This window comes from Kordia antarctica (assembly GCF_009901525.1).
Lineage (GTDB): Bacteria > Bacteroidota > Bacteroidia > Flavobacteriales > Flavobacteriaceae > Kordia > Kordia antarctica.
Window position 1 is genome coordinate 4,595,734 of sequence record NZ_CP019288.1, and the last position, 461,373, is coordinate 5,057,106.

The window sequence follows — 461,373 nt, forward strand, 5'->3', positions numbered from 1 at the left end:
GATGATTTCAAGTTACGGAAATTAATAAACGTTTTAAAGAATGATGCGTTTATTTATCCTATTCATACCAATTTCCAATCCTGCAAGAATTTCATTTTTTTGTACAAATTGAATCATTTCATCTTCTATTTTTTGTTTTGAAGCTTCATTAATGTAACTGCTCATATTTTCTCCTATAACCAATTTTAATTGTTTTCTTTAGGATTTAAAATGATAGAAAGATGATTATCTCTGTTAATCCTTAAAGAAGCACCATGCGCTTTGTCAAGATTAATAGTGTTTAAATTTTTAGAGTAATTGGAAATTCCCATTGAGAATTTAGAGAGTTTATATTTTTTCAACAACTTAAACGCAACAAGGCTTACAGGTTCCTCAAACCCTATTGTTTTAAACCCAAAAAATGTTTTGATTCTATATTTGAAATATTCAAACTCCATAATGAGATTGACTTTGAATATATTATATCTAATTTTCCACGGAAGCATTTTATAAAGTATATAAATTGATGTAATGTTACAACAAAGTTAGAAATTTATAACGACTAAGCAGAGATTTTCTAGAAGTCTATCAGTCGTTCGCTGTCGCTATAAAACGAATTCATAGCATTGAAGGCAACCGAATTTTAATTGGCGAACACTTGACTCCTATTGGGAAATTGTATAGAGTGAATGTGAATTTGTTGTTGCGATGATTTGATTGTTGATTGAAAAATTAGAGTTATTTTTAAATGGTTTTTTTAGGAAAATATTATTTCCAATGTAGCTTTTCGTACTCACTTTGTTCCTCTCTGTTTTTCGGAATTGATGAGTTCCCATTTCGGACGTAAAAACTATCTTTTCCCTCAAAATTCGCAAACACAGGTTTTCCACTTTTTAGGATTTTCACTTTACAAATTGTTTTTTCATCAATTATTGGAAACGATACTTTTAAATGCTTTTCAAAGTTTGAACCTAAATGTTTCTTAATAATGTTCCTTAAATGCAATTCAAAACCGTCTACATCTTTTTTAGAAAAGGTTTCAATGTCTTTTTCAAGTCCTAATGCATTTCCATCATCATCAACTCCGATGATTAAAATCCCGCCTTCGCTGTTTAAAAACGCAGAAATAGTTTTAGCAATGACATATTCTAAATTTTTATTTATAATATTTTGTCTCAAATCATAGCGTAAAGTTGATTTCATTTCCAACTTTTCATTTTCTCCGATTAAGATTAATTCTTTTAATTCTGTGTCCTCTACTTTTTCCGTATTTGTTAATTCTATTCTTCTTTTTAAAGCATTAAAAATGGAAGTAGCTCTCTTTTCTAAAAACACAGAATAATCATCACTATGAATACCAAAATCGTCAATATTTTCAATTAAGTGAGATTTGATAGATTTATTCAATTCATCATTTTCATCTAAAAAATCTTGAATATAAATTGAAGGTGCTTTTGCTTTAATTTTATACTTATTTAAACCTGCTCCAACCAAAGTAATATTTACAATACTATTTTCGTTTCCAATCCCTTTTTTTCTTAAATATGATTTAGGGAAAAAGTGGTGATAGTTTTTACTATTTGCCATTTTTAAATAAGAATTATCAAGAATAACTTTTCCGTTATCTTGAAAATCTTTTGGTTCGGAATAGGCTAATAAACAAAGAACTGCTTTGCAATAGCTGTTTCCTGCACTAAAATTTGTATCAATTAAATCTCTTGGTGAACTTAAAAAGACTTTTAATTCATCGTAGTTTGGTCGTTTCCCATCTAAAATTTGATCGATTCTTTTAATATCTTGAGCAAGTTTAGATTCTGTTGAACTTGAATATCTAAACGATAATGAAATTCTCCAAAAAAATTCTTGCAAGTATTTTATTTGTTCCCCTTTTGGCTTTTCTTTTTGATAGTAAAAGAAATAACTGAAAGGAACTAAAAGTGCATCATAAGGTAAGAGTGTTGATACAGGAATTCTATAAACTGAACGGAAATAGTCAATACTTTCTTTAAGTGCTGAAATAACATCGTCCCAAATGTCAATAATACGCTGTTTATCTAATTGTAAAACGACTTTTCTTTTACACTCTTTATTTTTACTTAATATTAGACCTAAAACATTTAGAATTACTGTGCTTGAAATTGTGTCATATTTGCTGACTTCAAGTTCTTTAAGTAATTTTTGAAATCGGTCTTGCATATCAAATTTCTGTTCCTCATCATAAGTTTTTGCAGACATTATTTCAAATAAAGTCAATGTTTGTCCGCCTGTATTTATTCGAGTAAAGACTTCGATTGCAGAATCAATATCTTCTTTACGAAGTACAACTGTTGAGAAATCGTAAGAAGTAAAAGTTTCTTTATATTCTTGAATTTTATCTATATCGTCATTAGAATAACTCTCTCTTAAATCACTGTATTTAGAATTTAGTAAGTTTTTCAGCGAAATACTCTTAGACTCAGGTTTCTCTGATACTATGATTTGTTCATCGTTATTGTTAATATCTCCTTCTAAATCAACGAATATTGAACCGTAATCCGTAATCTTTTTTTCGCCTTCTTTTTGTATTGAAGCACCTAAAAATGCTGCGTATAAAGATGTGATTCGTTGTTGTCCATCTAAAACATATTGAACTTTTATGTCGTCTGGAATAGGTGGTAATTTAAGATTTCCAATATTTTTAATATCGTTTAATCTTTCGTTTGTTTCCCACAAAATGAAAGTTCCAATTGGATAACCTTTTAAAATACTATCTAAAAGTTTTGCTGTTTTATCAATGCTCCAAACAAAATCTCGTTGGAATTTTGGAATTTTAATTTGTCCTTTTTGTATTTCGGATATTAAGTCCGTATATTTTTTTGAGTCTGGTTTTGGCTGTTTATTCATTCAGTTTAATTCTTGTTCTTTTATTTCTCTTTTATTGTTGTCTATGTTATGTATAAAAGAAATTTTAACTCAAAACTCCTATTTATTTCCGATAAAAGTAAAACAAAACTCACACACACACAATGAGGTTTCCCGTAATCCAACAAAAATCATTCGTGAATTCGTGGCAAAACCTATACAATGCGTAACAAGCAAACTCTTTTAAAAGTTTAAAACAATCATCTAAACACATTAAGAAAGAAAATCTATTGGTCTTTCATCAATCGTCTCACAGTTGCCCATTGTTTCAGCATCAATCTGGCATCTTGTGCAGGATATCCTAACACCGTTTTTCCTGCTTCTACATCATTCATTACTCCAGAACCTGCCGCAACCGTTGCGCCCGAATGTATCGTAGTATGATCTTTAATAGAAGCGCTTCCGCCAATAATAACGCCATCGCCTAACGTCACAGAACCTGCAAGTCCGCTATGTCCAGCCATAATACATGAACGTCCCATAACACTATTATGCGCTATTTGTACAAGGTTATCAATCTTACAACCATCACCAATAATAGTGGAACTAAACTTTGCTCTATCTACACATGAATTTGCGCCGATTTCAACAAAATGTCCAATAATGACATTTCCTATCTGTGGAATTTTCACAAGTCCTCTGCCATCTTCACTTGGTCTATATCCAAATCCGTCAGCTCCAATACTTACATTCGTATGAAAAATACAATGGCTTCCAATAATACAGCGTTCGCGAATTACAGTTCCAGACCAAACAATCGTATGATTTCCAATTATAGTTTCATCAAAAACACATACATTTGGGTATAAAACGACTTCGTTTCCTAACTCAACATCTTTCCCTACATAACAATTTGGACCAATCTTACAGCCATTTCCAATCTTTGCAGTTTCATGAATCACGGCAGTTGGATGAATATCTGTGTCAAAAACAGGTGCTGGCGGATTGAAAAATTCCAATATCTTTGCCATTGCTAAATCGACATTCTCTACTTTAATCAAAGCACGATTGTCGCCAGGTTCAACATCCAAATTAGAACTTACAAGTGCCGCACAAGCTTTTGAATCTGCCCAAAGCTTCACATACTTTCGGCTTCCAATAAATGTAATTTGATTGTTGCTTGCTTTTTGTAATTCCTCTGGACTTTCAATTTTGTGGCTTGTATCACCTATTAATTCGCCTTTGACAATAGTATTGATTTCACTTATAGAATATGATGTCATGTATACGTGTAGTTATTAATTCGTTAGTTGCTTGTAAATTTAAAAGAAAAAAGTGAATTTATATTATTGAGTTATACACTTAAGTAATTGTATAAAGTTATAATTATCAGGCACTTAATTTTGCTTAATGCCATTTAAAGGATAATCTTTATAAGAGTTTAGCTTTTTAAGCATGGAATATGCAGTTAACCAATTGATTATCAATAAAGAACTAAGTGTATAACTCAATTATATTATTTTTGAAATCATTCAATAATTTCATAGTCAATATCTAATTTTCGCAACGCTCTCAAAGCAGAACCAGAATTTTTGTCGTCCACCTCAATATCTACGGCATCTCCTTCCAAGAGAATTTCTGTAAGTTCGTTGGCTAAAGATTCACCAATACTAAGTGAAACCTCTGAAATACATTTGGCTATCGCTCTTTTATCTGGTCGTTGCGCATCACACGATAATAGGTTTAGTTTCATGAGTTTATTTATTTTGTTTTTCAACGGTCACATGTTGTTCGCTATTAACCATTCCTTTAGATGATAACGTTTCTAATATGCTCGTTTCATGAGTTTATTATTTTATGAATGAAAAATACTAATGGTTAAAATTCATTTAGATTAAACACACACATTAATATTTCTCGTAATATAATCAAAAACATTCGTGAATTCGTGGCAAGAAAGAATAAGATGGTTTTGGTTCGAGGAAACACCTAAATATTCTCGCGAACTAATCAGAATTAGGATTCAAATAAAAATCGCATACAACACGATGATTGCAATGACAATTCCAATAATTATTTTTCTTCTTTCTATACGATTTCTCTTGATGAAAAAATTTCCGTTCAAATTCAAAGACATATTTTCTGTAGCATATTTATCAAACAATAATGCCGAAATTATAACGGTAATTATAAAATATACCAAAGAAATATAAATTCCTTCAGAAGCTTGCATCTTCATCATGTTACCAGTAATTAAACCATTAGAAAACGTATCATATGTCAAATAAAGTCCAATCAGAATTCCTGAAATAGCAAGCCAACGATTCTTTCTTTTATTAATGAGATACCAAACTAACAATCCGATTGGAGCCAATAAAAAAGCAATTGTCAAAATTGTCAATGCAATAGCAATGGCAAAAGCAATAAGTCCCAATTTTATTGATATGCCTAAAATACTTGTATCGTTAAAAAATGATTTCTTATTTGAGGAAGAAGATCTACTAGATGAAAATAAACCTTGCGGACAATCTCCAGAAGCATGATTTTTGCTTCCACAATTGCTGCATTTACTTGAAAATATTCCGTGCGGACAATTTCCAGAAGCATGATTTTTGCTTCCGCAATGACTGCATTTGCTTGAAAATATTCCGTGTGGACAATCTCCAGAAGCATGATCTTTACTTCCGCAATGACTGCATTTGCTTGAAAATAATCCGTGTGGACAATCTCCAGAAGCATGATCTTTACTTCCACAATGACTGCATTTACTTGAAAATAATCCGTGCGGACAGGTACTAGAAGCATGTTCCTTACTTCCGCAATTACTACATTCAGATGAAAATAATCCCATGTTTGTTTTTTATTTTTTTGATGAAAGATTTTTTAAATTGAGATTCACTTCCAAACTTATTCCATAAAAATAGCACAAAGATTACATATATAAAAAAGAATTGAGTATTGAGTTTTCTATAGTACAAAACCCAACACCAACAAATAACAAATAACAAATTTGAAGTTTATATGTTTAAAAGTTTATCAGTTTATAGATTACATCAAAAAAAAGAATAAATTAACACACAACACACAACACACAACACACAACACACAACACACAACACACAACACACAACACACAACACACAACACACAATCCAACCAAAAAAATGTATCTTTGAAACGCACACAACCAACCAACATGATTTACATCGCCATCTTACGCGGAATAAACGTTTCAGGAAGTAAAAAATTACCAATGGCAGAACTCCGTACACTATTGTCAACACTCGGTTTTGCAGATGTGCAAACCTATATTCAAAGTGGAAATGTAGTCTTCAAAGCAGCGAAACAAAATCAAGAAAAATTAGGAAGTCAAATCGCGGAAGCTATCAAAAAAAAATATGATTATGAAGTTCCTGTGTTAGTGAAAACAATCGATCAATGGAAAACGGCAATTGCAAACAATCCATTTGCGGAAGCTGATATTTCAAAACAAGGAATCACATTCTTGGCAAGAATTCCCGAAGAGACTACGATTGAAATAGACAGTAAAGGTGATCGTTTCAAAATTATCAATTCAGAAATATATTTAGACTGCCCAACTGGTTTTGGACGCACCAAACTCACAAACAATTTCTTTGAACGCAAACTCAAAACACGAGCAACCACCAGAAACTGGAAAACGATTTATAAATTGTTAGATCTCGCGGAAGCCTTATAAAATTATAAATGTTGAATTATAAATTTTAAATTAAAAAGTATTTTCAACAAACAACAAACAACAAACAACAAATCAACACTTCGACTCCGCTCAGTGTAAACAAATTGACGAAAAACCAAATAAACAAACAACACATAATAAAAAATGCAAGAAAAAAAAGTAACACCAAGAGGCGCATATCCACACACAAAACGTGCGGGCGACTTCATATTTGTATCAGGCACAAGTTCGCGAAGACCAGATAATACCATTGCTGGCGTTGATATCATTGACGAAATGGGCACAAAACATTTGAATATTGCTACGCAAACGCGTGAAGTCTTAAAAAATATTGAAAAAAATTTACAAAATGTAGGCGCAAGTTTGGCAGATGTCGTAGATGTAACTTCGTTTCTTGTCAACATGAACGATTTTGCAGGTTACAACAAAGCGTACGGAGAATTCTTTGACAAAGAAACTGGACCAACGCGAACTACAGTTGCTGTACATCAATTGCCACACCCAGATTTGGTGGTGGAAATCAAAGTAATGGCGTATAAAAAGCAATAAAATACTAGAATGAAGCGAAAATTCATAAATTTTAAAAATATCTTTCCAAAAGTATATGATTAAAATTTTTAATGAGAGAACGAAGTGGTTACACACGTTCTCAATTTTATAATTAACTTTCAAAAAATTATTAAAATTTAAACGTGTGAAAAAGATTCTCAACTACATAAACGGCACTTACGTTGAACCAAAAAGTAACGAATGGATTGACAATTACAATCCATCCAATGGAGAAATCTATGGGAAAATTCCAAACTCTTCTGCGGAAGATGTTGAAGCGGCATATCAAGCAGCAAAAACGGCATTTCCAAGTTGGTCTTCTACCACAATAGATGAACGAAGCAGAATCCTTCACAAAATAGCAGATTTAATAGAAGAAAACTTACCAGATTTAGCATACGCAGAATCGTTAGACAATGGAAAACCGTTAAGTCTCGCCACACAAATTGATATTCCACGAGCAACAAGTAATTTTAAATTCTTTTCGCAAGCAATCACACAATTTTCAAGCGAAGCGCACGAAAGTATTGGACTCAATGCGATGAACTTCACCTTGCGACAATCTATTGGAGTTGTAGGCTGTATTTCACCTTGGAACTTACCTTTATATCTTTTCACATGGAAAATTGCGCCAGCGTTAGCGACAGGAAATACAGTAGTTGCAAAGCCGAGTGAAGTCACGCCAATGACCGCATATTTACTCGGCGAAATCTGCACAAAAGCGGGTTTGCCAAAAGGAGTCTTGAATATTGTACACGGTTTAGGACATACAACTGGACAAGCAATTACGGAACACCCAAACATCAAAGCAATCTCGTTTACTGGCGGAACGGCAACTGGCGCGCATATTGCCAGAACTGCTGCGCCAATGTTTAAAAAGCTTTCGCTAGAATTAGGAGGAAAAAACCCAAACATCATTTTTGCTGATTGCGATTATGATGAAATGTTAAAAGTTACGGTGCGTTCTTCGTTTGCAAATCAAGGACAAATCTGTTTATGTGGTTCGAGAATATTTGTTGAAAGAAGCATTTATGACAAATTCAAAACGGATTTTGTAGAAAAAGTAAACGCATTAAAAGTTGGAAATCCATTTGATGAAACTACGAATATTGGCGCGCTGGTTTCTGAGTCACATCTTGAAAAAGTAAAATCATACATTGACATTGCAAAAGAAGAAGGCGGAACCGTTTTATGTGGCGGAAATAAAGTTGCGGTTGAAGGTTTTGAAAACGGATACTATTTAGAACCGACAGTTATTGAAGTTCAAACAGATCAATGTCGTGTAAATCAAGAAGAAATATTTGGTCCAATCGTAACCATGATGCCTTTTGATACGGAAGAAGAAGTTTTGGCAATGGCAAATGGTGTTCGCTATGGATTATCGGCAACATTATGGACAAACAATTTGAATCGCACGATGAATATGTCTAAGAAAATTGAAGCAGGAATTGTTTGGGTAAATACGTGGCTTTTGCGTGATTTGCGTACGCCTTTCGGCGGAATGAAAAACTCAGGCGTTGGACGTGAAGGTGGCATGGAAGCATTGCGTTTTTTTACGGAACCTAAGAATATTTGTATAAAATATAAGTGAGTTGAAAGTGAAAAGTGAAAAGTTAAAAGTGCGCCGCATTGAGCATTATTAAAATCAAAATATATTTTGATTGAAAATACCTAGCGTAGCTATCGAAATGAAAAGTGAAAAGGAAATGCTAAATGTAAAATTTTAAATGTAAAAGTGTTTTTTCGAATAAACGAATAAACGAATAAACGAATAACGAATTACCAAGACCAAAGACCCAAATCAACAAAAAACGAATAAACGAACAACACCAACAAAAAATGAACCTAAACTTACAACATAAAAACGCACTCGTTTGCGGAAGTACGCAAGGAATCGGGAAAGCAGCAGCGAAGCAATTAGCCGAATTAGGCGCAAACGTAACCTTAACTGCTAGAAATGAAGAAAAACTGAAACAAGTGGTAAGCGAATTGGATACTACAAAAGGACAAAAACACAGTTACATTATAGCAGATTTTCAAAATCCAGAGGAATTGCGTGAAAAAGTGGAATCTTTTATAAAAGAAAATCATGCGTTTCATATCTTAATCAACAATACTGGCGGACCAGCAGGCGGACCAGTTTTCAATGCAAAATTAGACGAATTTGAACGTGCATTTACACAACACTTAAAATGCAATCATGTATTAGTGCAAACTGTTGTTGGCGGAATGAAAGAAGCTGGTTACGGACGTATTATCAATGTGATTTCTACCTCTGTAAAACAACCTTTAGATGGTTTAGGTGTTTCCAATACCATTCGTGGTGCAGTTGCCAATTGGTCAAAAACATTGGCAAACGAACTTGGACAATTTGGAATCACGGTAAACAATGTATTGCCAGGCGCAACAGCTACGGAACGTTTGTCAGAAATCATCAAAAACAAAGCTGCCAAAACAGGTAAAACAATAGATGAGGTAAGTACAGCAATGAAAAATAGTGTGCCAGCCAAACGTTTTGCGAAACCAGAAGAAATTGCAAATGCTATTGCTTTCTTGGCTACTGACGCCGCATCATACATAAATGGAATCAATGTTCCTGTTGATGGTGGACGAACGAAGTCGTTGTAGTTTTTTATATAGTTAAAAGTTAAAAGTTAAAAGTGAAAAGTTGAAAGTGAAAAGTGAAAGTGAAAGTGAAAGTGAAAAGCTGAAAGTGAAAAGATTTAGTCGAATTGAAAAACGAACAAATCAACGAACCAACAAAAAACAAAATAGCAAAGAGTGAAAAGTTGAAAGTGCTTTAGATTTAGTCGAATTGAACAATGAACAAGTCAACGAATCAACAAAACAAAAACAACCCAGCGAAGCTGTAAAAACAAAAACTACACTTTTAACTCATAAACATATTTATAAAATTCTTACAAGGTTAAAAGTATAACTACCTGACTTTATAATTTTTTAACAATTAATTCATAAAAGTGTTAAAAAATTCTTAAATTGAGAGTCTGAAAACCATATTTTACGATGTTTAATATATTGTAAACTAATAAACTAACCATAATGAACAGAAGAAACTTTATTGTATCCAGTGTAATGAGCGCAGGTGCGCTCTCCATGTTCCCTAGTTCTGCCTTAGCTAGTAATAACGGTATTTCTCTCTCCAGTATCGGAAAAGGATTTAATCGTTTACTAAGTACTGTTGAACACATTTCTATCTCAAACCTGTCAAGCGGAGTTGCAAAAACGCACCAACGATTGATTGCAACTTTAAGCGAAGAAGGATATGTGTACAATGCCACTGAAGTAGTGAAACTAAACAGCTCATGTTTTGCAATTCCACTTCAAAAGAAACCAATGTTTGGATTTAAAAGTAAAGAATTGGCATTAATCGTTAAGGAAAATGGCACGAGTAAGTTTTATATCTTAAACGAAAAATTAGCAAGTGAATTTGCAGGATTAGTTGAAAACGTTAGTCAAAATGCAGAATCACATGAACTTGATATAGACGCGGCTTCTTTTGCATTTCCAGTAAAAGTGATAGCACAAAAGCAAGGAAGAAAAACCACATTTTCCTATCAAAATAAATTTGATAATACAATTACTTTAAGAGCCGCTCGAAAAGAATCAGCAGTTGTTGTAAGTTAAACAAATAGTAACCAACCATATTTTTAGTAAACTAGCCTTTATACTTTTTTGACGATTCAAAAAGGAGTGAAGGCTAGTTTTTTTAGATTACAAGCATTTTAAAACGTTAAACACAACACAATCTCTATAAGAAATAGTATTTTTATAGGATTAATTATGCGTGAGGGATTGTCCTTCGACTTCGCTCAGGAATCTACTATTCGGTAGTAATAAAAAAATAACCGAAAAGTACACTGAGGTACTCGAAGTGAACATTTAGAGTCACGCCCAAAAACTAATACTACCTTGAAACGAAAACTGCGTATAAACGGACATTCACATTTATTGCCATATCCAGAGCAAATTCCTCAATTTATGAAGGATAAAAAGATTTTTTGGGTAGATGATGAACGTAAATATATGTTGCAAGACGATTGGAAACGACCTGTGACAGATTCTAGTTTTTTCTTGAATGAAAAGCTAGCTTGGATGGAAAAAAACAAGATTGACCATGCCGTAATACTGAATCTTTCACAATTATATGGAAACGGTTTGCGCCTAGAAGCAATGAAACATGCGTTGCGTTTTCAGAATGATTTTAATGCAAAAGTGCAACAAGATCATCCATCGAAATTTACCTGTGGATTTGTAGTGCATCCGGGATTTATACATGGCGCTTTATGGGAAATTGAACGTTGTGTAGAACAATTAGGCTTGCACGTTTTGTGTTTGCCAACGCACTTTATGGACTCTATAGGACAATGGAGATCTGTGTTTGATGAAGAAAATGATCCAATTTTTGAATTGGCAAATAAGTATAAATTAGCGATTGAAATTCATCCGTATGATGGCGATAAAATGATCAAATTAGAAAACGTAAATTGGCGTTTTCACTTAATTTGGATGTTGGCACAATGTGGTGATGCGTATCATTTTTATACGCTAAACGGAATGCAAGAACGTTTTCCAAACATTCGAACGTGTTTTGCACATGGCGGACAATTGGCGCAAATGAATTTAGGACGACGAATTCAAGGATTTGATGGACGACCAGATTTGTTTGAAGGAAAAGTACATCCACGAAAAGCCGTTGGACATCCAAATATTTACTTTGATACGTTGGTACACGATACGGATTCGTTTAAGTTAATGGTTGACAGACAAGGAAGTAAGCAGATTATTATGGGATTAGACGATCCGTATCCGTTGGGAGAAATGGTAAGCGATGCACAATCATCATATCCTGGGAAACTCCTCGATTTATCAATGCAACGCAATATTATAGATCAAAAACAACACGATGATATTTGGGAAGACAATGTATTGCGTTGGTTATTTGGTGAAAATGAAGCTGCAAAAAAAGACTTGGTTCGTAAGATATTAGGTGGTGAATAATGTAACAATTAATCAATGTATTAATTTTTTAATCATTCAATCTTGTAATTCATTAATTATATTTTTTAAATGACAAGTGTAGCACAATTCCATAACCTCGCACATATTTTTATTTCCTTTGTCGGAGCTATTTTGCTATTGGCAATTTATTCGAATATTCGGAAGCGTTTTCGCCAGATTTTAGAAGAAGACGAATCGCAAAAACGTGTCGATAGCGGATTGTTATACCTAAGTTTAGCCATGTTTGTTTGGGTTGGTTCAGGAATTTGGGCGTACACATCAAAACGGTTTGGGTTTTCTGACACGATGGCGTATCAAATTGGTGTGAACTTATTGTCTATTGTGAACAATCTCTTTTTGTTGATGGCACTTTTTTACTTTTACTACGCGCCAAAATTCATCTACAATAACACAAAAAACATCAAGATTATCATCGGAATCATTATTGCAGTTGCTTCTGTAACGCTTATAATGACTGGTGTTTTTGGTAAAAATAATATCTATAATAACGTGCGATTAAATGCAGTTCCAGATTTAATATTATCAGGTTTCTTGTGTTTTTTAATGCTAATTTCTTTCTACAAAACTTTTTTACATCGTGGATTAAAACTCGTTGCGATGATTTCGGTAGTGATTATGGTATTAATTTTTGTGTCACAGTTGCCAGAAGTTTTTCTAAGTTTTAATGATGAATTTGCTACGTTACTTATCAAGATTATTGCAAAAACATCACTGATTTCATTATTTTTAGTATTGGCGACAAGTTGGGTAATTCAACTCGCAAATACACCACGACCAAATGAAATGCGTCTTAAATTCCTAGATTGGTCATTGATTCAACTCAGTATTCCATCAAAAAATATAAACAATGCGCAAGTAGATTTTGGATCGAAAACTACTCAATATAAAAACTTGTTGAAATTTGCCATTCGTCGCGAATATGGAAATGGCGATTTGCAAAGCATTTTGGTAAGTTCCGCTGGTGAAATAAAAAACCAAACCTATCTCACACGAATTATTGAAAATATCAATGAAATTTTACAACTAGAAGCGCATCAACAATTAGAACGTAGAGACTTATTTACGTTTTTAGGCGAAGGAAAATACCGATTGCGTATGATTCCCGAAAACATTACTATTGATGAAGGTTTGCTCCATGAGTTTGTGCAAGTTGCTGAAAATGAAGAATATAAATCTATTTGTAATTAATTGTGCTTCACAACACAAATCTGCACAACTTATTATTTTTTACTATACTTAACGACACTACTTTTCTTTAGATTTGAAGAATGACACATTTGTATGCTATTAATTTAAAATACAATGTACATGTCATCTTCAACTGTTTCCGATACACGATTCGGGCATCCAAAAGGATTATTTTATTTGTTTTTTGCCGAACTCTGGGAACGTTTTTCTTTCTACGGAATGAAAGCGTTGCTTATTTTATACATGACCAAACAGTTATTGTTTAGTGATGATATGTCCATCGGAATTTTTGCTGCGTATATGTCATTAGTATACGTAACGCCAGTTTTGGGCGGAATTATCGCCGATCATTATATTGGATATCGAAAGGCAATTTTCCTTGGCGGAATTTTGATGGCGTTAGGACACTTTTTCTTAACAATAGAAACACCAATATTTTTCTACGGTTCGTTGGCATTGATAATTGTCGGAAACGGTTTTTTTAAGCCAAATATTTCCACATTTGTTGGCGCATTGTATAATGAAGAAGACAAACGGCGCGATGCTGGATTTACCATTTTTTACATGGGAATCAACATTGGTGGCGCAGTTGCTCCATTATTATGTGCTTGGTTTGCGGAAGTGTACGGCTGGCATTATGGTTTTATGTTGGCAGGATTTGGAATGTTGTTGGGATTATTCTTTTTCTATCGAGGAACGAACAAAAATGTGTTTCAAGAGAAAGGAAAAGTGCCAAATCAGAAATTATATGATCAAAAATGGCTTGGCTTAAATAAAGGACAATTAGTTACGATTGGTGCATTTTTGGCAGTTCCTGTATTTGCTATTATTGTAAAATTCAATCAATATGAACATTATATCGTTTGGATCGCTACGATCGCGATTACTGCGATGATAGTTTATATTTATCGTTCTGTTGGAATCATCGCGCGAAAGCGTTTATTAGTAACCGCATATTTCACGATTTTAATGGCGTTATTTTGGGCAATTTTTGAACAAGCAGGAAGTTCATTGACACTTTTTGCAGATAGAAACATCAATCTCGTCGGACTGAATGCAGCGCAAACAAACAGTATAAATTCAGGATTTATCATTCTATTAGCAATTCCGTTTTCATGGTTATGGACGGTTTTAATAAGAAAAAATAAAAATCCAAATTCTGCGCTCAAAGCTGGATTAGGCTTGTTTTTATTAGGACTTGGATTTATTGTCTTCGCAATGTCTGCAAATTCGGTGGATATTTTCGCAAAGACTCCAATGTGGTATTTATTTGTCGGGTATTTAATTTTAACCGTTGGCGAATTGTGTATTTCTCCGATTGGATTATCAAAAATGACGGAACTTTCACCAAAAAAATACTTGGCATTTATTATGGGAGTTTTCTTTTCTGCATCTTTCTACGGACACTTTTTTGCTGGGAAAATTGCCAAATTAACCACAGTTTCAGCAACAGAAGAAAACATGTTTGCAAGTGGAATTTTTGGTCAAATAACAGAAACAATTACAGGATTGACACCAGATTTTTCAGGAACCAACGGAGCAGCATTCGAACAATTATACCAATATGTATCAGTTTATGCTGTTTTTGGCGTGCTTACCGCAGTTATTGGAATATTGGTCATGATGATATCGCCTTTTATTAAAAGGTTGATGAGCGGCGTTCATTAATCAAAAACGAGGAAACTGTTTTTTATTGCCAAAAAAGCCTCGCAAATTGCGAGGCTTTTTCAAGATTTAGAACTATTACTATTGCTCCGAAGTACTTCTTCGCAATTAGTTTTGTAAATGAATTTCCAGAAATATTTTGTAAGTCTGAAATGTCAATAATATTTTATTATTTTTAAGGTAAATGCTTTTACTAATTCTTCAATTTAAGTATGATTTCATTTTTTTTCCTTAGAATTGTCATTGAGAATTAATTCGAACAACAATTATACGATAAAAGGCATAAAAAACCGACAAAATGAACAATAATTATTTTAATACCAATAAAGAAACCTGGAATAAAAAGGTAGCCGTTCATGCAAAAAGTGAAATGTATGCGATGGAAGATTTTAAAAATGGTGCATCATCTTTAATGAAATATGAACTGAATAGTTTGCCAAATGTAGCAGGGAAATCAATATTACACTTGCAATGTCACTTTGGGCAAGATACGTTGAGCTTTGCTCGAATGGGCGCAAAAGCAACAGGAATTGATTTGTCTGATGAAGCAATTAAACTAGCAAAATCCTTAAATACCGAATTAAATTTAGATGCGCAATTTCATTGTTGTAATGTGTTTGATGTAAACGATCATGTCACAGATACATTTGATATTGTATTTACAAGTTACGGCGTCATAGGTTGGTTGCACGATTTACAAAAATGGGCGGAAATTATAGCATCTCGCTTAAAAGATGGCGGAACATTTTACATGGTAGAATTTCATCCAATTGTATGGATGTTTGATTATTTACAAACGCCGGCAATATTAAAATACGCGTATAGTCAAGAAGAAGTGATTTACGAAGAATACGAAGGAACGTACGCCGAAGATGGAGAAACGAAAATGGTTAGCAAAGAATACGCTTGGAATCACGGTTTGAGTGATGTCATCAACGCACTAATTGAAGCAGGTTTGACAATTGAACTCTTCAAAGAACACGATGCGTCTCCATATGATGTATTACCAAATTTGGTAAAGAATGCCGAAGGTTTGTATGAAACCAGCGATAAATTGTATCCGTTAATTTACGAACTTAAAGCCACAAAAAAACCTCGCTAAGTAGCGAGGTTTTTTTTAATATATATTGTGTTGGATTTAAAACTTAGCGAAAAGTTTGTCCATTTTTATTTTTTCTTCGTCAGCTAATGCTGGATCAACTAAAATGCGTCCACTATGCTCATCAGTGATGATTTTCTTTCTAGAAGCAATCTCTACTTGAACTTGTGGTGGAATTGTAAAATAAGAACCACCAGAAGCACCTCTTTCAATTTTTACAACTGCCAAACCGTTACGTACATTGTTACGAATACGTTTGTAAGCTGCTAACAATCTGGCTTCGATTAGCTTTTCAAATTCTGCAGATTTTCCTAAAAGGTATTCTTCTTCTCTTTTAGTTTCTTCAAGAATATCGTTTAATTCCGCTTTTTTGTGCTTTAAATGTGATTGTCTTTCGTCAACACGTTCTTTCGTTTGTGAAATGACAGCTTTCTTTTGATCAATAGAAACTTTAAATTCTTTGATGTGCTTTTCAGCCAATTGCATTTCTAACTCTTGAAATTCAACTTCTTTAGATAAAGCGTTGAATTCTCTATTGTTACGAACATTTTTTTGTTGCTCTGTATATTTTTTGATTAAGGTTTTAGCCTCGTCAATAATATTCTTTTTGCTCTTGATGTTATCATCAATCTGACCAAGATCGGCTTGAAGCTTCTCATGTCTCGTAGTTAATCCAGTTACTTCATCTTCTAAGTCTTCTACCTCTAAAGGAAGTTCTCCTCTTACATTCTTAATCTCGTCTACACGAGAATCAATTAATTGTAAATCAAAAAGCGCGCGTAATTTTTCTTCAACCGTAACTTCTTTCTTCTTTGCCATATCTATGAATACTTGATTGGATTTGTATTTTCTGCTGATAAAATGAATGCAAAATTAGGAATTTTTTTCGTAAGATACTCAAATAAAAGATTTTTTGTATACTGTTCACTTTCATAATGTCCAATATCTGCCAAAACTAACTTTCCTTCCGCCTTGTAAAAGTCGTGGTATTTCAAGTCTGCCGTAACATATGCGTCTGCGCCAGCACGTTTAGCATAATCAATAGCAAAGCTTCCGCTTCCACCCAAAACAGCGACTTTTTGAATCATTTTTCCTGATAATGCCGAATGTCTCACCACAGGAACCTTCATTTTTGTCTTTAATAAGGTCATAAATTGCGATTCTTCCATTGGTTTTTCAAACATTCCAATCATTCCCATTCCAATATGCTGATTTGTATTTTCCAAGGTTGTAATTTCATAGGCAACTTCTTCATACGGATGATTTTCATGAAGCGTTCGGATAATTTTACTTTCTAAATGTTTCGTAAACGTAATTCCTACCTGAATTTCTTCTTCAAAATGTGTGTCTCCTTTTTTGCCAATCGTAGGATTTGAAGCTTCATTTCCTTGAAAACTTCCCAAGCCTTCTACGCTAAAACTACAATTTTCATAATTACCAATATTTCCTGCGCCAACAGCAAACAAAGCATTTCGAAGTTTTTCAGCAGCTTTTTTAGGCACAAATGTTATGAGTTTTTTAATCGTTCCTTTTTGTGGAATTAAAATTGATTTTTCGGTCAAGCCTAATTCGTCACAGATCCGATCGCTGACACCATTCCACGAATTGTCCAACGCAGTATGCATTGCGTAAATGGCAATATCATGTTTTATAGCTTTCAAAACCACACGTTCCACATAGGTTTTTCCAGTAATTTTTTTTAAGCCAGAAAATATAATTGGATGAAAACTCACAATCATATTGCAGTTATTTTCAATTGCTTCATCTACGACATTTTCAAGTGTATCTAACGAAATCAATACGCCTGAAACTTCTTGTGTATTCGAACCAATAAGCAAACCTACATTGTCAAAATCTTCGGCATAGGCGAGTGGACATAATTCTTCAATGTGTGAAATAATATCTTGAACGATCATTTTTTGTGCTTTTGTTCAAATATAGAAATTAGCATCAGAAAAACAGATGAAAAACGCTAAAATCAAGTCTATTTGTTACGCTTATGAAGTTATTTCTACGCTTACATAAAATGTTTTGTAAAGTGAACTTGATGTTTTAATTTGAATGGATTAAACAATTTATTCTATCAAAACTATGAAAATAAACATGATTACGATGCTGCTCTTATTGACTAATTTTTTTGCTTTTTCGCAATCGCGAGACGGATTAACTGCTATTAAAGATGATCGATTGTTTGAAGTCGTTTTAGAAATTAACGAAACCAATGTAGTATCCAGAAGCAACAATTATTTTAGAATGCAAGCCATAAAAGTTAGCAGCGACGAACGCGCAAGTGACGACGACGAAATTCAAGCATTTAAAAGCTTTTATTATATTGTGATTGCTGATTTTGAAGAATCGCCACAAGGAAAATTATACAAAACAGAAAACTTAATTTCGCCTACGATTTCCGTATTTCCAGACAGTTATAAGTTTTTTAAAATCTTAATAAAACATGGCGAACAACAAGAAAAACAATTAATGTTATTTGCCTCCAATGAGAAGATATATGTTAAAAAGGAATGATTTTTACTATTTCAATTCCTTAAAAAATGATACTTTCGCTTTTATGCGACGACTTCGACTTTTATTATTTCCGTTCTCCATAGTATATGGCGGCATAGTGTTTTTGCGTAATTGGTTGTTTACAAAAGGTTGGTTGAAATCTAAATCGTATGATTTTCCCGTGATTTGCGTTGGAAACTTAAGTGTTGGCGGTACCGGAAAATCGCCTATGATTGAGTATTTAATTCGATTGACAAAAGATGAATACAAAGTTGCCACACTAAGTAGAGGTTACAAACGGAAAACGACAGGGTTTTTAGTCGCGAATGCGGAAACTACAGCTTCTGATATTGGCGATGAACCATTGCAGTTTTATAGCAAATTCAAAGATGAAATTATAGTTTCGGTTGAAGCTGAACGAACCGCAGGAATTGAAGCGTTGCGAAATTTGCCAATTGCTCCAGATATCATTTTACTAGATGATGCGTTTCAACACCGAAAAGTAACCGCAGGATTCAATATTCTGTTAACGCCATATCACGATTTGTATGTGAACGATTTTATGTTGCCTGCAGGAAATTTACGCGAGCCAATTTCAGGTGCAAAACGCGCAGATCTGATTGTAGTGACCAAATGTCCGACAAACGTTTCAGAAAATGAGATGCTTCAAATCACGCAGAAATTACGTCCGAAAACGGATCAAAAAGTATTCTTTACGACAATAGCTTACGCAGAAATGATTCAAAACGAAACAGAAAAAATTTCGTTAGCATCTTTGAAACAACAAGAATTTGTATTGATTACAGGAATTGCAAATCCTAAACCATTGTTGAAGCATTTAAACGATGAACAATTACAGTATGTGCATTTAAAATTTCCAGATCATTATAATTTCAGCGAAAGCGATATTAAAACGATCAAACAAAAAGCAGGAAACAAGCGTATTTTGACAACGGAGAAAGATTTTATGCGTTTGCAAGGAATGTTGGATAGTTTGTATTACTTGCCAATAGAAGTTAGTTTTTTAGCGGAAGAAATGGATTTTAAAGAGAAGATTAAGGTTTTTATAAAATCAACTCTTCAGTTGTTACATTAAAAATAACGGGAAATCCTAATAAAGGAAATCCCGTTTTAATTTGTTTTCTATTTGGTATGCTAATTAGAAATCTCTAATGATATGCGCAGTTCCTTGAACAAAATTTGTATTCCCTAATAAATCTATATAATTGCCTGTAAAATCAATATCAATATAGGTTCCTATAGGACCAAAACTGGTTATTGTAAATTGTATAGCACCAGTAATACCCACAGTTGCGTTTGAATCAATCCCATTAGCGTCTCCAAAGACTTCGAAAGCCAATGCAGTCGTGGTAGATTGATTAGGATTATAAGGATATGTTCCTAATGCCGCTACATTGCCATAAATGTAAGTTCCGCTATTAGATGATGAAGCTGCTGCGTAAATATTGTTTGCTCCTTGTGAGCCGCCGCTAGGATATAGTAAATCATATTGTAAAGGCGTTCCATTTACACTGTATCGTATGTATTCCGCAACCAATCCGCCACAAGCAGTTAAATTTGCAATAGCACTTGGATTTGCTGTTACAGTCATAGGTACAACCGTTTGACCAGTACTTAAGTCTGCACCTACAAGATCTATGTTTACTGGAATACTACATGATACAGCAGTATAGTTATGTGTTCCTCCATTTACTAAATAGGTTGCCAAAAATTGTCCTCCATTAGAATAGGTCACATAACCATTAGTGACAGGCGCTGAAGCACAATTTAGTACAGATCCTGAAATATTTACTGCTGAATTTGGTGTTAAATTTACAGGAATAGTAATCGAAGTTGCACTATTAAAAGGACCAAATGAAGTATTAGTGTAAAGTACTGTTCCGCAAAGATCTGTAATTGTTATACTCATTACTTGACCACTTGGAATTTTTCCACTAACATTACCGCTGCTGCTGCTATTAGTAACTGCAAAACGAGAAAAACCATTATATGAAATCGTTACCTTAAGACCTACTACTGCATTTCCCGTACTAGCATCAGTTACTGTAGCACTGAAATTGACTACTGGAAAAGGAGCATCACAATTCCAAAAAGAGAAATGGTTTACTTCCGCTATGTAATGACTACCATTCTTATTGGCTACTGTTTCTTCAAACCAAACTCCAGTATCTTCATTAAAAGACCACATTGGTACTTGATTTGTAGCTATTGCTAGTTGATCAGGATGTATAGGTAAATGAATTTTTGCAGGATTTGTAATTTGTAATTTTTCGCCCGAACTTCCTGTAAGTTCTACATTTACCATTCCATACGAACCTAGAGCAACTTCTTCATAATTTGCGGTTAATCCGTAAAGTTCTCCTGGCATTGTATTAGCCATATCCTCATTTAAAGGATTTAGATAGTTAAGATTTACCGAAACATTTCCTGTGTATGAATTTCCATTTTCATCTATAAAACCATCATCAAAAATGACTATTACTTCTCCTCCAAAATCAGTTTCAACGATTACTTCTCCTCCCGAAGAATCAATGATTTGTGAGCTTTCTAAATTAAAAAGTTTTATGGTAAATGAATTTTGACTATTGTTTCCATGGTTAGGCACCATAACTCTAGAGCCATTTGTATATCCTTGAGCGGACACACGGGCATAAGCAAAATTTTCGTTGACAGTTGCATTCATAAACGTAACGATTCCATTTTCGTCTGTCGTTCTTTGTGTTCCACCTAATATAACTATTGCGCTTATTATAGGTTGGTCATTTTCATCTATAATTCGACCTACGAAATTTGCGCTTACAGATCTTCCTTTATACTCTCCAAGAGCTTCTTCTAAATGCTCAGTATCTATACCATTATTTTGACGCTTAGCTTCAATTGAATTAGCTGTTTCAGATAATGGTTCATTGTCCTTTTGGCAGGCTAGTATGCTTACTGTAATAACAGCAAATAGCACAAGGTACTTTGTTAAACTTTTTTTCATGATAGTGTTGATTAAATTGTTCTTACTCTATTAAAGCTTTTCAGATAACGCTTTATGTAATACAATCATCAGTACAGTTAGGGGAAAACTATAATTTTTTAAGTCTTTAATAGATAAGAATCTATTTGGTATACTAAACAAAAATTCAATAAGTAGAAAGCTTTGATTCGTAAGTACACAACAATTTTTGTTAAAAATAACTTACAATAAATATAGGGTTAATTATTGTAATTTAAAAGAAAAAACTTTAAATATTTTGTATTGACAAAAGTAAGGCGCATAACCAACTCATTAAATTTTATAACGAAACAGTCTGAATATATGTATGAAACAAGGTTTAGTTGCTTTTTGTTTCTTTCAAAAGAACATTTGCCAGATATGTAGAATACTGAGTAGAATCGAAATGTAAATGTGATGTGTTTTAAATTATTAAGAAAGAATATGCGAAATCTTTTTGTAGAAAACCTCAGGATCAAAAGGTTTCGAAATTACTTCGTTAAAACCATCTTTTAAGAAATCATTTTTATTATCGTCTAGCGAAATTGCTGTCAACGCAATAATTGGCGTAGAAGCATCAAATTTTCGAATCTCTTTAGTGGCTTCAATTCCGCTAATTCCTGGCATATGAATGTCCATTAAAATAAAGTCATAATGATTACTTCGAGCATAATCAATAGCTTGATAACCGTCGTCTGCAATATCGCAGGTCATATTTTGTTTTGCGATAATTTTCTTCGTAATGACTTGGTTTATTTTGTTGTCTTCAACGAGCAATACTTTAAATTGTCTGTTTTTAAGATCGGTTTTTTCTTCGCCTATAATTTCTGTATGACTTAGTGCTTCTTCTTCAACTTTATCTAAAGTAAGCGGAAAACGGAACGTAGAACCTACGCCTAGTTTACTTTCGAGTTGAATGTTGCTATTCAGCAATTCCAACAAGCTTTTTACAATTGTTAATCCTAAACCAGTTCCACCATATTTACGGTTGATTTGCACAGAACCTTGCGAAAAACTATCAAAAATATTTTCTTGCATTGCTTTCGAAATCCCGATTCCATTATCTTTTATTTCAAACAAAATGGCTTGTTGCGTATCGCTTTCTTCCGTAATTGTTGCAGAAATTTCTACAATTCCATCTTTTGTAAATTTTAAACCATTGCTAATCAAGTTGATAAATACTTGCGACATTTTTAGGTAATCGCCAATCAATTTATCAGGAATACCTTTATCAATACTTAAAATGATTTTATTATTGTTTTCTTTAGATGTTTGCGAGAGCGAATTCACGACATCATTTAATACCTTTTTTAGATTTATTGGTGCTCTTTCAACCGCAAGTTTTCTAGCTTCAATTTTATTCACTTGAAGAATATCGTTGATAAACGTCAATAAATAATCGCCCGAAAACTTCAAGGATTTTAAGTGTTCTTTTTGGCTCTCGCTAGGGTTTTCTTCTAACAATAAATGCGTCAAACCTGTTACGGCGTATAGTGGCGTCCGCAGTTCGTGCGTTACCGTAGACAAGAATTGCGCTTTGGCTTTCATCGCTTTTTCCGCGTTGTCTTTTGCCAATTGCAATTCAGAGTTTTTCTTCAGTAATAAGTTGTTTGTTTTAACTTTAATTTGATTGTTTCGATAGAGAGAAATCGTCAATAATGAAATAATGATTAACAACGCCGAACTTAATATAGACGTTAATTTGTTACGTTTTCCAACTTGAGTAGAATCGTCGTATTGACGTACTAATTCAGTAATGTGACGCTTTTGAAATTCATTGTCAAAATTAGCTCTAGCTAGCGCAACACTTTGCAAACGCTCTATATTGTAGATAGAGTCTTTGATTTTAATGTATTCATTTTGAAATGTATATGCATTTTTCAAATCATTCAAACCTGCATACATATCGCCAATAATTTGTGTGCTTTCAAGTTTTATAATCGGGAAATCATAGGAATTTGCAATTTGTAAAGCTATTTTGGCATTTAGTTTTGCTTGTTCATATTGCTTGATATTTTTATACGCTTTCGCGAGATTCAAATGTACTTTGGCGCGTAAATACTTTGGCTGATACGGATCGTTTATCGGTAATGAATTTTCAAAACTTTCAATAGCACGATTATTAATTCCTTGACTTAGATAGAATAAACCGCGATAATATTTTAATTTTTTGATATCATCCGTAGATTGATATTTTTCAAAAATAGCTTCTGCATCACTAAAATGCTTGTCAGCATTGCTGTATGAAGTGTTTCGAGTCGCGGTTAAGGCGCGTAAAACATAATTATAACCGAGTCCAAGTGAATCTGGAATTTCTAATTGAATTTGTGCAGCTCTTTTTAAATAACTTTCTATTTCCGTTGGATTGAAACTTTTGTAGTTTTCTTCAATTCCTAATTCCGCACGAAGCATATAGACTTTTGCGGTGCTTTTTTTATCGTTAATACTATCCGATAAGTCCAAAATAGTCACTAGCTTTTCTAATGCGTGACTCATTTTAGCTTTATTTTTAAACTCATAGAAGTCCACAAAAGTGCGCTCTATACTGTCCTTGATGATATCGTTAGATTGAGCTTGGGACAATACGGAGAATAAAGCAAACCAAAAATATAAAATGTGTTTTACTTTACACACCATGAAGTGTTGAATTTATTCAAAAATACTTATTTATTTGAAATATATAGGATTAAATCAATTAATCTATGAGAATAGCCGATTTCATTGTCGTACCAACCGATGATTTTCACCATTTTCCCGATTACAGACGTCATTAACGAATCAAATGTACAGGAATATGGGTTGCCAATTACGTCTACAGAAACAATTGGATCTTCCGTGTATGAAAGAATTCCCTTCAAATTTGTTTCCGATGCTTTTTTGAAAGCGGCATTAATTTCGGCAATTGATGTTTCTTTTTTCACGTTAAACGTGATATCTGTCAAAGAACCATCTGGAACAGGAACACGAATTCCACAACCGCCAATTACATCAGAAAACTCAGGGAATATTTTTGTCAATGCTTTTGCAGCTCCAGTTGTTGTTGGAACAATACTTTGACTCGCGCCACGCGCACGACGTAAATCACGATGCGGTTGATCGTGTAAACTTTGATCTGTTGTATACGAATGAATTGTAGTAATATATGCTTGTTCAATGCCGCACAACTCATTTATCACTTTAATCATTGGTGCTGCATTATTTGTCGTACACGAAGCATTTGAAATGATCGTTTCCGAACCATCCAAAATATGTTCGTTCACACCTAAAACTACCATTTTTATCTCTTCATCTTGCGGCGGAACAGCAAGAATTACTTTTTTTGCTCCATTTATAATATGATGATTTAAAAGCGTTTGCGTTTTAAATTTCCCGGTCGCTTCTACTACAAAATCTACATTGTATGGTTTCCAATTTAGTTGTGTAATGTCTGAAATATTCGTGACAGGAAACGGTTTTCCATCAACTAAAATATCAGTTTTGGTATGTTTCACTTCTTGTTGTAAAACACCGTGAATACTATCATATTTTAATAAATGACTTAATGTTCGAGTGTCGGCTAAATCATTAATCACAACAACTTCAATCGTTGGATGATCTATTAATAAGCGAAAGAAGTTTCGACCAATTCTTCCAAAACCATTAATGGCAACTCTAATCATGCGGGTTTTTATTTGAGTAGCACAAAATTACGATTTTTTTGTTTGAAATAGACACGTTAAATTGTTGGACTTATCTAGCTATTTAATATTCAAAGAAGTAACTTATTCTATATTTGGATTTGATTAAAATTTAAGTATGTAATTTTCACCATATTTAGCAAACAGGTAAAATTACTTGTCGTGAAATATGTTACTTTCTCTACATTTACAGTATTCAAGAAGAGAGAAGATTCTTTTTAAATGTACTTTAAATAATTCACTAACTTACCCAGTTGCTCATCAACAATTGAGTGACTCTAAAACTTAAATTATGGCATCAACGGACTCAATTACTGATTCAATCACAACATGGAACAACATGAGATTGAAAAATCTTGAAGAAATTAAAAATTTATTTACAAACACTGGTAATCACTTTTCATTATCCTTAGGAAATACAAGTATCTGTTCTCATAAATTACATGTATATTTTGCTTATAGCGATGGAGCACTTCAATTCTATGCGATTCCAAGCGATTCTGATGAAAGAAATAAAGAAAGACCTGTTGAAGATTTAGCATTATTTTCAATTCCATTATCAACACAAATGACTAAAATTTTATCTGAAAACCCTGCGGATGAAAAATATATCGATTGGATTAATAATTGGTGCAATGATTCCATAAGAAATAATTGGTTAGATAACGTTTCTAAAAATGGAAATGTTATACAAGCTTTTGTAATTAACACTGCGGATTTTATGATGAATACTACTCATAAATGTTACTTAGCATTACGACCTACTAGTGAAAACGAAAATATATATATGATTGATTTAGTAGTCGAAAATACAAAAACTAATGACATTTTAAATGCTGGATCAGGTGAAACAGAAGGTGGTATAGAACCACAATTTAGAGACATGGCAAGACCAGTTCCACCATTTGGACAAGAAGGACATCTTTCTACCGAAGCTACTAATTTTGGTCTATTAGGATCACTAGGAATTAACTAATGAGTTTAAACACACTTTTTGAAATCCTTACCTATCTTTCTCCACTCGTACTTTTTATAGGTGCGAGTGTAGGAATATATTATTATAAAAATTTAGACACGATTACGAAGTTGTTATTGTTTTTCTTAATTGGAAGTTTGGCAATAGATGTATCTTCTCGTATATTAAGTGAACTTTTCAAAAATAATTTGATCTTATATTTTATACTAAGCTTATTAGAACTTATTGTTTTTTTAAAATTATATCATTTTCTGTCTAAAAATAAAAAACTGGTTTGGACGTTGGGAATTATTGGCGTGTTATATACACTTACAGAATCAATATATCTCAATGCAAACAATGTAGCGCTTTTTCAACCGTATGCAAAAGCGTTAACTCCTTTATTAATAGTAATTATGGCGTTGGTTTATTTTTTCGAATTAATTCGAGATGAAGAAAAACTATACAAAGGAGAAGCACATTATTTATCATTAAACAGTATAATTTTATGCTTTTTTGCATTAGAATTTTTATTTCTATTGCCCATAAATTTTTTAATCAATGAAGGATCTTATTTGGCTGTTTATGTGTTGATGGCACATGTTTTAGTACTCGTTTTATTTTATTCCTACCTAACTTATTTCATATGGAAACATGGCAGAAACCAGAAACAATAATTCTTTGGATTATTATTGTCGGATTATTTTTAGTGGTTCTTTTAACAACAATCATTTTCTTGGTGCGTGCGATATTTAAGAAGATAATTAAAGCGAAAGAAAATGAAGCGCGTACACAATTGGCGTATCAACAAAACTTATTAGAAACAACTATTAAAACACAAGAAATTGAACGTCATCGCATTGCTGCCGATATTCATGATGGATTAATTGGAAAATTGACAGCTATAAAAATGCAGCAAGAAATTAATCAGCAAGATCAGAAAACCATTGATGCGCTTCATGAAAGTATCAACATTGCTCGCAGAATTTCACACGATTTAAGTCCGCCATTAATTGAATATACAAAGCTTCCAGAATTAATTAAAGAGATATTATATCCTTGGGAACAACATCTTTTAATAACGGCTATCTATGATATTCGACAAGAAACCAACGATACAGATGATTTCAAAGTGCAAATCACACGGATCATTCAAGAAATAATTACCAACATTATAAAACATGCAAATGCTACGCAAGCAGTAGTACATTTGAAGCAGACAAAAAACTATATGGCGTTACTAATCAGTGACAATGGAAACGGCTACGATGTGGAAAAAAATAGCAAAGGTTTAGGAACCAAAAACATAGAAACGCGCGTACAATACTTAAAAGGAATTTACAAAGTAACATCGGAACTCAAAAAAGGAACGACGAACCTATTTCTATTCAAAAACTAATAAAATGAAAGATATCATAACAATTACTTTGGTAGATGATGACGCGTTAATTGTGTCGCTTTTGCAAGATTTTTTAGGAAATCAAGAAAATATAGAAATTTGTTACACAGCAGATAGCGGAGAAATGTTGATGGAAAAACTAGCAACAGAAAGTGCGTTACCCGATATTATGATTCTCGATTTAAACATGAAAGGAATCAACGGCGTAGAAGTAACTGAGTTTCTAAAACAAAACTATCCAAGTATAAAAGTCATACTAATGACATCGCATTACAAACGTTCTTTTATGGGATTCATGCTAAAAACAGGCGTTTCGGCGTTCATTCCAAAAGGAATATCTCCAGTACAATTATTAGAAATTATCAGAGAAATCTACGACAAAGGATTTTACTTTATGGACGATCAATTAGGAGTTTTGCGCGAACAAATATCTCACAAAAGTCCGAAACCAACATTAATTGAAAAAAACAAACTCACCGAAAGAGAAATAGAAGTTTTAAAATTGATTTGTTTCCAAAAAACCGCCAAAGAAATAGGCGAGAAGCTCTTCATCACACCACGAACTGTGGAAGGACATAAAAGCAATCTCTTCATAAAAACGGAAGCTAGAAACATTGCAGGATTGGTTATTTACGCAATTCAAAATGATTATATAGAACCGAATGAAATTCCGCTTATCTAGACTTTTTTGAAATTATAAATGTTGAATGCTAAATTTTAAATGTAAAAGTTTGTTGTAGAGCGTCTTTGCGAACAGAGTGAAGTAATCTGTTTCTTTAAAAGTTAGAATACTATATAAATCACAAACCGTCAGTTCGAGTGACAAATCTGTGATTTGGTGTATCGAGAACAGTTTTGAAAACGAGTATTTCTCGATACAATTTTTCTTCATTTCATTGCGAAAAACCACTCGAAAAGACGTTTTGAGTACTAAAAAATAATTTGTGAATTCGTGGCAAATCTTTCAATAATTAAACCTCGTACATTGAGCTTGTCGAAATGTAATCAACTAATTTCTTTCATAATTTTCTCCATCACCTTTGTCAATTGCTCGTCCAAAATTCCTAATCTACTTGCTTCTTTTAGGCTGATAAGTCGTTCTTCTTTATTTCCAGTAAGTTTATTCTCTTCTTTAAAATAAGATGCATATTGAAAAGAAGCGAGTTTTATAATCGCTTTTTGTCTTGAATTCATTTTTTCTTCATCAAAATTCTCTAAACCAGCAAACTTACTCACGATAACACAAAGTACTTTTTTCTCGGAACCTGCTGCAATATTATTCATCGTATTAATGACTTCTTGATCTAGAATATAATCAGAGCCAAAAAAATTAATCGACAACATAAAAATCACCAAATCACTTTCTTCCAATTCCTTTTGAATCTGATCGTGCCATTTGCCAATTGTAATATCTTCACAACTCCAATTATCGGCAACATCAAAGATTTTTAGCATGTTTAAATGCTTTCGCAATTCGTCTTTATATTCCACATCTTTTCGGGAATACGAAATAAATATCTTTTTCATTTTTTTAATGTTTGGATTGTCAGTAAAATTGCGGTATTTATAACTGCGTTGTGTTCTTCCTGCGGTTTTATCTAAATAGAATTTTGTTAATTTTTCACTCTTTTCATCTTCTTTAGAATGCAGTTTTTCTTCTTCTTTCAATGGAAATGAATTAATACTTTCGTGCGTTTTCTTAGAATTGTCTAACGTTTTGTAATGAACAAAATGAGTTCCATCTACCGAAAGGTATAAATCTTTAGGTTTAGTTAATTTTTTAAACTCTTCTTTATAATGATTGTTTAAAAGTTTATTGGCTTCAAGTTTCTCAGAATGAATGTTTTGTTTTAAATCATTTTCTACTTCCTCTTCACTAAATCTATTTATTGTCTTGTTCCAATACAAATACAAAATCTCTCTAAATATCTTCTGAATACAATCGTTCAATTCAGGATCTTTTATTTTTCTTGGTTTAATAGAAACAGAAATCGTCAGTTTAGAAAAGTCTAACTGAATCCAAACTTTAAACTGATCATTTATGGTAAAAATCAACTGGTCGCGCCAATAGTGTTTCTTATCAGGATTTTGCCCATAATGACATATCAATTGATTGATCAATCCAAACGGAATAAAACGTTCAAACTTTAATACAAATGTAGGTTTATTAAAGTCAAACTTTAACAAATCATAAATCTCTGTATCATCAGAAGTCAAGGGTAAATAGTTGGGGATAATGTATTCTTCATTAATTGTATCGTGAAACAACACTTTCTCATTCAATAACAAACGGCGTATTTTTGAATCAACTTTTAAAACATCAAATTCAGTATTTGTTAGTTTTCCTTTTTTATTTTGGATGCTTTTTTTAGATAAAATAGTCTTGTGAATATGTTTCACAATTGCAGCAGGATTTAGCCAAGCGACATCATTTAATTCATCATCATTCTTATAATACAATAACAAACCTTTACGTGCCAATTGTTCCAAATCTTCTTTTAAAAATGTAATTTTTTTAATTTCAGAAAGTTTTTTACGTTCAAATTGTTTACTAATTTCTGTTAAAGTTACATGCTTTTCTTTTTGTTTATTCTTTAAAATATAATGTAAAAACTCAGGAAACCATTCAGGAACTTTTCTTTCTTTTTCCTCTTTTTTAGAAGATTGTTTTTCAACAACATCCCAAAACGTAGCTGTCAAATGGTTTAAAGCAGCAGTGTTTCGAGTGGTTTTATGATTTATATTTAATGAAACATGAAATTCATCAATTACATTATTTAGATCAAAGGTTTCATTCCAATTATTTTTCAAAGGATGTTTATCTGCGTGGGTTTGTACCAACAATAGCGGATCAATATAAGTTTTAAGCGAATCATATCTTTTCAAAAAAGAATATTGCAATTGTGCCAACCAATACATTCTATTGTAATTTCGTGTGCTCAATTCGTTGCTATCTTTTTCTAATAATTTATTAGCATCACTTTTTGGATTCCATACCAGCATATTAACTGCTTCTTGCGTAAAAAATGCTTGATAAATACCATGATAATAATCTTGTCCACCAAAATCATAAAAAATAGCTTTCGGAAGTTTAAAGTTGATTTTTTTTCGCGATTGAATTACAGACAACACATGCGTACTTCGATTACTTTTTCGAAAACTTTTGGTACGGATATATTGAAGCAATGTAGATTTCCCAGAAGCATGATTTCCTAACAGCATTACTTTTACTGGAAGTTGTATAAGCTCTGTGTTTTCTTCTAATTTATAGAGTTCATTTTTGATAGTGTCTAAATGATTTTCACCTTCTTTTAAAACTAAATTTTGTTCTTCAATAAAAGGATTATTATGGATTCTTAAATAGCGTAACGCTTGAAGATTTAAAATTTGTTTTAAAAGATAAATGTTGGAAATTTGATTATCTGAAAGATATAATTTAGTAAGATTGGTTAGTTTCTCTATGTTTTCAATGTTGGAAATTTTATTAGATGAAATATCTAATTGCCTAAGATTAGTTAGTTTCTCAATGTTTTCAATGTTGGAAATTTGATTATTGTAAATACTTAATTGAGTAAGTTTCGTTAGTTTTTCAAGGTTCTCAATTTTGGAAATTTGATTATTGTAAATATCTAATTGAGTAAGATTCGATAGTTTTTCAATGTTTTCAATTTTAGTAATTTGATTAAATGAAATATCTAATTGAGAAATGTTAGTTAGTTTTTCAAGGTTTTCAATTTTAGTAATTTGATTTCCCCAAATACTAAGTTTAGAAAGATTAGTTAATTTCTCAATGTTTTCAATTTTCGAGATTTGATTCATTGAAATATATAATTCATTAAGATTGGTTAGTTTATCAATGTTTTCAATTTTGGAAATTTGATTCCCTGTAATATATAATTCAGTAAGATTGGTTAGTTTCTCAATGTTTTCAATTTTGGTAATTTTATTACTTGCAATATCTAATTGAGTAAGATTCGATAGTTTTTCAATGTTTTCAATTTTTGAAATTTTATTTTTTGAAATATTTAATTTAGAAATGTTGGTTAGATTCTCAATGTTTTCAATTTTTGCAATTTGATTAGATGAAATATCTAATTTCGTAAGATTGGTTAGTTTTTCAATGTTTTCAATTTTTGCAATTTGATTAGATGAAATATCTAATTTCGTGAGATTGGTTAGTTTTTCAAGATTTTCAATTTTTGTAATTTGATTATTGTAAATATCTAATTGTGTAAGATTCGTTAGTTTTTCAATGTTTTCAATTTTTGAAATTTGATTATATGAAATATATAATTGCGTAAGATTGGTTAGTTTGTCAAGATTTTCAATTTTTGAGATTTGATTTCCTGAAATATATAACCATTGTAAGTTGGTTAGTTTCTCAATGTTCTCAATTTTTGAGATTTGATTATTGTAAATACTTAATTCCGTAAGATTGGTTAGTTTGTCAAGATTTTCAATTTTTGAAATTTTATTTTTAGATAAGTTTAAAACTTCAAGTTGAGTGAGTTTGTCAAGATTTTGAATTTTAGTAATTTCATTATCGTTCAAATTCAAACCAATCACTTGCGCATTCGCATCTAAAAGGTATAAGTTTGACTTTTCATACTGTGTAATATCACCTTCATTTTTCGTCTCCGTCAACGTAATCCCATAAACTTCTTCTAATTCTAAAATCTCTTGTGGTTTATTCATGCTGCGCCTTTCGTATAGTTGTGTTGTGTGTGCAATTTGCTGTACGAATACAAGATACGAAATTGTGGGAAAAAATGATGAACGATTGAAGATTGTTGATTTTAGATTTTTGAATAAGAGATTCTTGATACGCAATGAAGCACAGCGCGTCACTTCGAGTTGAGTCGAGAAGGAAGTACTTGTGCTGAGCGGAGTCGAAGTATCCAGAACTGCTTTGAATTACAAAAGTCTATTAGTTTTTAATGTATTTCTCGATAGTTCTGCTGAGTTTGTCGAAGTACAATTTCTTATTCTGCTACGCAATGAAAAATCCACTCGAAAAGACGTTTTGAGTATTTCAATCAATTTCGTCATTGCGAGCGCAGTGAAGCAATCTGTTTCAAAGAAAACTTAGTATATAAATAGTAACAGACTGCCACGTCGCAAACTCCTCGCAGTGACGTTTCCAAAATAATTCGTGCATTCGTGGCACACTTCGACAAGCTCAGTGTTCGTCAGCATCACGTAAGCGTTTTTCAATCATTAAATCCTTTAATCTTTCAATTAAATTTTAAAGAATATGCTTATGCGCTTTATAAGACGAACGTACCAACGCGCCACTTTCAACATGACGAAAACCTAAATCGAGTCCGATTTCACGGTATTTGTCAAACTGAGCTGGCGTAATAAATTCGTGTACAGGTAAATGTTTTTTGCTTGGTTGTAAATATTGTCCAAGTGTTACAATATCTACATTCACTTCTCGTAAATCGTGTAATGTTTGAATCACTTCTTCTTCTCTTTCGCCCAAACCTAACATAATACCCGATTTCGTACGATTAATTCCTTGGTCTTTCAAATACTTTAAAACCCCTAAACTACGATCATATTTCGCCTGAATTCGCACTTCACGCGTCAAGCGACGAACTGTTTCCATATTGTGTGAAACTACTTCTGGAGAAACTTCTACAATACGATCCAAATGACGTTCAATTCCTTGAAAATCGGGAATCAATGTTTCCAAAGTTGTTGTTGGGTTCATCCGGCGGACAGCTTTTACAGTTTCTGCCCAAATAATAGTTCCCATATCTTTCAAATCATCACGATCAACCGAAGTCAAAACCGCGTGTTTTATTTGCATAATCTTAATAGAACGCGCTACTTTCTCAGGTTCGTCCCAAGCAACCGTTTCTGGTCGTCCGGTTTTCACACCACAAAATCCGCAGGAGCGTGTACACACATTTCCAAGAATCATGAAAGTTGCAGTTCCTTCGCCCCAACATTCGCCCATATTTGGACAACTTCCTGAGGCACAAATTGTGTTCAATTTGTATTTATCAACCAATCCACGAAGTTCGGTGTATTTCTTTCCTGTTGGAAGTTTTACACGAAGCCATTTCGGTTTTCCTTTTGGTGGCAATACACTTGCAGTTGCATCTGTACTCATAATCGTTTTCTATTCAATATGAAATGAAGTGCGAAGATACAAAGAATCTGTTTTATATTTGGTAGTTGTTGGTTTGTCTTTTATTGCTTAAAAATTTGTTCTTTGTGTATTTGTGTGTTCGTTTATTTGTTTACACTGAGCCTTTCGACTCTCGCTCAAGATAAACTAAAGTCGAAGTGTTAATTAGTTTTTTTGTTCTTCGGTTATTGTTGATTTGTTCTTCGTTTTTTCTCATAACTCATAACTCATAACTCATAACTCATAACTACATCGTAACTAAATACCAAACCGAAAACCCAGTCAAAAACAAAATTCCCATCCAACTTAGCACGCGCAATCCAAGTTTCGGTTGCCATTCTTCAGGTGTGTGTTTACTTGTAATCAGAATATAATTTGAAATTGCATAAAAAGGTGCTGTGACAAAGGAAAGAATCGTCGCAAGTTTGATTAAGGTTGACATTTCGGTTAAGAATTGTGTCAGAATTAAAATTGTTCCGAAGACTAAAATGAGCATCCAAAAAATATAACTGTGTTTTATAAATCTTCCGAATAATAATTGACTTGCTTTTGCCATTGCTCTCGGCGAAGCGTCCAAAGTTGTCAATGTTGTGCTAAACATCGTAGTAAATGCTGCAATTGCGATAATTAAATACGTTCCGCTTCCTAAATTTTGTGTGTATAAATCAATCAGTTGAGAAGCAAAAACGCCACCTTTTGGCGAAAATTCCGTTCCAGAGCCAAACATTACAAACGCGCCCAAAGCCATAAAACAGATTCCGAGAATTATTGTGATAATGTATCCAAAGTTAAAATCGAATAATGCAGTTTTTGGCGTAAAACTTTCTGTTTCTTGCTTCTTTTCAATTGCCCAAAGCGAATGCCAAATTGAAATATCTAGCGGAGCTGGCATCCAACCCATAAAAACAATTAAAAGTGTAATTCCGCCTGCTTCGATTGGGAAAATTTGCCCCGTAGTTAATGCTTCATTTCCATTAGAAAGCGCAAAAAATACAGCAATAATTGTACTTATCGTCAATGTAACGATAATTATTTTCATTAGTTTATCTAAAATATTGTATCGCCCAATTGCTAAAATTCCTAAACAAATTGCAGTGATAATTGTGCTCCAAATTGCCAAATTAAGCTCTATTCCGAAAAGTTGAGAAGCCAATCCTGCAGTGACAATGGTAACTGCAGTTTGAATCGTAAACATCGTTGCAAATGATAAGATAAAGTATGCAACCAATAAACCTTTGCTGAGTTTTTTATAACCATCTAACAAACTTTCGCCAGTTGCGGCTGCATATCTTGGTCCGAATTGAAAGAAAGGATATTTAAACAGATTCACTAATAACAATGCCCAAAGCAATCCAAAGCCGAATTCGGCACCAACTTTCGTTGAATTTACCAAATGCGAAACACCAATTGCCGCGCCTGCAAATAATAATCCTGGGCCGAGTTTTTTGAGAAAGGAAGCTTTCATTTCTTCTGAATAATTTCTGCCAATAACTTTTTAGCACGCAATAATTTCACCTTTACATTATTCATCGGTTCTTGCAATTGTTCCGAGATTTCCTTGTAACTCAATTCCTGAAAATAGCGCAAATTTATTACTTCTTGGTAATGTGGTTTTAGCTTTTTTATATCGCGTAAAAGCTTCGCTAAATTTTGCTCTGTAATAATTTTATCTTCTGGCGTTGGTCCGTCATCAACAATTTGATAGACTTCTTCTTCCTGTTCTTTTGTAGTTTCAATCGATTTCTTTTTCTTTCGAAGAAAATCAATATGCACATTTTTAGAAATCGTAATTAACCACGTTTTAAACTTATAGTTTTCATCGTAGGTTTCAATTTTATCAAATGCTTTTGAGAAGGTTTGAATCGTAATATCTTCCGCATCATTTTCATTACGAATACGTTTCAGTTGAAAACCATACACATCATTCCAAAAAGAATTAAGCAAAAAATTAAAAGCCACTTGATCGCCCAATTTAGCTTTTTGAATGTTTGCTTTCAGAATCGTATCTGTTATTTCCAATGCGTGGGTTTTGAAGTCAAATTAGCTATAAAGATACCAAAATGAATGATAACTAAAAAGATTTCGAGAATCGGAAGCAAATAAAGTGTGTCTTGTTCTTTGAGTTTGCTGGATGCGAAACCTAGTATGAAATATTGAATGCTAATTCTAAAGGCGAAAATCAACAATGCCATTTGCCAAAATGAAGTGCAAAATAAAAAGATAGCAATTGTCCAAAATAGAAACTGCGTTAAGTAGAAAGTTCCGAGTAAAAATTTATGAATGAATTTATAGTGAGAAGATGTACTGACGTGTCTTCTTTTTTGTTGAAACCACTTGCTAAAACTTGTTTTTGGTTCTGAAATGGTAAAACTGTTTTTAGAAAAACAAATTGCTGTATTTTTACTTGTTGCGGCATCTTTGATGAATAAATCGTCGTCGCCAGAACGTATTTTCATATGATTCACAAAACCGTTAACTCTGTAAAATTCGTCTCTATGATACGCTAAATTTCGTCCAACTGCCGTATATGGAATGCCCATTTTTGCATAACTAAATGCTTGTACGGCCGCCATAAATGTTTCAAACCGTATTAAAAGGTTGAGGAACGAATTTTTTTTCTTCGCGTAAGCGCCATAACCAATTACAATCTTCTTTTTGCTTGAAAAATGCTGTGTCATTTCTGTCAACCAATGTTTGGAAGTTGGTACACAATCTGCATCTGTAAAGACTAAAAAGTCGTTGGTAGCGGCTTTTATTCCAAGTGTCAAGGCATATTTTTTATTTCCCCAAAAAGCTTCATTATTTTCTACATCAACAATTTTGATGTTGTTAGTTGACTTTTGAAAACGCTTCATGATTTCCAAGGTTTCATCAGAAGAAGCATCATTTATCAAAACAAGTTCGAAATTTTTATACGATTGTTGTAATAATTCTGGAAGCAATGTTTCTAAATTTTTAGCTTCATTTTTAGCACAAATTAGCACAGAAACTGGAATGTCGTATTGTTTACTTTTTTTTGTTTTCGCGAAAGCGAATGCGCCAAAAATTAAAAAGTAAATGACTTGAATAGCCGTAATTGCTATAAAAATGTAGAATAGAAGTGTAAGCATGAATGGAATTAAGACTTACTTATGTTCTGGTTCGGCACAAGATTCAAATTTATCAGGCGTTTTTCCACAGAATCCGCAAGCTTCTCCATTTTTGTTTAACATTGGATTTTGACTTGCACATGTTCCTGCAAATTCTCCATCTTTTTTTGCCCAAAGTTTGATTGCAATTCCTGCAACACCGAGCATTAATAAACCAATTGTTAGTGCTAAAAGTTTCATCTGATCCGAATTTTATATCCTCAATAAATCTGGTGCAAAGATACGGTTTTTTATGGAATAATTATTGCTATCTTGTCCTAGTGATTTTAATGAAAAAGAATAGTTATGAAGTATGTGAAAATGGTATTAATTGCAATCGTATTTGTGTCGTGTACAGCACCAAGAGTTGTATATGATTATGATAAGAATGTAAATTTTGCAACGTATAAAACGTATAATTTCTTTCCAGATATACAAACAGGTTTAAGCGAGTTAGACAATAAACGTTTGTTTCGTCAGACAGATTCTATTCTGCAATCGCGCGGTTTTGTAAGAACAGCAACGCCTGATTTTTATATTAATATTGAAACGAGCGCATTTGAACCAAATCGAAATAGTGGCGGCGTTGGCGTTGGAATTGGTAGCGGTGGCGGCGGAATTTCTGTTGGATTACCAATTGGAAGCAACAAACTAAATCAGCAATTAGTATTTGATTTTATAGATGTCCGAAAAGATGAATTATTTTGGCAAGCTGTAGCTGAAGGTTATTACAAAGAAAACGCAACACCACAAGAACGTGAAGCGTATTTTAGAATGGTTTTGTTGAAAGTTTTGGAAGATTATCCGCCGAAGAAGTGACTTCGACTTAGTTTATCTTGAGCTTAGTCGAAAGGCTCAGCCTACTTTTTTTAAGTTAAAAGTTAAAAGTTAAAAGTGAAAAGTGAAAAGTGAAAAGTGTACGTCCCTGATATAAGTTGACCACTTTTAACAAAGAGTGATTAACAATGAAAGCAAATTTAAGAAGTGTCCGTAAACATCGTAAGTACAGTATTGAATTTAAGAAACAACTAGTTTTAGAATTTGAGTCAGGTAAACATAGCGTTCCTGAATTAGAAAAACTTCATGGGATTTCCAATTCAGCTATTTACAGATGGGTTTATAAATTTTCTAACTTTAACCAAAAAGGATATCGCGTAGTGGAACACAAATCAAGTAGTACTAGAAAAGTAAAGTCTTTAGAATCAAAGATCAAAGAGTTAGAAGCCGCTTTAGGTCGTAAACAGATTATGGTAGATTATTTAGAGACGATGATGGAAGTCGCTAAAGAAGAACTTAATATTGATATCAAAAAAAACTTCAACACCTCACCATCCAAAAGTTCACCAAAAAACAAGTAGCCATGTTTTATAGTTTAAATGAGTTATATAAAACCATCGGCATCAGTAAACAAGCGGTATTTCAGTATCAAAAGCGTCAAGAAATTTTTGATACTAAGTTAGTACAGCTAGTTATGGAAGCAGATGAGCTACGAGAGGAACATCCGGGTTGTGGGGTTGAGAAAATGTATTATAGTTTAGCACCAGATTTTATTGGTAGAGATCGTTTTGTAGAAACAATGATGCAGTTAGGGTATCGTTTAAAGCGAAAGAAGAATTACAAACGAACCACTATTGCAGGTAAAATCTACTATCCAAATCTTATCAAAGGCATGCAGGTTAATGCGCCCAATATTATTTGGCAGAGTGATATTACCTATATTAAAGTAGATGGAAAACATTACTACGCTGTTTTTATTATAGATGTTTATACCAAAGAAATCGTTGGTTATAGTGTTACAGATCATATGAGAGCTACCGCTAATGTAAAGGCATTACAAATGGCTTTAAGAGTACATCCGCCACCGAAGTTTCATCATTCTGATAGAGGTAGTCAGTATACATACAAGGGATACATTAAGATATTAAATCAAAACAATACAATGATAAGCATGGCGACAAGCGCACAAGATAATGCATATGCAGAGCGTATAAATAGAACCATCAAAGAAGAGTATCTTAATTACTGGAAGCCTAAAAGCTTTACTCAACTAAAAAGAATGATTAAAAAAGCAGTCAATAATTACAATGAAAAAAGATTGCACAATAATATTGAGAGAAGAATACCTACTCAATTTAGAACAAACTTTTCTTTGTTGGCTAGCCAACAAAGAAAAGTTATTACTATTTTTAACAATGAAATATTAACCTAAAAAACGGTCAACACTATTTAGGGAAGTACAAAGTGGCGAAATTTATTTGAATAAAAGTTGAAAATTGATAGTACAGATTTCACTAATTTTTTAGTTTTGATAACTGATAACTGATAACTGATAACTGATAACTGATAACTGATAACTGATAACTGATAACTGATAACTGATAACTAGATCACATTCACTTCCGCTTCAATCTCAATATTAAATGTCGAGAAAACAGTTTCTTGTATTTTTTTCGCTAATGCGAGGATTTCCGCGCCAGTTGCATTATCATAATTGACCAAAACCAACGCTTGATTTTTATGAACGCCAGCGTCTCCAAATCGTTTTCCTTTGAAACCACATTGTTCTATGAGCCAACCAGCAGGAACTTTAATTTCAGTATCTGAAACTACATAATGCGGAATAGTTGAATGTTTTTTTTGTAAAATTTCAAAATCTGACTTCGAAATGACAGGATTTTTAAAGAAACTTCCGCTATTTCCAATTTCTTTCGGATTCGGTAATTTTCGTTCGCGAATTGCAATTACTGCATCACTCACATTTTTAATCGTAGGATTTGTAATTTTGTTGCTTTCTAATTCTTGCTGAATTGCGCCATACGAAGTATTTAAGTGATGATTTTTATATGTCAATCTGAAAATTACAGACGTAATAATGTATTTACCTTTCGCTTCATTCTTGAAAATTGAATTTCGATATCCAAAATTACAATCTCGAAGTGTAAATATTTTTTCTTCTTGCGTTTCTATATCAATTCCAGTGCAACTGACAAACGTATCTTTCAATTCAACGCCATATGCGCCAATATTCTGAATAGGCGAAGTTCCAACGTTTCCTGGAATTAAGGACAAATTTTCAACGCCACCAAAATCATTTTCAATACACCAAAGTACAAATTCATGCCAATTTTCTCCAGCTTCAATTTCCACTAAAACGTCATTTTCTAAAGTTTCAATGACTTTTTTTCTTTTGCTATTAATATGTAACACAGGAATTTCTAAATCGCGCGTAAGCAACATATTACTTCCGCCACCAAGTACAAAATAGGTTGGAAATTGTGGTAGTTGTAATGCTTCAATCAATTCCGCTTTGTTAGCAATTGAAATAAAGTATTTCGCTTTCGCTGAAATGCCAAACGTGTTAAATTCCTTTAAAGAAATGTCATGTTGGATAGAAATCAAATCGTATCTTTTTAAGATTTAGCGTTGTATACTTTTAGTGCTTCTTTCAATATTTCGACAGCTTTTACTAAACTTTCTTCATTTAATACGTAAGCAATTCGTATTTGATTTAATCCTGTATTTGGCGAAGAGTAAAATCCAGCCGCAGGCGCAACCATGATTGTTCCACCTTTATAATCAAAGCTTTCTAACAACCATTTTGCAAAATCTTCCGCATTTTCAACAGGCAATTCGGCAATGCAATAAAAAGCACCTTTCGGATTTGCCACACGAACGCCTTCAATCTCTTTTAATCCAGCAATGAGTGTATTTCTTCTTTTTACATAATCATCTATTACATCATCAAAATAACTTTGCGGAGTTTCCAAAGCGGCTTCACTCGCAATTTGGGCAAATGTAGGCGGAGATAAACGTGCTTGTGCAAACTTCATTGCAGTAGCCATCAACTCCTTATTTTTAGAAACAATACAACCAATTCGCGCGCCACACATGCTGTAACGCTTTGAAACTGAATCAATCATAATGGCATGTTGTTCTAAATCAGGTTCTTGCATAATGGAATAATGCACCAATCCGTCATATGCAAACTCACGATATACTTCGTCTGCAATTAAAAACAAATCATGCTTTTTAACAATTTTCGCTAATTTTTGTATTTCTTCTTTTGTATATAAATATCCTGTTGGATTCCCAGGATTGCAAATTAAGATTGCTTTTGTTTTTGGAGTAATTAATTTTTCAAATTCTTCAATAGGAGGCAACGCAAAATTATCTTCTATTTTAGAAATTACGGGAACTACTTTTACGCCAGCCGCTACAGAAAATCCGTTGTAGTTTGCATAAAAAGGTTCGGGAATAATGACTTCATCACCAACATCCATCGTACTTCCAAAGGCAAATGCCAAGGCTTCACTTCCGCCAGTTGTTACAATAATGTCTGAAGCATTAACGTGTATATTGTGAAGTGAGTAGTAGTGTGCAATTTTTGTTCTATATTCTTCAGAACCATCAGATTTAGTGTATGCCAACACTTCTAAGTTGTGAACTTTTACAGCATCAAGTGCAATTTGTGGTGTTTTAATATCAGGCTGACCAATATTTAAGTGATATATAGTTTTCCCTTGTTTTTTGGCTTTTTCAGCATAAGGAACCAATTTACGAATTGGTGATTGTGGCATTGTAATTCCTTTGTTGGAAATAGTTGGCATAACCTTGAGTTTTAGTAATCACAAATTTGCAAAATATATTTTACATATAGATCAATAAAGGGTACATTTTAAACAACGTTAAAAATTGCGAAATTTTCGGATAGGAAAAGTAAATTTCGTATATTGGTTTGTTACCAAAACTCCTCTCAATAGTTGTATATACTAAAAAAACATATCGTTCTTATACTGATTTGTATTTGCGGGATTACGCAAGCACAAAACGATTTTAAAATTTTAAATGGAAAAGATAAAGCTTCTGTTTCGTTTAAATTGATAAATAACCTCATTGTGATTCCAGTAGAAATCAATGGAATAAAAATGTCATTCTTATTAGATTCTGGCGTAAATAAACCAATTTTATTCAGTTTGAAGCCTGGTGATTCACTTACTATTGAACAAAAAGAACGCATACAACTTCGCGGATTAGGATCAGGAAATACAATCACAGCCGTAAAAGCACGATCGAACTCTTTCAAAATAAAAAATATTCAAAAACTCAATTTAGAATTATATATCATTCTCGATAAAAATATTAATATGTCCACACGTTTAGGCGTTCCTGTACACGGAATTATTGGTTATGATGTATTTAAAGATTTTATTGTTGAGATTAATTACAACACGGAAAAGATAAAATTTTATAAACCAGAATCCTACGAATATCGTTCGTGTAAGAAATGTACAGATTTACCACTTACGTTCAGAAATAACAAACCTTATATAGACGTAAATGTTACTATTGAAGACAATGAAGTGCCAAATATTCCTGTAAAATTATTGATAGATTCTGGCGGAAGTGACGCATTGTGGCTGTTTAAAGACACTGAAAAAAGGATTAATGTACCTGAGAAAAGTTTTCCAGATTTCTTAGGAAGAGGATTAAGCGGAAGTATTTACGGAACAAGAGCACGTGTAAAAAATTTTAGTATAGGCAATTTTTCATTTGAAAATGCCAAAGTAGCGTTTCCAGATTCTACAGCAATAACGTATGTGAAAAACTTTAAAGAACGAAATGGAAGTCTTGGAGGCGAAATTTTGAAACGTTTTAGAGTTATTTTCGATTATGGAAATAAAAGAATTCGACTCAAAAAAAGTAAATATTTCTCAGAACCTTTTCGCTACAATATGAGCGGAATAGAATTGCAACATAATGGAATGCGCGTTATAAAAGAGGAAAAAAAGCGAAGTGGTGACATACAAACAAATTACGGAAGAAATAGCAGTACTATTGGAGAAGTGAGTGTTGTATATGAACATTACAACAAATTTAGTTTGGTAAAAGCATTTGAAATTGCTGAAATTCGAAAAAATTCACCAGCAGCAAATGCAGGTCTTAAGGAAGGCGATATTATTGTTTCCATTAATGGGCGTGATGTTCATACATACTCGCTTAGCAAAGTATCTGGTTTGCTACAAGGAAAGAAGAATAAAAAAATGCGCATTAAAGTCATACGTGGAAAATCAGTATTGAAATTTGAATTTCGATTGGAAGAAGTACTTTGATTTAGTATCGCTTCGCTCAATTCAAGAATTTAAAAATTCAATGATTCAAGGTTGTTTGTCGACACTGTTTTTTGATTTTAAGAAATAATGTGCAAGTCAGTATGCTCTTTTGTAAATTAGTCGATAGCTTTTAAATCATTTATTAAAAAGTTCGACTTTAGTATTGCTATCGCTCTTAGTATTTTAGAATGTGAATTATTTACACATTAGATAAACCTATAAACCAATAAACTTTTAAACTAGAAACGCTTCGCTTTAGTATGTTAGTATCGGCTTCGCCTGTTGGTATTATTCAATTGTTAAATCTTTCAATCTTTTAATTCATTCAAACAAAAACGCCTTATCGTTATGACAAGGCGTTATACTTTATAATGTAGTTTTACTTACGATTCGATTTCTGATTTATCTTTTAGCATGATACTTTTTTCTTTGCTTGGATCAGTAATATTTCCTTTAATCTTGATCGCTTTTGTTGGCTCGTCAGCATTAGAATATACAGTGATTGTCTTTCTAATTGGTCCAACACGTTTTGTATCGTACTTTACTTCAATTACGCCAGTTTTTCCTGGTAAAATTGGTCCTTCTGGTTTTTTAGGAATTGTACATCCACAACTTGAGTATACTCTTGTAATAATTAAAGGAGCATCTCCTGTGTTTGTAAATTCAAAAACTCGTACACCATCGGCACCTTTTTCAATAGTTCCGTAATCTACTACTTCACTTTTAAATTCGATTTTTGCAGTCTTTTCCTGTGCTTGTAAAGCGAAAGTAAATAAACCTACAAATAATATTGCGACTATTCTTTTCATCATTTTTATATTTAGTATTAATGTAAAATTAGGTACTTATTTGTAATCTCACAAATTTGTTTCATAAAATACTGATTTACCTGTATCATTTACGCATATTTAACAATTAAATGCAAAAGTGATAAAACACTTTTTAAATAGTACAGATATAAGTACTTTTGCCAACTATATTACAAAAACAATACCAAAGATGAGTATTTCAAAAAAGTATGATCCAAGTAAGATCGAAGACAAATGGTATCAATATTGGATGGAGCACAATTATTTCCATTCAGAACCAGACGAACGTGAAGCGTATACAATCGTAATTCCGCCACCAAACGTCACAGGAGTCTTGCACATGGGACACATGCTAAATAATACGATTCAAGATGTATTGATCAGACGCGCACGATTGAAAGGCTACAACGCTTGTTGGGTTCCTGGAACCGATCACGCGTCGATTGCAACGGAAGCTAAAGTTGTGCATAAATTAAAAGAAGAAGGCGTAAATAAGTCAGACTTAACGCGTGATGAATTTTTAAAACACGCTTGGGAATGGACAGATAAACATGGCGGAATCATATTAGAACAACTTAAAAAATTAGGTGCTTCTTGCGATTGGGAACGAACAAAGTTTACCATGGATGACGATATGTCAGAATCTGTAATTAAAACGTTTGTTGATTTATATAAAAAAGGACTAATTTATCGTGGATATCGCATGGTAAATTGGGATCCTGAAGCAAAAACAACATTGTCTGACGAAGAAGTAATTTACGAAGAAAAACAAGGAAATCTTTACTATTTGTCATATGCCATTGAAGGAAGTGACGAAAAAGTAACGATTGCCACCACGCGTCCAGAAACGATTTTGGGTGATACTGCAATTTGTATCAACCCGAATGATGAACGTTATACACATCTCAAAGGGAAAAAGGCAATTGTTCCGTTGGTAAACCGTGTGATACCTATAATTGAAGACGAATATGTTGACATCGAATTTGGTACAGGTTGTTTAAAAGTGACGCCTGCGCACGACATGAATGATAAAGCTTTAGGCGAAAAGCACAACTTGGAAGTAATTGATATTTTCAATGATGATGCTTCGCTGAATAGTTTTGGATTGCATTATGAAGGAAAAGACCGTTTTGTAGTTCGAAAAGAAATTTCAAAAGAGCTTGAGGAAAAAGGGTTCTTAATTAAAACGGAACAACATATTAATAAAGTTGGAACATCGGAAAGAACCAAAGCTGTGATTGAACCAAGATTATCAGATCAATGGTTTTTAAAAATGGAAGAGTTGGTAAAACCTGCAATCAAAGCAGTTTTAGAAGATGGAGAAGTAAAATTATTCCCGAAAAAGTTTGAAAATACCTATCGTCATTGGATGGAAAACATTCGCGATTGGAACATTTCACGTCAACTTTGGTGGGGACAACAAATTCCCGCATACTTTTTTGGCGACGGAAAAGAAGATTTCGTAGTTGCTGAAACGGCTGAAAAAGCGTTACATCTAGCGAAAGCGAAAACAGGAAATAACAACTTAACAATTGCCGATTTAAAACAAGATTCTGACGCATTAGATACGTGGTTTTCTTCGTGGCTGTGGCCGATAAGTGTTTTTGATGGAATTCGAAATCCTGAAAATGAAGAAATTCAGTATTACTATCCAACAAACGATTTGGTAACCGGACCAGATATTTTATTTTTCTGGGTTGCCCGAATGATTATTGCCGGATACGAATACCGCGATATGAAACCATTTACCAATGTATATTTAACTGGTTTGGTGCGCGATAAGCAAGGTCGTAAAATGTCGAAATCGTTAGGAAATTCACCAGATGCCTTAAAGTTAATTGAAGAATTTGGAGCCGATGGAGTTCGTGTAGGATTGTTGTTAAGTTCTGCCGCAGGAAACGATTTGTTATTCGATTTTGATCAAGTTGATGAAAATGGAGAAGTTTTAAAGCCGAAACAAATTGATACATGGAAAGCGGAAGGAAAAGAACCAATTTATACTTCAAGCTTATGTCAGCAAGGAAAAGGATTCGCCAATAAAGTTTTCAATGCATACAACTTAACCCAAATTTGGGAAGTAAGCGAAACCGCCGAACAGCCAGAAGTTGCGAAAATTGCTATAGAATGGTTTACATCAAAATTCCAAAAAGCAATTATAGAATTAGAAGATCAATACAGTAAATACAGAATTTCGGATGCGTTAATGATTTCGTACAAATTAGTTTGGGACGATTTCTGCTCGTGGTTTTTGGAAATGGTAAAACCAACGTACGGTTCGCCAATTGATAAAAAAACTTATGATACAGTAATTTCACTGTTTGAAGATAATTTAAAGATTTTACATCCGTTTATGCCGTTCCTTACGGAAGATATTTGGCAACGTATGGCAACGAGAAGTAAAGAAGAAGCGTTGGTTGTTTCAAGTTGGCCAAAAACGGCAGAAGTTAATTCAGAGATTTTAGTGAATTTCGAAATGATTCAAGAAGTAGTTTCTGGAATTAGAACAATTCGTAAAGAGAAAAATATTCCACAAAAAGATGCATTATCAGTAACGGTGATGAATAATGAACACTCAACAGCAGCTTTAGATGCAGTAATTGCAAAGCTTGGAAATGTTGAAAACATCAGTTATAGTAATGAAAAGTTGGAAGGTGCTTTGTCGTTTAGAGTAAAATCGAATGAATATTTTATTCCGATGGAAGGCGCAATTGATATTGACGTTGAGATTGAAAAGCTAACGAAAGAACTGGAATATACAGAAGGCTCCTTAAAACGTGCGCAAGGAATGCTGAACAACGAGAAATTTGTAAGTAATGCGAAAGAAGTAGTTGTAAATAAACAAAAGAAAATTGTAGCAGATTCAGAAGCTAAGATTGTGACTTTGAAAGCTAGTTTGGAATCGCTTCGCTAATTAATGTGGCAATTTAAAAATGTGTTGATTTGAAAATGTTGGTTTGCGGGTTTGTTCGCCTTGGTTTATCTTGAGCGAAAGTCGAAAGGCTCACTTTTTTGTTGATTCGTTAGTTAGTTAATTTGTTTTTTGTTGGAGATTTGATACTTCAACAATCAACAATCAACAATCGTTTTTCGTAATGTGTTACATTGAGCAGAGTCTTAATGAAATGAAGAAAAATTGCACTTCGATAAACTCAATAGAACTATTGAGAAGTACATTGAAACTATAAGTTAACTTGTCAATTAGACACTTCAAAAAACTCACTGTTTTTGTGAAGTTTTATAGATATTTGAAAAGTCATGTAAGGAAGAAATTCTTTAGATGGCTTTTTTGGTTTTGGAGATTAGAACTATTGTTTCAAAATACTTACTAAGAGTTTTAGGATACTAAAAGAACAAAGTAAAAGCGAACCGAAGTCAGTTATGATCAAAGTTCGCTTTTAAAATTAGAATATTAATGTTGATAACAACATCTACTATTGTAATAACCTGAATTTCCACCACCTTTTACTGAATCTTGTTTTTTAAGATCTAATGAAGAAATTAACTTCTTTTCAAGCTTTAATGTTTTTAAATTTCTTTTTTTCATAATTAAATGTTTTAAAGATTAATAATGAGTCTAAATTAACGGATTAGTACTGAAACAAAAAGAGAAGTATTGTTCAGTTTATAAAACAAAAAGAGAAATATTGTTCAATTTATAAAACAGAAACATTCAAAATTGTAGCGATTTTGCTTTAAAATAATAGTTTCTTCGCTAACATGCTTAGGAATTAGTTTAAAAATTTATGAGTTTATTCGTTGATTTGGATTGTTCGCAAAGCTCACTTTTTTGTTCATTGGTTCATTCGTTAGTTCGTTTTTTGTTGGATATATGATACTTCAACAATCAACAATCAACAATCAACAATCAGCAATCGTTAATTCAAACGTTCATTACGAGGAGTTTGCGACGAAGTACTTGTACTAAGCGAAGTCGAAGTAATCTGTTTATCGAGAAGCAGATTGCGAATGTTTTATAGAATACTATTCAAATCTTGTCTTCCAACGATTGTCATTATTTCAATAACATCTTCATTAATTCTGAAATAGATACTTTCTGAACCAAACACGCAACGTCTGTATCCTTTTTTAAGATAATCAACAGATTCAAAAGAAAATGGTGTTTGTGCTATAGTTTCAAAATATTCAAAAAATGTTTCAAAATATTTATCAGCTTGAATCATCCCGAATTTTTTAATTCCATATTGATGAATTCTAATCAAATCGCTTTCAGCTTTATCACTTAACTTATAACTATTCATTAAGATATAATTCTTTAGATTTTTTTAGAATTTGTTCTTTACTATTAGTTGTAAAACCGCCTTTTTCAGCTTCATCAATTTTGGCTCTAATCCAATCAATTTGGACTTGTTGTTTTCTAGCTTGTCTAATAAGGTCATTAACGAGTTCACTTTTACTAGAATATTCGTTGCTATCTAATTGACTCTTAAGCCATTCGTCATTTGGTTGTGTAAATGAAATACTTTGTCTAGCCATAATGCAATTTTGGTGTAAATTTACACCAAAATTGAATCACTTACAAATTTATTCGTCAATGAAGTAATCTGTTTATCGAGAAACAGATTGCCACACGTTTTTTCAAAACGCTCGCGATGACGTTTCGTCTAAAAATTCTAACAGTCTAAAAGTGAAACGCGTCTAAAAATCTAAGCAATCTACATTTCGACTCCACTCAATGTGCGTTTTGATTTCTTTTTATAATATCTCCAAATCCCAAAAATTGTAATACTCATGAATAATGTTGCAAGAAGCGAACCTTCAAATCCAAACTTTCCGCCGTTTAGTAAATTATCTTCCATTCGGGTTTGTTGAATGATAGAATACAATTTTTGTCCGCTGACTTCAAAACCGAAAATTGGACCTTGAAAGAAATTCCAGCTAAAGTGAAGCGCAATCGGAAACCATAAGTTTTTTGTGTAGATATATGTGATTCCTAGCAAGATTCCCGCAAGAAATAAGTTCAACACAGGAATTGTTGCCATGTTTGGATTAAATGAATGTAACGCCGTAAAAATGACAGAAGTTAATATAAGCGCCACGTATTTATTGGACGTTTGTAATAACTGATTCAAAAGATAGCCTCTGCATAAAGCTTCTTCCAAAACGGAAACCGAAATAAAGAATAGTATGGAAAATAAAATTGACTTTGTATCTACAAAATAGGAATCGAACGTAATCTCATTCAAATTAATTAATAGAAAAAAAGCAATCGCCATAATGGCAAAACCTAAAAATATGCCAGAAATAATATCTGTAAACCTTCCTTTTAGATGAAAACCTATAGAAATAAACGGAACTCTGTCTACGTATTTAGTAAATAACCAAATACTACTTAATGTTGCTACTAATTGAAATAAATGACTAATTGTTCGAATAGGTAATCTGTATACTATTGAAATTTTTTCAGAGAATTGAGGAAGTAAACTTTGACTGATAATTTCAAAAACAAGCATAAACACAAACCATGTAATTAGAAATAAACATAGTTTCAGCCAAATAGGCAATGATAAAGTTTTATTGGGCTTCAAAATAGGAGTTTACTAAATCAATGTATTCTTTTTTTGCTCCGTCTGGAGAAATATTTCGTGTTTGAAGTAAAGCATTCATTTTAAACGCATTGATAATTGGTCGGCGGCTACTTGGTTTATCGTAGTTATTCGTAGCTTTTTTATAGTATGCGTACAATCGCAACAGAAAATCTGCAGGAAAAGCATTTGTGCTGTTGTTTACGCGTCCAACTGCTTCAAAAAATTCTATGTCTAACTCTGAATTACTCATCTATTTCGTTGCAATAATGTCTACGCCGCCTTTTACTGTTTGGTTGAGTTTAACGTTTATGTTAGTGTCTAATGGTAAATATAAATCTACGCGCGAACCAAATTTTATAAATCCAGCATCTTCACCTTGAATGACTTGCATGCCTTCTTCGGCATAATTCACAATTCTTTTTGCCATTGCTCCAGCAACTTGTCGGTATAAAACCATTCCGTAAGTTGGATTGTCCACAACAACCGAAGTGCGTTCGTTTTCTTCGGATGATTTTGGATGCCAAGCTACTAAAAACTTCCCTGGATGATATTTGCTATATTTTATCAATCCGCCAATAGCATACCGCGTTACGTGTACATTAATTGGCGACATAAAGATAGATATTTGCAAGCGTTTATCTTTAAAATACTCTTTCTCAAAAACTTCTTCAATGACAACTACTTTTCCATCAACAGGCGCAATAATTTGCGTATCGTTTAAAAGCGTAGTACGTTTTGGATTTCTAAAAAATTGCAAAATTAAAACCAAAATTACAACCGCAATTCCTTGCAATAGGTATTTTATCCAAGCAGTATCAATTTGATCAGCTGTTAACACAACTGCGGCAACAATGATAAATGCTACAACAATAATTTTAAATCCTTCTTTATGAAACATAATGTAATATCTTTAAAAACAAATAAATAAATGGTGCAGAAAATATCATGCTGTCCAATCGGTCAAAAATGCCGCCATGTCCAGGCATTATGGAACCACTATCTTTTACATTGGCTTGTCTTTTGAATTTGGACTGAATTAAATCGCCAATAGTTCCAATAGAACTTATGATAATTGCTAAAATAAGCCAACTGCCGAAACTCAAATAAGTTTCTGTAAATTTAGCTATAAAATAACTAGCAATACAAGAAAAAAGTAAGCCGCCTAAAAATCCTTCTACCGTTTTTTTAGGTGAAATACGTTCAAATAATTTTTGTCTTCCAAATTTTTTTCCTGTGATATATGCAAACGAATCATTCACCCAAACTAGGATAAAACTGCCTAAAATAATGTATGGTTCGTAACTGTTGGTTGCGTGCGGAATTAATAATAGAAATGCAAAACTGCTACTAATGTAAAAAGTAGTGAGCAAGTATTTTTTAAATTTGAAGAGTGGAATTATTTTTTTTGTGAATAAGTCTCTGATTAAGAAAAGTGAGACAAATATGGAAAGTACCAATAAAATCATGGTAGCTTCTTCAATTTTGACTTCAGTTTGAAGCAGCTTCCAGAGCACAAATATGCCAATCATGAGTAAGAATACGATGTACTGAATAAACCCTTTTAAGTTAATTAGTTTGCTAAATTCAAACATACATAACAACCCAAATATCGTGAATACAGCTAAAATAGCTGTTTCAGAATAAAATACTGAAAATATTAAAAGTGTTATAAAAAGCAATCCTGTTAAAGATCGCGTTAAAAGTTCTTTCATTTTAGAGGTCTTCCAAGAGCAGCAAATATAAGTTTTTTGAGCTACTTCCGTAAGATAAAAAGTCCTTTTCTTCTTGTACTTGAAAATGCTTGATCGTCGTAATATTATTAGGGAAATTCGACTTGTATTTATTCTTAATGCTGCGTAAACCCTCGCCAATAGCGCTTACAAGTTGACTTGTGGTTGCAAGAATGACAAAATTATCGGGTAAGTCGTTGAGTTTTTTTTCTCTTATTTGATTAGAACAAACTAAGATAGAACCATTATCGGCAATTAAATATTCGCAAGAAGCTAAGTAGAAACTTGCATTCATGTTGATTTTTGAAAACTTCAAATCAAAATTATCAAAACGCTCATGAAGTTGGGCATCAAAGCATAATACTTCTTTTCCTTCCCAACCATTTTCGATCAGTATATTTTCTAAATTGTTATATACATCCGTGAAAGAATCGCAGTATAGAAATTTACCGCCATTTTTTTGGAAATTAATAGTAAAACGTTCGTCAATTGGAAGTTCTACTTGTGGCATATATCTGCCACGCTCATCTAAAGAATTAGATTCTTGTTGAGGTTTAGATTTGGAGCCGAAAATTTTCTTAAAAAGACTCATGGAGCCAATTGTAGTTTATGAATTTGTATAAGTTGATGTAAAGATAGAAAATCTCGACTTATGCTAGCGATAAATCGAGATTTTTTAAAGGTAAATATTTTATAATGTGATGAACTATTCTTCTGAATCGCTTATTTCGTCAGAATTAGTAAACAATCTTGCTCCGAAAATTCTTTCTAAGTCATCTTTAAAGATTACTTCTTTTTCTAAAAGTAATTCAGCAAGCGTTGTCAACTTATCTTTATTATTAGTCAAAATTTGTATAGCTCTTGCATATTGTTCGTCGATCATTTTGCGAATTTCTGCATCAATTTTTTCTGCTGTTTTTTCAGAATATGGTTTTAAGAATGTCTGATCAGATTGTCCTGAACTGTCATAATATGATAAATGTCCAATTTCGTCGCTCAATCCGTAAATTGTAACCATCGCAGAAGCTTGTTTGGTTGTACGCTCTAAATCATTTTGCGCTCCCGTTGAGTAATTCCCCATTTCTACTTCTTCTGCTGCACGACCACCAAGTAAAGAACACATTTTATCAAGCAATTGTTCTTTTGTAGTTATTTGTCTTTCTTCTGGTAAATACCAAGCAGCTCCAAGTGCTTGTCCTCTAGGAACAATCGTTACTTTTACTAATGGATCTGCATGTTCCGTCATCCAACTTATAGTTGCGTGTCCAGCTTCATGATACGCAATTCTTCGTTTTTCTTCTGGTTTAATGATTTTATTCTTCTTCTCTAATCCACCAACAATTCTGTCAACAGCATCTAAGAAATCTTGCTTTTCAACAGCTTTCTTACCTTTTCTTGCGGCAATTAGGGCAGCTTCATTACAAACATTTGCAATATCAGCTCCAGAGAAACCTGGTGTTTGTTTTGATAAAAAGTCAGTATCTAAATTATCTGCTTTTTTAAGTGGTTTTAAATGTACTTCAAAGATTTCTTTTCGTTCATTCAAATCAGGAAGATCAACATAAATTTGTCTATCAAAACGTCCTGCACGCATTAAAGCTTTATCTAAAATATCAGCTCGGTTTGTTGCTGCCATTACAATTACATTTGTATTGGTTCCGAAACCGTCCATTTCTGTTAATAATTGATTTAATGTATTTTCACGTTCATCGTTAGAACCTGTAAAATTGTTTTTTCCACGGGCGCGTCCAATCGCATCAATTTCATCAATAAATATAATTGCAGGCGATTTTTCTTTTGCTTGTTTAAATAAATCACGAACTCTAGAAGCTCCAACACCAACAAACATTTCTACGAAATCAGAACCTGAAAGCGAGAAGAAAGGCACTTGTGCTTCTCCTGCAACCGCTTTTGCAAGCAATGTTTTACCAGTTCCTGGAGGTCCAACTAATAAAGCTCCTTTCGGAATTTTTCCACCAAGAGATGTATATTTTTCAGGATTTTTTAAGAAGTCTACAATTTCTTGTACTTCTTCTTTTGCACCTTCTAATCCAGCAACATCTTTAAATGATGATTTAATATCTGTTTTTTCGTCAAATAATTTTGCTTTCGATTTTCCTATATTGAAAATCTGTCCGCCGCCGCCGCCAGCGCCGCCGCCAGACATTCTGCGCATGATGAAAATCCAAACACCAATGATAAGTACAAATGGTAAAATACTGAATATGAAGTTTGAAATTGAATTATTTTGTTGTGTCGATTCTATTTCAAAATCAAGTTTTTTCTCTTCTTTAATTTCGTTCAGATAATCTTCAAAATTTTTCAGGTTTAGATATTTGATAGTAAAATCTGCAGATTCTCCTCCCATAAGGAGAAAACTACTTTTTTTATTTACCAATCCTTTATAGGCATCTTTCTCGGCTGCACCTTCTTTTAAGAAAATTTCTGCAACTGTATTGTTTGTGGTAACCTTGATAGTTTCTACATCATTATACTCAATCAATTCTTTAAATTTCGAGTAAGATACTTTGTCGCTCGAATCTGAATCATTTGTAAATATTAAGAAAATGAGAAAAACTCCTATCAAACCATAAATCCAATATGCATTGAACTTAGGTTTTTTTGTTGTGTTTTTGTTATCGTTTGCCATTAAATTATAATGTAGTTTTTAATAATTTGCTTGAATAGAAGTTACTTTAGCGTCTCCCCAAAGTCCTTCAATATCATAAAATTCGCGGATATGTTTTTGAAACACATGAACAACTACATTCACATAATCCATTAAAACCCATTCAGCATTTTCCGAACCTTCTATGTGCCACGGTTTGTCTTTCAACTCCTTACTCACCATTTTTTGTACTGAACCTACAATGGCATTTACTTGCGTATTTGAAGTTCCATTGCATATGATAAAGTAGTCACAAACTGTATTGTCTATTTCGCGTAAGTCTAAGATGGTGATATCATTTCCTTTTACTTCTTCTATTCCTTTTATGATGCCCGTGATCAATTGATCCGTGCTAACCTCAATTTTTGTCATTCAATTATTTATATTTTGTACAAAAGTATTACTTTTAAATCTTATTTGTAACTCCATTAACATAAGAATACGTAAAGAATTTTTAAATATACAATGAAAATAATCAAACTTGATGCCATTGATTCCACGAATACCTACTTACGACAGCTAAGTATGGAAGAAAAGCTCCCCGATTTTACCATAGTAACAGCAGCTTTACAAACCGCAGGAAAAGGTCAGATGGGAACAAAATGGAATGCCGAAAAAGGAAAAAACCTTACGTTTAGTGTCTTTAAAAAGATTTTTTGTTTGGAAAATGAAGAAGCATTCTATATGAGTATGGCAACTTCATTGGCTATTTATAATGCGCTAAAACATTTTCAAGTACCGAAATTAGCAATAAAATGGCCAAACGACATTTTGTCAGAGAATCAAAAAATATGTGGAATTTTGATTGAAAATGTCATACAAAACAGCAAAATGACAGCAGCAATTATCGGAATTGGCTTAAATGTAAATCAAACAGTTTTTAAAGTTGGCTTAAATGCTTCTTCGTTAAAAAAAAGCACAGGCGTTCATTTTGATTTAGATGAAGTGATGTTTGAAATTGCAAAGCAACTGAAAAAGTATTCACATTTGATTACCGAAAGATCGTTTGAACTATTAAAAAATGAATATGAATCGTTATTGTTCCGAAAAGATAAACCGTCTACGTTTAAAATGCCAAATGGAAAACTTTTTATGGGATTTATTCAAGGAGTTTCCGAAGATGGAAAATTAAACATCTTACTAGAAGATGATATTATGACTGCTTTTGATTTGAAGGAAATAAAGTTGATGTACTGATTTGGACTCGCTTCGCTTTTAGATCGCTTTGCTTTTGGAATCGCTTCGCTTTTAGTATTTTGGTATGTGAATTATTTGCTCATTAGATAAACTTATAAACCTTTCAACTTTTAAACTGAAACTTTGCTTATGTTGTGCTTCGCTTTTTTGTTTATTCGTTTATTTGTTCTGTGTTTATCTGGATTTTACTTGACGGTCATTCGTTAAATTATTTTACAAATCAACAATCAACAATCAACAATCAACAAACAACCTAACTACAACTTACTCATATTCTCCGCAAGTGTGTTCACAAATTTACCAATTGGACCTTTAATCATCATTGCCATCATTGGATTAAATTTTCCTTCAAAAAGTAATTGTGCTTCGCTTTTTCCAGCTTCTAACTCCTGAATGTTTCCAGTAAGTGTAAATGGTAATTTGTCAGAAGCAGCACCTAATACAACTTGGTTTGGCGGCGTACTTTCTTTTAATTTCAGAACAATTTCTGGCATTCCTTTTAAAGCAAAAACAAACTTTCCTTCCGCCAACACTTCAAACTTACTAATACTTTCGGGCATTAATTTTTCAAAGTTTTCAACATTCGTCAAAAAATCGTAAAGTTCTTGCGGTGTTTTATTTACGGTAACTTTTGGGCTTTCTAAATTCATGTATTATTATTTTTTCAGATATTCTAATCAATTAACGTTCCAACTTGCAGGATCTTTTCGCCAAGCTTCTAAAGTTTCAAGTTCAGCAGACGTAATATAATTTGTGTCTAACGCTTGCTCCAAAAGGTTTTCGTAATTACTCAATGTGTGTAAATTAACATCAGCAGTCTCAAAATTTTCTTTTGCAATGTCAAAATTATACGAAAAAATGGCCACCATTCCTTTTACATTTACTTCAGCTTCTTTCAAAGCTTTCACTGCATTTAAGCTACTTTTTCCGGTACTAATCAAATCTTCTACAACGACAACATTTTGCCCTTTTTGAATAAATCCTTCAATCTGATTTTGTCTTCCGTGCTTTTTTGCTTCAGGTCTCACATATACAAAAGGAAGCCCTAAATATTCTGCTACCAAAATTCCAATTCCAATAGCACCAGTTGCTACACCAGCAATGACATCGGGCTTTCCGTACTCAATTTCGATATGCTTTGCGAACTGTTCTCTCAGATAATTACGTATCGGAGGAAATGATAATGTGATCCTATTATCACAATATATTGGAGATTTCCAACCAGAAGCCCATGTAAAAGGTTCTTGTGGTTGTAATTTAATTGCGTTAATTTGCAACAATAATTCGGCAGTCTTTTTGGCTGTATTTTTATCAAAAATCATAATGCAAATGTATAAAGTTTTTATCAATGAAAGGTTCATTATTTTATCAAATGAAGTTAAAAAAACTGAAATTTCTGACACTTTCCTCTTAAAAGATGTTGATTTTGAATGGCTTATAGGGAAAATATCATCTGGAAAATTAGACAAAGCGATACTTTATCACGACAATAGTGACGAATTATTACCACTTTTATATAAAAAATTGCCTTTGGTTGAAGCCGCTGGCGGTTTGGTAAAAAATACAAAAGGAGACGTTTTATTTATTTTTAGAAATGGAAAGTGGGATTTGCCCAAAGGAAAAACTGAAAAAGGTGAAGATATTGAAGAAACCGCTATTCGTGAAGTCGTTGAAGAAACTGGCGTAAAAGGTTTAATGATTAATCACTTTTTAAAGAATACCTATCACATATTTAAACGAAATGGCGAATATAGATTAAAGTTAACACATTGGTATGCAATGCAAACGACGTATGCTGGCGAACTAATTCCGGAAGAAGAAGAAGGTATTATGCAAGTTACTTGGAAGAACGAAGCAGAAACCAAAGAAGCACTTCAAAATTCATATGAAAATATAAAGTTGTTGTTTTAAAATTAATTGAAAAATTGAAAAATTAAATGATTGAAGCATTTTCAAATCTTCAAATCGACACATTATCAAATTATTTTTGAATTCTAAAAATAGGATATCGCAAATGCGCCTTTTCATAATGATCTGACTTTTTGTAAATCCAACGTAACTGTTTTGAAGCACTATTTGCAAACGCTGTATCTTGTGTTTTTAAATCTAAAAATTCTTTTTTCCATTCAGGATTCTTAGCTAACAACTCTTTTGCTTCATCTTCAAAAACATACGCGGAAAAACCTTCTTTTTGCTGTAAAATCGTATCAAAAAAGTTCCAATTAAAAAATGAATCTACAGCTTCTGGTTCTAATATTTCTAGTAAATAACGAAACGCAAGCTGATTTGTATATACTATAATATCGCCTTTTTTAAAACGAATCTCTTGTGACGTTTTTGTGACTTCCGTATCGTAATGTGTGTAATGACCTTCATACGGATTTTTTGATGTTTTAAAATCTTTAATATGATAGGTTTCTACATTGATAATAGTATCATTTTCAATAGGATTCATCGTCACATTATTCAGCGAAAGCAATTCTAAAATTGTATGCCAACCTTTAGGAATTATATATGCTTTTGGAACTGTAATTTCTTTTTTTGGTTTGAAGTAATTCGAATATTTTACTTCTTTCGTAAATGGTTTTGTTGCATCGTATTTGAGTCGTTTCTGACCTGTCAAATCACTTTCAATAAAAGTTCCTTCGTAGCCTTTAAAGTTCAAAATAGTTTCTTTGCTTTTGTCCAATTCCCACTGAACAACATATTTTGAATCATTCAAAAATGATTGATGCGTCTTTTCTCGAATCAATTTTATGTCTTTATAATGTTTCGTTTCTATATTTTCAATCAACGCGTCCATCAAAGCATATGTTCCTTCAACACGCTGTTTGTACGGTTTTAGCATGTGCGTTTCCACCATTAAACCAAGTGTGTTAAACAATGTTGTATATCCTGTAGAATAGCGTGGCGAATCGAAAAATTGTGAAAAACCTTCGTTTGGCGTGCTGCCAAAAACATTTACATACGGCGTAATGTCCCAATTATTTTTTTGTAAAGTTGCTTCTAAATCGGGCATCATGGTTTTGTGTAAAAATGTGCCAGCTTCGTGTCCTAATTTATTATGTTGTGTAAATAAATGTGTCAATGTATATTGATAATCTGCGCCATTACTTACATGATTATCTACAAAAACATCAGGTTGTACTTTATGAAAAATTTCAGCAAAAGCTTTTGCATTTCGAGTGTCCGATTTTATAAAATCTCTGTTTAAATCATAATTTTGAGCGTTTCCGCGAAAACCATATGCTTCTGGACCATTTTGATTGGCTCTTGTACCAGAATTTCGATTCAAACTTCCGCCAACATTATATACAGGAATTGCTGAAATCACTACGTTTTTAGGCGATTTCTTTGTGCCATTTGCCAAATCTCGCATCAGCATCATTGTAGCGTCAATTCCGTCACTTTCGCCAGGATGAATTCCATTATTTACTAAAACAATTGTTTTTTCTTTTCGAATCGCATCAAAATTAAAATCTCCATCAGGATTAAAAGTGACTAAATGCAACGGAAATCCTGCGTCGGTAGTTCCGACGGTTTCCAAATGAATCTGAGAATAACTTTCTGCCAAAGCTTCATAATACTCAATAACTTCTGAATACGTTGGCGTTTGCGTTCCGCCAGATTTTTCGAAAATTGTAGTAAAATCAGGTGTAACTTTTGAAGTTGTTTTATCAGAATTACATGCAAAAAATAATGAAAGACTTAGAAGGAAGCATACTTTTTTCATAAAAATGAGTTTTGGCTTGTCAAACTTAATCAAAAAATAAGAAATCTAAGCAGACAAAGCATTCTCAAAAACTTGTTAGTAGAAATAATAACTGTATTTTTGCCGCTTCTTAAATTTAAGAAAACAAGAGCAAAGAATTATGACTGAGTTTATTAGAAAGAGAGCGGCGAATGCCAAAAATGATATTTTAAGCGGATTAACAGTTGCCTTGGCATTAGTGCCAGAAGCTGTTGCGTTTGCTTTTGTAGCTGATGTTCCGCCAATGGTTGGACTTTATGGAGCTTTTATGATGGGAATTATTACCGCAATTTTCGGTGGACGACCAGGTATGATTTCTGGAGCAACAGGAGCAATGGCAGTTGTAATGATCGCTTTAGTAAAAAAAGGAAACGAATTTGGCGCAGGTACCGATTTAGGCGAACAAGGACTTCAATTTTTATTCATCACATTATTAATGGTTGGAGTAATTCAAGCAATGGCAGGAGTTTTTAAACTTGGAAAATTTGTCCGATTGATTCCGCATCCAGTAATGATGGGATTTGTAAACGGTTTGGCTATTGTAATTTTTATGTCTCAATTAGAAATGTTCAAAACAGGAACTGGTGATAGTAAAACGTGGCTCGAAGGCGCAACTTTATGGTTTACACTTGGTTTGGTAGGTTTGACGATGTTGATAATGTGGGGATTGCCAAAATTAACTAAGAAATTACCAGAAGCATTAATTGCGATTGCGGTAGTTTCTGCGATTGTAATTTTCGGAAATGTTGATGTTGCAACCGTAAAATCGTTTATTATTGAAGGAAGTGGAGGAGAAGTAACTGGATTGAAAGGTGATTTGCCACAATTCCAAACGAGCATATTTGCGGCTGAATTATGGAGCATGAAAAGCTTATTAATAATGGCACCTTACGCGTTTATTTTAGCAGCTATCGGATTGATAGAATCGTTAATGACATTAAACTTAGTGGACGAATTGACGGAAACTCGTGGAAATGGTAATCGGGAGTGTTTGGCACAAGGTGGCGCAAACATTCTAAACGGACTTTTCGGTGGAATGGGCGGTTGCGCAATGATTGGACAATCAATCATTAATATAAAAGGTGGCGGACGCGGAAGACTTTCAGGAATTGTTGCTGCATTAGCTTTGTTATGTTTCATATTATTTGCGTCAGGCTTGATAGAACAAGTGCCAATTGCGGCGTTAGTTGGTGTCATGTTCATGGTTGTTATTGGAACATTTGCTTGGAGTAGTTTTAGAATTTTAAACAAAATACCAGTAAGTGATGCTATTATTTTAATTGCCGTTTCTTTAATTACGGTTTGGAAAGATTTAGCAGTTGCTGTAATTGCTGGAGTTATTATTTCAGCGTTGGTATTTTCATGGGAAAATGCAAAACGAATTCGTGCTAGAAAACGTATTCAAGATGATGGAACGAAAGTATACGAGATTTTTGGGCCTTTATTCTTTGGAAGCATTCAAGCATTTAATAATAAATTTGATATCAAAAATGATCCAGAAAAAGTGGTTATTGACTTTATGGAATCAAGAGTTTCAGATCATTCTGCATTGGAAGCAATTTTCAATCTAATACAAAAATACGAAGCAGCAGGAAAGCAATTGCGTGTGAAACATTTAAGTGAAGATTGTAAAGCTTTGATGGTGAAAGCATCACCTAAATTAGCAAATGTGATTGAAGATGCTGTCGACGATCCAAGATACTACGTGATGACGAGTCCTGAGAAATAATTATTTACCAAGTATAGGTTAAATTACGTAGGAAACAGCACTAATTTTTGTACCTTTTTCGACATATTTTAGCCTGTCTATAAACCATGAATACCATACGTGTATTTTTACTATTTTTTGTCTTTGCATCTGTATCACATGGACAAATAGGTCGTACCGTTGATAAAGATAGTATTATCCGATTGCACGAATCGGCTAAAGAACTTTCGCTACACCAAAAATTTAATCAAGCACTTAGCAACAGTCAAGAAGCATTAAAATATGCTAGCCTTATTGATAATGACAGTTTGGTCGCTGAAAGCTATAAAACATTAGGAATTGTATATATTCGGATGGATTATGGAGCGTTAGCCATTGAAAACCAAACGAATGTAGCTTCATATTATACAGATTCAAATAATGAAATTGGCTTGATGAAAGTGTATCATGACATTGGTTCTTATTTTTACGAAAACAATGAATATGAAGTGGCAGAAACGCAACTAAAACGTAGTTTGGCACTTTCCGAAAAGGTTCCTAATGATTTTAATTCTATCTATCCAAAATATACTATTGGGCAATTATACTTAAGCAAGAAAGAATACGCAAAAGCGGAAGATTGCTTCGAAAAAGTGCTGGAATATTGTATTGATAATCCTAAGTATCTTCCAACATCTAAAATAATAGAAACAGCATATTATTTCAAAGGACAATCATTATTTGGACAAGAGAAACTAGCAGAAGCTGAAAAACAATTCCAAAAAACAATTTCTTTGTGTGACTTAGAAAACGTAGCACATATTGAATTGTTAGCATTGACATACGAAGGTTTAGCAAAGATATACGACAAAAAAGGTGATAAAGAAGCAGCACTAGAAGCTTTGGAAAAGCATATTCAGTATTATGAAATATTCTATGTTCAGAAAAAAGAAAAAACACTCTCAGAGATTGTTGTAAAATATGGAATTGACGCCTATGAAGATCATTTAGAAAACATAGAAAATGAACAAGCGGCGAAAGAAATGTATATTAAATATTACAAGAAATCAATCTTTATTTTAATTATCATTTTAATTGTTTTAGCCTTGTTATTATGTGTTTTCTACTTGAATCAGCGCGCAAGAGTTAAAACAAATGCATTGTTAAGCGGACAAAACCGAGAATTGTTTGAAGCAAAAAAGCAGATTGAAAATGTATCTAAAATTCGATCAAATTTCTTTTCGTTAATAAGTCACGAATTGCGAACACCTTTATATGCAATTATTGGAATGACGAATTTATTACTGCTTGAAAAACCCGAAAAATACCAAGAACAGTATTTAAAATCATTAAAATTTTCAGGCGAACATTTACTGGCAATCATCAATAATATTCTACAAATGAATAAAATTGAAGCTAGTAAAATGAAGACGATAGAAGAAAGTGTTGATTTGCGAAAAAGTATCAAAAACGTATTAACTTCTGTAAACTTTTTGGTCAAAGAGAATCGGAATACGATTGATGTAAAAATTGACGAAAATATTCCACGTGAATTGCTAGGTGATAGTCTGAAAATTTCTCAAGTTCTTTTCAATCTATTGGATAATGCGGTTCGGTATAATATGGAAGCAACGATTCGATTAAAAATCAGTCAGATTGCAGAAACAGCAGAAATTGTGGTGTTGAAATTCTCTATAAAGGACAATGGTTTGGGGATTCCGCAACAAAAGAAACATATCATTTTTGAAAACCTTGAAAAAGGAATCATTTTAACTGAAGATAATGGCTATCTCGATTTAGGTTTAGGATTGACAACGGTAAACAATCTATTAAAAGTATTAAAATCCAAATTACACTTACGAAGCGTATTAAACAGAGGTTCAGAATTTTATTTTGAATTGATATTGCGCAAAGCCGAAGTTTCTGAAATTACGGAGCAAGAATTTGAAAACAAAGAATATAATTTCAGCAATCTGAAAATTTTAATTGTAGATGATAATGCTGTAAATGGGTTGTTGACACAGAAAATTTTAGAACGTAAACAAATAGAAACAAAAGTAGTGCACAGTGGTTTTTCTGCATTAGATATTTTGGATAAACAAGATTTTGACCTCATACTAATGGACATGTTTATGCCAAAATTGAACGGACTTCAAACCATTCAAAAAATTAGAGAAAACGATAACAACATTCCGATCATTCTTTTAACAGCAATGGAAATATCGGATGCGTATGCAAAAGTGGTTGACACAAAAATTAGTGGCGTTATCAGTAAACCTTTTGAGCCAGAATTATTGTATGATAAAATTGAGTATGTAATATACGAATCAAGTGAAGAATAATAAATTACTACATATCGTCCTTTGCTTGTTTGCTTGTTCGCAATTAGTTGCGCAAGAAGTGTCTGCTGATAGTATTAAAAAGTTAAATACGAAAGCTTTCTACTTGGCTAGATCCTATAGTTTTGGAAAAGCACTTTCGTACAGTTACCTCGCTATACAACATGCTACAAGGAATGAAGATGATGCTTCATTGGCGCAATCATACAATGTATTAGGAGATACATATAGTAAAATGCAGTATCGCAATAAGGCACGGAAATATTACGAAAAAGCACTCAAAATCCAGCAAGAACTTGATAATAAACATGAAATTGTACTCTCATATCATAATTTATCTAACATCTCGAAAAACGAAAAAGAGTATAAAAAAGCATATCAATATTTACAAAAAGGGTATAAAATAGCTGAAGCTTCTGGCAATATGGAAGATGTTTTAGTTATGGATTGGGTTAAAATTGTATTACTTCAAGAGGAAAATAACTATGAAGAATTGTTGCTCTTTTTAGACGAAATGATGGTGCGTGTAAAAAATATAAAATCTGAAAAGATGATGTATACGGTGCGCATTAATTATTTAGAATACACCAAAGGCGATGCATATTATCATTTGAGAGATTTTGAAAAAGCACAAAATTTCTTAGAAAAACATACTACGAATGAGTATGTCCATGTGTCGGATCTTGCAAAATCATACAAGCAATTAGCGGAAATCTACAAAACGAAAGGAGAAGTAGATAAGCAACGAATGGCACAACTGAATTATCAAGAAAATCTAAAGAAGAAATTAGATGAAGATCAAGATCTTGTGCAAAAAGAACTATTAGCAAATTATAATTTACGAAAAGATCAACTTCAATTAGATGAATTAGGGGAAGAAAGAAATTTTCAAAAAAGTGTTAGTATGAATCAATTTAAAGCGATTCTAGTAATTATTATATTGCTCTTAATTGGTTGTATCATTTTAGGAACATTAATTATTAAAACGATTTATAAAAAGATAAAAAGTAACAAGTTGCTTCGCTTGAAACACAACAAATTGGAAGAAGCAAAACTAAAGGCGGAAATGACGTCTAAAACAAAGTCAAACTTCTTTTCCATGATGAGTCACGAATTGAGAACACCTTTATATGCCGTGACAGGAATTACACATTTACTATTAGAAGAAAATCCAAAACCATCACAACAACAATACTTAAAATCATTAAAATTTTCGGGCGATCATTTATTATCATTAGTGAATAATATTCTGCAAGCCAACAAACTAGAAGACAATACGATTACAATTGGCGCATCAACATTCAACCTAAAAGCAAATATTGATAATATTGTAAAATCGTTTGATTTGCTGATAAAAGATCGTGAAAACGAATTGAATATTGCCTATGATAAAGAAATTCCAGAATTGTTAGTTGGCGATAGTTTAAAAATTTCGCAAATACTCATCAACCTTATCAGTAACGCCATTAAATTTACCAAAGGTGGAACGATTCGTTTAAGTGTAGAAAAGGTAGAAGAAACCCTAGGAGACGTACAACTGCATTTCTGTGTGCAAGATACTGGAATCGGAATTGCGAAAGAAAGACAGGAAACAGTATTTGAAATGTTTTCGCAAAACCATGAAGCGATCAATGAAGAATATCAAGGTTCTGGTTTAGGATTATCGATTGTGAAAAAATTATTAGAAGTCTACAATAGTGACATTTATTTAGAAAGTAGAGAAAACGTTGGTACTACATTTACATTCGACATTCGCTTCCCGAAAGCTATGGAAGGTGTTGAGATGAATATAGAAGTTCATTTGGATGATGTAGATTTCAGTCAATTAAAAATGTTAGTGGTTGATGATAATAAAATCAATCAGATGTTGACAAAGAAAATTCTATCTACCAAAAAAATTACCACAGATATTGTGGCAAGTGGCGCGGAAGCTATTGAAATTGTAAAACACAATCAGTACGATGTCATTTTGATGGATATTCACATGCCAGAAATGGACGGTTATGAGGCTACAATAGCTATTCGGAAATTTAATAAAGAAGTACCAATCATAGCTTTTACAGCAGTTTCATTGGATGATAGTTTACCTAAAATTGTCAATTCAGGAATGAACGATATGATTTTAAAACCGTTTGTAGCGGAACAATTATTTGCATTGATTCAGAAGTATATGAAGTAGTTGTTTTGGACTCGCTTCGCTTTTGGAATGTTGGTATCGCTTTTGGAAACGGCTTCGCCTTTAGTATCGCTACGCTCTTTGTATTTTGGTATGTGAATTATTTACATATTAGATAAACTCATAAACCTTTCAACTTTTAAATTAAAATTTTACTGGCGGACTTACCTCGCAGGCTCGATAATTATAACGTCTCTTCGAGTGGTTTTTCGGAATGAAATGAAGAAAAATTGTATCGAGAAGTACTTTGTTATTTTGAAGTTGAAGTTGAAGTTGAAAAATATCGAATATCGAACAAGGAATGTTGAATGTTGAATGTTGAAGTTTTGTGAAGAAATTCCAAATAAAAATAGCTGAATTCTAAATGAAAAAAATATTTTTCCTAATTCCTAATTCCTAATTCCTAATTCCTAATTCCTAACCAACCCGAACACTCACAGGAACCAACAACGTATAATCTCCGTTATTGCGAATTACATCACGAACAATAGAAGATGAAATATACGATGTACTTGCGGCTGTTAGTAAAAAGACAGTTTCTACAGGCGCTAAATCACGATTGGTATGTGCAATGGCTTTTTCAAACTCAAAATCGGCAGGATTACGAAGTCCACGAAGGATAAAATCAATGTTATTCTTTTCACAAAAATGAACTGTTAAACCTTCATACGTAACCACAGTTACTTTTGGTTCATCCTTAAAAGAATCTTCAATAAATTTTTTACGTTGTTCCAAACTGAACATATATTTTTTGTCAGCATTCACGCCAATTGCTACAATAATTTCATCAAACAGCTTCACGCCACGTTTAATAATATCGTAATGTCCTAACGTAAACGGATCAAAAGATCCTGGGAAAATAGCTCGTTTCATTGCTTTAAAATTTCAATCAAAAATACAAGGTACTACTTTTTAGCCAAAGCCAATTCAACAGCATTCCCAAATAATTCGGGCAATGAAATTCTTGCTGCTTTTGCTTGTTGTGGCAAAATACTTTCTTCGGTCATTCCAGGAACTGTATTTACTTCTAAAAGATGAGGTTCATCGTCTTTAAAAATAAATTCACTTCGCGAAAAACCTTCCATTTTTAAAATTTTATAGATGTTTTTGGCAATTTTGGATACTTTTTCAGCCATTTCAGTCGAAATTCGTGCAGGCGTAATTTCTTGCGATTTGCCTAAATACTTTGCTTCATAATCAAAAAAGTCATTATCAGACACAATTTCGGTAATTGGCAATACGGTAATTTTTCCTTTAAAATTAATTACTCCAACAGAAACTTCTACACCATCCAAAAACGATTCAATAATCACTTCATCATCTTCTTTCAGTGCAACAGCAACCGCATTTTGTAATTCTTCTAGTTTATAAACTTTCGAAATTCCAAAACTACTTCCTGCTTTATTCGCTTTCACAAAACATGGCAAACCAACTTTGGCAACAATTGCTTTTTCATCAATTTTATCACCAACATTCAAATAATACGAAGTCGCACATTTAATTCCATAGGGTTTTAAGGCAGACAATAAATCACGTTTATTAAACGTCAGTGCTGCTTGGTACATTCCACAACTTGTCTGTGGAATTCCTAAAAGCGCTAAATATCCTTGAATATAACCATCTTCTCCAGGCGTTCCATGAATTGCATTAAACACACAATCAAACGTAATTTTAATATCGTCAATAGTTACGGAAAAATCATTTTTATCAATTGGAAATTCCTTTCCAACAGTAGTGACACAAACCCATTTATCTTTAAAAATATGAACCTTGTACGGACTATATTTTTCGCTGTCTAAATGTTTATAAACTACACTTCCAGTTTTAAGTGAAATGGCGTATTCATTAGAATAACCGCCCATAATAATGGCTATATTTTTCTTCATTTGAATAAGAAATAACTGAAATAAACGTTCTATAAACGAAAGTAAATGTATTTGATGACAAATCAAAGTACAATAATAGGAATAATAGTATGTATATTTGTCGCATTAAAACGTATTGTAAATGGATTTTATTAAGTTTATATTCTCTAAAGGATTCTTAAAACATGTTGGAATTGCTGTTGGTGTAATTATTGTGTTGGTTTTTTTAATCATGCAATGGCTAAATTACTCTACTAATAACGGAGAATTTAAAACCGTTCCAGATTTGAGCAAACTCTCTTTTGAAGAAGCAAAAGAAAAATTAGCGCTAAACGATTTGGATTATAAATTACAAGATACCATCAATTACAATCCAGATTATCCTGCATTCTCCGTAATTGAGCAAAGTCCAGCAGCAGGCGAAAAAGTAAAAGAAAATCGAAAAATATACCTAAAAATAAATCCTTCTAAATACAGAGAAATTACAATTCCTTACGTGATTCAAATTACAAGAAGAACTGCGGAATCTACCTTAAATGCTGTTGGATTTGAAGTAGAAAAAGTAAGCTACAAAGACAATATCGGAAAAGATATGGTTTTAGGTATGCAATACAAAGGAAAACCTATTTCGCCAGGAGATAGACTTCCAAAAACATCAAAAATAGAATTGATTCTAGGAAACGGAAATCGTCCAGGAGGATCAAGTGCTAATGACGAAAATGATAACAATGCAGGAGAATAACTTTCCAGAAACACAAGAAGAATCAGACGAATTGTACGAACACTATTCGTTTACAGCCGAAAAAGGACAACAACCATTACGTGTTGACAAATATTTAATGAATTTCATTGAAAATGCTACGCGAAATAAAATTCAGCAAGCAGCCAAAGATGGAAACATTCTTGTAAATGACGTTGCCGTAAAATCAAATTACAAAGTAAAAGGAAATGACGTCATCAGAGTTTTATTTGCGCATCCGCCACATGAAAACTTATTAGTTGGCGAAGACATTCCGGTTGATGTTGTTTATGAAGATGAAGACTTATTAGTTGTCAACAAACCTGCGGGAATGGTTGTGCATCCAGGACACGGAAACTACTCAGGAACGTTGATTAACGCATTGATTTATCACTTTGATAATCTTCCAAAAAACTCCAGCGATCGCCCAGGATTAGTACATCGAATAGATAAAGATACCAGTGGTTTATTGGTTGTAGCCAAAACGGAAGAAGCTATGACGCATTTGGCAAAGCAGTTTTTTAACAAAACTTCGGAGCGTATTTACTATGCGTTAGTTTGGGGAAATGTAGCAGAAGACGAAGGAACTATTGAAGGTAATATTGGTCGTCATCCTAAAAATAGATTGCAGAATACTGTTTTCTTTGGAGATGAAGCTGAAAAAGGAAAAGCAGCCGTTACACATTACAAAGTTTTAGAACGTTTAGGATATGTAACGTTAGTTTCATGTCAGTTAGAAACGGGTCGTACGCATCAAATTCGTGTACACATGAAACACATTGGTCATACATTATTCAATGATTCGCGTTATGGTGGCGAACGTATTTTAAAAGGAACAACCTTTACCAAATACAAACAATTTGTAGATAATTGTTTCAAGATTTTACCGAGACAAGCATTGCATGCAAAAACGCTCGGATTCATTCATCCGCGAACAGGCGAGAAGATGAGTTTCAACTCAGAAGTTCCTACAGATATTGCAGAATGTGTTGAAAAATGGCGCCATTATGCGAAGCATACAGGTTTTTAGTTGTGAGATATTAGTATTGAGTATTATTAATTTTAACTCATAACTCATAACTATTTCTTCGCATCAAACAACAACGATTTCTTCTTAAAATCGAGTCGCACTTGATTGAATTTTTTCTTTTGAATAAAGTTTAAATCTTTCTTAGTAATTTCAAAGCTAATTGCGGTCATCCAACGCGTAGAAACATTTGAAAAATCTGAATTAATTTCATAAGAATCAGAAGTTAACGTTAATTCATTATCGCCTAAAAATGTCAATGTAACTCCTTTCAACGTTTTAATTTTCGTAGTACCTAAAACGGTAACTTCCATAAAAACATATCCATTCAATTCTTGAAGTGCTGCCCAAATTCCTCCATGTTCAGAAGTAGCTAGTTGTTCGCCAGCAACTTCTTGCATTTTATTTTCCGTATGTGTATCAATATGAGTACGTTCCATAGAACTAATATTTCCCATACTTGCCAATAACTTATCGAGTGATTTTAATAATTTCATGCGTCTATTTTAAAAGTCTGCAAGATAAAATTATTCTACTAAAGTAGAGCCAATTGGATGAAAAGTTAAAAGTTATAAGTGAAAAACTAAAAACTAAAAACTAAAAACTAAAAACTAAAAGTGAAAAGTTATAAGTGAAAAATGAAAAATGAAAAGTTGATAACGAATTATGAATCAACAAATCAACAACCAATTCTAAAATTATAAATGAAAAACTAAACATATAAAATGTAAAAGTGTTTTTTCCAACAACCAACAACCAACAACCAACAACCAGCAACCAGCAGCTGGTCAAATTTATTACACTTTATTATCAGTATCTTACAGAGTGTGGAGTCCGAAAAACGGTCGATATCTATACTTTTCGGTACTCTAAAACGGTACTTTTTTATAGTTCCAAACTTACCTTTTTTTTCATTGTAATTCTTTACACTTAATTCAATATTTTATTGATGGATTTAACTAGCCATTAAAGACAATTATATACCCAATAATCTTTAACAAAAAAGCCATTAATAAATAGCCACGCTAAACTTGTCATAGCAACATGTAATTTGCCAAACATTCGTAGTCAATAACTAAGTCCAGATCAATTTTGATTAATACTGAGTCTTCGCAATTTTAAGCTGTTGAATAATTGTATCAAGACTAATTTGTTGATTTTTTTTGATACGTTCCCATAATTTATAGAAACAATTGATTATATCTGCTAGATGTGGTTGTTCTTTTTAAGACACATGTTTCATTAGCATGCGTTACTTTTGGATTTGTACCTACTAATAATGCGCCACTTCCTGCGGTGGAATCAAAAATTGATGTTGTTTTATTCATTTGGGTATATTTTGCAATCATCATGTTAATAGGGTAGGGTAAAATATGACTGTGCAAAAATTGTTCTTCATCATTTTTATATACTTGTTCAACTTGTAATATTCTCCAAAAATATCTCATTCCATCTGGCCATATTTTATTTTCAGAAGCGTGAAGATATCTACCTCTAAAAAAATCAATAGAACTTAATTCTACCGCTTTCCAAAGTGCTTCAACGCTAGGTGTTCCTGTTTTTTTTAACTTTCAATTTGCGTTTGTGTTGGCTTTTTATAGCTAAAATATTCACATTGTATGGTAGCTACTAAATGTGTTAAATAATTTTTTAAAACTTTATTTTTTTGCGATTCGATGTCGTTGACTTCTAATTCTTCATCTATAAAATCTCTGTTTAAGGTATTTTCAATATACTGTTCAATGGTCTTTTTAGAAGTATATAAAGCATCGATGACTGCTTTTGTTTCTTTACGCTTTTTGATGAGTGTTTCGTATGGAAGATTAATAAAATCATTACCTTTTTTAAGCTTTAATAGCTTTTTATTCATTTTGTCAACTTGCCTGTTTGCAATATCAATTCCTTTAGCTAGATCGGCAATAGGTCTGAAATTCTTAATGAGATTAATCCAATTGTTAACTTGCTTAACATCGTTTAAAATTTCTTCTAAGCTATGTGTGAAAAATATCCTTTGTGAATATTAACATACGGGTATTGTAAATCTGTTGGGTAATCTAATTCTTTGAGAAAATCTAAACCAACCAATTGCCAATGTATATTCAAATCTGTGGCGGAAAGATCAATACCCAAAGACTTGTGATTTCCTAGTTGTGAGAGCTCAAACAGTTCAAATGCTGAAAGATTCGCTAAATTTTCAGTATTGACTTTAAACAGATATGGAAACTTGATTTTTAAAGATGAAATTTGTTGTGATGGAATCATGCCTTTATGAAATGGTTCATGTACATAAAGTGGAATAAGGACATTAGATAGCTGACGATTTTTAAAAACCAGCTTAGTCTCACAAGATTTTACAGTAATATCTTCTTGTAAAGAGTCTAAAAGTGGTCGCATAATGATGGCAATATTCGCTTTAAAATTGAGATCAAATTCATGAATCCATTCTTTATACAATCGAACTATTTGAACAAGCTGTTTGGTGCGAAAAAAATCAATATTTATTGTAGAAGCTTCTTCAAGTTCTGCGATTAAGGTGTAGATCGTCTTTTTAGTTGCACTTTTAGTAGTTTGTTCAATCGAAGCTAATTTATCAATAATTTCCAAAAGCATTTGTCTGCAAAAGTCAATTTCGTTATCCAATACTTCGGGTTCTGTATCTAAATTTGTATCGTCGTCAGTTATGATATTATGAACAGTATCAATAACAACATCACTTTCTATATCCTCATTTATATTAGTGTCTTTCTCACTTTATAGACGATCATCTTCAACTGGGATTATATAGTTTACATCGCTAGCTCTAATTACAAAATTAGCCTTAAAAAGTGCTCTTGCTCTACGCTTATAATTTCGAGAAAAAATAGTAAGTGAATCAAAGTTATTACTGAAACTCTTAATAGCAAAACGTTCAGCAATAATAGTAGCTACCTTCTTGTATGATTCAAAAACAATAAAATCTGTTTGCAAGAAATGATCATTGTTTTTAAGCTGAATCTCTACAATAGAAAACTTGAGATAATCAATATTCAATTCTGAATCTATAAAAGAAGGAACAATAGGAATCAACTTCCAATCATCATTGGTCTCAAGTACTTTTTTTAGATCATTAGCATACGATACATACGCAGGATGGTAATCAGCATACCACTTTAATTTATTACCAAAGGATTCTTTGAAACCAAGTTTTTCTAAAGAGCTGATTAATTCAATTTCAATAGTATTGGTAAATAAAAGTTCAATTCCGTTTTTGTCTTTGTTGTGCGTTATGTGTACTTGCATTTTATGAAATTTAGTCTTTAAAAGACTAAGGTAAACACAGGTGTTGGAAAATCATTTGTTCACTTTTGGTACTTGGTACGTAAAATGTGTTTTTAACTTTTCTTAATTATTGTATATTTACACTATGAATGTAAGACTAACAGCCGGACAAAAGAAAACGATTCTTAACGGGTATGACGTGTATAGCGTTATGAAACAAATTCTTTTACGTCAAAATAAAATACGCAGAGCGCAGGAATATTTTTGGGTTGTAGGATTGAAAGCAAATAATACGATATTATTTATTGAACTCGTTGCAATTGGTGCGCAAAATACCGTTAATGTATCACCGCCTGATATTTTCCGCATGGGGATTTATAAGCTTGCCGTGCGCATGATTTTAGTACACAATCATCCGAGTGGTAACTTAAATATTTCGCAACCTGACAAAGATATTACGGATAGACTTATAAAAGTTGGTAAGCTTGTAAAGATTGAAGTTTTAGATCATTTGATTATTACGGAAACTGGTTTTACAAGCTTTAAAGATAAAGGTATCATGGACGAACTCCGCAAAAGTGGTTTCTATGAATTGGTAGAAAAGGAATCGGAACAAATGAAAGCTTTTAAATTACAGATTGAAAAAGATAAAGTACGTAATGAAGAACGATATACTATTGCTAAACGCATGAAAGACGAAGGTTATGATATTGACACTATAAAGAAACTCACTGGTTTAAATAAACGTGAGATTGGCAAGGCGTAGCGGCAGTTGTAAAAGAGTAGTGAAATCAATTTATAGAAAGCCCTTTTAAGGGCTTTTTTAGGTTTTTGACAATTGTATTTTGAATATTTCGTATTGCTTAAAATGATTGTTATGATGTTTTGAGTTGCTGTTTTTCTGATGAATTTAAAATATTGCTTCGAACTTATTGAAGACTAAAATAGCTAAGTGATGAGTTAATTTTTGCTTTGATTTTTCAGTTAACTACTAAGCGATGAATTAATTTTTACTAAGCTATTTTCATCTTACTGCTAAGTGATGAGTTATTTTTTGCTTTGAATCTTCAGCTTACCACTAAGTAATGCATAAGTTGAAATGTCTAATGTTAAAAGAACGCCCTTTTATGGCGGCAGATCCAAGATCCAAGATCGGACGACAAGTTATTATACATCTACTTAAGCCTGTTCGAAATATCTTAGATATAAACAATAATATGTTTCAATCAAGGGAAAATTGTAACAGCGGGCATCCCAAAATATGAGCTTGTAACCACACACGATTGTAGGCGTTGATTTATCACAAACTTATTAAGCAATGGTGTAAATGGGGAGCGTATAAAAATACTTCACCTCAGCCAAAGAAAGTAGATTCTAAAGATATGATCGCTACTTACAATAAAACTAGTTTAATTGACAAAGCTGAAGCTTTTTTGAGTGAGCTGAAATTAAGTAGTTTAGAGATTTATATCTATTAATTATAGATGCCTTTAATTTAAGTAGTTTTTATGTGTCAGCTACATAATATTTTCGATAGCTTATTCTTTATAGCCACCACTTGACTAAAATTCAAATTTAATTCTTATATTTTTAAATCGATTAGCCATTTTTCTAATTATTTTCACCAACTTTACTTTTATTTTCTTTGCATTCTGTAATGAAACTTTTATCTGTATCTAGAGCATAAACAGGTATTCTCCTTTGATTTTATAATAGTAAAGTGCTTGATTGAAAATGATTCTAAATGTTAATTAGAAATTTTAATGTAGGTATACATCGAAATGTTAACAGGTCTTGTTTCCGAACCCAGAAGGCTATTATGTGTTTTGACGTTACTTAGGTTTTTCTCTGAGGGGTGATTTCCACCTCCATTAGTATTAAAGTTTTTATACCATTTATTTCCTGTTCCACCCCAGTAATTATGTTCGTGTATTTTAATAAGATCATCCTGGATACTCCCAACTTTTCTATCTTTATCAGGATCTTTTCCTTCTCCATTAACATTACTTGCTCTTATAAACGCTCCTGAAGCATTTGGTAAAAAGTATTTATTATCTTTTTTAGTTAGAATATTCAAATCAAAATTTTCTTCTAAGAGTTTATAAAGTTTTGATTCTTTATTGATTTCTTGACCGTTGAGCAAAACCCAAGTCCCTTTTTGTGTTTTATTGAATTGATTAGGTTTAAGAAGTGATTGCTTTATAATTCCTATATCTTGAAGGGGTTTTTGAAAAATTGAAGAACTCTTAATAGTAAAAGATAATAAGGTAAAGCAGGCAATTGTTAATAAAATAGGTTTAATCTTTTTCATTTTGGTTAGTTTAAATTAACATAATTTTGATATTCTGGTCTATCTTTTACTTTTTCAATAATATCGTATTTGGCTATCTTATTGATAAGTACATTTTGATTTTCTAATAAACCTTGTAAATACTCTGGGTAAAGAATCTTTTGCTCTATTATGTACTCAAAAGTTGGTATAGGTAAATTAACTGCATTTTTTGTAATATCTAAACCTTCAATATTCATAGGTTTTATTTTAATTACAGGTCTAAAATTGAGCTTGTCTCCATCTATAGCTAACTTAAAGAAAGAATTTTCAAAGTTAAAATCATCATTAACTTCAGCAATTAAATTAACAGCTTTATCAAAATCAACTTCGTTTTGAATTGCATAAAATTTTTCAATTTGAGTTGGTAAGGTTAATTCTGTATTTATTAAATAGTTAGAAAGGTTTAATTTTAGATATTCGTTTTGAGAAGTAATTAAATCATAGATTGTCTTTTTGTGAACCAAATTAAAATCTTTCTCTAAAATATGTTTTTTGAAATAAGGTAACAGAATAGCTCCAGAAATAACATTGGTTTGAGCTATAGCTTTGCGATTCTCAATAAGTATGTTTTCAAATTTATTTTTCAAATTTTTATTTTTATTTGAGGTATTAATACTGATTTCAAGAGGTATTGTATAGTTGTCACTGTCTGGGTTTTTATAGAAATAAAAATATGGTTCAGATAAAACAGTAAACTCAGTTAGGGTTAATATGGATTGAGGATAAATTAAAATATCGAGTTGTTCAGGTAAGTTTCGTTTGAAAATATTATCTCTATTATATTGAATATTCAGCTTAGGAATCGCTGTGATATCAGATAAGTTAACAATAGAGTACTCTAAGTTATTGTTGTTAATACTTGGATATACTTGTCTTATCAGATTGTCCATTGGTTCATATATCTTGTTTTCCCAAGTATTACTTTTGTCGAAGCTATTAAAATGCAAGAATGTTTTATTTATAATAGAATTATTCTCTGTGTTATCGAATACAATTCTCACCATATCTTTAACTTTTTGATTCTGTTCATAGAGATTTCTTAATTCATCAAGGGTATTCGCATTTCTAATCCCTTCCCAAAGATGATTGTTTTCAGCTATGTTTTCGATTTTCAGATTTACAATATCTGAATACATTAATTGAGTTATACGGTTTAGTTTACTTTCAATGGTTATTAGTTTTTCATCAATTTTGGTGAATCTCTTTTGATTCTCTATATATAGATCCACATTCAATTTTCTTAAATCTAATATGTTTTCATTTATCACGTCAAGCTTCTTATTCATTTCTTCAAGTTTTTCGTTAATTGTTGCGAACTCTGCCATAATAGCGTCAAACTGCGGGTCTGGCTCTGTACCACCACCAAATAATGCGAAAACACCATTAATAGCTTGTATACCTGCCATAGGATTACCATAAAAAGCCATAGTGCCATTTATAAGAACATTGCCCAAAGCAATTGCTTTATTTGCATTTAAAGCATCCTTAGGTGACAGACCTAAATTACTTGCCAATTCTACAAAATCCCCAGCCTTACTAAGGTAACTTTGAATATTCTGTATAGTTTGAATGTTTTCAAGTGTGTTTTTAGTTTTTAAATATTCGGTATTATTTAAATCATTTTTAAATTTCAAGTCGAGAATCTTAATTTTTCCGCTAGTATTAACATTATCATAAAGCACATCAGTAATTACTCCAATCTTGAATGAATTATCACTAATTAAATGATCATTTTTAGCTTGCAATTTGGACACTAAGGCTATGTCCTCCTTGTGTTTCTCGATTTTTTTTTTGTTAGATGCGATTTGGGTTTCGTTTTTTTTAATGTCAGAGCGCATTTCCTTAACATCTTTCTCTAATTTTTGAAACTTGCTTTCTACTTGCTGATTGAACTTATCTAATCCAGCTACATTTTCTTTAATACCTTCGAGTAATTTTTCATCGAAATCATCAACACTTTTCTTAAAATCGATCATTTTTTTATCAAACTCTTTTGATAATTCATTTTTAGTTTTAGTTATGATATTATCAATATCGTCTTTTTGCTTCTTAAATCTTTGTTCAAAAAAGATTCTATTTTCTTTTATAAATTTTAAACTTTGTTGATCTACAATAGGTGCTAAAATTCTATAATCCTCTGGCTTTAAATTTGCAGAAAAACTTTCGAGTTGTTTGGAAAAATTATTAACTGCTTCGTCATAAGTTAATTCAGGATTATTTTTTAATTCTTTTGAGACACTTGAATTAAAAGCTGATTTGATATTATTGTAAAACTTATTTTTTTCATTTCGTACTCTATCTTCAACAGATTCTTCAGCCTTTTGATAAAGATATTCTTTACCCATAGCAATAAATGGCGACGCAAATTTGTAGTTACTTAAAACATCAGCGAAGCCTTCAGTTATGATTTTTAAGCGTTTATTATAAACTCTAATGTTTTCTGCGCCATCTAAAGGTTTATAAAGCTCGTTGATAATATCAGCATTGTTTTTTATTGCATCAGTTTTAGTATAATCTAAAGAGGGTGACAAGAATTGTTGTTTCCATTCGGGATCATTTTTTAAGAATATTTTTACAGCAAAAGGAATATTATCATTTTGAGAATAGCTTACTAGAAATGCAACGAAGAATAGAATTAGTAAATGTTTTTTCATTAGGTGGTTAGTTTATTTAGCTTGTGTACAAAAAATGTTAGCTAAAATTTATATTATGAAAACTCCTTATGTGCCATACTATAAATAGTAATAAAAGGAAGATTTATTTAAAATTGGTGTTAATCTAATATGCATCTAAAAGATGAAATGTTCCATAAAAAGCGTATTTAATTGGGATTTAAAATACACTATTGTGTTACGGCTATGTTGTCTTATCGGCACTAATAATCTTATCAATTAATTCAGTAAATCTTGGGTAGAATGCTTTAGAAATATAATATAGTTCCCTCATTCGTTCTCTTTTTTCTGACTTATTTTCTTCATGATTATCTAAAACATCGTGCAATACAGATTTTAAATCTTGAATGGAAAAATTACTTTCCATTTCTTTCAATGTTCTGTTATTCTTTCTTATCAAAAACTCTTTTTTTCGTTTTATATAATAATTAGAACAAACTATCAATTCTTTGACTTCTTTCTCTAGAGATAAATTACTATAATGATCACTTTCATTTTCATTAATAAAATGGATTATACTACCTACAATTTTAGTTAACCATTCGCCCCATTTTATATCTTCATTAACTATATGGTCAACGCCAGGAACAATTACCCGATGTAGGCCTGTGCTTGGTAGTATTCTATCAAAACTGTCAACCTCTACTATAGAGTCAGTAGCACTTTGAATTGATAAAAAATTTGAAGAATACCTCCCAAGACGTTCTCGTAAATTTAGAAACTTCGAATCATCTCTATCTTCAGGTTTTTGAGAAAAATAGAGCCATTTGCAAAGTCTTGCATATTCTTTTTGAGAGGGTTCATTTTTTTCAATAATAGAATTCAAATTATTTAATACAGATCGCATCAATTTTCGCCACGTTTCATCTGTATATTTAATCTTTTTGCCATTAATCTTTTTAATGTTTACGGATTCTAAACCTGGTCCACTATTCCAAGTCACACAAGATTGGATTAATTCTCCATAGTCTGGTTTTAATTTTAAGAATGCTCCAATAGCTCTTAGACCTCCTAAAGAGAAGCCTAAGAGAGTAATTTTTAAATCGTGGGGGTTGAATAAGGATTTAAAAAAGCCTTCATCCTTTGAATTTTGACCAGTAATCCTATTAATTAAAGATTCGAGTTCCATAATACTACGTTTAAAATTATAGTAGTACATCATCTCTTTTTCGTCAATAGCATAATCTGTGGGTATGTGACATCTATATACTTTAGAATCAACCGTAGATTTTGAGTCTGCGACTCTTCTATTTAAATGATAAGGTGTTGGTAGAAGTATAGATGCAATTCCATGATTTGCAAATTGACTACCTAAAATGTCATATAAATCAAAGTTTCTAACTTCATTAAGACCATTGAACATTATAACTAACCTTGTAATTCTTTTAGATTTAATTCTATTAGATATCTTCTTTTTAGGAAGATAACATCTTAAATAAAACTCATTCTGGGAATCGTTATGCCAAGCATCTGAAATTTTTTCATCTACTTGACCGATGTTGTCAAGATTGAATTTCTTCATTATTCTAATGTGACTACTACTATCATAATCAGTAAATATATTTTCCTGTTTAAGGTTGTCAATTAAATTTTGATTTGGTTCACCTGTTGCTACATCAATATTGCTTAAGGAATACCTTTGGTCAACTTTTCCAGATGTATAAAAACTTGGAATTCCATTAATTGCTTCATTACTCATTGTTTATTGTTTATGTTTATGCGTGTTAAGTTAAAGCACTTGATTATTAAATGCTTACGGTTTCCCTCATTCTGAATAAATTTTTAGAAATGATGTCACTAGTGTCCACTTAAAATAAGCTGAAAACCAGTTGGTTAGTATTATTTTCATTGACATTATTGCAATCTGATTTCATAAGTAATTCATTTACAGGCACTTTATCTAGTAGTGATGCAGATAAAATTTGTAGAATTTCGTAGTTTGAACGATTAATTTTTAAATCTTTTGCGATTATAGAAACTAAACAGTAAGTTATGATTGCTACATTAATTTGGATACGAACAGCGTTTTCCGATGTTCCCCAAAAAGTTTTAACTTTTAGGTGTTGTTTTATCCATTTAAAAAACAATTCTACTTTCCATCTTTGTTTGTAAAGTAATGCAATATCTTGAGATGGTAGTTCAAAATTATTTGTCAAAAAGATTAGCATTTTTTTATTTTCACTATCTAAAAACTTGACTTTTCGTATCTTCTTAGGATAATCTTTCGAGGTGTAAAAACCGTCTATTTTACCTATTTGGTCGTATTTAATTCCTGTTGTTTTATCTACTTTTTGAGAATACATTCTTTTGAATTTTACATTAGATTTTGCCCTAACTACAAAGTAGGCTTTAGCTTTTTCGATACGAAAAAGGCGTTCATAATCAACATAGGCACGATCAAAAATGTAATAAGCAAACGCTTCATAATCTATAACATCCATGGTATTAATGTCGTGAACATTTGCTTCTGTAATATGAATAAATACGGGGATTTGTGAGTTAACATTAAATAATGTGTGCAATTTTATTCCAGCTTTGGTTTTACGAAAATGAGCCCAACAAAAAACACTTAAGCATAAGTCTATCGTTGATGAATCAAAGGCATAAATATTACCTTTTATATCAAAAGGAGTATTGTTGTTTTTACCTTGATCAATCAATATTAAATGATTGGCAAACTCCTCAAATATTTTGAAATTTCGATTTTCATTAGCCTTGGATAAATTGCTACGAGTTACGTTTTTACCTAAACCTAAATGGTAGGATTTTGATTGATGTGCTTCGATAACAATTATCAAATCCCTCATGCTTTCTCTAGCAGAAAATTGTCCAAAAACCATACATAATAATTGGTTCCAACAAGTAAAATGTTTGATAGATTTATTGCCAAAATATTTACTAGTTAACCTATCAAAAACGCGCTGGGGAAGAAATTCGACCAGTTGAGAAAAGACATATTTACCCTGATTCATATTCGTAATATTTGAACTACGAACATAATAATCATTTCAAATCGTCACGCTCAAAAATGACACTTAAAGTACAGATTTACAGTAATTTCAAAGAACTTATTTTATTTTTTAGTGGACACTAGTGAAATGATGTATTAAAAAAATCAAAACTGACCGAATAAAAGTCTGTTTTGATTTGACGCTAAGATTAGCTTTGGCAGATAATTGTAGAATGTATTTGAGTATCAGGTGAAACTTATTGTAACTGTACTTAGAAAAAAACAACAAAACTTTGCTTTAGACTTTGATGACTTACTTCGTTTTACTCTCTATATGTCAATAATCCTATGTGCTTGAAAAATGGCAGAGACGACTACACTATATCAAGTAGATGAAATACAAGATAGCTCGCAAAAATATTTTATATTAATAGAGATGCTTTGTCAATTTTATAAAAACCTATTCATTTTTAGCGATTCAGTCTAAACTATTTACGAATGGAGAGTTGCTAAACCTGAAGTTTTGGTTTTTTTGATAAACAATCATAATAAATCAAAATTATCGTTCAACACTAAATATTTTAAGTATTGGCAATCACATAATAAAAAGCAATGAAATCAGAGTAGATAAAGATATGTTTACTCAAAACCCAGAAGATGTAAATTTACACGCTCAAAAAAATGATTATGAAGAATGGTTTAACGTAGTTTTAAAAACACAACAGGATCAATTCTTTTTTGTCCACTACTTATATAATAGACTTTGGTAAGTTCATATAAGTAAGTTAAATCTAGCTCAGATAATAAACAGCGATAAAAATTTTCCTTTGGAATCCAATCACTTAGTTGAAACATTGTAAATAATTGCTCTAGCTATATATTTTTGCCTTACATACATTAAGGTATTCATTATTTCTTTATCTTAGACTTGTGTAATAGACACAATGGCTATAAATAATTACTTGTCATCGCATATGTATAAAGGTTTTCGGGACTTTTAAAGTTGATTAGCACTAGCAAAATTAAGTACTGACCAACGTAACTATTCATAGCTCAACCGTTACTGTTAATACTAAAAATGCTTTATTGAATTCAAGGGTTTAATGATAGCGATAAGTAAAACAAACAATATTAGTAAGTTTATACTTTATATAATATAAATCTATTTATTATGAGAATTGTACATCTTTCAGACATTCATTATTCAAGAGACAGGTTAGATGAATTTAAAGACTACTACTTTAAAGCATTGTTAGAGGATTTAATGTCTATACATAAAGAGCGATCAATCGATTTAATTTTAATTACAGGGGATTTAATTGATAAAGGTGGGGTATCATTCGAAGAAGAAAACTATTATAAGGTTTTTCAAGATGAGTTTCTAAATCCAATAAGCAAGGCTTTAAGTTTATCTAATGAGCAAATTATATTAATTCCTGGAAACCATGATGTCAATGAAGAATTAATTGAAAAATACCATGAAATGGGATTGATTGTAGGTTTAACATCTTCTGATAACGTAAATGAATATATTTCAATTCATAAAGATTCAAAAGAAATTCAGATCAAGAGAATTGTAAATTATATGAATTTTACTAGGGAGTTTTACAGCAATAAAAATGCTGGATATATATCACAATTTGAAACATGCTTAATTTACGAGAAAGAGAATGTGAAAGTTGGCTTTGCATGTTTAAATAGTGCATGGCGATGTTCTTCAGTTATTGAGGAAAAACAAATTTGGTTAGGAACAAATCAAATACTGAGTGCAAATACTTTTTTAGATAAAGAAAATTGCAATTTCAAAATTGCACTGCTGCACCACCCGATATCAATTTTTAAAAATAGAGAAGAAAAGGAAATATTATCATTTTTAAAAAGGTTCGAATTCCAAGCTGTTCTAGGTGGTCATTTACATGAATCAGACTCATATGTAAATACATCTCGAGACGGTGAGTTGCTAATCAGTAACGCTAAAAGTGGATTTAATAATCCAAGAGAAAAAATAGAATCTTATCAATCGGGATACTCAATAATAGATTATAATTTTCAAACATTAATAAATACTGTGGTTCATAGAAAATATTTTCATAATAGAATAGCATTTGACAAGGATTTAAGTTTCGCAAAAGAGGGGAAATTTGAGAGAAAGTTCAGTTTTAAATCGAAAACAAACGACACTAATACAAAGGAAATAGTAACACAAAATGATGCAAATAAAACATCCGCCAAAACAAATCCATTTCATATTAGCCTTGATGTTTTAAATAATAAAAAAGATTTTTATTTATCTAATTTATTCATAAGGCAGGATACTGTTTATAATGATTTTGAGAAAAAACTATCTTCAAGGGGAATTGTTATAATAGAGGGCCCTCAGTTAAGTGGGAAAACTGAGTTTATTAGAAATTATTTTTCTAAAAATGACAATTATCAATTCATAGACACAATCCCTGAAAAAATATTTATAACTAAAAAAAGAAAGCACCCTTATACTGATGTACTTGATTTATACACTGAATGGGGTCGAGCTATTTTAGATAAGGCAACTAAACAATTTAATATTGATACTACTGCAAATCCGGGGATTTGGGAATTAATATCTGAAAAAGAAGAATTTAAAAAGAAAATTATAGCTAATAGAGATTTTTCTAAATATGAAAATGATTTGGAGTGTTTATTCCGGGTATTAAATAATGCTTTGGAAGAAACGGTGAATTTTCAAAATAGAACTGAAAAGTTGATTATGTCGGCACATCTTGATAATTTTGAAAGCTATGCTGATCCAAGAACATTTGATTCTCTTATCGAAGATTTAGGGAAACTTAATCTCCGCGAAGTAAAAGATGGAATATTAAAAAAAATGGGGTTAGTAATATCCACAAGATATTTTCCTTCAAATCAGCTTAAAAATATTGTTTTAAAAATGAATAATTTCTCGCTTGAAGATATTAAAAATTTTTATTATAGTGTTTTTGAAGATAATGAAAAAAACTCAAAAGAAATTATTGATTTGATATATCATTATACTAATGGTCATGTTTGGTTTGTCAAGAGGTTTTTCATTTTGTTTTTGACACTAGTAAAAGAAAATCCAAAGAAAAGCATATTAGAACTCACTAATAGTATTTTTAATAATCCGAAATATTGGATAATGGATTCATTTAATGGTTACACTAAACACTCAGAATTTATAAGAGTAATTGAGGATATATATAATAACCATACTAACCATCAAGATGATTTTTATAATTGCATAAATGAAAAGAATCCAAATAATGAAAGGTTATCTACTTATAAGAATAATTCAATTGTTATCGAAACAGGTATTTTGAATCGAAAGAAAAAGGGCTTTAGAGAAGTAATTATTAATGGTTACTGTAATCGAATATTTTCTGATTTTTATTTAGATTATTTAATCGATAATCTTTATTAAAAATGAAAAAGAAAATAATAGGAATAATAAAAAAAGTATTGAATACACTAAATACCTCAGTGGAAGGACAAAAATTATTTTTTCCTGTTGAAATTGATTCTTTTGCAAGTATTTACTATTTCAAATATAAGCTTCCTTATCCCAAAGAAAAACATTATTATTTGGTGCTGCCAAATGAAAAACATTTTGAAAATGACGTTGAGTTATTATTCAAAAACATTAAAGATGATGCTAATGTAGAAAATATTTCAATTGATAATATAATTTATATTGATGTTTTTGACATTGCATCAAACATGATAGGCTTTAGAACAGATTACCTAGTTTTTTATTCTCCAAATGACTTTTTTAATCATTTATTCGATTTTACTGCATATTATAGTCACTTAAAGGAAAATAGGGAATTTTGCAGTGTAGAATCTCGATACGTCGATAGAACTATTAGGCATATAATAGACTTTGATGGATTTGATGAAATGGACATATCAAATTTTAGCGAATTAGCTGAAGCTTGGAGTATTAAAAGAGGAGTTAAGCCTATTCTTTTACTTGGTGATAGGGGAATGGGTAAATCTTGGGCGTCTAGAGCATTTTGTTTACGCATTATCAAAGACCATGTTAAATCTCCATGGCTTTACCCTTTACCTATATTTATTGATTTAGGTTATTTTTCAAAAGCGGAACAAGATGGTACTGCTTATGAAACTGTAATGTACTTTTTAAAAGAAAAATATAGTATTAGTTTTCTTTTTGGAGATGATTCTCTTGACGCATTAATTAAATCAGGGTTGGTTATTTTGGTTTTAGACGGGTATGATGACATGATTAAAAGAGTTGATAAAGAATCCGTAAATAAGCAACTTTGGGAAATATTTAGTATAATTAAACATGGTTCTAAAGTTATTGTTTCATCTAGAGTGAATCATTTTAATTCATTTTCTAAGATATATGAACATTTTGCATTTTCTTATTTTGAAAAAAATAATTTAAAACAACGCATTACTCATCCTGGTTATACAGATATTAGACAAGATTTTAATATCTGGAGATTAGATAATATGAATGTAAAAGAGTTAGACTCTTTTACTAAAAAAAGTATTGGCGAAAAGGATAATCTTGGCGAAAAAATTATCACGGAAATTCAATATAAAAAAGATAAAAACCCCGTTGAACAAATTATTACTAATTTAATTACTATACCAGCCTTTAGAAAAAATATTTCAATACTTTTAGATGAGGGTATGGATATAATTAATGTGTTAGAACAAAGTATTATAATGACCGTAATTGCTTTCAATATTGAAAGCAACAAGGCAATTGAACAATACGAAGAAAAATCTTCCAATAATTTTGATTCTGCATCTTTTGATGAAAAAAGGAAACTTGAAATTCTCGAAGAGCTAGCTTGGAAAATGATTGAAAATGAAACTACATACATTTCAATAAGTGATATTACTGAATTTCTAAAGTCTAATTATAATGTAGATTTTGAAATTATTATCAATGATATTAAAACCCAAACTGTATTAAAACTCAAAGAAGATGGTGATTCTGAAGACCAATTGTTTGAGTTTTTCGATGAGGGTATTCTTTCACTATTTGTTGCATTGAATATTTTAAAAAAAATCAGTTTTGAACGATCAGACAAAGGGTTTGATATGTTAGGTAAATATGATTATTCTAAAAATAATCAAGGTAGGACATTTTTATTTATTTTAAATAAGTTAATAGATAAAGAAATGAGTAAGACTACTAAATTAGTTAACTTAAGAAATAGATTGTTGTCAGTTTTTGAAAATTCATATGCCTACAACCCAAGCACTAGATTTCTAAAGAAAAATTTGGAATTATTGGATAATAAGTACGTTGGTACAATTGATGTGCCAGATAGTTGGACAAACGATATTGTTGATGTCGAAAAAAATTTCGTTTTAATCCCCACGTTTAAAAATAAATTAATCCCGTTTAAGGTTTCAATAACTCCTGTAACAAATGGTGAGTTTAAAGATTTTGTAAATTCTGAGTTTGGCAGTGGATGGGGAAAGCATAATAAACAGAAAAATGAATTTAGAGATATTTTAAACGTATATCACCTTCATACATGGAAAGATGAAGAATCAATTAAAAAAACACTAGACCATCCTGTCGTATATATTGGTTGGTATGCTTCAGCTTTTTATTGTAATTACCTTTCTAAAATTAAAGGATTAGACTTATTTTATAGATTTAGTATCATGAATGAGAAAATATTTGTGGAAAAGAACTTAGGTTCTGATGGTTATCGTTTGCTTACAAAGGAAGAATGGGGGTTTTTAGAAAGAGATGAAAACCCAAAAGCACTACATCCATGGGATTCTTACGAAGATGAGGAAGGTTTACTTTCAAAAGAAGGAATGGAGTATAAGAATTATTTATTAAATCTTAACCAAGATTCTTATCCTGTTAAATCAGGAATAAGAAATAAATATGGCATGTTTTGGATGATTGGAAATGTAAAGAGTTGGGTAGATTCAAAAGAATCTAATATTAGCTTTGATGGCAATAGTATTGATATTAAGGGTATGACTGCTGCATTAGGAGAAGAAGGGTATAAATTTACAAATAAGATGAAAATTCCAGGTCAAAACACAAATATCGACGTCGGTATGAGAGTTGCAAGGTCATTATCAATAAAGGAAATAGAATTAATGAAAAAATATTTTTAATTTTGAATATTCTCACTCAACAACAAGGCTTTCTATTCTTATTTTTATTTGCCATAGTAATGATTGGTTTAACTTGGATAGTCTCAAGAAATAAATTCTGGACAGGTTCTCAAATAGGTTTTCTAAAAGCTGGTTCTAATGTATCATGGAGTTTCGGTGCTTTTAGTATAGCAGCATCATGGATTTGGGCACCTGCTTTATTTGTAAGTGTTCAGAAATCCTATGAATTTGGTCTAGCGGGTATGTTTTGGTTTACATTACCAAATATTCTTGCATTAGTATTATTTGCATTTCTTGCTCCCAAAATAAGGGAAAGATTACCAGGCGGCTATACTTTACCAGATTGGATAAGATATAGATTTAAGGATGAAAGGATTCATAAAATATACCTTTCAATCTTTTTTTGGTATCAAATTATGGCAATTACAGTACAAATATATGTAGGAGGTCTTTTAATTTCTTTTTTGACAGACATACAATTAGATATTGTTATGATTTTGCTTTCAAGTATTAGCCTGTCATACGCCTTAATATCAGGATTAAGAGCCTCAATTATAACTGATTTTTTACAGATGATAATGATTTTAGGGGTGGGGATTATTATTATTCCTTGGGCTATATTTGAGGCTGGTGGACTCGAATCAGTTTCAAAGGGTTTTGGGGGGCTTCAACATATAGATAGTATTTTTAATCCTGAAGTAGCATACTCCTTTGGTATAGTAACTTCAATTGGATTAATCGCTGGAGCAATTTCAGATCAGCAATATTGGCAAAGAAGTTTTGCAATTAAAAAAGGTGATCTTGTAAAATCATTTATTTGGGGTGGCGTATTATTTGGTATTGTTCCAATTGCGCTATCTGTATTAGGTTTTATGGGAGCAAATCCTGATTTGAATATATCAATGCCGCAGGGAGTTGAATTACCTATGATTGGAGTAGCTGTAGTAGCCAAATTATTACCAACTTGGGCAACTTTATTATTTGTTATTATGCTAATGAGTGGTTTGAGTTCTACCCTTGACTCTGGTTTTGCTGCGGGTGCTTCTCTATGGGCAATCGATTCTGTGAAATTCTCAAAATTTGAAAAAGAAGTTTTGAGAAAAGAGAGGCTTGGACAAAGCTTAACAAAAGAAGAAAATACAATAAAAAAGGATCTTGATAGAAAAACTCCAATACGGGCTAGGCAAGCTATGATTGGGTTAGCAATTATAGGATTAATTGTGGCATTAATAGTTGAATATGTTCCAAGCTTTACCCTAGATGTCTTGTGGTGGATTTTTAATGCAATTGCATCTATGGTCGTTGTCCCGACAGTTTTGGGGTTGTTTTGGAACAAACTTTCTGCTAGAGGAATATTGTTTGGTTTTATAGGTTCTTTTATTGGTATTATAGTTTTTATTTGGGGTAGTGTAGTAAGCAATACAAATATGATAGTCTTTTCTGCTGTATTTATTATACTTATAAGTCTTATAATGAACCTATCATTCCCTAGTAAAGAGAAGTTTCATGGTTAGGTGTTTGATTCCTAAAATAACTTATCTAATATAAAAATGGATGAATTTAAATTATAAATAAAGCACATAGCGGTAACAAAGGTAACTGTTGCGAGAGTCTGTCAATAAAAAGTAACAAGTTCATCGTACACTAAACTCTTTTAAGAGCTTTTTTAGGTTTTTAGTAGGTGTCTTGTGCTGAAAAAGATAGTCTATTATTTCTAAATCTCTATCCGTACCGCAACACAAAACTGAATAAATGATTTTCGGATTGTATCTGAAATTTTTGGGTATTAGGAAAATTTACACAGCTTTTTTTATTAACAACTACCTAACTTCACTAGTGTCCGCTAAAAGTTAAATAAATTTATGAAAAACACACAACTCTTATTGCAACGGTATTATTTTAAGTTAGTTGATTGTCAATAATATAAATTAATTGAGTTACACACTTAGTGTCTGTTTAATATTTTTATGATAAACAGGATTAGCTATAACCATTCTTTCGATAGTTTTATGAAAGATAGTCTCTTTAAATTGAGAACGATTAATTCTAAAACAAAACTCATCAAAGTATGCCTGAACGTGCCATTTACCAACATGAGTTGGAATGGCTCTTAACCAAGATTTCAATTGCATGATTACAATATGTAATTCTTACCATTGTTACTAAATTTTTGTTCAATATTATACTCTTTTTTTAAAGGTGAATATCCTCTCCATTTATCGGTCACTATTTTCGCAGTTGTACTAATATGCTCTTCAAATATAGGTGTTAATGACTTAGCAGAATAATCATCAATAGCTCTTACATATACTCTTTTAATTTGGTGTTTTGCACTCAGTTCTACTGCTATCACTGCTTTTTTCTTTTTAGAATCATAGCTTCTACCTTGTTTACCTTCTTCTTTTCCACCTACGGTGAATTCATCTACATGCACTAATTCTGATAAAGGATACTGCTGGCTACTCTTCATTGCTTTCCTGACTTTTTGCATAAAAAACCAAGCTGTACCTTGACGAATATTGAAGCGTTTTCCCATTTGAATACTTGAAACACTTTTGCTACTTGTTGACATTTCAAATACTACACAAAAGGCTTTTTGCAATCCAAATTTCACCTTGTGAAACAAAGTGTTAGCTGTAGCGCTTTCCACATGATTACAACCATAACAATGATATCTATAACCAGATTTTTCACAACCTTTTGTATGACCACATTTCATACATTTAAAACCATCTTGCCATTTAATTTTTGCCAAATAAGCCTTGCAGGCTTCATCATCTGGTAATTCTTTTATAAAGCTCAGTATATTTTGTCCTTTAAATGCTTCCATAAACTCCGTTTTTATTGATTACAAGATACGGAGCTTAAATGACTAACTCAATAAATTAATTTTAACTCTTGAAATTTTCCTCAAATATGAAGAAGAACCAACTTCACAGGAATATACATAGTAACCAAGCTTAAAAGAAACATTAAAAGTAACTGTGTAACTCTTTTAATGAAACTATATCATTTAAAAAAAGACCTATTATAGCAAACTATCTTTGATCAATTACAGGATATTTTCTAGTAGAACATTCAATACACAGAAGTCTTGTTAATTATTTTATAAATATTTATAAATTTAAGATTTATGTAGGTTAAATTTTTGTTCTTTGAAAGAAAATTTTATACTTTACAATCTGAAATTTTCAATATTTTTAATGTGTATACGACAATTTGAAATTAAACAAGTAAAAGCTCCTTTTCTTAGTAAACCTCATTATTCTATTTCAGGTCTAGATCAATTGGGTCTGAATCTAACTAGTGAGAGGATATTCGATTTAATACTACCTGGTTTAAATAATGTTACACAGCGTATAAGATACTACTCATTTTATTGTTGGTTCTTCGATTGGTATGCTAGCGACATTGGAAATACTTCAGCAAAGGTTCAAAATACTTATTTAAGGAGAGCTGAGTTTTTAGCAGCATTGGTTGCCGCTCATAGAAATAATGGAGGAGTTCCTGGTATTACAAAAGCAAAAGCTATTTATGAAAAGTCTAGTGATGTCATCGAGTTGGTTTTAGGAACTCAAGAGGGTTCAACTAGCGAAGGTTCATACTGGAAAAACAGTCGTGGAATACTCGGTCAATACTATATAAACTCAATAAAACAATTAGGCATTCTAAGAGATCAAGGAGATAATGCAGGTTTATATGTAAGAACTCATTTTGAGCACGATTACAAGGTTTCAGGTAAGCAATTAGCAGAAGCTTTCCGCAATAACATATCTTCCAGAGAATCATTGTTTATAGATTGTGTCAAGAATAATTCAATATGTAAAGATTCTCTTGAAGAATTATCAAATTTTTTTGATTTAACACAAGTGCCAAAAAATAGTGATGAAGAAAAATTATTATGGCAACTACTTACAGGTGTAGACAAACCAAAGGAAAATGAAGAGAGTTTCTTGAGAAAGAGCACGGTAGATTTACTTTTGAGGGATATAGATTCTTTAGAAACCGAAGAAAAGTATAATCAATTAAGTGTTCCGCTAAAGATATATAATGAAAAGCTTAATGAAGATAGCGATTCAACTTCTAAGCTATGGTATTTTTTTATGCTAGAACAATTTTGGAGTGTAGCTTGTACAGGCTGCCTCAATGCAATCTTGTCAATTATTGAAGATAAAGCGGGTAATTCTTGGTTTGATGAGACTACTTTAATTAAACACACAGTAGAAGAAATAACTCAAATATTTAATAGTAAAAATGTAAATACAGATAACCAATTGTTCTTTGATGGAACTATAATAGATTACAGAATTGACAAGTTAGTTGATCTTTCAAAAAAGGAGAAAAACCCTTATCTTAAAATATTATGGGCGATTTGTGCTATTCAAAAACTATACATTGATAATAGATCAAATAGAGATGTACTTTTAAAGGTTTCTCAACAATATAAAATACATACACCGAGTAGTTTTCTAAACACTCTCACAGATTTTGATAAGAAGCAATCACTTGTAATTGAAGATTTTCTTTATTATTTTATAACAAGATACGTGTTGAATCGTCATCATTTTGTAGCTCTTAGAAAGTTGAATTCAACTCAAAACACAGCTAAGTTTTATCGCGAAGAAGGTATGATTCGATATATAAGTAGTTTCTTGTATGACTACTCATCACCTCGGATTCATACATTATATGATTTCCTTTCTGACCTAAATGTGATTGATAAAAAAAACAAGTCTATAACATCTTCTGGTAGACAAAAATTAAAGGACTTGGTCTAGTGAACATTGAAAGAACAAACATATTAGAGTTAATAGGCTCAGGTAAGAATAAATATCATAGCTGTGTAATTACTAGCTATAGTATTGATTTATGGTTTTTTGAACAAACAGTTCTGCCAAAATTACGAGCTGCAGGAGTAACCAATATCAATCTGTTTATTGACGCTAGAATGCTAGAAAAGTATTTGTCTACTCATTTGTGTTGCAGCCTACAAAAATTTAAAGCGAACTATAGTATTACTCCAGTGAATCTCAATGGTGCATTTCATCCAAAAATGATGATGTTAATAGGAAAGGATAAAGGGTATCTATCTATAGGTTCTGGAAATATTACCTCTTCAGGAATGCTATACAATGATGAGATCTGGTCTTCTTTTTATTATTCAACAACAAAGCAACATACAGCATCAATTTTTAAAGATACATGGTCATTTGTCTTGCAGTTAGAAGAGAGAACTTCTGGAATAAATTCAAAAAAAATAGGATGGATTTCTCAACATGCAAGTTGGTTGAACAGTCTAAATAGTGGCTCTAGTATTATTGATGATATCTCATATCAGTGGTTTCATTCCTTTTCAGATAAATCATTGTATGATTTAGTCTTTAACTCTTTTCCTAGAAAGCCAAAGAGCATAAAAGTTATAGGCCCATATTTTAATAAAAACGGAGCTTTCATTTCACAACTGATTAGAGATTTAGAACCTAAATACATACACTGCATAATAGATAAAGAGAATGGAATACTTCCTTTAGGTTTTGAATCTGATATTGATTGTCAATTCTCAGACTGGTCGGATGTGATTTCATCAACCAATGGAACATCGATTCAAAGGTTACACGCTAAAGCAATTCAAGTAGAATATGAAAGTGAGACTATTTTTATTTTAGGAAGTGCCAATCCAACAATGGAAGCTTTTGGAGCAAAGAATAAGAATTCCAAAAATTCAGAAGCCATTATTGTTATCAAAAAAGAAAATTCAGATGATACTTTCAAAAGCTTAGGAATAGAAATACCTGAAAAAGGAACTTTAGAGTTACATCTTCTAGAACAACCTACTGGGATAGATTCTGAGGTTTTTTCAGTAAAGAAAGAAGTTACTCTTAAGCATGCAGAATTAAATGGAACAGAGTTGTTTGTGGAGGCATTTTTTAACATTGAACCTTATGGTTCTCTTTGTATTTATGATAATGATAATAATGATATAAAACGGTTTGATTTATCAGACTTGGAATCGCAAGATTTTATTTTTTCATTAGATAACGATAATGCTTTTAAGTGTGCTTTTTATGACGAGGATAAGAGGATTTCAAATTTTGCTTTAATACAGAATAGAGAGGTTTTAGAAAAATCGAATCCTGATGAGAGATTGGCTAGACTTCTAAGTTTTGAGCATTTAGATATTTTTAATTCTTTGAATTACGAACTGGTTCTTGATTTTATGGAGAGTGAAAGAGTCTTTAGTGATTCAACTGGCAGAGCAATAGTATCTGAACCTTCGGAACCTGATGAAGACAAAGGAGAAGTATTAAGTGAGCTTGAATACAATAGAAATGCCTCATTGTCCATCGAACAAGATGTGCCTATTAATAATGTTACATCGATGATTGAAGAGTTCTTAGATGTGCTTAAAATTAGAGATAGTTATGAAGAGGATTTTTCTGATAATTCAGAAACACTAGCATTAGAAGCTGGAGATGATGGTTTAGCAGAAGAATATGAAGTTGAGCACCAGAAAACAAATATTACAACTTCTGAAGGAGAGAGGATTCAAAGAAAAATTATTAAAACCATTCAATCTATAAACAAGCTTATTGACGCAAGGTTTGAAAATAGTATTCCTCAAGATCAACGAACTTTAAATGCGCTATTCATTGGCTTTCATATCTTAATGCATTTTTGGAAAGAAAAGTATAGTGAGGAAATATGTGAGATTAAATTAAAATATACAGACTTGAAGTCTCTTAAAAAGCTAGAAAAACGATTTAATTTAAAGAGGTGGGAATCTCAAATAGATTGCAAGAATAATGAGGTTGGCTATTATATTGGTATTAGTCAATTAGATAATATTCTTAGAGATTTGGATGTTGTTGAAGGTTTTAAGCTTAGCGGAAACATTTCAGAAACCAAAGAGATCTTGCACAGTTTCATAAAAGTAAAGTATTGTCGTTCTTCTGAAGATGATAATTTATGTTTGATCTTTATTGATGATAGTTATCTGAATATACTATGTGCCATTCAGAAATCAGAACTATCTTTAAATAAGCCTCAAAAGATCAAGTTTTTTATATTAATAATGAAGCTGTTGGATGATTTAAGGTGGAAAGATAATTTTGAATACTGGCGTGACCTTATAATTTTAAATACTTGCGAGATACTCGAAATAGAAACTTTTCTTGTTGATACTGTTCTTAAAGATGAATTGAGACAATTGAAAGGTGGTGCTACTTTTATTTTGATTTCAAAATACATAGAATATAAACAGTCTTTTAAAAGTATTGTTTTTAAAAAAATGTCAGTCTATTTAGCAGGTTCTTTTATTTATAGTTCTACGTATGGTTTTTGTAGATTAAAGACGGTGAGGAATAATAATTTTATTGATTTAGAATCTCCTATTGGAATGTATATAGGGCATAAAAATTATACAGGATATGATGAAGTTTTTATAGGTGAGAAAGCGAAATTTTTTATTTGATAGTTTGAAAACGATAGAGAATATTTAAGATGAGAGGAAAAATAATCCTGAAGTATGATACACTAGGGTACATCGAATATAACGTTGATTCGAGGGTCTCTTATGTAATTGAGGAAAACTTAAATTTCAATATAGGAGAAGAAGTAAATTTTGAAATGATTGAAAAACGTGTTACTGGTACTGACGATACTTTTGATCGTGCTATTCATTTAACACAAATAGAAAAAAAACTTGAAACAGAAATATCCAGAGAAGAAAGAGGATCAATAATTGCCACTACAATTCTTGAAATCATCAAACCTTCCACCATTGTTTTAGAATTTTATAAAGGTCGAAAAGCTATTCTTCCACTACAAAATATTGCTTGGAATTTACCAAGTTCTGAAAAGTTATTTGATACATATAAAGTTGGTGATAGCACTGAAATAGTAGTTTTAGAGAACGAACCAAATAAGTCAGTTTTAGTAAGTAGAAAACACTTAGTACCAAGACCTAGCGAGGAAAAAAATTGGCAAGATTTAAAGATTGGTGATATTTTAAAAGGAACTATTGTACAAGTTCTAGAAACTCAATTAGTTTTTAGCTTTCCAAATAAATTATTTGGAACGGCAATTAAACCTAAAGATTTTTCGAAAACTATTGGTGAAGTAATGGAAGTACAAGTCCTTTCAAAATCTGTAGATCGATTTTTACTTAGTACTACTGTTTCTTTTGAGGCTACAAAATCAAATAAAAAAACTACTCAGAAATATAATGATGATTCTCTTGTAAAATCAAAACTCACATATAAACATGGAGACGAATCATTAAAAGATGCTAATTCCTTTTTCAATTCATTGTATTATGATTACTGTGAAGAAAGCGAAACTAATAATGAAAAAAAGTTTTTCCAAGAGGCATTTGCAGATAATCACAATTTATTTGACTTAGCAATTTCACTAAAATTACCACTACACATACAATTTACTTCTACTAGTTGGGATGGAGATTTCAAATCAAAACTTTTACCATATTTGGCTAGTTTTTCACCAGAGTTGAATTCTGAACAGAAGGCTATTGATTATCTATGCAAACAGAAGTATTGGATGAATATAGATTCTAGAAAGGAGAACAGGTGCTATTGGACATTATTCAACGATGAATTATACATTTCAGGTTTTGTTACTGAAGAACCAGATGAACGTTTCTTTTTTGTAAGTAAATTAGAGATAGGTAGAAAAAACAAGGATTCTTCATATTACAAAGAGAAATCACAAAAAAACGGATGTTTCTTATATGATTCTAAAATCTTCTTTTTAAAGCTTCATTCGAACATACCTGTTCTAGATAAACCATTAGCAAAAGTATTTGACGTACTCAAGACAAAATCTGATGCCTTTTTATTGTACGGAGAACTTAAAAAGAAAACGGGTGCTCTTTTAATGGAGGAGGGGGAATCCTTAAAGATTTTTGATAAGTTTTTGGAATATCAAATATACAGGGAAAAAGAAAACAATAAGCAGAAGGCGATCTCTGTTTCTGGACATATCTCAAGGATTCCGGCAATTGATTGCGAAGTATCAATAGAAACAATTGCAACGGAATCTTTACAAAACATCTATGAGTCAAGTGAATTAGAAAGAATTCTGGTATCAATAAAGACTTCAGAGGATTCAAGTAAAGAAAAGAGTAATGAAAAAGAGTTGGTCTGGTTCTGCGACGCAGAATTTGAAATTGTTGATAATACAGCGCGTTTTCATTTTTCCGTGATGGATAAAAGCATCGAAGATTTAGAAAGTGAGTTTTATGTTGAGCCAAAGCTTTCTCTCAAACAATGGCAGGTACAAAGGAAAGTAATTCAAGATTTTTTTGATAAGCGTATCAATATTTCGCACATTGAAACCATGTTTCTAAAACCAGATAAAATCAAGGCGCCAAAATTTGAACCTTTTAACTTTATCAATCCCTTATTAAATAAAACACGTATAGATATTCCTGATAACAATCAAGTTAAATCAGTTATCAAAGCTGTAGGAAACGAAAATATATTTCTAATTCAAGGGCCTCCAGGAACAGGTAAGACTACTGTGATTGCTGAGATTGTTCAACAACTAACAAATAAAGGTGAAAGGGTACTAGTTACTAGTCAAACTCATGTAGCAGTTGACAATGTATTAGACAAGCTTTCACAATTAGATCATTTAACCTTAGTTAGATTCGGAAATAAAAAAAGAATAATGTCTGGCTTAGAGGGTTTTCATATTGATAATCAAGTTGATGCTTTAGCAATGCATTATGGAAGTGTAGTCGAAAATAACATCAAACTAGTTTTAAAGAAAATAGAATGTGCCAACTTATCAGATGAAGAAATAACTATAACTTTATTAGAGTATTTAAGTAGTATTACAATTAACTATCCTCCAAATTTTGATGAACGACTTACAAAGTTAAACAAGGATTTTATTTCCACACTTAGTGATTTAGCTATTGACCAATTAAACAATTTAATTAGTGTTTTGAAGACTTGGCAAAAAGAAATAGCTTCAAGTCTTCTAGATATTGCACGACCAATAATTTATGATTCTATGAATGTTGGTTTTGCTACATGTATTGGTGTTCGTGTTGACAAAGGTTTGTCAGGTAGAAACATAATATTTGATACTGTTATTATAGATGAAGCAGGTAAAGCAAATTTATCGGAATCTATTGCGGCAGTTTCTATGGCAAAGAAAGTCATTCTAGTTGGAGATCATAAACAACTTCCACCATATATTGATAGTACTTTAATTGATCTTAAAGATAAAGATAGCTTTCCAAATAGTGACCGATTTAATAGGAGTAAATTTAACAATGAAGATATAAAACATGCATTGACGACTTCACTTTTTGAATTTTTAGTGAATAAGAATAAAGCTAATTTATTTCCGCCTACTAATATTGAATTACTGAATTTTCAGCATCGAATGCATCCAGATATTGGAGAGTTTGTATCAAATGTTTTCTATGATAGTGATATCCAAATGGGTGCTTCAACTTCAAATAATACATTGCCTTTGGCTTTTCCCTTCGACAAGCAAGTAATATTTATTGATACAGCTAACAGTAAAACGCCATATGAATCTAATGGAGGAACATCTTATAAGAATAATACTGAAGCCTTCTGTATTTCAGAAATAATAATCCCAAGACTGCTTGATGAGAAGGTAGGTAAAGACAAATTTGCTGTGATAGCACCATATAAAGCTCAAGTAGCCAATATAATAAGTAAGTTAGAGCAATGTGACATAAGTGGTGTTGAAGTCTCAACATTGGATTCATTCCAAGGAATGGAATTTGACATTATCATTTTTAGCTTTACACGCTCAAAGAGATGGGAAAAGGTAGGTTTTTTGGATGATGCACGTAGATTAAATGTAGCACTTTCAAGAGCAAAAAAGAAATTAATTCTTGTAGGGAATAGTAAGACTCTAATGGCTAGAAGAAGTCATTATGATGAGGTGTTTAACTATACAAAAATGTATAGAAATCTTGTAAAGCTCAGTAAAAATGAGGAAAAAGGAAATTTTATAGACATCAATAACTTAAGTGCTGAAAGTAAATTTGATAAGGCAGAAAAGAAATTAAAGAAAGATGTAGCGTATAATTGCTTATATCTGAATAGTGTGAATCTAGGAGACGACCAATTACATATATTTAATATAGAGAATTTGATTGACGGAGCTCTTTTTGATAAAGGAAAAACAAAATCGTTTCAAGATAGTGAGAAAATTAAGTTGGTTGTTGAAAAAATAAATATAGCGAAGAAAAAGTTTTACTTAAAAGAAACTGTTACTAATTCTGCAAGAAAAAAGGCGATCCATTCGAATAAAAAAACACCAAATCATCAACTTGAAACAAAAATGTTTCAATTAAAATTCTTTAATGAACATAAAGTAGGAGATGTTGTAAAGTGTAGATATAAATGGCATATAAAAGGATTAGGGCATTTTTTTGAAATCTTTAAAGGGCTTGATGGATTAATGTATGACTCAGATTTTAAAATGACTACATATGTTTCTAAGCGGGAATATAATATGTTTATATCTAAAATTGATAAATACAAAAAGCAAATAACTTTAATAGGTAAGAAATAAGAATGGCAAATTATAGATTAAATATAGCACGTTTTGTTGATTTAGAAGCTAAAGCTAATAATAGCCTAAAAGCTATTGTAAGTATTCAATATCCTATTTATTATATCCATGCTGAAATAGTTGACACCAAGCCACATGTTCTTTATGAATTAGACAAGGTTGTTGTTAATAGTTCAAAAGTTTTAAAATCGTTTGATAATGATAATATTGCCAAACTACTTTCATTACCATCATCAGTCATAAAGAGTAGGAAAGCGTATTTGCAGCATAATGAATATATAGATAAAAATGATGTTTTAAATGGTTTGGGAGAAAATTATATAAGTACTGAAGAGGAAAAAATGGAACATCATATTTCTCAAGACTTCGTTATTGATGGCATAAGTCTCAAACCACTCCCGCAAGAACTTTATAATTATAATTATAAGGATGAATATATTTTTGAAAGTGATTATGATCACTACACAAATAAAAATGGAGAAACAGTTTCTAGAAGACCGTTTTCTCCAGATTTGACACATCAACCTATTCAAAAAGACATTATTGAAAAAAATCTTTTGACTGTAGCAGTGAGTGAACGAGGCAACTATAATATTCCTATAGGTCTAAAAACATTATCGTCACTTTCATACAGTGTGTGTACTTTACCTATTTTTATTGGTTTATTTGAAAATAATGGAGTGTTAAAACGTAAGTTAATTAATGGTTTTGATTCCTTAGGGAGAAACGATGATCTAAAAGTATTTCTTCCAAATCTAGAAAAACGAATTACAAATTTAGAACTTAGATTAAATGAGTGGGGATTCAAAGATGGAAATTCAAGATTAAACTTTGAATCAAATTGGAGAGAGATAGATTTAAAGCGTGAAGAAGATAAATTATTCTTTTTTTCAAAAGAAGACTTAAAAAACTTTTTCAATCAAAATTATCAAATTGTAAAAAACGAAAAATCTTGGAAAGAAGATATAGAATTAGAGGATGTTTTTTATGAAGCTAATTCTTTAGGTATAATAGTAACGTGTAGCGTATTTGAAAAAGCTAGGTTTAAAAAAGAACTACTTGCAAATGTAAAAAGGAGAAGTGATTATTATTTACAAAAAAACACTACATCTGGCGTTTGGACTATATTTTTTGACATGATTCAAGGAGATGATTTTATAAGGGATACTATTGAGTTTTCTAGCCTTATTGATGATTTGAGAAACGAACGCTTTCCTAAAGAAAAAATACTAGCTAAGATAATCACTTATAAAAATTACAGAAAAATTTTAGTGGCTTTAGAAGAATACAGATTATTGGAAGAAATAGATATAATGAATCATATGATAAACTTATTAAATGAATAATAGTTTGATACATAAAGAGGTTTTTGAAGGAGGTTATTTCATCTTGAATGATAACAAAACTGATGTTAACTTAGGAGAATACCCTAACTTATTATTTACCTTAGATGGATATCCTCAAATAAAAAATCATATAATTAAACTTATAAGAAATGCTGTTAAAGTAATCAAGCTATGTTCTTTTATAATAAGTGATGAAGAAATTGCATTTGAATTAATAGAGAAGTGTAAAAATACAGATATAGCTGTTTTTTTATTGACGCAATTAGATGATAAAAAGTTTAATTTTGACTTTTTGCCTGAAGAAGTATCTACTAGACATGGTAAAGGGCATATGTCTATTATTACAAAACTGTATGGCCTTGGAGCACACGTGCGAGGAGCAACTTCAGCACATGCAAAGTTTATTATTTGCGATAATAATGACGCGCTAATTATGAGTGCCAATATTACTTCTCCATCTTTGAATACAAATCCAGAAACAGGTGTTATTCTTAAAGAAGAGAATGGTTATAAAGAGTTAGACAAGCTATTCGATATCCTTTTTCAAAAAGGAACAGGGTATACAGGTTTTACAATATCAGGCAGAAAACAACTTATTTCATCGCGTTCCACGAAAATCACAAAAGAAATGCTCGACTTAGTTGATGAATCAAAAATAAAATTTACTTGGGGAAAATTAAACAATTCTTTATACGAAAGCATTGTTAATTTGATTAAAAATGCTAATTCTGATATTTTTATTTCGACTTATTCAGTTGTAGGTTTAGATAAAATTTCTGAATTGATTGAAGAACTTAGAAAGGCCATTGATAGAGGTCTTGCAATAAAACTATTCTGTAGAGCAATGAATCATCGTAAGGATCATTTAGATAGTTGTTTGAAATTAAAGCAAATCGGAATCGAAATTTATGGGGATTACTTTAATCACTCAAAAGGTATTTATTCAAATGATAAAGGCATTTTGTTTACGGCAAATATTGACGGTAACCACGGACTAATAAATGGTTTTGAAGTTGGAGCAATACTGGAAGGTAATCAACTTAATGACTTTAAGAATTTTGTAGAATGGCAAATTGAAACGGCGCCTTTCCATTTTACTATTAATCCTACTAAGCAAGCATATTATAATATGTACGATGTTTATACAGGTTTTAAAAAGATTAGTAATCCTATTTTTCCAACGAGTTGTAAATTCTATACCAATATTGAAATCCAAAATGAGCTTTTTCAAAATCCTATATATTTGTTAACAGATGAGAATCAGAAGGTTTTGAAAATGAATATTGGAGACCGAGAATATGATGTGAAAATGGAAGAAAACGATATCACTGTTATAAATAAATCACTAAATAAAAGCTATAATATGCAATCGTACTTACTAAAGTATAAAGACATAGAAGTAGTAAACAATTAAATGGAAAATACACTCAAATACCTAGAAGAATGGCGTGACCTAGCAAGTCATGGTAATTTTAAATTGGCTGAAAATTTATACTATGAGAAGTTGTTTCCCGAAGTAATTTCTATTTTCTGCGATAAGTACCAATCTGAGTTTTCAGAAAAAGGAGTCTTAATATCATTACTTGGGTTTTCACCAGAACCACTTATATTAACTGCTAGAGCAGTTAAGCCAATGCACCATTTTATTTTGACTACGGAAATTCGTGAAGACATTATTGATCGAATTCACAACTATCTAGATACTGACTTTGAACTTGTTATTATTGATTCCCCAGATTTTCAATCAATTTACAAATCACTAAAAGAGATCTTGTATAAAGTAAATACAACAAACGTTACTCTTGATATTACTGGAGGTAAAAAGTCTATGGTGGCTTCTGCTGCTATTTTTGGTAAAGACTATAGATTTAGAATTACTTATGTGGATTTTGAAGAGTACATAAAAGAACTCAGAAAACCATTACCAGGATCTGAAATATTAAAAACTGTTTATAATCCTGACTTAGATCAACCAGAAATATTTTTAAAGTAATGACGCATCAAATCGTATTATTAGGAGGTCAGTTACTGCCTGTGTATATAGGTGTTTTAGAAAGGAAACCACAAGTTGTTCATATTCTATATACTAAAGAAACAGTTAGGCTTAGAACTCGATTGGTTAAGCAATTTAATGGAATTCAAATATTTGATTATCAAATCAATCCTTATGATTATGACTCGATACAAGAAACTGTCACTAATATAATATGTAATAATGAGGGTGCTACTTTTGAATTGAATTTAACTAGTGGTACTAAGTTGATGGCATTAGCGAGTCAACAAGTTATTAATACTTTGGATTGCTTTAGTTTTTATATCGATCAAAAACAAAATATGATTGATTTATCTAACGGAACCAAAACCAAAATAAATTCTTTAATTTCGACCAGAACATTTCTCTCTTTATCTAATCATAATACGTTTACATCAACTACTTTGAAATCATTCAATAAGGAGGAGTTAGCATTGGCAAATTCAATTTTTGTGTTGAGAAAAAATAAATCTGGTATAGCAAAACTATTTAAGTTGTTTAGAACATTAAAAGCTGATTCTGAATCAAAGAGTTTTTCTTACTCTAATTCTAAATACAAAATTTCTTGGAGGAATAATATTCTTTCGGTAAAAGCACCAAGATTTAGTCTTAACGCTAAAGGAAAAAATGCTTTTAAAATATTGACAACAGGATTATGGTGGGAATTAATTATTAGTATCGTTGTAAATGATTGGAAGTCCGCAAAAGAAATTCTTATGAGTGTGGCAATCAAATCCAATAAGGGTGGTAATATTGATAAAAATGAAATAGATATTCTCATCAATACTGGGCAAAATGTTTTTTTTATTGAGTGTAAATCAGGAATTATATTACAATCAGATATAAACAAAATCAAAACAGTTGGTAGATTCTATGGCGGAATAAGTTCTAAATCTATACTTGTATCGTTCTATAAACCTCAGAATTATATTATTGAAAAGTGTCTTGATTTAGGTATTGAACTGTTTTATTTAGTAGAAAATTCTTCAAAGCGTTATGAATTAAAGACACTTATTAATAAGTTAGATAGGTTATTAAACCGGATTGAATTATAAATCTGCTAATTAGTTTTTAAAGCACGGAAGCGTATTGTTTATTGTCTTGAAAAGGGTATATAATTCAACAGTAGTCTTTAAAATTAATATTTAGCAGATTTATACTTGGCAATGAGAATTTTTTTATTCAATGCTGAAACCTTATTCAATAAAGGTTTCATATTTGTTAAAAACAGAAGCAGAAAATACTGGTACTCCGAAAAGGCACTCTTTTAATGTCTGTGAATTTGTGTTTTTTCTTTGATTTTTGAGCTCTTTAAAAAAACATATCTTTCCAAAACTATGCTTTTTATTACCATAGAATCCCATTAAAATGATAAGGAATAAACAAACACTTTGGTAACCTATGTATATCAATTCGATTCTGTTCCAAAATTATTAGTCAGAGAGATATTAAAATTTTATGTCATAGTGTAGTTATAAGAAGAGCAATATTTATTATTTCAAAAAGAATTTACAGCAAATTCACATATCATTTCTTTAATTTTTAAGACATCACAACTGCAATTTGTTCAATTGTATATCTACTCACTCATTTCGCTATTGTCGTTCATGCTATATTTTATGTATTTCATGTTTTTAGCGGCTTATTTGTTTGATAATTAGGTAGATGTGTCAGTAGTTTTAACCTAAACAAAAACTACATACTTATGAAAATTAAAGGTATTGATTTTAACCAAGCAATGCAAATCCCAGAACTTAAACAAAAGTATGATGAAAATCCTAAAAAGTTTATGAAGGAGTACTCATCTAATCCTATGAAAAATATAGGTGTTTTTAAAATAGTAATTAGGTTTATAGGAATCACCTTGATCATATGTGTTATTTCTGGTGTAATAATAAATCTATGGCCTCCTGATGAGATAACTAACAACGAATACCATTTTAGAGAGATTCCTGATCTGCTAAAAATGGTTGCATCTGCTGCAATTGGTGCTATAACTGGTTTATTAGTTTCTACTCCTCCTCAAAATCAAAATAATAAAAGTGATTAATATCAAAAAATTTATTAAATAACTTAAAATTAGTAACAATGAAACACATTAAAAATATCTCAAAAAATCAATACCAAGTATTCTTAATAATATGTATTCTATTACTTCAAAGCTGTGCTGTAAGATTGATAAGTGATTATGATAATATTACTGATAAAACAGTAACTGAATTGCAAGAAAAGGTTTCAAATTATTTTGTAAAGATTGAACGAGCTATTGAATCTGAAGAAGCTAAATATGAAAATTTTATTAAACAGTTTGATGAAATAAAAGTAGACTTAAATACTCTAGAAGTTAGAGCAGCAGCTATTGACAAAAATAGAATTATACAGCAACAAGTTAAAGAGTTGCAGAAGATGTTTAAGAATCTCGAATCTTTACACAAATTGGGTTTTAATGACTATGAACAAATAAGACCTTTAAAAGCCAGCTTTAACTCAGCATTCACAGCAATAATAAAATTACAGCTTGCCTTAAAAAGAGGAGAAAATCAAAATAATTAATTTAAACTTTAAGAAAATGGCAGAAATAAATATACAAGAGATCCTGGAACAAATGCTAGATGCTGCAAGAGCAGTACTAGAAAACCATTGGGAAGAAGCAAAACCATTTGCGAAACAAGAATTTAAATCTTTAGCTGAAAATCTTCAATTGATCAATCAATTAACAACAGAGGGGAAGATTTCAGAAGAACAAGCCAAATATTATTTAGAAATTCATAAAAGCAGTGTTCGAATTGTGCTTTTAACAATTGAAGGTTTAGGGGTTTTGGCAGTAGAGGCAGCTATAAATGCAGCTTTGGATATAATTAAATCAACTGTAAATACAGCGATAGGTTGGTCGATACTTTAAAAAATAAATAAAAAATTTAAAAAATATACTTATGAATTTAAATAATGCACACGCACTTTTAATAGGAGTTGGCGGAGATGATATTAGTATCACTGTAGATGATGCTACAGCTATTACAAATGTTTTAACCGATCCTAACAAAGCAGCTTATAAAGAAAAAAATGTATGCTTACTTACTGAGGAAAAAGCTACTAGACCTAATATTCTAAATGCACTACACGACTTGGTAGAAATAACAAAAAATGAACCTGAATCAACAGTTTTGATTTATTATTCGGGACATGGAGGTCAAGATCGAAATACTAATAAATATTACCTCTTGCCACACGGTTACAATATGAATAATAAGATTGATACCATGATTGATGGGCAGGAGTTTTCTAAATTAATTAACCAAATTAAAGCGGAACGGTTATTATTGATTTTAGATTGTTGCCATGCAGCTGGTATTTTGGTTAATGGAAAATCTGTAGTATCTAAGAATCAGAATACCGAAATTACTAGTTCTAATATAAATCTAATAAATCATCTGAATTCGGGAGAAGGTAGAGTCTTTATTACTTCATGTGATGATAACGAGCAATCATATATAGTTTCAGATGCAAAGAATAGCTTGTTTACAGAAGTGTTTTTAGAAGCTTTAGAAGGGAAAGTAAGCACAGATGAATATGTAAAACTAACAGATGTTATTTATCATACGTCCAATGAAGTTCCTAAAAGAATTAAAAAAGCAAATTCAAACTACGTTCAGCGTCCTATTTATAAATATATAGAAAATTTATCTCCTGACTATTTTATATGTAAAGCAACAGTTTCAGAAGAAGAAAATATTAAAAACTATTTATACTCTGAAAAAAAGTTACAAACGCTGTTGGAAGAACAGGGTGTTTTGGGTAGTAACTATACTTCTCATTTTTTACATCAGTTTCCAAAGGGGCCACTTGTAGATCAGCATTTAATTGATGATTCTATCATAGAAGCCTATGCTAGAGCCATACCTGCTACTAGAGCGCATTTATATATTAAAAAAGCGAATAAGTTACGATTGAAAGTCAATCCTGAAGATCATAATTATATTATAAATACAGCTTTCATCATTCCGTCACAACATGCTGCACCTATTGATGCTTGGTTAAATATCATTGACATAGCTAGATTGAATGGACCTAGAATGTTAGCAGCTTTATTACTAACAATTCCAAATTACAATTTGAAAGAGGAAGTTAGGGAAGAAATAAGAGAGTTAATTGAAAAATTGAAAACGTTTAAATAAAATAAACTATGAATGCAAAAACAATACTTAAAAAAAAACTCTTGCTTTTTACACTCTTTATAGGATTATTACTTGTAAATACGGGGAATGTACTAAGTCAAAATATCTTATGTGAGCCTTGTACTGAATTGTCTAAGTACATATCACCGAATAGGGCTGATTATTTTATACTGAAATCAGAGTATCAACCTCCAAAACACTTAACAAAGGAATGGAAAAAATTCCCTACCGTTAGAAAAATTGAAATGGCGTATGCGGCATTCGAAAGAAAAGGTAATGGAGAAAAGTTTTTAGCTAAATTAAGTACTGATATAAGAAAGGAAATTGGAGCTATAGGTCATGAAGAGATCCTTCAACCTTTATTTGAGGTAGAAATAAAAAAGAAATTAAAGTTTAGATACCCAAAAAAGTACTCGCAAATTGAATTAGATAAGCCAATACAGAAACAAATTTTAACTATAAGTAAATATACAGAGACAGGTGCATTAGGTGGCATAAGAGGAGTTCTAAGAAGAATGGATCTCTCAGAAGATTTAGTCTATAAAATTCTTAGAAAGAGTAATTCGTTTATAGATGCTTTTGAACAAGGTTTGGCTAGGGCTAAAATACCACCTTCACAACAAGAACGTATTAGAAGATTAGTTCAAGATTTAATGAAAAAACATCCAGCTGCTAAACATGACAAAAAACTAGTCCAATTTATAGAAAGACATAAAAAAATGCGTGACCAAATAACTAAAATTGTAATTGATGAACTATTGTCTCAGAATGATATCGTTGCAATTTTTGATATTGAGGACAAAAAGAAATCTATAATTGGGAGTAAAAAATATCAAGATTTTCTAAAAGTAGCTCCAGATGATGAAGTCAAGAAATTGACTCTGAGTTCTTTGAAAAAAACAGCTGCCTCTAAAACAGTTTGTAAAGAAGCCTTATTCGAAGTTTTAAAAGGCAATAGTTCTATTTCGGATCTTTCCACTCATAACACTATAGATAAATTTATTACGAGTAAAACAGAAGAAATTCTTGTAAGTTCTTTTAATGTAACAGAGGAAAAAATAAGTCAAGATTTAAAAACCAGTAAAAAAGAATTTAGACAGTTATTCAGTCATCAAACTCAAAACAATGAAAAGCTAAAATTATTAATGACTGAATTGGCTAATACCAGAATGGATAATATTTCGAATAATACATTTGCTGAAATTGACTTATATTATAACAAAGTAGATGAGCATCTTAATTCCATTAGTTCAGATAGTCGTTGGGAGAAAATTAGAAAAGATTTTCGTGAAAGAATTAAATATGATGATATGAGGTTTAATAAAAATCAAATAGGAGTTTTTGAATCTGTATTAGAGCATTGGGATCGCCATAAAAGTAAAAATAAGTTCAAATGGTACAACAATAAAATTTTCAATCTTGAAAAACAGTTTTATAATTTTTCCAAACCTAGTGGTAAAATAAAAGCTTGTTGGGGATTTATTTTACAACAGCAAGATTGGGATGGTGCAGCTTATCATTATTTATATATAGCAAGAGACTCTAAAGCTACGGGACAGCCATATTATCTACTTAAATATTATTATAATAGCATTTGGGAAGGAGATAATCTTAATAGTCTATATAATAAAAATACAGATATATGGGTTGGGAAACTCTGTCCACCTCACTAGGTTAAATAGCTACTGTAAATATTATAAATTAACTATTGAATTTTATGAAAAAAAAATGGCTGGGTGTCGCTATCGATACATATGATGAAACAGACAATGGCAGAGATTTAGTTGCTAGTAAAAAAGCGATAAACTACTGGAAAAATCTATTAGAAAATGAGTTCAATTTTGAGCATATGACTATCAACAATAGCTTTCCTTTAACCGACAACAACGCAACTAAAGATAATGTGATATTTGCATTGAATAAAATGGTTTTGGATGCAACTGATAATGATATTCATCTTTTTGTATTTGTTGGTCATGGAGATTTCCAAGAAGATAAATATTCTATTGTAAGAGATGAGATATTATTTAATAGTAATGATTATCATGATGAGAAAATTTTATTATTTGGACATGACGAAGTAACCGATGATGAATTTAGAGTAGTATTAAGTAAAAATAATAACAAAGGTCTATTCATTTTCATTTTTGATTGTTGTTATTCAGGTAATATTAGACCTATTAATGTATCTCAAGAAGAATATGATAAAATAGAACAAGTTAAAGCCGCTGAGATTATAAATAAATGCATTCAAACACAATCAACTAAAAGAGAGAAAGACAATCTGCAACAAGATTTAGTTTTAGCAGAAAATACTAGCCCAAATATCATAAGTAAAAAGAATCCTTTCGCAGATAAACTAGAGAGTACTGGTGAGGAGTTTCAAAACATAAGCAATGCAAAGCAAAATATAAAAAAATCAATAAATGCATTAATTAAAACACATCCATCATTTTGCTCTAATAAAAACTCAAATATAATAGTTTCAAAAGACTTTTATGCTTCAGCAGATATTAGTGCTATACAAAAAAATATTATAGACTTACATTCCAATTTATTTATGAGGAATAATCCTTTAGAAATAAGTTTGAATCAAAATGAAATATTATTATGTGCATCTTCTGCTTATAAAAAAACATATCAACCAAAAATAGACGGAGACTATCAAAGCGCATTTAGTTATTTTTTAATAAAAACTATTAAAGAATATTTAGAAAAAGGTATTTTATTAAGCTACAATACACTTATAGAATCGACAACTGAGAAGCTAAAAAAAGAAAATATTTATAACAACCCGCAGTTGATCTTTTCAAAAATAGAATTTTTAACAAAACAAATATTCACATAACCAAAAAAGTAAAATTATGAGTACAACTATCCCTTATCCAAGAAACCCAAAAGAATTAAATAAAAATATTTTATTAAATTTAGTTTTAAATGATTCCGAAAACTTTCAAATAATCCATAATGAAATTTCAAAAGAACATGGATATTGTGTATTAGTGAGAATAAAAGAGGTTTCTAAAATTGAAATTAATAATGAATCATGCTACGAAATTGCATCAATGGAATTTCATGTAGTGCCAATATTTAACGTAGTACCAGGAGCAAACCCATTTAGAATAAATGCGGAGAGGAGTAATGGATTTGTTAGTTCTTCTTCAGCTGAAGATATTGAAGAACATCACAAATATCATACAAACTTTGGGAATATGTTATGTTTAGATGTTCATCTAACAGATAATGCTAACACAACAGTATTAGAGCCACAATTATATGAGCCTGTAGAAAAACTCATTTTACAAAAAAATCAAGTGCTTCATTTTTCTATATTTGTTAATGATATTCCAGTAGATATATCTAATCCAATGGCTGCTGGAGGAAAACAATGTAGTACTCGTAATATATGGATTGATGAAAATTATTAGTTTAATACTCTATAAGCATGAAATACATATTTCTTTTTATTTCTTTTTTTTATTTAAAGAGCTATTCTCAAAACTATGAAGAGGCACTAATGTCTCTTAGGAATTTTGAGCCTAAAAAGACTTTGAATATATTAAAGAATTTGGATAGTTCTTTTGGTAAAAAGTTGATAGAAATTGAAGTTATTTATTTAATAGAAGGATACCAAGATTCTCTTCTTTTTTTTAACAAGCCAAAAACAATAAATAATGTCAAAGAGAAGATTTTATATAATTTGTACTTTGGTGACTATTTGAGGAGAAATTCTAAGACAACTGGTTCACTAGATCAGGATCAAACATTTAAATTTAAACTAAAGGCTCATAATTTATACTTTGAAGCACTGAATTTAGCGCAAGGACTAGATGAGATTTATGAAAAAGAAGCTCTATGGAGAATATTAGATTACTACACAAAAAACTCTACAAAAAATGAACCTAACTTAAAAAATTTTAAAAAATATTTAGATAGATTTTCAACTAGAAATAATTCAGTTTATGACTTTTGGTATCATTATTTTAAACTTACTTATAAAATAATTTCGATAGATGAAGGCAAAGAAAGATCTACTATAGATAAATCAGAATTTATCAAACTGAAAAGCTTAGCAGATCAAAATAATTATCTTAAGGGGCGAGCTTTGCAGTTGGAAGCTTTGTGTTACGATCTTTACTTTAAAGATATTGAGACCTCATATAAAACTAACCTTTTGGCTTTGGAGCAATATTTAAAAACTCCTTATTATTTTAGTCTATATAGGAGTGAAACTGTTCAGCTAAATATTGCAGTAGACTTAAAAAACCTAAAGAATTTTAAAGATTCTAAAAAGAAACTTTTATCAATTCTATCAGATTCTATTTTTGAAAAAACTGAAAAGCTTCATAAGTCAGATATTTATAATTGGCTTAGTGAAATATATGTAGAGGAAGGAAAGAGTGATAGTGCACTTTACTTCAAAAACTTATATATCGAAAATGAAGAAGATATTAAAAGACACGCAAATGCTATTGCAATGCATGTAATAAGTGAAGAGTTCCAATTTGAAAAATTAAAACAAAATATTATTAAATACCGTTGGTATTATATCTCAGCTTTAATAATAGTTTTTATGATTGCTCTTTATTCTTTTTTAAGATGGAAAAAAGCAGATAGAAAAGAAAAACAAGTAAGATTAAAACTCAATGATCTAATAGAAACCGAAAAACAAGCAAGAAATAGGGTAATTGTGATTGAAACTCAAAAGCGAAAAAAAGATGAAGAACTAGAATTACTAAAGGAAGAAATCGAGAAACAAGCAAGAGATAAAATAATCGTGATTGAAACTCAAAAACGAAAAAAAGATAAAGAACTTGAATTGCTGAAAGAAGAAATTGAACAAACGTTACAAGAAATTGAGCGGTTGAAGAAAATAACAGTATTGGAACATATTGTTCTAATTAATGGAGTTAGATTACCATTGTCAGAACTTATGTATATCAAGGCAGATGGTCATTTTTTACATTTCTTTACTGAAAAAAGTAGAGAATTTGTTTCTGGCACTCTTAAAAGTATTTTAAATGATTTACCTCCCAATTTTATTCAAACTCACAAATCTTATGTAGTGAATTTTAATTTCATTCATTATTCCGATAGTATGCGTTTAAGATTAAAGGATAATACAGAAATTCGAATAGGGAGGATTTATAAAGAAAAAGTGAAAAAAATGATAGAATTATCAAATGCTTTAAAATAAATACTTTGTATCAAATGACTTTATTAGTTTTTTTGTCCAAGAGCAATTTTAAGCTGTTCAATAAACACATCTATACTTGGCAGTTGATTTCTCTTGAAACGTTCCCAGAGGTCATAAAATGAACCAATCACATCGGCTAGGTGTGGTTGGTTTTCTTTTGTTGGCGTATTGTATGACGGTTTTATTTTTCGACCATCAATTAAAATCAACATTTTCTTCTGTTTCTTGTTTTCATCTTTTGTGATGATGGAAGTATCTAGGTTAATGATGTCACGAATAGTGTAATGCATGTAAAGCCAATTTAAAAATTCTCTTTTATGTTTTATTCTCCCTTTTTCATCAAATACAATATGTGTATTTACAACAAGAACAGCTTTTCCATCATCTTTCATCGTTAATAGTGCAAGTGCAGAAATTAACCTTTGTACTTGGAAAGTATCTGCCATAAAATATGCATTGTCCAAATGCTGTTCAATAATATCTAATTTTTCATTTTTGGTCTTCGTTGATTTTATAAATGGTGGATTGCAAACCACTACATCAAAAGATTTGTGCATTTCTTTAGGATATGGCGAAGTAGGATCGTAATTAGTTATTTCATTGAAATTTGAAAATTTGAGAGACTTTCTTTTTAACTTACACAATTCGTTTGCATGAGTAACACGCTGATTTGCTCCGACCAATAAATTACCACTACCTGCGGTTGGATCGAAAATAGAAGTAGCTTCATTCATTTGTAAATATCTAGCAATCATCATGGCAATAGGTAAAGGCAGAATTTGACAATGCTCGAAACGTTCTTTATCATTGGTAAAGCTTCTGTCGAATTGTAAATTTTCCCAAAAATGTCGCATGCCATCTATCCAAACGTAATTTTCATTCGCATGACGATAAACACTTCTAAAATGATCGATGGCGCTTAATTCGATTGCTTCTCCTAGTGCTTCCTTATTTGGAACTTTCTTTAGTGTACTTAAACTTTCAATTTGTGAAAGCGTAGGCTTTTTATGTTTATAGTATAGGAGACTCATTCCAGCAGCAAAGCTATCGAAGTAAAATTTAGGAATTTTCGGTTCGTTAGTTGCAACGTCAGTATCAATAAATTCACTTTGTTCAAGTTGTTTAGAAAGCATATTTTCAATGTAAATTTCAATACATTTTTTTGATTCAAACAAAGCATTTATTTTTTCTTGGGTATTTTTACGTTTTTTGACAAGTTCGGTATATGAAATATCCAGTAAGCTTTTCCCTTTTTTGAAATCAGCTAATTTTTCAGCTAGTTTCTTTATTTTTCTATCAATGATATCAATTCCTTTGGCAAGATCAGCAATTGGTCTAAAGTTCTGAATCAGATATAGCCAACGATACGATTGTTTGTTATCATCTAAAATTTGTTCAAGTGTTTTCACAGAAACATATCCTTTAATTAAACTTACATAAGGGTACTGTAAATCAGTTGAATACCCTAATTTTTCAAGATTATCAAAACCATTAATCTGCCAATATCTGTTGAGGTCACGACAATTGATATTGATACCCAAATCACTATAATTTTTAAGCTGTGATAGTTCAAAAAGTTCAAATTCAGACAACTTATGAAGCGTTTCAATAGTTACCTTAAATAGATACGGAAATTCAATTTTTAGTTTTGGTATGTGTTGCAATGGAATTGAACCCTTTTGAAAACATTCATGCACATATAGTGGAACAAGTACATTATCCACTTGATACTTGCTAAAGACAAGATTGGTAGCAAAAGACTTTATTTCAAAACTTTCATTTGTAAACACTATCAATGGACGAATTGCAATTGCTACACTTGCTTTAAAACAATTTGGGAAATCTTCAAACCATTCTTTATACAAACGAATAATATGTTTGAGTTTATCAAGGCGAAGTTCATTCAACATAATGGTTGAAGCTTCTTCAATTTCAGTGATTAACGTTTGAATAAGTCGTGTGTCTGTAACTTTGGTTGTCTGTTCAATAGATACTAATTCGTCGATGACTTCTAAAATCAGTAATTTGTCAAAATCAGGTTGATTTTCCAAAATACCTGTGTTATTAAATTTATGTGTTTTGTCAACAGTAATAACTTCAGTTGAATCTTCATTGATGCTCTCATCTTCATGATCCGTAGTATATTCCCATAAAGAATGCGGGAGTTCGACAGGCAAAAACTGACCTTTGGCATCTAAACCTATAATTGCACCCAGATCAAATAAATCTTTTGCTTTTGTTTTATAGTTACGAGGGTATATAGTAATGGAGTCAAAACGAGTCCCAAAATGCTTTAAAGCAAAACGTTCTGCAATGATTGTAGCAATTCGTTTATAGTTTTCAAAAACTAGATACCCATCTTTTATAAAATACTCTTTCTTTTTGAAGCGAATTTCTACAATACAAAACTTTAATTTTTCAATAAAAAGTTCGGATGCTTCAAAAGATGGGACAATTGGAATAGCGCTCCAATCAGTATCACTTTCTATTGCTTTTTTAAGATCATTAGCAAAACGTACATAGGCAAGATGATAATCGGCATACCACTTTGTTTCATCTTTAAAGAAGTTTTTAAATCCTAGTTTTTGCAAGAACGCAATCAATTGTTTTTCAATAGGATTAGAGAATACTATTTCGATTCCGTTTTTAGCTGTGTTGTGTATTACGTGTACATTCATATTTTAACCCATTAGTGTTTGAAACACTAAGCTAAAAAGCACGATTGAAAAATCATTTGTTCACCTTTGTAACTTGGTACAATAAGTTTAGTTCTATTTTTTAATTTGGCATTAAAAAAATAGCCAAAATGACAGGTAAACATTGAATTCTTTACATTTTTATTGATAAAAATGAAATTGTTTTTAACGACAAAAAACACATTCCAAATTCCATTTTTTCTGTAATTTATATCAATACAAAATCTATGCTTTTTTCTCCTTAGTGTTTAAAACACTAAGCTACGAAGCGAAATTGGAATATCATTTGTAAGCTTTTGGTACGATACCACGGATTGTAAGAGGAAATTGTAGGAAATTTAAAAAACACGGGGGGTTTTTATAAAATGAAAGTAAAATCTAGGTTTTGATAGATGCAAATGACGAATATTTTAAGAATTATTTATCTTTTAACATATATTTTCTGATTTGTATTTTTGACTTGCTCATTACTGAGTGATTATCTGTGAAATCTAACTCATTGCTAACTGATAAGCTGAAAAAGAAAAAATTATTGATCTCTTTGTAAAAAGTACGCGAACTTCTTTCCAAAAATGTACTTATTACTTAGTGATTAACTGAAAAATACAACTCATCACTTAACGATAAGTTGAAAATGAAAACGAAAAAAATTGATTGATCTGTTTATAAAAAGTATGCAAACCACTTTCTTAAAATACACTCATCACTAAATGATTAAGCGAAAAATACAACTCACTGCTAAACGATAAGCTGAAAAAGAAAATAAAAATTTAATCAACCTATTACAATTCTTTGTAACAATAAAAAACTCCAGTCATTACAATTGAAGCTTTCAGAATTTAGCTAGTACGGTATATTAAAAAATTGGATTATTCTGTAATTGTAAATGTTTTTATTATTTTATATCATACTGAACCAATAAGCGTTTTTCTGTAAAGTATTCTTAGTAATACACGACTCACTCAAATATCTTTACAAATGAGTTTATTACAACTATATAAACTCATTTATATGTTACGGGAAACCGTAAGTTTAAAACATTTTTTCTTTGTATATAATAAACTTCACTATTGCAAAACTGTACTTATTTTACGGTTATTCCGTAATGACTTAACTTTCATAATTTTATCTTTGTGAGACAATTTTCCTTAATTTTAGAAAATAAGGAAAAACATAATTCATATATAAAATATAGTAGCTACTTGCTGTTATACTTTCTGTTTTATTAGTAATTTACTTTTTTAAAAAGTCACTAATTTAAACTTAAAGTATTATGAAAAAAGTATTTCTAACAGCAGTATTTACATTTTTATTTTCAGTAATGTACACAAGTTGTACGCCCGAAACTTTAACTAACGAGGATGAAACAGAAATTACAACCGTTGATCCCATTGATGATGGATCAGTAGATGAAGAAGACAATAGAGACTATGACGACTAATTTAGTTCAAATATTTAAAGGCATGATATTATTCTCAATAATTATCATGTCTTTAACCCATGTGTATTTTAGTAGTAAACCAGATGGTACTAGAGAAAATTATTTAGAATATAAATCTATTACAAAAGAACGTGATAGTGTACAAAACTTACTATTACTTCAATTAAGTAATGGCATCATAAACAAAGAAGAATTTATAAAGATCTTTCATAACAAGTCTGATATATATATTGATAAGATAAAAAAGTGTAACAAAGAAAAAAGAATAATCATTAATAATTTTAAATTCAACGGAAGAAAAAGCTTTCATTATTGGTTATTTATCTTCGGTTTATCTTTTTCGTTCTTCTTTTTAGCAATGCGATATTCATATCGTATTGTTATCGATCATAAGAATAAATATCTAAAAAAATCGCTTGCATTAGAAGCGTCTGCTTGGATGGCGGTTTCGCTATTTTGGGTTGCACATTCCGTATTTGTAAAAAATGCTGACTTACCAACACCAATGTATGCTAGTGTAATGTTTGGTATTTGTTTACTTCTTGGTTTGTCAATTTTTTATTTCATCAAATTTTTAACTAACAGAAAAGAGCATACTTTAAAAAGTTATAAGACTTCAATTGTTAACCTTATTCAGCTTATAGGAGAAATTAGGGTAGACCATTACTTTAAAATGTCGGCAAAAGCTATGACAAAAGAAAACAAGGAAATAATTTCTAAAGACTCAGAAGTTATGGATAAAAAGATTTTTTCAACCCTAGAAAAAGTAGCTGATGGAAAATAATAATAAAGAGATATTAGAACGCCTAAAAAGATTAGGTTTTATAGTTGATGATTCTGTTACTCATAACCTTACAATTACATTAACTGATGTTGTAAATTTTCTTTTAGATGATGAAATTAAATTGTTAGATGAATTTGAAAGTTTACACAAGAAAAAAATTAGTGGAGGAAATTTGTCTTATTTAGAAGAATCATTTTACAATCAAGTTGCTAAAAGCTATGTGAAAAAATAGTTTATTTCTTATTAATAATATGACTTATACGTTCTGAGGTTTTTAGTTTATCCACAAACGAATTAAACGAAGATAATTTTAAAAAATCTTCTTCTCTTAGCAGTAGGTACGCCACTATTTTGTCTTTATCTACACTTTCCAAAGCTTTAAGTAAATCATTGTCAAAAAACGATTTTAATGTCTCTACTTTGTCAATCAAAACAGGTTTAATACCATCTTTCAACCATTTTCTTGAGATGCCACAGTTTTGTTGTATCAATATCAAATATCCATCGTTAATACTTTCCCTGCTGACAGCTTTTCGAAGTGTATTTGCCTTTAATCCAATAGATTCGGCAACGATTTTCGTAGTCAAGTTTCCTTCTTTTAAGGCTATATCAAATCTTTCATTCATAAATTAACAGGAAATTTGTCGTTATATTTTGTTTTTAAGGAAATTTGTCTTTTATTTGTTTAAGTCTTAAAACAAATGTAATAAAAACGTTTTGTTTAGTCTTTGCTACCATGAATGGTTTTTTCATAATAGTAAGTTTTATTGGTTAAGTACCGTATAGAGAACCCCTATTTCTCTAAAGCTGGATTGCATACTTATAACTAATTTAAAACAAATAGCACGTTGACAATGGATTCATTTTTTAAGTTAACTTTTTTTTTCATTAGCACTTTTTCGAATATGAGTGCTACATTCAAAACGTGTTATTTACGCAAGGTTATATTCTAATCTTGTTGTTTAAGGCAAGGCGATTGATGGTAAAAGCATCACTATCATCGTCTTGCTTACCAAACAAATATAAACTACAAATAGGTATGATACACAAAGAACAGCGTAAAGAACTCAAAAAAATCTTAGGATATCACTATACAGCAGGTGTACTAAAGATTTTAAAAGAGAAAAAAATAACTAACAGGAAAGGAAAAGCCTATGGCTCATCAATGATTCGGAATGTATTTACTGGTCTTAACCAAAATGAAGCAATTGAAGAAGCAATTATGGAGTTGTGTATCCTAACCCAAGAAAAAACTAAAAAAAAGGTTGAAACAAGAAATCAAATATTAGGCATATCATAGATCACTTTTTAGGATGCCTTTTTGATAAAGTTAAGTTTAATAATTCAAAACAAACTATCATGATAAAATAGATTAATCTAATTAATTACCTAAATTTAGGGGAATATTCCCCTTACTTTGTGTGCAATTTTTTAGTTTATTTGTAGTTAAGTACTGTGTAAAGATTTCCCTTTGTCTCTAAAATTGTGTTGCAACTAAATTTTTTAAACAAGGAAGTAGCTGAAAATCCTATATAATAGAGTAAGCATTCATTTAATTTTTACAGATTATGAAAACAAACAATTTTAAACAAATCGGAAAGGTTGAACTTTCTAATGTTTACGGAGGAACTAAAGTCTATAAGACGCATGTGGGCGACCCCGAGAAACCCTTGTATACAGATACTCATTTAGATAATGACGAAGACGGTATTTGGAGTAGTGGCGATGAATTTGTAGTAACCATGAGTTAACTATCTACAAAGAGATGATATATATAAACTGAATATTTAAAACTTTAACTTAAAACACTATGAAATTAAAAAATATAAAAAAACTAGTAACTCTAAAAATTGATACTGCCAATGTTTATGGTGGATGGGATGGAATTCTTGCTACGGGTTCGGGTAGTATAAGCGGTATGGACTATGAAAGTGATATACACGTAGATTCGAATGGAGATGGCAAATGGAGTTCGGGAGAGTCAGTACATTTTTATCATACAACACCCTCCATTGACAGAATATAAAGTCACATCATCTGCTTGTGAACGTTTTTTATTCATGAGCAGATTTAAAATTTCTCTATGAAAAAAATTATTTATATACTGTTTTTTTTATCTCTTAATGTTCACTGTCAAGAAGCAAAAAAGCAAAAAATACTTGACCCTGTTTTAGTTGAAGAAATACACCTTATTTGTGAAAGAGATCAGTTACTTCGAGGTTATATATTAACAGATAAAGAATATTTGCTAACCAAAGAAGAAAAAAAAGTATTGTGGAAACTTCAAAATGATATTGACGACTATAATACTAGACGATTTATTCAAATTGTTAAGGAGCATGGTTATGTAGACTCTAGTAATTCTAATATAGAATCATTTGCAACTTACGCAATATTTATGCATTCATCAGAAAAATATTGGGAAGAAATAAGACTGCTAATTGATGAAGAAAAGAAAAAAGGAAACCTAGATAAATCATCACATGGTATTATTACTTGGCATATAACAGGACGACCAGAACCAACTATCAATTATATTCCTAATAAAGAAAATGATTCTCTTAATAAGCAGTAAATATGATGTTTCAACGAATATCGTAATTCAATGGTTGAATTATTATGATGTAGATTTTTTGAGATTACATACAGAAGAATTTTGTATGCTGAATCACTTTTCTGTAAGTAATCAATCAATAAGTTTAACCATAAATGACGTAAACTTAGAAGCTATTACAGGAGTTTGGCATAGACGAGGAAGATTAAGAAATTTACCCAATTCATTAAACGATTTAGGTAAAGTAACTTCATATCTCAAAAAAGAAGAAGATAGTCTTGTTAAGTCGATAGAAACGAATCTAAAGGCGACTAAAAAATATATTGGTTCATATATAAGCGAAATAGAAAATTATAAGTTAGATCACTTAATAGCCGCTAAAGAATGTAATTTAAACATTCCCGATTCAATAGTAACAACAAGCAAGAAAGACTTATTTGATTTTCATACTAAGTACGATCAAATTATATCTAAAGATTTACGCTATGCTATCAATATCAAAACGGATGATATAAGTATTAATTCAACAGGAACTTTCAAAGTAACGCATGAATTAATTGCTGAATTAGAAGACCATTTTGCGCCTATTTATGCGCAAAGATATATTGAAAAAGAATTTGAGATACGAATATTTTTTATTGAAGATACGTTTTTTTCAATGGGGATTTTTTCTCAACAAGATGAACAAACAAAAGTTGATTATAGAAATTACAATGATGAAGTTCCTAACAGGTGTGTTCCAATAAATTTACCCAACGATCTAAAAAAACAATTATTAGATTTTACCCGAAAAGTAAAACTAAATACAGGTTCAATAGATATGATATACTCAATTGATGGGCGTTATGTTTTTTTAGAAGTGAATCCAATGGGTCAATTTGATTGGCTATCAAAGAATTGTAATTATTATATAGAAGAAGCAATTGCAAAAGAATTTATGGAAATATGAAACTCTTAAAAAAAGAACAATTGCCTTTAACCTTACATAAGGCTACGATCACAGAAAAATCACAAATAAAACAATCAAAAAAAGAACAGTTTATCACGATCAAGAAAATAGTATCTGATAAAATTCAAACCGAAAAATTTTATAAACCAATATCAAAAATATTCTCATTTGATGAAACTTGATACACCTTTTAAATTATTTGCAAACTGCGTTATTGTTAAAGGTCACAATAGAAGCACTATTTGCGATTTGCAACGAAATGATGTTCGGACAATACCAAATGATTTGTATGATATATTAACAGATCAAGAAGGTAAAACGATCAATGAAATCAAAAAAGAGTATAACAATGAGTTTGATGAAATCATTGACGAGTATTTTCAATTTCTGTTTGATAATGAGTTTATATTCTTTACAAAACAGATAGCTATTTTTCCACCATTATCTTTAAAGTGGTCTGATCCTGCGATCATCAATAATAGCATTATCGATATTGATAAAAATTCTAGTTATGATGTACTAAAAGTTTTAAAACAACTTGATGATTTGCATTGCAGACATTTAGAAATAAGAAATTTTAATGTAGCTAGAATTGATATATTAGAAAACATACTTGCTTTCCTTAAAGAAAACGAATCATCAATACAATCAGTAGAATTACTGTTACCTTTTTTCAAAGGCGTTGAAAAGTGGATCACTTCCATAACACATAATTTTTTACGTTTAGATTTTATAAGAGTATTTAATTGTCCATCTCATCAAAACATAGCACCAAGCACTAACAGTAAAGCGCATATAATGTACACAAAACAGCATTATGAAAGTGAACTATGCTGTGGGAAAATTAGTCAAACATTTTTTGCTGCAAACATGAAAGCTTTTACGGAAAGTATAAATCACAATTCCTGTTTAAATAAGAAATTATCAATTGATAAAAATGGAAATATCAAAAATTGCCCATCTATGCAGAATGGATTTGGTTCAGTCCATGATACTAAATTAAAAGATGTTGTAAATGATAAAAAGTTCACGAATGTTTGGAGCATTACAAAAGATCAAATTTCAGTATGTAAAGACTGTGAATTTCGCCATATCTGTACAGATTGTAGAGCATACAAAGAAAATCCAACAGATGAATTTTCTAAACCGTTAAAGTGCGGTTATAGTCCATATACGAATGATTGGGAAGATTGGAGTACAAATCCATTAAAAAAAGAAGCTATCACATATTATAAATTACAGGCGGATACTGAAAAGCCTTAAAAGAGTAAGTCAAACTAATATTTATTACCATGCAAAAATTAAATTCAAAAAAACTAACGTTAAAAGAAGCACACAACGTACTTGGAAGTGGATGCACAACCACTTGGACATCATCAAGTGGTACAGGAAAGGACACTTATTTTGATGATAATGATAACGGAAAACTTGATAATGGAGATACCATATATTTCGACAACGGAAAAGTTGGAACAATGGGACAACCGATGCTTGTTGCGTAAACTTAAAAAAGGGAATTTTTTATTAAATTCCCTTTAAAATTAAAACTATGAAAAAAATTATACTATTAATATTAGTTTTAGCTTCTTGTAAAACAGGGGAAAAACTCAATAATTCTGAATTATGTGGTGTTTTATCAAACTTACACTTACAAGATCAATTTTATAGAGGTATGCAAGAATTGGAAGATCCATTTTTTATGGTGCTTGATTCTTTGATGGATGTAAATAATTTGAGCCGTTCTGAATATGCAAAACTGTCTGAAAAAGAACAATTAGCGTTTGGGAAAATTGCAAGAAAAATTGCTGACACTAAACCGAAAATATCTAAAGTTGAAGAAGATTCTTTGATGGTTCTACAAAAAGAACTTGATTACAAAACAACTGAAAAACTATTGGAAATTGTAAAAAAATATGGTTTTCCAGACACGGAAAAATTAAAATGTGAAAACTATGCTGCTCCTTTTTTAATTTTTGGTCATGCTCCTAAAAAATATTGGAAAGAAATTGATAAGGTTATAGAAAAAGAAAAATTAGCAAATCGCATAGGCGAGGGAGATTACAAATATATTAAGTGGCACATTGGCGGAAGAAAAGACAATGAAATAGATCAAATACAGATACAAGTAAATTAATTCTAGTTCTGCTATTTCGTGAAAGAGACAATTTATAACGATAATCTTTTTTCTATATCAAAAAGAAACAATAAATAAGATCACTTTTTTTTTATGACTACTTTAAAAAAAAGCTATTTCATACGGTACACAGCCTGTTATACGCATGGCTTTTTTAAACCTAATTTATTGTTGTCATAATAATAAATAATCAAATTTCACTTAATGATGCACGTATAAATTACAAGTGTATTATCATAAGTAAAGACAAGTATTTGTAATTTTTAACAAAGAAAATGACATATTTTTCACTAACATATAATTAAAAACAATTGATTTACATTTATTATGTTAACACGACTTTGAATATATTCATTTGATACAATTCTTTGAAGTGCGCTTAGTTGCTGAGAGTCAATTTCTTGTTTCTAATCCTACAATTTTTGTTTTGTTGCAAACTGTTATAGATTGCCCTATTAAGTTGGCGTTTTAGTTAGTAGTAAATCTTCCAGTCAATTAGCTTTATTAAATATGGATGATTTTAAACCAAAATACGTTCGAGCCTATCTTTTGTAGTTTTCCAGTCTGGATATTCTTTATTGAGTAAGTTATAGAAAGAGCTGCTATGATTTAAGTATTTTAAATGACATATCTCGTGTATGATAACGTATTCAATACATTTTTTTGGAGCTTTAATTAATTCCAAATTAAGAATGATTTTTCCATCCTTGTTGCAAGAACCCCATCTTTTTTTCATCCATCTATAGGTTAATTGAGGTTCTTTCTTGTGTAAGCTTTTTGCAAAAGCAAGATTTTCTTGAAACAATTGTTGGAAATGATGATTTGCTTTCTCTTTGTACCAATTGTTTAATAATTTTTCAATTCTTGATTTATCTTCAATGTTATCAATACAAACGTTAATAAATCCACCAGCCAGCTTGACTGAAGAATTAGAATCTGCATGTAATTTTAGCCTGTATTGTTTTCCAAGGTAGAGATGAGTTTCTCCACTAATAAATTTTCTAGCAGGAGTTAATGGATGAAAAGACAAGAAAAAATCTTGTTGTCTTACTATCCAAGATGCTTTTTTTCTAACCTTTTCTCTAATTTTTTCAATATTACTTCCTTTAGGAGCAATGACATTTACGCTCTTGTCAGGATGTACTTTTATAGCTAGAGATTTACGCTTTACAAATTCAAGTTGGTAATTAATAAGCGTATTTCCATATTTAATTTGGTCTTTCATATTGATTACTTGTATTTAAGAATAGCTACTTTCATACACTCTTCTATGAGGTTATCAATTTTATCCCAATTAGTATCAATATTGAATTTTTTTAAAAGCTCATAAAGAGCATCACCTAATTCAATGTTGATTTTACCAGTGATATCTTCATTCCTATGCCACTCAATAATTTTATTCCCATTTAAATAAATGTTATCCATTACAGTCTTGTCTATTGCTAAACTGGTTTCGATGTGAAACGTAGTTTTTAATAATTCTGAATTATCATATACGGATTTACTGAAATTGTAAAAAGCGAGCGCAGCATCATTATTTGCTAATTCAGGTGGAGCATCATTTGATCTACCATTAAGGAAACTATCTTCGTGAGCTTTGGCTCTTTTAAGAAATTCAGCTTCTGTAATACGCTTCAGATAATATAATTCAATCGTTTCTTTGATTAGATCAGCAAGCTTTTTGTAGTATACTGGGTCTTCTTGCATTTTAACGTTTATAGCCTTAATGGTTCTACTAGCTATATGGTCAGCTTGTGCTGCTTTACCTGTTATTTTTTCTATTTCAGCTTCACGCTCTTCCTTATCAAAAATGTTTACTAATTCTGTAACTTTCATTATCTCTCCTTCGGTTGAGATATGCTTATTGATTAGTTTTTGGATTTGCGGTTCAAACTCTTGATAAGACAAGTCATCATTATACCTTCTTTTAACATCTACACGGAGTTTTAAAAAGAATTTAGCGTCTCTTTTATACATGTTTACTTTTTTCTCCTCAGTTTTGGTAATAAACTCAAGAGATGATAGTGCCATCTTTAATAGACGAGCAAAATGACTCAGTTTTTCGTAAAATTTATTCCTAACATCTTCTGGAGATAATAACTCTTCATAAGCCGTAGGCTCTAGATTTTTATCTTTAAGTGTTTTGAAAATATCCCAAAGTTCAGAGTGAGCTTGAGGAAGTTTTTTAACTTCATCATTTATTTTTATAAGTGATGATTCTATATCTTCTTCATTAAAATCTGCAAGACCTGAATATGTGCTTAATGCATCATCTAGATTTTCAAGGTTACCATAGTAGTCAATGATATATCCATAATCCTTACTAGGATAAACTCTGTTTACTCTAGCGACTGCTTGCAGTAATGTGTGTTCTTTTAGAGACCTACACAAATATAATACGGTGTTATTTGGAGCATCAAAACCTGTTAATAGTTTAGCGACAACAATAAGTATTTCTGGATGTTCCCGCTTTTTAAATTGAGTAATAATGCTTTTTTCAAAACGTTTTAAATCCCCATACTTATCAATCATCGCTTGAAAATAAACGTCCTCTCTTTCTTTTTCTTCATTTACATTATAAAACCCATCTTCGGTTCCTTCTCTTGGGTCAGATTGGGTTACAACTACCTCAGAAGTAACTATTCCCACTTCATCAAGAAACTGTTTATAGAGAAGTGCAGTCTTAATTGTCGGTGCAACTAATTGCGCTTTTGGCTTGTATTTGTCTTGATATGTTTGAAAAAAATCTCTGTAGTGTTCTGAAATGTCCCAAGCTCTTTCATACACCACTTTTTCAGCTTTATTTAACTCATTAATCGTATTAAATTTCCTTTTTAAATTTGCTCTCCCATAATCGGATAATGGCTCTGAAACTTTATCAAAGAAACGATTTATAGGTTTTTCGTCAACTGTAATTAAATTATGTCTTCCTTCATAAAGTAAAGGAACTACAGCCCCATCATCAACTGCGTTTTTTACTGTGTATGGGATGCCTATATAGCCTCCAAACTTATTTGCGGTACTCTTTTCTTTTTTCATTAATGGAGTCCCTGTAAACGCAAGAAAACATGCATTAGGAAACACTCGTCTCATACTAACATTAAAAGTACCATATTGTGTTCTATGTCCTTCATCAATCATCACAAATATATCAGGAGACAAAAAAGGAGTTTTACACTGTTTTACAGCTGCTTCAAATTTGTTGATTATCGTAGTAATAATAGCATCACTTTTATCGACTAAAAGGTCAGAAAGATGAGCTCCAGTCTTTGCTTGCACAACTTCTTTCTGGCATTTTTTAAAAGTATCTGATATCTGGTCATCCAAATCAATCCTATCTGTAACTAATAAGATTTTTGGGTTTTTTATGCTATCACTTGATGCTAACATTTGCGCAAGCATCACCATTGTTAAAGATTTTCCACTTCCTTGTGTATGCCATATAACGCCACCTTGTCTTTTACCAGTATTATCAAAATGTGAGACACGGTTTAACGTATCATTCACAGCAAAAAACTGTTGGTATCTCGCTACTTTTTTTATTCCTTCATCATAAAGTGTAAAATTTCTAATTATATCAAGTATACGTTCTGGTCTACATAGACTATATAATAATTCGTCCTGCTTGGTAAGTACTCTATCTTCTTTTTCTATACCATCAAAATAACGTCTTGCATAGTTGAAACCGTAGTTTCTCTCTGCAAACAATTTGTCCTTTTGCGCTTCAGAAAGCGGTGTGTTTTTTAAAGTAGCTAGCGTGCTATAATATTCATCCTCATCTTTTTTAGTAGGGAATTGCTCTTTCCATTTAGCCCAAAACTCTTTGCTTGTACCTGTAGTTGCATAGCTTCCATCATTTGTAGCGATGCTCATTAATAATTGCGAATAAACATATAATGAGCGTATACCTGTTTTGCTGAAGTTTCTAATGTTTTGTTCTATTGCAAGTTCAGTTGGGGATTTTATACCACCTAAGGATGGACTTTTACACTCTATGATGACCGTTGGTATACCATTTATAAAAAGTACAACGTCAGGTCTATAGGTATCTGCACGTCCTGTGCGTAGCACACTAAACTCTTCACTAACGTGAAAAACATTGTTTTCTGGTGTTTCCCAGTCAATATATTGAAGCGTATGGCTCTTTTTATCGCCATCAATACTTTGTTCCATAGCTTTCCCTAAAGTAATAAGGTCATATAAAGCTGCGTTTGCATTTAAAAAGCCTTCATTTGTAGGTAAATCCTTTAATGTAATAATTGCTGCATTAATGTTAGAGTCTGAAAACTCATATTCCTTACCTTTTCTACTAATAGTGTTAATAGATTTAAGTTGCTTTCTTACTATCGATTCTAATAATACATGAGACTTTTTGTCTCCTCTTAATGCTAAAGCTTCCTCTGGAGATATGTAATTATATCCTAACCTTATGAGCAATTGAATTGCGGGAATTTGCGATATATGGTCTTCTAAAAATGATGGTGTGCTCATAATGTCTATTTAAAATAATTATATAACCAGAAAATGCCAGCTAAAGGAACGGTTACATAAGCAGTTACAGTTATCCATACAGCAATTGTAAACAAACTGTATTTATTGCTTGTCACTTTTGAAAGAGAATGTATTTGGCTAGCTATATCCTCATCAATTTTTGAAAATTCTTCTTTCACACCTTTTTCTTTTAATGATTTTAGAATCTGCTTTGGAGTGCTTTTCCGTAGATGTTCAAAGAAAAAAATATTACTTTCTTGATTAATATTCGTAATACTTATATGTATAAAATTAAGACGAGGAACAAATGAAATTAAACAGGTAACTGTAGATATAATTAATAGAATTATAACAAATGAAAAATAACCATCAAAAAAACTGAATTCTGTTCTATTCAAAAAGGGAAGCTTGGCAACTCCATAAATAGAAGCAGCATTAAAAGCTATTAGCATAGCGTTCTTAGCTTCTGCAAACTTTAACCATTCTTTTGTGTTATTTAGTATTTCTATTAGTTCCTTATTCATATCTTTTAATCTATTTTCCACGTTAAACCAGATCCATATACCTCGTCAGTTACGTCCTCAACGTTATATTTTTTATTTTCCCACCATTTATTTATAATGTCGTTTCCTGTTGAATTCTCATTTTTATATCCATTATAAATTGCTTTTGAAATTAGTATAGCAGGATAATCTGTTTTCCTGGTCTTCTTTTGAAAACTAATAAATTTACCTCCCGATACGTAAACACTGCCTGTTGGTGAAGTTTTTATAGAGTCAGCAAATTTCTCTGGTGTCATTTCTACTGTTTCAATTGTGGTTAGGTACTCAGGCTCATCACCTCTTTTTATAGGTGTTCCCCCAAATGGACTTAAACCAATTAATCCCATTCCTCCAAATAATCTAGCGAAATTGGAAGGATTTCTCTTTACTTCGTAATAGTCTTCTTTTACTACTTTATTTGCAGTATCTGTAAGTCTAGATGCAAGATTTGCTGGATATCCTGTCCAAACAAGACCTCTATTTTCATTGGCTTCTACACCCAGTTTTGGAGTTCCTACTTTAATGACTTTTAGCTCTCCATAATCTATGCCGATACCGCACTTAAAATCTATTCCAGTAAATTGGTTATCTATAACTTTACTGCATATATGATTAATTGTGATTGCGCATTTTACAGCATTTACATAACAATTATGTGATGGAAAAACAACCATAACACGGTCACCTATAATATTCCTTACATAGCCGCTATGATGATGCGCTGCTTTTATTACACCTTTCGCAAACGCCGAATACAACCTCCCCATTGTTTTTGTGTGATGTTTTTTAGTCAAAGAAACTGAACCTCTAATATCCACAAACAGGACACAGGTGTTTATGACTTTGGCTTTCTTTTCTTTGGCATTACCAAACGTTAGTGCACTATCATCTAGATTAGGAACAGCCTGAGTACTAGTATATGAAAAGTCTGTGCTCAAAATATCTTTGATATCTCTTTCTATTTCTTCTATGATTTTCTTCACTGCCATTATAATTTTACTCTAATCTGTCCAGTTAACAACTGCTGCATTAATCCTTTTTTCTGAGTTTGTAGTTGTTCTAAATAATTCTGATGATTTACTATACCCTTATCTATCGAATCTAAGACAGAGCTAATTGCTTTCTGTTCTTTGAAGGATGGTATTTTTACAACTAGTTTAGGAAAATCCTTTTTACTCATAACACGGTTACGTCCTGCTCCTCCTGGAGATATTACATTTAACAAATATTTGAATCGCGGTTGTAATACATAGTATCTAAAAAATAATGAGTCTGAAATACCATCAATAAAAGTATAGGTGGGAAACCTGTGTGAGACTAATCCTCCTTCATCAATTTTATTAGCTATTGCAATTGCGTGTTCCCATGCAAAAGTGATATTAACTACTAAATCATTTTCTTTAACCTCATAAAGCGTTTCCATAGCTATAGAATTAGGGTCAAAATTTTCTTTGTGGAATATACCTTTTCCGTGGCTTCTTAATCCTAATGCTAAATACAAATCATTTGGTTTGTTCTTAGGACGTAATGTTTGTTTTATAAAATTACCTAATTCTTTTTCCTCCCATTTATCTAAAAACCCATCAAGCCTCAACTTTCCTGTCAACAATTGTTGCATCAAACCCTTTTTACGAGCTTGTAATTTCTCAATAAGGGTTTGAGTAGTTTCAATAGCTGTGTCCCAAGATGAGAGGATAGAAGCTATTTTTTGTTGTTCATTGAATGGAGGTGTAGGGACTTTTATACTTTTGACATCAGATGAATTTATTGCAGGATAATTAGACCCAACGACTAAAGCATAAATTTGACTTTCATAGTTAGCACTAAATAAGAATTGATATAAATAACCACTTTCCGTATTTTCTTTAGTATTAATTACAGCAAAACCTGTTGAAGCTATAGTGTCTTTGACCTCCTCGTTAATAAAACAAAATGACTTTAGATTTGGTCTAACAGTTGCCATTAAAATACTATGCTTTTTTACAATTCTTCTAGCTCTAGAAGGAGCGTTTTTATATTTATAAACATCTAGTTTGACACTAAGGATACCCTTATTCACATCAGACAAGGAAATATATTCAAACTTGTAGTCAGCATCAGTTGACGATTTTAAAGAATCCTTGTCAACTTCTGCTAATTGAGAAATTGTCTTAATTTTCCAATCTTCGGGTATCCACCCAAGTTTAGTTTTCTTATACCCTACTTTATTTTCTTTCTCTAAAATCATAAACATCCACAATCAGGTTCACTATCAACAACTAGTTTAAAAGGTAAGTCACAAGAGTCCGTAAAATCTTTGAGCTTACAGGTTTCTAAATAATCGCCTTTATCATCGTATAGGTCTAATTCAATATAACCCGAGCCGTTGTTGCAATAGTTTGCATTAATTCTATATTTCTTTCCGTTTTCATCTTTGGCATAGACTACACAGCCTTTACACTCTTCACAAATGTTTTCTTTTACCTCCTCAATGATTGATTTGTTTTCCATATTAAAAGCCTAATTCAGCTAAATGTTGCGCTAGCTCATTTTCTACCTCATCAATTTGTTGCTTCAAGGTTTTAATATCTTCTTGGGTTGCTTTGATATCTATAGGCTCTTCTTCTTCAAAAGTATCTACGTAACGTGGTATGTTGAGGTTATAGTCATTCTCTTCTATATCACTGAGTTTTGCAACGTAGCTATACTTATCTATGGTTTTCCAACCTATATAGGTTTCTAGTATTTTTTTTATATGAGTCTCTTCATCTAACTTATTCTGATTTTTCGCACTATCAAACTCATTACTCGCATCAATGAAAAGGACTTCTTTTTCTTTTTCTGTTTTTGGGTTTTGTCTGCTTTTGTCAAAAATTAAAATGGTTGCAGGAATACCTGTTCCAAAAAATAAGTTAGGTGGTAATCCTATGACTGCTTTTAAAAGGTTTTCTTTAATAAGTTGGGTTCTAATTTTCCCCTCACTACTACCCCTAAACAATACACCGTGAGGTAAAACCACACCAGCTTTTCCCGTTTCGTTTAAAGTTTCTAACATATGCGTTATAAATGCATAATCACCTTTACTCTTAGGAGGTACACCTCTGTGAAAACGATTGTATCTGTCTGCGCCAGCATTGTCTGCTCCCCATTTATCTAAAGAGAACGGAGGATTTGCAACGACAATATCAAACTTCATTAAAGCATCATTTTCCTTTAATAATGGATTGTTTAATGTGTCGCCCCATTCTATAGTAGCATTGTCCATCTCGTGTAGAAACATGTTCATACGTGCTAAAGCCCACGTACTACCATTTACTTCTTGACCATTAAGCGATACATTTTTACTACCTATTTCATTTGCAACCTTTAATAGCAATGAGCCAGAACCACAAGTTGGGTCGCATACACGGTCACCAGCTTTTGCTTCTACTAACTTAGCAAGTAGTACAGATACATTTTTAGGAGTATAAAATTCTCCTGCCTTTTTACCAGCGTCTGAAGCAAATCTATCTATTAAGAATTCATAAGCATCACCAATTATATCATTACCTTCTAAATTAGACGGTCGCATATCAAGATCTACAAAATCTCCTAAAAGATTCTTTAATCTGCGATTACGGTCTTTGGTTTGTCCTAAATTAGGTTCTGAGTTATAATCAATGTTTCTAAATACCTTTTCTAGCTTAGAACGGTTGGCATCTTCAATGTTTTCTAAAGCAATATTTATAAGCTCTCCTAAATTGTCGGCATTTCGCTTTTCATATAGAAATTCAAAAGCACTTTCTTTAGGGATTTTAAAACGTTCATGCTTCATAGCGCGATCTACACGCTCTTGGTCTCCATCATACTTAGCTAAATAACCTTCTCGCTTCTCTTTATTTACATCGCTTATGTATTTAATAAAGAGCATTGTAAGAATGTAGTCTTTGTATTGTGTGGCATCTATTGTCCCTCTAAAAGTGTCGCAAGCTGCCCAGACTTTATTGTTAATTTCTTCTTGTGTTAGTTTACTCATTAGTATTTTTTTTTAAAAAGGAAGAGTAAGACGTTAGTATCACTCTTCCTTTTTTAATTAATAGTTAACCAATTGGAGGATAAGGGTCATTTCCATGTGAATCCTTTCTTTGAATTTTACCATCTTTACCGTGGATGAATAATTCTGAACCTTCATTTCTTGATAAATTCCTGCTGTACTTTTCAGCCTCAGCTTTGGTGTCAAAATGTTTTGAAGCTCTACTAGCTCCTCCTTTTTTTGAGTCCCAACCACCTTCTGAGTTTGGAACTACGTGTCTTGTATCTGCCATTGCGTATACTTTTTTTTAAAAAAATGTTCAATCTTTTTACGGAGTAGAACAGGCTTGCCGAGTCTAAACAAATCGGTGTTTTGATTTGTCAATTGTAAAGTATACTTTTGTTTTATCACAAACATTGTTAACATCAGTTCGGTGACAAGCCACTGAGATAAACGATACTTACATTGAGTCTTAAAAAGGGACTAACTTTTTAAGGCTTTTTTTTATGTCTTAAATTTTCATTTGATTATTAATTAATTTGTTGACCACACCTTGCTTTAAGGCTGTTCGTTTCTTTAAAAGTTCTTGTGTTAATCTCACTTCCTTATCCATAAGTTCTATGAGGTTCACTATGCGTTGTTGTTCTTCTATTGAAGGAATAGCAATTGTTATTTGTTCTAACTCTTTTTTTGGAATAGAGGTTATAGTAGCGCCAGCACCTATGAGCTTTAAATTATATTGTACTTTTTCTGAATTGAGATAATGCGCTAAATATGAGCTTAAAACCTCTTTGGAGTTTGCTTTGATAATAAAGAATAGGGAAGAAGGAACAGCCTTGCCAAAAGCAGAATCATAAGCCCAAGCAAATGTACGATGACCTTTACCAGCTAAGATAACATCACTTTCCTCTAATAAGAATTTTTCATTCTTATCATCAAGTTCAATAAAACTATCCTCAAACTTAGTTGGCTTTAGGAGCTTGTCAAAATGACCAGCATGCAGATATTTTACAGCACCTTCTCTTGTTGGCTTATCGTATGAGCCAAACTGAATGTCTGCAATATTTCCGAGTTTTTTATTCATAAATGTGTATCAAGTTGTTATTTCTTGAGCACAAATATACAATAAAATTTTATTGTAGAGTATTTCTAATTAATATTTTTAATTGTAGAGCATTTCGTATTTTTTACTTTATCACGTGATTTGTTGATAAATATATACGCAGTTCCATCCAGAGCAGAGCCGTTGAGTTCTTTTTGGATAATACCTGCTAGGCTATCAAAACTCTTACGCATATCCGTAGGATGACAATATAAATGATAACGGTTTGAAATTCCTAGTCCAAACATAATATAAGTTGAGTTAATGAGCAAAGAGTCTTTTGATTTAATAAACAGGTATCTAAATGTAGACGAACACCGTTTGGATATTCAATTCTAATTGATGAACCAGAAGTAGTCATAGGCATATCAACTTCAATAGGAATGAATTTACTCCAAGATGGTTCTTCTCTAGGATGAATTTCCGCTTGATCTAATTTCTTTTCAAGATGAAAGTGTTTCAGCCAATATTTTAAAGTAGCCAGCTTGATATCTTCACGCTCACAAAAATATTTCTGATCGATATCTTCTAAGTACATCATCTCTATCAAGGCAAACATACACTCTTGTTTCTTGGAGTTTTTCATCTAACTAAAATAATCCACTCAAAGATTCTCTGCAATATTCAGTTTACCGAAGGCTTACCTTTTTTAGATTGGTTAAAAAGTTACCAAAGCTTCTGTGCCTAGAATGCTCTATCAGGCATACATTTTTAAGTTCATCATTAACAGTTTCTATATTCTTAAATCAAAAACTTATAATACTGTCATTTCAGGTATAAAAACAAAAACCTGTAATCTTTTAAATTACAGGCTTTTACAATTTATGTGACCACGAACCTTCAAAGTTCGAACTTTTTGATGGAGGATTTGAAGGCTATTAACTTGTTTTTAAAAGAGTATACTTCACTTTTAATAGCTTCATAATGATTATTAGCCTTAATAACACCAAACTACAGAAGGCAAATAAAGTTTGGGTATAATAGAAGTAGTAGGAATTCATTTTACGGAAAACCGTAATCAACTCTAAATCATTATACTTAACTTTAGAAAATGAGAACAATTCAAATTTTTATTTATTGTTTCATTTCATTTATGTTTTTGGGATATTCACAAACAAATGATATAAACGATATACAATATGGAGTTGCTATAAAAGCAACGATAGATTTTAATGGATTTGCTAATAGCTTTAAATATACCAATTACAATATTGCTGTAGTTGGGGGCGCAGGAGCACATCCGTTCGATTATACTGATGCTTATCCATCAATACATGCTGGTTTACTTCTCTATAATAGAGGCGATTTAATTAGCTCGTATGAGAAAGGTTTTCTTAATAGTACTACAATAGATTTTATTTTAGATTTTAGTGTAACTGTTGGTTATTACACAGGAAACGTAAATTTTGACAAACGTTTTGTCCCTTTATATCATTTTTCTGATTTCACACCTAATCCACTTCAAAATCCTTTTCAACATTCCTTAACAGTAGGAACTAATTTTATTTGGTTTATAGATAAATACAAACGAGATACTAAAGAACTTCCGCAACGAGTTGGCTTTACTGGAATAATGATAGATAGAAGATTTCAGTTAAACACATATAATGACGGTTCAATATGGGCTAAAATTGGGTTGACTGATCGGTTAGACCGTTACTATACAGGTGGTGGAGTCATTGCCTATCATATTAACAATCAACACAGTTTTAATAATATTGAATTAAGCTTTCATAAATTTACAGGGCATGAAAAATATGCTTTCGATACTGCAAACTTGCTTCAACTTGACTTTATACCCTTTAAAAATCCTAAAACATATTATTATAGTAAAAGTCGTTTTAGGGTATCACTAACGAGTTTTCGAAATAACTTTGGGCTTCATGTAACGCTTCATAATACAGATTCAGATCCGCAAGATTATATCCACTTTACTGGACAATCTGCATATCATCCAGATATTTTTCCAAATAAAGGAAAGTTTTGGAACGATTTAAAACGTCTTGGATTAGGTGGGTTTTGGCTGAATACAAATTCTAATTTCACAAATTGATTATGAGAAAAATATACTATTTAGCACTAATTGCAGTATTGTTTTTGGGATGTAAATCGATACCAATCAATCAAATTATTGAACAAAGTGAAAAGATCAATTTAAATCATTATGACATCTATACATTTAAATTAAGGTTACAAAATGAAATATCTGATCGTAACCCAAACGCACTAATTTTTGCAAACGGAGTCGATGCCGATAGAGGTTTAATTCATGAAATGCTCTATATATTAAGGAATCAGAATAATGATAGTATTATCTATTTTACAACAAGATCACATAAATATATTTATGACGGCGGCGTTTTTAATGATTCAATATATAAAAAATATATGGTCATGAACGATTTAGATTATATCTATATTGGAAAAGAAGAAGGTAATAAATTTAGTTTTTATGATCCGCATGGGCGTACTTATGCTCACAATCCGACATTCTATTTTACAGAAAAAGATGATGTGATAACGATAGATAGTTTAACGAATAACTATGCGAAAGAAAAAAGTCGACAACAAAAGAGAAATTTGACGATTTTAGATGATGTTTTTAGTGTTTCGTTAAAATTCAAAAAAGAAAATAAATCGTATGTTTTTGCTTATCCAGTTGGAAGTTTTCCCAGAAATGGGCAAGTCGTCCGATGTTCTACTATATATATACGTGACAATGATGTTTATTTAGAAGTTGAAGGATTTGAAAAGACTTGGTATGATCCTCACATAGATAAAGTCAAAATGTTCAGAAATTAAATATCTATATCATTCCATTATGAATCAACATTTACTTTAAGCCTAATTGTCTCAATAATTAGGGGTTTAACTTTGCCATACTCGTATGTTATCAAAACAGCTACTACATAAAATATACTTACGATGAAAATGGTCAAGAAATATATGACAATTCAGGAGCTAGAGGAATCTTTGATAGAACACTTTATGAAGAGAATGAAACAATAAAAGATGTAAACTTACTAGACCAATGATTAAAAATTAAAAAATCATAAGTATGCTGTCCGCTCGGGTATAAAAATAAAAATATGTAATCTATTAAATTACAGGTTTTTACATTTTTTGTGACCGCGAACCTTCAAAGTTCAAGCTTTTTTATTGAGGATTTAAAAAAGTTAATGCATCTTTTGAGAAGCATTCTTATTCTTTAGATACTTTTTAGATTCACATCATTTTTAAAATAAAGCTTCCAGTTATTCCTGCAGATAGGCAAAAAATGAAGAATTTTCATGATAAAACGTAAATTTTAGCTATTAAACTTCAATACTTTAAATAAAAATACTTAAATTAAATAAAGATTAGTATTACATGTGTAAAATAATAAGAATTCCGTATACGCATATATTACCAAACGTAAGAGAAATAAAAACAACATTAAATTAACTTTAGAATTAATAATACTTATTTAATTTCTATAAATAAATGTCAAATAACTCTAATAAAGAAGAAAAATCCAAAGGTATACAGCAGCCTTCATTAGTTCCAAAGCTAGAACTTCCTAAATCTGGTGGAGCAATTCAAGGTATCGGTGAAAAATATACCGCTAACCCAGCAACGGGTACAGGTAACTTCTCAGTTCCTATTGGTGTTACTGCTGGACGTGGTGCGCCACAACCTTCACTATCTTATAGTTCTGGCTCAGGGAATAGTCCTTTCGGGTTGGGTTGGAGTATGGCAGTTCCATCTATCAGTAGAAAAACAGAAAGAAACTTGCCATTATATAATGACATCCAAGATTCAGACACATTTATTCTATCGAGTGTCGAAGATTTAGTTAAGAAGTTCAATTATAATAAGGATACTGAAGAATGGGAACAAGAAAAGTATACTAGTAATAATAACAAGTATGAAATTGTTAGATATCGTCCAAGAACAGAAGGCTTATTTGCAAGAATAGAAAAATGGACACATAAAACTACAGGTGATGTTTACTGGAAATCAATTAGTGGGGAAAATATAACTAGTATATATGGAGAAACTCCCGAAAGCAGAATAACAAATCCGAAAAATCCTAAACGAATTTTCTCATGGCTATTATGTAAAACATTCGACAACAAAGGAAATATCACTTTGTACGAATACAAACAAGAAGATAATGACAATGTAACCAATACTTTGTCCGAAGTTCAACGAAAAAACAATACGCAGCCACAGAAATATCTAAAACGCATTCTTTATGGAAATAAAGAAATGTACCCCAAAATACAACCTGACTTATCAAAATTAGAATTCTTATTCAAAGTAGTATTTGATTATGGAGAACACAATTGGGATAATCCTAAAATAGCTGAACAAAATACCTGGCCTCATCGCTTAGATGCATTCTCAAAATACCGTGCAGGATTTGAAATTCGGACACGAAGACTTTGTCGAAGAGTATTAATGTTTCACACATTTCAAGGTGAAAATGTAACCGTAGATAAATATGGCATTGGAAAAGAACGACTTATTCAAAGTACCGATATTAATTATGATGAAAATCAAAATATTACACAAGTAAATTCAATTTCTAAGGTCGCTTATGAATATGACAAAGTAGTAAAGGTTTATATCAAGAATGAGATGCCACCTTTGGAATTCACCTATTCTAAAGCTAATGTAAACGATACACCAAAAGAAATAGATGCTGCTAACGCTAGAAATACGCCACAAGGTTTAAGTGGTAATTATCAGTTCACCGACTTAAATGCTGAAGGCTTAAATGGTGTGCTAATAGAAACGGCTGGAGCTTGGCATTATAGAAGGAATTTAGGTGAAGGTAAATTTGATAGACTAAAAACAGTAAGCGAAAAACCCAACTGGAGCAATCTTTCTGGCGGAACGCAACTGAGCAATATAGAATCTAACGGGCAATTACACCTAAGTCGTCAAGGAAGCAATGGCGGTTATAGCAAAAGAGACGATGACGGTTCTTGGTCACCATTTAGAAATTATGACCAACGCGTGAATATAGATTTATCCGATCCCGATATTCGTTATGTAGATTTAAATGGTGACGGTCGTCCTGAAATACTCATTCTTCGTGACGAGCTTTTAAAATGGTATCCCAATAATGGCGAAAAAGGTTTCGATCAAGAACAACGAAACTATACAGGAACAGATGAAAATTTAGGGCCTGCAAGATTGTTTCAAAATGATTTAGAAGGCATTTTCTTAAATGATATGACGGGCGATGGCTTAAGTGATATTGTACGTATTCGTTGTACTGAAATTTGCTATTGGCCCAACCTTGGTTATGGAAACTTTGGTGAAAAAGTAATCATGGATAACGCTCCATATTTTGAAGCTCCTGATGTTTTTCATCCACAAAACTTACGCTTAGCAGATATTGATGGCTCAGGAACAACAGATATTTTGTACCTAGCGGGACACAATACCTACTATTGGCTCAACCATTCTGGTAATGGTTTTTCAGATGCTATTGAAATCAAAAACTTTCCATCAACTCATAAGCAAACTACGGTTAGTCTAATCGATTTATTAGGAAATGGCACCGCCTGTTTGGTATGGTCTAGTCCACTAGCTTCAGATGCGCTTTCACCTTGGAAGTACATAGATATAATGAACAGCACGAAGCCATATTTGCTTACCGAGATTCGGAATAATATGGGAAGTGTAACGCGTTCAGAATATAAACCTTCCACCTATTTCTATCTAAAAGATGAACGAGAAGGCAACCCTTGGATTACCAAACTCCCTTTTCCTGTTCATGTAGTGCATAAAACAGAAGTTGAAGATTTAATTACAAAACACAGATTTGTAACAGAATATGCCTATCACCACGGATACTATGACAGAGCTGAAAGAGAATTTAGAGGTTTTGGTTTTGTAGAACAATGGGATGATGAGTCTTTCAAAAATCCTGACAAAATGAATCCAGATGTTATTTATGATAAGCCACGCATTTGCACCAAATCTTGGTTTCATACAGGAGCTTGGGAAAAAGAAATTGATTTAGAAGAACAATACAAAAGTGAATATTGGAAACAAGAAAACAAAGAAACTTTTTTAGCTGATTCTGAATTGCTGAATGATGATAATTGGACAGCTCAAGAAATACAAGAAGCCAAAAGAGCATTGCGCGGGCAATTATTAAGATCAGAAGTTTTTACAGAAGATGATTCAGATTTAAAAGACAATCCTTATGTAGTAACAGAAGCACGTTTTCAGGTAAAACAATTGCAACCGATAAAACTCAATGACATATCAAACAGATACGCTGTTTATATCAGTTTACCTTTAGAAAAAGTAACGGCTACGTATGACCGAAACCCAAAAGATCCTCGATTAGCTCATGAATTGACTTTAGAGATTGATGATTTTGGCAATGTTATAAAATCGGCTTCCATTGCTTATCCAAGACTTTATGGTGTCGAAACTGATCCTGACCATTGTTCAGAACAATATCAACTCAAAATAATTTACACCGAAAATGAAGTATTCAATCAAAAAGATACGTATTCCAATTGGTATGTAAAAGGCGTTCCGCTTTCTGCAAAAGCCTATGAAATAGAATCTCTAACGCAAAGCCAAGCCTATCCTCCATTTTTTGATAGAGATGATTTAAGAAGAGATATTCCAACAGCCACTAAAAAACTGCTTTCGGCTCAAGTAAATTATTATCGTGACGATGATGATACACAAGTCCAAAGTCTATCGCCAGATAAATTAACTTTTGGAGAAGTTCAACCTCTTATATTGCCTTACGGAACTTATCAACTCATATTTACAGAGAAAATTCTTGACCAAGCTTATGATGGTCTTTTTCCAAATCCAACCGATTTTAATAATGAAGTCACAGGTACTCTTGGATTCTTGCAGAGAGAAAACTATTTAGAAGAAACTCACCCAACTAAAGTAGATAATGATCCACTGAAAACAGAATCAATTTCTGGCTGGTGGGTTACAGGAGGCTTTGCACAATACGACCCAACTAATTTTTATACCACAACCAAAGTAAAAGACACTTGGGGAAATATAAGTGAAGTCACTTTTGATGACATAGGTTTATTACCCATTAAAGTAAAAGACCCTTTAGATAATGAAATAACAGCCGAATACGATTATAGAATTCTTCAACCCTTACTTATTACCGATCCTAATGGCAATAGACAAAAAGTTGCGTATGATGGTTTTGGTAGAGTGATCCGAACTGCCGTAATGGGAAAAGTGAATGATAATGTAGGAGATGTTCTTGACAGAGAAAATGCACGGAATATTCATTCGCCAAGCGATACGGAAACAAGTATCATTGAATATCACCATGACAGATTTTATAAAGAAGGCAAACCAAATTTTATACATTCTTATTCTAGAGAAACACATCACAACGATTTAACATCTGGAGATGAAAGCCGATGGATGGAAGCAAGAGTATACAGCGATGGCTTCGGACAAGAGTTACAAACAAAAGCAAAAGTGGCTCCAGGTGAAGCCAAGTATGTTGATACAAATGGTAATTTACAAACCATAGTGCTTTCAGATCCACGTTGGCTTGGAAGCGGTAGAACCATTTACGATAATAAAGGACAAGCCGTAAAACAATACGAACCCTATTTTAGTACTAACCGTGAATATGAAAATGAAGACGAACTAGTCCTTTGGGGAGTTTCTCCATTTATTCATTACGATGCCATAGGCAGAGTGTATCAAACAGATATGCCAGATGGTACTTTTACTAAAGTAGAATTTACGCCTTGGCAGTCAAAAACCTATGATGCAAATGATACGATATTCATAACAAATAAATGGTACATAAACATGGTAAATGGAACGGTAGCTGAGGAAAGAGCTGCCCAACTTTCTTTGCTTCATGCAGAAACTCCAAGCATTCAGATTATAGATGTACTAGGCAGACCCGTACTAACAAAAACCAATAATTTGGGTAGTATTGACACAACCAAAGTAATATTAGATACGGTAGGCAATCAACTTCAAGTAATCGATGCCAATGGAAATACTGCTTCCGAAGTGGTTTATGATTTAGTAGGTAGACCACTCAAAAGTATAAGTAATGATGCAGGTACTAGCTATGCCATCATGACCATAGATAATCAACCAGCTATTACTTGGATTCCTAATGAGCATAGAACCCGAATGGAATACGACCAATTTCGAAGACCTAAATACTTGTGGTTACTAGAAGCCAATACGCCCGATGAAATCATAAAAGAAGCCACCGTTTACGGAGAAAATTTTTCTGCAACTCCTGAAACTCACAATATGCGTGGGCAAGTTTGGAAAAGCTACGACCAAGCTGGCATTACAGAAGTCAACGAATATGATTTTAAAGGTGCGCCTCTAAAAAGCACACGCTATATTTTTGAGGATTATTTGGAAGAGGGAAATTGGACAGGTTTGGATGATAGACCTTCTGTACTACGACCATTAAAAGCTTTACCTGTTTTATCTCTAAATCCAGAAGATATTTTCACTACGTCTATACAATATGATGCGCTGGGCAGACCTACCAAAAGTACAGCCCCAGACGAAAGCATTACAGAAAACATCTATGATGAAGGCGGCGCTTTATACTCAGTAAAAAGCAAAATAGTAGATCAAAATGAAACCACTCAAGTTGAAAAAATAGCCTACAACGAAAAAGGACAACGCCTTGGTATAAAGTATGGAAATAAGATTCGTACAAAATATACTTACGACATATTGAGCTATCGCTTAACTAATATCCATTCTCAGAAAGATGCGCACTTGAATGGCGAAGTAATTCAAAATATAGATTACACCTACGATGCCATTGGTAATATTGTAGAAATAAATGATACTGCCCAACAAACTATTTTTTTTACAAATCAAGTGGTTGAACCCAAACAACAATTTGTATACGATGGTTTAAATCGACTAATTGAAGCTACAGGACGAGAACATATAGGGCAAAATACAGGAGAACAACTAAGAATTCCTGAAGCTAAAAACGGTGCAATTCCATACAACAATGCAGCACCTAACGATACTAATGCGTTACAAACATACAAACAATCATACACCTATGATTCGGTAGGGAATATTCTAAAATGGGAGCATAAAGGAGAAACTCCATATACAAGAGATTACATTTATCAAACTGGAAATAATCGTCTAGTTACTACAAAAATTGGGAGTACCACAACTACTTACACTTACGATATAGCAGGAAACATTGAACAACTCTCAAATCACATTTTCCCCATAGAATGGAACTTTGAAAACCAACCTACCAAAATGGTTTTTGCTGATAGTAAAATAGCCCATTATCGTTACGATGCAGGAGGTGAACGCTTAAGAAAAGTTGTAATAACTGGAATAAACACGACAAAAGAACGCATTTACCTTGGTAACTATGAAGTATATAGAGAATATAAAAACAACCAAATAGATAAAGAACGAACCACATTACATATAGCAGATGACACAGGAAGAATATGCATCGTAGAAACCTTGACGAAAGGCACTTCACTAAATTCTACACTAAATAAACCAGTATATAGATACCAATTAAGTAACCACCTTGGCTCTGTGGGTATAGAATTAGATAGCGATGGCAATATCATAAGCTACGAAGAATATCACCCGTATGGCACTACAGCCTACTATTGGAAAAGCACTACCATAAGCCAAAAACGCTACCGTTATACAGGCAAAGAACGAGATGAAGAAAGCGGACTCTCGTACCACTCTGCTCGCTACTATATGCCTTGGCTAGGAAGGTGGCTCTCCGTTGACCCAGCAGGTATGGTGGATGGTCCTTGTTTGTACCAATATAGTTTGAGTAATCCGGTGATGTTGAGGGATGAGAATGGGATGCAAAGTTCAAGTGAGATTGAAGGATTAGAAAAGTTAGATAGGCAATCTCCAGGATTAATGGGTGATAGAATACCCGTTGAGAATGAAGAAATTGATGCAGAAGATGTGAGGCCCGCAGGAAAAAGTTTTCTTAATAAAATAACTGGAATTTTGGGTAAGATTTGGTCTAGCCCAAATACAATTATTGGTTTAACATATGGTTTAATAGGTCACGTAATTAGTAAAATTGCAGGTGGTGATTCAGAAATCAAGATAAGCAAGGAAAGAAATGCTATTGAATTTACCAATAATCCATTGATGTCAAAATATGGAGCATTAACTTTTGGCAATACAATTGTATATGGGAAATATTTAGGTCCAGGAGCAGAATATGATGAATCCGAACATGAAGAACAGCATACATATCAAGGTGAAGTATTAGGACCGTTTTATTTTCCACTTCATATTCTTTTTGGAATAGCTTCGATTTTTCAAGGTATTATTGGCAAAGGAGATGGCCCTGATTTTTGGCATAATTCAGCTAATCTTTTGGAAAAAGGGCCAGAAATGAATCCACCACAACCATGGCCATTTATAAGGTCAAATGGGTACCCTATTACTTTACCAAAGTCAAACCTCGAAACGAGATATGAAGGAAATACCTCTAAGAATATAGATTTACATTTAGATAATTTAAATAAAAAAAATCCTTATGCAGGTATTCTAAAACCACTTTCCGTCTTTAATATGGATTTAAGCAGTAATGAATCATATAAAAAAACAAAACAGTATTTAAAACTTCAAGCTGAAAAGAAAAAAAACCCTTTAGTATTCTCATTAAGTCAATCTCCAGTAACTAATATTTTTACTGCTAGGGCTCAAAAAAATTTATCAATAGGTATAGGATTTATAAATACAAATCCATTAAAACAAAATAATTTACCTGAAACAAACTTAATTCCATTTAAGCCTTATGGAGCACCCGTAATTATTATAAATTTTAAATTTTAAATCGATGCTAACTGTATCATACATAAATCTTGCACATTTATCTTTATTATCAACAAGCTATACAAACAAAAATTTAAAACCATGAAAACAATAATCCAAGGAATAATAAACCATCCAAGCAATACAGATTTAACAAAGTACCTTAAATTCTTATGCTTAGAATTATATGCATGTACGTTAAGTGCAGCCCAAAAAATTAAAGATATTCCTTTTGATACAAAAGGCAATTTTAAAATAGAGCTAGAAGAAGGAGATATCGCAGTGCAATATCTTGTAAAACTGGTGTATAAAGCAGGCAATAAAAAAGAACTCATAAACGCCAGTGCTAAACTCTTTGCTGGGAAAACCCATGATTTAAGTTTTTATTTTGATCCTAAAAAATACGAAATATTGCTTCCTTATTTGCAAGCCCAAGTACAACCACATTTAGGTGATTTATATATAATAAATTTAAATGAGGAGCAACTGCAACAACTATCTTCCTTATCTAAGCAAGATATAACAGATTTACGTGCATTACAATTAGCAATGGTTTGGCATGAAGAATGGAAGGTTGTCGTAAAAAAATATTTAATAATCTATGAAGGAAAAAAAGATGCAGACAAAGATTATTTTCAAAAAGCTTTTCACAAACTCGAAAATCTTTTAGATGAATTTAAAACATGTCAATCCATATTATTTGCTCTAGCAAAAGAGGGCGTCTCTCATTGGAAACAAGGCATTAGTCTTTCTATAAATCAACTTGCTGAAAAGATAGAGAATGTACTTGCTAAAAAGTGGGTTGCAATTCCTATAAGTAGCCAACGTGTGCTGTTAGATGGATTGGGCTATTTACGAGACGCTATTTTACTACAAGCAGCGTATGATGATTTATATTACGATGCCAAACTGATATATTTAAGCTCATACGATGCGCAGACAAAAAGCAATCTGCTCAATTTGAGCCTAGAACAGAATGGTTTAAGTAATTTATTAAATAGTGAGTCAAATTCAAATGAAACCATTATTAAGGAGTTAAAAAAAAATGCTCAAGATTTCAAAAAAAAATACTCTGTCAAATTTGATATCACTGACTTAAAACATGTAGTTGATTGGGATAATCGAATACGAAATTTTACGCCATTATTAGCTTTAATTATTCCTAATCTTAGAGAAAATGAGTGGGACAAAACTACCTTATTAAAATACACACAAGACCATTGGGCAGCGCTTATTCAAGCTGTACCTAGTTCCATAAAACACCCAACTGAATACGACGATAACAAAGAACCAATTCGTAGTTACGCCTATGATCTTTTTAGTACATTAACCAATCTGTTTCCAACAGAAAAATTAGTTACTCAGCTCAACCAAAGTAACCTACCTAATAAGGATGATTTTTATCGTATTTTAAGAAGAAACCCTAATTTCGATATTCAAAATCAGGCAGTTAGTCGGCATTTCTCTATCAAAGCTAATGATCGTTCTCCAGAAAAAGTATCAGAGAAAGATTATAAAAATCTTCAAGAATTGCAACGAACCATCAAACTAGCCGATGGTGTAGAAAATTTACATATTGTTGAAGCCTTATTTAAAGAAAATTTGTCTTCTGGAATGAAAATCAGCCGATTCGGTAAATTTGAATTTACCAAAGTTATGCAAGAATATCACTTTCATGAATGGGAAATTAGAGGAGTTTGGTGTAGAGCTCAAGCGTTTTATGATACTGCCAAAGAATTTGTGCGTCAATATTTACAATACGACAGAGTAGGTTCTTTTATGCCTGCTATACTACAAAACAATATAAACACTCAAGAAGCGTTAAGTGGTTTGCCAGATATGGAAACCCTTTTTGGCAGCTTAGATAAATGCAGCTGCAAACATTGCCAATCGGTTTACAGTCCTGCAGCCTATCTTACCGATATGTTGCAATGGCTTAAAAGTGACATAAGTTGCCAACAATCATCCATTAGTGGTTTTACGGAATTAGACAGAAGAAGACCCGATATAAAATATATTCAACTCAACTGTAAAAACTCGAATACCGTTTTGCCCTATATAGATTTAGTGAATGAGGTATTGCTTTCTCATTTGGATAGTATACCAGACGCTACGCTATTAAAAGATTTGCAAACTACTTGGGAAACTGACAGGTTGTTAATGGAGCCAGAGCATATTAACCACATTAGTTTTAATAACGCTAAGGCTAAACTCAAAAACACACTCTGCCCAATTAACTTGCCTTATGATATTAATTGGACAGAGAGTCGGTCGTACTTAAACGAGTTGGGTACATCTCAAGCTGAGCTTATAAAAATTTTTAGCACAAATCAGTATGCTAATCATCATACAGTAGCGTGGAGCAAAGCATTTTTAGGGATTGATACTACCACGTATGAATTTTTAAAACAAGTGAGCCCTACAACCAACTTTTGGGAGATCCATTTTAATAAAAACAATTCAGAAAAAAACTTAGATTACTTCCTTCGATTCTTCGAAATAGAGAAAGAAGATTTTCAACAAATATATGAAACCAAATTTGTATCCAATAAAACAACGCTTTTACCATTAGATGTAGATTTTGAAGGCTGCGACTGGGATGAATTTGAAATAAGTTCTACTTGGGAAGATGATGATGCCTTAGTGCATCGCTTTGTTCGTTTTCTGCGATTACGAAATTTAAGTGGTCTTACTACCGAGCAACTAGATAGAGCGATCTATACGTACAATAGCACGGATATTAATGAAGCTTCTCTTATTAATCTAACAAGCATAATTGACCTTTCACAAAAATATGTACTTAACCTAGATGAAATATTAGTCTGGTTTAGCCTTGATCCTTTCGCTCCTACTTCGTCTTTCGATTGGAGCACTTATTACAATAATGTCTATAGAAAGCCAAGTTTCTCAGCCAATCGAATAGCATTTTTTGATCCAGTTTTCTTAAATAGTTCCGCAAATACGACAACAGTTAAAGCTTTGAGCAATGAGCAAAAAGAATGGATCAATCAAAGTTTAGGACTTCAAGATGGTGATATCTATTTATTAAATACCTATTGGTATGGCGCAGGAGATCCCAAACTTAAAACAACAGAATTACAATTCTATCACATACATGCATCACTAGCTAAAACTCTTAAATTAAGTATTCAGGAATTGTTAGCTAGTTTTAAATTATTTGGGAGTCCATTTGATGGTTTTCCAAATGCTCCAGCAGAAGTATTTTATTATGTATCACAACTTAATGATACTAGAAACATTGGTTTATCTATAGAAAAATTGGCAGATTCTTATACTGGAACTGCTTTCTTTGAATTGCAAAATGATAAAGCAACGAATGTAATTTTTGAAGAAATATGTAAAACAGTTTGGGAGAACCTAGCATCAAAAATAAGTGCTATTTATACGGAACATTCAAAAGCGTATGATACCCTAGCAAATGACTTTGCCACTTTACCTACCTATGTCGGTAATGTTCCAAACCTAAAAGATGAATTATACCAACTACTCGCACACGAGTTGGAAATTGAATATAAACTCTTTGAAGATATATTGGATTATGAAGATAATAAATGGTATGTGTCTTGTCTTGCCAATAGTATCGCTAAAACAGATTGGATTAGTGGAAGCGATATAGTGTTTACTCCTATATTCAGGTATTTATATCGAATTGGCTTATACACTAAAGGTTTTGAATTAGGTGATAACGGACTTCACGCGCTATTTGATAGCTACGCCAATAACAGCTATTCATTACCTGTAACTGATGCTTTATTTTGGTTAGGAAATGACTTTTCTACTCACAATTTCTTCCATATACTATGGCTTAAAAAGCTAACAGCTATCAAAAATACTTTTAGTATTGATTATCAAAGCCTGTTTACTCAAATAGAAGCGCTAAACATACTTACAGGAATACCAAGTGCGGCAAATTTGAATATTATTCTTGATACTTGTTATACCGACTTATCATTACTTGACAATTTAGAAGTCACAAATCAACAATTCAAAGATGCTTATTTGCGAGCGCAATGTTTGGCAATAAACCCAAAAGATTTAATTGAAACTTTGACTTCAACATTCAAGCTTTTAAAATTTGAAAATGAAATAGCAATCTCTATACCAACAATATGGTCTTGGGTTTGGGATGATTTTAAAGTGAGTGGCAATAACCCAATAACTATTGGAGATGAAAAAGCAGAAATATATACCTTATTAAAGTCTAAATATACCGATGAGCAATGGCCTAAAATAATAACGCCTATCCATAATAAATTCCGCACCAAGTTGCGTGATGCATTAGTTGCATATTACATTCATAATAAGTCTTATGATAATGAAAATGATATTTATGGACACTTTCTATTAGATCCAGAGATGGAAGCTTGTATGAAGACTTCACGAATCAAATTAGCTATTTCAGGAGTACAATTACTAATACACAAAGCATTGATGGGGCTAGAACCTGAAGTTTGCCCAAATGAGGACAATAAACAAGAATGGAAATGGCGTAAAAATTATCGCGTATGGGAAGCCAATAGAAAAGTATTTCTCTATCCTGAAAATTGGATAGAACCCGAATTACGTTTAGATAAAAGTGAATTCTTCGAAGAGTTGGAAGATCTTTTGTTACAAAATGAAATTAATGACGAGAATGCCGAAAAAGCAATGCAACGCTATTTAACTAACCTTAATAAAGTAGCTCGTTTAGACATTAGAGGCACGTATTTAGAAGTAGATTATAATGGCGATCCAGATCCAGGTGCGTTGCACGTAGTTGGCAGAACATTTAGTACTCCCCATGAATATTATTACAGAAAAAGAGATTCCGATAAATATTGGACAGCTTGGGAAAAATTAGAGATAGATATAGATGGAGACCATATTATACTTGTATTTCATAATAGAAAGCTGCACCTGTACTGGCCTATGTTCATTGAAAAAGAGCATAGAAAAATTAAAATAGGCGAAGATAACGCCCCTTATTTCGAAATAAGAATGTGTTACTCTAAACTAGAATTTGGTAAATGGAGTTCGAAGAGAATTTTAGAAGGTCATGTTTTGGCAGGTCATCTTGCGGGTAAAGGATGTTTCAATAACCTTAGATATAAACTAGGTCAAGATGTAGGTTCAAACGAAATCCATAACGGCTCTCTTGTATGGGGTAATGATACTTTTTTTGATTATGCGCCAGTAAGTATGAATAAGAATAAATTCTTCTTCTGGGCAGAAAACAGAAAGGATTCTGGTGAATTAATAATTCATATCAGAAGAGATTTTGATGATCGTTTTGATGATTATCACGATGGATATACAGAACTCGCCTATGAAGATTCGTTTAAAATTAGTGCCTGTGATGATCGCTTAGAAATAATTCCGCCTGTAATAGAGGAAGTCATATTTGATGATTTAACAAATGGCAAACGATTTTTGGCGCGCCCTTATAACACATTGCCAGATGGTCAATTAATGATTGAAGGTAAGGATAACGAAGAAGATATGTACCCAGTAGGAGGACTTTATGTGAAAAAGGAAATTACGCACAGTCATGGAAGCATTAAAATATTACATAAAACAAATAGCATCTACCATTTAACGTACCCGCATCAATTTAAACACGCAACTTTCGAAATGCCTTTTTTTCTAAAAGATAATATACACACCTTATTTTTTGAGAAAAGAATTGAACAGAAGTGTGTTAAAATTCCTGTTTTTAGTAACGGAGCAACTACATGGTATACGACTGAACAAAGAAATGTGCTTTCAAAATATTATGTACAACCACATGAGCATCCTTATGCTTGTTTAATGTTGGGTGAGTTTAATCAATATGGAATAAAAGGCTTACTGTCCTCACGCAATCCAAATAACCAACTAAGAAGACAGGCTCAGCATAACAACTATTTTATACATCAATACCTGCCAATTCTACAACAGATAAATTACCCTTTCCCTATTGATGAATTTGACTTTAGTTATTTTGGAGCTTACCAAAAATACAATTGGGAAATATTTTTTCATGCCCCATCACTTATTGCAAAGCAACTTAAAAATAATGGACAATTTGCCGATGCTATTAAATGGTTACAATTTATTTTTGATCCAACCAATAGAGATACTGCCTTAAACGACAAGCGTTTTTGGATGATAAAACCATTTCTCAAAGATGTAAGTGAGAACTCTATTCAGAATTTAATGCATTTGCTTGGTGCAACTGGATTAAATCCTGAACAAGAGAAAAAACGAGAAGCGCTGAAGGCACAGATAAAACGATGGAAGGACAATCCTTTTGAGCCTCATAAAATTGCAGAAATGAGGCACAGAGCCTATATGCTTTGGACAGTTTGTGAATACATAGATGTGTTAATAGAATGGGGCGATTCATTATTTAGACAGGACAGTATTGAAGCTATTAATGAAGCCACTAATTTATATATTTTGGCGGGCGAACTATTGGGCAATAGACCAAAGACTTTGAATAAACCTGCCAATGTTATTGTGGACTCTTTTGACACCATTAAAGATGGGCTAGATGATTTCTCAAATGCAGTACTGAATATTGAGAATGAAATACCTGCATATAGCCCAATAATTTGCTGTAAAGAAACGAATAACGAACGCTACCAATTACCAGATTTACTTTTTTGCATTCCAGATAATCCAAAACTTCAAGAACTTTGGAATAGAGCAGAAGATAGATTGTTCAAAATTCGTCATTGCATGAATATTGAAGGTCAGATAAGAGAGTTGCCTTTATTCCAACCGCCAATAGATCCTGCTTTATTAGTTAGAGCAACTGCAATGGGTATTGATATTGGAGAAGTTCTTCAAGAATTGAATGCTCCAACTCCACATTACAGATATACCTATCTATTACAAAAGGCGAATGAATTTACGGGTGAAGTAAAAGCGCTTGGTGGTGCGTTGTTATCTGCCTTAGAGAAAAAAGATACTGAAGAACTAAACTTATTAAGACAGCTACACGAACAGAATATTTTAAAAGCAACCCGAAATCTTAAGAAAATGGCTATTGAAGAAGCTAAACTTGGCTTGGCTTCTACACAGCATAGTAAAAAATTGATTGAGATCCGATTGGCTGAATATGAAGGAAAAGATACACTCAGTGATCTAGAAAGTAGATCAATGTCAAATACCAAAAAAGCGGAACTGTTTATGTACGCTGAACAAGCACAAGTATTGATTGCCGCTGCATTAACACCAATTCCAAATCAATATATAACTGCAGGATTACCTCCTTCGGTCACAATAGAACCCCCAACGAGTGGTGCTAAGTTAGAGAAAATTAGCAGTCTAGTTGGCTTGAGTTTTGGAATAGTAGGTTCGATATACAGAAATATTTCATCAATGCAGTTAACAAAAGCAGGCTATAAGCGCAGACAAGAAGACTGGGATTTTCAAATCACTACTGCTAAAGAAGAATTGAAACAAGTAGAAAAATCTATTCTATCAGCAGAAATACGTATAGCTATTGCCGAAAAAGATTTTGAAAATCATGAATTACAAATAGAGCAAAGTAAAGAGGTTTTTGATTTTGTAAAAAACAAATTCACCAACTTAAATCTGTATTCTTGGATGAGTGGTGAATTGATGAAACTACATTATAGAGCATATAAGCTTGCTTATGAAATGGCTAAACAAGCACAACGAGCAATGAATAAAGAACTTAGTATTGATTTATCTATCATTGATTTTGGTCATTGGAACAGTTCAAGAAAAGGATTATTAGCTGGCGAAAAATTAAGTATGCAACTTAAAGAATTGGATAATGCCTATATCAAAAATGATAAACGTAGGTTTGAGTTGTCTAAGGATATTTCATTGAAGTTGTTAGATCCAGGAGCTTTGGTTCATCTTATTCAGCACAAATACTGCAAGGTTAAATTAGAAGAAGAGCTATTAAATTTAGTTTTTAAATCAAGGAATTTAACAGGCATGCAAATTAAAAGTATTGGAATTTCGATTCCTTGTGTTACTGGATCTCAGATTTCAACCAATGTAAAACTAAGAGTTCAAAACGGTGAAGAACTAATTACATCTTCTGGTGTTAATGACTTGGGAGTTTTTGAACCGAACTTCAATCAGGCAAGATATATGCCTTTTGAATATTTGGAATTGAAAGAGGATCAAGCTGATCCTCCTAAAAAGTTCATTAATTTAGAAGTAATGTTAGAAGGTGATGATGACAAAAATCCACCTGAATACGATATTACTACTATTTCGGATGTAGTTTTACATGTAAGATATTATGCTGAAAATAATTCAAAATCAACAGATACAATAGGTGAAGTAAATGTACCTAGTAATCAACAACATTTAGTAATGTCATGGAAGTATGATTTTCCTTTGGAGTGGCAGAAAATCAATAGTAATATACCAATAATTGACATTAAGAGTTTTGCGGAAAATCCTTTAAACAAAAGCAAAGTTCCTTATAAGTTAAGGCCTTTATCTTTCAATTTAACTGATAGTTTTAGTTATTTAATTAAAGATACCAATGATAAAATGAATTTAAAATCTGGAACATTTGACACCGATGGTAGCTTATTGGATAAAGACAATAATGCTTTATCTATAGAAAATATTGAAGATATTTGGTTATTTTATGGTATTTAATTACCTGCAAATAAATGCATTGTTTAAAACAGAAGGCAAATTTTATTGCCTTCTGTTTTATAATATTATTTACTTAGCATCAATAATTGGCTAACCATAACTTCTGCAACATAACGTTTGCTGGCTTCTGTATTATCATAACTGCAATTGGTTAGCTTTCCTTCTATCTCAATTTCTTCTCCTTTAAATAGATATTTTTCTACAAGTTAAGTCGTTTTGTTCCAATTTAAACCTAACGACTCATTTGACTCTTTACCTATATTACACATATTGAAGTTGCGACTAATATAGAATACTATTATCTAAAAAGCGCAACAAAATTTTGTTGCACTTTTTGCTTAAGAAAAAAAATTCTCTTGTGACCGCGAACCTTCAAAGTCCGAGCTTTTTGATGGAGGATTTGAAGGAAATAAGTTTGTTTGTGAAAGAATATACTGCATTATTAATCGCTTTCTAAACTATTGATAATACAACAAGATTCAAATAACTACAATCGGTCTTTTGTTGGTGTTATCAAAGTCATGTGTGAGGGTTCGCAATATTAAAATCTACTTCATAAAATTCTTAAAGAATCCATTTTATATATAACGATGTACGACAACAAATGAGTCTTGGTGGAAATACGCTTATAGAAATCTTTCATGGAACTACTATTGATTTTTCCAAGTATTATCAAGGTTTTAATGAACATAAAGCATATGGAGGATAACAAAATAAGAAAAATACTTGTAAAATGTGGCTGTAAAACAAAATCCTATTTTAAAAGTAATACTGAAAAAACAACATTACTTTTTACTTCAATTTTCAATTCTTATAAAATCTTATAACTATTTTATTTTCAGCATGTGTTCCTTAAATGGGATACCTTATTTTAAAATAGTTGTAGAGATAACAGTGCAATATGCAGTAATACGTGGTTACAATTAAATCTAATCAATCTAATTTATTCAATAATCTTTGTGCTCGGTTATAATCTTCGGCTTCTTTAGGAATAGTTTTTAGAATTTTTGCACATTCTTCAAAGTCATTTTGTTTTAGTTTACTTAATGCCCAATACCATTTTGCTTTGTTTTTAAATGCAGAATTGCTTTCAGAAATTTCCAATAAAATAGCATTTGCTTTACCATAATGTTCTGTTTCAATTAATGCAATAGCGCTATACATCTGTATTTCTAAATTCTCGGAATTATCTTTTAATATTTGACTGAATAATAACTGAGCTTCTTCGAATTTTTTTGAGTTAAAAGCATTTTCTGCTCGAGTTTTTAAGTCATTTTCTGCATCTCTAACTGTGACACTAATCGTCTCAAAATCGTTATAATCTGAATAGACTGGTGTGCTAAAATGATTGTAGGTAAAAATTCCTAAAAATATAGTTATACTAGCAACCATTGCTAATTGACTTAATCTGAATATTTTAGATTTTTTCTTTGATGTTTTGATTGAGTTAAAATGCTTGTCGGAAATTGCCTCTAAGTTTGTTTTAAAGTCAGTTATCTGTTGTTTATTTTCAATGGTATGTTCTAAGTGACTAGATATATCTTTATATAGGTTAAAAGCGTCATTGAATGCTTTGTCTGTTTTAATACGTTCTTTAAAAAGCTGTATTTCTTTATCGCTTAAATTCCCAGATAGGTACTCTTCAAAATGTATGTAATTTTCTTCTTTCATCACGTTAGTAGTTAATGTTATTAAACTTTGGTGACTCTTGTATTAACATTGTTAATTTGCCAATGCATAATGATTTTTTTTTACGTGCATATGCATAGCTAACACCTAGGTGTTCCGAGACTTTTTCCATAGATTTTATTTTAAAAGTAGCTTTGAGCAAATCCTTACAAGCGTTGCCTAACTTTTGAAACATCTCATTAAATAACAATTGTCTTTTTTCAAAAACTGAAGTTTCAAATGACAGTTTTTGTACATCCTCATCTTTAGATAAAGCGTCTTCATTAATTGTTACCTCTTTAAGATTACTTTTTTTTAATTCGTTTAACCATTTGCGCTTACATAGCAAAAAAAAGTAAGCATCAAAAGGGCAAGTTAGTTTCATTTTTTTTTGGCTGGCTTGGTTGTATATAGTTACAAGTGTTTCTTGTATAATGTCTTGAGCTCTTTCTGCATCACCACTATTCTGCTTTATATAGTTTACTACTTTGGGTACAAACTTATCGTATATAGCTTGTATAATAAACGAATTATTAGAGGCCAATCCGTCAATATATTTTTGGTCTTCGTGTATTTTTTTTTCACTCATAACCCTTTGTTTTGAACGAATTTAAAAAAAAACTTACAAAACATAGGTAACAAATCATAAAAGGTTTTGATGTAATGTTAAATGGACAGAACTGCCATTATTTATTTAATCATTAAATCTATTTATCATGAAAAACTTTATTTTAAAATTTAGTCTGCTTTTTTTTATAGCCTTTTCTGGATCATCAAAAGCACAAGGGCAATTAACATCTGGCGTACAGACCAGTTCTGTAACTGCTTCTATTAGCCGTTGGGTAAGTTCTACCTCAGACAAAAACAAGCAATATTACGCATCTGCCTATTGGGTAAGTGGTGTAGCTTGTGGCAACTATTTAAAAGTCTATGACGGAACTACATTTGCCGCAACGTCTTCACAAGTACTTATTTCTAGTTATCATGGCTTTACAAGAGTTAGGTTAGATAACAATAATAATGTATATGTACTATATGTAGACAGAACGTTTCCTGGAAGCACAGTGTACAGAACGTATTTAAAAAAGTATAATACAGCTGGTGTGCAATTGGGTTCGAGAATTGAAGTTACCAATAATACCAATGTTACTGATATAGAGGTTGCTCCAAATGGGGATGTTCTTATTGGTTGTGTAGAAAGTAATAGAGTTAAAGTAAAAGTGTTTAGAAATTTACTTTATAAAGGATATTTACCAGTTGGTACAATTTCTAGCATTACTAACACAAGCCCTTTTGCAATACAAATGGACATGAAAGACTCCAAGTTTGTAGTTGGGTATTCTCACGGAAGCATTACAGGTTCTCAATTATACATTAAGCGTTATAATTATTCGCCTATTTTTATGCCTGTTGGAACGCCTATTAATTTATCGAGTTTATACTCTAATTATTCTGAAACTGGAAGCCGTTTTGAACGCAACAATAACCAAATTGCATTAAGAACCAATTGGGATGTATTTTTTAACGTTAATACATCTACATCGTACCCATTCACAGACTTAAGAGTTAAATATTTAAACGCTGGTGGAAGTAGTATTTTTCAGTACTCAAGAGGGTTTGTAGATGTAGATATCAATAATCGTTTATTGATAAGTAAAAATTATGGTTCTGCAGTTTCTGAGAATTCTAAAGTAAAACTATTTGATGCTGGTAACAGTTTAATCCACGAGTTTGCTGTTAGCAATAAAATTAAAAATCACTTAGAAAGTATTGCAATATATGACTGTGAATTCATAATTACAGGGATAGACAGAAAGTATGGTGCAAACCCTCTATTACATACTTACCAAAGTTATCATCAGGTATTTAACTGTAAAGATTGTAGACCAAATATGGGTGCGACTGCAGTTGCAAAATTCAGGTTTCCTTACCAAGTTAATAAATATTCTTCAAAATACGGGCCGCAAAACGTCACTGAATTATGTTTAGAAGACAGACTACTTGTTGATGGCTCTTTAAGTAGTTGCGAAAATGGTTATTTTGTTGGACTTAGTGAGTTTAACTTAACATCTTGGACAGATACTTCAATATTACATTCTGATTGGGTATTGCCTCTAACTCAAGCGCCAAATGATATCAATATTGTAGATTTTTTACCACCAGGCTATCATTTAAAACCAGAAAAAATATACCGATTTAAACTTGCTGTAGGTAACCCTTGGCATTCTGTAGAAATTTTCTTTGAAGTCAGCTGTTGTAAACGATCTATTATTGATATTCCAAACGATGACGATGTGCATTATCAATACACACTTACCTTTGGAGAAGATAACGTTGAAAATAATGGAGAAGATGCAGCTAACTTTGTGGCATATCCTAACCCAGTAAAAGACAGACTTAATTTAGATTTTAGCAATTTTAATACTAAAACACCAAAACGTATTAGTATAAAAAATATACAAGGCAAAACGCTTTATTCGGGAGAGGTTACTTCTAAAAATAAAACAATAGATGTTAAAAGCTGGTCAGTTGGTATATATATAGCGACTGCAATTATTGATGGTGAGACCTATCAAAATAAAATAATTAAAAATTAAAAAATCCTAAAGCCCCAATAAACTAAGCTGCTTTTTAATTGAAGCAGCTTTTTTATTTTATTTTTTTAAGAAAACAGGGTAACAATTTTATACTGATTTTGATATAAGGTTGTAACAGCAAAACAGCTGAAGATTTTAAAAACAAATATTAAATAATTAAAACATTTAGAAATTATGAAAAATTTTAAAACAATTTTTAGAACGATGTTAATGGTAACTTTAGTATTAACAACAAGTTGTGAAATATCAGACGACGTAGATATTATTCATACACCTGCAAGTGCACAAGCATTTAAATCTGTTAGAGATGCAGCTTTAGAAAACCATACCCAGACCTTTAATTTTAATGCGGAAGATGGTAATGTAACATTAATTTCAGATAATGGAGTTCAAATTAACATTAATGGTAACTGTTTAACTTTAAATGGTACTGCAGTAACTGGTAATGTAGATATAAAATATGTAGAACTTTTTGATAAAGGGAGTATGTTAACGACTAATAAACCTACAATGGGCGAAATGCCAAATGGAGACAAAGCCTTATTAATATCTGGCGGAGAATTTTTTATTGAAGCGACTCAAAATGGAGATTATTTAGATACTAACTGTGGATTGCAATTAATAATTCCATCTGACTTAACTGGAGGAGCAGATACTACAATGACGCTTTGGGAAGGACGTATAAATGAGGATGAAGATTTAACTTGGGATGAGGTTGATCTTGTAACAGGTCAAGGAGGTGTGTTTGTAGAAGGAGAACAATATTATAGTTCATTAGAAAGTTTTGGATGGTCTAATGTAGATCGTTTTTATAGTGATCCAAGACCAAAAACACAAATTCAGGTGCAAGCACCAATAGGTTATAATGATTTAAATAGTGATGTATACTTATCTTATGATGGCGAAGATGTTGGTTTGGCACAATTAGATACTTATGACGGAACATTAAATTTATTTAGTGAGCATTATGGACAAATTCCTATAGGGTTAGAATGCCATGTAATTTTTGCAACAGAAGACAATGGGATTTGGAGATATGCCATAAAGGCTGTAACCATTGTAGCAGATGATATTATTACCTTTACTTTAGATCAAACTACTATAGGTACTGAGGCATCATTAGTAACTTTAATCAATGGATTACCTTAATTAATCCGTTTAATTTAAAAAGTCAGAAATTCATTTTTCTGACTTTTTATTACGGTAATTTCAACAAATAACCGGTATTACACCAATACTTATAAATATAATTCTTAAATTTAAGGATATTAAACCAACCCTATGAAAATTCAAATTACACTGCTCGTTTTTTTAGGTTTTATACGATTTGGCTTTTCTCAGCAAGAAATAAAACAAGACACAACCCAACGTATAGCTCAAATAGAACATAAAGCTATAGGCGACCAAATAGAATTTACACCAAATGCACCTAAGCTCAATCAAATTGCTGGTGCTCCAAAAGCCTTCTACACCAATTTTTGGGAGTTTGGAGACGGTACATTTAGTAAAGAAGATAATCCGAAAAAAGTCTACAAAAAAAATGGAGAATATACCGTAAGGCTATGGACAACTAATAATTATGGCACTGGGAAACCACCTAGAGCTCGTCCTAAAAAAATTACAATAACAAATGCCAATTCTAATTACAATGAAGAAGCTTCTATGGATGAAAGCATACGTCTAATTCGTAATAGCGAACCTATGCCCGAGGAAGAAATTGTAGTTGTGTTTAGTTATAAAAACAAAAAGGATTACGTCACCAATGGCAAGCTGTTTTTGTTTTACAATGAAGATAAATACAAAGCTGACAATTTTGAATTATCAGAAACCAGAACCTATCATAATGAAAAAGAAATAAATACTAATACTGTTGTTTTTTCCTCAGATGTAGACACAGATATTTACTATGCTTCTTCAGAAAATAAGTTGCTTAAATTTAAAGAAAAACAACAGGATACAACGGAAAGAGAAAATCTGCCTCTAACTTTAGAAGAAAGCAAATATGTATACAGAAACTCAAGCAGTTTAAGCTTTGATAATATGAAACCTAACGAAGAACGCCATGTGTTTCACACGCTTAAAACGACAAAGGAAATGCTAAAAGATACAAGCGCAATTATATCTGTAAGAGGTGTTTATGTGCCAGATAACGATTATGATAATCATAATATAAAGGATATGGAAATGGAAATTGTAACCTCTCACGATCCTAATAAAATGTCTTCTAATGCATCATTCTTAAATTATAGATTGGTGCGTTTTAAACGTCCGAAATTTAAAATTAAATTTCAGAATAATGGAGAAGGACCAGCAAGAACAATACGTTTAGAAACAGATATACCAGACATGTTTGATAAATCTTCTATTGAAGTTTTAGATATGTATCCAAAAGTTAAAATATGCCCTAAATATGAAGTAGAATATAGTTGCTTAGATACCACATATACAGCAAAGCAAGCCATATTTACATTTAAGAATATTTATTTACCAGGTAGCGAACAAAAAAATGTAAAAGAATACGATTCAACAAAAGGTTTTGTTAAATACAGACTAAAATTTTCCAAAGATTTTCATAAGAAAAAAACCAAATCGCGCACCGCAATTATTTTTGATAAAAACGAACCTATAATTACCAACTATTCTACAACACGTTTTCTACCAGGAATATCTATAGGTGCAAAATCTGGTTATAATTATTTTCCAGATTTAGAAGGCTCAAAAAGTTACTTTATTGGAGCAACTGTTTCACCTTACAAATCATATAGATGGTATTGGCAAGTAGAGTTACTAAATAGTTTTCATGCCTATGATGGAAATACTACAATAACAGAAGGTATAGAAGATATACCAGGAGCTGGTTCTGTTTTTCAGCGTACAACAGCAAATAGCAGTTATGAAAATATAGATTGGGATATTCCGATTTTAGCACGTTATAACATTAATAATTATATTGGTTTGGGAGCTGGTTTACAAGGCACTATATCTCTTAGTGAAAAGCGTGCCGAAGCAATAAAAATTGAACGTTTTGAAGGGCAAAATACACCACCAGGACCATTATTAGAAACTATAGAATCTTCAAAAGAAATGTCTAGTTCTTTTTCTAATTTAAGAACTGGGTTTTTAATTGAAGCTACAGCTGGTTTTGCACGTATTGGCCCAAGTATTGGAGCACGTTATGTGTTCAGTTTTAAAGAAAACCACAATCATATACAGTTTTATGCTATATGGAAATTCTAAATGAAAAAACACTATTTATAATTTGCTTTTTTGTTTTTACGATCTGCTTTTCTCAGAACTTAGAGGAGACAATTTATCTAACAACCGAAGCATTTAACAAAAATCAAAATTCTGAAACCCTAAGGGAATTAGATAGTAAAATACGTCTTTTTGAAACTGAGCTTTCTACCAAAGATGAATACTACGCCTTTATCAACCTTTTAGCAAACAAAGCCTATTATTTAGCAAAAATTAATAATAAAAAGGAAGCTATTAATAGTTACGAAAAAGCGCATGGATTATATATAAAACATACGATTAATCAATATGATATAATTGAGTATTGCCTCATAGAATTGGGGACACTTTACCATAAAACAAATGCTTATATAAAGGCAGAAAATATCATTAAATATTATATTGAGTTAGCTGAAAAACAAAATAACAAACAACAACAAATTACGGGGATTACAAATTTAGCAAAGCTATATCAATCCTTAAATAGGCATAAAAGTGTAATTCAAATAACCAATAGAGGTTTAAAAATTAGTGGCATAAAAAAACAGCAAGAACGTAATCTTAACTACATAAAAAAGAAAAGCGAGCTTTTACTAAAAAATAATCAAGAAAAACTGTATTTAGAAAATGATCTAATAGTTGGTGATTTTAAAACAGAAAATGCAGAAAACTTAGAGTTAAGTTATCTGGAAGCGTTAAAAAACGAAGACTATAAACTAGCTCTACATAGTTTTAATAAGCTAAAACAGCTTAAGATTACAAAACTTACTTCAACTAGGGAAGTCGCAAAATTTAGTTTTCAACAGGCACAACTTTATTTTTTACTTCAGCAAAAAGAGAAAGCTTTAAAGCAAATAAAAAGCACACTGTTCTTATTACTTCCAAATTATAATAACAAAACTTTTCCCACAAACAGCGATTTGTATGCCGAAAATATATTCTTAGATATTTTTGATTTATGGGCAGAATTACAAACAAATCCTATACAGGCCTTAAAATGTTATGACTTAAGTTTCTATGTATCAAACCTCTTAGCACAGCAAAACACCAACCAAGAAAGTGTAGCTATTAATGCTAACTTAAATAGAAGTAGAAGTGAAAAATGCATATCAATTTTATATCAATTGTATAGCAAGCAAGGAAATAGTGAATACTTTAAATCTGCATTTAGGCATGCAGAATCATTTAAAGGATCCGCATTAAAATGGTATTCTAATAAAAGAGAATTATTACATAAGTATCCCAAAGATAGTTTGCTTATAGAAGAAAAAAGGGTGTTAAAACAACAACAGCAATTAACTAATAGATTACTAAATAGGTCTTTAGAAACACAATCTCAAACACAAGACAGCTTAAGATTTAAGCTTATTGCAATAGATAAAGTTTTAAACGATCTTCAAATAAGCATTAATACTAAATACCCAGAAGCTGAAATCGCCGAAATAAACATTGAAAAGTTAAAACTTAAATTAAATACTGATAATGCATGTTTAGTAGAATTCTTTTATGGTAAAAATGTGATTTATCAATTTATTATTACAAAAAATAATTTTGAATTCAATAGCATAGAACTTTCTGAAACAGGAAGAAAAGCAATAGCCAATTTTATAGATTATTTTAATGATGCTTCAGCAATAAATAACGATATTTCAAAATACACGTCAGATGCGTTTTATTTGTATAAGTTTTTACATTTAGATCAAACTAGTACATATAAAAATGTAATTATTGTACCTGATGGATTTTTAAATTTCATTCCATTTGAAAGTTTGCTTACAGAATCTACATCTACACTAAGTTATTCAAAAATGCCCTTTGTAATTAAAAAGCAAAATTTAGCCTATAATATCAGTGCCCAATTTTATATTGAAAACAAGCCATATAAATTCAGTAATTCTGCGCTAGGAGTTTTTCCAGTGTTTGATAATACCAATCAAAAACTTACATATTCATTAGATGAAATGGAGAGTTTAAAAATAGTAGATGCTACATTTTTAGAGCAAAGCAAAGCCACCAAAAAAAATGTTTTAAATCAATTAAAAAACCATAGCATATTGCATTTTTCTACACATGCAAATAGTGGGAACTTTAATGAGCCTGCTTATATTGAGTTTATAGATGCCAAGCTATATGTAAATGATTTATACAACCTCGATCTCTCAAACGATCTTGTAATCCTAAGTGCTTGCGAAACAGGCGTTGGCTTATTACAAAAGGGAGAAGGAAGTATTAATTTAACGCGAGGATTTAAATATGCTGGGATAGATAATATTGTATTTTCATTATGGAAAATAAATGATTTATCTACATCTATTGTCATGGGAGACTTTTATAAAAACCTAGTTAAAACGGAGTCTGCTTTTATAGCTAATCAAAGTTCAAAATTATCTTATTTAGAAAATGCTGAGATTTCTAATATTAAGAAATCACCTTATTATTGGAGTTCATTTATGTATTATGGGGATCTAACCAAACAAAAAGAACCCAATTATTTACTATTTATTAGTATTGGGTTATGTGTTGTCGTAATATTGTTATTCGTAATTTGGAACATCAAAAATAGAAGCACTAAAAGATTTTCTTCCCGATAAAGGATAAACATAGAAAGACAGAACCGCTTTTGCCTATTTAAGCGATATATAACCAACCATCGCTTTTGAAGATCCCTAAGACCTATTTAACATCCCTAGCACTATTTGATTACTCTGCACAAACAGTACAAATAAAGGAATTACTATGAATTAATTCAAGGTATGTTACTTGTATAGCATTCACTATTGTAAAACGGTTTGCCTTTAGTTTCAGTAAGAAGTTTACTAATGACATTAAGACTTGTCAGTTGTCATCTTGGTTGTCATTTTTATCTATTTACAGCATAATTTTACACTTTTGTACTTATTTAAAAACAAGAAAGTCTTACTATTTCTAGTAAGACTTTTATCCTGTGACCCCGAACATTCAAAGTTCGAACTTTTTAATAGAGGATTTGAAGGTAATTAGTGTATTTATGAGAGAGCATTTTGAATTATTAAATGCTACGTGATTTTGATTTTAACTGTAATTCTTGTAGCTTTAATAAAACTAATCTTATATCTAGGTAAATTTAGGTTTAATTATGATAGAAATAAAAGGAGATCCAGTTATACATAAGTTAACTAAGATTGAATAATAAATGACTACTAAGAGAAATCTGTACAATATAACTCCAAAACAAATTTATTCTACTAAAGGTGGATTCTTTGATTTTCAAGACCCTGAGTTCATTTACATAAACAGAGGACTGGATTTAAAGATTCAAGAAGAAATTTATTTTCATGAAAGTTTCCATAGAACGTTGAGTAATCAAACTATTTATGGACAAACTATTATTTGCTTGAGTAAAATAATTAATCATTTAATGGAAAATCAAAATGATTATAATAAAAAACTGCTTTCAAATTATATATATATAAGGAATTCATTTTTCAAAAACATGTATTTTGTACAAGAGGGAGGTGCTATCACAAGAGCTTTTTGCATGCTACCACTAATTTATTCTGTAAATAGCTATGAAGACTATTATAAAACAAACGAAAATTACTTTAATAATTTAGCTCCAGTATATCTTAAAATAGCTCTTTACTACACCTCATTTATTGAAAAATTTTTTGAATTCTCATATGTTCCACAAACATTAATGTACTATTTAAATGAGACACTGACTAGGTTTTGTATGAATCTATCTGAATTTAAGAATTTAAATTCAATAATGTTCTTTATGAATGATAATAAGATAATAAACGATAAATTGTCACCTGATGAAACATTTTTTGAAGTAGTTGAATCGCTAAGAAAAAACAAAAGTAGCTTTATAGAGAACATTATTTATGCAATGGAAAAAACTTTTAAAATAGATATAACAAACCCCCTTTTTGAAGAAGCACACCGAGATTTTATAGACAAAAAAGACGTTGATGGAGAGACTTTAATTCTTGAAGTTTTTCTAGAGTGTTTTGAAAACTCTTTTCCTACTAAATCTATTCCCTCATCAAATTACAAAAATTTAGAAGTAATGTTAAATTGGGTTAAAATTATTGAGGATGAATTTATCTCATTAGTTCCAAGCTATACTGCAACCAAATTTACTTTCACAAATAACATGGATGAAAAACTAAAAAAATTGAAAAAAAGAAAATATTTTAAATTATTGTTGTCCGATAAAAATTAAAACCACTTGATTTTAATTTTTATTCATTTGATTTTCAGTGTTTTAATTTTCAGTTTTCATGTTTTTCTAAAAACAGGCTACCAATTAAATGTTAGCTGTTCACTTTCAGCCTTATCAATTATCCAGTCTTTTTCAGGGTTTTCTAAAAATTTCATCAGATTAATATAATTGAAAAGGTGAATTTTACAGAAACTAACTAAATTAGAAAAAGCCCAACTTCTTTTTAGCCTCTTTTTTATGACTGCAAATAACAAATTGACTATTAAAACGCAATATATCTGTATTTTAATAGCATTTTCATTATCTCCTAAAAAATATTTCAAAGGAAAATTTTGTTTTAATTGTTTAAATAATAACTCAATTTGCCATCTAATTTTATACAAAGCAGCAATTAAATCGGCTCTTAAATCAAATAAATTAGTTAAAAACTCAAATTCTCTTTTATTTACTCGATCATAAAAAGTTACTTTTCTTAATTTCAATGGGGTTTTTTCTTTGCCTTTTTTTACTTCTACTTCAATTATTTGATCTTCTAAAACTCCATTATGAATATAATCTGCAACATCTAAATCTTCAATTTTTCTATAAGAAGCATTGTCTTTTATTCGAGTTACAAATCCTGTTTCATATGCTGTAAAATGCTCAAAAGCCCTGTAATCATTATAGCCTTTGTCAAAAACATAAATTGTGTTTTTATCACAATTTAATTTTTCTAAAAATTTATGGTCGTGTGTTTTTGCTTCGCTAAACCAAACCAAACTCGGTACAATTTCATCTGCATTCACTACTGTATGAACTTTGATTCCACCTTTTCTTTTACCACTTTTTGAATGTCTGCCAACACACTCCATTATATTTTTAAACAGACTTATTGTTGAACTATCAAAGATTTTAACTTGCTTTTTTATAACATCTTTAATTCGGCTGTCCGATAAAAAACCACCATATTGTTTTAATAATTGATGGTAAATATTTTCAAAAACTAAAACGTCTCTTTTTTTATTTGCATCTGATAATGTACTTCTTTTAGGTATATGATTTAATTGAAAACTACTCGTTTTCCCAGATAAACCAAGCATTGCTCCAGATATCTCACGTAAAGATGTGCATTTGGAAAAGGAACAAAAAAGCATACTTATCAGATGATCCTTTGTAGTAAACCGCTTCGTATAACGGTCTGAATTACACTTTTTAACTTCCTTTTTTATCATTGAATCATCAATTAAAGAAATCAGCTGTCCGAAAACAGACTTGCTAGAAAAATAAGTACTTTTGCCCATCGTATTTTGTGTTTCGCAATACAAATTTACGATTCATTTAAAGAAGCCAACTTGTTGGCTTCTTTTTTATCGGACAACAATGATTTTAAATCATAAAAAAATATAATTTACAATGGAGATTGGAAAATATAAAACAGCATTAGTGAACAAATCTAAAATTGATAATATTTTTGGTATTTTGCTATATTCTAATTCAAATCCTTTCCTTGTCAAGGTAATTAAAGATGAAGATTTTTGGAATTCATTGCACACAAATTCAGGCACAAAATTTCCAATATTTGCTTTAAAACCAAAATTAGGATATTATTCTTTACCAAATCAAAATAATCATACTCTTTACCACTTAATTCCAATATGGAAAGAACCATCTGAAAATCAAGAATTACTCAAAGAACTTGGCATTCCAGATACAAAAAAATTACCTCTTTTAGTAATATGCACAGAAGTAAATAAAACTTACCTTTCTTGTGCTTATGAAATTAAAGGAGATAGTATTAATTCTGTATTTAATTCCTTGAATAAATTTTGCAAAATAATAAATGATACTGTTGAGAAATTTGATGAAAAAAATTTAAAAAACAACGAATCTTTATTTAGAGAGATATCTAAAAATTTTGAATATTATGTAGCATGGAATGAATTAAATAAAGGCTATGGAATGTTCAAAAAGATCAGAAGTTTTTTTAAACTATTTTAGCAACTATAGCCAACAATGTATAATCTCAATTAAGGCGGGTTCGACTACGTCCTAATCCTAATTACTTCACAAAAACTTAAACTTGTACCTGATGACCATACCAAACGTTATAGATAAAAAATCTAACCTTCAAATATTTAAATATCAAAAACTTAGATGTAAACTGCCCGCTCGGGTATAAAAACAAAAAACCTGTAATCTATTAAATTACAGGTTTTTACAATTTTAGTGACCGCGAAGGGATTATATCATGATCCCTACAACGCTCCGCGTTGAGAATCAAAAATCCACAAAATCAAAAAAGCAAGCTTTATGATTTTGCTTGCTTTTTGATTCATTCGTGACCACGAACATTCAAAGTTCGAACTTTTTGGTGGTGGATTTGAAAGCTATTTGTGTGTTTACGGAGTGGCACTCGTATCTATTGAACACTTCTTAAATTTGTCGGAAAAATTTGTAATTTTAAATAAATATGATGTAGCTTTATCATGTATAAACTATTAGTCATTCCCCTTTTAAGATTTATTAATAATATTCGGAATTATGAGAAAAATTATTCTTTTTTTTATTATTACTGCTACCTTAAGCCTACATGGACAAGAAATCACTAAAATAGATAGTCTTTTGACAAAGCTTGACTCTACAGCTAATCAAAATCAAAAGTTTGAAATTTTAGAAAAAATTATTTACATTTCTTTTAACAAATCACAGAAAGTTGACAGTCTAAGTAAATTCTACATCGAGTATATTAGAATTGCAAAGAAGAAAAATGAATATCAAAAGTTGATTAAATGCTACCTTTATTTATCTGAAAATTTCTTAAAAGAAAGACAAAAGGAAGATGCTTTTTTTTATATAGATAGTGCTACACAGGTGAATAATATTTTGAGAAGTGATAAGCAGAAAATTTTAATAATAAATCAAAAAGGAAGAATTTTTGAAGCGTTTGAAGAATATCAAAAAGCGATAAATGTTTTCAAAGATATTTATTCTATTGAAGATATTTATTCTAAATGTGGAGCAACTCCATGCAATGTAATAAGTAACATTGGAGTGGCTGAAAAAAAACTTGGAAATGCTCTCAAATCTATTGAGTATCATCTTGAGGCTCTGGAATGCTTGGAACTAAATCCCAATCCTCAAATCTATAACTTTGTCATAAATAATATTGGCTGGGCATACATGGATATAGAACAATATGATAAGGCTGAAGAATACTTCCTAAAAGCACTAACTAGCATGGAGGCTAATGAAAATGAGCGTTCTGCGGCTAACATTTACCGATCTATTGCTATTAATTATTCTCGCTGGGGAAAATATGAGGAAGCCTTGAATTACAACAAAAAGGCTCTTGACATTTATTTAAAACAGGGTAGAAAATTATTAATCTATGATGTTACAGAAAATATTGCTATTACTTATGCGAGAATGGAAAATTTCTCAAAAGCAGAAAGTTATTCTAGTAATGCCCTTAAAATCGCTAAGGAAATCAATTTTGAACTAGGAATTAAAGGGAGTAAATTAACATTAGCTCAAACATTGATAAGTGCAAAGAAATTTTTAGAAGCTGAAAAATATCTTCTTGATATTAGTAAAGATACTTCTAATACAAGATTTAGACAAGTGCTTATGGAGGCTTACTTACAAAGTTCGTCAATATTATATGAGAAAACAGGAAACTATAGAGAGTCCTTAAAATTCCAACAGCGATTCAAATCATTTAGTGATTCTATAGTTTCTGAAGGGAAAGAAAAAGAAATAACTGAAATTGAAAGGAAATATAATATAGAAAAAAAAGAAAAAGAGTTAGCCATTGAAAGAGAAGAAAAACAAGAGCTATTATACAGGAATTCTGAACTCAACTGGTATTTAGCAGTTACTATAGCAGGCATTGTATTATCAATTTTGATAATTCTATTATTCTATCGTTCTTATAAACTTAAACGTGAAGCTGAAATTCAGAAAAAATCAAAGAAAATTCTATCCCTTGAAAATAAAATATTTACATTAATTTCAGTTCAAAAGGAGACTAAACTCCAAACAAAAATATCTTTTGATGAGCATCTTAAAGAAACATATAACATCACGAATAAAATGCTAGCATTTTGGAAGCTTCAGGCTCAAGGATATGTAGAGAGAGAAATTGCTGAAATATTAGGTTTAAAAGAAAGCGGAATAGAAACTAGAAGAAATAGTTTATACACAAAGTTCTTTCAAAAAGAAAAAAAGAAATTCAATCGCAATACCTCGATAGGTTTATACTTGAATGAGATTACTCAATTCTATGAAGAAAAAATTCATCAAATCAATACTAGCATTAAAGATAATACCTAATTTTTAAATTAATTTCGCTAAAATATACCATTCCTACAAGGGTAATTTTACACAATTCACTGATAAACAGTAATTTAACTTAAATTGATATGTAATATTTTTTGTAACATTGAAGTAATATTAATTTAAAACTACTATCAATGATGACAAAAAAGTTATACCAAAAATATTTAAAAATACTAGCAATCATCTTTTTATTTTTTATAAATAGTTGCTCAGAGGAAAATGATGAAATTCAGATTATTAATACTGATATTTCAGTATCTGCATCTCAAACTACAATTCTATGGATAGATGAATTCGACTTGAATGATCAAATCAATTCATCATTCTATTTCAATTATGGAAATGTAAATTCAAATGAAGTCCAAACAAGCATAACCATTAATCAGGATTCAACTATCGTAACCGCTTTTATAGATTTCAAAGAAGAGTTTAGAAATAAATATGACGATATAAATTTGTCGAATAATACAGCATCAATCAGTTTAGAACAAGATGACCCTAATGAGTCAATTGATGAAGATGAAGAAGACGAAATTTCATCTTCAGATATAATTGATTTAAATCAGTCTTTAGAAAGTAGTTTATCAAATTTTAATCTAAATCAGATTGGCATACTTCAATTACCAATTCAAATTCATATAATAAATGATGACAGTGGCAACGGAGGTCTTGATGTTTCTGATGTGCAGACATCTTTAAATAGAATTAATTCAGCCTTTCAATTTGCAAAAATTGAATTTGTTCAATGTAACCAACCAAATATAATTAATAATAGTGATTTTTATAATCATATAAAAAATGAAGAACAGTTTGCCGTACAAAATGATGTGCCTGACGTGTTGAATATTTATATTCCCAAAACAATAACTAAAGTAAACAATGACAATACTACTACTAGTTTAGGCGGTTATGCTTTTTTCCCATTTGAAGATGTAGACAGAATCTATGTTAAAAAAAGCAGGTTTGATGAAACAACATTAGAGCATGAAATAGGTCACTATTTATCTCTTTACCATACTCATTCCACTGCTGGTGACAATGGTGTTTTTGGTATAGGATGTCTTTTTGAAGGAGATGGTATTTGCGATACACCAACTGATCCAAATTTAAGTGGAAATGTCAATTCAAATTGTGAATACATTGGAGATACGCCTAATAGTGCTCTAACAAATAATATAATGTCATATTCAAGAAGTAATTGTAGAACTCAGTTTACTAATGAACAACTAATAAGAATGGCTTTTTCAGCTAGAATACATAGAACTAATTTAATGTGTATGAGCTCTCCTTCAAATTCCGACTTAATAGTAGAAGAGATATGGTTAGACGATGATGGAAATGGTCAATATGATATAAATACTAGAATTAAAAATATTGGTAATGAGGCGACACCAACTAATGAAGATATTTCGATAAAATATTACATAAATAATCAGTTAGTTGGTAATGATACTGAAAATCCTCTTGATCCAAATCAAGATGGAACAGAAACATTGAATAATTATCAGTTTACAAGCTCAGGTACGTACGATTTTAGAATTGAAATAGAACCAGTTTCTAATGAAAGTAATACAAATAATAACTCGTTAACACAATCATTCCAGATCGATGTAGGAGGAAGTAATTCGTCAGACCTAATAGTAGAAGAGATATGGTTAGACGATGATGGAAATGGTCAATATGATGTAAATACTAGAATTAAAAATATTGGTAATGAGGCGACACCAACTAATGAAGATATTTCGATAAAATATTACATAAATAATCAGTTAGTTGGTAATGATACTGAAAATCCTCTTGATCCAAATCAAGATGGAACAGAAGCATTGAATAATTATCAGTTTACAAGCTCAGGTACGTACGATTTCAGAATTGAAATAGAACCAGTTTCTAATGAAAGTAATACAAATAATAACTCGTTAACACAATCATTCCAGATCGATGTAGGAGGAAGTAATTCGTCAGACCTAATAGTAGAAGAGATATGGTTAGACGATGATGGAAATGGTCAATATGATGTAAATACTAGAATTAAAAATATTGGTAATGAAGCAACGCCAGCAAATGAAGATATTTCGATAAAATATTACATAAATAATCAGTTAGTTGGTAATGATACTGAAAATCCTCTTGATCCAAATCAAGATGGAACAGAAGCATTGAATAATTATCAGTTTACAAGCTCAGGTACGTACGATTTCAGAATTGAAATAGAACCAGTTTCTAATGAGAGTATTACAAATAATAACTCACTATCACAGTCATTCCAAATTTATATAGGAGGAAGTAATCCAATTTCTATTACTCCAGCGGATAATTGTTCCTCTAGTCCAATTATGCAGGTAGACACAGAGTATGAAGTAAATATTGATCTTAGTTCAAATAATTATACATATGGTAGTCCAATAGAAGGAGAAAGCTCGGGTGGTTCAAATGTTAAAGGTGTTTGGTTAGAAATAGATATACCGAGCAATTGGTCAGGAATGCATAACATAATTATTTCAGATGTAAGTAATAATTTTGATCCTGTTATTGGTTTAAAAAGTTTTTGTAGTTCATCATTTTATCTATACCAGCCTAATACATCATTAAGGTTTGCTAATTCAAATGGAAATGGTAACGGAGAATCGTTTCAATTCAATGCAAACGCTAGTAGTAATTTTTACATAAGGATTTATCACTATTACGGAAATGAGACACCAAACATAAGTTTTAAAATTAAAGTTGAGTGAAATACTAGCCACATTAAATAATTTTGATTTTATATATAAAATTTAAAATTTTTATCCGCTCGGGTATAAAAACAAAAAACCTGTAATCTTTTAAATTACAGGTTTTTACAATTTTAGTGACCTCGATAGGATTCGAACTTGTGAGAAAGCTGAATCCGAAACTCTGAACTCCCTTTGATTTTGTTAAGCTATTTTGCTTTGATGAATTCGAATGCTTATAAAAAGTACAATTAAGTATATGATGTTTAACAAGCTTCTAATAATTCAGAATTGTTTTATAAGTATTCCCCAAAAGATATAATGTCTTTGATCAAAAACTTAGATTTTGGAATGTTGTGGGTTAGTATGGGTTTACAGCTTATCGTTAAGCGATTAGTTGGATTTTTGAGTAATCACTAAGTGATGAGAATATTTTCAGCGGGGGATTCACAAACTTTTTACTAAGAGATCAACCCGTTTTTTTCAACTTATCGTTAAGCGATGAGTTGGATTTTTGAGTTAATCGCTAAGTGATGAGAATATTTTTAACGGGAAATTCACAAACTTTTTACAAAGAGATCAATCCGTTTTTTTCAGCTAATCACTAAGTGATGAGTATATCTTCAATAGAATATTCACAAACCTTTTATAAGGAGATGAATCATTTTTTTTAGCTTATCGCTAAGCGATTAGTTGGATTTTTCAATTAATCACTAAGTGATGAGTACATTTTCAACAGAATATTTGCAAATTTTTATAGAGATCAATTAGTTATTTGTTTCCTTTTTGGCTTACCACTAAGCGATGAATGGATTTAAAAAAAGAAAATCAGAAAATATGTGTTAAAAGGTGAATAATTCCTAAAATATTTATCATTTTCATCCATCAAAACCTAAATTTCACTTTCATTTAATCAAAATAGTGCCTTTTTTCAAACTTCCTACAATTTCTTCTTACAATCCGTGGTATCGTACCAAAATCATACCAAGGATATTCAAAAACAAATTCAAATCTTTACACCTATGATACTTTAGAGAGTGTCACAAATTATTGAATTGTAGTATTATGCCTAATGAAAAAAATCTATCTGAAAAGAAAACCACTTAGAATGCACATTGGATTGGTAAACTCATAAAGGTTAAGTAATTGGTTTTTAAATTAATATCACATTTCATTTGTACAAGCACCAAAAGTGAACAAATGATATTTGGCTACTATTTCAAATCTTTGTTTATGTGATGCTTTAGAGAGTATCGCATAGTAGTGATTAGCAAAGTAATATCATATCTATATTATATGAATTGCTTACTATTCCCAATCTGAATTTAATAACGTATTTAAAAAAAGAGAAAACTGTATGGCAAAACGAAAACACATGCCTAACAACAAATACAAAGGGCTCTTTATTTACTGTCATGTATGTAAGAAGCATTTTTCATGGACACGAAAAACAACTTTACGAAATACTAAAAAAGTAAAAGAAGAACCTACGTGTGGCGAAACAGGCAAAAATTATTCTACTTGCAAAAGCTTTGAAAAACATCGATATAAATCAAGGTTACACGTTCCTGGAAGTGATGGACGAAAAGCGAGTAAATCACATGATGCTACAAATTATGCAGACGCGGTAATTCAGGCGATTGATTTTGAAAAAGAATTCAAATCGGAATTACAAGGCTTAGGACAACCGATAGAAATAAGAAATCGACACTACTTATTTGATGTACAATTAAGATATATTGACTTTTTAGATAACATAGATGTTCCCGAACATCAAAAAAACACATTATCGGATCAGCGAAAAAATGAAATTATCAACTGTTTAAAAATTTTTAATAAAGCACTTGCAAAGCATAACATCAATAAGAAACTATTTATCGTTAATCGTATTAATGACATGCATGTTGGTTTATTTCATGATTATCTATTAGTAGATAAGAATTACAAAGGAAATACCTACAATGGAAAAATGAGTGCATTAAAAACGTTCTTAAGCTGGGCGATTGACAGATTTAATATTGACATGAAAAATCCCTTTGAAAAAGTACGGATGATTCCTGTCATGGTAAAACGTGATACGATCACAAAAGAAGAATTTAAAAATCTATTAAAAATCATAAAACCCGAAAACGGAATTGAAATTCAAGGAAAATACAAACGAAACAGATACAAGTTATATTTAAAAGATGCTTTAGAATTAGGATTGCATACAGGTGGTAGACGAGAAGAAGTTGTCGGACTTAAATGGAATATGATTCGCGAAAAAGATGGCGAGCCTGTTTATATCGAAGTTCCAAACCTAAAAGTAAAAAGAAAGAAAGGTGAACGATTCAATACAGATGTGCCACCAAAGATTATCCCTGTAACGAAAAGTCTAAAAAACATACTATATCGTTTACGTTATGATATCAACAAAGGAAAAGATAGATATATCTTAAACCCCGATAAAAGAACGGCATCATCCATCAAATCAATGAATGATGCTTTATCATTAGGATTTTCACATTTTTACAAACAATTAAATACGGGTAGAGAATTACAGTTTAAGTGTCTTAGAAAAACATATCTAACGTATCTATCTTCAACTTTGAAAGGAGACACAAAACGTCTATCTTCGCATGCGACAGATACAGTATTAAAAAAGCACTATATTGACGAGCGAATTGTAGATAAAGCAATTAAAGAATTAGATATATTTGAAGATTAAAAAAATAGTAAAACGGTACTCTTTGGCGGTACTCCTATGAAATTCAAGAAAATATGATTTAACGAAAAAGAGTGTAATCCCTTATAAATAGCGTGATTAAAATCAAAGTTATCGAAAACTAAAGAACTAACGAGCAGTTAACAACCAACAACCAGCAACCAACAACCAGCAACCAGCAACCAACAACCAGCAACCAGCAACCAGCAACTGTCACATTGAGCGCAGTCGAAATGCAAAACCAGCAACCAAGTCATAAGAATTCCCTATTCTCAAATAAAAGATAACTTTCCCTAAGCTGTTTCAATCATTTTAAAAAACAGTATTTTTATCTTATGAAAATTAACGAATTAACCCTTTTTACTACGAATTTAATACAGCAGAGACACTTCTACACGAAAGTGTTAGAATTACCATTAATAGTTTCTGATGAAGAAAAGTTTACCGTAAAAATTGGCGTTTCTTCCTTGACATTTATCGCTTCCGAAAATACAAATCCAGCGCATTTTGCCATTAATATTTCCTCTTATAAAATTAAAGAAGCGTTGCAATGGATTTTAAAGAGAACCAATATTTTATGGTGTGAAGGCGAACAAATTGCAGATTTTTCCAATTGGAATGCAGCAGCACTTTATTTTTATGATTCAGCTAAAAATATTGTAGAATTCATCGCACGAAAAGATTTAGATATTGTAAATACGCATCCTTTTTCTGCATCAGATTTGCTAAATATTAGTGAAATAGGAATCGTTTCAAACGACAACGAAGCGATTTATGAACAATTGAATGCAATGCGTTCGATTCCAATTTACGATGGAAATTTAGATCGTTTTTGTGCGCTTGGAAATGAAGAAGGCTTGTTTATTTTGGTTAATAATACAAAGAAAAAGTGGTTTCCTACACAAGAAGAAGCCTTGGTAGCTGATTTTTACATCAAAGGCGATTATAATTTTGCATTCCTGAATGGGGAAATAATCACAGAAAAAGAGTAAATTTAACAACAAAAAACGAAAGAGAACGAAATGAAGATTGTCATATCACCAGCAAAGTCATTAGACATAGACAGTAAAATTCCAACTAAGAAACATACAGAATCCTGTTTTTTAAAAGAAGCAGCACAACTAAATAAAGTATTAAAAAAGAAGTCGCGAAAAAGTTTATCAAAATTGATGAATATTTCTGACGCTTTGGCAGATTTGAATTGGCAACGAAACCAAGAATGGGAATTGCCATTTACCTCAGAAAATTCGCGACCAAGCATTTACACATTCAGCGGCGCCGTTTTTCAAGGATTAGATGCGTTTTCATTATCAGAAGAAAAAATTGACGTTTTGCAAAATTCGTTGCGGATCTTATCAGGACAATACGGATTGCTAAAACCGTTGGATTTAATGCAACCATATCGTTTGGAAATGGGCACAAAACTTCCCGTTGGAAAAAATAAAAACTTATATGATTTCTGGAAAAAGAAAATCACAACGCAACTAAATAATGAACTTGAAGATGGCGAATTGTTTGTGAATTTAGCTAGTAACGAATATTACAAAGCAGTTGATGAAAAAGCATTGAAAGTTCCTGTAATTACGCCAGTTTTTAAAGATTTTAAAAATGGCGAATACAAAACCATTATGACCTACGCGAAACTTGCAAGAGGTTATATGACGCGCTACATTATAGATAAAGACGCAAAAACTATTGATGATTTAAAAGGATTCAACTATGAAGGTTACGGTTTCAGCGAAGAAATGTCTAACAAAAAAGAATTAGTTTTCACACGATAATATATGTTCTACTATTACGCTCTTATTGCGGTTCAAATTTACTGTTTGTATCATGCTTACAAAAATCAAAAGCCATATTATTGGTATTTTATCATTTTCATTATACCAGGATTTGGTTCTATGATCTATATTCTTACGCAAATTGTAGACACTACAAACATTAAAGAAATAGAGAGCGAAATCACAACGATTATCAATCCTTCAAAGAAAGTAAAAGATGCTGAAAAGCAACTCGAATTTTCAGATACGTTTCAAAACCGAGTCAACTTAGCAGATGCATATTACGAAATTGGCGCGTATGAAAATGCTTCCATGCATTACGAATCGGCTTTAAAAGGTAATTTTCAGAAAGATTTTTATGTAATGACACAAATGATTGGCGCCATGAATCAATCAAAAAATTATGAAGAAGTCATTCGCTTGGCGGAAGAAATAAAAAATAAGCACGAATTTAAAAACTCCAAAGCACAATATATTTACGGTTTGGCACTTGATAAATTGGGTAGAATTGAAGAAGCCGAACAAAATTTACAACCAATAGACCAACGCTATTCTAACTACGGAGAACGTTTGGTATTGGCGGAATTTTATGATAAAAACGGCAAGCGCACAAAAGCAATTGAAATTTTAGATGAAATCATTTCAGAATCAGAACACATGACGCCACAAAACCGTAAACTTCACCGACAAACGATTACGAATGTGCGAAAGTTTCGAGAGGAATTGGAGAGTTGAAATTGAAGCCGAATTTGAACTTGATTTAACGTTGTTAAAATAAAATGCAGAATGGTACTTTTGTTTCACTCTTTTCTGAAGTATAGAAAAGGTTTTGCGTTAAGAATTTTAAAATGTGCCAATGTGATACTGTAGTAATTTAATATTCATTCAATTTTTAAATCCTTTAATCTTTCAATCTCTATTAAATGTTCCTACACAAACATCCATATCAACCTTTCATTCAGTCTAATACCGAAAAACTCATTGTCGGAACATTACCGCCACCACGATTTTCCACTGGCGATTTGCTCGAAAAAGATGTTGATTTCTGTTACGGAAGTTACTACAATTCACTTTGGTTGTTCATTGATAAAATTCATGATCTTAACTTACGTTATGACAATTCGCAAGAAGCGATTGACGAGCGAAAATCATTTCTAATCCAACATAAAATTGGCGTTTGTGACATTGTCGGAAGTTGTGAACGTGAAAAAATAGATGCTTCTGATTTGGGAATGCAAAACATTCAATTGCGTGATGTTGTTGACTATTTAAAAAAATATCCAAGTATTCATACGATTCTATTCACAGGCGGAAACTCCAAAAATGGTCCAGAATATTTCTTTAGAAGACATCTAAAAGAGTACAATCTAAAACTAGAAGTTGTTTCAGATGTTGTACCTAGAATTCATCAATTTGACATAAATGCTGTCACTGAGCCAAGTCGAAGTGCAGTATCACATAAAAAACAATTGTCACATCAATCTACATCAAGAACAATCAAAACCGTCTCGCTAACTTCGGCTTCCGGAGCAGCAAACCGCGCTGTTGGAAGCATTCCGTTATACAGAAAACTAAAAAGCGAAAACCCAACGTTTACTACGTTTGATTTCCGCGTTTTGCAGTATAAAGAGTTCTTTTAAAAGATCCTCTAAATTATTTTTTAATGATTTGATTTTGTTCCAATATTGCTTAAATCGTCTGGATACGCTGCTTTTGGATCTGGTCCATATTCGTTAGGTCCAACTTGTCCTTCAGTGCACAGTAAAACAAGTAACCAAATTGTACCAATTAAAGGAATCAATGAAATAAAATACATCCAACCGCTATTTCCAGTATCATGCAATCTTCGGACAACAACAGCTAAATTCGGAATAAAAACTCCAATTACATATATAAATAAGATAACCAATCCTAAGATTGCAAGCGATTCTGAGGTGAAAGCTAAAATCGCCACTACGACATACAATCCCAATGTAATTAAGAAGTTAAACAATACAAACATCCAAAACTCTTGCCGTCTTGCTCTTCCTGTAAAGTTCGCATAATTATCGCGTACTACTTTTAAATACCATTCCATAATTTAGTGTTGATTAGTGTTAGTTAGACTTAAATATAAATAAAATTTTATAAGTCCTTTTTTAAAAGAAGAAGAACTTATAATTTTGATTCAATATAAGATGCTAATTTTCCTTTCTTTTGAAGCTTTTTATACTTTTCTACAGCTTTAATTTTTCCTAATAAGCCTTTATTTCGGTTGTAAAAAGAGATCACACTTTCAATGCCGCTTACATTTCCTTTTAAGTTGTCTTTATAATCATCATTTTCTACACAATATGCGCCCCAACCTGCCATATAAACGATTAAGCAATCCGAAGATTCAATAAATGTAGCAATGTCTTGAGATATTGTGATGGAAACTTTTGGACTGCCTTGCAACCATTTCATGATAAATGCATACGTGTCTTTACGCTTTGTTGTTTCCTCACTCAATGGAGTATTTGTAATCCATTTGGTAGCTTTTACAAAATCTTGTGCATACGTGTCATAATCTTCAGCTTTCACTAATTTGTAATTTTTTGGAAGCTCAAATTCTTGTGCATACGACGTAGAAATTACACATAATACGACGAATAGTGATACTAATTTTTTCATAATAAAGGTTTTAATGAATTCAAATATACTAAAATAATGTAAAAAATATTTACAGAAAACTCCAAGCTACATGGATTAATTTTTGTTGTCTTCATTTATTATTTTGTTTCTTAGCCTTAGAAAAACTATGGCTTTCCAAATAAGTACTATGATCCATATTGATAGTAGTATTGACAAGATCATTCTTTTGTTATCATCATTGTTAAATATTTCCATTTTTAAACAAGTAAGTATTGGAACTGTGACTGCTATAAAGCAAATGAAAAATGCGGTAAAAGTCAGAAACTGTTTTGCGGAAATTTCAAATAAGATTAATCTCCTTTCTTGTAGTGATTGTTGAACGTCATTTTTTAACGAAAAATTATTCATCTCATAATTAGACAGGCCTAGTTTCTCAAAACTGGAACGATCCTTAATTAATTCAGGATCAAACTTTGTCATCTCTAAAAAAAACTTCTTAGCTGCATCTAAATCTGAACTAAAGAAAAACTTAGCTCTAAAATCTACATTATGAATAACTTCATAAGCTAGAAAATATTCTAAAATAGATTTATGTGAAAACTTATACTCTCCGATAGCATTTCTATTTAATAAAGATCTAGTTCCTTGGTCGTATTTGTCTATTTTAATATGATTTCCCTCTATATCTTTTAATTGTAAACCATTTGGATTATCTATAATCTCATTAACTTTTAATGTAGGTTTAGAATTTCGTTTATGTTTATTCAAATATAAATATCTTGCTAGGGCTTTCGAAAAATTTAGTAATAATTTCTTGTATTCTTTTCCGTATTTTTTTTGGATACCTGCTTTAGTAGATTCTCTTTCTAACCATTGATCAATTAGAGTTTCATAAATTTGAAACCCATATTTCATTTCTACGTCAGTATCAATTAAATCAGTAATACGACTCAATAGCATTGGGCGCATCATTAAATTTGGACTTTTTAGCACTATACTATAGGCTTTCAAATACTTTGATTTTTTGAAGCTAAAAAAGTATCTAAACCGTTTTTTTAAATATCTTTTTATATCTTTTTCATCAAAAACAGAAAGGTATATTTTTTGAAAATTATATTGCCCGCCATTTGGGCCAAATTTGAATTTCCCTGTTTCAGTCGGCTCATCTTTACTCGAAGGAAAAAATTGTGTTCTACAAGTGATCACAACTTGTCTATACTCACCAATTAATTCAAGAACTTCTTTAAGTCTTTTCTTATAATTATACACAGCTTCATTATCCTCATCAAAAGCATCTAAAAGTAGAATACAATTTTCTTTTTCTTCCGAAGACATTTCTTTAATTCTTTCAATAGTTTTTGGGTGTCCAAAGGGAAGTAATTTAATATTGTGTTTAGGTTTCTCCCAAAACCATTTGGTTTTGAACTTATATGATAAATAAAGATTGATCATAAAAGTTGTCTTCCCCATACCTGAATCTGCCAATACTAAATAATATTTATTATCATCTTTTTCTTCTATAAATGCTTTATTTACAAATAACGGAATTAAGGGATTTCTAGCTGCAGCTATATAGCTACGTCCAGGCTCTTCATCTTCGGAAGGCGGAACATTCTGAAAATTTGTCGGAATATAATATTTGGTGGCAATTTGAACTTCTACAGAACTATAAAAAGGATGTAAATCTTTTGCAATTAATTTGCTTCTATATTTCTTGATAAAGTACTTAACAAATAATCCAATGTATTTACTCATAATAAGAAGTGTAAATAGTATGGTAGTTACACTGATTAAGTCTCGTATAATTGAATTGCTTACTCCAAGATCTTTTAAGAGTTGTTTAAAAAAAATTAATAAATCGAATAGATTTCCCGCCATGAATTAAGTTTTATTTCCAACTAAAATAAATAAAAACCTATAAAAATGTAGGTTTTTGCGTATAAAAGTTAAAAATATGCGATTAGATCATATTAAATAAATACTTGAAAAATATTTTATAGAAAGTTTTTTATGATTTTATAAGTTGAACGACCAAGCTACAATTCTACTAATTTTATTTCCTTGTCCCATCGGAATGGTTTTTACCGTTGTTGCATTCACAAGTTTTAAAGCGTCATAAATTGCAGGCAAATTTGCTTCTTTAGAAACCAACGTTGTAAACCATAAACACGATTTTCCAAACAGTTTACTTTCGGTAATCATATTTTTAATAAACTTCTTTTCGCCGCCTTTACACCACAATTCGTTGCTTTGTCCACCAAAATTTAGTTCAGGTTTTGCGTTTTTAGTGCCTTTCAAATTCTGCAACTTTCGAGTTGTTCCAGCAAGTGCTTCTTTGGCAGATTTGTGAAATGGCGGATTGCAAATCGTAATCGAAATACATTCAGAATGTTCTAAAATTCCCTTAAAAATTTGATTCGGATTTGTCTGTTGCCGAATCTCTATATTGTCTTTTAAATTTTTATTTTGAGAAATAATTTGTTGCGCATTTTCAATAGAAACAACATCAATATCAGAAGCGATAAACGACCAATCGTATTCTTGCGAACCAATAATTGGATAGACTAAATTTGCGCCTGTGCCAATATCTAAGCATTTTATAGCTGTCCCTTTCGGGATTTTCCCCTGATACGTTTCCCCCAAAAGCGACGCAACATAATGAATATAATCTGCTCTACCAGGAATTGGCGGACACAAATAATTGGCTGGAATATCCCAATAATCAATGTTGTAATACTGTTTTAACAATGCTTTATTGAGCATTTTCACAGCGTTTGGATCAAAAAAATCAATAGATTCATCGCCAAACTTATTCGGTTTTACAAAGCTAGAAAGTTCAGGAATTGCTTTTATCAACAATTCAAAATCATAGCGTTCCCGATGTTTATTCAGCGGATGCAATTTTGACTTTATTATTGGTTGTTGCTTTTTTCTTGAATCCATACATTAATTTTATCTTCCAACAATTGCAACGGAATACAACCTGTACTCAATACTTGATTGTGAAATTCTCTAATATCAAATTTATCTCCCAAAGTATCTTCCGCTTTAGCGCGCAACTCTCTAATTTTTAACTGCCCAATTTTGTACGACAACGCTTGCCCAGGATTTGCCATATAGCGTTCAATCTCAGAAATAATACTTGCTTCGCTTTCCGCTTCGTTATCAAGTGAATATTGAATAGCTTTCTCACGAGTCCAACCTTTTGCGTGCAATCCTGTGTCTACAACCAAACGAATTGCACGATGCATTTCCATGCCCAACATTCCAAAATATTGATACGGATCTGTGTACAAACCGAGTTCTTTTCCTAACGATTCGGTGTACAAAGCCCAACCTTCGCCATAGGCGCTGTACCATAATGTTTTCCGAAACGCTGGCAAATCATCGTTTTCTTGCGTTAACGAAATTTGATAATGATGTCCAGGAATTGCTTCATGCAAAAACAAGGCTTCATCCGAAAATACATTATAGGTTTTTGCATCAGGAATTGGTGTATAAAAAATCCCAGGACGCGTTCCATCTAGCGAACCTTGATTATATTCGGCACTTGCAGAAGCTTCTCTAAATGCTTCCGTACGACGAACTTCGAACGGAGTTTTTGGTTTCAAATCGAATAATTTCGCAATTTGTGGCTTCATTTTGTCGTGAATTGCATTGAAATTATCAATAATTTGTTGCGCATCCGTATACGGCATTAACTCTTTATTTGATCTCACAAAATTGAAAAATGATTTAATATCGCCTTTAAAACCAACTTGCGTTTTTACTTTCTCCATTTCTCCCAAAATTCGAGCGACTTCTTTCAATCCTAATTCGTGGATTTCACCGGCTGTCATATTGGTTGTTGTGTAGTTTTTTATAGAATGATTATAATACGCTTCTCCATAAGGAGTTTCAGAAATTCCAGAACTTTCTCTTCCAGCAGTCAAATAATCGGTCTTTAAAAACTGATACATTTCATTAAAAGAAGGAATCAATTTTTCGTTTAAAAATGTGGAATATGCTGTTGTTAGTTCTTTTTTACTTTCGTCAGAAAAGTCTTTTGGAAAGTTTTTAATTGGTGAATAAAACAAATGATTTTCTACATCGGCAGAAGCCAACACTTCAAACTGCGGAATTACTTTTTGAATCAATGATTTTGGCAGAACATACTTTTCGTTAATACCTTCTTGCATGCGTTCTTTTGCAGTTTTTAACCAAGTATTATAACCTTCCAAACGCTTCAGCCAATTATTATAATCTTCAACCGTTTTAAAAGGTTGTGCGCCAGCGCCGCTTGCCAATTGACCAACGGATAAATTTAATGTCCACATTTGATTGACTGGAAATAACACATCATTTTTAAAACTTAATTGTCTTAATTTCATGTCGCAATCCCAATTCAAAATAGCTTTGCTCAGTTGTTCACTTTCAGTAAGATTAGTATCTGCATAATTTTTTAGAGCATCTTTAAAAGTTCTATAATGTTTCTTTACCTTTTCTTGATGTTCATCAGATAGAAAATCTGGAAATTGATCGTTATAGCGATTATCGCCAGCAGATGTTGCTTGCAAAGGATCTAATTCCAGTCCTTTTTGATAATAGCTCTCTAAAAATTCAGCAAAATTTTGAGTTTCTGTGACTGTTTCATTTGTGTCACTTTTCTGTTGGTCGTCACAAGCAACGAGAGAAAAGATAAAGATTGATAAAATATAAATGTGTTTTTTCATGTGATGAATTTCTTTTTTGAGGGATTAAAAGTACTATTTTTTTAAGTTAACGTCAGTTTGATACAAAAGTTAAGAGCATTTTTTGTCTTTTCCGCAGTATAGAATGAATTTTTCGTTAAAAATTTTCGAATCCTTGGAGAAAATTTAGAAAAATTTATACGGTTTTAGTTTTTCCCAAAAAGAAAAACTAAAAATACCTCTGGAAAAGCGCACTTTCTTTTGTTGAAGCCTGTGCTGAACTTGATTCAGTATTCTTTGTGCGAGCAAAGACAAAGAAAATTAAAAACTAATAGCGTGTTATCATACAACTAATATTATTAAATTTTAAAGTTAGTAATTAGGTTTTTAAGCACTTACGTTATCTAATTTTTGATACAAAATCTCCAATAGTTTTTGTTCCGTTCTGTGTCAAATGCTTTATAAATGCACTTCCAATAATTGCGCCTTTTGCTTTATTGGTTGCTTGTGTAAATGTTTCTCGATTGGAAATTCCAAAACCAACTACTTGCGGATTTTTCAAATTCATATTACCAATTCTATCAAAATAATCAGCTTGCGCATTTCCAAAACTACTTTTTGCGCCTGTTGTTCCTGCCGAACTTACCATATAAATAAATCCGTTGGAAATACTATCGATAAATCGGATGCGTTCTTCAGAAGTTTGTGGTGTAATTAAAAACACATTAATCAAGCCGTGTTTTTCAAAAATGGCTTGATATTCATTGTGATACACATCAACAGGCATATCTGGAATAATCAATCCGTCAATTCCGACTTCTTTACACTTTGCACAAAAAGCTTCAATTCCGTATTGCAACATCGGATTTAAATACCCCATAATAATTAGCGGAATAGAAACTGTTTTTCGAATATTGGCTAATTGCCCAAACAGAATCTTGCTTGTCATTCCATTTTTCAAAGCTTGCGTAGAACTTGCTTGAATCGTTGGCCCATCTGCCAAAGGATCACTAAAAGGCAACCCAATTTCGACCATATCAACGCCGTTTTTTTCCAACTCTTGAATCACGCCAACGGTATCATTCAAACTTGGATATCCTGCAGTAAAATATATAGATAATAACTTTTTATCTTCTTGTAATTTTTGGTTTATTCTGTTCATCAATTATATTATTTTTTCATTCCTGCGAAGGCAGGAATCTCATGCTTTTCCTCAATCGAATAATTGAAGAATTTATATATATTCAGAAAGGTCTTTCCAATCGGGATTCAATCCATTAATCAAATTAATCTTCCATTCACGCTTCCATTTTTTAATTTGGCGTTCTCTTTTAATCGAATTGTTTACATATTTCGTAGTTTCAAAATATACGAGTTTATGAACATTATATTTTCCAGTAAAAGTGCTCGTACTATTATTTTTATGTTGAATTAATCTTTGTTTCAATTGCTTTGAACGTCCAACATATAAAACTGTATGACTTTTATTTGTTAAAATGTAAACATAATGTGTATCCATCGTTTTTGTTATGATTCCTGCCTTCGCAGGAATGAAAAATAATTATAACTTGAAATATTCTATATAAGTATTCAAATCCTTGTCGCCACGACCAGATAAATTCAGCACTACAATTTCATCTTTTTTGAATTTTCTAGTTTCAAAAATTGCCAAAGCATGCGAAGTTTCAATCGCAGGAATAATACCTTCTAATTGTGACAATTCAAGTCCAGCAGTCATTGCTTCATCATCTGTAATAGAAATAAATTCGGCACGTTTGCTGGCGTATAAATGTGCGTGCATTGGTCCAACACCAGGATAATCTAATCCTGCCGAAATAGAATACGGTTCTGTAATTTGTCCGTCTTTGGTTTGCATCAATAAAGTTCTACTTCCGTGAATAATTCCGTCTTCTCCTAAAACCGAAGTTGCTGCACTTTCACCAGAGTGAATTCCTTTTCCAGCTGCTTCCACAGCGATTAAATTGACACGTTCATCATCTAAATATTGATAAAAAGCGCCAGCCGCATTACTTCCGCCACCAACACATGCAATTACATGATCTGGATACGAGCGACCTTCTTTTTCTTGCAATTGCCATTCAATTTCTTCAGAAATTACAGCTTGAAAACGCGCTACCATATCTGGATACGGATGCGGACCAACCACCGAACCAATAATATAATGTGTGTCAACTGGATTGCTAATCCAATCGCGAATGGCTTCGTTTGTAGCATCTTTTAATGTACGACTTCCAGATAATGCGGCACGAACTTCTGCGCCTAACATTTTCATTCGAGCAACATTTGGCGCTTGTCGTGCAATGTCAATTTCGCCCATATACACAATACATTCTATGCCCATTAATGCGCAAACTGTTGCCGTTGCAACTCCATGTTGTCCTGCGCCAGTTTCGGCAATAATTCGGGTTTTACCGAGACGTTTTGCCATCAAAATTTGTCCGATTGTATTGTTTACTTTATGTGCGCCAGTATGGTTTAAATCTTCACGTTTTAAGTAAATTTTCGTGTTGTATTTTTTAGACAAACGTTCTGCATAAAATAATGGCGACGGACGTCCGACGTAATCTTTTAATAATTGTTTGAATTCTTTTTGAAAAGAATCTTCATACATAATCTCCAAATACTTTTGACGTAATTCTTCCACATTCGGATATAACATTTCAGGAATGTACGCGCCACCAAATGTGCCGTAATATCCTTTTTCGTTTACGTGATAACTCATGATCTTATATATTTTTTAAACGTGTTGCTATAATTGTCTTGATATGTAATTTTAGTAATTTGCTTGAAGTTTGATTTATTTGGTTCTTCTAGAAAACCTTGCGCATTAAAGTATTCAATTGTAACATTTTTACTTGAAATTTTTTGAATACTTCCAATAGAAAAATAGTTGTGCTTTTTGCGTTCACATTCTACAATAACGCATTCTTTTTTCGCTAGTAAATTTTTAAAGATTGTCTCAAATGATGTAATATCTATTATATTATCTTTTTTAGTGATTTTCTTGAATTTTTTCGGGAATTCTTTTTCGAAAACCATTCCATAATATTCATCATTTTTATTACATCTAATATTTGTGATTACTTTAATAGGAATGCAATTAAAACCTATAAAACGGAATTCATCATTTTCTGCAATGAGTATGAAATCATTAGAACATGTTAGAATATAACCAGTAGTAGCACTGAAAACATCATTTTTGAATCCTCTACTGATTTTTACGTAATTCTTGTTTTTTATATGTGTTGCGATTATTTTTTTTATTCTTTTCTTACTCATGATATCGCTTTTTTAAATGTTGTTAACTCCTCAACATTCTTCAATCCTGGAGCAATTTCAAACTTACTATTAATATCTAACGCATAACAATATTTTGAGGCTTTACTATTTAGAAATGCTTCTAATTTTGGAATCGTTTCTAAACCAATTCCACCACTTAAAAAGAATGGTTTTTCGGATGGATAATTTTCTAAAACTTTCCAATCGAATGTAACGCCATTTCCGCCAGGTAATCTTCCTTTCGTATCAAACAAAAAGTAGTCAACAAAAGCTTCAAATTGTTTTAAAGTTGTAAAATCAAATTCGTCTTTTATAGAGAATACTTTGATGATTTCAACACGGACATTGAGCGGAGTCGAAATGTAATCTTTCAATTCAGAGCAAAATTCAGGACTTTCACTTCCATGTAATTGTACTGCTAGTAAATCATGTTGTATTACTTTTTCAATTATTTCTTCTTGCGAAGAATTTACAAAAACACCAGTTTTTTTGATGCTTTTTGGAATTTCAGGAATATGAGCGTCAAAAAACCGTAATGATTTTTTATAGAATATAAAACCCAAATAATCTGGTTGCAACTCGCTGATTGCAATCATATTATCTTCATATTTCATTCCGCATATTTTGAGTTTCGTGTGTTTCATTAAATGATTAAAATATTAAATAATTAAAAGCAATTTATCTAAAGTAATAGTGCTTTTCATAACTCATAACTCATAACTGAAAAACTAAGAACGCAACTCCTCAATAAATGCCAAAGCACTTTCGCCAGGATTCTCCGTTTTCATAAAATTTTCTCCAATCAAGAAACCTTGATAACCGAATGGTTTTAAATCTTTAATTGCTTTCACAGAACTGATTCCACTTTCGGAAACTTTTACGAAATCATTTGGAATATGAGTTGATAATTCTTTGCTAATAGCTGTGCTAACTTCAAATGTTTTTAAATTGCGATTGTTTACGCCTAACATATCTAATGACGGCATGATTGATTTTTGCAATTCTTCCAAATTATGAACTTCTAATAAAACATCTAAATTCAAACTTTTTGCTGTTTCCGATAGTGTTTTGATTTCGTCTCTTGTCAAAACTGCCGCAATTAATAAAATAACATCAGCACCATGCGCTTTTGCCTCGATGATTTGATATTCGTCTACAATAAATTCTTTTCGCAAGATTGGAAATTGCACGCTCGCTCTTGCCAATAAAATATCATCAAGCGAACCTCCAAAGTATTTTCCATCTGTCAATACAGACATTCCGCAAACGCCAGCATTTTCATATCCTTTTGCCACATCTTGTACACTTGCACTTTGATTGATGACTGATTTTGAAGGCGAACGTCTTTTAAATTCTGCAATAATTCCTGTGTCACTTTCGCGCAACGCTTTTGCCAACGAAGAAGTTTCACGATTAAATAATACAGAACTTTCTAATTGCGATATTGGAATGATGCTTTTTTTGAGAGCAACTTCCTTGTATTTATCTGCGATGATTTTATCTAAAATGGTCATAAAAATTGAAAATTTTTATTCCCGTGCAAACGGGAAACTATATTTTATTCCTGATGAATCGGGAAACGTATTTTTTTAATTCCGATAAATCGGGAAACGTATTTTTTTTAATTTTTATTCCCGATAAATCGGGAATCTACGCTGTGTTATTTGCTCAATTCCTGCAACTTCTTCAAAACTCGCAACGCTTTTCCAGAATGCAACGATTCTTTCGCGATTTCGAAACCTTCTTTAACTTCGAAACCATTTACTGTTGCAATCGCCATTCCTGCATTTGCACAAACTACATTGTTTTGCGGATTAGTTCCGTTTCCTTCTAATATGTTTGTGAAAATTTCTGCCGCCGAAGCAACCGAATCGCCACCATAAATATCAGCTTGTAAATGTTGTGGAACTCCGAAATCTTCTGGAGTTAATATTTCTTCTGAGTTGTTTCTGATTGCTTTGGTTGAACCAGTTAGTGAGATTTCATCATAACCATCTAACGCATGTAAAATGGTGTAATTCTTATCTGTATTTTGGTATAAATAACCATACATTCTCGCCAATTCTAAGTCGAAAACACCAACCATTTGATTTTTCGGAAACGACGGATTTACCATTGGACCCAACATATTGAAAAAAGTTTTTACACCTAATGCTTTACGAATTGGCGCCACATTTTTCATTGCTGGATGAAATAAAGGCGCATGCAATACACAAATTCCTGCTTTGTCAATACATTCTTCAAGGAAATCGGTGTCGTCAGTAAATTTGACTCCTAAATGTTCCATCACATTTGATGAACCACTAACCGAAGAAACGCCGTAGTTTCCGTGTTTGGCAACTTTTACGCCAGCACCAGCTGTAATGAAAGAAGCCAAGGTTGAGATGTTGAAAGTATCTTTTCCGTCGCCGCCAGTTCCGCATAAATCAATTGCGTTGTACGCAGATAAATCCACAGGAATACATAATTCTAGTAATGCATCGCGGAAACCTTTGAGTTCTTCAAGTGTAACACTTCGCATCATAAAAACCGTTAGGAAAGAAGCAATCTGACTCGGATTGTACATGTCTTTCGAAATGTTTACCAATACTTGTTTGGCTTCAGTTTCTGTGATGTTTTCGTGATTTATGAGTCTGTTTAGTAGGTTTTTCATGTTGTTTGATTGAAAGATTGAAAGATTCAATAATTGAATAATTCAAAATCTTAATTCTGTAATTTATTTATACTTTTTGTTTTTTCAAATTACTTCTCGATACAAATTTGTTTCACAAATTCACTCGAAGTGACGTTTCGTTTTTTTTATTTAAAATTGAGCATTTAACATTTATAATATTTAAGAAACAGATTGCTTCGGCGAAAAGCCTCGCAATGACATTTCTGAGAATCTCAATATTAATATCTAAAATCTCATTACTATTTAGTAATCCAATTTTCTAGTATTTTTTTCCCATTCGGTGTTAATATCGATTCTGGATGATATTGAACGCCACGAACATCATATATTCTGTGACGAAGCGACATGATTTGTCCGTTTTCATCAAAAGAAGTAGCTTCTAAACTTGGCGGTAACGGACTTGCAACAATCCATGAATGATAACGTCCAACTTCAAACGATTTTGGCAAACCATCAAAAAGTGATTCGTCATCAACAGAAACTTCTATTTTTGTGGCAACTCCATGATAGACTTCTGATAAGTTTGAAAGTGTTCCGCCAAAGACTTCGCCGATTGCTTGTTGTCCTAAACAAACACCTAAAATACTTTTTGTAGCTGCATATTTTGCAATAATTGGTTTTAATAAACCTGCTTCATCGGGAATTCCTGGGCCTGGCGAAAGAATAATTTTTTCGTAATTATCTACTTCTTCCAACGAAAGTTGATCGTTTCTTTTTACCGTAACATCGCAGCCTAAATCTTCTAAATAATGCACAAGATTGTACGTGAAACTGTCGTAATTATCTATGACTAATACTTTTTTCATTTTTTTGTTTAATTAAAAGATTGAATAATTCAATGATTAAAAAATCTCAATTCTGGTCTCTTTTATCTCTTTTCTTCAAAGCACTTCTCGATACAAATTTGTTTTACAAATTCACTCGAAGTGACGTTTTGTTTTAATTTAAAATTGAGCATTCAACATTTACAATTTCTAGGAAACAGATTGCTTCGACGAAAAGCCTCGCAATGACGTTTTGTTTATCTCAATTCTTACTACTAATATCTTACATCTATTTTATCTTATTGTTTTTAAAGTACTTCTCGATAGATACTGAATCAAGTTCAGCACACTCGAAGTGACGTTTTGTTTTAATTTAAAATTGAGCATTCAACATTTACAATTTCTAAGAAACAGATTGCTTCGGCGAAAAGCCTCGCAATGACGTTTTGTTTATCTCAATTCTTACTACTAATATCTTACATCTATTTTATCTTATTGTTTTTAAAGTACTTCTCGATAGATACTGAATCAAGTTCAGCACACTCGAAGTGACGTTTTGTTTTAATTTAAAATTGAGCATTCAACATTTACAATTTCTAGGAAACAGATTGCTTCGGCGAAAAGCCTCGCAATGACGTTTTGTTTATCTCAATTCTTACTACTAATATCTTACATCTATTTTATCTTTTTGTTTTTAAAGTACTTCTCGATAGATACTGAATCAAGTTCAGCACACTCGAAGTGACGTTTTGTTTTAATTTAAAATTGAGCATTCAACATTTACAATTTCTAAGAAACAGATTGCTTCGGCGAAAAGCCTCGCAATGACGTTTTGTTTTTAATAGAAAGTTTAACGTTTAAAAGTTTAAATTGTAACTGCAAATGGAGATTTTCTCACAACTCACAACTCACAACTCACAACTCACAACTCACAACTCACAACTCACAACTCACAACTCACAACTCACAACTCACAACTCACAACTATTTTATATTGTTTCCGCAATTTCCAACGCCGTATTCAACGCTCTTAGTTTGTTATAAACTTCTTGATTTTCGTTTTCTTCTTCGGATTTTGCTACAATTCCTGCGCCAGCTTGGTAATGCAATTCATGATTTTTGCTTAGAAACGTTCTGATCATAATTGCGTGATTAAAGTTTCCATCAAAATCCATAAAACCAATTGCACCGCCATAAAAATCACGGTTGGAGGTTTCATATTTTTCAATTAATTGCATCGCTTTGTGTTTTGGTGCGCCACTTAAAGTTCCTGCCGGAAATGTATCAGCCACAACTTGCATCGTTGAAACATTTGTGTGTTTTTGAGCCGTTACTTTAGAAACTAAATGGATTACATGCGAGAAGAATTGTAATTCTTTATACGTTTCTATTTTGACTTGATTACCGTTTCGACTTAAGTCGTTTCGAGCTAAATCGACGAGCATAACGTGTTCTGCATTTTCTTTTGGGTCGTCAAATAATTCTTTGGCAGATTTTGCATCTTCTTCATCATTCCCAGAACGTTTGAAAGTTCCTGCGATTGGATGAATTTCTGTGTGATTGTCTTGCACAACTAATTGCGCTTCTGGCGAAGAACCAAAGATTTTGAAATCGCCATAATCAAAATAGAACAAATATGGAGACGGATTTATACTTCGCAACGCGCGATATACATTGAATTCGTCTCCTTTAAATTTTTGAATGAATCTTCTCGATAATACTAATTGAAATACATCGCCGCGAAAACAATGTTTTTTGGCTAAGGCAACATTTTCTTTAAATTGTGCATCATCTAAATTTGACGTTCGTTCGCCATCAATCGTAAATTTATACGTTGTAAAGTTTCTGGATCTTAATAAATGTTCAATCGTATCAATATTATCTTCTTTTTCATAAGAATGTGAAAAAATGTATGCTTCATTTTTAAAGTGATTAAACGCTATAATGTTTTGATAAACAGCATAATATATATCTGGAATGTCAAGTGATTTTTCTTTTTTAGAGATTTCTACATCTTCAAAATACCGAACTGCATCGTACGCTATGTAACCAAATAAACCATTATTGATGAATTTAAAATCGTTTTTATCCGTTTTAAATTGTTGCGAAAATTCATGAATTAATGCAGGAACATCGGTTGTCGCAGTAATAGGAGTGACGAGTTTTTCTCCGTTTGGAAATTCCCGCGTAAGCGTTTCATTCATCACTTTAATACTCGCGATCGGATTGCAACATACATACGAAAAACTGTTTCCGCTTGCGTGATAGTCGCTACTTTCTAAGAGTAAACTGTTCGGATATTTATCTCTGATTTTGAGATAGACACTTACAGGCGTAATTGTGTCTGCCAGAATTTTTTTATATGTTGTTTTTAAAGAATACATAGTTGAGTTTGTTTCAAAAAAAAAAGACTTGTCGTGATTGACAAGCCTTTTTATATATCTATTAATAGTAAATAGGGACTTCGTTCACGATTTTTTTGTTCGTAAGTTCCACCACCAAGTATTTACTAAATTTAATTTCATCTGTTATTTTGTTGTGACAAATATAGGAATGAATTTTATAATAAAAAATATTTTAGAATTTTAATTCTACGTTTAAATCAAATTCATCGTTGATTGCTTTGTCTTTTAATCCGTCAAAGAAAGAAGCTGAACCGTATTTGATTCCATATTTTGTACGATCTACTTTTAATTTCGCTTCCGCTGAATTGTTCTCAACTTCAATGTCAAATGTAATTGGCGATTTGTTTCCCTTGATTGTTAAATCGGCAGCAACTCTGTATACATTGTCATCAGTTTCTACAACTTTTCTGAAGTTTAAGATTGCATCAGGATATTTTTCAACTCCAAAAAAGTCGTCAGATTTTAAATGTCCTTCTAATTTTGCTTTTCCGCCACCTTTTAAATCTGTAACATTTATCGTTGCCATGTTAATGGTAAACGTTCCGCCAATAAGTTTTCCGTCTTTAAATTCTAATGCGCCGCCTTTAAAATCAATTGTTCCTTCGTGCTGACCTGTTACTTTATAACCTGTCCATGTGATTGTACTTGCGTCTGCATCAATTCTTTTTTCCTGTGCAAAAGCAGTTGTAATTCCAGCAAATATAAATAATGCTACTAATGTAAAGATACGTGTTTTCATTTTTTTGTTTTTAGTGTGTGTAATTTTTTAGGGCAATTTTATAAGGATTGCGAACCTCTCAATTTTTCTAATAATATATTTAATGTTTCAGCTTCTGCTATTGTGAGCTGTTGCATATTTTTTTCTTCTAATTCGTTTAATTTCGGATCGATTGTGTCTAATAATTCCAAACCACTTTTTGTGATCAAAATTTCCACTTTTCGGCGATTTTCTGGACAAATAGTTCTGTCTACAAATCCTTTTAAAATCAATTTATCAATTAAGCGTGTTGTGTTGCTATTTTTATGAATCATGCGTTCTTGAATCGTAGCCAAGTTTGCAGGTTTCCCTTTTTGACCTTTTAAGATGCGTAACACATTAAATTGTTGTCCAGAAATGTCATATTGTTTAAAAAAGTCCAAATACTTTTCTGATAACACTTTATTCGTAATCATAAAATTCAGCGCAGTTTGCTTCGCTAAAGGCAAGGTTGCATTACTTTTTAATATGTCTTGTAATTTATTCATTGTATGTACAACAATTGTATAGACAAATGTAATTTAATTTTTTAGTTGTGAAGTGTTTGGAATGTTAAAGTTTGATTAAAGTTGATGAAAAGGAAACGTCATTTAGAGTATTATTGAGATCAAAATATATTTTAACAATGCTCGATATGACAGGAAATCACTTCTTTAGATTTGTTATTTCATTCCGTCATTGCGAACGATAGTGAAGCAATCTGTTCCTCAAGAAGCAGATTGCCACGAATTTTTACAAATTCTCGCAAAGACGTATTAAAATAATTTAAAATAATTCGTGTATTCGTGGCAAGAAAAGCTTGAAATTTTCTACAATTTATACCAAATTAAACTTTTTCAACGTTTTAAAGTCTTAAGATAAAAGCTGTTCCGTATGACGTTGCAAGAAATAGTTCACATATATTATAGAGTAGGATTTGGGATTTCGTATGCGGAAGCAACTATTTTGCAGAAAGAATCTAAAGAAACTATCGTTAATGAACTGTTTAACGCTTCTCGCGAAGTAAAACCGCTTGCAATTGATATTTCTGAATTAACAGCGAAAGTTAAAAATCTAAATATGAAAGATCGTAAAAAGCTGCGTTCTTTGATAAAAGATAGTACTAAAAAAGTACACGAATTAAATATTGCTTGGATTTATAAACTTGGAAATACAGAACAATTGTTACGTGAAAAGATGACGCTTTTTTGGGCGAATCATTTTGTGTGTCAAGACAATAATATTCTTCACATTCAGCACTACAATAATACGCTTCGAAAACATGCTTTGGGAAATTTTAAAGATTTTGTCATTGCCATTTCCAAAGAAGCTTCCATGATTAAATATTTAAACACAAAACAAAATAAAAAGGCAAAACCGAACGAAAATTTTGCACGTGAATTGATGGAATTGTTTACGCTTGGACGCGATAATTATTCTGAAAAAGATATTAAAGAATCGGCACGTGCTTTTACAGGTTGGAATCATGATTTTATGGGAAATTTTCGTTTGCGTAGATTTCAACATGATACTGAAGAAAAGACTTTTTTTGGTGAAACTGGAAATTTTGACGGCGAAGATATTATCGATATTATTTTGAAACAGAAACAATGTGCGAAATATATTTGTGAAAAAATCTACCGTTATTTTGTGAATGATACGATTGACGATTCTCGCGTAAGCGAAATGACCACTATTTTTTTTAAAGATTATGATATTGAAAACTTAATGCGTTTTGTATTGCTTTCTGATTGGTTTTACGATGAAAAAAATATTGGAACGAAGATAAAATCGCCCATAGAGTTTTTAGTTGGCGTTCATAGAATCGTGCCAATGCAGTTTGAAAAACCACGTGAATTGATCTATTTGCAAAAATTATTAGGACAACATTTATTGTTTCCGCCAAATGTTGCAGGTTGGAAAGGCGGCAGAAATTGGATCAATCCAAATACGATGATGTTGCGACTCAATTTACCTTCTGTTTTATTAGCAAATGGCCCAATTTCGTTGGATGAAAAAGGCGAATTCGAAGACGATTTTCAGCGTTTCAATAATAAGCGAAACAAACAACGAAAACTAAAAGTATTACCAGATTGGGAAACGTTTCATTCGCAACAAAAAGATGTAACGTTAAAGCAATTACAACAAACAATCATTGTAAGTCCGTTGAATAGTGGAACAGCAGCATATTTAGAGAAATTAGAAACGCAAGATTTGAAAAAATATAGCATTCAATTGATGTCGTTGCCAGAATATCAATTGTGTTAAACGTGGATTTTTATTGAAATCAATATAATTGTAGATTCTCATTTCAATGAGAATACAAATGAATGGATTTCCATTTTCATTGGAATACAAATAAATAGGTTCCCGCTTTCGCGGGAATTCAAAAATAAATTTTTGAATGAACAGAAGAAATTTTATAAAAAGCGCATCGTTGGCAAGTACAGCATTGTTTTTGCCTAAATTCGTTTCAGGATTTAGCCTTTTGGACGAAGCCATTGCGACAGGAAAAAAGCTAGTGATTATTCAACTTTCAGGTGGAAATGATGGTTTGAATACAATTGTTCCGTTCAGAAATGATATTTATTACAAAAAACGTCCTTCGTTGGCGCAACAAAAAAGTAACCTCATCGGAATTACAGACGAAATTGGTTTCCACGAAAGTCTCATCGCGCATAGCAATTTATATAACAACGGAGAATTGTGCGTTGTGAATAATGTTGGATATCCAAATCCGAATCGTTCGCATTTTCGTTCTACGGATATTTGGCATACGGCGAGCGATTCTAACGAATATTTGCAATCGGGTTGGATTGGTCGTTATTTGGATGCTTCCAAAAGTAAATCGTTAGATGCCATCGAAGTTGACGATACATTATCACTTATGTTAAAAGGCGAACAAACTGACGGAATTGCGAATAAGAATCCAGCTCTTTTCTATAAAACAACACAAGCTCCATATTTTAAAAAAGTGGTTGAACATCATAACGAAGCACATTTAAGCGAACATAATTTGGGCTATTTATACAAAACAATGGTGACAGCTTCTTCTTCGGCAAAATATATGTATGAAACTTCAAAAACATTCACCACAAAAACTACCTATCCGAATACTGGATTTTCAAAACAATTGAAACAAGTTGCGGATTTTATCAATTCAGGATTGCAAACAAAAGTGTATTATGCGTCGCTTGGCGGATTTGACACACATGCAAATCAAGTGAACAAGCAAAAACGATTGTTGAAAGTTTATGACGAAGCGATGGAAGCTTTTGTGAAAGATTTGAAAGAACAAGATTCTTTTAAAGACACCTTAATTTTGACCTTTTCAGAATTTGGTCGTCGTGTGCAACAAAACGCAGCAAATGGAACTGATCACGGAACGGCGAATCAAGTATTTTTGATTGGAAACCAATTGAAAAAGCAAGGTTTTTACAATCCGATGGCTGATTTATCTAACTTAGACACAAATGGAGATTTGAAATATGATATTGATTTTCGAGAAATTTATGCGTCTGTCTTGAACAATTGGTTAGACATTGATGCAAAAAAGGTACTAGGGAAACCGTTTTCTGGTTTGAATATTGTTTAAAGCAAATCTTCTCGATCAATAATAGAATCTAGGTCATTTCCAAAAAGATCCGACATGCATACACATTCACATTTTTTTGCCATATAAATTGCCAAAATGGATTCGCAGTCGGGAAGAGCGCCTCTACATAACCTTTCACAAAGTCTTTGAAGTTTTTTATGAGTCTTACTATTATAATAAGAAGTGATGCCATATATAGTTTCGCCTTTGTAAGTTACCAATACAAAATCATTTGGTGATTTTCTTAAGATAGTTAGTACATCTTCTATTTTTGTTTTCGAAGTGACTTTGTGCATTTTTGCATCTTTAGATTTAATAAATTCTTTCATTGTAGTTGCATCAATAACATATATTGATTGTAGAGAATTGGAAGTCTTTTTTTGAGCTAATCCAGAAAAACTGATGCATACGAATAGTAGTAAGATTTTTAGTTTCATAATTGTATTTTTTTTGGTTAAATTATTTGTAATCAAATGTATAGAACATGTAAATTAGAAAAGAAGTACTTTCACTAATTCTCATGGGTTAATACACTATTTTTGCATAGGTATAATCATCCGTAATTTTGAACATAGAAAATGAATACTCTTAAAATCTGTTAAATTGAATCATTGTGTTATAGACTTTTAGTACTTTTAAATGATAATTTAGAATTATGATGAAGAAAGCCCTTTTTATATTGTTTATAATGATTTTTATTTCGTGTAAAAACGAATCAAAATCAACTGAAATTGCACAAACAACCACTAAAGAAACAACTACTGAATTGAAATCAGAAATAGTTGAAACTACTTCCGATATTCCTGTTTTAAATTTTGAACAGTTTGAAAAGTATCTTCAAATCGAAGATGATAATATTCATGTTGTCAATTTTTGGGCAACTTGGTGTGCACCTTGCGTGAAAGAATTGCCGCATTTTGAAGCTGTAAATCAAGAATATAAAGACAAAAACGTAAAAGTATTGTTAGTCAGTTTAGATTTTAATCTCAAGAAATTGAATTCATTCTTAGTGAAAAACGAATTGAAATCTGAAAAAGTTCTATTGGACGATCCAGATCAAAACGCTTGGATTTCGAAAGTGTCAAAAGATTGGTCAGGCTCAATTCCGGCAACGGTAATTTATAAGAAAGGTAAACGAAAATTTTACGAACATTCGTTTACTAAAGCTGAATTAGAAAGTGAATTAAGAAATTTTATAAACTAATAAAACCCACAAAATGAAATTAATAAAATTAGTACTATTGTCTGTACTTTTCATGACTTTCTCTTGTACAGATAAGAAGAAAGCAGATGCAAAATCGGAAACAAAAACCGTTGTAGAAAATGTAGAAAAGCCAACGAAAGAAATGACAAATGGCTACCAAGTTGGTGATATTGTTAAAGATTTTTCATTGAAAAATGTAGATGGAAAAATGGTGTCAATGTCAAATTTCAGTGACGCAAAAGGATTTATTATTACGTTTACCTGTAATACGTGTCCATATTCTGTAGCATACGAAGATAGAATTAATGAATTAGACAAAAAATATGCAAGCAAAGGATATCCTGTAATTGCGATTAATCCGAATAATCCTGATGCAAAACCAGGCGATAGTTTTGAAGCAATGCAAACAAGAGCTAAAGAAAAAGGATTTACGTTTCCATATATTTTAGATGATGGACAAAAAGTGTATCCAGTATTTGGAGCTTCTAAAACGCCACATATGTACGTGCTAGCTAAAACGCCAAAAGGTCACCAAGTAAAGTATATTGGCGCAATTGACGATAATTATAAAGATGCTGGAGCAGTTTCAAAACGTTATGTAGAAGATGCAGTTGACGCTTTGTTAGCAGGAAAAGAAGTTGAGGTAACGACTACGAAAGCGATTGGTTGTTCGATTAAGGTGTAGATTTTCTTAGACTTCTTAGACTTCTTAGACTTCTTAGACTTCTTAGATTTTTAGACTGACTTAGACTTTGTTAGATTTATTTTGATTCTTTAAATTGTTGATTTGTCTGTTTGTCAATTTGTCTGTTTGTCAATTTGATGATTCGTTAATTTGTTAATTGAATGAATCTAAAAATATAAGGCATAAAATTTGCCTGTAAAAAGCTGAAGTGAAGAACTTCGGCTTTTTTTAGTGAAACTTAATTTTGAGAAGTCTCTATGACGAACTCAAAATTATAAGTTGAACTAATCCTGCTGAAAAGCGGGATCTCTTGTTTAATGCTTTTTTAGTAAAGAAAATCTTCTGAAAAAGTTTAACTTTGAACCACTAATAATAAAAAGAAGTGAGCTGTTAGAATTGCGTATTGAGAATTTGAAAACAGCGTACAGCACTGAATAAAAATATTCGTGAATTCGTGGCAGAAAAGGGGAAAGAATTAGATTTTAATAGTAGGATTTTAAATTAAAAAGTAATTTATTACAAACAACAAACAACAAACAACAAACAACAAACAACAAACAACAAACAACAAACACAACATATAATTACAGTTATGGCAGATTTATCACAAAAAGAATGGCAAGAACAATTTGCAAACGATACCAACGCAGTACTTTTGGATGTACGTACACAAGACGAAGTTGATGAAGGACATATTCCGGATGCAAAACATATTGATATTTTTTTAGGACAAGGTTTCATCGATGAAGTTAAAAAATTAGATGCTTCTAAAAACTACTATATATACTGTCGCTCAGGCGGAAGAAGCGGACAAGCTTGTGCTGTCATGAACAGTATAGGTTTTGAAAATACGTACAACTTGATGGGTGGATTTTCAGAATGGCAAGGCGATAAAACTAATTAAATTCAACACACATGAAGTTTCGAAAACTAGCTTTCGTATTTATTTTACTCTCTTTTATATCATTTTTCGGGTGTTCTACAACGCCTAAAGAAAATGATATTACGGTTGCAGAATTGCATGCTTTTTTAGAAGATGCAAATGTAGTTGTATTAGATGTACGAACACCTGAAGAAATTGCATTAGGAAAAATTACAGCGGAAGCATTAGAAGTAGATTTTTATGATGCAGCTTTTATGGAAGACACTAGAAGTAAAATTACGAAAGATCAAACGGTTTATGTGTATTGCAGAAGTGGAAGACGAAGTGCAGAAACGGTTTCGAAACTTCGAGAATTAGGATATTTAAAAACATACAATGTAGAAGGTGGCATTATTGCTTGGGAAGCAGAAGGTTTTGCGATAGAGAAGTAATGCAATTACACATTCTCATCAATGATTTTCAGTAAAATAGACGGTTCAGGACGAGAGCGATACTGATCGGTTTCATTGGTGTAAATGATTTTTTCATTAGAATCTGTAATGACAACTGTTGGTAGAATCATGTCAGATTTAAAACCAAAAATTTGAAAGCCAAATGGCAAACCGTATTCGGTAAAAATATTCAATTGCTTGGCAACATTACAATTGATATCGACTAAAAACTGAAAATCTAGCGGATATTTTTTGGCTAATTTTTTACTAAAACCATGTGGTTGCGAACTTATAAAAATAGTATTGATGTTTCGTTTGGTAAGTTCTTCATGCTGATTTATTATTTCTTTAATTTGCGCCATACAAAACGGACACCAATTTCCACGATAGAACATAAATATACTTGGTGTTCCGGCAAATCGTTCGGTAGTCACAATTTCTTTCTTACTGTTTTCAAAAGTCAACAACGGAAGTGTTTTCCCAACTTTTAAAATATCGTTATGATCAGGATTTCGCTTCTGAAAATAGGAATACCATACTAAATAGATAATCCAACCTAACGTCAATATAATATTAAAAATAGTACAACTTAGGCGAAAAACGACTCCTTCTTCTAAACTCAAAGCTAACGAAGCCAATAAACATCCTAAAAAGATACTAAATGTATATGGTTTTAAAACCGAATCTGTTCGCGGTATTGGTTTAATGTAAATTCGAGAGAAGAAAAAAACAATGGAAGCAGCTGTTAGTAAGTGCGTTATGTGTAATAATGTAATTCCAGTATTCAGTACATACCAAAAGCTATCTATCATTGCAAACACAGCAAAAGCAGGAAATAGGACAATGAAAATGGATTTTAGTAGGGAGTTCATTAAATATAAAGGTTCAGGTCGTATATAGTATTCAGAAAATTTGTACATTACAATGTATAAAAATAAAATGTAAAATCGTATATTTTTACACTATTTATCCTACAAAAAATAATAAACCTCTTTCCTCATTGAAATTATTAAAATTTAATAATTATCTATATGACTGTGAAAGAAGATTTTCTGTATTATTTATGGAAATTTGGGAAACTACATCTGCAAAAGCTAGAAACTTCTCAAAAAGAAACTATTCAAATTATTAACTTAGGAACGCATAATCATCATGCTGGACCAGATTTTTTTAATGCGCAATTACGTGTTGGAAATCAATTATGGGCAGGAAATGTGGAAATGCATGTCAATGCTTCAGATTGGTTTGTGCATCATCATGAGAAAGATAAAAATTATGATAATGTCATTTTGCATGTCGTTTGGAATCATGATATGGATGTGCATCGAAAAGACAATTCTGTCATTCCCACAATAGTGTTAAAAGACTTTACTGACTTTACACAAATCCAGCGGTATGTTACCTTGATGAATTCACCCAAAAAGTGGATTAATTGTGAAAATGAGTTTCCCGTACTGGATGATTTTCAGCTTGAAAACTGGCTCGAACGTTTGTATTTGGAGCGTTTGGAAACAAAATCGATTGAGATAGAAACATTAGTAAAAGCAACGAAGTATGATTGGGAAGCTGTTTTATTCAGATTGCTTGCCAAAGGTTTTGGGCTTAAACTAAATAGTGAAGCCTTTTTTGAAGCGGCTTGTTCGGTAGATTTTTCTACAATACGAAAACTCAGCGCGAAACAATTTTCTTTGGAAGCATTTCTCTTTGGGATTTTTGGATTGCTTTCGCAAGAGGTAACTCAGGAAAAATACTATGAACAATTGTTGCGGGAATACAACTATCTCACGCACAAGTTTGAGTACGCTAAAAAGGCAGCAATTCCAGTGCAATTTTTCAGAACGCGTCCGCCAAACTTTCCGACTATTCGCGCATCACAATTGGCAACTTTGTATCATCAACAAGATAATTTATTTTCAAAAATAATTACTTCAACTTCCATTGACGAATTGTATACAATCTTACGAGTGGCAACAGCTTCTTTTTGGGAAACACATTATACTTTTGAGAAAATTTCGCCCAAGCGAAAAAAAATCCTTTCCAAAAATTTTATAGATGTGTTGTTAATCAATAGTATTATTCCGCTTAAATATTGTTACGAGCGTTATTTGGGAACATCGAATATAGAAGACATTTTTGCATTGCTCCGAACCATTACACCAGAGAAAAATAGCATCATTCAAAAATTTTCAACTAAAAATATTGCTATTGAAAACGCAATGCATACGCAGGCTTTGTTAGAGTTAAAGAAAAAGTATTGCAATGCACATCAATGTTTGCAATGTGCTGTTGGAAATGCGCTATTGAAATAAAAATGTTAGCTGTAAAGTAAAGATTATCAGTGATTTAATTTGATTGAAATGTGATATAAGAAATATTTCAAATGAGGTATTTCATCGAAAACAAATTATTTACCTAGTTGGAGTCGTCATAAATTGATACTTTAGAAAGGAATTAACCTAATAAAAAACCAAAAACCTTAAGTATGAAAACCAAGAAATTTTTATCAATTTTAGCTGTATTTGCGCTTGTATTCGCAACGTTTACATCTTGTCAATCAGATCAATCTGATGAACTTTTACAGGATGAAGCAAAAATTAATCCAGATGTTTTAGCAAAATTAGATGCTGCATTATTCGACACAACAAACGCTCGCGCTATGAATTTCATGGGAGAAGAAGGAATTGCCGTGGAAGACATGTTTTTCTCGTATGTACAAATAGACGAGTTAGCACCAACAGATCCTTTAGCGAAGCATTACCGAACTTCAAACTTAGTAAAAAAATTACCAAGAGTAATCACCATTAGCGTGGATCCAGATTTAGGAACATTAGGTTCTGATGCTTTAGACGTAACTATTACAATGTATAATAACTTAGGATTACGTCTTTCTTTTGCTAGAGTTGCTTTTGGACAACGCGGAAAAAACAAAGCAAATATTGAAGTAACTGAGTTTTACGAGCTAGAATCAGGTGGATATATTACTTTAGGAAGAGCAGCTGGTTTTCCAACACGTAAAGGAGATCCTGCAAAAGGATTTGGAATCAACAGTCGTTGGTTTGAACTTTCAATAAGTCCAACAGTAAACGAATTGGCAGGCACAATGGCGCACGAAATTGGACATTGTATTGGCTTCCGTCACACCGATTACCAAACACGCCAAAGTTGTGGTCAGAATGTAAATGAAGGAAGTGCAGGAGTTGGAGCCATTCATATCAATGGAACACCAACCGGTTCAGATTCATCTTCAATAATGCAATCATGTGGACCCGCAATTAATTTCAATAATAATGATGTTACTGCTTTAGAAGCACTATACTAAGAATAGCAATTATTAGAATTTTAAAAGTCACTAAGTATTAGTGGCTTTTTTTATGTAAAAAAAATTATCTTGCACCTAATGTGTAAAAGCAATTTTAAGCTAATAAATGATTAGATGAAATTTATATACAAACTGCGTTATTTTTTTGAAAAACACGGATTCGGAGCGTTGTCACGTTTGGCAGAACGTTTGGGAATGCGTGCCAAAAATGTGCGTTTATTTTTCATTTACGTAACGTTTGCAACGCTTGGCGTAAGTTTCGCGATATACCTAACATTGGCTTTTATTTTAAGATTAAAAGACTTAATTTACACCAAACGAACCTCCGTATTTGACTTATAACTTATGTATCGATTCTTCAAGTCAAAATTCTATCTCGCTTTATCCTTACTTGTAATTGTATTTACAATAGGAGTTATGGGTTTTCATATCATTTCAGATATGAGTTGGATAGATGCAATATATATGACTACCATTACAATAACTACAGTTGGTTTTGGAGAAGTCGTTCCTTTGGATCAAAATGCACGTTTATTTACCGTATGCTTAATCATTGTGAGTGTATTTGTGCTTGCATATGCAATTTCTGTGATTACAGAATACATTATTAGTAGAAGTACCTTAAGAAATATTATACATCGCAAGACTTTAAAAAAAATCAGAAGCATGGAAAATCATATCATTATTTGTGGATTTGGAAGAAATGGAAGGCAGGCTTCTGAAAAACTTAGAGCGCACGATCAAGAATTTATCATCATTGAAAAAGACAGAGATGTGATTGAAAGATACGAAGATGTAGAAACGTATTTTATAGAAGGAAATGCAAGTGATGATGAAATTTTACTAAAAGCGGGAATTGAAAAAGCAAGCTCATTAATTACAGCGTTGCCAAGTGATGCAGACAATTTGTTTGTGGTTTTATCTGCGCGTCAAATAAACAAAGAATTGCTCATTATCAGTCGTGCTTCTCAAGAAACATCATATAAAAAATTAAAACTTGCAGGCGCAGATAATGTAATTATGCCCGATAGAATTGGTGGCGAACATATGGCTTCTTTGGTTGTTGTGCCCGATTTAATAGAATTTATTGATAAACTTTCTATCAGTGGTAAAAACACGACAAACATTGAAGAAATCAATATTGAAAGCTTAACCTCTTTTGATAGAGAAATATCTTTAAAAGAACTCGATTTACGAAAAGAAACAGGTTGCACTGTCATTGGTTACAAAACGCCTGAAGGTGATTACATTATCAATCCGGAAGCGGAATTAAAACTGTCGCCAGCATCTAAAATAATTGTGCTTGGACGACCAGAACAAGTAGAATCGTTAAAGCGAAAATACAATCTCTAAAAAGAGTTGAAAAATCTTATTTAAGGCGTTAAAACTTGATTAAACAATTTTTTTTTAGCATCTTGCTAGCTTTATAAATCAACTACATATAAATATTAACTAACTGACATTACATTATGAAGAAATATCTTCTCTCATTAATTACAATCTTATTACCCATATTAACCTTTGGACAAGAAGTTGCTGCGGAAGGAATAGATCAGCAAATCGATGCAGCTTTTAAGCCTATTTCAGATTTCTTTGGGAATGTTATCTTTTTTCAAATAGGAGGAATTCCATTTGTATTAATACTCTTGGTTGGTAGTGCATTATTTTTTACAATTTACTTTGGCTTTGTAAACATAAGACGATTTCCTACGGCAATCAACGTTGTTAGAGGTAAGTATGATGAAGTTGACGATCACGGTATTGAAAAAACAGATTTACCAATAGATGGAGATATTCCAGATACGATTAGAGATGAAAGTAAAGATGGAGAAGTAACACACTTTCAAGCATTGGCAACTGCGGTTTCTGGTACAGTAGGAAATGGAAATATAGCTGGTGTAGCATTAGCAATTGCCTTAGGCGGACCTGGAGCTACATTTTGGATGATAGTATGTGGATTACTTGGAATGTCTACAAAATTTGTAGAATGTACTTTAGGAGTTCAATACAGAGACGTTGGAGAAGATGGAACTGTATATGGAGGTCCAATGTATTATTTAAGTAGAGGTCTTAAAGAAAAAGGTTTTGCAACGCTAGGTAAAATAACAGCAGTTTTATTTGCTATATTTTGTATTGGTGGATCTTTTGGAGGTGGAAACGCAGCTCAATCCAATCAAGCTACGATCGTATTAAAAGAATTAATGGGATTAGAAAGTACAAGCGCAGGAGCAATTATTGGAGTTGTATTAGCAATATTAGTTGGTATCATCATTATTGGAGGTATCAAAAGAATTGCATCTGTAACAGAAAAAATAGTTCCATTTATGGCAGTATTGTATTTAGTTGCTTGTTTGTATATTATATTGAGTAATTTCTCCTTAATTGATGATGCTTTTGGACTTATTTTTAGTGAAGCATTCAACCCAACAGCAATTGGAGTAGGTGGTTTTATAGGAGTACTACTTGTCGGGTTTAAAAGAGCCGCTTTCTCTAACGAAGCAGGAGCAGGTTCAGCATCCATAGCACACTCAGCAGTAAAAACAAAATATTCAGCTTCTGAAGGTTTAGTTGCTTTACTAGAACCGTTTATTGATACAGTAGTAATTTGTACGATGACAGCTTTAGTTATTATCATCTTTAACTTTGGTGGAGCATTTGAATACGGTGGAGATGGCGCAGTAATGATTGATGGTGTAATGGTTGAAGGTGCAGGAATTACTTCAAAAGCTTTTGCAGCATATATTCCGTATTCTAATCTATTCTTAACTGTAGCAGTCGTATTATTCGCAGTCTCAACAATGATTTCGTGGTCATACTACGGTTTACAATCATGGAAGTATTTATTTGGACGCGGTAAAACAGCAGATTTAGTATACAAAGTATTGTTTTTAATCTTTGTTGTAATAGGAGCTGCGGCAAGTATGAAATCTATATGGGACTTCTCAGACGCGATGATTTTCGCAATGGTATTCCCTAACATGGTAGGTTTATTCTTCCTATTCCCAGTAGTGAAAAAACAGTTGAAAAGATATTTGGATGCAATAAAAGGTATCTAAAACGTAAATAGTCATCATAGAATAATAAACCCAAAAATATTCATGTAACGGTTCACTTAAAAAATCGAAAACATGAAAAATATCAAATCCTACTTCAAGTTTGTGAAAGCAGAACGAAGTGGGATTTTGTGTATTATATTCCTAATCTTCATCGTGCAAGGAATCTACTTTTACACAAATCCCAAAAAAACGCCAATGTTGTTTGCAGACGCAGAAGTAGCGATCTATCAGCAACAAATAGATTCACTCAAAATTCTTTCAATAGAACAACGAAAACCGAAAATATTTCCATTCAATCCTAACTTCATTTCCGATTACAAAGGATTTACTTTAGGAATGTCAACAGAAGAAATTGATCGTTTACACGAGTTTAGAGAAACCAACAAATATGTGAATTCCGCCAAGGAGTTTCAAACCATCACAAAGGTTTCTGATTCGTTGCTCAGCGTATTACAACCGTATTTCAAATTCCCCGAATGGGTTACCAATAAAAAGAAGAAAAAGTGGAATTACAAATCGTATGGATCTAATGAAAAAGATGAGGTTATTCTGGAAAAGATCGACCTTAACAAAGCAACGATTGAAGAACTCCGAAAAGTATACGGAATCGGTGAAAAGCTCTCTGCCCGAATTGTAAAATACAGAGCAAGTCTTGGCGGATTTGTCACGGAATCTCAATTAGAAAATGTCTATGGCTTAAAGCCAGAAGTGATTCAGAAAGTATGGAAACGTTTCTATCTAAATAAGACAAATACATTTAAGAATACAGAAGTTGTTTTGGAAAAGGTCAATCTCAACAAAGCAACGATTGAAGAACTTCGAAAAATATATGGAATCGGCGAAAAACTCTCTGCTCGAATTGTAGAATACAGAGAAAAATTAGGCGGATTTGTCATGGAATCTCAATTAAAAGATGTCTACGGCTTAAAGCCAGAAGTAATTCAGAAAGTCTGGAAACGTTTCTACCTAGAAATACCCAACATCACGAAAGTGAATGTCAACACATGTTCAGTAGACGAATTACAAATAATTCCGTACATCAATTACGAATTGGCAGACGAAATCATCAACGAACGAATTCTCCGAGAAGGATTTAAAACTTTTGAGGAATTGACAAAAATTCGCAACTTTCCAACAAACAAAATCAAGATAATTGAATTATATTTGTCAATTGAATAGAAAAATATAAAAATTGCCTTATATGGAAAGTATGTACTTTAATGAAGAACATCAACTTTTTAGAGAAAGTCTCCGAGATTTTTTAAAGAAAGAAGTCGTTCCTCACATTGATAAATGGGAGAAAACAGGAACCATAGAACGCTTCATTTGGGAGAAATTTGGTGAAATGGGATACTTCGGATTGGCATATCCAGAAGAATACGGCGGACTTGATTTAGATCTTTTCTACACAGTCATTTTATTAGAAGAATTACAACGGATCAATTCTGGCGGATTTGCAGCAGCAATTTGGGCGCATGCATATTTAGCAATGACGCACGTAAACAAAGAAGGAAATCACGATATAAAAGAACGCTATTTAACACCAGGTATTACAGGTGAAAAAATTGGTTGTTTATGTATTACAGAACCTTTTGGCGGATCGGATGTTGCAGGAATGCGATCAACGGCTGTTAAAAAAGGCGACAAATATATAATCAACGGTTCTAAAACGTTTATCACAAATGGCTTATACAGCGATTACTTAGTAGTTGCAGCGAAAACGAATCCAGAATTAGGAAACAAAGGAATCAGTATTTTTATCATGGATAGAGATACGCCAGGAATCTCAGCAACAAAACTAGATAAGTTAGGTTGGAGAGCTTCTGATACTGGAGAAATTGCGTTTGATAATGTTGAAATTCCACTAGAAAACCTAATGGGAGAAGAAAACAAAGGGTTTCCATATATCATGCAACACTTTGCGTTAGAGCGTTTAATTATGGGAATCAATGCGCATGCAAGAGCAGAATATGCAATTGAATACGCAATACAATATATGTCGGAACGAGAAGCTTTTGGAAGAACAATTGATAAATTTCAAGCGTTGCGTCATACAATGGCAGACTTGGCTACGGAAGTTGAGATTTGTAAAACATTCAATTACACAGTAGCATATAGACTTAACAAAAAGGAATACGTTGTAAAAGAAGCAACAATGTCCAAACTGCAATCAACCAAAATGGCAGACACTGTAATCTATCAATGTTTACAAATGTTAGGCGGTTACGGATATATGGAAGATTATCCAATGGCACGTTTATTACGCGATAGTCGTTTAGGTCCAATTGGCGGTGGAACTTCTGAAATCTTGAGAGAGATTATTGCCAAAATGATTATTGACAAAAAAGATTATAAGCCTGCAACGTAAGTTTGCTTAAATTATTTTGGCAAAAATTCCACTCAGGAATTGCCAAAATGATTATTGATAAAAAAGATTATAAGCCTGCGACTTAAAAATAGTTGTTAGTTAACAAATACAAAAGATCACTTTAACGAGTGGTCTTTTTTTGTTTAGATATAATTCAGAAGTCCTTTTTAGCTACGGTAAAACCGTATAAAACAGAAACTTATTAACACGAAAACGTTTTCGTTAACCTTGTGATTATTGTGCTACAAAATAAATTTCTACATTGATAGGAACTTTAACCACATAAACCATGAAAACAACTAAAATATTCTATTTCTTATTGATCAGTTTATTCTTTATAAGCTGTTCTGAAGATGAAATTACGCAAGAAAACGAGCAAAGTACAGAAGCTGTCAAAGAAACAGTTGTAACTGCCAAAAACAACTTAAAACCAATTGGATCTGGAGTCATGATGCAAGCATTTTATTGGGACGTTCCTGCAGGTGGAACTTGGTGGAATGTTGTCAAAGGAAAGGTAGACGATTGGAGCAATGCAGGAATTGATGCCATTTGGCTTCCGCCAGCTTCCAAAGCGCAAAACGGACCATTTTCTATGGGTTATGATCCTTTTGATTACTTCGATTTTGGAGAATACAACCAAATGGGAAGTGTAGAAACGCGTTTTGGCTCTACTGCCGAATTGCAAAGTTTAGTAAATACAGCTCATAACAATGGATTGAGCGTAATTGCAGACATTGTATTAAATCACAATAGTGGAGGCGCTAGTGAGTACAATCCGTTCAAAGGAACAAGCACATACACAGATTATCAACCAATGTCAGGAATGTTCAACAGAACGTACTATGACTTTCATCCAAATGATTATCATGCAAATGATGAAGGTGCATTTGGTGGCTTTGCCGATTTATGTCATCACAAAACATATGTACAAGATTGGCTTTGGAACAATTCAAACTCAGTTGCCAAATACTATAAAAATGTAATTGGTTTTGACGGATGGCGTTTTGACTATGTAAAAGGATTTGCTCCTTGGGTTATAAAAGATTGGAAAAATGCTGTTGGAGGTTTCTCTGTTGGAGAATATTGGGACGCAAATGTAAATACCTTAGATTGGTGGACAGGACAAGCGGAAGTAAGCGCGTTCGATTTTGCTTGTTATTACAAAATGAAAGATGCTTTCAGTGGAAACGACTTGACAAAATTAAACGATGATATGTTATGGAAGCGAAACGCATCAAAAGCAGTTACATTTGTGGCAAATCATGATACGGATGAAATTGTAAACGGAAAAATTCTCGCGTATGCGTACATATTAACACATGAAGGATATCCAACAATATTCTATAGCGATTACGAACAATGGTTAGATAAAAATAAATTAAACAATCTGATTTGGATTCATAACAACTTAGCAAGCGGAAGTACATCAATTATGTATGCGGATAATGACGAATATATTGCAAGAAGAAATGGAAACAATAGTGCTGGAATAGTTGTGTATATCAACAACTCAAATAGCTGGCAAGAACGCTGGGTAGAAACCAATTGGTCAAACACACGAATTAAAGACTTCACAGGTCATTCTGGTTGGGAACCTGTAACGCAAGGTGGAAAATGGGTAAAAATTCAGGCACCACCAAAAAGCTATTCTGTTTGGTCTGTAAAATAACATGATACTCAAAATATCATTATTCAATTGTTACATTGAAAAATTGTTACATTAATAATTAGGGCATTCCGCAATGAAAAATTGCGGACGCGCTTTCGGCAGTCGCTCTCACAAAACAGAAATAAACGAGTTCACTCAGTGGAATCGAAGTGAGGAGCTTCAACAAAGCCTCAATCGCTAATGCAGAAAAAAACAATTCTAACAATCATTCGAAACTAGTATAAAAAATCAATATGTTGTCACTTCGGGCGCAGTCGAGAAGCCAATAAACATCTTAGTTTCATTGAATCTCAACTGCACTCGATTTGACATATTATGATAAACCTGTTTAGTTTCATATAGAAAAACACTTAATTATCAGTCAATTATCGTCAAGTCTTGATGCTAGATTCCAAAAGCAGCTTGTGCTGAGCCTGTCGAAGTAAGCGGTCTAATATCTTTTATCGGGCAATACATTCAAATTATTTCAATATTCTTTGGTGTAAATATTTGTAATCAAAAAATAGTCTCTATATTTGCAATCGTAAAATCTAAAAGAGAGGAGGTTAAGGACTATGTTAATTATACCAGTTAAAGAAGGAGAAAATATAGACAGAGCACTGAAACGTTTCAAGCGAAAATTTGATCGTACAGGTGGAATGCGTCAACTAAGAGCTAGAAAACACTTTTCAAAGCCATCAGTAGTGCGTAGAGCGCAGATTCAGAAAGCTCAGTACATACAAAATCTTAGAGATCAAGAAGAAGTTTAAGATTTTTAGAACAAAATTAAAAAGGTTTCCATAACGGAAACCTTTTTTTGTGTGTATAATTCAAATATTAAATACAACTTTAGTAACTTTAAACAAATAAAATGGAGTTTATCAGTTTAAGAGTTTATCAGTTTAATTTCGCATTAATAAAAGTTAAAAGTTAAAAGTTAAAAGTGAACAGTTGAAAGTGAAAAAGTGATCAGTTAAGAGTAAATTAACGAACAAACAAACAAACAAAGCGACTAAAACCCAAAACCCAAAAATGACCTTCACTTCCTTCACAGAATATCTAAAACTCGAAAAGAACTATTCGGTGCATACGGTAACAGCTTATGAAAAAGATTTGCGTTCGTTTTCGGAATTTTGTGAAACTGCATATGAGGATGATAATATAAAAGGAGTTCATTATGTGCAAATTCGGAATTGGATCGTTTCTTTAGTAGAAACGGGTTTGATGAATGCAACGATAAACAGAAAAGTATCTTCACTCAAAACCTATTACAAATACTTACTCAAAACAAAACAAATAGAAGTAAGTCCATTAATAAAACACAAAGCATTAAAAACGTCAAAAAAAATACAAGTACCATTCTCTAAAAAAGAAATGGATCAAGTATTAGAAAACATAGTCTTTAAAAATGATTTTGCAGGTATACGCAACAAAACGATCATTGAAATGTTGTATGCAACAGGAATGCGGCGGAGTGAATTAATCAATCTAAAAGAATCAGACATAGATTATACTTTAAAAACAATTAAAATATTAGGTAAAAGAAACAAAGAGCGAATTGTTCCATTGCTGCAAAAGCTTGAAGTACAGTTAAAAGAATACAATACCCAAAGGAAATCAATAGCTATTCATAAAACGGATGAATTATTTTTAACGGCTAAGGGAAATAAAATCTATCCGAATCTTGTATATCGTCTAATAAATGATTATTTTAGTGTAGCATCAACAAAAACAAAAAAGAGTCCGCATATTCTCAGACATACATTTGCGACTCATTTATTAAATCAAGGTGCAGACTTAAATGCTGTAAAAGAATTACTTGGTCATGCTAGCTTAGCTTCCACACAAGTATATACTCACAACAGTTTAGCTGAACTTAAAAATGTATATGCCAAAGCGCATCCTAGAAATAAAAAGTAATTACAAAGAAAGCAGCCAAAACCTAAATTATAACCTAAAAAAATACCGCGTATGAAAGTAAACATGCAGTCCGTAAACTTTACGGCAGATCGTAAGTTAGTAGATTTCATTCAAAGAAAAATGGACAAGTTAGAAACATACTATGATAAAATTGTAGATGCAGACGTCTATTTAAAGGTAGAAAACACAAGTGCAAAAGAAAATAAGATTGCAGAAGTGAGAGTAAATATTCCTGGAGATGATCTTATGGTAAAAAAACAATGTAGAACCTTTGAGGAAGCTATGGATGAAGCAACAAGCACATTACAAAGAGCGCTATTAAAAAGAAAAGAAAAAGTACGAACACATTGATATAAAAAAGTTCTCAAAAATTGTTTTGATTAAAAAAATAATTTATACATTTGCAGTCCGTTAGAAATAGCGGGCTTTTTTTATGAGCAAAAGCCGATGTAGCTCAGCTGGCTAGAGCAGCTGATTTGTAATCAGCAGGTCGTGGGTTCGAGTCCCTCCATCGGCTCAAAAAAAGTAAAGCGCAGTAGGGGTTGAGAAATACGAAAAGTATTTTGAGACATAATAATGAAACGTTAATCCTTAGCGCAGTCGAAGGAAGTTATCCATCGGCTCATAAGTTTTGAAATATTGATTTTTATTGGGGAGATACTCAAGCGGCCAACGAGGGCAGACTGTAAATCTGCTGACTACGTCTTCGCAGGTTCGAATCCTGCTCTCCCCACTAAACAAAAGCGAAAGTAGCTCAGTTGGTAGAGCGTCAGCCTTCCAAGCTGAATGTCGCCGGTTCGAACCCGGTCTTTCGCTCTATATATTTCTTGCCGATGTAGCTCAGGGGTAGAGTGTTTCCTTGGTAAGGAAGAGGTCACGGGTTCAAATCCCGTCATTGGCTCATAAAATGTATAAATTTAACACTAATATATAACTAAGATTAAAATAAATTAAACATGGCAAAGGCAACTTTTGATCGTTCAAAACCACACCTTAACATAGGTACAATTGGACACGTAGATCACGGTAAAACAACTTTAACTGCTGCTATTACTAAAGTATTAGCTGATGCAGGTTTTTCAGAAGCAAAATCATTTGATCAAATTGATAATGCTCCAGAAGAGAAAGAAAGAGGAATAACAATTAATACATCACACGTAGAATACGCAACAGCTAATCGTCACTACGCACACGTTGACTGTCCAGGTCACGCGGATTACGTAAAGAACATGGTTACTGGTGCTGCACAAATGGATGGCGCTATATTAGTAGTTGCTGCAACTGACGGTCCTATGCCACAAACTCGTGAGCACATCTTATTAGGTCGTCAAGTAGGAATTCCAAGAATGGTTGTATTCATGAATAAAGTGGATATGGTTGATGATGAGGAATTAATTGAATTGGTAGATATGGAAGTTAGAGATTTATTATCTTTCTATGAATATGATGGAGATAATGGGCCTGTAATTGCTGGTTCTGCATTAGGTGCACTTAACGGTGAGAAAAAATGGGTTGATACAGTTTTAGAATTAATGGAAGCTGTTGATGTTTGGATTGAAGAGCCTTTAAGAGAAATAGATAAGCCTTTCTTAATGCCAATTGAAGATGTATTCTCAATTACTGGTCGTGGTACTGTTGCAACTGGTCGTATTGAAACGGGTATTGCTAACACTGGAGATCCTGTAGAGATTATTGGTATGGGAGCTGGAAAATTAACTTCTACTATTACTGGTATCGAAATGTTTCGTCAAATATTAGATAGAGGTGAAGCTGGAGATAATGCAGGTATTTTATTAAGAGGTATTGAGAAAACTCAAATCTCTAGAGGTATGGTAATCTGTAAGCCAGGTTCTGTAACTCCACATGCTAAATTTAAAGCTGAGGTTTATATCCTTAAAAAAGAAGAAGGTGGACGTCACACTCCATTTCATACAAATTATCGTCCTCAATTTTATGTTCGTACAACGGATGTAACAGGAACTATCAGCTTGCCAGAAGGTGTTGAGATGGTTATGCCAGGAGATAACTTAACAATTACTGTTGAGTTGTTAAACACAATTGCGATGAATGTAGGTTTACGTTTTGCAATTCGTGAAGGTGGTAGAACTGTTGGTGCAGGTCAGGTAACTGAAATTTTAGACTAAACAGATAAATATTAATAAATAATAGAGGTGTCCCGTTTTTGGGACGCCTTTTTATGGAATACGGGTTTAGCTCAGTTGGTAGAGCACTGGTCTCCAAAACCAGGTGTCGTGAGTTCGAGTCTCTCAACCCGTGCTAATAAAATTACAATATGGCTGGTATAGTAAATTATGTAAAAGAATCTTTCGAGGAGTTGAGAACCAATGTTACTTGGACAGCGTGGCCAGAGGCACAGCGTTTAACAATTGTTGTTGCGATTTTCTCAATTATTTTCTCATTAGTAATTTGGGGAGTTGATTCAGCCTTTGCAAAAGCATTAGGATTTGTGTACGAACTAGTACTTGGTAAATAATCACTCTCAAAAATTATACTTATTATGGCGGATTCTAATGTGAAGAAATGGTATGTTGTGAGAGCTGTCAGTGGGCAGGAAAATAAAATAAAAGCTTATATAGAAAGCGAAATAGTTAGACTTGGTCTTGAGGATTATGTAGAAGAAGTTTTAGTTCCAACGGAAAAAGTAATTCAAATCCGTAACGGAAAAAAAGTAAATAAGGAAAAAGTTTATTTCCCAGGTTATATTATGATTAAAGCTAATATAGCAGGAGAAGTAACACATGTTATAAAGTCAGTTACAAACGTGATTGGTTTCTTAGGAGAAGTAAAAGGAGGAGATCCTGTTCCGTTAAGGCAATCAGAAGTTAATAGAATGCTTGGTAAAGTGGATGAATTAGCAGTGAAAACTGATAATGTCGCAATCCCTTTTACAACAGGACAAACAGTAAAAGTAATCGATGGTCCTTTCAATGGTTTCAATGGAACAGTTGAAAAGATTAACGAAGAGAAACGTAAATTAGAAGTAATGGTGAAAATTTTCGGAAGAAAAACACCTTTAGAACTAAGTTACATGCAAGTAGAGAAAATATAATTGTTACACATTATATATACACGTAAACATTTTTAGCTTCCAAATAAAAAGTGTTTTACAACTAAAAACAAGAAAATGGCAAAAGAATTAAGTAAAGTAGTTAAGCTACAAGTTAGGGGAGGTGCAGCGAATCCGTCGCCACCGGTTGGACCCGCTTTAGGTGCTGCCGGTGTTAATATCATGGAGTTCTGTAAGCAGTTTAATGCAAGAACACAAGATAAACAAGGTAAAATAGTACCAGTTGTTATTTCTGTATACAAAGACAAATCTTTTGAATTTGTAGTGAAAACAGCTCCAGCGGCAGTTCAGCTAATGGAAGCGGCAAAGATTAAAAAAGGATCAGGAGAACCAAACCGTAAAAAGGTAGCAAGCGTAACTTGGGAACAAGTAAGAGCAATTGCTCAAGACAAAATGGTAGACTTAAATGCGTTTAAAGTTGAGTCAGCAATGAGTATGGTTGCAGGAACTGCAAGATCTATGGGATTAACAGTATCTGGTGATAAACCTTTTTAAATCTAAAAGAAAATGGCACGAGTAACAAAAAAGCAAAAAGAAGCTTTAGCTAAAGTAGACAGAAACAAATTGTATTCTGTTGCGGAAGCATCAAGCTTAGTGAAAGAAATAACAAATGTAAAATTTGACGCGTCTGTTGATATTGCTGTAAGATTAGGTGTTGATCCACGTAAAGCTAATCAAATGGTAAGAGGTGTGGTAACATTACCGCACGGAACAGGTAAAGACGTTAAAGTTTTAGCATTAGTAACTCCAGATAAAGAAGCAGAAGCTACAGAAGCAGGTGCTGACTATGTTGGATTAGACGAGTACCTTGCGAAAATTAAAGGAGGATGGACAGATGTTGATGTAATCATCACAATGCCAAGTGTAATGGGTAAATTAGGACCTTTAGGTAGAATTTTAGGACCAAGAGGTTTAATGCCAAACCCAAAAACTGGTACTGTAACAATGGATGTAGCGAAAGCTGTAACTGAAGTGAAAGCTGGTAAAATTGACTTTAAAGTTGATAAAACAGGAATCGTTCATGCGTCTATTGGTAAATCTTCATTCTCTGCAGAAAAAATTGAAGGGAATGCGGCTGAGCTATTACAGACATTAATGAAATTAAAGCCAACTGCGGCAAAAGGTATATACATGAAAAGTGTTTTTATGTCAAGTACCATGAGCCCAAGTATAGCTGTTGATCCGAAAACAATATAATTGGTAGTTAAAAAAGATTTTTATCATGACTAAAGAAGAAAAATTAGTAGTAATAGAAGAATTAACTGCACAGTTAGCTGAAAATACGAATATTTATTTAACAGATATCTCTGGATTAAATGCTGAAGCTACTTCAGATTTAAGAAGAGCTTGTTACAAGGAAAATATTCAACTTGCAGTAATCAAGAATACATTGCTTGCAAAAGCAATGGAAGCTTCTGAAAAAGAATTTGGTGAACTTCCTGAAGTATTAAAAGGAAACACTTCACTAATGTTTTCAGAAACAGGAAACGCTCCAGCGAAATTAATCAAAGAATTCAGAAAAAAGAAGAAAGCAAAAAAACCTATTTTAAAAGGAGCTTTCATCGAATCTGCGGTTTATGTAGGAGACGATCAATTAGATGTATTAGTTGATATCAAATCTAGAGAAGAGCTTATTGGAGAAATCATTGGATTATTACAATCTCCTGCTAAGAACGTTGTTTCTGCTCTTAAATCTAGTGGCGGTAAATTGGCTGGAATCATCAAAACATTATCTGAAAGATAATTTAGAAAGTACGCACTTAACAAAACAAATATTTAACAAAAACATTATTTTAAAACGATAGAAAATGGCAGATTTAAAAGAATTCGCAGAACAATTAGTTAACCTTACAGTAAAAGAAGTTAACGAATTAGCAGGTATATTAAAAGATGAGTACGGTATTGAGCCTGCTGCAGCTGCAGTAGTTCAATCAGGTGGTGGCGGAGCAGCAGCAGAAGAAGCTGACGAGCAAACTGAATTTGACGTTATCTTAAAAGCCGCAGGTGGTTCTAAGTTAGCAGTAGTTAAATTAGTAAAAGAATTAACTGGTTTAGGTCTTAAAGAAGCTAAAGCAATTGTTGATTCTGCACCAGCAGCAGTAAAAGAAGGAGTAACTAAAGATGAGGCTGAAGGTCTTAAAGCATCTTTAGAAGAAGCAGGAGCAGAGGTTGAGCTTAAGTAAGCTTACCAAGCTATAAAAACTTGGTTTAGGTCTTTGGGATAGTTCCCTGAGACCTAAACCCTTTTGTGCATATAAGCGTGAATACGTTTTATTTTATTTTATTTTAATCATAATATTGTCCATTGATGTTCACAAATCAGACTGAAAGATTAAATTTCGCCTCGGCAAAACACACACCTGACTATCCAGATTTCCTAGATATTCAGATCAAATCATTCCAAGATTTCTTTCAATTAGAAACGAAATCTGAAGAGCGTGGCGAAGAAGGATTATACAACACCTTCCAAGAAAACTTTCCAATTACAGACACTCGTAATCAATTCGTATTAGAATTTCTTGATTACTTCGTCGACCCACCTAGATACAATATTCAAGAATGTATTGAAAGAGGATTAACGTATAGTGTGCCTTTAAAAGCACGTCTAAAACTATATTGTACAGATCCAGAGCATGAAGACTTTGAAACAATTGTACAGGATGTATATTTAGGAACTATTCCTTATATGACTCCAAGTGGAACGTTCTGTATCAATGGAGCTGAGCGTGTCGTAGTTTCTCAATTACACCGTTCGCCAGGAGTATTTTTTGGACAATCTTTCCATGCAAATGGAACAAAGCTATATTCTGCCAGAGTAATTCCTTTTAAAGGATCATGGATAGAATTTGCAACTGATATCAATAGTGTAATGTATGCATATATTGATAGAAAGAAAAAATTACCTGTAACTACACTATTTAGAGCTATCGGATTTGAAAGTGATAAAGATATCCTTGAGATATTTGATCTTGCTGAAGAAGTAAAAGTATCTAAAAGTGGACTTAAAAAAGTATTGGGTCGCAAGTTAGCTGCACGTGTATTAAATACGTGGCATGAAGACTTCGTAGATGAAGATACAGGAGAAGTAGTATCTATCGAACGTAACGAAATCGTTTTGGATAGAGATACTGTTTTAGAAAAAGAACACATAGAAGAAATCGTGGAAGCTGGTGTAAAAACTGTTCTTTTACACAAAGAAGAAAACCAAGCTGGTGATTACGCGATTATCCATAATACATTACAAAAAGATCCTACGAACTCTGAAAAAGAAGCCGTAGAACACATTTATCGTCAACTTCGTAATGCTGAGCCGCCAGATGAGGAAACAGCACGTGGTATTATCGATAAACTATTTTTCTCTGACCAACGTTACAACCTTGGAAACGTAGGTCGTTACCGTATGAATAAGAAGTTAGGATTGAATATCGCAATGGATAAGCAAGTCTTAACGAAGGAAGATATTATCACCATCATCAAATACTTAATTGAGTTAATTAACTCTAAAGCGGAAATTGATGATATTGATCACTTATCTAACAGACGTGTTCGTACAGTAGGAGAACAATTAGCACAACAATTCGGTGTTGGACTTGCGCGTATGGCAAGAACAATCCGTGAGCGTATGAACGTTAGAGATAACGAGGTATTTACACCAATCGATTTGATTAATGCAAAAACCTTGTCATCTGTAATTAATTCATTCTTCGGAACGAATCAGTTGTCGCAATTCATGGATCAAACAAATCCATTAGCAGAAATAACACACAAGCGTCGTCTATCGGCTTTAGGACCTGGAGGACTTTCTAGAGAAAGAGCAGGTTTCGAAGTACGTGATGTTCACTATACACACTACGGACGTTTATGTCCTATTGAAACACCAGAAGGACCAAACATTGGATTAATATCTTCTCTTGGAGTATTTGCAAAAGTAAACGCTATGGGATTCTTGGAAACTCCATACCGTAAGGTAGAGAATGGAAAAGTTGATATTAACAATTTTGCATACTTAAGTGCTGAGGAAGAAGAAGGAATGAAAATTTCTCAAGCAAACATTCCAACAACTGAAGACGGTACAATCAGTGTTGACAAAATAATTGCACGTGAAGAAGGAGATTTCCCAGTAGTATCTCCATCTGAAGTTGATTATACGGATGTTGCACCAAATCAAATAGCATCAATCTCAGCATCGTTAATTCCATTCTTGGAACATGATGATGCCAACCGTGCATTGATGGGATCTAACATGATGCGTCAAGCAGTACCATTATTACGTCCACAATCACCAATCGTAGGAACAGGATTAGAGCGTCAAGTAGCTTCTGATTCTAGAGTATTGATAAATGCTGAAGGCGATGGATTGGCTGAATATGTAGATGCAAATAAAATTACAATCAAGTACGATCGTACGGAAGAAGAAAAATTAGTAAGTTTTGACGGAGACTCAAAAACATACAACTTAATCAAATTCCGTAAAACGAATCAAAGTACATCTATTAACCTAAAACCAATTATTAAAAAAGGTGATAGAGTTAAAAAAGGACAAGTACTTTGTGAAGGATATGCAACTCAAAAAGGAGAACTAGCACTTGGACGAAACATGAAGGTTGCCTTCATGCCTTGGAAAGGATATAACTTTGAGGATGCAATTGTAATCTCTGAAAAAGTAGTTCGTGAAGACATCTTTACGTCTATTCACATTGACGAATACTCAATGGATGTAAGAGATACAAAATTAGGAGCTGAAGAATTAACCAATGACATTCCAAACGTTTCAGAAGAAGCTACAAAAGATTTAGATGAAAATGGAATGATTAGAGTTGGAGCTGAAGTAAAACCTGGCGACATTCTAATTGGTAAAATTACTCCAAAAGGAGAATCAGATCCTACACCAGAAGAAAAATTATTACGTGCAATCTTTGGAGACAAAGCAGGTGATGTAAAAGATGCTTCATTAAAAGCGTCTCCATCATTACACGGAGTTGTAATTAATAAAAAATTATTCGCAAGAGCAATCAAAGACAAGCGTAAAAGAGCGAAAGACAAAGAGGAAATCGCAACTTTAGAACTTGAATACACCACTAAATTCGGAGAATTAAGAGAAGTATTAATTGATAAATTATTTACGCTCGTTAATGGTAAAACTTCTCAAGGAGTTCAAAATGATCTTGGAGAAGAAGTATTGCCAAAAGGGAAAAAGTTTACACTAAAAATGTTAAACGCAGTAGAAGATTACGCGCATTTAACAGGAGGAACTTGGACTACTGACGATGTTACAAATACTGCAATTGCAGATTTAGTACACAACTATAAAATCAAACTTAATGACCTTCAAGGAGCATTAAGAAGAGATAAATTTACAATATCAGTTGGAGATGAATTACCAGCAGGAATTTTAAAACTAGCTAAAGTTTACATCGCTAAAAAACGTAAACTAAAAGTAGGTGATAAAATGGCAGGTCGTCACGGAAACAAAGGTATTGTAGCTCGTATTGTTCGTCAAGAAGATATGCCTTTCTTGGAAGATGGTACGCCAGTAGATATCGTATTAAATCCATTAGGAGTACCTTCTCGTATGAATATCGGTCAAATTTATGAAACGGTATTAGGATGGGCAGGAGAAAAACTAGATAAAAAATATGCTACGCCAATCTTTGATGGTGCTTCATTAGATCAAATTAATGAAATCACTGACGAAGCTGGTGTTCCAAGATTTGGACATACATACTTATATGATGGTGGAACAGGAGAACGTTTCGATCAGCCGGCAACGGTAGGTATTATTTACATGCTGAAACTAGGACACATGGTAGATGACAAAATGCACGCACGTTCCATAGGACCATATTCATTAATTACGCAACAACCATTAGGTGGTAAAGCACAATTTGGTGGACAACGTTTTGGAGAAATGGAAGTTTGGGCATTAGAAGCATATGGAGCATCTAGCACACTAAGAGAAATACTGACTGTAAAATCTGATGATGTAATTGGTAGAGCCAAAACTTACGAAGCTATCGTAAAAGGGGAACCAATGCCAGAACCAGGATTACCTGAATCATTCAATGTATTAATGCATGAATTGAAAGGTCTTGGATTAGACATTAGATTAGAGGAATAATTATAAACGCCGTGTAACTTTTTGTTGCACGGCTATAAGTACACATAATTCATTATCAACCATTAGTATGGCAAGAAATAGAGATAAGAATACTGTAAAGAGATTTAATAAAATCTCGATAGGTTTAGCCTCTCCGGAGTCTATATTAGGAGCTTCAAAAGGTGAAGTCCTAAAACCTGAAACAATCAACTATCGTACACACAAACCTGAGCGTGACGGATTATTCTGTGAGCGTATCTTCGGTCCTGTAAAGGATTACGAATGTGCTTGTGGTAAATACAAAAGAATTCGCTACAAAGGAATCGTATGTGACCGATGTGGTGTTGAAGTAACAGAAAAAAAAGTACGTAGAGATAGAGTTGGACATATCAACCTTGTAGTGCCAGTTGCACACATTTGGTATTTCCGTTCGTTACCAAACAAAATTGGATACCTTTTAGGATTACCATCTAAGAAATTAGACATGATTATTTACTACGAACGTTATGTAGTAATTCAGCCAGGTGAAGCTAAAAATGAAGAAGGTGAGCCAGTTCAAAAAATGGATTTCCTTACGGAAGAAGAATACTTAAATATTCTTGAATCGCTTCCACAAGAAAATCTATATCTAGACGATAAAGATCCTAAGAAATTTATCGCTAAAATGGGTGCTGAATGTTTAATTGAATTATTATCTAGAATTGATTTAGATCAATTATCATTCGATTTAAGACACAAAGCAAACAACGAAACATCTAAGCAACGTAAAACGGAAGCGTTAAAGCGTTTGCAAGTTGTTGAAGCGTTACGTGATGCGAACAAAAATCGTGAAAACCGTCCGGAATGGATGATCATGAAAGTTGTTCCTGTAATTCCACCAGAATTACGCCCGTTAGTACCACTTGATGGTGGTCGTTTTGCAACGTCTGATTTAAATGATTTATACCGTAGAGTAATTATCAGAAACAATCGTTTAAAAAGATTAATGGAGATCAAAGCTCCAGAAGTAATCTTGCGTAACGAGAAGCGTATGCTTCAAGAATCTGTAGATTCATTATTCGATAACACGCGTAAATCATCAGCAGTAAAAACAGATTCTAACAGACCGTTAAAATCATTATCTGATTCCTTAAAAGGTAAGCAAGGACGTTTCCGTCAAAACTTACTTGGAAAACGTGTGGATTATTCTGCGCGTTCAGTAATTGTTGTAGGTCCAGAATTAAAATTATCTGAATGTGGATTGCCTAAAAATATGGCAGCAGAACTTTACAAGCCTTTCGTAATTAGAAAACTAATTGAAAGAGGAATTGTAAAAACTGTAAAATCTGCAAAGAAAATTATAGACAAGAAAGAACCAGTAGTTTGGGACATTCTTGACAACGTTATTAAAGGTCATCCAGTATTACTAAACCGTGCGCCTACGTTGCACAGACTTGGTATACAGGCGTTTCAGCCAAAGCTAATTGAAGGAAAAGCAATTCAGTTGCATCCATTAGTATGTACAGCATTCAACGCCGATTTTGATGGAGATCAAATGGCAGTTCATTTACCATTAGGACCAGAAGCAATCTTAGAAGCACAACTATTAATGTTAGCTTCTCACAACATTCTGAATCCAGCAAATGGTTCGCCAATTACAGTACCTTCACAAGATATGGTACTTGGTTTATACTATATGACGAAGTTGCGTAAATCTACTCCAGAAAGAAAAATTGTTGGTGAAGGTTTAACATTCTACTCTGCAGAAGAAGTAGTAATGGCGTACAATGAGAAAAAAATAGAGTTAAATGCTTCGATGAAAATTAGAGCAATGGACTTTAATGAAGAAGGAAAATTAGTTCCGCAAATTATCGAAACAACTGTTGGACGTGTACTTTTTAACGAAAAAGTTCCAGCAGCAGCAGGTTATATCAATAAAGTATTAACGAAAAAATCGTTACGTAATATTATTGGTGATATTTTAAGAGTTACTGATATTCCTACGACAGCAGATTTCTTAGATGAAATTAAAGGTCTTGGATACGGATTTGCCTTTAGAGGTGGATTATCATTCAGTTTAGGAGATATTATCATTCCAAAAGAAAAGCAATCGTTAATTGACAATGCTAACAAAGAGGTTGATAAAATTACCGCAAGTTATAACATGGGATTAATTACCAATAACGAGCGTTACAACCAAGTAATTGACAGATGGACAACAACGAATGCAAACCTTACGGAGTTGTCTATGAAGCACATTAGTGAAGATCAACAAGGATTTAACTCTGTGTATATGATGCTTGATTCTGGAGCCCGTGGTTCTAAAGAGCAGATTCGTCAGTTAACTGGTATGCGTGGATTAATGGCGAAGCCGAAAAAATCGACTGCCGGTGGTGGAGAAATTATTGAAAACCCAATTCTTTCTAACTTTAAAGAAGGATTATCGATCTTAGAATACTTTATCTCTACGCACGGTGCGCGTAAAGGTCTTGCCGATACCGCATTAAAAACTGCCGATGCAGGATACTTAACACGTCGTTTAGTAGATGTATCTCAAGATGTAATTGTGAACATTCATGATTGTGAAACATTACGAGGTGTAGATGTAATGGCATTAAAGAAAAATGAAGATGTTGTAGAGCCATTAAAAGAACGTATTCTTGGTAGAGTTGCATTGCAAAATGTATACAATCCATTAACAGAAGATGTTTTAGTAGAAGCTGGACAAGAAATTTCAGAAGAAATAGCTCAAATTATAGAAGACTCACCAGTAGAATCAGTAGAAGTAAGATCACCATTAACATGTGAAGCGAAAAAAGGTATTTGCGCAAAATGTTACGGAAGAAACCTTTCTACTAACAAAATGGTTCAAATTGGAGAAGCTGTTGGAGTTGTAGCTGCACAATCTATTGGAGAACCAGGTACACAGTTAACGCTACGTACGTTCCACCTTGGAGGAGTTGCAGGTAACATTTCTGATGAAAACCAATTACTTGCTAAATTTGGCGGTGTTGCTGAAATAGAAGAACTAAAAACAGTGAAAGCTGAAGCTAGTGATGGGAAAATTACGAATGTTGTAATTTCTCGTACTTCTGAAATTAAAGTAATCGACAAGAAAACAGGAATCACTTTAAGTACAAATAATATTTCTTATGGTTCAACAATCTTTGTGAAAAACGGAGATGTTGTGAAAGCAGGAGATGTTATTACACAATGGGATCCATATAACGGATCTATTATCTCTGAATTTGGAGGTAAAATTCAATTTGAAAACATTGAACAAGGTATTACGTTCCAAGTAGAAATTGATGAGCAAACAGGATTCCAAGAAAAAGTAATCTCTGAATCTAGAAATAAAAAATTAATACCAACGCTACAAATCCTTGATAAAAAAGGAGAAATTCAACGTTCATACAACTTACCAGTAGGTTCTCACTTAATGGTAGAAGACAATGAAAAAATTGAAGTAGGTAAAGTATTAGTAAAAATACCACGTAAGTCATCCAAAACTGGAGATATTACAGGAGGTTTGCCACGTGTAACAGAATTATTTGAAGCGCGTAATCCTTCTAATCCAGCGGTAGTTTCTGAAATTGATGGAGTCATTTCTTTTGGTAAAATTAAAAGAGGTAACCGTGAAATCATTGTAGAATCTAAATTTGAAGACGTTCGGAAGTATTTAGTAAAATTATCTAATCAAATCTTAGTACAAGAAAATGATTACGTAAGAGCAGGAATGCCACTTTCGGATGGTTCTATTACACCAAATGATATTTTAAATATCAAAGGACCTTCTGCGGTACAGCAGTACTTAGTAAATGAAGTACAAGAAGTATATCGTTTACAAGGTGTGAAAATTAATGACAAGCACTTTGAGGTAATTATTCGTCAAATGATGCGTAAAGTAAGAATTGGAGATCCAGGAGATACTATTTTCTTAGAAAACCAATTAATTCATAAGTCTGACTTTATCAGAGAAAATGATAATCTTTACGGTCAAAAAGTAGTGGAAGATGCAGGCGATTCAGAAAACTTTAAACCAGGACAAATCCTTTCTCCAAGAGAATTGAGAGATGAAAATTCTGTGTTAAGAAGAGCTGATAAGCAATTAGTATCTGCAAGAGAAGTAGTTCCGGCAACGGCAACACCAATCTTACAAGGTATTACAAGAGCTTCATTACAGACGAAATCATTCATCTCTGCAGCATCGTTCCAGGAAACAACAAAAGTACTGAACGAAGCAGCTGTAAGTGGTAAAATTGATACACTTGAAGGATTAAAAGAAAATGTAATTGTTGGACATAGAATACCAGCAGGAACGGGAATGCGTAAGTACGATGATATCATTGTAGGTTCGAAAGAAGAATACAACGAAATTATGGCTGCAAAGCATGAAATAAACTTTTAATACATGAACAACGACAAAGCAAACGAAAAGCAAATCAATATAGAGTTGGATGATGCAACTGCGGAAGGAATTTATTCCAACCTAGCAATCATTAACCATTCAGCTTCTGAATTTGTGGTAGATTTTGTAAACATTATGCCAGGGCGACCAAAGGCAAAAGTAAAATCTAGAATTGTGTTAACACCACAACATGCAAAACGATTAATGAAGGCATTAGGTGAAAACATTCAGCGCTTTGAAAAAGCTCATGGAAAAATCAAAGAATTTGAACATCCTACAATTCCAATGAATTTTGGACCGACAGGAGAAGCATAAACTAAAAAAACCTCAATTTTCGAATTGAGGTTTTTTTTATTTTATAAGTATTTTAAAAATCTATGACTATTAATATAAAATAGATTTTTGTTATAGAGTCCAAAAAACAGGCTTCTATATTTAAAACCTAATGCACAAAAAAAAGACATTCACATATATGAATGTCTTTTTTATTTAAAACTGTTACATGGCTTTAGAATGATTATTTAATCATTCAATCTTCAATTCTTCAATTATTTTTTTCATCAATATTCACTCGTAAAGTGGAATTTAATTTTAGGATATTTCTGCTGTGTCATCTGTAATGAAAAAGAAGAATCGGCAAGGAAAACCATTTTATCTTCTTTGTCACGTGCTAAAAATTTCTGTTTTACACGCTTGAAATCTAAAAACTGAGGATCTTTTTCATTATCAACTTCAATCCAACATGCTTTAAAAACATTCAAATTTTCATACGAACATTTTGCGCCATATTCATGTTCCAATCGATATTGAATCACTTCGTATTGAAGCGCTCCAACGGTTCCAATAATCTTTCTATTGTTTAAATCTAGCGTAAATAATTGTGCAACTCCTTCATCCATTAACTGACTAATTCCTTTATTCAATTGCTTAGATTTCATCGGATCCGCATTGTTAATATACCTAAAATGTTCTGGCGAAAAGCTAGGAACACCTTTGTAATTCATCTGTTCTCCAGCGGTTAACGTATCCCCAATTTTGAAATTTCCGGTATCATGCAAACCAACAATATCACCTGGGAATGATTCATCTACAATCTGTTTTTTCTCTGCAAAAAAAGCATTCGGACTTGAAAATTTTAGGTTCTTATCAAGTCGAACATGTAAATAAGGAGTATTTCTTTTAAAAACTCCAGAAACAATTTTTATAAAGGCAAGTCTATCTCTATGTTTAGGATCCATGTTGGCATGAATTTTAAAAACAAAGCCTGAAAAATCTTTCTCATTCGGGTGTACCAAACGCGTGTCAGATTCTTTCGGTCGTGGTGTTGGCGCAATTTCAACAAAACAATCAAGCAATTCTCTCACTCCAAAATTATTCAAGGCAGAACCGAAAAATACAGGCTGTAATTCTCCATTAAGATATTCTGTTCTATCAAAATTTGGATACACTTCCATTGCTAATTCCAACTCTTCACGTAAAGTTTCTGCGGCAGTTTCGCCGATATACGTTTCTAGTTTAGGATTGTTTACATCTTCAAAATGAATTGCTTTTGAAATGGTTTGTTTATTATCTCCTGTAAATAAATTAATATTCCTTTCCCAAATATTATAAATTCCCTTAAAATCGTAGCCCATACCAATAGGGAAACTTAAAGGTGTAACGCGCAAGCCTAATTTCTGCTCAACTTCATCTAACAAGTCAAAAGCATCTTTTCCTTCTCTATCCAACTTATTAATAAAAACAATAATTGGAATCTTTCGCATGCGGCAAACTTCGACTAATTTTTCTGTTTGTTCTTCCACACCTTTTGCAACATCAATCACAACAATTACACTATCAACAGCGCTTAATGTGCGAAAAGTATCTTCTGCAAAATCCTTGTGTCCTGGTGTGTCTAAAATGTTGATTTTCTTGTTCTTATAGATAAAAGCTAATACCGAAGTTGCCACAGAAATTCCTCTTTGGCGTTCAATTTCCATAAAGTCACTCGTAGCTCCTTTTTTGATCTTATTATTCTTCACAGCTCCAGCTTCTTGAATGGCTCCACCAAAGAGTAATAACTTCTCTGTTAATGTTGTCTTTCCTGCATCGGGATGTGAAATAATGCCAAAGGTTCTTCGCTTATTAATTTCTTTTTCTAGACTCATCTGAAATATTTAAATAGGCATCAAAAATATCACTTTTAAATCAAATAAGACATAAAGTTACTAACAACTTAAGGTAGCAAACTGTATTTTTTTTAACAAAAACAGTATAAATACTATAAAAAACATAATAAGCACTTTAACGATAAAATTAGCATTTCATCGAAAAAACAAATCCTTTCATGGGTATTGATGCGTATATCTATGTATGAGTTATTACATTTGTTAATAGTTCGTTAAAAGAATAACCTAGTAAATCCTTTTTATTAACAACCTTAAAAAGAAGTATACGAATGCAAAACATTACTATTGATGCACTGTTGAGAGGTAAACTTTCATGCAGTATATCTTTTGTTTTATTAATTGTTAAGAAGTTTTCTCCCATATTTATTTTGTGGCTTTCTATGCTACAAATAACTCATGCGCAGGAGAAAACTGTGTATGATGTTCAAAACCTGATGCTAGATGAAACTACGGCTGACGGAATTATTTCCTTTCAAACTATAGTGCCACATCTAACAGGTGTTGCTAATTTAAGACATCATGTTTACGAAAATCAAGAGCTGTATCCTATGGAGCAAAAAGCGATTGAAACAAGTAGAGATAAAAAGCACGAAGCGCACAAACGATGGGAACGATACATGCGAAAACTGCCTGTATATGTTTACATAGCGAAAGATATCCAAAATTATATTTCGGTAACCACAGAAATCAGTGATCATTTTACGGTTTGTCAAAAATTTACTGACAAGCTTGTTGTGAACATTGAAAATAAAAATGAATATCCGATTAGTGCAGAAATAGAACTTGAAACTGGGAGTATTATAAACTTTCCGAAATCAAAAGATGACGTAAAAATTTCATACAATAAAAATAAAAATATAACTTTCAATTACATTGGTAATGGAAGAGCAACATTTAGTTTACCTCCTAAATCAAAAGTATCTGCAATAATACCAGTAGTGTACAGTTGTGACGGAAATAATGGTAAAACAAACAAAACTGATAACAGCCAAATCTCGATAAATCACAAGATTAATCTTGTTGGGTACGTTTACAACAGTGAAAAAAAGGAGTTATACAGAATAACTTCTTTCCCTGTGACTACCTCAATGATTAAACTTGGATATCTATAAAATAAAGTTTCATGACTATGAAAAAAATTACATCAAAAATAGGAGTAGCACTAACAGTGGCATTACTATTTTTATTCAGCGCTAATGCACAAAATATTTCTGGAGTAGTAAACTCATACACTACAGTTTCTGCTGTAAGCGGAACAAGTGTAACCGTAGGAAGTAGTGCTGGTCTAGCAATCAATGATCCTGTAATGATTATCCAAATGACAGGTATTAGTGGTGGCGGAAACGCAGCAGGAGTTGACAATGGCGCGGGTAATTACCACTTAGCAAAAATTACGAACATTGCTGGGACTACATTAACGATTGATACGTCAGTTACCAAAACATTTACACCTGGAACGGAAAGAGTACAGCTCGTAAGAATTGCTAAATATACAAGTGATGTAACCGTAGTAGGTGCAGTATCAGCACAACCATGGAATGGAACTACAGGAGGAGTTGTTTATATAGATGCATGTGATAATAATATTACAATGAATGCTAACATAAATGCTTCTGGAGATGGTTTCTTTGGAAGAAATACAACAGCAAGTTTCACTCCAAGTAACTGTGGTGAATCTGCCGCAGCTTTAACTTCACCAGATGATACTTGGGGAACAGATCCTTTGTATTTTGGTGGAGACTTTTCAGACCCAGCACCTTTATCAGGAGGAACAGGACGTGGTGGACACGGAGGCTGTGAAGCAGGACAAGGAGCCCCAGATGGAGGAGCAGGAGTAGGTGGTAATGGAGCAAACTCAACAGACGCAACACTTGGTTCAGGTGGTGGTGGTGGTGGTTATGGTGGTGGTGGTACTAGTGGAGGAGCTGGTACAACTATTTCAGGAACCGCAGCACCAGCTTCAGGAAGTGTGTTTGATACAGCAAGTAACTTACGATTATTCATGGGAGCTGCTGGAGGATCTGAAGCAGAATGGGCACCAGCAACTGGAAACGGTGGGGGAATTGTAATTGTACTTGCTAATAATATAACAACAAACGGATCAAATAGAGATATAGTAAGTGACGGTGACGCAGGACCAAATGCAGGTACATATACTTTTGGAGGTCAATCTTCAAAAGTAACAGGTGGAGCAGGTGGAGCAGGATATATTGTAGTGCAAGCTGCCACTATTAATGCGCAAGTAAGAGCATTTGCACGTGGTGGAGATGCAACAACACAAGCAGGGCCAGCACCAATTTTTACAGAATATGGAGGTCCTGGAGGTGGTGGATTTATTATAAGTACTACTGCAATTACAACTACAGCTGTAAATAGTGGTAATATTTTAACAGGTAACGGAGCCTTAGCTGGTGCAGCAGGTAAAGTAGTTACAGATGCAGGAATTACTACTGCTTTTACAATAGAATGTTCAAATTGTAACATAGCAGATGCAGGAAAAACAAATGAAACGTGTAATAATAATTCAACACGCGTTCGATCAGACGATTACGCAAGTTTTGACTTAAACCCAACAGGAACAGATTTAGTTTCTACGTATACAGTTACGGCTAACAACGGAGGAGTAGTAACACCAGCTACAGGAACATATGGTTCGGCAACAACCTTTAGATTACAGGATGGTTCAGCTAATAACACACTATATACAATTACAATAACTGACAACACAACAGGTACTTGTACAATAACAACATTTGTACAACAAACTAACTGTAATATAGATTATTGTGATCTATCAATTGCAGGAAATGTAGATACTGATTTAGATGGTGTAGCTGATTTTTGTGATGAAGATGATGATAATGATGGAATATTAGATACACAAGAATTTTGTGCAACGGATCCTATCCCATTAAACGTTGATGATGTTATTGAAATTCAAATAGACTTAGATCAGTTTTCAACGGAAACAGGATGGACGCTTTCAAGAAGTGGAACAGCTCTCGCTTCAGTAGCACAAGGAACATACACAACCGGAAATGTAACAGTAACACAATCAATAACCATAACAGAAAACGGGAATCATACGTTTATAATTAATGATAGTTTTGGGGATGGTATACAAGGAAACTCGTACAGAATTATACTAGATGGAGTTACGATAGTGAACCGAACTTTTGGGTCGCCAAGCGATACAACTACGTTCTCGCAATCAGATAATTTCTTAATAAATTCAATTGTAACAGATTCTTTTAGTTGTTTAGCTGATGATCCTGTAGGAGATTCAGATGGAGACGGAATTATAAATTACCAAGATCCAGATTTTTGTACTTTAAATGCAAATGGTGTTTGTACTAATTTAGATACAGATGGTGATGGAACAATAAATACATTTGATCTTGATAGTGATGGAGATGCGTGTTTTGATACACTAGAAGCAGGACATACAGATGGAGATGCTGACGGAATACTTGGAAACTCGCCAGTTACAGTAAATGCTACAAATGGTAGAGTAACCGGACAAGGTGGTTACACAGGAACCAATTTGGCAGTTACAAACTCAGGAAATACTACAGCATGTGCCACGTGTAATTTAACTAATGCCTCTGTATCATCAGTATTTTGTGATGACAATGGAACTCCACTTGATGACACAGATGATACATTTACATTTTACATTAGTCCTAACGGAACTATTTTAGCACCAACATACAGTGTTACGGGAGGTATTACGCGAGCAAACATTTCTTATGATGCACCCGAACAATTTGGACCATTTGCTATTTCCGCAGGAAACATAGTATTTACAATAACAGATGATGCAGACGGATCATGTCAATTAGTAGATGTAACGGTAGCGCCGCCAGCAACCTGTTCAACATCAACAGCTGTTGATACTGACAATGATGGTGTAGTAGATAGTGCTGATATTGATAATGACAACGACGGAATCATTGATGACAACGAAAATGTTTGTGCGTCAAGACCAATAACTTCAAGTCCTTGGACAGGAAGTAACCCATATGCAAACACAGCTGGACCCGTTGGAATTACTTTTGGAAGCACAATTCCAGCAGGCGGAAATGTAGCATACACGCCAAACGGTACAATGACAACAGATCCTTTCTATTCTGATGCCGCTGTTCAAGGTTCAAACTCATTAGAATTTTTATTTGCATGGGATACAACGCCAGAACCATCAAATGCTGCTGCAGATGATGCCGTAACAGGAACAATAACAATTACGTATGCGCAACCTGTTTACAATCCAATTATACACATTGACAGATTAGGAGGAAACAGACAAGTTTCTTCAGGAAACTACATATCAAACTCTTCATTGTGGACACTGCAAAATGCAGATCTTTCAATGGCAAAAATATCAGGGAACAACCAACTAATAGTAAGTTCAAAACAATTCTACCGTGATCCTAACCAAAACTTAGGTAGTGGAACTCCAATAGTGGTTTCAGGAAATGCTGATACAGCAGGATTTGGTACTGCGGCAGGTAGTATTCAAGTATATGGTACAGTAACAACACTAACATTCCAAGTAACAGGAGTAGGTCTTGACGGAAATGGATCAGATGTATTAGAAATGTCTTTCGATGCATGTCCATCAATAGATACGGACGGAGATAACACACCAGATTTCTTAGACACCGATAGTGATAATGATGGTTGTGTTGACGCTATTGAAGGAGCAGCAAATTTCACTGCCGCAGATTTAACTTCTAGTAACAACTTAGCAGATGATGATGAAGGTGCAGTTGGTGCTAATGGAGTTCCTACAAACACAGGAAGTCCACAAGCAACAAATGCAAATGTAACTACAGCTACGCAAGCAGCAATCACAACAGAACCAACTAGTCAATCTACAATTGAAGGTGGAAACGCTACTTTTACAGCGGCTGCAAGTTCACAATCAACAACTACATATGCTTCTGGAACACCAAACTATACAGTTCCTCCAGCAACAGACTCTTCAGCTAACATAGCATACCAATGGCAAGAAAGTACTAACAATGGTACAACTTGGACTAACATCACTGCCGCAGGAACAAATCCAACATATTCAGGATTCACGACGAATTCATTAACGCTAACCAATGTACCAGTTACACATAATGGATATGATTACCAATTAATTGTTACTCATAGCGAAAACGAATGTATACTCATAGACTCACAAGATGCAAACCTTACTGTTATTGTTACTAATGATGTTGATAATGATGGTGTAGATGATAATACCGACTTAGATGATGACAATGATGGTATTTTAGATACTGTTGAGTGTAGTGGTACAACGAGTAACGAGAATTTAGGAGGCTTATTAGCAACAACAGGAACTGGTTTTACTCCAAGATCAGGAGTGGTAAATAATCTAGCCTTTCCTTCTTCTCCAGTTGCACAAGATGGTACATACATATATGCAGATGTTAGAGAGACAGCTGTAGATGCTAATTCGATAGGCGTTACATTTTTTAGGTCGGATCAAGCTGGTGGTATCTTAGGTACTGTAGATGTAGATGCAGATATGGTGTCTCAAACAACCTTGAATAATTCTTTTGTTTCAGCAAATTCATTAGATATCGTAGATTTCGATGCTCAAGTATTTACATTTACAATAGAAACTTGGTCTACTACCGGCTTGTACACTTCACCATCTGATATTGTGCTAGTTCAAATTGGAGGAACAGGAACTTTATCTCCAGTCACAGATTTAGGTGGTGGAGTGTTTCAATATACTATTTCAGGAGCAGAAAATCATAATTCTAGAGTTAATTTGTCTTCAGCTTCTGGCGAACTTATAAAGAGATATAGATTTATAAAACAAGACATTCAAGTTTATTCAGGAGAAAGACTTGCGTTTACTTTTACTAATCAAATTACAACTTGTGTAGATACAGATGGTGATAATACTCCAGATTATTTAGATACAGACAGCGATAATGATGGTTGTGTAGATGCTATTGAAGGAGCGGCAAATTTCACTGCTGCAGATTTAACTTCTAGTAACAATTTAGCAGATGCTGATGAAGGTGCTGTTGATGCTAATGGAGTTCCTACAAATACAGGAAGCCCACAAGCAACAAATGCAAATGTAACTACAGCTACGCAAGCAGCAATCACAACAGAACCAACTAGTCAAACGACAGGTGTAGGTGGAAACGCTACTTTTACAGCGGCTGCAAGTTCACAATCAACAACTACATATGCTTCTGGAACACCAAACTATACAGTTCCTCCAGCAACAGACTCTTCAGCTAACATAGCATACCAATGGCAAGAAAGTACTAACAATGGTACAACTTGGACTAACATCACTGCCGCAGGAACAAATCCAACATATTCAGGATTCAACACAAACACACTAACTTTAACAAATATACCTAGTACTTACAACGGATATGATTATCAACTAATCGTTACTCATAGTGAAAACTCATGTATATTAATAGACTCACAAGATGCAAATTTAACTGTTAATCCAGCCTTTACAGTCGGAGATGTAACGCTTGCAGAAAACGCTGGACCAGCAAGTGTACCAGTAAGTATCGCAAATCCAAGTAGTGTAGATACAGTTGTATCGATTACTACTGTAGATAACACAGCGGTTAATCCAGCGGATTATACAACCACGACAGTAACTGCAACAATTCCAGCAGGACAAACCACTGTAAGCGTATCAATTCCAATTACGGATGATTTAGTTGGAGAACCAACTGAAAACTTTACAGTTAACGGAACAGTTGTAAGTGGAAATACATCAAACGCAACAGATAGCGGAACAGTAACCATTACAGATAATGACACGCCAGCCTTTACAGTTGGAGATGTTACCCTAGCTGAAACAGCAGGACCAGCAAGTATTCCAGTGAGTATCGCAAATCCAAGTTCAGTAGATACTGTTGTAAGTATCACTACTGTAGATAATACCGCCGTTAATCCAGCGGATTACTCGTCAACAACAGTTACTGCAACAATCCCAGCAGGACAAACCACTGTGAACGTAAGTATTCCAATCACAGATGATTTAGTAGGAGAACCAACGGAAAACTTTACAGTTAACGGAAACGTTGTAAGTGGAAACACGAGCAATGCAACAGATAGCGGAACAGTAACAATTACTGATAATGACACACCAGCATTCACAGTTGGAGATGTAACGCTTGCAGAAAACGCAGGACCAGCAAGTGTCCCAGTAAGTATCGCAAACCCAAGTAGTGTAGATACCGTAGTAAGTATCACTACAGTAGATAACACAGCGGTTAATCCAGCGGATTACTCGACCACGACAGTTACTGCAACAATCCCAGCAGGACAAACAACAGTTAATGTATCAATTCCAATCACAGATGATTTAGTAGGAGAACCAACGGAAGACTTCAGTGTAAACGGAAGCGTAGTTAGTGGAAATACATCAAACGCAACAGATAGCGGAACAGTAACCATTACAGATAATGACACGCCAGCCTTTACAGTTGGAGATGTTACCCTAGCTGAAACAGCAGGACCAGCAAGTATTCCAGTGAGTATCGCAAATCCAAGTTCAGTAGATACTGTTGTAAGTATCACTACTGTAGATAATACCGCCGTTAATCCAGCGGATTACTCGTCAACAACAGTTACTGCAACAATCCCAGCAGGACAAACCACTGTGAACGTAAGTATTCCAATCACAGATGATTTAGTAGGAGAACCAACGGAAAACTTTACAGTTAACGGAAACGTTGTAAGTGGAAACACGAGCAATGCAACAGATAGCGGAACAGTAACAATTACTGATAATGACACACCAGCATTCACAGTTGGAGATGTAACGCTTGCAGAAAACGCAGGACCAGCAAGTGTCCCAGTAAGTATCGCAAACCCAAGTAGTGTAGATACCGTAGTAAGTATCACTACAGTAGATAACACAGCGGTTAATCCAGCGGATTATACGACCACGACAGTTACTGCAACAATCCCAGCAGGACAAACAACAGTTAATGTATCAATTCCAATCACAGATGATTTAGTAGGAGAACCAACGGAAGACTTCAGTGTAAACGGAAGCGTAGTTAGTGGAAACACATCAAACGCAACAGATAGCGGAACAGTAACCATTACAGACAATGACACACCAGCGTTCGTTGTAGGTGATGTAACGATCGCAGAAAACGCAGGGCCAGCAAGTGTACCAGTAAGTATCGCAAACCCAAGTAGTGTAGATACGGTTGTATCAATCACTACAGTAGATAACACAGCGGTTAATCCAGCGGATTACTCGACCACAACAGTTACTGCAACAATCCCAGCAGGACAAACAACAGTTAATGTTAGTATTCCAATTACGGACGATTTAGTAGGAGAACCAACGGAAAACTTTACAGTTAACGGAAACGTTGTAAGTGGAAACACGAGCAATACAACAGATAGTGGAACAGTAACCATTACTGATAATGACACACCAGCCTTTACAGTTGGAGATGTTACCCTAGCTGAGACAGCTGGACCAGCAAGTATTCCAGTGAGTATCGCAAATCCAAGTTCAGTAGATACTGTTGTAAGTATCACTACTGTAGATAATACAGCGGTTAATCCAGCGGATTATACAACAACAACGGTCACTGCAACAATCCCAGCAGGACAAACCACCGTTAATGTATCTATTCCAATTACAGATGATTTAGTTGGAGAACCAACAGAAAACTTTACAGTTAACGGAACAGTTGTAAGTGGAAATACATCAAACGCAACAGATAGTGGAACAGTAACAATCACTGATAATGACACACCAGTCTTTACAGTTGGAGATGTTACCCTAGCTGAGACAGCTGGACCAGCAAGTGTACCAGTAAGTATCGCAAATCCAAGTAGTGTAGATACAGTTGTATCAATCACTACTGTAGATAATACAGCGGTTAATCCAGCGGATTATACAACCACGACAGTCACTGCTACGATTCCAGCAGGACAAACGACAGTAAACGTATCAATTCCAATTACGGATGATTTAGTTGGAGAACCAACAGAAAACTTTAGTGTAAACGGAAGCGTAGTTAGTGGAAACACCTCAAATGCAACCGATAGCGGAACAGTAACCATTACAGATAACGACACGCCAGCCTTTACAGTTGGAGATGTTACCCTAGCTGAAACTGCAGGACCAGCAAGTGTTCCAGTAAGTATCGCAAACCCAAGTAGTGTAGATACAGTTGTATCAATCACTACTGTAGATAATACTGCGGTTAATCCAGCGGATTACTCGACCACGACAGTCACTGCTACGATTCCAGCAGGACAAACGACAGTAAACGTATCCATTCCAATAACAGATGATTTAGTTGGAGAACCAACGGAAGACTTCAGTGTAAACGGAAGCGTAGTAAGTGGAAACACGAGTAACGCAACCGATAGCGGAACAGTAACAATCACTGATAACGACACGCCAGCCTTTACAGTTGGAGATATAACGCTAGCTGAAACTGCAGGACCAGCAAGTGTTCCAGTAAGTATCGCAAATCCAAGTAGTGTAGATACTGTTGTATCGATCACTACAGTAGATAACTCAGCGACAGATCCAAATGATTACTCGACCACGACAGTCACTGCAACAATCCCAGCGGGACAGACAACAGTTAATGTTAGTATTCCAATCACAGATGATTTAGTTGGAGAACCAACGGAAGACTTCAGTGTAAACGGAAGCGTAGTTAGTGGAAACACGAGCAATACAACAGATAGCGGAACAGTAACCATTACTGATAACGACACACCAGCCTTTACAGTTGGAGATGTTACCCTAGCTGAAACAGCAGGACCAGCAAGTGTTCCAGTAAGTATCGCAAACCCAAGTAGTGTAGATACGGTAGTTTCAATCACTACTGTAGATAATACAGCGACTGATCCTAATGATTATACGACCACAACAGTTACTGCAACAATTCCAGCAGGACAAACGACAGTAAATGTAAGTATTCCAATTACCGATGATTTAGTTGGAGAACCAACCGAAAACTTCAGTGTAAACGGAAGTGTAGTAAGTGGAAACACGAGCAATGCAACAGATAACGGAACAGTAACAATCACCGATAACGACACACCAGCATTCACAGTTGGAGATGTGACGCTTGCAGAAAACGCAGGACCAGCAAGTGTTCCAGTTAGCATTGCTAATCCAAGTTCAGTAGATACTGTTGTAAGTATCACTACTGTAGATAATACTGCGGTTAATCCAGCGGATTACTCGACCACGACAGTTACTGCAACAATCCCAGCAGGACAAACCACCGTAAACGTATCAATTCCAATCACGGATGATTTAGTTGGAGAGCCAACGGAAAATCTTACAGTTAATGGAACAGTAGTAAGTGGAAACACAAGTAACACAACAGACAGCGGAACAGTAACAATCACAGATAACGACACACCAGCTTTCACAGTTGGAGATGTGACGCTTGCAGAAAACGCAGGACCAGCAAGTGTTCCAGTTAGCATTGCTAATCCAAGTTCAGTAGATACTGTTGTAAGTATCACTACTGTAGATAACACAGCGGTTAATCCAGCGGATTACTCGACCACGACAGTAACTGCTACGATTCCAGCAGGACAAACAACAGTTAATGTATCAATTCCAATCACAGATGATTTAGTAGGAGAACCAACAGAAAACTTTACAGTTAACGGAAACGTTGTAAGTGGAAACACGAGCAACACAACAGATAGCGGAACAGTAACCATCACAGATAACGACACGCCAGCCTTTACAGTAGGTGATGTAACCATCGCAGAAAATGGCGGTAGCGCATCAGTTCCAGTAAGTATTGACAATCCAAGTTCAGTAGATACGGTTGTAAGTATTACCACGGTTGATAACAGTGCAACAGATCCAAATGATTACTCGACCACGACAGTTACTGCAACAATCCCAGCAGGACAAACAACAGTGAATGTATCAATTCCAATTACGGATGATTTAGTTGGAGAACCAACGGAAAACTTTACAGTCAATGGAAGCGTAGTTAGTGGAAACACGAGCAATGCAACAGATAGCGGAACAGTAACCATTACAGACAACGACACGCCGGCCTTTACAGTAGGTGATGTAACAATCGCAGAAAACGGCGGAAGCGCATCAGTTCCAGTAAGTATTGACAATCCAAGTTCAGTAGATACAGTAGTGAGTATTACCACGGTTGATAACTCTGCAACTGATCCAAATGATTACTCGACCACAACAGTCACTGCAACAATCCCAGCAGGACAAACGACCGTGAACGTTAGTATTCCAATCACAGATGATTTAGTTGGAGAACCAACAGAAGACTTTAGTGTAAACGGAAGCGTAGTTAGTGGAAACACTTCAAACACAACAGATAGCGGAACAGTAACCATCACAGACAACGACACACCAGCCTTTACAGTTGGAGATGTAACGATCGCAGAAAACGGCGGAAGTGCATCAGTACCAGTAAGTATTGACAATCCAAGTTCAGTAGATACGGTTGTAAGTATCACTACAGTAGATAACACAGCGGTTAATCCAGCGGATTACTCGACCACGACAGTTACTGCTACGATTCCAGCAGGACAAACAACAGTTAATGTAAGTATTCCAATCATCGATGATTTAGTTGGAGAACCAACGGAAAACTTTAGTGTAAACGGAAGTGTAGTAAGTGGAAACACAAGCAACGCAACAGACAGCGGAACAGTAACCATTACAGATAACGACACACCAGCATTTACAGTTGGAGATGTAACGATCGCAGAAAATGGCGGAAGCGCATCAGTTCCAGTAAGTATTGACAATCCAAGTTCAGTAGATACGGTTGTATCAATCACTACTGTAGATAATACTGCGGTTAATCCAGCGGATTACTCGACAACGACCGTTACTGCTACGATTCCAGCAGGACAAACAACAGTTAATGTTAGTATTCCAATTACGGATGATTTAGTAGGAGAACCAACAGAAGACTTTAGTGTAAACGGAAGCGTAGTTAGTGGAAATACATCAAATGCAACCGACAGCGGAACAGTAACCATTACAGATAATGATACACCAGCATTCACAGTAGGTGATGTAACGCTCGCAGAAAACGCTGGACCAGCAAGTGTACCAGTTAGTATCGCAAATCCAAGTAGTGTAGATACGGTTGTATCAATCACTACAGTAGATAACACTGCGGTTAATCCAGCGGATTACTCGACCACAACAGTTACTGCAACAATCCCAGCAGGACAAACCACCGTGAATGTTAGTATTCCAATTACGGATGATTTAGTAGGAGAACCAACTGAAAACTTTACAGTTAACGGAACAGTTGTAAGTGGAAATACATCAAATGCAACAGACAGCGGAACAGTAACCATTACAGATAATGACACGCCAGCATTCACAGTTGGAGATGTAACGCTTTTAGAAAACGCAGGACCAGCAAGTGTTCCAGTAAGTATCGCAAACCCAAGTAGTGTAGATACCGTAGTAAGTATCACTACAGTAGATAACACAGCGGTTAATCCAGCGGATTACTCGACAACGACAGTTACTGCAACGATTCCAGCAGGACAAACGACCGTGAACGTTAGTATTCCAATCACGGATGATTTAGTAGGAGAACCAACAGAAAACTTTACAGTTAACGGAAACGTTGTAAGTGGAAACACGAGCAATGCAACAGATAGCGGAACAGTAACTATTACAGATAACGATACACCAGCATTCACAGTTGGAGATGTAACGCTTGCAGAAAACGCAGGACCAGCAAGTGTACCAGTAAGTATCGCAAACCCAAGTAGTGTAGATACGGTTGTATCGATTACTACAGTAGATAACACTGCGGTTAATCCAGCGGATTACACAACAACGACAGTAACTGCTACGATTCCAGCAGGACAAACAACAGTGAATGTATCAATTCCAATCACAGATGATTTAGTAGGAGAACCAACAGAAAACTTTACAGTTAACGGAAACGTTGTAAGTGGAAACACGAGCAATACAACAGATAGCGGAACGGTAACAATTACAGATAATGACACGCCAGCCTTTACAGTCGGAGATGTAACGCTTGCAGAAAACGCAGGACCAGCAAGTGTCCCAGTAAGTATCGCAAACCCAAGTAGTGTAGATACGGTTGTATCGATTACTACAGTAGATAACACTGCGGTTAATCCAGCGGATTACTCGACCACGACAGTTACTGCAACCATTCCAGCGGGACAAACCACAGTTAATGTATCAATTCCAATCACAGATGATTTAGTAGGAGAACCAACGGAAAACTTTACAGTTAACGGAAACGTAGTAAGTGGAAACACATCAAACGCAACAGATAGCGGAACAGTAACAATTACAGATAATGACACGCCAGCCTTTACAGTAGGTGATGTAACCATCGCAGAAAACGCTGGACCAGCAAGTGTACCAGTTAGTATCGCAAACCCAAGTAGTGTAGATACAGTAGTATCCATCACTACTGTAGATAACACAGCGGTTAATCCAGCGGATTACTCGACAACGACAGTTACTGCAACGATTCCAGCAGGACAAACGAGCGTGAATGTTAGTATTCCAATCACAGATGACATCGTTGGAGAACCAACGGAAGACTTCAGTGTAAACGGAAGCGTAGTTAGTGGAAACACATCAAACGCAACAGATAGCGGAACGGTAACAATTACAGATAATGATACGCCAGCGTTTACTGTTGGAGATGTAACCATCGCAGAAAACGCAGGACCAGCAAGTGTCCCAGTAAGTATCGCAAATCCAAGTAGTGTAGATACTGTTGTATCGATCACTACAGTAGATAACTCAGCGACAGATCCAAATGATTACTCGACCACAACAGTAACTGCAACAATCCCAGCAGGACAAACAACAGTGAATGTATCAATTCCAATCACAGATGATTTAGTAGGAGAACCAACGGAAGACTTCAGTGTAAACGGAAGCGTAGTTAGTGGAAACACATCAAACACCACAGATAGCGGAACAGTAACCATTACAGACAATGACACACCAGCGTTCGTTGTAGGTGATGTAACGATCGCAGAAAACGCTGGACAAGCATCAGTACCAGTTAGCATAGCAAACCCAAGTAGTGTAGATACAGTAGTATCCATCACTACTGTAGATAACACAGCGGTTAATCCAGCGGATTACTCGACCACAACGGTTACTGCAACAATCCCAGCAGGACAAACAACAGTTAATGTTAGTATTCCAATTACGGATGATTTAGTAGGAGAACCAACTGAAAACTTTACAGTTAACGGAACAGTTGTAAGTGGAAATACATCAAATGCAACCGACAGCGGAACAGTAACCATTACAGATAACGACACGCCAGCCTTTACAGTAGGTGATGTAACGCTTGCAGAAAACGCTGGACCAGCAAGTGTACCAGTAAGTATCGCAAATCCAAGTAGTGTAGATACTGTTGTATCGATCACTACTGTAGATAACTCAGCGACAGATCCAAATGATTACTCGACCACGACAGTAACTGCAACAATCCCAGCAGGACAAACAACAGTAAACGTAAGTATTCCAATCACAGATGATTTAGTAGGAGAACCAACGGAAAACTTTACAGTCAATGGAAGCGTAGTAAGTGGAAACACATCAAACGCAACAGATAGCGGAACAGTAACAATTACAGATAACGACACGCCAGCCTTTACAGTAGGTGATGTAACCATCGCAGAAAACGCTGGACCAGCAAGTGTACCAGTTAGTATCGCAAACCCAAGTAGTGTAGATACCGTAGTAAGTATCACTACAGTAGATAACACAGCGGTTAATCCAGCGGATTACTCGACAACGACCGTTACTGCAACAATCCCAGCAGGACAAACAACAGTAAACGTAAGTATTCCAATTACCGATGATTTAGTAGGAGAACCAACGGAAAACTTTACAGTTAACGGAAACGTTGTAAGTGGAAACACATCAAACACAACAGATAGCGGAACAGTAACCATTACAGATAACGACACACCAGCCTTTACAGTAGGTGATGTAACGCTTGCAGAAAACGCTGGACCAGCAAGTGTACCAGTAAGTATCGCAAATCCAAGTAGTGTAGATACTGTTGTATCGATTACTACAGTAGATAATACTGCGGTTAATCCAGCGGATTACTCGACCACGACAGTTACTGCAACAATCCCAGCAGGACAAACCACCGTAAACGTATCAATTCCAATCACGGATGATTTAGTTGGAGAGCCAACGGAAAATCTTACAGTTAATGGAACAGTAGTAAGTGGAAACACAAGTAATACAACAGACAGCGGAACAGTAACAATCACAGATAATGACACACCAGCTTTCACAGTTGGAGATGTGACGCTTGCAGAAAACGCAGGACCAGCAAGTGTTCCAGTTAGCATTGCTAATCCAAGTTCAGTAGATACTGTTGTAAGTATCACTACTGTAGATAACACAGCGGTTAATCCAGCGGATTACTCGACCACGACAGTAACTGCTACGATTCCAGCAGGACAAACAACAGTTAATGTATCAATTCCAATCACAGATGATTTAGTAGGAGAACCAACAGAAAACTTTACAGTTAACGGAAACGTTGTAAGTGGAAACACATCAAACACAACAGATAGCGGAACAGTAACCATCACAGATAACGACACGCCAGCCTTTACAGTAGGTGATGTAACCATCGCAGAAAATGGCGGTAGCGCATCAGTTCCAGTAAGTATTGACAATCCAAGTTCAGTAGATACGGTAGTGAGTATCACTACAGTAGATAACTCAGCGACAGATCCAGCGGATTACTCGTCAACAACAGTTACTGCAACAATCCCAGCAGGACAAACCACCGTGAATGTATCAATTCCAATCACAGATGATTTAGTTGGAGAACCAACAGAAGACTTCAGTGTAAACGGAAGTGTAGTAAGTGGAAACACGAGCAATGCAACAGATAGCGGAACAGTAACCATTACAGACAACGACACGCCGGCCTTTACAGTAGGTGATGTAACAATCGCAGAAAACGGCGGAAGCGCATCAGTTCCAGTAAGTATTGACAATCCAAGTTCAGTAGATACAGTAGTGAGTATTACCACGGTTGATAACTCTGCAACTGATCCAAATGATTACTCGACCACAACAGTCACTGCAACAATCCCAGCAGGACAAACGACCGTGAACGTTAGTATTCCAATCACAGATGATTTAGTTGGAGAACCAACAGAAGACTTTAGTGTAAACGGAAGCGTAGTTAGTGGAAACACTTCAAACACAACAGATAGCGGAACAGTAACCATCACAGACAACGACACACCAGCCTTTACAGTTGGAGATGTAACGATCGCAGAAAACGGCGGAAGTGCATCAGTACCAGTAAGTATTGACAATCCAAGTTCAGTAGATACGGTTGTAAGTATCACTACAGTAGATAACACAGCGGTTAATCCAGCGGATTACTCGACCACGACAGTTACTGCAACAATTCCAGCAGGACAAACAACAGTGAATGTATCAATTCCAATCACAGATGATTTAGTTGGAGAACCAACAGAAAACTTTACAGTTAACGGAAGCGTAGTTAGTGGAAACACTTCAAACGCAACAGATAGCGGAACAGTAACCATCACAGATAATGACACACCAGCCTTTACAGTAGGTGATGTAACGATCGCAGAAAATGGCGGATCGGCATCAGTTCCTGTGAGTATTGACAATCCAAGTAGTGTAGATACAGTTGTATCGATCACTACTGTAGATAACACTGCGGTTAATCCAGCGGATTACTCGTCAACAACAGTTACTGCAACAATCCCAGCAGGACAAACAACTGTGAACGTATCAATTCCAATTACAGATGATTTAGTTGGGGAACCAACGGAAGACTTCAGTGTAAACGGAAGCGTAGTAAGTGGAAACACGAGCAATACAACAGATAGCGGAACAGTAACAATTACAGATAATGATACGCCAGCCTTTACTGTTGGAGATGTAACAATCGCAGAAAATGGCGGTAGTGCATCAGTTCCAGTAAGTATTGACAATCCAAGTTCAGTAGATACGGTAGTAAGTATCACTACAGTAGATAACTCAGCGACTGATCCAAATGATTACTCGACCACTACAGTAACTGCAACAATCCCAGCAGGACAAACAACAGTGAATGTATCAATTCCAATCACAGATGATTTAGTAGGAGAACCAACAGAAAACTTTACAGTTAACGGAAACGTTGTAAGTGGAAACACGAGCAATACAACAGATAGCGGAACGGTAACAATTACAGATAATGACACGCCAGCCTTTACAGTCGGAGATGTAACGCTTGCAGAAAACGCAGGACCAGCAAGTGTCCCAGTAAGTATCGCAAACCCAAGTAGTGTAGATACGGTTGTATCGATTACTACAGTAGATAACACTGCGGTTAATCCAGCGGATTACTCGACCACGACAGTTACTGCAACCATTCCAGCGGGACAAACCACAGTTAATGTATCAATTCCAATCACAGATGATTTAGTAGGAGAACCAACGGAAAACTTTACAGTTAACGGAAACGTAGTAAGTGGAAACACATCAAACGCAACAGATAGCGGAACAGTAACAATTACAGATAATGACACGCCAGCCTTTACAGTAGGTGATGTAACCATCGCAGAAAACGCTGGACCAGCAAGTGTACCAGTTAGTATCGCAAACCCAAGTAGTGTAGATACAGTAGTATCCATCACTACTGTAGATAACACAGCGGTTAATCCAGCGGATTACTCGACAACGACAGTTACTGCAACGATTCCAGCAGGACAAACGAGCGTGAATGTTAGTATTCCAATCACAGATGACATCGTTGGAGAACCAACGGAAGACTTCAGTGTAAACGGAAGCGTAGTTAGTGGAAACACATCAAACGCAACAGATAGCGGAACGGTAACAATTACAGATAATGATACGCCAGCGTTTACTGTTGGAGATGTAACCATCGCAGAAAACGCAGGACCAGCAAGTGTCCCAGTAAGTATCGCAAATCCAAGTAGTGTAGATACTGTTGTATCGATCACTACAGTAGATAACTCAGCGACAGATCCAAATGATTACTCGACCACAACAGTAACTGCAACAATCCCAGCAGGACAAACAACAGTGAATGTATCAATTCCAATCACAGATGATTTAGTTGGGGAACCAACGGAAGACTTCAGTGTAAACGGAAACGTTGTAAGTGGAAACACGAGCAATACAACAGATAGCGGAACAGTAACCATCACAGATAATGACACACCAGCCTTTACAGTAGGTGATGTAACGATCGCAGAAAATGGCGGAAGCGCATCAGTTCCTGTGAGTATTGACAATCCAAGTAGTGTAGATACGGTTGTAAGTATCACCACGGTTGATAACAGTGCAACAGATCCAAATGATTACTCGACCACAACAGTAACTGCAACAATCCCAGCAGGACAAACGACCGTGAACGTTAGTATTCCAATTACAGATGATTTAGTTGGAGAACCAACAGAAGACTTTAGTGTAAACGGAAGCGTAGTTAGTGGAAACACCTCAAACGCAACAGATAGCGGAACGGTAACAATTACAGATAATGACACGCCAGCCTTTACAGTCGGAGATGTTACCCTGGCAGAAAACGCAGGGCCAGCAAGTGTTCCAGTAAGTATCGCAAACCCAAGTAGTGTAGATACCGTTGTAAGTATCACTACAGTAGATAACACAGCGACAGATCCAAATGATTACTCGACCACGACAGTCACTGCTACGATTCCAGCAGGACAAACAACAGTTAATGTAAGTATTCCAATCATCGATGATTTAGTTGGAGAACCAACAGAAAACTTTAGTGTAAACGGAAGCGTAGTAAGTGGAAACACATCAAACACCACAGATAGCGGAACAGTAACAATTACAGATAATGACACACCAGCATTTACAGTTGGAGATGTAACCATCGCAGAAAATGGCGGAAGCGCATCAGTTCCAGTAAGTATTGACAATCCAAGTTCAGTAGATACGGTTGTAAGTATCACTACAGTAGATAACTCAGCGACAGATCCAGCGGATTACTCGACCACAACGGTTACTGCAACAATCCCAGCAGGACAAACGACTGTGAACGTTAGTATTCCAATCACGGATGATTTAGTTGGAGAACCAACAGAAAACTTTAGTGTAAACGGAAGCGTAGTAAGTGGAAACACGAGCAATGCAACAGATAGCGGAACAGTAACCATTACAGATAACGACACACCAGTAATAGTAATAGGTAATTTAACAGTAACTGAATCAGTAGGTACGGCAAATGTTCCTGTCAGCATCAGCAATCCAAGCTCAGTAGATACGGTAGTTAGTATCACTACAGTAGATAACACAGCGGTTAATCCAAATGATTATACTAGCACTACTGTAACTGTAACAATTCCAGCGGGTCAAACAAGCGTTAATGTTAGTATTCCAATTGTCGCTGATCTTACAGGAGAACCAACTGAAGATTTCACAGTTAATGGAACTGTAACAAGTGGTAACACAAATAATACAGATCCAAGTGGAACAGTAACAATCACAGATGCTAATACACCAGCGTTCGTTGTAGGTGATGTAACGATCGCAGAAAACGCTGGACAAGCATCAGTACCAGTTAGCATAGCAAATCCAAGTAGTGTAGATACAGTAGTATCCATCACTACAGTAGATAACACAGCGGTTAATCCAGCGGATTACTCGACCACAACAGTCACTGCAACAATCCCAGCAGGACAAACGACAGTTAATGTATCCATTCCGATCACAGATGATTTAATTGGAGAACCAACAGAGAACTTTACAGTTAACGGAAACGTTGTAAGTGGAAACACTTCAAACGCAACAGATAGCGGAACAGTAACCATCACTGATAATGACACACCAGCTTTTACAGTTGGAGATGTAACGATCGCAGAAAATGGCGGAAGCGCATCAGTTCCTGTGAGTATTGACAATCCAAGTTCAGTAGATACAGTAGTGAGTATCACTACAGTAGATAACTCAGCGGTTAATCCAGCGGATTACTCGTCAACAACAGTAACTGCAACAATTCCAGCAGGACAAACAACAGTGAATGTAAGTATTCCAATCACAGATGATTTAGTAGGAGAACCAACGGAAAACTTTACAGTTAACGGAAACGTAGTAAGTGGAAACACAAGCAACACCACAGATAGCGGAACAGTAACCATCACAGATAACGACACACCAGCGTTCGTTGTAGGTGATGTAACCATCGCAGAAAATGGCGGATCGGCATCAGTTCCAGTAAGTATTGACAATCCAAGTTCAGTAGATACAGTTGTATCGATTACTACAGTAGATAACTCAGCGACTGATCCAGCGGATTATACGACCACAACAGTCACTGCAACAATTCCAGCAGGACAAACGACCGTGAATGTATCAATTCCAATTACCGATGATTTAGTTGGAGAACCAACGGAAGACTTCAGTGTAAACGGAAGCGTAGTTAGTGGAAACACGAGCAACACAACAGATAGCGGAACAGTAACCATTACAGATAACGACACACCAGCGTTCGTTATAGGAGATGTAACAATCGCAGAAAATGGCGGTAGCGCATCAGTTCCAGTAAGTATCGCAAACCCAAGTAGTTTAGATACCGTTGTAAGTATCACTACAGTAGATAACTCAGCGACTGATCCAGCAGATTACTCGACCACGACAGTTACTGCAACAATCCCAGCAGGACAAACGACCGTGAATGTATCAATTCCAATCACGGATGATTTAGTTGGAGAACCAACAGAAGACTTCAGTGTAAACGGAAGTGTAGTAAGTGGAAACACAAGCAATACAACAGATAGCGGAACAGTAACCATCACTGATAATGACACACCAGCATTCACAGTTGGAGATGTAACGCTTGCAGAAAACGCAGGACCAGCAAGTGTACCAGTAAGTATCGCAAATCCAAGTAGTGTAGATACGGTTGTATCGATTACTACTGTAGATAATACTGCGGTTAATCCAGCGGATTACTCGACCACGACAGTTACTGCAACAATTCCAGCAGGACAAACAACTGTGAACGTAAGTATTCCAATCACAGATGATTTAGTAGGAGAACCAACGGAAAACTTTACAGTTAACGGAAACGTAGTAAGTGGAAACACCTCAAACACCACAGATAGCGGAACAGTTACCATTACAGATAACGACACACCAGCCTTTACAGTAGGTGATGTAACCATCGCAGAAAATGGCGGAAGCGCATCAGTTCCAGTAAGTATTGACAATCCAAGTTCAGTAGATACAGTAGTAAGTATCACTACAGTAGATAACTCAGCGACTGATCCAGCGGATTACTCGACCACGACAGTAACTGCTACGATTCCAGCAGGACAGACAACAGTTAATGTTAGTATTCCAATTACCGATGATTTAGTAGGAGAACCAACGGAAAACTTTACAGTCAATGGAAGCGTAGTAAGTGGAAACACATCAAACACAACAGATAGCGGAACAGTAACCATTACAGATAACGACACACCAGCCTTTACAGTAGGTGATGTAACGCTTGCAGAAAACGCTGGACCAGCAAGTGTACCAGTAAGTATCGCAAATCCAAGTAGTGTAGATACTGTTGTATCGATCACTACTGTAGATAACTCTGCAACTGATCCAAATGATTACTCGACCACAACAGTCACTGCAACAATCCCAGCAGGACAAACGACCGTGAACGTTAGTATTCCAATCACAGATGATTTAGTTGGAGAACCAACAGAAGACTTTAGTGTAAACGGAAGCGTAGTTAGTGGAAACACTTCAAACACAACAGATAGCGGAACAGTAACCATCACAGACAACGACACACCAGCCTTTACAGTTGGAGATGTAACGATCGCAGAAAACGGCGGAAGTGCATCAGTACCAGTAAGTATTGACAATCCAAGTTCAGTAGATACGGTTGTAAGTATCACTACAGTAGATAACACAGCGGTTAATCCAGCGGATTACTCGACCACGACAGTTACTGCTACGATTCCAGCAGGACAAACAACAGTGAATGTATCAATTCCAATTACGGATGATTTAGTAGGAGAGCCAACGGAAAATCTTACAGTTAATGGAACAGTAGTAAGTGGAAACACAAGTAACACAACAGACAGCGGAACAGTAACAATCACAGATAACGACACACCAGCATTTACAGTTGGAGATGTAACAATCGCAGAAAATGGCGGAAGCGCATCAGTTCCAGTAAGTATTGACAATCCAAGTTCAGTAGATACGGTTGTAAGTATTACCACGGTTGATAACAGTGCAACAGATCCAAATGATTACTCGACCACTACAGTCACTGCAACAATTCCAGCAGGACAAACAACAGTGAATGTATCAATTCCAATTACGGATGATTTAGTAGGAGAACCAACGGAAAACTTCAGTGTAAACGGAAGTGTAGTAAGTGGAAACACATCAAACACCACAGATAGCGGAACAGTAACAATTACAGATAATGATACGCCAGCATTTACTGTTGGAGATGTAACAATCGCAGAAAATGACGGTAGCGCATCAGTTCCAGTAAGCATTGACAATCCAAGTAGTGTAGATACCGTTGTAAGTATCACTACTGTAGATAATACTGCGGTTAATCCAGCGGATTACTCGACCACTACAGTCACTGCAACAATTCCAGCAGGACAAACAACAGTGAATGTATCAATTCCAATTACGGATGATTTAGTAGGAGAACCAACGGAAGACTTTAGTGTAAACGGAAGCGTAGTAAGTGGAAACACATCAAACACCACAGATAGCGGAACAGTAACAATTACAGATAACGACACACCAGCGTTTACTGTTGGAGATGTAACAATCGCAGAAAATGGCGGTAGCGCATCAGTTCCAGTAAGCATTGACAATCCAAGTAGTGTAGATACCGTTGTAAGTATCACTACTGTAGATAATACTGCGGTTAATCCAGCGGATTACTCGACCACTACAGTAACTGCAACAATTCCAGCAGGACAAACAACAGTGAATGTATCAATTCCAATCACAGATGATTTAGTTGGGGAACCAACGGAAGACTTCAGTGTAAACGGAAGCGTAGTTAGTGGAAACACGAGCAATGCAACAGATAGCGGAACAGTAACAATTACAGATAACGACACGCCAGCCTTTACAGTAGGTGATGTAACCATCGCAGAAAACGCTGGACCAGCAAGTGTACCAGTTAGTATCGCAAACCCAAGTAGTGTAGATACGGTTGTATCAATCACTACAGTAGATAACTCAGCGGTTAATCCAGCGGATTACTCGACCACAACGGTTACTGCAACAATTCCAGCAGGACAAACGACCGTGAACGTATCAATTCCAATCACAGATGATTTAGTAGGAGAACCAACGGAAAACTTTACAGTTAACGGAAACGTTGTAAGTGGAAACACATCAAACACAACAGATAGCGGAACAGTAACCATCACAGATAACGACACACCAGCATTCACAGTTGGAGATGTAACCATCGTAGAAAACGCAGGACCAGCAAGTGTTCCAGTAAGTATCGCAAACCCAAGTAGTGTAGATACGGTAGTATCAATCACAACGGTTGATAACAGTGCTACAGATCCAAATGATTACTCGACAACGACCGTTACTGCTACGATTCCAGCAGGACAAACAACAGTTAATGTATCAATTCCAATCACAGATGATTTAGTTGGAGAACCAACAGAAGACTTCAGTGTAAACGGAAGCGTAGTTAGTGGAAACACTTCAAACACAACAGATAGCGGAACAGTAACCATCACAGATAACGACACACCAGCATTTACAGTAGGTGATGTAACCATCGTAGAAAACGCAGGACCAGCAAGTGTTCCAGTAAGTATTGACAATCCAAGCTCAGTAGATACAGTAGTGAGTATCACTACAGTAGATAACTCAGCGACAGATCCAAATGATTACTCGTCAACAACAGTTACTGCAACAATCCCAGCAGGACAAACAACAGTAAACGTTAGTATTCCAATCACAGATGATTTAGTTGGAGAACCAACAGAAAACTTCAGTGTAAACGGAAGCGTAGTTAGTGGAAACACGAGCAATGCAACAGATAGCGGAACAGTAACCATTACAGATAACGACACACCAGCGTTTACTGTTGGAGATGTAACAATCGCAGAAAATGGCGGATCGGCATCAGTTCCAGTAAGTATTGACAATCCAAGCTCAGTAGATACCGTTGTAAGTATCACTACAGTAGATAACACAGCGACAGATCCAAATGATTACTCGACCACAACGGTTACTGCAACAATCCCAGCAGGACAGACAACAGTTAATGTTAGTATTCCAATTACCGATGATTTAGTAGGAGAACCAACGGAAAACTTCAGTGTAAACGGAAACGTTGTAAGTGGAAACACGAGCAATGCAACAGATAGCGGAACAGTAACCATTACAGATAACGACACACCAGCCTTTACAGTTGGAGATGTAACGATCGCAGAAAATGGCGGAAGCGCATCAGTTCCAGTAAGTATAAACAATCCAAGTTCAGTAGATACAGTAGTGAGTATTACCACGGTTGATAACTCTGCAACTGATCCAAATGATTACTCGACCACAACAGTCACTGCAACAATTCCAGCAGGACAAACAACTGTGAACGTATCAATTCCAATTACAGATGATTTAGTTGGAGAACCAACAGAAGACTTCAGTGTAAACGGAAGTGTAGTAAGTGGAAACACAAGCAATACAACAGATAGCGGAACAGTAACCATCACAGATAATGATACACCAGCATTCACAGTAGGTGATGTAACGATCGCAGAAAATGGCGGATCGGCATCAGTTCCTGTGAGTATTGACAATCCAAGTTCAGTAGATACGGTAGTAAGTATTACCACGGTTGATAACAGTGCAACAGATCCAAATGATTACTCGACCACGACAGTCACTGCAACAATTCCAGCAGGACAGACAACAGTTAATGTTAGTATTCCAATTACAGATGATTTAGTAGGAGAACCAACAGAAGACTTTACGGTAAATGGAAGCGTAGTAAGTGGAAACACATCAAACACAACAGATAGCGGAACCGTAACCATCACAGATAATGATACACCAGCATTTACTGTTGGAGATGTAACGATCGCAGAAAACGGCGGTAGCGCATCAGTTCCAGTTAGCATTGCTAATCCAAGTTCAGTAGATACAGTTGTATCGATCACTACTGTAGATAATACAGCGGTTAATCCAGCGGATTACACCACAACGACCGTTACTGCAACAATTCCAGCAGGACAGACAACAGTAAATGTTAGTATTCCAATCACGGATGATTTAGTTGGAGAACCAACAGAAAACTTTAGTGTAAACGGAAGCGTAGTAAGTGGAAACACGAGCAATGCAACAGATAGCGGAACAGTAACCATTACAGATAACGACACACCAGTAATAGTAATAGGTAATTTAACAGTAACTGAATCAGTAGGTACGGCAAATGTTCCTGTCAGCATCAGCAATCCAAGCTCAGTAGATACGGTAGTTAGTATCACTACAGTAGATAACACAGCGGTTAATCCAAATGATTATACTAGCACTACTGTAACTGTAACAATTCCAGCGGGTCAAACAAGCGTTAATGTTAGTATTCCAATTGTCGCTGATCTTACAGGAGAACCAACTGAAGATTTCACAGTTAATGGAACTGTAACAAGTGGTAACACAAATAATACAGATCCAAGTGGAACAGTAACAATCACAGATGCTAATACACCAGCGTTCGTTGTAGGTGATGTAACGATCGCAGAAAACGCTGGACAAGCATCAGTACCAGTTAGCATAGCAAATCCAAGTAGTGTAGATACAGTAGTATCCATCACTACAGTAGATAACACTGCGGTTAATCCAGCGGATTATACAACCACGACAGTCACTGCAACAATTCCAGCGGGACAAACGACTGTGAACGTTAGTATTCCAATCACAGATGATTTAGTAGGAGAACCAACGGAAAACTTCAGTGTAAACGGAAACGTTGTAAGTGGAAACACGAGCAATGCAACCGATAGCGGAACAGTAACTATTACAGATAACGATACACCAGCATTCACAGTTGGAGATGTAACGCTTGCAGAAAACGCAGGACCAGCAAGTGTTCCAGTAAGTATCGCAAATCCAAGTAGTGTAGATACAGTTGTATCGATCACTACAGTAGATAACTCAGCGACAGATCCAAATGATTACTCGACCACAACAGTAACTGCAACGATTCCAGCAGGACAAACGAGCGTGAATGTTAGTATTCCAATCACAGATGATTTAGTTGGAGAACCAACAGAAGACTTCAGTGTAAACGGAAGTGTAGTAAGTGGAAACACGAGCAATGCAACAGATAACGGAACAGTAACCATTACAGATAACGACACACCAGCATTTACAGTTGGAGATGTAACGATCGCAGAAAATGGCGGAAGCGCATCAGTTCCAGTAAGTATTGACAATCCAAGTAGTGTAGATACCGTTGTAAGTATCACTACAGTAGATAACTCAGCGACAGATCCAAATGATTACTCGACCACAACAGTCACTGCAACAATCCCAGCAGGACAAACAACAGTAAACGTTAGTATTCCAATCACAGATGATTTAGTTGGAGAACCAACAGAAAACTTTACAGTTAACGGAAGCGTAGTTAGTGGAAACACGAGCAATGCAACAGATAGCGGAACAGTAACCATTACAGACAACGACACACCAGCATTTACAGTTGGAGATGTAACAATCGCAGAAAATGGCGGAAGCGCATCAGTTCCAGTAAGTATTGACAATCCAAGTTCAGTAGATACGGTTGTAAGTATTACCACGGTTGATAACAGTGCAACAGATCCAAATGATTACTCGACCACTACAGTCACTGCAACAATCCCAGCAGGACAAACAACAGTGAATGTATCAATTCCAATCACAGATGATTTAGTTGGAGAACCAACAGAAGACTTCAGTGTAAACGGAAGCGTAGTTAGTGGAAACACTTCAAACACAACAGATAGCGGAACAGTAACCATCACAGATAATGATACACCAGCTTTTACAGTAGGTGATGTAACCATCGCAGAAAATGGCGGTAGCGCATCAGTTCCAGTAAGTATTGACAATCCAAGTTCAGTAGATACGGTTGTAAGTATTACCACGGTTGATAACAGTGCAACAGATCCAAATGATTACTCGACCACAACAGTTACTGCAACAATCCCAGCAGGACAAACAACAGTAAACGTTAGTATTCCAATTACAGATGACTTAGTTGGAGAACCAACGGAAGACTTCAGTGTAAACGGAAGCGTAGTTAGTGGAAACACAAGCAACGCAACAGATAGCGGAACGGTAACAATTACAGACAACGACACACCAGCATTTACTGTTGGAGATGTAACCATCGCAGAAAATGGCGGAAGCGCATCAGTTCCAGTAAGTATTGACAATCCAAGTTCAGTAGATACGGTTGTAAGTATCACTACAGTAGATAACTCAGCGACAGATCCAGCGGATTACTCGACCACAACGGTTACTGCAACAATCCCAGCAGGACAAACGACTGTGAACGTTAGTATTCCAATCACAGATGATTTAGTAGGAGAACCAACGGAAGACTTCAGTGTAAACGGAAGCGTAGTTAGTGGAAACACAAGCAACGCAACAGATAGCGGAACAGTAACCATTACAGATAATGACACACCAGCATTTACAGTTGGAGATGTAACAATCGCAGAAAATGGCGGAAGCGCATCAGTTCCAGTAAGTATTGACAATCCAAGTTCAGTAGATACGGTTGTAAGTATTACCACGGTTGATAACAGTGCAACAGATCCAAATGATTACTCGACCACGACAGTAACTGCAACAATCCCAGCAGGACAAACAACAGTGAATGTATCAATTCCAATCACAGATGATTTAGTAGGAGAACCAACGGAAGACTTCAGTGTAAACGGAAGCGTAGTTAGTGGAAACACAAGCAACGCAACAGATAGCGGAACAGTAACCATTACAGATAATGACACACCAGCATTTACAGTTGGAGATGTAACAATCGCAGAAAACGGCGGATCGGCATCAGTTCCAGTAAGTATCGCAAACCCAAGTAGTGTAGATACGGTTGTATCAATCACTACAGTAGATAACACAGCGACAGATCCAGCGGATTACTCGTCAACAACAGTAACTGCAACAATCCCAGCAGGACAAACAACAGTGAATGTATCAATTCCAATTACGGATGATTTAGTTGGAGAACCAACAGAAGACTTCAGTGTAAACGGAAGCGTAGTTAGTGGAAACACATCAAACGCAACAGATAGCGGAACAGTAACCATTACAGATAACGATACACCAGCCTTTACAGTTGGAGATGTAACGATCGCAGAAAACGGCGGATCGGCATCAGTTCCTGTGAGTATTGACAATCCAAGTTCAGTAGATACGGTAGTAAGTATTACCACGGTTGATAACAGTGCAACAGATCCAAATGATTACTCGACCACTACAGTCACTGCAACAATTCCAGCAGGACAAACAACAGTGAATGTATCAATTCCAATTACGGATGATTTAGTAGGAGAGCCAACGGAAAATCTTACAGTTAATGGAACAGTAGTAAGTGGAAACACAAGTAACACAACAGACAGCGGAACAGTAACAATCACAGATAACGACACACCAGCATTTACAGTTGGAGATGTAACAATCGCAGAAAATGGCGGAAGCGCATCAGTTCCAGTAAGTATTGACAATCCAAGTTCAGTAGATACGGTTGTAAGTATTACCACGGTTGATAACAGTGCAACAGATCCAAATGATTACTCGACCACGACAGTAACTGCAACAATCCCAGCAGGACAAACAACAGTGAATGTATCAATTCCAATTACGGATGATTTAGTTGGAGAACCAACGGAAGACTTTAGTGTAAATGGAAGCGTAGTAAGTGGAAACACAAGTAACACAACAGACAGCGGAACAGTAACAATCACAGATAACGACACACCAGCCTTTACAGTAGGTGATGTAACAATTGCAGAAAACGCAGGGCCAGCAAGTGTTCCAGTAAGTATCGCAAATCCAAGTAGTGTAGATACGGTTGTATCAATCACTACAGTAGATAACACAGCGACTGATCCAGCGGATTACTCGTCAACAACAGTAACTGCAACAATTCCAGCAGGACAAACAACAGTTAATGTATCAATTCCAATCACAGATGATTTAGTTGGAGAACCAACAGAAAACTTTAGTGTAAACGGAAGTGTAGTAAGTGGAAACACAAGCAACGCAACAGACAGCGGAACAGTAACCATTACAGATAACGACACACCAGCATTTACAGTTGGAGATGTAACGATCGCAGAAAATGGCGGAAGCGCATCAGTTCCAGTAAGTATTGACAATCCAAGTAGTGTAGATACCGTTGTAAGTATCACTACAGTAGATAACTCAGCGACAGATCCAAATGATTACTCGACCACAACAGTCACTGCAACAATCCCAGCAGGACAAACAACAGTAAACGTTAGTATTCCAATCACAGATGATTTAGTTGGAGAACCAACAGAAAACTTTACAGTTAACGGAAGCGTAGTTAGTGGAAACACGAGCAATGCAACAGATAGCGGAACAGTAACCATTACAGACAACGACACACCAGCGTTTACTGTTGGAGATGTAACAATCGCAGAAAACGGCGGATCGGCATCAGTTCCAGTAAGTATCGCAAACCCAAGTAGTGTAGATACGGTTGTATCAATCACTACAGTAGATAACACAGCGGTTAATCCAGCGGATTACTCGACCACGACAGTTACTGCAACAATCCCAGCAGGACAAACCACCGTAAACGTATCAATTCCAATCACAGATGATTTAGTTGGAGAACCAACGGAAGACTTCAGTGTAAACGGAAGCGTAGTTAGTGGAAACACTTCAAACACAACAGATAGCGGAACAGTAACCATCACAGATAACGACACACCAGCATTCACAGTTGGAGATGTAACCATCGTAGAAAACGCAGGACCAGCAAGTGTTCCAGTAAGTATCGCAAACCCAAGTAGTGTAGATACGGTAGTATCAATCACAACGGTTGATAACAGTGCTACAGATCCAAATGATTACTCGACCACAACAGTTACTGCAACAATTCCAGCGGGACAAACAACAGTTAATGTTAGTATTCCAATCACAGATGATTTAGTTGGAGAACCAACAGAAGACTTCAGTGTAAACGGAAGCGTTGTAAGTGGAAACACATCAAACACAACAGATAGCGGAACCGTAACCATCACAGATAATGATACACCAGCATTTACAGTAGGTGATGTAACGATCGCAGAAAACGCAGGACCAGCAAGTGTTCCAGTAAGTATTGACAATCCAAGCTCAGTAGATACAGTAGTGAGTATCACTACAGTAGATAACTCAGCGACAGATCCAAATGATTACTCGTCAACAACAGTTACTGCAACAATCCCAGCAGGACAAACAACAGTAAACGTTAGTATTCCAATCACAGATGATTTAGTTGGAGAACCAACAGAAAACTTCAGTGTAAACGGAAGCGTAGTTAGTGGAAACACGAGCAATGCAACAGATAGCGGAACAGTAACCATTACAGATAACGACACACCAGCGTTTACTGTTGGAGATGTAACAATCGCAGAAAATGGCGGATCGGCATCAGTTCCAGTAAGTATTGACAATCCAAGCTCAGTAGATACCGTTGTAAGTATCACTACAGTAGATAACACAGCGACAGATCCAAATGATTACTCGACCACAACGGTTACTGCAACAATCCCAGCAGGACAGACAACAGTTAATGTTAGTATTCCAATTACCGATGATTTAGTAGGAGAACCAACGGAAAACTTCAGTGTAAACGGAAACGTTGTAAGTGGAAACACGAGCAATGCAACAGATAGCGGAACAGTAACCATTACAGATAACGACACACCAGCCTTTACAGTTGGAGATGTAACGATCGCAGAAAATGGCGGAAGCGCATCAGTTCCAGTAAGTATAAACAATCCAAGTTCAGTAGATACAGTAGTGAGTATTACCACGGTTGATAACTCTGCAACTGATCCAAATGATTACTCGACCACAACAGTCACTGCAACAATTCCAGCAGGACAAACAACTGTGAACGTATCAATTCCAATTACAGATGATTTAGTTGGAGAACCAACAGAAGACTTCAGTGTAAACGGAAGTGTAGTAAGTGGAAACACAAGCAATACAACAGATAGCGGAACAGTAACCATCACAGATAATGATACACCAGCATTCACAGTAGGTGATGTAACGATCGCAGAAAATGGCGGATCGGCATCAGTTCCTGTGAGTATTGACAATCCAAGTTCAGTAGATACGGTAGTAAGTATTACCACGGTTGATAACAGTGCAACAGATCCAAATGATTACTCGACCACGACAGTCACTGCAACAATTCCAGCAGGACAGACAACAGTTAATGTTAGTATTCCAATTACAGATGATTTAGTAGGAGAACCAACAGAAGACTTTACGGTAAATGGAAGCGTAGTAAGTGGAAACACATCAAACACAACAGATAGCGGAACCGTAACCATCACAGATAATGATACACCAGCATTTACTGTTGGAGATGTAACGATCGCAGAAAACGGCGGTAGCGCATCAGTTCCAGTTAGCATTGCTAATCCAAGTTCAGTAGATACAGTTGTATCGATCACTACTGTAGATAATACAGCGGTTAATCCAGCGGATTACACCACAACGACCGTTACTGCAACAATTCCAGCAGGACAGACAACAGTAAATGTTAGTATTCCAATCACGGATGATTTAGTTGGAGAACCAACAGAAAACTTTAGTGTAAACGGAAGCGTAGTAAGTGGAAACACGAGCAATGCAACAGATAGCGGAACAGTAACCATTACAGATAACGACACACCAGTAATAGTAATAGGTAATTTAACAGTAACTGAATCAGTAGGTACGGCAAATGTTCCTGTCAGCATCAGCAATCCAAGCTCAGTAGATACGGTAGTTAGTATCACTACAGTAGATAACACAGCGGTTAATCCAAATGATTATACTAGCACTACTGTAACTGTAACAATTCCAGCGGGTCAAACAAGCGTTAATGTTAGTATTCCAATTGTCGCTGATCTTACAGGAGAACCAACTGAAGATTTCACAGTTAATGGAACTGTAACAAGTGGTAACACAAATAATACAGATCCAAGTGGAACAGTAACAATCACAGATGCTAATACACCAGCGTTCGTTGTTGGAGATGTAACCATCGCAGAAAACGCAGGGCCAGCAAGTGTCCCAGTAAGTATCGCAAATCCAAGTAGTGTAGATACTGTTGTATCGATCACTACAGTAGATAACTCAGCGACAGATCCAAATGATTACTCGACCACAACAGTTACTGCAACAATCCCAGCAGGACAAACAACAGTTAATGTTAGTATTCCAATCACAGATGATTTAGTTGGAGAACCAACAGAAGACTTCAGTGTAAACGGAAGCGTAGTTAGTGGAAACACTTCAAACGCAACAGATAGCGGAACAGTAACCATCACTGATAATGACACACCAGCTTTTACAGTTGGAGATGTAACGATCGCAGAAAATGGCGGAAGCGCATCAGTTCCTGTGAGTATTGACAATCCAAGTTCAGTAGATACAGTAGTGAGTATCACTACAGTAGATAACTCAGCGGTTAATCCAGCGGATTACTCGTCAACAACAGTTACTGCAACAATCCCAGCAGGACAAACAACAGTGAATGTAAGTATTCCAATCACAGATGATTTAGTTGGAGAACCAACAGAAGACTTCAGTGTAAACGGAAGTGTAGTAAGTGGAAACACAAGCAATACAACAGATAGCGGAACAGTAACCATCACAGATAATGATACACCAGCATTCACAGTTGGAGATGTAACGATCGCAGAAAATGGCGGATCGGCATCAGTTCCTGTGAGTATTGACAATCCAAGTTCAGTAGATACGGTAGTAAGTATTACCACGGTTGATAACAGTGCAACAGATCCAAATGATTACTCGACCACGACAGTAACTGCTACAATTCCAGCAGGACAAACAACAGTGAATGTATCAATTCCAATCACAGATGATTTAGTTGGAGAACCAACGGAAGACTTCAGTGTAAACGGAAGCGTAGTTAGTGGAAACACGAGCAACACAACAGATAGCGGAACAGTAACCATTACAGATAACGACACACCAGCATTCACAGTTGGAGATGTGACGCTTGCAGAAAACGCAGGACCAGCAAGTGTTCCAGTTAGCATTGCTAATCCAAGTTCAGTAGATACTGTTGTAAGTATCACTACTGTAGATAATACTGCGGTTAATCCAGCGGATTACTCGACCACGACAGTCACTGCAACAATCCCAGCAGGACAAACCACCGTAAACGTATCAATTCCAATCACGGATGATTTAGTTGGAGAGCCAACGGAAAATCTTACAGTTAATGGAACAGTAGTAAGTGGAAACACAAGTAACACAACAGACAGCGGAACAGTAACAATCACAGATAACGACACACCAGCCTTTACAGTAGGTGATGTAACAATTGCAGAAAACGCAGGGCCAGCAAGTGTTCCAGTAAGTATCGCAAATCCAAGTAGTGTAGATACGGTTGTATCAATCACTACAGTAGATAACACAGCGACTGATCCAGCGGATTACTCGTCAACAACAGTAACTGCAACAATTCCAGCAGGACAAACAACAGTGAATGTAAGTATTCCAATCACAGATGATTTAGTTGGAGAACCAACAGAAAACTTTAGTGTAAACGGAAACGTAGTAAGTGGAAACACCTCAAACACCACAGATAGCGGAACAGTTACCATTACAGATAACGACACACCAGCCTTTACAGTAGGTGATGTAACCATCGCAGAAAATGGCGGAAGCGCATCAGTTCCAGTAAGTATTGACAATCCAAGTTCAGTAGATACAGTAGTAAGTATCACTACAGTAGATAACTCAGCGACTGATCCAGCGGATTACTCGACCACGACAGTAACTGCTACGATTCCAGCAGGACAGACAACAGTTAATGTTAGTATTCCAATTACCGATGATTTAGTAGGAGAACCAACGGAAAACTTTACAGTCAATGGAAGCGTAGTAAGTGGAAACACATCAAACACAACAGATAGCGGAACAGTAACCATTACAGATAACGACACACCAGCCTTTACAGTAGGTGATGTAACGCTTGCAGAAAACGCTGGACCAGCAAGTGTACCAGTAAGTATCGCAAATCCAAGTAGTGTAGATACTGTTGTATCGATCACTACTGTAGATAACTCAGCGACAGATCCAAATGATTACTCGACCACGACAGTAACTGCTACGATTCCAGCAGGACAAACAACAGTGAATGTATCAATTCCAATCACAGATGATTTAGTAGGAGAACCAACGGAAAACTTTACAGTTAACGGAAACGTAGTAAGTGGAAACACCTCAAACACAACAGATAGCGGAACAGTTACCATTACAGATAACGACACACCAGCCTTTACAGTTGGAGATGTAACGCTTGCAGAAAACGCAGGACCAGCAAGTGTCCCAGTAAGTATCGCAAACCCAAGTAGTGTAGATACCGTAGTAAGTATCACTACTGTAGATAATACTGCGGTTAATCCAGCGGATTACTCGACCACAACAGTTACTGCAACAATTCCAGCAGGACAAACCACAGTAAACGTTAGTATCCCAATCACAGATGATTTAGTTGGAGAACCAACGGAAGACTTCAGTGTAAACGGAAGCGTAGTAAGTGGAAACACGAGCAACACAACAGATAGCGGAACAGTAACCATCACAGATAATGATACACCAGCATTCACAGTAGGTGATGTAACGATCGCAGAAAATGGCGGATCGGCATCAGTTCCAGTAAGTATTGACAATCCAAGTTCAGTAGATACGGTAGTGAGTATCACTACAGTAGATAACTCAGCGACAGATCCAGCGGATTACTCGTCAACAACAGTTACTGCAACAATCCCAGCAGGACAAACCACCGTGAATGTATCAATTCCAATCACAGATGATTTAGTTGGAGAACCAACAGAAGACTTCAGTGTAAACGGAAGTGTAGTAAGTGGAAACACAAGCAATACAACAGATAGCGGAACAGTAACCATCACAGATAATGATACACCAGCATTTACTGTTGGAGATGTAACGATCGCAGAAAATGGCGGATCGGCATCAGTTCCTGTGAGTATTGACAATCCAAGTTCAGTAGATACGGTAGTAAGTATTACCACGGTTGATAACAGTGCAACAGATCCAAATGATTACTCGACCACGACAGTCACTGCAACAATTCCAGCAGGACAGACAACAGTTAATGTTAGTATTCCAATCACGGATGATTTAGTTGGAGAACCAACGGAAGACTTTAGTGTAAACGGAAGCGTAGTAAGTGGAAACACATCAAACACCACAGATAGCGGAACAGTAACCATCACAGATAACGACACACCAGCGTTTACTGTTGGAGATGTAACCATCGTAGAAAACGCAGGACCAGCAAGTGTTCCAGTAAGTATCGCAAACCCAAGTAGTGTAGATACTGTTGTATCGATTACTACAGTAGATAATACTGCGGTTAATCCAGCGGATTACTCGACCACGACAGTTACTGCAACAATTCCAGCAGGACAAACAACAGTGAATGTATCAATTCCAATCACAGATGATTTAGTTGGAGAACCAACAGAAAACTTTACAGTTAACGGAAGCGTAGTTAGTGGAAACACTTCAAACGCAACAGATAGCGGAACAGTAACCATCACAGATAATGACACACCAGCCTTTACAGTAGGTGATGTAACGATCGCAGAAAATGGCGGATCGGCATCAGTTCCTGTGAGTATTGACAATCCAAGTAGTGTAGATACAGTTGTATCGATCACTACTGTAGATAACACTGCGGTTAATCCAGCGGATTACTCGTCAACAACAGTTACTGCAACAATCCCAGCAGGACAAACAACTGTGAACGTATCAATTCCAATTACAGATGATTTAGTTGGGGAACCAACGGAAGACTTCAGTGTAAACGGAAGCGTAGTAAGTGGAAACACGAGCAATACAACAGATAGCGGAACAGTAACAATTACAGATAATGATACGCCAGCCTTTACTGTTGGAGATGTAACAATCGCAGAAAATGGCGGTAGTGCATCAGTTCCAGTAAGTATTGACAATCCAAGTTCAGTAGATACGGTAGTAAGTATCACTACAGTAGATAACTCAGCGACTGATCCAAATGATTACTCGACCACTACAGTAACTGCAACAATCCCAGCAGGACAAACAACAGTGAATGTATCAATTCCAATCACAGATGATTTAGTAGGAGAACCAACAGAAAACTTTACAGTTAACGGAAACGTTGTAAGTGGAAACACGAGCAATACAACAGATAGCGGAACGGTAACAATTACAGATAATGACACGCCAGCCTTTACAGTCGGAGATGTAACGCTTGCAGAAAACGCAGGACCAGCAAGTGTCCCAGTAAGTATCGCAAACCCAAGTAGTGTAGATACGGTTGTATCGATTACTACAGTAGATAACACTGCGGTTAATCCAGCGGATTACTCGACCACGACAGTTACTGCAACCATTCCAGCGGGACAAACCACAGTTAATGTATCAATTCCAATCACAGATGATTTAGTAGGAGAACCAACGGAAAACTTTACAGTTAACGGAAACGTAGTAAGTGGAAACACATCAAACGCAACAGATAGCGGAACAGTAACAATTACAGATAATGACACGCCAGCCTTTACAGTAGGTGATGTAACCATCGCAGAAAACGCTGGACCAGCAAGTGTACCAGTTAGTATCGCAAACCCAAGTAGTGTAGATACAGTAGTATCCATCACTACTGTAGATAACACAGCGGTTAATCCAGCGGATTACTCGACAACGACAGTTACTGCAACGATTCCAGCAGGACAAACGAGCGTGAATGTTAGTATTCCAATCACAGATGACATCGTTGGAGAACCAACGGAAGACTTCAGTGTAAACGGAAGCGTAGTTAGTGGAAACACATCAAACGCAACAGATAGCGGAACGGTAACAATTACAGATAATGATACGCCAGCGTTTACTGTTGGAGATGTAACCATCGCAGAAAACGCAGGACCAGCAAGTGTCCCAGTAAGTATCGCAAATCCAAGTAGTGTAGATACTGTTGTATCGATCACTACAGTAGATAACTCAGCGACAGATCCAAATGATTACTCGACCACAACAGTAACTGCAACAATCCCAGCAGGACAAACAACAGTGAATGTATCAATTCCAATCACAGATGATTTAGTTGGGGAACCAACGGAAGACTTCAGTGTAAACGGAAACGTTGTAAGTGGAAACACGAGCAATACAACAGATAGCGGAACAGTAACCATCACAGATAATGACACACCAGCCTTTACAGTAGGTGATGTAACGATCGCAGAAAATGGCGGATCGGCATCAGTTCCAGTAAGTATTGACAATCCAAGTTCAGTAGATACGGTTGTAAGTATTACCACGGTTGATAACAGTGCAACAGATCCAAATGATTACTCGACCACTACAGTAACTGCAACAATCCCAGCAGGACAAACAACAGTGAATGTATCAATTCCAATTACGGATGATTTAGTAGGAGAACCAACGGAAAACTTCAGTGTAAACGGAAGTGTAGTAAGTGGAAACACATCAAACACCACAGATAGCGGAACAGTAACCATTACAGATAATGACACACCAGCATTTACAGTTGGAGATGTAACCATCGCAGAAAATGGCGGAAGCGCATCAGTTCCAGTAAGTATTGACAATCCAAGTTCAGTAGATACGGTTGTAAGTATCACTACAGTAGATAACTCAGCGACAGATCCAGCGGATTACTCGACCACAACGGTTACTGCAACAATCCCAGCAGGACAAACGACTGTGAACGTTAGTATTCCAATCACAGATGATTTAGTTGGAGAACCAACGGAAGACTTCAGTGTAAACGGAAGCGTAGTTAGTGGAAACACGAGCAACGCAACAGATAGCGGAACAGTAACCATTACAGATAATGACACACCAGCATTTACAGTTGGAGATGTAACAATCGCAGAAAATGGCGGAAGCGCATCAGTTCCAGTAAGTATTGACAATCCAAGTTCAGTAGATACGGTTGTAAGTATTACCACGGTTGATAACAGTGCAACAGATCCAAATGATTACTCGACCACTACAGTAACTGCAACAATCCCAGCAGGACAAACAACAGTGAATGTATCAATTCCAATTACGGATGATTTAGTAGGAGAACCAACGGAAGACTTCAGTGTAAACGGAAGTGTAGTAAGTGGAAACACAAGCAATACAACAGATAGCGGAACAGTAACCATCACAGATAATGATACACCAGCATTCACAGTTGGAGATGTAACGATCGCAGAAAATGGCGGATCGGCATCAGTTCCTGTGAGTATTGACAATCCAAGTTCAGTAGATACGGTAGTAAGTATTACCACGGTTGATAACAGTGCAACAGATCCAAATGATTACTCGACCACGACAGTAACTGCTACAATTCCAGCAGGACAAACAACAGTGAATGTATCAATTCCAATCACAGATGATTTAGTTGGAGAACCAACGGAAGACTTCAGTGTAAACGGAAGCGTAGTTAGTGGAAACACGAGCAACACAACAGATAGCGGAACAGTAACCATTACAGATAACGACACACCAGCATTCACAGTTGGAGATGTGACGCTTGCAGAAAACGCAGGACCAGCAAGTGTTCCAGTTAGCATTGCTAATCCAAGTTCAGTAGATACTGTTGTAAGTATCACTACTGTAGATAATACTGCGGTTAATCCAGCGGATTACTCGACCACGACAGTCACTGCAACAATCCCAGCAGGACAAACCACCGTAAACGTATCAATTCCAATCACGGATGATTTAGTTGGAGAGCCAACGGAAAATCTTACAGTTAATGGAACAGTAGTAAGTGGAAACACAAGTAACACAACAGACAGCGGAACAGTAACAATCACAGATAACGACACACCAGCCTTTACAGTAGGTGATGTAACAATTGCAGAAAACGCAGGGCCAGCAAGTGTTCCAGTAAGTATCGCAAATCCAAGTAGTGTAGATACGGTTGTATCAATCACTACAGTAGATAACACAGCGACTGATCCAGCGGATTACTCGTCAACAACAGTAACTGCAACAATTCCAGCAGGACAAACAACAGTGAATGTAAGTATTCCAATCACAGATGATTTAGTTGGAGAACCAACAGAAAACTTTAGTGTAAACGGAAACGTAGTAAGTGGAAACACCTCAAACACCACAGATAGCGGAACAGTTACCATTACAGATAACGACACACCAGCCTTTACAGTAGGTGATGTAACCATCGCAGAAAATGGCGGAAGCGCATCAGTTCCAGTAAGTATTGACAATCCAAGTTCAGTAGATACAGTAGTAAGTATCACTACAGTAGATAACTCAGCGACTGATCCAGCGGATTACTCGACCACGACAGTAACTGCTACGATTCCAGCAGGACAGACAACAGTTAATGTTAGTATTCCAATTACCGATGATTTAGTAGGAGAACCAACGGAAAACTTTACAGTCAATGGAAGCGTAGTAAGTGGAAACACATCAAACACAACAGATAGCGGAACAGTAACCATTACAGATAACGACACACCAGCCTTTACAGTAGGTGATGTAACGCTTGCAGAAAACGCTGGACCAGCAAGTGTACCAGTAAGTATCGCAAATCCAAGTAGTGTAGATACTGTTGTATCGATCACTACTGTAGATAACTCAGCGACAGATCCAAATGATTACTCGACCACGACAGTAACTGCTACGATTCCAGCAGGACAAACAACAGTGAATGTATCAATTCCAATCACAGATGATTTAGTAGGAGAACCAACGGAAAACTTTACAGTTAACGGAAACGTAGTAAGTGGAAACACCTCAAACACAACAGATAGCGGAACAGTTACCATTACAGATAACGACACACCAGCCTTTACAGTTGGAGATGTAACGCTTGCAGAAAACGCAGGACCAGCAAGTGTCCCAGTAAGTATCGCAAACCCAAGTAGTGTAGATACCGTAGTAAGTATCACTACTGTAGATAATACTGCGGTTAATCCAGCGGATTACTCGACCACAACAGTTACTGCAACAATTCCAGCAGGACAAACCACAGTAAACGTTAGTATCCCAATCACAGATGATTTAGTTGGAGAACCAACGGAAGACTTCAGTGTAAACGGAAGCGTAGTAAGTGGAAACACGAGCAACACAACAGATAGCGGAACAGTAACCATCACAGATAATGATACACCAGCATTCACAGTAGGTGATGTAACGATCGCAGAAAATGGCGGATCGGCATCAGTTCCAGTAAGTATTGACAATCCAAGTTCAGTAGATACGGTAGTGAGTATCACTACAGTAGATAACTCAGCGACAGATCCAGCGGATTACTCGTCAACAACAGTTACTGCAACAATCCCAGCAGGACAAACCACCGTGAATGTATCAATTCCAATCACAGATGATTTAGTTGGAGAACCAACAGAAGACTTCAGTGTAAACGGAAGTGTAGTAAGTGGAAACACAAGCAATACAACAGATAGCGGAACAGTAACCATCACAGATAATGATACACCAGCATTTACTGTTGGAGATGTAACGATCGCAGAAAATGGCGGATCGGCATCAGTTCCTGTGAGTATTGACAATCCAAGTTCAGTAGATACGGTAGTAAGTATTACCACGGTTGATAACAGTGCAACAGATCCAAATGATTACTCGACCACGACAGTCACTGCAACAATTCCAGCAGGACAGACAACAGTTAATGTTAGTATTCCAATCACGGATGATTTAGTTGGAGAACCAACGGAAGACTTTAGTGTAAACGGAAGCGTAGTAAGTGGAAACACATCAAACACCACAGATAGCGGAACAGTAACCATCACAGATAACGACACACCAGCGTTTACTGTTGGAGATGTAACCATCGTAGAAAACGCAGGACCAGCAAGTGTTCCAGTAAGTATCGCAAACCCAAGTAGTGTAGATACTGTTGTATCGATTACTACAGTAGATAATACTGCGGTTAATCCAGCGGATTACTCGACCACGACAGTTACTGCAACAATCCCAGCAGGACAAACCACCGTAAACGTATCAATTCCAATCACGGATGATTTAGTTGGAGAACCAACAGAAGACTTTACGGTAAACGGAAGCGTAGTAAGTGGAAACACGAGCAACGCAACAGATAGCGGAACAGTAACCATCACAGATAACGACACGCCGGCCTTTACAGTAGGTGATGTAACGATCGCAGAAAATGGCGGAAGCGCATCAGTTCCAGTAAGTATTGACAATCCAAGTTCAGTAGATACGGTAGTGAGTATCACTACAGTAGATAACTCAGCGACAGATCCAGCGGATTACTCGACCACAACGGTTACTGCAACAATCCCAGCAGGACAAACAACAGTGAATGTATCAATTCCAATTACAGATGATTTAGTTGGAGAACCAACGGAAGACTTTAGTGTAAACGGAAGCGTAGTAAGTGGAAACACATCAAACACCACAGATAGCGGAACCGTAACCATCACAGATAATGATACACCAGCATTTACTGTTGGAGATGTAACCATCGCAGAAAACGGCGGTAGCGCATCAGTTCCAGTTAGCATAGCAAACCCAAGTAGTGTAGATACCGTTGTAAGTATCACTACAGTAGATAACAGTGCTACAGATCCAAATGATTACTCGACCACGACAGTAACTGCTACGATTCCAGCAGGACAAACGAGCGTGAACGTTAGTATTCCAATCACAGATGACTTAGTTGGAGAACCAACAGAAGACTTCAGTGTAAACGGAAGCGTAGTTAGTGGAAACACATCAAACACTACAGATAGCGGAACAGTAACCATCACAGACAACGACACACCAGCCTTTACAGTAGGTGATGTAACGCTTGCAGAAAACGCAGGACCAGCAAGTGTCCCAGTAAGTATCGCAAATCCAAGTAGTGTAGATACGGTTGTATCAATCACTACAGTAGATAACACTGCGGTTAATCCAGCGGATTACTCGACCACGACAGTTACTGCAACAATCCCAGCAGGACAAACCACCGTAAACGTATCAATTCCAATCACAGATGATTTAGTAGGAGAACCAACAGAAAACTTTACAGTTAACGGAAACGTTGTAAGTGGAAACACATCAAACACAACAGATAGCGGAACCGTAACCATCACTGACAACGACACACCAGCATTTACAGTAGGTGATGTAACAATCGCAGAAAATGGCGGAAGCGCATCAGTTCCTGTGAGCATTGCAAATCCAAGTTCAGTAGATACGGTTGTATCAATTACTACTGTAGATAATACTGCGGTTAATCCAGCAGATTACTCGACCACAACAGTAACTGCAACAATCCCAGCAGGACAAACAACAGTGAATGTATCAATTCCAATTACGGATGATTTAGTTGGAGAACCAACAGAAGACTTCAGTGTAAACGGAAGTGTAGTAAGTGGAAACACAAGCAATACAACAGATAGCGGAACAGTAACCATTACAGATAACGACACACCAGCATTCACAGTTGGTGATGTAACGATCGCAGAAAATGGCGGAAGCGCATCAGTTCCAGTTAGCATAGCAAACCCAAGTAGTGTAGATACCGTTGTAAGTATCACTACAGTAGATAACTCAGCGACAGATCCAAATGATTACTCGACCACAACGGTTACTGCAACAATCCCAGCAGGACAAACCACAGTAAATGTTAGTATTCCAATTACCGATGATTTAGTTGGAGAACCAACAGAAGACTTCAGTGTAAACGGAAGCGTAGTTAGTGGAAACACTTCAAACGCAACCGACAGCGGAACAGTAACCATTACTGACAACGACACACCAGCATTCACAGTTGGAGATGTAACAATCGCAGAAAATGGCGGAAGCGCATCAGTTCCAGTAAGTATTGACAATCCAAGTTCAGTAGATACGGTTGTAAGTATTACCACGGTTGATAACAGTGCAACAGATCCAAATGATTACTCGACCACTACAGTAACTGCAACAATCCCAGCAGGACAAACAACAGTGAATGTATCAATTCCAATTACGGATGATTTAGTAGGAGAACCAACGGAAAACTTCAGTGTAAACGGAAGTGTAGTAAGTGGAAACACATCAAACACCACAGATAGCGGAACAGTAACCATTACAGATAATGACACACCAGCATTTACAGTTGGAGATGTAACCATCGCAGAAAATGGCGGAAGCGCATCAGTTCCAGTAAGTATTGACAATCCAAGTTCAGTAGATACGGTTGTAAGTATCACTACAGTAGATAACTCAGCGACAGATCCAGCGGATTACTCGACCACAACGGTTACTGCAACAATCCCAGCAGGACAAACGACTGTGAACGTTAGTATTCCAATCACAGATGATTTAGTTGGAGAACCAACGGAAGACTTCAGTGTAAACGGAAGCGTAGTTAGTGGAAACACGAGCAACGCAACAGATAGCGGAACAGTAACCATTACAGATAATGACACACCAGCATTTACAGTTGGAGATGTAACAATCGCAGAAAATGGCGGAAGCGCATCAGTTCCAGTAAGTATTGACAATCCAAGTTCAGTAGATACGGTTGTAAGTATTACCACGGTTGATAACAGTGCAACAGATCCAAATGATTACTCGACCACTACAGTAACTGCAACAATCCCAGCAGGACAAACAACAGTGAATGTATCAATTCCAATTACGGATGATTTAGTAGGAGAACCAACGGAAGACTTCAGTGTAAACGGAAGCGTAGTTAGTGGAAACACATCAAACACAACAGATAGCGGAACAGTAACCATTACAGATAATGACACACCAGCATTTACAGTTGGAGATGTAACAATCGCAGAAAATGGCGGAAGCGCATCAGTTCCAGTAAGTATTGACAATCCAAGTTCAGTAGATACGGTTGTAAGTATTACCACGGTTGATAACAGTGCAACAGATCCAAATGATTACTCGACCACTACAGTAACTGCAACAATCCCAGCAGGACAAACAACAGTGAATGTATCAATTCCAATTACGGATGATTTAGTTGGAGAACCAACTGAAAACTTTACAGTCAATGGAAACGTTGTAAGTGGAAACACATCAAACACAACAGATAGCGGAACAGTAACTATCACAGATAACGATACGCCAGCGTTTACTGTTGGAGATGTAACCATCGCAGAAAACGCAGGGCCAGCAAGTGTCCCAGTAAGTATCGCAAATCCAAGTAGTGTAGATACTGTTGTATCGATCACTACAGTAGATAACTCAGCGACAGATCCAAATGATTACTCGACCACAACAGTTACTGCAACAATCCCAGCAGGACAAACAACAGTTAATGTTAGTATTCCAATCACAGATGATTTAGTTGGAGAACCAACAGAAGACTTCAGTGTAAACGGAAGCGTAGTTAGTGGAAACACGAGCAATACAACAGATAGCGGAACGGTAACGATCACAGACAACGACACACCATCCATAGTAATTGGAGATGTAACAGTAGATGAAGGAGCAGGCACAGTAAGTGTACCAGTAACTATCAGCAATCCAAGTAGTGTAGATACCGTAGTAAGTATTACCACTACCACAGGAACGGCAGGAACAGCTGATTACACAACAACAACGGTGACTGCAACGATACCAGCAGGACAAACAACGGTTTCTATTATCATTCCAATCACGGATGATTTAATAGATGAGCCAAATGAAGATTTCACAGTAAATGGAACTGTCACAAGTGGCAACACAAGTAACACAGATCCAAGTGGAACGATAACAATTACAGACAACGATGGCTTACCAATGGTAACAATTGGCGATGTAATAGTTGATGAGACAGATGGCACGGCAGTAGTTCCAGTAAGTATCGATACACCAAGTAGTGTAGACACGGTAGTTACCATCACAACAACTAACGTTGATGCAACAAGTCCAAATGATTACACGACCACAACAGTAACTGCAACTATCCCAGCGGGACAAACCACAGTTAATGTAAGTATACCAATTATAGATGATGTTGTTGGAGAACCTACAGAAACATTCACAGTAGATGGAAACGTTGTAAGTGGAAACACAATCAACACGAATCCAAGCGGAACAGTAACGATCAATGACAACGATACACCATCCATAGTAATTGGAGATGTAACAGTAGATGAAGGCGCAGGCACAGTAAGTGTACCAGTAACTATCAGCAATCCAAGTAGTGTAGATACCGTAGTAAGTATTACCACTACCACAGGAACGGCAGGAACAGCTGATTACACAACAACAACGGTGACTGCAACGATACCAGCAGGACAAACAACGGTTTCTATTATCATTCCAATTACGGATGATTTAATAGATGAGCCAAATGAAGATTTCACAGTAAATGGAACTGTCACAAGTGGCAACACAAGTAACACAGATCCAAGTGGAACGATAACAATTACAGACAACGATGGCTTACCAATGGTAACAATTGGCGATGTAATAGTTGATGAGACAGATGGCACGGCAGTAGTTCCAGTAAGTATCGATACACCAAGTAGTGTAGACACGGTAGTTACCATCACAACAACTAACGTTGATGCAACAAGTCCAAGTGATTACACGACCACAACAGTTACTGCAACCATCCCAGCGGGACAAACCACAGTTAATGTAAGTGTACCAATTATAGATGATGTTGTTGGAGAACCTACAGAAACATTCACAGTAGATGGAAACGTTGTAAGTGGAAACACAATCAACACGAATCCAAGCGGAACAGTAACGATCAATGACAACGATACACCATCCATAGTAATTGGAGATGTAACAGTAGATGAAGGCGCAGGCACAGTAAGTGTACCAGTAACTATCAGCAATCCAAGTAGTGTAGATACCGTAGTAAGTATTACCACTACCACAGGAACGGCAGGAACAGCTGATTACACAACAACAACGGTGACTGCAACGATACCAGCAGGACAAACAACGGTTTCTATTATCATTCCAATTACGGATGATTTAATAGATGAGCCAAATGAAGATTTCACAGTAAATGGAACTGTCACAAGTGGCAACACAAGTAACACAGATCCAAGTGGAACAATTACAATTACAGACAACGATGGCTTACCAATGGTAACAATTGGCGATGTAATAGTTGATGAGACAGATGGCACGGCAGTAGTTCCAGTAAGTATCGATACACCAAGTAGTGTAGACACGGTAGTTACCATCACAACAACTAACGTTGATGCAACAAGTCCAAGTGATTACACGACCACAACAGTAACTGCAACCATCCCAGCGGGACAAACCACAGTTAATGTAAGTGTACCAATTATAGATGATGTTGTTGGAGAACCTACAGAAACATTCACAGTAGATGGAAACGTTGTAAGTGGAAACACAATCAACACGAATCCAAGCGGAACAGTAACGATCACTGATAACGACACACCATCCATAGTAATTGGAGATGTAACAGTAGATGAAGGCGCAGGCACAGTAAGTGTACCAGTAACTATCAGCAATCCAAGTAGTGTAGATACCGTAGTAAGTATTACCACTACCACAGGAACGGCAGGAACAGCTGATTACACAACAACAACGGTGACTGCAACGATACCAGCAGGACAAACCACAGTTTCTATCGTCATTCCAATCACGGATGATTTAATAGATGAGCCAAATGAAGATTTCACAGTAAATGGAACTGTCACAAGTGGCAACACAAGTAACACAAATCCAAGTGGAACGATAACAATTACAGACAATGATGGTTTACCAATGGTAACAATTGGCGATGTAATAGTTGATGAGACAGATGGCACGGCAGTAGTTCCAGTAAGTATCGATACGCCAAGTAGTGTAGACACGGTAGTTACCATCACAACAACTAACGTTGATGCAACAAGTCCAAGTGATTACACGACCACAACAGTAACTGCAACCATCCCAGCGGGACAAACCACAGTTAATGTAAGTGTACCAATTATAGATGATGTTGTTGGAGAACCTACAGAAACATTCACAGTAGATGGAAACGTTGTAAGTGGAAACACAATCAACACGAATCCAAGCGGAACGGTAACGATCAATGACAACGACACACCATCCATAGTAATTGGAGATGTAACAGTAGATGAAGGCGCAGGCACAGTAAGTGTACCAGTAACTATCAGCAATCCAAGTAGTGTAGATACCGTAGTAAGTATCACCACTACCACAGGAACTGCAGGAACAGCTGATTACACAACAACAACGGTGACTGCAACGATACCAGCAGGACAAACAACGGTTTCTATTATCATTCCAATCACGGATGATTTAATAGATGAGCCAAATGAAGATTTCACAGTAAATGGAACTGTCACAAGTGGCAACACAAGTAACACAAATCCAAGTGGAACGATAACAATTACAGACAATGATGGTTTACCAATGGTAACAATTGGCGATGTAATAGTTGATGAGACAGATGGCACGGCAGTAGTTCCAGTAAGTATCGATACACCAAGTAGTGTAGACACGGTAGTTACCATCACAACAACTAACGTTGATGCAACAAGTCCAAGTGATTACACGACCACAACAGTAACTGCAACTATCCCAGCGGGACAAACCACAGTTAATGTAAGTATACCAATTATAGATGATGTTGTTGGAGAACCTACAGAAACATTCACAGTAGATGGAAACGTTGTAAGTGGAAACACAATCAACACGAATCCAAGCGGAACAGTAACGATCAATGACAACGATACACCATCCATAGTAATTGGAGATGTAACAGTAGATGAAGGCGCAGGCACAGTAAGTGTACCAGTAACTATCAGCAATCCAAGTAGTGTAGATACCGTAGTAAGTATTACCACTACCACAGGAACGGCAGGAACAGCTGATTACACAACAACAACTGTGACTGCAACGATACCAGCAGGACAAACAACGGTTTCTATTATCATTCCAATTACGGATGATTTAATAGATGAGCCAAATGAAGATTTCACAGTAAATGGAACTGTCACAAGTGGCAACACAAGTAACACAGATCCAAGTGGAACGATAACAATTACAGACAATGATGGCTTACCAATGGTAACAATTGGCGATGTAATAGTTGATGAGACAGATGGCACGGCAGTAGTTCCAGTAAGTATCGATACACCAAGTAGTGTAGACACGGTAGTTACCATCACAACAACTAACGTTGATGCAACAAGTCCAAGTGATTACACGACCACAACAGTAACTGCAACTATCCCAGCGGGACAAACCACAGTTAATGTAAGTATACCAATTATAGATGATGTTGTTGGAGAACCTACAGAAACATTCACAGTAGATGGAAACGTTGTAAGTGGAAACACAATCAACACGAATCCAAGCGGAACGGTAACGATCACAGACAACGACACACCATCCATAGTAATTGGAGATGTAACAGTAGATGAAGGAGCAGGCACAGTAAGTGTACCAGTAACTATCAGCAATCCAAGTAGTGTAGATACCGTAGTAAGTATCACCACTACCACAGGAACGGCAGGAACAGCTGATTACACAACAACAACGGTGACTGCAACGATACCAGCAGGACAAACCACAGTTTCTATCGTCATTCCAATCACGGATGATTTAATAGATGAGCCAAATGAAGATTTCACAGTAAATGGAACTGTCACAAGTGGCAACACAAGTAACACAGATCCAAGTGGAACGATAACAATTACAGACAACGATGGTTTACCAATGGTAACAATTGGCGATGTAATAGTTGATGAGGCAGTTGGTAATGCAATAGTTCCAGTAAGTATTGATACACCAAGTAGTGTAGACACGGTAGTTACTATCACCACAACTGATGGAACAGCAGATGCAGGAGATTATACAACAACAACGGTCACTGCAACAATACCAGCGGGACAAACGACAGTAAATATTAGTATTCCAATTACAGACGATGTTTTAGACGAAATGGATGAAGTATTTAATGTAAGTGGAACAGTTGTAAGTGGAAATACTAGTAACACAAATCCAAGTGGAACAGTAACAATTACAGATAATGATATTTGTACATCTGATCCTAATACCGATTGTGATGGAGACGGAGTTACCAATGGAGACGAATTAACGCCACCAAATGGAGGAACGCCAACAGATCCAAACGATCCATGTGATTTCAATGCAGCAGATATTAGTATAGCTCAAACAGGAGATTACTTAACAGCAGATTGTGACGGAGACGGAGTTACCAATGGAGACGAATTAACGCCACCAAACGGAGGAACACCAACAGATCCAAACGATCCATGTGATTTCAACGCAGCAGATATAAGTGTAGCCGTTAGTGGCGATTACTTAACAGCAGATTGTGACGGAGACGGAGTTACCAATGGAGACGAATTAACGCCACCAAACGGAGGAACACCAACAGATCCAAACGATCCTTGTGATTTCAACGCAGCAGATGTTAGTATAGCAGTAAGCGGAGACTACTTAACAGCAGATTGTGACGGAGACGGAGTTACCAATGGAGACGAATTAACGCCACCAAACGGAGGAACACCAACAGATCCAAACGATCCATGTGATTTCAACGCAGCAGATATAAGTGTAGCCGTTAGTGGCGATTACTTAACAGCAGATTGTGACGGAGACGGAGTTACCAATGGAGACGAATTAACGCCACCAAACGGAGGAACACCAACAGATCCAAACGATCCTTGTGATTTCAACGCAGCAGATGTTAGTATAGCAGTAAGCGGAGACTACTTAACAGCAGATTGTGATGGAGATGGAGTAACCAATGGAGACGAATTAACGCCACCAAACGGAGGAACACCAACAGATCCAAACGATCCTTGTGATTTCAACGCAGCAGATGTTAGTATAGCAGTAAGCGGAGACTACTTAACAGCAGATTGTGATGGAGATGGAGTAACCAATGGAGACGAATTAACGCCACCAAACGGAGGAACACCAACAGATCCGAATGATCCATGTGATTCTAATGCAGGCGATATTAGCGTAGCGCAGACAGGAGATTACTTAACAGCAGATTGTGACGGAGACGGAGTTACCAATGGAGACGAATTAACGCCACCAAACGGAGGAACACCAACAGATCCAAACGATCCATGTGATTTCAACGCAGCAGATATAAGTGTAGCCGTTAGTGGCGATTACTTAACAGCAGATTGTGACGGAGACGGAGTTACCAATGGAGACGAATTAACGCCACCAAACGGAGGAACACCAACAGATCCAAACGATCCTTGTGATTTCAACGCAGCAGATGTTAGTATAGCAGTAAGCGGAGACTACTTAACAGCAGATTGTGATGGAGATGGAGTAACAAATGGAGATGAATTGAATCCACCAAACGGAGGAACACCAACAGATCCAACTGATCCATGTGATTCAAATATGAGTGACATTACTGTAACACCATCAGGCGATTACTTAACAACTGATTGTGATGGCGACGGAGTAACTAACGGAGACGAGTTGAACCCACCAAACGGAGGAACACCAACAGATCCGACTGATCCATGTGATTCAAATATGAGTGACATTACTGTAACACCATCAGGCGATTACTTAACAACTGATTGTGATGGCGACGGAGTAACTAACGGAGACGAGTTGAACCCACCAAACGGAGGAACACCAACAGATCCGAATGATCCATGTGATTCTAATGCAGGCGATATTAGCGTAGCGCAGACAGGCGATTACTTAACAGCAGATTGTGATGGAGATGGAGTAACCAATGGAGACGAATTAACGCCACCAAACGGAGGAACACCAACCGATCCAACTGACCCATGTGATTTCAATGTAGCAGATATTAGTGTAGCTCAATCAGGAGATTATTTAGCAGCAGACTGTGATGGAGATGGAGTAACAAATGGAGATGAATTGAATCCACCAAACGGAGGAACACCAACAGATCCGACTGATCCATGTGATTCAAATATGAGTGACATTACTGTAACACCATCAGGCGATTACTTAACAACTGATTGTGATGGCGACGGAGTAACTAACGGAGATGAGTTGAACCCACCAAACGGAGGAACACCAACAGATCCAAACGATCCATGTGATTTCAATGTAGACGATGTTACAGTTGCACAAAGTGATGATTACTTAGCAGCAGATTGTGATGGCGATGGAGTAACCAACGGAGACGAGTTAAATCCACCAAACGGAGGAACACCAACTGATCCAAATGATCCATGTGACTTAAATGTTGCTGACATCACATTAGATCCAAGTCAAGATTGGATAGATGGAGATTGTGACGGTGACGGGATTCCAAATGGACCAGATGGTACAGATGATGAAGATGGAGACGGACTTCCAAACTTCTTAGATGTTAACAATTCGAATACTGTAGAAGATGATTTAGAAATCTTCAACGCAGTAACGCCAAACGGAGACGGAGACAACGATGTGTTCACTATTAGAAACATTGAAATGTTCCCAGACAACCAAGTGCGAATCTATAACAGATGGGGAATATTAGTTTATGAGACAAGTGGATACGGACAAAACGGAAAGTACTTCCGTGGTATCTCTGAAGGTCGAGTAACAATACAAAGAAACAAACTGTTACCAGTAGGAACATATTACTACGTTGTTGATTACGTAGCCAATGGTGTAAGCAAAAGCAAAGCCGGTTACTTATACATACAACGATAAATATACAGGCGTACATACTATTTCGGTAGTATGTGCGCTATAACTAATAAACAAAAACATAGCATACTATAATGAGAAATAAAATCATCATCATCATAGTCTTATTGAGCACCGTATTTTCACTAGAAAGTTTTGGTCAACAGGACGCTCAGTATACGCAATACATGTACAATACCATAAGTGTCAATCCTGCCTATGCAGGGTCGAGAGGCGTATTAAGTATGGCGGGATTACATCGTTCACAATGGGTAGGTTTAGAAGGAGCACCTCGTACGCAAACACTTAGCTTACATTCTCCAATAGGAAAAAAGGGAAAAGTAGGTTTAGGATTTTCATTAATAAATGATCAATTAGGTCCAACGGATGAGACATACTTTAACATTGATTTCTCATATACGGTGAACACCTCAGAAAAAGGAAAACTATCTTTTGGTTTAAAAGCTGGTGGTCACTTATTAGATGTGTGTTATAGCTGTTTAAATGAATACAGTCCAGGAGATGTATTACTGCAAACCAACATTGATAACAAATTTTCGCCAAACATTGGAGTGGGAATATACTACCGGAACTCTGAAAGCTGGTATGTTGGTTTATCAGCACCAAATCTATTAGAAACAAAACATTTTGATGAATCTTCATTATCAGTTGCCAAAGAACGAATCAATCTGTACTTAATGGGTGGTGTAGTATTTGACATGAGTGATAGTGTGAAATTTAAGCCAGCCATACTATTTAAAGCAGTTTCTGGAGCGCCATTACAGGCAGACTTATCAGCAAACTTCTTAATAAATGACAAGTTAACGTTAGGAGCTGCCTATCGTTGGAGTGCCGCTTTTAGCGGATTGGTAGGACTTCAATTATCAGATAGCTTCATGATAGGATTTGCATACGATCGTGAAACAACGGAACTTGGAAATACACAATTCAATGACGGTTCATATGAAGTGTTTTTACGTTTCGAACTATTCAGTAACCGTGATAAAATAATCTCTCCAAGATTCTTCTAAAAACAACAACGATGACACGAAAAAAATATATTATATATACCTTAGTAAGTTTGTTCGTTCTAACAAGTTATGCACAAGAGCGTAAACTTGCCAAAGCAGACAAAAAGTACGAGAGTTATGCGTTTATCAATGCGATAGAAATCTATGAAGAAGTTGCAGAAGGCGGATACAAATCCAAAGAATTATTTGAAAAATTAGGAAACTCTTACTACTATAACGCAGACTTAATCAAAGCGTCTAAATGGTATGGTGAGCTTTTCAAACTTGGAGAAGAAGTAGCACCAGAATACTATTTTCGCTATGCGCAAACATTAAAAGCAGAAAAGCGTTATGAAGAATCTGATCAAAAAATGAAAGAATTCAATAAACTTACTGGAAGCGATATTCGTGGAAACAAGTTTATCAATACACGTAACTATCTAGATCAAATAGCAGAAAAATCTGATCGCTTTCGCATCGAAAACTTAGGTGTCAACTCTCCATACTCAGACTTTGCACCATCATTCTATCTAGAAAATAATTTAGTATTCTCTTCCGCACGTGACACTGGTGTTGCAACTCGTTTCAAACACAAATGGAATGCACGCCCATTCTTAGACTTATACGGAGCAGAAGTAGCTGATAACGGAAACTTATCAAACGTAGATAAATTCTCAGGGAAATTAAACACAAAATATCACGAATCTACAACGGTTTTCTCAAAAGATGGAAACACAATGTACTTTACACGTAACAACTATTACAAGGGTAAATACAAAAAAGATGAAAAAGGAATCAACAAACTAAAAATATTTAGAGCAACACGTGAAGACGATCGTTGGACAAACATTGAAGAATTACCATTCAATAGTAATCTATACTCCGTAGCGCATCCAGCGTTAAGCGTAGACGAGAAAAAATTATACTTTGCTTCAGATATGCCAGGAACTCTTGGACGATCCGACTTATATGTTGTTGATATTAATGATGATGGAACTTTTGGCGAACCAAAAAATCTAGGAAAAGGAATCAACACGGAGGCAAGAGAAAACTTTCCGTTTATCAGTCAGGACAATGAATTATATTTCTCATCTGACGGACATGTTGGTCTAGGTGGATTAGATATATTTGTGATGAATCTAGAAGATGAAACACTAGGAATCTACAACGTCGGCGAACCTGTAAATAGTTCTATGGACGATTTTTCATTCATCATCAATACAAAAACAAAAAAAGGATACTTTGCATCTAATCGTGATGGCGGACAAGGTGACGACGACATCTATTCATTCCTCGAAACAAAATCTATCAAATGGACATGTGAGCAAGAAATTGCAGGAGTTGTAAAAGATGAAAAAACGAACGCAATCATTGCAGGAGCAAACGTAAAACTATTTGACAAAGACAACAAAGAATTAAGTAACACATACAGTGACGAACAAGGAAACTTCCGATTCCCACAAATAGTAAACTGTAATGAAGTATACTTTGTAAGAGCTTCCAAAAAAGAGTACAATTCGGCAGAACTTTTGTTACCAAAACAAGAAGAAGAAGGGTTACGTGAAGTAACTTTATTACTAGAAAAAGAGGAAGTACCATTTGAAGTTGGAGACGATTTAGCAGTGACGTTAAACATTCCAATCATATACTTTGACTTTGACAAATCGAATATTCGTCCTGATGCTGCCACAGAATTAGAAAAAGTGGTAGTGGTGATGAAAAAGTATCCAACGCTCAAAATCGATGTTCGTTCGCATACAGACAGTCGTGGAGGAGATGCATACAACAAACGATTATCACAACGTAGAAACCAATCTACACGTGACTACATTGTTTCTAGAGGCATTGATGCTAGCAGACTTATTGGTGCAGGTTATGGAGAAACACGCCACGTAAATAAATGTAGCAATGGTGTAAAATGCACCGAAGAAGAACACCAACTCAACAGACGAAGTGAATTCATCGTGACGGAAAGATAAATCATATCAAAAAAAATATATTAAAAAGCATTCTAGCAATAGGATGCTTTTTTAGTTTCATAAATAAAGAATAAAGAATAAAGAACACCGAATACCGAATAACAAATCAACAAAACAAACAAACATCGAATGTTGAAATTAAAAATGCAAAACTCAAAATGTAAAATAAAAAAGTATTTCTTCCAGCAACCAGCAACCAGCAACCAGCAACCAGCAACCAGCAACCAGCAACCAGCAACTGTCACATTGAGCGCAGTCGAAATGCAAAACCAGTAACCAAATCCTTATTCATAACCAATCTCAATCAGCATAAAAATTAATTCAAGTATTCTCATATTGAAAAAAGTATGTTATTTTTAACTAAAAAATAGGAAATAACACTCATAACCACAAAATCCTATTTCGTAAATTTGCATTCCAACAAAAAATATGACACAAGAAAACGTAATCTTAGTAAACGAAAAAGATGAGCAAATCGGTTTAATGGAAAAAATCGAAGCGCATGAAAAAGCATTGCTTCACCGAGCATTTTCCGTATTCATTCTAAATGACAAAGGCGAACTCATGCTACAACAACGTGCTTTACACAAATACCATTCGCCAGGTTTATGGACAAATACCTGTTGCAGTCATCAACGCGATGGAGAAAGCAACATAAATGCTGGAAAACGAAGATTACAAGAAGAAATGGGATTCGTAACGGAACTTACGGAAGCTGTATCATTCATATACAAAGCGCCTTTTGACAATGGACTCACGGAGCACGAGTACGATCATGTCATGACAGGAACGTACAATGACGCACCTACAATCAATCCGGATGAAGTAGCTTCATGGAAATGGATGGCTGTGAAAGCAGTAAAAAATGATATCACCGAAAATCCAGATCAATACACAGCTTGGTTCAAAATAATATTTGATAAATTTTACCAACACATAAAAGTCGATACATGAAACGAGTATGTTAAAAAGTTTATCACTAAAGGGAATGGTTAATAGCGAACAGCATGTGACCAATTAAAGACAAATAATATAAACACATGAAAGTAACCGTAAGTAGAAAAGCACACTTTAACGCTGCACACCGATTATATCGACCAGATTGGGACGATGCTAAAAACGAAGAAATCTTTGGAAAATGTAGCAATCCCAACTATCATGGACATAATTACGAACTCATTGTAAGTGTCAAAGGCGAAATAGACAAAGAAACAGGATTTGTCATGGATGTAAAAATACTAAAAGATTTAATTATCTCAGAAGTAGAAGACGCGTTCGATCATAAAAATCTAAACATTGAAGTTCCTGAATTCAAAAACTTAAATCCTACTGCGGAAAACATTGTTGTCGTCATTTGGAACAAACTCAGAAAGCATATTTCAACAACACTAGACTTAGAAATAGTATTATATGAAACACCACGAAACTTTGTAAAATACGCAGGAGAATAACTATGAATCTATATCCTTTAAAATTCAAATCTATCTACAAAGAACGTATTTGGGGCGGCAACAAACTGCAAACAATGCTCAACAAAAACGTTACAGGAGATGCTATTGGCGAAAGTTGGGAAATCTCGGATGTAAATGATGTACCATCAGTAGTTGCGAATGGAGAATTGCAAGGGAAAACATTGCAGGAACTAAGTGAGACGTTTCAAGAAAAACTATTAGGGACAAAAGTATACAGCGCGTTCGGAACAAAATTTCCACTGCTCATAAAATACATTGACGCAAACAGAGATTTATCAATCCAAGTACATCCAAATGATGAATTAGCCAAAAAGCGTCACAATTCCTTTGGTAAAACGGAAATGTGGTACGTAATGCAAGCGGATGAAGGCGCAGAATTAATAGTCGGATTCAATCAAGAAGTAACCAAAGAGGTATTTCAAACACATGTAAAAAACAATACGCTCACAGAAATTCTCAACTTTCAAAAAGTAAAAAAAGGAGATGTATATTTCTTGCCTGCAGGAAGAATTCATTCCATTGGTGGCGGAATTCTCTTGGCGGAAATTCAACAAACTTCAGACATAACCTATCGTATCTTTGATTGGAATAGAGTAGATGCAGAAGGAAATTCACGCGAATTGCACACGGATTTAGCACTTGACGCGATAGATTACACTTTGCATGAAAACTACAAAACGGCATTCAAATCAAAAGAAAATACAGCAACAACTATTGTTGATTCTCCATATTTCACTACAAATTTAATTCCTTTTCAGGGCGAATTAGATGTAAATCATGATGAAAAAGACTCATTTGTTATATACATGTGTGTAAAAGGAAATGTTACGTTTGAAACTGCAAACTACAAGGAAAAGCTCTCTTTCGGAGAAACATTACTGCTACCTGCCGCAATCAAAAACATAAAAATAAGCACAACAGAAGCTTCTGAACTCTTGGAAGTTTATATTAATTAGGAGTTTTTTCATTCCTGCGGAGGAAGCAATCGCTACATAACCCAAAGTTGAAAATATCGAATATCGAATACCGAATACCGAATATCGAATATTGAAGTTTATTACCCAAAAACCTAAAATTTTAAACTAAAAAATTTTCGTGCATTCATAGCAAATAAACAAATTAACAAACTGACATCGAGCATAGCCGAGATAAACCGAAAATTAAAGTTGAAAATATCGAATATCAAATAAGGAATATCGAATATTGAAGTTGAAAATACCGAATACCGAATATCAAATAAGGAATACTGAATGTTGAAGTTTTTCAATGATTTAATTTTTGAATGTTTAAATTTTTGAATCCTTCAGTAATATTTATATTATTTATAACAGCTAATAAACCATTTTAGTCTAAATTTGCAAAAAATTATAAATCATGTCAAATAAAAGAGATCTAAAAAAGGACTTAAACTACGTTTTTGGAGATATTATTGATGCAGCCCTAGTATGGCAAATCGCTAATCCAAAGGAAGATGCTACAAAGAGCGAAGCAATCATTGATGAATCTATAAATAGTTTCGATGCGTTGATTGCAGAAACTAACAAAAGAAAAGTTGAAAATCCAAAGGCACATTTCAGTGGAATCAGACATTCATTCGAGACAAAAGCAACTGAATTAGTAGCAAAAATAAACAGTCTGTAAAAAAATAAAAAAAAGGTTTGCATAATATAAAAAGGTTTTTATATTTGCAACCGCTTTGCCGATGTAGCTCAGCTGGCTAGAGCAGCTGATTTGTAATCAGCAGGTCGTGGGTTCGAGTCCCTCCATCGGCTCAAAGTTTGTAAAAACAGTAATCATGAAAATGGTTGCTGTTTTTTTTTGTGACAATATCTACTTCAAAAAGGTATTAAATCCTAAGATTTTATACGAGAAGTTTATCCTGAGCGGAGTCGAAGGAAGTCCCTCCATCGGCTCAAAGTTTGTAAAACAGTAATCATGAAAATGGTTGCTGTTTTTTTTTGTGACAATATCTACTTCAAAAAGGTATTAAATCCTAAGATTTTATACGAGAAGTTTATCCTGAGCGGAGTCGAAGGAAGTAACTCCATCGGCTCAAAGTTTGTAAAAACAGTAATCATGAAAATGGTTGCTGTTTTTTTTGTGACAAAATCAAGATAATAAATCCTAACTTCCTTAAGCAAACATTAAAAAATCATCTTGAAGATTTTGTTTTTAGATGAGATTCTTTTAGATTTAACAATATAAGTCAATAAGTTCGGATGAAACAAAATTTCCGTATTTGCTTACATTATAACCAAAGAAAAATCAGCATAAATGAAAAAAATATTATTGGTACTCATACTCTTCATTTCATATACGCAACTTTTAACTTCACAAAATAATCTAACAGAAAAGCAACAATATTTTTTGCAAGAACTAAATGATGCGTATGGCGGACAGATTCTTTTTGCAAAAAATTATCACAAAACATCAAATGTATATTACAAACTCGTTGAATACTCAGGAATGAACTTCCCTGTAGTGTTCAATCAAACCTTTCATTGGGGAGAAGCACATTATGGCGGATTGATTATTTTAGATTATTCAACAATTCATAAAAAGAAAGACATTTTAGCTTTCGTATTTGCGCATGAATGGGCGCATCAAGCACTTGGACATCAACCAAACTTATACAAACCGAATGGAAGCAAATGGCGCGTAAAAACGTCAAGTACGCAATACGAAGATGAAGCAGATTATTACGCAGGACAATTTTTGGCAAAATATGAGTATGATATAAAAAAAGTTACAAACTACCTCAGTTCATTACCTGAGTTTAATGATACTCAGCATTCTTCAGGAAAAAAAAGAGCTGCAACAGTTTTGAGAGGTTTTAATAGTGTTCCTAAAATTAATAGACAAATTACACAAACTACTATTTCTGAAAGTACGCCAGAATTTCAATCAATCTTAATAGAAGAATTCAATAACAATACTAAAAATTGGAAAACAGGAAGAGATTTTAAAAAAATGACAGGTGCTTTTGATGGGAAAGTAAAAACGTTGAACGTACACTATGAAATTTCCAACGGAAAATATAAAATTAGAAATTTAGGCGATTATGGACAAGGTGGCATCGCAAAAGACAAATTAAAATTCAATTCGAGTTCAAACTTTGAAATTTCTACCGTATTCAATTTATATAGTGGCGGATTTGAAGTTTCATGGGATTCATGTAGCAGCGAACCAGATGCTGAAGGTTACACAGAAGGTTTTTCAAACTATATCTATCTCACAGCAGATGGAAACTACAGAATTGGACATCATAATAGAAAAGTTGAATTTGGAAATACGGAAAGATCAGGAACATTTACATTCGGAAATTCAAATAGAGTATACTTGCGAATTGTGTATAAAAACGGTACGTGTAAATATTACATCAACAACAAAATGATCGCAAGCAAATCTGCTAATATTTGTGGAAATGGTGCAAGTTTCAAAGTTGACACAAAAACAGATGTTGAAATAGATAATATATTAATACTGAGAAAAAATTAGTAGCGACTTATTTTTCAATTCTTGAATTACAGTTTTTACAAAACATAGGAATATAAAACGAACCTTAACGTATCTTTGCCAAAATCGTTTCAAAAACAAATGGCATGCAATTCAAAGAACTAAAACTCAATAAACCAATCATCAGAGCTTTATTTGAGAAAAATTACGAAGAACCAACCTTAGTTCAAGAGCGTGCAATTCCTGCAATTTTGGCTAAAAAAGACATTATTGTATCTGCGCAAACAGGAACTGGAAAAACGGCTGCGTTTGCATTGCCCATTTTACAATTACTATACGACAAGCAAGATGCGCCTAAAAAAGGGAAGAAAATAAAAGCGTTGGTCATTTGTCCTACGCGTGAATTAGCAATTCAGATTGAAGAAAACTTTGTAGCATATAGCAAATATACCAACTTGCGCACAGGCTTAGTATTTGGCGGCGCTTCCATTGAACCGCAAAAAGAAATGCTCAAAAAAGGCGTAGATATTTTAGTCGCAACGCCAGGAAGATTACTAGACTTACACAAGCAAGATTTTATCAACTTAGATTACATAGAAACTTTTGTCATAGATGAAGCTGATTTAATGTTAGATATGGGATTCATTGACGACGTTAAAAAAATAGAACGTTTATGTCCTGAAGGAAAACAAATTCTACTCTTTTCGGCTACAATGCCATTCAAAGTGGAACAATTGGCAAATTCGATTCTCAGAAATCCAGAATTTGTAGAAGTTTCGCCAACATCATCTGCGGCAAAAAGTGTGAATCAACAATTATATTACGTTCCAAAACCTAAAAAAATTGAATTGTGTTTGCATGTACTCAGAAACAATATCAAAGGAAGTGCTATTATTTTCAGACGCACAAAATATGGTGTTGATAAGCTCGAAGAAACGCTTCTAAAAAATAATTACAAAGCAGTAAGTATTCATGGTGGAATTGCACAAAGCTTGCGACAAACAGCGCTAAACCAATTCAAAAGTGGAGAAGCTGAAATTCTCATCGCGACGGATGTTGCTGCAAGAGGAATTGACATCAAAAACGTAGATACAGTGATTAACTTCGACATTCCAAACATTTCTGAAACTTATGTACACAGAATTGGAAGAACGGGAAGAGCTGGCGCATCAGGAAAAGCAATATCATTCTGTTCGGCAGACGAAAAAGGATACATTAAAGACATTCAACAATTAATAAATACGGTGATTCCTGTAGTAGAAGAACATCCGTATCCACTTGATCCAAAAGCAACGCCAGAAGTTCACAAAAAACCAGGAAGTAAATATAAAAAAGGACGTAAATCTGAAGCTTCTAAAAAGAAGAAAAAACGTTGGTATTAAATGATTGACGATTGCAGATTAACGATTTTTGATTGCTGATTGCTGATTGCTGATTGCAGAATTTTGATTTTTGATTGTTCACCAAAACGTCGCTTCGAGTGTCCTGAACTTGTTTCAGGATGTATCGAGAAGTACTTGTCATTGCGAGTGATAGCGAAGCAATCTGTGTATTAAAAAGCAGGATTATTATTTTATTTCAGAAACGTCACTTCGAGTGAAATTCTGCAAGAATTTTGTATCGAGAAGTGCTTTTGAATCGCTAATTTTTCAATAAGTTCATAAAAACCGCAAATGAATCTTAAAAATTTATTTTTCAGCTTTCGCTTAATTGTACTCATATCATTACTTTGTTTCTGCTCAAAACAAACTTCCGAAGTTCAACATGATACAGCTCGAATTCTAGCATATGAAGTAAATCCAAAAACGGAACAACTTCATTTCTATTGGAAGAACGAGCAAGGAGAAATTTACGAAAACTTTCAAAACCTAAAAACTCAGCTTGAAGCAACACAGCAAGAACTCATCTTTGCAATGAATGGCGGAATGTACAAAAGAGATCAATCGCCGCAAGGTTTATACGTTGAAAACGGACAGCTAAAATCGCCATTAGATACGTTACAAAAAGGATTCGGAAACTTCTATTTACAGCCAAATGGCGTGTTTTACATCACGAAAGAAAACAATCCAGTAATTTGTACTTCACAAGTTTTCAAGCTTATTGAAAACATCAAATACGCAACACAATCAGGCCCAATGTTAGTGATTGATGGAAAACTACACGAAAAACTCACAAAAGATTCTATAAACCTTCACATTCGCAATGGTGTTGGAATTTTGCCAAACGGAAATCTACTATTCGCAATGAGCAAAGAAAAAATCAACTTCTATGACTTTGCCACATTCTTCAAAGAAAAAGGCTGTGAAAATGCTTTATACCTTGACGGATTTGTCTCTAAGACATTTCTGCCTTCTAAAAACTATCAACAAATGGACGGAAATTTTGGTGTGATTATCGGAGTTACAAAACCTGTACAATAAATTCTTTTTCCGCAGTGTAGCATATATTTTTCGTTAAGAATTTTTGAAGCCTTGGAAAAAATTTAGAAAAATAAATGTGGTTTTAGCTTTTTCGGCTAAAAACACCTCTGGAAAAACGCACTTTCTTTTGTTTCTTTTCTTTGTGCGAACAAAGAGAAAGAAAATAGGAAGACAATAATGAAGTATTTAATCTAAAATATTCTCAAAACTCTATTGTAGAACTTATTTAGAGCTAACGTTTAAAAAATAGCTGTATCTTTCAAACAGAAAAAAAAATAATATCTAAATCATTCCTCAAATGAAAAAATACATTTTAGTATTCGCACTACTTTTTGCATTGCAATCATATGCACAGAAAAACATAACTATCTTTGAATTAGAACCTTCGCAAAGTATGATTATTACAGGCAAAGGCGCAGGACAAGATGCTGCAGTAAATCCTTATAAAGATGGAAACAGTATTGCAATTGTGAAAAATCTTGGAAAAAATATTTTTACAATTCGTATAGAATATCAAGGGAAAATAACGCGAACTCGTGTGTTAGAAGCTGATAAAGCTACCATGATTCCTTTGCGTCAAGGAAGTGAATTGTACTTGGATAGCGACTTAAAAGCCAAGGCAAAAATTGATTTCAAAAAAGGTAATAACTAACATATTTTTCTTTTAAACATATTAAAGAGATTGTTTTAAAGGTCTTAAAAAACATCATTCTGAACATGGTTTAGTTTGACGAAATTTCACTTTTGAAACAATCTCTTTGTATTGAATGTATGTTACAATTTATCTTCAATATATTCTTTATAAAAGCTATCAAGTTTGCTTTCCTCTTTCTTGTCTATATCTTGAATTGTTGTTTTCATGACACCTTTCATGTCTGTTTCAAACGCATCCGCTGGTTTAAAAAGTGTACCATCAAAATAACGAGCTTCAGTTCCAGATCCGGTTGGACTTCCGTGATCAGCATCAATTGATTTTCTCCAACGTTCGGCATGTGTTGCCCATTCTTCTCTATTTACCAATTCGGGTTGCGTAAACCAAACATTCCAAGTTAATAAATTTCCGTTTTGTAGCATATTTCCAGAAGCAGTATTAAAAGCAAACATCACCAATTCATTAAAATCATTGACCATTTTTGATGCTGTCGGTTTTATAGGTCCAATTTGAACTTCAATATTTCCAACATGCCATGCTTCTGCTTCATGTCGTGCAAATTCAGGACTTTTAAACAGTGTTGTTTCTCCATCACGAACAGGAAATATTGGCTGACTTGGATCTTGATATTTATGCGTAGTTACTACGATTGCATTCTCTTTAGTAGATGGAAATTTTAATCCTAGCGCGTTAAAAACTCTCCAAATATTTTTTACTTTTTGTGATTGATGTACGCTTGGACTAAACCAAATTTTTCCTTCCACGGTCATATCTGCAGCAAATTTTTTCGTAGTTTCATCTGCCCAACCGCGTTGCCCTGTAACGGTAACTTCCACATTCATGCAACCAAAATTTGGTGAACATGCGCCTTGTTGCGGACAAATAATAGAATAAATTCGACCTTTGTTTGTATAGCCAAGTCGTGAAATATAAGGCGCAAACATTTGAAAACACCTTGATTTTTCATTTCCTTGAATCGTTTGCCAACTAAACTCTGGCCATTTTACACCTTGTTGTCTGTCTAGCAACTTAATATTGTCCATATTATCTAACAATGGCAACGATGTTAAATCCGGGTTTGGATAAGCAAATGTTGGATCTGATTGCGCAAATCCGCCGATCCATCCTGCGGGAATTGGTTTGTCTTGGCTACTACTCATGGTATTTTAGTTTTTTAGATTTATTGAATCTTAAAAATAGGTTCTTTTAGTGAAATATGGAAGCGTAGAAGTACGTGGTTTGGCTATGATTGCTCTCAAAAAGAAATCTTATATTTATAAATTATTGAAATTTTCAAAACAATACCAAATGAAACTTCACATACAATTACTACTTTTACTTAGTTTAGTTGGTTGTTCATCTACAAAAAATGTAACTGAAGTAGATCTAAATTTTACAAACAACCTTAAAATTGATAAAAATGATTTACAAATCATCACGCCTCATATAGAAATTAAGGAAAAGAGAAATGGTAAATTTTTGGCAACTCCAGTAGAGCGAAAAAAACTGAGAAACGTAATTTTACAAACTACAAAATCTATGTTTCCGAATGCGCCGTACGTTGAGGTGATGTTTATGTATAGAGACGCGTACACAATCAACTTAGTCTTGGAAAGAGAAGTAAGTTATAAAAAGCGAAAAGCGCCAAAAGAAGTTCTAACAACAGGAAAACGGTATAGTATTTTAATTTCCACAAATAATTATTTTGGTGAGTTAGAAAGAGGTGTAATCAATTTGTTTTTGATCGATAACGAAAAAGAAACACTACAACTTTTAAAACATTACCAATACAAACACAGTCCATTGCAAACAGAAAAATTCAAACGAAAAATTTTAAAGGTTTTGCAGAAGCTGTAAATGGATTATTTAGAGATTTTGAATAATATGTTGAAGAAGTGATATTTTGCATATACAAAACATGTAATACTACTTTTCTAAAAATTCACACCAAAAAACACCTATATTTAAAGAATAAACTTAGATACTATGAGAAAAATAAATAGCTATTTCGCAGTCTTCATTTTGTTTTTATTCATTGTTGGATGCGCGCAAGAAACAGAAATTGAAAAGCACGGAAAACACTTCCAGAAACACAACGATTACAAAAGCCTTAGTAAAGTAGTAGAATTAATTAAGTTGGATGATGATACTACATACGTAAAAAAAATACTTGGCGAACCAATAGACATGGGATTTGATTACAGATATTTAATAGATTCCGTAGGCGTAAAAGGTTGCCCAATTGGCGCAGTATTTCACATTAACGAAAGTGGAAAAATTGATCAAAAATGGATTGATGAGATTTGTGAATAAATTATGGCAAATCATTAAAAACTAAACAGACTGTATGTAAAGTATAATATTCGTCAAGTTCAGTTTGACGTAAATAATAATTTGAAAACCAAAAAAGCCATGCTTTCATCAAGTTTGGCTTTTGTATTTTATATAAAATGTAGCATTTTGATTTTATTGAATCTAAACTAAAATGAACTATTTAAATAATAATTTTCTTGGTAACTTCTCCTTTTTCCGCAGTATAGAAAAGGTTTTGCGTTAAGTTTTTCAAACCTTGAAGAAATGTAATAATGACCTTTTTTGCAGAAAATAGAGCTTAGTGAACTAAAATTCAGCAAAACTTTTTAGGTTTTAGTTTTCGATAGAAAAACTAAAAATACCTCTGGAAAAAGTGCACTTTCTTTTGTTTCTGTTTTCTTTGTGCGAGCAAAGAAAATGAAAATTAAAAGCTGATAGTGAGTCGATTAGTTATTAACATAAAACATTACTCAACACCTTCCAATTTCCGCTCCTCAATCAATACTTTCAATTGCTTTCCATATTTAGATTCCATAATTCTTGGCGTCAATTGTTGGTAAATCGTATCTAAAAAACGAATATTCGCATCAAACGTTTCTGTAGTTACAACATAAGGCGTAATTTCTTTATCGTTATTCGTAAACGCATAATTTAGAATATAACGCATTCTGCTTTTTCCGTAGCTATTTATTTTGTCGTTGATTTCTGTTAACTTTTCTGTGTCAGCTTCTTTTTGCGCTTTTATTCCGTCTTGTAACAATGTCAACTCTTTCGTGTTGAATTTGCTCATAAACTCTTTAAAAGCGATCAATTCCTCATGGTTTTTCGAGCCTGTAACTTTCAAATCGCTCACAAATCTACGTAGTGACGTATTGATTGTCATTTCGCCAGGCTCGGCAAAAAAGTCAATCCGATCATTCAAATCGTTAAAATCTTTCTTATCCAAATATATATACAGCACTTGAGGTTCATCAATAGTAGTCGTAAATGTAAAATGTGCATCGCCTTTTACAATCAAAGAATCTAAGGTAATCAAGCTTGTATCTTGTACTTTCTGTAGAAAAATGGTTCCTTCTTTCAAACCATCAATGTTTCCAGTAATCGTTAAATTACCTTTCGTTTCTTTTCCACAAGCAATAAATCCTAACACCGCAAGGACTACAATCAGTTTTCTATACATTATATTGAATTTTTAAGAAGGCAAATATCTACAATTTTACATGACTGGAGAAGCGATTTTCATTAAAAGTGTACACAAAATTGCGCCATACGTTCCAACTACATAGCCAAACACAGCCAAAAGTACACCAACCGATGTTAATGAAGGATGAAAAGCTGAGGCTACAATTGGAGCAGAAGCCGCGCCACCAACGTTTGCCTGACTCCCGACAGCGAGGAAGAAAAATGGTGCACGAATGAGTTTTGCAACCAATATTAATAATGCTGCGTGAAATGCCATCCAAACCAATCCGACAACAATTAATCCGGGGTTTTCTAATACTTTTCCTAAATCCATTTTCATTCCAATTGAAGCGACTAAAACGTAAATAAAAACACTTCCTATTTTACTTGCGCCAGCACCTTCATAGTTTTTTGCTTTCGTGTATGAAAGTCCAATTCCGAAAGCAGTTGCAATCGTAATCATCCAAAAGAAAGAAGAACCTAAAAATGACAAACCGCCATCTTTATCTTTTACAGCATCAAAATTACTCGTTAAGAAATCGGTTATATTGCTTGCGCCATAATGCGCAATGGAAACTCCACCAAAAGCGATGGCTAGAATAATCATTAAATCGGTTAATGTTGGATTTCGCTTTATTTTTTCGGCAAAAGAAGATACATTTTCTTTTAAACGTTCAATCGCAGAATTGTCAGCTTTAAACCATTTGTCAATTTTTTTAGTTTTTCCAATTCCTAATAATAAAATCGCCATCCAAAGATTTGCCACTACAATATCAACCAATACCATTGCTCCATATTTGTCAGGACTGTATTTGTAAATTTCGTACATCGCTGCTTGATTTGCGCCGCCGCCAATCCAACTTCCTGCTAAGGTAGAAAGTCCACGCCAAACAGCTTCTGGTCCAGCACCGCCAACAGTTTCAGGCGAAAAAACAGAGATTAATAAAATTGCCAAAGGTCCACCAATGATGATTCCGACAGTTCCTGTAAAGAACATAATTAAGGCTTTTGGACCTAGATTGAAAATACTTTTTAAGTCAATACTCAACGTCATTAAAATTAATGCGGCAGGCAATAAGAAGCGACTCGCAATCATATACGTTTCTGAATATTTATCTGAAATAATACCGAGTGAACTTAAAATTGCAGGCAATAAGTAGCAAATTAATAATGCAGGAACAAATTTGTAGAATTTTCTCCAACCTGAGTTTTTGCTAGATTCTGTGTAAAATACAAAACCAAGAATCACCATTAAAATTCCAAATACAATTTTGTCACTACTAAAAAATGGTTTTGCATGTATGATTGTTTTTTCTATTTTTTGCTTTTTCGCAGGAATAGAAATTGTGGTGTTTTGATTGTAGAATTTTGCATCCGAAATTTCATAAATAATTGCTGAAAAACCACTTTTTGGAGTTGTTGTTAATTCAAATAATGAAATTGCTTTTTCAACGTTGATTACTTCGTTTCCTCTATATGAAATGGTTGTAATTGAATTGTCTACATTGAATTTGAAATCGCCTTTAGCAATAAATTTTTTGTTGATATTGCTAATGTTTTCTAAAAAAACTAATGAATTATCTGCTTTGATTTTTAGATCAAATCCTGTGAAAGCAATAGAATCTATAAGGACTTTGGTGTTGAACGTAGTTTCTTTTCCTTCTAAATGTTTTACTGTTAATTGCTGTGAAAACATCGTAAAAGAAACAAGGAATAGGAGTAAAGCGATGGCTTTTTTCATAATGATCGGATGGTTTGTGTCCGCAAAATACCAAAAAATTAAATTATAAATTAGTATTGTCCGATAAAATATATAAGACCGCTTACTTCGACTTTGCTCAGCACAAGTCGCTGTTAGAATCAAGAATAAAGACGCTACACTGTTTTGATTTTATAAGTAACAGATAGCTATAATTTTCAATAAAATAAGAGCAATAAATCCTTAGTGATTCATAAGTAATAAGTATAACTTCCTTGTAGTTATGTGTAAATTGATTAACTTAGAACTATTAACCAAAAACTATATATGATGAAAAAAAGAAATTTAACATCTCTTAGACTTAACAAAAAGTCAGTTTCCAACTTACAATCAGGTCGAGTTAGTGGAGCAGGTTCTGATAGAGAAACTAAAACATTTTTTAATGGAATTTGTCAATGTCCAGCTCCTTCTAGAGCAGATACAGCAAGCTGGTGTAGATGCCAATAACCTTCAAAGCGAACTTCGGTTCGTTTTTTTTATGTGCAAAATTTATTTTTGAAATTTTTCATCAAAGTCTTTTAATGGTAAGATTTTTTAAGTTGTAAATTTTAAAATCGATGTCTTTACAACAAACACTGAAATAAAAGTTATTCTGGTGTTTGCAGTGAAGAATCATTTTTCTTTTTGGGTTCTCTTTTTGCATTTTTCAGACTTTGCATGAGCATCCATTCTATTTGTCCATTGGTACTGCGAAATTCGTCAGCCGCCCATTTTTCAATAGATTTTAACATCTCTTCATTCATTCGTAATGCAAAAGCTTTTTTCTTAGCCATAATCAGTTTGTTGACGATGTATCTTTTTTCTTAATGTATTGTTTATCTGTTTTTGTTACGCTCAAAGACAATTTGAATAGCACCTTCATTTTTATTGAGATCTTTTAAAATCCAACCTTGTTTTGCATGATTGTTGAGAATTTCTTCTAGTTTTTCACTTCTGTTTCTCCAACCTAAACTTGGTTTTATGACTTTGTATTCTTTCATCTTTTGTATTTGATTAGATTGTTTCTTGCAATATTCTTTCTAATAAATTTAATGTTTTCAGTATTTACTTTTCCTCTTCTTTATACACTACTAAACTTAGTACGACGCCAATAATTGTTCCAATCATGGAGCCAATTATCATTCCCATAGCAACGTTGCCAATTACTGCGCCAACGGTAGTTCCGATACTTGTCCCTAATGCTACACCAACGCCAATTGCGGTAATTTGTTTTGTATTCATTTTATTGGTTTAAAGTTCCTGCATTTATTACTGGAGAAGCTTCTTTATCTCCACAAAGAATTACTAATAAGTTGCTTACCATTGCCGCTTTTCGTTCTTCGTCTAATATTAATATATTTTTTTTGTTTAATTCGTTCAACGCCATTTCTACCATACTTACGGCACCTTCTACAATTTTATGTCTGGCAGCTACAATAGCTGTTGCTTGCTGTCTTTTTAACATAGCACTTGCAATTTCTTGTGCATACGCTAAATATCCAATTCTAGCTTCTAATACATGAATTCCTGCGATAGATAAACGCTCGTCCAATTCTTTTTCTAATGCTTCGCTGACTTCATTTACACTAGAACGTAATGTAATATCTTCATCATGACCTTCATCGGCAAAATTATCATATGGATACATACTTGCCAATTTACGAACTGCCGCATCTGTTTGTACGCGCACAAAATGTTCGTAATTATCTACGTCAAAAGCGGCTTTGTAGGTGTCACTTACTTTCCAAACTAAGATAGTACTAATCATAACAGGATTTCCAAGTTTGTCATTCACTTTTAAACGTTCACTGTCAAAATTGCTTGCACGTAAGGAAATTTTCTTTTTCGAAAAAAATGGATTTACCCAATAAAAACCGTTTTCCTTTATTGTTCCAACATATTTACCAAATAAAAGAAGCACACGAGAATTATTAGGATTTACCATTACAAATCCTGGCGCAATAAATAGTGCGAGAATGATAATTAATAAAAATATAGGATTCTTAGTGAAAATTGCGGCTGCAATTGCTCCAAAAAATAATGCAAGGAATAGGAATAACATTAAATAACCATTTGCAGGAGCAATAATTTTTTCTTCTTTCATAATGCGGTGTTTTAGATTGATATCATTTTGATATCATAAATATATGAAATTAAATTTATATTTTTCAAAAAATTTTAATATATATTTTACGCGCTGTGTTTTTTAATACTTGTTTAGATCAATAATAGAAAGGATTTGAAGAAGAAAAATAACTTTGGCACGCCATTTGCAAATAGAGAAATGTAACAACGCAATGACATTTAGCTAAGCTGGTTACTTTCTAAATAGAGTACGTTACATTTTTGGTTGGTTAGTTTTAAAGAGCATCTTTCGAGATGCTTTTTTCATGGAATAATTCGAAATGTAATATTAATTCGACCTTGAATTTGTTTTGCCGTTTTTGGGATTTGATGCAACCAATGATGTTGCGTTTCGCCTTTCATCAATAATAAACTTCCATGTTGTAGTAATAGTTTGTTTTTGAGTGATTTATCGGTGCGATGTTTTAAATGAAAATAACGTTCGTGTCCAAAACTCAACGAAGCTATAATTGGATTTTTGCCCAATTCCTTTTCGTTATCTGCGTGCCAACCGTTACTATCTTTTCCGTTTCTATAATAATTGAGTAATAAAGTAGTGAAATCAGCATTGCAAGTTTCGTCTACAATTTTTTTTAATTCTACTAATGTTGAGGTCAATGGATGCGGAATCATTTCTATAGAAGAATAACTGTATGATTTTTGATTAGTTCCATACAAAGCAGTCAATCGCGGTTGTGCATACACTTTTCCAAATACTTTAATGTCATCTTGTTGCCAAGGTGTTTCTTTTTGAAGCATTTCATATAGCTGAGTTGCTTCTGCGGAAGCGATAAAATTTGGATAGTATATAATGTCTGCATTTGGTAAATGCAATTGCTGAGGAGTTTTATCTGAAAACAAAGAAAATTCATTCATTATAATATCGTAGAAATTGTAAAATTAATCATTATTTTGTGAAAGAAGCCGTTAATCAATTTTCAATGCACAAATTACATTACGCAGTAATTGCACTGTTATTTTTAATTTCCACTAGAAGCGACACACATTTGCCACAAGGTTTTGTGTATGTAAAAGATCATATTCCAACTATTGAAGTAGAACTACGCTATTTGTGTTCAGATAATTTCATAGGAACACACATTGACGGTTATGAAGCTGAGAAGTGCATTTTGTCAAAATCTGCCACGTTAGCTTTAAAAAAAGTGCAAGAAGATTTGAAAAAACAAGGTTTCGGAATCAAAATTTTTGATGCGTACAGACCACAACGCGCCGTAGATCATTTTCGTCGTTGGGCAAGAGATTTGAATGATACATTAATGAAGCAAGATTATTACCCGAATGTTGCCAAAAAAGATTTATTTCGTTTGCAATATATTGCAACACAATCGCGTCACAGTAGCGGAAGTACGGTTGATGTTTCCATTATCAATTTAGACACAAAAAAAGAACTTGATATGGGAAGTTCGTATGATTTCTTTGGAGAAATATCTTGGGTTGCGTATCAAAATTTAACCAAAACACAATTGCAAAATCGAAAACTATTACAAGATATTATGCAAAAAAATGGTTTTCGAAACTATCCAAAAGAATGGTGGCATTTTACCTTACGTGGCGAACCGTATAGAAATCAATATTTTGACTTTTCGATAAAATAAGAGTATAACTTATTGACAATATGTTAAGTAAGGTTTTCCCGTAAGTATTCTTTGCTGAAATTTATTAGATTGGGGTATTATTAATCTTAAACCAAAATAATATGTTACAAAATATTTTAAATTTTGAAGGTGTTCGTGAATTAAAAAAATCGGAACAAAACTCAATTAACGGCGGAAAAAAGCAATGTGGTATCAATGGAAATTGTGGTCCAGGAAACTGTTGCAATACGGCAGGTTGGTGTCAAGCATTTGGTTCGCATGGATCTACAGGCTATTTGTGTGACGGAAGTTATGTGTAAAACTTTTTAGAAATGTTCACTTTTTAATACTATTAACTTAAAAATAAATAAATTATGTTAGAAAAATTTCAAGAATCTGAAATCACAAATGTAAATACAATACAAGGTGGCGTTGCGTCTACAGAATACATCATTGTGTTTTAGAGTACACTCATTACTTGTTTAATTTTGAATCGGATTCGTAAAATTTTACGGTGTTCCCGTAATGTAATAAGTTTTTGAAGTAGTAATTTAATTGTCTATTAATAATTTATAATATGAAAACAAACAGATTCTCAAAATTAAATTTTGCAAAACAAACCATTTCAAGACTTGATAGTACAGTAGTACTTGGAGGAGCAACACAAAGTAACCAACAAAGAACAGGTTGTCAAACAAACTGTACAGCATGGAATCCTAAAGGTCAATAACCATAACTAAATCTTATATCATGAAAAAAAAGAATCTAAAAAATCTCAAACTAGTTAAAGAAAACATTTCAAAACTAGAAGTAAAAGAAAGTGACAAACTAAAAGGCGGTACAGGTGGCGGTAGCTATTGCAATACCTGCTTTGATTGTTGGTTACACTAATACAATACAAGCGAACTTCGGTTCGCTTTTTTTATGCTTTTTATTTAAAATTTCAAGTTTTTTCATTTTTTTGGGTAATGAATCTTCACAATAAACCCTACTAGATATAACTACAAAAATATATTAGATATGAAAAAGCGAAATTTAAAGAGTTTGCAATTAAACAAAAAGTCAATTTCAAACATCAATGAAACAGTAAAAGGAGGAATTTATAGAACTGCAGGTTGTTATTCTGTTCAAATTTGCCATATAGAACCAGATACAGATCATACATTAAAACCAATTCCTGTGGATTCCTGGGGAAGTTGTCATCCATGTCAAACGATTATATGTTAAGCTTAAATAATATCATTCATGATTTAAAATAAAAGCAGCAACAACATTAATTTTATAAAAAGGGGTTTTTAAAATTTTAATTGTTGACAAAAGGGCAAACGTAGGTTTGCTCTTTTTTTTGTATCTTTTTGGTTATTAATTTTTTAAAACACATATAATTATGATCAACAAGTTGAAAACATTCAAATTTAAGAACGCACAACAAGTTTTAGGTGGAGAAATTCATTCCATTACTGCTGAAGTTACGATCAACAAAGCAAAAAGTGCAGACAAGCTTATGCAGAAAATGACACAATATATTTCTTCATAATTACAGAGCGAACTTCGGTTCGCTTTCTTTCTTTCTTTCAATAAGTCTAAAAATCCAAGTAGTCCAACAATCTAAGAAAATCTACCCAATCTACGAGTTAAACTTCAAAAATCGTCTCGCTTCTCGCTCTAGGAAAATTCGATATTTATTTGGTGGTTCAACAGTAAACGAACACTTTTCTTTCGTTTTTGGATGTGTAAATTGAATTGAAGTTGCACACAGAAACATTCCTTTTTTATAATTTTCTTCGTCTTTTCCGTGAATCTGATCGCCAATTATTGGATGATTGATGCTTTTTAAGTGAATTCGTAATTGGTGCGTTCTTCCTGTTTTTGGAAACAATTTTACATGCGAAAGGTATCCGTTTTGCAGCGAAGAAACTGTTTGTATCGTTTCGTATATTGTTAATGCTTCTTTTTCGGCTACAGCCGAATTGATCTCGCCGTGCAGATTTGTTTTCCCAATCACAATAGCTTCATACACTTTAGAAACTTCTTGCAATTCAAACTGTTTATATAAGTGAAATTGTGCGCTTTTGGTTTTGGCAACAATCAAAATTCCTGATGTTGGATTGTCCAAACGATGCACAGGTTTTGGAAACGGTAATTTATCTGGTGCGTGCGAAGGTTTTAAATTATGCGGTAATGCATTTTCAATGGTTTTAAAATAATTTCCGTTTGTGGGAAATCCAGCAGGTTTATTGATGATTGCAATATCATCATCTTCAAAAACCACCGAAATTGCTAGTTTGAAAATTTTCTTTGGAATTGTTGCTACTGCATAAATTTCAATTGTATCATTTTCTGAAACAAAAGTTGCCGTTGTTGCAACGTTTCCGTTAATCAAAAGAAGCTTCTTTTTAATGATTTTCTTAAGCGAACTTTTAGTTAGAACGCTTTCAAACACAGCAACATCATATTCTTGAATTCGCACAGAATTTTCAAGTTTTGGGACGATATGTGTTTCGAGTAGTTTCAAAAATAATAGTTTTAGTAAAAATATGAAAACCACCTCGAAAGAAGTGGTTTTTTTGTCTAACAGTCTAACAGTCTAACAGTCTAACAGTCTAACTAGTCTAAAATTCTACTTAATCTTCTTTCCAGGTATATTCTGTCCACCTTGATGCAATATAAGACTCTTGGGCATCTTAGTTACTTCATCAATTTGAAAAGTGATTTTTGCTTCCACAACTTTTAAGAAAAAGTTATCTTCAGATTCCGCAAAGAGTTCAAATTTAGGTTGGTTGGTAGCTTGTGCAAAAATTTGATTTCCTTTTACATTTACTTCAATAAAAAAGGTAGGAGCTAATTCATACGTTCCAATATATTTTTTTAGAACTTCTTCTGAAAGCTGAATTTCTTTTTTGCTTTCCGCCATTTTTTTATCAGTTTCAACACCTTTTGAAACGTTAATATTACTCTTGAAAACTACTTTTTTAGGTGTTCCATCGCTGAAAATATATTCCGCAAAACTATCTTCAAAAAAGAAACGATTCTGCGTAAGCGGGAAAATTTTAAAAGCCGCATTTCCATCCGAACGTTGACTGTACAATTGATCGTCTTTTAGCGAAACAAACCGAACAACGCCATCTTCAAATTCATAAGCGCCAACCCATTTTTGCAATTGTTCTTTGGTAAGTGTTACTTTTTTTGAAAGTTCAGGATACGGTTTTCCAATAGCAATTGCTGCAATTTTAAACGCAATTTCACTTGGCGAATTGCAATTACAATTCGTCAAAATAATTACATATGCATTTTCGCTAGGAACATAAATTCCTTGTGTTGTATAGCCGAAAATTCCGCCACCATGTTCAATAACAGGAACTTCATTTATCATATTCATTGCCCAACCGTAGCCATAATTTATTTTATCGCCATTGTTAAGTGTGTAATTTGTAAACGCTTTCGCTAGACTTTCTTTAGAAATTAACGCATTGTTTCTAACCGCTTTATGCCACAAATACATATCGTCTACAGTTGACATTATGGAACCAGCCGCATACGGAATGTTCATGCTAATGTAATCTGCATTCAAATACGTTTCCTGTTTTTGATAACCAGCAGCTCTGTTTTTAACGATCGTATATTTACTTCCATATAATGAATTGTTCATCTTTAACTCGTCAAAAATTCGTTTTTGAAGAAATTCAGGATAGGGCATTCCACTTACTTTTTCAATGATATATCCTAATAATACAAATCCAGAATTGTTGTAAAGATATTGCTCACCAGGTTTAAAATCCATCGGTTCATTTTTGAAAGCATCAATCAATTCTGTTGGCGAAATATCTTTTCGAGCAAAATCTCTTAACGATGGAATTGATGTATAACTTTTAATTCCAGAAGTATGCGTGAGTAAGTGATGCACCGTAATTTTGGTTTCTTGGGTTGGATAATCAGGAATAAACTTTGTGATTTCATCATCTAGCGAAAGCTTTCCTTCTTCTAATAACATTAAAATACCAACGGCTGTAAATTGTTTTGTGATGGATCCGATTTCGAAAACATTTTCAGGAATCATGTCTGTATTTAATTCCAGATTCGATTTCCCAAATGCTTTTCGATATACGATTTCTCCTTCTTTGGCAATTAAAATAGTCGCTCCAGAATCGTCTGTTTTGTATTGATTGCTCATTAATTGATCAATTTTTTCTTCCATGTTTTGCGCAAATTGCACAGACGGAATTGATACGAAAAGTAGTAAAAAGAGCAGTTTTAAATTTAAGATTGGTTTCATGTGTTGATTGTTTTTGATTTGATTGAATGAATGTTTGACGATGAAATTAATAGTTAGTTACAAAAAAAGCCTCTTCATTTGAAGAGGCTTTAAGATACCAATTATTTTATAGAGTTATTTTATCATCTCGTAACTACGTTTGATGAATTGTGTTAATTCTTCTCCCGTAAGTAAATTTTGAGATAGTCGTGCTAGATCTAGCGATTGCTTGATTAAGCGTTCTTGTTTCTTTTTTGTTTTAGTGCTTAGAATCTGTCCAACCAACTCATGATTTGTATTCACGATGAGGTTATACATTTCTGGGAAATTTCCAAACATTCCGCCGCCGCCAGATTGTTGCATTTCTTTCATACGACGCATAAATTCTGGTTGCGTAATCATAAATGGCGAAGCATTAGAATCCATTGCTTCTAATTGAACCGTATATTTATCCGCAGGAACAACTTCTGTCAAGGTAGTTTTTAACGTTTCTTTTTCTTCGTCAGAAAGTTTAGAAATTTGCTCTTCGTCTTTTTTGATTAAATTATCAATGTGATCTGCATCAACACGTGCAAAAGAAATATTCTCTTTTGAACTTTCAAGCTTTTGAATTAAATGCGGAACAATTGGAGAATCTAGTAATAAAACTTCGTATCCTTTATCTTTCGCAGCTTCAATATAACTGTGTTGTTGATCTTTGTTAGACGCGTATAAGATGATTGTTTTTCCATCTTTATCCGTTTGTGCATCTTTAATTTTTTCGTTTAATTCTTCGTACGTATAGTATTTTCCATCAACAGTTGGATATAATACAAATTTATCAGCTTTTTCAAAGAATTTATCTTCTGAAAGCATTCCGTATTCAATCACAATTTTGATATCATTCCATTTTGCTTCAAAATCTTCTCTATTGTTTTTGAATAAAGAACTTAATTTGTCTGCCACTTTACGTGTAATGTACGAAGCAATTTTCTTTACATTTCCATCTGCTTGTAAGTATGAACGCGAAACGTTTAGTGGAATATCTGGAGAATCAATGACACCTTTTAGCATCGTTAAAAACTCAGGTACAATTCCTTCTACATTATCTGTAACGTATACTTGATTTTGGTATAATTGAATTCTGTCTTTCTGCATATTCATATCATTCCCAAGTTTTGGGAAATATAAAATACCAGTTAAGTTAAACGGATAATCTACATTTAAGTGAATATTGAATAAAGGCTCTTCAAATTGCGCTGGATATAATTCTCGGTAGAATTTTTTATAATCTTCATCTTCTAAATCTGCAGGTTGTTTTGTCCACGCAGGATTTGGATTGTTGATGATATTATCAACGGTAATTGTTTCTGCTTTTGCGTCTTCTGCAGCATCTTCTGGAAGTGGTAACGTTTCTTCTTTCGTTCCAAATTTAATTGCAACAGGCATGAATTTATTATACTTTACTAACAATTCATTGATTCTTGAATCTTCTAGGAACTCCGTAGAATCTTCAGCAATGTGTAAAATAATTTCGGTTCCACGTTCCGTTTTATCGTGTGCTTCTAGTGTAAATTGTGGCGAACCATCACATGTCCAATGTGCGGCTGGAATATCTTCATTATAGCTTTTAGAAATAATTTCTACTTTTTCCGCTACCATGAAGGCAGAATAGAAACCAAGTCCAAAATGTCCGATAATTCCTGAATCTTTGGCAGAATCTTTGTATTTTTCTAAAAATTCTTCTGCTCCTGAAAAAGCAACTTGATTGATATATTTTTCAATTTCGTCCGCAGACATTCCAATTCCTTGGTCAATAATGTGCAGTTTTTTTCCTTCTTTATCTACTTTAATTTCGATGACTGGATTTCCGTATTCAACGCTTGTTTCACCAATAGTTGTTAAATGCTTAAGCTTTAGCGTAGCATCAGTAGCGTTAGAAATAATTTCTCTTAAAAAGATTTCGTGATCGCTGTATAAAAACTTCTTAATTAAAGGAAAAATATTTTCTACAGATACATTAATATTTCCTGTTGCCATTTGTTATCTTTTTAGTTTATAAATAAAAATTTGTATTGTTTGATGAGTTTCATTTCAAAAAAAATACCAATTTCACACAAGTGACAAGATGACATAATACGTGTCAAAATCATTTATTTTGAAATTAAACAATATTTCTTGTAAGGAATCAATAATCATTTCGATATATCATATATCTGATTAAGGATAGAAATTGCTAAGAAAAAGAATAATTCCTTAATCAATTGTTTATTTATTGGTTAGGTTGTTTTAAAGCACATTTATTTAAAAATAAATGTGCTTTTTCGTTTAAGTGCATTCATTTCATTAAAAGATATAATTATTAATGCTTAATATTGTCTTTCAATTTTTTAAGAATTTGTAAATTTATAGTGCGATTTCGCATTGAAAATTAAAAATCAATACTTTATGTATACATCAAGAATTATAGGATTAGGACATTACGTGCCAGATAACGTGGTGACAAATGGTGATTTGTCTAAATTAATGGACACAAATGATGAATGGATACAGGAACGAACTGGTATAAAAGAACGAAGATATGCCATAAAAGGCAGTGAAGATACTACTACAGGAATGGGCGTGAAAGCTGCGAAAGTAGCTATTGACAGCGCAGGAATTGATAAAGATGATATTGATTTTATCGTTTTTGCTACCTTAAGTCCTGATTACTATTTTCCTGGTCCAGGAGTTGCAGTTCAAAAAGCATTAGACATTAAAACCGTTGGCGCGTTAGATGTACGGAACCAATGTTCAGGATTTATATATGCAATTTCGGTAGCAGATCAGTTTATTAAAACAGGAATGTACAAAAACGTTTTGGTGATTGGTTCGGAATTACACTCACATGGTTTGGATATGACAACGCGCGGAAGAGGTGTTTCTGTCATTTTTGGAGATGGAGCTGGAGCCGCAGTTTTGACAAGAAGTGAAGACAATAATCGTGGAATTTTATCAACGCATTTACACTCACAAGGTGAACATGCTGAAGAATTAGTGCTTACGGCGCCAGGAATGGGAACACGTTGGGTAAATGATATTTTAAAAGATCATGAAAATGGAGTAGAAGACACATCCTATTATCCAAAGATGAATGGAAAGTTTGTATTTAAAAATGCAGTCGTTCGTTTTAGCGAAGTCATTATGGAAGGTTTAACGCAAAATGGCTTGAAAAAAGAAGACATTGACATGTTAATTCCGCATCAAGCGAATTTAAGAATCTCTCAATTTATACAGCGAAAATTTGGATTAAGCGACGATCAAGTATATAATAATATTATGCGTTACGGAAATACAACCGCAGCGTCAATTCCTATTGCGCTGACAGAAGCATGGCTGGAAGGAAAAGTGAAAGAAGGCGATACTGTGGTATTGGCAGCTTTCGGAAGTGGATTCACTTGGGGAAGTGTTATTATTAAATGGTAAATCTTTGAATGTGTCAATTTGAAAATTTTTCAATTTGAAGATGTGTGTGGTTGTGCTGACTCATAATTTGATAGATTATTTTTTTTCACAATTCGTTCTTTTTCCGTAGTGTAGTATTTATTTTTCGTTAAGAATTTTTGAAGCCTTGGAAAAAATTTAGAAAAATGAATGCGGTTTTAGTTTTTCAGAGAAAAAACTAAAAACACCTCTGGAAAACGCACTTTCTTTTGTTTCTTTTCTTTGGGCGAACAAAGAAAAAGAAAATAAAAAATTAAAAAATGAAGTTTGTTATCTTGAAACTTTACTAAAATCATTTGAAGGTTGTTCATGAAACTGACGTAGAGCAATCAATTTACACTATCAAACCAAACAACAGTAAAAATTCTAAAAAAAATAAAAATCCCAAGTTCTCATGAGCTTGGGATTTTTCTATAGATATAAATATCTAATAAACGTTATGCAATATTTTAGGGTATTTGTTAGAGTGCTAAATTCGAATAATCAACCTATGTAATCAATACTGAATAACTTTTTCAATAACAAAATTGTAATTTTTTTTGAAAAACAATTACTGCTTAGTAGAATTTTAACACTATTTTGGTTCAAATGTCCTAGTTTATAGATTAATAGCATTTTAGAAAATATTTAAACTCAAAAAAATCATATAAAAACAGAAAACCCTAGTTGTGCACAACTAAGGTTTTCTTTCATTAATAACTTGCAATTAACACTAACCATCAATACTAATTGAAGCTATTAAATTGTTTTAGATATTTTATTTTTTAATTAATATGAAGCGATTTACATAAATCCACCACTTCCAGATTTTTCATCATTATCACGTTGCTTACGCGATTTTGCTCTGTATTTTCTACCACCAAAACGGTATGAAACACTTACGGAAACAGTATTGCTTTCCCAGTTAAATGATCCTTCCTGTCTAAATGGTCTATCACCATTAAAACCAAATTGCATGGTGTTAAAAATATCATTGTAGTTTACACTCAACGTTCCGTTTCCTTCTGCAAAACTATAACGACCTCCAATATTTATAAAATACATTGGCTTGGTTTCAAACTGAATACCTTTGGCGCTTCCTCTGTACAATCCGAACGCAGAAAGGTTTATTTTTTTAGAAACTTTAAAGTTGTTAAACATTCTAAAATTCCAAGCAGTATTATCAACTTCAACTGTTTCACTAATTATATTATCAACTGTTGCAACATCCGTTGGAGCATTCAATGATTCTGTAATTCCTTTTTGAGTTTGCGCAAAGAAATCAAAACTAGCATTCAAACTCCACCAACTTGTGGGTCTGTAATTACTTGAAACCTCAACTCCGTAGGCTGAAGTATTGTCAAAATTATCATGTGTTAAAATCAATCTGTTCAAGTCGGTACGATCTACAAAAACGGCTCTATTGATCTCATCTTCAATAAGTCTGTAAAAAACTCCTCCAGTAATGGTTCCTTTATTTCCTAGCTTTCGAGTATAATTTATTTCCATAGAATTTGTAAACTGTGGCTGTAAATTAATATTTCCAAAAGAAGTAATCAATGGCGTACTCCATTCTCTAATAGGATTTACTTGTCCAATTCCAGGACGATCAACACGCCTGCTATAACTTACTTGGTATGAATTTTTCTCAGAAGGAGAATATGTAAAGAATGCAGATGGATAAAACTGAACATAATCATTATCAAAATCAATAGTTGTAACATCGGTTGATGCAACTTCTCTTGACAATGCATTTGCGTTAACCTGAACACTTTCTGCGCGTACACCAACTTGATATGACCACTTTTCAAATTGCTTTCCATAGGTTCCGTATGCAGAATAAATATCTCTACTATACTCAAAATCTGTACTTGGCGTTCTGCGTAAATTTCCGATGTCGGTAAATGAAAATCCACTAGATTGATAATCAATATTAGAATTGAATAAACGCGCTTCTAAACCAAGTTCTAACTTCGCTTTATTTTTTAAAGGACGCACATAATCTAAGTTAATTGTAATACGATCTCTAGCAGTTTCGGTTTCATCAATATAATTAGGAAATGTATTTGCTCCTGAAAAATTGAAATCAATATTATCATCAGCGTCATACACATTATAATCTACTTCCAATTCAATATTATGACCTTCATCATCCAAATCTAATTTATAATTAAAATTATATTGAGATGAAAAATTATCATTCTTTGCTAAGAAATCTTGGAAGTTATTAAACTGCGGATCGTCATAGAAAAAAACATCTGTATCACCATCAGTTTTACTATCCGTAATATTCTGACTCGTAAAAAATGAAAGTGTGTTTTTATCATTCAAATAAAAATCGACACCAACCTTAAATAAATGTGTCTTACGATTGTCTAAAAAGCTAAACAATTGTTCTGAATTATCATCTACTCTAGTGATATTTCCATTATTAGCATTCTTAGAAATATTGTTTCCGTAGTTTCCGAATAAGTTAAATTTTCCATTACGGTAATTCATATCAATAGAACTATTAAACTTAGACTCACGCTCACGTGTCAGTCCAATATTTATATTTCCATTAAATCCGATTTTTACATTCTTATGCAATACAATATTGATAATTCCGCTCATTCCTTCAGGATTATACTTTGCAGAAGGATTTGTGATTAGTTCAATTTTTTTGATAGAATTAGAAGGCAATTGCTTTAACAATTGTGCTGTCGGAATGTTTGATAATTTCCCGTCAACCATCACACGAACGTTTTGATTTCCTCGCAAACTAATTGCTCCTGTTTGTTGATCTACACTAACAGAAGGTAAATTGTTCATAATATCGGAAGCTGTTGGTCCACTTGTGACCAAATCTTTTCCAACGGTAATTACTTTTCGGTCAACTTTCTGTTCAATAGTAGTTCGTTCGGCAACAATTTCTACTTCATTCAATGTCGTAGCACTTTCTGCTAAAGCAATAGTTCCGAGTGAAACCGTTCTGTTATCATTTGAAATCGTAACTTCTTTTGTCACAGTTTCATATCCAATAAATTGAATGTCCACGATAAGAAATCCTGCGGGAATCTTTTCAATTTTAAAATTTCCGTTGTCATCTGAAATAGCTCCAGTTAAAATTTTGTTATCCGTTTTGGATTTAATAACAACAGTTGCGTACGGAATTAATTCTTGTGTTCGTGCGTCCACAACTTTTCCTTCAATAGTTCCGATTTTGGGTTCTGAATTTTGCGCATGTAATGCAAAGCATAGCATCACCATGCAAAGTGTGATTAGTTTTTTCATTTAATTTGTTCGTTTTTTGTTTTTGATTGATGAAGCTTCAGATTTACTTGAAGCATGCATACTTGACGCCTCAAAATATATTGTGTTACGGCATTTAACACACTTTAACATATTTTAACAAATAACACAGTTGCATTTTTTAAATGATTAAATTTGCAGTCTTATTACCAGTAAGTAAACCTAAATCGTAACCTAAAAAGTATAACCTATTGAAAACACTAGTACTTGGCGCTTCTATGAAGCCACATCGCTTTTCCTACAAAGCGATACAAAAACTTGCAGCAAACGATCACGAAGTTGTTGCATACGGATTAAAAGAAGGAGAAATTAGCGGAATTCAGATTGATACAGAATTGGTGGAATACTCAGATATTCATACAGTTACTTTATATCTAAACTCATCTGTACAAGTAGATTTTTATGACTACATCATTTCGTTACAGCCAAAACGTGTCATTTTTAATCCAGGAACCGAAAATCCAAAATTTTATAAATTACTTACCGAAAAAAATATAGAACACGAAGTTGCGTGTACGTTGGTTTTATTGGCGTCTAATCAATACTAAACCAATAAACGTTAGCAATCCGTTAATCGGTAACAATTCATATCCAAACTGATAAAAATTCTCTTTAGCTAGTGTTGTCGCTTCCGCGAGATTGGCAACGTCTGCGGTGAAATACGTGTAGTAATTCCCGAAATTCGCTAAGAAATACGTCACGCATATCGAAACTACGGTAACGATCCAAACGCGTTTATCAACGATTTTATATTTGGTGAAAATTCCAAAAGCAAACAATCCTAATAATGGTCCGTATGTATACCCTGCGATTGTTAAAATACTATCAATCACGCTTTTATTGCTCAAACTATTAAAAATAATCACGACAATAATCAATACGACTGACATTCCAATATGAACCAGTTGTCTAATTCCTTTTTGCTTATTTTCTGGCTTTTTCTCAACGCCCAAAAAATCTACGGAAAAAGAAGTTGTCAATGAAGTCAATGCAGAATCGGCACTAGAATATGCAGCGGCAATCAAACCTAATAAGAAAACAACAGCCAATGAAATTCCCAATCCGCCGTTGAGTGCAATTTCTGGGAAAAGCAAATCGGTTTTTGGTTTTCCGTCCATTATAGGAACTGCAATATCATTCGCGCTAGCATACATAAATAATAATGCTCCTAATAATAAAAAGATCAAGTTTACAGCAACTAACACAATACTAAACGAAATCATATTTTTTTGCGCATCGCCAAGTGTTTTGCAGGTTAAATTCTTTTGCATCATATCTTGGTCGAGTCCTGTCATACAAACTGCAATAAACAATCCGCCAAGGAACGATTTTAGAAAATAATCTTTCGCCATAAAGCTATCTGTAAACCAGATTTTATTGTATTTCTCTAGCGCTTCTGAGTTCCAAAATTCGCCAAAACTCATATCAAGATTCGTCAAAATCAAATACATAGCAACGCCAACGGCAACTAACATAAACAAGGTTTGTAGCGTATCTGTCCAAACAATTGTTTTAATTCCGCCACGAAATGTGTACAACCAAATCAATAAAACAGATAAACTTACGGTAACCGCAAAATGAATTCCATAAGCGTCAAATACATACCGTTGCAACACAATTGCTACCAAATACAATCTAAAAGAAGCACCCAAAATTCTTGAAACTAAAAAGAAAAAAGCACCCGTTTTATAACTTACGACTCCAAATCGGTCTTCCAAATACTGATAAATAGAGGTTACATTCAAGCGATAATAAATTGGCATCAGCACAAATGCAATAATAAAATACCCAACCAAATATCCGAAAACAACTTGCATATAGCTAAACTGAGAAGCTTCCACCCAACCTGGAACGGAAATAAATGTCACGCCCGAAAGCGATGCGCCAATCATTCCAAAAGCTACAATATACCAAGGCGACTTTCGCGAAGCTCTAAAAAATGATTCGTTGCTATCATCTTTCCCCGTGAAATACGAGATCAAAATTAAAACGCCAAAATAGCCGGCAATAAGGAGTAAAATATGAATTGGTTGCATAAATATAATTTGTGGATTGCAAAATACGAACTTCAATGCTTTGCGCTGTTTAAAAATTCAAAAATTTAAGATTCAAGGGTTTGATTGTGGAAAGATTTAAAAAATAAGTCTATTACATTGACTTTTAGAATATATGATCGCTTCGGCTTTTAGTTTCGCAAAAGATACAGAGTTTATAGTCAATTGCTCGTTCTGTTTATACTAGGAAAACATTACGGATTTTCCACGGGTTCGTTTTTTTTACTAACTTCGTTCTAGCAATCGTAACTAACCATAAAAGTTGGCAACAATTATTAGAAAATCAAATCAAAATATAAAATCTATGAAGAAAATCTACACACTTACTTTTTTAATAACTTCTTTTGTATGTCAGGCTCAAATAGTAAATATTCCAGACGCAAATTTTAAAAATGCTTTAGTAAATGACATTGTTGTAGATATAGATAATAATGGAGTTTATGATTCCGATGCAGATTTAAACAATGATGGAGAGATTCAAGTTAGTGAAGCCGAATCAGTTATCAGCTTAAATATTAGTTTTAAAAACATTACCTCTCTTGAAGGAATTGCAAGTTTTTCTAATCTTATCAAATTATATTGTACTGATAATCCATTTATTGAGTTTGATGTTTCATCACTTATAAATTTAGAAACTTTAAGATGTTGGGATATCGATCAAGTCGTAAGTATTGATTTATCATCAAATATAAACTTGACATCATTAGAATGTGATGTCAATGATTCATTAGAGTTTTTAAATATCCAAAATGGTAACAATCAAAACCTTGTACGACTTTGGACAGATAGTTCACCTAATTTAGTTTGCATTCAAGTTGATGATGAAGTCTATGCCAACAATCAAACTTGTAATAATAATGAATGGTGCAAAGACATTTCTACAACTTATAATGAAAATTGTACTTTAGGAATAAATGAATTTAATTACAATGCAATAAATGTCTTCCCAAATCCTACTAAAAATGAATTAACGATTAACTCAAACTTGTCTGTAGAAAGTTTTAAGATTTATTCTACGAATGGAAAATTAGTCATGAGTAAAAAACTACAAAACAATAAAATTGATTTATTTAACCTCAATTCAGGAATTTATTTTATCAAATTTCAATCACAAAATAAAACGATAATTAAAAAAATAATCAAGGAATAAAAAAAAACACACATAACGGTAGCGGATTGCGGAAGCCAATAGTTTTTAAAAACTACCCATATCTGCCTTACAATAAGGTCTTAAAACGTTAAAACAATACTTCAAAGGATTCACAGTCATATTTCAGTTCCAAAACCGTCACTTCGAGTAATTTTTGGAATAAAATGAAGAAAATTGCATTTCGACTCCGCTCAATAGAACTATTGAGAAGTATTCGCTATTTCTAAGCTGAATCTCGATAGCTCTGCTGAGTTGATCTCGATACAAAATTCTTCCAGAATTTCACTCGATCTGACGAGTAGTAAACATTTCAGCTTCAGATTCAACTTCATTTTCAATTTCCAAAGCCAAAAAACCGTAAATTTGCCCTCATGGAATTCTCCTCAAAACTATTAGAAAACGCAGTCAATGAAATTTCGCAACTTCCAGGAATCGGAAAGCGAACTGCATTACGGTTGGTCTTGCATTTATTACGTCAGCCAGAAAGTCAAACGTTGCATTTAACAAGCGCGTTGCAAGATTTGCGTACGGAAATAAAGCATTGCAAAAGCTGTCACAACATTTCGGATGTGGAAATTTGTGACATTTGCATCAATGCGAATCGCCAACAAGAAATCATTTGTGTTGTAGAAGACATTCGAGATGTCATGGCAATCGAAAGTACGGCGCAATACAAAGGTTTATATCATGTTTTGGGTGGGAAAATTTCTCCGTTAGACGGAATTGGTCCGCACAATCTCACCATTGGTAGTTTGGTTGAAAAAGTAAAAGAAGGAAAAGTAAAAGAAATCATATTTGCGCTAAGTTCAACAATGGAAGGCGATACAACGAATTTCTACATCTACAAACAAATAGAAAATTACGAAGTAAAAACCTCTACCATTGCTCGTGGAATTTCGGTTGGTGACGAATTAGAATACGCCGATGAGGTTACACTTGGAAGAAGTATTTTGAACAGAGTTCCGTTTGAAAATTCACTAAAGAGTTCATAAAAACATAGCTTCATGAAACTCTCTATCATCATTCTCAACTACAATGTGCGCTACTTTTTAGAAGCGTGTTTGCGCAGTGTGCAATCCGCTATTTCGGAAATGGACGCAGAAATAATTGTCGTGGATAACAATTCGCCAGATGACAGTTGCGACATGATGCGAAACACTTTTCCAGAGATTCAACTCTTGGCGAATACAGAAAATGTAGGTTTTGCCAAAGCCAACAATCAAGGTGTCAAACTTGCCAAAGGTGAATATGTTTGTATCTTAAATCCTGATACAATTGTTGCAGAAGATACTTTTTCGCAATTACTCGCATTCGCGGAAAGCAAGGAGAATTTAGGTGCAATTGGTTGCAAACTCATTGACGGAAGCGGAACATTTCTGCCCGAAAGCAAGCGCAACATTCCAACGCCAATGGTTTCTGTAAAGAAAATATTAGGCAATAAAAATTCAGGATACTATTCTAATCTCCATGAAAATGAAATTGGTAAAGTAAAAATTCTAGTAGGAGCATTTATGCTGTTAAAAAAAAGTGTGTATGAAGCTGTCGCTGGATTTGACGAAGATTATTTCATGTATGGCGAAGACATAGATTTATCATACAAAATCATAAAAGCAGGTTTTCAAAACTACTATTATGGCAAAACTTCGGTGATTCATTACAAAGGAGAAAGTACGTTAAAAGACAAAACCTATGCAAATCGTTTTTACGGCGCAATGCAATTATTCTATAAAAAACATTTCAAAAGAAATTTTATCTATGATATTGCGGTTACGCTTGGCGCGAAAGTAATTCCGTTACTTTCAACCTCAGAAAAACAAGTTTCCAAAAACATTCAAAAATGTATAATTGTTACGAATGATGCAACTCGTTTTGAGCAGCTTCAAACCGTTTACAATGGTAAAATATGTGTGCCAGTTGATGATTTAGATCGCTTAGTTCATCAAACAGAAAATAAATATCATACGGAAATTATATTTGATACTCACTTTGTTGATATGAAAAGTATCATTCAAATCTTTGAAAAACAGCTTGGATATTACAAAATATACCCAAAAAACAGTACTTTTATCCTCGGTAGCGATTCTTCTAAAAATAGAGGAGAAGTGCTAATGTTGAAGAAGAATTAAATTGAAAATAATTCAATAAAAAATCATATTATTTAGTATTTTCGCAAAATAATATAAAATAACATCTTTAGATTAAGGATATGGCAAAATTTGAACTAAAACTTCCACAAATGGGAGAAAGTGTTGCAGAAGCGACAATTATATCATGGCTCAAAGAAGTTGGCGACACAATTGAAGCTGATGAAGCGGTGTTAGAAATCGCAACAGATAAGGTAGATTCTGAATTGCCGAGTGAAGTTGATGGTATTTTAGTTGAAATACTATTCAATGTAGATGATGTTGTAAAAGTTGGACAAACACTTGCTATTATTGAAACTGAAGGAGAAGGAAGCGCAGAAACAGCACCAACTCCAGAAGTAATTGTAGCAGGAACGCCAGCCGAAGCCGAATTAGAATCGCATAAAGTAACTTTGGAAAAAGGAACATTAACCAATGACTTTTCAACTTCTGAGAAATTCTATTCTCCACTAGTCAAGAATATTGCGAAAGAAGAAGGAATTTCCGTTGAACAATTGGATAATATTGCAGGAACAGGAAAAGAAGGAAGAGTTACTAAAAATGACATTCTTGACTATATAAATAGTGGTCAAACACAACAATCACAAGAAGTGGCAGTTCCAAAAGCAGCAGTTCAAGAAGCGGCTAAAGTGATAAAAGAAACGCCAAAAGCAACAGTAGCAACTCCAGTTTCTGTAAACGGAAGCGACGAAATCATAGAAATGACACGAATGGGGAAACTCATTGCACATCATATGGTAGCTTCGGTTCAAACAGCGGCACACGTACAAAGTTTTGTTGAGGTAGATGTGACAAATATTTGGAATTGGCGTAAAAAAGCAAAAGATAGCTTTGAAAAACGTGAAGGCGAAAAACTAACGTTTACACCAATATTTATGGAAGCGGTTGCAAAATCGTTGAAAGATTTCCCAATGATGAATATTGCGCTTGATGGCGATACGATTATTAAAAGGAAAAACATAAACTTGGGAATGGCGGCAGCGTTACCAGACGGAAATTTAATTGTTCCTGTCATTAAAAATGCAGATCAACTGAACTTAGTTGGTATGGCAAAAGCGGTAAACGATTTAGCTGAAAGAGCAAGAACGAACAAATTGAAACCAGACGATATTCAAGGCGGAACGTACACAGTTACGAACGTTGGAACGTTTGGAAGTATTATGGGAACTCCGATTATAAATCAGCCACAAGTTGGAATTTTAGCGTTAGGAGCTATCAGAAAAGTTCCTGCGGTGATTGAAACGCCAGAAGGTGATTTCATCGGAATCCGTTACAAAATGTTCTTATCACACTCATACGATCACAGAGTTGTGAATGGCGCACTTGGCGGACAGTTTGTAAAGCAAGTTGCTGATTATTTAGAAGCTTGGGATGTTAATAGAGATATTTAAAAGTTAAAAGTTAAAAGTTATGAGTTATGGAGTTGTGAGTTATGAGTTGTGAGTGGAAACAAATCCACCAAAACCCAAAACCCAAAAGCGTAGCGACCTAATACCCAAAACCCAAAACCCAAAAGCGAAGCGACCCCAAACCCAACACCTAACAGCAAACCAATCTATTCTTAAGCCAAAACACACTTTTACTCCAAATAGATATTCCTTTCGGAAACAATAAAATAAAGTGAACAAACGCTAAAATTATAGCTCCAGGAATAATATTAACTGAAATAAATTGAATGACTTGTTGCGCAAAAGTATTCGTAGTTATTTCATTGATAACTAATGCAGATTCTGTGATTTCGACTCTGGTTGCAATCATTAAAAAGATGGACGCAAAATGAAAACTATTTGCAAAAAGATGTAAAATGTATTCCCATCTTGGTAATCCTCCGATAGATTTTCTACTGTCATCTTCGGAATATGCGTCTATTCCTAAAGCTAAAAAGTCAATACTAATAAGTACAATGGCAATCCAGAAACTAGTTGCATCCGTATTAATGAATAAAAACCAAACGATTAAAGGAAATAAAATGGCTCTGATAGTATGTGTTTTATGTTCAAATGCGCTCTCCTTTCTTTTGAATAATTCATATTTCCATATGTGTAAATAAAATCCGTCATAAGTTGCTAAAACCATAAATAGTAACAAGCATAAAGCACTTAAGTAATATAATATATCCATTCTCTGAGTTTTTAAATTTTAACAAAATTCAGCGAATAAAAAATAGGATCAATTGACATATGTCACAATCGTGGAATTATTGGTATTATAAAATTTTCGATCTAATTCGGCTTAGTGTTTCTCTTGAAACACCAAGATAAGAAGCAATGTGTTGAATAGAAACGCGTTGAATAATTTCTGGTTGATTTTCAAGTAAATGCAAGTATTTTTCCTTGGCAGTTTCAAAACTTAACGTATGTATTCTTTCAGACAAACGCGCACATTCTTTCTCTGTTAATAGTCTACTAAGTGATTGCCATTTGATGTTTAATTTATACAATTTTATCAAATTTTCATAGGATAAAGAGATAATTGTAGCATCTTCAAGAGCTTGAATATAATCTTTTGAAATTGTTCTATTTACAAAACTTTCATGTGATGATGTAATCGAATTTTCCATACAGAAACAGGTGTTTATTTCGTTTCCATCTTTTAAGTAATAGGTTCTAAAAAGCCCTTTTTGAATATAAGTAATATGACCACAAATAGTTCCTTCTCTAAGTAGATAATCGCCTTTTTCTATCTTTTTGATGACAAAATAATCGAGTGCTAGATTGAAAGTTTCGTCATCCATTTGAATAACGTTTTTTATGTATGATTTAATTTTTTCTAATTCAGGATTCATAAAGGTTTTTAAGAGTTTATAAGTTTATAAGTTGAAAGGTTTATAAGTTTATTGCATTGGATAAACATTCACATGCTAAAATACCAAATGCAAAGCGAATACTTTTTTCGCCACGAATTCACAACTATTTTTAGTCAGTTTATCGGCACGATTTACAAACTCGCGCTAGCGTAAGTTTAGTTTAAAAGTTTAAGGGTTTATAAGTTTATCAAATGTGTCAATAATTCACATACCAAAATACCAAAAGCAAAGCGAATACTTTTTCCGCCACGAATTCACAAATATTTTTAGTCAGTTTATCGGCACGATTTACAAAATCGCGCTAGCGAATGAGAGAAAACAAATTAACGAATTAACAAATAACGAACAAACAAATCAACACACAAACAAGCTAATCTAAAAGCGCAGCGATCTATTTCTTAAGTGATTCAATAAAAGAAATTAAATCCAAACCTTCATGAAGTTTCCCTTTTACAATTGCGATTGGAATGGAAGAAATAATCACATCTCGGCGTTTCATTTTAGAAATCGTCTTCCAAAAAAAATCTTTATAACGTTCGTTTTCAGAAATATTAAAAGCTTTATGTCGAATTCGGTTTGCCTGTAACATTCCAATCAATTTCTCGCATTTTGTACATTCATCTTTGGTGAAAATAATCGTTTCGCCTTTGTCAATTAAACCATCAAGTGTTTTCCAGTTTTTCACGCTAGTTTCCAAGTTTAACACTTGTAATTTATCTTCAAAAGAAGAAAAATAAGTAAATTCTGGAGTTGCATTTTTCAGCGGAATTAGTGTTATTAATTTAACTTTAGTATTAGCGGGAACTTTCTTAATCACAGGACGATAACTACTTTTCCGAAATCCTTTTCCATCAACCTTAAAGAACACTTCTTTTAAAGTTTCTGTATGATTAATAGCGTAAAACGTGATTTTTTTAGTGCCTTTAACTTCAACAATTTCAAGTTCTTCTGTTTGTGCGTTCGTGGAAAGTATCCAACAAAAACACAGTAAAAAAGGAGTTAAAATAGACTTGAACACAGTTGTTTTAATTTTATTGTTAATAATACATCAAAATCAATTATTATACCACAAAATAATTTTGATTCCTCTGTAATAATGGTAAATTTACTCTTTTAAACAAAATAATGGAATTAAAACTAAAAAATCCCATTTGCTTCTTCGATCTAGAAACAACTGGAATTGATGTAGCAAAAGATAGAATCGTGGAAATTGCGATACTCAAAGTATATCCAAACGGAAATAAAGAGAGCAAAACGTGGTTGGTAAATCCTGAAATGCCAATTCCACCACACGTTACCGAAATTCATGGAATTACTGATGATAAAGTTGCAAATGAGCCTACTTTTAAAGAGCTTTCTAAAGATATTTATGCAATGATTAAAGATAGCGATTTGGCAGGTTACAACTCTGACCGATTCGATATTCCATTATTGGCAGAAGAATTGTTGCGCGTAGATATTGATTTTGATATGAAAAATAAAGTATCGGTAGATGTGCAGACTATTTTCCATAAAATGGAGAAACGGACATTATCAGCGGCATTCAAATTTTACTGTGGAAAAGAACTAGAAGGTGCACATGGCGCAGAAGCAGATGCAAATGCTACGTATGAAGTTTTGAAATCACAACTAGATCGGTATGACGAACTAGAGAATGATATGAAAAAACTAAGCGAATTTACGACGCGTAAAAAAATGGCAGATTTTGCTGGTTTTATCATATATAATAAAGAAGATGAAGAAGTTTTCTCGTTTGGAAAACACAAAGGGAAAAAAGTAGAAACTGTCTTGGAAGAAGAACCTGGTTATTTTGGCTGGATTTTAAACGCAAACTTTCCGCTCTACACGAAAAAAGTACTCACAGCAATCAAACTAAGAAAGCTAAATACAAAATTCTAGCACTAAAAATGGTTATGAGAAACGCTACCATACTACTCATTACATTTTTAAATTTATGCTTCGCGCAAGCGCAAAAAAATATTTCGGGAACTATTGTCAATAAAAACACAAAAGAACCGATAGCATACGCGCATCTCATTATTCCAACAGAAAAAAAAGGAACAACAACTGACAAAAATGGTTTTTTTGAATTTACTGTGCCTGACAAATGGTTAGGAAAAATACTAAATATTTCCTGTGTTGGTTTTGTGGATAAGAAAATTACGATTAAACGAGGAAAAAACGTAGTAATTTACATGAAACCATCTGTTGAGTTTTTGAATGCTGTACATTTGTCCAATTCAGAAAAAGAAAAAACGGTACGTGTCAACTCATTTCGCGGAAGACGAAGTATTGGCTTAGGAAATTTTAGCGGAGGCGCATATCCGTCAATGTTTGCACGGTATTATTCGTTTAATGAATTGTTAGGAGCTAAAAATTATTTAAAAGAAGTTTCTATATTTTTCTATAAAGAAGGAAGGCAAAATGCAAAATTTAGATTGCGAATTGTCTCTTCAACAGTAGCTAAAATGCCCAAAGATGATTTGGTAACTCCTTTTATTGTTGAGGTAAGTTATAAGCAAGCAAAAGAAAAAATAAAAATGCCTGCGAACGGAATAGAAGTTCCGCGAGAAGGTTTTTTTGTCATTGTAGAACATTTATTTATTGAAGAAAATGCTTTTGAAGAAATTATTCATCTCAAAGTGAATGACACAATGAAAGTTAGAAATATAAAACAAAAAAGATACGCGCCAATCTTTAAAGGAATTACCGAAGAAAACGGCGAATCGTTTTCCTATTATATGTCGGTTAACGGTTGGAAAAAAGTGGGAGAACTAAAAATGCCACGTTCAGATTTCAAAGAAAATGAAGTTGTAGCACCAGCTTTTAAAATAAAATTAACGAATTAAGGTAAAAAATATAGCATGAAAATTATTTGCATCGGAAGAAATTATACAGCGCATATTGCAGAGCTAGAAAATGAAAAACCATCGGATCCAGTAATTTTTATGAAAGCTGATTCTTCTATACTTTTGAAGAAGCAACCGTTTTTTATTCCCGATTTTTCAAAAGAAATCCATCATGAAGTGGAAGTCTTGGTAAAAATTAATAAATTGGGAAAATATATTGATCAGAAGTTTGCGCACAAATATTATAGTGAAATTAGTGTAGGGATTGATTTTACAGCGCGAGATTTGCAATCAAAACTAAAAGAAAAAGGATTGCCGTGGGAAAAAGCGAAAGCGTTTGATGGATCGGCAGTTGTGGGAAAATGGGTTTCAAAAGATCAATTCGCAGATTTGAATGACCTTAATTTTAGGTTAGAAAAGAATAGCGAAATTGTTCAACAAGGAAATACCAAACAAATGCTTTGGAAAATTGATGAGTTGATTGCATATGTTTCACAATATTTTACCTTAAAAATAGGAGACATCATATTTACTGGAACGCCAGCAGGTGTAAGCAAAGTAGTTACTGACGATCAATTGACAGGATATTTAGAAGGACAACAATTATTTACAATACAAGTAAAATAAAAAATGGGTTACAATTTAGAAAAAATAGAAGCAATATCAGATGGAGATACTGAATTTATAGAAGCAGTTGTCGTTGCTTTTATTGAAGAAATTCCAGAAGATCTTGCAAGGTTTGAAAGAGAAGTTGCTTTAGAAAATTATGAAGCTATCTACCAAGTAAGCCATAAAATAAAGCCAAATTTAGACTTATTGGGCATGCAAGAACCGTACGCGCTAAATCTTCAAATATTAGAATGGACAAAGGCAGAAAGTAATATGGCAGATATTGCGACAACATTTAAAGTTGTAAATGCAGAAATCAAGTCGAACATTGCCGAATTAAAGAAAGAATTCAATTTAGACTAACGTATGATTGCAGAAATAATCACTATTGGCGATGAAATTCTCATCGGACAAATTGTAGATACAAATTCGGTATTCATCTCCAAAGCGTTGAATGAAATTGGAGTCTCAGTACATCAAATTACCTCCATCCAAGATGATAAACAACACATTTTAGAAGCGTTAGAAGCTGCCAAAGCGAAAGCTGATGTTGTACTAATCACAGGCGGATTAGGTCCTACAAAAGACGATATTACCAAACATACGTTGTGTGAATACTTTGAAGATGAGTTGATTCAGAATACAGATGTTTTAGCACATATTGAAGAGTTATTTGCAAAATACATTACTTCATCAACGATATCTACGATGAATCGTGATCAAGCATTGGTGCCTTCTAAAGCACAAATATTGATGAACGAATACGGAACTGCGCCAGGAATGTGGCTTGTAAAAGACAATACAGTTTTTATTTCCATGCCAGGTGTTCCATATGAAATGCGTGGATTAATGACGAATCATATCATTCCAAAACTACAAGCAGAATTTGAACGTCCTTTTATATATCACAAAACAATTTTAACCTATGGAATGGGCGAAAGTAGTATTGCGATGAAAATTGAAGATTGGGAAAATAATCTGCCAGAAAATGTAAAACTTGCCTATTTACCAAGTTTTGGAAAAGTACGTTTGCGTCTTACAGGAAAAGGGAAAGACAAAGCGCAAATTACAACTGCTGTTGACGAATATGCGCAAAAACTCTATCCAATCATTGGAGATATCATTCAAGGAATAGAAGGGGAAAGTAATATTATAACGCAAATTGGAACGTTGTTAGTGGCAAAAGGTCATACGTTGGCTGCTGCCGAAAGTTGCACAGGTGGACGCGTTGCTGCTGAAATAACCCATGAATCAGGCGTTTCCGCGTTTTTCAATGGAAGCGCGGTCGTATACGCAACACAATCCAAAATTGATCTTTTAGGCGTTTCTAAGGCGTTAATTGATAAACATTCAGTGGTGAGTGCAGAAGTAGTAGAAGCGATGGCAAAAGGAGCAAAAAAAGTCTATCATTCAGATTACGCCATAGCAACTACAGGAAACGCTGGGCCGAGTAAAGGGAATTCAGATGCTGAAGTTGGGACTGTTTTTATTGGAATTGCAACTCCAAGTGGAATCATTTCAAAAGAATTTAATTTTGGACAACCGAGGGAAAAGGTAGTAAATAAGGCAGTTACGAAAGCTTTTCAAATGTTACTAGAAGAAATTTTAAAAAACAGTAAATAAATATTTGCTGAGAAAAAATAAAAATGTAAATTTGCACCTCGTTTTTGAATAACTTAAAAGTTTAGTACAGATGTCTAGAATTTGTGAATTAACAGGTAAGAAAGCAATGGTAGGAAACAACGTTTCCCACGCAATGAATAAGACAAAGCGCAAATTTAATGCGAATCTTACAAAAAAGCGTTTTTATATTCCTGAAGAAGATAAGTGGATCACTTTAAAAGTATCTACTTCAGCATTAAAAACAATTAATAAAAAAGGAATCTCTGCGATGCTTAAAGAAGCAAGAGCAAATGGTTTTATCAAGTAATATACAGTCATAAAGTATAAATACCAACAGTAATGGCGAAAAGAGGAAATAGAGTTCAAGTAATATTAGAGTGTACAGAGCACAAAGGTTCAGGGAAACCAGGAACTTCACGATATATCACAACTAAGAATAAGAAAAATACTCCGGACAGGTTAGAGGTTAAGAAATTTAATCCAATCTTAAAGAAAATGACTGTTCATAAAGAAATAAAATAATTAAGTCATGGCAAAGAAATCAGTAGCATCCTTACAAACAGGATCAAAAAGACTAACAAAAGCAATCAAGATGGTAAGATCTCCAAAGTCGGGAGCTTACACTTTTGTTGAATCAATTATGACACCAGAAAAGGTGAACGATTGGTTAAATAAATAAAGTATACATTTTATACTGCACTACAAGCTGCTTTCGAAAGAGAGTAGCTTTTTGTTTTTATATGTGAACGCAAAAGAATGACAGTTTTTCATGTTTGCGAATTGGGCAAGGTAATTGACTTATTTCCTAATGTAAAAACAGCAATGCAAAACCTACGATAATTTTAAGTATCTTGTTTTGCAGTTTATGCAATCAGTTTTGATTGTATATAATACCAAATAAACTTTAAAATGATAGTTTAAAATCGGTTCTATTTCCTTTCTGTTTCAACATAAAATAAAACCGTAACTAAGGCTATGCTTAGATTTTCTGTGTCACATAAAGAAAATATAATTCAATTTTTTATCAATCATTTTAAAATCCATTAGGTATAACATAAAAAATAAGAACACAATTATGAGTTTTTTTAAAAGAATATTCTCTTCAGAAAAAAAAGAAACACTCGATAAAGGTTTAGAGAAATCTAAATCAAGTTTTCTTTCTAAATTGACAAAGGCTGTTGCCGGAAAAAGCAAAGTTGACGATGAAGTTTTAGATAATTTAGAAGAAATATTAGTCAGCAGTGATGTTGGTGTTGATACGACGTTGAAAATTATTGACAGAATTGAAGCCAGAGTTGCCAAAGACAAATATTTAGGAACGGAAGAACTAAACAAAATTCTTCGCGAGGAAATTGCAGGTTTATTATCAGAAACAAATGCTGGTGAAGAAACCGAATACACAATTCCAGCAGACAAAAAACCATATGTATTAATGGTTGTTGGTGTAAATGGCGTTGGAAAAACAACGACGATTGGAAAATTAGCACATCAATTTAACAAGCAAGGACTAAAAGTAGTTTTAGGAGCTGCAGATACATTTAGAGCTGCTGCCATAGATCAATTACAAGTTTGGGCAGATAGAGTTGGCGTTCCATTAGTAAAGCAAAGTATGGGAAGTGATCCTGCTTCTGTAGCTTTTGACACCTTAAAATCGGGAGTTGCGCAAGATGCGGACGTTATTATTATTGATACCGCAGGAAGATTGCACAACAAAATAAACTTAATGAAGGAATTGACGAAAGTCAAGATGGTCATGAAAAAAGTAATTGATGATGCGCCACACGACGTATTATTAGTTTTAGATGGTTCTACGGGACAAAATGCATTTGAGCAAGCAAAACAGTTTACAGCGGCAACAGAAGTTACTACATTAGCAGTTACAAAGCTTGATGGAACAGCAAAAGGCGGCGTTGTCATTGGAATCTCTGATCAATTTAAAATTCCTGTAAAATATATTGGCGTTGGAGAAGGAATTGAAGATTTGCAAGTATTCAACAAATACGAATTTGTAGATTCATTTTTCTCTAAATAGATCAAAAACAAAACCCAATAAAAAAGCCTGCAATTTCAAAAATTGCAGGCTTTTTTTAGTTGTTACAAATGTTAATGATCCATTGGTATATCTTCTTCAATGACGGAAGGATCCATATCTTCAAAGCTAACCAAGGTTAAATTAATAATAGAATCATCAATGTTTTTATATGCTAATTTTACAAATCCATAGGTTGGATTAAAAAACATTTTTAATTCAGTACTTCCTACGCGGCTTACAGCTTTTGAATCAATTACAACACAATCAATCATTCCAAATGCAGTTTTTTCTTTTCTTATGTCAACGATTTCAAAAGTAGAGTTGGTCGTAATTTCTCCTTCCCATGTTTTCCATCTAGCATCGCTCCAACCTTCACTAGGTATAGTTACTGATTGTTTCCAAGTAGTACCAATTTTATAGGGTTTTTTAACAGAAGGAAAAGGCGTGTGTTCTAATATTTTGAATATATATCCCCTCGGAGGATGAAACCAGATAGAATCTTTTTTAGAATAATAGCCTGTCATTGACCATGAAGCTATGTCTCCATTGGCTGCTATATATTCCATAGTAACTTTTTTTTGATTGGAATTAATGATTGCATCAGGAAATAGTTTGAATTTAATTTCGGTTATAATTTTATCTCCTGTAGCCTCTTTTTCCAATTCCCATTCGTTGCTACTATGTTTTCTGATATATCTTAGATATAACTGTTCGCCATCTTTTGTATAATAGTCATACTTATAGATAAGTTCTTTATTAAAATCACAAAAATTTGTGTCAGATTTTAATTCTAATTCATTTTTAGTCGCATTAAAGCAGCCAGTTAGTGTTATGAAGAGCAAGCAAATAACTAGGTACTTTTTATTTCTAATATTTTTAATCATTCCATTTTGTGGTATAAGGGTTATAATTACATTTTAAAGGTTTAGCATATATAGTTGATGTATCTTCAGTGAAAGCTCTGCAATCAGTACAGATATATCTAAACTCACAATCTTTACAGGTCTCAATTTGATCTTTAGTAATACTCCATGTGTCTTTAAAACCTTTTTTCTCTATTGCTTCATTCAATGTCATTTCATTAATGTTGCCATAACTTACTGGTAAGGATGGACAATTTTTAATATGTCCGTCACCATCTATAGATACTTTTCTGTTAAGACAGTTGTTTTTAGAGACAGATTCTGTAAAATGGTCAATATTAATTCTAAAATAAGTTGGATTTACAATGCCACAACATACGCTAGGTTCTATTTTTTCTTCCACAAAATTAATAAATACCGTTTTGTTTACTAAAAAAATATCTTTTGAAAAAGGAGCTTCTGCTATATTTACATTAAATACTCTACTATGTTTTTTAAACAATTTACTTAAAGAATCATCAGTCAGTTCTTCAGAATATATTAAAAATAAATCGATAGATCTTAAAGTACTTTTTTCGAAGAACGATAAAACGCAATCTAACTCATGTATACGTATGTCGTAACTAAATCGTAACTCTAACGCAGCACAACCAAGTTCATCTAATTCTTTGTTAATCTTATGATAAGGTAAAGTTGATTCTTTTTTTACATCTATCAATGCATTCGTTATTCGTTGTGGAGATTGCCATTCTAAGGAAATAGGTGTTAACTCAGGTATTAAAGTAGGATTCCAAAACCCAAAATCTTTTTCTTCTAAATAATTGAAATATTCATTAATGATCGACTCGTGCTCTTTACCAAAATTTTGTATAATTTCTTGTAATGTATTCTCTTTAAATTCAGTTACTATCTGAAACAATTCATTCGGAATAAATTCAAATGTATTTGTTTGTACATCGCAGACAACACTTCTTGCGTAGCCTTTAACGGGAATGCAATTTGCGAAAAGGATAAAATAGTTATTCATAAATACCTAGATATTTTTTTATAAAATGGAACACACTTGTAGCCTTCAGAATTCAACTTTTCACATTCCGTATACGTATCAATGCCACCAACGGTAATATTATTAATTATTTCTTCTCCTTCCATCAAAAAATAATTCACTGGTAAAAAATGTTCTTTTTCGGGTGTTTTTACAAATTTTTGTTTTTCCATTTTTTAAGATTCCGTTTGTTGATTCATAAGATAGTGAGCTATTTTTTTATCTAAATGATAATTGCAAGCATGACTTAGCATTCCGTATTGTCCATTTAGGTTTACTTCTAAAAATATATACTCATTAGCAACTGATTTAATTAAATCTATAGACCCAATTTTAAAATTCATCTTATTTATGAATGTTATTATTTTTTCCGCTTCTAAGCTAGGAAGCTTATAGGGTACTATTCTATTTGGCTTTACATAATCATAATTTCTAAAATCGGTAGTTGTTTTAGTATTACTCTGAGAGAATATTGCCATAGAATAACACGTGTTATCAACAAAGAAAACTCGTATCTCATATTTTTTTTCAATACAATTTTGAAAAAATGAAGGAAAGAATTTCTCAGGTATAGAAGGTAAAGTGTCAACAGTAATCAGCTCCGTTAGCATTTTATAAATAGTTTTGTCAACAATGTATGTACAACATTCACTCATTGGTTTTACAATACATTTTCCGTGCTTAGTAATAAATTGTTTTAAGCTATTTTTGTTCGCTGTAACTAAAAAATCGGGTATGCTAAAACCTACTTTTTCTGCTTCTTTTAGAATTACTAATTTATTCAAATCCTTTTCAGACTTTAGCGATGATATTTTTGCAGCTTTAGGGAATAAACTAAGAAAATAAGTATAGTTCGTTTTGAGTTCAGATGAAATGTGATTTAAAAGATTACTATTACTCCTATTATCTAAGTTTAATGTTTTGAAATTGAATAGTTTTTCAAAACTCATATATCTTCTAAAATAGATAACATTCACATCATTTAAAGGTATTTGAAAGTCCTTAAGTTTCAATGTTTTTTGATCTTTAACTAAATCAAATTCCAAGATATTTAGGCCATTTATTCTTTTATGCTTTCCTCCGAGAAAATCTAGCCATTCCATGAGAGTTTCAGTAGAAACTTCTCTTAGTCTTTGGCTCAATATTAATATCATAAAATATAAAATATAATAGAGCTATCTATATAGCTAGCTCTATTAAGTGAAATTATTGAATTTCGTCTACACATTTGTCCTTAGAATGGTCACATGTAATATGTTCATTACGAGGATCAGTAGTTGATTTATGCTGTGTAGTGTGGCAATCGCCTGCACCTTGAATAGAACCTAAATCATAGATTTCATTTTTTTTGAATAATGGATTGTGTATGCTTTTCATTAATTATTATATTTAAAATTTCACCTACTCTTTACAAAAGGATTTTCAGTTTTCTCCTTCTTGTTGCGCAACAAGTATTATTCTCTACGTAGAGAATATTTTCTATAAACGTAAGGGAATATTATTTTTTATAAGTAAAAAAAATGTTAAAAATTGTAGGATTTAACATTTTATAAATTAGAAGCATAATTATTTTGTAATGAATACTAATCTTTGTTAAGTAAGTAGATCAAAACAATAATCAAAAACAAAACCCAATAAAAAAGCCTGCAATTTTTAAAATTGTAGGCTTTTTCTATATAAAATAATCTGTTCAATTATAACTTCGTCAATCTAATAACAACTTCCGTCATTGGAGCATTTGTACACGTTACGCTGCTCGTATCTTCAATAAAACGAATATCAATAGTTGTATCATCTACCATATTAAATGAAGTTGGAGTTGCTGCGCCCAATCCTAATAAGACATTATCACCTCCACAATTGAAGTTTGTATCTTGATCGTTTGCAACGCTTACAGTTCCATCACAATTCAATGTAAAATTAAAGGTCATTGTAGGTTGCGTTCCAGCGATATCTAAATTTGCTAAATACTTTACAGTAATACTTCTTTCCGTATCAGAAACATTCACGATTTCTACCGTTGCAGGATCGCCAAAAATTGGTTCATCTGTATTTCCAATCTCTTCATACGTATACATTCCTGTATATCCTAAAGCTGTAGTAAAAATAGCACCGGTACTTATCCAATTGCTTGTTGTCGTAGCGCTACAAGCTGTTCTTACCACAAACGCATAGTTTGTACTTGGACATAAACCTGTAACCGTAAAGGTGGAATTGTTCGTAGTTGCGGCAGTAGCTGTATTTGGATCAAATCCTGCTGCTGGTCCGTAACGAACTTCCCAAGAAGTTTCTCCGTTAGAATCCCAATCTAAAACCATTGAATTTTGAGTTGGCGTAGCTGTTAAATTTAATGGAGGCAAACATGTTGCAAATCTGAATGGACCAGAAAAAGCACTCGAACTTCCTGTTTGACTTCCATCAGTAGTTGAATTACAATTGGCACGCACATAAAACTCGTAGTCATTATTTGGCTGTAAGTTCATTACCGTATGTTGTGTACTATTTCCAGTTGCAAACAATTCAGCTTCTTCCAAGTTAAATCCTGAAATACCATATTTTATTTCCCAAGAAATTTCACTTCCACCTGGCGTCCAAGTAAAAGTTGCGGAAGTTTTTGTTAAGTTCTCTATACCTAAATTTGTTGGTGCAGGACAAGACGTACGAAATTGTACAGGTCCAAACCATTCGTTATTTGCTAAATTACAATCAGATTTCACATAGAATTCAAAGGAGGTCTGTGAAGTTAATCCTCCAAGATTTGTACTTGTAGAAGGCGTTGTAATCATTATTCCTGCTTCAGGATTAAATCCTGGTGAACCGTACGAAACTACCCAACTTACACCTGTAACGGGCAAACATTCGCCAGCTAGGTTAACGCTTCCACACCAATTCAGCTTGGCAGAATTGTTAGTAATCTCAGATGCAAAAGAAGCTGCAACAGGTTGGCAAGGTTGTATAATTTCTGGGATTTGTATATCATCTGAACAAGAGAATACAATTCCTATGAGTAGAAGTAAAACTACTTTTTTCATAAAATTTTTTTTTCGTTCACGACAAATATATAAAAACAATGATGAGTTTATCAGTTAGAAGCTAAAAAAACTAGCTTTACAAATAGTTAAACTTTTAGATTGTATATTTATCCATCATAAATAACGAATTAAAATGAAGAAAATTATATATCTAGCCATCGGATTTCTTTTTATTGCTTGTGGAACGAAAGAACAAGTGAAAACAGAAAGTGATATCTCCGATATTAGTGTAAAAGAATTTACAAAATTTAAGGTGTTAGATTCTGAAAACATTGAAAATCAGACAATTTGGAGTTCTTTAGATACAGAAATGGTAGATTTCCCAGAAACTGAATACGAAAGATTGAAACCATATATTCTTGAAAAAAACATTTTAGAATTACACAAAAGTAGAGTTCAAGGCATATTTACGTATGAAAAATTGGTAAAATTTTATCTGTATAGAATCAAAAAATATGATAGAAATAATGAATTGTCCTTAAATGCTGTGATTCGAATAAATCCAAACATTATAGCAGAAGCTAAACAAAAAGACCAAGAATTTTTCAATAAAAGATTAAAACCACTCATTTTTGGAATGCCAATTTTATTAAAAGATAATATCAACACCAAAAATATGCCAACAACGGCTGGCGCGGTTGCATTAAAAGATAATTATACAAAAGACGCTTTTATCGTACAGCGTTTAAAACAAGAAGGCGCACTAATCTTAGGAAAAGCAAATTTAAGCGAATGGGCATATTTCTTTTGTGGCGATTGCCCAAGTGGTTACAGCGCAATTGGCGGACAAACCTTAAATCCTTACGGAAGAAAAACCATTGATACAGGCGGATCAAGCTCAGGAAGCGGCGTTTCAGTCGCTGCAAACTTTGCCGTTGCTGCCGTTGGAACGGAAACTGCAGGTTCTATACTTTCGCCAGCAAGTCAAAACTCCGTAGTTGGACTCAAACCAACGATTGGATTACTAAGTCGCTCAGGAATTGTGCCAATTTCTAGCACACTAGATACGCCTGGTCCAATGACAAAAAACGTTATTGACAATGCTATTTTATTAGCTACATTATTTGGTTACGATGCATCAGATCCTAAAAGTAAAAACCCAAAATGGACGAAACATTATTACTTCACAGACATTAAAAGCGGAAATGTTTCACTCAAAGGAAAGCGTTTTGGAGCGTTCACACGTTTGTTAAAAGATACCTTATATATAGAAGCTATAAATATCTTAAAACAACAAGGCGCAATTATTGTTGAGATTGAAGAAGAAAAGATAAATCTGCCAAAATTCATCAATCTATTGAATTTAGACATGCAAAAAGATTTGCCAGCGTATTTTGAAAACTATGCAAGCAAAGAACTTTCATATACTTCTGTGCAGGATATTATCGATTTCAACAAAAAAGATTCGCTGAAAACAATGCCATATGGACAAAAATTATTCTATGGAATTGTGAACGATAAAGCCAACAAAAAAGAATTGAAAGACCTAAAAAAAGTGTTGTATGACAATGGAAAATCATACTTTGATATTCCAATGAAAGAGCACAACTTAGACGGCGTTTTATCAATCAATAACTATCATGCAGCATTTGCCGCTGTTGCAGAATATCCTGCGTTGACAGTTCCTATGGGATATACAAATAAAGGCGAACCAAAAGGATTGACATTTATCGGAAAACCATTCACAGAGAAAAATTTACTAGAATTTGCATATGTATATGAGCAAGCTTCTAAAAAGCGAAAAGCACCGAAAAACTATAATTAATTGAAATAATTTGGGCGTTTCCACAATAAAAAAAGCACACTTACTTTCATATTTCGAGTTTCCTCAATGTTCGGTAAATGTGCTTTTTTCATTGCAGCCGGGCTATCCGCACTCGCTTTTTACGTACTGTCATTCCTGCGAAGGCAGGAATCTCACTCCGTAAAAGAGCTCAAACAATTGCTTCTATCCCTAACGCGGAAATAGTAAAATAGTACCTTGAGTGAAGTCGAAATTATCTTTTGATTTTACTGAATACTAAAGCGATAATAATTAATACAAAAGCAATTCCAAATCCTAAAACTCCCATATTAATACCGAATAGCATTTTTTCAGTTCCGTCTGAATGTTGCATTGAACCACCATAACTGCTTTTAAGTAAATATGCAGCTAAAAATCCGCCAGTTACAAACAGACTTAGTAAAGCACTAATCGTTGTTTCTTTTTTAAACCAAACAAGCCACAGACATAAAATACCAATACTAGAATTGGTAAAAAGTTGCCAAACTTCATGAATTCGTGCATGTGGCGTCCAATCAAGATTCCAAACATGAGTTTCATTAAGTTCTAAAAATGGAACAACAACAGCATAAAGAATAATACTAAAAGTAATTGTAATTTTTTTTGTCATCTTATATTATTTTTTACTTGCGTCTAAAGTTCATAACAAGAATCCTATTATTTCTCTTGTTAAAATAAACGATTGTTAAAGCTATAAGAATCTTACTCAAAATAAAAACAATTCAAAGGATTTTTGATGTTTTCGATTTCTAGAGTAAATAAAAAAATACAGAATTAGAAATTCTAATTTATTAGAAGATTTAGTTTTCCCCAAAGTTCATTATCAAAATTAGAAAGCGCAAAATTTGAATCTTCAGCAGATTCGCCCATTCTAATAATAACCAAATCTCTACTTGGAACAACATAAATTTTCTGATCGTTTTTTCCTAAACCACAATACATATCTTGTGGCGCATTCGGAATCAATTCGCCAGAAAATTCAAATTGTGTTTGTGGCAAATGATACGTAGATTTCCCGTTAAGCCACCATAAATAACCATACGCTTCATTTATAGTTTGAGAAGTCGTGGTTGCTTCATTCAAAAAAGATTCAGAGACAATTTGTGTATCTTCCCAAGTTCCGTTTGCCGAAATTAACAAACCAAAACGTGCCATGCTTCTGGTTGTACTCCAATACACATTTAGGTTTCCTGTTTGAATCCACGCGCCAGTCATGCCAATTTTAGTTTTCAATTTTGCATTAAAATAATCGTCCCACGTTTGGTTACTCGCGGAAGCAATAACATCTTGCATTTTCAAAAATACGCCGTGATACGCCCAACGTGTTCCAGCATCTGCAACGTATTGTAAATCGCTTGGCGCGATTCCGTCGCCTGAAGTATCATCCAAACCTGAAGTCATAGACAATAAGTTTTTACAGGTGATTAAGTTTTCTTTTTCCAACGTTGCGCTTGTCCAGCCAGTTCCAATATAGTCGGAAACTTTGTTGTTGAGGTTGATGAGATTTTCGTCTTGTGCAATTCCTGAAACCGCAGTTGTCAACGTTTTTCCTGCGCTTGCCCAATACCAAGGCGAAGTTTCAGTATGTCCATTTAGGTAACTTTCTACAACTATTTTTCCTTTGTGTAAAATGATGAAGCTTTTCGTGTTTTTTTCTTCAAGATAATCTAAAAGTGGTTGCAATTCACTTTCATTCCAATTCAAATCTGAAGCAGAAGTTGTTTCCCAAGTGTCTGAATTTAATGGTGGAAAATAGATGGAAGTTGCTATCGGAGTTTCTTCTAGCGGAAGCGGATCAACAGCTTCAGAAGAACAATTCACAAATAATATAATAAAAGTTACTAGAAAAATAGAGAAAAAGCGGTTCATTGGTCAGATTTTCATATTAAGACGCTCAAATATACCAAAGGTTTAAATTACATCGTATCTTTGCCAACTGAATTTTTTGATATGAGAACGAAGACGTTAAAGAAAAATAAGATCAATGTTGTGACACTTGGATGCTCTAAGAATGTATACGATTCTGAGGTTTTAATGGGACAATTGAAAGGCAACGGAAAAGATGTTGTACATGAAGAAGAAGGAAATATTGTTGTTATTAATACATGCGGATTCATTGATAATGCAAAAGAAGAAAGTGTTAATACAATTTTAGATTTTGTTCAGAAAAAACAAGAAGGTATTGTTGATAAAGTCTTTGTTACCGGTTGTTTGAGCGAACGTTACAAGCCAGATTTAGAAGTGGAAATCCCTGATGTAGATCAATATTTTGGAACGTCAGATTTGCCACGTTTGTTAAAAGCGTTAGGCGCAGATTATAAACATGAATTGATTGGTGAACGAATTACTACAACACCAAAAAACTACGCATATCTTAAAATTGCAGAAGGTTGTGATCGTCCGTGTTCATTCTGTGCAATTCCGTTAATGCGTGGAAAACACAGATCGAAACCAATTGAAGAATTAGTTACAGAAACAGAAAAATTAGCCGCAAAAGGAGTTAAAGAATTAATTTTAATTGCACAAGATTTAACCTATTACGGTTTAGATTTATACAAAAAACGAAACTTAGCTGAGTTGCTTCAAGCATTAGTAAAAGTAGAAGGAATTGAGTGGATTCGGTTACATTACGCGTTTCCAGCAGGATTTCCGATGGACGTTTTAGATGTGATGAATCAAGAACCGAAAATTTGCAACTATTTAGACATTCCGTTACAACACATTGTAGATGATATCTTAAAATCTATGCGACGCGGAACGACTCAAGCAAAAACTACAAAATTATTAAAAGAATTTAGAGCGGCAGTTCCTGAAATGACCATCAGAACGACATTAATTGTCGGTTATCCAGGCGAAACGGAAGCACATTTTGAAACCTTAAAAGAATGGGTTCGTGAAATGCGCTTTGAGCGTTTAGGCTGTTTTACGTATTCTCATGAAGAAAATACACATGCGTATAAATTAGAAGATGATGTGCCAGAAGATGTGAAACAAGATCGTGCAAACCAAATTATGGAAATTCAGTCACAAATTTCTTGGGAATTGAATCAGGCAAAAATTGGGCAAACTTTCAAATGTATTATTGACAGAAAAGAAGGAACTCATTTTGTCGGTCGTACCGAATTTGACTCTCCAGATGTTGACAACGAAGTTTTAATTGACGCATCAAAATTCTACGTAAAGCAAGGCGAATTTGTAACTGTAAAAATCACAGAAGCTGCTGATTTTGATTTGTATGCGGAACCGGTTTAGAAATGATAAATGTTAAATTTTAAATGTAAAAGTGTTTCAAACGTCATTCCGAGGAGTTTTCGATGAAGTAACGTTAAACACTAAATGTTGGGTTCTAAATTGTAAATGATACTTTTTAAAGACTAAAGACTAAAGACTAAAGACCCAAAAGCAAATCAAATCAAATTTCAGTTTAAAAGTTGATAGGTTTATAAGTTTATCAAACGTGTAAATAATTCACATACCAAAATACCAAGAGCAAAGCGATACCGAAAATCTAATAGCGAAGCGGTCTAACATCTAACAGCGCAGCGTTCTAACAATCTGCGAGCAACGCGAGTTAAAGTTCGTAACTAGTATTGTTTACCAAAAAAACAGCATTCGCAAAAAACAACTTTCCATTTTCCCAAAAAGCTCTAAACATCGGATTATCTACCATATAAATCATGCTTCCACGACCGATTCTGTGTTCTCCGAAAACTAAGGTGTTCTCAATATTTTTAGCTGCTTTATATCCTGCGAAACCAGAAACTGCTTTCGTATCTTCTAAATAGGAAACTGTGTATCCTTTTTCTAAATAATTATACGCGGTGCTTCCTAATTTCAACGTAAAATACGATTCTCCATACCCAAAAGCTAATGGATGCGTGTTGTCTACTTTCGTTTTGAAAATTGCACCAGTAATAAGGTTTGAAATCTTTTCGCGTTCACTTTTTGCATACGAAACAATAGTTTTTTTAGCGTCTTCCTCGTCTTTTTCTTTTTTAGACAAACCGAAATCATCTTTTCCTTCAAATATTTTCAGAGAACTTCCAATGGCGATTACTTTTCCACCACGCGAAACCCAATTCTTCAACAATTTTAACTTTTCTTCATCAAAAAGAGATTCATAATTTCCATCAGGCAATACCAAAACATTAAATGAATTTAAGGTATTTGCTGAAAAATCGCTAGAATTAATATTCGTTACAGGAAACTTCAACTCTTGCTCAAAGAAATACCAAAGTTCTCCAAAACCTAATGATCGTGTCGCTTTTCCAGACATGACAGCAACTTTAGGCATCTTAATTTCCTTCACATCGGGCGAACCTAAATCAACGCCAGTATCTGAAAATCCAGATTTAAGACTTGAAAGTGTTATTTCACTTGTATTTGCTATATCTGTTACTTTCTTATGAAGGTCTTCAATATTTTTATTATCGCTTCGCGTAATAATTAACGAACCGCTATCAAACGTATTTCCGCCAGAAGTAAATGGTTTTTCTGAAAATCGCACACGAAATCCTTTCTGTAAAAGGTCACTCAAAAATGCAGCATCATTTACAGTATTCCATCGGGCAACATACGCAGTCGCATCTTTTTCAGCATTCACAGCAAAAACCTTATTTATCGGATCAGAAGCAACTAAGGTTTTAGAAGCAACCGTTTTCAAACCATACGCATACGGAATACTCCAAGCGGTAATATCATACGTCAATGAATCGCTCAACGTTGCATTTGGTTCAAATAATACTTTGACCATGTTTGCTTTTGGCTGATTTGTGCTTACAACAAGTCCGAAAGGAACAGTAGTTGATTTCTGCGAACTACTTTCATAGTCAAATCCTTTTACAGATGAATTTGACGTAAAACCATACTTAATTTCGTGTCTGTCTAGCAATTCTGCTAATTTGTTGATTCGATTTTGATTTCCTTCTAAAACATAACTTTTATACGTGAAATCGTTCTTGCTGAAAAACTTTTTGAATTCTAAATTCAGTTTATCAGCGTTCTTTGAAGAAATCTCAACAGTTGACAATCCAGTAGTATGATGATGTGCAATTCTATCTTTCAAACTTAATAAATCGCCTTCATCATTAATAATTCCTAAACCTGCTCTTCCATGTCCAGCTTGCTCGTACGTCATTCCGATTGCGCCGTTAAACGTCGGATACGTATCTCCATAACTCGGATACAGCAAATCAAATCGTTCTTTTGTAAAATACAACCAACCTTCTTTGTCAAAATATCCCGCATGATTTTTTCCGATTTGCGTTTGGAAATCGCGTTGCCAATCGGTAATTACTTCATGAAAAGGTTCTGCGGCAGGCGCAAAATAATACGGTTCATTAATTCCTTGTTCATGAAAATCGACATGAATATGTGGCAACCATTTATTATACACTTTTAAGCGTTGACGCGTTTCAACTTGCGTTGCCCAAGCCCAATCTCTATTCAAATCAAACAAATAATGATTTGGTCTTCCGCCAGGCCAAGGTTCGTCGTGTTCTTTTGCTTTCTGACTCGAATTATATGGAAAACTCGCCACTTGATTATACCAATTTACATATCTATCTCGTCCATCAGGATTGATACACGGATCTACAATTACGACTGTATTTTGCAACCAAGCTTTCTTTTGCGTAATCAATTCATACGTAGTTTGCATCGAAGCTTCCGTACTTGACGATTCGTTTCCGTGTACATTATAACTAAGCCAAACAACGGCTTTATTTGTTGTATTTGTAGTTGTTCCGATGCCAGCATTCGCTAGATGATTCTTTCGGATAGTTTCCAGATTTCCTAAATTTTCAGCAGTTGAAACATAGGCAACTTGTAACAAGCGTTGTTCGTTTGTCTTTCCATATTCTTGCAATTGAATCATATTGGAAGCTTTCGCTAGATATTGAAAATAATCAACCACTTGATAATGATTTGTAAATCGCGTTCCCAATTCGTAGCCTAAAAACTCAGAAGGCGATTGAATCGTTTGCGAAAAAGCTGAAATAGAAAAAATAAAAAATGAAAGTAATGTGAAAATATGTCGTCTCATTGTAAATGCTAAGTTAGATAAGTTTCAAAGCTAACTAAATAATTCTTGAAAATAAATAAATTTAGATGATTAGTAAATGAGTTATATGTCAAGAACTATTTGATTAAAGATAAATAGTTGTCAGGTTATCCGTTGTCTTTTATGCAGTATAGCAAATTAAATCCGTTAAAAATTTCTGAAGCCTTGGAAGAAATTTAGGATTTGAGTTGCGGTTTTTGTTTTATCGAAAGAATAAAAACAAAAAACACCTCATAAAAGTGCCTTTTCTTTTGGTTCATTTTCTTTGGGCAAGCAAAGAAAAGAACACACAGAAAAAAAATGAAATTAGTATTAACGAAACTTTCAGAAAATCACATTCTAAATAACGATATCTTTACAACTTTAAAATCCTGACGACAACTATGCCAATTGAATGTATTCCCTATAGCGAAACTGGATATTTTTCTCCAATAATGTGTGATTATTTAGCCGAAAAATCGACGCTAAAACCATTTTACAATCGTTTCCCAACACTTGAAAACTTTGAAGCGCAAATCAAAGAAAAGCAGGAATCTAACTTAACAGATAAGTCACAACGTGAAGTTTTGGTCAAAGCATTATTGAAACAATATCATGATTTTGACAACAGTGTATTTACCTTAGGAAACATTGCAAAACTCACTAAGGAAAACACATTCACAATTACAACTGGTCATCAATTAAACTTATTTACGGGACCTTTATATTTCTTATATAAAATTATTTCTACAATAAATCTCTCAAGTGAATTAAAAAGGCAATATCCTCAATACGATTTTGTACCAATCTATTGGATGGCTTCAGAAGATCACGATTTTGATGAAATCAGTTACTTTAATTACAAAGGGAAAAAAGTCCGCTGGAATCGCGAGGCAAGTGGTGCAGTTGGCGAATTATCCACAAAAGGATTGGATGAAGTTTTTGAAGAGTTTTCTAAAAAGTTAGGAACGAGCGATAACGCAAAATACTTGCAATCATTATTTGAAGATGGTTATCTAAAACACAATAATCTCGCAGATGCAACGCGCTATATTGCCAACGAATTATTCAAACAATACGGTTTGGTTATTGTAGACGGAAACGACAAAGCATTAAAACAACTCTTCATTCCGTTTGTAGAAGATGAATTATTCAAGCAAACGACACATAAAAAAGTATTAGAAACTGCTGAAAAACTAACGGAAGTTAACGATTCCTATAAAATTCAAGTCAATCCAAGAGAAATAAACCTATTCTATATTACAGAAGGAATTCGCGAGCGGATCATTGAAAAAAATGGTGTTTTTACCGTGAATAACACTTCCGTGAGATGGAACTCAGCGCAACTAAAACAGGAAGTGCACGAATATCCAGCCCGTTTCTCACCAAATGCATTATTGCGTCCGTTATATCAAGAAATCATTCTGCCAAACCTTTGTTACATTGGCGGCGGCGGAGAATTGGCGTATTGGTTAGAACTAAAATCATACTTTGAAGCGGTACATGTGACGTTTCCGATGTTGCTATTGCGAAATTCTGCGGTTGTAAAAACGGAGAAGCAATCGAAAAAGATGGAAAAACTCAACATTTCAAATGCTGATTTATTTCTAAAACGAGAAGCATTCATCACAAAAAAAGTAAAAGAATTAAGTGAGATTAAAATCGATTTTACGTCTCAAAAAGAACATTTACAACAGCAATTTAAAGACTTATATATACTTGCCGAACAAACTGATAAATCATTTATTGGCGCAGTTGCCGCACAAGAAACCAAACAACTCAAGGGTTTAGCACATTTGGAAAAACGTTTGTTAACAGCACAGAAAAAAGGACTGAAAGATAAAGTTTCCAGAAGTACGGAATTGCAAGAAGGGTTATTTCCAAAAAACTCATTGCAAGAACGCAAGCAAAACTTCTCTGAATTATATTTAGAATATGGAGAAAATCTAATTCCAACATTAATCAAACATTTACAACCGTTATCGGGTGAATTTTTGGTGTTGGAGTTGTAAACTTGAGTTAAGCACTTTCATATACTTGATTCAATCGTAAATAAAGCAACGATTGTACTATTCGTAACAATCGAATATGTGCAAAAAGTAATCCAAATAATTTTCCTAAAATTGCCATTCCAACAACTAAAGCAATAATCATTTTCACAGAAATTGGAATTTCAAATGTGGACATATATACCAAATATATAATTGTGAGTAAAATTCCAATACCGACAAAATAGCTTCCAGTTGTACAACCACAACTAAAATATTCTTTCTTAACCAGCTTTTCCCAAGTTTGATTTTGTAAATCATTCAAATACGGAAGTTTCAATTCAATTTTTTTGAAAGGTTTTAGTATAGATTTCAATTCATAAAGCTGTTCCATAGAATTGATAGAAATTTCTTTTTTCATTTTTCAAGAATTTAAAATTATAGATACACGCAATGTCTACTAGAACGAATTACGGAAACCTGCCAATTGGTCAATGTTTGCGGCGTTGATAATACTGTTGGCGCCATCATATTTGTAGGATCGTCACCTTCGTGAAGTAAAAAACAGGCATGTCCCATTTCATGAACAATCATATTATCAGAAGTTTGTGATTCGGTTAAAATATAGTTTGTAGTTGGTCCCATACTACATCCATCACTAGGTTCAGGAGTTACATCATCTACTACAAAAGCAATAATTTCGGCTCCGTAGCCAGTAACGCGTCTCCAGCCATCTTCAAACTTGCATAAAGAAGTAGCAAACTCAAAAAATGAACCTTGTAGCAACCAATCACGGAAAAAACCTTCTGCATTACACGCATAGTTTAAAGGATTACTTGGTGCATTTACACCAGAATCACACGCGCCAGTGTAAATCAAATTAATATTACACAAACGATCCATATGTTCAATAGCGGCATCAATTTGTGGTTGCAAATCGGCTTCACTTGCAATAGCTTCGCCATCGTGTGTTGGAATAATGAGTCCGAAATACATTTTTTTACGCGGTTGAAATCCTGCAAGACTCAATACAAAGTCAACCAATCCAACAATTCGCCATATAATTTCGGTAACCCAATTTAAAATAGTTCTAATAATTCCACCAATAATTGGAATGCTCATAATAAGTGTGAACACAAAAGCCAAGACATCTAAAATAAAAGATACAACTTCGCAAATAACTCGTGTAATCCATTTACCAATAATGACGACAACTACTCGGATTACTTTTACAAGTACGAGCGCCATCCAACAGAATAATTTATTCAAGCAAAGTGTCCACCAATTACAAGGTTCTTCACGACATCTTTCTTCTTGTCGTTCTTCCCATTCTTCCATGCGTTGTTCTACTTCTTCTTCAATCCATTCTTGGACTTCTCTACAAACTCTTCCCATGATTTCTGATCTTTTGAACAAAGTTATATTGATAAAATAAAATCGAAAAGAGTGTAACTCCTTGATTTAGTAGAGGATAAACACTGTTTCTTATTAAAAAAACAGCTAAAAGGTATTAACAATTTGTTGTGGAAACTTTTATGAAAAATCTCAAAACTGAACTCGAAAAAACAAAATCTAAATACTACTTTTGCATATGCAACACGACAAGGTATTAATATTAGACTTCGGATCGCAATACACACAACTAATTGCGCGTAGAGTTCGAGAACTGAACATCTATTCCGAAATTTTTCCATTCAACAAAATTCCAGCAAACGTAGACGAATATAAGGCGGTGATTCTTTCGGGAAGTCCAATGTCTGTACGTTCTGCGGAAGCGTTTCATCCAGATTTAAAAGGCATTCGTGGTAAAAAGCCACTATTAGCCGTTTGTTACGGTGCGCAATATTTGGCACATTTTTCTGGCGGAGAAGTTGCCGAATCAAACACACGAGAATATGGACGCGCCAATTTGAATTTCGTTCAAGACAATGAACCTTTCTTAGCTGGAATTTCAGTAGGAAGTCAAGTTTGGATGAGTCATAGTGATACCATTAAAAGTTTGCCAACCAACGGAAAACTGTTAGCAAGTACGCACGATGTAAAAAATGCGGCTTATAAAATAGAAGGAGAAACTACATATGCGATTCAGTTTCATCCAGAAGTATATCATTCCAAAGATGGAAAACAATTACTAGAAAATTTTCTAGTAACTATTGCAAATGTAAATCCTGATTGGACACCAAACGCATTTGTAGGAGAAACTGTAGAAGCTTTAAAAGCACAACTAGGAAACGATAAAGTTGTACTTGGATTATCTGGCGGAGTTGACTCAAGTGTTGCGGCAATGTTATTACACAAAGCCATTGGAGAAAATTTATATTGCATTTTCGTAAACAACGGATTGTTACGTAAAAACGAATATACAAGTGTTTTAGAACAATATGAAGGCATGGGACTCAATGTAAAAGGAGTTGATGCTTCGGCACGCTTTTTGGATGCGCTAGCAGGATTGAGTGATCCAGAAGAAAAACGAAAAGCCATTGGTCGTGTATTTATTGAAGTGTTTGATGATGAAGCACACCAAATACAAAATGTAACTTGGTTGGCACAAGGAACTATTTATCCTGATGTGATAGAAAGTGTAAGTGCAACAGGTGGACCAAGTGCTACTATAAAAAGTCATCACAATGTTGGCGGTTTGCCCGATTTTATGAAATTGAAAATCGTAGAACCACTAAAAGCATTGTTTAAAGATGAAGTTCGGAGAGTTGGTGCTTCTATGGAAATGGACAAACAATTATTAGGCCGTCATCCGTTTCCAGGACCAGGATTGGCCATCAGGATTTTGGGCGATATTACTGCTGAAAAAGTTCGTATATTACAAGAAGTTGACGCTGTTTTTATTGACGGATTACGCACTTGGAATTTGTATGATAAAGTATGGCAAGCTGGCGCAATATTATTACCTGTAAACTCTGTTGGAGTTATGGGAGACGAGCGAACATATGAAAAAGTAGTCGCATTGCGCGCTGTAGAAAGTACAGACGGAATGACGGCAGATTGGGTAGATTTACCTTATAAGTTTTTACAAAAAGTATCTAACGATATAATAAATAAAGTAAAAGGCGTTAATAGAGTAGTGTATGACATTAGCTCAAAACCGCCAGCAACCATTGAATGGGAATAATTAATAAAACAGCGTAGAGAATGAAAAAGTTTTTAGGATTTTTTTTAGCAATAGTATTGACAGGTTGTTCTGCAACAGCACAGCAATACAAAAGTCATACGGTAGCTAGAGGAGAAACCGTAGAAAGTATTGCCGATAAATATAATGTGAGCGTTGATGATATTATAAAACTTAATCCTGAAACAAGACGCGGCGTTCGTAAAAACAATGTGTTGGTTATTCCTTCGAAATCTATAAAGGTTTCCAAAGATGTTGAGGTTACATTTATCAATCATAAAGTAAGACGAAAAGAAACGTTATACAGCATTTCAAAAAAATATGGTATTGCGATTGATGATATCAAAAAATTCAATGAAAAAGTAGCTAAAAATGGTTTGAAAAGAGGCGATCGTATTGCAATTCCTGTTTTTAATACAAAGAAAGATGAAGTTGTTGAAGTTGTTTCTGGTACAGATGAAGAAGAAACTAAAAATGAAGAAGCTTCTTTTGAAATCTATACGGTAAAAGCAAAAGAAACAAAATGGGGAATTGCGCATAGTTACGGTCTTACGATTGAAGAATTGGAAGATCTCAATCCAGAAATCAAAGACGGATTAAAAATTGGACAAGAAATAAAATTGCCGATTCGTACAGACAAACCACAAGTTGCTAGTACTGAAAAATATGTGTTTTACGATGTAAAGCCAAAACAAACACTCTATACGTTAACAAGAAAGTTTGGTGTTTCGGAAGAAGAACTTATTTTGTTAAATCCTGCGTTGAAAGATGGTTTAAAAGCTGGAATGGTATTAAAGTTGCCAATTGCGGAGACAGAAAATTTAGAAGTTATTGGCGCTGTCATTGTTGATAGATTCAACTTTTTGGAAAATGCAAGCACAGAAAATGTATCAAATATTGTCATTATGTTACCGTTTAAGTTGAACGAAATGAACATGGATTCTGTGAGTCAAACTAAGGACAAATTAAAAAATGATCGTTTACTAAACTACGCTACCGAATTTTACACAGGTTCATTAATGGCATTGGATTCTATGAAACAATTAGGGTTTTCTGTAAATGTGAAAATACTTGACAATCAAGGAAATAAAGTTGCGACTAGAAGGTTGGTGCAAAGCAATGACTTTTCAAATGTAAACGCGGTTATTGGTCCAATTTTAGATTCAAACGTAGAAATTGTAGCTGCAGAACTAAAATCAGATGGAATTCCTGTTATTTCTCCACTTTCAAGTATAGAAGTAAAACATAGAAATGTGTACCAATCGGTTCCAACAAAAAAAATATTGGAGGAAACTATGCTTGCGTTTATTACAGAAAAAGGGCAAAATAAGAATGTAATTATCATAGCGAGTAATAGTCATGCAGCTATCAAAGCGCGATTGCAATCAGCTTTACCAAATGCCAGTGTATTCAATCCTGAAAAGGGAAATTACATACAACCAACAAAAATTTTACCATTACTAAAAAAAGACGAAGAAAACTGGGTAATTTTGGAAACAGATGATTTGTCACTCATAGCAAATGTCACTTCTGTATTGAATTCATACACAACAAGCGAAAAACGAAAAATTGTATTATTGACAACAAATAAAAGTGATAGTTATGACAATCATAGCAATGTTTATAACAGTCATTTAGCCAATTTGAGTTTTCACTATCCATCTATAGATAAGCCGTCATCTTTAGACAATATATTTGTAAAAAACTACGAACGTACTTATAACATTTCGCCAAGTACAATTGCTACGCGTGGATTTGACATTACTTTTGATGTTTTATTGCGTTTGGCATATGACAAAGATTTGGCAAAAAGTGTACGATCTGGTGCGATTACTAATTATGTAGAAAACAGATTTGAATACGATAAAAAATTATTTGGCGGATTTTTTAATAAAGGTGTTTACATTGTAATGTACGATGGATTAGAAATTAAAAAAGCCAATTAATTTAAAAAATAGTAACATTCATGACTTCAAAAGTAACTTACAAAGGAAATCTTAGAACGGTTTCTCAACATATAAAATCTGGAAATGAATTCATTACAGATGCGCCAACAGACAATAATGGCAAAGGAGAAGCGTTTTCTCCAACAGATACTGTAGCAACAGGACTTGCAAGTTGCATGTTAACTGTGATGGGAATTAAGGCGGAACAATTAGGTGTACACATGGAAGGCACAACTGCGGAAGTGACCAAAACAATGGCGTCAAATCCGAGAAGAATCTCTAAAATAGAAGTCAAGCTTAATTTGCCTTTTGAAGCGGATACTAAGACAAGAAAAATATTAGAAAACACAGCAAATACCTGTCCTGTGCATTACAGTTTGCATCCAGATATTGAGAAAATTGTTGAATTTCATTGGAAATAAATGTATAAACTCTTAGTCGTACTTTGTGTTTTTTTATTCGTTCAAGACGAAGAATCTATTGCGTGGACACAAAATCAAAAACTACATTGGGGAAATTTTGAAGGTGAACCAAAACCGAATACTGGAGCTGTTGCAATTACAGCTTCTGGAATTACCTATGGATTTAGTTCAAAAACCTTTTCCGACAGTGATAAAATAGAATATACAACCGATGTAGAGGCACAATTTTATCCAGATCGATCATGGTATTTAAAAGAACGTGTCAACGATACTATATTAAAGCACGAACAATTACATTTTGATATTACTGAATTGCATGCGCGTAAACTTCGAAAGCGCATCAAAAATGTAAAAACTACAAAGAATATTCAGCAAGTCATTTCTAAAATTTACGATGAAGTTAGTGCCGAATTAAATAAAATGCAAAATGATTATGACAAAGGTTCAGAGCATTCTATAAATTATGAAGGACAAGTAAAGTGGCAAAAACTTATTGCAAAAGAACTTCAAGAACATAGTAGATATAGAAAATAAACCAACTAGCATGACTGATTTCCCAAGCAAAGAAGCGCAACAAAAACTACTCATTGAATTGGCGCACGCTAAAATGCCTTTTGGTAAGTATAAAGGTAAATATTTGGTCAATCTGCCAGAATTCTATCTAATTTGGTATCGTCAAAAAGGATTTCCAAAAGGAAAAATTGGACAACAATTAGCGCAAATGCTTGATATTAAAATAAATGGTTTAGAGCCAATCATTTACAACATCCAACGGAAGTTTGAAAAGCGTTAATTATAAAAAATTAGTATTGAGTATTGAGAACTGACAACTGAGACTGAATACTGAATACTGAATCAAATTCACCATACTTCTTACAATTCTCTACATCTTACTACGTATTTATAACCTTTTATGTCGCAACTACGGAAAAAGGGGAAAAGACCCTTTTTTAACTAAGTAAATAATCCATATCTTTAATACTTCCCCTTTTACATGCAGTCAATCAGTAGTTTACCTATGAATTGAATGTATATGTTGAGGGATTTTTTGTTTAAATAAACACAGTATGATAGTATTACTAGACAACGGTCACGGAGGTTTAATCAATGGAACTTACCAAACACCAGGAAAACGTTCACCAATATGGAATGATGGTTCGCAACTATTTGAAGGCGAATTTAATAGAGCAATTGTAAACGGAATTATTGAAGATTTAACAACACTTCGAATTCCATATGTAAATATAGCCGCCGAATATAGAGATGTAACTTTAGAAACACGTATGAGCAGAGCCAATAAATTTGGTTCAAGAAATTGTTTCTATCTTAGTGTACACTCAAATGCAGGTGGCGGACATGGAAGTGAAGTGTTTACGTCGCCAGGAAATACTAAAAGCGATAAAATTGCAACGGTTTTTGGGGAAGAATTCAAAAGAGAATTCCCGAATCGTAGATTGCGAACAGATTTCTCCGATGGCGATTTAGACAAAGAAGAAAATTTCTACGTCCTCAAACGCACAAGAATGCCAGCAATACTAACGGAAAACTTCTTTATGGATAATGAAGAAGAATGCAAATCGTTATTAATGACGCGTGACGGACGAGCAAAAATCATTAAATATCACGTAGATGCTATCAAAAGAGTACAACAAGAATTATTTTAAATCATAACCTATACCAACATGAAAACACGTTTTTATTTAGTGTACCTAAGTGCATTAGCACTTTTATTAGTGACGTCTTGCGTTTCACTACGATCCTCCGTTTTTGATCAATATTCATATCAAAAAGGAACAGAAATTAAAGTTGATGCCACACGATTGATGGACAAAGCCGATCAGCAATACGACTCGCTAACGGCAGCCATTGTAAACTTGGAAACTGAATTAGAAAAAATGGTGGAATATGAAAAAAATAAGCCAGACAATCAAATCAGTTATGCAATGTGGAAAATGATTGCAGATCCAAACAAGAAATTCATTGGCGGATTTTTAAAGCTTTGGAAAGAAAAAGGTGCAATGAGTACATTTTTTGCCACAGAAGCAAAAGGGCAAGTAGTAGAAGCACTCGATTTAATTCTACAATACGAAGGAAAAAAAGATCCAGCGGCAGAAAACAAGCTAAAAGCAATACTTGGTTTACAATAACTATAAAAGCAAACACACATGGAAGTTAAAGATATACTCAAAGAAATAAAAAGTAACTTACTGGGTTTAGTAGGTGGAAAATTTGAAGATTTAAAATCTGAATCTAAAAAAGATGTACAAGATTTTTTAAATGCTTCAAAAGTAAAACTAGAACGTTGGACACTTTTATTAGCAGCAGGACATATTTCGCCAGAAGAATATAAATGGTTGGTAGAAAGTCAAAAAGATTTAGTAATCCTCAAAGGACTATATGCTGCGGGCGTTTCTAAAATAAAACTAGGTCATTTAAAAAATAGTATTCTTGATTCGGTAATAAATACAGCCATAGGTTTAGTTGCAAAAACGACAGATACATCAACAGAAGATGCCAATGCGTAATAAATAAGACGAATTCAACACATAGCAATTCAATTGCTAACTCTGTAATTTAATCTGAGTTCGATATAAAAATTCAGAGTGTTTTTTGTCTTTTCCGCAGTATAGCAGGGGTTTTTCGTTAAGAATTTTCGAATCCTTGGAGAAAATTTAGAAAAATTCATGCGGTTTTAGTTTTTCTCTAAAAGAAAAACTAAAAATACCTCTGGAAAAGCGCACTTTCTTTTGTTTCTTTTCTTTGTGCGAGCAAAGAAAACGAAAATCAAAAAATGAAAATCAAATGTTTAGCACTTATTTTAAAATATGATCAAAATTTTATTTGAGTAAACTTATGTCGAACTGACGTTAATTTAATAACTCTCAATATGTTCAGAAAGAACTATTGAGAGTTATTTTTTTGTACAAATACACTGAATAACATATGAGCAGATTCTTTTAAAATTTTAAATTATCAGGTTTCTTTTTAGCATATGAAATTTGCGGAGTTGCTTCTCCTTTAAGTACCAATCTTACACCTGATATTTCCGACAAATTAAGTTGTTCGCCATCTTGTCTACCTATTTGAATCGTCCAAATTGTAAATGGTGTAGGTTTGAAGAAATCATTTTCATAACGAGCCGCTACATCACCGTCGATAATTACTGATTCATCTGCGCTATTGTAAATAAAACTTTTCAATGTTTGCATTCCAACAAATCGTTTCGTTTTAAGTGACGACTGTGGAGATTTGTCTGCATATTCTCCAGATGTTGCAATATCTACTTTTATTTTTGTATTAAGATTTTCCTCAAGTCCATCAATAAAAATTCTAACACAACTAAATCGCACTCTTCCAAAGCCATTAAAAGATGTATCATTCGTGCCAATGTGAAATGTTGTAATTCCATGCTTACGAAGGTCTTCTACTATTTTTTCATTGGTAAAATTGAATTCTATTTCATTTATTGTTTGTGGAATAGCTCCGCTTTTGGCGAGTTCTGAAGTTTGTAGTTTTTTTGAAGAAATCTGAGCCACAGCCCTCGAAAATTCAGAATATGAACTTGTGATCTTCGGTAATTGTGGCAATGCATTTTCTTGAGCCAATGTAAAATACTCATACGCACGGCGATATGTTTCCATTGCCATGTATACTGCGCGTTTGGCATCTAAAACTCTATTAAATATGAGCTGCGTTATAGAATCATCGAGTTTCACTTTTGCTGATAAGTTTTTCAATCTACTAGTAAGAATCCTAACAGATTTAACTTTCGAAATTCTAATCATTCTAGCAGTCGCTAAATCTGAAGCTGCCTTTGCCATACTTAGTTTTGCCATACTTAGCGTTTTACCAACTACGATTAATTTCCTAAGTGTCAGTTGGTAATCAGTTCCTCCTTGTATACCTTTTAATTCAGCGATATTTTCAAAACTATCATCAAGTTCCAGCGCTAAATTATCCCAATCTTGTGCGCCTCCAGTAACCACATCTAATCCTTGAACGCTAAAATTTGCAAAAGAAGCATCTACAGTTCCTTGTGAAGTTGAAAGAATATCAGCACTTGATGCTTGCATAGCATCTGCAGTTGCTGAAATTTTGGAAATATTCATTGCTGCATCAAAAACTTTTTTAGCACCGCTTCCAGCTTTTGACAATGAACCTATTAGTTTCTTTTGACTTTCTGCGGCTTTGTCTTTTGCTAATTTTTCTTTCTTCTTTTCTGCTTCAGTTTTTTCAGGCGGCGCTTCTGCTTTTACAGCACCGACACTTAGATCAACCATTTCTATTTCGACGGGTTTGTCTTTTTGTTTTGATTTGAATATTTGTCGCGCTGAATCAACTCCATCCTTACCTATTTTAAGTCCTGCATGCGCAGTTTCCATCATTGGCATTGCCGCCATTTGTGGTCCTGCAGCAACTATTGCGGGTATTTCCATTAAAATTTCGGCAACTCCTGTTACCAAATTGAATACTTCATCAATTGTTTTTTTTCGTTCCCATATTTTAATTCCTGCCTGAAAATCAAAACGTTTTACAACAGCTTCCGCTAAAACAGAAGATAGTTGTTTGGAAGCTATATTTCGTGCTTTAAGCACTTGATTGTAGGTATTGTTTGCTTGTTCTTCTAGCCTTTTATCAAGATCTAATTCATTATCGGCAAGTGCTAGTTCTGTTTTTGCGCTATCTGCCCATTGTTGATCCATGTGCGTAAGTTGCTGGTAGGATTGCCAATACACTTCACGTTGTTGTAATAGTTGCATAAATGCTTTGGCATCTTCGGAATAAATATCAAGATCTAAAATTGGAACAAGAAGCGCATTTGCGCCAGCTGCTTTCGTAGCTTCTAAATTCATAGCAGAAGCACTTGCTTGCGTTGCCAAATCGAGCGTTGCATTTGCAGTTGCAGCGATACTTGAAATCCATCTAAATTGCCCTTGGGCCAGCCCGATATTATCAGTAGATAGCATTGTTGCATATTGAAACAATGCCATTAAGGATACACGTAACGGTTCGCCTTCAAACAGATATGTTGCTTCAATATTACGTGTTGCATAATTTTCTATTTTGGTATTGCGCTTTCCATTCCAGAAAAATCCTGATGCGCCATTAGTAGTACGATCTGTCGTGAAGAAATGCGTATCGATAGATTCATCTTTATTGATTCTTGTAATTTTTAGTTTTCCTGAATTGATAGGTTCTTTTACGATAATTTCTTGACAAAAAATCATGAAATCAAAATCTGAATCTTCAGTAGTATCTAAAATAATTCCTGCTCCTGGAGTAATCTCAATTCTACGTGCAAAAATTGCAGTTTCTTGCGTTAGAATCATGTCCGCATCAATTTTCAAAACATCTGTGAATATAAACCAACATGGAATATCATCATTGTAAGAGGTTTTTTTGGGAAGTAAATTCCACGAAAGTGTCATATTCCTAAATATGCCATCGTCAGGTCTTTGATCATCGTAACCAAAAACGCCAAGACTTTTTAAGTTCCTTTCTGTATATGCGCTATCTAAATAGTGTGTAGTATTCATGTTTATATTTAGATATTAGTTAATTTGAGTTTGTACGTCTTGCGCAATCTCTTTGATTGTTTTATCTTTTTGCTCTACAACAATGTATGGATTTGTGGTTAATTCTTTTAATGGTAACAGAAGTTTATCCCATTCTTTTCCTGCTTTGCGTGCATACGCTTTTACAAGTGCAGTCGTTTTAAGAATTTCTCCTTCATCTGTAATTTTAGTCATCGCAAATACCTTATCCTTTACAATTCCAAGACTATTTAGTATTCCTTCCCATGCGTTTTTGACGACGGTAGTTTGTGTAATAGCTGTATTATTTGCAGAAATAGTTTCTGTAATACTTTTTTGTGCCAATTGTTGAATTTGGTTTGATTTTAAAGCTGTGCCTAATTTTGCATTTGCAGCTTCAAACTTTGCAGTCCATTCATCTAATGCATTAAGTTCTTTTATGGCTTTGTCTCCATATATTCCAGCAACAATTCCAGCAGCAACAATACCGACAAATGGTACCCAAACATAGGTAACAGTTGTACTAGCCACAACTACATATTGTTCATAATCTTTTTTCGAAGCATCAATCATTTTTTGTAAGTTTTTTAATGATCCTGCAACCTCAGGTCCACCTTGCGCTTTATCAATAGTAGCCTGTGACGTAGCTGTATCTGATTGAAGTTGGGCATCACTGATATTCAAAATTCCTTGCGCTTCAATAAGTTGTGTACTGAAAGCGGCTAAATCTTGTTCTGCTTTTTCTGCTTGTTCAATGTTTTCTGCAGCAGTAGCTTGCATGTCTTTAATTAACTCTAACGAACCTTCAAATTCTTTATCATTTAACATTTCAATCAAAACACCAAAAATATCACCATCGCTAGGACTTATATCAGTTGCGGTATTGAGTAAATTTCTTCCTACTTTAATTACTTGAGGAAAAACATTTGTATAGAAATTAGCACTTGCCTCATGTACTTTTTGATTTCCTTGAAGCATGGTTGCAAAGAATGGATATTTCCCAGGATTTGACATTTTCAACGTACTTTTCAATGTATCTTCATTGGAAGGAATTCTAAGTCCCCAAACAGAATATACTTGCAAATAATGCCAAGCAGACCATAATTGGCTTGGTTTATTTGGATCTGTACTTGTTAAAATTCCGGATAATTTTTGCATTGCTTTTTCAAGATCTTCTGTTATTGAATTGTCTGTTTGCATACGTGTTTGTTTTTAGTTTTAAGTTATATTTTATAATTAGTTTGCCGCTATAAATGAATTGATCCATCCAAATACTTGATGCATTTGTTTACCTGCTCTGTCTTTATAATAATCGCCAAGCCTTTTATTCGTAGTTGCTAACGCTTTGTCGGCAGAATTAGTACCAACACTAAGCGCATTTTCGGCAGCACTTAAATCGTTTTGAAAATAAACAAACGCTTTTCTCATTATACTTAATTGTTGGAGTGTTTTTTGCTCTTCACGCAATTCGTTTTGTGTTCTTTGTGATGTTTCAATAGCAGAATTTGCCACGATCAAATTTACATTGTACGTATTTATGGCATTGTTTTGTTTGTCTATATTTTCTTTTACAGGATTATAAGCAGTGAACGTTATACCTGTTAAAAAGCCATTTAAAAAACCTTTTTCACCTTGTAATTCTGCTTTCGCTGCTGCCAAATTAATAAGTGCAACTCTCATTCCTTCTTGTGCTCGTGCTCTATCAGCTTTAGCTTTCGTTAATTGTGCTTGATCTTCTGCAAGATGTGTTTTTACAATTGTATGTGCCGTTTCGATTGAAACTGAGCCTTGAGAAGATAAACTAACTAGATTGCTTGCCTGTGAAGCCATTGCAACCATATTAGGTATAAATTGTGCTAAAAGGGCATTTGTCATTCCAGTTTTCGAATTTTCAATTCTAATCCAACTCCTTCTCATTGTTTCCAATCCTGTAACCATGTGTACAAGATTCCCTCTAAAGTTTAAAACAAGATTGTTTAGCTTTAACATAGATTGATGTGGAAGACCACTTCTTTGTTCACCACCACTTGCATACCATTGGTTATATAAAATTAATGATTTGAATATATATTGAGGTGGAGCTGAGGAAACTGCGGCTACTTTATAAAGATCCTTATACTCGGCAGAAGCACTACTTTTATATTTAATCTTTTTTTGATGTAAATCTAATGCTATATACATATTTCTAGAAGCATCAAATAGGTAAACGGACCATTCATCTCTGAAGCTTTCTTGAAACGTAAATACACTTTGTCGGTCATTACTTTGTTCAATCCAATGGGTTTCTGTGGACTGCACAAAATTTCCTATTGGCTTGTCTTGGAAATTTGTTTTTTCAATATGTGTCACATTAGTTCCTTTAATAGTTTCCTGAGTTTCAGGTCCTGAATTTTGTTTCATGTAGTTGTGTTAAATTGATGCTGACCAAATGTAGTATTCTTGGTCATTTCTTTTTAGCGTAAAAACGCCTGTTTATTTGGAATATTTTCTATGCTAAAATTAGGGGTGTTTAAGTTGTTGATTAACAGAAGTTTATTTGTGTTAGTAATATAGCGGAAATTTTACGAACACAAGATTATAATTGAAGATTTTGAAACAATCCAAAACGTACGATTCAATTTTTAAGTTAAGTATTAAAACAGCCTAAAGTGAAATCTCACATTAATTATTTAAAACTTCTAATTCTTTCACTCATTCAAAACACCACTTCACTCAATTCTAGTTTTTTAAAACAAATACGCAACGTAGTTTAGCTGTGAATTTAAAATTAAGAAAGATGAAAAAACTCGTTACACTATTCATACTCTTGGCGATAAGTAGTCAAGTATGGGCACAAAAAATTGAAGTTTCAGGAACTGTGACAGATGATACAGGATTGCCGTTGCCTGGCGCAAGCGTTATTATTAAAGGAACTTCTACAGGAAAAACCACAGATTTCGATGGTAACTATAAAGTAAACACCAATAATGGAGCAATCTTAGTGTTTACGTATGTTGGGTTTATTTCGCAAGAAGTTAAAGTAACTTCTTCAATAATTAATGTACAACTAAAACAAGGTGGAACTTTAGATGAAGTGGTAATAGTTGGATATGGTTCAGTCAAAGAATCTAAATCACTTGGGTACGCTGTTTCAACTGTTGAGTCAAGATCAGCAACTAGAAAAGAGCGAAGAAGATTCCGAAGAGAAGCTCGTAAAAATACAAAAGATGCTCAAAATGGAACAAATAATGTATTGAATGGAGCGGCTTCTGGAGTTCAAGTTACTTCTGGAAATGGTCAAGCAATACAAATCAGAGGAAGAAGTTCGTTACAAAATGGATATGCAACTCAAACATCAATCACAAGTAACGAATCGTACAAAGAAATTAATGAAAATATCTTCAAAAGAACTTCGCTAGCACCATTATCTACCTTTTCAATTGACGTGGACAAAGCTGCATATAGCAACATTAGAAGAATGATTAACAACGGACAAAAAGTACCTGTTGATGCAGTGAAAATTGAAGAAATGATCAATTACTTTGAATATAACTACACACAGCCAATTGATACACATCCTTTTGCAGTTCATACAGAAGTAGGCGTAACACCTTGGAATAAAGATACTAAGTTATTGAAAATTGCCTTAAAAGGGAAAGAAATTCCATTAGCGGAAATTCCACCATCAAACTTTACATTTCTAATAGATGTTTCAGGTTCTATGTCGGCACAAAACAAATTACCATTGCTAAAATCAGCTTTCAAACTAATGGTGAATAAAATGCGTCCAGAAGATAAAGTAGCAATTGTAGTGTATGCTGGTGCCGCAGGATTGGTCTTAGAGCCAACTTCAGGCGACAACAAACAAAAAATAATGAACGCATTAGACAATTTACAAGCTGGCGGATCAACGGCTGGTGGACAAGGAATTGAATTGGCATATAAAATTGCGGTTGAAAATTTTATCAAAGATGGAAACAATCGTGTAATTATGGCAACTGATGGCGATTTTAATGTTGGACAAACGAGTACAGCATCTATGGAAAAATTAATTGAAGAAAAACGCAAATCTGGTGTATTTTTATCGGTATTAGGTTTTGGAATGGGAAATTATAAGCATGACAAACTTGAAGCGTTGGCAGATAAAGGAAATGGAAACCACGCATATATTGATACAATGCAAGAAGCACATAAGATTTTTGGGAAAGAATTTGGCGGAACATTATACACAATTGCGAAAGATGTGAAGTTGCAATTAGAATTCAACCCAAATATTGTTCAAGGATATCGATTGATCGGATATGAAAACAGATTATTAGCAGATGAAGATTTTAAAGATGACACAAAAGATGCTGGCGAATTAGGCGCAGGACATACAGTTACGGCACTATATGAAATCATTCCTGTTGGTGTGAAAACTGAATATTTGAAAAGTGTTGACGATTTAAAATATACCAAAACAACAACTTCAAGCGAATCATTCACGAAAGAATTATTAACTGTAAAATTACGCTACAAGAAACCAAACGAAGACAAAAGTCAAGAATTAAAAACGGTAGTTGAAAATGTATTGACGTCAAAATTATCAAGCGATTTCAAATTCACAGCTGCAGTTGCGCTGTTCGGAATGCAATTAAAAGACTCGGAATTTCACAATAATTCTAGTTTGGACAATGTGATCGCATTAGCAAAATCGGGCAGAGGAGAAGACAAAAGTGGATACAGAGCAGAATTCATCCGATTAGTGGAATCAAGTGTAACTAAGTAGTTGAGGTATTTCACTCATCAAAAAGAAGCGTTTACTCAATATAGGTTTCAAAACCAAAATTAGGAACGTACTTTTAAATAGAATTAACGAAAAGGTTGGTTGTTTAGTTGTTTATTCTGAAAAGCCTACTAAAATTTATACTTAGTAGGTTTTTCTTTTTTTGTTAAATAAATCATAAAAATAGTAGAGAATGGCATGGAGTTTGTGACTTGTGAAAGAACAAATCTTTGCATTTCGAAAGAAATAAAAAGTAGGTTATTTTAGGTTTTTTAGGGGGAAAAGGTCTGGCATTTAAATTGCTAGGCCTTTTCTTAGTTTATGGAAATAAGTATTGAGAAATGAAATTTTAAATTATAAATGTTGAATTTTAAATGAAAAAGTGCGCCGCATTGAGCGAAGTCGAAATGAAAAGTTAAAAGTGAGAAGTTAAAAGTTAAAAGTTAAAAGTTGAAAGTGAAAAAACAAATCAATAAATCCACAAATCCACGAATAACAAATAACGAATGTTGGAAAAGTATTTTAGTTAAAAGTGAAAAGTGAAAAAACAAATCCACGAATAACGAATAACAAATAGCGAATGTTGGAAAAGTATTTTAGTTAAAAGTTAAAAACTGAGAGTGAAAAACAAATCCACGGATAACGAATAACCAAAATTTAAAAGTCATGATTGGAGAAAAAAATCCTCAAACTTTTGAAATTAAAAATATAAAAATTTGTTTCCGACAACCGACAACCGACAACCGACAACCGACTTACACTTGAATAATCCCCAAATTAAAAGGTTTCTCAATCGGCGCTTGATTTGCCGCTTCAATTCCCATAGAAATCCAAGTGCGCGTATCTAACGGGTTTATAATTGCATCTGTCCACAATCGTGCAGCAGCGTAATATGGAGAAATCTGTCTGTCGTAACGCGATTTAATTTTATTGAATAATTCTTCTTCTTGCTCTTTAGTAATTTTTTCGCCTTTTTTCTTCAATGAAGCTGTTTCAATCTGTAACAAAACTTTTGCTGCCGAATTCCCACTCATTACTGCTAATTCAGCACTTGGCCAAGCAGCAATCAATCGTGGATCGTACGCTTTTCCACACATCGCATAATTTCCTGCTCCGTATGAATTTCCAATAATAATCGTGAATTTTGGCACTACGCTATTACTCACAGCATTTACCATTTTGGCACCATCTTTAATGATTCCGCCATGTTCAGATTTGCTTCCAACCATAAATCCAGTTACATCTTGTAAAAATACTAACGGAATTTTCTTTTGGTTACAATTTGCTATAAATCGGGTTGCTTTATCAGCTGAATCCGAATAAATTACACCGCCAAATTGCATTTCACCTTTCGTAGTTTTTACCAGCTTGCGTTGATTGGCAACAATTCCAACTGCCCAACCGTCAATTCTAGCGTAAGCGGTAATAATACTTTTTCCGTAACCTGCTTTATACTCATCAAACTCAGAATTATCAACCACACGTTTAATGATTTCTTTCATGTCATACTGTTCATGTCGTGCTTTTGGCAAAATTCCGAAAATCTCTTCAGGATTCTCTTTTGGTTTTGCCGCTTTCACACGATTGTAACCTGTTGGTGTATAATCGCCAATCTTTCCGACAATATTCTTAATCGTAGTTAACGCATCTTTATCATCTTTCGATTTATAATCGGTCACGCCAGAAATTTCACAATGCGTCGTTGCGCCACCTAATGTTTCATTATCAATACTTTCGCCAATTGCAGCTTTCACTAAGTAACTTCCAGCAAGGAAAATACTTCCAGTTTTATCAACAATCAATGCTTCATCACTCATAATTGGTAAATATGCGCCACCTGCAACGCAACTTCCCATAACCGCAGAAATTTGTGTAATTCCCATACTACTCATCACGGCATTATTTCTAAAAATTCGCCCGAAGTGTTCTTTATCAGGGAAAATTTCATCTTGCATTGGCAAATAAACGCCTGCACTATCCACCAAATAAATAATTGGTAATCTATTTTCGATAGAAATTTCTTGTGCGCGCAAGTTCTTTTTTGCGGTAATTGGAAACCAAGCGCCAGCTTTCACAGTTGCATCATTGGCAACTACAATACATTGTTTTCCTTGTACATATCCAATCTTTACGACAACGCCGCCAGATGGACAACCGCCATGTTCTTCATACATTTCGTCACCAACAAAAGCACCAATTTCAATAGAAGGTTTCTTGGTATCTAACAGAAAATCAATACGTTCACGTGCAGTCATTTTTCCTTTGCTGTGATGCTTATCAATACGTTTCTGTCCGCCGCCTAAACTCACTTTTGCAAAGCGATGACGTAATTCTGATACTAAAAGTTTATTGTGATCTTCGTTTTTATTGAAGTTGATGTCCATGGTTATAAAATTTTCCTCCGCTAAAATACGAAACAAATACGGCTATTGAAAGGAACGTAGTTTGAAAATTTTATTAAAAAATTAGTAAATAACTTACATGGAAGTATTTTCCTTGGAATATAAAAATATTAGTTGTAGATTTGCTTCAAATAAATAACTAATAACGAATAACCAAAAAACCAACAAACATGAAAACTCAAAAAATAATATATTACGTAGCAACAGGATTATTATCGATGTTAATGCTATTTTCTGCGGGAATGTATATTTTGAACAATGCAGAAGTAAGCGGAATGTTTACAAATTTCGGATATCCAACTTATATTATTTATCCATTAGCAATTGCTAAAATTTTAGGAGTTATTGCAATCTGGCAAACTAAAAGTCAAGTACTAAAAGAATGGGCGTACGCAGGATTCTTCTTTGATTTAATCTTAGCATTTTTTGCACATTACATGATTAGCGATGGAGAACAAGGCGCTTCCATAGCAGGAATGGTATTCTTAATGACATCTTATTATTTGGGGAAGAAAATTGCAAGTAACTAATACATATATCAACTTAGAACAAAAAAAAAATAGAGCATAGAAAATAGATTATAGAAAATAGAATATAAAACAAATTCACAAAAAACAAACAAACACTTCGATAGCTTCGCTAGGTATTTTCAATTAAAAATATATTTTAATTTCAAAAATGCTCAGTGTAAACAAACGAATAAACGAACAAACAAAACACAAATAAAACACAAATAAAACACAAACAAAAAACATGAAAACAATCATAGCATTCGCAGGAAGTAACAGTAAAACATCAATCAATAAGCAATTAGCAACGTACGCAGCAAGTTTAGTTGAAAATATAACGGTAAAAGTTCTAGATTTAAACGATTATGAATTGCCAATATATGGAATCGATGAAGAATTAGAAAACGGAATTCCAGAGACAGCGGAAAAATTCTTAAAAACTGTTCAAGAAGCAGACGGAATCGTAGTATCATTAGCAGAACACAATGGCGCATATGCTACGGTTTTCAAAAATATTTTCGATTGGATGTCACGAATTGACGGAAAATTATGGGGAAATGTACCAATGTTATTAATGGCAACATCGCCTGGCGCCAGAGGTGGACAAACGGTTTTGGATATCGCCAAGGGAAGATTCCCATACATGGGCGGAAACATTGTAGCAGACTATTCATTGCCAAGTTTCAATGACCACTTTATAGACGGAAAAATTAAAGATGCTGGTTTGTTAGAAAAATTGCAAGTAGAAGTTGCCAAATTTGGAACTGCCGTTCACAAAGCGTCGTAAATTTTTTAGTAGTTATACTAACTTAACAATCACTCATGGGAGACATTTCTAAAGACATACAATCAAAATTTCCATCAGACAAAGTGAAAGCTTTGATCAACATAAAATATACTGCAAATTGGATGAATAGTAAAGAGAACGAATTCTTCAAACCATTCGGAATCTCGCCGCAACAATACAATATTCTAAGAATCTTAAAAGGCGCAGGAAAAGCAATCAAAGTTCAGGAAATCAAAGATCGCATGATCGAAAGAGCTCCAAATGCCACACGATTAATGGACAAACTTTGCGCAAAAGAACACATAGAACGCATTCCATGTCCCGAAGACAGAAGAGTTGTTCACATTGCCATTACCGACAATGGACTCAAACTCTTACTAAAAATTGAACAAAACAATGAAGGCATCAATCTATTGAAAAATCTATCAAAAGAAGAAGCCATTCAACTAAGTTACTTATTGGACAAAATCCGATAAAAAAAATTACCTAAATAGTTTCCAAGGGAAATAAATAAAATACAAGCAAATTAACAAATCCCCGAATAACAAACAAACAAAAAGACAGCATAGAAACAATGAAAACACTACGAAACATAGCATACAAAGGAAATAGTGACTATGTAAATATGGGCGGAAACTTAATTCGTCAACCATTGCCAACACAAGAAATCGACAAAGTAGATCCATTTTTATTATTGCATCATTACAAATACGAAGTCAGTCCATACAGTCCAGGATTATCACTTTCGCCACATCCGCATCGTGGATTTGAGCCTGTAACATTTCTCTTCAAAGGAGAACAATTACACCGAGATTCACTCGGAAACGAAGGAATTTTAGAAGCTGGCGATGTACAATGGATGACTGCTGGAAGCGGCATTATTCACGATGAAGGACCAAGCAAAAATTTCACAGGAACGATGGAAGGAATTCAATTATGGGTAAATCTTCCAAAAAAGCACAAAATGACAACGCCGAAATATCAAGATATCAAAGCGGAGCAAATGCCAATAATTTCTGTTGAAAACGGAAAAGGAAGCATAAAAGTTGTTGCAGGAGCACTAAATGGACACAAAGGACCAGTTTCTACATTCACGGAAATCAACGCGTTTATCGCCAATTTGGAAGCTTCAGGAAACATCACAATTCCAATTCCGGCAACTCATGAGTTATTGGTTTATCTATTAGAAGGCGAAGCAAAAGTGAACAATTCAGAAACGTTGGAACACGGAAAATTGCAGATGCTCACTTTCAAAAAAGATGGCGAAGCAATCACGTTGGAAGCCACTAAAAATAGCACAATACTTATTCTTTCAGGCGAACCGATCAAAGAAAAAATAAAATCTTGGGGACCATATGTCATGAATTCCCAAACCGAAATAATGGAAGCCTTGCGCGACTATCAAGATGGAAAAATGGGACACTTGTATTAGTTTAGTATTGAGATATTAGTATTGAGAAATGAGTAATCGAATTTTCAAATTATTTTGGGCGTAACCTCCGAAAAAAAATCGGAGGTCGCGCTTTCGGGAGTCGCTCTCACAATTTAGAAATAAACAAGTTCACTCAGCGAAGTCGAAGTGAGGAGCTTCAACAAATCCCTCAATCGCTTACGCGGAATTAGATGTTAGAATTGAGCAGTTAGTATTGAGAAACTAAAGAACAAATCAACAAAAAACAAATGAACACTTCGACTAAGTTTATCTTGAGCGAGAGTCGAAAGACTCAGTGCAGGCAAATCAACACTTCGACTCCGCTCAGTGCAGGCAAATCAACAAACAAACAAACAAAGAGAAAAACAAACAGAAAAACAAATGAAAACAACATATCACAAAGCAAACACGCGCGGAAAAGCAGATCACGGTTGGCTAAAAAGTCAGCACAGTTTCAGTTTTGCAAATTACCACAATCCTGAACGCATGGGATTTGGAAAGCTTAGAGTCTTAAATGACGATATTGTACAACCAAATATGGGCTTCGGGAAACATCCGCATCAAAACATGGAAATCATTTCTATTCCGTTGAGTGGCGCACTTTCTCACAAAGATACAATGGACAATAAACGTGAAATTACGGTTGGAGAAGTTCAAGTAATGTCCGCAGGAACTGGATTGCAGCATTCTGAATTCAACGATAGTAAAACTGATGAAGTGAGCTTTTTACAATTATGGATTCAACCCGAAACAAAAAATGTAACGCCGCGTTATGAGCAAAAAAAGTTTGATCAAACAAAACAAAAAAACAATTTTCAAACCTTAGTTTCTCCACAAAATAATATCATAGTCGATTCTTTATGGATTCATCAGCAAGCATACATTTCATTAGGTAACTTTGATGAAGGAAAAACTATCAATTTCAAACTCCAAGATGCTTCAAACGGAATCTACATATTCTTGCTTGAAGGTGAAATCTCAGTTGCTAATGAAACATTGGAAACTAGAGACGCAATTGGAATTTCGGATGCGACAACTGTAGAAATTCAAACCAACAAAAAATCTAAAATTCTAGTCATAGAAGTTCCCATGAATTAAAAAATTCAATAAAATATTTCTTAGATAGCTTTTTTTCATTTTTCGAACCATCAAAAAATTCATCATTAATAAAATTCGAACTTTTAGATTCATGTTGGTTATACACGGCAGAATCCAATTTTTATGCTTAGCTTTAATAAAAAAACAATGACCAACAACAATTCATTATTCGGCGGCAGTGATATGATGGGCGTATGTTACGCTCCTTATCATCAGGCTGCTACAGTAAAAAAATCATCCTACACCAAAGAAAATGTAGCTGCAGATTTGAAAATCATTAGTGCCAACAACATGACATTTATTCGTACTTACACGGTACAAGGTTGCCAAAAATACCTGCCTGAACTGTGTAAAAAAAACAATATAGGTCTCGCTTTAGGAGTATGGATTTTTCAAAAGGATAGTAAGAGTACAAATGCAGAAATAGATACAGCTCTTACTCAGGCAAATGCACATCCAGAAATGGTAAAAGTCATTGTAATAGGTAATGAAGTAGATTTAGCTATAAATAAATATACCGTAGCAGAAGTAAAAGCCGCTTTTGATTATGCAGTTGCGCAACTAAAATTACCCAAATATTCCAATATCACTAACGTTCCTTTGACTATTTGTATGACTGGTGCTGGCCCAACGAATGCTACTTGGTCACCATTGCTGAATATTATGCAAAGTTATGCGTTTCTTACCATTTATCCGTGGTATGGACAAAAAGGCAATCATGAAAGCAATCCTATTAAGTTTCCCATGACTCCTGGTGAGATTACTGGAAACATGCAGTACTCCTATGAGAACGGAATGAAACAAGCCATAGCGGCTGGATTGGAAGTAGTAATTGCAGAAATAGGTTGGCCAAGTCATGGTGACATTAATGCACACACTACTTGGAAAGATGAAGTGACTAATTTTAACGCTACATGCAAATGGATTAATGGTACAAATACGTATAACAAGGCTTTTATTACCATGTGGTTTGAAATGTTCGATGAACCCTGGAAAACAGCTGAAGGTCTTTGGGGTCCACATTGGGGAATTTATGGATCAGGTATTTCTCCCACAATTAAAACCGATAAATCGAAGACTCCATTTACTAAATGTAGTTGACTCAAAAATAGCTTTGGTTTTAAAATCAACGGCTATTTCGCATCTATTAAAATAAAACAATGATTAAATTTATTTTTTCGTTTGTGCTACTAATATTGGTAACGAGTACAGCTATTTCTCAGACACTTACAAAGGAAGAAAAGAAGTTGTATGATCTTATTATGGAATACAGAAAAGAAAATAATCTTTCTGTGATTCCTTTATCAAAATCTTTAACATTTGTAGCAAAAAAACACGTTGAAGATCTTGAAAATAATAATCCTAATCAAGGTACATGTAATACGCATAGTTGGTCAAATAAAGGCAATTGGACACCTTGTTGTTATACTCCTGATCACAGCGAGTCTAAATGTATGTGGAATAAGCCACGAGAATTGACTTCATATTTGGGAAACGGCTTTGAAATAGCTATGTGGCAAAGTCAAGGTGCAAAAGCAGTAGATGCAATCAATTCTTGGAAAAAAAGTAGTGGACATAATGTCGTTATGATTAATTTGGGGATGTGGAAAGACATAAAATGGAAAGCAATAGGAATAGCAATTTATGATACATATGCTGTTGTTTGGTTTGGTAGAGAATCGGATACAAATTAATTGAATATCATTTCATGTAACCATAATCCCAAATCAATCAACAAATAATCTTCAATTCCTTTTAAAAAATAAGTATATTGCATACTGTTATGCGTGCATAATAAAAATATACTATTCTTTTTGATAGAATTGCAGTATATTTAGTTCCATCAGAAAAACCATCAGAATACATGAAGTACAAGCATATTTTTGAACCTTTAGATTTAGGATTCACAACACTTAAAAACAGAGTGTTAATGGGATCAATGCACACAGGTTTAGAAGAAGAGAAAAATGGATTTGAACGATTAGCAGTTTTCTACGGCGAACGTGCAAAAGGTGGCGTAGGATTAATTGTTACTGGTGGAATGGCGCCAAGTGTTCGCGGTTGGTTAATACCTTTTTCGTCACGAATGAGTACAAGGAAACATGCTCGTAAACATAAAGTCATCACAGAAGCTGTACATAAAAACGGCGGAAAAATATGTATGCAAATTCTGCATGCAGGACGCTACGGACATCATCCATTAAATGTTGCACCTTCCGCAATAAAATCACCAATAACACCTTTTAAACCAAGTAAATTATCTAATTCATCAGTTAAAAGAACGATCAAAAGTTTTGCAAATTCGGCAACATTGGCAAAAATGGCAGGATATGATGGCGTAGAAATTATGGGTTCTGAAGGATATTTAATCAATCAATTTATTGCAGAACGTACCAACCAACGTGACGACGAATGGGGCGGAAATTACGCAAATAGAATGAAGTTTGCCGTTGAAACTGTAAAAGCAGTTCGCGAAGCCGTTGGCGATAAGTTCATCATTATTTATCGGTTGTCTATGCTTGATTTGGTTGATAAAGGAAGCAGTTGGGAAGAAGTCGTGCAACTTGGAAAAGCAATTGAAAAAGCAGGCGCAACCATTATTAATACAGGAATTGGTTGGCATGAATCACGAATTCCTACGATTGCAACTTCAGTTCCGAGAGCCGCGTTTGCGTGGATTACGGAACGTATGAAAAAAGAAGTGAGTTTACCGCTGATAACTTCCAACAGAATCAATATGCCAAGTGTAGCCGAAAAGATTTTGGCAGACGGACAAGCAGATATGATTTCGATGGCACGTCCGTTTTTGGCAGATGCCGAATGGGTAAATAAAGCTCAGGAAGAAAAAGCAGATGAAATTAATACGTGTATTGCATGCAATCAGGCGTGTTTAGATCATATTTTTAAGCAAAAAGTAGCGAGCTGTTTGGTAAATCCGAGAGCATGTCACGAAACTGAATTTGATTACAAACCGGCAAGTATCAAAAAGAAAATTGCCGTAATTGGTGCTGGTCCAGCAGGATTGGCAGCAGCAACTATTGCAGCGCAACGCGGACATGAAGTAACGTTGTTTGACGATAACAAGGAAACTGGCGGACAGTTTAACATCGCGAAGCAAATTCCTGGAAAAGAAGAATTTTACGAAACTATTCGTTATTTTAATAAGCAAATCGAATTGCATAAAGTTACCGTAAAACTTAATACACGCGTTACCGCAGATGAACTTTCGCAAGGAGATTTTGAAGAAATAATTCTGGCAACAGGAATAAAACCAAGAACTCCAAAAATTGACGGAATTACTCATGAAAAAGTATTGAGTTATGTTGATGTTTTAAAGCATAAAAAACCAGTAGGAAAACGTGTTGCTGTCATTGGAGCAGGAGGAATTGGCTTTGATGTTTCTGAATATTTATCGCACGACGGCGAATCTACTTCACAGAATGTTGACGCTTGGTTGGCAGAATGGGGAATTGATAAAAGCTTAGAAGCACGCGGCGGAATTGAAAATATGAAACCAAACTTTCACGGTTCGCCAAGAGAAATTTTTATGTTCAAGCGTAGCAAAGGGAAATTTGGTGGGAATTTAGGAAAAACTACAGGTTGGATTCACAGAACAAATCTTAAAAAGAAAAACGTACAGTTTGTTGGAGAAGTTGAGTATACAAAAATTGACGATTTAGGATTACATTACGTACAAAATGACGAAGCAAAAATATTGGAAGTTGACAATATTGTGATTTGTGCAGGACAAACGCCTTTAAAAGAATTGATGGAACCTTTACAAGCAAAAGGATTGACAGTCCATATTATTGGTGGCGCAGATATTGCCGCTGAGTTAGACGCAAAACGTGCGATAGATCAAGGATGTAGATTGGCGGCTAAGTTGTAGAAAAAATATTTTTTCAGATGAATACATATGATGCTAAAATTATTAGAGAAATCGCCCAAAGTTTAGATTGTGGCGAAGATTGTTATCTTCATAAGAAAACGCAAGAAATCATTACAATTCCAAGTGATTTTGAGCTTATGGAGGAAGAATTTCAAGAAATTTTTGAGCCTTTTGTGACGAAAGTTGAAAAAAATAAAAAAGACTTTATCAAGTTTGAAGTTTTGGAAAGTCCGGAATCATATAAAATCATGGATAAGTTTGCGTATCAATTAGCTGATATTGAATTTGGTGCAAAATTAACGAACATTTTGAATGCTAGAAAACCGTTTCAAAACTTCAAATTAGCAATCGATGATTCAGAATACAGAGAAAGTTGGTTTGCTTTTAAACAGAAAGAAATTGAAAAAATAGTTACTTCCATACTAGAAGTATCTGAAAAATAATAATTAAAAATTCGCTATCTGAAAAGCTTTAGAAAGCGAATTTTTAATTATTATGAGAAACCGAATCAAGTTCGGTTTGACGAAATTTGACTTTCTATATAGTCTCTTATTATCTAATATATTCCCACATACGCAGGAACGAGTCTAAAAGCAAAGCGATCTAACAGATTCCCGCCTACGCGGGAACGAGTCTAGCAGCAAAGCGGTCTAATATCTAGTTGCGAAGCAACTTAATATACAGGAGTAACAACATATCCTTGTTTTCTTAATAAGTTAATTACGCCTTGTTCGCCAGGTAAATGCAATGCGCCAACGCCAATAAAAGTTGGAGCTTCTGCCGTGATTTTTTCAATAAGTGGAATCCAATTGCGATTGCGTTGATCTACTAAATTTTCTTGGAAATCAGCTTCTAATCCTTGATCGAGAGTAACTTTTAGCAAACCATCTAAATCTTCTGCGTTATAATAACGTGTCATTTCGTCAAAGCCTTTTTTGCTTTCTTCCATTCCTTCTTTCGCCATTTTCACTAAGTCTTTTAACTGATCTTCATACGGAATATCATCAAAAACTTTCATTTGATCAGCAATCGTTTCCAAACCAATAATTTTTTCATTTTGCGCTTTTGCTACTTTCATAAATTCCATGTCGTAGGCAACTCCATTGTCACAAACTGCCATTTTGGAAGTAATTGTTGAGGTAATTGCCAATGGTTTCATGGTGTTAAACAATTTTAAATCGAGTCCGACTTGTTCTTTAAAAAAATCAGCTAATGTTTTATAATCTTCTTCATTTAGTAAACTTTGAATCGTTATTCCATCTTCCATAAAGATGAGTTTCATCATTTCGGATTGCAATTTCGGATCTGACATATCAATTTCTAACACCAACCTGTCGGTTTCGTCAAATGCTTTTTTGAGTTTATCTGTAAAATTATAATCGCATGTTAAGTGAATTGTTCCGTATAAATAGGAAGGTTTTTGAAGTCCTTTCCCTGAAATTTTCCAAAGTAATGATTTTTCAAGTTTTGGACTTTTTGAACTGTTGGCAACTGATTTGTTGGAGTTACAACTAATAAATAATGTAAGTACGCAAAGTATTAGTAATGAAAGCTTTTTATTCATGGGATTTATTTAAAATATTTTTTTGATTCGATTTTTTTCGAAAGATACTAAAAATTATAAGGTACTGTTTGAAGCTTTACAAGAAGTGATTTGGAATTTGTATGTATTAAATTTTTAGTTTATGAATTAAAAAACAGATATTTGTAGTTCATGAAAGCGCAAAGGATTGAAACATTTGTTGAAGCTCCGTGAGCTGCTGAACTAAATTCAGCAGCGAGGGAAGCGACTGTTGAAAGCCTGACTTTTATTTTTGCTGATGCAATCAAAGCAAACATAAAAGATGCGCCCAAATAAAATAGACTATGGGAATGAACAAGAATACTGTACTTGCTTGGGCAACATTGATTATGATATTGGTAGGAATTGGATTAATTGCTCTTGGAGCCTTTAGATATGATGATGTTGCTGGATATGGATTTGCGGCAGTTGGTATTGGATTCTTTGCTATTGCATGGGTTTTTAATGCTTTAAAAGGTCGTGTATAATTTAGAAAAACGTTCAAAAATAAGTAACTTGCAATGCAAATGAGTTACTTATTTTAGTGAAAGAGCATAATTCATTGATCTTAATAATTGTATTTTTATAAAATGTAAGAAAGTTCACATTTTAAAATCCAATTAATAGGTTATATAAATATTTATGAAGTTAGAAATACTCATTAAAAAATTTCAAGAAAAAGATGCCAAAGCATTTGAATCGTTGTACGAAATGTATAATGAAAGCATCTTTGGTGTCGTAAATACAATTGTAAGAAATGAAGACATAGCTGCGGAAATAATGCAAGATGTGTTTATAAAAGCATGGAATAAGTCAGATAATTATAATGCTAAAAAAGGTCGTTTTTTCACGTGGTTACTGAATATTGCTAGAAATGCTGCTATTGATAAGACGCGCTCAAAATCTTTTAAGAACGCTCAACAAAACCATGACATCGATTTTTTCGTACATAGTATAGAGACCAATGATAGTTTGGATGAAAAGACGAATGCTATTGGTATTAAAGAGTATGTAAACAAGCTTGCAGATAAGTGTAAAAAGATAATACATTACATTTATTTTAAAGGATACACACAAAAAGAAACGGCTGAAACCCTCGAAATCCCGTTAGGAACTGTAAAAACTAGAAATAGAAATTGTATTAGCGAACTTAGAAAAATGTTAGAAGTATAGTAATGGATAGTAAAGAATACATAGCATCTGGAATATTAGAACTGTTTGTGGCAGGCGCGCTTTCTGAAAAAGAAAACGAAGAAGTGCATGCAATGATGTTGCAGTATCCTGAAGTTACGCAAGAAGTACTTTCTATAGAAGCAGCAATACTTAGTTTAACAGCTGCAACGGCAAGTAAAGATACTACTGGGATTTTCGAAATTATTAGACAAAAATTAGGACTTACAGAAACAGAAGAAACGAAAGTGATTCCGCTACAAAAACCAAATTCAATATTCCGTTATGCAGGTTGGGCAGCCGCAGTTGTAGTAGGAATAGGATTGGTGTTTTCTGTATTAAAAACTAACGATTTACAATCTGAAATAGAAGTTGTTACTACAGAGAAAGAAGCGTTAAAAGATCAAATTTATAAAGCCAATAGCGACTTAACTGCAGCTACAGATTTATTAGGTGTTTTACGAACTAAAGATATTATTTCGGTGGCACTTGGCGGACAAGCAGTTTCACCAGAATCATATGCGAAAGTATATTGGGATAAAAAGGCAAATAGCATTTACTTAGATTTACAAGGTTTACCAGAACCACCAGAAGGGAAAGTATATCAAGTTTGGTCGTTGACACTAAATCCTTTAATACCAACAAGTTTAGGTGTTATTGATGAATTTTCTACGGATAAAGACAAAGTATTTGACTTGAAAAACGCAAACGAATCAGAAGCATTCGGAATTACTTTAGAGCCAGCTGGCGGAAGTGAATCTCCAAACTTAGAACAATTGTATACACTTGGTGTCGTTGCTTCGAATCCATAGACAAAATATTTAAAATTTTATAACATAAAAGGTTTTTAGATTCTATCTAGAAGCCTTTTTTTGTTGTAAGAAAATACTTTTAATAGAAAAACCACGGTTAGAACACGTTCTAACCGTAGTTTTTTATACTAGGTATAAAATTATCATTTGGTGATTAACAACAATTTGATGCACATGTACAGCAATTGGCTTGTTCGCATTTAGTTTCACATGTACAAGTACAATCATCATCAGCATCTCGTAATCCACCTTTAACGTTTTCTAAGTTACAAATGGCAGTTTTGTTTAATTTCAATGTTTTAAGGCTACTTTTTTTCATGATATATAGTTTTATGGTTAATAATATCACAAATATAAAGATAAAAATATTAATTAAATTACGGTAAATACTTACAATAATTACGTTATTGTAAGCTTTTTAATTAAAAATTTGAATTTTACTCACAATTTTAAGATCTTTAATGAATTAATCAGAATCTTTCGGAATTACTTTAGAGCCAACTGGCGGAAGTAAATCTCCAAGCTTAGAACAACTGTACACACTTGGTGTCGTTGCTTCGAATTCATAGTGATGAGAAACTATTTAGTATGAGCAAGAAACATTTCCTTATATTAGAATTACAAGAATAAAAAATCACGGTTAGAACAAATTCTGACCGTGATTTTTTTTGTGTTAATTAGAGATTAACTTTTCATTTTTTAAGCTTGATTCATAAACTGACAAGGCTTCTCTGATTTGCATTCACAATACGTTTCACAAGTATCGGTACAAGGACTTATTCCACCTTTTACGTATTCTAGGCTAGAAATTGCAGTTTTGTTTAATTTCAATGTTTTAAGACTACTTTTTTTCATGATATGATTTTTTAATTAATAATCTAAAGCTATAAAGAATAATGAGTTAAATAAAGGAACTGTGGTCGTGATTCATAAATCAAGAGCATAAAGAAGAATTATAGTTTCTTTTTTCAGACTTAGGATACGAGAAGTAAACCACATTTCGACAAGTTCAATGCGGAAATTTAGCTTCATAGCATGCAATATATTTTTAGGTAATCTTAATGCGTTTTACTTCTTAACAGACTGCAGGACAGCTATTATACAATGATACACAATAGTTGTTTCTGCACTCCGTGAGTCTGTCACTTGGGTTGTAACCGCCATTTATACTGTTTTTAGTTTCTAGTTTAGAAATAGCTTTTTTATTCAGCTTGAGCGATTTAAAATTTCTTTTTTTCATGATTTTATTTTTTGGTTAAACATCTCTAGAAGATAAAAAAAACAAATCGTAATTGCTTACGGGATTGGCGTACTAAAAATTCACGTTAAGTAAATATCCTGATTTTCGACTTTAAAAGCAAAGCGATCTAGGATCTCAAAAATAAATCAAACAAAAAAAGACACTTCATTACAAAGTGTCTTCTCAATCAATAAAAACCAATCGCCTAACTTAAAAAAGCTAGCCATTTACAGTCTACCAAAACTATAAGCGTTGTATTTTTTCTGTCAATATTGGACCAACTTCAAAGCTACTTTCTAGTAATTCTGCTTTGATGTCCTTAATTGTTGTTGTGTTTCCGTTTGCTTTCAAAATTTCTGCTGTATGATACATTGCAACAGGTTCAAAAGTTTTGTTTAGTACGTGTTTTTCTATAATTTCTAACGCTTTGGCGGAATTACCTTGTAAATGATATGTCCAGGCTAACAAATCATACGATTGTGCCGTAGGACGTAAGTGTACTTCTTGTTGTGCAATTTTCAATGCTTTTTCTGTATCGTTCAATTCTTCAGACAATACAGAAACCGCATATGAACTGTACATTACACCATAATCTTTATCTTCAATAGCAGTTAGGAATGCATTAATATTTTTTTCTTTTTCAGCAATATTTCCCATGTATTCGGCTATTTCTGCCTTTAGTAAATAATAATCTGGTGCTTTGTGTTGTGACATAATCGTATCTAAAATACGCAATGCTTCTTCAGGATTTTTTTCGTGTGAAAATACAATCCAAGCAATTCCTTTCTTCGCATACGCGTCATTTGGATCTAATTCTAATGCTTTCAAATAATGAGAATATGCATCTTTAATTCTTCCGGCATGACCGTAAAAATCTGCCAAATTTGTATATGACCATTGTTTTAAAAAGCTATTATTTGCATCTTCAGCTTTAAACTTTGCTTTCTCCATAGCTTTGATAGCTGCCATCAATTTTCCTTCATGATCGTACCATTTGGACAATCTGATTAAGGCATCAAAACTATTAGTATTTTTAAAATTGTTTAAATACAATTCTGCTTCTGCAATATTGCCAAGTTCTAAATGTACATCAAAAAGCATTTTTTGTGTAGCATCTAAATTTTCGCCTAAAACTTCTGCTTTCTTTAACAATACTAAAGATTCCTGAAAACGATGTTGCGAAATATAATTTCGAACCAAACTTCTAATATAACCTGCGTTTTTGTAGTTAGTTCTTTCATTCACAATTTCTAAATGACGTGCAGCTTCCATTAAATGAGAAACTTCTCCAGTCGCTTTAAACAATTGTGAATGTGAACTAGCAATTTTTACGTGATATGGATATTGATTTGGGGATTTTTCGAGCTTTGATGTCCAAAAATTAAAAATTTCTGTCGCATCAGTTATGTTTTTATTTTCAGCAACTTCTAAATACGTGTCATATTCAGCGGAAGCTGTAACTTTTTGAGATTCCTTAGAAGAGCAACTTGCTAATAAAGAAGCGACTATAAGGATTTGAAAAACTGTTTTGGTATACATATTGATTGTTTTTTAATGAAACTTAATTTTTTGAAATCTGAAAAGATATACTCAAAAATGTAAGTTGAACTGACTCCGTTGTAGAACGTAGTCTTGTTAATTTTTTATAATAAATGAGAGCATTTGAAAGATCGTTAAACCAACTAACATTGGGGTGAATGTTACCCAAATGCTCTCTGCAGTAAATCAAATTACCAAGGTGAGGCTAAGTATGGGAAAGAGGACAAAAAAGGCTTGTCATTTGCATCTACGTGGTCATCGGAAAGTGTTGGGTTTTCCATGAAATTTTCTCCACCAAAAATTAATAATAATTCAACTGTAATTACGTCATCTGCCAAAGCACGACCTGTTAATACATTTGTACCATCATAAAAAGTTGTAGTTCCATCAAGAGAAACATTCAATACATCTGTAGCTAATAATCCTGTAAAAGCAGCGGCATCTTGTCCTAAAGCATTCTGATCTCCTGCATTTGCAAAGGCTGGACTCAGACCTGTTAAGTTTGTTTGAAACATTACTTGGAAAGCTGCGTTTTGTTGCGTTGGAATCGTTGTATTAAATGAATCTTTACTTCCAGAAGAAACAAAAACAGTATTTACTGCTGGTCTTCCCATTTGATCTTGTTGTGCATACGTTCCTGAAAAGTCAAGTTGTGCACTAGCTACAACGGTATTGTCGTCTGAAGAACAACTCGTTAACGTAAAAGCGCTTACGAGAATAATTCCTAAAATTGATTGTATATTTTTCATTTCTTTTTTGTTTAAATTTTGATTGAATTGATTATTGTTTTCCTTTAGCTTCTACCCAAGTGTTGATAGTTCCTGAACCACCAATTAGTGATTTTGGCACTTGTACAACAATTGATAATACATTAGAACCTGCAAATGTATCAGCTCCTGGATTGTTAAAAGCCGTTGCGTTACCTGCGATAATTTGTCCGTACTGTGCGAAATCCATAAAGAAAGGATCATCTCTTGGTCCTGCGAAAAACGTCATTCCACTATTAGTTGCTGTAATTGCAGTACTTCCGTATGCTGTAATATCTACAGATGAAGCTGTTCCAGAAGTTTCAACAACACTGTTCAATCCTGCTGCACTTGGCGCGATTGGTCCAAAAAAGTACATTTTTCCGTCTCTTGGAATTGCTTGAATCACTAAATCTTCTACATTGTCTCCGGTAGTGTCAATATTAATTTCAATTAATGTGTTTTCGTTAAACGAAGCACTAGAAGTTGCTGTCGGACTTAACAATCCTTGTGTATTTACTACAAAAGCAATCGTGTTCGTATCTGCTCCTTGAAAGGCGTAGAAATCGGTAATATCAGAAGTTGTTCCTTGTACAGCTGGCGCGTCAATGTGATCTGCTGCTATCAAAAAGAAACTTCCCACCAATACAATGCTGATTCCTAAAATGGTTGTTACTCGTTTCATAATTTAAAAGTTTTTATTAGATTTTTATTGTTTCCATTATATACGAGAACAAAGGCAACATGGTTTTATGAAAGTGAGAAAAAGTTTAAGAAAAGTTTAATAGTTTATGAGTTTATATGTTTAATTAGTTGATAATCAGTTTTTTATTTATTTTTAAAAATTTGTGTAAAAAGATATTTCTTTCTTGATTTAATTTAATGAAATACTAATTTTGGAAGAAATCGAGTTAGAAATTTCAATTTTTAAATTTTTAATCATTGAATCTTTCAATCAACAATTATGTATATTTGCTACATAGCAATTAAATTAAAGAATCAAATATGTCAGACGATAAGAAAGTTATCTTTTCCATGAATAAGGTTTCCAAAACCTATCAAAGTACTAACAAGCAAGTTTTAAAAGATATATACCTAAGTTTTTTCTACGGAGCCAAAATCGGAATTCTCGGTTTAAACGGTTCTGGTAAATCTACTTTGCTTAAAATTATTGCAGGTGTAGAGAAAAACTATCAAGGTGACGTTACGTTTTTGCCAGGTTACAAAGTTGGATATTTAGAACAAGAACCTTTATTAGACGAAACAAAAACGGTAATAGAAGTTGTAAAAGAAGGTGTTGCCGAAACAGTGGCAATTCTTGATGAATACAACAAAATCAATGACATGTTCGGATTGGAAGAAGTTTATTCTGATGCAGACAAAATGGACAAGTTAATGGCGCAACAAGCCGATTTGCAAGATAAAATTGATGCTTCAAACGCTTGGGAATTAGATACCAAACTTGAAATTGCAATGGACGCATTACGTACGCCAGAACCAGACAAACTAATTGGTGTACTTTCTGGTGGAGAACGTCGCCGTGTTGCATTATGTCGTTTATTATTACAAGAACCAGAAATATTATTACTAGATGAGCCAACAAACCACTTGGATGCAGAATCTGTACATTGGTTAGAGCATCATTTAGCACAATATAAAGGAACCGTAATCGCGGTAACGCACGATAGATATTTCTTAGATAATGTTGCGGGTTGGATTTTAGAATTGGATAGAGGAGAAGGAATTCCTTGGAAAGGAAACTATTCTTCTTGGTTAGATCAAAAATCTACGCGTATGGCGCAAGAAAGCAAAACAGCTTCTAAACGTCAGAAAACATTAGAACGAGAATTAGAATGGGTTCGTCAAGGAGCAAAAGGTCGTCAAACCAAGCAAAAAGCACGTTTGAAGAACTATGACAAATTAATGAGTCAAGATCAAAAACAAATGGACGAGAAATTGGAAATCTACATTCCAAATGGTCCACGTTTAGGAACCAATGTGATTGAAGCAACAGGCGTTTCAAAAGCATTTGGCGATAAATTATTATATGAAGACTTAGCATTCAACTTACCACAAGCAGGAATTGTTGGTGTAATTGGTCCGAATGGAGCTGGAAAAACAACCATTTTCAAAATGATTATGGGCGAAGAAAAACCAGATAAAGGAAGTTTCACTGTTGGTGACACGGCAAAAATTGCCTATGTAGATCAAGCGCATTCAAATATTGACCAAGAAAAATCAATTTGGGCAAACTTCTCTGGCGAGCAAGAATTGGTGATGATGGGCGGAAAGCAAGTAAACTCTAGAGCGTATTTAAGCCGATTCAACTTTGCAGGAAGCGAGCAGAATAAAAAGGTAAGCGCACTTTCTGGTGGAGAACGCAACCGATTACATTTAGCCATGACGCTAAAAGAAGAAGGAAACGTTTTATTACTGGATGAGCCAACAAACGATTTGGATGTTAACACATTACGAGCATTGGAAGAAGGTTTGGAAAACTTTGCAGGTTGCGCCGTAGTAATTTCACACGATAGATGGTTTTTAGATCGTGTTTGTACACATATCCTAGCATTTGAAGGTAATTCGGAAGTATATTTCTTTGAAGGAAGCTTCTCAGAATATGAAGAAAATAAAAAGAAACGTTTAGGTGGCGACTTGATGCCGAAACGTATAAAATATAAGAAGTTGATTCGTTAGGCTTCGAAAGGTTTATGTTGAGCTAAGTCGAAATACTCAGCCTACTAATTTATATGAAAACAAAAAACCTCGCTAGTTGCGAGGTTTTTTGTTTAATTATCAGCAACTTAAATTTTTTAAAGATACATTTTATGTACAATTGTATTCTGTGTCTCTATTTGACCGTAAATTAAAGCAAATAAAAAGAAGGAATAATTTATGAGAAGGCAAATAATAACTTTTGGTGTGTTTATATTAATAATATCATTCCTTTTAGTTGGATGTACAAAGTATAAATTGTCTATTACTGATTTAGAATGGCAGCCATATTTAAAAGGAGACATTTTAGTATTTCAATCTAATATGAGTGAAATAGATACAGTTTATATAACAGAGATAAACACGTACTCTAACGCAGAGGATCATTTAGCAATTTCCTCTGATCATCATGAAACATTATTTGTGTCGGGATTAGTAACATTAGCTAGACCTAAAAAGGATCATTTAGGAAATTATTATTATAAAGGCGGAATTAAGTTATTGTCAATGTATGCAGATGATGATAGTCATATTGAATTTGAACTAAATAAGATAGGAGATTCCTTAAGATATGCCAGCGCTAAGTATACAATAAATGAAATAACTAAATATTATGAAGAATCATCGAAAATAGATTTTAATAATATTGAAGATGTAGTTTCTATGGAGACTAGTATTACATATAAAATTGATTACGATTTGAAAAATATTTGGTGGAGTAAAGAATATGGTTATGTTCGTTATGAGTACAAGAATAATTATTATTGGGAATTGAAAAAGTTTATACGTAATGGAGAAGATATTTTAAAATAAACCAAGTACAATATCAACACTTTCCTAATAATAGTATTAGTTTATCTCAACGCAAGTGCGAGTTTTCAACTCGTACCGATTGCGAGTAAGAACTACTAATATTGAAAATCTCTTTGAGTAATTCTCGTAGGTTTCTAAAAAATTAATTCAGGAATATTGAGTTTATTTTTCATCTCTGTGTTTTTGAATTTTTGCGCCAGCATCTAACGTATTACTTTAGCCCCAAATAATTTCGGAGTGTTCTTTTAAATTTCAAATAATACCTTTGAGAGATGAAATACAAGAAATGGAGTTTACAAGAAAAGTTAGAAATACTATCCTGTTCTGAGGAACTTGGTATTGTTGAGACTTGTCGTAAATATAGTGTTAGTACTGGCACTTTTTATAGTTGGAAGAAGAAACATGATACCCAAGGAGAAGCTGGCTTAAAAGTTACTTATGATACTCGTAGTAAGGAATTAAAGCATGCAGAAGAAGAAAATAGAATACTCCGTAAGCTATTGAGTAATAAAGAAATTGAATTAGAAATTCAACGAGAACTCTTAAAAAAAAAGTTTGGGACATCCGATCCAAGAAAGATTTAGTTGATGCTATTTTGAGTAAGCACAAGATTAGCAAAACTAAGGTAATTAATATGGTTGGTATTGTTCATAGCAGTTACTATCGTAAACCAAGTTTTGGAAAAAAAGGTAATAAACCAAGTAAATTTACCTATCATAATAACAATGGATTTGTCACTCAAGATATTGTGGTTGAATCTGTAAAGAAAATACTAAGTCATCCATTTATAGATTGTGGTTACAGGTTAATGACTTGCTATTTGAATCGGGATGGCTATACAATAAACCATAAAAAACTATATAGAATACTAAAACAAGCAAATCTATTGAAATTAAAAAATCGTATTAATAGGAGTGGTTCTGGACGTAAGTTTGTTAAATTCAGGAAAGTAAAAACCGTAAAACCCTTTGACTGCCTAGAGATGGACATAAAGATAGTTTGGATACCAAGTGCTGGTAAAAACGCTTATTTACTTTCTATAATAGATGTTCATACGCGAAGAATATTAATAGATCTATTTGCTTTTTCAATTAAACAAGCGCAAGTGATAGCGTTATTGTCTGAATTGTTTTTAAATTATCAATATCCAAATAATGTTGTTATTAGAAGTGATAACGGGAGTCAGTTTATTGCAAAAAATGTAAGAGAGTATTTAGAACTTATAGGTGTAAGTCAAGAATTTACGCATATAGCAACACCAGAAGAGAACGCTCATATAGAAGCTTATCATGGCATTTTGAAAAAAGAAGTTTTTCAGAGATTTGAATATAGAACCTTTGGAGAGATAGAAAAAATCCTTAAACAATATGTGCTGTTTTATAATAATGAAAGGCTACATGGATTACTAGGAAAAATAACCCCAATTGAAAAATGGAATCAAGATAAACACCTAATTTTAATGAAAAAATTAACCGCATAATTTAACTAACGAAATTTAAAAGAATACTCTTGTTTTACAGGGGTCAAAACACGTATGAATCCGAAATGTTTCTACGCGACACTTAAACGTTTTGAATATAGAAAGCAGATATGGACATTTTTTAGTTTAAATTTAATTTGAGTTTTTAGAATTTAATTTCGAGCATTATTGAAATCAAAATATATTTTGATTGAAAATACCTAGCGGAGCTATTGAGAAACTTTAATTTTCAAATCATCAAATCATCAAATTGACACATTTTCAAATCAAATTCACTCAAGTTTCAACGTCTTAATATCTGCAATTAATTGCTGAACTGCTGTTTTATTCAATCCATTATAAATTCCTCTAATTTGTCTGTTTTTATCAATCAAAACAAAATTTTCTGTATGTAAAAAATCATCATCAGTTTTGGGTTTACCCAGATTTTCTTCTACAAAATAGTGGTTTCGACCTAAGTCGTAAATTTCAGAACGTTCGCCTGTAACCAAATGCCACTTTTTACTCTCAATTCCTTTATTTTTAGCATATGCTTTTAACACAGGAACCGAATCCATTTCTGGAGTTACCGAATGTGACAACAATAAAATTTCAGCATCATCTTTAAATTCTTGTTGTAAAATGTCCATATTTGCGGTCATTTTTGGGCAGATTCCGGGACAGGTAGTAAAGAAGAAGTCTGTAACGTAAATCTTGTTTGCAAAAGTTGCTTCCGTAATTGTTTCGCCTTCCTGATTTGTTAAACTAAACGCAGGAATTTGATGAAACGATTTTTGTGCTTCACTTCCACTTTCAAACCAATATGGCGTAAACGAAGCTTCTTTGTAAAAAGGCAAGGTTGCAACTCGACTATCCAAAGGTTTTCGTGTATCATTTTTACAATTAAACAGTAAAAAAGAAACTACTACTAACAAACAAAAACTATTTCGTTTGTACAATTTCGCTTTGTAATTCATAACACAATCCTGATCGTTTTAAGCCAAAATAACGTCCATTTTTAGCTTCGTAATTATTAAATAGTTTCCCGTTTTTTCGCCACGCTTTCTGCAAACCTTCTTCTTTTCCGTTCACAATAGTTAATTCCTTGAATTTTTCACCAGATATATACCATTGTTCTTGAAGTCCATTGACAACGCCATCAATATGATTTGAAATAGAACGCAAATTTCCATTATTCCACCACGTTTTTGAAATTCCGTGTTGTTTTCCTTCTACATAATTTGATTCATAACTTAGCAAACCAGCTGGAAACCACTTTTTACGTACTCCGTTTCTCTTTCCTTTTATATACTGAATCGTTTCTGCAACAATTCCGTTGGCATATTTGAGTTCAGAAATTCCTGTAAATGGTTCATTTTTATAAAAAACCAATCCTTGAGTTGGTTTCAGTGCAAGCGAATCTTTAGAAACAACTACCGAAGATTTTTGAGAAATATCTTCGGTAATCGTACCTACTTTTTGCGACTTATTTTGGCATGAAACTAATAAGAGTATTATCCCAAAAAAACTTATAAAATTACTGTATGTTATTCGCTGTTCCTTGATAATTTCCTGGAAATAAAATATAATATTCATTCAAGTAAAGTTCGTTTTGTATGTGGTAATGATATTCCGCAGTTGTTGTATGTTGCGTTGTACTTGTATGTCCGCCAGAAGCATCTAAATCTGTTGGATATGTTGCTGTAGAGTTACATTTACGTCCATATAAAAAGAATCCATCTGCAATAATTCCGATTAATTCTTCATCATCTTCAGACCAAGCTTTTGTTTCTAAATGGTAGTGATAACTTTGCGGTCCTGTATGCGCCGCTGTATAATCTAATGAGCCAACTGCATTATCCAAAGGTACATTTGGTCCTTCTTCATCATTGTAAATCATAGCACCTGAAATTGCAATTCCTATGGCACCTAAACCTGTTGCACTAGAACTTGAAGCTAACGTTGGAATTGCAGGAATTGTTAGTGAATATGAACCGTTAAAATCGTCAATATTTCCTGGCGCCATCATTGCATATGAAGTTGCTGTTGGCTCTACAAATAATGGATGATTTTGAGCAGAAGCCGGAGTTGTTAAGGTATTTCCCATTGGATCAGTTGCACTTCGTGCAGTTGTGTTTGACCAATATGGCGAGGTATGATTTGGCATTCCGTTTGTTTCAATTTCTACGTTAGATCCGTTGAGCATAATGGTAACATTTGCAGCATCAAACTCTGAAAAAGCATTATGTAAACTTGCTACAATTGCAGTGGTTGTAAAACCAAATGATGTAGAAGTTGTTCCGCCATTTCCATCAGAAGCCACAATAGTTCCTGAATAATTAGTTCCAGAAGTTAAACCAACTAATGCATATGTTACTTGTGATACAGCACTTGCAATTTCAGATCCTGCAAGGTTTACAGTATATGTAACTGCGTCGCCATCTGCATCTGTTGAAGCTGACCAATTTACGTTTGCAGATGTTTCTGTAACATTAGTGATTGTTGCAGTAAAACTTCCTGGCGCATTGTTTGTTGCTGAATCTGGAGACGCTACATCGTCACTTCCGCAAGCGACCAATAAACTTGCAAATACAAGTATTGCTAATGTAATTTTAAATAAGTTTTTCATTTTATAATTTAATTGTTAATTTTAATAGTTAGATGTTATTTAATAAAAAAGCTTGCGCTTGATTTAAGATTTATTCATTTTCTAGTATCCTGAGCGGAGTCGAAGTATAGATTTTTAGACTTGTTAGATCGTTAGATTAATAGATTAAGTTTATCATTTTCATACTAAAAGCTGAGTAATAACTAACTGCCAGAAAACTCAATACTCATAACTAATTTACTGTCTTCCACGCTGTCCACGACCTCTTTGTCCGCCTTGTCTTCCTTGCGGTTTTGGCGCATTTTGTAATTCTTTCTTTGTGATAAATCCATCATCATTTGTGTCAACTTTAGAAAATTCGCGTTGTAATGGCCCTTTTACTTCTTTTTTGCTCAACTTTCCGTCATTATTTGTGTCCATTTGCTCAAAAAGCTGATCTACATTTGGACGTTCATTCGTATTTCCTCGACTGTTTCTACCTGGAAAACCATCACGATTTCCGCCGCGCATTCCGCCACCAACTTTGAAACTTTTATTTGGTGTTCCCACAAAAAATCGTGGCAATGATGGAAAACTATCAGTAATTACATAATAATACGTTCCGTTTGGAAATTCAGGTGTTTTGCCAAAACGTCCATTTGCTTCGTCCAAATTTCCATGTCCTTTTATATATTCAAAATCGCGTGCGTACGTTCCGTCGTAGTTTCCATTTGGAGCAGAAATTCCGTCTCCAGGACGATTTCCTTCTTTTAGTTTATAACTTGAAGTTAATTCAATCAACTCAGAATTTGTATCAGAAACATATCCATTTTTATAATAAATTGGAAAACCATCGGCTGCCCAACCAAGTAGAAACATCTTGTTTTTAGCTGCATTATTTACAATTCCCCAAGGTGTTCCGTGATAATGATATTCGCCCGTTGGTTGCACGTGCGCATTATTGCAATCGTCACCTAAATCCACATTTGTACTCAACGCTTCTTTTGCCCAAGCCGTATTCATTTCTCGCGTAGTTGGATTCACGAAAAATTCCATCGCAGTTGGTTCCATCTTTACACCATTAATAGCAACACCAAAAACATAATTTGGTCTTCCTTGTCCTAACATTCCTTCACTATAAACAGAAGTTAATTTTTTATTCTTTTTAGGTCGTAAAGCGACTTTATATGTTTTTTCTTGTGGAGAAATTGTATTTGGGTTTCCTGCATTTGGAAAAGCACCTGTTGCGTGTTTTGGAATTGCGTTGGATTTGATGACGCGATATTTTCCCTGTTTGGAAATGGTAACTTCACTTTTGTATTTTACCATTTCTGTACATTCATAACCGTCTGTTACAGAAAATGTGTTTTTAGAAGTTTCTTGCGCGAATGTTATCATCGCAAATAATAAAAAAGTAGTAAAAAGTATCTGTTTCATTTTAAAAGAATTTCATCGTGTTTTGTAGTTAGATGAATTCTTTCAGAAAAACTTGTGCGGAGTTTGAATTATTTTCCTTTTTTCTTTCCACCTCGATGTAAAGCGTCTTGTATAATGGAATTAAATTTGGAGCGTTGTTCGTCGGTACAAATTTTTTGAACCTCCTTAAAATGATAGAATGTTTTCAAATCTTTTTGACGTTCTTTTTCGCCAATTCGTTTTGTAATATCATTAATTTCAGTTTCGTTTACTGTTGTTTCAGACAATTTATCAAACAATTGATCTTTCAATTCTTTTACCTCACGAGAAATTTCACGCATGGTTTCATGATGTGTTTTATTCATCTTGGTAAAATCGTTCATTTGCGCTTCATCAAACTGTAATTCTTTTGCGATAAACATACCTGGATTGTGATTTGGCGGATGCGAATCTCCAAAGATTTTCACCATAAAAAAGCCATTCATTAAAACAAGAAAAGCCAATAATATATATATAAGCGTATTTTTTTTCATGTGATTTCTATTTAATTAAATACTGATGATTGCGTGTCTTGCGACAATTCATAAACATTTGCAAATTCCGAAACGCCTTCATTATAGGTTGTTTTTGTCAATTGCATGATTCCGAAAACATTTATAATTAGAATACAAATCAAGGTTGCGAATTGTATTTTCGGTGTAAACCAACCAAAACCTGCTGAAACCGTTTCTTCCTTTTCAGAAAACAAACGTTGCAAAGTTTTATCTTTAAAAAAAGGAGAAACATTCACTTTATGGATATCTTCTAAAACGTCAAATGTAGCTTCAATCGTATTTTCTATGTCTTTTGGTGTTTTCATAACTTTATATTAGATGCACTATTTTAAAAAAACTTGCGCTAATTTTCATTTTTATAAAAATTAGCTAGAATTTGTTGTAAATTTTTCTTGGCGCGAAACATCAATGATTCTACAGATGAGATACTTTTCTCAGTAATTTCTGCGACTTCTTTATAAGGTAAACCATCAACCTTGTGCAACGTGAATACAATTCTTTGTGCTTCTGGCAATTGATGAATGGCTTTAAATATAGTTTCACTTTTTTCTTTATTCTCCAAAATAATTCCAGGATGATTCACCTCGGTGAAATACGAAGTCTTATCAACAGGAATATCGTTTCCGAAAATAGATTGCATAAACGCAAAACGCTTTTTAGTATTTTTCTTTCGGATAAACTCTAACGATTTATTCACAGAAATACGATATATCCAAGTAGACAATTTAGAGTTTCCTTTAAATGTATGAATCGATTTAAAAACTTCTACAAAAACTTCCTGTGCAATATCTTCTGCATCTTCTTTATTTGGTACAAAAGATAAGCATGCATGAAAAACCTGTTGCTGATATTTATCTAACAAACGACTATACGCTTCCCGTTTTCCTGCTTGTAAATCTGATATAAAAGAAGTTTCTTTCAATGAATTTATTTGATTCTTCAAATTAACTTAAAATTCTAAACATAAAACGATACCTTTGCGCTTTAATTTTTGGAACACATGCGATTACACAGAAATTTAGTCTTTTCAGTCATTGACGGGCTAAACTTAATATTTAATGAAGGCGAATATGCAGATAAAGTAGTTCAAAAACTACTGAAACGAGACGCTCGTTGGGGAAGTCGCGATCGCAAGTTTGTTGCGGAAACCACCTACGACATTGTAAGATGGAAGCGTTTATATGCTGAAATAGCTGATATAAATGAGAATTACTCTCGAGAGAACTTATGGCGTATATTTGCCGTTTGGGCAACACTAAGAGGTATTGAATTACCCGATTGGAGTCAGCTTGAAGGAACGCCAACACGGAGAATTAAAGGGCGTTTTGATGAGTTTTCTAAAATTAGAAAGATCAAAGAATCTATTCCAGATTGGTTGGATGAGCTTTGTGTTGCAGAATTAGGCGAGAAAGTTTGGTCAAAAGAAATCAATGCATTGAACAAACAAGCGGAAGTAATCCTTAGAACAAATACGCTTCGAACTACGAAAGAAAAATTACAAGCATTATTGGCAACTTTTGATAATGAAACAGAATTCGTGAAAGGACATCCTGTTGCATTGCGTTTAAAAGAAAGAGCTAATATTTTCAGAAATGATGCTTTCAAAAATGGTCTCTTTGAAGTTCAAGATGCAAATTCTCAATTAGTATCTGAATTTTTAGATGTAAAACCAGGAATGAAAGTGGTTGATGCTTGCGCTGGCGCTGGCGGAAAATCGCTACACTTAGCTGCGTTAATGGAAAATAAAGGAAACTTAATTTCTTTAGATATTTACGAAGCAAAACTGCGCGAACTAAAGCGTAGAGCAAGACGTAATGGTGCACATAATATTGAAACTCGCGTTATTGATTCCACGAAAGTGATCAAAAAGTTATATGATATGGCTGATCGCGTATTAATTGATGCTCCATGTTCTGGATTGGGTGTTTTACGTAGAAATCCAGATGCAAAGTGGAAAATTCAACCTGGATTTTTAGATAAAGTAAGAAAGACACAACAGGATATTTTACAAAGATATTCAAAAATGGTAAAACCAGGCGGAAAATTGGTCTATGCAACATGCTCCATTTTACCTTCTGAAAATCAAGAACAAGTGAAGAAATTTTTGGAAACCAACGAAGATTTCACATTTGTAGAAGATAAAAAATTATTAGCCTCAACGTCAGGTTTTGACGGTTTCTATATGGCTTTGTTAGAACGAAAATAATCCTTAACCTACTCCCTAAATAATTTATTACTATGAAAAAAACATTACTTTTATTAATTGGTTTAATATCATTAACAGCTTTTGCGCAGCAAACGTATTATGATGATGTAAATCTTACATTAACAGGAACTCAATTGCGTGATGCACTTGGAGTAAAAGTAGCCAATACACATTCCAACTCATTATCATATTCTGAGATTTGGACTGCGACAATGGTTACAGATTTAGATCCAAATAATTCAAACAATGTATTACTTATTTACGGATGGGAAAACGGAAGTGACGGAGATGTTACCAACGATTTATCAAGAAGTAAGAATAGTAATGGTGGAAGTGTTGGCGACTGGAACAGAGAGCATACGTTTGCAAATTCATTAGCAAATCCTAGTTTAGATCAGTTTGGAACAAATGGACCTCCATATAGTGATGCGCATAACTTGCGTTCATCAGATGTACAACGAAATGGACAACGCGGAAATCGTAAGTTTGCAGCAGGTTCTGGGAATTCTGGAACAGTTGGAGCTTTTTGGTATCCTGGTGATGCTTCTGTTGGCGGAACTGACTGGCGTGGAGATGTTGCTCGTATTGTGATGTACATGTACATTCGTTACGGAATGCAATGTTACCCAACATTAGTTGCTGACGGAACTGTAAATAGCGTAGATTCAAACATGATTGATTTATTGTTAGAATGGAATGCCGCAGATCCTGTTTCTACCTATGAAGATGCACGTAACACATTTCATGAAAATGTTTCAAATGCAACAGCACAAGGAAATCGAAATCCATTTATTGATAATCCACGTTTAGCTTCTCGAATTTGGGGTGGAACTCAAGCAGAAGATCGTTGGGGAATTTATGGTACGGATACACAAGATCCAACAGTGCCAATGAGTGTGGTGGTTAGTAATGAAACTGGGAGCAGCATTGATGTTTCTTGGGCAGCTTCTACAGATGATATTGGAGTTACAGGATATGATGTATATGTAGATGGAGTATTTGACCAAACAGTTTCTACAACTACGGCAACTGTAACTGGTTTATCACCATTAACAATGTACACATTTACTGTATTAGCAAAAGATGCTGCCGGAAATACTTCAGCTCAATCAACAGGAGTAGATGGTACAACTACCGCTGCTGCTCCAGTTGGAACAGAATGTGAGAATGAAACTTTTGAAAATATTGGTGCAAATTCAGGACAATACTTAACGAGAAGTTGGACAGGTGATAACACGTTAACGTGGGAAGCTACAGATGCAAGAACAGATCAGGTAATTACCAACGGAAAAGCAATTACTGTCCGTAACGGAGCAATTACTGCACCAACAGTTCCGAATGGAATTGGCGAATTAACCGTGACAACACAATTAGTTTTTTCTGGTTCAGCAGGAACATTTGATTTACGCGTAAATAATGTTTATGTCGCAACAATTCCTTATAGCAGTACCGTAACGACAACTACAATTCCTGATATTAATGTTGATGGAAATATTTCAGTAGTCATTAACAACAATAGTACTGGTTCTAACAGAGTTCGTTTTGACGATTTGAGCTGGACATGTTACTCACCACCTTTAAATATTGAAGATGAAGAAGTAGCAGTATTTAGCATCTATCCAAATCCAACAAATGGAGGTATTGTTTATATCAAATCAAATAATGCTACGGAAATTTCAGAAGCACGTATCTACGATATTACCGGAAAGCAAGTCTTACAACAAGCAAATCCAACCAACGAAATAAACGTTCAAGGATTGCAACGCGGATTGTATATTTTACAATTACAAATTGGTAATCAAATCATTAACAAGAAGTTGATCAAGCAATAAAAGTATTGACAGTTCATAAAAAGCGACAGTATTCATTGGAATACTGTCGCTTTTTTTATACTTTTATGTAAAATAAATCTTACCATGAAAAAAACTACCTTAACACTTGTCTTACTTGTTTTAAGTTTTTCTTGTTTTGCGCAAGATACCGAACCGCCAACAACTCCGATAAATTTTCAACTTATAAGTAGCCCTGCGACTCCGCTAGATTATGTTTCTGTACAATGGGAACATGCAACAGATAATGTTGGAGTAGCTACTTATGAAATTTACATAAACGGTATTTTAGAAGAAATAATAACGTACGATGCTTCCAGTTCTTTTCAATATATGTCATATTCACATATGCCCAATGGAATATATTGCCTAGCGGTACTTGCTAGAGATGCCGCTGGTAACGCCTCACCGCTATCCAATCAGGTTTGTAAAGGTGTTAATGTATTTTATCAAAACTCACCTTTCAAACCTTATATATCCGGTTTTTTAAATTATATAGGTGATGATAAAGCTATTGAAATATCAAATCAAACTAGTCGAGATTTTGACTTATCAGATTATTCTTTAAAAATAAGCTATGATGGTAGTGGAACATGGGATGTAGTATATACATTTCCTGTGAATACTATCTTACCAAGCTCAGAAGTTTTTGTTATTGCTCATCCTAATATTTCTATTTGCACAAATGAAGTTGATGATTACAATAGTGACATTACCAACTTTGACGGAAACGATGTGATTGGTTTGTTTAAATATGATATTTTTTACGATGCAATTGGTGAATTGGGCAATAGCGGGACACTTATCAATACGGACCTCTTTATAAAAAGAACACATATATCAGCTCCAATTCCTTCGACTTCGTTTGATATAAACACTTGGGATATACAAGTAAATAATGGTAATTGTCCAAGCGATTTAGGCTATTCATATTTGGTTGTATTAAATGTTGAAGACGAAGAACTAAATACATTTCAAATATATCCAAATCCTGCAACGGGAAATACAATCCGTTTCAAGACACAGAACAATCAAACCATTGACAATGTATCTATTGTAGATATAAACGGGAGAAACGTGTTCAATTCAACTACGATTCTCAATAATCAATTAGATATAAAAAACATCAAACAAGGCGTTTATTTCGTGAAGATTCAATCTGGAAACGAAACAAGTATTCATAAATTAATTCGACAGTAAAAAATCAATACCATACAAAAAAGCAAAAGCTCCGAACATACATTCGGAGCTTTCTGATATTACATATTATGCCAGTAAAATATAATATTGGGTAAAAATACTAACTATTTTTCAAACTATACAAATGATTTTGTAAACGTTGAAAATTAGCAATAAGCGTTCATTTTAATATTTCAAAGCAAAATCCATCGCTTTTGTGGCGTGAATCGTTGTCGTATCAAACACAGGAATTGAAACGTCTTCCTGTTCTATCAACAAAGGAATTTCGGTACAACCCAAAATAACACCTTCTGCGCCTTCTTTTTGCAAACGTTCAATAATCTCTATATAAGCTTTTTTTGAACTCGGTTTTAAAATTCCATATGGTAATTCTTCATAAATAACACGATTAATTTCTTCCCGATCTTCCGCATTCGGAATCAACGTTTTAATTCCAAACGAAGTCAAAATATCCTTAAAAAAATCTTTCTCCATCGTGTATTTTGTTCCCAATAAAGCGACGGTTTTTAGTCGTTTCTCTTGAATCTTCTCCGCAGTCGCTTCTGCAATATGAATCACAGGAATGGAAACTTTTGCGCGAACTGCATCAATAGTTAAATGCATGGTATTTGCACAAATCAAAATACATGTTGCGCCAGCTTTTTCTAAACTTTGCCCAGCATCTGACATAAGTTTGTCCAACAAATCCCAACGACCTTCGTGCTGTAATTTTTTAATCTCTCCAAAATCAACCGAATTAATAATACATTTTGCTGAATGTGGTTCGCCTTGATGTAAAGTTGCCAAGCTGTTTAAAACTTGATAATATAATATCGTAGATTGAGGCGTAATACCGCCAATAAGTCCAATAGTTTGCATGTCTTAGAATTTATACGCATAAAATTAGGGTTTTATTCGCTTTGATTCTACTTTTGTACGTAACTATTTTTTTCAAGCTATGACAACATTACTCATCAACATCAAAGAATTATTACAAGTTCGTGAAACGTCCATTTCTAAAGTTTCAGGAGCTGACATGAAAAAACTTCCAGTATTGGAAAACGCCTATCTTTATATTATAGATGATGTAATTTCTAGTGTTGGTTTAATGGTTGATATCGAAATCGCTTCCGCAGATAAAATAATCGACTGTACCAACAAAGTCGTATTGCCAACTTGGTGCGACAGTCACACACACTTGGTCTACGCGGGAAACAGAGCGCAAGAATTTGTAGACAGAATTAATGGATTGAGCTATGAAGAAATCGCAAATCGTGGTGGCGGAATCTTGAATTCAGCTAAAAAACTACAAGAAACTTCCGAAGATGAATTATTTGCACAATCGGCAAAACGTTTAGAAGAAGTGATACAATTAGGAACTGGCGCCATCGAAATAAAATCTGGTTACGGACTCACGACAGAAGCCGAACTCAAAATGTTGCGTGTTGCCAAACGTTTAAAGGAAACCTATAATTTCCCGATCAAAACGACATTTTTAGGCGCGCACGCAATTCCAGCAAATTACAAAGGAAACCAAGATGGTTATATGGATTTGGTCATCAATGAAATGTTGCCAAAAGTTGCCGAACAAAACTTAGCAGAATATGTAGATATCTTTTGTGAAAAAGGATATTTCACCTTAGAAGATACCGAGCGATTGCTAAAAGCAGCGCAACAATACAACTTAATTCCAAAAATACATGTCAATCAATTCAATGCATTTGGCGGCGTTGCACTTGGCGTAAAATACAATGCACTTTCTGTAGATCATTTGGAAGAACTCAACGATGACGATATTTCGGCGTTGCAAAATAGCGAAACTATGCCGGTTGCATTGCCTTCATGTTCGTACTTTTTGAGCATTCCGTATACTCCAGCGAGGAAACTCATGGACGCAGGTTTGCCAGTTGCGTTGGCAACCGATTACAATCCAGGTTCTACGCCTTCTGGAAACATGAATTTTGTGGTAAGTACAGCGTGTATCAAAATGAAAATGACACCTGAAGAAGCCATAAATGCCGCAACAATAAACGGCGCGTACGCAATGGGACTTTCAGAAACACACGGAAGTATTACGGTTGGAAAAGCCGCAAATTTGATTATTACCAAAGAAATTGAATCGTACAATGTATTGCCATATGCGTTTGGAAATAACAATATTGAGCAAGTTTTGATTAATGGAAAAGTTATTTAGACACGCTTTGCTTTTGGTATCGCTACGCTCTTAGAATGTTGGACACGCTGCGCTTTTAGATTTTGTCATTCCTGCGTAGGCAGGAATCCAATCGTTTTCTAAGGATAAACCCACAACTAAAAAAACAATGCTAAACTTCCCGCTTTCGCTGAATTCGCCACTTTCCAAGTTGTTGCAAAACAAGCAAATCACGAATTTCAAAAGCGCGATTGCATACATAAATCAATTGCCGTACGGAAGAACTTCAGATCGTAGTAATTACAGTTTGATTATCTCCGAAAACAAAGGAACCTGTTCTACAAAACATGCATTCTTGAAGCAACTTGCTATTGAAAATAACCAAAATGCGGTGGAATTATACATTGGAATCTACCAAATGAACGAAACCAATACCAAAGGCGTTGGAAACGTTTTGAACAACTACAATTTAGATTACATTCCAGAAGCGCATACGTATCTTAAAATCAACGGAAACCTATTAGATATTACCCGAACTACTGAAAACAATACTTCTTTCGAAGACAGTTTACTAACCGAAGAACAAATTTTGCCACATCAAATTGCGAATTACAAAGTGAATTGGCATCAAAATTTCATCAAAAAATGGATTCTTGATGAAAAGATTTCTTTCTCTTTTGATGCCATTTGGAAGATTCGGGAGGAATGTATTGCTGCTATTTCAGATTGATTAGACTTCTTAGATTGTTGGACTTTGTTAGACTTATGAAAATTGAGCCTTTAGACGCTCACTCAAGATAAACTAAAGTAGAAGTTTAAATCTTTTCGGTATACAATTTTACATCAAATCATATAAAAGTGTATTTTAGCAACAAGCAACGGACCTCATAATTTATGCTACATTTGTACACAAACGCAACGCTCGACGCGTTAATTTCCAAACGAGAAGGTGAAACGAAATTCGGCGAAAAAGTAAAAACACTTTTTTCTCAAGAGAATTTGGTGGCACAACTCACAAAAAGTAAAGTCAAATATGTATTGTTCGGAATTCCTGAAGATATTGGCATATTGGCAAATCGTGGGAAAGCTGGCGCAACAACTGCTTGGAAAGCCGGATTGAGTGCTTTGTTGAATACACAAGATAACGCGTTTAATAAAGGAAAAAGAGTATTAATCTTAGGTCATTTAGACTTTTCTGAATTGCTTGAAACAGCAGAAACCTTTAATCCAAAAGCTGCCGATTATTACAAGAAACTTTCAACTCTAGTTGCGAAAATTGACGAAGAAGTCAGTTATTTAATGTTTCAAATTGTAAGCGCAGGAAAAATACCGATCATTATTGGTGGCGGACATAACAACGCATACGGAAATATTAAAGGAACTTCATTAGGTAAAAGTAAAGCGATTAATGTGGTGAATTTTGACGCACATACCGATTTCAGAAGTTTGGAAGGTAGACATAGCGGAAACGGTTTTAGTTACGCGTTCAAACAGTCTTTTTTAGATAAGTATTTTATGTTCGGATTGCATGAAAATTATACGTCCAAAAAGATTTTTAAAACGATTCATAATCAACCAGAACGCATTCAATATAATACATTTGAAAGTATAAAAATTCGCCAAGAACAAGGATTTGAGTTTCAATTAAATAGAACATTGGACTTTATAAATGATCGCCCTTTTGGTGTGGAGATTGATTGTGATTCTATTGAAAATGTACCAAGTAGCGCGATGACGCCAAGTGGTTTTAGTGCCAACAAAGCGCGAACATTTGCTTCTTTCTTCGGGAAACAGAAAAATGCTACGTATTTACATTTGTGCGAAGCTGCACCAAATCCTGATGACGCAAATGAACTATACCGAATTGGGAAATTATTAAGTTATTTAATTACAGATTTTATGCGGAAGTGATTTATGAATTCTATTGAAATTATTCCTTTTGACGAACAATATGCCACCGATTTTTATGACTTAAATATTGAATGGCTGGAAACTTTTTTTTATGTGGAAACGCATGACGAAGAAGTATTGAGTCAAGCAAAAAAATACATTATTGACAACGGCGGACATATTTTTTTCGCAAAGTTAGCTGATAAAATCGTTGGAACTGTCGCGCTCATTAAAGTGGAAGAAAACATTTTTGAATTGAGCAAAATGGCAGTTTTACCAACATTCAGAGGAAAAAAGATTGGACAACAATTACTTCAATATTGTCTAGATTTTTCAAAAGAAAATCAATTTGAAAAGTTACTACTTTACTCAAATAGGAAACTTGAAAATGCAATTTATATCTACAGAAAGTATGGTTTTATAGAAATTCCGATAGAAGAAAATAATCCGTATGCACGTGGAGATATTAAGATGGTTTTAGAATTTTAGACTTGTTTAGATTGTTAGCATTTCGACTGCGCTCAATGTGACAGATATGTTAGGACTAAAATCATTCTTTTAATCATTGAATACTTTAATCTTTCAATTAAAGAAATAAAACAATTTCTGTTTCGTAACAATTGTGTAGTTTTATAGTCTTGTATTTGTATTGAATTTAATATTAATGAAAGAAAGTTACAGCACGTTTTTTAGATATTTTTGGATTGTGATTATTGTGGGTTTTATCGCGTATAATTTCATCTTTCCTGAAACATTTTCCAAAGAAAATATTGCTATAAATATTCAAGCGTTTGGAAATTACGGCTTGGCAATTTTCTTTTTTTGTCACCTTATTCGTGGTTTTGTAATGCTTCCAAGTACAGCACTTATCTTTGCAGGCGTTTTCCTTTTTCCAGATGATTTATTTTCAGTTTTGCTACTTTCTGTCATCGGAATTGTAATTTCTTCAATGATTGTGTATTATTTTTCAGATAAATTAGGCTTCGCGAAAATTTTCGATAAGAATACAAAAACAACGAATCTTGTGAAGGAGAAACTTTCTGGAAAATACGGGCCATTATTCATTATGTTTTGGGCATTTTTTCCTTTTGTTCCCACAGATTTAATTTGCTATACGGCTGGCGCAATGAAGATTAATCCAATTATATTTGCAGTGAGTCTTTTTATTGGCGAATTGATTTTGTGTAGTGTTTATGTCTACGGAAGTGCGTATTTTATATAATATTCTTATATAAATTTTTCAGAACTATTTGATGAAATTCAGCTAAATCATACGGTTTGATGATGAAATCGTTCATTCCTGCTTCGTGAATTTTATCTTTTATTTGATCTTCTTCCACAGCAGTCAACGCAATAATTGGAGTCTTTTTATTCATCAATCGGATGCGTTTTGTCGTTTCAATTCCGTCAATTCTCGGCATATTAATATCCATTAAAATTAAATCGTATTCGTTCGTTTTTACAAGTTCTAAAGCTGTAAAACCATCTTCAGCAACATCAATTGGTATTTTTTTGTTTCTAAAATACGTTTCGTTACCACACGATTAATTTTATTATCATCCACAATTAAGATTTTCTTATTCATAGTATCAATTGCGTTTGTAGACAAAGGCACATCTTTTACAAATAACTCTTTGCTTTCTTCAAACGTAATTGCAAATACAAACTCACTTCCTTTATTTTCTTCGCTTTGCAGCTTGATATCACTATCAAATAATAATAATAATCGTTTTACAATGGAAAGTCCTAAACCTGTTCCTTGATAATTTTTTTCAATCGGACGCAATTGAACAAACTTATCAAATACAACTTCTTGTTTGTCTTTCGAAATACCAATTCCATCATCTTTAATACTGAATTGTATGGTGTGTTGTTTATTTTCTTGTTTTACAGATTTTAGTTGAATCCAAATATTTCCACCTTCTGTAAACTTAATTGCATTTCCAATAAGATTCATCAATATTTGTGACAAACGTACAGAATCGCCCATGACTATTTCTGGGATTTTCGGATCAATTTCTTGATGTACTTTATTTTTATTTTGATTCATCGCAAAACTAAACGAGTTCACTAATTCATTCACCAAACTCTTGAGATTGAATGGAAGTCGTTGTAATTTTACACCTTCGGATTCTATTTTATTAACTTGTAACACGTTGTTTATCAATGACAATAAGTAGTTACTAGAGAATTTTAATGATTTGAAGTTTTCATTTTCTTTTAAATTTGGAAAATCTTCTGTCAACAATGAAGTTAAGCCAACAACGCCGTATAATGGCGTTCGTAATTCATGACTTACCGTAGAAAAAAACTGTGATTTTAAATTTGCTTGTTGTTCGGCTTCTTCTTTCGCTTCCCGCAATTCGGTATTTTTCAAACGAAGTTTTGCCAATGCTTTGTTTCTAAATTTATGATTCTTAAACATATTAATTAAGAGTAAAACTAGAATAAAACCTGCTATCATTAATACATAGGAAATTTGTTTTGTTTTATTTATGATAATTTCTTGATCACGTTTTTCTACTTCGCTACGTTTCAAATCTTCTCTGAAATCATCTACAGAAAATCGAGCTATAGCCGCTTGATTTTCTCTTATTTTTGTTTCATTGTATAAAGAATCTTTGTATTTTAAATGGATTAGCAATCTATTGTAAGCAACTTCAGATTTGCCTTGTTTCTCAGCCAAATCGGCATAATGTTTATATATTTCTGTCAATACATCTAAAACTTCCGCATCTTCTGAAAAATTGATTGCCTTTTTAAAATAAGTATCCGCCAACTCATATTTCTCTTTTGCCATAGTATAGCGTCCTAGCAAATAATTGACTTGTACTTTTCCTTCTTCATCACCATGTTTGGTATATATCATTTTTTCAGAATCTATCAAATACGGATATGCGGTATCGTATTTTTTTTCATCAATATATGTCCAACCAATATTGAGAATTGGTGTCAGAATTTCAAAAGTATCTTTTAGTTTTATAGCTAATTTTAGAGATTCTTCATAGTAAGAAAGTGCAGAATCTATCTTTTTATAACTATCAGAATAGAGATTTCCTAAGTTATTATAAACGACAGATTGCAATGCATCATTTTTTTCCAGTTTTGCGTACTCTAGTGCTTTTAGATAGTTTCTTTTAGATTTAGCAAACTCAGAAATTCCTTGATAAGCTAAACCTAAGTCTCCGCATAGGACTGATAAGCTATACAAATCATTAATTTTTCGCGAATACATAATTCCTTTATTCGCAGCTTCAATAGTTTCTTTATATTGATATTTCTTATAGCTTCTCTCTGAAATAAGAGCGTATTTCTTAATGCTATCTTTTATTTTCTCGTTGGAAGTTTTTTGACTCCAAACTGGAAAGATAAAAAAAAGACATCCTATAATTGATAGAATATGTTTCAAATAGTTAGGGTTTTTAAGACTCTATGAAAGTACAAAAAAAAAGATATAGAGAGGATTTTTTTCAGAATTCTTACGAGTAATTTCTGTTTATGCAAAAATTGATTTAATTTGAAATTGATTTACATTTGAATCTCTATAACACAAATATTTAGAAATAAGCTATTTACATAAAATTTACACGTTGCATTATGAACATTTTCCACTACGCATTTAAAATAAAAGACATTGAATCGACACGTACATTTAACATTGAAATTTTAGGTTGTGAAGAAGGTAGATCCACTGAAAACTGGATTGATTTCAACTTTTACGGACATCAATTATCGGGACATGTAAGCGAAAATTTTCCAAAACTTGATTATTGTGGAAAAGTAGATGGCGTCAACGTTCCGATTCCGCATTTTGGTTGCGTATTAACGATTGCTCAGTTTGAAACTTTACAGCAAACTTTTGAGGCTAACAAAATTGAATTCATCGTAAAACCACAAACGCGTTACGCTGGACAAACTGGCGAACAACGCACCATGTTTGTATTTGATTTTAGTGGAAATCCATTGGAATTTAAAGCATTTTCGGATGAGAATGCGATTTTTTCGAAATAGTAAAATGCCAAAACTTTAAAGTATCTTAACACCATGAATGCACTAAAGTTACCTTTTGAATTTGATCCTGAAATTATAAAAAAAGAAATCAGCCAATTCTCAAAATCAGATTATAGAGATATTTATAATTCTTCTGTAACGCTAGAAACCTTATGGTTAAAACATTTTATAGAACCTATCAATGATGCTTATGGATTTCCTATTTTTTATCCTACGGATGATTTAAAAAAGTGTCCGTATCTACTTTCTGTATTCAACATGTTTAAGTGTCGCGTAGAAACATTTAGAATTCACACTTTAGATGCTGGCGCTAAAATTCAAAAACATAGAGATTCAGGTTACGGTTTTGAGTTTGGAAAAATTAGGCTACACATTCCAGTATACACCAATGATAAAGTTGAAATTTTAGTCAATAACGAAGCTATAAAAATGAAAGAAGGCGAATGCTGGTATTGCAATTTTCATTTGGAACATGAAGTGAGAAATAACAGTGATGAACCACGAATGCACTTAATTTTAGATTGTATAGTTAATGATTGGTTAACGGATGTTTTTGTGAAAGGTGATATAAAATTTCCCGTTAGCTTAAACCCAAACCCCTAAAAGTGAAAAGTTAAAAGTTAAAAGTTGAAAGTTGAAAGTTGAAAGTGAAAAGTGAAAAGTGAAAAGTTGAAAGTGAAAAGTGAAAAAAAGTTTATCGTTAGTTAAGGAAGTTTATTGCAAACATCGAATAATCGAATAAACAAACAGATAAACAAGCTAATCTAAAAGCGTAGCGCTCTAATATCTAACAGCGCAGCGGTCTAATAGCGTTAGCGATCTAACTTAGTACGGCCAATTCCGCTGTTGCCATTTTAGAAAATCTGCCTCAAAATTCTGAAATGTTTCTTGACTGATTGGCGCATTTTCAATTCCACTTGGAAATTGCGACATCATTTGTGCATACATATTTTTCAATCGGAATGCATGTCGTAAGTTTATCACAGCATTTGGCGGATCAAAAGAAGTCATCCACTGCAATTCGCCCCAAATATTTTGCATCGCAGTTTTGCAAATCTCGGTTCCTTTTTCAACATTTCCAGCTCTTATATACAGTTTTCCAATAGCAAATGCAAATTGTTTGTACGGAACAGTTCTATTAGGAAATAACGAAGTGCAATTGTCCAATACTTCCATCGATTTTTCAACGTTTCCTTCTTCTAATAATGCTTGCGCGAGAAAGTAATAATTCTGTCTCAAAATATTCTGTGCGTACGATTTGTTTTCATATCTGAGAAATTCATTTTCATCACGGAAACCTTCAAACTGCAATTGATTCATGATGTACGGATACATCATTTTTGTGTCTACAATTTTTGGATTTAGTTTTGAGTTTTTTCGCTGAATTGGTGCTAAAATGTTTACCATTCCATGTTGAATTAAATAAGAATCTAATCCAATAGTATGTCCTCTTTTGCCATTAATTGCAAAGCAAATTGGACGATTTTGAATGTTGTTGGTTAGTAAATTCATCAAAACGATTTCATTTAAACCATAAAAATCTTTCGGATAATTCCACGTAATTGTTGGCGTATACGAACCGTTTAACGTTGTCGGATTGGGTGTTTTCTGAATCGTTAAAGTATCAATCGGAATTGAAAACGAAGTTGATGGAATATAGTGTCGCAAACGTCCATTCCATTGAATACGTGTTGTTTTATCATTTAAAAAATTAAATAATACAGGAAGGTTTGCGGCTTTTTTTATTTCTTCCTGCAAAGGAAATAATTTTTCAATTCCACTAATATAAACGTCTCTTTTTAAGGTGATTTTTAACGGCTTGGAATCGTACATTTTCCGTTGTAAATTATCAATGTGAGTTTCAATGTTTAGTTGATCAAAATTAATCACACGAACATCTGTCCGATAACCTTCCACTTGTTGCAAATACCAAATAGGAAACGTCATATTATCGCCATTTGTAATCAAAACGGCTTGTTGCGGACATGCGTCTAAATATGCTTTTCCGAAGTTATACGCAAAGTTGTCATGACTTCGTTGGTGATTGTCCCAGCCTTTGGAAAAAAGTTGTGCAGGCGAAGCTAAAAAAGCAATAATACCAATAATGGCAACACGTATTTTTTGATTCGCGATGAATTTTGTGAATTGAAAAAGTGCAATTACGGAAAGTCCAACCCAAAGTGAAAATATAACAAATGAACCGATAAAAATATAATCGCGCTCCCGAATTAAAATACTTGACGGAACAGGATTTACATAAATGGTAATTCCTAAACCAAACGTTAGAAATAGGAGAATAGTTGTCCAAAAATACGCTTTATGTTTTCGCAAAGCGAAGATTCCTAAAAGTCCTAAAATGAATGGTAAAAAGTAAAACGCATCATTTCCTTTGTGGTTTTTGTAACGTTCAGGAATTACTGATTTATCTCCAATTCTGCTTTTATCTAGTGCATTAATTCCACTAATCCAATTTCCATCTTTGATAAAACCAACACCTTGATGATCGTTTTGGCGTCCAATAAAATTCCAAAAAAGATACCGCGCATTCATCCACATCACTTGATAATTCCAGAAAAAACCAAGATTTTCTGCAAATGTTGGCTTCATTATTTTCGTCATTTCGCCCTTTACAGGATAGTTGATTGCTTCGCCAGTAATTGTTGTCCAAGCGTTGTATTTATTGCTATCGCCTTTGTCAAACATTCTTGGGAAAAACGTGGTAAACTCAGCAGCATAATTTACTTCTTTAAATTTTCCGTCATCAACAGTTACATATTTTTTTGTATCAATATCGTATGTAAAAACAGGTTTTCCATCAACAAAACCAACATCTTTATCTAACGGCGCACTGTAAACTGGTCCTTTTAATAACGGAATTTCGCCAATACCAAACTGTTCTGCACGCACATATTGGAGCATTTTATTGCTGTTTCGCATGCTTTCGGTAACCAATGTATGTATTTCAGATCGTTGCATTGGCATGAGAAACGAGCTCATTCCAATTAAAAAGAAAATAAAGCCTAAAATAGTGTGATGAAGTATTATTTTTTCACGCTTTCGCGAATAGACAAGCAATACGCTGAAGATGATAAAAATGCTAATTAGCAACACACTAATTCCTGTGTTTAGAGAAGTTTTGAAACTGTTTACTAGCCAAATATCCAAGTTGTTTGCTAGTTTGATAATTCCTTGAACTACGAAACCATAAATGACAAAAAAACTGATACAACCAAGTAGAATTGCTATGAAGAAACTTTTAACGGTTAAACCGAATTTTTTATGTGCGATTAAAATTGACATCGGAATCACAATCGCAATATTAATCAAGTGTGTTCCTGTTGAAAATCCAAGGAGCAATGCGAATAGTAATAACAAAATAATTTCTCTTTTTCGGTCAGAAGTATGTTCCCAAAGTAACATCACATGAATCATTGCTGTCATGAGCGCAAATGACAATGTATATACTTCTGCTTCTGTGGAAGCTGTCCAAAAACTATCTGAAAAAGCGAGTGTCAATGCTGAAACAATTCCAGCAAGTAACGCAATTGTAGTTGCATGATTACTTTTGCTTACCGAAAGCACACGATCGGCTATATTTGTAGTGATTCTAAATAGTAAAGTAATGGTTACTGCTCCAAAAAAACTAGAGATTAAGTTTGTAATCCAAGCTGCTTTTGATGCTGAGAAAAAAGAAAGTATGACTTTACACAAAATTGTATAAAAAGGTGCGCCAGGCGGATGAGATGCTTGAAGCGTGTGATTACTTGCGATGAACTCAGGACTATCCCAAAAAGTAATTGTTTTTGAAGCAGAAATCGAATACATTAAAAACACGAATGCAAAGAGCATCCAACTACTAATTTTTTTAGCTTTTGGCATTACGGTTGGGTTCATTTTTCATGCAATATAAAAGAATTATTCAATCTAAAAAGCACCAATTACATAATAATAACGCAACTTACAGCACTTACATTTCTAAAAACAGGTGTATTCCCGTATGTGTGTTTACTATTAGTTAATTATATTTGAAAATTATGTTAAATTAATATTTCTTATATTTGATATAACTGCAAAATTAAAACTAATCAACAATAATTCTATTATGAAAAAACAATTACCCCTCGTAATTGTGTTTGTATTAAGCCTTTTAGGAGTGACAAGCTTGCAAGCACAAACGCTAAATGAAGTCATGGGAACCGGTTCTGGTGTAAACATTACTACCGGAGATTTTAATACCATGTATGGAGATAGTACAGGTAGCTTTGTAACCTCAGGTTCAAGAATGGTTCTTCTAGGATATTCCGCTGGTCGTAGTATGACAACTCAAAGTGAGTTGATAGCAATCGGTTACTTAGCTGGATATTCAAACACTTCAGGTTTTGATAACACATATGTTGGTTATGAAGCTGGTCGTTTAAATACAACTGGTGGAGATAACACATTCATTGGTGCAGAGTCTGGAGAAATGAACACTACTGGTTATGACAACACGTTCGTTGGAGAAGAATCTGGAGCAAATAACACCACTGGTTATGAAAACACATTCATTGGAGAAGATGCTGGTTTTAGTAATACTACTGGTTACAAACAAACTTTTGTCGGAAACGAAGTAGGTATTTCATCTGACGTAGGATATAGAAACACTGCTATTGGTAGTGAAGCAATGAGTGATGTAGATGATGGTCACCACAACACAGGAGTTGGAGATTCTGCTGCAATTGATATTGGAGATGGTATTTACAATACTATGATTGGAGCCGCTGCAGGTGTTGCTACAGAATATGCAGATTATAATACATTTGTTGGAGCACAAGCAGGTTGGGATAACAACCGTACAAATAATACAACAAACGCAAACCACAATACATATTTAGGTTTCTCTACTGGTTTTACAAACAGAGAAGGACAATATAATGTTGGTATAGGATCGCTTGCAGATTTTGATAACAACAACAGATCTAATGCTATTTTTATGGGATATGATATCAATGCAAGTAATAACAACGTTATTGGAGTTGGTAACAGAGCTTTTGCTGATGGACAATTTTCAGTTTCTTTAGGACATGATCATGATGTAAGAGGTCAAAACTCTATTATGATGGGTTATTTAGGAAACATGTCAGCCTTAGCTGATTATTCAGTTGGTATTGGAGATAGAGTCGATATTGAAGAAAATGACGTAGTTGGTATTGGTCGTTTGGTAGATGTTGACAATCAGCAAGCAGTTGCTATTGGTTCTACTACGGTAGCACAAAATGATGGAGCAATTGTAATTGGATACACTGCATCTTCAACTGATCCAGGAGCATTATTACCCACAAACAACATTGCTATTGGGTATGCCGCAAACGTACAAGGAACAAATTCAGTTGCAATTGGTAATGCTGCAACTGCGGTAAATAATAATACAATGGTTCTTGGTGGTGCAACAAATCCATTAAGTGTTGGTATCGGAACTAATACACCAAATGCAAAATCTTCTTTAGACTTAACAGGAGCAACCAAAGGTTTACAACTAAACCGTATGCTTACCGCAGAACGCACTGCTTTTGGAACGACTTTAGCTGTTGTTGATGAAGGAATGATTGTATATGATTCAGAATTAGATAACACGTACTATTGGGACGGAACGCAATGGAAAGGCATGATGGATACAGATGCACAAGCAATTTCAGTTGCCGCAGATGTTTTAAGCATTACTGGAGACGCAGGAACTGTTGATTTATCAGGTTATTTAGACAATACAGATGCACAAGCAATTTCAGTTGCCGCAGATGTTTTGAGTATTACTGGAGATGCTGGAACTGTTGATTTATCAGGATATTTAGACAATACAGACGAACAAGCAATTTCAGTTGCTGCAAATGTGTTAAGTATTACTGGAGATGCTGGAACTGTTGACTTATCAGGGTATTTGGATAATACAGATGGACAGGCAATTTCTTTAACTGGAGATGTTTTAAGTATTTCAGGCGACGCTGGAACGGTTGATTTATCAGGATATACAAACACAGACAGTCAAAATTTATCATTATCAGGAACAACTTTAAGTATTTCTGGCGGAACTGGAGCTGATTTATCTTCATTGCAAGATGGAACAGGAACTGACAACCAAGAATTATCTATTGCTGCCAACACCTTAAGTATTTCGGGTGGAGCAACTACCATAGATTTATCAGGATACTTAGATAATACAGATACACAAGCAATTTCAGTTGCTGCAGATGTGTTAAGTATCACAGGAAGTGCTGGAACGGTTGATTTATCAGGATATTTAGACAATACAGACAATCAAAATTTATCATTAACAGGAACAACGCTAAATATTGCAGGTGGAACAGGAGCTGATTTATCTTCATTGCAAGATGGAACAGGAACTGACAGTCAAGCAATTTCAGTTGCTGCGGATGTGTTAAGTATCACAGGAAGTGCTGGAACAGTTGATTTATCAGGATATTTAGACAATACAGACAATCAAAATTTATCATTAACAGGAACAACGCTAAACATTGCAGGTGGAACTGGAGCCGACTTATCTTCATTACAAGATGGAACAGGAACAGATAACCAAGAATTATCAGTAGCTGCTAACACATTAAGTATTTCTGGCGGAGCAACTACAATAGACTTATCAGGATATTTAGACAATACAGATAATCAAAATTTATCATTAACAGGAACAACCTTAAACATTGCAGGCGGAACTGGAGTTGATTTATCTTCATTACAAGATGGAACAGGAACAGATAGCCAAGAATTATCGGTTGCTGCAAATGTGTTAAGTATTTCAGGTGGAGCAACTACAATAGACTTATCAGGATATTTAGACAATACGGATAATCAAAACTTATCATTATCAGGAACAACCTTAAGTATTTCTGGAGGAACATCAGCTGATTTATCTTCATTAGCAGATGGAACAGGAACTGACAATCAAGATTTATCATTATCAGGAACTACCTTAAATATTACTGGTGGAACTGGAGTTGATTTGTCTTCTTTTTCAGATGGAACAGGAACGGATGATCAAAACTTAACATCTGCAACATTATCAGGAAACACACTAACGGTAGCTATTGAAGGTGGAACTTCTGTAAACGTAGATTTATCACCAGTTTTAAGTGCATTAGAAGCTGAAAATACATCACAACAAGCACAAATAGATGATTTACTAGCAAGAGTTACAACTATTGAAGCATGTGCATGTGATGGAACATTATCATTGCCAGGTGGAGCACCAGCATCAAGAAGCGGCGCTATTTTATACCAAAACATTCCAAACCCTTTCAATGATACTTCATCAATTCGTTACTTTATTCCACAAGATACTAGTGGAAACGCAGCGATTGTATTTGTAAATACTGCTGGACAAGTGATTTCAACTGTTGATATTACTAACAGAGGAGAAAGTGAATTAGACATAAACACACGTTCATTATCTTCTGGTATGTACTACTACACATTATATGTTGGTGGTAAAAAAGTAGCTACTAAGAAAATGATTATCGAATAAAACCAAATAAGGGTTCAATTCTTAAATTAAAGCAAAAAAGCTTCGCAGTCTGCGAAGCTTTTTCTATTTTTAAAAACTATGAAAACGCTCAATATAGACTTTCTAAACACAGGATTAATTATCCTCTCATTCCTATTAGCTTGTTGGTTGCCTTTTGAACTTTTCTTATTGTCATATGCAATCTTAGGTCCGTTGCATTACTTCACAGAAATAAATTGGATTCGCGATAAAAACTACTTTGTAGTCAATAAACTCTGGATTTACCTCATCATCATAGCAGCCTTTTTAATTTCAATACCTGCCTTATTTCAACTTCCGTATCTCGATCAATATCAAAACAATACTGCTGTACAATACATAATGCGTAAACTTCCGCTATATTTCAATGCTGGACTCTTTTTGGCAATTGTAGCGGCTATTGCATTCACGGTTGTAAAATCGAAAAAGCATCAATATATTGTGTTAAGTGTTGGCGTGCTATTCGCGGTATTATTTCACTTTTTCCCATTCTATCATTTAATCATTGGAATATTGTTGCCAACAGTTATTCATGTATATCTTTTTACATTGATATTTATGTGGTATGGAAATCTAAAATCAAAAAGTCGCATCGGATATTTCAATGTCATCTTACTCGCCGTCATTCCATTCATTATCGTTTTTCTCTCAATTTCAACCTTATCATATAGTATCAAAATTGATACACAAAGAATTTATGCAGAAAATAATTTTTATATATTGAACATAAAGCTTGCAGAAGTACTGGGACTTTCAGACGGAAAACCCTTTGCTTTTAATAAATTAGTAGACATCAAAATTCAAATATTCATTGCGTTTGCATACACGTATCATTACCTAAACTGGTTTTCAAAAACTACCGTAATTGGCTGGCATAAAAAGCTTTCTAAAAAACGTTCAATCACTATAATTTTACTATGGATTTTTTCTGTTGGATTATACTTTTACAACTATAAAATTGGTTTAATCGTATTGCTATTCTTGAGTTTTTTACATGTATTTATGGAATTTCCGCTGAATATTATTTCCATCAAAGCAGTTGGAAAATCCATCTTCAATCCTAACAAATCATAACTATGCGCTCTATAATTTCCGTTTGTATCCTAACATTATTTTTTTCTTGTTCTGAAAAGAAAAAGGAAGTAGCAAAACAACCTGAAAAAGCAATTGCTGAGGTTTCTATTCAAACTATTTTTAATGATTCTATCAGTATCAGAGCAATTGCAATTACACCTGAAAACGATTTGGTATATGGCGGAAACAAAACTACGATTGGACATTACAATACAACTTCAAACCAACATAAAAATCTATTAAAAGGAAAAGTAGCTGATTCGCTCAATGTGAGTTTTAGAGCTGTCGCTTTCGCGAATGAACACACGTTTGGAATTAGCATTGCCAATCCTGCATTACTATATAAAATTTCGACTGATGGAACTGTGAAATTAGTCTACGAAGAAACAAACGAAAAAGTATTTTACGATGCAATTGCTTTCTGGAATGATAAAGAGGGAATTGTCATGGGCGATCCGACAGAAGATTGCATAAGTATCATAATTACGCGTGATGGCGGAAATACATGGAAGAAAATTTCCTGCGATAATTTACCAAAAGCAATAGCTGGAGAAGCTGCTTTTGCCGCAAGTAATACAAATATTTCAATTATAGGAAACGAAACTTGGATTGCAACAGGAGGAAAGGCGAGTAGAATTCTATATTCGGCAGATAAAGGAAACACGTGGGAAGTATTTGAAACGCCAATAATTCAAGGAATAGAAACCACAGGAATGTATTCAGTAGATTTCTATGATGCTAAAAACGGATTCGCCATTGGTGGCGATTATACAAAAGCGGACGCAAACGAAGCAAACAAAATCAGAACTTCCAATGGCGGAAAAACGTGGAAAATCGTTGCTAAAAATCAAAATCCAGGCTATAGAAGCTGTGTGCAATATGTGCCAAATAGTAATGCAAAAGAATTGATTGCTGTTGGTTTCAAAGGAATTGATTATTCTAACGATGCAGGAAATACTTGGAAACAACTCTCCGACGAAGGATTCTACACAATTCGTTTCCTAAATGATTCTACGGCGTATGCGGCGGGGAAAAATAGAATTGCTAAATTGTTATTCAATCGAAAGTAAAAATCTACCTGAAAAGGGTTATAACGATTTTAACTTCAACTTCAAAACAAAAAGAGCATTTCTGTTTAAAGGAAATGCTCTTTTCTAATCAATGCGGTTAAGAATACAAAAGTATTCTAGGTTTTTTAGGGCATTGATTTATTTTTATCGTGTTTATCTCGAAACTGTTTCATCAGTTTTCTATTAAAATCGCGTTCTGCTTTTTTCAGGCGGATAATCTTTTTTGCAGGAAGAATTCCTCTGAGTTTTTTCATTAACGCTCTGTTGTTTTCATAAACTTGCATTTCCAGCGCTTCAATTCTATTCAAGATAATTATTGCTTCTGCTTCCGTCATGCTTTCGAAATTGTTTACGTCTCTCTTTATCTTGTTCATTCCTTTCACACGCAACTCATGATTTTTATCGTCATACGTGTTGTAAACAGGCCAAAATTGTTGTGCTTCCTTTTCAGTTAAATCCAAATTTTCCGTAAAAAAAGCAATCTTTAATACCTTAATTTTTTCTTTGTTTTTTTTGCCAAAATTACCGTTTTGCGCCATTCCTGCAAAGAGCCCAAAACATAAAAAAAAGAGTGTAGTATATAGTTTCATTTTTTTATATTTTATTCAATTAATAAATCATAAGGATCTATGGTATTTTCCAAATAATCTATCGTTTCTGTTTCGTTTAAACTCACTTCAAAAAGGCTAGAAACGTCAATGTTTTCTTCTTCAAAAGCAGTCATTAATTCGTAATTATTCAATGCGATTAAATCATTCTCAATAAACGTATTAATTTCACTATTTACAACACTATCAATAGAATTATCGACGGTTTCATCTTGGAAAAAATTGATCGCACCCAAAAATAAAACACACGCTGCAGCAGCATATCCAATATACTTTAGGAAACTTTTCTTAGTATTTAATGGAATTACTTTTGTTTCGTTTTCACTTGAAAATAATTGTGCTGAAAGTGAATCTTCCAAACCATCAAAATAAGTGTCAGGAACTTTAAATCCTTCTTCTTTTGGAATGATCGTTTCTGTTTTTATGCTATCAAAAAGACGATCTTCAAACGTCTCAAAATAATCTTTTGGCGTTGTAAATCCTGAATTTTTGTTGATATGTAATTTTTTATTTTTCACAATGGTTTGACTCTAAATAGGATAAAAGGTTTAATCCGTTAAATAATTTTCTATTTTTTTCACTGCATGATGATACGAAGCTTTCAATGCGCCAACTGATGTATCTAAAATTTCGCTCATATCTTTGTATTTTATATCGTCAAAATAACGCATCGTAAAAACAAGTTGTTGTTTCTGTGGTAAAATTGCAATCGCTTTTTGCAGTTGCAACTGAATTTCGTCGCCTTCAAAATATACATCGGCTTGTAAATTATTAACCAAATGATCTTTCAATTCTTCCGAAGAAATTCCTGATTTTTTTGCGCGCTGATTAATAAACGTAATCGATTCATTCGTTGCAATTCGGTACATCCAAGAATATAATTTACTGTCGCCTTTAAACTTATCAATACTTCTAAACACTTTAACAAACGTATTTTGAAGTACATCATCGGTGTCTTCATGACTCGTTACCATTCTTCGAATATGCCAATACAAACGCTCTTTATACGTAGACACAAGCTCTCGAAACGCCTTTTCTTGCGTTTTCGGATTCTTCAAATCATCAATAAGAGTGGTTTCTACGACGTTCAATTAATTGCGTTTGATGTTTAGACGTTAAAAAAAAGAAATAGTTTAATCTAAAGGTGTGAAATGTTAAATGTTGAATTTTAAATGTAAAAAATAATTTTAAAACCTAAAACCTAAAACCAACAAAAAACGAATAGACAAAAAAACAAAAAAACAACTATATCGACTGCATCTGCACCAACTTCGTATACACCATATTGTTGCTAATCAACTCTTCATGCGTTCCTTGTTCTACAATTTCGCCTTTTTGCATCACAACAATCACATCTGCATTCTGAATCGTAGACAATCTATGTGCAATGACGATGGAAGTTCTATTCTTCATCATATTTTCAAGCGCGACTTGTACCAAACGTTCGCTTTCGGTATCTAGTGCAGAAGTTGCTTCATCCAAAATCATAATTGGCGGATTCTTTAAAACGGCTCTGGCAATACTCAAACGTTGTTTTTGTCCTCCAGATAATTTTCCACCAGAATCTCCCACATTATGATCGAGAACTAGAGGTAAATCCTTTACAAATTCCCACGCATTTGCGATTTTCAATGCAGCAATCACTTCTTCGTCGGTTGCGTCTTGTTTTCCAAGTTTCACGTTATTACGAATCGTTTCATTAAAAAGGATAGAATCTTGCGTTACGAGTCCCATTAAGCCACGTAAAGAATGTTTGGTGAGTGTTTTTATATTCTCGCCATCAACTTCAATACTTCCTTCGTTTACATCATAAAAACGCGTTACAAGATTTGCAATCGTACTCTTTCCACTTCCCGATTGTCCAACTAAGGCAACTGTTTTCCCTTTCGGAACTGTTAGTGTAAAGTCTTTCAATACGTACGTTTCATCATATTTAAAAGAAATATTTCTTAATGTTATTTCTGAATTAAAACCTTCTTTTACTTTTGCATTTGGTACATCTGCAATAGGACTTTCTGTTTCTAAAATTTCCAATACACGATCAGCAGCAGCATTTCCTCTTTTCACACTGTAAGATGCTTTTGAAATTGCTTTTGCTGGTGTTAAAATTTGCCATGATAATCCAATATATGCGATAAATGCACTGGCTTTCAACGTATTTTCGACCAATACCATATTTCCTCCATACCAAAGAAGTACAGCAATAATGACAATTCCTAAAAACTCACTTATTGGAGAAGCTAAATTTTGTCTGTTTAATAATTTATTTGAAAAACTAAAAAATCGATACGTAGATTCTTTGAAACGGTCACCAAAGTAAGATTCTCCATTAAATCCTTTAATCACGCGCAATCCTCCTAATGTTTCTTCTAAATGTGATAAAAAGATTCCTTGTTCTTTTTGGGTATTTTCAGAATGTTTCTTTAATTTTTTTCCAACCGCAGAAATAATAAAACCAGAAACCGGAATAAAAATAAATACAAAAAGTGTCAGTTTTGGACTGATGAAAAACATAGCGCCAATCGTAAATAAAATTGTCAAAGGTTCTTTAACTACAAGTTCCAATACGGATAAAAACGAGTTTTGAATTTCTCCTACATCAGCAGAAGTACGCGCAATGACATCACCTTTTCTTTTCTCTGAGTAAAAAGAAATTGGTAATTCCATGATTTTATCATACAATTCATTTCGAACATCTTTCAAAATTCCGTTTCGTAAAAATGTAATAAAATACATTGCCAAGTAGCCAAATATGTTTCTAAAGAAAAACAGCACGACAATCAAAATGATCATATACATCAATGTGTTTATTTCTCCTTCAGATTCAGAAGTTGTCGTGATAAAGTAATTTAGATAATTTTCTAAATAATCTTTGATATTACCATCAAAAATTGGTTTTTCAGTTAGTTTTTCTCCTTCATCAAAAAGTACGGTAAGCATTGGAATTAAAGCAACCATTCCTAGTGTGCTAAACAAAGCGTAAAGTACATTAAAGAAAATATTTAAATACGCATATTTTTTATAAGGTATTGCAAAGCGCAATATTTTTTTGATATAATTCATTAGTTAAGTTTCATTTCTAGTACGATGCGATCAATTTTTGCATCGAGTTGTTTTTCTACAGCTTCAAAATCAGCTTTGTTTGCTAAAGGCAGATTCACACTAAAGTAGAATTTTATTTTAGGTTCTGTACCACTTGGGCGCGCGGCAATTTGAGTGCCATCAGCCGTGTAATAAATTAATACGTTTGATTTTGGAATCTGAATTTTAGATGTTTTACCAGTTTCCATGTTGGTTGTAGTTGCAGTTTGATAATCTTCAATTCTGATTACTTTAGAACCATCAATAGTTGTTAACGGATTTTCACGTAAATCAATCATTGTTTGCTTGATTTCAGCGGCGCCATCCATTCCTTTTTTTACTAAAGAAACTAATTTCTCTTTGTAAAATCCGTGAGAAACGTACATGTCAATCAAAGACGCATAAAAAGAACTTCCATCAACTTTTGCTTGTGCGGCAATCTCACATGCCAATAATGTAGCAGTAACTGCATCTTTATCACGTACAAAATCACCTGTCATAAATCCGAAACTTTCTTCGCCGCCGCCAATAAATTCAAGTTCTGGAAAATCTTTAATCATTTTGGCAATCCATTTAAAACCTGTCAAGCCAATTTTACATTCTACCTTATATGCTTCCGCTAATTTTCCCATCATTGGTGTAGACACAATCGTAGAACCAATAAATTGTTTTCCGTTTATTTTATTGTTATTTTTCCATTGTTGCAACAAGAAATCGGTCATTACAACCATCGTTTGATTTCCATTTACGATTATCATATTTCCATCCAAATCACGGACAGCAACTCCCAAACGATCACCATCTGGATCTGTTCCAATTACGATATCGGCATTTACCTTATCAGCCAATTCCAACGCCATTTTTAATGCTTCTGGTTCTTCAGGATTTGGAGAAACTACCGTAGGAAAATCGCCATCAGGTGTTGCTTGTTCTTCAACAATATGAACATTTTTATAGCCAGCTTTTTTCAAAACTTCTGGAATTAATGTGATCGAAGTTCCGTGCAAAGAGGTAAACACGATATTTAAGTTATCCTTTTCAGGAGATTTAAAATCTGCGTTTGCCACACTTGCGTTCGCGAAAGCTTCATCGACTTCGGCATCAATCAAATGAATCAAATCATTTTTTGCTTCAAACTTGATTTGAGCAAAATCTAAGGCATTAATTTCTTGAATAATTTCTTCATCTTCTGGTGGAACAATTTGTCCGCCATCTGTCCAATACACTTTATAACCATTGTATTCTGGCGGATTGTGTGATGCTGTCAACACAATTCCTGCATGACAATTTAAATATTTTACTGCAAACGATAATTCTGGAGTCGGACGTAAATCTGAAAATAAATATACTTGAATATCATTCGCTGAAAATACAGCTGCAACCGTTTCTGCAAGCGATTTACTATTGTGTCTGCAATCGTATGCAATGGCAACTTTTAATTGTTGATTTGGGTATATTTTTTTGAGATAATTACTTAGTCCTTGTGTATTTTTCCCTAACGTGTATTTATTGATTCTATTCGTTCCAGGCCCCATAACGCCGCGCATTCCGCCAGTTCCAAAAGCTAAGTTTTGGTAAAAACTTTCAGTCAATTCTTTTGGATTGTTATCTATAAGTTGTTGCACTTTTGTTTGCGTATCTGAATCAAAATTTGGAGCTAGCCAAGCAGTTGCTTTCTCCAAAATTTTAGCGTCAATCTTTGTCATGTATAGGTATTTAAGTTGCTAAAATAATGAATTCATTTGGTTTCTATTTTGATACATTAGATATTTTAGATAACTTTAATGTATTGCTATGATTGATATGAAAGAAAATTCTCTAAAACTCTTTTGCATACTTCTCTTTTTTTGTATCTCAGTAAGCGCGCAACGAGAAACTGCTCATTGGTTTTTTGGTGTAAATGCTGGACTAAATTTTAATACGGGAACACCAATCGTATTAGATGCTGGTCAGGTAAATACGCTTGAAGGTTGCTCAACGATTTCTGACGCAAATGGAGCACTGTTATTCTACACAGATGGAGTTACAGTATGGAACAGAATGCACGAAATAATGCCAAACGGAACGGACTTAATTGGAAGTTTGTCCAGTACACAATCGTGTATCATAATTCCAAACCCTGCGAATTCAAATATATATTACATTTTTACAACTGATGTTGTGGATTCGTATGATATAATTTCGGGTCAAAGTAATGGATTTAATTATTCCATTGTCGATATGACTTTAAGTGGCGGAATGGGCGCAGTAACCATGAAAAACATAAATTTATTACCAAATACATCCGAAAAGGTAAGTGCAGCGCTGAGTTCTGACGGAAATTTTTGGGTAATTACACATCGTAACAATCAGTTTTTTTCGTTCAAAGTAACTTCGGCTGGCGTCAATACAATTCCTGTGGTTTCTAACACAGCACATTCTGTTCCTGATTATAAAAATATTAGAGGAAATATGAAAATTTCTCCTAACGGAACAAAATTAGCTATTGTACATACATTATTTGAGCCAGATCAAGCTGGTTCGTTGTATTTGTATGATTTTGATAGTACAACGGGATTTGTCACTAACGAAGATTTTTTAGGAGATGATTTGATGTTTTATGGTGTTGAATTTTCTTCGAATTCTACAAAACTATACGCTTCTGGAAAATTATTTTCTGGAGGAAATTCGTTCGCAAACATGCAATTGCAACAATATGATGTAACTTCAACGGATGTTCCGAATACAAAATACATTGTGTATGATTATGTGCAAGGTCTAGTAATATCGTCTTTGGCTGGAAGTTTACAATTAGGAATGGACAAACGAATTTATCATTCCTTACCAGGAAATAGAATCTCAACGGTAAATACGCCAAATTTACTTGGTGCTGCCTGTGATTTTGACTTTGAAAGTGTGGATTTAGGATTGCATTTTGCACGTTTTGGATTGCCTGCCGCTGTACAATCGTATTATGAAAGTATTGCAACAATTGAAAATTTCTGTTTTGGAGATGAAACTACGTTTGCAATAGCTTCTGAAAATGATATTACTGGAATCGATTGGAATTTTGGCGATCCAGCATCTGGAAATAACAGCATGTCTTCTGTAATTTCGCCAACACATACGTTTTCTAATGCTGGATCGTTTACAGTAACCGCGAATGTGACGTTTTCAAATGTGCCAAATCAGCAATTTACTGAAATCGTAGTCATTCAAGAAACACCAACTATAAATTCGTTATTTACAATTGAACAATGCGACGCTGATGACAATGATAGCGATGGTTTATCAATATTTAATCTGCAACAAGCAGTTGCTATTATAGAAGAAGATAATGGTAATTCTAATATAGATGTTTTATTTTTTGAAAACATAACGGATGCGCAAATGAACGAAAATACGTTGACAAATGATTTCTATGCAAATAGTGTAAACGAGCAAATATTATATGCACGCGTTTTTTCGTATGTAGACTGTTTTGCGATCACGCAAGTGCGACTAAAAGTAAACTCAAATACCAACTTAGGACTACATACTACGATTGATGTGTGCGAACTAAATGGCACCAGTATTTCCGTTACACAAATAGAAGATACGTTAGAAAATGATTTCCCTGGCGCAACAATCGGAATTTACAATACAAGAAACGACGCGTTATTACAAAACAATCAACTCACAAATTTCTCTCCTGTAAATGTCAACACAAACGGAGAACTGTTTTTCAGAGTTTCGTACGGAACCGAATGCGGATTTATTGGAAGTATTGAGATTAATATCGTTGGTCAGCCAATAATTGGCGATCAGGAAGCATTTTTATGTACTGGTAATGGCACTTCCGTAGAATTGTCTTTTGAGGAAAATTTTGCCAGTTATGTATGGTCTACAAACGAAATTACGCCCGCAATTACGGTAACGGAAACTGGTGTGTATACCGTTACAGTTTCAAATAGTGCAGGTTGCGAAAAGCAAATTTCGTATGTTGTTACTGAAGAACCTCCATTAACTATTGATCGTATAGAAGTAGCAGACTTTCAAGCTGTAAACACCATAAAAATAGTAGTTGCAGACGAGAATGATCCAGAAAATATTACGTATTCTATCAATGGAGGAAATTCGTTTTCAGAAAATAACGAATTTGTGAATATATATCCTGGCATTTATGACATTGTAGTGCGTCGTGGCGAATGTAATGCAGCTTCAGAAACCATTTTAGTTGGAGGATTTCCGAAATTCTTCACACCAAATGGCGATAGCTTTAATGATACGTGGCAATTACTTCAGAAAGAATATTATCCGAATGCAACTATTGAATTGTATGATAGATATGGAAAAAATTTAAACTACATCAAAGCAGACACAGAATGGGACGGAACTTACAAAGGTGCTCGGTTGCCTTCTGGCGATTATTGGTATAAGTTAACTCTTGAAAACGGAAGAATCATTAAAGGAAATGTAACCTTGAAACGTTAATTTTGCACGAAATATTCTTTTCCGCAGTGTAGAAATCATTTTTCGTTAAGAATTTTTGAAGCCTTGGAAAAAATTTAGAAAAATGAATTCGGTTTTAGCCTTTTCGGCTAAAAACACCTCTGGAAAAGCGCACTTTCTTTTGTTTCTTTTCTTTGTGCGAACAAAGAGAAAGAAAAGAATAAACAAGAAATGATGTTTTTAATTAAGAATTTTGCTTGAAAAATCAGAAAAGTTTTCTAATCTCTATTGAATTAAGACTAATTAAATATTAAAAATTCTCTGTTTCACTAATCTTATAACGTTCCTTATCGCGTTTACTTCGCAATACAATTTCGCCTAAAAATCCAGCTAAGAAAAACTGAGTTCCAATAATCATGGTTGCTAAAGAAATATAAAACCAAGGATTATCAGTTACTAAAATTGCTGGTAAATCATACGCAAGTTTGTATAATTTTGTAATTCCGATATATCCGGCAGAAGCCAATCCAATCATAAACATTAATACGCCTAATGCGCCAAATAAGTGCATCGGACGTTTTCCGAATTTAGACAAAAACCAAATCGTGATTAAATCTAAAAAACCATTAATAAAACGGTCATAACCAAATTTAGTTTTTCCATACTTCCGTGCTTGATGTATGACAACTTTTTCGCCAATATTGTGAAAACCTGCGTTTTTAGCCAATACAGGAATATATCTGTGCATTTCGCCATAAACGTCAACATTCTTAATCACACTATTTTTATATGCTTTTAAACCGCAGTTAAAATCGTGTAATTTTAATCCAGAAGTTCTTCTCGCTGCCCAATTGAATAATTTTGATGGAATATTCTTCGCAATGACAGAATCATACCGTTTCTTTTTCCAACCAGAAACTAGGTCGAGTTTTTTCTCTGTAATCATATTGAACAATTCAGGAATTTCGTCAGGACTGTCTTGTAAATCCGCATCCATTGTAATGACAACATCGCCTAAAGCTTTATTAAAACCTGCATGCAACGCTTGCGACTTTCCATAGTTCTGCAAAAAACGAATTCCTTTTACTTCGGAATGTTTTTCAGCCAACTCTTGAATAATTTCCCAAGAACGATCCGTACTTCCATCATCAATAAAAAGTACTTCATACGTATACTTATTTGCATGCATTACGCGCGCAATCCAAGTATACAGTTCTTTTAAAGACTCATCTTCGTTAAGTAGTGGAATAACTACGGATATATTCATAAAACGGTTTTATCGTTGTTTGTAAAAGGCATTGATGACCAATGAGGTAATCAAAGAAACAAAAAATCCAGTAAATAGACTCTTCAATACAATATCAATAAATAGACTAAACTTATAATTGGCTTTAAAAAAGGCTATTTTCTCAGCAACTTGATCTGGTGTAAATTGCTCATCAAGTTTTAAATCTTCTTGCGCAACGGCTGCTAATCTATTAATAAATTCAGGTTCTATAAAATTTGCGTGTATAATTTGATATACCCAAAGGATGAGTCCACCAACTAAAATAACGCCAATTCCTGTTTGCAATCCTTTTCGAATGCTGAACAATTCTCCTTCCCAATCTTTATTTGCTTTTAAAATAGCAAGTATTATAAATACGACTGTAATCGGCAACATTAAAATTGCATAGATATTTTTAGAGTCGGTATGAATATTTTGCTGATATTGCAGGATGAAAAATAAAATATTTAGAATTCCTAGCGCAATTCCGAAATGTGATGTTTTTGAAAACATGGATACAGTTTTTTAAGCAGGAGACAAATATAGAAATTCAGTTGCAGAAAATATCAAAATATTTTTATTAAAATGTTGCAAATTCAGAAATAATAATTAAATTTGCACCTCGAAAATTGAGAAAGTTATAATAAAGAATCACGAAAATGAGACAAGGTATACATCCAGAAAATTACAGAGTAGTAGCATTTAAAGATATGTCTAACGAAGATGTATTTCTTACAAAATCTACAGTGGAAACAAAAGAAACTATCGAACACGAAGGTACTGAGTATCCATTATACAAATTAGAAATTTCAAGAACTTCACATCCATTTTACACTGGTAAATCTAAGTTAGTAGATACAGCAGGACGTATTGACAAGTTCAAAAACAAATACTCGAAATTCAAGAAATAAGAATTTTGAACACAACATATTAAATGTCTTTCAGGAAACTGAGAGACATTTTTTTTTGAAAAATACTTATATTGCTATTTACAAACGCAACCCTTTTTTTACATTTACAAAAACTAAGTACATAATGAACTATATTCTCTTTGATGGAACCGTAAGAAACGCACTCTTACCATTTACCTACACGCGACCAGTTGCCGATATTAGAGTCGGAATATTAACGATTAGAGAAAAGTGGGAAACGTATCTTGGCGGAACAACCACAACGATTACAGAAGATTATTTGTCTGAAAAATATCCAATGGTAGAATTGGAAGAAAATGTAATGATTAATGCTTCTTTTTTGCCAAATGCAGAATTGACAGCTATGATTCAAGATTTATCAGCGAAACAAGCTATTTTTTGTGGCGATGAAATTATTGCATTTCACGCAACAGACGAACAAGATGAGGTTGATTTTGAGACGTATGAAGTTATTTCATATGAAGCAACATGTTTGCGAATTGAAAATACGTGGGATATTTTTTCAAAGAATGCAGAAGCCATTCAAGCTGATTTTAATTTAATTACTAGAGATAGAACTTCACAACCAATTCCGGCAACGGTAAACGTAATTGCTCCTGAAAACATATTCATAGAAGAAGGCGCAACTTTGAATTTCTGTACGTTAAACGCAAGTTCTGGACCAATTTACATTGGAAAAAATGCTGAAATTATGGAAGGAAGTGTTGTTCGTGGTGCGTTGGCAATGTGTGAAAACTCAGTTTTAAAACTCGCAACTAAAATTTACGGCGCAACAACGTTAGGACCTTTTTGTAAAGTTGGAGGAGAAGTGAACAATTCCGTATTAATGGGTTATTCTAACAAAGGACATGATGGATTTTTAGGAAACTCAGTCTTGGGCGAATGGTGTAATATTGGTGCAGATAGTAACAATTCAAACCTTAAAAATAATTACGCGCCTGTGCGTTTGTGGAGTTATGAAACAGAAAATTTTGCCAAAACAGGATTACAATTTTGCGGACTTATGATGGGCGACCACAGCAAATGCGGAATCAACACCATGTTTAACACAGGAACTGTAGTTGGTGTCAACGCAAACATATTTGGCTCAGGATTTCCAAGAAACTTTGTGCCAAGTTATAGTTGGGGCGGCGCAAGCGGATTTACAACATATTTGACAAAAAAAGCTTTTGAAGTTTGCAAAGTTGTGATGTCGCGACGAAAAATAGAATTCACCGAACAAGACGAAGCTATTTTGACACATGTTTTTGAAGAAACAAAAAAGTGGCGTAAAGATTAAAAAGTAACAAATGATAGAGATTGTCATCATCATTTTAATTGGAAAACAATTCTTTCAATTAGCTAAAAAATACAATCAAAAACTTGCTTGGATTTATGGTGTTTTGGGCGTGTTTTCCTATTATGGAGGCGCTTTCATAGCTGGAATCATTCTTGGAATCTATATAGAATTTACTGGAGAAGATCCTTTTGCGGGAGTTAGTGATTTAATATTAGGACTCATATTTATACCAATTGGCGCATTTTTTTGTTGGGGAACATATCAACTCTTCAAAAAGAAATGGCACAAAGAATATGCAGAAGAAGAACGCAAAAAGCCTAAAATTTCAGACATTGGAAAACCTGGTCAAGATTTCACACAAACTAAAAATGATGGAGATTGGCGTATATAATAATTCTGTTAGTTTACTTAGCTAAATACGAATCAATCAACGCTCTAATTTCTGTTCCTTTTGGACTCGGAGCATCTTTATGAATCATGTTTCCTTCTTTATCATACATAATATATCTAGGAATCGTTTTGAGTTGTAACTGTCTGTAAAACGAAGCAGACGGATAATTAACGGCGACAAAACTATTTCTAAAATAGATTAAATTTTCTTCTTTTGATGCAACTTGCCATTTAGAAAAATCTTGATCTATGGAAATGTATATATATACAAAATCCTTATTTTCATATGCTCGTTGTAATTTCTTAGCAGGTTCAATAGCAACTCTGCACGGAGCGCACCAACTTGCCCAAAAATCTACATAAACAACTTTACCTTTATATTGATCAATCACTTCTTTCAGGGTTGTTTTTTCTTTTGTAGCATTTACTAAATAGACTTCATCTATTTTTCCTTTAAAGGAAATAAAATCAGTTAAATACGTATCATTTATCAAATTTAAAAGCGTGGTATCTTTTACTGTTTCTGTAAACTTTTTATGATATGTTTTAAAATCATCTAGCGAGTAATTATTGGCAATTTCTTTAAGTGAATAATACAATAGGTAATTCTGTATTTTTTTAGAAAACAAATTACTTTTTTGAACAGAATCAAAAGCAATTAAATAATCATACATTGGTGTATTTCTCTTCTTGATAATTGGTATTTCAAATTCTTTAAAAACATATCTTGGCAAAAAGTGTTTGTAAATTTTATTCGCTAATAAGGTGTCATTCTTAAGTTCTATTTCATCTTTTTTAATATCTGAAAAATCTAATTGACTTATTGCGTATTTGAGTTTCGTTTTGAATAAATCATAATAATCTGCATCAAAATTTCCTATGTTATGTAAAGAATCTAAAGAAGTTAATTGTTTGACTCTATTAGCTTTTAAAATATCATAATAATCATCATATTCTTTATCTGTTCGATGTCTCCTATGTTTACCCCAAAATTGAGAATCACTTATGTAAATATCATTTTTCATATTATAAGAGACTTCAAAATTTAATTCTTTTGTCAATTCTTTCTTATTTAAAATAGTAGCATAGGGTGCATCATTTTTATACTCAAATTGAATGGTATCGCCCGCTTTTACAAGATACGTTGAAGAATAAAAATAATGATACCGATGTTCTAATAAAATCTGATTAGTTGTATTAATAATAACCGTATCATTTTCTACTAAATTATCCGATTTTAATTCTTTCATTTCGTACGGATAACTATCGAAATAATAGAGAATAGGGTCTCCCTTTAAGGAATATGATTTTCCATTTTTATGATACATTGTGTCTTTTTCAAACGTGCGTTTTCCAAAAATAAGGACAACATTTTCATTTTTTTTTAATGATTGTTGAATAGTTGAAGTCTTTTTTTTTGAACAACCGATAAGGCAAATAAAAATAATTAATAGAGAAATATATTTCATAAGTATAAAAATAAGGAAACATACTGAGTATGTTTCTTATTAAGTTTGAAAATTGTTTTTGAATATACTAGTAATACCAAGAAGCACCACCACAACCTTCACAGCACCAACGTCCACCACTTGCTACAAATGCTTTTGCTTCGTCTTTACTAACGTTTCTAACAATATCACCACCTTCACATGTATCGTCGTGATCCCCTGGAATTGTACAAGGTCTAAAAGCAGCACAGCTACCAGTTCCAGGAGATAATTCATCTACATTTCCACCAAGAATAGTACGCTGTTCAGCTTTTGTTATCGTTTTTCCTAATGTTGAAATTTTCTTAAGATTCATAATTTTTAAAATTAGTTTGACGTATTTTGAAAGTCAAAATTAAATTAAAATTTATAAAAATCCTACAATTATTGTAGCTTTAATCAATTTAATAATGTTTAATAAGCTACACTTTAAGAATTTGTTCTATGAAATATCGATTTAAATCTATAATTGATTTGAAATCCTTACAAAGATTTTTCTTAACATTAAAAGCCATTACTCATAAAAAAGTAACGGCTTTTGCTATATAAAATTTCTATCGTATCAATTAAAATTGAAAAATTAAGGGTACTTCATTCGGAAATTCGTGTATGAACAAAAAGTAACTCATTACCGAAATCAAAATAACACCAACTACTGAAAATATAATGATTGTTTTACGTCGTGATTGTTTTTGTTCTTCTTGCATCCGATTTCGGATTTTATGTAGCATGTATTCCGAAGTCTCATTATATTCAGCTACAGAAGATTCTGTGCCAATGTAACGTTCTACGCGTTCAAGCTTATCCAAACGCTTGCGCCTGTTATTTCTAATAATGCTGTTCGCTAATGATGCAAATCCTGACATAAGTGTTAAATTTTAATAAATATTTTTTTAGTTAAAAATCGAGATTGAAAATATATCTGAATCAAATGATTTAAAAAACATAAAATAGCAAAAAACTATCGTGACTAGTATACTAAAAATGATTCCTATCTTAATATTCCTTTGTCTGCGCAATCTTTCTTGTTCTTGTATTCTATGTCTAATATCTTTTAACAGACTATCTGAAGCTTCTTCATATACAGCTTTTTCTGTATCATTTTTCAGATACAATTTTCGCTGATTTTGTCTGTGCTCTAACCTACGTTTACTATTATTAAACGCAACTGTAGAAGCTGATCTTACAATAACTGGCATAGTTTTGAGGTTTTAAATGTTAATATACGACCAAAATTTTATAATTCCAATTACAAGAAAAATCGAAACAGGGCAGAATCATACTTTTAAATTTAATATTCTGAGTAAATAGTCTTCATTCCATCCAGCTTCAAGTCTTTTGCTTTTCATAGATAGCTTTTTAGAGGTTTCATTTTTCAATAGATTTAAAGCAATTTTAAGCAGAATAGAATAATTTTGAGCAGCATTTCCTGCTCTTTTTCTAGAAGCATCTTCAGAGAAAGCTACATCTAAAGTCCAATGTAATTTATTTTCTACCGCCCAATGCGAGCGTATTTTAGATTGAAATTCACTAGCATCATTTCGTAAACTTGAAATATAATATCGTGTCGCTTTTTCTGTCGCTTTATCACTATTTTTAAATTCACGAATGCTATCTATTTTTATAATACTTTGTAAATTTTTCCATTGATTGTCCTGTTCAATAAACTTAAAATCAGTAATTACGCTACATGTTCTAGTTTCAATACGCCCATGATCTAAATCATGTTTAGTGTATGTTTCTAGTTGTTTGGAAAACCGAAACTCATCTTCAATATGTTCTAATAACTGCGGTTGATTTGCTTTAACTGCTAAAATATAATCAGCATCTAGTTCAATTATTTTTTTTGCAATTTCTTTTTGAGTTCCCATAGCATCTATTGTAATAGTATTTCCTGCAATACTAAGGATGTTCAGTAATTCTGGGATCGCAGTAATTTCGTTTGACTTTTCAGCTGTTTTAACTTGACCTAGAACAAGATTGTTTTCGCAAGCCCAAGCACTAACCATGTGAATTGGCGATTTTTTACCATGAGACTTTGCGCCACGTATCGTTTTACCATCAATCGCAATTATTTGACCTTTACTTAAATTTGCAATTGAATTGACCCAATCAATAAAACAAGATTCAAATTGTTCACTATCAATAGCTGAAAAGACTCTATTGATAGTTACTTTCGAAGGAATACCGTTAGGTAATTCTAAGAATTTCTTTAAAAAAGGTTCTTTTGATTTGGCAAACCCAGCCATTTGTTCCCAAGTTTCTGCCCCAGAAATCACTGCAATTATACCAATAAGAAGGATATCTACTAAATTATGAAGCTTGTTTATATGGCTTCTGTGGTCTTGTATTTGCCCAAAAATGTCTTTTAAGTTATCAGATGGTTTCATTGAGTTAAGTAATTGATTATCAGTATAATATACGAATAATTGATAACTTAAACAATTAATAATCAGGCAAATAAATGATTATATTGTCTTAAAAAGTATGATTCTGCCCTGAAAATCGAAATAGGAATTGCTACTATAAATGAAATGATAGTTTTAATCCTATCGGAGCGTTGTTGTTTTTGGAGTTTTTCGCGGACAGCTTTTAATTGCGCTTCCGTAGCTTTTGGAAATGTAAATGTATTTCCTTCATCTTTATAATAATGTTGGTTTTTATCAAAAGGAGTTCTTCTACTTCGTCTTCTTTTAGTTCTGTCTAAATCTTCATATACTGCAAATCCTGTCATAATCTCTTTCTTTAAATGAATCGTATACAATATCTGTATCGAAAAAGATAAAAATGTTACAGCGAAAATTTATTATTGAACCTAAACTTGATGTGAAAATAACACGTAATAGATTCTTTTTCCGCAGTGTAGTATTCATTTTTCGTTAAAAATTTTTGAAGCCTTGGAAAAAATTTAGAAAAATGAATACGGTTTTAGTTTTTCAGAGAAAAAACTAAAAACACCTCTGGAAAAACGCACTTTCTTTTGTTGACGCCTGTGCTGAACTTGATTCAGTATTCTTTGTGCGAGCAAAGAGAAAGAAAGTGAAAAGCTAATTAAGCTAGTTTTTAACATAAATATTCTCTAAGATACTTGGAAGGTTTATTTATCGAGCTTACATTATTTAGCTTTCTTTACACGCTTTAACTCTAACAAATTCAATGCATTCATGCCCAAACCAGAAACGTTTTTTTGTGTAAATCGAACTACTTGATCGTAATACAAAGGAATTAATGGCGCTTCCGAAATTAACAAAGAATCCATTTTTGTGTACAATTTGGCACGTTTGCTTGCTTCGGTTTCGCGCAAAGCAGTTTCATACCATTCATCAAACTGTGGATGTTTAAAATGTGTATAATTTGGACCGTTTGGTGTGAAATTCTTACTATAAAATAATGATAAATAATTCTCAGCATCAGGATAATCGGCAATCCAGCTCGCTCTAAAAATTGGCAATTCTCCTTTGGAACGTAATTCTCGCAATGTAGAAGCAGGAATTACATTAATAGAAGCTTTTATTCCTATTTTTTCTAGCTCTCGCTGAATGTACTCACAGAAATTCAAATACTGTCCGTTGGTTGTGATAGAAACTTCAGGCGATGTATTTCCTGTTTCTTTTATATATTGAGTTACTAAATTTTTAGCGAGTTCAGGTTCGTAATCAAATCCTTTAATATTGGCAAAACCTGGCAAACCTTTCGGGATAAAACCATGAATGGCTGGCGTTCCGATTCCGCTTCGTAAATACGTGATCATTTTCTGCCGATCAAAACTATAATTCATCGCTTTGCGTAATAAGTGATGACTTGAAACATAAGTGCTATCGCCAATAAAAATCCCTAAATATTCAGTGTTTAAATACGGTCCAGAAATCATGTTGATCCTAGAAGTGTAGGTTTCTCGTAATTTTCCAGAAGCATCTAAAATTTCATCTTGATAGGAAGCATCAAGCGAATTCAAAAAATCTAAATTTCCTTGTGCAAACTGTAAAAATTCACTCTGTTTATCGGGTAAAAAAGTAATCGCGACAGCTTCTAAATACGGCAACGAATTTCCTTGCGCGTCTTCTTCAAAATAATTCGGATTCTTGCGTAAAACTAATTTTGTGTTTTCTTCCCAAATCTTAAACTGAAAAGGTCCAGTTCCGATTGGATTCGCTCTAAAATCATTTCCATAATGCTCCACAATTTCTTTCGGAACCACCGAACAATATTTCATCGTTAATAAACTCAAAAAAGCAGGAAAAGGTTGTTTCAGGGTAATTTCAAAAGTTTGATTGTCAATTGCTTTGAAACTTTCTACACTTTTAAAAATCCAGCGTCCGCTAGAAGCTAATTTATCATCTAAAATTCGACCAAAACTATATTCAAAATCGTACGCATTTACGGTTCGCGTATTATCTTTTCCAAACAATTGGTGTTTGTGAAACTGTATATCATCGCGCAAAGCAAACGTATAAATTAAAGCATCTTCAGAAATACTCCAAGATTTTGAAATAGAAGGAATTACGTTTAATTCTGAATCCATTTCAACCAAACCATTAAACAGTTGATGAACTGCCCAAATATTTCGTTGATCTTTCGCGAAAGCAGGATCTAACGACGTAATATTTGCATGCTCATTGTAGCGAAAAACTAAATGATCTCTGTTGTCTGAATTACTCTGTTCGCACGAAAAAGAAATCAACAAAAAGCAAAGAATTGATAGATAACTGATTGCGATTTTAAAATGTTGCATTGTTAATTTTATCATATTCTGAATTAATTGTAAATTTGCAGGCTTATACCGAAAGAATTACGCTTTTTTTGAGTGAATTTGTAAGGTTTAAAAGTACATAAATAATACCATTTATCAAGTGCATTTTATTCAGTAATTACACTTGACAAATGGTAAACTAACACAAATCGCTACCGCTTTGGTAGAAAAGTACCGAAATGAACGATAGAAAAAAAGTCGCTTTTTACACGTTAGGTTGCAAACTGAATTTCTCAGAAACGTCTACAATTGCTAGAAATTTTCAAGAGGAAGGTTTTGAAAAAGTAGATTTTTCAGAACACGCAGATATGTATGTTATTAACACATGTAGCGTGACGGAAAACGCGGATAAACGTTTTAAAACTATTGTAAAACAGGCGCAAAAAATAAATCCTGATGCGTTTGTGGCGGCAGTTGGTTGTTATGCGCAACTGAAACCTGAAGAATTGGCGGCGGTTGATGGCGTGGATTTGGTGCTTGGCGCGACAGAAAAATTTAAGATTACCGATTATATTAATGACTTAACCAAAAACGACTTCGGCGAAGTGCATTCTTGCGAAATAGAAGAAGCAGATTTTTATGTTGGAAGTTACTCCATTGGCGATCGGACACGTGCGTTTTTAAAAGTGCAAGATGGTTGCGATTACAAATGTACGTATTGCACAATTCCGTTGGCGAGAGGAATTTCAAGAAGTGATACATTGGAAAATGTATTGAAAAATGCTAAAGAGATTTCTGAGCAAAATATCAAAGAAATTGTGTTAACTGGCGTAAATATTGGCGATTACGGAAAAGGGGAATTTGGCAACAAAAAACACGAACATACGTTTTTGGAATTAGTCCAAGAATTAGACAAAATAGAAGGAATTGAACGCTTGCGAATTTCTTCCATTGAGCCAAATTTATTAAAAAATGAAACGATTGATTTCGTATCAAAAAGCAACACATTTGTTCCACATTTTCACATTCCATTGCAAAGTGGAAGCAATACTTTATTGCGTTTAATGCGTCGTCGTTATATGCGTGAATTGTATGTTGATCGTGTGACGAGAATAAAAGAAGTCATGCCAAATGCGTGTATTGGCGTGGATGTGATTGTTGGATTTCCTGGCGAAACGGATGAATTATTTTTAGAAACCTATAATTTCTTAACCGAATTAGATATTTCATATTTACACGTATTTACATATTCAGAGCGTGAAAACACAGTTGCAGCCGAAATGGAAGCTGTTGTTCCTTTAAACGTTCGTAAAAAGCGAAGTAAAATGTTACGTGGATTATCTGTCAAACTTCGAAGATCGTTCTACGAAAGTCAACTCGGGAAAACAAAAACGGTTTTATTCGAAGGTGAAAACAAAGAAGGTTACATTCACGGATTTACTGAAAACTACGTAAAAGTAAAAGCACCTTGGAATCCTGAATTGGTAAATACGTTACAAGAAGTTACACTCACAAAAATCGATGACGACGGAATCGTGCGTTTTGATTTCGTTACTGAAATGATTGCTTCGAGCTAAAATCTTTAAAAATTATTGTAAAGACAGTTGAATAAGTTTAAATAGGTCATAATTAGCACAATTTTTTTCTTTTTCCGCAGTATAGCAGACATGTTTTCGTTCAGAATTCTTTATGTTTCTTGGGATTTATAATACTGTTTTTCCACCTAATAGAGCTTAGAAAACTATAATTCAGAAAAATGGTTGCGGTTTTAGTTTTCGATAGAAAAACTAAAAATACCTCTGGAAAAAGTGCACTTTCTTTTGTTTCTGTTTTCTTTGTGCGAGCAAAGAAAATGAAAATTGAAAGCTGAAAATGTGGTTTTTAACCTAAAACATTATTGAAAATGGGTAAGGTTTTTATAGAACTTATAACAAACTCACGTTACCTAAAAAGGCTGAAATCATAATTATACTTAATCTCCTTCAAAACACGAAAGCTTAGTACGTTGATAATCAGTTTCATCAGAAAAAAAATATAACGATTGAATCCACTTGAAAAATAGTTATTCAACCTTTATTAATTATAAATTCTTCTTTGTACTTTTGCCGCCGAATACAACAACAACAACACAACACACTATTACTAATGACAAACACCAAATACATATTTGTTACTGGCGGTGTTACTTCTTCTTTGGGAAAAGGAATAATTGCGGCTTCACTAGCGAAATTATTACAATCCAGAGGTTATAGAACTACCATTCAAAAACTAGATCCTTATATTAATGTTGATCCAGGTACGTTAAACCCGTACGAACATGGAGAATGTTATGTAACGGAAGATGGCGCGGAAACAGATTTAGATTTAGGACATTACGAACGTTTCTTAAATGTGCCAACTTCACAAGCAAATAATGTAACTACAGGACGTATTTACCAAAGTGTGATACAAAAAGAACGTAGAGGTGAATTTTTAGGAAAAACGGTTCAAGTAGTTCCGCATATTACCAACGAAATTAAAGAACGAATTCAAATTCTAGGAAAATCTGGAAATTATGATATCGTAATTACTGAAATTGGTGGAACTGTCGGAGATATAGAATCATTACCATATATAGAAGCGGTTCGACAGTTATTGTGGGAATTAGGAGAACACAACGGAATTGTAATTCACTTAACCTTAGTCCCTTATTTATCTGCCGCAGGCGAATTGAAAACAAAACCAACACAACACTCTGTAAAAACGTTGATGGAAAGCGGAATTAAAGCAGATATTTTGGTGTGCAGAACCGAACATGAACTTTCTGAAGAAATACGTCACAAATTAGCATTATTTTGTAATGTAAAACGGGAAGCAGTTATTCAATCCATAGATGCAAAAACTATTTATGATGTTCCAAATTTAATGCTTGAAGAAGGATTAGATACAGTCGTACTAAAAAAGTTAGATTTAGTTGATGAAGGAACTTCCGATTTAACAACTTGGAATAAATTCCTAACGAAACTAAAAAACCCTAAACATACAGTTACAATTGGTTTGGTTGGTAAATATGTAGAATTGCAAGATTCATACAAATCTATCCTTGAATCATTCATTCATGCTGGAGCAGAAAATGAAATCAAAGTAAATGTTGAGATGATTCATTCTGAGCATATCACAGAAAAAACAATAGCAGAAAAATTCAAAAATTTAGACGGAATATTAGTCGCGCCAGGTTTTGGAGATCGTGGAATAGAAGGAAAAATAAGAGCTGTTCAATATGCACGTGAACACAATGTCCCATTCCTGGGAATTTGCTTAGGAATGCAAATGGCAGTGATAGAATTTGCCAGAAACGTATTAGGATTAGAAAGTGCAAGTTCTACGGAAATGAACGCAAACACGGCAAGTCCAGTAATTAGTTTAATGGAGGCGCAAAAAAATGTAGAAAATAAAGGCGGAACAATGCGTTTAGGTGCATGGGAATGTGAACTAAAAGAAGGAAGCAAAGTACATGACATCTATGGGAAATCTATGATATTAGAACGTCATCGCCACAGATATGAATTTAATAACGAATACAAAGATAAAATTGAAGCGGCTGGATTAGTAGCTACAGGACTCAACCCAAAAACTGGATTGGTAGAAATTGTAGAATTGCCATCACATCCTTGGTTTGTTGGTGTTCAATATCATCCAGAATATAAAAGTACAGTAGCCAATCCGCATCCATTATTTGTTGCTTTCGTAAAAGCAGCATTAGTGTATTCAGAAAAAAAACAAAATGCCACTTTGGCATAAAAGCATAATTTGGGTGCTTTTTTGAGTAACAAAAAAAGAAAAAAGGTGTCTACCAGTGTAGATGCCTTTTTGTAAGATTAGCATAAATAAACGATTAGATGGAAGAAAACAAGTTTGACTACAAACAATTTATAGGATTTGCTCTAATAGCCTTAATTGGAGTTATTTGGTACAATAGTACATTACCTTCGGAAGAAGAACTTGCTGCAGCAAAAGCTGAAAAAGCAAAAACGGAACAAGTAATTACGCAAACTACAGATGCTACCAAAGCCGCAGTTATAGAAGAAACTACATTAGATCTTAACGATTCTACGCAATTAGCCAAATATAAAAGTACTTCTGGTGCGTTTGGTTTCAATGCCGGAAAAGTGTCAATGGATGATGTAACAACGATTGAAAATGAAGTGTTAGCATTGAAAGTTAGTAACAAAGGTGGGCAAATCGTTGAAGTACATGTAAAAGGGCAAATGGTCAAAGGTCAATTTGAAAAATTAGTAACCTACGATTCACTTCCTGTTTATCTTGTGAAAGATGGAAATTCATCATTCGGATTAAACTTTACAACGGCGGAAAATCGTGTTATAAACACAAAAGATCGAGCATTTGAGCCAACATATACTGAAAATGATAGTACCAAAGTACTTTCGATGAAGCTGAAAGTGGCTGCAGACAAATATTTAGAATACCGTTACGAGATTAAGGATGATTACATGATTGACTTCACCGTACGTTCGCAAGGACTAAATGGAGTTGTCAATGTAAGTCAGCCAATAAACATGGAATGGAAACTGAAGAGTTTTAGACATGCAAAAAGTGTAACCTACGAAAATCGGTACACAGATTTACACTACGAATTTGACGAAGGAAATGATAGTTACTTAGGACAAGCAACAGATGAAGAAACCATCAATGATGTTACTTGGTTGGGCTACAAACAACACTTTTTCTCATCAATTTTACTAACAGATACGACTTTCAAAAAAGCAACACTTTCTACGGATAACATTGTAGATAGTGAAATGCCAGAGAAAGATGTAAAATTCTTAAAGCAATTTGGCGCGTCTATTCCGTTAGAATTAAATGGTGGCGAATTAAATTACAATATGAATATGTATCACGGTCCAACGGATTACGATACGTTATCAGCTTATGACAGAAACCTTGACGAAATTGTGCCATTAGGTTGGGGAATTTTTGGTTGGATTAACCGTTTCTTCCTAATTCCGTTATTTGGATTCTTAGGTACATTCTTACCAGCTGGAATCGCAATTGTTGTTATGACAATCTTAGTTCGTTTATTACTTTCGCCAGTTACGTACAAGTCGTATTTATCGCAGGCGAAGATGAAAGTAATTCGTCCAGAAATTACTGAAATCAACGAAAAGTACAAGGATGATGCAATGAAAAAGCAGCAAGAAACCATGAAATTATATGGAAAAGCTGGCGTCAGTCCAATGGCAGGTTGTATTCCTGCATTAATGCAAATTCCTGTATTCTACGCGTTATTTATGTTTTTCCCATCGGCGTTTGAATTAAGACAAAAAAGTTTCTTGTGGGCAGAAGATTTATCTTCTTATGATACCATTTATCAGTTCCCAGATGGATTCAGTATTCCATTATATGGAGATCACATCAGTTTATTCCCAATCTTAGCTTCGGTTGCTATTTTCTTTTACATGAGAATGACCACAGGACAACAGATGAGTTCTATGCAACAACCTACACAAGAAGGAATGCCTGACATGAGCAAAATGATGAAATATATGATGTATTTCTCTCCATTAATGATGTTATTCTTCTTCAATAACTACGCAAGTGGATTGAGTTTATACTACTTTGTATCGAATTTAATTACAATCGGAATCATGTTAGTCATCAAAAACTACATCATTGATAACGATAAAATTCATGCAAAAATAGAAGAGAACAAAAAGAAGCCTAAAAAGCAAAACAGGTTCCAAAAGAAAATGCAAACCATGATGGAACAAGCAGAAGCACAGAAAAAAAAGAACGGTAAATAGGAATCCGTAGATCAAATTATAATAAAAAGCTTCTCAATTTGAGCAGCTTTTTTTTGTTTTGATGAAAAATAAATAGTATAAAGTAGAAAAAATATTACATAAAACTATGATTTAAAGTAAGATTCTTGTAATTTCAACAATAAATATGCTTTAAGTATACAAAAAGGTTTGTATGTGAAAGAAATTCTTGTTGTGCGTAATATTAATAAACATCAGAAAATGTATAATTTATTTAAATTGAGCTATGAAACATAAGAATAGAAATTTATTGTTGCTTTTTACATTCCTTTTTCTCGCGGGATGTTTTGCAGGAAGTAGTGCAGGTCTGAGTAAAATAGATTTGTATCATCATGCAATGATGCGAAGCAATCTTAGAGATAATCCTAAATCGGTACAGTACTTGAAAGAAAACAATCTAGATCTATATCATCATGCAATGATGCGAAGCAATCGTAAGGATAATCCTAAATCAGTGCAGTATTTAAAAGAAAACAATCTAGATCTATATCATCATGCAATGATGCGTGGCAATCGCAAGGATAATCCTAAATCGGTACAGTATTTAAAAGAAAACAATCTAGATCTATATCATCATGCAATGATGCGTGGCAATCGAAAGGATAATCCTAAATCGGTGCAATATTTAAAAGAAAACGATCTAGATCTATATCATCACGCAATGATGCGTGGTAATCTTAAAGACAATCCTAAATCGGTAAGATATTTAAAGGGTAAGTGAAAAATTATCAAAATGATATCACTAAGTTACTACTTTGTTTCTTGTAAAAAGTAGTATTAAATCGTTTTATACCATTTTTAATTTCATTGTTATAAACTTGAGTGCTACTTTTAATAATAGGAAATAGCAGCTAAGTATATTACTTTTTTCTCTGGTAGTATTTTGATAATCACCTTGTGAATACCTTAGGCTTGTTTAATAAATGAGAGAAAATTATGAAGTTTCAAGATTTAGAATACGCTTATTCCTCTCACATATTTAAAAATCAACATTGGATTACCGATTTCTATGATTCTTTTTCTGAAAAAACAGAAGTAGTTCATTAAGGAGTATTGACAAAAATCAACAAAAACCTAAGATAAAACTCCTCAAACCCAAACCATTAAATCATCACAAAAACGTTAAAATATTACTATAAACTCTTTTCGAAACAAAATAATACCTATATTGGTGTTGAAAATAGTTAAAACGAATACATATGAAAGCTAATAAAAAAATGAAAGTCTTAAAAGTTCACCAAAAAGAATCATTACTTGGAGGATTTAAAGGTGGTTTAAACCTAAACCACAGAGTTTCAGATTGTAACGATCCGACATGTAGCTGTTGTGATCACGCAACGCCAGTAGCACCATCTGAGCCATACCAACCACACCAGCCATCTGAACCGTATCAATCATCTGATCCATATCAGTCGTCTGATCCAACTGGAAGACTTTAAGAAAATAAGTATTTTATAACATATATTGACTTCATATAATTCAAATAATTTTATGAAGTCAATATATCCATGTTTTATTGTGAACGATTTTTTACTACAAACGTAACTTCGTAATTACAGTATCTATTTCCAACATTTCATTAAAACCAGTCTTTGGTATTTCAATGATGATACTTTCAATTTTGTTGTCAATATACTGTTGCACATAATTTGCAATATCAGTATAACTGCCTACTAAGTACGGAACATCTGAATAGCCTTTTACAAAAGGAGTCAAATTATAAATTGAATCTTCTGCCGAATTTTTATAACTTTCATATACTTTTTGTTTCCAAACCGAATTGGATTGTTTGATAGAAATCTGCTGTAAAATAGTTCGCTTTCTATCCACTTTACAAAAAGAAGCTAAGACTTCTTGCGCTTCCTCAGAAGTTTCTCGTGCAATAATTCCAATATGGTAACTCAGTTTTTTTTCTTTGTTTAAAGAAACATTCGCCAAGCATTCGCCCATTTTAAGTTGCGTCATATTTTTTTTCTCAATCAAACTTTGTGCAAATTCAGAACTTCCTGCAATATGAAAAACAGGTTGTAATTCTTTAGGCAAAGAACCTTTAAAAACGATATTTTCTAAAGTGTAATATGTTCCTTTAAACGAATAGGTTTCATTCTCGTTGGCTGTGAGCAACTCTTGTACAATTGTGATAAATTCATCCAAACGATTGTATTTTTCTTCCTTAGAAAGTGAATCGTTAATCTTCAAAGAATCAACGGCTGATCCGCCAGTAATAAAGTTGAGGTAAATTGGTCGTTGGTAAAATGTAGATAAATTATACAAATTTCGAACTACGTACAAAGGATGCACAAAGCACGGATTTATTGCGATAAACGGAAGCTTAGAAGATTTTGATAATAACTCTTGCGCAAAAAACCACGGATTTATCGGACCTTCAATAGATTCTGGTAACAAAGTTCCTGAGAAATCTGACGCGTCTGTTTGCTTGATAAAGTCTGTCAAATAATCTGCAAACGATGTTTTTTCTTCAAAAACTGAATCGCGCGAAATTCCTAAAAGATTAAATAATTGTACGCTCATATCAATGTCTACTAATTTTTCCTGTGGCAGTTCTTACCAACGATTTTACTTCGTTTATAAAATCTGGCAAGGAATAGTTGGGTAAATTCTGTTGTAAAAAATTGATCAATTCTGTTTTCTTGTAATTTGATAACGGAATAATATTCGCAATCAATGTATCATTCTTAGCCAAAACCTGTACTTCCTGAATCATCTCAGAATCCAAGATAACTTTTTCAATATAACTCGGCGAAATCTTATAACCTTTCACTTTCAAAAAAGATGCTTTCCGATCTATAATTTTAAGTTTTTCGTTTACTAAAACTCCAATGTCTCCAGTTGCAATTTTAGTAGAATCATCAATAGAATTCACTAAAATTTCATCAGTAATATTGATTGAATACACAGGAAGAATACTATATGTATTTGTGTTTTTGTCTAAACTTTCAAACCTGTTTAAACCAATCACAGAAGGAATTTCTGAAATTCCATAGCGAATAGAAAATGAAACAGTATTATAAATTTCATGAAGCGATTTCAATACGGTTTCATGTACAAAATCGCCTCCAAAACCAATATGTTTCAAGTTACTAAAATGAACTTTCTTTTTAAAAACGAGCAACTGTTTATAAAAATACGGAACGCCTTCAATGGCAGTAACTATAGTTTTAATTTTCTTATTCGTAATCAAACGAAATATGCTACTAAAAGTTGCTTCACTCGGAATAACTAGCGTGCTATTTTGGTGTGTATATTCTAGCAACGCACTAAAACCATACGAATGCGTCAAAAACGGACTAATCATAACCTGTTGATTTTCACAATACGGCATAAAATCATGTTTTCGAATTGCTTCTAAACTTTTTTCAAATTGCAAAAAAGTATTCCAAATCAACTTTGGTTTTCCTGTCGTTCCGCTAGAAATAAATCCGATTGATGGAACTTTTTTTGTTTTAGTTTGATGATTCTCTGACTGATTTTTTAGTTGACTTAAAGTCAGATCATTCACAGAAAACTTTGAACTCACTTTTTCTTCTTTAGTTGAAATCACAAAACTGCAAGAAGCATCTATTAGTAAACTTTTTTCAAGTGTTGTATCTATCTGAAACGGAAGCAATACAAACGATTTTTGATGTTTAATACACGCCCAAATACAAAAAACCAATAACGCTTGATTTTTAATTTTCAGCGCAATAACTTCATCATTTTTAGCAAGAAATTGTTTTTCAAAATCTTTTACAAACACAAACAATTCCGCAAATGTATATGACGCACTTTCTGTCTGAAGATACGTTTCCGTTGGTTTTCTATTTGCTAAAAGTTTATACAGATTCATGTTTCTTAAAATCTCTGTTGTTTATTATCCTGTTTTCTTTTTTCTGAAGTACAGAAAAGTTTTTGCATTAAAAATTTTTGAAGCTAAGATCAAAATATTTTTTTCATCCGAAACGTAGGTGATTGAGCGGAGTCGAAATCACATTCCATTAGAAAACAAAATCTCACACTTTGAGCAAATCGGCATCAATTCGTTATTATGTGTTTCTCTAAATTTGGTAAACGTTTCTCCGTGCCAAACGTCCTTCATTTCGTTTTCATGCAAATTCCCCATGTTGAATTCCGTGAACTTTTTACACGAAACCACATTTCCAGAAGGCATTACGTCCATACGATTCGAAATTCCCAAACACGTTGCTTTACAAGATGGCGCTTGTGATTTTCCTCTCAAATATGCTTCAATTTCATGCAACTCCAAATTTGGTTGAAAACGAATGCGAATGTTCCAAGTTTTCTCCATAATTCGATGAATTTGCGCCAACAAATCATCAAACAATTTCATATCAATATGAAAATCAAACGATTCCCATGTTTTGCGTTTAATACGAGATTTTTCAAGCCAAGAAAACTTTTCATCATAAAAATCATTCATCTTAGCAGCTTCATCTTCAGGAATATACCAAGGAAAATTAAAATACAAGGTGTCAATTCCTTTAGATTCAAAATACTCACAACATTCATACAAATGCGGAATTACATCTTCGCTAAAAACGGCAGCAATTGAAATATGACCTTTGTAAATTCCTTGGTTTTGTAAATCAATCAAATGATCTACATTGTCCATAATTTTCTTAAAAGTTCCTTTTCCTCTCAGTTTATCGTGTTGCGCTTCCAAACCTTCTACGCTTACCAACATTGTCAATTTATCAGAAATTTTAATCAACGAATCGATCTTTCGTTTAATTGATAAACCATTTGTGCAAACCACCGTATCGCGCGGATCATTTGCCAACAATTCAACCAATTCATTCCAATACGTATAAATCATCGGTTCGCCGCCCCATAAATACAAATGCGACTTTTTATGTCGTGTTTCGTCCAGCAATTTCTTGATAATATCAATGTCCAAATCTCCTTGAACTTTCACTTCTTTTTTATCTAAATGTCTATGAAAACCAACATCATTCCATTGAAAACAATGTGTGCAACGCAAATCGCATCTATTGGTGAGTTTCAAGCCAATTTCATGCGGAACTTCCGAAGCAAACGTTGGATCTTTTTGGCGTTCTGTATAACATTTTCGCGTGAAATCAATTTTCTTTTTCAATCGCTGTAATGCTTCTTTTTTATAAGGTTTGTTACTTTTTGGTTGCATGTGAGTTATGAGTTAGCGAGTAAATTTATATACGTTTTTAGAAAGCAAGGTGTTTCTTTTTTGATGGAAATAATTCGTTCGTGTATTTCATTTAAAAGTGTAGCTTGTTTGTCACTTTTTTGCCAAGTTTCTATGGAAATTCCTAGTTGTAAAGTTTCCCACAATTTTTGGTTACTATTTTCATTTTTTCCAACAGTTTTTAGAAAAATTAATGGCGTTTCTGTAATCAAAGAATCCATTAAAGTCATTCCGCCAGGTTTGCTGACAATTGCGTTGCTTTTTGCAAGCACATTCAAAATTCCTGGATGTTTTTGATTTGTTTCAAAGGCAATAGTTCTATCTGAGTCAATTCTCCCGAAAGGAGGAAAACCATTTTCATACAACGGATTCCAATTCGGTTTATTCGCGTACAACGTACTATTTTCAATTTTTGAAGCGATTTTTAAATCGTTTACAATCAAGTTAACATGATAGTTTTGCGTGAATTGTTCCGTTGTCGTTGCAAAATTTCCCAAATCCCAACCGCCGCCGTGAATTGTAACAGTATTTTTTCTTTCAGAATAGGGAAGTGGCTGGATTTCTGGAATATTCAACACATAATTAATTTTATTTTCAGAAGCGTTGAAAAATGATAAATCGTTTGTGATAAGTTCGTTCAGTTCAGCGAATTTTCCCCAAGTAGACGAAACTGCCGAATCTACGCGGCAACAATCAATCGTGCAATTTGGTTGTTGTTTTTTATACGATTGAAGCGTTTCTAACCACAATCCTGAAAAGCATAAAAAATGAGTAGAATTATTCGTTTTCCATTCATAGAAAAGCGTTTCTAATTTTTCGTCGCTCAATTTTTTAGTATATTTCACAGGAATCCGAGAAGCGATTTGAACCAAACGTACATCTTTTTTAAAAGCTGCTTTTGTACGTTCAAATTCGGTCATTGCATTTTCATCAAAAAAACGCTCAATAATATAAATATTTACTTCATAACCAAGCGTTTTCAACTGTTCATAAATCATCAATGCGGGAAAATAAACTCCGTAACCAATGATGGAGGAAACAATATTTATAGTATGTACTTCTTTGTTTTTCATCTGTTAAGCTTGCTCGCGCTCAATAAATTCTTTGACAGATTTGTATACAAAGAACGTATCTAAATCAATTTCTTCCAAGTCAACTTCCACGCCAAAAACATTTTCAAGTTCCAAAATAAAGTACATCATATTCAACGATGTCATTCCTAAATCGGTTGTGAAATTGGTTTCTTCTTGAATATCATTTGGCGTAATCGTATTGTCTAAAATCTCCGTGAGAATCAGTGCTAATTTTTCTTTCATTTGTTTACGTATATAATTTTTCTGCGGTATGTAATTGTTGTTCTGTATTGATAGAAAACCACGTTTTTGTATAGGCTTCAGACGCAAATAATAGATTTTGTTTCATGAGTTGTTGCCAAACGTCATAAAAATTTTCTGCTTTTTCCGTGGAATCGTTTATTTTTTTAGGATTTAAAACTTGTATTCCAGAACCATAAATTGGTGTTTCTTCAGTTCTGCTCAACGTTGTAATTTGATTGTTTTCTGTTTGAATAAAATCGCCTTCAATACCTTTTATCGGTTTCACAGGAATTAACATGCACGTTGGCGAGTTCAATTTTGCGTATTGTTCTGAAATCCATTCGAGATCAATCTCAACAATATTATCACACGTTAACACTAATAACGGTTCGTCTAATTGCTGTAAAAGTGTATTGTATAACCACCAGGAATTTCCTTTTTCGTTGGTATTGAAAACGTTGTGAACGCCTTCTTTTATAGCGTATTCCGCCAATTCGGCACCTTTATAACCAACTGTAATACTGATTGATTCGAAATCGAGTTTCTTCAATTGTTTCAGAGAATTTCCGATCAACATGGCATTGTTAAACTGAATCATTGCTTTTGAGGTATTGGTTGTGAGCGGCATCATCCGCAATCCTCGTCCAGCAGCCAATATCAACGCATGTTTTATCAAAATATGTTGTCGGTTTCAAAAGTTAATAATTTTTTTAATGACGATGAATCTAGGTTTTCTTGATTTTTGGTAGAAACAAATTCTGCAATCGGATTCTCAACCGTATGATTATGAACCAAGAAAAACGATTCGCCACCAAGTTCAATTTTTGAAGTCGATTTTACTTCATATGAATCAATCATAACTTCATCAATACTTTCGCCGGCTCTCGCCGGAATCTTTTTGTAATTTCCGCCGTTTAGTTCAATAAAACAATCCAATGCGTCTTGCATGTGAACCGTTTTCATTTCTGGACAGAGAATTTTTCCTTTTGTATGTTCAATGTGAATCAGGCAATTTTCAACCAATTTTGCGGCATCATCTAAGCTAAAAATAAAACGTCGCATGTGCGCGCCTGTGGTTTCTATTAAATTGTTGTTTTCTTTGAGCATTTTTTCCCAAATCGGAAATACAGAACCTGTGGACCACGCAATATTTCCAAAACGAACGCAGGCAAATTTTGTCTTTGTATCGTCGTTCATCAATAGAAATAATTTTTCCATAACACGTTTGGACAACCCGTAAAATGAATTGGTTTGCGCGCTTGCTTTATCGGTAGAAATTCCAATAACAGTTTCCACATTTTGCTCAATGGCGGCTCGTGCAATATTTTGTGAACCTTTGATATTTATGTCCAAACATTCGTTGGGAAATTGTTCTGCTAAATGCACATATTTTGTCGCTGCCGCGTGAATTATCACATCAGGTTTTGTTAACGAAAGTGTTTCTCGTACAGCGTCCATATTGGTAATATCCATTGGAATTACTTCACAATTAAGTACTTTCCGAACACGTTCATTTAAATAATTATTCCGTCCACAAAGTATCACATGATGTTGTTCTTTCAGTTTTCGCGCCAACGCACGACCTAAAAAACCTGTTCCGCCTGTGATTAGTATTTTTTTCATGAATGGATTATAAGTTCTCTTTAAATTTCAAAATACGTTGATACGATTCATCAATACGTTCTTCTGTAATTTCGCCGTCTGCAATCATTTTTTTGACAATATCAATAATGTCTTTTGGAAGAATCATATCGCGACCTTTCATCGGAATATGGTTTGAAAACATCAACACATCAACGCCCGCATGAATCGCCATTTGAATCGATTTTTCAAAACCGAATTGATCGGCAATTGCTTTCATTTGCATATCGTCTGAAAAAATAACACCATCAAACCCAAGATCGCCACGTAAATAATCGGTCATAATCTTTTTAGAAAGTGTGGCTGGTAATTTAGAATCGTCTAATTTTTCATTTACAATATGTGCCGTCATAATCGCGTCTACATTTCCTTCATATAATAATTTTATATATGGAAAAATTTCTTGTTGTTGCCAATATTTACTAACATCTGTGACATTATAATGTGAATCTTCTTTCGAATTTCCATGTCCTGGAAAATGTTTTACCACCGTTTTTACATTAAAATAGCGATGACTCAAAATCACTTGCCGTGCATGTTTTATAATGTCTTTCGGGTTTTCAGAAAACGCACGTTCATTTTTTCCAATTGGCGGATTATCATCATTATGAACATCTAAAACTGGCGTGTAATTTACGTTGATTCCTAAATCTAATAAGTTGTGCGCAATGATATCGCTGTAATATTTTGTAGTATCAACATTATCAATTTCGCCTAAATATTTTGCCGAAACCGTTTTTGGAAAACCGTATTTTTGCTTCAATCGATTTACTTTTCCACCTTCTTCATCAATACTAACCAAAAGAGGTAATTTTTCATCTTTACGCAAAGTAGAAATCAATTTCTTTAAGTTTTCAACCGAATTCAGCTTTGTAATATTCTTTTCATAGATCAAAACGCCACCGAGTTTCTGTGCTTTAATATCTGCTAAAATTTTATTATCGGATCGTATTTCAGTATCACTTCCAATACCTAACATTAGCATTTGACCAATTTTTATATCGATACTATCTGTTTTTACTTCCTGCGAAAAGCCTGTTTGGCTTGCAAAAAGAAAAGATATTGCGATACTTACTATTTTCAATTTCATGTATTCTTATTTTTTAATTGCTTCAATGGTTTTGTCTCCGTCTTGATCGAATTTATGATATTGCTCTACTACAAAATTGTCATAGAAAAAGCAATATGCCAATTCTCCATTTTTGTGGAAAAATAAAATAATCCGATCACTAAAGCATTGTTCGTCACCAACTTTATAATTTATTCTATACTTCACATAAAATATGCCACCAGTTTTAAAATACTCACGTTCTACTTCTTCATTACTTTGGTAGACCGCATTTTCATGAGGAACACGCAGTTTGAACACTTTTTCAAATTGTGCTTTTAATTTCTCTTTACAAGAATCTATTTGGACGATTTTCATTTTGCGTGACGGAATGTTTAGTATAACAAAAACAAGCACGAATCTTATGTTTATGAGGAGATTTTATACTTGTTAATATCGAATATACGGTAAAAAAGATGAAATAAAAAGGACACCAATTAATGTCTAACAAAGTATTAACATTTACATGAACTATCGCGAAAGCAAAGAATCATAGGTTTTGCAAAATATCAATAGGGGAATTTTTACATTATAATTGTTTTAATATTGACAGCGTTGATTTAATAGCTTGAAAAATAAACTATTAAAACCTTTTATAACAACGCAACCAAAAGATGTTTTACACATCTATCATAAAACCAATCAAATCAAAACCAACATGAAAATTCAAAAATTACTACTTTTAGTTCTTTCGGTTTCTTTTTTAATTTCTTGTGAAAAAGATAGCGAATCAGCTCCATTAGCAGAAAGCAGCATTTCAGGAAAATTTTTAGCACCAAACGATATTGACCCAATTGTCAACGGAATTATCACTGCAAGTAAAGACGGAACTATTGTTTCAGAAACAATTTCTGCAACTGACGGAAGCTTTACATTAACAAACTTATCCGCTGGAGAATATGAAATTTCATTAAAAAAAGGATTATTCAGTTCAACTCGTGCAGTTGAAGTTGCCGAAGATGATGATCTTGACATTCCAAACATTCCTATTGAAAGCTTCCCGCGAATTGGCGTAGTTACTGGAAATTATGACAATATTGAATCTGTATTATATGATATTGGTTTGGTAAATCCGTTTACGCAAGAACCTTTATTCGACATTATTCAAGGAACAGGCATTGGAAGACCAGCTGCAAATACAGGTCATCACGGACATAATCACGGAAACGATGTTGGAATCTTTTTACCAGAAAACAACAATAATCTACAACCAAATGTAACTCATACATTCTCGGATTTAGTTGCTTCTCCAAATTTATTAGGAACATATGACATTATCTTTTTAAACTGTGGATTGAGTGAGAGTTTCACTGGATTTAATGACAATATTTTACAATATGTAAGCAATGGCGGAATTTTATACGCAACAGATTGGGCATATAAATATGTAGAAGGAATTACGGGCGATGGACAACAATATATCGATTTCTTAGATAATGATAAAAGTGGAAATTCGCTGTCTACCGAAGCAACCATTTTTGATCAAGATTTAATCGATTGGTTACAAGTAAACTTCAATATTACACTAAACAATAACGACACTATATTACTTGACGAATTTTTACCAGGATGGCAAGTAGTTGATAGCGCAAATGATGCAACTGTAATCAGTTGGTTTAACGGACCAGTTACATATCGCGACAATGTTGGCGCAACAGTTACACAAAATAAAGACTTGGCGTTTACATTTCAAGTTGGAAACGGCGGCGTGTTTTACTCTTCATTTCATACGGAAAATCACGACGACGGATTCAGTACCGTAGACAGACTTTTAGAATACTTAGTATTTGAATTGTCTTCGCTATAACTAAAATGTAAACTATTAGAAAAGCCTGAATGTTCTTTCCATTCAGGCTTTTTTGTTAATGAAACTCCATTTGGAGAAGCCTGAAAGGCGAACTCAAAATGGTACGTTGAATTAATCCCGCTGTAGAGCGGGATCTTAAACTCGTAAAAATTTAATATCGAAAATATGCTTGGCGCGAAACAACTCGTAAAAAAGCGAAAAAGGTAGTATCTTTGTCAGCATTATATATTTAGTACGACTCAAAAGTATATTTGTATACTAATACTGAGTTTGGCGTGTGATGCTGAATCAAGTTCAGCATGACGAAATGAATTCACAAAGCGTCAATTCGAGTGATTTTTTGCAAAAAAAATGTACTTCGATAAACTCAGTAGAACTATCGAGAATAACTTTGAAATCAATTCATAAATGATATAGTAAAAACTAGCGAAAGAAAAAATGAAACGAGTAATAGTAGGACTTTCTGGTGGTGTAGATTCAAGTGTAACCGCATATCTTTTGAAAGAACAAGGATACGAAGTCATTGGTTTATTCATGAAAAACTGGCACGATGATTCTGTGACCATTTCTGATGAATGTCCGTGGTTAGAAGATAGCAACGATGCCTTAATTGTTGCTGATAAATTAGGAATTCCATTTCAAACAGTAGATTTAAGCGAAGAATACAAAGAACGTATTGTTGACTATATGTTCAACGAATACAAAAAAGGGCGTACGCCAAATCCGGATGTATTATGCAATCGGGAAATAAAATTTGATGTATTCATGAAAATTGCCTTAGACTTAGGCGCAGATTATGTTGCAACAGGTCACTACTGTAGAAAGGAAACGATTGAAAAAGATGGTAAGCAAATTTATAAGCTCTTAGCAGGAAAAGATGATAACAAAGATCAATCGTATTTTTTATGTCAACTTTCGCAAGAACAATTAGAAAAATCATTATTTCCTATTGGCGAATTGACAAAACCAGAAGTACGTGAAATTGCTGCAAAAGCAGATTTAATTACTGCCGATAAAAAAGATTCGCAAGGATTATGTTTTATCGGAAAAGTGAAATTGCCAGACTTTTTACAACAGCAATTGCAACCAAAAGAAGGTGTCATTGTAGAAGTTCCGCAAGAAAAAGAAAGTTATCACAAGGAATTACCAACGTTTGCAAATAAAGGAGAAGAATTGGCGTATTACGCTCAAAAATATACCTACCAACAAACCGATGGAAAAGTAGTAGGAAAACATCAAGGCGCACATTATTTTACCAAAGGACAACGCAAAGGTTTGGCAGTTGGCGGAACAATAGAACCTTTATTTGTGATTGAAACCGATGTAAAAGAAAACGTAATTTACACAGGACAAGGAAAATCGCATCCAGGATTATACCGACGCACATTATTTGTAAAAGACGACGAATTGCATTGGGTTCGTGAAGATTTGGCGTTACAACCAGACGAATCTATGGAAGTTATGGCGCGTATTCGTTACAGACAACCGTTGGAAAAAGCGTTTGTTCATAAAATAGATGGTGGCGCATATGTAGATTTTCAAAATCCGCAAAGTGCTATCATGGAAGGACAATTTGTAGCTTGGTATATAGAAGATGAATTGATCGGTTCTGGAGTGATTTCTTAGGGAAGTTGAAGCTGAAAATGAAATTGAAGTTGAAGTTGAAGTTGAAAAAATATCGAATATTGAACAAGGATTATTGAATAACGAAAAGTTAAAAGTTAAAAGTTAAAAGTTAAAAGTTAAAAGTGAAAAGTGAAAACAAATTAACAAATAGACAAACACACAAATCAACAAATCAACAAAAAAGGAGCAAAGCGACTAAAACCCAATACCTAAACAAATGAAAAAGCTAATCGTATTGCTAATCATATTCTTTATACAATCCAATTTTGCACAAACCGAACACGCTTGGGTATATTTTACAGACAAACCTGATGTGGCTAATTCAATAGCGAATCCGACAACTATATTAACTCAAAAAGCAGTTGATCGAAAGATGAATCATGGTGTTGCGATTGATGAACGTGATGTTCCAGTGAACGAATCGTATATCACGCAAGTGAAAGCACAAATGGGAATTACCGTTAAAGCGAAATCAAAATGGTTCAATTGTGTCCATGTTTTGGGAACGCAAATAGATATTGATGCTTTAATAAATTTATCGTTTGTAAACCAAATTTTATATGCAGATCGCTCGCTGAATTCTTCCAGTAGGCCTTCTGCGGAAGCGAATACAGAAAGAACGGTAGAAAAGTTTGAAACCTTAGTATTTTATAACTATGGAAATGGTTCGAATCAAGCGGGAATGATCAAAATTGACAAACTTCATGAACTCGATTACACAGGCGAAGGCGTTACAGTTGCTGTGATTGATGGCGGATTTGTCAATGTAAATACAATGGCAGCTTTCCAGCGATTGCGCGATAATGGCGATTTATTAAATGGCTATGATTTTGTAGATCGGACTTCGGATGTGTATTTATATACAGGAAACAGTCACGGAACAAACGTTTTGTCAGATATGGCAGGTTATATTGATGGACAATTTGTTGGAACTGCGCCAGATGCAAGCTATTATTTGTTCAGAACAGAAGATGCTGCGACTGAAACGCCCGTGGAAGAATCGTATTGGGTTGAAGCTACGGAACGCGCAGATAGTTTAGGTGTTGATGTTGTAAATACTTCATTAGGATACAATCGGTTTGACGAAAGTAAATACGATTATACAACGGCTGATATGGACGGAAATACAACGTTTATTACAAAAGGTTCTAATATTGCTGTTGAGAAAGGATTGCTCATTGTAAACTCAGCAGGAAATTCTGGAAATGATGGAACTTGGGGAATCATTACTGCGCCAGCCGATGGAAATGGTTTCACAATTGGAGCAGTTAATTCAAGCGGAAATTATGCGTCGTTTAGTTCTCGTGGAAGAACGCCAAATACGCCTGTAAAACCAGATGTTGTAGCGCAAGGAGCAAGTGTGTATGTAATAAGTTCGGCAGGAAATGTAGTTACATCAAATGGAACTTCTTTTTCTTCACCAATAATTGCAGGTTCAATGGCATGTTTGGTACAAGCGTTTCCAAACAAAACAAATTTAGAATTGATGCAACTCGTTCGCGAATCATCTTCTATATATTCAAATCCTACAATACAATTAGGATACGGAATTCCAAATTTTGAATCTGTATTTCAGACCTTATTAACTTCTGAAAGTAATTTGACTACAATTCAAGTCTTTCCAAATCCCGCGAAAGCGATTGTGCAAATCAATTTCCCAGAAGGAACTCAAAATGCAACAATTACGTTGGGGAATTTGGTAGGAAAAACGATCAAAACATATACGACAAATACAACGTATAAAAATATAGATGTGAGTCAATTGGCGGCAGGAATGTACTTGTTGCGCATTGAAACAAACGGAGAACAATTTACCCGAAAAATTATAAAACAATAACACGAATGACGTTGTTCGCACAGAATAGAATTACACAATTATACAATATAGAATATCCAATAATTCAAGGTGGAATGATTTGGGCAAGTGGTTGGCGGTTGGCTTCTGCAGTAAGTAATGCTGGTGGATTGGGCTTAATTGGCGCAGGATCGATGTATCCAGATGTGTTGCGTGAACATATTCAAAAGTGTAAAAAAGCAACGGATAAACCATTTGGTGTCAACGTTCCGATGTTGTATCCGAATATTGAAGAAATTATGAATATTATTGTGGAAGAAGGCGTGAAAATCGTTTTTACTTCTGCGGGAAATCCTAAAACGTGGACACCTTTTTTAAAGGAAAACGGAATTATAGTAACACATGTTGTCAGTAGTTCTAAGTTTGCATTAAAATCTCAAGAAGCTGGCGTACATGCTGTCGTTGCAGAAGGTTTTGAAGCTGGCGGACATAACGGAAGAGAAGAAACTACAACTTTGACATTGATTCCAACCGTAAAAGAAAAATTAGAAATTCCATTGATTGCCGCTGGCGGAATTGGAAGTGGAAAAGCGATGTTAGCTGCGATGGTTTTAGGCGCAGATGGCGTACAAGTTGGAAGTAGATTTGTTGCCACAGAAGAAGCATCATCACATATAGAATTTAAGAAAAAAGTAGTAGAAGCCAAAGAAGGAAGTACTAAATTGATGTTGAAGGAATTGGCGCCAGTTCGGTTGTTGAAAAATAAATTTTACGAAGATATTGAAGAATTATACACAAAATCTCCAAGCGTGGACGAACTCAAAACTTTACTTGGTAGAGCGCGCGCAAAACGTGGAATGTTTGAAGGCGATTTGGTAGAAGGTGAATTGGAAATTGGGCAAGTTTCTGCGTTGATTCACGATATAAAACCTGCGGCAACTGTTGTCAGTGATATGATTTTAGAGTTTCAAGAAAGTGTAAATTTGATCAAAAATAAATTTTAAAAATATGAAAGCAAAAGCAAAAGTAAAATTTATAAGTGTCCATCCAGTATTGGCTGTGAAAAACGTGATACAATCGTTAGGTTTTTATGTGAATAAACTCGGCTTTAAAGTTGCTTTTGCCGATCACAAAACGAATCCGAAATATGTAGGAATCAAGCGTGGACTTGTGGAAATTCATTTGCAACAACACCACGATGCTTCAGAATGGGAACACACTATTGAGCGTCCGATGTTGCGTTTTTTAGTGTTGAGCACCGAAAATTTATTTGAAGAATATAAAGCAAAAGGAATATTTCATGCGCAAACTTCTATTAAAAAAACCACTTGGAACACAAAAGAATTCGCTTTTTACGACTTAGATAAAAACGGTTTGACGTTTTATGAGAATTTGTAGTTAAAGATTATCTTTTCGGACTAAAGAAAGATGCTATTTTAGAAATAAAACTAGACTTTTCTTTTATACTAATTTCGAATTTCTGTTCGCAATGATGAAGTGAAATTTCAGTACTGATTCTCGATTTTACGTGCGATAGATTGATAATTGTTCTTTGTGTAATTTTCTCAAAATTGTACGGCTTCAACTCCTCGGATAAATTACTAATTGTCATACGAATGTTTTCTATGAGAACTTCGTCATTCTTTCCATAAATAGACACGTAATTCTTTTTTGCTTGACATCCTTCACGGTTTTTAGTGGTAATAATTTTCGCAGTCGTAATATAATAAGCATCTTCAGCTTTAAACATATAATTACTATCACCTACTGAAAGATTTATTTTGCCTGTTTCAACTCTGCCTTTAGTTTGAATTTTTCCAATAATTTTATTCTTCAGAATTGTTTCAAAATCTTCTAAATCAAAAGGTTTACTCATGTAGCCAGAAATGTCTAAATTATTAATAATCTCACCATGTTTTCCAGTAGTAGAAGTTAAAAATACTACTTTTTTTGAAGAAGCAATTTTTTCGGAAAGTTGTATTCCATTAAGACCTGGCATATCAAAATCTACAATTAATAAGTCGTATGAATCATTGTTAATTTTATTGTAAGCATTTATAGAACTGTGATAACTTGAAACATGTTCTAAATTGTATGTCTTTGCAATTGTGTCAATTTTTTCCTTAACGTAAGAAAGCATTTTTGGATCGTCATCCACAAGAATGTATCGAATTTTCATGAGGCAATAGCTAAAGTTAATCGTGATATGTATTGTTTGTTTGGTAATGCTTCGTGCGATAATTTACTACCAGGATAATAGGTGTTTATCAATTGTTCAAGCGCATTAAGTCCAAAACCACTTTCAGTATCGGTAATTTTCACAGGATGTTCTAGTTGAACTTCAGCGCTATTTATTAAGCTGTAATTTAGCTTGTTATGTTCATTTTGTTCCAGCTTGATAGTGATAAAGGAATTTTCATCGTTCAGACTTCCGTGTTTTAAAGCATTTTCAACAAAAGGAAAAAACAATGTGGGTTTTATTTCAAGCGTGCTACGTTGTTCGTCATTTAACAAGTCTTCCAACTCAATTTTAGCATTTGGTTTTAAATAGCGAATCAATTCTAAAAACATTTCTACATATTTCAATTCTTCTGTAATTGAAATAGCAGTTTTATTCAAGGCTGCAACATTATAATCCAATAGGTTAAAAATATTCTTTAGTGCATCAATAGGAGGAATGCCCATTTCAGATTTTCCAATTTTATAATGAACTCCCCATATTGTCTTATAATTAGCGCGCGCGCTTTCCAAGTCCATATATACTTGATTGATTACGTTTTTGATAAAATGTGCGCCAAGTCGCGTATTATTTGCTTCTACACTTTTATAATCTGCATATTTTTCAAAAGCTCTTTGTTGATGATTTATTTCTTGACCAAGTGTGGAAATCTTCTTCTCGCTATTTCGTTTTATGGTTTTTAATTCCTTTTCTAGAAACATACTTTTTTCATGCCTTAGCAACAACTCTTTTTCAAGTTTTTCTATATCTCGCAATTGTTTACTATAACCAGTCACAGCTTTTTCATTGGCTACAACGTATTCCTTTAAAGCATTATTTTCTTTTTTGTACGCTCGTTTTTTGTAAACGTTGAATATGTTTCTACTAAAAGCTATTACAAAAGCTATAAAGAGAACGATACTTATGATTAGTAGTAAATCATCTTCAGTTAACAAATCGTCAAATAATCCTTGTTCCATCTATTCTTAGTTGTCTATGCGTGTTTCTTACTTTTTACTTATCACAAAAAGAACCACTTCTATCCCAAATATAGCTTGTCTGTCCCAAATAGGAAAATAAAATGTCAAAGAGTAGCATATTTGGTGCAAGAATAAGCGCTATTCGAAAGTAAAAGGTTTCTGTAGGAGAAACGTATTACAAATCTTTAAAAAAGTAAAAACGATGAAAGATGTAAACAAAATGACCAAAGAAGATTTGAAACGCATTGAAGAAGCTCATGGGCAAAAATCAAATCCAACACAAGAAGAAATAGATTTTCTTGAACGCGCAAAAAAGGCTGTTGCGCAAAATAAATAACAGCAATTAATAAATACTTTTAAATTTTAACATTATGAATACACAAGACAAAGAAAATCAACCAATCAATCATCCTGATGATGTGAATCACGGAAATCAGATGAATCCAGATCATGAGGAATATCATCATTCAAGAGAAGAAAATGATTGATAAGATCACTTTAAGTGGATTTGCTGGAAGCGGTAAATCCACTATTGGAAAAAATCTTCAAGAAGCACTCAATTTTGAGTTTATCTCCGTTGGGAATTTTTCAAGAAAGTTGGCTAATGAAGAATATAAAATGACCATTAATGCATTTCAACAGAAGTGTACAAAAAATCCAAAATTAGATGCAGAGATCGACAAAAAGTTTCAAATAGAATGTAATTCGAAAGACAACTTAGTTATTGATTATCGACTCGGATTCAAGTTTATACAGAATGCTTTTCATGTATTGCTCAAAGTTTCAGACCAAGAAGCAGTAAGTAGAATTAAAGCCGCAAACCGAACTGATGAGACAATTTCAGCGAAAGCGATAGACACTAGAAATGAAAACATGCGAACACGTTTTTTATCAAGTTATAACGTGGATTTTACCAACGAAAAAAACTATCATCTCTTGATTGATACAGATTCGTTAACACCGAAAGAAATCACGAATTTAATTATAGAAGAATTTAAAAAAATAACCATTTAAAATATAAACCATGAACACAGAAATTAAACAATTAAAAAGAAAAAATAGAATTGGAAGCACAGAAAAAGAGTCTAGAATGGCAATACCAAGCGTCAATTTTCACTTGTGGCAACCTTGTAATATGCGATGCAAGTTTTGTTTTGCTACATTTTTAGATGTGAAACAAACCATTTTACCAAAAGGACATTTACCAGAAGCAGAAGCTGTAGAAGTTGTAAAATCGTTAGCCAATTACGGATTCAAAAAAATTACATTTGTTGGTGGCGAACCTTTATTATGTAAATGGTTACCTAAATTAATTCGTACCGCAAAAGAATTAGGATTAAACACAACAGTAGTTACCAATGGAAGTAAATTAACAGACGAATTTTTACAACAAAACAAACCATATTTAGATTGGATTGCGTTGAGTATTGATAGTTTGAATAAAGAAACAAACATAAAAACTGGAAGAACAGAACGAAAAATTCCATTGACGGAAGCATTTTATAAAGACAGGATTAATGCTATAAAAGCACATGGTTATAAATTGAAAATCAACACAGTTGTGAATGCTCATAATTATAAAGAATTAATGGTAGATTTTATTAAAGAAGCAAATCCGAAACGATGGAAAATTTTTCAAGTATTACCAATTACTGGGCAAAATGATGGGAAAATAGAAGATTTAAAAATCACAACTGCACAATACGAAAGCTTTTTACAAAGACATGAAGAGTTAGCCGTTTGTGTTCCAGAATCAAACGATGCAATTAAAGGAAGTTACGTAATGGTTGATCCGGCAGGACGTTTTTTTGACAATGCCGAAGGAACGCACAATTATAGCAAACCAATATTAGAAGCTGGTGTTTTTGAAGCCATTAAAGCTGTCAATTATGATATTGTAAAGTTTATTGATAGAAAAGGATTTTACAATTGGTAATTTAGAAAATCAATAAAATTAGATGGTTTCTTTTGGAATTATTCGTTAAATAAACCCACAGAAGAAAGAAACCTTTTTTAAATGAAAAATTAAAGATTGAGTGATTAAAAACTTCTATAATTCCAAATTTCTAACTAAGTCTTAGTTGCGCAAGCAAGTCTAAAAGTCTAAAAGCGAAGCGATCCAAGAGATTTCCGCCTACGCGGGAACGAGTTTAACCAAGTCTAAATATCAATTTCCACTTGATTTTTTACAATATCATCAAAAGTTTCACGCTTTCTAACTAAATGCGCTTCTTCGTTATACCACAAAACTTCGGCAGGACGATAGCGTGAATTGTAATTACTCGCCATAGAAAAGCAGTACGCGCCAGCGTTGTTAAATTTTAAAATATCGCCTTCGCGGATTTCACTAATTCTGCGGTTATTTCCAAACGTATCTGTTTCACAAATGTAACCGACCACAGAATAATAGCGTTCGCGACCTTCAGGATTTGAAATGTTTTCAATGTGATGATACGAACTGTACAACATCGGACGAATGAAGTGATTGAAACCACTATCAATTCCTGCAAAAACGGTAGAAGTGGTTTGTTTTACGACATTTACTTCTGCGAGAAAATAACCAGATTCGCTCACGAGAAACTTTCCAGGTTCAAATATTAATGATAAATCTTTCCCGTATTCTTGGCAAAATTGATTGAAACGTGTGGTTAATTTTTCGCCTAATTCTTCAACATTGGTTTGAATGTCATCTTTTTTATAAGGAACTTTGAAACCGCTTCCAAAGTCGATAAAATCTAGGTTTTTAAAATTAGTTGCTGCTTTAAACAGAATTTCTGAAGCATATAAAAACACATCAATATCTAAAATATCACTTCCTGTGTGCATGTGAATTCCGTTGATATTCATATTTGTCAATTCTACAATTCGCAATACATGCGGAATTTGATGAATAGAAATTCCAAATTTTGAATCAATATGTCCAACTGAAATGTTATGATTTCCGCCAGCCATTACATGCGGATTGATTCTGATACAGACAGGAATCGTTGGATGTTTGCTTCCAAATTGCTCTAAAATTGAAAGATTGTCAATATTGATTTTTACGCCCAATTCCGCCGCTTGTTCAATTTCTTCAAGCGAAACTCCATTTGGTGTGTACATAATTTCGTGTACGTCAAATCCTGCGGCAAGTCCTAATTGCACTTCTTGAATGGAAACTGTGTCCAATCCCGCGCCAAGCGATTTCATCAACTTTAAAATACTCAAATTTGACAATGCTTTTACGGCATAATGTAGTTTTAACTTTGGCACATTTTTAAATGCTTTCGTCAAACGTTCGTATTGTGAAGTTATTTTGTTGGCGTCATAAACGTACGTTGGACTTCCAAATGTTTGTGCAATATTGAGTAAATCGGATTCTTTCATGTTCTAATTTTAACAATTCAAAACTATGTAAAATTCAAAAAATGATAAAGAAAAACAGTTAAAAAATATAAAAATAACACAAAAAGTTATATTTATAACAATTTAAAAATTCATCCTAAATAGTAGTTCCCGAAATTTATAAAACTCGAGTTGCTATACTTCACTTTTTGGATTTGTTGTTTTATCTTTCAAATATAAACATCAAATTTTTAAATTATGAAAAAAAGAAGCATTCAATCATTAGTATTAAACAAAACAAAAATTAGTGAATTACAAGGGAATATTGGCGGACGTAAAGATACAGATGCTTGTCCAACAGCAAGTACATGCAGTTGTGTGAGTTGTAGACCAGCATGTAATTTGCAGCAAGCATCACAAGGTTGTCAAAGATAATTTGCAGCTATTATGATTGTACAATTACACACGTTTTTTACCGTATTTGCAAGAGTAAATTGAAAGATTGACTCTTTTTCTTTTTTAAATTTATCAAAAACCAAAATTAATTGGGTTTAATGCATTCGATTTTTTACATTTGTGCTCTATAAAAAATTTCGTAAAATGAACTTACACGAATATCAAGGTAAAGAAATATTAGCAAGTTTTGGCGTGCGCATTCAAAGAGGAAAAGTCGCTTCTACACCTGCGGAAGCTGTGGAGGCTGCAAAGCAACTAACAGAAGAAACAGGAACAGGATGGCATGTGATTAAAGCACAAGTTCATGCTGGTGGACGCGGAAAAGGTGGCGGAGTAAAGCTTGCCAAAAGCCTTCAAGAAGTAGAAGAAATCGCAGGACAGATCATCGGAATGGATTTGGTAACACCACAAACTTCTGCCGAAGGAAAACGTGTACACCAAGTATTAGTCACAGAAGATGTATACTATCCTGGTGAGAGCGAAACCAACGAATTTTATATGTCTGTATTATTAAATAGAGTAACCGGACGCAACATGATTATGTATTCTACCGAAGGCGGAATGGATATTGAAACCGTTGCCGAAGAAACACCACATTTAATTTTTACAGAAGAAGTTGATCCTGCAATGGGATTATTAGGTTTTCAAGCAAGAAGAGTTGCTTTTAACTTAGGATTAAGCGGATTAGCATTTAAAGAAATGACAAAGTTTGTTTCTTCATTATATACAGCATACGTTTCGGCAGATGCATCATTATTTGAAATCAATCCTGTATTGAAAACTTCAGATAATAAAATTATGGCAGTTGATGCGAAAGTAAGTTTAGACGAAAATGCATTATTCCGTCACAAAGATTACTTGGCAATGCGCGATTTACGTGAGGAAAATCCAATTGAAGTTGAAGCGAAAGAAGTAGGACTAAACTATGTGGATCTTGACGGAAACGTTGGTTGTATGGTAAATGGTGCTGGTTTAGCAATGGCAACAATGGATTTAATTAAAATGGCTGGTGGAGAACCTGCTAACTTTTTAGATGTTGGTGGAACTGCAGATGCAAAACGTGTGGAAGAAGCTTTCAGAATCATCTTAAAAGACCCAAATGTAAAAGCAATTTTAATCAATATTTTTGGTGGAATCGTCCGTTGTGATCGTGTTGCGCAAGGAGTTGTAGATGCGTATAAGAACATGGGAGACGCTATTAAAGTGCCAATCATTGTTCGTCTGCAAGGAACAAATGCAGACATCGCTAAGGAATTAATTGACAATTCTGGATTGGATGTACAATCTGCTGTTGAATTCCAAGAAGCTGCTGATAAAGTACAAGCGGTTTTAGCTTAAGAGAATTAGATTTAATTTATTGAGTTATACACTTAAGTAATTGTATAAAGTTATAATTATCAGACACTTAATTTTGCTTAATGCCATTTAAAGGATAATCTTTATAAGAGTTTAGCTTTTTAAGCATGGAATATGCAGTTAACCATTTGATTATCAATAAAGAACTAAGTGTATAACTCAATTAATTTATATGTAGAAAGCCTTTCCAGTTTGGAGAGGCTTTTTTTTTGTTGATAATGTCTCGTCTTGAAATTAGAGTAACTACTAATTTTAAATGGAATTAACACTTGTAATTTTTATTTCTTTAACCTTTTCATTTTCAATATATATGTTCAGTTTTTTCCTCGAGCGAAAATGACTAAAATCATAAAACATGTGTTTTGAATCTTGTTTTGTTGGTTTTCCAAAGAATTGAATAAAATTACTTACACTTGAACCAATTTCTAAATTAAATTTCAAGGGTAATTTTTTTGAATCACATTTGAATGAATTCATGAACCAACCACTATGACCAAATATCCAAGTAGAATCGATTTTATGTTGAAAACCTTTCATTTCTCCAACCATGTTATTCTCATAATAGTAAGTATAACTAACATTGTCTCCTTTAATAAAATAAGGTGTTGGTTTGGACTCAGTTCTAACAATTGCGATTTGAACCGTATCTATTCTTTTATAATCTATCGGTTCGTTTAAGTACCAATTTATTCTAAATGTATCTAATTCAATAGTATTAAATTCAGTTACATTTTTAAAATTATTTTTTTTCTCTTTCGAGAATTGAAAAATAAATAGACTAGATATTAAAAGAAAAATTATTGTTTTCATCTTAGTATTGAAAGGATGACTCTGTGTCTGATGAGCCTAAATTAGTAAAAAGAAAATGAATTAGATTACAGAAATAATGAAAAGTTAAGTATAGATGTCATCTCTAATTTTTTAGAAGAATAGGATGTAAACTATTTCTTAATTCACTCTCCGCTCAAAAGAAACTGTTCCGCAATCCGATATAATCCGCTCATAATCATATGATTTTTGATGTAATGCAGTTTTGAATGTTATATCTATTTGTTTGATGCTTTTTGCTTCGTTTTCGCAAGAATTTACTAAATACACACATAATTGTCTGTCTAATTCAAACGTAATTGCTCCTTTTTTATAAAAAACTTCTGCGACTTTATGATAATCATTCCATTCAAATTGTAGTAGATTGAGTCGATTTTTAGCCAAACGTTGCTTGTTGAAATAGATAATAAGCAATGAATTTTCAGGAATTTTTTTAGCTTGAATTAGCTTCTTATTAAATGTTCCATAGATCTCAATTGAATCAATTTCTTCTATTGGAAACAAATCTCTAATAAAGAGGAAATCACCAATCACATTCTTTTCATAGAATTTAACAGAATCACTCTTTTTAGGAAGATTCATTTTGTCAATAGTAGATTTTAGTGCGTTTAAACCATTCGTATGTAAGCGATCAATTTTTGCAGGTAATTTTTCTGTCTGATCAATCTTCTTGCAACTAAAACCTAAAAATAAAATGAGAATTATTAAAATCAGTTTGTTCATTTTTAGCTTGTGTATAAAGTGTGTGTAAAAGCGATTTTAGTCATTTATAATATTACTAAAATTTAGTTTTAGTTAAAGTTATACGAATCTCCATTAAAATCAAATTTATCTTTTGGATTCTACTCAAATCACATATAAAATCATACAACAACTTCTAATCTTTACAGCAAAATTCCGTCAAGCTGTCGTATCAATCCATACTAAAAATGTCATTTTGTCATTATTTAAATGTGCAAAACTGTCAAAATGGCGTATTTATTCAATTGGAATGCTGTTTGCCATACACAACTCGTATTAAAATTACAAAAACATTTAATCACTTAAAACATAAAATTATGAACTTAGTAAAAAGAAAAAACGCAGACTTTCCTTCAATTTTTGACGAATTATTTCAAACAGATTGGTTTGGCGGAATTGCAAATCAAGTAGCAAGTACTACAAATATTCCTGCTACAAATATCAAAGAAACCGCAGACAATTTTATACTTGAAGTTGCAGCACCAGGAAAGACAAAAGAAGATTTTAAGCTGGCATTAGATCACGATGTATTGACAATTAGTACGGAAGCAAAAAAAGAAGTTGATACTGAAACGAGTTCAGCGGAAGCGGAAAAATATACACGTAAAGAATTTAGTTTCGAAGCGTTTAAACGATCTTTTAAATTACCGCAAACGGTGAATAAAGAAGAAATCAAAGCAACGTATACAAACGGAATTTTGAATGTTGCTTTGCCAAAAAGAGAAGAAGACAAAGTAAAACCACAACGCACAATAGAGATTTCATAATTATTTAGGATTGGTTAGTTAATGTAAAAGGGTTCGTCGAGAAATTGGCGAGCCTTTTTTTGCTTCGCTCAATTTAAGGATTCAAAAATTTAAAGATTCAAGGTTTTGGATCGTTTCACTTCACTTCGACTCCGCTCAGTGTAAACACTTTTGGATCGTTTAGATGTTTGGTTATTTGACTTTTACACTTAGCATCAAGCTGTACTTTTACGTTGAGCATGTCGAAATGTGATTCAGCTTTTCACAAGAATTGCAAGACTAAAATATTCGTGAATTCGTGGCTAAATGAAATAGCATATTATTGTACATTTATACTTTAGATAGACTAATAATTTATTTTGTGAAAAAAGAACCAAAAAAAAAGAAACCTTGGGCAACGAAAGCTGCAATGGAACAAGTGTACGAACTAAAACTTTGGGGCGATAACAAATCTGTTTTTTATTCAGGAACTGGTTCGCATGAACCTGAAATAGTGAATCCATATGTAGAAGCTGTAACTTCATTTTTGACTTCTTTTGAGAATCCACTAGTTGTGTGCGATTTAGGTTGTGGCGATTTTAATATTGGAAAGAAACTCGTAAAACATACCAAGAAATATTTTGCAATTGATATTGTTTCAGATCTTATAGAACATAATAAATCAACGTTTAAATCTACAAATTTAGAATTCCATTGTTTGGATATTGCTGTAGCTGATTTACCTTCTGGAGATTGTGCTTTGGTGCGACAAGTATTGCAACATTTATCGAATACAGAAGTGCAAAATATCATAAATAAGTTAGCTGTTTTTAAATATGTTATTCTAACAGAACATCTACCAAAAGGAGATTTTATACCAAATATAGATATCATTTCAGGACAAGGAATTCGGTTGAAGAAACATAGTGGAATTGACTTGATTGCTTCGCCATTTAATTTAAAAGTAAAAAACGAAAAGCAATTAGTATCTTTTGTTTTAGATGATGGAAAAGGAGTTATTGTAACGACACTTTATACGGTTTTTTGAACGATATTAACTTTGATACGGATTGAACGTATAATCGTCCAAAAACCAAGCATCTCTTTTCTTGGCTTTGTTTAAAACTGATTTGACTTCAATTTCCTTAATCATTTCTCTGTCGAAAGATAATTTATATGACGATTTACAGCTTCTTTTGCCCATTTTACAGGACGTGAGCCATAACATTCTAAAATTGCATCTACACCAATAATAGTTCCTTTTGCCAACCTTCCAAGCAACGCAATTGGTGTTTTAGTATCTTTATTTTTAGAAACAACATAGCCATTTTCATCAGTGATAATACCTAAATCATCATGAACTGCTTCAATCAAATTATTAGCAAGCATTTTCTTTATAACGGGCGAATTTACAGATTTAATTTCTGGCGAATCCAACACAGAATTTATCATAATATTCGCAGTTTCTGACTTTCCATCAGCATGAAAACACCAACCTTTTTCGGTTAATTCAATTTCAGGTTTAGTTAGCATTTCTAAATTCAACACATTTGCTTTAACCAATGCTAAAAGTTGCTGAATGCTTTCAACTGGCGGACCATAGGAATATCGTTTGGTAGACTCGTCCAAAGCAATAATGTCTGCAAATACCTCTTCGGAACATTTGTTAAAAGATAATTGCTCATAAATGGATGGTTGACAATGTCGCCACACTTGACCAATGCAATAATCTAAGCTAATAGCTTTGTTTCCTGTCGCCATATCTATAAAATATTGCATGGTTTTTTCAACGGATTGTTCTGTCGGGACGATTGTTTTGTGTGTATATTTAGGATCTTCTAACCATTTCAAAATGATCTTTTCGATTGCTTCCGCAGAATTTTCTCTTTGACAGAAATGTTTTTCAAGTGCTACATAAATAGTTGCTGCGATCGGTGCAAATGCTTGCATCAAAAATTGAGGACTTGTCGCTTCTTTTTGAGTTTTTGAATTTCCAATGTTAGCTTCAAAAGCTGAGCGTTGTTTGGCTGTCGGAGTAAATTGTTCATCAATTAGCGCATTTAATGGTTTTGGAACTGGCGGCAATCCGTCAAGGGAAAAAGGAATAAGTTTCCCGTTAAAGTCAGCATCAGCTATATATTCGCATGCTTTCGTGTCAGCGTCTTTTATAATAAAATTACCATGTGTTGTTGCAATTGCTCTCGTAATATCGATCATTGCCAGTCCAAATCCTCTAATTCCAACAACACTATCGGATAATAGGTTTTGGGGTTTTAAAAAATTCTCAATCGGATATGGTGATGTAAAAAGATGAATATTTTCTTGGTTCGCAGCAAACTCTTTCCACTTAGAAATTTGCTCCGATAATTCAGTTGGCTGATGTCCAATTGTTAACAGAATTTCATCTATTTCTTTGTACGTTTTTATATTCGTTTTTATGGAAATCTTATGGTGCGCTTCTACAATTACTTCTGTTACTTGTTCAGAATACAGTGTAACAACTTTATTTTCTAAAAGAGGAGTTATAAAAGATTGAAATCGTTCTTGTAAGTATGTTCCAATTTCCGCTCGTGGCGGATACGTATCGATGTAATTTTTGGATATTTTTTCAAAATCTTTCCCTGTCCATTCATGATAGGATGGAAACGATGGAATTTGTATTTCGGGTAAATCAATGGCAATTCGTTTCTCTAACAGTAAAATTCTTTCGGTAATATTTACCCAATTACTTTCAATTTGATTCGTGTTATAGACACTTCCATTACCAAAATTTCCAGTTTCTTCAAAGAGTAAAAAATGAATTTGAGAAAGATTGGTTTTATTTGTTAATGCTACGATAAATTTTTCGAAAGCATATCCACCTCTCGGACCAATTCCTATAATCCCTATTTTTCTAATATTTGCTATTGTTGATTTTTTCAATGTTGATTTATTCTTTAATTTATTGACACATAATTTGTAGTCTTAAAGATATAAAAAAAACGACGTATTCTGAAAAGAGTACGTCGTTTTGTAATTTTTTATGTTGTAGAATGCTTATGTCTTCTTCACATATTTTGTAATAATTACAATATGTTGCCCGTTTAAGCGACCTTCAATATGTTCGGCATTATCATGTGTTAGTGAAATGTTACGAACTGCCGATCCGCGTTTTGCAACAAAACCTGCGCCTTTTACGTTTAAATCTTTAATTAAAACTACGCTATCGCCAGCTTGTAATTGTACGCCATTTACATCTAAATGTTTGATTGCGTTTTCTTTATCGTCCGCTTCTCCAGTTGCTTTTGCCCAAGCTATATCGTCTTCATCCAAATACATCATATCGAGCAAATCTTGTGGCCAACCTTCTTTTTTCAGTCTGTGTAGCATTCGCCAAGAAACAATTTGAACCGCTTTCACTTCGCTCCACATGCAATCATTTAAACAACGCCAATGATTGGAATCCATTAGTTCAGGATCTTCAATTTGAGAAATACACGTATTGCAAGCGTATATAGATTTCTCTAATTGATTTTCGTGATTTGGTGGTATATTATAAACGGATAATTTTTCCGTCGCGCTACATAATTCACATGTAGAATTGCTTCGTTTTTGTAGTTCTCTTTCAATGCTCATTCTAGAAATTCTTTAATTCGAGACAAAAGTATAGGTTTCGCTCAGATATAAAAGTAGATTGTCTTCTTATTTGGATTATTCTACAGTAAGATCAAAAGAAGTTTCAAAGCTTTTATCAGATTTTTTATCTCTTATTTTAAAAAGACACGTTACAGGATTGTCAATACTACCTTCTGTAATGGAAAGTGAAGCGTATAATTGATCTTTTAAATCTTTAGCACTCACAGGTTCCGGGAATAATTCGCCTACTTCATTGATAACTTTTCCTTTTGCATCCGTTAAACTGATAGAAGCGCTCAAATCTACTTTTCCATTTTCGTCAACATCATAACCTTCTAAATTTTCTAATAGAATGTATACACTTTCGTTTGGACTAATTTTATCATCAATGATGGCAAGGTCCCGCGTTTGTGAGTATAAATACAATACATCATACGTTAAGCCAACTGTTTTTGTTTTTAGTAACGGATTGTCAACAATTGAAAAATCTTTCTTTACATTATAATATCCGTCGCCATTTTTATCACTTATATTGATATGCATTTGATACGAATTTTTCGGCATCATTGGTGTCGCAAATGTAAGTTTGCTTCGTAAATTCAGATCCTTTTCCGTATACGCTTCTTTGGTGTTTTTAAATAAATTCTTTTGAGAAAGTACGGTGTCACCTTTTTTATTAGTTACAAAAATGTCCATATCTGGATACGCCAAGCTGTCTTGTAGCACGAATCCTGTCATATTTTCATAAAACAGCGTGATTTTTTCTCCATACGAAAACTCATCTTTGTTGATTTTCCCTGTGTGATTTTCCATCGTAATTTTGTCACAAGACAATTTGCTGTTATCAATTGTAGCTGTAACGTGATCTTGATTTTGCGAAGTTCCATTTCCGCATGAAAAACATATGGAAATAAGTAGTAGGAGATAGGTGTAGTTTAGTTTCATAATATAATTATTTATTCTCCTTCCGTTTAGAGGTCGAAGGTGTTGATTTTGGTTTGTCTTCTTTCTTCGGCATCGGACCACGTAAGTGAATCACCAAAGCATTTAGGAAGTTACGTAAAATTTGATCGCCACAGTTTTTATATTTTGGATGATCTTCCGTACGGAAAAATGCGCCCAATTCACTTTTAGTGATTCTAAAATCTACGAGTTCTAATATTTTTACAATATCGTCATCACGGAGCTTTAATGCCACGCGAAGTTTTTTGAAAATGTCGTTGTTTGTTAATGCCATATAGCAAATATACTTATTTTAATGTGAGTTCATAATAATGATTTCAAAATATAATCGTACTTTTTATAAGTAAAGCATTGGTTAAATATTTCGTTATCAGCACATTAATTTCATTTTCTTTGCTCGCACAAAGAAAACAGAAACAAAAGAAAGTGCGCTTTTAGTTCGTGTGATTTCTATTTTATATTTTGGAACTCATGAATCTTCGATTTCCAGATGTATTTTTAGTTTTTCTTTTAGGGAAAAACTAAAACCGCATGAATTTTTCTAAATTTTCTCCAAGGATTCGAAAATTCCCTGCTATACTGCGGAAAAGACAAAAAAAACACTCTGTAATTTTACATCGAACTCAGGTTACTATTAAATATATTAGTTTTTTTGTAATAACAAGTAGTAAATCGTAAAAATAAGACACAAAAAAAGCCTATCAATTGATAGGCTTTTACTTCATTTAAGAATTAAATATAAATATATATTAAATTACTTTTACGTTCACGGCATTAAGACCTTTACGTCCTTCTTGTAAGTCGAATTCAACTTCATCTCCTTCACGAACTTCGTCGATTAATCCAGAAATGTGTACAAAATGTTCACTGTTTGAACCTTCTTCAACGATAAATCCAAATCCTTTTGCGTCGTTGAAAAATTTTACTGTTCCTTTGCTCATTGTAATAAATTTTAATAATTGTTATGATATACGCAAAGATAATATCAAAATGCAAATGTTCAACAAATTCTGTATTTTTTTTAAGTTCGTTACAATTATTTAATATTGAATTTTCTTATTTTTTCACTCAAACCCACGTCTTTCATGAGGTTCTCAATGATTTTAAAATCTTTATTCTTTACAGATTTTTTTATTTTACCTGCCATTAAGTAATGTAAATCGTCGCAAGTGTCTTGTAATGTGGAGAATATATGCAAGGAAAGGATGATTATTTTACCTTTTTCTTTGAGTAATTTCAGCAATTCTTTAATAATAAGATTGCTTTGAATATCAACACCATTGAATGGCTCATCCAAGATAAAAACATCATTATTTTGAAGTAAAACACCTGTCATCGCTAATTTCTTTTTCATTCCTGTGGAATAGGTTTCTGCGTATTGCTGCAATGGCAACTCAAAAATATTCTTTTCTTTAAAGTCTACATTTTTAATATTTCGCGCATTACAGAGTAATTGTAAATATTCTTTTCCTGTAATTTTAGATAGAAACTCTGGATTCGTTTCTAAAAACCCAACAACATTTTTGATATTTCTTTTTTCATATTGAATGTTTCCTTCGTATGATTCCAAACCCGCAATACATTTGAATAAGGTTGTTTTTCCTGCGCCATTTTCGCCAACAATTCCGTGAATTTCTCCCGAATTGAAATGCAATTCTATTTCATTTAGAATTTGCTTTTTCCCGTATGATTTTGAAAGATTGATAACACTTAACATACTAATATAGAATTAAGTTTTTTGATAGATCGTTTGTAGAAATATGGAATAATCAGAATTAAAAGTGGCGGAAACAGTAAGCAAACCAGCATGGCAAGTGTTTGAAATAGATGAACTTGTGATGGATAATTACTGTATTTCCCTATAATTGTTAATAGGATAAAAGAATACCCTAACACTGTGAACAACAATGTAATTTGTAATCTTTCAAGCGAAAAAAATAAAGACAATCCAATGACAATTGGCAGTACTAAAAAACTGCTGAAAAGGATTGCTGTTTTTATTTTATGGTTTAAAAATTCTTTTGATGTCATACTGTGAATCCAAATATAATATAAAGGTTCTTGTTTTGAATAAAACGACATGCAACATACAAAAACTGCAATCAGGCTAAAAACTCCTAAGTTATAATTATCAACAAAAACAGCAATATAGGTGAGTATGTAGAGTACAGGAAATAACCAAAAAGTATTTCGAAAACCTATGACAAATTCAAATGGGTTTTTGCCAAAAGGTGTTGGAATTGTAATGCTTCTGATACCTAGATTATTAAAAAATGATAGCATTATAGCACCAACATGAATGATAATTATTTCTATAAAAGCTTGTTTGTAGCAGAGAAAACCACTAAACGGAAGCACAAATAGCGTATTTTCTAACATGCGTACTTTCCAAAATGTTTCTAGCGGAAAGCATTTTTGTAAAAAGACAGTTCGTTTTATGTTTCCTAACTTCAAAGTTAACAATAAGCCAATACCAATATAGTAATACGAAGCTTGCGAAATATTTTTAAAAATAGCTTCAGAAACCCAACTAAAAAGTGCAAGTAATAGCGCAAAACCAATCAGCGGAATGACGCCAAATTCGTCAATATGACGATAGATTCTTTTAAATTGTAGGGTGAAGTAGAAGTTCAATTTTGTAGTTTTGAGTTTTCTGAAAATCGAATATACATATAAAATTAAGTTTTTAATCTGAAGAAGTTCTGCATTGCTAAACTTTAGCGAATTCTTAACAAATCTCGTTAAAGTTGCAAACACGTAGTTTTACGTATTTTTTAGCTTCCAGAATAGTTTGCACGATTTTGCCAATTAGTTTTCTTACTTTTATAAATGGCATAGCTACTGAAAAAACATTTTATAAATTAAAATAAAAACGATATGTCAGTTCCAAAAACAGGTACGTACGCGCCATTAAACAAAACATTGACAATTACAATTGAAAGTGCAGATCCTTCCGATGGTCAAATTCAAGGAACATATGTACATAATTTTACGCCAGAAGGACCAATTACAGTTTCGGGGAAAGTTGGCGGGTATGCTTGGGTCAAAAATAATGATGGCGGAACCGGAACAGCACCATTTCATATCAACTTTACAGCTTCTGTTCGTCCAGAAGGTTCGCCGTATTGTATTGTTGATTTTTGGAACGGATTCTACACAAATGATGATACAATTGTAATTACAGGCAGTCGTTCATACGTGAAAAATGATGGCACAACGCAGTCTATTGGTTTAGGAACTTTAGAACTGTATTTGCAATCTTAAAAAAACGTGAGTTCGATATAAAATTTCAGAGTATTGTTTTGTCTTTTCCGCAGTATAGCAGGGATTTTTCGTTAAGAATTTTCGAAGCCTTGGAGAAAATTTAGAAAAATTCATGCGGTTTTAGTTTTTCCCCTAAAAGAAAAACTAAAAATACCTCTGGAAAAGCGCACTTTCTTTTGTTTCTTTTCTTTGTGCGAGCAAAGAAAACGAAAATAACAGAATGAAAATCAAATGCTTAGCAGTTATTTCAAAGCTATGTTCAAAATTTTATTTGAGTAAACTTACATCAAACTCACGTTAAAAAAGTATATTTTCTCATAAAAGCATTAGTGTGTCGAAACTTATAGCTTCTCTTGCAACAACTTAATTTCATCACGATATTTCGCAGCGTCCATAAAATTCAACTCTTTTGCGGCAGTTTCCATTGCTTTTCGCTTTTCGCGAATTAACTTTTCTAGTTGTGCTTTGGTCAAGTATTCCAAATCTGGTTCGGCAGCAGCTTTCGCCTTAATTTCATCTTCCCAAGCCAAACTATCATCTTTCCCAAGAATTGAAC

364 protein-coding genes, 6 tRNA genes and 4 pseudogenes (1 of these 374 only partly in view) are annotated in these 461,373 nt (G+C 33.6%); 207 read left to right on the top strand and 167 right to left on the bottom strand.

Annotation, left to right across the window (positions count from 1 at the left end; genetic code table 11):
• Nucleotides 1–33: 33 nt before the first annotated feature.
• The 6 genes from IMCC3317_RS23810 to IMCC3317_RS19335 form a co-directional block, all read right to left on the bottom strand.
• Entirely contained in the window at nt 34–165 is a 132-nt protein-coding gene (locus IMCC3317_RS23810; protein ID WP_262887064.1) for a hypothetical protein, read from the bottom strand.
• A gap of 20 nt (nt 166–185) precedes the next feature.
• Nucleotides 186–437 carry a hypothetical protein gene (locus tag IMCC3317_RS19315; protein WP_160131123.1) on the bottom strand — a complete coding sequence of 84 codons (252 nt, stop codon included), beginning with the start codon at nt 435–437 and terminating at the stop codon, nt 186–188.
• Between the two features lie 310 nt (nt 438–747).
• The gene (locus IMCC3317_RS19320) at nt 748–2,862 is read right to left on the bottom strand and encodes a GmrSD restriction endonuclease domain-containing protein (protein ID WP_160131124.1); all 2,115 of its coding nucleotides are present in this window, start codon (nt 2,860–2,862) and stop codon (nt 748–750) included.
• Nucleotides 2,863–3,107: 245 nt separating this feature from the next.
• A complete protein-coding gene (lpxD, locus tag IMCC3317_RS19325; RefSeq protein WP_160131125.1) occupies nt 3,108–4,103 on the bottom strand; it encodes a UDP-3-O-(3-hydroxymyristoyl)glucosamine N-acyltransferase in 996 nt (331 codons plus the stop codon).
• Nucleotides 4,104–4,348: 245 nt separating this feature from the next.
• Nucleotides 4,349–4,573: a hypothetical protein gene (locus IMCC3317_RS19330; protein ID WP_160131126.1), complete on the bottom strand. Its 225-nt coding sequence runs from the start codon at nt 4,571–4,573 to the stop codon at nt 4,349–4,351.
• Nucleotides 4,574–4,843: 270 nt separating this feature from the next.
• Nucleotides 4,844–5,671 (bottom strand): CCHC-type zinc finger protein, encoded by an 828-nt coding sequence (locus IMCC3317_RS19335; protein ID WP_160131127.1) that lies wholly within the window; start codon nt 5,669–5,671, stop codon nt 4,844–4,846.
• Between the two features lie 159 nt (nt 5,672–5,830).
• On the opposite strand from IMCC3317_RS19335, the gene IMCC3317_RS19345 reads away from it, so the two are divergent.
• The 9 genes from IMCC3317_RS19345 to IMCC3317_RS19385 all read left to right on the top strand — a co-directional run bounded on the left by IMCC3317_RS19345 (nt 5,831) and on the right by IMCC3317_RS19385 (nt 16,082).
• Nucleotides 5,831–6,538: a DUF1697 domain-containing protein gene (locus IMCC3317_RS19345; protein WP_228054854.1), complete on the top strand. Its 708-nt coding sequence runs from the start codon at nt 5,831–5,833 to the stop codon at nt 6,536–6,538.
• 144 nt (nt 6,539–6,682) lie between these two features.
• Nucleotides 6,683–7,087, top strand: coding sequence for a RidA family protein (locus tag IMCC3317_RS19350; protein WP_160131128.1), 405 nt, complete (start codon nt 6,683–6,685; stop codon nt 7,085–7,087).
• A 145-nt stretch (nt 7,088–7,232) separates the two neighbouring features.
• Nucleotides 7,233–8,678, top strand: coding sequence for an aldehyde dehydrogenase (locus IMCC3317_RS19355; RefSeq protein ID WP_160131129.1), 1,446 nt, complete (start codon nt 7,233–7,235; stop codon nt 8,676–8,678).
• A gap of 248 nt (nt 8,679–8,926) precedes the next feature.
• Nucleotides 8,927–9,715 (top strand): SDR family oxidoreductase, encoded by a 789-nt coding sequence (locus tag IMCC3317_RS19360; protein ID WP_160131130.1) that lies wholly within the window; start codon nt 8,927–8,929, stop codon nt 9,713–9,715.
• A gap of 432 nt (nt 9,716–10,147) precedes the next feature.
• A complete protein-coding gene (locus IMCC3317_RS19365; RefSeq protein WP_160131131.1) occupies nt 10,148–10,732 on the top strand; it encodes a hypothetical protein in 585 nt (194 codons plus the stop codon).
• A gap of 285 nt (nt 10,733–11,017) precedes the next feature.
• Nucleotides 11,018–12,106 (top strand): amidohydrolase family protein, encoded by a 1,089-nt coding sequence (locus IMCC3317_RS19370; RefSeq protein WP_160131132.1) that lies wholly within the window; start codon nt 11,018–11,020, stop codon nt 12,104–12,106.
• A 69-nt stretch (nt 12,107–12,175) separates the two neighbouring features.
• A complete protein-coding gene (locus IMCC3317_RS19375) occupies nt 12,176–13,315 on the top strand; it encodes a hypothetical protein (protein ID WP_160131133.1) in 1,140 nt (379 codons plus the stop codon).
• 120 nt (nt 13,316–13,435) lie between these two features.
• Nucleotides 13,436–14,983 carry a peptide MFS transporter gene (locus tag IMCC3317_RS19380; protein ID WP_160131134.1) on the top strand — a complete coding sequence of 516 codons (1,548 nt, stop codon included), beginning with the start codon at nt 13,436–13,438 and terminating at the stop codon, nt 14,981–14,983.
• Between the two features lie 295 nt (nt 14,984–15,278).
• The gene (locus tag IMCC3317_RS19385) at nt 15,279–16,082 is read left to right on the top strand and encodes a class I SAM-dependent methyltransferase (protein WP_160131135.1); all 804 of its coding nucleotides are present in this window, start codon (nt 15,279–15,281) and stop codon (nt 16,080–16,082) included.
• A gap of 36 nt (nt 16,083–16,118) precedes the next feature.
• Here IMCC3317_RS19385 and IMCC3317_RS19390 read toward each other — a convergent pair whose 3' ends face one another.
• Entirely contained in the window at nt 16,119–16,898 is a 780-nt protein-coding gene (locus IMCC3317_RS19390) for a zinc ribbon domain-containing protein (protein WP_160131136.1), read from the bottom strand.
• Between the two features lie 2 nt (nt 16,899–16,900).
• Nucleotides 16,901–17,995 carry a Nif3-like dinuclear metal center hexameric protein gene (locus tag IMCC3317_RS19395; protein ID WP_160131137.1) on the bottom strand — a complete coding sequence of 365 codons (1,095 nt, stop codon included), beginning with the start codon at nt 17,993–17,995 and terminating at the stop codon, nt 16,901–16,903.
• Between the two features lie 175 nt (nt 17,996–18,170).
• Between IMCC3317_RS19395 and IMCC3317_RS19400 the strand changes: the two genes are divergently transcribed.
• Entirely contained in the window at nt 18,171–18,602 is a 432-nt protein-coding gene (locus tag IMCC3317_RS19400; protein WP_160131138.1) for a hypothetical protein, read from the top strand.
• Between the two features lie 43 nt (nt 18,603–18,645).
• Entirely contained in the window at nt 18,646–19,677 is a 1,032-nt protein-coding gene (gene lpxK, locus IMCC3317_RS19405) for a tetraacyldisaccharide 4'-kinase (RefSeq protein WP_160131139.1), read from the top strand.
• A 63-nt stretch (nt 19,678–19,740) separates the two neighbouring features.
• Here the strand turns inward: lpxK and IMCC3317_RS19410 are convergent, their stop codons facing one another.
• The 3 genes from IMCC3317_RS19410 to gap form a co-directional block, all read right to left on the bottom strand.
• The gene (locus IMCC3317_RS19410; protein ID WP_160131140.1) at nt 19,741–21,585 is read right to left on the bottom strand and encodes a hypothetical protein; all 1,845 of its coding nucleotides are present in this window, start codon (nt 21,583–21,585) and stop codon (nt 19,741–19,743) included.
• A gap of 429 nt (nt 21,586–22,014) precedes the next feature.
• The gene (locus IMCC3317_RS19415) at nt 22,015–24,078 is read right to left on the bottom strand and encodes a response regulator (protein ID WP_160131141.1); all 2,064 of its coding nucleotides are present in this window, start codon (nt 24,076–24,078) and stop codon (nt 22,015–22,017) included.
• 167 nt (nt 24,079–24,245) lie between these two features.
• Nucleotides 24,246–25,241, bottom strand: coding sequence for a type I glyceraldehyde-3-phosphate dehydrogenase (gap, locus tag IMCC3317_RS19420; RefSeq protein ID WP_160131142.1), 996 nt, complete (start codon nt 25,239–25,241; stop codon nt 24,246–24,248).
• A gap of 310 nt (nt 25,242–25,551) precedes the next feature.
• On the opposite strand from gap, the gene IMCC3317_RS19425 reads away from it, so the two are divergent.
• The 4 genes from IMCC3317_RS19425 to IMCC3317_RS19440 are packed head-to-tail and all read left to right on the top strand — an operon-like array spanning nt 25,552 to nt 28,295.
• The gene (locus tag IMCC3317_RS19425; RefSeq protein ID WP_160131143.1) at nt 25,552–26,235 is read left to right on the top strand and encodes a hypothetical protein; all 684 of its coding nucleotides are present in this window, start codon (nt 25,552–25,554) and stop codon (nt 26,233–26,235) included.
• Nucleotides 26,235–26,891, top strand: coding sequence for a hypothetical protein (locus IMCC3317_RS19430; protein ID WP_160131144.1), 657 nt, complete (start codon nt 26,235–26,237; stop codon nt 26,889–26,891). Before IMCC3317_RS19425 ends, IMCC3317_RS19430 begins: the two co-directional genes overlap by 1 nt.
• Nucleotides 26,861–27,613, top strand: a complete 753-nt coding sequence (locus IMCC3317_RS19435; protein ID WP_160131145.1) for a sensor histidine kinase — start codon at nt 26,861–26,863, stop codon at nt 27,611–27,613. The genes IMCC3317_RS19430 and IMCC3317_RS19435 overlap by 31 nt, the downstream gene beginning before the upstream one ends.
• A 4-nt stretch (nt 27,614–27,617) precedes the next feature.
• Nucleotides 27,618–28,295 (top strand): response regulator transcription factor, encoded by a 678-nt coding sequence (locus IMCC3317_RS19440; RefSeq protein WP_160131146.1) that lies wholly within the window; start codon nt 27,618–27,620, stop codon nt 28,293–28,295.
• 323 nt (nt 28,296–28,618) lie between these two features.
• Here the strand turns inward: IMCC3317_RS19440 and IMCC3317_RS19445 are convergent, their stop codons facing one another.
• The 6 genes from IMCC3317_RS19445 to IMCC3317_RS19470 form a co-directional block, all read right to left on the bottom strand.
• A complete protein-coding gene (locus tag IMCC3317_RS19445; RefSeq protein WP_160131147.1) occupies nt 28,619–32,308 on the bottom strand; it encodes a leucine-rich repeat domain-containing protein in 3,690 nt (1,229 codons plus the stop codon).
• 550 nt (nt 32,309–32,858) lie between these two features.
• On the bottom strand, nt 32,859–33,734 hold the full coding sequence (lipA, locus tag IMCC3317_RS19450; RefSeq protein ID WP_160131148.1) for a lipoyl synthase: 876 nt from the start codon (nt 33,732–33,734) through the stop codon (nt 32,859–32,861).
• A gap of 265 nt (nt 33,735–33,999) precedes the next feature.
• Nucleotides 34,000–35,217 carry an NRAMP family divalent metal transporter gene (locus IMCC3317_RS19455; protein WP_160131149.1) on the bottom strand — a complete coding sequence of 406 codons (1,218 nt, stop codon included), beginning with the start codon at nt 35,215–35,217 and terminating at the stop codon, nt 34,000–34,002.
• Nucleotides 35,214–35,771, bottom strand: a complete 558-nt coding sequence (locus IMCC3317_RS19460) for an RNA polymerase sigma factor (protein ID WP_160131150.1) — start codon at nt 35,769–35,771, stop codon at nt 35,214–35,216. Before IMCC3317_RS19460 ends, IMCC3317_RS19455 begins: the two co-directional genes overlap by 4 nt.
• Nucleotides 35,762–36,862, bottom strand: coding sequence for a glycosyltransferase (locus IMCC3317_RS19465; RefSeq protein WP_160131151.1), 1,101 nt, complete (start codon nt 36,860–36,862; stop codon nt 35,762–35,764). Before IMCC3317_RS19465 ends, IMCC3317_RS19460 begins: the two co-directional genes overlap by 10 nt.
• Before the next feature lie 15 nt (nt 36,863–36,877).
• Nucleotides 36,878–37,081 (bottom strand): membrane or secreted protein, encoded by a 204-nt coding sequence (locus IMCC3317_RS19470; RefSeq protein ID WP_160131152.1) that lies wholly within the window; start codon nt 37,079–37,081, stop codon nt 36,878–36,880.
• Between the two features lie 105 nt (nt 37,082–37,186).
• Between IMCC3317_RS19470 and IMCC3317_RS19475 the strand changes: the two genes are divergently transcribed.
• From IMCC3317_RS19475 to IMCC3317_RS19485, 3 genes are all read left to right on the top strand, one after another.
• Nucleotides 37,187–37,699: a DUF4136 domain-containing protein gene (locus tag IMCC3317_RS19475; RefSeq protein ID WP_160131153.1), complete on the top strand. Its 513-nt coding sequence runs from the start codon at nt 37,187–37,189 to the stop codon at nt 37,697–37,699.
• A 146-nt stretch (nt 37,700–37,845) separates the two neighbouring features.
• The gene (locus IMCC3317_RS19480) at nt 37,846–38,238 is read left to right on the top strand and encodes a transposase (RefSeq protein WP_160129811.1); all 393 of its coding nucleotides are present in this window, start codon (nt 37,846–37,848) and stop codon (nt 38,236–38,238) included.
• A gap of 2 nt (nt 38,239–38,240) precedes the next feature.
• Entirely contained in the window at nt 38,241–39,089 is an 849-nt protein-coding gene (locus tag IMCC3317_RS19485) for an IS3 family transposase (protein ID WP_160129810.1), read from the top strand.
• Nucleotides 39,090–39,262: 173 nt separating this feature from the next.
• Here IMCC3317_RS19485 and murB read toward each other — a convergent pair whose 3' ends face one another.
• Nucleotides 39,263–40,276 (bottom strand): UDP-N-acetylmuramate dehydrogenase, encoded by a 1,014-nt coding sequence (murB, locus tag IMCC3317_RS19490; RefSeq protein WP_160131963.1) that lies wholly within the window; start codon nt 40,274–40,276, stop codon nt 39,263–39,265.
• A gap of 14 nt (nt 40,277–40,290) precedes the next feature.
• Entirely contained in the window at nt 40,291–41,487 is a 1,197-nt protein-coding gene (locus IMCC3317_RS19495) for a pyridoxal phosphate-dependent aminotransferase (protein WP_160131154.1), read from the bottom strand.
• Between the two features lie 288 nt (nt 41,488–41,775).
• On the opposite strand from IMCC3317_RS19495, the gene IMCC3317_RS19500 reads away from it, so the two are divergent.
• The gene (locus IMCC3317_RS19500) at nt 41,776–42,990 is read left to right on the top strand and encodes an aspartyl protease family protein (RefSeq protein ID WP_160131155.1); all 1,215 of its coding nucleotides are present in this window, start codon (nt 41,776–41,778) and stop codon (nt 42,988–42,990) included.
• Between the two features lie 383 nt (nt 42,991–43,373).
• Here the strand turns inward: IMCC3317_RS19500 and IMCC3317_RS19505 are convergent, their stop codons facing one another.
• Nucleotides 43,374–43,799 (bottom strand): DUF1573 domain-containing protein, encoded by a 426-nt coding sequence (locus tag IMCC3317_RS19505; protein WP_160131156.1) that lies wholly within the window; start codon nt 43,797–43,799, stop codon nt 43,374–43,376.
• 190 nt (nt 43,800–43,989) lie between these two features.
• Between IMCC3317_RS19505 and IMCC3317_RS19510 the strand changes: the two genes are divergently transcribed.
• Complete coding sequence (locus IMCC3317_RS19510) at nt 43,990–46,710, top strand: valine--tRNA ligase (RefSeq protein WP_160131157.1); 2,721 nt, start codon at nt 43,990–43,992, stop codon at nt 46,708–46,710.
• 498 nt (nt 46,711–47,208) lie between these two features.
• Here IMCC3317_RS19510 and IMCC3317_RS23815 read toward each other — a convergent pair whose 3' ends face one another.
• The 10 genes from IMCC3317_RS23815 to rsfS all read right to left on the bottom strand — a co-directional run bounded on the left by IMCC3317_RS23815 (nt 47,209) and on the right by rsfS (nt 54,115).
• Complete coding sequence (locus IMCC3317_RS23815) at nt 47,209–47,343, bottom strand: hypothetical protein (RefSeq protein WP_262887065.1); 135 nt, start codon at nt 47,341–47,343, stop codon at nt 47,209–47,211.
• Between the two features lie 427 nt (nt 47,344–47,770).
• Complete coding sequence (locus IMCC3317_RS19515; protein ID WP_160131158.1) at nt 47,771–48,058, bottom strand: type II toxin-antitoxin system RelE/ParE family toxin; 288 nt, start codon at nt 48,056–48,058, stop codon at nt 47,771–47,773.
• A complete protein-coding gene (locus IMCC3317_RS19520) occupies nt 48,051–48,293 on the bottom strand; it encodes a ribbon-helix-helix domain-containing protein (protein ID WP_160131159.1) in 243 nt (80 codons plus the stop codon). Before IMCC3317_RS19520 ends, IMCC3317_RS19515 begins: the two co-directional genes overlap by 8 nt.
• A gap of 179 nt (nt 48,294–48,472) precedes the next feature.
• Entirely contained in the window at nt 48,473–49,270 is a 798-nt protein-coding gene (locus IMCC3317_RS19525; protein ID WP_160131160.1) for a CPBP family intramembrane glutamic endopeptidase, read from the bottom strand.
• A gap of 61 nt (nt 49,271–49,331) precedes the next feature.
• The gene (locus IMCC3317_RS19530) at nt 49,332–49,595 is read right to left on the bottom strand and encodes an acyl-CoA-binding protein (RefSeq protein WP_160131161.1); all 264 of its coding nucleotides are present in this window, start codon (nt 49,593–49,595) and stop codon (nt 49,332–49,334) included.
• Nucleotides 49,596–50,243 carry a phosphatidylserine decarboxylase family protein gene (locus IMCC3317_RS19535; RefSeq protein WP_160131162.1) on the bottom strand — a complete coding sequence of 216 codons (648 nt, stop codon included), beginning with the start codon at nt 50,241–50,243 and terminating at the stop codon, nt 49,596–49,598.
• Nucleotides 50,233–51,057, bottom strand: coding sequence for a phosphatidate cytidylyltransferase (locus IMCC3317_RS19540; RefSeq protein WP_160131163.1), 825 nt, complete (start codon nt 51,055–51,057; stop codon nt 50,233–50,235). The genes IMCC3317_RS19535 and IMCC3317_RS19540 overlap by 11 nt, the downstream gene beginning before the upstream one ends.
• Nucleotide 51,058: 1 nt before the next feature.
• On the bottom strand, nt 51,059–51,667 hold the full coding sequence (locus tag IMCC3317_RS19545) for an LUD domain-containing protein (protein WP_160131164.1): 609 nt from the start codon (nt 51,665–51,667) through the stop codon (nt 51,059–51,061).
• Between the two features lie 114 nt (nt 51,668–51,781).
• On the bottom strand, nt 51,782–53,725 hold the full coding sequence (ftsH, locus tag IMCC3317_RS19550) for an ATP-dependent zinc metalloprotease FtsH (RefSeq protein WP_160131165.1): 1,944 nt from the start codon (nt 53,723–53,725) through the stop codon (nt 51,782–51,784).
• A gap of 18 nt (nt 53,726–53,743) precedes the next feature.
• Entirely contained in the window at nt 53,744–54,115 is a 372-nt protein-coding gene (gene rsfS, locus IMCC3317_RS19555) for a ribosome silencing factor (RefSeq protein WP_160131166.1), read from the bottom strand.
• A gap of 93 nt (nt 54,116–54,208) precedes the next feature.
• On the opposite strand from rsfS, the gene IMCC3317_RS19560 reads away from it, so the two are divergent.
• Nucleotides 54,209–54,940, top strand: a complete 732-nt coding sequence (locus tag IMCC3317_RS19560) for a biotin--[acetyl-CoA-carboxylase] ligase (protein WP_160131167.1) — start codon at nt 54,209–54,211, stop codon at nt 54,938–54,940.
• A gap of 257 nt (nt 54,941–55,197) precedes the next feature.
• Here the strand turns inward: IMCC3317_RS19560 and IMCC3317_RS19565 are convergent, their stop codons facing one another.
• Together IMCC3317_RS19565 and pyrE are read right to left on the bottom strand one after the other, a co-directional pair.
• On the bottom strand, nt 55,198–55,590 hold the full coding sequence (locus tag IMCC3317_RS19565; protein ID WP_160131168.1) for an SRPBCC family protein: 393 nt from the start codon (nt 55,588–55,590) through the stop codon (nt 55,198–55,200).
• 27 nt (nt 55,591–55,617) lie between these two features.
• Nucleotides 55,618–56,262, bottom strand: coding sequence for an orotate phosphoribosyltransferase (gene pyrE / locus IMCC3317_RS19570; RefSeq protein ID WP_160131169.1), 645 nt, complete (start codon nt 56,260–56,262; stop codon nt 55,618–55,620).
• Between the two features lie 7 nt (nt 56,263–56,269).
• Between pyrE and IMCC3317_RS19575 the strand changes: the two genes are divergently transcribed.
• The gene (locus IMCC3317_RS19575) at nt 56,270–56,851 is read left to right on the top strand and encodes an NUDIX hydrolase (protein ID WP_170293859.1); all 582 of its coding nucleotides are present in this window, start codon (nt 56,270–56,272) and stop codon (nt 56,849–56,851) included.
• 70 nt (nt 56,852–56,921) lie between these two features.
• Here IMCC3317_RS19575 and IMCC3317_RS19580 read toward each other — a convergent pair whose 3' ends face one another.
• Nucleotides 56,922–58,673 (bottom strand): M14 family metallopeptidase, encoded by a 1,752-nt coding sequence (locus IMCC3317_RS19580; protein ID WP_160131171.1) that lies wholly within the window; start codon nt 58,671–58,673, stop codon nt 56,922–56,924.
• Nucleotides 58,674–58,812: 139 nt separating this feature from the next.
• Between IMCC3317_RS19580 and IMCC3317_RS19585 the strand changes: the two genes are divergently transcribed.
• The 3 genes from IMCC3317_RS19585 to IMCC3317_RS19595 all read left to right on the top strand — a co-directional run bounded on the left by IMCC3317_RS19585 (nt 58,813) and on the right by IMCC3317_RS19595 (nt 64,896).
• Nucleotides 58,813–60,420, top strand: coding sequence for a SulP family inorganic anion transporter (locus IMCC3317_RS19585; protein ID WP_160131172.1), 1,608 nt, complete (start codon nt 58,813–58,815; stop codon nt 60,418–60,420).
• Between the two features lie 86 nt (nt 60,421–60,506).
• Nucleotides 60,507–62,720: a tetratricopeptide repeat-containing hybrid sensor histidine kinase/response regulator gene (locus IMCC3317_RS19590; RefSeq protein WP_160131173.1), complete on the top strand. Its 2,214-nt coding sequence runs from the start codon at nt 60,507–60,509 to the stop codon at nt 62,718–62,720.
• Entirely contained in the window at nt 62,710–64,896 is a 2,187-nt protein-coding gene (locus tag IMCC3317_RS19595; RefSeq protein ID WP_160131174.1) for a tetratricopeptide repeat-containing hybrid sensor histidine kinase/response regulator, read from the top strand. The genes IMCC3317_RS19590 and IMCC3317_RS19595 overlap by 11 nt, the downstream gene beginning before the upstream one ends.
• 414 nt (nt 64,897–65,310) lie before the next feature.
• Here IMCC3317_RS19595 and coaD read toward each other — a convergent pair whose 3' ends face one another.
• Both coaD and IMCC3317_RS19605 read right to left on the bottom strand, forming a co-directional pair.
• The gene (coaD, locus tag IMCC3317_RS19600; protein WP_160131175.1) at nt 65,311–65,766 is read right to left on the bottom strand and encodes a pantetheine-phosphate adenylyltransferase; all 456 of its coding nucleotides are present in this window, start codon (nt 65,764–65,766) and stop codon (nt 65,311–65,313) included.
• A gap of 32 nt (nt 65,767–65,798) precedes the next feature.
• A complete protein-coding gene (locus tag IMCC3317_RS19605) occupies nt 65,799–66,779 on the bottom strand; it encodes a D-alanine--D-alanine ligase (RefSeq protein ID WP_160131176.1) in 981 nt (326 codons plus the stop codon).
• A gap of 121 nt (nt 66,780–66,900) precedes the next feature.
• On the opposite strand from IMCC3317_RS19605, the gene IMCC3317_RS19610 reads away from it, so the two are divergent.
• Both IMCC3317_RS19610 and IMCC3317_RS19615 read left to right on the top strand, forming a co-directional pair.
• On the top strand, nt 66,901–67,500 hold the full coding sequence (locus tag IMCC3317_RS19610; protein WP_160131177.1) for a PASTA domain-containing protein: 600 nt from the start codon (nt 66,901–66,903) through the stop codon (nt 67,498–67,500).
• Nucleotides 67,487–68,527, top strand: a complete 1,041-nt coding sequence (locus IMCC3317_RS19615) for an RluA family pseudouridine synthase (protein WP_160131178.1) — start codon at nt 67,487–67,489, stop codon at nt 68,525–68,527. Before IMCC3317_RS19610 ends, IMCC3317_RS19615 begins: the two co-directional genes overlap by 14 nt.
• A 50-nt stretch (nt 68,528–68,577) precedes the next feature.
• On the opposite strand, the gene IMCC3317_RS19620 is transcribed toward IMCC3317_RS19615, so the two are convergent.
• The 5 genes from IMCC3317_RS19620 to IMCC3317_RS19640 all read right to left on the bottom strand — a co-directional run bounded on the left by IMCC3317_RS19620 (nt 68,578) and on the right by IMCC3317_RS19640 (nt 71,803).
• A complete protein-coding gene (locus IMCC3317_RS19620; RefSeq protein WP_160131179.1) occupies nt 68,578–69,021 on the bottom strand; it encodes a hypothetical protein in 444 nt (147 codons plus the stop codon).
• A gap of 684 nt (nt 69,022–69,705) precedes the next feature.
• Nucleotides 69,706–69,972: a hypothetical protein gene (locus IMCC3317_RS19625; RefSeq protein ID WP_160131180.1), complete on the bottom strand. Its 267-nt coding sequence runs from the start codon at nt 69,970–69,972 to the stop codon at nt 69,706–69,708.
• Nucleotides 69,973–70,088: 116 nt separating this feature from the next.
• Nucleotides 70,089–70,394: a hypothetical protein gene (locus IMCC3317_RS19630; protein ID WP_160131181.1), complete on the bottom strand. Its 306-nt coding sequence runs from the start codon at nt 70,392–70,394 to the stop codon at nt 70,089–70,091.
• 116 nt (nt 70,395–70,510) lie between these two features.
• Nucleotides 70,511–71,164, bottom strand: coding sequence for a hypothetical protein (locus IMCC3317_RS19635; RefSeq protein ID WP_160131182.1), 654 nt, complete (start codon nt 71,162–71,164; stop codon nt 70,511–70,513).
• A 111-nt stretch (nt 71,165–71,275) separates the two neighbouring features.
• Entirely contained in the window at nt 71,276–71,803 is a 528-nt protein-coding gene (locus IMCC3317_RS19640) for a hypothetical protein (RefSeq protein ID WP_160131183.1), read from the bottom strand.
• A gap of 124 nt (nt 71,804–71,927) precedes the next feature.
• On the opposite strand from IMCC3317_RS19640, the gene IMCC3317_RS19645 reads away from it, so the two are divergent.
• Nucleotides 71,928–72,548 (top strand): JAB domain-containing protein, encoded by a 621-nt coding sequence (locus IMCC3317_RS19645; protein ID WP_160131184.1) that lies wholly within the window; start codon nt 71,928–71,930, stop codon nt 72,546–72,548.
• Nucleotides 72,549–73,529: 981 nt separating this feature from the next.
• Here the strand turns inward: IMCC3317_RS19645 and IMCC3317_RS19650 are convergent.
• From IMCC3317_RS19650 to IMCC3317_RS19665, 4 genes are all read right to left on the bottom strand, one after another.
• The gene (locus tag IMCC3317_RS19650; RefSeq protein WP_160131185.1) at nt 73,530–74,093 is read right to left on the bottom strand and encodes a hypothetical protein; all 564 of its coding nucleotides are present in this window, start codon (nt 74,091–74,093) and stop codon (nt 73,530–73,532) included.
• 5 nt (nt 74,094–74,098) lie between these two features.
• Nucleotides 74,099–76,768 (bottom strand): hypothetical protein, encoded by a 2,670-nt coding sequence (locus tag IMCC3317_RS19655; RefSeq protein WP_160131186.1) that lies wholly within the window; start codon nt 76,766–76,768, stop codon nt 74,099–74,101.
• A gap of 202 nt (nt 76,769–76,970) precedes the next feature.
• Entirely contained in the window at nt 76,971–78,485 is a 1,515-nt protein-coding gene (locus IMCC3317_RS19660; RefSeq protein WP_160131187.1) for a hypothetical protein, read from the bottom strand.
• Between the two features lie 109 nt (nt 78,486–78,594).
• A complete protein-coding gene (locus tag IMCC3317_RS19665) occupies nt 78,595–79,758 on the bottom strand; it encodes an IS4 family transposase (RefSeq protein ID WP_160131188.1) in 1,164 nt (387 codons plus the stop codon).
• A gap of 1,149 nt (nt 79,759–80,907) precedes the next feature.
• On the opposite strand from IMCC3317_RS19665, the gene IMCC3317_RS19670 reads away from it, so the two are divergent.
• From IMCC3317_RS19670 to IMCC3317_RS19680, 3 genes are read left to right on the top strand one after another with little or no spacing between them, the layout of a single operon-like run.
• Entirely contained in the window at nt 80,908–83,172 is a 2,265-nt protein-coding gene (locus IMCC3317_RS19670) for a metallophosphoesterase family protein (protein WP_160131189.1), read from the top strand.
• Between the two features lie 2 nt (nt 83,173–83,174).
• Nucleotides 83,175–85,877 carry an SUMF1/EgtB/PvdO family nonheme iron enzyme gene (locus IMCC3317_RS19675; RefSeq protein WP_160131190.1) on the top strand — a complete coding sequence of 901 codons (2,703 nt, stop codon included), beginning with the start codon at nt 83,175–83,177 and terminating at the stop codon, nt 85,875–85,877.
• Between the two features lie 2 nt (nt 85,878–85,879).
• Nucleotides 85,880–87,391, top strand: a complete 1,512-nt coding sequence (locus IMCC3317_RS19680; protein ID WP_160131191.1) for a sodium:solute symporter family transporter — start codon at nt 85,880–85,882, stop codon at nt 87,389–87,391.
• Between the two features lie 423 nt (nt 87,392–87,814).
• Here the strand turns inward: IMCC3317_RS19680 and IMCC3317_RS19685 are convergent.
• Nucleotides 87,815–88,707: pseudogene (locus tag IMCC3317_RS19685) on the bottom strand (IS1595 family transposase).
• A 325-nt stretch (nt 88,708–89,032) separates the two neighbouring features.
• Here IMCC3317_RS19685 and IMCC3317_RS19690 point away from each other — a divergent pair.
• The 15 genes from IMCC3317_RS19690 to IMCC3317_RS19760 all read left to right on the top strand — a co-directional run bounded on the left by IMCC3317_RS19690 (nt 89,033) and on the right by IMCC3317_RS19760 (nt 110,210).
• Nucleotides 89,033–90,655, top strand: a complete 1,623-nt coding sequence (locus IMCC3317_RS19690) for a hypothetical protein (protein ID WP_160131192.1) — start codon at nt 89,033–89,035, stop codon at nt 90,653–90,655.
• On the top strand, nt 90,655–93,348 hold the full coding sequence (locus IMCC3317_RS19695) for a phospholipase D-like domain-containing protein (protein WP_160131193.1): 2,694 nt from the start codon (nt 90,655–90,657) through the stop codon (nt 93,346–93,348). The genes IMCC3317_RS19690 and IMCC3317_RS19695 overlap by 1 nt, the downstream gene beginning before the upstream one ends.
• A gap of 29 nt (nt 93,349–93,377) precedes the next feature.
• Complete coding sequence (locus IMCC3317_RS19700; RefSeq protein WP_160131194.1) at nt 93,378–97,460, top strand: AAA domain-containing protein; 4,083 nt, start codon at nt 93,378–93,380, stop codon at nt 97,458–97,460.
• A 2-nt stretch (nt 97,461–97,462) separates the two neighbouring features.
• Nucleotides 97,463–98,806 carry a hypothetical protein gene (locus tag IMCC3317_RS19705; protein ID WP_160131195.1) on the top strand — a complete coding sequence of 448 codons (1,344 nt, stop codon included), beginning with the start codon at nt 97,463–97,465 and terminating at the stop codon, nt 98,804–98,806.
• Entirely contained in the window at nt 98,799–100,220 is a 1,422-nt protein-coding gene (locus tag IMCC3317_RS19710) for a phospholipase D-like domain-containing protein (protein WP_160131196.1), read from the top strand. Before IMCC3317_RS19705 ends, IMCC3317_RS19710 begins: the two co-directional genes overlap by 8 nt.
• A complete protein-coding gene (locus tag IMCC3317_RS19715) occupies nt 100,221–100,799 on the top strand; it encodes a DUF1887 family protein (protein ID WP_160131197.1) in 579 nt (192 codons plus the stop codon).
• Nucleotides 100,799–101,893 (top strand): Card1-like endonuclease domain-containing protein, encoded by a 1,095-nt coding sequence (locus IMCC3317_RS19720; RefSeq protein WP_160131198.1) that lies wholly within the window; start codon nt 100,799–100,801, stop codon nt 101,891–101,893. The genes IMCC3317_RS19715 and IMCC3317_RS19720 overlap by 1 nt, the downstream gene beginning before the upstream one ends.
• A gap of 650 nt (nt 101,894–102,543) precedes the next feature.
• Nucleotides 102,544–102,888 (top strand): hypothetical protein, encoded by a 345-nt coding sequence (locus IMCC3317_RS19725; protein WP_160131199.1) that lies wholly within the window; start codon nt 102,544–102,546, stop codon nt 102,886–102,888.
• 38 nt (nt 102,889–102,926) lie between these two features.
• The gene (locus IMCC3317_RS19730; RefSeq protein ID WP_160131200.1) at nt 102,927–103,391 is read left to right on the top strand and encodes a hypothetical protein; all 465 of its coding nucleotides are present in this window, start codon (nt 102,927–102,929) and stop codon (nt 103,389–103,391) included.
• 16 nt (nt 103,392–103,407) lie between these two features.
• Nucleotides 103,408–103,740, top strand: coding sequence for a hypothetical protein (locus IMCC3317_RS19735; protein ID WP_160131201.1), 333 nt, complete (start codon nt 103,408–103,410; stop codon nt 103,738–103,740).
• A 31-nt stretch (nt 103,741–103,771) separates the two neighbouring features.
• On the top strand, nt 103,772–105,013 hold the full coding sequence (locus IMCC3317_RS19740) for a caspase family protein (protein ID WP_160131202.1): 1,242 nt from the start codon (nt 103,772–103,774) through the stop codon (nt 105,011–105,013).
• Between the two features lie 8 nt (nt 105,014–105,021).
• On the top strand, nt 105,022–106,686 hold the full coding sequence (locus IMCC3317_RS19745) for a hypothetical protein (RefSeq protein WP_160131203.1): 1,665 nt from the start codon (nt 105,022–105,024) through the stop codon (nt 106,684–106,686).
• A 44-nt stretch (nt 106,687–106,730) separates the two neighbouring features.
• Entirely contained in the window at nt 106,731–107,861 is a 1,131-nt protein-coding gene (locus tag IMCC3317_RS19750) for a caspase family protein (RefSeq protein WP_160131204.1), read from the top strand.
• A gap of 16 nt (nt 107,862–107,877) precedes the next feature.
• The gene (locus IMCC3317_RS19755; RefSeq protein ID WP_160131205.1) at nt 107,878–108,441 is read left to right on the top strand and encodes a hypothetical protein; all 564 of its coding nucleotides are present in this window, start codon (nt 107,878–107,880) and stop codon (nt 108,439–108,441) included.
• A gap of 17 nt (nt 108,442–108,458) precedes the next feature.
• Nucleotides 108,459–110,210: a LytTR family transcriptional regulator DNA-binding domain-containing protein gene (locus IMCC3317_RS19760; RefSeq protein ID WP_160131206.1), complete on the top strand. Its 1,752-nt coding sequence runs from the start codon at nt 108,459–108,461 to the stop codon at nt 110,208–110,210.
• Between the two features lie 23 nt (nt 110,211–110,233).
• Here the strand turns inward: IMCC3317_RS19760 and IMCC3317_RS19765 are convergent, their stop codons facing one another.
• Nucleotides 110,234–112,888, bottom strand: coding sequence for an N-6 DNA methylase (locus tag IMCC3317_RS19765; protein ID WP_160131207.1), 2,655 nt, complete (start codon nt 112,886–112,888; stop codon nt 110,234–110,236).
• A 1,291-nt stretch (nt 112,889–114,179) separates the two neighbouring features.
• Between IMCC3317_RS19765 and IMCC3317_RS19770 the strand changes: the two genes are divergently transcribed.
• From IMCC3317_RS19770 to IMCC3317_RS19780, 3 genes are read left to right on the top strand one after another with little or no spacing between them, the layout of a single operon-like run.
• Nucleotides 114,180–114,347: a hypothetical protein gene (locus IMCC3317_RS19770; protein WP_160131208.1), complete on the top strand. Its 168-nt coding sequence runs from the start codon at nt 114,180–114,182 to the stop codon at nt 114,345–114,347.
• Nucleotides 114,337–115,131, top strand: a complete 795-nt coding sequence (locus IMCC3317_RS19775; RefSeq protein WP_160131209.1) for a hypothetical protein — start codon at nt 114,337–114,339, stop codon at nt 115,129–115,131. The genes IMCC3317_RS19770 and IMCC3317_RS19775 overlap by 11 nt, the downstream gene beginning before the upstream one ends.
• Complete coding sequence (locus tag IMCC3317_RS19780) at nt 115,121–115,363, top strand: hypothetical protein (RefSeq protein WP_160131210.1); 243 nt, start codon at nt 115,121–115,123, stop codon at nt 115,361–115,363. Before IMCC3317_RS19775 ends, IMCC3317_RS19780 begins: the two co-directional genes overlap by 11 nt.
• A 1-nt stretch (nt 115,364) precedes the next feature.
• On the opposite strand, the gene IMCC3317_RS19785 is transcribed toward IMCC3317_RS19780, so the two are convergent.
• Nucleotides 115,365–115,757: a hypothetical protein gene (locus IMCC3317_RS19785; RefSeq protein ID WP_160131211.1), complete on the bottom strand. Its 393-nt coding sequence runs from the start codon at nt 115,755–115,757 to the stop codon at nt 115,365–115,367.
• A 413-nt stretch (nt 115,758–116,170) separates the two neighbouring features.
• Here IMCC3317_RS19785 and IMCC3317_RS19790 point away from each other — a divergent pair, with 413 nt between their 5' ends.
• From IMCC3317_RS19790 to IMCC3317_RS19830, 9 genes are all read left to right on the top strand, one after another.
• Nucleotides 116,171–116,431, top strand: coding sequence for a hypothetical protein (locus tag IMCC3317_RS19790; RefSeq protein ID WP_160131212.1), 261 nt, complete (start codon nt 116,171–116,173; stop codon nt 116,429–116,431).
• A 268-nt stretch (nt 116,432–116,699) separates the two neighbouring features.
• Nucleotides 116,700–116,882: a hypothetical protein gene (locus tag IMCC3317_RS19795; protein WP_160131213.1), complete on the top strand. Its 183-nt coding sequence runs from the start codon at nt 116,700–116,702 to the stop codon at nt 116,880–116,882.
• Between the two features lie 59 nt (nt 116,883–116,941).
• Nucleotides 116,942–117,157: a hypothetical protein gene (locus IMCC3317_RS19800; RefSeq protein WP_160131214.1), complete on the top strand. Its 216-nt coding sequence runs from the start codon at nt 116,942–116,944 to the stop codon at nt 117,155–117,157.
• Between the two features lie 57 nt (nt 117,158–117,214).
• Nucleotides 117,215–117,706 carry a hypothetical protein gene (locus IMCC3317_RS19805; RefSeq protein ID WP_160131215.1) on the top strand — a complete coding sequence of 164 codons (492 nt, stop codon included), beginning with the start codon at nt 117,215–117,217 and terminating at the stop codon, nt 117,704–117,706.
• Complete coding sequence (locus tag IMCC3317_RS19810; protein ID WP_160131216.1) at nt 117,684–118,634, top strand: ATP-grasp domain-containing protein; 951 nt, start codon at nt 117,684–117,686, stop codon at nt 118,632–118,634. Before IMCC3317_RS19805 ends, IMCC3317_RS19810 begins: the two co-directional genes overlap by 23 nt.
• Nucleotides 118,631–118,816 carry a hypothetical protein gene (locus IMCC3317_RS19815; protein WP_160131217.1) on the top strand — a complete coding sequence of 62 codons (186 nt, stop codon included), beginning with the start codon at nt 118,631–118,633 and terminating at the stop codon, nt 118,814–118,816. Before IMCC3317_RS19810 ends, IMCC3317_RS19815 begins: the two co-directional genes overlap by 4 nt.
• Nucleotides 118,806–119,897 carry a grasp-with-spasm system SPASM domain peptide maturase gene (gene gwsS, locus IMCC3317_RS19820; RefSeq protein ID WP_160131218.1) on the top strand — a complete coding sequence of 364 codons (1,092 nt, stop codon included), beginning with the start codon at nt 118,806–118,808 and terminating at the stop codon, nt 119,895–119,897. The genes IMCC3317_RS19815 and gwsS (IMCC3317_RS19820) overlap by 11 nt, the downstream gene beginning before the upstream one ends.
• Before the next feature lie 29 nt (nt 119,898–119,926).
• Nucleotides 119,927–120,136, top strand: a complete 210-nt coding sequence (locus IMCC3317_RS19825) for a hypothetical protein (RefSeq protein ID WP_160131219.1) — start codon at nt 119,927–119,929, stop codon at nt 120,134–120,136.
• Between the two features lie 47 nt (nt 120,137–120,183).
• Nucleotides 120,184–120,768, top strand: a complete 585-nt coding sequence (locus IMCC3317_RS19830) for a hypothetical protein (RefSeq protein ID WP_160131220.1) — start codon at nt 120,184–120,186, stop codon at nt 120,766–120,768.
• Nucleotides 120,769–121,288: 520 nt separating this feature from the next.
• Here the strand turns inward: IMCC3317_RS19830 and IMCC3317_RS19835 are convergent.
• From IMCC3317_RS19835 to IMCC3317_RS19890, 12 genes and pseudogenes are all read right to left on the bottom strand, one after another.
• Nucleotides 121,289–121,993 carry a M48 family metallopeptidase gene (locus IMCC3317_RS19835; protein WP_160131221.1) on the bottom strand — a complete coding sequence of 235 codons (705 nt, stop codon included), beginning with the start codon at nt 121,991–121,993 and terminating at the stop codon, nt 121,289–121,291.
• Between the two features lie 5 nt (nt 121,994–121,998).
• Nucleotides 121,999–125,259, bottom strand: coding sequence for a type I restriction endonuclease subunit R (locus IMCC3317_RS19840; RefSeq protein WP_160131222.1), 3,261 nt, complete (start codon nt 125,257–125,259; stop codon nt 121,999–122,001).
• Nucleotides 125,260–125,264: 5 nt separating this feature from the next.
• Nucleotides 125,265–125,783, bottom strand: a complete 519-nt coding sequence (locus IMCC3317_RS19845) for a Pycsar system effector family protein (RefSeq protein WP_160131223.1) — start codon at nt 125,781–125,783, stop codon at nt 125,265–125,267.
• Between the two features lie 5 nt (nt 125,784–125,788).
• Nucleotides 125,789–126,790, bottom strand: coding sequence for an adenylate/guanylate cyclase domain-containing protein (locus IMCC3317_RS19850; RefSeq protein ID WP_160131224.1), 1,002 nt, complete (start codon nt 126,788–126,790; stop codon nt 125,789–125,791).
• Complete coding sequence (locus IMCC3317_RS19855; protein WP_160131225.1) at nt 126,790–128,028, bottom strand: restriction endonuclease subunit S; 1,239 nt, start codon at nt 128,026–128,028, stop codon at nt 126,790–126,792. Before IMCC3317_RS19855 ends, IMCC3317_RS19850 begins: the two co-directional genes overlap by 1 nt.
• Entirely contained in the window at nt 128,025–128,291 is a 267-nt protein-coding gene (locus tag IMCC3317_RS19860) for a hypothetical protein (protein WP_160131226.1), read from the bottom strand. Before IMCC3317_RS19860 ends, IMCC3317_RS19855 begins: the two co-directional genes overlap by 4 nt.
• A 1-nt stretch (nt 128,292) precedes the next feature.
• Nucleotides 128,293–129,795 (bottom strand): type I restriction-modification system subunit M, encoded by a 1,503-nt coding sequence (locus IMCC3317_RS19865; protein ID WP_160131227.1) that lies wholly within the window; start codon nt 129,793–129,795, stop codon nt 128,293–128,295.
• Between the two features lie 64 nt (nt 129,796–129,859).
• Entirely contained in the window at nt 129,860–130,084 is a 225-nt protein-coding gene (locus tag IMCC3317_RS19870) for a DUF2188 domain-containing protein (protein ID WP_160131228.1), read from the bottom strand.
• A gap of 219 nt (nt 130,085–130,303) precedes the next feature.
• Complete coding sequence (locus IMCC3317_RS19875) at nt 130,304–130,876, bottom strand: restriction endonuclease subunit S (protein ID WP_160131229.1); 573 nt, start codon at nt 130,874–130,876, stop codon at nt 130,304–130,306.
• 65 nt (nt 130,877–130,941) lie between these two features.
• Nucleotides 130,942–131,142: an IS66 family insertion sequence element accessory protein TnpB gene (tnpB, locus tag IMCC3317_RS19880; RefSeq protein ID WP_160131230.1), complete on the bottom strand. Its 201-nt coding sequence runs from the start codon at nt 131,140–131,142 to the stop codon at nt 130,942–130,944.
• Entirely contained in the window at nt 131,130–131,480 is a 351-nt protein-coding gene (gene tnpA, locus IMCC3317_RS19885; RefSeq protein ID WP_160131231.1) for an IS66 family insertion sequence element accessory protein TnpA, read from the bottom strand. Before tnpA ends, tnpB begins: the two co-directional genes overlap by 13 nt.
• Before the next feature lie 64 nt (nt 131,481–131,544).
• Nucleotides 131,545–131,631, bottom strand: a pseudogene (locus tag IMCC3317_RS19890) (transposase); the annotation flags it as partial.
• A 314-nt stretch (nt 131,632–131,945) separates the two neighbouring features.
• Here IMCC3317_RS19890 and IMCC3317_RS19895 point away from each other — a divergent pair.
• The 4 genes from IMCC3317_RS19895 to IMCC3317_RS19910 all read left to right on the top strand — a co-directional run bounded on the left by IMCC3317_RS19895 (nt 131,946) and on the right by IMCC3317_RS19910 (nt 150,358).
• Entirely contained in the window at nt 131,946–132,947 is a 1,002-nt protein-coding gene (locus IMCC3317_RS19895; RefSeq protein ID WP_160131232.1) for a hypothetical protein, read from the top strand.
• A 2-nt stretch (nt 132,948–132,949) separates the two neighbouring features.
• Nucleotides 132,950–133,696 carry a hypothetical protein gene (locus tag IMCC3317_RS19900; protein ID WP_160131233.1) on the top strand — a complete coding sequence of 249 codons (747 nt, stop codon included), beginning with the start codon at nt 132,950–132,952 and terminating at the stop codon, nt 133,694–133,696.
• Between the two features lie 681 nt (nt 133,697–134,377).
• Entirely contained in the window at nt 134,378–141,745 is a 7,368-nt protein-coding gene (locus IMCC3317_RS19905) for a SpvB/TcaC N-terminal domain-containing protein (protein WP_160131234.1), read from the top strand.
• Between the two features lie 81 nt (nt 141,746–141,826).
• On the top strand, nt 141,827–150,358 hold the full coding sequence (locus IMCC3317_RS19910; protein ID WP_160131235.1) for a Tc toxin subunit A-related protein: 8,532 nt from the start codon (nt 141,827–141,829) through the stop codon (nt 150,356–150,358).
• Between the two features lie 65 nt (nt 150,359–150,423).
• On the opposite strand, the pseudogene IMCC3317_RS23910 reads toward IMCC3317_RS19910, so the two are convergent.
• The 3 genes and pseudogenes from IMCC3317_RS23910 to IMCC3317_RS19925 form a co-directional block, all read right to left on the bottom strand.
• A pseudogene (locus tag IMCC3317_RS23910) lies at nt 150,424–150,549 on the bottom strand (single-stranded DNA-binding protein); the annotation flags it as partial.
• Nucleotides 150,550–151,291: 742 nt separating this feature from the next.
• Nucleotides 151,292–152,029, bottom strand: coding sequence for a tetratricopeptide repeat protein (locus IMCC3317_RS19920; RefSeq protein ID WP_160131236.1), 738 nt, complete (start codon nt 152,027–152,029; stop codon nt 151,292–151,294).
• Between the two features lie 4 nt (nt 152,030–152,033).
• Nucleotides 152,034–152,615 carry an RNA polymerase sigma factor gene (locus IMCC3317_RS19925; protein WP_160131237.1) on the bottom strand — a complete coding sequence of 194 codons (582 nt, stop codon included), beginning with the start codon at nt 152,613–152,615 and terminating at the stop codon, nt 152,034–152,036.
• 127 nt (nt 152,616–152,742) lie between these two features.
• On the opposite strand from IMCC3317_RS19925, the gene IMCC3317_RS19930 reads away from it, so the two are divergent.
• The 5 genes from IMCC3317_RS19930 (at nt 152,743) to IMCC3317_RS19950 (ending at nt 162,064) form a co-directional block, all read left to right on the top strand.
• Entirely contained in the window at nt 152,743–154,623 is a 1,881-nt protein-coding gene (locus IMCC3317_RS19930) for a T9SS type A sorting domain-containing protein (protein WP_160131238.1), read from the top strand.
• Nucleotides 154,624–154,797: 174 nt separating this feature from the next.
• Entirely contained in the window at nt 154,798–155,772 is a 975-nt protein-coding gene (locus IMCC3317_RS19935; RefSeq protein ID WP_160131239.1) for a hypothetical protein, read from the top strand.
• 132 nt (nt 155,773–155,904) lie between these two features.
• Complete coding sequence (locus tag IMCC3317_RS19940; protein WP_160131240.1) at nt 155,905–157,860, top strand: PKD domain-containing protein; 1,956 nt, start codon at nt 155,905–155,907, stop codon at nt 157,858–157,860.
• Nucleotides 157,848–160,448: a CHAT domain-containing protein gene (locus IMCC3317_RS19945; protein WP_160131241.1), complete on the top strand. Its 2,601-nt coding sequence runs from the start codon at nt 157,848–157,850 to the stop codon at nt 160,446–160,448. Before IMCC3317_RS19940 ends, IMCC3317_RS19945 begins: the two co-directional genes overlap by 13 nt.
• Before the next feature lie 581 nt (nt 160,449–161,029).
• Complete coding sequence (locus tag IMCC3317_RS19950; RefSeq protein WP_160131242.1) at nt 161,030–162,064, top strand: hypothetical protein; 1,035 nt, start codon at nt 161,030–161,032, stop codon at nt 162,062–162,064.
• Between the two features lie 77 nt (nt 162,065–162,141).
• Here the strand turns inward: IMCC3317_RS19950 and IMCC3317_RS19955 are convergent, their stop codons facing one another.
• Nucleotides 162,142–163,344 (bottom strand): IS4 family transposase, encoded by a 1,203-nt coding sequence (locus IMCC3317_RS19955; protein ID WP_160131243.1) that lies wholly within the window; start codon nt 163,342–163,344, stop codon nt 162,142–162,144.
• A gap of 112 nt (nt 163,345–163,456) precedes the next feature.
• Between IMCC3317_RS19955 and IMCC3317_RS19960 the strand changes: the two genes are divergently transcribed.
• From IMCC3317_RS19960 to IMCC3317_RS19995, 8 genes are all read left to right on the top strand, one after another.
• Nucleotides 163,457–164,041 carry a hypothetical protein gene (locus IMCC3317_RS19960; RefSeq protein WP_160131244.1) on the top strand — a complete coding sequence of 195 codons (585 nt, stop codon included), beginning with the start codon at nt 163,457–163,459 and terminating at the stop codon, nt 164,039–164,041.
• Between the two features lie 543 nt (nt 164,042–164,584).
• Nucleotides 164,585–166,375 carry a tetratricopeptide repeat protein gene (locus IMCC3317_RS19965; protein WP_160131245.1) on the top strand — a complete coding sequence of 597 codons (1,791 nt, stop codon included), beginning with the start codon at nt 164,585–164,587 and terminating at the stop codon, nt 166,373–166,375.
• A 140-nt stretch (nt 166,376–166,515) separates the two neighbouring features.
• On the top strand, nt 166,516–169,113 hold the full coding sequence (locus IMCC3317_RS19970; RefSeq protein WP_160131246.1) for a M43 family zinc metalloprotease: 2,598 nt from the start codon (nt 166,516–166,518) through the stop codon (nt 169,111–169,113).
• A 1,336-nt stretch (nt 169,114–170,449) separates the two neighbouring features.
• Nucleotides 170,450–171,799 carry a tyrosine-type recombinase/integrase gene (locus IMCC3317_RS19975; protein WP_160131247.1) on the top strand — a complete coding sequence of 450 codons (1,350 nt, stop codon included), beginning with the start codon at nt 170,450–170,452 and terminating at the stop codon, nt 171,797–171,799.
• Nucleotides 171,800–172,131: 332 nt separating this feature from the next.
• Nucleotides 172,132–172,788, top strand: a complete 657-nt coding sequence (locus tag IMCC3317_RS19980; protein WP_160131248.1) for a VOC family protein — start codon at nt 172,132–172,134, stop codon at nt 172,786–172,788.
• Between the two features lie 30 nt (nt 172,789–172,818).
• Nucleotides 172,819–173,577, top strand: a complete 759-nt coding sequence (gene yaaA / locus IMCC3317_RS19985) for a peroxide stress protein YaaA (protein WP_160131249.1) — start codon at nt 172,819–172,821, stop codon at nt 173,575–173,577.
• Nucleotides 173,578–173,580: 3 nt separating this feature from the next.
• The gene (locus tag IMCC3317_RS19990; RefSeq protein WP_160131250.1) at nt 173,581–174,312 is read left to right on the top strand and encodes a hypothetical protein; all 732 of its coding nucleotides are present in this window, start codon (nt 173,581–173,583) and stop codon (nt 174,310–174,312) included.
• A 188-nt stretch (nt 174,313–174,500) separates the two neighbouring features.
• Nucleotides 174,501–175,217 (top strand): uracil-DNA glycosylase family protein, encoded by a 717-nt coding sequence (locus tag IMCC3317_RS19995; RefSeq protein ID WP_160131251.1) that lies wholly within the window; start codon nt 174,501–174,503, stop codon nt 175,215–175,217.
• A gap of 20 nt (nt 175,218–175,237) precedes the next feature.
• On the opposite strand, the gene IMCC3317_RS20000 is transcribed toward IMCC3317_RS19995, so the two are convergent.
• The 16 genes from IMCC3317_RS20000 to IMCC3317_RS20075 form a co-directional block, all read right to left on the bottom strand.
• Nucleotides 175,238–175,654 (bottom strand): DUF805 domain-containing protein, encoded by a 417-nt coding sequence (locus IMCC3317_RS20000; RefSeq protein WP_160131252.1) that lies wholly within the window; start codon nt 175,652–175,654, stop codon nt 175,238–175,240.
• Between the two features lie 77 nt (nt 175,655–175,731).
• Nucleotides 175,732–176,229: a hypothetical protein gene (locus IMCC3317_RS20005; RefSeq protein ID WP_160131253.1), complete on the bottom strand. Its 498-nt coding sequence runs from the start codon at nt 176,227–176,229 to the stop codon at nt 175,732–175,734.
• Between the two features lie 75 nt (nt 176,230–176,304).
• A complete protein-coding gene (locus IMCC3317_RS20010; RefSeq protein ID WP_160131254.1) occupies nt 176,305–177,945 on the bottom strand; it encodes an NACHT domain-containing protein in 1,641 nt (546 codons plus the stop codon).
• 261 nt (nt 177,946–178,206) lie between these two features.
• Nucleotides 178,207–179,133 carry a 23S rRNA (adenine(1618)-N(6))-methyltransferase RlmF gene (gene rlmF, locus IMCC3317_RS20015; RefSeq protein WP_160131255.1) on the bottom strand — a complete coding sequence of 309 codons (927 nt, stop codon included), beginning with the start codon at nt 179,131–179,133 and terminating at the stop codon, nt 178,207–178,209.
• A complete protein-coding gene (locus IMCC3317_RS20020) occupies nt 179,103–180,902 on the bottom strand; it encodes a DUF885 domain-containing protein (protein WP_160131256.1) in 1,800 nt (599 codons plus the stop codon). Before IMCC3317_RS20020 ends, rlmF begins: the two co-directional genes overlap by 31 nt.
• A 358-nt stretch (nt 180,903–181,260) precedes the next feature.
• Nucleotides 181,261–182,022, bottom strand: coding sequence for a tryptophan synthase subunit alpha (trpA, locus tag IMCC3317_RS20025; RefSeq protein WP_160131257.1), 762 nt, complete (start codon nt 182,020–182,022; stop codon nt 181,261–181,263).
• Between the two features lie 72 nt (nt 182,023–182,094).
• Nucleotides 182,095–182,379, bottom strand: coding sequence for a GIY-YIG nuclease family protein (locus tag IMCC3317_RS20030; RefSeq protein WP_160131258.1), 285 nt, complete (start codon nt 182,377–182,379; stop codon nt 182,095–182,097).
• Between the two features lie 42 nt (nt 182,380–182,421).
• On the bottom strand, nt 182,422–183,603 hold the full coding sequence (gene trpB / locus IMCC3317_RS20035) for a tryptophan synthase subunit beta (RefSeq protein WP_160131259.1): 1,182 nt from the start codon (nt 183,601–183,603) through the stop codon (nt 182,422–182,424).
• Nucleotides 183,600–184,160 carry a hypothetical protein gene (locus IMCC3317_RS20040; protein WP_160131260.1) on the bottom strand — a complete coding sequence of 187 codons (561 nt, stop codon included), beginning with the start codon at nt 184,158–184,160 and terminating at the stop codon, nt 183,600–183,602. Before IMCC3317_RS20040 ends, trpB begins: the two co-directional genes overlap by 4 nt.
• On the bottom strand, nt 184,157–184,774 hold the full coding sequence (locus IMCC3317_RS20045) for a phosphoribosylanthranilate isomerase (RefSeq protein ID WP_262887066.1): 618 nt from the start codon (nt 184,772–184,774) through the stop codon (nt 184,157–184,159). Before IMCC3317_RS20045 ends, IMCC3317_RS20040 begins: the two co-directional genes overlap by 4 nt.
• A gap of 114 nt (nt 184,775–184,888) precedes the next feature.
• On the bottom strand, nt 184,889–185,674 hold the full coding sequence (trpC, locus tag IMCC3317_RS20050; RefSeq protein WP_160131262.1) for an indole-3-glycerol phosphate synthase TrpC: 786 nt from the start codon (nt 185,672–185,674) through the stop codon (nt 184,889–184,891).
• 146 nt (nt 185,675–185,820) lie between these two features.
• Nucleotides 185,821–186,813, bottom strand: coding sequence for an anthranilate phosphoribosyltransferase (trpD, locus tag IMCC3317_RS20055; protein ID WP_160131263.1), 993 nt, complete (start codon nt 186,811–186,813; stop codon nt 185,821–185,823).
• A 260-nt stretch (nt 186,814–187,073) separates the two neighbouring features.
• Nucleotides 187,074–187,640 (bottom strand): anthranilate synthase component II, encoded by a 567-nt coding sequence (locus IMCC3317_RS20060; protein ID WP_160131264.1) that lies wholly within the window; start codon nt 187,638–187,640, stop codon nt 187,074–187,076.
• Nucleotides 187,641–188,587: 947 nt separating this feature from the next.
• Nucleotides 188,588–189,982, bottom strand: coding sequence for an anthranilate synthase component I family protein (locus tag IMCC3317_RS20065; protein WP_160131265.1), 1,395 nt, complete (start codon nt 189,980–189,982; stop codon nt 188,588–188,590).
• Nucleotides 189,983–190,175: 193 nt separating this feature from the next.
• Nucleotides 190,176–190,742, bottom strand: coding sequence for a YceI family protein (locus tag IMCC3317_RS20070; RefSeq protein WP_160131266.1), 567 nt, complete (start codon nt 190,740–190,742; stop codon nt 190,176–190,178).
• Nucleotides 190,743–190,780: 38 nt separating this feature from the next.
• Complete coding sequence (locus IMCC3317_RS20075; RefSeq protein WP_160131267.1) at nt 190,781–191,248, bottom strand: MarR family winged helix-turn-helix transcriptional regulator; 468 nt, start codon at nt 191,246–191,248, stop codon at nt 190,781–190,783.
• A gap of 385 nt (nt 191,249–191,633) precedes the next feature.
• Here IMCC3317_RS20075 and IMCC3317_RS20080 point away from each other — a divergent pair, with 385 nt between their 5' ends.
• Together IMCC3317_RS20080 and IMCC3317_RS20085 are read left to right on the top strand one after the other, a co-directional pair.
• Nucleotides 191,634–193,007, top strand: coding sequence for a DUF1800 domain-containing protein (locus IMCC3317_RS20080; protein WP_160131268.1), 1,374 nt, complete (start codon nt 191,634–191,636; stop codon nt 193,005–193,007).
• A 136-nt stretch (nt 193,008–193,143) separates the two neighbouring features.
• Entirely contained in the window at nt 193,144–194,334 is a 1,191-nt protein-coding gene (locus IMCC3317_RS20085) for a DUF1501 domain-containing protein (RefSeq protein ID WP_160131269.1), read from the top strand.
• On the opposite strand, the gene IMCC3317_RS20090 is transcribed toward IMCC3317_RS20085, so the two are convergent.
• Complete coding sequence (locus IMCC3317_RS20090; RefSeq protein WP_160131270.1) at nt 194,331–194,771, bottom strand: hypothetical protein; 441 nt, start codon at nt 194,769–194,771, stop codon at nt 194,331–194,333. The two genes, IMCC3317_RS20085 and IMCC3317_RS20090, sit on opposite strands and share 4 nt — an antisense overlap.
• 218 nt (nt 194,772–194,989) lie before the next feature.
• On the opposite strand from IMCC3317_RS20090, the gene IMCC3317_RS20095 reads away from it, so the two are divergent.
• The 4 genes from IMCC3317_RS20095 to IMCC3317_RS20110 all read left to right on the top strand — a co-directional run bounded on the left by IMCC3317_RS20095 (nt 194,990) and on the right by IMCC3317_RS20110 (nt 197,537).
• Entirely contained in the window at nt 194,990–195,538 is a 549-nt protein-coding gene (locus IMCC3317_RS20095; RefSeq protein ID WP_228054857.1) for a TlpA family protein disulfide reductase, read from the top strand.
• Between the two features lie 13 nt (nt 195,539–195,551).
• A complete protein-coding gene (locus IMCC3317_RS20100) occupies nt 195,552–196,223 on the top strand; it encodes a thioredoxin family protein (RefSeq protein WP_160131271.1) in 672 nt (223 codons plus the stop codon).
• 592 nt (nt 196,224–196,815) lie between these two features.
• Nucleotides 196,816–197,127: a rhodanese-like domain-containing protein gene (locus IMCC3317_RS20105; RefSeq protein WP_160131272.1), complete on the top strand. Its 312-nt coding sequence runs from the start codon at nt 196,816–196,818 to the stop codon at nt 197,125–197,127.
• Nucleotides 197,128–197,138: 11 nt separating this feature from the next.
• On the top strand, nt 197,139–197,537 hold the full coding sequence (locus IMCC3317_RS20110; protein ID WP_160131273.1) for a rhodanese-like domain-containing protein: 399 nt from the start codon (nt 197,139–197,141) through the stop codon (nt 197,535–197,537).
• 5 nt (nt 197,538–197,542) lie between these two features.
• Here IMCC3317_RS20110 and IMCC3317_RS20115 read toward each other — a convergent pair whose 3' ends face one another.
• Nucleotides 197,543–198,409: a redoxin domain-containing protein gene (locus IMCC3317_RS20115; protein ID WP_160131274.1), complete on the bottom strand. Its 867-nt coding sequence runs from the start codon at nt 198,407–198,409 to the stop codon at nt 197,543–197,545.
• Between the two features lie 159 nt (nt 198,410–198,568).
• Between IMCC3317_RS20115 and IMCC3317_RS20120 the strand changes: the two genes are divergently transcribed.
• The 26 genes from IMCC3317_RS20120 (at nt 198,569) to IMCC3317_RS20245 (ending at nt 223,735) form a co-directional block, all read left to right on the top strand.
• Nucleotides 198,569–199,846: a DUF2851 family protein gene (locus IMCC3317_RS20120; protein WP_160131275.1), complete on the top strand. Its 1,278-nt coding sequence runs from the start codon at nt 198,569–198,571 to the stop codon at nt 199,844–199,846.
• Nucleotides 199,847–200,019: 173 nt separating this feature from the next.
• The gene (locus IMCC3317_RS20125) at nt 200,020–200,856 is read left to right on the top strand and encodes a M57 family metalloprotease (RefSeq protein WP_228054859.1); all 837 of its coding nucleotides are present in this window, start codon (nt 200,020–200,022) and stop codon (nt 200,854–200,856) included.
• Nucleotides 200,857–200,970: 114 nt separating this feature from the next.
• Nucleotides 200,971–201,198: a PspC domain-containing protein gene (locus tag IMCC3317_RS20130; RefSeq protein WP_160131276.1), complete on the top strand. Its 228-nt coding sequence runs from the start codon at nt 200,971–200,973 to the stop codon at nt 201,196–201,198.
• A 3-nt stretch (nt 201,199–201,201) separates the two neighbouring features.
• A complete protein-coding gene (locus IMCC3317_RS20135; protein ID WP_160131277.1) occupies nt 201,202–202,209 on the top strand; it encodes a potassium channel family protein in 1,008 nt (335 codons plus the stop codon).
• 116 nt (nt 202,210–202,325) lie between these two features.
• A complete protein-coding gene (locus tag IMCC3317_RS20140; RefSeq protein ID WP_160131278.1) occupies nt 202,326–203,912 on the top strand; it encodes an alanine/glycine:cation symporter family protein in 1,587 nt (528 codons plus the stop codon).
• A 72-nt stretch (nt 203,913–203,984) separates the two neighbouring features.
• Complete coding sequence (locus IMCC3317_RS20145; RefSeq protein ID WP_160131279.1) at nt 203,985–205,091, top strand: ComEA family DNA-binding protein; 1,107 nt, start codon at nt 203,985–203,987, stop codon at nt 205,089–205,091.
• A 22-nt stretch (nt 205,092–205,113) separates the two neighbouring features.
• Nucleotides 205,114–206,280, top strand: a complete 1,167-nt coding sequence (locus tag IMCC3317_RS20150) for an acyl-CoA dehydrogenase family protein (RefSeq protein WP_160131280.1) — start codon at nt 205,114–205,116, stop codon at nt 206,278–206,280.
• Between the two features lie 289 nt (nt 206,281–206,569).
• The gene (locus IMCC3317_RS20155; protein ID WP_160131281.1) at nt 206,570–207,949 is read left to right on the top strand and encodes an alpha-amylase; all 1,380 of its coding nucleotides are present in this window, start codon (nt 206,570–206,572) and stop codon (nt 207,947–207,949) included.
• Between the two features lie 554 nt (nt 207,950–208,503).
• On the top strand, nt 208,504–208,698 hold the full coding sequence (gene rpsU / locus IMCC3317_RS20160; RefSeq protein ID WP_160131282.1) for a 30S ribosomal protein S21: 195 nt from the start codon (nt 208,504–208,506) through the stop codon (nt 208,696–208,698).
• 262 nt (nt 208,699–208,960) lie between these two features.
• Nucleotides 208,961–209,848 (top strand): tyrosine-type recombinase/integrase, encoded by an 888-nt coding sequence (locus IMCC3317_RS20165; RefSeq protein ID WP_160131283.1) that lies wholly within the window; start codon nt 208,961–208,963, stop codon nt 209,846–209,848.
• Nucleotides 209,849–209,899: 51 nt separating this feature from the next.
• Nucleotides 209,900–210,199 (top strand): ribosome hibernation-promoting factor, HPF/YfiA family, encoded by a 300-nt coding sequence (gene hpf / locus IMCC3317_RS20170; RefSeq protein WP_160131284.1) that lies wholly within the window; start codon nt 209,900–209,902, stop codon nt 210,197–210,199.
• A gap of 92 nt (nt 210,200–210,291) precedes the next feature.
• Nucleotides 210,292–210,365 (top strand) — tRNA-Thr (locus IMCC3317_RS20175).
• A 134-nt stretch (nt 210,366–210,499) separates the two neighbouring features.
• Nucleotides 210,500–210,581 (top strand) — tRNA-Tyr (locus IMCC3317_RS20180).
• Nucleotides 210,582–210,591: 10 nt separating this feature from the next.
• Nucleotides 210,592–210,664 (top strand) — tRNA-Gly (locus tag IMCC3317_RS20185).
• A 13-nt stretch (nt 210,665–210,677) separates the two neighbouring features.
• Nucleotides 210,678–210,749 (top strand) — tRNA-Thr (locus tag IMCC3317_RS20190).
• 55 nt (nt 210,750–210,804) lie between these two features.
• A complete protein-coding gene (gene tuf / locus IMCC3317_RS20195) occupies nt 210,805–211,992 on the top strand; it encodes an elongation factor Tu (protein WP_160131285.1) in 1,188 nt (395 codons plus the stop codon).
• Nucleotides 211,993–212,052: 60 nt separating this feature from the next.
• A tRNA-Trp gene (locus tag IMCC3317_RS20200) sits at nt 212,053–212,125 on the top strand.
• A 16-nt stretch (nt 212,126–212,141) separates the two neighbouring features.
• The gene (gene secE, locus IMCC3317_RS20205) at nt 212,142–212,342 is read left to right on the top strand and encodes a preprotein translocase subunit SecE (protein WP_160131286.1); all 201 of its coding nucleotides are present in this window, start codon (nt 212,142–212,144) and stop codon (nt 212,340–212,342) included.
• Between the two features lie 24 nt (nt 212,343–212,366).
• The gene (nusG, locus tag IMCC3317_RS20210; RefSeq protein WP_160131287.1) at nt 212,367–212,918 is read left to right on the top strand and encodes a transcription termination/antitermination protein NusG; all 552 of its coding nucleotides are present in this window, start codon (nt 212,367–212,369) and stop codon (nt 212,916–212,918) included.
• Nucleotides 212,919–212,993: 75 nt separating this feature from the next.
• Nucleotides 212,994–213,431: a 50S ribosomal protein L11 gene (gene rplK / locus IMCC3317_RS20215; RefSeq protein WP_160131288.1), complete on the top strand. Its 438-nt coding sequence runs from the start codon at nt 212,994–212,996 to the stop codon at nt 213,429–213,431.
• 12 nt (nt 213,432–213,443) lie between these two features.
• Entirely contained in the window at nt 213,444–214,133 is a 690-nt protein-coding gene (gene rplA / locus IMCC3317_RS20220) for a 50S ribosomal protein L1 (protein WP_160131289.1), read from the top strand.
• A gap of 25 nt (nt 214,134–214,158) precedes the next feature.
• Nucleotides 214,159–214,680, top strand: a complete 522-nt coding sequence (rplJ, locus tag IMCC3317_RS20225) for a 50S ribosomal protein L10 (protein WP_160131290.1) — start codon at nt 214,159–214,161, stop codon at nt 214,678–214,680.
• Between the two features lie 64 nt (nt 214,681–214,744).
• A complete protein-coding gene (gene rplL / locus IMCC3317_RS20230; RefSeq protein ID WP_160131291.1) occupies nt 214,745–215,119 on the top strand; it encodes a 50S ribosomal protein L7/L12 in 375 nt (124 codons plus the stop codon).
• 125 nt (nt 215,120–215,244) lie between these two features.
• Nucleotides 215,245–219,054 carry a DNA-directed RNA polymerase subunit beta gene (gene rpoB, locus IMCC3317_RS20235; protein ID WP_160131292.1) on the top strand — a complete coding sequence of 1,270 codons (3,810 nt, stop codon included), beginning with the start codon at nt 215,245–215,247 and terminating at the stop codon, nt 219,052–219,054.
• A gap of 67 nt (nt 219,055–219,121) precedes the next feature.
• Nucleotides 219,122–223,420, top strand: coding sequence for a DNA-directed RNA polymerase subunit beta' (gene rpoC, locus IMCC3317_RS20240; protein ID WP_160131293.1), 4,299 nt, complete (start codon nt 219,122–219,124; stop codon nt 223,418–223,420).
• Nucleotides 223,421–223,423: 3 nt separating this feature from the next.
• Nucleotides 223,424–223,735: a DUF3467 domain-containing protein gene (locus IMCC3317_RS20245; RefSeq protein ID WP_160131294.1), complete on the top strand. Its 312-nt coding sequence runs from the start codon at nt 223,424–223,426 to the stop codon at nt 223,733–223,735.
• Between the two features lie 245 nt (nt 223,736–223,980).
• Here the strand turns inward: IMCC3317_RS20245 and IMCC3317_RS20250 are convergent, their stop codons facing one another.
• Entirely contained in the window at nt 223,981–225,567 is a 1,587-nt protein-coding gene (locus tag IMCC3317_RS20250; protein WP_160131295.1) for a peptide chain release factor 3, read from the bottom strand.
• A 290-nt stretch (nt 225,568–225,857) separates the two neighbouring features.
• On the opposite strand from IMCC3317_RS20250, the gene IMCC3317_RS20255 reads away from it, so the two are divergent.
• From IMCC3317_RS20255 to IMCC3317_RS20315, 13 genes are all read left to right on the top strand, one after another.
• Complete coding sequence (locus IMCC3317_RS20255; protein WP_160131296.1) at nt 225,858–226,700, top strand: hypothetical protein; 843 nt, start codon at nt 225,858–225,860, stop codon at nt 226,698–226,700.
• A gap of 17 nt (nt 226,701–226,717) precedes the next feature.
• Entirely contained in the window at nt 226,718–277,552 is a 50,835-nt protein-coding gene (locus tag IMCC3317_RS23725; protein WP_160131297.1) for a Calx-beta domain-containing protein, read from the top strand.
• A 71-nt stretch (nt 277,553–277,623) separates the two neighbouring features.
• Nucleotides 277,624–278,559, top strand: a complete 936-nt coding sequence (locus tag IMCC3317_RS20265; protein ID WP_160131298.1) for a PorP/SprF family type IX secretion system membrane protein — start codon at nt 277,624–277,626, stop codon at nt 278,557–278,559.
• 11 nt (nt 278,560–278,570) lie between these two features.
• Nucleotides 278,571–280,517, top strand: coding sequence for an OmpA family protein (locus tag IMCC3317_RS20270; RefSeq protein WP_160131299.1), 1,947 nt, complete (start codon nt 278,571–278,573; stop codon nt 280,515–280,517).
• Nucleotides 280,518–280,946: 429 nt separating this feature from the next.
• Complete coding sequence (gene idi / locus IMCC3317_RS20275; protein ID WP_160131300.1) at nt 280,947–281,471, top strand: isopentenyl-diphosphate Delta-isomerase; 525 nt, start codon at nt 280,947–280,949, stop codon at nt 281,469–281,471.
• 86 nt (nt 281,472–281,557) lie between these two features.
• A complete protein-coding gene (locus IMCC3317_RS20280; protein ID WP_160131301.1) occupies nt 281,558–281,968 on the top strand; it encodes a 6-pyruvoyl trahydropterin synthase family protein in 411 nt (136 codons plus the stop codon).
• Nucleotides 281,969–281,970: 2 nt separating this feature from the next.
• Nucleotides 281,971–282,945: a type I phosphomannose isomerase catalytic subunit gene (locus IMCC3317_RS20285; protein ID WP_160131302.1), complete on the top strand. Its 975-nt coding sequence runs from the start codon at nt 281,971–281,973 to the stop codon at nt 282,943–282,945.
• A gap of 418 nt (nt 282,946–283,363) precedes the next feature.
• Nucleotides 283,364–283,630, top strand: coding sequence for a hypothetical protein (locus tag IMCC3317_RS20290; RefSeq protein ID WP_160131303.1), 267 nt, complete (start codon nt 283,364–283,366; stop codon nt 283,628–283,630).
• 57 nt (nt 283,631–283,687) lie between these two features.
• Nucleotides 283,688–283,761: transfer RNA gene (locus IMCC3317_RS20295), tRNA-Thr, on the top strand.
• 502 nt (nt 283,762–284,263) lie between these two features.
• Nucleotides 284,264–285,487 carry a M48 family metalloprotease gene (locus IMCC3317_RS20300; RefSeq protein ID WP_160131304.1) on the top strand — a complete coding sequence of 408 codons (1,224 nt, stop codon included), beginning with the start codon at nt 284,264–284,266 and terminating at the stop codon, nt 285,485–285,487.
• Between the two features lie 104 nt (nt 285,488–285,591).
• Entirely contained in the window at nt 285,592–286,827 is a 1,236-nt protein-coding gene (locus tag IMCC3317_RS20305; protein WP_160131305.1) for a DEAD/DEAH box helicase, read from the top strand.
• 291 nt (nt 286,828–287,118) lie between these two features.
• Nucleotides 287,119–287,865 (top strand): phosphodiester glycosidase family protein, encoded by a 747-nt coding sequence (locus tag IMCC3317_RS20310; protein ID WP_160131306.1) that lies wholly within the window; start codon nt 287,119–287,121, stop codon nt 287,863–287,865.
• 298 nt (nt 287,866–288,163) lie between these two features.
• Nucleotides 288,164–288,517, top strand: a complete 354-nt coding sequence (locus tag IMCC3317_RS20315) for a hypothetical protein (protein ID WP_160131307.1) — start codon at nt 288,164–288,166, stop codon at nt 288,515–288,517.
• 122 nt (nt 288,518–288,639) lie between these two features.
• Here IMCC3317_RS20315 and IMCC3317_RS20320 read toward each other — a convergent pair whose 3' ends face one another.
• Nucleotides 288,640–289,677, bottom strand: coding sequence for a hypothetical protein (locus tag IMCC3317_RS20320; RefSeq protein WP_160131308.1), 1,038 nt, complete (start codon nt 289,675–289,677; stop codon nt 288,640–288,642).
• Between the two features lie 148 nt (nt 289,678–289,825).
• Between IMCC3317_RS20320 and IMCC3317_RS20325 the strand changes: the two genes are divergently transcribed.
• Both IMCC3317_RS20325 and IMCC3317_RS20330 read left to right on the top strand, forming a co-directional pair.
• Entirely contained in the window at nt 289,826–290,374 is a 549-nt protein-coding gene (locus tag IMCC3317_RS20325) for a hypothetical protein (RefSeq protein WP_160131309.1), read from the top strand.
• 129 nt (nt 290,375–290,503) lie between these two features.
• Nucleotides 290,504–290,830, top strand: a complete 327-nt coding sequence (locus IMCC3317_RS20330) for a hypothetical protein (protein WP_160131310.1) — start codon at nt 290,504–290,506, stop codon at nt 290,828–290,830.
• 466 nt (nt 290,831–291,296) lie between these two features.
• Here IMCC3317_RS20330 and IMCC3317_RS20335 read toward each other — a convergent pair whose 3' ends face one another.
• From IMCC3317_RS20335 to IMCC3317_RS20360, 7 genes are all read right to left on the bottom strand, one after another.
• Nucleotides 291,297–292,010 (bottom strand): DUF4369 domain-containing protein, encoded by a 714-nt coding sequence (locus IMCC3317_RS20335; RefSeq protein ID WP_160131311.1) that lies wholly within the window; start codon nt 292,008–292,010, stop codon nt 291,297–291,299.
• A gap of 36 nt (nt 292,011–292,046) precedes the next feature.
• Nucleotides 292,047–293,315: a DUF819 family protein gene (locus IMCC3317_RS20340; RefSeq protein ID WP_160131967.1), complete on the bottom strand. Its 1,269-nt coding sequence runs from the start codon at nt 293,313–293,315 to the stop codon at nt 292,047–292,049.
• A 1,043-nt stretch (nt 293,316–294,358) separates the two neighbouring features.
• Nucleotides 294,359–294,544, bottom strand: coding sequence for an Arc family DNA-binding protein (locus IMCC3317_RS20345; RefSeq protein ID WP_160131312.1), 186 nt, complete (start codon nt 294,542–294,544; stop codon nt 294,359–294,361).
• Nucleotides 294,545–294,586: 42 nt separating this feature from the next.
• A complete protein-coding gene (locus IMCC3317_RS20350; RefSeq protein ID WP_160131313.1) occupies nt 294,587–294,751 on the bottom strand; it encodes a DUF4177 domain-containing protein in 165 nt (54 codons plus the stop codon).
• Nucleotides 294,752–294,815: 64 nt separating this feature from the next.
• Nucleotides 294,816–294,992 (bottom strand): hypothetical protein, encoded by a 177-nt coding sequence (locus tag IMCC3317_RS23230; protein ID WP_170293860.1) that lies wholly within the window; start codon nt 294,990–294,992, stop codon nt 294,816–294,818.
• Between the two features lies 1 nt (nt 294,993).
• Entirely contained in the window at nt 294,994–295,854 is an 861-nt protein-coding gene (locus IMCC3317_RS20355; RefSeq protein ID WP_160131314.1) for an SPFH domain-containing protein, read from the bottom strand.
• A 284-nt stretch (nt 295,855–296,138) separates the two neighbouring features.
• Complete coding sequence (locus IMCC3317_RS20360; protein ID WP_160131315.1) at nt 296,139–296,750, bottom strand: alpha-ketoglutarate-dependent dioxygenase AlkB family protein; 612 nt, start codon at nt 296,748–296,750, stop codon at nt 296,139–296,141.
• Between the two features lie 65 nt (nt 296,751–296,815).
• Here IMCC3317_RS20360 and IMCC3317_RS20365 point away from each other — a divergent pair, with 65 nt between their 5' ends.
• The 6 genes from IMCC3317_RS20365 to IMCC3317_RS20390 all read left to right on the top strand — a co-directional run bounded on the left by IMCC3317_RS20365 (nt 296,816) and on the right by IMCC3317_RS20390 (nt 299,006).
• Nucleotides 296,816–297,490 carry a M15 family metallopeptidase gene (locus IMCC3317_RS20365; protein WP_170293861.1) on the top strand — a complete coding sequence of 225 codons (675 nt, stop codon included), beginning with the start codon at nt 296,816–296,818 and terminating at the stop codon, nt 297,488–297,490.
• Nucleotides 297,491–297,591: 101 nt separating this feature from the next.
• Nucleotides 297,592–297,789, top strand: a complete 198-nt coding sequence (locus IMCC3317_RS20370; protein ID WP_160131316.1) for a hypothetical protein — start codon at nt 297,592–297,594, stop codon at nt 297,787–297,789.
• A 257-nt stretch (nt 297,790–298,046) separates the two neighbouring features.
• Nucleotides 298,047–298,199 (top strand): hypothetical protein, encoded by a 153-nt coding sequence (locus IMCC3317_RS20375; RefSeq protein ID WP_160131317.1) that lies wholly within the window; start codon nt 298,047–298,049, stop codon nt 298,197–298,199.
• A 20-nt stretch (nt 298,200–298,219) separates the two neighbouring features.
• Nucleotides 298,220–298,360, top strand: a complete 141-nt coding sequence (locus IMCC3317_RS20380; protein WP_160131318.1) for a hypothetical protein — start codon at nt 298,220–298,222, stop codon at nt 298,358–298,360.
• 129 nt (nt 298,361–298,489) lie between these two features.
• Nucleotides 298,490–298,696, top strand: a complete 207-nt coding sequence (locus IMCC3317_RS20385; protein WP_160131319.1) for a hypothetical protein — start codon at nt 298,490–298,492, stop codon at nt 298,694–298,696.
• Between the two features lie 160 nt (nt 298,697–298,856).
• Complete coding sequence (locus IMCC3317_RS20390; RefSeq protein ID WP_160131320.1) at nt 298,857–299,006, top strand: hypothetical protein; 150 nt, start codon at nt 298,857–298,859, stop codon at nt 299,004–299,006.
• Between the two features lie 90 nt (nt 299,007–299,096).
• Here IMCC3317_RS20390 and IMCC3317_RS20395 read toward each other — a convergent pair whose 3' ends face one another.
• From IMCC3317_RS20395 to htpG, 3 genes are all read right to left on the bottom strand, one after another.
• Entirely contained in the window at nt 299,097–299,984 is an 888-nt protein-coding gene (locus tag IMCC3317_RS20395; RefSeq protein ID WP_160131321.1) for an RluA family pseudouridine synthase, read from the bottom strand.
• Between the two features lie 105 nt (nt 299,985–300,089).
• The gene (locus tag IMCC3317_RS20400; protein WP_160131322.1) at nt 300,090–301,742 is read right to left on the bottom strand and encodes a serine hydrolase; all 1,653 of its coding nucleotides are present in this window, start codon (nt 301,740–301,742) and stop codon (nt 300,090–300,092) included.
• A 114-nt stretch (nt 301,743–301,856) separates the two neighbouring features.
• Nucleotides 301,857–303,740: a molecular chaperone HtpG gene (gene htpG, locus IMCC3317_RS20405; protein ID WP_160131323.1), complete on the bottom strand. Its 1,884-nt coding sequence runs from the start codon at nt 303,738–303,740 to the stop codon at nt 301,857–301,859.
• Between the two features lie 408 nt (nt 303,741–304,148).
• Between htpG and IMCC3317_RS20410 the strand changes: the two genes are divergently transcribed.
• Entirely contained in the window at nt 304,149–305,165 is a 1,017-nt protein-coding gene (locus IMCC3317_RS20410; RefSeq protein WP_160131324.1) for a 3-oxoacyl-ACP synthase III family protein, read from the top strand.
• A gap of 801 nt (nt 305,166–305,966) precedes the next feature.
• Here the strand turns inward: IMCC3317_RS20410 and IMCC3317_RS20415 are convergent.
• Entirely contained in the window at nt 305,967–308,435 is a 2,469-nt protein-coding gene (locus IMCC3317_RS20415) for an outer membrane beta-barrel family protein (protein ID WP_170293862.1), read from the bottom strand.
• A 209-nt stretch (nt 308,436–308,644) separates the two neighbouring features.
• Here IMCC3317_RS20415 and IMCC3317_RS20420 point away from each other — a divergent pair, with 209 nt between their 5' ends.
• Nucleotides 308,645–309,001, top strand: a complete 357-nt coding sequence (locus IMCC3317_RS20420) for a CoA-binding protein (protein ID WP_160131325.1) — start codon at nt 308,645–308,647, stop codon at nt 308,999–309,001.
• Here IMCC3317_RS20420 and IMCC3317_RS20425 read toward each other — a convergent pair.
• Nucleotides 308,978–310,489, bottom strand: coding sequence for a sodium:solute symporter (locus tag IMCC3317_RS20425; protein ID WP_160131326.1), 1,512 nt, complete (start codon nt 310,487–310,489; stop codon nt 308,978–308,980). The genes IMCC3317_RS20420 and IMCC3317_RS20425 overlap by 24 nt on opposite strands.
• Before the next feature lie 322 nt (nt 310,490–310,811).
• Between IMCC3317_RS20425 and IMCC3317_RS20430 the strand changes: the two genes are divergently transcribed.
• The 4 genes from IMCC3317_RS20430 to IMCC3317_RS20445 all read left to right on the top strand — a co-directional run bounded on the left by IMCC3317_RS20430 (nt 310,812) and on the right by IMCC3317_RS20445 (nt 315,192).
• Nucleotides 310,812–311,657 (top strand): T9SS type A sorting domain-containing protein, encoded by an 846-nt coding sequence (locus tag IMCC3317_RS20430; RefSeq protein WP_160131327.1) that lies wholly within the window; start codon nt 310,812–310,814, stop codon nt 311,655–311,657.
• A 371-nt stretch (nt 311,658–312,028) separates the two neighbouring features.
• Nucleotides 312,029–312,649 (top strand): recombination mediator RecR, encoded by a 621-nt coding sequence (gene recR, locus IMCC3317_RS20435; protein WP_160131328.1) that lies wholly within the window; start codon nt 312,029–312,031, stop codon nt 312,647–312,649.
• Between the two features lie 12 nt (nt 312,650–312,661).
• Entirely contained in the window at nt 312,662–313,783 is a 1,122-nt protein-coding gene (locus IMCC3317_RS20440) for a glycosyltransferase family 2 protein (protein WP_160131329.1), read from the top strand.
• An 80-nt stretch (nt 313,784–313,863) separates the two neighbouring features.
• The gene (locus IMCC3317_RS20445; RefSeq protein WP_160131330.1) at nt 313,864–315,192 is read left to right on the top strand and encodes a dihydrolipoamide acetyltransferase family protein; all 1,329 of its coding nucleotides are present in this window, start codon (nt 313,864–313,866) and stop codon (nt 315,190–315,192) included.
• Nucleotides 315,193–315,340: 148 nt separating this feature from the next.
• Here IMCC3317_RS20445 and IMCC3317_RS20450 read toward each other — a convergent pair whose 3' ends face one another.
• From IMCC3317_RS20450 to IMCC3317_RS20460, 3 genes are all read right to left on the bottom strand, one after another.
• Nucleotides 315,341–315,922, bottom strand: coding sequence for a hypothetical protein (locus tag IMCC3317_RS20450; RefSeq protein ID WP_160131331.1), 582 nt, complete (start codon nt 315,920–315,922; stop codon nt 315,341–315,343).
• Nucleotides 315,923–316,007: 85 nt separating this feature from the next.
• Nucleotides 316,008–316,586: a Crp/Fnr family transcriptional regulator gene (locus IMCC3317_RS20455; RefSeq protein ID WP_160131332.1), complete on the bottom strand. Its 579-nt coding sequence runs from the start codon at nt 316,584–316,586 to the stop codon at nt 316,008–316,010.
• Between the two features lie 412 nt (nt 316,587–316,998).
• On the bottom strand, nt 316,999–317,625 hold the full coding sequence (locus IMCC3317_RS20460) for a hypothetical protein (protein WP_160131333.1): 627 nt from the start codon (nt 317,623–317,625) through the stop codon (nt 316,999–317,001).
• A gap of 107 nt (nt 317,626–317,732) precedes the next feature.
• Here IMCC3317_RS20460 and IMCC3317_RS20465 point away from each other — a divergent pair, with 107 nt between their 5' ends.
• From IMCC3317_RS20465 to ftsY, 9 genes are all read left to right on the top strand, one after another.
• Nucleotides 317,733–318,506, top strand: a complete 774-nt coding sequence (locus tag IMCC3317_RS20465; RefSeq protein WP_160131334.1) for a 3'-5' exonuclease — start codon at nt 317,733–317,735, stop codon at nt 318,504–318,506.
• Nucleotides 318,507–318,520: 14 nt separating this feature from the next.
• A complete protein-coding gene (locus IMCC3317_RS20470) occupies nt 318,521–319,456 on the top strand; it encodes a carboxypeptidase-like regulatory domain-containing protein (RefSeq protein ID WP_160131335.1) in 936 nt (311 codons plus the stop codon).
• Between the two features lie 15 nt (nt 319,457–319,471).
• Nucleotides 319,472–320,083: a fumarylacetoacetate hydrolase family protein gene (locus tag IMCC3317_RS20475; RefSeq protein ID WP_160131336.1), complete on the top strand. Its 612-nt coding sequence runs from the start codon at nt 319,472–319,474 to the stop codon at nt 320,081–320,083.
• 3 nt (nt 320,084–320,086) lie between these two features.
• Nucleotides 320,087–320,428: an Hpt domain-containing protein gene (locus tag IMCC3317_RS20480; protein WP_160131337.1), complete on the top strand. Its 342-nt coding sequence runs from the start codon at nt 320,087–320,089 to the stop codon at nt 320,426–320,428.
• Nucleotides 320,429–320,431: 3 nt separating this feature from the next.
• Entirely contained in the window at nt 320,432–321,688 is a 1,257-nt protein-coding gene (locus IMCC3317_RS20485; protein ID WP_160131338.1) for a competence/damage-inducible protein A, read from the top strand.
• 70 nt (nt 321,689–321,758) lie between these two features.
• The gene (gene rpmB / locus IMCC3317_RS20490; protein WP_160131339.1) at nt 321,759–321,995 is read left to right on the top strand and encodes a 50S ribosomal protein L28; all 237 of its coding nucleotides are present in this window, start codon (nt 321,759–321,761) and stop codon (nt 321,993–321,995) included.
• A gap of 32 nt (nt 321,996–322,027) precedes the next feature.
• A complete protein-coding gene (gene rpmG / locus IMCC3317_RS20495; RefSeq protein WP_160131340.1) occupies nt 322,028–322,210 on the top strand; it encodes a 50S ribosomal protein L33 in 183 nt (60 codons plus the stop codon).
• Between the two features lie 7 nt (nt 322,211–322,217).
• A complete protein-coding gene (locus tag IMCC3317_RS20500; RefSeq protein WP_160131341.1) occupies nt 322,218–322,367 on the top strand; it encodes a DUF4295 domain-containing protein in 150 nt (49 codons plus the stop codon).
• Nucleotides 322,368–322,763: 396 nt separating this feature from the next.
• Complete coding sequence (gene ftsY / locus IMCC3317_RS20505; RefSeq protein WP_160131342.1) at nt 322,764–323,720, top strand: signal recognition particle-docking protein FtsY; 957 nt, start codon at nt 322,764–322,766, stop codon at nt 323,718–323,720.
• A gap of 71 nt (nt 323,721–323,791) precedes the next feature.
• On the opposite strand, the gene IMCC3317_RS20510 is transcribed toward ftsY, so the two are convergent.
• From IMCC3317_RS20510 to IMCC3317_RS20535, 6 genes are all read right to left on the bottom strand, one after another.
• Complete coding sequence (locus IMCC3317_RS20510) at nt 323,792–324,604, bottom strand: hypothetical protein (RefSeq protein ID WP_160131343.1); 813 nt, start codon at nt 324,602–324,604, stop codon at nt 323,792–323,794.
• Nucleotides 324,597–325,610 carry a grasp-with-spasm system SPASM domain peptide maturase gene (gene gwsS, locus IMCC3317_RS20515; protein ID WP_160131344.1) on the bottom strand — a complete coding sequence of 338 codons (1,014 nt, stop codon included), beginning with the start codon at nt 325,608–325,610 and terminating at the stop codon, nt 324,597–324,599. The genes IMCC3317_RS20510 and gwsS (IMCC3317_RS20515) overlap by 8 nt, the downstream gene beginning before the upstream one ends.
• Nucleotides 325,607–325,801 carry a hypothetical protein gene (locus tag IMCC3317_RS20520; RefSeq protein ID WP_160131345.1) on the bottom strand — a complete coding sequence of 65 codons (195 nt, stop codon included), beginning with the start codon at nt 325,799–325,801 and terminating at the stop codon, nt 325,607–325,609. Before IMCC3317_RS20520 ends, gwsS (IMCC3317_RS20515) begins: the two co-directional genes overlap by 4 nt.
• A 3-nt stretch (nt 325,802–325,804) precedes the next feature.
• Nucleotides 325,805–326,782, bottom strand: a complete 978-nt coding sequence (gwsG, locus tag IMCC3317_RS20525; protein WP_160131346.1) for a grasp-with-spasm system ATP-grasp peptide maturase — start codon at nt 326,780–326,782, stop codon at nt 325,805–325,807.
• Nucleotides 326,783–326,834: 52 nt separating this feature from the next.
• The gene (locus tag IMCC3317_RS20530; RefSeq protein WP_160131347.1) at nt 326,835–327,005 is read right to left on the bottom strand and encodes a hypothetical protein; all 171 of its coding nucleotides are present in this window, start codon (nt 327,003–327,005) and stop codon (nt 326,835–326,837) included.
• A 317-nt stretch (nt 327,006–327,322) separates the two neighbouring features.
• Complete coding sequence (locus IMCC3317_RS20535) at nt 327,323–328,660, bottom strand: fibronectin type III domain-containing protein (protein ID WP_160131348.1); 1,338 nt, start codon at nt 328,658–328,660, stop codon at nt 327,323–327,325.
• Between the two features lie 133 nt (nt 328,661–328,793).
• Here IMCC3317_RS20535 and IMCC3317_RS20540 point away from each other — a divergent pair, with 133 nt between their 5' ends.
• Complete coding sequence (locus IMCC3317_RS20540) at nt 328,794–330,425, top strand: amidase family protein (protein WP_160131349.1); 1,632 nt, start codon at nt 328,794–328,796, stop codon at nt 330,423–330,425.
• 232 nt (nt 330,426–330,657) lie between these two features.
• On the opposite strand, the gene IMCC3317_RS20545 is transcribed toward IMCC3317_RS20540, so the two are convergent.
• Both IMCC3317_RS20545 and IMCC3317_RS20550 read right to left on the bottom strand, forming a co-directional pair.
• The gene (locus tag IMCC3317_RS20545; protein ID WP_160131350.1) at nt 330,658–331,053 is read right to left on the bottom strand and encodes a hypothetical protein; all 396 of its coding nucleotides are present in this window, start codon (nt 331,051–331,053) and stop codon (nt 330,658–330,660) included.
• A 173-nt stretch (nt 331,054–331,226) separates the two neighbouring features.
• A complete protein-coding gene (locus IMCC3317_RS20550) occupies nt 331,227–332,312 on the bottom strand; it encodes a serine hydrolase domain-containing protein (RefSeq protein ID WP_160131351.1) in 1,086 nt (361 codons plus the stop codon).
• A gap of 81 nt (nt 332,313–332,393) precedes the next feature.
• Between IMCC3317_RS20550 and rimO the strand changes: the two genes are divergently transcribed.
• On the top strand, nt 332,394–333,695 hold the full coding sequence (gene rimO / locus IMCC3317_RS20555) for a 30S ribosomal protein S12 methylthiotransferase RimO (RefSeq protein WP_160131352.1): 1,302 nt from the start codon (nt 332,394–332,396) through the stop codon (nt 333,693–333,695).
• A 319-nt stretch (nt 333,696–334,014) separates the two neighbouring features.
• Here the strand turns inward: rimO and IMCC3317_RS20560 are convergent, their stop codons facing one another.
• Complete coding sequence (locus tag IMCC3317_RS20560) at nt 334,015–336,486, bottom strand: M14 family metallopeptidase (protein WP_160131353.1); 2,472 nt, start codon at nt 336,484–336,486, stop codon at nt 334,015–334,017.
• A 401-nt stretch (nt 336,487–336,887) separates the two neighbouring features.
• Between IMCC3317_RS20560 and bshC the strand changes: the two genes are divergently transcribed.
• The gene (gene bshC, locus IMCC3317_RS20565; RefSeq protein WP_160131354.1) at nt 336,888–338,495 is read left to right on the top strand and encodes a bacillithiol biosynthesis cysteine-adding enzyme BshC; all 1,608 of its coding nucleotides are present in this window, start codon (nt 336,888–336,890) and stop codon (nt 338,493–338,495) included.
• Between the two features lie 7 nt (nt 338,496–338,502).
• Here bshC and IMCC3317_RS20570 read toward each other — a convergent pair whose 3' ends face one another.
• Entirely contained in the window at nt 338,503–338,892 is a 390-nt protein-coding gene (locus tag IMCC3317_RS20570; RefSeq protein ID WP_160131355.1) for a hypothetical protein, read from the bottom strand.
• Nucleotides 338,893–338,909: 17 nt separating this feature from the next.
• On the bottom strand, nt 338,910–339,866 hold the full coding sequence (locus IMCC3317_RS20575; RefSeq protein WP_160131356.1) for a zinc metalloprotease: 957 nt from the start codon (nt 339,864–339,866) through the stop codon (nt 338,910–338,912).
• 196 nt (nt 339,867–340,062) lie between these two features.
• Here IMCC3317_RS20575 and guaA point away from each other — a divergent pair, with 196 nt between their 5' ends.
• The 8 genes from guaA (at nt 340,063) to IMCC3317_RS20615 (ending at nt 346,488) form a co-directional block, all read left to right on the top strand.
• Entirely contained in the window at nt 340,063–341,598 is a 1,536-nt protein-coding gene (gene guaA, locus IMCC3317_RS20580; protein WP_160131357.1) for a glutamine-hydrolyzing GMP synthase, read from the top strand.
• Between the two features lie 20 nt (nt 341,599–341,618).
• The gene (locus IMCC3317_RS20585; RefSeq protein ID WP_160131358.1) at nt 341,619–343,541 is read left to right on the top strand and encodes a LysM peptidoglycan-binding domain-containing protein; all 1,923 of its coding nucleotides are present in this window, start codon (nt 341,619–341,621) and stop codon (nt 343,539–343,541) included.
• A gap of 20 nt (nt 343,542–343,561) precedes the next feature.
• Entirely contained in the window at nt 343,562–343,963 is a 402-nt protein-coding gene (locus IMCC3317_RS20590; protein ID WP_160131359.1) for an OsmC family protein, read from the top strand.
• Nucleotides 343,964–344,497: a DUF922 domain-containing protein gene (locus tag IMCC3317_RS20595; RefSeq protein ID WP_160131360.1), complete on the top strand. Its 534-nt coding sequence runs from the start codon at nt 343,964–343,966 to the stop codon at nt 344,495–344,497. It abuts the gene before it with no gap.
• Between the two features lie 10 nt (nt 344,498–344,507).
• Nucleotides 344,508–344,756 carry a DUF3820 family protein gene (locus IMCC3317_RS20600; protein WP_160131361.1) on the top strand — a complete coding sequence of 83 codons (249 nt, stop codon included), beginning with the start codon at nt 344,508–344,510 and terminating at the stop codon, nt 344,754–344,756.
• Between the two features lie 274 nt (nt 344,757–345,030).
• Complete coding sequence (locus IMCC3317_RS20605; protein WP_160131362.1) at nt 345,031–345,627, top strand: N-acetylmuramoyl-L-alanine amidase; 597 nt, start codon at nt 345,031–345,033, stop codon at nt 345,625–345,627.
• An 18-nt stretch (nt 345,628–345,645) separates the two neighbouring features.
• Nucleotides 345,646–346,110 carry a hypothetical protein gene (locus IMCC3317_RS20610; protein ID WP_160131363.1) on the top strand — a complete coding sequence of 155 codons (465 nt, stop codon included), beginning with the start codon at nt 345,646–345,648 and terminating at the stop codon, nt 346,108–346,110.
• An 18-nt stretch (nt 346,111–346,128) separates the two neighbouring features.
• Nucleotides 346,129–346,488, top strand: coding sequence for a hypothetical protein (locus IMCC3317_RS20615; protein WP_160131364.1), 360 nt, complete (start codon nt 346,129–346,131; stop codon nt 346,486–346,488).
• A gap of 432 nt (nt 346,489–346,920) precedes the next feature.
• Here IMCC3317_RS20615 and IMCC3317_RS20620 read toward each other — a convergent pair whose 3' ends face one another.
• From IMCC3317_RS20620 to IMCC3317_RS20630, 3 genes are read right to left on the bottom strand one after another with little or no spacing between them, the layout of a single operon-like run.
• Nucleotides 346,921–349,500 (bottom strand): hypothetical protein, encoded by a 2,580-nt coding sequence (locus IMCC3317_RS20620; RefSeq protein ID WP_160131365.1) that lies wholly within the window; start codon nt 349,498–349,500, stop codon nt 346,921–346,923.
• A gap of 15 nt (nt 349,501–349,515) precedes the next feature.
• Complete coding sequence (locus IMCC3317_RS20625; RefSeq protein ID WP_160131366.1) at nt 349,516–350,697, bottom strand: hypothetical protein; 1,182 nt, start codon at nt 350,695–350,697, stop codon at nt 349,516–349,518.
• A 36-nt stretch (nt 350,698–350,733) separates the two neighbouring features.
• Entirely contained in the window at nt 350,734–351,897 is a 1,164-nt protein-coding gene (locus IMCC3317_RS20630; RefSeq protein ID WP_160131367.1) for a hypothetical protein, read from the bottom strand.
• A gap of 376 nt (nt 351,898–352,273) precedes the next feature.
• On the opposite strand from IMCC3317_RS20630, the gene IMCC3317_RS20635 reads away from it, so the two are divergent.
• Nucleotides 352,274–354,244: a vWA domain-containing protein gene (locus IMCC3317_RS20635; RefSeq protein WP_160131368.1), complete on the top strand. Its 1,971-nt coding sequence runs from the start codon at nt 352,274–352,276 to the stop codon at nt 354,242–354,244.
• Nucleotides 354,245–354,996: 752 nt separating this feature from the next.
• Here the strand turns inward: IMCC3317_RS20635 and IMCC3317_RS20640 are convergent.
• Nucleotides 354,997–356,625 carry an acyl-CoA carboxylase subunit beta gene (locus IMCC3317_RS20640; RefSeq protein ID WP_160131369.1) on the bottom strand — a complete coding sequence of 543 codons (1,629 nt, stop codon included), beginning with the start codon at nt 356,623–356,625 and terminating at the stop codon, nt 354,997–354,999.
• Between the two features lie 188 nt (nt 356,626–356,813).
• Between IMCC3317_RS20640 and IMCC3317_RS20645 the strand changes: the two genes are divergently transcribed.
• The 9 genes from IMCC3317_RS20645 to IMCC3317_RS20685 all read left to right on the top strand — a co-directional run bounded on the left by IMCC3317_RS20645 (nt 356,814) and on the right by IMCC3317_RS20685 (nt 364,801).
• On the top strand, nt 356,814–357,173 hold the full coding sequence (locus IMCC3317_RS20645; protein ID WP_160131370.1) for a DoxX family protein: 360 nt from the start codon (nt 356,814–356,816) through the stop codon (nt 357,171–357,173).
• A gap of 223 nt (nt 357,174–357,396) precedes the next feature.
• Nucleotides 357,397–357,939 carry an NADPH-dependent FMN reductase gene (locus IMCC3317_RS20650; RefSeq protein WP_160131371.1) on the top strand — a complete coding sequence of 181 codons (543 nt, stop codon included), beginning with the start codon at nt 357,397–357,399 and terminating at the stop codon, nt 357,937–357,939.
• 35 nt (nt 357,940–357,974) lie between these two features.
• On the top strand, nt 357,975–358,415 hold the full coding sequence (locus tag IMCC3317_RS20655) for a MarR family winged helix-turn-helix transcriptional regulator (protein WP_160131372.1): 441 nt from the start codon (nt 357,975–357,977) through the stop codon (nt 358,413–358,415).
• Between the two features lie 98 nt (nt 358,416–358,513).
• A complete protein-coding gene (locus IMCC3317_RS20660; RefSeq protein WP_160131373.1) occupies nt 358,514–359,371 on the top strand; it encodes a pirin family protein in 858 nt (285 codons plus the stop codon).
• Nucleotides 359,372–359,752: 381 nt separating this feature from the next.
• Nucleotides 359,753–360,469: a pirin family protein gene (locus IMCC3317_RS20665; RefSeq protein ID WP_160131374.1), complete on the top strand. Its 717-nt coding sequence runs from the start codon at nt 359,753–359,755 to the stop codon at nt 360,467–360,469.
• A gap of 186 nt (nt 360,470–360,655) precedes the next feature.
• Complete coding sequence (locus IMCC3317_RS20670) at nt 360,656–361,570, top strand: glycosyl hydrolase family 17 protein (RefSeq protein WP_160131375.1); 915 nt, start codon at nt 360,656–360,658, stop codon at nt 361,568–361,570.
• Nucleotides 361,571–361,653: 83 nt separating this feature from the next.
• Entirely contained in the window at nt 361,654–362,163 is a 510-nt protein-coding gene (locus IMCC3317_RS20675) for a CAP domain-containing protein (protein WP_160131376.1), read from the top strand.
• A 170-nt stretch (nt 362,164–362,333) separates the two neighbouring features.
• A complete protein-coding gene (locus IMCC3317_RS20680) occupies nt 362,334–364,358 on the top strand; it encodes an NADPH-dependent 2,4-dienoyl-CoA reductase (RefSeq protein WP_160131377.1) in 2,025 nt (674 codons plus the stop codon).
• 17 nt (nt 364,359–364,375) lie between these two features.
• Entirely contained in the window at nt 364,376–364,801 is a 426-nt protein-coding gene (locus IMCC3317_RS20685; RefSeq protein ID WP_160131378.1) for a UPF0158 family protein, read from the top strand.
• A gap of 230 nt (nt 364,802–365,031) precedes the next feature.
• Here the strand turns inward: IMCC3317_RS20685 and IMCC3317_RS20690 are convergent, their stop codons facing one another.
• Nucleotides 365,032–365,922, bottom strand: a complete 891-nt coding sequence (locus tag IMCC3317_RS20690; RefSeq protein WP_160131379.1) for a TraB/GumN family protein — start codon at nt 365,920–365,922, stop codon at nt 365,032–365,034.
• 302 nt (nt 365,923–366,224) lie between these two features.
• Between IMCC3317_RS20690 and IMCC3317_RS20695 the strand changes: the two genes are divergently transcribed.
• The 3 genes from IMCC3317_RS20695 to IMCC3317_RS20705 all read left to right on the top strand — a co-directional run bounded on the left by IMCC3317_RS20695 (nt 366,225) and on the right by IMCC3317_RS20705 (nt 367,901).
• Nucleotides 366,225–366,407 (top strand): CAL67264 family membrane protein, encoded by a 183-nt coding sequence (locus tag IMCC3317_RS20695; protein WP_160131380.1) that lies wholly within the window; start codon nt 366,225–366,227, stop codon nt 366,405–366,407.
• A gap of 154 nt (nt 366,408–366,561) precedes the next feature.
• Entirely contained in the window at nt 366,562–367,092 is a 531-nt protein-coding gene (locus IMCC3317_RS20700) for an RNA polymerase sigma factor (RefSeq protein WP_160131381.1), read from the top strand.
• A gap of 2 nt (nt 367,093–367,094) precedes the next feature.
• Nucleotides 367,095–367,901 carry an anti-sigma factor gene (locus IMCC3317_RS20705; protein WP_160131382.1) on the top strand — a complete coding sequence of 269 codons (807 nt, stop codon included), beginning with the start codon at nt 367,095–367,097 and terminating at the stop codon, nt 367,899–367,901.
• A 154-nt stretch (nt 367,902–368,055) separates the two neighbouring features.
• Here the strand turns inward: IMCC3317_RS20705 and IMCC3317_RS20710 are convergent, their stop codons facing one another.
• Nucleotides 368,056–368,220: a hypothetical protein gene (locus IMCC3317_RS20710; protein WP_160131383.1), complete on the bottom strand. Its 165-nt coding sequence runs from the start codon at nt 368,218–368,220 to the stop codon at nt 368,056–368,058.
• A 151-nt stretch (nt 368,221–368,371) separates the two neighbouring features.
• Here IMCC3317_RS20710 and IMCC3317_RS23730 point away from each other — a divergent pair.
• A pseudogene (locus IMCC3317_RS23730) lies at nt 368,372–368,470 on the top strand (anti-sigma factor); the annotation flags it as partial.
• A 130-nt stretch (nt 368,471–368,600) separates the two neighbouring features.
• On the opposite strand, the gene IMCC3317_RS20720 reads toward IMCC3317_RS23730, so the two are convergent.
• The 5 genes from IMCC3317_RS20720 to IMCC3317_RS23825 form a co-directional block, all read right to left on the bottom strand.
• Nucleotides 368,601–368,756, bottom strand: a complete 156-nt coding sequence (locus IMCC3317_RS20720) for a hypothetical protein (protein ID WP_160131384.1) — start codon at nt 368,754–368,756, stop codon at nt 368,601–368,603.
• A gap of 220 nt (nt 368,757–368,976) precedes the next feature.
• Entirely contained in the window at nt 368,977–369,141 is a 165-nt protein-coding gene (locus IMCC3317_RS20725) for a hypothetical protein (protein WP_160131385.1), read from the bottom strand.
• Between the two features lie 243 nt (nt 369,142–369,384).
• Nucleotides 369,385–370,680, bottom strand: coding sequence for a tetratricopeptide repeat protein (locus IMCC3317_RS20730; protein ID WP_160131386.1), 1,296 nt, complete (start codon nt 370,678–370,680; stop codon nt 369,385–369,387).
• A gap of 191 nt (nt 370,681–370,871) precedes the next feature.
• The gene (locus IMCC3317_RS23820) at nt 370,872–371,429 is read right to left on the bottom strand and encodes a DUF4331 family protein (protein ID WP_160131387.1); all 558 of its coding nucleotides are present in this window, start codon (nt 371,427–371,429) and stop codon (nt 370,872–370,874) included.
• Nucleotides 371,430–371,460: 31 nt separating this feature from the next.
• Complete coding sequence (locus IMCC3317_RS23825) at nt 371,461–372,111, bottom strand: DUF4331 family protein (protein WP_160131388.1); 651 nt, start codon at nt 372,109–372,111, stop codon at nt 371,461–371,463.
• Between the two features lie 320 nt (nt 372,112–372,431).
• Between IMCC3317_RS23825 and ettA the strand changes: the two genes are divergently transcribed.
• The 4 genes from ettA to IMCC3317_RS20760 all read left to right on the top strand — a co-directional run bounded on the left by ettA (nt 372,432) and on the right by IMCC3317_RS20760 (nt 376,434).
• A complete protein-coding gene (gene ettA, locus IMCC3317_RS20745; protein ID WP_160131389.1) occupies nt 372,432–374,123 on the top strand; it encodes an energy-dependent translational throttle protein EttA in 1,692 nt (563 codons plus the stop codon).
• A 198-nt stretch (nt 374,124–374,321) separates the two neighbouring features.
• Nucleotides 374,322–374,954, top strand: coding sequence for a hypothetical protein (locus IMCC3317_RS20750; protein ID WP_160131390.1), 633 nt, complete (start codon nt 374,322–374,324; stop codon nt 374,952–374,954).
• A 272-nt stretch (nt 374,955–375,226) separates the two neighbouring features.
• The gene (locus tag IMCC3317_RS20755) at nt 375,227–375,538 is read left to right on the top strand and encodes a transposase (protein WP_160127525.1); all 312 of its coding nucleotides are present in this window, start codon (nt 375,227–375,229) and stop codon (nt 375,536–375,538) included.
• 11 nt (nt 375,539–375,549) lie between these two features.
• Nucleotides 375,550–376,434 carry an IS3 family transposase gene (locus tag IMCC3317_RS20760; RefSeq protein ID WP_262887060.1) on the top strand — a complete coding sequence of 295 codons (885 nt, stop codon included), beginning with the start codon at nt 375,550–375,552 and terminating at the stop codon, nt 376,432–376,434.
• Nucleotides 376,435–376,706: 272 nt separating this feature from the next.
• On the opposite strand, the gene IMCC3317_RS20765 is transcribed toward IMCC3317_RS20760, so the two are convergent.
• The 7 genes from IMCC3317_RS20765 to IMCC3317_RS20795 all read right to left on the bottom strand — a co-directional run bounded on the left by IMCC3317_RS20765 (nt 376,707) and on the right by IMCC3317_RS20795 (nt 381,892).
• Complete coding sequence (locus IMCC3317_RS20765; RefSeq protein WP_160131391.1) at nt 376,707–377,390, bottom strand: SCO family protein; 684 nt, start codon at nt 377,388–377,390, stop codon at nt 376,707–376,709.
• Entirely contained in the window at nt 377,356–378,009 is a 654-nt protein-coding gene (locus IMCC3317_RS20770; RefSeq protein WP_228054861.1) for a toxin-antitoxin system YwqK family antitoxin, read from the bottom strand. The genes IMCC3317_RS20765 and IMCC3317_RS20770 overlap by 35 nt, the downstream gene beginning before the upstream one ends.
• Nucleotides 377,951–379,042, bottom strand: a complete 1,092-nt coding sequence (locus IMCC3317_RS20775) for a YHYH protein (protein WP_228054867.1) — start codon at nt 379,040–379,042, stop codon at nt 377,951–377,953. The genes IMCC3317_RS20770 and IMCC3317_RS20775 overlap by 59 nt, the downstream gene beginning before the upstream one ends.
• Nucleotides 379,043–379,258: 216 nt before the next feature.
• Nucleotides 379,259–380,437 carry a YHYH protein gene (locus IMCC3317_RS20780; protein ID WP_160131392.1) on the bottom strand — a complete coding sequence of 393 codons (1,179 nt, stop codon included), beginning with the start codon at nt 380,435–380,437 and terminating at the stop codon, nt 379,259–379,261.
• Nucleotides 380,438–380,505: 68 nt separating this feature from the next.
• Nucleotides 380,506–380,949, bottom strand: a complete 444-nt coding sequence (locus IMCC3317_RS20785) for a Spy/CpxP family protein refolding chaperone (protein ID WP_160131393.1) — start codon at nt 380,947–380,949, stop codon at nt 380,506–380,508.
• An 11-nt stretch (nt 380,950–380,960) separates the two neighbouring features.
• Nucleotides 380,961–381,275 carry a hypothetical protein gene (locus IMCC3317_RS20790; RefSeq protein ID WP_160131394.1) on the bottom strand — a complete coding sequence of 105 codons (315 nt, stop codon included), beginning with the start codon at nt 381,273–381,275 and terminating at the stop codon, nt 380,961–380,963.
• Nucleotides 381,276–381,313: 38 nt separating this feature from the next.
• Nucleotides 381,314–381,892 (bottom strand): RNA polymerase sigma factor, encoded by a 579-nt coding sequence (locus IMCC3317_RS20795; RefSeq protein ID WP_160131395.1) that lies wholly within the window; start codon nt 381,890–381,892, stop codon nt 381,314–381,316.
• A 78-nt stretch (nt 381,893–381,970) separates the two neighbouring features.
• Here IMCC3317_RS20795 and IMCC3317_RS20800 point away from each other — a divergent pair, with 78 nt between their 5' ends.
• The 3 genes from IMCC3317_RS20800 (at nt 381,971) to IMCC3317_RS20810 (ending at nt 386,205) form a co-directional block, all read left to right on the top strand.
• Nucleotides 381,971–383,176, top strand: a complete 1,206-nt coding sequence (locus IMCC3317_RS20800; RefSeq protein ID WP_160131396.1) for an RsmB/NOP family class I SAM-dependent RNA methyltransferase — start codon at nt 381,971–381,973, stop codon at nt 383,174–383,176.
• Between the two features lie 32 nt (nt 383,177–383,208).
• The gene (locus IMCC3317_RS20805) at nt 383,209–385,008 is read left to right on the top strand and encodes an endonuclease (RefSeq protein ID WP_160131397.1); all 1,800 of its coding nucleotides are present in this window, start codon (nt 383,209–383,211) and stop codon (nt 385,006–385,008) included.
• An 84-nt stretch (nt 385,009–385,092) separates the two neighbouring features.
• Nucleotides 385,093–386,205 (top strand): T9SS type A sorting domain-containing protein, encoded by a 1,113-nt coding sequence (locus IMCC3317_RS20810; RefSeq protein ID WP_160131398.1) that lies wholly within the window; start codon nt 385,093–385,095, stop codon nt 386,203–386,205.
• Nucleotides 386,206–386,370: 165 nt separating this feature from the next.
• On the opposite strand, the gene IMCC3317_RS20815 is transcribed toward IMCC3317_RS20810, so the two are convergent.
• Nucleotides 386,371–387,063, bottom strand: a complete 693-nt coding sequence (locus tag IMCC3317_RS20815; RefSeq protein WP_160131399.1) for an aspartate/glutamate racemase family protein — start codon at nt 387,061–387,063, stop codon at nt 386,371–386,373.
• A gap of 79 nt (nt 387,064–387,142) precedes the next feature.
• Here IMCC3317_RS20815 and hutI point away from each other — a divergent pair, with 79 nt between their 5' ends.
• From hutI to IMCC3317_RS20840, 5 genes are all read left to right on the top strand, one after another.
• Nucleotides 387,143–388,378, top strand: coding sequence for an imidazolonepropionase (gene hutI, locus IMCC3317_RS20820; RefSeq protein WP_160131400.1), 1,236 nt, complete (start codon nt 387,143–387,145; stop codon nt 388,376–388,378).
• Between the two features lie 127 nt (nt 388,379–388,505).
• Complete coding sequence (locus IMCC3317_RS20825; RefSeq protein WP_160131401.1) at nt 388,506–389,066, top strand: hypothetical protein; 561 nt, start codon at nt 388,506–388,508, stop codon at nt 389,064–389,066.
• Between the two features lie 164 nt (nt 389,067–389,230).
• A complete protein-coding gene (locus IMCC3317_RS20830) occupies nt 389,231–390,247 on the top strand; it encodes a formimidoylglutamase (RefSeq protein WP_160131402.1) in 1,017 nt (338 codons plus the stop codon).
• 3 nt (nt 390,248–390,250) lie between these two features.
• Nucleotides 390,251–390,715, top strand: coding sequence for a GNAT family N-acetyltransferase (locus IMCC3317_RS20835; protein ID WP_160131403.1), 465 nt, complete (start codon nt 390,251–390,253; stop codon nt 390,713–390,715).
• Nucleotides 390,716–390,890: 175 nt separating this feature from the next.
• Nucleotides 390,891–391,448 (top strand): TVP38/TMEM64 family protein, encoded by a 558-nt coding sequence (locus IMCC3317_RS20840; RefSeq protein ID WP_160131404.1) that lies wholly within the window; start codon nt 390,891–390,893, stop codon nt 391,446–391,448.
• Here the strand turns inward: IMCC3317_RS20840 and IMCC3317_RS20845 are convergent.
• Nucleotides 391,441–391,734 (bottom strand): response regulator, encoded by a 294-nt coding sequence (locus IMCC3317_RS20845; protein WP_160131972.1) that lies wholly within the window; start codon nt 391,732–391,734, stop codon nt 391,441–391,443. The genes IMCC3317_RS20840 and IMCC3317_RS20845 overlap by 8 nt on opposite strands.
• Complete coding sequence (locus IMCC3317_RS20850) at nt 391,695–393,635, bottom strand: sensor histidine kinase (protein WP_160131405.1); 1,941 nt, start codon at nt 393,633–393,635, stop codon at nt 391,695–391,697. Before IMCC3317_RS20850 ends, IMCC3317_RS20845 begins: the two co-directional genes overlap by 40 nt.
• 188 nt (nt 393,636–393,823) lie before the next feature.
• On the opposite strand from IMCC3317_RS20850, the gene IMCC3317_RS20855 reads away from it, so the two are divergent.
• On the top strand, nt 393,824–394,237 hold the full coding sequence (locus IMCC3317_RS20855) for a VOC family protein (protein ID WP_160131406.1): 414 nt from the start codon (nt 393,824–393,826) through the stop codon (nt 394,235–394,237).
• Between the two features lie 33 nt (nt 394,238–394,270).
• Nucleotides 394,271–394,840, top strand: a complete 570-nt coding sequence (locus IMCC3317_RS20860; protein ID WP_160131407.1) for an aspartyl/asparaginyl beta-hydroxylase domain-containing protein — start codon at nt 394,271–394,273, stop codon at nt 394,838–394,840.
• Between the two features lie 222 nt (nt 394,841–395,062).
• On the opposite strand, the gene IMCC3317_RS20865 is transcribed toward IMCC3317_RS20860, so the two are convergent.
• Nucleotides 395,063–398,116: a glycosyltransferase family 117 protein gene (locus tag IMCC3317_RS20865; RefSeq protein ID WP_160131408.1), complete on the bottom strand. Its 3,054-nt coding sequence runs from the start codon at nt 398,114–398,116 to the stop codon at nt 395,063–395,065.
• Between the two features lie 223 nt (nt 398,117–398,339).
• Here IMCC3317_RS20865 and IMCC3317_RS20870 point away from each other — a divergent pair, with 223 nt between their 5' ends.
• From IMCC3317_RS20870 to IMCC3317_RS20880, 3 genes are all read left to right on the top strand, one after another.
• Nucleotides 398,340–401,750, top strand: coding sequence for a beta strand repeat-containing protein (locus IMCC3317_RS20870; protein WP_160131409.1), 3,411 nt, complete (start codon nt 398,340–398,342; stop codon nt 401,748–401,750).
• Between the two features lie 78 nt (nt 401,751–401,828).
• Nucleotides 401,829–402,842 carry a hypothetical protein gene (locus IMCC3317_RS20875; RefSeq protein ID WP_160131410.1) on the top strand — a complete coding sequence of 338 codons (1,014 nt, stop codon included), beginning with the start codon at nt 401,829–401,831 and terminating at the stop codon, nt 402,840–402,842.
• 2 nt (nt 402,843–402,844) lie between these two features.
• Nucleotides 402,845–403,912 (top strand): WD40/YVTN/BNR-like repeat-containing protein, encoded by a 1,068-nt coding sequence (locus IMCC3317_RS20880; protein ID WP_160131411.1) that lies wholly within the window; start codon nt 402,845–402,847, stop codon nt 403,910–403,912.
• Between the two features lie 125 nt (nt 403,913–404,037).
• Here IMCC3317_RS20880 and IMCC3317_RS20885 read toward each other — a convergent pair whose 3' ends face one another.
• The 5 genes from IMCC3317_RS20885 to IMCC3317_RS20905 form a co-directional block, all read right to left on the bottom strand.
• Nucleotides 404,038–404,502 carry a sensor of ECF-type sigma factor gene (locus tag IMCC3317_RS20885; RefSeq protein WP_160131412.1) on the bottom strand — a complete coding sequence of 155 codons (465 nt, stop codon included), beginning with the start codon at nt 404,500–404,502 and terminating at the stop codon, nt 404,038–404,040.
• A gap of 11 nt (nt 404,503–404,513) precedes the next feature.
• A complete protein-coding gene (locus IMCC3317_RS20890; protein WP_160131413.1) occupies nt 404,514–405,038 on the bottom strand; it encodes a hypothetical protein in 525 nt (174 codons plus the stop codon).
• Between the two features lie 30 nt (nt 405,039–405,068).
• Nucleotides 405,069–405,611: an RNA polymerase sigma factor gene (locus IMCC3317_RS20895; RefSeq protein WP_160131414.1), complete on the bottom strand. Its 543-nt coding sequence runs from the start codon at nt 405,609–405,611 to the stop codon at nt 405,069–405,071.
• 154 nt (nt 405,612–405,765) lie between these two features.
• Complete coding sequence (locus IMCC3317_RS20900) at nt 405,766–407,583, bottom strand: ABC transporter ATP-binding protein (protein WP_160131415.1); 1,818 nt, start codon at nt 407,581–407,583, stop codon at nt 405,766–405,768.
• On the bottom strand, nt 407,583–409,307 hold the full coding sequence (locus IMCC3317_RS20905) for a phospho-sugar mutase (protein WP_160131416.1): 1,725 nt from the start codon (nt 409,305–409,307) through the stop codon (nt 407,583–407,585). Before IMCC3317_RS20905 ends, IMCC3317_RS20900 begins: the two co-directional genes overlap by 1 nt.
• A gap of 88 nt (nt 409,308–409,395) precedes the next feature.
• Between IMCC3317_RS20905 and IMCC3317_RS20910 the strand changes: the two genes are divergently transcribed.
• Nucleotides 409,396–412,053 (top strand): T9SS type B sorting domain-containing protein, encoded by a 2,658-nt coding sequence (locus IMCC3317_RS20910; RefSeq protein WP_160131417.1) that lies wholly within the window; start codon nt 409,396–409,398, stop codon nt 412,051–412,053.
• A gap of 268 nt (nt 412,054–412,321) precedes the next feature.
• Here the strand turns inward: IMCC3317_RS20910 and IMCC3317_RS20915 are convergent, their stop codons facing one another.
• Together IMCC3317_RS20915 and IMCC3317_RS20920 are read right to left on the bottom strand one after the other, a co-directional pair.
• On the bottom strand, nt 412,322–413,278 hold the full coding sequence (locus IMCC3317_RS20915; RefSeq protein WP_160131418.1) for a glycosyltransferase family 2 protein: 957 nt from the start codon (nt 413,276–413,278) through the stop codon (nt 412,322–412,324).
• Nucleotides 413,279–413,287: 9 nt separating this feature from the next.
• Nucleotides 413,288–413,791, bottom strand: a complete 504-nt coding sequence (locus tag IMCC3317_RS20920; RefSeq protein WP_160131419.1) for a DUF4199 domain-containing protein — start codon at nt 413,789–413,791, stop codon at nt 413,288–413,290.
• 146 nt (nt 413,792–413,937) lie between these two features.
• Here IMCC3317_RS20920 and IMCC3317_RS20925 point away from each other — a divergent pair, with 146 nt between their 5' ends.
• From IMCC3317_RS20925 to IMCC3317_RS20935, 3 genes are all read left to right on the top strand, one after another.
• The gene (locus IMCC3317_RS20925; protein WP_160131420.1) at nt 413,938–414,189 is read left to right on the top strand and encodes a type B 50S ribosomal protein L31; all 252 of its coding nucleotides are present in this window, start codon (nt 413,938–413,940) and stop codon (nt 414,187–414,189) included.
• Between the two features lie 124 nt (nt 414,190–414,313).
• Complete coding sequence (locus tag IMCC3317_RS20930; protein WP_160131421.1) at nt 414,314–415,489, top strand: GlmU family protein; 1,176 nt, start codon at nt 414,314–414,316, stop codon at nt 415,487–415,489.
• 10 nt (nt 415,490–415,499) lie between these two features.
• Complete coding sequence (locus IMCC3317_RS20935) at nt 415,500–415,880, top strand: hypothetical protein (protein ID WP_160131422.1); 381 nt, start codon at nt 415,500–415,502, stop codon at nt 415,878–415,880.
• Nucleotides 415,881–415,893: 13 nt separating this feature from the next.
• Here the strand turns inward: IMCC3317_RS20935 and IMCC3317_RS20940 are convergent, their stop codons facing one another.
• From IMCC3317_RS20940 to IMCC3317_RS20970, 7 genes are all read right to left on the bottom strand, one after another.
• A complete protein-coding gene (locus IMCC3317_RS20940) occupies nt 415,894–417,348 on the bottom strand; it encodes a TlpA family protein disulfide reductase (RefSeq protein WP_160131423.1) in 1,455 nt (484 codons plus the stop codon).
• Between the two features lie 67 nt (nt 417,349–417,415).
• Complete coding sequence (locus IMCC3317_RS20945) at nt 417,416–417,682, bottom strand: hypothetical protein (protein WP_160131424.1); 267 nt, start codon at nt 417,680–417,682, stop codon at nt 417,416–417,418.
• A 250-nt stretch (nt 417,683–417,932) separates the two neighbouring features.
• Nucleotides 417,933–418,232 (bottom strand): hypothetical protein, encoded by a 300-nt coding sequence (locus IMCC3317_RS20950; protein WP_160131425.1) that lies wholly within the window; start codon nt 418,230–418,232, stop codon nt 417,933–417,935.
• Nucleotides 418,233–418,259: 27 nt separating this feature from the next.
• The gene (locus IMCC3317_RS20955; protein WP_160131426.1) at nt 418,260–418,565 is read right to left on the bottom strand and encodes a hypothetical protein; all 306 of its coding nucleotides are present in this window, start codon (nt 418,563–418,565) and stop codon (nt 418,260–418,262) included.
• A gap of 78 nt (nt 418,566–418,643) precedes the next feature.
• Nucleotides 418,644–419,756: an ISAs1 family transposase gene (locus IMCC3317_RS20960; RefSeq protein WP_160128944.1), complete on the bottom strand. Its 1,113-nt coding sequence runs from the start codon at nt 419,754–419,756 to the stop codon at nt 418,644–418,646.
• A 62-nt stretch (nt 419,757–419,818) separates the two neighbouring features.
• On the bottom strand, nt 419,819–420,100 hold the full coding sequence (locus IMCC3317_RS20965; RefSeq protein WP_160131427.1) for a hypothetical protein: 282 nt from the start codon (nt 420,098–420,100) through the stop codon (nt 419,819–419,821).
• A gap of 381 nt (nt 420,101–420,481) precedes the next feature.
• The gene (locus IMCC3317_RS20970; RefSeq protein ID WP_160131428.1) at nt 420,482–422,098 is read right to left on the bottom strand and encodes an ABC transporter substrate-binding protein; all 1,617 of its coding nucleotides are present in this window, start codon (nt 422,096–422,098) and stop codon (nt 420,482–420,484) included.
• Nucleotides 422,099–422,295: 197 nt separating this feature from the next.
• Between IMCC3317_RS20970 and mtaB the strand changes: the two genes are divergently transcribed.
• The 5 genes from mtaB to IMCC3317_RS20995 all read left to right on the top strand — a co-directional run bounded on the left by mtaB (nt 422,296) and on the right by IMCC3317_RS20995 (nt 429,314).
• Nucleotides 422,296–423,633: a tRNA (N(6)-L-threonylcarbamoyladenosine(37)-C(2))-methylthiotransferase MtaB gene (gene mtaB, locus IMCC3317_RS20975; protein WP_160131429.1), complete on the top strand. Its 1,338-nt coding sequence runs from the start codon at nt 422,296–422,298 to the stop codon at nt 423,631–423,633.
• 568 nt (nt 423,634–424,201) lie between these two features.
• Nucleotides 424,202–425,836 carry a CTP synthase gene (locus IMCC3317_RS20980; RefSeq protein ID WP_160131430.1) on the top strand — a complete coding sequence of 545 codons (1,635 nt, stop codon included), beginning with the start codon at nt 424,202–424,204 and terminating at the stop codon, nt 425,834–425,836.
• Nucleotides 425,837–425,934: 98 nt separating this feature from the next.
• The gene (yidC, locus tag IMCC3317_RS20985; protein ID WP_160131431.1) at nt 425,935–427,857 is read left to right on the top strand and encodes a membrane protein insertase YidC; all 1,923 of its coding nucleotides are present in this window, start codon (nt 425,935–425,937) and stop codon (nt 427,855–427,857) included.
• A gap of 244 nt (nt 427,858–428,101) precedes the next feature.
• Complete coding sequence (locus IMCC3317_RS20990) at nt 428,102–428,596, top strand: hypothetical protein (RefSeq protein WP_160131432.1); 495 nt, start codon at nt 428,102–428,104, stop codon at nt 428,594–428,596.
• 478 nt (nt 428,597–429,074) lie between these two features.
• Nucleotides 429,075–429,314: a hypothetical protein gene (locus IMCC3317_RS20995; RefSeq protein ID WP_160131433.1), complete on the top strand. Its 240-nt coding sequence runs from the start codon at nt 429,075–429,077 to the stop codon at nt 429,312–429,314.
• A gap of 94 nt (nt 429,315–429,408) precedes the next feature.
• Here IMCC3317_RS20995 and IMCC3317_RS21000 read toward each other — a convergent pair whose 3' ends face one another.
• The 9 genes from IMCC3317_RS21000 to IMCC3317_RS21040 all read right to left on the bottom strand — a co-directional run bounded on the left by IMCC3317_RS21000 (nt 429,409) and on the right by IMCC3317_RS21040 (nt 437,437).
• Nucleotides 429,409–430,407, bottom strand: a complete 999-nt coding sequence (locus IMCC3317_RS21000) for an LLM class flavin-dependent oxidoreductase (protein WP_160131434.1) — start codon at nt 430,405–430,407, stop codon at nt 429,409–429,411.
• Nucleotide 430,408: 1 nt separating this feature from the next.
• Nucleotides 430,409–431,722 carry an AMP-binding protein gene (locus IMCC3317_RS21005; protein WP_160131435.1) on the bottom strand — a complete coding sequence of 438 codons (1,314 nt, stop codon included), beginning with the start codon at nt 431,720–431,722 and terminating at the stop codon, nt 430,409–430,411.
• A gap of 138 nt (nt 431,723–431,860) precedes the next feature.
• Entirely contained in the window at nt 431,861–433,036 is a 1,176-nt protein-coding gene (locus IMCC3317_RS21010; protein WP_160131436.1) for a radical SAM/SPASM domain-containing protein, read from the bottom strand.
• Between the two features lie 5 nt (nt 433,037–433,041).
• The gene (locus IMCC3317_RS21015; RefSeq protein ID WP_160131437.1) at nt 433,042–434,127 is read right to left on the bottom strand and encodes a glycosyltransferase family protein; all 1,086 of its coding nucleotides are present in this window, start codon (nt 434,125–434,127) and stop codon (nt 433,042–433,044) included.
• 3 nt (nt 434,128–434,130) lie between these two features.
• A complete protein-coding gene (locus tag IMCC3317_RS21020) occupies nt 434,131–434,370 on the bottom strand; it encodes an acyl carrier protein (RefSeq protein WP_160131438.1) in 240 nt (79 codons plus the stop codon).
• Between the two features lie 4 nt (nt 434,371–434,374).
• Nucleotides 434,375–435,025 carry a nucleotidyltransferase family protein gene (locus tag IMCC3317_RS21025; RefSeq protein ID WP_160131439.1) on the bottom strand — a complete coding sequence of 217 codons (651 nt, stop codon included), beginning with the start codon at nt 435,023–435,025 and terminating at the stop codon, nt 434,375–434,377.
• Between the two features lie 17 nt (nt 435,026–435,042).
• Nucleotides 435,043–435,993: an SDR family NAD(P)-dependent oxidoreductase gene (locus tag IMCC3317_RS21030; RefSeq protein WP_160131440.1), complete on the bottom strand. Its 951-nt coding sequence runs from the start codon at nt 435,991–435,993 to the stop codon at nt 435,043–435,045.
• Nucleotides 435,994–436,000: 7 nt separating this feature from the next.
• Entirely contained in the window at nt 436,001–437,101 is a 1,101-nt protein-coding gene (locus tag IMCC3317_RS21035; RefSeq protein WP_160131441.1) for a glycoside hydrolase family 3 protein, read from the bottom strand.
• 6 nt (nt 437,102–437,107) lie between these two features.
• A complete protein-coding gene (locus IMCC3317_RS21040) occupies nt 437,108–437,437 on the bottom strand; it encodes a hypothetical protein (RefSeq protein ID WP_160131442.1) in 330 nt (109 codons plus the stop codon).
• A 250-nt stretch (nt 437,438–437,687) separates the two neighbouring features.
• Here IMCC3317_RS21040 and IMCC3317_RS21045 point away from each other — a divergent pair, with 250 nt between their 5' ends.
• The 5 genes from IMCC3317_RS21045 (at nt 437,688) to IMCC3317_RS21065 (ending at nt 443,745) form a co-directional block, all read left to right on the top strand.
• Nucleotides 437,688–438,926, top strand: a complete 1,239-nt coding sequence (locus IMCC3317_RS21045) for a carboxypeptidase-like regulatory domain-containing protein (protein ID WP_160131443.1) — start codon at nt 437,688–437,690, stop codon at nt 438,924–438,926.
• Nucleotides 438,927–439,364: 438 nt separating this feature from the next.
• Nucleotides 439,365–440,552, top strand: coding sequence for a tRNA 2-thiouridine(34) synthase MnmA (gene mnmA / locus IMCC3317_RS21050; RefSeq protein WP_160131444.1), 1,188 nt, complete (start codon nt 439,365–439,367; stop codon nt 440,550–440,552).
• A gap of 217 nt (nt 440,553–440,769) precedes the next feature.
• Entirely contained in the window at nt 440,770–442,389 is a 1,620-nt protein-coding gene (locus tag IMCC3317_RS21055) for a S8 family serine peptidase (protein WP_160131445.1), read from the top strand.
• Between the two features lie 5 nt (nt 442,390–442,394).
• Nucleotides 442,395–443,351, top strand: a complete 957-nt coding sequence (locus tag IMCC3317_RS21060; RefSeq protein ID WP_160131446.1) for an NAD(P)H-dependent flavin oxidoreductase — start codon at nt 442,395–442,397, stop codon at nt 443,349–443,351.
• Nucleotides 443,352–443,355: 4 nt separating this feature from the next.
• Nucleotides 443,356–443,745: a glyoxalase superfamily protein gene (locus tag IMCC3317_RS21065; protein WP_160131447.1), complete on the top strand. Its 390-nt coding sequence runs from the start codon at nt 443,356–443,358 to the stop codon at nt 443,743–443,745.
• A 7-nt stretch (nt 443,746–443,752) separates the two neighbouring features.
• On the opposite strand, the gene IMCC3317_RS21070 is transcribed toward IMCC3317_RS21065, so the two are convergent.
• On the bottom strand, nt 443,753–444,526 hold the full coding sequence (locus IMCC3317_RS21070; protein ID WP_160131448.1) for a LytR/AlgR family response regulator transcription factor: 774 nt from the start codon (nt 444,524–444,526) through the stop codon (nt 443,753–443,755).
• A complete protein-coding gene (locus tag IMCC3317_RS21075) occupies nt 444,523–445,545 on the bottom strand; it encodes a LytS family sensor histidine kinase (RefSeq protein ID WP_160131449.1) in 1,023 nt (340 codons plus the stop codon). Before IMCC3317_RS21075 ends, IMCC3317_RS21070 begins: the two co-directional genes overlap by 4 nt.
• A gap of 202 nt (nt 445,546–445,747) precedes the next feature.
• Between IMCC3317_RS21075 and IMCC3317_RS23830 the strand changes: the two genes are divergently transcribed.
• The 3 genes from IMCC3317_RS23830 (at nt 445,748) to IMCC3317_RS21085 (ending at nt 447,481) form a co-directional block, all read left to right on the top strand.
• On the top strand, nt 445,748–445,882 hold the full coding sequence (locus tag IMCC3317_RS23830; RefSeq protein WP_262887070.1) for a hypothetical protein: 135 nt from the start codon (nt 445,748–445,750) through the stop codon (nt 445,880–445,882).
• A gap of 143 nt (nt 445,883–446,025) precedes the next feature.
• A complete protein-coding gene (locus IMCC3317_RS21080) occupies nt 446,026–446,559 on the top strand; it encodes a cytidylate kinase family protein (RefSeq protein WP_160131450.1) in 534 nt (177 codons plus the stop codon).
• A gap of 10 nt (nt 446,560–446,569) precedes the next feature.
• Nucleotides 446,570–447,481 carry a viperin family antiviral radical SAM protein gene (locus IMCC3317_RS21085; protein WP_160131451.1) on the top strand — a complete coding sequence of 304 codons (912 nt, stop codon included), beginning with the start codon at nt 446,570–446,572 and terminating at the stop codon, nt 447,479–447,481.
• Nucleotides 447,482–447,705: 224 nt separating this feature from the next.
• Here IMCC3317_RS21085 and lysA read toward each other — a convergent pair whose 3' ends face one another.
• A complete protein-coding gene (lysA, locus tag IMCC3317_RS21090; RefSeq protein ID WP_160131452.1) occupies nt 447,706–448,911 on the bottom strand; it encodes a diaminopimelate decarboxylase in 1,206 nt (401 codons plus the stop codon).
• A gap of 216 nt (nt 448,912–449,127) precedes the next feature.
• Here lysA and IMCC3317_RS21095 point away from each other — a divergent pair, with 216 nt between their 5' ends.
• A complete protein-coding gene (locus IMCC3317_RS21095; RefSeq protein WP_160131453.1) occupies nt 449,128–449,304 on the top strand; it encodes a hypothetical protein in 177 nt (58 codons plus the stop codon).
• Nucleotides 449,305–449,469: 165 nt separating this feature from the next.
• Nucleotides 449,470–450,663, top strand: coding sequence for an ADP-forming succinate--CoA ligase subunit beta (sucC, locus tag IMCC3317_RS21100; RefSeq protein WP_160131454.1), 1,194 nt, complete (start codon nt 449,470–449,472; stop codon nt 450,661–450,663).
• Nucleotides 450,664–450,933: 270 nt separating this feature from the next.
• Here the strand turns inward: sucC and IMCC3317_RS21105 are convergent, their stop codons facing one another.
• Entirely contained in the window at nt 450,934–451,491 is a 558-nt protein-coding gene (locus IMCC3317_RS21105) for a hypothetical protein (RefSeq protein WP_160131455.1), read from the bottom strand.
• A gap of 138 nt (nt 451,492–451,629) precedes the next feature.
• Entirely contained in the window at nt 451,630–452,232 is a 603-nt protein-coding gene (locus IMCC3317_RS21110) for a hypothetical protein (RefSeq protein ID WP_160131456.1), read from the bottom strand.
• 335 nt (nt 452,233–452,567) lie between these two features.
• Here IMCC3317_RS21110 and IMCC3317_RS21115 point away from each other — a divergent pair, with 335 nt between their 5' ends.
• The gene (locus IMCC3317_RS21115; RefSeq protein ID WP_160131457.1) at nt 452,568–453,017 is read left to right on the top strand and encodes an Hsp20/alpha crystallin family protein; all 450 of its coding nucleotides are present in this window, start codon (nt 452,568–452,570) and stop codon (nt 453,015–453,017) included.
• A gap of 388 nt (nt 453,018–453,405) precedes the next feature.
• Nucleotides 453,406–454,023: a class I SAM-dependent methyltransferase gene (locus IMCC3317_RS21120; RefSeq protein ID WP_160131973.1), complete on the top strand. Its 618-nt coding sequence runs from the start codon at nt 453,406–453,408 to the stop codon at nt 454,021–454,023.
• Nucleotides 454,024–454,124: 101 nt separating this feature from the next.
• Here the strand turns inward: IMCC3317_RS21120 and IMCC3317_RS21130 are convergent, their stop codons facing one another.
• From IMCC3317_RS21130 to IMCC3317_RS21160, 7 genes are all read right to left on the bottom strand, one after another.
• On the bottom strand, nt 454,125–455,897 hold the full coding sequence (locus tag IMCC3317_RS21130; RefSeq protein WP_160131459.1) for an FAD/NAD(P)-binding protein: 1,773 nt from the start codon (nt 455,895–455,897) through the stop codon (nt 454,125–454,127).
• 114 nt (nt 455,898–456,011) lie between these two features.
• On the bottom strand, nt 456,012–456,590 hold the full coding sequence (locus IMCC3317_RS21135) for a PhnA domain-containing protein (RefSeq protein ID WP_160131460.1): 579 nt from the start codon (nt 456,588–456,590) through the stop codon (nt 456,012–456,014).
• Between the two features lie 75 nt (nt 456,591–456,665).
• The gene (locus IMCC3317_RS21140) at nt 456,666–457,535 is read right to left on the bottom strand and encodes a hypothetical protein (protein ID WP_160131461.1); all 870 of its coding nucleotides are present in this window, start codon (nt 457,533–457,535) and stop codon (nt 456,666–456,668) included.
• A gap of 7 nt (nt 457,536–457,542) precedes the next feature.
• A complete protein-coding gene (locus IMCC3317_RS21145) occupies nt 457,543–457,827 on the bottom strand; it encodes a DUF1456 family protein (protein WP_160131462.1) in 285 nt (94 codons plus the stop codon).
• Between the two features lie 475 nt (nt 457,828–458,302).
• Entirely contained in the window at nt 458,303–458,494 is a 192-nt protein-coding gene (locus IMCC3317_RS21150) for a cold-shock protein (RefSeq protein ID WP_160131463.1), read from the bottom strand.
• Between the two features lie 95 nt (nt 458,495–458,589).
• Nucleotides 458,590–459,270 (bottom strand): ATP-binding cassette domain-containing protein, encoded by a 681-nt coding sequence (locus IMCC3317_RS21155; protein ID WP_160131464.1) that lies wholly within the window; start codon nt 459,268–459,270, stop codon nt 458,590–458,592.
• Nucleotides 459,264–460,187, bottom strand: a complete 924-nt coding sequence (locus tag IMCC3317_RS21160; protein ID WP_160131465.1) for an ABC transporter permease — start codon at nt 460,185–460,187, stop codon at nt 459,264–459,266. The genes IMCC3317_RS21155 and IMCC3317_RS21160 overlap by 7 nt, the downstream gene beginning before the upstream one ends.
• A 243-nt stretch (nt 460,188–460,430) precedes the next feature.
• On the opposite strand from IMCC3317_RS21160, the gene IMCC3317_RS21165 reads away from it, so the two are divergent.
• Nucleotides 460,431–460,817 carry a hypothetical protein gene (locus IMCC3317_RS21165; protein ID WP_160131466.1) on the top strand — a complete coding sequence of 129 codons (387 nt, stop codon included), beginning with the start codon at nt 460,431–460,433 and terminating at the stop codon, nt 460,815–460,817.
• Nucleotides 460,818–461,158: 341 nt separating this feature from the next.
• Here the strand turns inward: IMCC3317_RS21165 and uvrB are convergent, their stop codons facing one another.
• A protein-coding gene (gene uvrB, locus IMCC3317_RS21170; protein ID WP_160131467.1) for an excinuclease ABC subunit UvrB crosses the window boundary here: on the bottom strand, nt 461,159–461,373 show its 3' end. It continues 1,774 nt past the right edge of the window; the window shows 215 of its 1,989 coding nt (coding positions 1,775–1,989); its start codon lies beyond the right edge, outside the window — the gene reads right to left on this strand; it ends in the stop codon at nt 461,159–461,161.

What these genes read in the sequence shown, in the direction of transcription:
- IMCC3317_RS20885 (WP_160131412.1), bottom strand. Translation starts at nt 404,502, where the DNA reads ATGAAACTATATACTACACTCTTTTTTTTATGTTTTGGGCTCTTTGCA.
- IMCC3317_RS19905 (WP_160131234.1), top strand. Translation starts at nt 134,378, where the DNA reads ATGTCAAATAACTCTAATAAAGAAGAAAAATCCAAAGGTATACAGCAG.
- pyrE (WP_160131169.1), bottom strand. Translation starts at nt 56,262, where the DNA reads ATGATTTTTGATAAAAATACAGCCAAAAAGACTGCCGAATTATTGTTG.
- IMCC3317_RS19700 (WP_160131194.1), top strand. Translation starts at nt 93,378, where the DNA reads ATGAGAGGAAAAATAATCCTGAAGTATGATACACTAGGGTACATCGAA.
- IMCC3317_RS19775 (WP_160131209.1), top strand. Translation starts at nt 114,337, where the DNA reads ATGACGACTAATTTAGTTCAAATATTTAAAGGCATGATATTATTCTCA.
- IMCC3317_RS21020 (WP_160131438.1), bottom strand. Translation starts at nt 434,370, where the DNA reads ATGAAAGAAAAATTAGCACTGATTCTCACGGAGATTTTAGACAATACG.
- yaaA (WP_160131249.1), top strand. Translation starts at nt 172,819, where the DNA reads ATGAAGATTGTCATATCACCAGCAAAGTCATTAGACATAGACAGTAAA.
- gap (WP_160131142.1), bottom strand. Translation starts at nt 25,241, where the DNA reads ATGATTAGAGTTGCCATTAATGGTTTTGGAAGAATTGGTCGAAACTTC.
- IMCC3317_RS20400 (WP_160131322.1), bottom strand. Translation starts at nt 301,742, where the DNA reads ATGAAACCAATCTTAAATTTAAAACTGCTCTTTTTACTACTTTTCGTA.
- IMCC3317_RS19750 (WP_160131204.1), top strand. Translation starts at nt 106,731, where the DNA reads ATGAAAAAAAAATGGCTGGGTGTCGCTATCGATACATATGATGAAACA.
- IMCC3317_RS20010 (WP_160131254.1), bottom strand. Translation starts at nt 177,945, where the DNA reads ATGAGTAAATACATTGGATTATTTGTTAAGTACTTTATCAAGAAATAT.
- IMCC3317_RS19980 (WP_160131248.1), top strand. Translation starts at nt 172,132, where the DNA reads ATGAAAATTAACGAATTAACCCTTTTTACTACGAATTTAATACAGCAG.
- IMCC3317_RS20445 (WP_160131330.1), top strand. Translation starts at nt 313,864, where the DNA reads ATGGCAAAATTTGAACTAAAACTTCCACAAATGGGAGAAAGTGTTGCA.
- IMCC3317_RS19770 (WP_160131208.1), top strand. Translation starts at nt 114,180, where the DNA reads ATGAAAAAAGTATTTCTAACAGCAGTATTTACATTTTTATTTTCAGTA.
- IMCC3317_RS20520 (WP_160131345.1), bottom strand. Translation starts at nt 325,801, where the DNA reads ATGGAAAAACAAAAATTTGTAAAAACACCCGAAAAAGAACATTTTTTA.
- IMCC3317_RS19630 (WP_160131181.1), bottom strand. Translation starts at nt 70,394, where the DNA reads ATGAATAAAAAGCTATTAAAGCTTAAAAAAGGTAATGATTTTATTAAT.
- tnpA (WP_160131231.1), bottom strand. Translation starts at nt 131,480, where the DNA reads ATGAAAAACTCCAAGAAACAAGAGTGTATGTTTGCCTTGATAGAGATG.
- IMCC3317_RS19865 (WP_160131227.1), bottom strand. Translation starts at nt 129,795, where the DNA reads ATGAGTAAACTAACACAAGAAGAAATTAACAATAAAGTCTGGGCAGCT.
- IMCC3317_RS19560 (WP_160131167.1), top strand. Translation starts at nt 54,209, where the DNA reads ATGAAAATAATCAAACTTGATGCCATTGATTCCACGAATACCTACTTA.
- IMCC3317_RS19365 (WP_160131131.1), top strand. Translation starts at nt 10,148, where the DNA reads ATGAACAGAAGAAACTTTATTGTATCCAGTGTAATGAGCGCAGGTGCG.
- IMCC3317_RS20755 (WP_160127525.1), top strand. Translation starts at nt 375,227, where the DNA reads ATGAAATACAAGAAATGGAGTTTACAAGAAAAGTTAGAAATACTATCC.
- IMCC3317_RS19650 (WP_160131185.1), bottom strand. Translation starts at nt 74,093, where the DNA reads ATGAAAAAGATTAAACCTATTTTATTAACAATTGCCTGCTTTACCTTA.
- IMCC3317_RS19495 (WP_160131154.1), bottom strand. Translation starts at nt 41,487, where the DNA reads ATGCCAACTATTTCCAACAAAGGAATTACAATGCCACAATCACCAATT.
- IMCC3317_RS20800 (WP_160131396.1), top strand. Translation starts at nt 381,971, where the DNA reads ATGCGATTACACAGAAATTTAGTCTTTTCAGTCATTGACGGGCTAAAC.
- IMCC3317_RS21150 (WP_160131463.1), bottom strand. Translation starts at nt 458,494, where the DNA reads ATGAGCAAAGGAACAGTAAAATTTTTCAACGACGCAAAAGGATTTGGA.
- IMCC3317_RS20860 (WP_160131407.1), top strand. Translation starts at nt 394,271, where the DNA reads ATGAATGCACTAAAGTTACCTTTTGAATTTGATCCTGAAATTATAAAA.
- IMCC3317_RS21035 (WP_160131441.1), bottom strand. Translation starts at nt 437,101, where the DNA reads ATGAAATTGAAAATAGTAAGTATCGCAATATCTTTTCTTTTTGCAAGC.
- rpmB (WP_160131339.1), top strand. Translation starts at nt 321,759, where the DNA reads ATGTCTAGAATTTGTGAATTAACAGGTAAGAAAGCAATGGTAGGAAAC.
- IMCC3317_RS20695 (WP_160131380.1), top strand. Translation starts at nt 366,225, where the DNA reads ATGGGAATGAACAAGAATACTGTACTTGCTTGGGCAACATTGATTATG.
- IMCC3317_RS20125 (WP_228054859.1), top strand. Translation starts at nt 200,020, where the DNA reads ATGAAAACCAAGAAATTTTTATCAATTTTAGCTGTATTTGCGCTTGTA.
- IMCC3317_RS21070 (WP_160131448.1), bottom strand. Translation starts at nt 444,526, where the DNA reads ATGAAAATTCGATACATTCTTGTGGATGACGATCCAAAAATGCTTTCT.
- IMCC3317_RS20315 (WP_160131307.1), top strand. Translation starts at nt 288,164, where the DNA reads ATGAAAAAATACATTTTAGTATTCGCACTACTTTTTGCATTGCAATCA.
- recR (WP_160131328.1), top strand. Translation starts at nt 312,029, where the DNA reads ATGGAATTCTCCTCAAAACTATTAGAAAACGCAGTCAATGAAATTTCG.
- IMCC3317_RS20090 (WP_160131270.1), bottom strand. Translation starts at nt 194,771, where the DNA reads ATGAAACTAAAAATCTTACTACTATTCGTATGCATCAGTTTTTCTGGA.
- hpf (WP_160131284.1), top strand. Translation starts at nt 209,900, where the DNA reads ATGAAAGTAAACATGCAGTCCGTAAACTTTACGGCAGATCGTAAGTTA.
- IMCC3317_RS19855 (WP_160131225.1), bottom strand. Translation starts at nt 128,028, where the DNA reads ATGATTTTAGAGAAAGAAAATAAAGTAGGGTATAAGAAAACTAAACTT.
- IMCC3317_RS20510 (WP_160131343.1), bottom strand. Translation starts at nt 324,604, where the DNA reads ATGATTAAAAATATTAGAAATAAAAAGTACCTAGTTATTTGCTTGCTC.
- IMCC3317_RS20140 (WP_160131278.1), top strand. Translation starts at nt 202,326, where the DNA reads ATGAAGAAATATCTTCTCTCATTAATTACAATCTTATTACCCATATTA.
- trpC (WP_160131262.1), bottom strand. Translation starts at nt 185,674, where the DNA reads ATGACCATTTTAGATAAAATCATCGCAGATAAATACAAGGAAGTTGCT.
- IMCC3317_RS19485 (WP_160129810.1), top strand. Translation starts at nt 38,241, where the DNA reads ATGTTTTATAGTTTAAATGAGTTATATAAAACCATCGGCATCAGTAAA.
- IMCC3317_RS19790 (WP_160131212.1), top strand. Translation starts at nt 116,171, where the DNA reads ATGATACACAAAGAACAGCGTAAAGAACTCAAAAAAATCTTAGGATAT.
- IMCC3317_RS20925 (WP_160131420.1), top strand. Translation starts at nt 413,938, where the DNA reads ATGAGACAAGGTATACATCCAGAAAATTACAGAGTAGTAGCATTTAAA.
- IMCC3317_RS20955 (WP_160131426.1), bottom strand. Translation starts at nt 418,565, where the DNA reads ATGCCAGTTATTGTAAGATCAGCTTCTACAGTTGCGTTTAATAATAGT.
- IMCC3317_RS20805 (WP_160131397.1), top strand. Translation starts at nt 383,209, where the DNA reads ATGAAAAAAACATTACTTTTATTAATTGGTTTAATATCATTAACAGCT.
- IMCC3317_RS20145 (WP_160131279.1), top strand. Translation starts at nt 203,985, where the DNA reads ATGAAAAATATCAAATCCTACTTCAAGTTTGTGAAAGCAGAACGAAGT.
- IMCC3317_RS23820 (WP_160131387.1), bottom strand. Translation starts at nt 371,429, where the DNA reads ATGAAAAATATACAATCAATTTTAGGAATTATTCTCGTAAGCGCTTTT.
- IMCC3317_RS20130 (WP_160131276.1), top strand. Translation starts at nt 200,971, where the DNA reads ATGAAATTTATATACAAACTGCGTTATTTTTTTGAAAAACACGGATTC.
- IMCC3317_RS19575 (WP_170293859.1), top strand. Translation starts at nt 56,270, where the DNA reads ATGTATAAAGTTTTTATCAATGAAAGGTTCATTATTTTATCAAATGAA.
- IMCC3317_RS19850 (WP_160131224.1), bottom strand. Translation starts at nt 126,790, where the DNA reads ATGGCAGTGAAGAAAATCATAGAAGAAATAGAAAGAGATATCAAAGAT.
- IMCC3317_RS20855 (WP_160131406.1), top strand. Translation starts at nt 393,824, where the DNA reads ATGAACATTTTCCACTACGCATTTAAAATAAAAGACATTGAATCGACA.
- IMCC3317_RS20000 (WP_160131252.1), bottom strand. Translation starts at nt 175,654, where the DNA reads ATGGAATGGTATTTAAAAGTAGTACGCGATAATTATGCGAACTTTACA.
- IMCC3317_RS20600 (WP_160131361.1), top strand. Translation starts at nt 344,508, where the DNA reads ATGACTGATTTCCCAAGCAAAGAAGCGCAACAAAAACTACTCATTGAA.
- IMCC3317_RS20620 (WP_160131365.1), bottom strand. Translation starts at nt 349,500, where the DNA reads ATGAATACTACACACTATTTAGATAGCGCATATACAGAAAGGAACTTA.
- IMCC3317_RS20945 (WP_160131424.1), bottom strand. Translation starts at nt 417,682, where the DNA reads ATGAATCTTAAGAAAATTTCAACATTAGGAAAAACGATAACAAAAGCT.
- IMCC3317_RS20455 (WP_160131332.1), bottom strand. Translation starts at nt 316,586, where the DNA reads ATGAATCCTGAATTAGAAAAAATTAAATCATACATAAAAAACGTTATT.
- trpD (WP_160131263.1), bottom strand. Translation starts at nt 186,813, where the DNA reads ATGAAAAACCTACTAAACAGACTCATAAATCACGAAAACATCACAGAA.
- IMCC3317_RS19720 (WP_160131198.1), top strand. Translation starts at nt 100,799, where the DNA reads ATGACGCATCAAATCGTATTATTAGGAGGTCAGTTACTGCCTGTGTAT.
- IMCC3317_RS20325 (WP_160131309.1), top strand. Translation starts at nt 289,826, where the DNA reads ATGAAACTTCACATACAATTACTACTTTTACTTAGTTTAGTTGGTTGT.
- ftsH (WP_160131165.1), bottom strand. Translation starts at nt 53,725, where the DNA reads ATGGCAAACGATAACAAAAACACAACAAAAAAACCTAAGTTCAATGCA.
- IMCC3317_RS23830 (WP_262887070.1), top strand. Translation starts at nt 445,748, where the DNA reads ATGAAAGATGTAAACAAAATGACCAAAGAAGATTTGAAACGCATTGAA.
- IMCC3317_RS20465 (WP_160131334.1), top strand. Translation starts at nt 317,733, where the DNA reads ATGGAATTAAAACTAAAAAATCCCATTTGCTTCTTCGATCTAGAAACA.
- IMCC3317_RS19440 (WP_160131146.1), top strand. Translation starts at nt 27,618, where the DNA reads ATGAAAGATATCATAACAATTACTTTGGTAGATGATGACGCGTTAATT.
- IMCC3317_RS19895 (WP_160131232.1), top strand. Translation starts at nt 131,946, where the DNA reads ATGAGAACAATTCAAATTTTTATTTATTGTTTCATTTCATTTATGTTT.
- IMCC3317_RS20360 (WP_160131315.1), bottom strand. Translation starts at nt 296,750, where the DNA reads ATGAATGAATTTTCTTTGTTTTCAGATAAAACTCCTCAGCAATTGCAT.
- IMCC3317_RS19375 (WP_160131133.1), top strand. Translation starts at nt 12,176, where the DNA reads ATGACAAGTGTAGCACAATTCCATAACCTCGCACATATTTTTATTTCC.
- IMCC3317_RS19990 (WP_160131250.1), top strand. Translation starts at nt 173,581, where the DNA reads ATGTTCTACTATTACGCTCTTATTGCGGTTCAAATTTACTGTTTGTAT.
- secE (WP_160131286.1), top strand. Translation starts at nt 212,142, where the DNA reads ATGGCTGGTATAGTAAATTATGTAAAAGAATCTTTCGAGGAGTTGAGA.
- IMCC3317_RS20605 (WP_160131362.1), top strand. Translation starts at nt 345,031, where the DNA reads ATGATAGTATTACTAGACAACGGTCACGGAGGTTTAATCAATGGAACT.
- IMCC3317_RS20500 (WP_160131341.1), top strand. Translation starts at nt 322,218, where the DNA reads ATGGCAAAGAAATCAGTAGCATCCTTACAAACAGGATCAAAAAGACTA.
- IMCC3317_RS19745 (WP_160131203.1), top strand. Translation starts at nt 105,022, where the DNA reads ATGAATGCAAAAACAATACTTAAAAAAAAACTCTTGCTTTTTACACTC.
- IMCC3317_RS20165 (WP_160131283.1), top strand. Translation starts at nt 208,961, where the DNA reads ATGACCTTCACTTCCTTCACAGAATATCTAAAACTCGAAAAGAACTAT.
- IMCC3317_RS20005 (WP_160131253.1), bottom strand. Translation starts at nt 176,229, where the DNA reads ATGAAAAAATTAGTATCACTATTCGTCGTATTATGTGTAATTTCTACG.
- IMCC3317_RS20530 (WP_160131347.1), bottom strand. Translation starts at nt 327,005, where the DNA reads ATGAAAAGCATACACAATCCATTATTCAAAAAAAATGAAATCTATGAT.
- IMCC3317_RS20285 (WP_160131302.1), top strand. Translation starts at nt 281,971, where the DNA reads ATGAATCTATATCCTTTAAAATTCAAATCTATCTACAAAGAACGTATT.
- IMCC3317_RS20995 (WP_160131433.1), top strand. Translation starts at nt 429,075, where the DNA reads ATGAAAGCTAATAAAAAAATGAAAGTCTTAAAAGTTCACCAAAAAGAA.
- IMCC3317_RS19955 (WP_160131243.1), bottom strand. Translation starts at nt 163,344, where the DNA reads ATGGGCAAAAGTACTTATTTTTCTAGCAAGTCTGTTTTCGGACAGCTG.
- IMCC3317_RS19610 (WP_160131177.1), top strand. Translation starts at nt 66,901, where the DNA reads ATGGATTTTATTAAGTTTATATTCTCTAAAGGATTCTTAAAACATGTT.
- IMCC3317_RS20585 (WP_160131358.1), top strand. Translation starts at nt 341,619, where the DNA reads ATGAAAAAGTTTTTAGGATTTTTTTTAGCAATAGTATTGACAGGTTGT.
- IMCC3317_RS20660 (WP_160131373.1), top strand. Translation starts at nt 358,514, where the DNA reads ATGAAAACACTACGAAACATAGCATACAAAGGAAATAGTGACTATGTA.
- IMCC3317_RS20710 (WP_160131383.1), bottom strand. Translation starts at nt 368,220, where the DNA reads ATGAAAAAAAGTAGCCTTAAAACATTGAAATTAAACAAAACTGCCATT.
- IMCC3317_RS19930 (WP_160131238.1), top strand. Translation starts at nt 152,743, where the DNA reads ATGAAAAACTTTATTTTAAAATTTAGTCTGCTTTTTTTTATAGCCTTT.
- IMCC3317_RS20075 (WP_160131267.1), bottom strand. Translation starts at nt 191,248, where the DNA reads ATGAATAAATTACAAGACATATTAAAAAGTAATGCAACCTTGCCTTTA.
- IMCC3317_RS20790 (WP_160131394.1), bottom strand. Translation starts at nt 381,275, where the DNA reads ATGAAAACACCAAAAGACATAGAAAATACGATTGAAGCTACATTTGAC.
- IMCC3317_RS19965 (WP_160131245.1), top strand. Translation starts at nt 164,585, where the DNA reads ATGAGAAAAATTATTCTTTTTTTTATTATTACTGCTACCTTAAGCCTA.
- IMCC3317_RS20770 (WP_228054861.1), bottom strand. Translation starts at nt 378,009, where the DNA reads ATGAATATTATATTTTATTTCCAGGAAATTATCAAGGAACAGCGAATA.
- IMCC3317_RS19875 (WP_160131229.1), bottom strand. Translation starts at nt 130,876, where the DNA reads ATGAATAAAAAACTCGGAAATATTGCAGACATTCAGTTTGGCTCATAC.
- IMCC3317_RS20370 (WP_160131316.1), top strand. Translation starts at nt 297,592, where the DNA reads ATGTTACAAAATATTTTAAATTTTGAAGGTGTTCGTGAATTAAAAAAA.
- IMCC3317_RS20080 (WP_160131268.1), top strand. Translation starts at nt 191,634, where the DNA reads ATGACGTTGCAAGAAATAGTTCACATATATTATAGAGTAGGATTTGGG.
- lipA (WP_160131148.1), bottom strand. Translation starts at nt 33,734, where the DNA reads ATGAGTACAGATGCAACTGCAAGTGTATTGCCACCAAAAGGAAAACCG.
- IMCC3317_RS20835 (WP_160131403.1), top strand. Translation starts at nt 390,251, where the DNA reads ATGAATTCTATTGAAATTATTCCTTTTGACGAACAATATGCCACCGAT.
- mnmA (WP_160131444.1), top strand. Translation starts at nt 439,365, where the DNA reads ATGAAACGAGTAATAGTAGGACTTTCTGGTGGTGTAGATTCAAGTGTA.
- IMCC3317_RS19805 (WP_160131215.1), top strand. Translation starts at nt 117,215, where the DNA reads ATGAAAAAAATTATTTATATACTGTTTTTTTTATCTCTTAATGTTCAC.
- IMCC3317_RS19755 (WP_160131205.1), top strand. Translation starts at nt 107,878, where the DNA reads ATGAGTACAACTATCCCTTATCCAAGAAACCCAAAAGAATTAAATAAA.
- IMCC3317_RS21145 (WP_160131462.1), bottom strand. Translation starts at nt 457,827, where the DNA reads ATGGCATTAACAAACAACGACATTTTCAAAAAACTTCGCGTGGCATTA.
- IMCC3317_RS20535 (WP_160131348.1), bottom strand. Translation starts at nt 328,660, where the DNA reads ATGAAAAAAGTAGTTTTACTTCTACTCATAGGAATTGTATTCTCTTGT.
- IMCC3317_RS20830 (WP_160131402.1), top strand. Translation starts at nt 389,231, where the DNA reads ATGCTACATTTGTACACAAACGCAACGCTCGACGCGTTAATTTCCAAA.
- IMCC3317_RS20625 (WP_160131366.1), bottom strand. Translation starts at nt 350,697, where the DNA reads ATGCAAACAGACAATTCAATAACAGAAGATCTTGAAAAAGCAATGCAA.
- IMCC3317_RS21115 (WP_160131457.1), top strand. Translation starts at nt 452,568, where the DNA reads ATGAACTTAGTAAAAAGAAAAAACGCAGACTTTCCTTCAATTTTTGAC.
- IMCC3317_RS20255 (WP_160131296.1), top strand. Translation starts at nt 225,858, where the DNA reads ATGCAAAACATTACTATTGATGCACTGTTGAGAGGTAAACTTTCATGC.
- IMCC3317_RS19390 (WP_160131136.1), bottom strand. Translation starts at nt 16,898, where the DNA reads ATGGCAAAGAAGAAAGAAGTTACGGTTGAAGAAAAATTACGCGCGCTT.
- IMCC3317_RS19475 (WP_160131153.1), top strand. Translation starts at nt 37,187, where the DNA reads ATGAAGTATGTGAAAATGGTATTAATTGCAATCGTATTTGTGTCGTGT.
- IMCC3317_RS20310 (WP_160131306.1), top strand. Translation starts at nt 287,119, where the DNA reads ATGAATCTTAAAAATTTATTTTTCAGCTTTCGCTTAATTGTACTCATA.
- IMCC3317_RS20135 (WP_160131277.1), top strand. Translation starts at nt 201,202, where the DNA reads ATGTATCGATTCTTCAAGTCAAAATTCTATCTCGCTTTATCCTTACTT.
- IMCC3317_RS19535 (WP_160131162.1), bottom strand. Translation starts at nt 50,243, where the DNA reads ATGTTTCATAAAGAAGGATTTAAAATTATTGTTGTAGCATTTATCATT.
- IMCC3317_RS20865 (WP_160131408.1), bottom strand. Translation starts at nt 398,116, where the DNA reads ATGCCAAAAGCTAAAAAAATTAGTAGTTGGATGCTCTTTGCATTCGTG.
- rplL (WP_160131291.1), top strand. Translation starts at nt 214,745, where the DNA reads ATGGCAGATTTAAAAGAATTCGCAGAACAATTAGTTAACCTTACAGTA.
- IMCC3317_RS20540 (WP_160131349.1), top strand. Translation starts at nt 328,794, where the DNA reads ATGAAGAAAATTATATATCTAGCCATCGGATTTCTTTTTATTGCTTGT.
- gwsG (WP_160131346.1), bottom strand. Translation starts at nt 326,782, where the DNA reads ATGATATTAATATTGAGCCAAAGACTAAGAGAAGTTTCTACTGAAACT.
- rimO (WP_160131352.1), top strand. Translation starts at nt 332,394, where the DNA reads ATGAGAACGAAGACGTTAAAGAAAAATAAGATCAATGTTGTGACACTT.
- trpA (WP_160131257.1), bottom strand. Translation starts at nt 182,022, where the DNA reads ATGAACAGAATAAACCAAAAATTACAAGAAGATAAAAAGTTATTATCT.
- IMCC3317_RS19735 (WP_160131201.1), top strand. Translation starts at nt 103,408, where the DNA reads ATGGCAGAAATAAATATACAAGAGATCCTGGAACAAATGCTAGATGCT.
- IMCC3317_RS19315 (WP_160131123.1), bottom strand. Translation starts at nt 437, where the DNA reads ATGGAGTTTGAATATTTCAAATATAGAATCAAAACATTTTTTGGGTTT.
- rsfS (WP_160131166.1), bottom strand. Translation starts at nt 54,115, where the DNA reads ATGACAAAAATTGAGGTTAGCACGGATCAATTGATCACGGGCATCATA.
- IMCC3317_RS20020 (WP_160131256.1), bottom strand. Translation starts at nt 180,902, where the DNA reads ATGAAAAAACACATTTATATTTTATCAATCTTTATCTTTTCTCTCGTT.
- IMCC3317_RS20680 (WP_160131377.1), top strand. Translation starts at nt 362,334, where the DNA reads ATGAAGTACAAGCATATTTTTGAACCTTTAGATTTAGGATTCACAACA.
- IMCC3317_RS20810 (WP_160131398.1), top strand. Translation starts at nt 385,093, where the DNA reads ATGAAAAAAACTACCTTAACACTTGTCTTACTTGTTTTAAGTTTTTCT.
- IMCC3317_RS19830 (WP_160131220.1), top strand. Translation starts at nt 120,184, where the DNA reads ATGAAAAAAATTATACTATTAATATTAGTTTTAGCTTCTTGTAAAACA.
- IMCC3317_RS19945 (WP_160131241.1), top strand. Translation starts at nt 157,848, where the DNA reads ATGGAAATTCTAAATGAAAAAACACTATTTATAATTTGCTTTTTTGTT.
- IMCC3317_RS20415 (WP_170293862.1), bottom strand. Translation starts at nt 308,435, where the DNA reads ATGAAAAAACTAATCACACTTTGCATGGTGATGCTATGCTTTGCATTA.
- IMCC3317_RS19465 (WP_160131151.1), bottom strand. Translation starts at nt 36,862, where the DNA reads ATGCTTACACTTCTATTCTACATTTTTATAGCAATTACGGCTATTCAA.
- IMCC3317_RS19760 (WP_160131206.1), top strand. Translation starts at nt 108,459, where the DNA reads ATGAAATACATATTTCTTTTTATTTCTTTTTTTTATTTAAAGAGCTAT.
- IMCC3317_RS20470 (WP_160131335.1), top strand. Translation starts at nt 318,521, where the DNA reads ATGAGAAACGCTACCATACTACTCATTACATTTTTAAATTTATGCTTC.
- IMCC3317_RS19525 (WP_160131160.1), bottom strand. Translation starts at nt 49,270, where the DNA reads ATGCTTGTTTTTGAAATTATCAGTCAAAGTTTACTTCCTCAATTCTCT.
- IMCC3317_RS19510 (WP_160131157.1), top strand. Translation starts at nt 43,990, where the DNA reads ATGAGTATTTCAAAAAAGTATGATCCAAGTAAGATCGAAGACAAATGG.
- IMCC3317_RS20610 (WP_160131363.1), top strand. Translation starts at nt 345,646, where the DNA reads ATGAAAACACGTTTTTATTTAGTGTACCTAAGTGCATTAGCACTTTTA.
- IMCC3317_RS20980 (WP_160131430.1), top strand. Translation starts at nt 424,202, where the DNA reads ATGACAAACACCAAATACATATTTGTTACTGGCGGTGTTACTTCTTCT.
- IMCC3317_RS19675 (WP_160131190.1), top strand. Translation starts at nt 83,175, where the DNA reads ATGAAAAAGAAAATAATAGGAATAATAAAAAAAGTATTGAATACACTA.
- IMCC3317_RS20545 (WP_160131350.1), bottom strand. Translation starts at nt 331,053, where the DNA reads ATGACAAAAAAAATTACAATTACTTTTAGTATTATTCTTTATGCTGTT.
- IMCC3317_RS21080 (WP_160131450.1), top strand. Translation starts at nt 446,026, where the DNA reads ATGATTGATAAGATCACTTTAAGTGGATTTGCTGGAAGCGGTAAATCC.
- IMCC3317_RS20485 (WP_160131338.1), top strand. Translation starts at nt 320,432, where the DNA reads ATGATTGCAGAAATAATCACTATTGGCGATGAAATTCTCATCGGACAA.
- IMCC3317_RS19795 (WP_160131213.1), top strand. Translation starts at nt 116,700, where the DNA reads ATGAAAACAAACAATTTTAAACAAATCGGAAAGGTTGAACTTTCTAAT.
- IMCC3317_RS19860 (WP_160131226.1), bottom strand. Translation starts at nt 128,291, where the DNA reads ATGGAAAACAAATCAATCATTGAGGAGGTAAAAGAAAACATTTGTGAA.
- IMCC3317_RS21010 (WP_160131436.1), bottom strand. Translation starts at nt 433,036, where the DNA reads ATGCAACCAAAAAGTAACAAACCTTATAAAAAAGAAGCATTACAGCGA.
- IMCC3317_RS23230 (WP_170293860.1), bottom strand. Translation starts at nt 294,992, where the DNA reads ATGAATACAAAACAAATTACCGCAATTGGCGTTGGTGTAGCATTAGGG.
- IMCC3317_RS19670 (WP_160131189.1), top strand. Translation starts at nt 80,908, where the DNA reads ATGAGAATTGTACATCTTTCAGACATTCATTATTCAAGAGACAGGTTA.
- IMCC3317_RS20105 (WP_160131272.1), top strand. Translation starts at nt 196,816, where the DNA reads ATGGCAGATTTATCACAAAAAGAATGGCAAGAACAATTTGCAAACGAT.
- IMCC3317_RS20775 (WP_228054867.1), bottom strand. Translation starts at nt 379,042, where the DNA reads ATGAAAAACTTATTTAAAATTACATTAGCAATACTTGTATTTGCAAGT.
- IMCC3317_RS19425 (WP_160131143.1), top strand. Translation starts at nt 25,552, where the DNA reads ATGGCATCAACGGACTCAATTACTGATTCAATCACAACATGGAACAAC.
- IMCC3317_RS20665 (WP_160131374.1), top strand. Translation starts at nt 359,753, where the DNA reads ATGAAAACAACATATCACAAAGCAAACACGCGCGGAAAAGCAGATCAC.
- IMCC3317_RS19360 (WP_160131130.1), top strand. Translation starts at nt 8,927, where the DNA reads ATGAACCTAAACTTACAACATAAAAACGCACTCGTTTGCGGAAGTACG.
- IMCC3317_RS20355 (WP_160131314.1), bottom strand. Translation starts at nt 295,854, where the DNA reads ATGAAAGAAGAAAAAATTATTGCTCCTGCAAATGGTTATTTAATGTTA.
- trpB (WP_160131259.1), bottom strand. Translation starts at nt 183,603, where the DNA reads ATGAGTTATCACGTAAACGAAAAAGGATATTACGGCACATTTGGTGGC.
- rlmF (WP_160131255.1), bottom strand. Translation starts at nt 179,133, where the DNA reads ATGGATTCAAGAAAAAAGCAACAACCAATAATAAAGTCAAAATTGCAT.
- IMCC3317_RS19580 (WP_160131171.1), bottom strand. Translation starts at nt 58,673, where the DNA reads ATGAAAAAAGTATGCTTCCTTCTAAGTCTTTCATTATTTTTTGCATGT.
- IMCC3317_RS21005 (WP_160131435.1), bottom strand. Translation starts at nt 431,722, where the DNA reads ATGAATCTGTATAAACTTTTAGCAAATAGAAAACCAACGGAAACGTAT.
- IMCC3317_RS20300 (WP_160131304.1), top strand. Translation starts at nt 284,264, where the DNA reads ATGAAAAAAATATTATTGGTACTCATACTCTTCATTTCATATACGCAA.
- IMCC3317_RS19455 (WP_160131149.1), bottom strand. Translation starts at nt 35,217, where the DNA reads ATGAAAGCTTCCTTTCTCAAAAAACTCGGCCCAGGATTATTATTTGCA.
- ftsY (WP_160131342.1), top strand. Translation starts at nt 322,764, where the DNA reads ATGAGTTTTTTTAAAAGAATATTCTCTTCAGAAAAAAAAGAAACACTC.
- IMCC3317_RS20750 (WP_160131390.1), top strand. Translation starts at nt 374,322, where the DNA reads ATGAGAAGGCAAATAATAACTTTTGGTGTGTTTATATTAATAATATCA.
- IMCC3317_RS19840 (WP_160131222.1), bottom strand. Translation starts at nt 125,259, where the DNA reads ATGAGCACACCATCATTTTTAGAAGACCATATATCGCAAATTCCCGCA.
- IMCC3317_RS20270 (WP_160131299.1), top strand. Translation starts at nt 278,571, where the DNA reads ATGACACGAAAAAAATATATTATATATACCTTAGTAAGTTTGTTCGTT.
- ettA (WP_160131389.1), top strand. Translation starts at nt 372,432, where the DNA reads ATGTCAGACGATAAGAAAGTTATCTTTTCCATGAATAAGGTTTCCAAA.
- IMCC3317_RS19665 (WP_160131188.1), bottom strand. Translation starts at nt 79,758, where the DNA reads ATGAATCAGGGTAAATATGTCTTTTCTCAACTGGTCGAATTTCTTCCC.
- hutI (WP_160131400.1), top strand. Translation starts at nt 387,143, where the DNA reads ATGACAACATTACTCATCAACATCAAAGAATTATTACAAGTTCGTGAA.
- IMCC3317_RS19625 (WP_160131180.1), bottom strand. Translation starts at nt 69,972, where the DNA reads ATGAGATATTTTTGGAGAATATTACAAGTTGAACAAGTATATAAAAAT.
- IMCC3317_RS19970 (WP_160131246.1), top strand. Translation starts at nt 166,516, where the DNA reads ATGATGACAAAAAAGTTATACCAAAAATATTTAAAAATACTAGCAATC.
- IMCC3317_RS20720 (WP_160131384.1), bottom strand. Translation starts at nt 368,756, where the DNA reads ATGAAAAAAAGTAGTCTTAAAACATTGAAATTAAACAAAACTGCAATT.
- IMCC3317_RS20320 (WP_160131308.1), bottom strand. Translation starts at nt 289,677, where the DNA reads ATGAGTAGTAGCCAAGACAAACCAATTCCCGCAGGATGGATCGGCGGA.
- IMCC3317_RS20560 (WP_160131353.1), bottom strand. Translation starts at nt 336,486, where the DNA reads ATGAGACGACATATTTTCACATTACTTTCATTTTTTATTTTTTCTATT.
- IMCC3317_RS20875 (WP_160131410.1), top strand. Translation starts at nt 401,829, where the DNA reads ATGAAAACGCTCAATATAGACTTTCTAAACACAGGATTAATTATCCTC.
- IMCC3317_RS19705 (WP_160131195.1), top strand. Translation starts at nt 97,463, where the DNA reads ATGGCAAATTATAGATTAAATATAGCACGTTTTGTTGATTTAGAAGCT.
- IMCC3317_RS20155 (WP_160131281.1), top strand. Translation starts at nt 206,570, where the DNA reads ATGAAAACAACTAAAATATTCTATTTCTTATTGATCAGTTTATTCTTT.
- IMCC3317_RS21120 (WP_160131973.1), top strand. Translation starts at nt 453,406, where the DNA reads ATGGAACAAGTGTACGAACTAAAACTTTGGGGCGATAACAAATCTGTT.
- IMCC3317_RS20990 (WP_160131432.1), top strand. Translation starts at nt 428,102, where the DNA reads ATGAAACATAAGAATAGAAATTTATTGTTGCTTTTTACATTCCTTTTT.
- IMCC3317_RS20250 (WP_160131295.1), bottom strand. Translation starts at nt 225,567, where the DNA reads ATGAGTCTAGAAAAAGAAATTAATAAGCGAAGAACCTTTGGCATTATT.
- IMCC3317_RS20590 (WP_160131359.1), top strand. Translation starts at nt 343,562, where the DNA reads ATGACTTCAAAAGTAACTTACAAAGGAAATCTTAGAACGGTTTCTCAA.
- IMCC3317_RS19780 (WP_160131210.1), top strand. Translation starts at nt 115,121, where the DNA reads ATGGAAAATAATAATAAAGAGATATTAGAACGCCTAAAAAGATTAGGT.
- IMCC3317_RS19975 (WP_160131247.1), top strand. Translation starts at nt 170,450, where the DNA reads ATGGCAAAACGAAAACACATGCCTAACAACAAATACAAAGGGCTCTTT.
- IMCC3317_RS19935 (WP_160131239.1), top strand. Translation starts at nt 154,798, where the DNA reads ATGAAAAATTTTAAAACAATTTTTAGAACGATGTTAATGGTAACTTTA.
- IMCC3317_RS21135 (WP_160131460.1), bottom strand. Translation starts at nt 456,590, where the DNA reads ATGAGCATTGAAAGAGAACTACAAAAACGAAGCAATTCTACATGTGAA.
- IMCC3317_RS21155 (WP_160131464.1), bottom strand. Translation starts at nt 459,270, where the DNA reads ATGTTAAGTGTTATCAATCTTTCAAAATCATACGGGAAAAAGCAAATT.
- IMCC3317_RS20365 (WP_170293861.1), top strand. Translation starts at nt 296,816, where the DNA reads ATGCACAAATTACATTACGCAGTAATTGCACTGTTATTTTTAATTTCC.
- IMCC3317_RS19590 (WP_160131173.1), top strand. Translation starts at nt 60,507, where the DNA reads ATGAATACCATACGTGTATTTTTACTATTTTTTGTCTTTGCATCTGTA.
- IMCC3317_RS20070 (WP_160131266.1), bottom strand. Translation starts at nt 190,742, where the DNA reads ATGAAAACACGTATCTTTACATTAGTAGCATTATTTATATTTGCTGGA.
- IMCC3317_RS20780 (WP_160131392.1), bottom strand. Translation starts at nt 380,437, where the DNA reads ATGAAACAGATACTTTTTACTACTTTTTTATTATTTGCGATGATAACA.
- IMCC3317_RS20335 (WP_160131311.1), bottom strand. Translation starts at nt 292,010, where the DNA reads ATGTATAGAAAACTGATTGTAGTCCTTGCGGTGTTAGGATTTATTGCT.
- rpmG (WP_160131340.1), top strand. Translation starts at nt 322,028, where the DNA reads ATGGCGAAAAGAGGAAATAGAGTTCAAGTAATATTAGAGTGTACAGAG.
- htpG (WP_160131323.1), bottom strand. Translation starts at nt 303,740, where the DNA reads ATGGCAACAGGAAATATTAATGTATCTGTAGAAAATATTTTTCCTTTA.
- IMCC3317_RS19740 (WP_160131202.1), top strand. Translation starts at nt 103,772, where the DNA reads ATGAATTTAAATAATGCACACGCACTTTTAATAGGAGTTGGCGGAGAT.
- lysA (WP_160131452.1), bottom strand. Translation starts at nt 448,911, where the DNA reads ATGAAAGAATCCGATTTACTCAATATTGCACAAACATTTGGAAGTCCA.
- IMCC3317_RS21085 (WP_160131451.1), top strand. Translation starts at nt 446,570, where the DNA reads ATGAACACAGAAATTAAACAATTAAAAAGAAAAAATAGAATTGGAAGC.
- IMCC3317_RS21065 (WP_160131447.1), top strand. Translation starts at nt 443,356, where the DNA reads ATGAAAGCAAAAGCAAAAGTAAAATTTATAAGTGTCCATCCAGTATTG.
- IMCC3317_RS20905 (WP_160131416.1), bottom strand. Translation starts at nt 409,307, where the DNA reads ATGACAAAGATTGACGCTAAAATTTTGGAGAAAGCAACTGCTTGGCTA.
- rpoC (WP_160131293.1), top strand. Translation starts at nt 219,122, where the DNA reads ATGGCAAGAAATAGAGATAAGAATACTGTAAAGAGATTTAATAAAATC.
- IMCC3317_RS20350 (WP_160131313.1), bottom strand. Translation starts at nt 294,751, where the DNA reads ATGAAAGAATACAAAGTCATAAAACCAAGTTTAGGTTGGAGAAACAGA.
- rplJ (WP_160131290.1), top strand. Translation starts at nt 214,159, where the DNA reads ATGACTAAAGAAGAAAAATTAGTAGTAATAGAAGAATTAACTGCACAG.
- IMCC3317_RS19380 (WP_160131134.1), top strand. Translation starts at nt 13,436, where the DNA reads ATGTCATCTTCAACTGTTTCCGATACACGATTCGGGCATCCAAAAGGA.
- IMCC3317_RS20595 (WP_160131360.1), top strand. Translation starts at nt 343,964, where the DNA reads ATGTATAAACTCTTAGTCGTACTTTGTGTTTTTTTATTCGTTCAAGAC.
- IMCC3317_RS20390 (WP_160131320.1), top strand. Translation starts at nt 298,857, where the DNA reads ATGATCAACAAGTTGAAAACATTCAAATTTAAGAACGCACAACAAGTT.
- lpxK (WP_160131139.1), top strand. Translation starts at nt 18,646, where the DNA reads ATGCGACGACTTCGACTTTTATTATTTCCGTTCTCCATAGTATATGGC.
- IMCC3317_RS20920 (WP_160131419.1), bottom strand. Translation starts at nt 413,791, where the DNA reads ATGTTTTCAAAAACATCACATTTCGGAATTGCGCTAGGAATTCTAAAT.
- IMCC3317_RS19470 (WP_160131152.1), bottom strand. Translation starts at nt 37,081, where the DNA reads ATGAAACTTTTAGCACTAACAATTGGTTTATTAATGCTCGGTGTTGCA.
- IMCC3317_RS20290 (WP_160131303.1), top strand. Translation starts at nt 283,364, where the DNA reads ATGTCAAATAAAAGAGATCTAAAAAAGGACTTAAACTACGTTTTTGGA.
- IMCC3317_RS20085 (WP_160131269.1), top strand. Translation starts at nt 193,144, where the DNA reads ATGAACAGAAGAAATTTTATAAAAAGCGCATCGTTGGCAAGTACAGCA.
- IMCC3317_RS20840 (WP_160131404.1), top strand. Translation starts at nt 390,891, where the DNA reads ATGAAAGAAAGTTACAGCACGTTTTTTAGATATTTTTGGATTGTGATT.
- IMCC3317_RS19925 (WP_160131237.1), bottom strand. Translation starts at nt 152,615, where the DNA reads ATGAGTGAAAAAAAAATACACGAAGACCAAAAATATATTGACGGATTG.
- IMCC3317_RS19845 (WP_160131223.1), bottom strand. Translation starts at nt 125,783, where the DNA reads ATGAATAAGGAACTAATAGAAATACTAAATAACACAAAAGAATGGTTA.
- IMCC3317_RS20725 (WP_160131385.1), bottom strand. Translation starts at nt 369,141, where the DNA reads ATGAAAAAAAGAAATTTTAAATCGCTCAAGCTGAATAAAAAAGCTATT.
- IMCC3317_RS19765 (WP_160131207.1), bottom strand. Translation starts at nt 112,888, where the DNA reads ATGAATGTACACGTAATACACAACACAGCTAAAAACGGAATCGAAATA.
- IMCC3317_RS20575 (WP_160131356.1), bottom strand. Translation starts at nt 339,866, where the DNA reads ATGGGAAGAGTTTGTAGAGAAGTCCAAGAATGGATTGAAGAAGAAGTA.
- IMCC3317_RS20280 (WP_160131301.1), top strand. Translation starts at nt 281,558, where the DNA reads ATGAAAGTAACCGTAAGTAGAAAAGCACACTTTAACGCTGCACACCGA.
- IMCC3317_RS20960 (WP_160128944.1), bottom strand. Translation starts at nt 419,756, where the DNA reads ATGAAACCATCTGATAACTTAAAAGACATTTTTGGGCAAATACAAGAC.
- IMCC3317_RS20910 (WP_160131417.1), top strand. Translation starts at nt 409,396, where the DNA reads ATGATTGATATGAAAGAAAATTCTCTAAAACTCTTTTGCATACTTCTC.
- rpsU (WP_160131282.1), top strand. Translation starts at nt 208,504, where the DNA reads ATGTTAATTATACCAGTTAAAGAAGGAGAAAATATAGACAGAGCACTG.
- IMCC3317_RS20615 (WP_160131364.1), top strand. Translation starts at nt 346,129, where the DNA reads ATGGAAGTTAAAGATATACTCAAAGAAATAAAAAGTAACTTACTGGGT.
- IMCC3317_RS20915 (WP_160131418.1), bottom strand. Translation starts at nt 413,278, where the DNA reads ATGAATATATCCGTAGTTATTCCACTACTTAACGAAGATGAGTCTTTA.
- gwsS (WP_160131218.1), top strand. Translation starts at nt 118,806, where the DNA reads ATGAAACTTGATACACCTTTTAAATTATTTGCAAACTGCGTTATTGTT.
- IMCC3317_RS20965 (WP_160131427.1), bottom strand. Translation starts at nt 420,100, where the DNA reads ATGACAGGATTTGCAGTATATGAAGATTTAGACAGAACTAAAAGAAGA.
- gwsS (WP_160131344.1), bottom strand. Translation starts at nt 325,610, where the DNA reads ATGAATAACTATTTTATCCTTTTCGCAAATTGCATTCCCGTTAAAGGC.
- IMCC3317_RS19810 (WP_160131216.1), top strand. Translation starts at nt 117,684, where the DNA reads ATGATTCTCTTAATAAGCAGTAAATATGATGTTTCAACGAATATCGTA.
- IMCC3317_RS20650 (WP_160131371.1), top strand. Translation starts at nt 357,397, where the DNA reads ATGAAAACAATCATAGCATTCGCAGGAAGTAACAGTAAAACATCAATC.
- IMCC3317_RS20095 (WP_228054857.1), top strand. Translation starts at nt 194,990, where the DNA reads ATGATGAAGAAAGCCCTTTTTATATTGTTTATAATGATTTTTATTTCG.
- IMCC3317_RS20305 (WP_160131305.1), top strand. Translation starts at nt 285,592, where the DNA reads ATGCAATTCAAAGAACTAAAACTCAATAAACCAATCATCAGAGCTTTA.
- IMCC3317_RS21140 (WP_160131461.1), bottom strand. Translation starts at nt 457,535, where the DNA reads ATGAAACTAAACTACACCTATCTCCTACTACTTATTTCCATATGTTTT.
- IMCC3317_RS19815 (WP_160131217.1), top strand. Translation starts at nt 118,631, where the DNA reads ATGAAACTCTTAAAAAAAGAACAATTGCCTTTAACCTTACATAAGGCT.
- IMCC3317_RS20045 (WP_262887066.1), bottom strand. Translation starts at nt 184,774, where the DNA reads ATGAAATATGAAGATAATATGATTGCAATCAGCGAGTTGCAACCAGAT.
- IMCC3317_RS20635 (WP_160131368.1), top strand. Translation starts at nt 352,274, where the DNA reads ATGAAAAAACTCGTTACACTATTCATACTCTTGGCGATAAGTAGTCAA.
- IMCC3317_RS20825 (WP_160131401.1), top strand. Translation starts at nt 388,506, where the DNA reads ATGCTAAACTTCCCGCTTTCGCTGAATTCGCCACTTTCCAAGTTGTTG.
- IMCC3317_RS20410 (WP_160131324.1), top strand. Translation starts at nt 304,149, where the DNA reads ATGTATACATCAAGAATTATAGGATTAGGACATTACGTGCCAGATAAC.
- IMCC3317_RS20765 (WP_160131391.1), bottom strand. Translation starts at nt 377,390, where the DNA reads ATGAATTACAAAGCGAAATTGTACAAACGAAATAGTTTTTGTTTGTTA.
- IMCC3317_RS19585 (WP_160131172.1), top strand. Translation starts at nt 58,813, where the DNA reads ATGACTGAGTTTATTAGAAAGAGAGCGGCGAATGCCAAAAATGATATT.
- IMCC3317_RS21015 (WP_160131437.1), bottom strand. Translation starts at nt 434,127, where the DNA reads ATGAAAAACAAAGAAGTACATACTATAAATATTGTTTCCTCCATCATT.
- IMCC3317_RS19565 (WP_160131168.1), bottom strand. Translation starts at nt 55,590, where the DNA reads ATGAATTTAGAAAGCCCAAAAGTTACCGTAAATAAAACACCGCAAGAA.
- IMCC3317_RS19385 (WP_160131135.1), top strand. Translation starts at nt 15,279, where the DNA reads ATGAACAATAATTATTTTAATACCAATAAAGAAACCTGGAATAAAAAG.
- guaA (WP_160131357.1), top strand. Translation starts at nt 340,063, where the DNA reads ATGCAACACGACAAGGTATTAATATTAGACTTCGGATCGCAATACACA.
- IMCC3317_RS19730 (WP_160131200.1), top strand. Translation starts at nt 102,927, where the DNA reads ATGAAACACATTAAAAATATCTCAAAAAATCAATACCAAGTATTCTTA.
- IMCC3317_RS20265 (WP_160131298.1), top strand. Translation starts at nt 277,624, where the DNA reads ATGAGAAATAAAATCATCATCATCATAGTCTTATTGAGCACCGTATTT.
- IMCC3317_RS19445 (WP_160131147.1), bottom strand. Translation starts at nt 32,308, where the DNA reads ATGAATAAACCACAAGAGATTTTAGAATTAGAAGAAGTTTATGGGATT.
- IMCC3317_RS21040 (WP_160131442.1), bottom strand. Translation starts at nt 437,437, where the DNA reads ATGAAAATCGTCCAAATAGATTCTTGTAAAGAGAAATTAAAAGCACAA.
- IMCC3317_RS19660 (WP_160131187.1), bottom strand. Translation starts at nt 78,485, where the DNA reads ATGAGTAATGAAGCAATTAATGGAATTCCAAGTTTTTATACATCTGGA.
- IMCC3317_RS20385 (WP_160131319.1), top strand. Translation starts at nt 298,490, where the DNA reads ATGAAAAAGCGAAATTTAAAGAGTTTGCAATTAAACAAAAAGTCAATT.
- IMCC3317_RS20900 (WP_160131415.1), bottom strand. Translation starts at nt 407,583, where the DNA reads ATGAATTATATCAAAAAAATATTGCGCTTTGCAATACCTTATAAAAAA.
- IMCC3317_RS20040 (WP_160131260.1), bottom strand. Translation starts at nt 184,160, where the DNA reads ATGAGTAAGAAAAGAATAAAAAAAATAATCGCAACACATATAAAAAAC.
- IMCC3317_RS19320 (WP_160131124.1), bottom strand. Translation starts at nt 2,862, where the DNA reads ATGAATAAACAGCCAAAACCAGACTCAAAAAAATATACGGACTTAATA.
- IMCC3317_RS23815 (WP_262887065.1), bottom strand. Translation starts at nt 47,343, where the DNA reads ATGAAAAAAAGAAATTTAAAAACATTAAAGCTTGAAAAGAAGTTAATT.
- IMCC3317_RS20935 (WP_160131422.1), top strand. Translation starts at nt 415,500, where the DNA reads ATGATAGAGATTGTCATCATCATTTTAATTGGAAAACAATTCTTTCAA.
- IMCC3317_RS19870 (WP_160131228.1), bottom strand. Translation starts at nt 130,084, where the DNA reads ATGGCAGATACAAGACACGTAGTTCCAAACTCAGAAGGTGGTTGGGAC.
- IMCC3317_RS21060 (WP_160131446.1), top strand. Translation starts at nt 442,395, where the DNA reads ATGACGTTGTTCGCACAGAATAGAATTACACAATTATACAATATAGAA.
- IMCC3317_RS20730 (WP_160131386.1), bottom strand. Translation starts at nt 370,680, where the DNA reads ATGTATACCAAAACAGTTTTTCAAATCCTTATAGTCGCTTCTTTATTA.
- IMCC3317_RS19415 (WP_160131141.1), bottom strand. Translation starts at nt 24,078, where the DNA reads ATGAGTCACGCATTAGAAAAGCTAGTGACTATTTTGGACTTATCGGAT.
- IMCC3317_RS19995 (WP_160131251.1), top strand. Translation starts at nt 174,501, where the DNA reads ATGTTCCTACACAAACATCCATATCAACCTTTCATTCAGTCTAATACC.
- IMCC3317_RS19540 (WP_160131163.1), bottom strand. Translation starts at nt 51,057, where the DNA reads ATGAAAGAACTTTTAACGCGATCTTTAACAGGATTGCTTTTTATAACA.
- sucC (WP_160131454.1), top strand. Translation starts at nt 449,470, where the DNA reads ATGAACTTACACGAATATCAAGGTAAAGAAATATTAGCAAGTTTTGGC.
- nusG (WP_160131287.1), top strand. Translation starts at nt 212,367, where the DNA reads ATGGCGGATTCTAATGTGAAGAAATGGTATGTTGTGAGAGCTGTCAGT.
- IMCC3317_RS19800 (WP_160131214.1), top strand. Translation starts at nt 116,942, where the DNA reads ATGAAATTAAAAAATATAAAAAAACTAGTAACTCTAAAAATTGATACT.
- IMCC3317_RS19785 (WP_160131211.1), bottom strand. Translation starts at nt 115,757, where the DNA reads ATGAATGAAAGATTTGATATAGCCTTAAAAGAAGGAAACTTGACTACG.
- IMCC3317_RS20655 (WP_160131372.1), top strand. Translation starts at nt 357,975, where the DNA reads ATGGGAGACATTTCTAAAGACATACAATCAAAATTTCCATCAGACAAA.
- IMCC3317_RS20115 (WP_160131274.1), bottom strand. Translation starts at nt 198,409, where the DNA reads ATGAACTCCCTACTAAAATCCATTTTCATTGTCCTATTTCCTGCTTTT.
- yidC (WP_160131431.1), top strand. Translation starts at nt 425,935, where the DNA reads ATGGAAGAAAACAAGTTTGACTACAAACAATTTATAGGATTTGCTCTA.
- IMCC3317_RS20450 (WP_160131331.1), bottom strand. Translation starts at nt 315,922, where the DNA reads ATGGATATATTATATTACTTAAGTGCTTTATGCTTGTTACTATTTATG.
- IMCC3317_RS19335 (WP_160131127.1), bottom strand. Translation starts at nt 5,671, where the DNA reads ATGGGATTATTTTCATCTGAATGTAGTAATTGCGGAAGTAAGGAACAT.
- IMCC3317_RS19640 (WP_160131183.1), bottom strand. Translation starts at nt 71,803, where the DNA reads ATGCAAGTACACATAACGCACAACAAAGACAAAAACGGAATTGAACTT.
- IMCC3317_RS20150 (WP_160131280.1), top strand. Translation starts at nt 205,114, where the DNA reads ATGGAAAGTATGTACTTTAATGAAGAACATCAACTTTTTAGAGAAAGT.
- rplA (WP_160131289.1), top strand. Translation starts at nt 213,444, where the DNA reads ATGGCACGAGTAACAAAAAAGCAAAAAGAAGCTTTAGCTAAAGTAGAC.
- IMCC3317_RS20815 (WP_160131399.1), bottom strand. Translation starts at nt 387,063, where the DNA reads ATGCAAACTATTGGACTTATTGGCGGTATTACGCCTCAATCTACGATA.
- IMCC3317_RS20110 (WP_160131273.1), top strand. Translation starts at nt 197,139, where the DNA reads ATGAAGTTTCGAAAACTAGCTTTCGTATTTATTTTACTCTCTTTTATA.
- IMCC3317_RS20870 (WP_160131409.1), top strand. Translation starts at nt 398,340, where the DNA reads ATGAAAAAACAATTACCCCTCGTAATTGTGTTTGTATTAAGCCTTTTA.
- IMCC3317_RS19645 (WP_160131184.1), top strand. Translation starts at nt 71,928, where the DNA reads ATGAATGTAAGACTAACAGCCGGACAAAAGAAAACGATTCTTAACGGG.
- IMCC3317_RS20685 (WP_160131378.1), top strand. Translation starts at nt 364,376, where the DNA reads ATGAATACATATGATGCTAAAATTATTAGAGAAATCGCCCAAAGTTTA.
- IMCC3317_RS20425 (WP_160131326.1), bottom strand. Translation starts at nt 310,489, where the DNA reads ATGCAACCAATTCATATTTTACTCCTTATTGCCGGCTATTTTGGCGTT.
- lpxD (WP_160131125.1), bottom strand. Translation starts at nt 4,103, where the DNA reads ATGACATCATATTCTATAAGTGAAATCAATACTATTGTCAAAGGCGAA.
- bshC (WP_160131354.1), top strand. Translation starts at nt 336,888, where the DNA reads ATGCCAATTGAATGTATTCCCTATAGCGAAACTGGATATTTTTCTCCA.
- IMCC3317_RS19605 (WP_160131176.1), bottom strand. Translation starts at nt 66,779, where the DNA reads ATGAAGAAAAATATAGCCATTATTATGGGCGGTTATTCTAATGAATAC.
- IMCC3317_RS20100 (WP_160131271.1), top strand. Translation starts at nt 195,552, where the DNA reads ATGAAATTAATAAAATTAGTACTATTGTCTGTACTTTTCATGACTTTC.
- IMCC3317_RS19615 (WP_160131178.1), top strand. Translation starts at nt 67,487, where the DNA reads ATGCAGGAGAATAACTTTCCAGAAACACAAGAAGAATCAGACGAATTG.
- IMCC3317_RS20705 (WP_160131382.1), top strand. Translation starts at nt 367,095, where the DNA reads ATGGATAGTAAAGAATACATAGCATCTGGAATATTAGAACTGTTTGTG.
- IMCC3317_RS20065 (WP_160131265.1), bottom strand. Translation starts at nt 189,982, where the DNA reads ATGTATTCTTTAAAAACAACATATAAAAAAATTCTGGCAGACACAATT.
- IMCC3317_RS20570 (WP_160131355.1), bottom strand. Translation starts at nt 338,892, where the DNA reads ATGAAAAAAGAAATTTCTATCAATTCTATGGAACAGCTTTATGAATTG.
- IMCC3317_RS19715 (WP_160131197.1), top strand. Translation starts at nt 100,221, where the DNA reads ATGGAAAATACACTCAAATACCTAGAAGAATGGCGTGACCTAGCAAGT.
- IMCC3317_RS19395 (WP_160131137.1), bottom strand. Translation starts at nt 17,995, where the DNA reads ATGATCGTTCAAGATATTATTTCACACATTGAAGAATTATGTCCACTC.
- IMCC3317_RS20880 (WP_160131411.1), top strand. Translation starts at nt 402,845, where the DNA reads ATGCGCTCTATAATTTCCGTTTGTATCCTAACATTATTTTTTTCTTGT.
- mtaB (WP_160131429.1), top strand. Translation starts at nt 422,296, where the DNA reads ATGAACGATAGAAAAAAAGTCGCTTTTTACACGTTAGGTTGCAAACTG.
- IMCC3317_RS19545 (WP_160131164.1), bottom strand. Translation starts at nt 51,667, where the DNA reads ATGAGTCTTTTTAAGAAAATTTTCGGCTCCAAATCTAAACCTCAACAA.
- IMCC3317_RS21055 (WP_160131445.1), top strand. Translation starts at nt 440,770, where the DNA reads ATGAAAAAGCTAATCGTATTGCTAATCATATTCTTTATACAATCCAAT.
- IMCC3317_RS20440 (WP_160131329.1), top strand. Translation starts at nt 312,662, where the DNA reads ATGAAACTCTCTATCATCATTCTCAACTACAATGTGCGCTACTTTTTA.
- IMCC3317_RS20645 (WP_160131370.1), top strand. Translation starts at nt 356,814, where the DNA reads ATGAAAACTCAAAAAATAATATATTACGTAGCAACAGGATTATTATCG.
- IMCC3317_RS20785 (WP_160131393.1), bottom strand. Translation starts at nt 380,949, where the DNA reads ATGAAAAAAAATACGCTTATATATATATTATTGGCTTTTCTTGTTTTA.
- IMCC3317_RS20630 (WP_160131367.1), bottom strand. Translation starts at nt 351,897, where the DNA reads ATGAAACAAAATTCAGGACCTGAAACTCAGGAAACTATTAAAGGAACT.
- IMCC3317_RS20330 (WP_160131310.1), top strand. Translation starts at nt 290,504, where the DNA reads ATGAGAAAAATAAATAGCTATTTCGCAGTCTTCATTTTGTTTTTATTC.
- IMCC3317_RS19400 (WP_160131138.1), top strand. Translation starts at nt 18,171, where the DNA reads ATGAAAATAAACATGATTACGATGCTGCTCTTATTGACTAATTTTTTT.
- IMCC3317_RS20245 (WP_160131294.1), top strand. Translation starts at nt 223,424, where the DNA reads ATGAACAACGACAAAGCAAACGAAAAGCAAATCAATATAGAGTTGGAT.
- IMCC3317_RS20940 (WP_160131423.1), bottom strand. Translation starts at nt 417,348, where the DNA reads ATGAAATATATTTCTCTATTAATTATTTTTATTTGCCTTATCGGTTGT.
- IMCC3317_RS19350 (WP_160131128.1), top strand. Translation starts at nt 6,683, where the DNA reads ATGCAAGAAAAAAAAGTAACACCAAGAGGCGCATATCCACACACAAAA.
- IMCC3317_RS19710 (WP_160131196.1), top strand. Translation starts at nt 98,799, where the DNA reads ATGAATAATAGTTTGATACATAAAGAGGTTTTTGAAGGAGGTTATTTC.
- IMCC3317_RS21095 (WP_160131453.1), top strand. Translation starts at nt 449,128, where the DNA reads ATGAAAAAAAGAAGCATTCAATCATTAGTATTAAACAAAACAAAAATT.
- rplK (WP_160131288.1), top strand. Translation starts at nt 212,994, where the DNA reads ATGGCAAAAGAATTAAGTAAAGTAGTTAAGCTACAAGTTAGGGGAGGT.
- IMCC3317_RS20700 (WP_160131381.1), top strand. Translation starts at nt 366,562, where the DNA reads ATGAAGTTAGAAATACTCATTAAAAAATTTCAAGAAAAAGATGCCAAA.
- IMCC3317_RS19960 (WP_160131244.1), top strand. Translation starts at nt 163,457, where the DNA reads ATGGAGATTGGAAAATATAAAACAGCATTAGTGAACAAATCTAAAATT.
- IMCC3317_RS20670 (WP_160131375.1), top strand. Translation starts at nt 360,656, where the DNA reads ATGGGCGTATGTTACGCTCCTTATCATCAGGCTGCTACAGTAAAAAAA.
- IMCC3317_RS19515 (WP_160131158.1), bottom strand. Translation starts at nt 48,058, where the DNA reads ATGAATAGTTATAAGTTAAGTGATAAAGCTGAAAGCGATTTGATTAGA.
- IMCC3317_RS19410 (WP_160131140.1), bottom strand. Translation starts at nt 21,585, where the DNA reads ATGAAAAAAAGTTTAACAAAGTACCTTGTGCTATTTGCTGTTATTACA.
- IMCC3317_RS20930 (WP_160131421.1), top strand. Translation starts at nt 414,314, where the DNA reads ATGAACTATATTCTCTTTGATGGAACCGTAAGAAACGCACTCTTACCA.
- IMCC3317_RS20375 (WP_160131317.1), top strand. Translation starts at nt 298,047, where the DNA reads ATGAAAACAAACAGATTCTCAAAATTAAATTTTGCAAAACAAACCATT.
- IMCC3317_RS21165 (WP_160131466.1), top strand. Translation starts at nt 460,431, where the DNA reads ATGTCAGTTCCAAAAACAGGTACGTACGCGCCATTAAACAAAACATTG.
- IMCC3317_RS23725 (WP_160131297.1), top strand. Translation starts at nt 226,718, where the DNA reads ATGAAAAAAATTACATCAAAAATAGGAGTAGCACTAACAGTGGCATTA.
- IMCC3317_RS21110 (WP_160131456.1), bottom strand. Translation starts at nt 452,232, where the DNA reads ATGAACAAACTGATTTTAATAATTCTCATTTTATTTTTAGGTTTTAGT.
- tuf (WP_160131285.1), top strand. Translation starts at nt 210,805, where the DNA reads ATGGCAAAGGCAACTTTTGATCGTTCAAAACCACACCTTAACATAGGT.
- IMCC3317_RS20950 (WP_160131425.1), bottom strand. Translation starts at nt 418,232, where the DNA reads ATGTCAGGATTTGCATCATTAGCGAACAGCATTATTAGAAATAACAGG.
- IMCC3317_RS19620 (WP_160131179.1), bottom strand. Translation starts at nt 69,021, where the DNA reads ATGAAATTATTAAAATCACTCGATAAGTTATTGGCAAGTATGGGAAAT.
- IMCC3317_RS19835 (WP_160131221.1), bottom strand. Translation starts at nt 121,993, where the DNA reads ATGAAAGACCAAATTAAATATGGAAATACGCTTATTAATTACCAACTT.
- IMCC3317_RS21000 (WP_160131434.1), bottom strand. Translation starts at nt 430,407, where the DNA reads ATGAGCGTACAATTATTTAATCTTTTAGGAATTTCGCGCGATTCAGTT.
- IMCC3317_RS19725 (WP_160131199.1), top strand. Translation starts at nt 102,544, where the DNA reads ATGAAAATTAAAGGTATTGATTTTAACCAAGCAATGCAAATCCCAGAA.
- IMCC3317_RS19430 (WP_160131144.1), top strand. Translation starts at nt 26,235, where the DNA reads ATGAGTTTAAACACACTTTTTGAAATCCTTACCTATCTTTCTCCACTC.
- IMCC3317_RS20475 (WP_160131336.1), top strand. Translation starts at nt 319,472, where the DNA reads ATGAAAATTATTTGCATCGGAAGAAATTATACAGCGCATATTGCAGAG.
- IMCC3317_RS19950 (WP_160131242.1), top strand. Translation starts at nt 161,030, where the DNA reads ATGACTACTAAGAGAAATCTGTACAATATAACTCCAAAACAAATTTAT.
- IMCC3317_RS19480 (WP_160129811.1), top strand. Translation starts at nt 37,846, where the DNA reads ATGAAAGCAAATTTAAGAAGTGTCCGTAAACATCGTAAGTACAGTATT.
- idi (WP_160131300.1), top strand. Translation starts at nt 280,947, where the DNA reads ATGACACAAGAAAACGTAATCTTAGTAAACGAAAAAGATGAGCAAATC.
- IMCC3317_RS20970 (WP_160131428.1), bottom strand. Translation starts at nt 422,098, where the DNA reads ATGCAACATTTTAAAATCGCAATCAGTTATCTATCAATTCTTTGCTTT.
- IMCC3317_RS21030 (WP_160131440.1), bottom strand. Translation starts at nt 435,993, where the DNA reads ATGAAAAAAATACTAATCACAGGCGGAACAGGTTTTTTAGGTCGTGCG.
- IMCC3317_RS19330 (WP_160131126.1), bottom strand. Translation starts at nt 4,573, where the DNA reads ATGAAACTAAACCTATTATCGTGTGATGCGCAACGACCAGATAAAAGA.
- IMCC3317_RS19940 (WP_160131240.1), top strand. Translation starts at nt 155,905, where the DNA reads ATGAAAATTCAAATTACACTGCTCGTTTTTTTAGGTTTTATACGATTT.
- IMCC3317_RS19910 (WP_160131235.1), top strand. Translation starts at nt 141,827, where the DNA reads ATGAAAACAATAATCCAAGGAATAATAAACCATCCAAGCAATACAGAT.
- IMCC3317_RS19825 (WP_160131219.1), top strand. Translation starts at nt 119,927, where the DNA reads ATGCAAAAATTAAATTCAAAAAAACTAACGTTAAAAGAAGCACACAAC.
- IMCC3317_RS19435 (WP_160131145.1), top strand. Translation starts at nt 26,861, where the DNA reads ATGGAAACATGGCAGAAACCAGAAACAATAATTCTTTGGATTATTATT.
- IMCC3317_RS20030 (WP_160131258.1), bottom strand. Translation starts at nt 182,379, where the DNA reads ATGGATACACATTATGTTTACATTTTAACAAATAAAAGTCATACAGTT.
- IMCC3317_RS23810 (WP_262887064.1), bottom strand. Translation starts at nt 165, where the DNA reads ATGAGCAGTTACATTAATGAAGCTTCAAAACAAAAAATAGAAGATGAA.
- IMCC3317_RS20120 (WP_160131275.1), top strand. Translation starts at nt 198,569, where the DNA reads ATGACTGTGAAAGAAGATTTTCTGTATTATTTATGGAAATTTGGGAAA.
- rpoB (WP_160131292.1), top strand. Translation starts at nt 215,245, where the DNA reads ATGTTCACAAATCAGACTGAAAGATTAAATTTCGCCTCGGCAAAACAC.
- IMCC3317_RS19920 (WP_160131236.1), bottom strand. Translation starts at nt 152,029, where the DNA reads ATGAAAGAAGAAAATTACATACATTTTGAAGAGTACCTATCTGGGAAT.
- IMCC3317_RS20380 (WP_160131318.1), top strand. Translation starts at nt 298,220, where the DNA reads ATGAAAAAAAAGAATCTAAAAAATCTCAAACTAGTTAAAGAAAACATT.
- IMCC3317_RS19900 (WP_160131233.1), top strand. Translation starts at nt 132,950, where the DNA reads ATGAGAAAAATATACTATTTAGCACTAATTGCAGTATTGTTTTTGGGA.
- IMCC3317_RS20060 (WP_160131264.1), bottom strand. Translation starts at nt 187,640, where the DNA reads ATGAAAAAAGTATTAGTCATAGATAATTACGACAGTTTCACGTACAAT.
- IMCC3317_RS20430 (WP_160131327.1), top strand. Translation starts at nt 310,812, where the DNA reads ATGAAGAAAATCTACACACTTACTTTTTTAATAACTTCTTTTGTATGT.
- IMCC3317_RS23825 (WP_160131388.1), bottom strand. Translation starts at nt 372,111, where the DNA reads ATGAAACGAGTAACAACCATTTTAGGAATCAGCATTGTATTGGTGGGA.
- IMCC3317_RS20345 (WP_160131312.1), bottom strand. Translation starts at nt 294,544, where the DNA reads ATGGCTAAGAAAAAAGCTTTTGCATTACGAATGAATGAAGAGATGTTA.
- IMCC3317_RS19530 (WP_160131161.1), bottom strand. Translation starts at nt 49,595, where the DNA reads ATGAGTAATTCAGAGTTAGACATAGAATTTTTTGAAGCAGTTGGACGC.
- coaD (WP_160131175.1), bottom strand. Translation starts at nt 65,766, where the DNA reads ATGAAACGAGCTATTTTCCCAGGATCTTTTGATCCGTTTACGTTAGGA.
- IMCC3317_RS20550 (WP_160131351.1), bottom strand. Translation starts at nt 332,312, where the DNA reads ATGAACCGCTTTTTCTCTATTTTTCTAGTAACTTTTATTATATTATTT.
- IMCC3317_RS20640 (WP_160131369.1), bottom strand. Translation starts at nt 356,625, where the DNA reads ATGGACATCAACTTCAATAAAAACGAAGATCACAATAAACTTTTAGTA.
- IMCC3317_RS21075 (WP_160131449.1), bottom strand. Translation starts at nt 445,545, where the DNA reads ATGGAACAAGGATTATTTGACGATTTGTTAACTGAAGATGATTTACTA.
- tnpB (WP_160131230.1), bottom strand. Translation starts at nt 131,142, where the DNA reads ATGTTTGGACTAGGAATTTCAAACCGTTATCATTTATATTGTCATCCT.
- IMCC3317_RS19520 (WP_160131159.1), bottom strand. Translation starts at nt 48,293, where the DNA reads ATGGCTAGACAAAGTATTTCATTTACACAACCAAATGACGAATGGCTT.
- IMCC3317_RS19505 (WP_160131156.1), bottom strand. Translation starts at nt 43,799, where the DNA reads ATGAAAAGAATAGTCGCAATATTATTTGTAGGTTTATTTACTTTCGCT.
- IMCC3317_RS19655 (WP_160131186.1), bottom strand. Translation starts at nt 76,768, where the DNA reads ATGAAAAAACATTTACTAATTCTATTCTTCGTTGCATTTCTAGTAAGC.
- IMCC3317_RS20690 (WP_160131379.1), bottom strand. Translation starts at nt 365,922, where the DNA reads ATGAATAAAAAGCTTTCATTACTAATACTTTGCGTACTTACATTATTT.
- IMCC3317_RS20480 (WP_160131337.1), top strand. Translation starts at nt 320,087, where the DNA reads ATGGGTTACAATTTAGAAAAAATAGAAGCAATATCAGATGGAGATACT.
- IMCC3317_RS21105 (WP_160131455.1), bottom strand. Translation starts at nt 451,491, where the DNA reads ATGAAAACAATAATTTTTCTTTTAATATCTAGTCTATTTATTTTTCAA.